Source organism: Kribbella sp. NPDC049227 (assembly GCF_043197265.1).
Taxonomy (GTDB): Bacteria; Actinomycetota; Actinomycetes; order Propionibacteriales; family Kribbellaceae; genus Kribbella.
The window spans coordinates 444,912-783,348 of sequence record NZ_JBICST010000004.1 but is presented as its reverse complement, the minus strand read 5'-3'; the positions used below and the strand labels follow the sequence as shown (position 1 = coordinate 783,348).

325 protein-coding genes, 3 tRNA genes, 1 pseudogene and 1 riboswitch are annotated in these 338,437 nt (G+C 68.9%); of the genes and pseudogenes, 163 read left to right on the top strand and 166 right to left on the bottom strand.

Features of this window, described 5'->3' with window-relative positions; translation table 11 throughout:
• Window positions 1-103: 103 nt before the first annotated feature.
• Window positions 104-613 carry a WhiB family transcriptional regulator gene (locus ACGFH6_RS21550; RefSeq protein ID WP_393386424.1) on the top strand — a complete coding sequence of 170 codons (510 nt, stop codon included), beginning with the start codon at window positions 104-106 and terminating at the stop codon, window positions 611-613.
• Window positions 614-751: 138 nt separating this feature from the next.
• Here ACGFH6_RS21550 and ACGFH6_RS21545 read toward each other — a convergent pair whose 3' ends face one another.
• Both ACGFH6_RS21545 and serS read right to left on the bottom strand, forming a co-directional pair.
• Window positions 752-1,561, bottom strand: a complete 810-nt coding sequence (locus ACGFH6_RS21545; protein ID WP_393386422.1) for an HAD family hydrolase — start codon at window positions 1,559-1,561, stop codon at window positions 752-754.
• A complete protein-coding gene (gene serS, locus ACGFH6_RS21540; RefSeq protein WP_393386419.1) occupies window positions 1,558-2,832 on the bottom strand; it encodes a serine--tRNA ligase in 1,275 nt (424 codons plus the stop codon). The genes ACGFH6_RS21545 and serS overlap by 4 nt, the downstream gene beginning before the upstream one ends.
• 94 nt (window positions 2,833-2,926) lie before the next feature.
• Here serS and ACGFH6_RS21535 point away from each other — a divergent pair, with 94 nt between their 5' ends.
• Complete coding sequence (locus tag ACGFH6_RS21535; RefSeq protein ID WP_393386416.1) at window positions 2,927-4,519, top strand: diacylglycerol kinase family protein; 1,593 nt, start codon at window positions 2,927-2,929, stop codon at window positions 4,517-4,519.
• 161 nt (window positions 4,520-4,680) lie between these two features.
• On the opposite strand, the gene ACGFH6_RS21530 is transcribed toward ACGFH6_RS21535, so the two are convergent.
• Window positions 4,681-5,175, bottom strand: coding sequence for a DUF4446 family protein (locus ACGFH6_RS21530; RefSeq protein ID WP_393386413.1), 495 nt, complete (start codon window positions 5,173-5,175; stop codon window positions 4,681-4,683).
• A gap of 124 nt (window positions 5,176-5,299) precedes the next feature.
• Here ACGFH6_RS21530 and larB point away from each other — a divergent pair, with 124 nt between their 5' ends.
• On the top strand, window positions 5,300-6,019 hold the full coding sequence (gene larB, locus ACGFH6_RS21525; RefSeq protein ID WP_393386410.1) for a nickel pincer cofactor biosynthesis protein LarB: 720 nt from the start codon (window positions 5,300-5,302) through the stop codon (window positions 6,017-6,019).
• Entirely contained in the window at window positions 6,016-7,272 is a 1,257-nt protein-coding gene (gene larC, locus ACGFH6_RS21520; RefSeq protein ID WP_393386408.1) for a nickel pincer cofactor biosynthesis protein LarC, read from the top strand. Before larB ends, larC begins: the two co-directional genes overlap by 4 nt.
• Window positions 7,273-7,275: 3 nt before the next feature.
• Here larC and ACGFH6_RS21515 read toward each other — a convergent pair whose 3' ends face one another.
• Genes ACGFH6_RS21515 through ACGFH6_RS21505 form a run of 3 tightly spaced genes read right to left on the bottom strand, consistent with a single transcriptional unit; the run spans window position 7,276 to window position 9,964 of the window.
• Complete coding sequence (locus ACGFH6_RS21515) at window positions 7,276-7,593, bottom strand: cupin domain-containing protein (RefSeq protein WP_393386406.1); 318 nt, start codon at window positions 7,591-7,593, stop codon at window positions 7,276-7,278.
• On the bottom strand, window positions 7,590-9,176 hold the full coding sequence (locus ACGFH6_RS21510; RefSeq protein WP_393386403.1) for a DUF2029 domain-containing protein: 1,587 nt from the start codon (window positions 9,174-9,176) through the stop codon (window positions 7,590-7,592). The genes ACGFH6_RS21515 and ACGFH6_RS21510 overlap by 4 nt, the downstream gene beginning before the upstream one ends.
• Window positions 9,173-9,964, bottom strand: coding sequence for a glycosyltransferase family 2 protein (locus tag ACGFH6_RS21505; RefSeq protein ID WP_393386400.1), 792 nt, complete (start codon window positions 9,962-9,964; stop codon window positions 9,173-9,175). Before ACGFH6_RS21505 ends, ACGFH6_RS21510 begins: the two co-directional genes overlap by 4 nt.
• Window positions 9,965-10,153: 189 nt before the next feature.
• Here ACGFH6_RS21505 and ACGFH6_RS21500 point away from each other — a divergent pair, with 189 nt between their 5' ends.
• A complete protein-coding gene (locus ACGFH6_RS21500) occupies window positions 10,154-11,365 on the top strand; it encodes an arginine deiminase (RefSeq protein ID WP_393386397.1) in 1,212 nt (403 codons plus the stop codon).
• A 163-nt stretch (window positions 11,366-11,528) separates the two neighbouring features.
• Here the strand turns inward: ACGFH6_RS21500 and ACGFH6_RS21495 are convergent, their stop codons facing one another.
• From ACGFH6_RS21495 to ACGFH6_RS21485, 3 genes are all read right to left on the bottom strand, one after another.
• Entirely contained in the window at window positions 11,529-12,497 is a 969-nt protein-coding gene (locus ACGFH6_RS21495; protein WP_393386395.1) for a DUF5926 family protein, read from the bottom strand.
• 60 nt (window positions 12,498-12,557) lie between these two features.
• Window positions 12,558-12,974: an ATP-binding protein gene (locus tag ACGFH6_RS21490; RefSeq protein ID WP_393386391.1), complete on the bottom strand. Its 417-nt coding sequence runs from the start codon at window positions 12,972-12,974 to the stop codon at window positions 12,558-12,560.
• 232 nt (window positions 12,975-13,206) lie between these two features.
• Entirely contained in the window at window positions 13,207-14,067 is an 861-nt protein-coding gene (locus tag ACGFH6_RS21485; RefSeq protein ID WP_393386388.1) for a glycerophosphodiester phosphodiesterase, read from the bottom strand.
• 130 nt (window positions 14,068-14,197) lie between these two features.
• Here ACGFH6_RS21485 and ACGFH6_RS21480 point away from each other — a divergent pair, with 130 nt between their 5' ends.
• Window positions 14,198-15,175: a zinc-binding alcohol dehydrogenase family protein gene (locus ACGFH6_RS21480; RefSeq protein WP_393386385.1), complete on the top strand. Its 978-nt coding sequence runs from the start codon at window positions 14,198-14,200 to the stop codon at window positions 15,173-15,175.
• A gap of 39 nt (window positions 15,176-15,214) precedes the next feature.
• On the opposite strand, the gene ACGFH6_RS21475 is transcribed toward ACGFH6_RS21480, so the two are convergent.
• The 5 genes from ACGFH6_RS21475 to ACGFH6_RS21455 are packed head-to-tail and all read right to left on the bottom strand — an operon-like array spanning window position 15,215 to window position 19,664.
• Window positions 15,215-16,540 carry an LLM class flavin-dependent oxidoreductase gene (locus ACGFH6_RS21475; RefSeq protein ID WP_393386382.1) on the bottom strand — a complete coding sequence of 442 codons (1,326 nt, stop codon included), beginning with the start codon at window positions 16,538-16,540 and terminating at the stop codon, window positions 15,215-15,217.
• The gene (locus ACGFH6_RS21470; RefSeq protein ID WP_393386379.1) at window positions 16,537-17,253 is read right to left on the bottom strand and encodes an ABC transporter ATP-binding protein; all 717 of its coding nucleotides are present in this window, start codon (window positions 17,251-17,253) and stop codon (window positions 16,537-16,539) included. The genes ACGFH6_RS21475 and ACGFH6_RS21470 overlap by 4 nt, the downstream gene beginning before the upstream one ends.
• The gene (locus tag ACGFH6_RS21465; protein WP_393386377.1) at window positions 17,229-18,065 is read right to left on the bottom strand and encodes an ABC transporter permease; all 837 of its coding nucleotides are present in this window, start codon (window positions 18,063-18,065) and stop codon (window positions 17,229-17,231) included. The genes ACGFH6_RS21470 and ACGFH6_RS21465 overlap by 25 nt, the downstream gene beginning before the upstream one ends.
• Window positions 18,062-19,111: an ABC transporter substrate-binding protein gene (locus ACGFH6_RS21460; RefSeq protein ID WP_393386374.1), complete on the bottom strand. Its 1,050-nt coding sequence runs from the start codon at window positions 19,109-19,111 to the stop codon at window positions 18,062-18,064. Before ACGFH6_RS21460 ends, ACGFH6_RS21465 begins: the two co-directional genes overlap by 4 nt.
• Entirely contained in the window at window positions 19,104-19,664 is a 561-nt protein-coding gene (locus ACGFH6_RS21455; RefSeq protein ID WP_393386372.1) for a flavin reductase family protein, read from the bottom strand. The genes ACGFH6_RS21460 and ACGFH6_RS21455 overlap by 8 nt, the downstream gene beginning before the upstream one ends.
• 429 nt (window positions 19,665-20,093) lie before the next feature.
• On the opposite strand from ACGFH6_RS21455, the gene ACGFH6_RS21450 reads away from it, so the two are divergent.
• A complete protein-coding gene (locus tag ACGFH6_RS21450) occupies window positions 20,094-20,603 on the top strand; it encodes an RNA polymerase sigma factor (protein WP_393386369.1) in 510 nt (169 codons plus the stop codon).
• The gene (locus ACGFH6_RS21445; RefSeq protein ID WP_393386366.1) at window positions 20,600-21,166 is read left to right on the top strand and encodes a methylated-DNA--[protein]-cysteine S-methyltransferase; all 567 of its coding nucleotides are present in this window, start codon (window positions 20,600-20,602) and stop codon (window positions 21,164-21,166) included. The genes ACGFH6_RS21450 and ACGFH6_RS21445 overlap by 4 nt, the downstream gene beginning before the upstream one ends.
• Window positions 21,167-21,290: 124 nt before the next feature.
• Here ACGFH6_RS21445 and ACGFH6_RS21440 read toward each other — a convergent pair whose 3' ends face one another.
• The 8 genes from ACGFH6_RS21440 to ACGFH6_RS21405 all read right to left on the bottom strand — a co-directional run bounded on the left by ACGFH6_RS21440 (window position 21,291) and on the right by ACGFH6_RS21405 (window position 28,411).
• On the bottom strand, window positions 21,291-21,971 hold the full coding sequence (locus tag ACGFH6_RS21440) for a class I SAM-dependent methyltransferase (protein ID WP_393386363.1): 681 nt from the start codon (window positions 21,969-21,971) through the stop codon (window positions 21,291-21,293).
• Window positions 21,972-21,998: 27 nt separating this feature from the next.
• On the bottom strand, window positions 21,999-23,327 hold the full coding sequence (locus ACGFH6_RS21435) for a purine-cytosine permease family protein (protein WP_393386361.1): 1,329 nt from the start codon (window positions 23,325-23,327) through the stop codon (window positions 21,999-22,001).
• A riboswitch (TPP riboswitch) is annotated at window positions 23,321-23,447 on the bottom strand. It overlaps the preceding gene by 7 nt.
• A 20-nt stretch (window positions 23,448-23,467) precedes the next feature.
• Window positions 23,468-24,130: an alpha/beta fold hydrolase gene (locus ACGFH6_RS21430; protein ID WP_393386358.1), complete on the bottom strand. Its 663-nt coding sequence runs from the start codon at window positions 24,128-24,130 to the stop codon at window positions 23,468-23,470.
• A complete protein-coding gene (locus tag ACGFH6_RS21425; RefSeq protein WP_393386355.1) occupies window positions 24,127-24,987 on the bottom strand; it encodes a hypothetical protein in 861 nt (286 codons plus the stop codon). Before ACGFH6_RS21425 ends, ACGFH6_RS21430 begins: the two co-directional genes overlap by 4 nt.
• 40 nt (window positions 24,988-25,027) lie before the next feature.
• Window positions 25,028-25,882 (bottom strand): DUF3152 domain-containing protein, encoded by an 855-nt coding sequence (locus tag ACGFH6_RS21420; RefSeq protein ID WP_393386353.1) that lies wholly within the window; start codon window positions 25,880-25,882, stop codon window positions 25,028-25,030.
• An 88-nt stretch (window positions 25,883-25,970) separates the two neighbouring features.
• A complete protein-coding gene (locus tag ACGFH6_RS21415; protein ID WP_393386350.1) occupies window positions 25,971-26,492 on the bottom strand; it encodes a hypothetical protein in 522 nt (173 codons plus the stop codon).
• Between the two features lie 38 nt (window positions 26,493-26,530).
• Window positions 26,531-27,724 carry an ATP-binding protein gene (locus ACGFH6_RS21410; RefSeq protein WP_393386347.1) on the bottom strand — a complete coding sequence of 398 codons (1,194 nt, stop codon included), beginning with the start codon at window positions 27,722-27,724 and terminating at the stop codon, window positions 26,531-26,533.
• Window positions 27,725-27,832: 108 nt separating this feature from the next.
• Entirely contained in the window at window positions 27,833-28,411 is a 579-nt protein-coding gene (locus ACGFH6_RS21405) for a class I SAM-dependent methyltransferase (protein WP_393386344.1), read from the bottom strand.
• A gap of 50 nt (window positions 28,412-28,461) precedes the next feature.
• Here ACGFH6_RS21405 and ACGFH6_RS21400 point away from each other — a divergent pair, with 50 nt between their 5' ends.
• Window positions 28,462-29,484, top strand: a complete 1,023-nt coding sequence (locus tag ACGFH6_RS21400) for a GTP pyrophosphokinase family protein (protein WP_393386342.1) — start codon at window positions 28,462-28,464, stop codon at window positions 29,482-29,484.
• On the opposite strand, the gene ACGFH6_RS21395 is transcribed toward ACGFH6_RS21400, so the two are convergent.
• Window positions 29,471-30,892: an MFS transporter gene (locus ACGFH6_RS21395; protein WP_393386340.1), complete on the bottom strand. Its 1,422-nt coding sequence runs from the start codon at window positions 30,890-30,892 to the stop codon at window positions 29,471-29,473. The two genes, ACGFH6_RS21400 and ACGFH6_RS21395, sit on opposite strands and share 14 nt — an antisense overlap.
• Window positions 30,893-31,081: 189 nt before the next feature.
• Here ACGFH6_RS21395 and ACGFH6_RS21390 point away from each other — a divergent pair, with 189 nt between their 5' ends.
• From ACGFH6_RS21390 to ACGFH6_RS21380, 3 genes are all read left to right on the top strand, one after another.
• A complete protein-coding gene (locus ACGFH6_RS21390) occupies window positions 31,082-32,848 on the top strand; it encodes an ABC transporter ATP-binding protein (protein ID WP_393386338.1) in 1,767 nt (588 codons plus the stop codon).
• A complete protein-coding gene (locus ACGFH6_RS21385) occupies window positions 32,845-34,623 on the top strand; it encodes an ABC transporter ATP-binding protein (RefSeq protein WP_393386336.1) in 1,779 nt (592 codons plus the stop codon). Before ACGFH6_RS21390 ends, ACGFH6_RS21385 begins: the two co-directional genes overlap by 4 nt.
• Window positions 34,624-34,686: 63 nt before the next feature.
• Window positions 34,687-36,477: an alpha/beta fold hydrolase gene (locus tag ACGFH6_RS21380; RefSeq protein ID WP_393386333.1), complete on the top strand. Its 1,791-nt coding sequence runs from the start codon at window positions 34,687-34,689 to the stop codon at window positions 36,475-36,477.
• Here ACGFH6_RS21380 and ACGFH6_RS21375 read toward each other — a convergent pair.
• The 3 genes from ACGFH6_RS21375 to ACGFH6_RS21365 all read right to left on the bottom strand — a co-directional run bounded on the left by ACGFH6_RS21375 (window position 36,470) and on the right by ACGFH6_RS21365 (window position 41,231).
• Window positions 36,470-37,378 carry an LD-carboxypeptidase gene (locus ACGFH6_RS21375; protein ID WP_393386331.1) on the bottom strand — a complete coding sequence of 303 codons (909 nt, stop codon included), beginning with the start codon at window positions 37,376-37,378 and terminating at the stop codon, window positions 36,470-36,472. The two genes, ACGFH6_RS21380 and ACGFH6_RS21375, sit on opposite strands and share 8 nt — an antisense overlap.
• A gap of 9 nt (window positions 37,379-37,387) precedes the next feature.
• A complete protein-coding gene (locus ACGFH6_RS21370) occupies window positions 37,388-40,759 on the bottom strand; it encodes a phosphodiester glycosidase family protein (protein WP_393386328.1) in 3,372 nt (1,123 codons plus the stop codon).
• 148 nt (window positions 40,760-40,907) lie between these two features.
• On the bottom strand, window positions 40,908-41,231 hold the full coding sequence (locus tag ACGFH6_RS21365; RefSeq protein WP_131362392.1) for a rhodanese-like domain-containing protein: 324 nt from the start codon (window positions 41,229-41,231) through the stop codon (window positions 40,908-40,910).
• A 118-nt stretch (window positions 41,232-41,349) separates the two neighbouring features.
• Between ACGFH6_RS21365 and ACGFH6_RS21360 the strand changes: the two genes are divergently transcribed.
• The 3 genes from ACGFH6_RS21360 (at window position 41,350) to ACGFH6_RS21350 (ending at window position 43,065) form a co-directional block, all read left to right on the top strand.
• Complete coding sequence (locus tag ACGFH6_RS21360) at window positions 41,350-42,159, top strand: hypothetical protein (RefSeq protein ID WP_393386325.1); 810 nt, start codon at window positions 41,350-41,352, stop codon at window positions 42,157-42,159.
• A gap of 70 nt (window positions 42,160-42,229) precedes the next feature.
• Complete coding sequence (locus tag ACGFH6_RS21355) at window positions 42,230-42,520, top strand: hypothetical protein (RefSeq protein WP_393386322.1); 291 nt, start codon at window positions 42,230-42,232, stop codon at window positions 42,518-42,520.
• Between the two features lie 59 nt (window positions 42,521-42,579).
• Window positions 42,580-43,065 carry a trypsin-like serine peptidase gene (locus ACGFH6_RS21350; RefSeq protein ID WP_393386320.1) on the top strand — a complete coding sequence of 162 codons (486 nt, stop codon included), beginning with the start codon at window positions 42,580-42,582 and terminating at the stop codon, window positions 43,063-43,065.
• Window positions 43,066-43,088: 23 nt separating this feature from the next.
• Here ACGFH6_RS21350 and ACGFH6_RS21345 read toward each other — a convergent pair whose 3' ends face one another.
• Complete coding sequence (locus tag ACGFH6_RS21345; RefSeq protein WP_393386317.1) at window positions 43,089-43,946, bottom strand: DNA-formamidopyrimidine glycosylase family protein; 858 nt, start codon at window positions 43,944-43,946, stop codon at window positions 43,089-43,091.
• 151 nt (window positions 43,947-44,097) lie between these two features.
• Here ACGFH6_RS21345 and ACGFH6_RS21340 point away from each other — a divergent pair, with 151 nt between their 5' ends.
• The gene (locus ACGFH6_RS21340) at window positions 44,098-44,238 is read left to right on the top strand and encodes a hypothetical protein (RefSeq protein WP_165553432.1); all 141 of its coding nucleotides are present in this window, start codon (window positions 44,098-44,100) and stop codon (window positions 44,236-44,238) included.
• A gap of 202 nt (window positions 44,239-44,440) precedes the next feature.
• Window positions 44,441-45,619: a DUF418 domain-containing protein gene (locus ACGFH6_RS21335; RefSeq protein WP_393386314.1), complete on the top strand. Its 1,179-nt coding sequence runs from the start codon at window positions 44,441-44,443 to the stop codon at window positions 45,617-45,619.
• A 72-nt stretch (window positions 45,620-45,691) separates the two neighbouring features.
• Here ACGFH6_RS21335 and ACGFH6_RS21330 read toward each other — a convergent pair whose 3' ends face one another.
• Entirely contained in the window at window positions 45,692-45,961 is a 270-nt protein-coding gene (locus ACGFH6_RS21330) for a hypothetical protein (protein ID WP_393386312.1), read from the bottom strand.
• Between the two features lie 82 nt (window positions 45,962-46,043).
• Here ACGFH6_RS21330 and ACGFH6_RS21325 point away from each other — a divergent pair, with 82 nt between their 5' ends.
• From ACGFH6_RS21325 to ACGFH6_RS21300, 6 genes are all read left to right on the top strand, one after another.
• Entirely contained in the window at window positions 46,044-46,997 is a 954-nt protein-coding gene (locus tag ACGFH6_RS21325; RefSeq protein ID WP_393386309.1) for a GlxA family transcriptional regulator, read from the top strand.
• A complete protein-coding gene (locus tag ACGFH6_RS21320) occupies window positions 46,997-47,422 on the top strand; it encodes a GNAT family N-acetyltransferase (protein WP_393386306.1) in 426 nt (141 codons plus the stop codon). The genes ACGFH6_RS21325 and ACGFH6_RS21320 overlap by 1 nt, the downstream gene beginning before the upstream one ends.
• A 58-nt stretch (window positions 47,423-47,480) precedes the next feature.
• Window positions 47,481-48,173, top strand: a complete 693-nt coding sequence (locus tag ACGFH6_RS21315) for a PadR family transcriptional regulator (RefSeq protein ID WP_393386303.1) — start codon at window positions 47,481-47,483, stop codon at window positions 48,171-48,173.
• A gap of 157 nt (window positions 48,174-48,330) precedes the next feature.
• Window positions 48,331-49,314, top strand: coding sequence for an ATP-binding cassette domain-containing protein (locus ACGFH6_RS21310; RefSeq protein ID WP_393386301.1), 984 nt, complete (start codon window positions 48,331-48,333; stop codon window positions 49,312-49,314).
• Entirely contained in the window at window positions 49,314-50,102 is a 789-nt protein-coding gene (locus tag ACGFH6_RS21305) for an ABC transporter permease (protein WP_393386298.1), read from the top strand. Before ACGFH6_RS21310 ends, ACGFH6_RS21305 begins: the two co-directional genes overlap by 1 nt.
• A 13-nt stretch (window positions 50,103-50,115) precedes the next feature.
• The gene (locus tag ACGFH6_RS21300; protein ID WP_393386296.1) at window positions 50,116-51,120 is read left to right on the top strand and encodes an L-idonate 5-dehydrogenase; all 1,005 of its coding nucleotides are present in this window, start codon (window positions 50,116-50,118) and stop codon (window positions 51,118-51,120) included.
• Here the strand turns inward: ACGFH6_RS21300 and ACGFH6_RS21295 are convergent.
• Window positions 51,103-52,182, bottom strand: coding sequence for an adenosine deaminase (locus tag ACGFH6_RS21295; protein ID WP_393386294.1), 1,080 nt, complete (start codon window positions 52,180-52,182; stop codon window positions 51,103-51,105). The genes ACGFH6_RS21300 and ACGFH6_RS21295 overlap by 18 nt on opposite strands.
• Before the next feature lie 76 nt (window positions 52,183-52,258).
• On the opposite strand from ACGFH6_RS21295, the gene ACGFH6_RS21290 reads away from it, so the two are divergent.
• Window positions 52,259-54,106 (top strand): ABC transporter ATP-binding protein, encoded by a 1,848-nt coding sequence (locus tag ACGFH6_RS21290; protein WP_393386291.1) that lies wholly within the window; start codon window positions 52,259-52,261, stop codon window positions 54,104-54,106.
• On the top strand, window positions 54,093-55,886 hold the full coding sequence (locus tag ACGFH6_RS21285; RefSeq protein ID WP_393386288.1) for an ABC transporter ATP-binding protein: 1,794 nt from the start codon (window positions 54,093-54,095) through the stop codon (window positions 55,884-55,886). Before ACGFH6_RS21290 ends, ACGFH6_RS21285 begins: the two co-directional genes overlap by 14 nt.
• A 7-nt stretch (window positions 55,887-55,893) precedes the next feature.
• Here ACGFH6_RS21285 and ACGFH6_RS21280 read toward each other — a convergent pair whose 3' ends face one another.
• The gene (locus ACGFH6_RS21280; RefSeq protein WP_393386286.1) at window positions 55,894-56,367 is read right to left on the bottom strand and encodes a nitroreductase family deazaflavin-dependent oxidoreductase; all 474 of its coding nucleotides are present in this window, start codon (window positions 56,365-56,367) and stop codon (window positions 55,894-55,896) included.
• Between the two features lie 112 nt (window positions 56,368-56,479).
• On the opposite strand from ACGFH6_RS21280, the gene ACGFH6_RS21275 reads away from it, so the two are divergent.
• Window positions 56,480-57,172, top strand: coding sequence for a TetR/AcrR family transcriptional regulator (locus tag ACGFH6_RS21275; protein WP_393386283.1), 693 nt, complete (start codon window positions 56,480-56,482; stop codon window positions 57,170-57,172).
• On the opposite strand, the gene aat is transcribed toward ACGFH6_RS21275, so the two are convergent.
• Window positions 57,165-57,830 (bottom strand): leucyl/phenylalanyl-tRNA--protein transferase, encoded by a 666-nt coding sequence (gene aat / locus ACGFH6_RS21270; protein ID WP_393386281.1) that lies wholly within the window; start codon window positions 57,828-57,830, stop codon window positions 57,165-57,167. The two genes, ACGFH6_RS21275 and aat, sit on opposite strands and share 8 nt — an antisense overlap.
• Before the next feature lie 148 nt (window positions 57,831-57,978).
• Between aat and ACGFH6_RS21265 the strand changes: the two genes are divergently transcribed.
• On the top strand, window positions 57,979-58,674 hold the full coding sequence (locus tag ACGFH6_RS21265) for a hypothetical protein (protein ID WP_393386278.1): 696 nt from the start codon (window positions 57,979-57,981) through the stop codon (window positions 58,672-58,674).
• A gap of 5 nt (window positions 58,675-58,679) precedes the next feature.
• Window positions 58,680-59,066, top strand: a complete 387-nt coding sequence (locus ACGFH6_RS21260; protein WP_393386276.1) for a VOC family protein — start codon at window positions 58,680-58,682, stop codon at window positions 59,064-59,066.
• A 3-nt stretch (window positions 59,067-59,069) separates the two neighbouring features.
• Here ACGFH6_RS21260 and ACGFH6_RS21255 read toward each other — a convergent pair whose 3' ends face one another.
• Entirely contained in the window at window positions 59,070-59,909 is an 840-nt protein-coding gene (locus ACGFH6_RS21255) for a helix-turn-helix transcriptional regulator (protein ID WP_393386274.1), read from the bottom strand.
• A 41-nt stretch (window positions 59,910-59,950) separates the two neighbouring features.
• Complete coding sequence (locus tag ACGFH6_RS21250; protein ID WP_393386750.1) at window positions 59,951-60,877, bottom strand: hydroxymethylglutaryl-CoA lyase; 927 nt, start codon at window positions 60,875-60,877, stop codon at window positions 59,951-59,953.
• Between the two features lie 34 nt (window positions 60,878-60,911).
• Here ACGFH6_RS21250 and ACGFH6_RS21245 point away from each other — a divergent pair, with 34 nt between their 5' ends.
• Window positions 60,912-61,556: a GNAT family N-acetyltransferase gene (locus tag ACGFH6_RS21245; protein ID WP_393386271.1), complete on the top strand. Its 645-nt coding sequence runs from the start codon at window positions 60,912-60,914 to the stop codon at window positions 61,554-61,556.
• 81 nt (window positions 61,557-61,637) lie between these two features.
• Here ACGFH6_RS21245 and ACGFH6_RS21240 read toward each other — a convergent pair whose 3' ends face one another.
• A complete protein-coding gene (locus ACGFH6_RS21240) occupies window positions 61,638-62,435 on the bottom strand; it encodes a metallophosphoesterase family protein (RefSeq protein WP_393386269.1) in 798 nt (265 codons plus the stop codon).
• Between the two features lie 102 nt (window positions 62,436-62,537).
• Here ACGFH6_RS21240 and ACGFH6_RS21235 point away from each other — a divergent pair, with 102 nt between their 5' ends.
• The 4 genes from ACGFH6_RS21235 (at window position 62,538) to ACGFH6_RS21220 (ending at window position 66,885) form a co-directional block, all read left to right on the top strand.
• On the top strand, window positions 62,538-63,281 hold the full coding sequence (locus ACGFH6_RS21235) for a hypothetical protein (protein WP_393386266.1): 744 nt from the start codon (window positions 62,538-62,540) through the stop codon (window positions 63,279-63,281).
• The gene (locus ACGFH6_RS21230; RefSeq protein ID WP_393386263.1) at window positions 63,281-64,543 is read left to right on the top strand and encodes a hypothetical protein; all 1,263 of its coding nucleotides are present in this window, start codon (window positions 63,281-63,283) and stop codon (window positions 64,541-64,543) included. Before ACGFH6_RS21235 ends, ACGFH6_RS21230 begins: the two co-directional genes overlap by 1 nt.
• 129 nt (window positions 64,544-64,672) lie before the next feature.
• Window positions 64,673-65,224, top strand: a complete 552-nt coding sequence (locus tag ACGFH6_RS21225; RefSeq protein WP_393386260.1) for a MarR family winged helix-turn-helix transcriptional regulator — start codon at window positions 64,673-64,675, stop codon at window positions 65,222-65,224.
• A 98-nt stretch (window positions 65,225-65,322) separates the two neighbouring features.
• Window positions 65,323-66,885, top strand: coding sequence for a molybdopterin-dependent oxidoreductase (locus tag ACGFH6_RS21220; RefSeq protein ID WP_393386258.1), 1,563 nt, complete (start codon window positions 65,323-65,325; stop codon window positions 66,883-66,885).
• Here ACGFH6_RS21220 and ACGFH6_RS21215 read toward each other — a convergent pair.
• A complete protein-coding gene (locus ACGFH6_RS21215; protein WP_393386255.1) occupies window positions 66,882-67,484 on the bottom strand; it encodes a TetR/AcrR family transcriptional regulator in 603 nt (200 codons plus the stop codon). The genes ACGFH6_RS21220 and ACGFH6_RS21215 overlap by 4 nt on opposite strands.
• Window positions 67,485-67,540: 56 nt before the next feature.
• Here ACGFH6_RS21215 and ACGFH6_RS21210 point away from each other — a divergent pair, with 56 nt between their 5' ends.
• On the top strand, window positions 67,541-68,233 hold the full coding sequence (locus ACGFH6_RS21210; RefSeq protein WP_393386252.1) for a hypothetical protein: 693 nt from the start codon (window positions 67,541-67,543) through the stop codon (window positions 68,231-68,233).
• Window positions 68,230-70,293, top strand: a complete 2,064-nt coding sequence (locus ACGFH6_RS21205; RefSeq protein WP_393386250.1) for a YhgE/Pip family protein — start codon at window positions 68,230-68,232, stop codon at window positions 70,291-70,293. The genes ACGFH6_RS21210 and ACGFH6_RS21205 overlap by 4 nt, the downstream gene beginning before the upstream one ends.
• An 80-nt stretch (window positions 70,294-70,373) precedes the next feature.
• Here ACGFH6_RS21205 and ACGFH6_RS21200 read toward each other — a convergent pair whose 3' ends face one another.
• The 8 genes from ACGFH6_RS21200 to ACGFH6_RS21165 form a co-directional block, all read right to left on the bottom strand.
• Window positions 70,374-71,351: a hypothetical protein gene (locus tag ACGFH6_RS21200; protein WP_393386248.1), complete on the bottom strand. Its 978-nt coding sequence runs from the start codon at window positions 71,349-71,351 to the stop codon at window positions 70,374-70,376.
• 223 nt (window positions 71,352-71,574) lie between these two features.
• A complete protein-coding gene (locus ACGFH6_RS21195; protein ID WP_393386245.1) occupies window positions 71,575-72,819 on the bottom strand; it encodes a hypothetical protein in 1,245 nt (414 codons plus the stop codon).
• On the bottom strand, window positions 72,816-73,721 hold the full coding sequence (locus tag ACGFH6_RS21190; RefSeq protein WP_393386242.1) for a carbohydrate ABC transporter permease: 906 nt from the start codon (window positions 73,719-73,721) through the stop codon (window positions 72,816-72,818). The genes ACGFH6_RS21195 and ACGFH6_RS21190 overlap by 4 nt, the downstream gene beginning before the upstream one ends.
• A gap of 9 nt (window positions 73,722-73,730) precedes the next feature.
• A complete protein-coding gene (locus ACGFH6_RS21185; protein ID WP_393386239.1) occupies window positions 73,731-74,621 on the bottom strand; it encodes a carbohydrate ABC transporter permease in 891 nt (296 codons plus the stop codon).
• 1 nt (window position 74,622) lies between these two features.
• On the bottom strand, window positions 74,623-76,002 hold the full coding sequence (gene ngcE, locus ACGFH6_RS21180) for an N-acetylglucosamine/diacetylchitobiose ABC transporter substrate-binding protein (RefSeq protein ID WP_393386237.1): 1,380 nt from the start codon (window positions 76,000-76,002) through the stop codon (window positions 74,623-74,625).
• Between the two features lie 110 nt (window positions 76,003-76,112).
• Window positions 76,113-76,781, bottom strand: coding sequence for an N-acetylmannosamine-6-phosphate 2-epimerase (locus ACGFH6_RS21175; protein ID WP_393386234.1), 669 nt, complete (start codon window positions 76,779-76,781; stop codon window positions 76,113-76,115).
• 9 nt (window positions 76,782-76,790) lie between these two features.
• Window positions 76,791-77,714: an N-acetylglucosamine kinase gene (locus tag ACGFH6_RS21170; RefSeq protein WP_393386231.1), complete on the bottom strand. Its 924-nt coding sequence runs from the start codon at window positions 77,712-77,714 to the stop codon at window positions 76,791-76,793.
• Window positions 77,711-80,371 carry a hypothetical protein gene (locus ACGFH6_RS21165; RefSeq protein WP_393386228.1) on the bottom strand — a complete coding sequence of 887 codons (2,661 nt, stop codon included), beginning with the start codon at window positions 80,369-80,371 and terminating at the stop codon, window positions 77,711-77,713. Before ACGFH6_RS21165 ends, ACGFH6_RS21170 begins: the two co-directional genes overlap by 4 nt.
• Window positions 80,372-80,508: 137 nt before the next feature.
• Here ACGFH6_RS21165 and ACGFH6_RS21160 point away from each other — a divergent pair, with 137 nt between their 5' ends.
• Window positions 80,509-81,594, top strand: a complete 1,086-nt coding sequence (locus ACGFH6_RS21160) for a glycoside hydrolase family 172 protein (RefSeq protein ID WP_393386225.1) — start codon at window positions 80,509-80,511, stop codon at window positions 81,592-81,594.
• A gap of 119 nt (window positions 81,595-81,713) precedes the next feature.
• On the opposite strand, the gene ACGFH6_RS21155 is transcribed toward ACGFH6_RS21160, so the two are convergent.
• Window positions 81,714-83,144: a gamma-aminobutyraldehyde dehydrogenase gene (locus ACGFH6_RS21155; RefSeq protein WP_393386223.1), complete on the bottom strand. Its 1,431-nt coding sequence runs from the start codon at window positions 83,142-83,144 to the stop codon at window positions 81,714-81,716.
• Window positions 83,145-83,153: 9 nt separating this feature from the next.
• Window positions 83,154-84,779, bottom strand: a complete 1,626-nt coding sequence (locus ACGFH6_RS21150) for an amidohydrolase (protein WP_393386221.1) — start codon at window positions 84,777-84,779, stop codon at window positions 83,154-83,156.
• Window positions 84,780-84,941: 162 nt separating this feature from the next.
• Between ACGFH6_RS21150 and ACGFH6_RS21145 the strand changes: the two genes are divergently transcribed.
• On the top strand, window positions 84,942-86,321 hold the full coding sequence (locus ACGFH6_RS21145; protein WP_393386747.1) for an aspartate aminotransferase family protein: 1,380 nt from the start codon (window positions 84,942-84,944) through the stop codon (window positions 86,319-86,321).
• Window positions 86,322-86,356: 35 nt separating this feature from the next.
• Here ACGFH6_RS21145 and ACGFH6_RS21140 read toward each other — a convergent pair whose 3' ends face one another.
• Genes ACGFH6_RS21140 through ACGFH6_RS21120 form a run of 5 tightly spaced genes read right to left on the bottom strand, consistent with a single transcriptional unit; the run spans window position 86,357 to window position 91,751 of the window.
• Window positions 86,357-87,724 (bottom strand): NAD(P)/FAD-dependent oxidoreductase, encoded by a 1,368-nt coding sequence (locus ACGFH6_RS21140; protein ID WP_393386220.1) that lies wholly within the window; start codon window positions 87,722-87,724, stop codon window positions 86,357-86,359.
• Window positions 87,721-88,521, bottom strand: a complete 801-nt coding sequence (locus ACGFH6_RS21135) for an ABC transporter permease (RefSeq protein WP_393386218.1) — start codon at window positions 88,519-88,521, stop codon at window positions 87,721-87,723. Before ACGFH6_RS21135 ends, ACGFH6_RS21140 begins: the two co-directional genes overlap by 4 nt.
• On the bottom strand, window positions 88,518-89,423 hold the full coding sequence (locus ACGFH6_RS21130; protein ID WP_393386215.1) for an ABC transporter permease: 906 nt from the start codon (window positions 89,421-89,423) through the stop codon (window positions 88,518-88,520). The genes ACGFH6_RS21135 and ACGFH6_RS21130 overlap by 4 nt, the downstream gene beginning before the upstream one ends.
• Entirely contained in the window at window positions 89,420-90,553 is a 1,134-nt protein-coding gene (locus tag ACGFH6_RS21125) for an ABC transporter ATP-binding protein (RefSeq protein WP_393386212.1), read from the bottom strand. The genes ACGFH6_RS21130 and ACGFH6_RS21125 overlap by 4 nt, the downstream gene beginning before the upstream one ends.
• Window position 90,554: 1 nt before the next feature.
• On the bottom strand, window positions 90,555-91,751 hold the full coding sequence (locus ACGFH6_RS21120) for a spermidine/putrescine ABC transporter substrate-binding protein (RefSeq protein WP_393386210.1): 1,197 nt from the start codon (window positions 91,749-91,751) through the stop codon (window positions 90,555-90,557).
• Window positions 91,752-91,940: 189 nt separating this feature from the next.
• Here ACGFH6_RS21120 and ACGFH6_RS21115 point away from each other — a divergent pair, with 189 nt between their 5' ends.
• Both ACGFH6_RS21115 and ACGFH6_RS21110 read left to right on the top strand, forming a co-directional pair.
• Window positions 91,941-92,381: an Lrp/AsnC family transcriptional regulator gene (locus tag ACGFH6_RS21115; RefSeq protein ID WP_393386745.1), complete on the top strand. Its 441-nt coding sequence runs from the start codon at window positions 91,941-91,943 to the stop codon at window positions 92,379-92,381.
• Window positions 92,366-93,733, top strand: coding sequence for an NAD(P)/FAD-dependent oxidoreductase (locus tag ACGFH6_RS21110; protein WP_393386208.1), 1,368 nt, complete (start codon window positions 92,366-92,368; stop codon window positions 93,731-93,733). The genes ACGFH6_RS21115 and ACGFH6_RS21110 overlap by 16 nt, the downstream gene beginning before the upstream one ends.
• Here the strand turns inward: ACGFH6_RS21110 and ACGFH6_RS21105 are convergent.
• From ACGFH6_RS21105 to ACGFH6_RS21095, 3 genes are all read right to left on the bottom strand, one after another.
• Window positions 93,730-94,371, bottom strand: coding sequence for a hypothetical protein (locus ACGFH6_RS21105; RefSeq protein ID WP_393386205.1), 642 nt, complete (start codon window positions 94,369-94,371; stop codon window positions 93,730-93,732). The two genes, ACGFH6_RS21110 and ACGFH6_RS21105, sit on opposite strands and share 4 nt — an antisense overlap.
• A 67-nt stretch (window positions 94,372-94,438) precedes the next feature.
• Window positions 94,439-95,020: a carboxymuconolactone decarboxylase family protein gene (locus tag ACGFH6_RS21100; RefSeq protein ID WP_393386203.1), complete on the bottom strand. Its 582-nt coding sequence runs from the start codon at window positions 95,018-95,020 to the stop codon at window positions 94,439-94,441.
• Window positions 95,020-95,334, bottom strand: a complete 315-nt coding sequence (locus ACGFH6_RS21095; protein WP_393386200.1) for a hypothetical protein — start codon at window positions 95,332-95,334, stop codon at window positions 95,020-95,022. Before ACGFH6_RS21095 ends, ACGFH6_RS21100 begins: the two co-directional genes overlap by 1 nt.
• A gap of 169 nt (window positions 95,335-95,503) precedes the next feature.
• Here ACGFH6_RS21095 and ACGFH6_RS21090 point away from each other — a divergent pair, with 169 nt between their 5' ends.
• The 10 genes from ACGFH6_RS21090 to ACGFH6_RS21045 all read left to right on the top strand — a co-directional run bounded on the left by ACGFH6_RS21090 (window position 95,504) and on the right by ACGFH6_RS21045 (window position 108,168).
• Window positions 95,504-96,244 carry a GntR family transcriptional regulator gene (locus tag ACGFH6_RS21090; protein WP_131511608.1) on the top strand — a complete coding sequence of 247 codons (741 nt, stop codon included), beginning with the start codon at window positions 95,504-95,506 and terminating at the stop codon, window positions 96,242-96,244.
• Between the two features lie 72 nt (window positions 96,245-96,316).
• Window positions 96,317-97,429, top strand: coding sequence for an FAD-dependent monooxygenase (locus ACGFH6_RS21085; protein WP_393386196.1), 1,113 nt, complete (start codon window positions 96,317-96,319; stop codon window positions 97,427-97,429).
• Between the two features lie 74 nt (window positions 97,430-97,503).
• Window positions 97,504-98,292: a TIGR03084 family metal-binding protein gene (locus ACGFH6_RS21080; protein ID WP_393386194.1), complete on the top strand. Its 789-nt coding sequence runs from the start codon at window positions 97,504-97,506 to the stop codon at window positions 98,290-98,292.
• The gene (locus ACGFH6_RS21075; RefSeq protein ID WP_393386192.1) at window positions 98,289-100,001 is read left to right on the top strand and encodes an acyclic terpene utilization AtuA family protein; all 1,713 of its coding nucleotides are present in this window, start codon (window positions 98,289-98,291) and stop codon (window positions 99,999-100,001) included. Before ACGFH6_RS21080 ends, ACGFH6_RS21075 begins: the two co-directional genes overlap by 4 nt.
• Window positions 99,998-101,119, top strand: coding sequence for an acyl-CoA dehydrogenase family protein (locus tag ACGFH6_RS21070; RefSeq protein WP_393386189.1), 1,122 nt, complete (start codon window positions 99,998-100,000; stop codon window positions 101,117-101,119). The genes ACGFH6_RS21075 and ACGFH6_RS21070 overlap by 4 nt, the downstream gene beginning before the upstream one ends.
• The gene (locus tag ACGFH6_RS21065) at window positions 101,116-102,669 is read left to right on the top strand and encodes an acyl-CoA carboxylase subunit beta (RefSeq protein ID WP_393386186.1); all 1,554 of its coding nucleotides are present in this window, start codon (window positions 101,116-101,118) and stop codon (window positions 102,667-102,669) included. The genes ACGFH6_RS21070 and ACGFH6_RS21065 overlap by 4 nt, the downstream gene beginning before the upstream one ends.
• Before the next feature lie 7 nt (window positions 102,670-102,676).
• A complete protein-coding gene (locus ACGFH6_RS21060; protein ID WP_393386184.1) occupies window positions 102,677-104,629 on the top strand; it encodes a biotin carboxylase N-terminal domain-containing protein in 1,953 nt (650 codons plus the stop codon).
• Complete coding sequence (locus ACGFH6_RS21055; RefSeq protein WP_393386182.1) at window positions 104,626-105,783, top strand: acyl-CoA dehydrogenase family protein; 1,158 nt, start codon at window positions 104,626-104,628, stop codon at window positions 105,781-105,783. The genes ACGFH6_RS21060 and ACGFH6_RS21055 overlap by 4 nt, the downstream gene beginning before the upstream one ends.
• Before the next feature lie 212 nt (window positions 105,784-105,995).
• Window positions 105,996-107,564 (top strand): AMP-binding protein, encoded by a 1,569-nt coding sequence (locus ACGFH6_RS21050; RefSeq protein WP_393386179.1) that lies wholly within the window; start codon window positions 105,996-105,998, stop codon window positions 107,562-107,564.
• The gene (locus ACGFH6_RS21045; protein ID WP_393386178.1) at window positions 107,557-108,168 is read left to right on the top strand and encodes a TetR/AcrR family transcriptional regulator; all 612 of its coding nucleotides are present in this window, start codon (window positions 107,557-107,559) and stop codon (window positions 108,166-108,168) included. Before ACGFH6_RS21050 ends, ACGFH6_RS21045 begins: the two co-directional genes overlap by 8 nt.
• On the opposite strand, the gene ACGFH6_RS21040 is transcribed toward ACGFH6_RS21045, so the two are convergent.
• A complete protein-coding gene (locus ACGFH6_RS21040; protein ID WP_393386176.1) occupies window positions 108,141-108,875 on the bottom strand; it encodes an AraC family transcriptional regulator in 735 nt (244 codons plus the stop codon). The genes ACGFH6_RS21045 and ACGFH6_RS21040 overlap by 28 nt on opposite strands.
• A gap of 55 nt (window positions 108,876-108,930) precedes the next feature.
• On the opposite strand from ACGFH6_RS21040, the gene ACGFH6_RS21035 reads away from it, so the two are divergent.
• Window positions 108,931-110,064 (top strand): MFS transporter, encoded by a 1,134-nt coding sequence (locus ACGFH6_RS21035; RefSeq protein WP_393386173.1) that lies wholly within the window; start codon window positions 108,931-108,933, stop codon window positions 110,062-110,064.
• On the opposite strand, the gene ACGFH6_RS21030 is transcribed toward ACGFH6_RS21035, so the two are convergent.
• A complete protein-coding gene (locus ACGFH6_RS21030; protein WP_393386171.1) occupies window positions 110,054-112,309 on the bottom strand; it encodes an NACHT domain-containing protein in 2,256 nt (751 codons plus the stop codon). The genes ACGFH6_RS21035 and ACGFH6_RS21030 overlap by 11 nt on opposite strands.
• A gap of 110 nt (window positions 112,310-112,419) precedes the next feature.
• Here ACGFH6_RS21030 and ACGFH6_RS21025 point away from each other — a divergent pair, with 110 nt between their 5' ends.
• Complete coding sequence (locus ACGFH6_RS21025) at window positions 112,420-113,871, top strand: MDR family MFS transporter (RefSeq protein WP_393386168.1); 1,452 nt, start codon at window positions 112,420-112,422, stop codon at window positions 113,869-113,871.
• Here the strand turns inward: ACGFH6_RS21025 and ACGFH6_RS21020 are convergent.
• A complete protein-coding gene (locus ACGFH6_RS21020) occupies window positions 113,809-115,239 on the bottom strand; it encodes a sulfatase (RefSeq protein ID WP_393386166.1) in 1,431 nt (476 codons plus the stop codon). The genes ACGFH6_RS21025 and ACGFH6_RS21020 overlap by 63 nt on opposite strands.
• 96 nt (window positions 115,240-115,335) lie before the next feature.
• The gene (locus ACGFH6_RS21015) at window positions 115,336-116,778 is read right to left on the bottom strand and encodes a DUF1254 domain-containing protein (protein WP_393386163.1); all 1,443 of its coding nucleotides are present in this window, start codon (window positions 116,776-116,778) and stop codon (window positions 115,336-115,338) included.
• Window positions 116,779-116,907: 129 nt separating this feature from the next.
• Between ACGFH6_RS21015 and ACGFH6_RS21010 the strand changes: the two genes are divergently transcribed.
• A complete protein-coding gene (locus ACGFH6_RS21010) occupies window positions 116,908-117,924 on the top strand; it encodes a GNAT family N-acetyltransferase (protein WP_393386160.1) in 1,017 nt (338 codons plus the stop codon).
• 589 nt (window positions 117,925-118,513) lie between these two features.
• On the opposite strand, the gene ACGFH6_RS21005 is transcribed toward ACGFH6_RS21010, so the two are convergent.
• Window positions 118,514-118,687: a hypothetical protein gene (locus ACGFH6_RS21005; RefSeq protein ID WP_165553433.1), complete on the bottom strand. Its 174-nt coding sequence runs from the start codon at window positions 118,685-118,687 to the stop codon at window positions 118,514-118,516.
• A gap of 229 nt (window positions 118,688-118,916) precedes the next feature.
• Here ACGFH6_RS21005 and ACGFH6_RS21000 point away from each other — a divergent pair, with 229 nt between their 5' ends.
• Genes ACGFH6_RS21000 through ACGFH6_RS20985 form a run of 4 tightly spaced genes read left to right on the top strand, consistent with a single transcriptional unit; the run spans window position 118,917 to window position 122,896 of the window.
• Window positions 118,917-120,212 carry an XRE family transcriptional regulator gene (locus ACGFH6_RS21000; RefSeq protein WP_393386158.1) on the top strand — a complete coding sequence of 432 codons (1,296 nt, stop codon included), beginning with the start codon at window positions 118,917-118,919 and terminating at the stop codon, window positions 120,210-120,212.
• Between the two features lie 8 nt (window positions 120,213-120,220).
• On the top strand, window positions 120,221-120,754 hold the full coding sequence (locus ACGFH6_RS20995) for a GNAT family N-acetyltransferase (RefSeq protein WP_393386156.1): 534 nt from the start codon (window positions 120,221-120,223) through the stop codon (window positions 120,752-120,754).
• A 30-nt stretch (window positions 120,755-120,784) separates the two neighbouring features.
• Window positions 120,785-121,687, top strand: coding sequence for an oxygenase MpaB family protein (locus ACGFH6_RS20990; RefSeq protein ID WP_393386154.1), 903 nt, complete (start codon window positions 120,785-120,787; stop codon window positions 121,685-121,687).
• 9 nt (window positions 121,688-121,696) lie between these two features.
• A complete protein-coding gene (locus tag ACGFH6_RS20985) occupies window positions 121,697-122,896 on the top strand; it encodes an ROK family protein (protein WP_393386153.1) in 1,200 nt (399 codons plus the stop codon).
• 43 nt (window positions 122,897-122,939) lie between these two features.
• On the opposite strand, the gene ACGFH6_RS20980 is transcribed toward ACGFH6_RS20985, so the two are convergent.
• Window positions 122,940-123,536: a ParA family protein gene (locus ACGFH6_RS20980; RefSeq protein ID WP_393386150.1), complete on the bottom strand. Its 597-nt coding sequence runs from the start codon at window positions 123,534-123,536 to the stop codon at window positions 122,940-122,942.
• 276 nt (window positions 123,537-123,812) lie between these two features.
• On the opposite strand from ACGFH6_RS20980, the gene ACGFH6_RS20975 reads away from it, so the two are divergent.
• Together ACGFH6_RS20975 and ACGFH6_RS20970 are read left to right on the top strand one after the other, a co-directional pair.
• Entirely contained in the window at window positions 123,813-124,346 is a 534-nt protein-coding gene (locus ACGFH6_RS20975; protein WP_393386147.1) for an RNA polymerase sigma factor, read from the top strand.
• Window positions 124,343-124,597, top strand: coding sequence for a hypothetical protein (locus tag ACGFH6_RS20970; protein ID WP_393386145.1), 255 nt, complete (start codon window positions 124,343-124,345; stop codon window positions 124,595-124,597). The genes ACGFH6_RS20975 and ACGFH6_RS20970 overlap by 4 nt, the downstream gene beginning before the upstream one ends.
• A gap of 5 nt (window positions 124,598-124,602) precedes the next feature.
• Here ACGFH6_RS20970 and ACGFH6_RS20965 read toward each other — a convergent pair whose 3' ends face one another.
• Window positions 124,603-125,478 (bottom strand): NAD(P)-dependent oxidoreductase, encoded by an 876-nt coding sequence (locus tag ACGFH6_RS20965; RefSeq protein WP_393386144.1) that lies wholly within the window; start codon window positions 125,476-125,478, stop codon window positions 124,603-124,605.
• Window positions 125,479-125,530: 52 nt separating this feature from the next.
• On the opposite strand from ACGFH6_RS20965, the gene ACGFH6_RS20960 reads away from it, so the two are divergent.
• On the top strand, window positions 125,531-128,416 hold the full coding sequence (locus ACGFH6_RS20960; protein WP_393386141.1) for a BTAD domain-containing putative transcriptional regulator: 2,886 nt from the start codon (window positions 125,531-125,533) through the stop codon (window positions 128,414-128,416).
• Here the strand turns inward: ACGFH6_RS20960 and ACGFH6_RS20955 are convergent.
• From ACGFH6_RS20955 to ACGFH6_RS20945, 3 genes are read right to left on the bottom strand one after another with little or no spacing between them, the layout of a single operon-like run.
• Entirely contained in the window at window positions 128,370-129,329 is a 960-nt protein-coding gene (locus tag ACGFH6_RS20955) for an ABC transporter substrate-binding protein (protein WP_393386138.1), read from the bottom strand. The genes ACGFH6_RS20960 and ACGFH6_RS20955 overlap by 47 nt on opposite strands.
• Window positions 129,326-131,281, bottom strand: coding sequence for an ABC transporter permease subunit (locus ACGFH6_RS20950; RefSeq protein ID WP_393386136.1), 1,956 nt, complete (start codon window positions 131,279-131,281; stop codon window positions 129,326-129,328). Before ACGFH6_RS20950 ends, ACGFH6_RS20955 begins: the two co-directional genes overlap by 4 nt.
• Window positions 131,281-132,351, bottom strand: a complete 1,071-nt coding sequence (locus ACGFH6_RS20945) for a glycine betaine/L-proline ABC transporter ATP-binding protein (RefSeq protein ID WP_393386134.1) — start codon at window positions 132,349-132,351, stop codon at window positions 131,281-131,283. The genes ACGFH6_RS20950 and ACGFH6_RS20945 overlap by 1 nt, the downstream gene beginning before the upstream one ends.
• Window positions 132,352-132,509: 158 nt before the next feature.
• Between ACGFH6_RS20945 and ACGFH6_RS20940 the strand changes: the two genes are divergently transcribed.
• Window positions 132,510-133,166: a hypothetical protein gene (locus tag ACGFH6_RS20940; protein WP_393386131.1), complete on the top strand. Its 657-nt coding sequence runs from the start codon at window positions 132,510-132,512 to the stop codon at window positions 133,164-133,166.
• A 13-nt stretch (window positions 133,167-133,179) separates the two neighbouring features.
• On the opposite strand, the gene ACGFH6_RS20935 is transcribed toward ACGFH6_RS20940, so the two are convergent.
• Both ACGFH6_RS20935 and ACGFH6_RS20930 read right to left on the bottom strand, forming a co-directional pair.
• Window positions 133,180-133,641 carry a group II truncated hemoglobin gene (locus ACGFH6_RS20935; RefSeq protein WP_393386129.1) on the bottom strand — a complete coding sequence of 154 codons (462 nt, stop codon included), beginning with the start codon at window positions 133,639-133,641 and terminating at the stop codon, window positions 133,180-133,182.
• Window positions 133,642-133,653: 12 nt separating this feature from the next.
• The gene (locus ACGFH6_RS20930) at window positions 133,654-134,574 is read right to left on the bottom strand and encodes an aminoglycoside phosphotransferase family protein (RefSeq protein WP_393386742.1); all 921 of its coding nucleotides are present in this window, start codon (window positions 134,572-134,574) and stop codon (window positions 133,654-133,656) included.
• A 17-nt stretch (window positions 134,575-134,591) separates the two neighbouring features.
• Between ACGFH6_RS20930 and ACGFH6_RS20925 the strand changes: the two genes are divergently transcribed.
• On the top strand, window positions 134,592-135,314 hold the full coding sequence (locus ACGFH6_RS20925; protein WP_393386126.1) for a hypothetical protein: 723 nt from the start codon (window positions 134,592-134,594) through the stop codon (window positions 135,312-135,314).
• On the opposite strand, the gene ACGFH6_RS20920 is transcribed toward ACGFH6_RS20925, so the two are convergent.
• The 7 genes from ACGFH6_RS20920 to ACGFH6_RS20890 form a co-directional block, all read right to left on the bottom strand.
• Window positions 135,277-135,957 carry a class I SAM-dependent methyltransferase gene (locus ACGFH6_RS20920; protein WP_393386124.1) on the bottom strand — a complete coding sequence of 227 codons (681 nt, stop codon included), beginning with the start codon at window positions 135,955-135,957 and terminating at the stop codon, window positions 135,277-135,279. The two genes, ACGFH6_RS20925 and ACGFH6_RS20920, sit on opposite strands and share 38 nt — an antisense overlap.
• A 44-nt stretch (window positions 135,958-136,001) precedes the next feature.
• On the bottom strand, window positions 136,002-136,829 hold the full coding sequence (locus ACGFH6_RS20915) for a siderophore-interacting protein (protein ID WP_393386121.1): 828 nt from the start codon (window positions 136,827-136,829) through the stop codon (window positions 136,002-136,004).
• A 419-nt stretch (window positions 136,830-137,248) separates the two neighbouring features.
• The gene (locus ACGFH6_RS20910) at window positions 137,249-137,503 is read right to left on the bottom strand and encodes a type II toxin-antitoxin system Phd/YefM family antitoxin (RefSeq protein WP_393386119.1); all 255 of its coding nucleotides are present in this window, start codon (window positions 137,501-137,503) and stop codon (window positions 137,249-137,251) included.
• Between the two features lie 121 nt (window positions 137,504-137,624).
• Complete coding sequence (locus tag ACGFH6_RS20905; protein WP_393386116.1) at window positions 137,625-138,755, bottom strand: endonuclease; 1,131 nt, start codon at window positions 138,753-138,755, stop codon at window positions 137,625-137,627.
• 355 nt (window positions 138,756-139,110) lie between these two features.
• Entirely contained in the window at window positions 139,111-140,028 is a 918-nt protein-coding gene (locus ACGFH6_RS20900) for an ornithine cyclodeaminase family protein (RefSeq protein WP_393386114.1), read from the bottom strand.
• Window positions 140,025-141,155: an aminotransferase class I/II-fold pyridoxal phosphate-dependent enzyme gene (locus tag ACGFH6_RS20895; RefSeq protein WP_393386111.1), complete on the bottom strand. Its 1,131-nt coding sequence runs from the start codon at window positions 141,153-141,155 to the stop codon at window positions 140,025-140,027. The genes ACGFH6_RS20900 and ACGFH6_RS20895 overlap by 4 nt, the downstream gene beginning before the upstream one ends.
• Window positions 141,139-141,765, bottom strand: coding sequence for a transcriptional regulator (locus ACGFH6_RS20890; RefSeq protein WP_393386109.1), 627 nt, complete (start codon window positions 141,763-141,765; stop codon window positions 141,139-141,141). Before ACGFH6_RS20890 ends, ACGFH6_RS20895 begins: the two co-directional genes overlap by 17 nt.
• 208 nt (window positions 141,766-141,973) lie before the next feature.
• Between ACGFH6_RS20890 and ACGFH6_RS20885 the strand changes: the two genes are divergently transcribed.
• Entirely contained in the window at window positions 141,974-145,606 is a 3,633-nt protein-coding gene (locus ACGFH6_RS20885; RefSeq protein ID WP_393386107.1) for a S8 family serine peptidase, read from the top strand.
• A gap of 37 nt (window positions 145,607-145,643) precedes the next feature.
• On the opposite strand, the gene ACGFH6_RS20880 is transcribed toward ACGFH6_RS20885, so the two are convergent.
• The gene (locus ACGFH6_RS20880; protein WP_393386105.1) at window positions 145,644-146,621 is read right to left on the bottom strand and encodes a helix-turn-helix domain-containing protein; all 978 of its coding nucleotides are present in this window, start codon (window positions 146,619-146,621) and stop codon (window positions 145,644-145,646) included.
• Window positions 146,622-146,815: 194 nt separating this feature from the next.
• Here ACGFH6_RS20880 and ACGFH6_RS20875 point away from each other — a divergent pair, with 194 nt between their 5' ends.
• Entirely contained in the window at window positions 146,816-146,959 is a 144-nt protein-coding gene (locus tag ACGFH6_RS20875; protein ID WP_393386102.1) for a hypothetical protein, read from the top strand.
• Here ACGFH6_RS20875 and ACGFH6_RS20870 read toward each other — a convergent pair.
• The 5 genes from ACGFH6_RS20870 to ACGFH6_RS20850 form a co-directional block, all read right to left on the bottom strand.
• Window positions 146,939-148,762 (bottom strand): hypothetical protein, encoded by a 1,824-nt coding sequence (locus ACGFH6_RS20870; RefSeq protein WP_393386099.1) that lies wholly within the window; start codon window positions 148,760-148,762, stop codon window positions 146,939-146,941. The genes ACGFH6_RS20875 and ACGFH6_RS20870 overlap by 21 nt on opposite strands.
• A complete protein-coding gene (locus ACGFH6_RS20865) occupies window positions 148,747-149,505 on the bottom strand; it encodes an ABC transporter ATP-binding protein (protein ID WP_393386097.1) in 759 nt (252 codons plus the stop codon). Before ACGFH6_RS20865 ends, ACGFH6_RS20870 begins: the two co-directional genes overlap by 16 nt.
• Window positions 149,506-149,634: 129 nt before the next feature.
• The gene (locus ACGFH6_RS20860) at window positions 149,635-150,465 is read right to left on the bottom strand and encodes a carbon-nitrogen hydrolase family protein (protein ID WP_393386094.1); all 831 of its coding nucleotides are present in this window, start codon (window positions 150,463-150,465) and stop codon (window positions 149,635-149,637) included.
• Window positions 150,466-150,524: 59 nt separating this feature from the next.
• Window positions 150,525-151,523: an Abi family protein gene (locus ACGFH6_RS20855; protein ID WP_393386091.1), complete on the bottom strand. Its 999-nt coding sequence runs from the start codon at window positions 151,521-151,523 to the stop codon at window positions 150,525-150,527.
• A 194-nt stretch (window positions 151,524-151,717) separates the two neighbouring features.
• Window positions 151,718-151,801, bottom strand: a tRNA-Leu gene (locus ACGFH6_RS20850).
• A gap of 223 nt (window positions 151,802-152,024) precedes the next feature.
• On the opposite strand from ACGFH6_RS20850, the gene ACGFH6_RS20845 reads away from it, so the two are divergent.
• The 6 genes from ACGFH6_RS20845 to pknB all read left to right on the top strand — a co-directional run bounded on the left by ACGFH6_RS20845 (window position 152,025) and on the right by pknB (window position 159,513).
• Window positions 152,025-152,840 (top strand): FhaA domain-containing protein, encoded by an 816-nt coding sequence (locus ACGFH6_RS20845; RefSeq protein WP_393386089.1) that lies wholly within the window; start codon window positions 152,025-152,027, stop codon window positions 152,838-152,840.
• Between the two features lie 10 nt (window positions 152,841-152,850).
• Window positions 152,851-153,333, top strand: a complete 483-nt coding sequence (locus ACGFH6_RS20840) for an FHA domain-containing protein (protein ID WP_360437894.1) — start codon at window positions 152,851-152,853, stop codon at window positions 153,331-153,333.
• Between the two features lie 10 nt (window positions 153,334-153,343).
• The gene (locus ACGFH6_RS20835) at window positions 153,344-154,738 is read left to right on the top strand and encodes a PP2C family protein-serine/threonine phosphatase (RefSeq protein WP_393386086.1); all 1,395 of its coding nucleotides are present in this window, start codon (window positions 153,344-153,346) and stop codon (window positions 154,736-154,738) included.
• Window positions 154,735-156,132 carry an FtsW/RodA/SpoVE family cell cycle protein gene (locus ACGFH6_RS20830; protein ID WP_393386085.1) on the top strand — a complete coding sequence of 466 codons (1,398 nt, stop codon included), beginning with the start codon at window positions 154,735-154,737 and terminating at the stop codon, window positions 156,130-156,132. Before ACGFH6_RS20835 ends, ACGFH6_RS20830 begins: the two co-directional genes overlap by 4 nt.
• Window positions 156,129-157,580 (top strand): peptidoglycan D,D-transpeptidase FtsI family protein, encoded by a 1,452-nt coding sequence (locus tag ACGFH6_RS20825; protein ID WP_393386082.1) that lies wholly within the window; start codon window positions 156,129-156,131, stop codon window positions 157,578-157,580. The genes ACGFH6_RS20830 and ACGFH6_RS20825 overlap by 4 nt, the downstream gene beginning before the upstream one ends.
• 115 nt (window positions 157,581-157,695) lie before the next feature.
• Complete coding sequence (gene pknB / locus ACGFH6_RS20820) at window positions 157,696-159,513, top strand: Stk1 family PASTA domain-containing Ser/Thr kinase (protein WP_393386080.1); 1,818 nt, start codon at window positions 157,696-157,698, stop codon at window positions 159,511-159,513.
• Window positions 159,514-159,567: 54 nt separating this feature from the next.
• On the opposite strand, the gene ACGFH6_RS20815 is transcribed toward pknB, so the two are convergent.
• Window positions 159,568-160,185 carry an aminodeoxychorismate/anthranilate synthase component II gene (locus ACGFH6_RS20815; protein ID WP_393386078.1) on the bottom strand — a complete coding sequence of 206 codons (618 nt, stop codon included), beginning with the start codon at window positions 160,183-160,185 and terminating at the stop codon, window positions 159,568-159,570.
• Window positions 160,186-160,202: 17 nt separating this feature from the next.
• Window positions 160,203-160,973, bottom strand: a complete 771-nt coding sequence (locus ACGFH6_RS20810) for a DUF881 domain-containing protein (protein WP_393386075.1) — start codon at window positions 160,971-160,973, stop codon at window positions 160,203-160,205.
• 111 nt (window positions 160,974-161,084) lie between these two features.
• On the opposite strand from ACGFH6_RS20810, the gene ACGFH6_RS20805 reads away from it, so the two are divergent.
• Window positions 161,085-161,345 (top strand): cell division protein CrgA, encoded by a 261-nt coding sequence (locus tag ACGFH6_RS20805; RefSeq protein ID WP_393386072.1) that lies wholly within the window; start codon window positions 161,085-161,087, stop codon window positions 161,343-161,345.
• A 195-nt stretch (window positions 161,346-161,540) separates the two neighbouring features.
• Here ACGFH6_RS20805 and ACGFH6_RS20800 read toward each other — a convergent pair whose 3' ends face one another.
• On the bottom strand, window positions 161,541-161,987 hold the full coding sequence (locus ACGFH6_RS20800) for an Lrp/AsnC family transcriptional regulator (protein ID WP_131362217.1): 447 nt from the start codon (window positions 161,985-161,987) through the stop codon (window positions 161,541-161,543).
• Between the two features lie 81 nt (window positions 161,988-162,068).
• Here ACGFH6_RS20800 and ACGFH6_RS20795 point away from each other — a divergent pair, with 81 nt between their 5' ends.
• From ACGFH6_RS20795 to ACGFH6_RS20775, 5 genes are all read left to right on the top strand, one after another.
• Window positions 162,069-162,677, top strand: coding sequence for a hypothetical protein (locus ACGFH6_RS20795; RefSeq protein WP_393386069.1), 609 nt, complete (start codon window positions 162,069-162,071; stop codon window positions 162,675-162,677).
• A 41-nt stretch (window positions 162,678-162,718) separates the two neighbouring features.
• Window positions 162,719-163,327, top strand: a complete 609-nt coding sequence (locus ACGFH6_RS20790) for a hypothetical protein (protein WP_393386067.1) — start codon at window positions 162,719-162,721, stop codon at window positions 163,325-163,327.
• An 86-nt stretch (window positions 163,328-163,413) separates the two neighbouring features.
• Window positions 163,414-163,938: an EXLDI protein gene (locus tag ACGFH6_RS20785; RefSeq protein WP_360437924.1), complete on the top strand. Its 525-nt coding sequence runs from the start codon at window positions 163,414-163,416 to the stop codon at window positions 163,936-163,938.
• A 138-nt stretch (window positions 163,939-164,076) separates the two neighbouring features.
• Window positions 164,077-165,033 carry an ATP-binding cassette domain-containing protein gene (locus tag ACGFH6_RS20780; protein WP_393386062.1) on the top strand — a complete coding sequence of 319 codons (957 nt, stop codon included), beginning with the start codon at window positions 164,077-164,079 and terminating at the stop codon, window positions 165,031-165,033.
• The gene (locus ACGFH6_RS20775; RefSeq protein ID WP_393386059.1) at window positions 165,030-165,815 is read left to right on the top strand and encodes an ABC transporter permease; all 786 of its coding nucleotides are present in this window, start codon (window positions 165,030-165,032) and stop codon (window positions 165,813-165,815) included. Before ACGFH6_RS20780 ends, ACGFH6_RS20775 begins: the two co-directional genes overlap by 4 nt.
• Here the strand turns inward: ACGFH6_RS20775 and ACGFH6_RS20770 are convergent.
• Entirely contained in the window at window positions 165,812-166,492 is a 681-nt protein-coding gene (locus ACGFH6_RS20770; protein WP_393386057.1) for a pyridoxamine 5'-phosphate oxidase family protein, read from the bottom strand. The two genes, ACGFH6_RS20775 and ACGFH6_RS20770, sit on opposite strands and share 4 nt — an antisense overlap.
• Before the next feature lie 69 nt (window positions 166,493-166,561).
• Between ACGFH6_RS20770 and ACGFH6_RS20765 the strand changes: the two genes are divergently transcribed.
• The gene (locus tag ACGFH6_RS20765) at window positions 166,562-167,950 is read left to right on the top strand and encodes a PLP-dependent aminotransferase family protein (protein WP_393386054.1); all 1,389 of its coding nucleotides are present in this window, start codon (window positions 166,562-166,564) and stop codon (window positions 167,948-167,950) included.
• Between the two features lie 133 nt (window positions 167,951-168,083).
• On the opposite strand, the gene ACGFH6_RS20760 is transcribed toward ACGFH6_RS20765, so the two are convergent.
• Genes ACGFH6_RS20760 through ACGFH6_RS20750 form a run of 3 tightly spaced genes read right to left on the bottom strand, consistent with a single transcriptional unit; the run spans window position 168,084 to window position 172,746 of the window.
• Window positions 168,084-168,986 carry a glycoside hydrolase family 43 protein gene (locus ACGFH6_RS20760; protein WP_393386051.1) on the bottom strand — a complete coding sequence of 301 codons (903 nt, stop codon included), beginning with the start codon at window positions 168,984-168,986 and terminating at the stop codon, window positions 168,084-168,086.
• Window positions 168,987-168,994: 8 nt separating this feature from the next.
• Window positions 168,995-171,217 carry a family 43 glycosylhydrolase gene (locus ACGFH6_RS20755; protein ID WP_393386048.1) on the bottom strand — a complete coding sequence of 741 codons (2,223 nt, stop codon included), beginning with the start codon at window positions 171,215-171,217 and terminating at the stop codon, window positions 168,995-168,997.
• A 26-nt stretch (window positions 171,218-171,243) separates the two neighbouring features.
• Window positions 171,244-172,746 (bottom strand): alpha-N-arabinofuranosidase, encoded by a 1,503-nt coding sequence (locus ACGFH6_RS20750; protein WP_393386045.1) that lies wholly within the window; start codon window positions 172,744-172,746, stop codon window positions 171,244-171,246.
• A gap of 125 nt (window positions 172,747-172,871) precedes the next feature.
• On the opposite strand from ACGFH6_RS20750, the gene ACGFH6_RS20745 reads away from it, so the two are divergent.
• Window positions 172,872-173,873 carry a LacI family DNA-binding transcriptional regulator gene (locus ACGFH6_RS20745; RefSeq protein ID WP_393386043.1) on the top strand — a complete coding sequence of 334 codons (1,002 nt, stop codon included), beginning with the start codon at window positions 172,872-172,874 and terminating at the stop codon, window positions 173,871-173,873.
• Here the strand turns inward: ACGFH6_RS20745 and ACGFH6_RS20740 are convergent, their stop codons facing one another.
• Window positions 173,874-175,019 (bottom strand): FAD-dependent oxidoreductase, encoded by a 1,146-nt coding sequence (locus ACGFH6_RS20740; RefSeq protein WP_393386041.1) that lies wholly within the window; start codon window positions 175,017-175,019, stop codon window positions 173,874-173,876. It abuts the gene before it with no gap.
• A gap of 94 nt (window positions 175,020-175,113) precedes the next feature.
• Here ACGFH6_RS20740 and ACGFH6_RS20735 point away from each other — a divergent pair, with 94 nt between their 5' ends.
• Window positions 175,114-175,662: a TetR family transcriptional regulator gene (locus ACGFH6_RS20735; RefSeq protein ID WP_393386038.1), complete on the top strand. Its 549-nt coding sequence runs from the start codon at window positions 175,114-175,116 to the stop codon at window positions 175,660-175,662.
• On the opposite strand, the gene ACGFH6_RS20730 is transcribed toward ACGFH6_RS20735, so the two are convergent.
• From ACGFH6_RS20730 to ACGFH6_RS20720, 3 genes are all read right to left on the bottom strand, one after another.
• The gene (locus tag ACGFH6_RS20730; RefSeq protein WP_393386035.1) at window positions 175,641-176,423 is read right to left on the bottom strand and encodes a sugar phosphate isomerase/epimerase family protein; all 783 of its coding nucleotides are present in this window, start codon (window positions 176,421-176,423) and stop codon (window positions 175,641-175,643) included. The genes ACGFH6_RS20735 and ACGFH6_RS20730 overlap by 22 nt on opposite strands.
• Before the next feature lie 12 nt (window positions 176,424-176,435).
• Window positions 176,436-178,649, bottom strand: coding sequence for a DUF4328 domain-containing protein (locus ACGFH6_RS20725; protein WP_393386032.1), 2,214 nt, complete (start codon window positions 178,647-178,649; stop codon window positions 176,436-176,438).
• 235 nt (window positions 178,650-178,884) lie between these two features.
• Window positions 178,885-179,610, bottom strand: coding sequence for a DUF4328 domain-containing protein (locus tag ACGFH6_RS20720; protein WP_393386029.1), 726 nt, complete (start codon window positions 179,608-179,610; stop codon window positions 178,885-178,887).
• A 97-nt stretch (window positions 179,611-179,707) separates the two neighbouring features.
• On the opposite strand from ACGFH6_RS20720, the gene ACGFH6_RS20715 reads away from it, so the two are divergent.
• Both ACGFH6_RS20715 and ACGFH6_RS20710 read left to right on the top strand, forming a co-directional pair.
• Complete coding sequence (locus tag ACGFH6_RS20715; protein ID WP_393386026.1) at window positions 179,708-180,205, top strand: methylated-DNA--[protein]-cysteine S-methyltransferase; 498 nt, start codon at window positions 179,708-179,710, stop codon at window positions 180,203-180,205.
• A 174-nt stretch (window positions 180,206-180,379) separates the two neighbouring features.
• Window positions 180,380-180,736 carry a hypothetical protein gene (locus tag ACGFH6_RS20710; protein WP_393386023.1) on the top strand — a complete coding sequence of 119 codons (357 nt, stop codon included), beginning with the start codon at window positions 180,380-180,382 and terminating at the stop codon, window positions 180,734-180,736.
• An 85-nt stretch (window positions 180,737-180,821) separates the two neighbouring features.
• Here the strand turns inward: ACGFH6_RS20710 and ACGFH6_RS20705 are convergent, their stop codons facing one another.
• Entirely contained in the window at window positions 180,822-181,685 is an 864-nt protein-coding gene (locus ACGFH6_RS20705) for a hypothetical protein (protein WP_393386020.1), read from the bottom strand.
• 247 nt (window positions 181,686-181,932) lie between these two features.
• Between ACGFH6_RS20705 and ACGFH6_RS20700 the strand changes: the two genes are divergently transcribed.
• Window positions 181,933-182,475 carry a peptidylprolyl isomerase gene (locus ACGFH6_RS20700; RefSeq protein ID WP_131363197.1) on the top strand — a complete coding sequence of 181 codons (543 nt, stop codon included), beginning with the start codon at window positions 181,933-181,935 and terminating at the stop codon, window positions 182,473-182,475.
• Between the two features lie 63 nt (window positions 182,476-182,538).
• Entirely contained in the window at window positions 182,539-183,279 is a 741-nt protein-coding gene (locus ACGFH6_RS20695) for a rhomboid family intramembrane serine protease (protein ID WP_393386017.1), read from the top strand.
• Here the strand turns inward: ACGFH6_RS20695 and ACGFH6_RS20690 are convergent.
• Window positions 183,276-183,692, bottom strand: a complete 417-nt coding sequence (locus tag ACGFH6_RS20690; RefSeq protein ID WP_393386014.1) for a PPOX class F420-dependent oxidoreductase — start codon at window positions 183,690-183,692, stop codon at window positions 183,276-183,278. The two genes, ACGFH6_RS20695 and ACGFH6_RS20690, sit on opposite strands and share 4 nt — an antisense overlap.
• A 45-nt stretch (window positions 183,693-183,737) precedes the next feature.
• On the opposite strand from ACGFH6_RS20690, the gene ACGFH6_RS20685 reads away from it, so the two are divergent.
• On the top strand, window positions 183,738-184,340 hold the full coding sequence (locus tag ACGFH6_RS20685; protein ID WP_393386011.1) for a TetR/AcrR family transcriptional regulator: 603 nt from the start codon (window positions 183,738-183,740) through the stop codon (window positions 184,338-184,340).
• 198 nt (window positions 184,341-184,538) lie between these two features.
• Here the strand turns inward: ACGFH6_RS20685 and ACGFH6_RS20680 are convergent, their stop codons facing one another.
• The 3 genes from ACGFH6_RS20680 to ACGFH6_RS20670 are packed head-to-tail and all read right to left on the bottom strand — an operon-like array spanning window position 184,539 to window position 187,875.
• On the bottom strand, window positions 184,539-185,570 hold the full coding sequence (locus tag ACGFH6_RS20680) for an S-adenosylmethionine:tRNA ribosyltransferase-isomerase (RefSeq protein WP_393386008.1): 1,032 nt from the start codon (window positions 185,568-185,570) through the stop codon (window positions 184,539-184,541).
• On the bottom strand, window positions 185,567-186,286 hold the full coding sequence (locus tag ACGFH6_RS20675) for an SDR family NAD(P)-dependent oxidoreductase (protein ID WP_393386005.1): 720 nt from the start codon (window positions 186,284-186,286) through the stop codon (window positions 185,567-185,569). The genes ACGFH6_RS20680 and ACGFH6_RS20675 overlap by 4 nt, the downstream gene beginning before the upstream one ends.
• Before the next feature lie 29 nt (window positions 186,287-186,315).
• On the bottom strand, window positions 186,316-187,875 hold the full coding sequence (locus ACGFH6_RS20670; protein ID WP_393386003.1) for an FAD-binding oxidoreductase: 1,560 nt from the start codon (window positions 187,873-187,875) through the stop codon (window positions 186,316-186,318).
• A gap of 118 nt (window positions 187,876-187,993) precedes the next feature.
• Between ACGFH6_RS20670 and ACGFH6_RS20665 the strand changes: the two genes are divergently transcribed.
• The 3 genes from ACGFH6_RS20665 (at window position 187,994) to ACGFH6_RS20655 (ending at window position 191,178) form a co-directional block, all read left to right on the top strand.
• The gene (locus ACGFH6_RS20665) at window positions 187,994-188,614 is read left to right on the top strand and encodes a TetR/AcrR family transcriptional regulator (protein WP_393386001.1); all 621 of its coding nucleotides are present in this window, start codon (window positions 187,994-187,996) and stop codon (window positions 188,612-188,614) included.
• Window positions 188,611-190,185: a glycerol-3-phosphate dehydrogenase/oxidase gene (locus ACGFH6_RS20660; RefSeq protein WP_393385998.1), complete on the top strand. Its 1,575-nt coding sequence runs from the start codon at window positions 188,611-188,613 to the stop codon at window positions 190,183-190,185. The genes ACGFH6_RS20665 and ACGFH6_RS20660 overlap by 4 nt, the downstream gene beginning before the upstream one ends.
• Before the next feature lie 69 nt (window positions 190,186-190,254).
• A complete protein-coding gene (locus ACGFH6_RS20655) occupies window positions 190,255-191,178 on the top strand; it encodes a DUF4328 domain-containing protein (RefSeq protein ID WP_393385995.1) in 924 nt (307 codons plus the stop codon).
• 9 nt (window positions 191,179-191,187) lie between these two features.
• Here the strand turns inward: ACGFH6_RS20655 and ACGFH6_RS20650 are convergent, their stop codons facing one another.
• Entirely contained in the window at window positions 191,188-191,946 is a 759-nt protein-coding gene (locus ACGFH6_RS20650; protein ID WP_393385992.1) for a protein phosphatase 2C domain-containing protein, read from the bottom strand.
• 36 nt (window positions 191,947-191,982) lie between these two features.
• Window positions 191,983-192,870 carry an NAD-dependent epimerase/dehydratase family protein gene (locus ACGFH6_RS20645; RefSeq protein ID WP_393385990.1) on the bottom strand — a complete coding sequence of 296 codons (888 nt, stop codon included), beginning with the start codon at window positions 192,868-192,870 and terminating at the stop codon, window positions 191,983-191,985.
• 147 nt (window positions 192,871-193,017) lie between these two features.
• Between ACGFH6_RS20645 and ACGFH6_RS20640 the strand changes: the two genes are divergently transcribed.
• The gene (locus ACGFH6_RS20640) at window positions 193,018-193,623 is read left to right on the top strand and encodes a pentapeptide repeat-containing protein (RefSeq protein ID WP_393385987.1); all 606 of its coding nucleotides are present in this window, start codon (window positions 193,018-193,020) and stop codon (window positions 193,621-193,623) included.
• Between the two features lie 79 nt (window positions 193,624-193,702).
• Here the strand turns inward: ACGFH6_RS20640 and ACGFH6_RS20635 are convergent, their stop codons facing one another.
• Entirely contained in the window at window positions 193,703-194,347 is a 645-nt protein-coding gene (locus ACGFH6_RS20635) for a VanZ family protein (protein WP_393385985.1), read from the bottom strand.
• A gap of 333 nt (window positions 194,348-194,680) precedes the next feature.
• Between ACGFH6_RS20635 and ACGFH6_RS20630 the strand changes: the two genes are divergently transcribed.
• The 3 genes from ACGFH6_RS20630 to ACGFH6_RS20620 are packed head-to-tail and all read left to right on the top strand — an operon-like array spanning window position 194,681 to window position 196,969.
• The gene (locus tag ACGFH6_RS20630; protein WP_393385982.1) at window positions 194,681-195,091 is read left to right on the top strand and encodes a hypothetical protein; all 411 of its coding nucleotides are present in this window, start codon (window positions 194,681-194,683) and stop codon (window positions 195,089-195,091) included.
• A gap of 19 nt (window positions 195,092-195,110) precedes the next feature.
• Complete coding sequence (locus ACGFH6_RS20625; RefSeq protein ID WP_393385980.1) at window positions 195,111-196,340, top strand: sensor histidine kinase; 1,230 nt, start codon at window positions 195,111-195,113, stop codon at window positions 196,338-196,340.
• Window positions 196,337-196,969 (top strand): response regulator, encoded by a 633-nt coding sequence (locus ACGFH6_RS20620; protein ID WP_393385977.1) that lies wholly within the window; start codon window positions 196,337-196,339, stop codon window positions 196,967-196,969. Before ACGFH6_RS20625 ends, ACGFH6_RS20620 begins: the two co-directional genes overlap by 4 nt.
• On the opposite strand, the gene ACGFH6_RS20615 is transcribed toward ACGFH6_RS20620, so the two are convergent.
• The 3 genes from ACGFH6_RS20615 to ACGFH6_RS20605 form a co-directional block, all read right to left on the bottom strand.
• Window positions 196,966-197,577: an FMN-binding negative transcriptional regulator gene (locus ACGFH6_RS20615; RefSeq protein WP_393385975.1), complete on the bottom strand. Its 612-nt coding sequence runs from the start codon at window positions 197,575-197,577 to the stop codon at window positions 196,966-196,968. The two genes, ACGFH6_RS20620 and ACGFH6_RS20615, sit on opposite strands and share 4 nt — an antisense overlap.
• A gap of 93 nt (window positions 197,578-197,670) precedes the next feature.
• A complete protein-coding gene (locus ACGFH6_RS20610) occupies window positions 197,671-198,309 on the bottom strand; it encodes an SDR family NAD(P)-dependent oxidoreductase (protein WP_393385973.1) in 639 nt (212 codons plus the stop codon).
• Window positions 198,310-198,352: 43 nt separating this feature from the next.
• Complete coding sequence (locus tag ACGFH6_RS20605; protein ID WP_393385970.1) at window positions 198,353-199,150, bottom strand: LLM class flavin-dependent oxidoreductase; 798 nt, start codon at window positions 199,148-199,150, stop codon at window positions 198,353-198,355.
• Window positions 199,151-199,206: 56 nt separating this feature from the next.
• Here ACGFH6_RS20605 and ACGFH6_RS20600 point away from each other — a divergent pair, with 56 nt between their 5' ends.
• The 4 genes from ACGFH6_RS20600 (at window position 199,207) to ACGFH6_RS20585 (ending at window position 201,585) form a co-directional block, all read left to right on the top strand.
• Window positions 199,207-199,710, top strand: a complete 504-nt coding sequence (locus tag ACGFH6_RS20600) for a nitroreductase family deazaflavin-dependent oxidoreductase (protein ID WP_393385969.1) — start codon at window positions 199,207-199,209, stop codon at window positions 199,708-199,710.
• Between the two features lie 4 nt (window positions 199,711-199,714).
• Complete coding sequence (locus tag ACGFH6_RS20595) at window positions 199,715-200,128, top strand: VOC family protein (protein ID WP_393385967.1); 414 nt, start codon at window positions 199,715-199,717, stop codon at window positions 200,126-200,128.
• Window positions 200,129-200,194: 66 nt separating this feature from the next.
• Window positions 200,195-201,001, top strand: coding sequence for a metalloregulator ArsR/SmtB family transcription factor (locus tag ACGFH6_RS20590; RefSeq protein WP_393385964.1), 807 nt, complete (start codon window positions 200,195-200,197; stop codon window positions 200,999-201,001).
• Window positions 200,998-201,585 carry a dihydrofolate reductase family protein gene (locus tag ACGFH6_RS20585; protein WP_393385962.1) on the top strand — a complete coding sequence of 196 codons (588 nt, stop codon included), beginning with the start codon at window positions 200,998-201,000 and terminating at the stop codon, window positions 201,583-201,585. Before ACGFH6_RS20590 ends, ACGFH6_RS20585 begins: the two co-directional genes overlap by 4 nt.
• 1 nt (window position 201,586) lies before the next feature.
• Here ACGFH6_RS20585 and ACGFH6_RS20580 read toward each other — a convergent pair whose 3' ends face one another.
• A complete protein-coding gene (locus ACGFH6_RS20580) occupies window positions 201,587-202,402 on the bottom strand; it encodes a class I SAM-dependent methyltransferase (protein WP_393385959.1) in 816 nt (271 codons plus the stop codon).
• Window positions 202,403-202,513: 111 nt separating this feature from the next.
• Here ACGFH6_RS20580 and ACGFH6_RS20575 point away from each other — a divergent pair, with 111 nt between their 5' ends.
• Window positions 202,514-202,858 (top strand): ClpX C4-type zinc finger protein, encoded by a 345-nt coding sequence (locus tag ACGFH6_RS20575; RefSeq protein ID WP_360438032.1) that lies wholly within the window; start codon window positions 202,514-202,516, stop codon window positions 202,856-202,858.
• A gap of 93 nt (window positions 202,859-202,951) precedes the next feature.
• On the opposite strand, the gene ACGFH6_RS20570 is transcribed toward ACGFH6_RS20575, so the two are convergent.
• The 6 genes from ACGFH6_RS20570 to gyrB form a co-directional block, all read right to left on the bottom strand.
• Window positions 202,952-203,027: transfer RNA gene (locus ACGFH6_RS20570), tRNA-Ala, on the bottom strand.
• Between the two features lie 13 nt (window positions 203,028-203,040).
• Window positions 203,041-203,172: a DLW-39 family protein gene (locus tag ACGFH6_RS20565; RefSeq protein WP_393385955.1), complete on the bottom strand. Its 132-nt coding sequence runs from the start codon at window positions 203,170-203,172 to the stop codon at window positions 203,041-203,043.
• Between the two features lie 33 nt (window positions 203,173-203,205).
• A tRNA-Ile gene (locus ACGFH6_RS20560) sits at window positions 203,206-203,282 on the bottom strand.
• 108 nt (window positions 203,283-203,390) lie between these two features.
• A complete protein-coding gene (locus ACGFH6_RS20555) occupies window positions 203,391-204,311 on the bottom strand; it encodes a DUF3566 domain-containing protein (protein ID WP_393385953.1) in 921 nt (306 codons plus the stop codon).
• On the bottom strand, window positions 204,311-206,929 hold the full coding sequence (gene gyrA, locus ACGFH6_RS20550; protein ID WP_393386739.1) for a DNA gyrase subunit A: 2,619 nt from the start codon (window positions 206,927-206,929) through the stop codon (window positions 204,311-204,313). The genes ACGFH6_RS20555 and gyrA overlap by 1 nt, the downstream gene beginning before the upstream one ends.
• A 144-nt stretch (window positions 206,930-207,073) precedes the next feature.
• Window positions 207,074-209,050 (bottom strand): DNA topoisomerase (ATP-hydrolyzing) subunit B, encoded by a 1,977-nt coding sequence (gyrB, locus tag ACGFH6_RS20545; RefSeq protein ID WP_393386737.1) that lies wholly within the window; start codon window positions 209,048-209,050, stop codon window positions 207,074-207,076.
• Window positions 209,051-209,501: 451 nt separating this feature from the next.
• Between gyrB and ACGFH6_RS20540 the strand changes: the two genes are divergently transcribed.
• The 3 genes from ACGFH6_RS20540 to ACGFH6_RS20530 are packed head-to-tail and all read left to right on the top strand — an operon-like array spanning window position 209,502 to window position 211,287.
• Window positions 209,502-210,137 carry a hypothetical protein gene (locus ACGFH6_RS20540; RefSeq protein WP_393385950.1) on the top strand — a complete coding sequence of 212 codons (636 nt, stop codon included), beginning with the start codon at window positions 209,502-209,504 and terminating at the stop codon, window positions 210,135-210,137.
• Window positions 210,134-210,727 carry a hypothetical protein gene (locus ACGFH6_RS20535; protein ID WP_393385948.1) on the top strand — a complete coding sequence of 198 codons (594 nt, stop codon included), beginning with the start codon at window positions 210,134-210,136 and terminating at the stop codon, window positions 210,725-210,727. The genes ACGFH6_RS20540 and ACGFH6_RS20535 overlap by 4 nt, the downstream gene beginning before the upstream one ends.
• A 2-nt stretch (window positions 210,728-210,729) precedes the next feature.
• Window positions 210,730-211,287, top strand: a complete 558-nt coding sequence (locus ACGFH6_RS20530) for a hypothetical protein (RefSeq protein WP_393385945.1) — start codon at window positions 210,730-210,732, stop codon at window positions 211,285-211,287.
• A gap of 16 nt (window positions 211,288-211,303) precedes the next feature.
• Here the strand turns inward: ACGFH6_RS20530 and ACGFH6_RS20525 are convergent, their stop codons facing one another.
• The 6 genes from ACGFH6_RS20525 to dnaA all read right to left on the bottom strand — a co-directional run bounded on the left by ACGFH6_RS20525 (window position 211,304) and on the right by dnaA (window position 218,610).
• The gene (locus tag ACGFH6_RS20525) at window positions 211,304-212,647 is read right to left on the bottom strand and encodes a hypothetical protein (RefSeq protein WP_393385943.1); all 1,344 of its coding nucleotides are present in this window, start codon (window positions 212,645-212,647) and stop codon (window positions 211,304-211,306) included.
• Window positions 212,648-212,736: 89 nt separating this feature from the next.
• The gene (locus ACGFH6_RS20520) at window positions 212,737-213,315 is read right to left on the bottom strand and encodes a DUF721 domain-containing protein (RefSeq protein ID WP_393385941.1); all 579 of its coding nucleotides are present in this window, start codon (window positions 213,313-213,315) and stop codon (window positions 212,737-212,739) included.
• Complete coding sequence (recF, locus tag ACGFH6_RS20515; protein WP_393385938.1) at window positions 213,308-214,447, bottom strand: DNA replication/repair protein RecF; 1,140 nt, start codon at window positions 214,445-214,447, stop codon at window positions 213,308-213,310. Before recF ends, ACGFH6_RS20520 begins: the two co-directional genes overlap by 8 nt.
• 1 nt (window position 214,448) lies before the next feature.
• Window positions 214,449-215,369 carry a phosphogluconate dehydrogenase (NAD(+)-dependent, decarboxylating) gene (gnd, locus tag ACGFH6_RS20510; RefSeq protein WP_393385935.1) on the bottom strand — a complete coding sequence of 307 codons (921 nt, stop codon included), beginning with the start codon at window positions 215,367-215,369 and terminating at the stop codon, window positions 214,449-214,451.
• Between the two features lie 26 nt (window positions 215,370-215,395).
• Window positions 215,396-216,541: a DNA polymerase III subunit beta gene (gene dnaN / locus ACGFH6_RS20505; RefSeq protein ID WP_393385932.1), complete on the bottom strand. Its 1,146-nt coding sequence runs from the start codon at window positions 216,539-216,541 to the stop codon at window positions 215,396-215,398.
• A 521-nt stretch (window positions 216,542-217,062) separates the two neighbouring features.
• Entirely contained in the window at window positions 217,063-218,610 is a 1,548-nt protein-coding gene (gene dnaA / locus ACGFH6_RS20500) for a chromosomal replication initiator protein DnaA (RefSeq protein ID WP_393386734.1), read from the bottom strand.
• Between the two features lie 1,221 nt (window positions 218,611-219,831).
• Here dnaA and rpmH point away from each other — a divergent pair.
• The 8 genes and pseudogenes from rpmH to ACGFH6_RS20460 all read left to right on the top strand — a co-directional run bounded on the left by rpmH (window position 219,832) and on the right by ACGFH6_RS20460 (window position 225,706).
• Entirely contained in the window at window positions 219,832-219,969 is a 138-nt protein-coding gene (rpmH, locus tag ACGFH6_RS20495; protein WP_130386492.1) for a 50S ribosomal protein L34, read from the top strand.
• A gap of 26 nt (window positions 219,970-219,995) precedes the next feature.
• Window positions 219,996-220,355 (top strand): ribonuclease P protein component, encoded by a 360-nt coding sequence (gene rnpA / locus ACGFH6_RS20490; protein ID WP_393385931.1) that lies wholly within the window; start codon window positions 219,996-219,998, stop codon window positions 220,353-220,355.
• Window positions 220,352-220,663 carry a membrane protein insertion efficiency factor YidD gene (yidD, locus tag ACGFH6_RS20485; protein ID WP_393385928.1) on the top strand — a complete coding sequence of 104 codons (312 nt, stop codon included), beginning with the start codon at window positions 220,352-220,354 and terminating at the stop codon, window positions 220,661-220,663. The genes rnpA and yidD overlap by 4 nt, the downstream gene beginning before the upstream one ends.
• 66 nt (window positions 220,664-220,729) lie before the next feature.
• Window positions 220,730-221,647, top strand: a pseudogene (yidC, locus tag ACGFH6_RS20480) (membrane protein insertase YidC); the annotation flags it as partial.
• A gap of 340 nt (window positions 221,648-221,987) precedes the next feature.
• Window positions 221,988-222,494: a protein jag gene (locus ACGFH6_RS20475; protein WP_393386732.1), complete on the top strand. Its 507-nt coding sequence runs from the start codon at window positions 221,988-221,990 to the stop codon at window positions 222,492-222,494.
• A 27-nt stretch (window positions 222,495-222,521) separates the two neighbouring features.
• Window positions 222,522-223,193 (top strand): 16S rRNA (guanine(527)-N(7))-methyltransferase RsmG, encoded by a 672-nt coding sequence (gene rsmG / locus ACGFH6_RS20470; protein WP_393385926.1) that lies wholly within the window; start codon window positions 222,522-222,524, stop codon window positions 223,191-223,193.
• A gap of 476 nt (window positions 223,194-223,669) precedes the next feature.
• Entirely contained in the window at window positions 223,670-224,605 is a 936-nt protein-coding gene (locus ACGFH6_RS20465) for a ParA family protein (RefSeq protein WP_393385923.1), read from the top strand.
• Between the two features lie 144 nt (window positions 224,606-224,749).
• Entirely contained in the window at window positions 224,750-225,706 is a 957-nt protein-coding gene (locus ACGFH6_RS20460) for a ParB/RepB/Spo0J family partition protein (RefSeq protein ID WP_393385920.1), read from the top strand.
• Window positions 225,707-228,210: 2,504 nt separating this feature from the next.
• Here the strand turns inward: ACGFH6_RS20460 and ACGFH6_RS20455 are convergent.
• The 4 genes from ACGFH6_RS20455 to ACGFH6_RS20440 all read right to left on the bottom strand — a co-directional run bounded on the left by ACGFH6_RS20455 (window position 228,211) and on the right by ACGFH6_RS20440 (window position 231,839).
• Window positions 228,211-228,564 carry a DUF3817 domain-containing protein gene (locus ACGFH6_RS20455; protein WP_360438077.1) on the bottom strand — a complete coding sequence of 118 codons (354 nt, stop codon included), beginning with the start codon at window positions 228,562-228,564 and terminating at the stop codon, window positions 228,211-228,213.
• Window positions 228,561-229,436 (bottom strand): SURF1 family protein, encoded by an 876-nt coding sequence (locus tag ACGFH6_RS20450; protein WP_393385917.1) that lies wholly within the window; start codon window positions 229,434-229,436, stop codon window positions 228,561-228,563. The genes ACGFH6_RS20455 and ACGFH6_RS20450 overlap by 4 nt, the downstream gene beginning before the upstream one ends.
• A gap of 7 nt (window positions 229,437-229,443) precedes the next feature.
• The gene (locus ACGFH6_RS20445; protein WP_393385914.1) at window positions 229,444-230,394 is read right to left on the bottom strand and encodes a D-alanine--D-alanine ligase; all 951 of its coding nucleotides are present in this window, start codon (window positions 230,392-230,394) and stop codon (window positions 229,444-229,446) included.
• A 134-nt stretch (window positions 230,395-230,528) separates the two neighbouring features.
• The gene (locus tag ACGFH6_RS20440) at window positions 230,529-231,839 is read right to left on the bottom strand and encodes a PLP-dependent aminotransferase family protein (RefSeq protein ID WP_393385912.1); all 1,311 of its coding nucleotides are present in this window, start codon (window positions 231,837-231,839) and stop codon (window positions 230,529-230,531) included.
• A gap of 197 nt (window positions 231,840-232,036) precedes the next feature.
• Between ACGFH6_RS20440 and ACGFH6_RS20435 the strand changes: the two genes are divergently transcribed.
• The 4 genes from ACGFH6_RS20435 (at window position 232,037) to ACGFH6_RS20420 (ending at window position 234,056) form a co-directional block, all read left to right on the top strand.
• Window positions 232,037-232,225, top strand: a complete 189-nt coding sequence (locus ACGFH6_RS20435; RefSeq protein ID WP_131363275.1) for a hypothetical protein — start codon at window positions 232,037-232,039, stop codon at window positions 232,223-232,225.
• A gap of 85 nt (window positions 232,226-232,310) precedes the next feature.
• Window positions 232,311-232,967, top strand: a complete 657-nt coding sequence (locus ACGFH6_RS20430) for a GNAT family N-acetyltransferase (protein WP_393385909.1) — start codon at window positions 232,311-232,313, stop codon at window positions 232,965-232,967.
• A 12-nt stretch (window positions 232,968-232,979) separates the two neighbouring features.
• Window positions 232,980-233,372: a DUF2784 domain-containing protein gene (locus ACGFH6_RS20425; RefSeq protein WP_393385907.1), complete on the top strand. Its 393-nt coding sequence runs from the start codon at window positions 232,980-232,982 to the stop codon at window positions 233,370-233,372.
• A 30-nt stretch (window positions 233,373-233,402) separates the two neighbouring features.
• On the top strand, window positions 233,403-234,056 hold the full coding sequence (locus tag ACGFH6_RS20420; protein WP_393385904.1) for a permease prefix domain 1-containing protein: 654 nt from the start codon (window positions 233,403-233,405) through the stop codon (window positions 234,054-234,056).
• On the opposite strand, the gene ACGFH6_RS20415 is transcribed toward ACGFH6_RS20420, so the two are convergent.
• Window positions 234,036-234,362: a helix-turn-helix transcriptional regulator gene (locus tag ACGFH6_RS20415; protein WP_360438101.1), complete on the bottom strand. Its 327-nt coding sequence runs from the start codon at window positions 234,360-234,362 to the stop codon at window positions 234,036-234,038. The two genes, ACGFH6_RS20420 and ACGFH6_RS20415, sit on opposite strands and share 21 nt — an antisense overlap.
• Before the next feature lie 83 nt (window positions 234,363-234,445).
• Between ACGFH6_RS20415 and ACGFH6_RS20410 the strand changes: the two genes are divergently transcribed.
• Window positions 234,446-236,596 (top strand): MMPL family transporter, encoded by a 2,151-nt coding sequence (locus tag ACGFH6_RS20410; protein WP_393385901.1) that lies wholly within the window; start codon window positions 234,446-234,448, stop codon window positions 236,594-236,596.
• A 45-nt stretch (window positions 236,597-236,641) separates the two neighbouring features.
• On the opposite strand, the gene ACGFH6_RS20405 is transcribed toward ACGFH6_RS20410, so the two are convergent.
• The 9 genes from ACGFH6_RS20405 to ACGFH6_RS20365 all read right to left on the bottom strand — a co-directional run bounded on the left by ACGFH6_RS20405 (window position 236,642) and on the right by ACGFH6_RS20365 (window position 247,060).
• Window positions 236,642-236,992, bottom strand: a complete 351-nt coding sequence (locus ACGFH6_RS20405; RefSeq protein WP_393385899.1) for a VOC family protein — start codon at window positions 236,990-236,992, stop codon at window positions 236,642-236,644.
• Between the two features lie 91 nt (window positions 236,993-237,083).
• Window positions 237,084-238,220 (bottom strand): N-acetylmuramoyl-L-alanine amidase, encoded by a 1,137-nt coding sequence (locus ACGFH6_RS20400; RefSeq protein WP_393385896.1) that lies wholly within the window; start codon window positions 238,218-238,220, stop codon window positions 237,084-237,086.
• 43 nt (window positions 238,221-238,263) lie between these two features.
• Window positions 238,264-238,593, bottom strand: coding sequence for a thioredoxin (gene trxA / locus ACGFH6_RS20395; protein ID WP_131363288.1), 330 nt, complete (start codon window positions 238,591-238,593; stop codon window positions 238,264-238,266).
• Between the two features lie 29 nt (window positions 238,594-238,622).
• Window positions 238,623-239,609, bottom strand: a complete 987-nt coding sequence (gene trxB, locus ACGFH6_RS20390) for a thioredoxin-disulfide reductase (RefSeq protein ID WP_393385893.1) — start codon at window positions 239,607-239,609, stop codon at window positions 238,623-238,625.
• 108 nt (window positions 239,610-239,717) lie between these two features.
• A complete protein-coding gene (locus ACGFH6_RS20385; RefSeq protein ID WP_393385890.1) occupies window positions 239,718-240,482 on the bottom strand; it encodes an anti-sigma factor family protein in 765 nt (254 codons plus the stop codon).
• Window positions 240,483-240,612: 130 nt separating this feature from the next.
• Window positions 240,613-241,308, bottom strand: coding sequence for an RNA polymerase sigma factor SigM (sigM, locus tag ACGFH6_RS20380; protein WP_393385888.1), 696 nt, complete (start codon window positions 241,306-241,308; stop codon window positions 240,613-240,615).
• Window positions 241,305-242,969, bottom strand: coding sequence for a protein kinase family protein (locus ACGFH6_RS20375; protein WP_393385885.1), 1,665 nt, complete (start codon window positions 242,967-242,969; stop codon window positions 241,305-241,307). The genes sigM and ACGFH6_RS20375 overlap by 4 nt, the downstream gene beginning before the upstream one ends.
• A gap of 160 nt (window positions 242,970-243,129) precedes the next feature.
• A complete protein-coding gene (gene murJ / locus ACGFH6_RS20370; protein WP_393385882.1) occupies window positions 243,130-244,776 on the bottom strand; it encodes a murein biosynthesis integral membrane protein MurJ in 1,647 nt (548 codons plus the stop codon).
• The gene (locus ACGFH6_RS20365; protein ID WP_393385879.1) at window positions 244,769-247,060 is read right to left on the bottom strand and encodes a hypothetical protein; all 2,292 of its coding nucleotides are present in this window, start codon (window positions 247,058-247,060) and stop codon (window positions 244,769-244,771) included. Before ACGFH6_RS20365 ends, murJ begins: the two co-directional genes overlap by 8 nt.
• A gap of 24 nt (window positions 247,061-247,084) precedes the next feature.
• On the opposite strand from ACGFH6_RS20365, the gene ACGFH6_RS20360 reads away from it, so the two are divergent.
• The 3 genes from ACGFH6_RS20360 to ACGFH6_RS20350 are packed head-to-tail and all read left to right on the top strand — an operon-like array spanning window position 247,085 to window position 249,953.
• Window positions 247,085-248,545: a CCA tRNA nucleotidyltransferase gene (locus tag ACGFH6_RS20360; protein ID WP_393385877.1), complete on the top strand. Its 1,461-nt coding sequence runs from the start codon at window positions 247,085-247,087 to the stop codon at window positions 248,543-248,545.
• 38 nt (window positions 248,546-248,583) lie between these two features.
• Window positions 248,584-249,345 (top strand): hypothetical protein, encoded by a 762-nt coding sequence (locus ACGFH6_RS20355; protein WP_393385875.1) that lies wholly within the window; start codon window positions 248,584-248,586, stop codon window positions 249,343-249,345.
• Window positions 249,346-249,401: 56 nt separating this feature from the next.
• Window positions 249,402-249,953 (top strand): hypothetical protein, encoded by a 552-nt coding sequence (locus ACGFH6_RS20350; RefSeq protein ID WP_393385872.1) that lies wholly within the window; start codon window positions 249,402-249,404, stop codon window positions 249,951-249,953.
• Window positions 249,954-249,956: 3 nt separating this feature from the next.
• Here the strand turns inward: ACGFH6_RS20350 and ACGFH6_RS20345 are convergent, their stop codons facing one another.
• Window positions 249,957-250,733: an aminotransferase class IV gene (locus ACGFH6_RS20345; protein WP_393385870.1), complete on the bottom strand. Its 777-nt coding sequence runs from the start codon at window positions 250,731-250,733 to the stop codon at window positions 249,957-249,959.
• Window positions 250,734-250,786: 53 nt separating this feature from the next.
• Here ACGFH6_RS20345 and ACGFH6_RS20340 point away from each other — a divergent pair, with 53 nt between their 5' ends.
• Window positions 250,787-251,398 (top strand): hypothetical protein, encoded by a 612-nt coding sequence (locus ACGFH6_RS20340; RefSeq protein ID WP_393385867.1) that lies wholly within the window; start codon window positions 250,787-250,789, stop codon window positions 251,396-251,398.
• Window positions 251,399-251,452: 54 nt separating this feature from the next.
• Window positions 251,453-252,889 carry an ATP-binding protein gene (locus ACGFH6_RS20335; RefSeq protein ID WP_393385864.1) on the top strand — a complete coding sequence of 479 codons (1,437 nt, stop codon included), beginning with the start codon at window positions 251,453-251,455 and terminating at the stop codon, window positions 252,887-252,889.
• Here the strand turns inward: ACGFH6_RS20335 and ACGFH6_RS20330 are convergent.
• Together ACGFH6_RS20330 and ACGFH6_RS20325 are read right to left on the bottom strand one after the other, a co-directional pair.
• The gene (locus ACGFH6_RS20330) at window positions 252,871-253,329 is read right to left on the bottom strand and encodes a GNAT family N-acetyltransferase (protein WP_393385862.1); all 459 of its coding nucleotides are present in this window, start codon (window positions 253,327-253,329) and stop codon (window positions 252,871-252,873) included. The genes ACGFH6_RS20335 and ACGFH6_RS20330 overlap by 19 nt on opposite strands.
• Window positions 253,330-253,472: 143 nt before the next feature.
• Window positions 253,473-254,057 (bottom strand): dihydrofolate reductase family protein, encoded by a 585-nt coding sequence (locus ACGFH6_RS20325; protein WP_393385859.1) that lies wholly within the window; start codon window positions 254,055-254,057, stop codon window positions 253,473-253,475.
• 132 nt (window positions 254,058-254,189) lie between these two features.
• Between ACGFH6_RS20325 and ACGFH6_RS20320 the strand changes: the two genes are divergently transcribed.
• A complete protein-coding gene (locus ACGFH6_RS20320; RefSeq protein ID WP_393385856.1) occupies window positions 254,190-255,191 on the top strand; it encodes a sigma-70 family RNA polymerase sigma factor in 1,002 nt (333 codons plus the stop codon).
• 23 nt (window positions 255,192-255,214) lie between these two features.
• A complete protein-coding gene (locus ACGFH6_RS20315) occupies window positions 255,215-256,474 on the top strand; it encodes an amidase (RefSeq protein WP_393385853.1) in 1,260 nt (419 codons plus the stop codon).
• Between the two features lie 10 nt (window positions 256,475-256,484).
• Here ACGFH6_RS20315 and ACGFH6_RS20310 read toward each other — a convergent pair whose 3' ends face one another.
• Together ACGFH6_RS20310 and ACGFH6_RS20305 are read right to left on the bottom strand one after the other, a co-directional pair.
• The gene (locus ACGFH6_RS20310; protein WP_393385851.1) at window positions 256,485-258,389 is read right to left on the bottom strand and encodes a discoidin domain-containing protein; all 1,905 of its coding nucleotides are present in this window, start codon (window positions 258,387-258,389) and stop codon (window positions 256,485-256,487) included.
• 79 nt (window positions 258,390-258,468) lie between these two features.
• Window positions 258,469-259,056, bottom strand: coding sequence for a TetR/AcrR family transcriptional regulator (locus tag ACGFH6_RS20305; protein WP_393385849.1), 588 nt, complete (start codon window positions 259,054-259,056; stop codon window positions 258,469-258,471).
• Between the two features lie 57 nt (window positions 259,057-259,113).
• Between ACGFH6_RS20305 and ACGFH6_RS20300 the strand changes: the two genes are divergently transcribed.
• From ACGFH6_RS20300 to ACGFH6_RS20275, 6 genes are read left to right on the top strand one after another with little or no spacing between them, the layout of a single operon-like run.
• Complete coding sequence (locus ACGFH6_RS20300; RefSeq protein ID WP_393385846.1) at window positions 259,114-260,349, top strand: acyl-CoA dehydrogenase family protein; 1,236 nt, start codon at window positions 259,114-259,116, stop codon at window positions 260,347-260,349.
• Window positions 260,346-261,125: an SDR family NAD(P)-dependent oxidoreductase gene (locus ACGFH6_RS20295; protein WP_393385843.1), complete on the top strand. Its 780-nt coding sequence runs from the start codon at window positions 260,346-260,348 to the stop codon at window positions 261,123-261,125. The genes ACGFH6_RS20300 and ACGFH6_RS20295 overlap by 4 nt, the downstream gene beginning before the upstream one ends.
• Complete coding sequence (locus ACGFH6_RS20290) at window positions 261,118-262,167, top strand: phosphotransferase family protein (protein ID WP_393385839.1); 1,050 nt, start codon at window positions 261,118-261,120, stop codon at window positions 262,165-262,167. The genes ACGFH6_RS20295 and ACGFH6_RS20290 overlap by 8 nt, the downstream gene beginning before the upstream one ends.
• The gene (locus ACGFH6_RS20285) at window positions 262,134-262,835 is read left to right on the top strand and encodes a histidine phosphatase family protein (RefSeq protein WP_393385836.1); all 702 of its coding nucleotides are present in this window, start codon (window positions 262,134-262,136) and stop codon (window positions 262,833-262,835) included. Before ACGFH6_RS20290 ends, ACGFH6_RS20285 begins: the two co-directional genes overlap by 34 nt.
• A gap of 8 nt (window positions 262,836-262,843) precedes the next feature.
• The gene (locus tag ACGFH6_RS20280; RefSeq protein ID WP_393385833.1) at window positions 262,844-263,590 is read left to right on the top strand and encodes an SDR family oxidoreductase; all 747 of its coding nucleotides are present in this window, start codon (window positions 262,844-262,846) and stop codon (window positions 263,588-263,590) included.
• Window positions 263,590-264,546, top strand: a complete 957-nt coding sequence (locus ACGFH6_RS20275) for an LLM class F420-dependent oxidoreductase (protein WP_393385830.1) — start codon at window positions 263,590-263,592, stop codon at window positions 264,544-264,546. The genes ACGFH6_RS20280 and ACGFH6_RS20275 overlap by 1 nt, the downstream gene beginning before the upstream one ends.
• Here the strand turns inward: ACGFH6_RS20275 and ACGFH6_RS20270 are convergent.
• The 4 genes from ACGFH6_RS20270 to ACGFH6_RS20255 are packed head-to-tail and all read right to left on the bottom strand — an operon-like array spanning window position 264,533 to window position 268,162.
• Entirely contained in the window at window positions 264,533-265,153 is a 621-nt protein-coding gene (locus tag ACGFH6_RS20270; protein ID WP_393385827.1) for a hypothetical protein, read from the bottom strand. The genes ACGFH6_RS20275 and ACGFH6_RS20270 overlap by 14 nt on opposite strands.
• Window positions 265,154-265,177: 24 nt before the next feature.
• Window positions 265,178-265,600 (bottom strand): MmcQ/YjbR family DNA-binding protein, encoded by a 423-nt coding sequence (locus ACGFH6_RS20265; RefSeq protein ID WP_393385824.1) that lies wholly within the window; start codon window positions 265,598-265,600, stop codon window positions 265,178-265,180.
• An 8-nt stretch (window positions 265,601-265,608) separates the two neighbouring features.
• The gene (locus tag ACGFH6_RS20260; protein WP_393385821.1) at window positions 265,609-267,471 is read right to left on the bottom strand and encodes a sensor histidine kinase; all 1,863 of its coding nucleotides are present in this window, start codon (window positions 267,469-267,471) and stop codon (window positions 265,609-265,611) included.
• Window positions 267,461-268,162 (bottom strand): response regulator transcription factor, encoded by a 702-nt coding sequence (locus ACGFH6_RS20255; protein ID WP_393385818.1) that lies wholly within the window; start codon window positions 268,160-268,162, stop codon window positions 267,461-267,463. The genes ACGFH6_RS20260 and ACGFH6_RS20255 overlap by 11 nt, the downstream gene beginning before the upstream one ends.
• A 277-nt stretch (window positions 268,163-268,439) precedes the next feature.
• On the opposite strand from ACGFH6_RS20255, the gene ACGFH6_RS20250 reads away from it, so the two are divergent.
• The 4 genes from ACGFH6_RS20250 (at window position 268,440) to ACGFH6_RS20235 (ending at window position 272,858) form a co-directional block, all read left to right on the top strand.
• Window positions 268,440-269,498: a hypothetical protein gene (locus tag ACGFH6_RS20250; RefSeq protein ID WP_393385815.1), complete on the top strand. Its 1,059-nt coding sequence runs from the start codon at window positions 268,440-268,442 to the stop codon at window positions 269,496-269,498.
• Entirely contained in the window at window positions 269,495-270,790 is a 1,296-nt protein-coding gene (locus tag ACGFH6_RS20245; protein ID WP_393385812.1) for a peptidoglycan-binding protein, read from the top strand. Before ACGFH6_RS20250 ends, ACGFH6_RS20245 begins: the two co-directional genes overlap by 4 nt.
• Entirely contained in the window at window positions 270,787-271,473 is a 687-nt protein-coding gene (locus tag ACGFH6_RS20240) for an ABC transporter ATP-binding protein (RefSeq protein ID WP_393385809.1), read from the top strand. The genes ACGFH6_RS20245 and ACGFH6_RS20240 overlap by 4 nt, the downstream gene beginning before the upstream one ends.
• A 197-nt stretch (window positions 271,474-271,670) precedes the next feature.
• Window positions 271,671-272,858: an ABC transporter permease gene (locus ACGFH6_RS20235; protein WP_393385806.1), complete on the top strand. Its 1,188-nt coding sequence runs from the start codon at window positions 271,671-271,673 to the stop codon at window positions 272,856-272,858.
• Here the strand turns inward: ACGFH6_RS20235 and ACGFH6_RS20230 are convergent.
• Genes ACGFH6_RS20230 through ACGFH6_RS20220 form a run of 3 tightly spaced genes read right to left on the bottom strand, consistent with a single transcriptional unit; the run spans window position 272,760 to window position 274,822 of the window.
• A complete protein-coding gene (locus ACGFH6_RS20230; protein WP_393385804.1) occupies window positions 272,760-274,118 on the bottom strand; it encodes an MFS transporter in 1,359 nt (452 codons plus the stop codon). The two genes, ACGFH6_RS20235 and ACGFH6_RS20230, sit on opposite strands and share 99 nt — an antisense overlap.
• A gap of 55 nt (window positions 274,119-274,173) precedes the next feature.
• Entirely contained in the window at window positions 274,174-274,656 is a 483-nt protein-coding gene (locus ACGFH6_RS20225) for a DUF4188 domain-containing protein (protein WP_393385801.1), read from the bottom strand.
• A 16-nt stretch (window positions 274,657-274,672) separates the two neighbouring features.
• Window positions 274,673-274,822, bottom strand: a complete 150-nt coding sequence (locus tag ACGFH6_RS20220; protein WP_393385798.1) for a hypothetical protein — start codon at window positions 274,820-274,822, stop codon at window positions 274,673-274,675.
• A 192-nt stretch (window positions 274,823-275,014) separates the two neighbouring features.
• Between ACGFH6_RS20220 and ACGFH6_RS20215 the strand changes: the two genes are divergently transcribed.
• Together ACGFH6_RS20215 and ACGFH6_RS20210 are read left to right on the top strand one after the other, a co-directional pair.
• On the top strand, window positions 275,015-275,431 hold the full coding sequence (locus ACGFH6_RS20215) for an acyl-CoA thioesterase (RefSeq protein ID WP_393385795.1): 417 nt from the start codon (window positions 275,015-275,017) through the stop codon (window positions 275,429-275,431).
• The gene (locus tag ACGFH6_RS20210; RefSeq protein ID WP_393385792.1) at window positions 275,428-276,531 is read left to right on the top strand and encodes a zinc-dependent alcohol dehydrogenase family protein; all 1,104 of its coding nucleotides are present in this window, start codon (window positions 275,428-275,430) and stop codon (window positions 276,529-276,531) included. Before ACGFH6_RS20215 ends, ACGFH6_RS20210 begins: the two co-directional genes overlap by 4 nt.
• Here ACGFH6_RS20210 and ACGFH6_RS20205 read toward each other — a convergent pair.
• A complete protein-coding gene (locus tag ACGFH6_RS20205; RefSeq protein ID WP_393385789.1) occupies window positions 276,513-276,947 on the bottom strand; it encodes a YciI family protein in 435 nt (144 codons plus the stop codon). The two genes, ACGFH6_RS20210 and ACGFH6_RS20205, sit on opposite strands and share 19 nt — an antisense overlap.
• Window positions 276,948-277,109: 162 nt before the next feature.
• Between ACGFH6_RS20205 and ACGFH6_RS20200 the strand changes: the two genes are divergently transcribed.
• Window positions 277,110-278,546: a M12 family metallo-peptidase gene (locus tag ACGFH6_RS20200; protein ID WP_393385787.1), complete on the top strand. Its 1,437-nt coding sequence runs from the start codon at window positions 277,110-277,112 to the stop codon at window positions 278,544-278,546.
• A gap of 103 nt (window positions 278,547-278,649) precedes the next feature.
• A complete protein-coding gene (locus tag ACGFH6_RS20195; RefSeq protein ID WP_393385784.1) occupies window positions 278,650-280,083 on the top strand; it encodes a pre-peptidase C-terminal domain-containing protein in 1,434 nt (477 codons plus the stop codon).
• Window positions 280,084-280,129: 46 nt separating this feature from the next.
• Here the strand turns inward: ACGFH6_RS20195 and ACGFH6_RS20190 are convergent, their stop codons facing one another.
• The 7 genes from ACGFH6_RS20190 to ACGFH6_RS20160 all read right to left on the bottom strand — a co-directional run bounded on the left by ACGFH6_RS20190 (window position 280,130) and on the right by ACGFH6_RS20160 (window position 287,334).
• Complete coding sequence (locus ACGFH6_RS20190; protein WP_393385782.1) at window positions 280,130-281,311, bottom strand: M20 family metallopeptidase; 1,182 nt, start codon at window positions 281,309-281,311, stop codon at window positions 280,130-280,132.
• Window positions 281,312-281,415: 104 nt separating this feature from the next.
• The gene (locus ACGFH6_RS20185) at window positions 281,416-281,952 is read right to left on the bottom strand and encodes a dihydrofolate reductase family protein (RefSeq protein WP_393385779.1); all 537 of its coding nucleotides are present in this window, start codon (window positions 281,950-281,952) and stop codon (window positions 281,416-281,418) included.
• A 156-nt stretch (window positions 281,953-282,108) separates the two neighbouring features.
• Window positions 282,109-282,648: a helix-turn-helix domain-containing protein gene (locus tag ACGFH6_RS20180; RefSeq protein WP_393385777.1), complete on the bottom strand. Its 540-nt coding sequence runs from the start codon at window positions 282,646-282,648 to the stop codon at window positions 282,109-282,111.
• A gap of 737 nt (window positions 282,649-283,385) precedes the next feature.
• Window positions 283,386-284,438: a hypothetical protein gene (locus ACGFH6_RS20175; protein WP_393385774.1), complete on the bottom strand. Its 1,053-nt coding sequence runs from the start codon at window positions 284,436-284,438 to the stop codon at window positions 283,386-283,388.
• A gap of 339 nt (window positions 284,439-284,777) precedes the next feature.
• On the bottom strand, window positions 284,778-285,608 hold the full coding sequence (locus ACGFH6_RS20170) for a DUF72 domain-containing protein (RefSeq protein WP_393385771.1): 831 nt from the start codon (window positions 285,606-285,608) through the stop codon (window positions 284,778-284,780).
• A 65-nt stretch (window positions 285,609-285,673) separates the two neighbouring features.
• Window positions 285,674-286,753: an inositol-3-phosphate synthase gene (locus ACGFH6_RS20165; protein WP_393385769.1), complete on the bottom strand. Its 1,080-nt coding sequence runs from the start codon at window positions 286,751-286,753 to the stop codon at window positions 285,674-285,676.
• 11 nt (window positions 286,754-286,764) lie between these two features.
• A complete protein-coding gene (locus tag ACGFH6_RS20160; RefSeq protein WP_131363387.1) occupies window positions 286,765-287,334 on the bottom strand; it encodes a PadR family transcriptional regulator in 570 nt (189 codons plus the stop codon).
• Window positions 287,335-287,548: 214 nt separating this feature from the next.
• Here ACGFH6_RS20160 and ACGFH6_RS20155 point away from each other — a divergent pair, with 214 nt between their 5' ends.
• The 5 genes from ACGFH6_RS20155 (at window position 287,549) to ACGFH6_RS20135 (ending at window position 294,220) form a co-directional block, all read left to right on the top strand.
• The gene (locus ACGFH6_RS20155) at window positions 287,549-289,048 is read left to right on the top strand and encodes a short-chain fatty acid transporter (protein WP_393385766.1); all 1,500 of its coding nucleotides are present in this window, start codon (window positions 287,549-287,551) and stop codon (window positions 289,046-289,048) included.
• Window positions 289,049-289,219: 171 nt separating this feature from the next.
• On the top strand, window positions 289,220-291,433 hold the full coding sequence (locus ACGFH6_RS20150; protein WP_393385764.1) for a transglycosylase domain-containing protein: 2,214 nt from the start codon (window positions 289,220-289,222) through the stop codon (window positions 291,431-291,433).
• A 9-nt stretch (window positions 291,434-291,442) separates the two neighbouring features.
• Window positions 291,443-292,636 (top strand): mannosyltransferase family protein, encoded by a 1,194-nt coding sequence (locus ACGFH6_RS20145; protein ID WP_393385761.1) that lies wholly within the window; start codon window positions 291,443-291,445, stop codon window positions 292,634-292,636.
• A 295-nt stretch (window positions 292,637-292,931) separates the two neighbouring features.
• Entirely contained in the window at window positions 292,932-293,444 is a 513-nt protein-coding gene (locus ACGFH6_RS20140; protein WP_393385759.1) for a SigE family RNA polymerase sigma factor, read from the top strand.
• Window positions 293,441-294,220 (top strand): hypothetical protein, encoded by a 780-nt coding sequence (locus ACGFH6_RS20135; RefSeq protein ID WP_393385757.1) that lies wholly within the window; start codon window positions 293,441-293,443, stop codon window positions 294,218-294,220. Before ACGFH6_RS20140 ends, ACGFH6_RS20135 begins: the two co-directional genes overlap by 4 nt.
• A 19-nt stretch (window positions 294,221-294,239) precedes the next feature.
• On the opposite strand, the gene ACGFH6_RS20130 is transcribed toward ACGFH6_RS20135, so the two are convergent.
• Window positions 294,240-298,199 carry a GH92 family glycosyl hydrolase gene (locus ACGFH6_RS20130; protein WP_393385754.1) on the bottom strand — a complete coding sequence of 1,320 codons (3,960 nt, stop codon included), beginning with the start codon at window positions 298,197-298,199 and terminating at the stop codon, window positions 294,240-294,242.
• 257 nt (window positions 298,200-298,456) lie between these two features.
• Between ACGFH6_RS20130 and ACGFH6_RS20125 the strand changes: the two genes are divergently transcribed.
• Both ACGFH6_RS20125 and ACGFH6_RS20120 read left to right on the top strand, forming a co-directional pair.
• Window positions 298,457-299,356, top strand: coding sequence for an NAD-dependent epimerase/dehydratase family protein (locus tag ACGFH6_RS20125; RefSeq protein ID WP_393385751.1), 900 nt, complete (start codon window positions 298,457-298,459; stop codon window positions 299,354-299,356).
• 47 nt (window positions 299,357-299,403) lie between these two features.
• Entirely contained in the window at window positions 299,404-301,608 is a 2,205-nt protein-coding gene (locus ACGFH6_RS20120; protein ID WP_393385748.1) for a glycosyltransferase family 2 protein, read from the top strand.
• Here the strand turns inward: ACGFH6_RS20120 and ACGFH6_RS20115 are convergent.
• Window positions 301,517-301,984: a GtrA family protein gene (locus tag ACGFH6_RS20115; protein WP_393385745.1), complete on the bottom strand. Its 468-nt coding sequence runs from the start codon at window positions 301,982-301,984 to the stop codon at window positions 301,517-301,519. The genes ACGFH6_RS20120 and ACGFH6_RS20115 overlap by 92 nt on opposite strands.
• The gene (locus ACGFH6_RS20110; RefSeq protein WP_393385742.1) at window positions 301,981-302,700 is read right to left on the bottom strand and encodes a class I SAM-dependent methyltransferase; all 720 of its coding nucleotides are present in this window, start codon (window positions 302,698-302,700) and stop codon (window positions 301,981-301,983) included. The genes ACGFH6_RS20115 and ACGFH6_RS20110 overlap by 4 nt, the downstream gene beginning before the upstream one ends.
• 164 nt (window positions 302,701-302,864) lie before the next feature.
• On the opposite strand from ACGFH6_RS20110, the gene ACGFH6_RS20105 reads away from it, so the two are divergent.
• Entirely contained in the window at window positions 302,865-304,019 is a 1,155-nt protein-coding gene (locus tag ACGFH6_RS20105) for an NAD-dependent epimerase/dehydratase family protein (RefSeq protein ID WP_393385739.1), read from the top strand.
• Here ACGFH6_RS20105 and ACGFH6_RS20100 read toward each other — a convergent pair.
• Together ACGFH6_RS20100 and ACGFH6_RS20095 are read right to left on the bottom strand one after the other, a co-directional pair.
• Window positions 304,016-304,384 (bottom strand): VOC family protein, encoded by a 369-nt coding sequence (locus tag ACGFH6_RS20100; protein WP_393385737.1) that lies wholly within the window; start codon window positions 304,382-304,384, stop codon window positions 304,016-304,018. The two genes, ACGFH6_RS20105 and ACGFH6_RS20100, sit on opposite strands and share 4 nt — an antisense overlap.
• Before the next feature lie 10 nt (window positions 304,385-304,394).
• Window positions 304,395-305,117, bottom strand: coding sequence for a methyltransferase domain-containing protein (locus tag ACGFH6_RS20095; protein WP_393385734.1), 723 nt, complete (start codon window positions 305,115-305,117; stop codon window positions 304,395-304,397).
• Between the two features lie 128 nt (window positions 305,118-305,245).
• Between ACGFH6_RS20095 and ACGFH6_RS20090 the strand changes: the two genes are divergently transcribed.
• Window positions 305,246-305,611 (top strand): VOC family protein, encoded by a 366-nt coding sequence (locus ACGFH6_RS20090; RefSeq protein WP_360451597.1) that lies wholly within the window; start codon window positions 305,246-305,248, stop codon window positions 305,609-305,611.
• 6 nt (window positions 305,612-305,617) lie between these two features.
• Here ACGFH6_RS20090 and ACGFH6_RS20085 read toward each other — a convergent pair whose 3' ends face one another.
• The 3 genes from ACGFH6_RS20085 to ACGFH6_RS20075 all read right to left on the bottom strand — a co-directional run bounded on the left by ACGFH6_RS20085 (window position 305,618) and on the right by ACGFH6_RS20075 (window position 308,737).
• Window positions 305,618-306,619: an alanine racemase gene (locus tag ACGFH6_RS20085; protein WP_393385731.1), complete on the bottom strand. Its 1,002-nt coding sequence runs from the start codon at window positions 306,617-306,619 to the stop codon at window positions 305,618-305,620.
• Window positions 306,620-306,623: 4 nt separating this feature from the next.
• Window positions 306,624-307,754 carry a lipid II:glycine glycyltransferase FemX gene (locus ACGFH6_RS20080; RefSeq protein WP_393385729.1) on the bottom strand — a complete coding sequence of 377 codons (1,131 nt, stop codon included), beginning with the start codon at window positions 307,752-307,754 and terminating at the stop codon, window positions 306,624-306,626.
• Between the two features lie 62 nt (window positions 307,755-307,816).
• Window positions 307,817-308,737, bottom strand: coding sequence for an SDR family NAD(P)-dependent oxidoreductase (locus ACGFH6_RS20075; protein WP_393385726.1), 921 nt, complete (start codon window positions 308,735-308,737; stop codon window positions 307,817-307,819).
• A gap of 120 nt (window positions 308,738-308,857) precedes the next feature.
• On the opposite strand from ACGFH6_RS20075, the gene ACGFH6_RS20070 reads away from it, so the two are divergent.
• The 3 genes from ACGFH6_RS20070 (at window position 308,858) to ACGFH6_RS20060 (ending at window position 311,509) form a co-directional block, all read left to right on the top strand.
• On the top strand, window positions 308,858-309,418 hold the full coding sequence (locus tag ACGFH6_RS20070; RefSeq protein ID WP_393385723.1) for a TetR/AcrR family transcriptional regulator: 561 nt from the start codon (window positions 308,858-308,860) through the stop codon (window positions 309,416-309,418).
• Between the two features lie 9 nt (window positions 309,419-309,427).
• Window positions 309,428-310,144, top strand: a complete 717-nt coding sequence (locus ACGFH6_RS20065; protein WP_393385720.1) for an SDR family NAD(P)-dependent oxidoreductase — start codon at window positions 309,428-309,430, stop codon at window positions 310,142-310,144.
• Window positions 310,145-310,285: 141 nt separating this feature from the next.
• Window positions 310,286-311,509, top strand: coding sequence for an MFS transporter (locus tag ACGFH6_RS20060; RefSeq protein WP_393385718.1), 1,224 nt, complete (start codon window positions 310,286-310,288; stop codon window positions 311,507-311,509).
• On the opposite strand, the gene ACGFH6_RS20055 is transcribed toward ACGFH6_RS20060, so the two are convergent.
• The gene (locus tag ACGFH6_RS20055) at window positions 311,463-311,996 is read right to left on the bottom strand and encodes an NUDIX domain-containing protein (protein ID WP_393385715.1); all 534 of its coding nucleotides are present in this window, start codon (window positions 311,994-311,996) and stop codon (window positions 311,463-311,465) included. The two genes, ACGFH6_RS20060 and ACGFH6_RS20055, sit on opposite strands and share 47 nt — an antisense overlap.
• Window positions 311,997-312,032: 36 nt before the next feature.
• On the opposite strand from ACGFH6_RS20055, the gene ACGFH6_RS20050 reads away from it, so the two are divergent.
• Complete coding sequence (locus ACGFH6_RS20050) at window positions 312,033-312,452, top strand: hypothetical protein (protein WP_393385711.1); 420 nt, start codon at window positions 312,033-312,035, stop codon at window positions 312,450-312,452.
• Here the strand turns inward: ACGFH6_RS20050 and ACGFH6_RS20045 are convergent, their stop codons facing one another.
• Window positions 312,453-313,256: a deoxyribonuclease IV gene (locus ACGFH6_RS20045; protein ID WP_393385709.1), complete on the bottom strand. Its 804-nt coding sequence runs from the start codon at window positions 313,254-313,256 to the stop codon at window positions 312,453-312,455.
• Window positions 313,257-313,319: 63 nt separating this feature from the next.
• Window positions 313,320-313,820 carry an Lrp/AsnC family transcriptional regulator gene (locus ACGFH6_RS20040; protein ID WP_393385707.1) on the bottom strand — a complete coding sequence of 167 codons (501 nt, stop codon included), beginning with the start codon at window positions 313,818-313,820 and terminating at the stop codon, window positions 313,320-313,322.
• Window positions 313,821-313,914: 94 nt separating this feature from the next.
• On the opposite strand from ACGFH6_RS20040, the gene ACGFH6_RS20035 reads away from it, so the two are divergent.
• The 5 genes from ACGFH6_RS20035 to rplI all read left to right on the top strand — a co-directional run bounded on the left by ACGFH6_RS20035 (window position 313,915) and on the right by rplI (window position 316,991).
• Window positions 313,915-315,048, top strand: a complete 1,134-nt coding sequence (locus ACGFH6_RS20035; protein WP_393385704.1) for an MFS transporter — start codon at window positions 313,915-313,917, stop codon at window positions 315,046-315,048.
• A gap of 197 nt (window positions 315,049-315,245) precedes the next feature.
• Window positions 315,246-315,536 carry a 30S ribosomal protein S6 gene (gene rpsF, locus ACGFH6_RS20030; RefSeq protein WP_130386399.1) on the top strand — a complete coding sequence of 97 codons (291 nt, stop codon included), beginning with the start codon at window positions 315,246-315,248 and terminating at the stop codon, window positions 315,534-315,536.
• 92 nt (window positions 315,537-315,628) lie between these two features.
• Window positions 315,629-316,216, top strand: a complete 588-nt coding sequence (locus ACGFH6_RS20025) for a single-stranded DNA-binding protein (RefSeq protein ID WP_131363434.1) — start codon at window positions 315,629-315,631, stop codon at window positions 316,214-316,216.
• Window positions 316,217-316,296: 80 nt separating this feature from the next.
• Window positions 316,297-316,530, top strand: coding sequence for a 30S ribosomal protein S18 (gene rpsR / locus ACGFH6_RS20020; RefSeq protein WP_012924539.1), 234 nt, complete (start codon window positions 316,297-316,299; stop codon window positions 316,528-316,530).
• A gap of 14 nt (window positions 316,531-316,544) precedes the next feature.
• Entirely contained in the window at window positions 316,545-316,991 is a 447-nt protein-coding gene (rplI, locus tag ACGFH6_RS20015) for a 50S ribosomal protein L9 (RefSeq protein ID WP_131363436.1), read from the top strand.
• 59 nt (window positions 316,992-317,050) lie between these two features.
• Here rplI and ACGFH6_RS20010 read toward each other — a convergent pair whose 3' ends face one another.
• Together ACGFH6_RS20010 and ACGFH6_RS20005 are read right to left on the bottom strand one after the other, a co-directional pair.
• Complete coding sequence (locus tag ACGFH6_RS20010; protein ID WP_393385701.1) at window positions 317,051-317,260, bottom strand: hypothetical protein; 210 nt, start codon at window positions 317,258-317,260, stop codon at window positions 317,051-317,053.
• Between the two features lie 32 nt (window positions 317,261-317,292).
• Window positions 317,293-318,714, bottom strand: a complete 1,422-nt coding sequence (locus tag ACGFH6_RS20005) for a hypothetical protein (RefSeq protein WP_393385698.1) — start codon at window positions 318,712-318,714, stop codon at window positions 317,293-317,295.
• A 249-nt stretch (window positions 318,715-318,963) separates the two neighbouring features.
• Between ACGFH6_RS20005 and ACGFH6_RS20000 the strand changes: the two genes are divergently transcribed.
• Genes ACGFH6_RS20000 through ACGFH6_RS19970 form a run of 7 tightly spaced genes read left to right on the top strand, consistent with a single transcriptional unit; the run spans window position 318,964 to window position 325,419 of the window.
• Window positions 318,964-319,578, top strand: coding sequence for a DUF6668 family protein (locus tag ACGFH6_RS20000; protein ID WP_393385696.1), 615 nt, complete (start codon window positions 318,964-318,966; stop codon window positions 319,576-319,578).
• A gap of 14 nt (window positions 319,579-319,592) precedes the next feature.
• On the top strand, window positions 319,593-319,871 hold the full coding sequence (locus ACGFH6_RS19995; protein WP_393385693.1) for a conjugal transfer protein TrbC: 279 nt from the start codon (window positions 319,593-319,595) through the stop codon (window positions 319,869-319,871).
• Window positions 319,872-319,874: 3 nt separating this feature from the next.
• Window positions 319,875-321,380 carry an SCO6880 family protein gene (locus ACGFH6_RS19990; protein ID WP_393385690.1) on the top strand — a complete coding sequence of 502 codons (1,506 nt, stop codon included), beginning with the start codon at window positions 319,875-319,877 and terminating at the stop codon, window positions 321,378-321,380.
• Complete coding sequence (locus ACGFH6_RS19985; protein ID WP_393385687.1) at window positions 321,377-322,900, top strand: ATP/GTP-binding protein; 1,524 nt, start codon at window positions 321,377-321,379, stop codon at window positions 322,898-322,900. Before ACGFH6_RS19990 ends, ACGFH6_RS19985 begins: the two co-directional genes overlap by 4 nt.
• Complete coding sequence (locus tag ACGFH6_RS19980; RefSeq protein ID WP_393385685.1) at window positions 322,901-324,691, top strand: type IV secretory system conjugative DNA transfer family protein; 1,791 nt, start codon at window positions 322,901-322,903, stop codon at window positions 324,689-324,691.
• Window positions 324,681-325,055: a DUF4913 domain-containing protein gene (locus ACGFH6_RS19975; protein WP_393385683.1), complete on the top strand. Its 375-nt coding sequence runs from the start codon at window positions 324,681-324,683 to the stop codon at window positions 325,053-325,055. The genes ACGFH6_RS19980 and ACGFH6_RS19975 overlap by 11 nt, the downstream gene beginning before the upstream one ends.
• A gap of 1 nt (window position 325,056) precedes the next feature.
• A complete protein-coding gene (locus ACGFH6_RS19970) occupies window positions 325,057-325,419 on the top strand; it encodes a YrdB family protein (protein WP_393385680.1) in 363 nt (120 codons plus the stop codon).
• Here ACGFH6_RS19970 and ACGFH6_RS19965 read toward each other — a convergent pair.
• Entirely contained in the window at window positions 325,409-326,749 is a 1,341-nt protein-coding gene (locus ACGFH6_RS19965; protein WP_393385677.1) for an MATE family efflux transporter, read from the bottom strand. The two genes, ACGFH6_RS19970 and ACGFH6_RS19965, sit on opposite strands and share 11 nt — an antisense overlap.
• A 475-nt stretch (window positions 326,750-327,224) precedes the next feature.
• Between ACGFH6_RS19965 and ACGFH6_RS19960 the strand changes: the two genes are divergently transcribed.
• A complete protein-coding gene (locus tag ACGFH6_RS19960; protein WP_393386729.1) occupies window positions 327,225-330,299 on the top strand; it encodes a replicative DNA helicase in 3,075 nt (1,024 codons plus the stop codon).
• Window positions 330,300-330,410: 111 nt separating this feature from the next.
• Window positions 330,411-331,154, top strand: a complete 744-nt coding sequence (locus tag ACGFH6_RS19955) for an SDR family NAD(P)-dependent oxidoreductase (protein ID WP_393385674.1) — start codon at window positions 330,411-330,413, stop codon at window positions 331,152-331,154.
• A gap of 62 nt (window positions 331,155-331,216) precedes the next feature.
• Here the strand turns inward: ACGFH6_RS19955 and ACGFH6_RS19950 are convergent, their stop codons facing one another.
• Window positions 331,217-331,849 (bottom strand): MerR family transcriptional regulator, encoded by a 633-nt coding sequence (locus ACGFH6_RS19950; RefSeq protein WP_393385671.1) that lies wholly within the window; start codon window positions 331,847-331,849, stop codon window positions 331,217-331,219.
• A gap of 87 nt (window positions 331,850-331,936) precedes the next feature.
• On the opposite strand from ACGFH6_RS19950, the gene ACGFH6_RS19945 reads away from it, so the two are divergent.
• Both ACGFH6_RS19945 and ACGFH6_RS19940 read left to right on the top strand, forming a co-directional pair.
• On the top strand, window positions 331,937-332,443 hold the full coding sequence (locus tag ACGFH6_RS19945) for a hypothetical protein (RefSeq protein ID WP_393385668.1): 507 nt from the start codon (window positions 331,937-331,939) through the stop codon (window positions 332,441-332,443).
• Entirely contained in the window at window positions 332,440-332,841 is a 402-nt protein-coding gene (locus ACGFH6_RS19940; RefSeq protein ID WP_393385665.1) for a hypothetical protein, read from the top strand. Before ACGFH6_RS19945 ends, ACGFH6_RS19940 begins: the two co-directional genes overlap by 4 nt.
• 2 nt (window positions 332,842-332,843) lie before the next feature.
• On the opposite strand, the gene ACGFH6_RS19935 is transcribed toward ACGFH6_RS19940, so the two are convergent.
• Window positions 332,844-333,854: a TetR/AcrR family transcriptional regulator gene (locus ACGFH6_RS19935; protein WP_393385663.1), complete on the bottom strand. Its 1,011-nt coding sequence runs from the start codon at window positions 333,852-333,854 to the stop codon at window positions 332,844-332,846.
• A 69-nt stretch (window positions 333,855-333,923) separates the two neighbouring features.
• Between ACGFH6_RS19935 and clpX the strand changes: the two genes are divergently transcribed.
• The gene (gene clpX, locus ACGFH6_RS19930) at window positions 333,924-335,144 is read left to right on the top strand and encodes an ATP-dependent Clp protease ATP-binding subunit ClpX (RefSeq protein WP_393385660.1); all 1,221 of its coding nucleotides are present in this window, start codon (window positions 333,924-333,926) and stop codon (window positions 335,142-335,144) included.
• Here clpX and ACGFH6_RS19925 read toward each other — a convergent pair.
• A complete protein-coding gene (locus ACGFH6_RS19925) occupies window positions 335,092-336,105 on the bottom strand; it encodes a helix-turn-helix transcriptional regulator (protein WP_393385657.1) in 1,014 nt (337 codons plus the stop codon). The two genes, clpX and ACGFH6_RS19925, sit on opposite strands and share 53 nt — an antisense overlap.
• Window positions 336,106-336,162: 57 nt before the next feature.
• On the opposite strand from ACGFH6_RS19925, the gene ACGFH6_RS19920 reads away from it, so the two are divergent.
• Window positions 336,163-337,449: an FAD-binding oxidoreductase gene (locus ACGFH6_RS19920; RefSeq protein WP_393385654.1), complete on the top strand. Its 1,287-nt coding sequence runs from the start codon at window positions 336,163-336,165 to the stop codon at window positions 337,447-337,449.
• Here the strand turns inward: ACGFH6_RS19920 and ACGFH6_RS19915 are convergent.
• Together ACGFH6_RS19915 and ACGFH6_RS19910 are read right to left on the bottom strand one after the other, a co-directional pair.
• Complete coding sequence (locus tag ACGFH6_RS19915) at window positions 337,437-337,949, bottom strand: GrpB family protein (protein WP_393385651.1); 513 nt, start codon at window positions 337,947-337,949, stop codon at window positions 337,437-337,439. The two genes, ACGFH6_RS19920 and ACGFH6_RS19915, sit on opposite strands and share 13 nt — an antisense overlap.
• Window positions 337,946-338,341: a RidA family protein gene (locus ACGFH6_RS19910; protein WP_393385649.1), complete on the bottom strand. Its 396-nt coding sequence runs from the start codon at window positions 338,339-338,341 to the stop codon at window positions 337,946-337,948. Before ACGFH6_RS19910 ends, ACGFH6_RS19915 begins: the two co-directional genes overlap by 4 nt.
• Between the last annotated feature and the right edge of the window lie 96 nt (window positions 338,342-338,437).

The window sequence follows — 338,437 nt, the reverse complement described above, 5'->3', positions numbered from 1 at the left end:
CCGGGGGGGCACTAGCGCCCGAGCGGCTGTGGACATATCTTCCACCACGGAAGGGGCAACGACCGGATGCATCGCCCGGTCGGACATCTTCCAGCACCGCTTGATGGAAGAGCCGCCGCCCGCATCCGCCACCCGCCGCACCCGCGAGCGGTACGAACAGCTCGTCCGCGAGGCCAAGACCCTCTGTGCCTCGTGCCCACTGTTCACCGACTGCTTGTACAGCGCAGTTGCCGAACACGATGTGAGCGGTTTCGTCGCCGGAACCACTGCCGCACAACGCCGTTCGATGCGGAACCTGCTCGACGTCGAGGTGCAGGCCGACGACTTCGACCAGCTCGCCGGGGCCCGCGGCACCCGCCGGCCGGTCAGCCACGAAGAGGTGCTGCGGCTGCGTACGCAGTACCCCAACGACAGCCTGGAGTCCCTGGCCATGCGACTGGGATGCTCGCTGTCGACGGTCAAGCGCCACCTGCGCCGCGCTCGCCGCGGCCAGAGCCCGGCCGCCAAGACGCCGCGCCCGCGCCCGCAGGTCAGCGCCGTGCTCGACGCCTTCGACACGGTGGTCGACCAGCAGCTCCAGCCGCGCCGGACCGGCGGTAGCCGAGTCGCCTGATCCGGTCTTCGGCCCGCCAGCGGACGATCGGACACTGAACGCGAAGGCCCGGAAACCCTGTGTGCACAGGGTTTCCGGGCCTTTCGGTTGCTGACAGCAAGTTGAGCTTGTCAAGCCTTTCGATGCTGGTCGAAAGGCTCAGAACCAGCGGTTGAGGATCGCCGCGACGCCGTCGTCCTGCACCGACTTCGTCACCTCGTCGGCGGCCACCTTCACCTCGTCCGGCGCCGACCCCATCGCGATCCCGCGGCCGGCGTACGTCAGCATCTCGATGTCGTTGCGTCCGTCGCCGATCGCGAGCAGGCCGTCCGGCTCCAGCCCAAGCTGCGCCAGCGCCACCTTCAGCCCGGTCGACTTGTCCACGCCTTCCGGCGCGATGTCGAGCCACGCGGTCCAGCCGACGAAGTAGCTGACGCCGTGCAGACCGAGCCGTTCGGCGAGCTGGACGAAGTCCGCCTCGGACTGCTCCGGGTCGCGGATGATCAACCGGGTCACGGGTTCCGGCGCCAGCTCATCGGCTCCGACCACCCGGATCTTCGCGCCGACCCCGAGGTCGCCGTCCGGGAACGGCGCGGTGACCAGGTAGCTGCCGTCGTGCTCCTCGACCGCCATCCGGGCGTTCGGCGCGTACTTGCGCACCGATGCGATCACCGTCGTCGGGTCGAACGTCCGCTCGTCCACCACGCGGCCGTCCGGGTACTGGAGTGTGCGCGCACCGTTGCTACAGACAACGAATCCGCCGGTAGGCAGGCCGAACCGCTCCGCCACCGGCCGGGTGGTCGACCAGGCCCGGCCGGTCGCCAGGATCACCGGAACCTGGGCGGCCGTCCGCCGGACCGCGTCCACGACCGCCTCGGACAACTGTTCGTCGTGGTCGATCAACGTGCCATCGATGTCCAGGGCAACTACTGTCGGCGCGGCGGCCACGGGCCGCGGGCCGTTGGTCATCTGCCAACCGGTTCGAGGACCTCGCGGCCGCCCAGGAACGGGCGCAGGGCGGTCGGCACCCGGACCGAGCCGTCGGCCAGCTGGTGCGTCTCCAGAATGGCGACGATCCAGCGGGTGGTGGCCAGCGTCCCGTTCAGCGTCGCGACCGGCTGCGTCTTGCCGTCGGCGTCGCGGTGCCGGATGTTCAGCCGGCGGGCCTGGAAGTCGGTGCAGTTCGACGTCGAGGTCACCTCGCGGTACCGGCCCTGCGTCGGCACCCACGCCTCGCAGTCGAACTTCCGGTACGCCGAGACGCCGAGGTCACCGGTCGCGGTGTCGATCACCCGGTAGCTCAGCTCCATCTTGTCGAGCATCTCCTTCTCCCAGCCGAGCAGCCGCTGGTGCTCGTCGGCGGCTTCGTCCAGGCTGCAGTAGGAGAACATCTCGACCTTGTCGAACTGGTGGACACGGATGATCCCGCGGGTGTCCTTCCCGTGCGACCCGGCTTCCTTGCGGTAGCACGACGACCAGCCGGCGTACCGCTTCGGGCCGTCGGACAGGTCGAGGATCTCGTCCATGTGGTAGCCGGCCAGCGCGACCTCCGACGTACCGGTCAGGTAGAGCTCGGGGTCGTCGAGGCGGTAGACGTCGTCGTGCGCCGACAGGTAGCCGGTGCCGCCCATCACCTCGGGCTTGACCAGCGTCGGCGTGATCATCGGGGTGAAGCCGGCCTCGACCGCCTGCTGGATCGCCAGCTGCAGCATGCCGAGCTGGAGCAGCATGCCGGCGCCCTTGAGGAAGTAGAACCGCGAACCGGAGATCTTCGCGCCGCGTTCCATGTCGATCGCGCCGAGCAACTCGCCCAGCTCGAGGTGGTCGCGGGGCTCGAAGCCCTCGGCGGCGAAGTCGCGCGGCTTGCCGACCTCCTCGACCACGACGAAGTCGTCCTCGCCGCCGACCGGGGCCTCGTCGGAGACCAGGTTCGGCAGGGCGCGGGCGAGCTCGTCGAAGCGGTTCCCGGCCTCGTTCGCGGCGGCCTCGTTCGCCTTCACCTCGGCGGCCAGCGTCTTGGTGCGCTCCAGCAGCGCGGCCCGCTCGTCTCCCTTGGCCTGGGCGACCTGCTTGCCGAGGCCCTTCTGCTCGGCCCGGAGCGCCTCGAAGGCGGAGATGGACGATCGACGCTCACTGTCGGCGACCAGAATCTGGTCGACCAGGTCCGTACTCTCACCGCGCTTGGTCAGGGCCGCGCGCACGATATCGGGGTTCTCACGGAGCAGTTTCGCGTCAATCACACGACGAGGGTATCGGGGCGTGTCAGAACCGGCGAAGTCTATTCGGGATGATGTGGTGGCAACACGTGATCATCGAGGGGGATTTGAGCGGGTCATGAGCCACCATCCACCCACTCCCGTCGGCCGTGCGCTGACGGTTGTCCTGGGTGCGCTCCCGTTCATCGTGATCACCCTGCTCGTGGCCGGTGACTGGCCGCCACTGCTGCGCTGGGACGAGTCCACCGCCGCCCGGGCCGCCGCGTACGGCGCCGCCCACGAGAGCATGGTCGACGTCTGGCAGGTGGTCGGCGCGGTGGTTCTGCCGTGGACCTCGCGGGCAGTGCTCGTGGTCGTGGCGGCGTACCTCTGGCACCGCCGGGCTCGCCTGCTCACGGTCTGGCTGCTGACCTCCGCCGTCGCCGAACTGGTGCTGGTCCAGGTGTTCAAGGCGCTGGTCGAGCGGCCCCGGCCGATGCCGATGCTGGCCGACGCCGGGGGCTTCTCGTACGTGTCCGGTCACGCGACCGCCGCGTTCGTGATGGCCGGCGCGCTCGGCGTCGTCCTGCCCTCGGTGCGCGGGTGGCGGCGACGGTTCCGCCTGCTGGTGCTGCTGCCGGTCATCGCGGTGGTGTGGATCGCGTCCGCGGATCGGATCGCGCTGAACGTGCAGTTCGTGTCGGACATCCTGGGCGGCTGGGCACTCGGCCTGGCGATCCTGACCGCCACCTCGATCGGCTTCGGGCTGCGGCCGGGGCTCCGGCGACGCAGGCGTCGTACCCCGTCGGACAGCGACGGTACGACGACCCCGCCGCGGGCCGCCGTGATCGTGAACCCGATCAAGGTCGGCGACGGGGTGGCGTTCCGCCGAAAGGTGACCCGGGCGCTGGCGGTCCGCGGGTTCGACGACCCGCTATGGCTGGAGACGCGGGTGGACGACGCCGGCAACGCGATGGCCAAGCGGGCGATCGAGAACGAGTCGGACCTGGTTCTGGTGGCCGGCGGCGACGGGACGGTCCGGGTGGTCTGCGCCGCGCTGGCGTACACCGGCATACCGGTCGGGGTGATCCCGGCCGGCACCGGCAACCTGCTGGCCCGGAACCTGCACATCCCGCTCGACCTGGACGACGCGCTGGAGCGGATCCTGGAAGGCCGCGAGCGGCGGATCGATCTGGTCAAGGTCCATGGTGACGAACTCGACACCGACCGGTTCGCGGTGATGGCCGGGCTCGGGCTGGACGCGGCGATCATCTCCGGTGCACCGCCGCATCTGAAGGCACAGATCGGCTGGACGGCGTACCTGGTGTCGGCGGCGAAGAACATCAACCACCCGTCGGTGCGGGTGCAGCTCACGCTCGACGACGAGGAGCCGATCGAGCGGCGGGTGCGCACGGTGGTGATCGGGAACGTCGGAATGCTGCAGGCGAACATCCCGTTGCTCCCGGACGCCCGGCCGGACGACGGCCTGCTCGATGTGGTGGTGATCGCGCCGCGGCGGGTGACGCAGTGGCCGATCGTGCTCTGGCGGCTGATGACGCGGACGAACCGGACGGACATGTACCTGGAGCGGTTCACCGGGCGGAAGGTGGAGATCACCGCGGCGGTCGACGTTGAGCGGCAGTTGGACGGCGATCCGATCGGCCCCGGCCGGTCCCTGACCGCCGAGATCGAGCCCGGCGCACTGCTCGCCCGCGTCCCGAAACGCCGCTGACGCGCCACGCACCCCGCCCCGCCGCCCCCGCGCGGTGGGTTGACCCACGAGAGTGTGGGTTGGCCACCGGCGTGCGGTTGGCCAACCCACAGGGTGATGGGTCAGCCCACCAGAAGGGAGGGGAGGGAGGGGGCGGCGCTGGGGTGGGTGGGCGTGGGAACCTAGTCCTCGACGGTGGGGCCGGATTCCTTGCGGAGGGTGTCGATCGCTTCTTCCTCTTCCGGCGACAGCTTCGCCTCGCTCGCGAACGCCTTGATCTCCTTGGCGTACGTCCGCGCGTCCGCCCGGCTGTTGATCGACGTCAGTACGACGCCGTCGCCCTGGTCGTCGAGCAACGCCATCGACCAGGACAGCTTGCCGCCGGTGTCGCCGAACGCGTCGTACCGGACCACGGCGAGGTGCTGCAGCGTCTCCCGCAGCTCCCCACGGGTCACCTCGAGCTCCTTGCCCAGCTTCTTGAGCTCGGACCGGACCGTGCCCTGCTTGGCCTCCGGCTGCTGCGGCTGAGGTTCGGCCTCCGGGGCCGGTGTGGCGGGCAGCTTGGACGATCTGGACGTACCGGACTGCGTTCGGAGGGCCTGGATGGCGAACACCAGGGCGAGCACCGCCACGAACAGGGCGGCGATCCCGATAGCACCGGCTAACGTCGAAGACACGCACGAGAGCCTAAGGCATCGGGCGGTATGTCTGAGTACTCAGGCGGTTGCGGAGAGTGCGTGGCGTGGGCTCATCGGTGGACCGGACGAGGTACCACGGCCGGGCGCCACGTAGATTCACGGCGTGACACATTTGCCTGATCAAGGTCCACAACCGGGCGTCCACGACCTCGGATACGCACGGCTCGACACCGACCGGCTGGAACGCACCGGCGACGCCGAGGTGGTCTACGGAGCCGGCAAGACGCCTGCCCAGATAGTGGAACTGCTGCGGACGCTGCACGAGACCCACCCGGATCACGCCGTACTCGCGACCCGGCTGAGCGAGGAAGCCCAGGCGGCGGTCGCCGCGGCGCATCCGTCCGCGGTGGTCGACCCGGTCGGCCGTACGGCGGTCCTCGGTACGCCGCCCGTCCTGCGCGGCACCGTGGCGGTGGTGTCGGCGGGTACGTCGGATGCGCCGGTGGCGGCCGAGGCGGCAACGACGGCCCGGGTGTTCGGGGCCGAGGTCGACCTCATCACCGACGTCGGTGTGGCCGGGCTGCACCGCGTGATGGGTGTTCGGGAACGGCTCGACGCGGCCGACTGCCTGGTGGTGGTGGCCGGCATGGAGGGCGCGCTGGCCAGTGTCGTCGGCGGACTCGTCGGCGTACCGCTGGTCGCCGTACCGACGTCGGTCGGGTACGGCGCCTCCTTCGGTGGGGTGGCGGCGTTGCTGGCGATGCTGAACTCGTGTGCGCCCGGTGTGTCCGTGGTGAACATCGACAACGGTTTCGGGGCCGGTGTGTTCGCGGCCCGAGTGGCGCGGCGTGCGGCTCCGCGCGAAGCGAAGGAGCAGTCGTGAGGATTGCCTGGATCGACTGCTCGGCCGGCGCGTCCGGCGACATGCTCCTAGGAGCGTTCCTGGATGCCGGCGCCGACCTCGGCGTGGTCAACACCGCGGTCGCCGCGGTGGACCCGTCCCTCTCGGTGACGCTCGAACGCACCGCCCGCCACCAGATAGCCGCCGCCAAAGCCACTGTCCGCGTCGACGGCACACCCCACCCAGAGAACACCCCGGCCGGCCACGGACATGGCCACGGCCACGGCCACGGCCACGAGGAGCCGGCTGGTGAGGGACATCAGCACACTCGGCCTTGGGCGGAGGTGCGACGGATGCTTCAGGAGGCCGCGCTCGATGGGGCGGTTCGGGATCGGGCGTTGGACACGTTTGCCCGACTCGCCCGGGCCGAGGCGGCAGCGCACGGGGTGACTCCCGATGAGGTGCACTTCCACGAGGTCGGGGCGTTGGACGCGATCGCGGACATCGTCGGCGTCGCGGCGGCTTCGGTCTCCCTCGAGATCGATCGCGTGGTGGTGTCGACGATCGCGCTCGGCGGTGGGCGGCAGGCGCGCGGGCAACACGGCGGCATCCCGATTCCGGGTCCGGCGGTGCTCCACCTGTTGTCCGAGGCCGACGCACCGGTGATCGGCGGGACAGCGCCGTACGAGATGACGACGCCGACCGGCGCGGCGCTGCTGGCGTCACTCGCGGACGAGTTCGGGCTGTTGCCGGCGATGCGGATCGAGCAGACCGGCGTGGGCGCGGGCGGCCGCGACCCGGTCGAAGTACCGAACCTCGTCCGCGTGGTGGTGGGTGAGGCGATCGACGGCCAGTCCACCGAACTCGTCTATGAGACGAACGTCGACGACCTGGACCCGCGGATCTGGCCGCAGGTGCTCGCCCGGCTGATGGAGGCCGGCGCGGCCGACGCGTGGCTGACCCCGATCCTGATGAAGAAGGGCCGTCCGGCGCACACCCTGTCGGTCCTGGTCGGCAGCGCGAACGCCGAAGTGGTCCGCTCCGTGATCCTGGCCGAGACCTCGGCGATCGGGCTACGCGAGTTCGCGATCCGCAAGCACGCGGCAGACCGCGAGTTCGCCAGCGTGGACGTCGACGGCCAGCGCATCCGCGTCAAGATCGCCCGGTACGGCGGGCAGGTGGTCAACGTCCAGCCGGAGTACGAGGACGTGGCCGCCGCCGCGTCGAATCTCAAGAAGCCTGTCAAAACCGTGCTGGCCAAGGCGATCGCGGCCGGCCACGACCTCTGGAGCTGAGGCTCAGCGACCGCTGTAGGGAGGGGCGAAGAACACCAGCAGGGCCAGATCCTCGGTCACGTCGGTGAACCGGTGCTCCTCCCCGGCCGGCACGAACAGCACGTCGCCGGGACCGACCGCCTCGGTCCCGCCCGGTGTCACCAGGGTCGCCCGGCCGGTCGTGACGACGTAGATCTCGTCCTCGTGGTGCGGCGCCTGGTCGTCCAAGCCGCCGGCCGGGATCGAGTAGGTGCCCACGGACATGGCCGAGGTCCGCAACTGTTCCACGTAGTCGTTCGGCTCGCGGCGTACGAAGACGCCCGCCCCCACCAGTTTCTTCATCCAGGGAGACTAGTGGTTTGCTGCGGCACGGACTTCGACTTGCGGCGCGGCCAGTCGTACGGCCACCACTGCGCCCCGCCACGGCGGGCCCAGATGATCAGGCCGACCAGCACCGCCAGCTCGATCGCCGGGCAGATCGTGTCCCGCAGCCGTGCGCTGAACCACTCCAGGGAGTCGGAGAGGCTCGCCGCCACCTGCCGCGCGTTCGGATCACGCCCGGGCACGTAGGCGATCGCGAGCATCGTCGTCCGGACCACCATCAGCCCGTCGACCTTCGACGCGGCGATCGCCGCCAGCGCGACCCAGGCGATCAGGTCGTACCAGGGCAACGAGTACATCGCGGTCAGGATCCACGCGATCGCGTAGATCGCCGTGTACCGGATGGCGGCCGGCGTCGGGTCGTCCGGGTGGGTCTGTGGGACCAGTGACTTCGGGAACACCTGTGTCAGCAGGATCGCGACCACGATCAGGCCGACCCAGGCAAGGATCGCCAGAACCGTCCGCACCAGTCCGTTCGGCAGGAACAGCGTGAAGAAGCTCAGCAGCACCTTGTGCGGCGTACCGGTGGAGATGAACGACGTCTGCGAGCGCGCCTGCTGGAACGCCTGCAGGCCGACGAACGCGTACAGGCCGCCCATCGCGAGTGCGCCACCACCGCAGAAGATCGCGGCCTTGCGCCGGTCGTTGTGCAGCGCCCACAGCATCGCCACACCGACCAGGCCGATGGACAGCTTGGTGCAGCCGGCGACGCCGATCATGATGCCGGCCCAGAAGATGTGGCGCCGGAACAGCACCAGCGCGATCACCGCGAACATCACCGCGATCGCGTCGTTGTGCGCACCCGCCAGGACGGTCCACAGGATCAGCGGGTTGGCCAGGCCGAGCATGATCACGCGGCGCCGGTTCGGCAGGTTGGGGCCGACCAGCTTGACCAGCAGCAGTCCGGTGACGACCAGGCTGATCGCGACCGACAACTGCAGCATCCACACCGTCAGCTGCATCGAGTCGCCACCGATCAGCGACGACAGCCACTGGACCCAGGTCGCGATCGGGCCGTACACACTCTTCGCGCCCTGCCAGGGCCGCTCGGTCGCCGCGATCACCGGGTCGTACCCGAGCCGGATCGTGTCCGCCGGCGCCGTCGTGTACGGGTCGCCGCCGAGCGACATGATCCGCCCGTACGCCGCGTAGATCAGCACGTCGCCCGAGGCCATCGGCGGGACCAGGGTGATGGCCGCCGTCGTACCGATGCCTAGGGCAATCAATCGGTCGACCCGTGGGGCCCAGCCGTTCTTCAGGGCCTTGGTGGCGAGGAAGACGCCGTACCCGCCGAGGAGGATGGCGACGTAGATCATCAGCGTGACGAGCCAGTCGTTCGGCTTCGTGTCCCACCAGTACGACGGGAGCCACGCGTGCCGGTTCGTCAGTGTCAGCACGACCACGGAGGGACCGAGCAGGCCGGCGCCGACGATCAGCGCCGTACAGGCGAGGTAGAGGGCAACGGACCAGCGGCCGTAGCGGTTGCCCAGCTTCTGGTCGATCGTCGCGTCAACGGTGTCCGGGGTGACGTCTGGCTTGCTCATTGCCCCGACTTCCGCGGGAACAGGCTGCGGAGCGACGGACCGCCTCCGTCGGCGGGCAGGGCGCTACGCGCGGCCAGGGCGCGACGGACGTGCAGGTACTGCTTCGCGCGGTGCAGCTGGCCGCGCAGGTCGGTCCCGGTGGCCCGGTGCCGGACCTCGATCGGGACCTCCACGATGCGGAACCCCTTGCGGCCGAGGTCGATGCTGAGCGCGGTCTCGACGCCGAACCCGGCGGCCAGCGGGACCGCGGAGTCGAAGGCGGCCCGGGTCAGGCACCGCTGCCCCGACAGCGGCTGCTCCGGCGCCCAGCCGGTCGCCTCCTCGACGCCGGCACGAGCCAGCCGTACGACGAACCCGTGCCCGCCGGCCTTGGACCCGTCGGCCCGGACCTGCGCCGGCAGGGTGCCGATGGTCATGTCCGCCGTACCGTTCTGCACCGGCTCGATCAGCGGCGCCGCCGCGGTCGCGGAGTCGGTCAGGTCGGCGTCCAGGAACAGCAGGTGCCGGGGCCGGGCCCCGTCACGCGCCGCGACCGCCGCCGCCCCGGTCTCCATCGCCGCCGCCTTCCCCCGGTTCCGGTCGTGCCGTACGACGACTGCTCCGGCGCGCTCGGCGGCTACCGCCGTACCGTCCGCCGAGCCGTCGTCCACGACCACGACCAGGTCCACCCCGATGATCTTGTGCACCGCGTCCACGGTGGCCGCGATCCGGTCCGCTTCGTCCTTCGCCGGGATCACACAGGCGACGGCACGCTCGAACGGCTCGGAAGGAAGGTCATGACCGGACACAGCACCGCAGCCTAGTTCCTCCGCAGCCGATCGACCTCGTCAGAGTCCGGCTGCTGTGGATATCTCGTTCTTTCGTACGACTTGGCGATCCGGGGATATTGTCGGACAATCTGACAGATTGGAACGGCGTCCCCACTCGGGGCCTGGCTGCCGTAGCTTGGTTGGAACGACCGACGAAAGGGGAGGCCCATGACCGAGGCGCAGGGAGCCGGCAGGGCGTACGGCGTCGACAGTGAGGTCGGTCCGCTGCGGACGGTGATGCTGCACCGCCCGGGGAACGAACTCCGCCGGCTGACCCCACGCAACAACGACAAGCTGCTGTTCGACGGCATCCCCTGGGTCGGCCGGGCTCAGGAGGAGCACGACGCCTTCGCCCAGGCGCTGCGGGACCGCGACGTCGAGGTGCTGTACCTCGGCGAGCTGCTCACCGAGGCGCTCGGCGACCCGGACGCCCGCGCCCGCGCGGTGACGGGCACCACCGAGGACCTCAGGCTGGGCGACACCCTGCGTGACTACCTGCGCTCCTCGCTCGCCGACCTCGATCCGGCCCGGCTCGCGGAGGCCCTGATGGCCGGCGTACGCAACGACGAGGTCCGGGCCGGCGGGCTGGTGACCTCCCTGCTGGCGCACGAGGACTTCCTGATCGACCCGCTGCCGAACCTGCTCTTCACGCGCGACTCCAGCGTCTGGATCCGGGACTCGGTCGCGGTCACCTCGCTGGCGATGCCGGCCCGGATGCGCGAGACGCAGCTGACCGAGCTGATCTACGGCTTCCACCCGCGCTTCACCGGCGCCGACAAGGTGTACGACCACCAGCTCGAGCACGTCGAGGGCGGTGACGTCCTGGCGCTCGGTCCCGGCGTCCTGGCCGTCGGAGTCGGTGAGCGTACGACGCCCGCCGGTGTCGAGCGGCTGGCCCGACGGGTGTTCGCCAAGGACCTGGCCCACACCGTGCTCGCAGTGCCGATCGCGCAGCAGCGAGCCACGATGCACCTCGACACCGTGTGCACGATGGTCGACGTCGACGCGGTGCTGATGTATCCGAACATGGCCGAGGAGATGCGTGCGCTCGCGGTGACCACCGACGGCGACCAGCTGCACGTCGCCGAGCCGGAGCCGTTCCTGGTGGCCGCGGCGAAGGCGCTGGGCATCGACACCCTGCGCCGGATCGACACCGGTCTGGACCCGGTCACCGCCGAACGCGAGCAGTGGGACGACGGCAACAACACCCTCGCGCTGGCGCCGCGGGTCTGCATCGCCTACGAACGGACGGTGGAGACGAACGCGCGCCTCGAGGAGTCGGGGATCGACGTCATCCGGATCTCCGGGTCCGAGCTCGGCTCCGGCCGCGGCGGACCCCGCTGCATGTCGTGTCCGGTACTGCGCGCACCGGTCAAGTAAGCCCTACGACACGCGCAGTGAAATCGGGGCTTGTGGCGGACGACCGATCTGAGTACTCTTCATGCCTAGGCCCAGGCCCTGTTGCTCCCCCGTCAGCAGGACTTGGGCCGTCCACGTTCTCCAGCCGAACGCCCGGGTGCGGTGCACCCGGGCGTTTCGCATGTCAGCGGATGGTGAGCTGACGGCTGGCCAGACCGGCCCGTGCGGCTCGTTCCTCGGTTGTGAGCGGAGCCTCGGTGGCGAGCGCCTTCTCGAGCGCCGTGGCGAACTCGGCCGCCGGCTTCTCGACATCGGCCGCGTCGGCGTCCGCCGGGAGCTCCCAGACCGGCGCCAGGACGCCCAGAGCCCGGAACGAGCCGATCAGGCGGCTCCCCTCGATCAGCGCCGACGAGCCGGCCGCGTGCAGCCGCGCCAGAGCGTTGAGCAGGGTGTCCTCGCTGTGCGGCATCACCCAGCGCAGGTACCGCCGGTCGCCGATCTGCGTCCAGTACGCCGCGTCGACCGACTCCAGCCGCACCGTCGGGGCCGCGGCCGCGTTGGCGCGCTCCAGACCCGCGGCGACCTCGCCGGTCGGGTCCTCGACGTTCTCGCCGACCCAGTAGTCGAACCCCTCGTGCACCTTCACCTCGATCGGCTTCGAGGTGTCGATCAGGTCCTGCAGCCGGGGACCGTCCTTCATCAGGTCGCCGAGCTGGATCGGGTTGCCCGGTTCGGTGTTCAGGGCGGCGGTGATCGCGTGGCCGAGGTCGCGGCTCGGGTCGCCCGACGACGCGTGCGTCTGCAGGCCGATCCAGATCGACTCGTCGTCGCGGACCAGGCCCGGCATCGCCATCGGCAGCAGGGTGACGAGGTTGACCACCGTGCCGGCGTGCTCACCGGTCAGCTCGACCTCCGCCGTACCCGAGGGGACGATCTCGCGGAAGGCGATCAGGTCGCACTCGGCCGGCAGGCCCTCGAACGGCCGCACCACGAAGGTGTCCGCGGCCTGGGCTCGCTCACGGCCGTGGCACTGCTTGAACCGCTTGCCCGAACCACACGGGCAGGGCTCCCGCGGCCCGACATCGACCAGATCGGCCGGGTCCAGCGTGACGGTCGTCGTGTTCTTCGTGCGCTGCCGCGACTTCTTTCCCATGGGCGCAGTCTTGCAGCCCAGCGCACCCCGCGGCCAACCAGCTCAGTCCGGGGCGCCGGCTCAGTTCGGGATGATGGCGTGGACGGTGCGGTGGGTGGCGGCGGTCCGGACGTCCCACGTCGAGGTGAGCATGTCGACAATGGCCAGACCCCGGCCGCCGATCGATTCCGGATGGGTGTCACTGATGCGCTGCGGTTCGGTGTCGCCGCGACCGTCGGTGACCTCGACGTGGATCCCTGACCTGTCGATCCACCAGGCCGCGCGCACCTCACCGGCCGGCAGCGGCGGCGCGTACCGGATGGCGTTGGAGAGCAGTTCGGACAGCACCAGCTGCGCGTCGTCGGACGCGGTCACGGTGATCCGGTACCGCTTCAGGTAGGCGGCCAGACGGCGACGGGCATCCGCTACCGCGGACACTTCATGCGGCAGTACGACGTCCACGACGCTAACGTCGGCAGGCAGGGTCGCAGAGGACAAGCAGGGTCTCCTCGTTCATCGGAACAGCCATACGAACATCTGCCCAGCTTCCGGCTCCGGAAAACACCCGCACGCATTCCGTTACATTCCCCCGGCGAAGATCACAGGTTTTGCCAGGAAACCGAGACGAAATCGACAGAATTGAACGTTGCAATAACGGGCCGCATTCACCCCACTACGTATCCGCACCAGTCACTTCAACCCGAAGTGGCACGTCCCACATCCCGACCGACTAGGTGTGACGGCGGCCGCGGCGGCGCGGCGGATATGTCACAGTGGGGACCGATGCGGCCGGGGGCTCCGCGAGGGTCTTGAGGGCGGCTTCCGGTCGGTCGGTGATGATCGCGTCGACGCCGATGTCGCGGCAGTGGCGGACGTCCTGGTCGGCGTTCACCGTCCAGACGTGGACCTGGTGGCCGTGCTTGTGGGCCCGGTCGACGTACTCCGGGTGGGCGGTGACGATCTCCAGGCTGGGACCGGCGTACGAGACTCCGGTCGGCAATGAGCCGTCGCGGAACCGGAGCGGGACGCGGTCCATCAGCAGCACGGTGCGCAGGCCGGGGGCCATCGTGCGCATCCGGCGCAGCGACAGCCAGGAGAAGCTCATCACGCGGACCGGGGACTCCGTACCCACCTTCGGGTGCGCCCAGCCGTAGCGGTCGAGCGCCTCGATCAGCCGGCGTTCGACCAGGCCGGCGTACCGGGTCGGGTGCTTGGTCTCGATCGCCAGCTCGACCGGCCGGCCCGCGTCCCGGACGGCGGACAGCAGCGCGTCCAGGGTGAGGACCTTGCGCAGGTCCGGGTCCGGAAGGTCGGCGTCCTCGTCGAGGTCCGCCCACGGGTTCTTCCAGGACCCCCAGTCGAACGACTCGAGCTCCTCGAGGCTCATCGTCGAGAGCACGCCGCGGCCGTTGGAGGTGCGTTCGATCCGGCGGTCGTGGACGCAGACCAGATGTCCGTCGGCGGTGAGCCTGACGTCGCACTCGAGTCCGTCGGCTCCCGCCGCGACCGCTCGGCGGTACGCCGCCAGCGTGTGCTCGGGACTGACATCACTCGCGCCACGATGAGCTACCACCCTGGGGCGTTTCGCCATAGAACAAACTCTGTCACGCCGTTCGGAGAACAAGTCACGCAGGCTCGCCGGTGCGTTGGAAAACGGTTTCTTGTTAACCACCGCATTCACCGGCCCGGCTCTGTCGGACCCTCAGGAGAGGATGACCGGCATGGAGATGCGGGCGATCGTGCTGGACGGACCGGGCGAGCCGGAGGACCTGCGGGTACGACGGGTCCCGGTCCCCGACCCCGAGCCCGGGTGGGTCCGGATCAAGGTGGAGGCGTTCGGGCTGAACCGGTCGGAGTACCACCTGCGAGCCGGGCTGGCGACGAACGCCCGGTTCCCCGTGATCCCGGGCATCGAGGCCACCGGGACGGTCGACGCGGCCCCGGGCGGCGAGTTCGCGCCGGGGCAGCAGGTGGTCGCGATGATGGGCGGGATGGGCCGCGAGTTCGACGGCGGGTACGCCGAGTACACCGTCGTACCGGCGGCCTGCGTCATCCCGGTGCGCACCGGGCTCGACTGGGCCACCCTCGGGGCGCTGCCGGAGATGCTGCAGACCGCGCACGGCTCGCTGCACACCGGCCTCGCGATCGAGCCCGGTCAGACCGTGCTGATCAGGGGAGGTACGTCGTCGGTCGGGGTGGCCGCGGCCGTACTGGCCAAGGAGCACGGGCTGACGGTCTTCTCGACCACGCGGAGTCCGGAGCGGACCGCCGTACTGCGGGATCTCGGGGTGGATCACCCGATCGTTGATGATGGCAACGTTGCGGAGAAGGTCCGGGAAATCCTGCCGGACGGCGTGAATGCGGCCCTCGAACTCGTCGGCACGAATGTCCTGCCGGACACCCTGAAGGCGACCGCCGTCCACGGCACGGTCTGTTTCACCGGAATGCTGAGCGACCACTGGACGATCCCGGATTTCTACCCGATCGGCTATCTGCCCAACGGCGTCCGGCTGACCGCGTACGGCGGCGAGAGCACCGACCTGCCGGCGGAGACGTTCCAGCGGTACGTCGACCTGGTGGCCGAGGGCAAGCTCCCGATCAGGATCGACCGGGTCTTCAGGATGGACGAGATCGGCGCGGCGCACCGGATCATGCAGGACGGCAAGGCGGTCGGGAAGCTCGTCGTCCGGGTCGACTGACGGCGCCGGGCCCGCCACCTGGAGGGCCCGGCACCTGATTCAGACCGCTGCCTCCTGCAACGAGGCGGGACGGGCCAGGCCGTAGTGCTCGCGCAGGGTCGTGCCGGTGTAGTCGGTGCGGAAGAGGTCCCGGGCCTGCAGGATCGGGATGACCTCGTCCACGAACGTGCCGAGCCCGGACGGAAGGACCGGCGGCATGATGTTGAAACCGTCGGCGGCGCCCGCCTCGAACCAGTGCTGGATCGCGTCCGCGACCTGGTCCGGCGTACCGGTGAAGGTCCGGTGACCACGCCCGCCACCGAGCCGGCCGATCAGTTCGCGAACGGTCAGCTTCTCGCGGCGGGCCAGGGTGACGATCAGCGTGTAGCGGCTCTTCGCCCCCTCGATCTCGTCCTCGTCCGGCAGGTCGGCCGGGAGTTGCCGGTCGAGCGGCAGGTCCTCCGGCGCCACCCGCAGCGTCTTCGCCAACTGGGCCCGCGCGTACTCCGGCCGGATCAGCTCGTCCAGCTGGCGTTCCAGCCGCTGCGCCTCCTCGATCGTGCCGCCGATCACCGGGACGATCCCGGGCAGGATCTTGATCGTCGACGGGTCACGCCCCAGCGCCGCCGTCCGCGCCTTCAGATCCTGGTAGAACGCCTGCGCGTCCTCCAGGGTCTGCTGTGCGGTGAACACCGCTTCGGCGTACCGCGCCGCCAGTCCCTTGCCGTCCTCGGACGACCCGGCCTGCACGATCAATGGACGCCCTTGCGGAGACCGCGGCAGGTTGAGCGGGCCGCGGACCTGGAAGTACCGCCCGACGTGGTCGATCGGCACCACCCGGTCGTTCACCGCCCAGACGCCCTCCTCCTTGTCCGCGATCGCGGCGTCGTCCCGCCACGAGTCCCACAGCTTGTAGGCGACCTCGAGGAACTCCGCCGCCCGCTCGTACCGCTCGGCGTGCGCCGGCTGCTGCGCGAGATTGAAGTTCAGCGCCGCCTCCGGACCGGCCGTCGTCACGACGTTCCAGCCCGCGCGCCCTCCGCTCACGTGGTCGACGCTGGCGAACCGCCGCGCGAGGTTGAACGGCTCGTTGTACGTCGTCGACGCCGTGGCGATCAGCCCGATCCGAGACGTCACCGCGGCAAGCGCGGTCAGCAACACGGTCGGCTCCAGCGACCCGGCGGGCCGCCGGCCGACATCTCCGATCAGCACCGGCGAATCGGCGAAGAACACCGAGTCGAAGCGACCGCGTTCGGCGATCCGCGCCAACTCCTGATAGTGCTGCACCGACGTGTTCGCGAACGGATTGCTCTCTGGCAGCCGCCACGAGGCCTCATGGTGCCCGGTACTCATCAGGAACGCGTTCAAATGCAACTGCCTACTCACAACGAAACCCCCAAAGCGTCGAGAAGCCGCGCCCGGACCGCGGCGAATCCTGGATCGGCCGAGCTGCGCGGCGCGGCCAGTTCGATCTGTTCCTCGGCCACCAGCCGGCCCTGGTCGAGCACGATCACCCGGTCGGCCAGCACGATCGCCTCGTCGACGTCGTGGGTGACCAGCAGGACAGCCGGCTGGTGTGCCGCGCACAGCTTGCGCAGCAAGGCGTGCATCTTCAGCCGAGTCAGCGCATCCAGCGCTCCGAACGGCTCGTCCGCCAGCAGCAGTTCCGGCTCGCGCACCAGCGACCGCGCCAAGGCGACCCGCTGCTGCTCACCACCGGACAACTCGTTCGGCCAGGCGTTCTCGCGCCCCGCCAGCCCGACCTCCTCGAGACTCTGCCGGCCGCGGTCACCGGCACCGTTCAGCCCGAGTACGACGTTGTCCAAGACTCTTGCCCACGGCAACAGTCGCGAGTCCTGGAAGACCACCGACACCTGAGCCGGTACGACGAGCTCCCCGGTCCCGGCGACATCGGAGTCCAATCCGGCCAATGCCCGCAGCAACGTGCTCTTCCCGGATCCGCTCTTTCCCAGCAGGGCAACGAACTCACCCGGAGCGATATCCAGATCCACCCCGTCGAGGACGGCGCGTTCGTCGTATCGGCGGACCAGACCCCGGACCTGGACCGCCGCGGTCAGGAGGCCAGTGTGCGGCGCCATGAGAGGGCCCTCCTCTGGATCAGGCGGACGGCGCCGTCGGACAGCAGGCCGAGGACGCCGTACAGGACCAGGCCGACGATGATGATGTCGGTCTGTCCGTACGTCCGGGCCAGTTCCATCATGTAGCCGATACCGCTGGTGGAGTTGATCTGCTCGACCACGACCAGCGACAGCCAGGCGCCGGTCACGGCGAACCGCAGGCCGAGCAGGAATCCGGGCAGCGCGCCCGGCAGGACGACGCGGCGGATGAAGTCCCACTGCGACAACCCGACGGTCTGCGCGAGTTCGACGTACCGGCTGTCGATCGTGCGCAGGCCGTTGTGGGTGTGGATGTAGATCGGCACGAACACCCCGAGCAGGATGGTGACGATCTTCATCGACTCACCGATGCCGAGCCAGAGGATCAGCAGCGGCAGCAGGGCCAGCGACGGGATCGCCCGCTTGATCTGGATCGGCCCGTCGAGCAGCGCCTCGCCGACGCGCGACAGTCCGGACAGCAGTGCGAGGGCGACGCCGAGCACGATCCCGAGGCCGAGACCGATGAAGGCTCGCTGAGTAGAGGTCCACAGGTTCGACTGCAGTCGACCGTCGGCGATCAGGTCGCCGGCCGTGGTGACCACGGTCCACGGCGCCGACAGCACTCGCTGGTCGAGCCAGCCGGTGGCCGACCCGATGCTCCACAGCACGAGGAGCAGCAGCGGTCCGAGAGCGGCGCCGAACCTGATCGGCTTGCCCGGTCCGAGCCGACGGCGCCGTACGACGGGAGTGGCCTGCTCGGCGGTGCGCAGACCGGGCAGCGTCGTGGCGCTCATTTGGCCACCCCCGCCTTGATCGCGTCCGCCGCCACGGTCTGGAAGCGCAGGTCGTACAGGTCCTTGGCCTGGATCACCGGGTTGCCGGTCTCCTTGGCGAGCAGGTCGATGGTCTCCTGCTGCCGTTCGATCGCACCGCTCCAGTCAGCGCTGATGTCCGGGTGGCCGGCGTTGTCGACCAGCCACTGGCCGTCGGACTCGGTCAGGCCCTGGTCCTTCACGTAGTACCCCTGGATCCATTCCTTCGGGTGCGTGTCGATCCACTGCTGGGCCACGCCCCAGGCGGCGACGTACGCACGGATCGCGGCCGCCTTGCCCGGGTCCTCCAGCGACTCGGTCAGCACGTACAGATGCCCGGCGTCGTCGCGCAGTCCGTGCGGGATCGTGCTCGCACCGTCCTTGCCGTACTTGGCCAGGTAGCGCTTGATCTGTACGCCGCCGATCGGGGCGACGTCGACCTGCTTCGCGGACAGGGCGTTGGAGTACACGTCACCCGTGCTGGGCAGCTCGACCAGCTTCACGTCCTCCTTGGTCAGCCCGGCCTTCTTCAGCACCTTCAGCACCAGCGCGCCCTGCGCCTGACCGGGGCTGTAGGCAACCTTCTTCCCGCGCAGGTCGGCGAGCGTCTTCACGGTCACGCCAGGTGCGACGCCCAGCTGGTAGATCGGGTGATCGAGCGGGTCCTGCCGGAACTTCGACGCGACGATCTTCACGTGCAGCCCGGTCCAGGTGGCGTGGATCGGTGGGATCTCCGCGACCGAGCCGAGGTCGAGCGCGTGCGCCCGGAACGCCTCGGTGGTCTGCGGACCGCCGCTCAGATTGGCGAACTGGACGTACTTCGACACCTTGTCGAACTGACCGGACAGCTTCAGCGCCACCTCGGTGGCCGGATCGCCGACGACGATCTTGGCGCCGTCCGGAACGGTCGTCGGCAGCGCGGCGTCCAGCGAGAGCGCCGCGCCACCGGCCTTCGCGGCTCCACCGCAGCCCGCCAGCAAGGTGACCAGGGCTGCGGCGAGTACGGCGTACTTGTGGGTTCTAGGCATGGTGGGCCTTCGGGTTCGGAGTGGCGGTGACGTAGCGGCCGTCGTGGTAGAGCAGCGGCTCGTGCTCACGTCGTTCGGTGTGGGTCGCGAGACGGGCGACGACCAGGCAGTGGTCGCCGACGGCGAAGCGGTGCTCGACCTGGGCGCGCAGGTAGCTCGGCGCCTCGTCGAGGACCGGCTCGCCGGTGTGCAGCCGCGACCAGCGGGTCGGCTCGCCGAAGCGGTCGATGCCGCTGGTGGCGAACCGGCCGGCGATGGCGTGCTGTTCGGCGGACAGGAAGTTGATCACCACGCTGCCGGCGGTGCTGACGGTCGGCCAGCTGGACGCGGTGGTCGCGATCGCGAACGAGACCAGCGGCGGCAGCAGGCTGACCGACACCAGTGAGGTGGCGGTGAACCCGGCCGGACCGTGGCCGGCGTCCGCGGTGATCACCACGACACCGGCGGCGTGGCGGCGGAAGACGGAGCGGTAGACGTCGGCGTCGACGATCCGCTCCTCGGTGCGGTCGGGAACCACAGACAGGGCAGGACGGTTCAAGGCAGGAACAGACATGTCTCTCCCTCGGAGGCGGGACAGCGGCGACCGGGAGCGGGCAGCAGGAAGCGGCCCGGCCGGGCGGAGTGTGGGAGGCGGATCAGGAGGCCTCGTACGGCGGGAGCACCGCCGGGACAACGGGGGCGGGGGTCACCGACAGGTGGCGCTCGCCGTCCGGAGCAGATCGATGACGCGACGGCGGGTCAGCAAGGTCGTCGTCATGTCAGCCATCTTCTCACCAATGTCTACTGGACTACTCGACAATCTCGGAATCCGGACCACCCCAACGGAAGAGCGCGCACCGAGTCGTGGATCCAGGTCGGCAGATCGCCCGAGACCCAACCACGATTCACGACTCGACGGCGGCCCCCTCAGTACGCCGACTCACAGGCGGCGGTGGGAATGACAACCCACGGGGACCGGTGTCCCTCACATTCGGGGGGCGGGATGCGTTCTACTGTCGTGATGGCTCCGGAGAAGGTCGTGCTGCCACCGTTCCAGGCGCTTGTCGACGAGCACTGGCGAGACGTGGCACGGCTGGCGCGAGCCCTGGCAGGACCGGTGGACGGCGACGACGTGGCCCAGCGCGCGTGGGAGAAGGCGTTCGCCGCCTACCCCGGCCTGACGTCGGCGAAGAACCTGCGCAGCTGGCTCCTGACCATCACCGCCCGCTGCGCGACCGACCTGCACCGGGCGCGCAAACCACAAAGACCTTTGGACGAAGCGCCGCCGGTCGCGGTCGAAGGCCCCGATGCCGCCGACTGGCCGGATCCCGACCTCTGGCAGGCGGTCAACGAACTGCCCGAACGCCAGCGCTTCGCCATCACGCTCAAATATGTCGGCGACCTGGACCACCACGGCGTGGCCGCCGCCCTCGACACCACGCCCGCCGCATCGCGCCGGCTCGTCAGCGACGCACTCGCGGCCTTGCGCAGCAAACTCGGAGTGAACGCATGAACGACCTCGAGAGCCGGCTGACCCGGTTCGCCACCCCAGACCTGAAACCACCCGTCCTCCCGGACGCCGACGTCGCCTACACCCTGCACGACACCCCGATCGGCACCCTGCTGCTCGCGATCGCGAACGGCCGCGTGGTGGCCAGCTCCTTCGGCGACGAGGAGACCATGACGAACCGCCTGGCCCGCGCGGTGTCCCCGCGCGTCCTGCGGCAGCCCCGCGCACTGGACGACGTACGACGGCAGCTCGACGAGTATCTGGACGGACGCCGGCACGAGTTCGAGCTGGAGGTGGACCTCGCACTGGCGACGCCGTTCCAGCGGCTCGTGCTGACCGATCTGCCGCTACACACCAGCTACGGCGCAACGACGACGTACGGGCGGGTCGCGGGGGAGATCCACAAGCCGAAGGCGGCCCGTGCGGTCGGTACGGCGCTGGGCGCGAACCCGGTGTGCGTCGTCCTGCCGTGCCACCGGGTGATCGGCGCGAGCGGTGCGCTGACCGGATACGCCGGCGGACTCGACGCGAAGCGTTTTCTGCTGAATCTTGAATCGAAAAGCTGAGTTTTCCGGAATCGCCGGAGCTCGATTTACACTCGGAATAGAAAGGAGCAGATCCCCAGTGTGGAGTGGGGATCTGCTTCTTTGTTTTCCCTTGCCTGCAAGGGACAACGGATTACCTGACGAGTCAGTCAGTTGCCGGTTGGCGGATCTCCAGGATGAGCCGGCGACGGCCACCCCAGTCCCGTTTGTAGACCTTGAAGTTCTCGATTCCGGCGGCCGCACAGAGCCGGCCGTAGCTCATCTCGTCGTGGATGAAGTGCACGCTGCTGGTACCGAAGTGCTCGGTGGTGACGATCCGGTGCTCGGGGCCCTGGCGCATCCCGTTGGCGATCTCGCCCGCCGTCGCCGGCCCCCAGGCCGGGCCCTCGATGATCGCGATCCCGCCCGGCTTCAGCACCCGGGAGATCTCACAGATCGTCGACAGTTGCTCCTCCTCGCCGAACAGTTCGTGGAACGCCGTCCACAGGCAGATCACCGCGTCGAACGAGTCCCACTTGTACGGCAGATCGGTCATCGAGCCGATCGCCCAGTCGATCGACAGTTCCTCCTCGGCCGCCTGCGCCCGGCCGGCCTCGATCAGGTTCGGGGAGATGTCGAGGGCGCGCACGGTCTTGCCGGCCCGGCGCAGCGGCAGCGCGACCCGGCCGTAGCCACAGCACAGGTCGAGCACCGACTCGCGGTCCTCGAGCAACTCCTCGACGGCCTTGACGATCGCCGCGTCCCGCTCGGGCGTGGTACGCGCGGCCAGTCCTTCGGCCCCGAGTTCCGCGTACTCAGCCCGGCTACGCAGTGCGGAGTTCAGCATGACGGCAAGTATCCCGGTTACTCCGGGTCAGTTGTCCAGCGGCCGGCGCCCGATCCTGCCCAGCACCACCGCGGCCAGCATCGAGACGACGATCGACGTGTACGTCGCCCCGAGCCAGGAGGGCACGGGCTGGTCGTTGAACAGCCGCTGCTGGACGCCGGTCCAGAACGGCGACCAGCCGGACACCGTGCCGGGGTTGACCAGCTGGTACGAGACGAAGCCGATCAGCCAGGCGACGGCCGGCTGCCAGCGGAAGCGCGCCGTACCGGACACGTCCCAGTTCATCTTGCTGACCACGAAGAAGTCGGCGATCGCCACCGCGAACAACGGGATGAAGACCGAACCGATCAGGTAGAGGAACTGCGTGTAGTTGCCTAGGTCAACCAATAGTGCGATGGCCGTGGCGACCACGCCGATGCCGACCGAGATCCACCGCCGGTCGATGTGACCGATCAGGTTGTGCGTGGCCATCGTGGTCGAGTAGATGTTCGCGTAGGCCTCGTCGACCTCGTCCACCAGCAGCACGAGCAACGCGATCGCACCGGCGGGCAGTGTGACCAGCGCGGTGATCACGTCTTCGCTGTTGGTCTGCAGTGTGGCGACTGCGAAGACACCCAAGGCGTAGTACGCGATCGCGGCCAGGCCGTAGCCGAGTGCGGAGCCCCCGAAGGCGGCCTTGTTCGTGCGCGAGTGCCGCGTGTAGTCGGCGGCCAGCGGCGCGAACGACACCACACCGGCGGCGGCCAGGTCGACGGCCGGCCAGAAGCCGAACACGCTGTCCTGCGGCAGATCGTGCACCGGCTTGCTGAGCACCTGCACGAACAAGTAGACCGACGCGATCAGCACCAGCCAGACCATGAACTTCCGCAGCACCTTCACGCTGCCCAGTGGCCGTACGGCCATCGCCGTGGCGATCACTCCCGCCACCAGGACGAACAGCCAGCGCCACCGCTCGCTCGTGACCGCGACCGCGGCCTGGGCGATGACGATGATCTCCATCGTTGCCCAGCCGACGTTCTGGGCGACGTTCAGCACGGTCGGCGCGATCGAACCGCGGCGGCCGAACAGACCGCGCAGACTCGCCATCGCCGGTGCGCCGGTCTGCGAGCCGAACACGGCTGCGCCGCCGAGCACGAGCGCGCCGATCCCGCAGCCGACGACGACCGCGAGCAGGCCCTGCGCGAGTGAGCCCGTGTACGCCGCCACCAGCGCACCGGTGACCGGGCCGAACAGCGAGATGCCGAAGTTCCCCCAGAGGGTGAACTGGTCCAGGAACCCGAGCGTGCGCGGAGAGTCCGTGGTGAGGACGAGTGGCGCCTCGGTCTGATCGGCAGGACGAACAGCAGTACTTGTCATGGTGACCCGCTCCCTACGCCGGCATTACCCGGTCAGGTTCAGGCGGTCGGCGACCCGGCTGTGCTCAGCTCGTCGCCCTCTCAGCCCGCGCGTTCGGTGCGAGCTCCCGCAAGGATTGCTACCGCGTCAACGATAACGCGTCAGACAGGATCCGGCGCGGCGGCCGCCCGCTGGATGAGAGCGGCCAGTTCCGGACCGTTGGTCACCACCGGCATGTGCGCGCCGGTCGGTAGCGTCCGCGCCTCACCGTGGCACAGCTCGGCCAGCCGCACGACCCATTCGGACGTGGACACCAGATCGTGCCGGCCGCGCACGATCATGACCGGCGCCCGCACCCTGCCGATGACCGCGGCCAGATCGTGGCGCCTGGCCGCTTCGCCGGCGCGCGCGATCGAGGACAGCGTCGTACGGGCGTACTGCGGCGTGACGACCCTGATCAGCCGCGGCGAATCCGGTACGGCCGAACCCAGCCAGCGAGCGGCCAGGTCCACCCAGCTCGACGTCCGGATGTCCCCGCTCGGTGCGACCAGGACCAGGGCGTGCACCAGTTCGGGGAAGGCGATCGCGGTCTCGACCACGATCTGGCAGCTGGCCGAGTGGCCGACCAGGACCGATCGCTCGCGGATCTTGTCCGCCAGCACAGTCCCGAGTGCCTGTGGACGCAGATCCTCCCTGGCGCCGGCCGGTTCGCCGTACCCGGGCAGGCTGACCAGGAGGTACGGCGTGGTGAGGTGTTCGACGGTTCGGTCGTACGACGCCGGCCCGAGGCCGAGACCCGGGACCAGGACGACGGGGACGTTCACTCCCAGGGTGGCCGGTCCGGGCGGGCCTGGACGACCGGGTTGCCGAGCTCCGGTTTGAGTTCGCGGTAGCCGAGGGCGAAGCCGGCCGCGAGGATCAGCAGGCCGAGACCGCCCCAGCCGTACGCCGTGGGCAGCCGGTCCACCGAGTCGTCGATCGCGCCCAGGCCGGTCGACAGGACCATGATCAGCCAGATCAGGATCGGGATCATCGACACCGCGACCAGGAGCAGCCCGCCGAGCTCGACCGGATCCGGCTGGCGGCCGGCCCTCCGGCGGGCGAGCACGTCCCGGCCCCACATCCAGAGCGCGACCGCGCCGACCAGGAGCAGCAGGAGCTGGCCGATCGTGTCGATCACGTCGGTGCGCAGCGGGTGGTTGAGCGGCGAGCCAGGAGCCTGGGAGATCTCCCGGAGGGCGACCCGCTGGATCGAGATGACCAGCAGGCCGTAGACGCCGGCGATGATCGCGGCGAGCAGGACGACCCGGGCGGCGCGGGGATCGCGGGGCGCGACGGGTTGGTCCCGCCCGTACGTCGGCAGCTCATGCTGCTGCGGATGCGCGGGAGGGCCGTAAGGACTGCCAGGCCGGTAGTTCGGCGGCTGGCTGTACGGCGATCCGCCGGAATCGGGCGCCCCCTGCGACTGACCTGGTCCAGCGCCGACGGGCGGAGGGCCGTACTGGTCTGGTGGGGAGCTGTAGGGCTGGGGCGGGGCGTAGTGGCTTTGCTCGGGGGCGCTCTGCGGTCCGGAGCCGAACGTGCCGCCGCCGTACGGGGCAGGTTTGGCGTACTGGTGATCCTCGCCGGACTGCTCGGGCTCATCGCCCCGGCCGTAGGTCGGGAAATCCTGTGACGACATCGCTGCTCCCTCCCCTCCGACTCAGCTTCTCACGGACGGCTCAGGTTGCCTTGATCGTGGGCCACGCATTCGGCAGGCAGCCGCCCAGCCCTTTGGTCTGCTGCATCATGACCGGCGCGGGGGTCTTCGCCTGGGTGCAGGTGGAGTGGCCGTGGCCGAGTGCGTGCCCGACCTCGTGGTTGACCAGGTAGTTCCGGTACAGGGCGACGTTCCCGCCGTACGCCGGCACCGCGTACACCCACCGCTTGGCGTTCAGGACGACTCGGTCGTCGACGCGGCAGGACACCTCGCCGCCGGTGTCGAGCGGCAGGCACAGCTTGTCGGTCAGGACCGGCGTGGCCAGGATGATCCGCAGGTCGGCGTCGACCTTGTCGGTGCGCTCGAAGTTGACCGGGTGGATCGCCTGCCAGCCGCGCGGATCGGTGAGCGTCTGGTGGATGATCGCGGCGACCGCGGCGCCGTTCAGCGACAGGCCCTGCTCGATCTCGACCCGGTAGGTCAGTTTGTCCTTCACGCCGCTGGCCTTGGCGAACCCTGGCACGACCGCGAGCCGGCCGGTGGAGACGGTGACGTTCGGCTTCGAGCTCTTCGGCTTCCGAGTCAGACTCGGTGCCGGGCGCAACGGAGTGGTGAACTTCTGCGTCGGTGTGGCGATCGGTGCCGGTGCGGGAGTCGCCACCGGAGTCGATGCGACGGGGGTGCTGGTGCCGGCGACGACCTCTGCCGCGAGGCTCCGCCGGCTGGCGGCGTCCGGATGCATCACGACCACGGTCCCGAGCACCGCCAACGCGGTCACCGAGAACCACTGCACCTTGTGCGACTTCTTCCGGCTGTGACGGCCACCCCGCTTGCGGACACGCGCGTCCGCCTGCTGGCCAGTCCGCCGGGTGGTCATGACGATTCACCCTACAGAGCCAGCACCACTCCACGAAAGGGCAGATTCATGACTTGCAACACCAACGAACCGAAGGCCCGGTGGCCGATCAGAGGTCGACGAACCAGCCTGTCATCAGATCGGTGACCCGCTGCTGCTCGTCCGGCTCGACCAGCGCCCCGAGCATCAACGCGAGCGCGCCGACGTCTCGCAAGGCCTGCTCGATCCCGTCGGCGGACAGATCCAGCTTCTCGGTCGAGTGCGTGACGGCGGTACGGCGCGAGACGACTCGGGCCCGCAGTTCCACGATCTCGACGCGCTGTGCGCGCGAACATTCGGTGGCGGCCAGCAACAGTTCGACCTGTTGCGCGAGCCCGCCGGTCAGTGCACCGACCGTCTCGTTCATGAACCGTTCGAGTGCGGCGGTCGCCGCTCCGATCGCCGCCCTGGCCGCGATCCGGACCGACTCGTCCTCGAACTCCCCGCGCTCAGGCACGGCCGCCGCCACTGTGCGGTGGACGAACACCGCCGCGGCGAAGCGATTCGTGAACCGGAGCCACTCGACCCGGCTGCTCTCCCGATGACCGAGATAGCCGCCCGCGAGCGTCTCCGGAGACGTCCGAAGGATCACTCACCGAGCGTATCGCTCGCACTACTCTGCGACGTACCTCAGGCCGTACGAGTGCGGAGGAACTTGCCGAAGTGGGGGACGGTGAAGGCGACGGTGCCGCGTTCGGCGGAGAAGACGAGGCCCTTCTTGATCAGGCCGTCGCGGGCCGGGGAGAGCGACTGCGGTTTGCGGTTCAGCGTGCTGGCGACCTCGGCGGTAGGGACCGAGCCGTCGTCGACGCCGATGCCGAGCTCGGCCATCGCGCGCATGTACTCGCGTTCGGCCGGGGTGGCGCGTTCGTAGCGGGAGCCGAAGAAGCCGACGGTGAGTTCGGCGGAGGCCTCGGGGCCCGCGACGGCGACGTCCTTGATGGTGATCGGTGAGGTCGGCGCGTGGTCCCAGGTGGCGTGCGCGAAGGCCTGGACGAAGTACGGATAGCCGTCGGTCTGGGCGTACAGCTCGTCCAGCGCCTCGTCGTCGTACTGGACGCCTTCGCTCTCCGCCGGGATCATCAGCGCGCGGTCGCACGCGTCGCGGGCGAGACGGTCGACGCGGACGTAGCGGAACAACCGCTCGGAGTACGACTTGCTCGCGGACAGTACGGCGGGCAGATGCGGGAGGCCCGCGCCGACGACGACCAGCGGCGCGCTCTGCTGGGAGATCTCGTGGCAGGCGGCGCACAACGCGGACAGGTCGTCGGGACTGATGTCCTGCATCTCGTCGATGAACAATCCGACCCCGACGGACAGATCGCCGGCCAGGTCGGCCGCGTCGGTGAACAGCTCGATCAGGTCCATCTCGAGGTCACCGGAATCCGCGCGGCCCTTCGCGGCGGCCACGTCGACCGGCGGATGCCAGCGGATGCCCTTGCGATCGTTCGCCGCGGTGCGCAGCGCGAACGCCTTCAGTACGGCGCTGAAGCTGTCGACCCGCTCGTCGTCGCGGTGCCGGTGGCCCAGCTCGCGCATCGCGGTGTGCAGTGCCTGCGCGATCGGCAGCCGGATGCTCTGGTCCGGCCGGGCCTCGATCTTCCCGGTACCCCAGGCGCGCTTGATCGCCTGGCTGCGCAAGGTGTTCAGCAACACGGTCTTACCGACGCCGCGGAGTCCGCTCAGCACCAGACTCCGCTCCGGCCTGCCTGCCGCGACCCGTTCGAGTACCACCTCGAACTGCCGCACCTCGATGTCGCGTCCGGCCAGCTCAGGCGGCCGCTGACCGGCGCCGGGCGCGTAGGGATTCCGGATCGGATCCATGCTTTCACTGTATGAGCGCGTCTAGCGTTTTCCTTAGATTTCGCTAGCAACCGCCAGAGCGTGTCGCGACCCTTGTCTACAGCTTTCTAGTGATTCCGCTAGAAAGTCCTAGACCCGCCTAGCCAGCACGTCGTACAGATGCCAGTGCTTCGGTCCGCTCATCGCCCGCCCGTCGTACTCCACCTCGTCGAGGCGCTCCACACTCCACCCCTCCAGCAATCCCTGGACCTCTGCGTCGTCCTGAGCGGAGATCTCCGGCTGCTGTGCCCAGTCGTCACGCACCCCGAGCAACTGGCCGGCGAACAGGCCGCCCGGCCGCACCGACCGCGTCACCACCGCCCAGGTCTCCGCAAAGTGTTCCGGCGGCGCGAAGAACAGACTGAAGCCCGCATGGACAAGGTCGGCGACCGGAGGCCGCGCATCCCACAGGTCGCTGCGTTCCAGCGTCAGACGCCGCCCGCTGCCGGCTCGGCGTGAGACCTCCGCGAGAGCGGCCGCGCTCGAGTCGACGGCGTGGACCTGCCAGCCGCGATCGAGGAGGTCGAGGGTCTCGTTGCCGGCCCCGCAGCCGAGGTCGACCGCCGTACCGGGCTCGGTGAAGGAGGCGACGGCGGCCTGCTGCAGTGGGCGGGGCGGACTGCCGGTCGTGAGGGCGATGTACGGCGCCCAGTCGGTGGAGTCGGGCATGTGGGGAGTCTTGCAGGCGACCAGGCCTGTGGGAGCACTATCGTCCTGTCATGGTTGGGCGGGTGGAGTGGGCTCGGCAGGCAGGCGCCCTGTACGAGCGGATGCATCAGCAGTACGTCGGCGGTGCGCGCAAGCTCGAGGCGCTCATCGACGAGCTGATCGGTGATGAGGAGGGCATCAACTACCTCAGCGCGACCGCCCGGGCGAAGGACCCGGAGTCGTTCCTGGACAAGGCGTCGAAACCGCGTCCGGACGACCCGGCCCGGCCGAAGTACGACGACCCGCTGAACCAGATCACCGACCTGGTCGCGGCTCGGGTGATCACGTTCCTGGCCGAGGCGGTGGACCGGGTCTGCGAGGTGATCGAGGCCGAGTTCGAGATCGTCGAGCACACCGACATGGGTGCGCACACCCGGGCGCAGGGTGTGTTCGGGTATGCCAGCAAGCACTACCTGGTCCGGCTGAACGCGACTCGCCGCGAGCTGCCGGAGTACGCCGTACTGAAGAACCTGGTGATGGAGATCCAGGTCCGGACCGCGGTCCAGCACGCGTGGGCGGAGTTCGAGCACGACATCCGGTACAAGCTGGACATCCCGCCGGACCGCAAGCCGGAGTTCGACCGGCGGTTCCTGCTGGCGGCGGCGTTGATGGAGCTGGTGGACAACGAGTTCACGGAGATCGACCGGCTGTACCGCGAGCTCGCGGCGGCCGAACCGGACAAGACCCCGCGCGACCTGACCACGGCGACGCTGACGACGTACCTGACCCGCCGCTACCCGGACGCGCCGCACGCCAAGACGAACCACTACACGTGGATCCTCGGCATCCTGGCCCGGCTCGGCGTCACCACCGAGGAACAGCTCACCGAACTCCTGACCGGCATCGACAGTTCCGCGGTCCAGGCCGCGATGACCCACCGCTTCCCGGCCGGCACGGTCCGCCGCCTCGACGACGACCTGCTGGCCGCGAAGGGTACGGCGTACGTCGACCTGTTCCCGGACGAGGAACGCCGCCAGAAGATCCTCCGCGGCCGCCTCAAGGCACTGACCCGCGCAGGGATCACCGGGTCCTGACCAGGTCGTCCGCGACGGCCTCGGCGGTACGGCGGGCCCAGGCGCCGGTGGTGATGAGGCCGAGCACGAGGACGAGTACGCCGCAGCCGGCGATGACGAACCAGCACAGCTTGGCCGCGTCGACGAAGCCGGTCTCCAGCGTGCCCACCAGACGGGCGGTGAGAATCGTCCCCGCGATCGCCACCCCCAGGGAGGCGCCGACCTGGCGGCTGGTCGACGCGATCGCCGCGGCGACGCCGGCTTGGGAGCGCGGCATCCCGGACACAGCCGCGTTGGTGATCGGCGCGTTCAGCATCCCGAAGCCCAGACCGAAGATCAGATAGCCGACCAGCAGCATCGCCGTCGACGTGGTCAGACTCAACCGCGACAGCACCAGCCCGGAAACAGTAAGCATGCTCCCGGCAACGACCAGCGGCAGTCGCGGACCGCGGTGTCCGACGAGCCACCCGGACAGTGGCGCGAACACCACGGTCATCGCCGCCATCGGAAGCGTCAGCAACCCGGCATGCAGCGCCGAGAACCCACGCACCGACTGCAGATAGAGCGAGTTCAGGAACAGGAATCCGGACAGCGCCGAGAATCCCGCGACCGCGATCAGCGTCGCACCCGAGAACGGCGCACTCCGGAAGAACCGCGGCTCCAGCAACGGTTGCTCGCGTCGCCGCTCGTACAGCACCAAAGACACCAAGGACGCGACCGTCACCACGAAGCACCCGATGATCAGCGGCGAGGTCCACCCGGCCGACCGGCCCTCGATGATCCCGTACGTCAGGCCGCCGAGCAGCAGCACCACCAGGATCTGCCCGACCGGATCCATCCGCCGCGGCACCGCGGCCCGCGACTCCGGCACGAACCGCGCCGTCATCAGTACGGCGGCCAGCGCCACCGGCACGTTGATCCAGAAGATCAGCCGCCAGCCGGCCGCGTCGACAAGTGCTCCGCCGACCACCGGCCCGACCGCCATGCTGAGCCCGACCACGCCACCCCAGACCCCGATCGCCTGGGCGCGCTCGCGTGGGTCGGTGAAGGTGTTGGTGATGATCGACATCGCCACCGGGTTGAGCATCGAGCCACCGATCGCCTGCAGCATCCGGAACACGATCAGCAGGTCGATGGTCGGCGCGACTCCGCACAGCAGCGACCCGAGCCCGAACACCACCAGCCCGGCCTGGAACGTCCGTCGCCGGCCGACCCGGTCCGCGGTCGAGCCGGAGACCATCAGCAGGCTGGCCAGCACCAGTGTGTACGCGTCGATGGTCCATTGCAGCTTGGGCACCGAGGCGCCCAGCTCGGACCGGATGGCCGGCAGGGCCAGGTTCACGATGGTGGAGTCCAGGCCGACGATGAAGAGGCTGGAGCAGCAGATACCGAGGATCAGCAACCGCCGCCTCCGCGTCAGTTCCTCCACCCGGCTCCCTCCGACACCATCTACTTGAAGACTGTACAACCGCCGTCCGGGCGCGATTTCCGTGGCCCGGCCACCCCCGGGACCGGCCGGGACGAAAACGGTTGGCGGACTGTCGGCGGCCCCGCCTAGGCTGGATCCATTCGCCTGGTCAGGTGCCCTCCATCCTTCTATGCCTCTTTGTGAGACGTCATGTCCCTGCGCCTCATTCCGTTCGCCGACCCGGGTGTGCCGGACACCCGGTCCGGTCTCCGACTCATCCTCTGGCTGGAGCACCAGCAGCTGCGCGGGCAAGCCCTCGCCGTGTTCTGGGGGCTGCTCTATTTCGGCGGTATCGCCGCCGCTCCGGTCGCCGTCGGTCTCGCCGTCCAGGCGGTGATCGACCTGTCCTGGCCCAAGCTGATCCTGGCCGGGGTGCTGCTGCTCGTGTTCGGCGCGGCCAAGGCCGGCGCCGACTCGTTCTTCCACCGCGCCGTGGTGACCAACTGGATCAGTACGGCGGCACGTCTGCAGCAACTGCTGTTCCGCAAGGCCGCGGAGCTGGGTTCGCTGCTCACCCGACGGATCGCTGCCGGTGAGGTGGTCGCGGTGAGCAGCGGCGACGTCGAGAAGATCGGCTGGTTCGTCGAGGTGCTCGGCCGGTTCGCGGCCGCACTGCTGACGTGCTTCGCCGTGGTCATCGGGCTGCTGTTCTACGAGCCGCAGCTCGGCCTGGTCGTCGCCATCGCCGTACCCGTGCTGGCGTTCTCGATCGTCCCGCTGATGGGGCCGGCCGAGCGTCGTGCGGACGTGCAGCGCGCCAAGGGTGGCCGCGCGACCGAGCTGGCCGCGGACACCGTGGCCGGTCTGCGCGTACTGCGTGGCATCGGTGGCGAGCAGCTGTTCCTGGATCGCTACCGCGCCGCCTCGCAGGACTACCGCGCCAGCGCGGTCCGCAGTGCGCGGATGTGGTCGCTGATCGCGGCTCTCCAGGTGCTGCTGTTCGGACTGTTCCTGGTGGTGGTCGTCTGGATGGGCGTCCGGCTGGTGACGTCCGGCCGCATCACGGTCGGCGAGCTCGTCACGACGTACGGGTTCATCACGTTCATGCTGGTGCCGCTGCACACGTTCGAGGAGACGGCGAGTGCCTTCATCTTCTCGAAGGTGTCGGCCCGCCGGGCCGCGCGCGTGCTGGCGCTGCAGCGAACCGACGAGACCATGGGCACCGCCGAGGCCCAGCTGCCCGAGGGTGACCTGCTGGACCCGGTCACCGGTCTGCACGTGCCGGCCGGGAGCTTCACCGCGGTCGTCTGCGGTGACCCGGACGCGGGTGGCCGGCTGGCCGATCGTCTGGGCGGTCACAGCCCGGGCGCCGAGGACAACCAGGCGTCCGTGCTGCTGGACGGCGTACCGCTGGACGACATCCCGTTGGAGTCCGCGCGGACCGTCGTACTCGTGCAGGACAAGGACCCGGTGCTGCTGTCCGGGACGGTGCGTGAGCTGTTCGACGTACCGGCGAGTGGAGAAGTCTCTCCGGAGACGGCACTCGACGCGGCGCAGTGCGAGGACATTCTCGACGTACTGCGGCAGACGCTGCCGGCTGGTGTCTCGGACCCGATGCAGGCCGTGCTGACCGAGCGCGGACGGTCCCTGTCCGGTGGGCAGCGGCAGCGAGTGGCATTGGCCCGTTCGCTGTACGTCGACCCGCAGGTGCTGGTGCTGGACGAGCCGACCAGTGCGGTGGACGCGCACACCGAGGCGCGGATCGCCGACGGCCTGCGGCTGCTGCGGGGCGGCCGGACCACTGTGGTGTTCAGCTCCAGCCCGCTGATGCTGGACCGCGCAGAGCGCGTGGTGTTCGTACCGGAGGGCCGCGTCGAGGCGGTCGGGACGCACCACGAGCTGGTGCACACCAACCCGCGCTACCGCGCGGTGGTCACCCGTGAGGACGAGCCAACGTTCGAAGAGGAGTCGGCGTGAAGCGCCCCGAGTACGACCCGGCGGCGCCGCAGGAAGCGGCGCGGCTGCCGGTGGCAGGCAGTGCGACCGTGCGCGCCTATCTGAAGATCCTGTTCCGCCGGCACCGCCGCGCGTTCGCCTGGCTGACGCTGGTGAACACAGTGGCGGCGCTGAGCGGGATGGTCGGGCCCTGGCTGCTCGGCAACGTGGTGGAGAAGCTGTCGCAGGGCAAGACCGACGTCGACCTGCCGTACGTCGTCGTCGGCTTCGTCTGCGCGCTGCTGGTGCAGACAGTGTTCGTCCGGCTGACCCGGTTGCGTGGAGCGGTGCTCGGCGAGGAGATGCTCGCCGACCTGCGCGAGGACTTCCTGGTCCGCGCGGTCGGACTGCCGCCGGGTGTCCTGGAGCGGGCCGGGACCGGTGACCTGCTGTCCCGGATCACCACGGACATCGACCGGCTCTCGCACGCGATGCGGGACGCCGTACCGCAGCTGACCATCGCGGTGATCTGGGCGGGGCTGCTGATCGGCGCGCTGATCATCACCGCGCCGCCGCTGGCCGTCGCCGTGGTGATCGCGATGCCGATCCTGATCATCGGTGCCCGCTGGTACTTCCGCCGGGCGCCGTCGGCGTACCGGTCGGAGGCCGCTGGGTACGCCGCGGTGGCCTCGGGCCTGGCCGAGACCGTCGACGCCGGCCGGACCGTGGAGTCGCACCGGCTCGGCGACCGCCGGATCAACCTGGGTGACACCCGGATCGGTCAGTGGGTCGCCTGGGAGCGGTACACGCTGTACCTGCGGATGATTCTGTTCCCAGTGATCAACATGACCCACACGGTCGCGCTGGCCGCGGTGCTGGTGATCGGTGGCGGCTTCGCCATCCAGGGCTGGCTCACCGTCGGCGCCCTCACCACGGGTGCGCTGTACATCCAGATGCTGGTCGAGCCGGTCAACATGATGATCCGCTGGTACGACGAGCTCCAGGTGGCGCAGGTGTCGGTGGCCCGGCTGGTCGGGGTCCGTGAGATCGAGGCGGCCGCGACCGACGAGCAGGCCGAGCCCGAGGGCCGGCGGGTGCTCGCCGACGAGGTGCGGTTCGGTTATCTGGAGGGCCGCGACGTCCTGCACGGCGTGACGCTGACGGTCGAGCCAGGTGCCCGGGTCGCGCTCGTCGGGCCTTCCGGTGCGGGGAAGTCGACCCTGGGCCGGTTGCTGGCCGGCATCTACTCGCCGCGGCTCGGTGACATCACCTTGGGTGGTGCCGCTCTCGACAAGATGTCTGCCGAGCAGGTCCGGAGCCATGTGGCACTGGTCAACCAGGAGCACCACGTGTTCGTGGGCAGCGTCCGGGACAACCTGCGGCTGGCTCGGCCGGAGGCGTCCGACGCCGACCTCTGGGCGGCGCTGCGCTCCGTCGACGCCGACGGCTGGGTCGCCGGGTTCGACAACGGACTGGACACCGAGGTGGGTTCCGGTGGGATCTCGCTGACGCCGGCGCAGGCGCAGCAGGTCGCACTGGCCCGGCTGGTGCTGGCCGACCCACACACGCTCGTCCTGGACGAGGCGACCTCGTTGATGGACCCGCGGGCCGCGAGGCACCTGGAGCGGTCGCTGGCCGGCGTACTGGAGGGCCGGACCGTGGTGGCGATCGCGCACCGGCTGCACACCGCGCACGACGCGGACGTGATCGCCGTCGTCGAGGACGGCAAGATCGTCGAGCTCGGCGGTCACGACGAGCTGGTCGATGCCCAGGGCCCCTATGCGGCGCTCTGGCACTCCTGGCACGGCGATCGCTGAGGCCAGGCTCGGGGGCAGGCCGTCGGGCCTGCCCCCGGACCTGTCGCGTGTGAGGATGAACCTGTGCTGACAACGCTGTTCTCACTTCCGTCCACGACCGCTCTCGACGTGAACGACGAGGGCGCACTGCTCGTCCTGTACGACGGCAGCGGCACCCGGCAGGTGCACCACGTGGCACCGGACGGGACCTGGCGGGCGTTGACCGCGCTGGACGACACCGTCCGCGGCGCACGGTTCGTCCCGGAGAGCAGTCAGGTCGTCGTCGAGCACGACGACGGTGGCAGTGAGCTCGGTCAGCTCTCACTGCTCGACCTCGACGAGCCCGGTCTCCCCACCTTGACCCCGCTCGTCCACGACCCGGAGTACGTCCACCACCTGGTCGACGCCAAGCCCGGCCGCGTCCTGTTCACCACGAACCGGCGCAACGGCACGGACTTCGACCTGGTCGCCCGCGACCTGGGCAGCGGCAGGGACACGGCCCTGTACGACGGCGGCGGCTGGGTGATGGGCGTGACCCCGTCCCCGGACGACAAGTGGGTGGTGCTGTCCCTGGCCAGCGCCCCGGCGAACTCCATCCAGCTCCTCCTGGTCGACTCCGGGACCCGGTCCGTCTCCGAGCTCACGCCGTACGACGCACACAACGACCAGGCGGCGGTGTCCTGGCTGCCGGACTCGACCGGGTTCCTGGTGTCGACGAACGCTGACCGGGACCGGATGGCCGTACGGCGGTACGACCTCGGCGACCGGGCGTGGAACGACGTACTCGTGGACGACTCCCGCGATCTGGCCGGCTGGGCCTCTCCCAATGGCGAGGACCTGCTGGTCGGCGTGCTGCACGACGGTGAGGTGGCGCTGGCCCTGCATCGGCTCGACGACGGCTCCGAGGTCGCTCCAGTCGGTCTGCCCGCCGGCGGTTGCGCCGGGCTGCTGATGCTGACGCCTGATCCGCACTGGTCGCCGGACGGCTCGTTCGCGGCGATCACGTACAGCTCGCCGGTCTGCCCGCCGACCGTGTTCCGCTACGTCCCGGCCTCCGGGGAGCTGCTGGAGGTGCGGCCGCCGGAGATGCCGGAGCCGCCGGCGCAGCTCACGCACCCGGAGAGCCTGCTGGTTCCGTCGTTCGACGGTGAGCAGGTGCCGGTGTTCGTGTTCCGGCCGACCGGCCCTGACCTGGGGACCACCATCGTCCACGTGCACGGCGGCCCGGAGGGCGCGGCGATGCGCAACTGGGTTCCGGTCGTCTCCGCCCTCGCCGCCGATGGCCACACGGTCGTCGTACCGAACGTGCGCGGATCGGCGGGATACGGGAAGCGGTGGTACTCGCTGGACGACCGGGAGCTGCGGCCGGACTCGGTGAAGGACCTGGCCGCGATCCACGCGTGGCTGCCGACGATCGGCGCCGACCCGAAGCGGGCAGCGCTGTGGGGTGGTTCGTACGGCGGCTACATGGTGCTGGCCGGGCTCGCGTTCCAGCCGGAGCTGTGGGCCGCCGGTGTGGACATCGTCGGGATCGCCTCGCTGGTCACGTTCCTGGAGAACACCTCGGACTACCGCCGCGCGATGCGCGAGCGCGAGTACGGGTACCTCGCCACCGACCGGGAGTTCCTGGAGTCCGCCAGCCCGTTGAACCGGGTCGACGACATCCGTGCGCCGCTGTTCGTCATCCACGGCGCCAACGACCCGCGGGTACCGCTGTCGGAGACCGAGCAGGTCGGCGATGCGCTGACGAGGCGCGGCGTGCCCTGCCAAGTCCTGGTGTACGACGACGAGGGCCACGGCCTGGCGAAGCTGAAGAACAAGCTCGACGCGTACCCGGAGGCGTTGGCGTTCCTACGCCGGCATCTGGTCAGCTGAACAGCGGCGCGAGTGTCCCGGCCGTAGCGTCCAGTCGCGCCGGCAGTCCGAGGGGTACGGCGAGGTTCAGGTCCTCATGCCCGATCGCGGCGCCCTCGACCATCGGCAGACCGAGCGGCTCAAGCCGATCGCGCATCACCGCATTCACCAGGTCCGCGTCGTCCGCTCCGCTGAAGTCGCCGATCACCACCCCGGTGACGCCCGCGAACCAGCCAGAGCGGAGCAGTTGCGTCAGCAACCGGTCCACCCGGTAGGCGTCCTCGCTCACGTCCTCGAGCACCACGATCCCGGTCGGTGGTGCGTAGGTCGGCGTACCGATGCTTGCCGCGAGCATCGCGAGGTTGCCACCGCGCAGCGGTCCTTCGGCGACGCCGCCGACTACAGTCCTCGCGCCTGCGGGCGCGAGGAGGTCGGTCACCTTCTCGGGCTCGAACAGCAGCTCGCGCAGCCGCTCCCGGCCGTCCGCAGCGCCCAACTGCTCGACAGCGGCGGCCATCGGTCCGTGGATGGTGACCAGGCCGCGGGCGTTCAGCGGTTCGTGCAGCGCGGTGATGTCACTGAATCCGATGAACCATTTCGGCACGGCCACCAGTTCGTCGAAGTCGACGTACTCGAGCATCCGCTGGACGCCGTACCCGCCGCGGGCGCAGAAGACCGCGGCGAAGCCTGAGTCCAGCCAGGCCGTCCGCAGGTCCTCGGCCCGCGCCTTGTCGTCGGCGGCCAGGTAGGTCAGCCGCTCATGCCCGGCCAGCACCGACGGCATCACCTCGACCTCGAGCCCCCAGGCCTTCAGGTACGCCGTACCCACCTCGAGCCGATCCGCCTGCACCCGACCGGACGGCGCCACCACGGCCACCCGGTCTCCAGCCTGCAGTTTCCCGGGCACCCGCAAGTCAGTCACGCCGGAACGCTACCAAGTGACCTCGATCGTGGTGCTCTTGGAGACGCCGTTGACGGTGACGCCCAGCTGGACCGTGCCTGGGCGGATGCCGGTCACCTTGCCGGTGGCGGGGTCGTACGACGCGACGGCCCAGAACGGTGCGGTATCGCCCGGACCGATGTGGAGGAGCGCCGAGCCGAACCAGTCGGACGACACTGGGAACGCGACCGGCACCCGGCGCTCGTCCTGGACCACCGTCGCGGCCGCCGTATTCGTCTCACCTCGGTGCAGCGTCGCAGGCGCAGTGAGCTCGAGCGAGTCCACGTGCGGCCGCAGCTCGACCTGGAACCAGGACCGCTCCGGCGCCGACCACTTCCGCTCGCCGGCCGGCGCAGCCGCGGCCTTCGGGTCGATCCCGACCAGCGCCCAGCCGGTGAACCCACCCGCGTCCGGTGCCGCGGCCGGGCTCTTGCCCGAGTTGCCGGTCAGCGGCAGCAGTACGCCGTCCGTCCGGGTGGCGGCGAACGTCCCGGCATGCGCCGCCATGTACGCCGCTCCCTTGCCGGTCTGCGCGCGGAAGTCGGCCAGCCACTTCACCAGCATCGCGGCTTCCTTGCGGTCGCCGAGCTGCGAGTTGGCCGTCGGCGACGGGTCGTCGATCGGGTGGTGCGCCATCACCACGACGTTCCGGATCGACTTGTTCCGGGCCGCGTCGTCCAGCTGTGCGCGCAGGTCGCGGATCTGATCGAACCCACCGGCCCGCAGCGAACCGAGCGAGGAGTCACGCAGGACGAACCGCGTGCCCTTGTGGTCGAAGGTGCTGGTCGGCGACCCGAACACCTTGGTCCACTCGGACAGGTCACCCGGTCCGTAGCTCTCGTGGTTGCCGGGCACGTAGTGGACCGGCACCTTGCCGGCCACCTCTTCGTCGATGATCTGCTTGGCCAGTGCGATGTCGTTCGGGAAGGCCCGGTCGACGAAGTCACCGTTGATCACCAGGAAGTCCGGGTGCTGCGCGAGTGCCTCGCGGATCGTCCGCCGGGCCTGCTTGACGTAGTCGGAGTTCGGGTCGTCGGAGGTGAACTGCGCGTCCGACATCACCGCGAAGCGCCAGCGATCGCCGCCGGTCACGGTGCCGTCCGTGACGACCATCGGGTCGATCACCTTCGCCGGCGGCGCGACGGTCACCGGGGGAGCACTGCGCACGGTCAGGTCGTCGACGATGATCCGGCCGGAGTACTGCCGGGTCGGCACGGTCTCCACTACGTAGATCCGCCAGAACCGCAGCGGCATGGCCAGACCGGGCGGGATGTCCGCCTCGACGTACTTCCAGCCGGTCCAGTCCACGGTGGCCGCCAGGTTCAGCGTCTGCGCGGTGCCACCGGCGGCGTCGTACGCGTTCGCCCGCAGCCACGCGCCCTTGCCGTCGCCGTAGACCCAGGCGCCGAGCTTCTGCGGCTGACCGGGCAGCGTCTGCTGCGGCGTCTGCGAGAGGTACGCCGCTCGCGTCGCCGTACTGCCGGTCAGCGAGTAGTCGAGCGCGATCGCCTGGCCGCCGTCATGCCCTTCGGCGGCGGACGCCGATGCCGTCGCCGCACCGACCGGTACGGCGTTCGCGGCCCACTTGGTCAGGTCGTCGACCTCGTCCACGACCGTGCTGCTCAGACCGGCGGTGACGCTGAGCTGCGTGGTCAGGTCACCGACCTTGGCCGTGACCACCGTCGAGACGGCCTCGTCGCTGAGCACGTTGACCTCGAACCCATTGCCCTTGGCAACCACCTTGACGACGGCCGGATCGTAGGTCAGCTCGACGTCCCGCGGTTCGATCCAGGTGGAGAACCCGTCGGCGTCGTACCCGTCGACCTCGAAGAACCCCTTGGCGGCCGAGTCCGCCAGCGACACCTGCCGCGTCGACGGTGCCAGGCGGGTCGGCGTACCGAGGACCGTCATGGGGAACCTCCCGTTCGCCGAACCGCGGGCCGCCGTGACCACCACATCGCCGGCACGCCGTCCCGTCACCACACCCTGCTGGTCGACCCGGACATTGCTTCCGGCGAACCAGGACGGCGTACCTGTCGCGGGAGCGTAGGTCTCGTCGTGGCCGATGGCGCTGAGAACGCGGCTGAGGCCGGTGAGGACGCGGGCGCTGCGTGACACATCGGCGTCCGGGCCGTCGGCCGCCGTACCCAGAGCCTCGACCTGGTAACCCTTCAGCCGGCCGGAGCCCTTCACCGGAAGGAGTCCGAGGCCGTTCGGGATCAGGCGCTCGCCGCCGTCGGACGGGTCGTTCACCACGTGCGGGCCGGCCTCCCCGGGCGAGCGGGCCAGCATCGTGGACGAGCCGCCGCCGTCCAGGTTGAGCGCATCGTCGGCACCGAGGCCGATCATCAGCTCGCCCATCTCCTTGAGCGACAGGCCGCGGGAGCCGGTCGCCCGGCCATCGACGGTGAGCAGGAACATCCTGCTGCCGTCCTGGTCGAAACCGACCGCGGTGCGCGGTGCGAGGTCGGCGTCCGGTACGTCAGCGGGGACCACGCCGTCCTTGGCCAACTGGTAGTTGCCGCTGATGCCGACCGCGACGTTCGCCGCGTCCGGGCGCAGGCCGTACTCGACGTCGACCTTGTCGCCGACCTCGAAGGCGGTGAGGGCGTCGGCGCCCGCCTCCCGGCCGATCAGCGCCTGCTCGTTCGCGGCCAGCGGGGTGGTGCCCGGAGTGGCGGCAGAAGAGACGACCACCCCGTCGCGAAGGATCACCTCGCGCACGGTCGGCAGGCCGTCGACGGTCCGGGTCCGGGCCGCGTCACCCCACTCCGGCGTGTAGAGGCCGATGCCGCCGGAGTTGACGGCCGGCGAGTTCAGGTTGGTCAGCTCGAGCTTGGTCGCGTCGTCGTCGGTCGCACTGCCCTGCAGGAAGAGTTGCGCGATCTGGCCAAGGCCGTCCTTGCCGATCACCGCGGTGTCGTTGTGGCCGGCCGCCGGCGCGTTGATCAGCCGGCCGTCGCGCTGTACGCCGACACCGAGCGGTGCGGTCGTGTCGTTGATGTCGAAGAAGTCGCCGTTGACGCCGGCGATCGCACCTCGGCTCGCCAACTGCTGGCTGAGCGGCGTACCGCCGGAGACCTTGCCGGTGTTGACGTAGTCGACCGTCACGCCGTGCTTGTCCAGGTCGGTGGTCAGGATGTCGCCGCGCTGCCAGCCCTTGGGGTCCAGACGCTCGAACGACGTGTAGTTCACGCCGGGCGCGACCGGGCTGTCCTCGCGCGTCGTCAGTACGCCGTCACCGGCGATCCCGGCGTCCGGGATCGGCCCGTCCGCGGTCTGCGCGTGGGCCGGGCTGACGACGACACCGGCCAGCAGGCCACCCACGCCGATGGCTGTGGTCAAGGGACGGAAGAGCGACACGGGAGCCTCCCCAACGTGGACGGACGCGGCCATCCGACGCGGTGCGCTCTACCGCCACATGAGGCACAGGTGTACGCCGGTCAACCGACCGGTGACAAAGTAACGTCTCCAGCGCCTGACCGGAAGGTTTTCTCCTGTACTGATCGGATCAGTTGGTGCTGACCGGCCGCCCCGACACCTGCCACGCGTGCATGCCGCCGTCCAGGTTGATCGCCTCGCGGCCGATCGAGTTCAGGAACTGGGTGGCCATCCCGGACCGTCCGCCGACCGCGCAGACGCAGAGCACCTTCTGGTCCGCCGGCACCTCGCCGACCCGCTGCTGCAGGTCGCCGAGCGGAATGTGCACGGCGCCCTCGATGTGCCCGCGGTCCCACTCGTCGGGCTCGCGTACGTCGAGCACGAACGCCTCCGCCAGCAAGGTGTCGTCGAGTTCGGCCACCACGACCGAGGGGATCTGCTGATTCTGGAACATGCCTCCGATCATCCCAGACGCCGGGTGACGCGATCCGGCCACGGCGGGCCGAGGCGTGGAAATCGCGTTGACACCGGCAGACCCGATTGCGGAACGTAGATCGGAGGAGGCGGCGGCGTTGGCACTGATTCAGGGCATCCCCGGCGAGTTCGGGCCGCAGCCGTGGGGCGAGGCGATCCTGCGGAACGGCGAGCTCCTGCTGCTCCGGATCACCCGCCGTCCCCCCAACCACGAGGTCCGGCTGCCGGGCCTGGCGACCACCCCGCGGCACGTGGTCGAGGACGGTACCGGCAAGGCGCTGACCTGGCGGCACGACGGCGACGACCTCCTCGTCCGCCTGCCCGAGTCCACCGAGCGCGCCGTGGTCCGGGTCTCGCTGGAGGGCAAGCTGCGGATCGTCCCGCCGGACACGGTCACCGCCAACGCGGACGGCGTCTGGGACCTCACGCCGGCCGGTACGACGGCCCACCTCGTCGCCCGCCGCTCCGCGGACGTCGCAGTCCGCGTCTTCGGCGAGGCGACCGGCGAGATCGAACTGGCGAACCAGTCCCTGCCCATCCATCACCTCGGCCGGACCATCGGTCCGTTCCAGGTGCCGGCCGGCCTCGTCGTCCCGCTGACCCTTCCGGCCGGCGTACGGCGGGTGCTCGTCGCGCCGGTCGGCACGGTACTGGCGTCGATCCACGCCTGCGGTTCTGCCGGCGAGCTGGTTGTCCGCGTCACGAACTTCGGCCGCACGGTCGCTCAGGGGGAGGTCGAGCTGGCCCTGCCCACGGGGACCTGCCGGTGGACCTTCGAGGAGCTCGAGCCCGGCGGGTCGACGGGCTGGACCGCCGCGATCACCGGACGGCCGGGCGTGTACGTCCTCGAAGCCCGGCTGGACGCCGGGCGTCGCTCGGCCTCGTCGCCGTTCTCGATTCACCTGTGACGTTGAACTCCGGCAATGGTTCCCCTGTACTGAGGCTGATCGATCTTCCGCCCCGATCGAGGGGTCACCCATGCGCAACGCCCTGCCCAGAACCGTCCGGCTTGTGGCCGCCGGAATCCTGCTCACCGGCGGCGTCGTCAGCACAGCCGCCGCAGTCTCTCCCCCATCCACGACAGCAGCCGCGACAACCGCCGTACAGGCTCCTGCGCTGCCGTCGAAGGTTCCGGCCGGCGCGCTCGACGCGACCGGCTACTGGACCGCCGAGAAGCTGAAGAACGCGATCCCGGCCGACCTGCCGAGTGACGCCGCAACCCCAGCAAAACAAGGGCGTCCACGATCAACAACAACTACAAGAACCTGATCATCACCGCCGGCCACTGCGTCCACAGCGGTGCCGGTGGTGCGTGGCACTCGAACATCGTGTTCGCGCCGGCGTACTACAACGGCCAGTCGGGCTACGGCCTGTGGAACTGGAGCCAGGCGCGCACGTTCAACTCGTGGATGAACAGCAGCGACTTCACCCACGACCAGGCGTTCGTCACGCTGCAGCAGCGCAACGGCGCCAACCTGATCGACGCGGTCGGCGGGAACGGACTGGTCTGGGGCAACAGCCAGAACCAGCCCGGTACCCGGATCTGGGGTTGGCCGGCTGAGCCGCCGTACAACGGTGAGGTGCCGTACTACTGCGACGGCGACACGTTCGCGTGGGGCGGCTCCGACGCCGCGCTCACCTGCTCGATGAACGGGGGCGCGAGCGGCGGTCCGTGGCTGAAGGACCGGATCGACGCGAACCTCGGGTACGTGTTCGCGGTGACCTCGCGACGGACGACCAGCGGTACGCCGACGTTGCTGTCGACACCGAACTCGGCCGACGTGAAGACGATGTTCGACCTGATGACGACGTAGCAGCTATTTCAGGAGCTTGACGGCTATTTCAGGAGCTTGGACAGGCGGCGGTCGGCCAGCGGCTTGCCGCCTGTCTGGCAGGTGGCGCAGTACTGCAGCGAGGAGTCGGCGAAGCTCACCTCGCGGACGATGTCACCGCAGATCGGGCACTTCTGGCCCTTGCGTCCGTGCACCCGCAGTCCGGACTTCTTCTCCGACTTCAGGTCCTGGACCGCGAGCCCGGCGGACCGGTCGACGGCGTCCTGGAGGGTTTCGCGCATCGCGTCGTACAGGGTCTTCAGTTCGTCCTCGGAGAGATTCGAGGCGGGTTTGAACGGGCTCATCTTCGCGACGTGCAGGATCTCGTCGGAGTAGGCGTTGCCGATGCCGGCGATGACCGACTGGTTCCGCAGGACGCCCTTGAGCTGGACCCGGCCCTGGCGCTTGAGGATGTCGCTGAAGTCGTCGAGCGACAGGGTGAACGGATCCGGCCCGAGCCGCGCGATCCCGGGGACCTCGGCCGGGTCGCGGACGACGTACACCGCGAGCTTCTTCTGCGTGCCGGCCTCGGTCAGGTCGAACCCGGAGCCGTCGTCCAGCACGGTCCGCAGCGCGATCGGGCCCTTCCCCGGCCGCACCAGCCCGGTCGACTGCTCCTCCCGCCATCGCAGCCAGCCGGCGCGCGCCAGGTGGATCACCAGGTGCACACCCTGGGCCGAGATGTCCAGGAACTTCCCGTGCCGCTGGACATCGTCGATCAGCAGCCCGACCAGCGACGAGATCGGCGGATCGTACGTCTTCAACGCACTGATCGCCGTGATGTCCGCACGCACGAACGCCCGGCCGACGGCTCGCTCCCGCAGGAACACCGTCAGCGACTCCACCTCCGGCAACTCTGGCACCGTCCCAGTGTGCCCGAAGCCAGGGACAGTGTCTCCGCTCTCCCCACCCCACCCGGCCCCGGTCAAGTTCCGGGTTTCTCCGGTGAATCACCTATTGGAGACGCTTGTGTAAGGCGGCTACCGTCAGTGGCAACAGAGTAGGGAGGCCCTCATGGGGTTTGTGAAGACGTTGGTGAAGGGTGCCGTCGTCGCCAAGCTGGCCCAGATCGCGCAGCGTGAGCTGAGCAAGCCGGAGAACCAGCGGAAGATCAAGGAAGCGTTCCAGAAGGTGCAGCAGCGGCGGGCGCACTAGGCAGGCTTGTGGGCCTGGAGGGTGTAGGTGGCGGGGAGCCGGTTCGGATTCCCCGTCAGACGCCACTGTCCGGCCTCGCCGTACTGGCGCACAACCCGGCCACGCGATCCCGCGGATCATCCCCGGGGTAGGTGAAAGTCCACCCCTAGGGGAGGGGGCAGGGTGAGTGTGTCCGGGCGCTGAGGTTGGTGTGCTGGAGCACATGAGCCAGGGACTCGATCGGACGCGGATCCAGGACATCGACGCGCTGCGTGGTTTCGCCCTGCTGGGCATCTTGATCGTGAACATCACCTTCGCCGCCTCGGGCTTCCCGATCCACCTGGCCGAGGATCCGGCGTACCAGTCGTGGCTGGATCAGACGGTGCACTGGTTGTCGGCGACGTTCGTGGACATGAAGTTCTATCTGCTGTTCTCGTTCCTGTTCGGGTACAGCTTCCAGTTGCAGCTGGAGGCGGCGCAGAAGGCCGGCGCCGCGTTCAAGCCGCGGATGCTGCGGCGGCTCGGCAGCCTCTTCGCGATCGGGGCACTGCACGGGATCTTCCTGATCACCGGTGACATCCTCAGCGTGTACGCGCTGATCGGTCTGGTCCTGCTGGGCATGCGGCGAGTGTCGGACCGGACGGCGCTGATCGTCGCCGGCTCCATCTACGCCTACCTGTTCATCACGCTGGGTGCGGCGGCGCTGTTCATGGACACGTCGGCGGTCATCGACCCGACCACGGCCGTCGCCTCGGCGCAGCAGACCGCGGCCAACCTGGCCGGCTCGTTCAGCGATGTCATCGGCGAACATGTCCGGGCCATGCCGACGTACGGCCTGTCGCTGCTGACTGTGCAAGGCCCGACGACTCTGGCCGCATTCCTGATCGGCATGGTGCTCGGCCGCCGGCGGATGCTCGCGAACATCACCGGCACCGAGGCAGTACTGCGGCTGATTCAACTGCTCGGCTTCACCATCGGCATCACCGGCGGGATCGTCTACGCGTCCGCGGGTGGGAACGGCGACACAGGCGCCGTACTGACCAGCGTGCTGACCGCGCCCTTCCTCGCCGCGGCGTACGTCGCGACGCTGCTCAGGGTCATGCACTCCGACCGAGGGCAGGACGTCCGCCGATTGCTGGCGCCGGCCGGGCGGATGGCCCTGTCCAACTACCTCGGTCAGTCGGTGGCGACAGTGCTGATCTTCACCGGTGTCGGACTGGGCCTGGTCGGACAGGTGTCGCCGCTCGCGACCATGGGCATCGCGGTGGCGATCTTCGCCGTACAGGTGGTGCTGAGTCACCTCTGGCTGAACCGTTACGGCTACGGACCCGTAGAAGGCGTACTGCGGGCGATCACCAACGCCACCACGCCGACCTGGCGGCACCGGCTCAGCAGGGTTTGATCAAACAGGCGGGGTTTGATCAAACAGAGAGGCCCGCCGGGGAGTCCCCGGCGGGCCTTTCCGGTGTATCGGTCAGGCCGCGTGGCGGCCGTGGTGCGTGGTGAGACGGGCCCGGCGGATGGTGTGCACGGAGCCGGTGGTCGTCACGGGCTTGTGGTTGAAGGCTTCGGCCTTGCCGCCGAGGGCGAGCAGGTCGAGCTTGGTCCGGGCCACGTCGCGGTCGTCAGCCACCCAGGAACCGTCCGGACCGGTGGACGGACCGGTCGAGTGGCGCCTGTTGCTGAACTCCAGAGCCGCGATCACGGCCAGCACGAGTACTACGAGAACGATGTATCCGGTCATGGCAGTAATCATGCTACCAACTAGATCCCGCCACCACTGGCACTATTGACATAGTTCCACAAATTACTGCCATACTGGTTCCATGCTGGAAAAGATCGCGGTTGTCCTGATGGAGGACGTCGCCATGTTCGAGTTCGGGGTGGTGTCGGAGGTGTTCGGCCTCGACCGGACCGATGACGGCGTGCCCGCGTTCGACTTCAAGGTGTGTTCGACCACGCCCGGCCAGCCGCTGCGGAGCAGCAGTCACTCCGCGGTGATCGCGCCGTACGGGCTGGAGGAGCTCGAGGACGCCGACCTGGTCGCGCTGCCGGCGACGACCTGGCGGGAGGAGTACGACGAGCGCATTCTCGACGCGCTGCGGCGGGCCGAGGCCCGCGGGGCGATCCTGCTGACGGTCTGCTCGGGCGCGTTCGTGCTCGGCAAGGCGGGCCTGCTGGACGGGCGGCCGTGTACGACGCACTGGCGCTACGAGAAGAAGTTCCAGGAGCAGTTCCCGCTGGCGAAGCTGGATGCGGACGTGCTGTTCGTCGACGACGGCAACATCATCACCAGCGCCGGCACCGCGGCCGGGATCGACGCCTGCCTGCACCTGGTCCGCCGTGAGCTCGGCAGCGCGGTCGCGACCCGGATCGCCCGCCGCATGGTCGTCCCGCCCCAGCGCGATGGCGGTCAGCGCCAGTACGTCGAGGTCCCGGTGCCGGAGTCGTCGAGCGAGAGCATGCAGCCGGTGCTCGACTGGATGGTCGACAACCTGACCATCGAGCACACCGTGCCCGCGCTGGCCCGACGCGCCCAGATGTCCGAGCGCACGTTCGCACGCCGCTTCGTCGCCGAGACCGGCACCACGCCGCTCAAGTGGGTCACCACGCAGCGCGTCCTCCGCGCTCGCACCCTGCTCGAGCAGACCCGGATGGGCATCGAGCAGATCGCCGCCGAGTCAGGTTTCGGGACGGCAGCCTTGCTCCGCCACCATTTCCGTAGGGTGGTGGGCGTGCCACCACAGGACTATCGCCGTACGTTCCAGACCGCCAGCTGATGATCGCCTACCGCGCCGCCGTCGCTGCCGATGCCGACGAGGTGATGGCCTTCTGGGCCGTCGCCGCCGAGGACTCTCACCGCCCGCCGGATTCACCCGAGGCCGTGCTCCGGTTGATCGCCCGCGACCCCGAGGCGCTGATCCTTGCCGTGGACGACGACACGGTCGTCGGCTCGATCATCGTCGGCTGGGACGGCTGGCGCTGCCACCTGTACCGCCTCGCGGTCGCCCCAAGCCACCGCCGCCAGGGCATCGGGCGGGAGCTCGTCGCGCGGGCCGAGGCCCGGTTCGCGGCGTACGGCGGGACGCGGGCGGACGCGATGGTGCTCGACGACAACACCCAGGCACACGGTGTCTGGTCGACCGCCGGGTACGCGCCGCAGCCCGAGTGGTCCCGCTGGGTCAAGCCACTCTCGAATACTTGACACCGGATACCCTCGAGCTAATACTCGATTTCGAGTAATCGAGATCGAGGAGGGTCTGATGGCCAAGCGGAAGGTCGGGAATCCGCTGGCGTTCGCCGTGCTCGGGAGTCTGGGCGAGCGGCCGATGCACCCGTACGAGATCTCCACGACGCTCCGGGCCCGTGGCAAGGACCAGAGCATCAAGATGAACTACGGCTCGCTCTACTCGGTCGTCGCGGCGCTGGAGAAGAACGGCTTCATCGAGGCGCTGGAGACGGTCCGGGAGGGCAATCGCCCGGAGCGGACGGTGTACCAGATCACCGGCGCCGGGCAGGCCGAGTTCGACGACTGGCTGACCGAGCTGGTCGGCACGACCACCCGCGAGTTCCATCCCCTCGAGGCCGGCCTGGCGTACCTGCCGGCCCTGCGGCCCGACCGCGCGGCGGAGCTGCTGGAGCAGCGCGCCAGGTCGATCGACGCGGACATCGAGGAGACGACCGCACTGCACGAGCAGATGGCATCGATCGACTTCCCGCGCATCTTCTGGGTCGAGTCGGAGTTCCGGCTCGCGCTGCTCAAGGCCGAGTCGGAGTACGTGCACCAGCTCGCCGAGGAGATCCGCACCGACACGCTGGGCGGCTCCGCCTTCTGGCGCAAGGCCTGGAAGCTCTTCGAGGAGGACGGCATCACCCCGGCCGAGCAGCTCAAGGACCCGGTCAAGTACTTCGGGACCGAGTTCGAGTGGATGCGGGCGATGCCACCGGACGCCTAGTAACAGTACGAGACGGCCCCCGACCCACGGTGCGGCAACACCAGGGCCAAGGGCCGCAGTTCCTCGAGTCGGTCCGAAGACCTGGCACCCAAGGCGCAACCATCAGGATAGCCAGCAGCGGACCGGCTCCCATCACCCACAAGGGAGTCACCACATCATGGTTACGCACGCCCTCGAGGCGGTCGACCTGGTCAAGACGTACCCGGCCGGCCGCAAGAAGCCTCCGCTGCGGGCACTGGACGGGCTGACGTTCAGCGTCCCGGAAGGCATCGTCCTCGGCCTTCTCGGCCCGAACGGCGCCGGCAAGTCCACCACCGTCAAGATCCTCACCACCCTGTCCCGCGCCGACTCCGGTAGGGCGCGAGTCGCCGGGTACGACGTCGTCCGCGAGCAGGACCAGGTCCGCCACGCGATCGGGTACGTACCGCAGAAGTCCAGTTCCGACCCGATGGCCACCGGCGTCGAGAACCTCGTGCTCAGCGGCCGGATCTACGGCCTGTCCCGGGTGGACGCCGTACGCCGGGCCGCGGAACTGCTCGAGCGGTTCGGGCTGACCGAGTTCGGCGATCGTCAGGTCAAGACGTACTCCGGCGGCATGCAGCGCAAGCTGGACGTCGCGCTCGGGCTGGTGCACCGGCCGCGCGTGTTGTTCCTCGATGAGCCGACCACCGGGCTCGATCCCGAGGCCCGCGCCGACCTGTGGAACGAGGTCGGCCGGCTGTCCGGTGACGAGGGTCTGACGGTGCTGCTCACCACCCACTATCTGGAGGAGGCGGACCGGCTGGCCGGTCAGCTCGCCATCGTCGACCACGGCAAGATCGTTGCCGAGGGCACCCCGGAGGCGCTGAAGGCGGAGCTGCGCGGCGACTCGGTGCATGTCGAGCTGGTCGACCCGGACCTCGACGGCAGCGTCCGCGCGCTGCTCAGCGGGCTCGCGGGCGTCGGCGAGATCGTTGTCGAGGGCAACGCACTGCGCGCCCGGGTGGACCGAGGTGCGACCGCGGTTCCCGCCGTACTGGGAGCCCTTGAGGACAAGGCGATTCCGGTCACCGCGGTGACCGTGTCCCGGCCGTCGCTCGACGACGTGTACCTGCAGTACACCGGACGCACCTTCCGTGCGGTGGAAGGGGAGGCGGCGTGATGTCGACTGCGGTCCCGGGATTCACGTCGCACACTCGCTTCATCACCGGCCGGTGGCTGCGGGCGCAGTACCGGCAGCCGGCGCTGATCGCGTTCACCCTGGTCCAGCCGGCGATCTGGCTGCTGCTGTTCGGGCAGCTGTTCAAGGGCGTGGTGAACATCCCGGGCTTCAGCGATTCGTCGTACATCGCGTTCCTGACGCCCGGGATCGTGATGATGACCGCGCTGATGACCAGCGGCTGGAGCGGTACGACGTTCATCGCGGACATGGAGCGCGGCGTGATGGACCGGATGCTCGCCTCGCCGGTCAGCCGTGGCGGCCTGATGGCCGGTCAGCTGATCAGCAACGCGACCACGACACTGATCCAGACCATCCTGGTGTTCGCGATCGGTATGGCCGCGGGCGCCCGGTACGACGGCGGCGCGGCCGGCTACCTGGTCACGATCGGGGTGTCGATGCTGGTCGGGATCGGGTTCGGCTCGCTGTCCAACGCGGTGGCGCTGCTGACGCGGCAGCAGGAGGCGCTGATCGGGATCTCGCAGTTCGTCTCGCTGCCGCTGACGTTCATGTCGTCGATCATGATCGACCCGTCGGTGGCACCGCACTGGGTGAACGTCGCGGCGCGCTTCAACCCGGTGGACTGGGCCGCGATCGCCGCCCGTCAGGCCCTGGCGGCCGATCCGGACTGGTCGTCGGTCCTGCGCCACTGCGGTTTGCTGCTGGCTTTCACCCTGTTCGTCGGCTGGCTGTCGACGCGCGCATTCCGCACCTACCAGCGCTCGGTGTGAGCATGATCGGTGCATGAGAGCAGTCGTGGTCCACGGACCGGGTGACGTACGGGTCGAGGAACGGCCCGATCCGTCGCCCGGTCCTGGCGATGTCCTGGTGGCGATGGAGTGGGGCGGGGTGTGCGGGAGCGACATCTCGTACGCCCTGCACGGTGCGTCCGGGACCGCCGAACTGCGCCATCCCTTGGTGCTCGGGCATGAGGTCGCCGGGCGGGTCGCCGTACTGGGGGAAGGAGTGACGTCGTACGCCGTTGGCGATGCGGTGACTGTGCATCCGGCGACTCCGTCGGACGAGCCGCTGCCCGCACGGTTGATGGGGCGGACGAATCTGCATCGCGAGGTGCGCTATCTGGGGTCCGCCGCGTTCGATCCCCACGTCGACGGCGGCTTCTCGACGTACAAGGTCGTCCGGGCGTCGCAACTGCGCCTGCTCCCGGCCGGCGTTTCCACTCAGCTCGGCGCGTTGGCCGAGCCGCTGGGCGTGGCGCTGCATGCGGTCGGGCGTCTCGGTCCGCTGGACGACCGCGAGGTGCTGGTGAACGGCGCCGGATCGATCGGGTGCCTGGTGGTCGCGGCTTTGAAGGCCCGCGGCGCGGGCCGGGTGGTCGCGGCGGATGTGAACACGGCGGCGCTGCAGCAGGCACGGGCCTTGGGCGCCGACGAGGTGTTCTCCTCGACCGAGCTGCCCGAGGACGTCGAGCTCGTTGTCGAGGCATCCGGCGTACCCGCTGCCCTCGGTCCACTCCTGCACGCCACCGCGCGCGGCGGGACCGTTGTCCAGGTCGGCAATCTCCCGGGCGCTCCGACCCCGGCGGTGCTCGCCGATCTCGTCAGTCGTGAGATCACCTGGACCGGCTCCTACCGCTTCGTCGACGAGATCACCGAGGCAGTCGAGCTCCTTGCCAAGGGCATCGATCTGTCGCCGCTCATCGCAGGGACGGTCGACCTGGACGACGCTCCCGCGGCGATCCGGGCGGCCGGATCCACCGCGGGCAAGACGCTACTTCGCCTCGGTTAGGGCTTCGGCGTACCAGGGCTTGATGATCTGGTCGATGATCGCCAGGCGTTCGTCGAAGGGGAGGAACGCGGACTTCATCGCGTTGATGGCGAACCAGCGGAAGTCGGCCAGGCCGTAGTCGAAGGCCTCGGCGAGCAGGGTCAGTTCGCGGCTCATCGACGTACCGCTCATCAGCCGGTTGTCGGTGTTGACCGTGACCCGGAACCGGAGTTCGGCGAGCAGGCCGATCGGGTGGTCGGCGATCGACTCGGCGGCGCCGGTCTGCAGGTTCGAGCTCGGGCACATCTCCAGCGGGATCCGCCGGTCCCGCACGTACGCCGCCAGCAGGCCGAGGTCGGCCTTGCCGGTGTCCGGGTCGTAGTTGATGTCGTCGATGATCCGGACGCCGTGGCCCAGCCGGTCGGCGCCGCACCACTGGATCGCCTGCCAGATCGACGGCAGGCCGAACGCCTCGCCGGCATGGATGGTGAAGTGCGCGTTCTCCCGCTGCAGGTACTCGAACGCGTCCAGGTGACGGGTGGGCGGGTAGCCGGCCTCAGCACCGGCGATGTCGAACCCGACCACCCCGTCATCGCGGTACGCGACCGCGAGCTGGGCGATCTCCATCGAGCGGGCCTTGTGCCGCATCGCGGTCAGCAGTTGGCGCGCGACGATCGGCCGTTCCGCTGTCGCCATCCCGTGCTCGAAACCCTCGCGGACCGCATCGACGACGCCCTCCAGTGACAGCCCGCCGTTCAGGTGCTGCTCCGGCGCGTACCGCACCTCGGCGTACACCACGCCGTCCGCGGCGAGGTCCTGCACACACTCGCTCGCCACGCGCTTGATCGCCTCGGCGTCCTGCATCACCGCGACCGTGTGCTCGAAGGTCTCCAGGTACCGCTCCAGCGACCCCGAGTCCGCCGACTCGACGAACCACTCCCCGAGCTCCCCGGCATCGGACCGCGGCAGCACATGCCCGATCTCCTTCGCCAGCTCCAGCACCGTCTCCGGCCGCACCCCACCATCCAGGTGGTCGTGCAGAAGAACCTTCGGCGCCGCGCTCAACTGCTCGGGAGTAATCATGCCGCCATGGTGCCAGCAGCGGCGGATCCGGCAAACGTTCAAGATTTCCGTCGGTGCGGCGTGCCATGGTGAGGAGATGATGAGCCGCCTGCGTCGCCGCCCCGAATGGCAGTTCTTCGCGGTTCTGCCCAAGGCGGATCCGGTACTGGCCACGGTCTGGTGGCTGCTGCTGCTGGCCCGCGGCGCGCTGCCCGCGGTGTTCGCGATCGCGATGGGGTCGATGGTCGGTGCGGTCCAGCACGGGTCTGCTCTGGCCGCTCCGCTGACCTTCATGGGTACGACGTTCGTCCTGCTCCAAGTGCTCACCCCCGTGCACCAGGCCGTCAGCGCCAACCTCGGCAGCCGGGTCGCCGCCTGGCTGAACGACGCGCTCGCGGAGGCCTGTGTGGGACCGCCGGGGATCGGCCACCTCGAGGACCCGGAACTCACCGAGGACCTGACCGTGGCGCGGGAGTTCGACCGCGGCCAGACTGGGCCACCGATGTACATGAACGTGGACTTCGCCGCGGGCGGCCTGGTCGAGCTCGCCGGTGGTGTCGCGTCCGCGGTGGTGCTGTTCGGGTTCAACTGGTGGGCGCCGTTGCTGCTCGTTGGTGCCTGGTCGGCGACCCACTGGCTGCTCCGGGAAAGTGGTGTCTGGCGGGACCGGAACACGACCGAGGTTCGATCGGCGCAGCGGCACGCCGACTACGCCTATCGGCTCGCCGTCGAGCCGGACGCCGCGAAGGAGGTGCGGCTGTTCGGCCTGGCCGACTGGACCGTGCAGCGGTTCACCGATCGGCGGCGGCGGCTGTTCGAGTTGCAGCACGCCGCGACGCGGTTGCGCGAACGCCCGATGATCTGGTGTCTGCTGATCGTCACAGTGGCCAACGGCCTCGTCTTCTGGGCGCTCGGCGCGGCCGCGATCGACGGCCGGCTGGACCTCGACCGGCTGGTGGTCTTCGCCCAGGTCGCGATCGGGGTCAGCATGATCGCGTTCGGTGGGCTGAACTGGGTCCTCGACGGAGCGGCGGCACCAGTGGTCGCAGTACAGCGGCTGGAGCCCGCGATGGCACCGGCCGGTGCACTGACGTCCGCCCGGCGACCGGCCGGTGATGCGACGCCCGAACGCCGCGGAGCGGTCGGTGATGCGATGCCCGTACGCAGGGGAGCGGTCGCGATCGAGATCCGTGATCTGAGCTTCCGGTATCCGCACGCCACCCAGCCGGTCTTCGACGGACTCGATCTGACCGTGCCGGCCGGCTCGTCGCTGGCCGTCGTCGGCCAGAACGGCGCCGGCAAGACCACGCTGGCCAAGCTGCTGTGCCGGTTGTACGACCCGGACGCCGGATCGATCGAGGTCGACGGGGACGACCTGCGTGACCTCGACACCGACGGTTGGCGGACCCGAGTCGCCGCGGTCTTCCAGGACTTCCTGCGGCTCGAGCTCCCGGTGCGGGACAACGTCGCACCGGCCGGTGCTCCGGAGGCGGACATCCTGGCCGCACTCGCGGACGCCGGTGCCGGCGACCTGGCCGGCCTCGACACCCGGCTGGCCACGGGCTATGGCGACGGCATCGACCTGTCCGGAGGTCAGTGGCAGCGGATCGCACTGGCGCGGGCGCTGTGCTCCGTCCGGCAGGGCGCCGGGCTGGTGCTGCTCGACGAGCCGACGGCCCAACTGGATGTCCGGGGCGAGGCGGCGATCTTCGACCGCATCCTGACCGCGACCCGCGATGTCACCACGATCCTGATCTCGCACCGGTTCTCGACCGTCCGGCATGCCGATCGGATCTGTGTCCTCGAGGCCGGCCGGGTCGTCGAGCTCGGCAGCCACGAGGAACTGATGGACCTCGGTGGGCGGTACCGGACGATGTTCGATCTGCAGGCCCAACGCTTCACCGCGGAGGTCGACGAGGAAGGGATGAGCTATGACACGCTCTGATATCGACGACCTGCCCAAGGCCCTGCCGGCGATGTGGCGGCTGTGCCGACTGGGCTATCAGCACGAGCCGAGGCTCCTGGTCTTCGCCTTCGGGATGACTTTGCTGGCCGCACTTCCGGACGCGTTGCTCGCGTTGTGGCTCGCGGTGCTCGCCGAGGGTGTTCTGCAGGACGACCGGCGAGCCGTTCTGCTGGCCGTGAGTGGGCTGGCGGTCTCCGTCACGGCGACCTGGTTCCTGCGAACGCTGTCGGCCCGGGTCTCCCGGCGATTCCGGGACCGCGTCACGATCATGCTCGAGGCCCACGTGGCCCGGCTGCAGGCGTCCGTCGCCACCGTCGAGCACCACGAACACCGCGACTTCCTGGACCGCCTGTCGGTCCTGCGCAAACAGGTGTTCGTGCTCGACCACATGTACATGTCGCTGTTCTCCACCTGTGGCTGGATCCTGCGACTCGGCGTGACTGTCGCTCTGCTGATGTCGATCGATCCGGTGCTCGTACTCCTGCTGGTGTTCGCTCTGCCGACCGTCCTCAGCTCGACCTGGCGGCCGGGCGTCGAGCGCGCGGTCGAGGAGCGGTACGCCGCCAACAGCCGCCTGGCCGAGCACCTGTTCAAGACCGCGACCACACCCGCTCCCGGCAAGGAGGTCCGCGTACTCGGCATCGGCCGCGACCTGGTGGTGAACCGTCGTCGCGAGTGGGAGCGGTGGTACGCCCCGATGGCCGCGGCCCGCTGGACCAGCGCCGCCTGGCATGCCGCCGCCTGGGCCGTGTTCGGCGCGGCCTACGTGGGTGCCGTGCTGTACGTCGCCTCCGGGCTGAACGGCTCGGTCGGTCAGGTGTTGCTGATCCTCGCGGCCGGTGCGCGGTTGTCGTCGTACATCGGTGCGACAGTCGGCGAGATCGGCTTCCTGCGCGGGATCTGGCTGGACGGATCCCGGCGGCTGGTCTGGCTGGAGAACTACGCGGCCTCGTTCGACACCACCGCGGATCTGGCTGCGCCCGACCAGCTCACCGACGGCATCCGGCTGGAGCACGTCTCGTTCGCGTACGCCGGATCCGAACAGCTTGCGCTGGATGACGTCGAGCTGCGACTGCCGGCGGGCAAGGTGATCGCCGTCGTCGGGGAGAACGGCGCGGGCAAGTCCACCCTGGTGAAGCTGATCTGCAAGATGTACGAGCCGACCGATGGACGAATTCTGGTCGACGGCCTGCCACTGGACCGGATGCCGGCCGAGGCCTGGCGGCTGAAGATCGCTGGTGCCTTCCAGGACTTCTTCCGGTTCGAGTTCAGGGCCGACCACAGCGTCGGGCTCGGGGATCTGCCGAGGCTGGACGACGAAGCGGCCGTCACCTCCGCTGTCGGCCGGGCCGGTGCCGAGGACGTCGTGGAGCGGCTCGACGCCGGGCTGAACACTCAGCTCGGTTCCACCTGGCCGGATGGAGCCGAGATCAGCTTCGGGCAGTGGCAGAAGCTGGCCCTGGCTCGGGGCTTCATGCGGGACCGGCCACTGCTTCTGGTGCTCGACGAACCGACCGCCGCGCTGGATGCCGAGACCGAACACGCCCTGTTCGAACGGTATGCGGCGGCGGCCAGGAACAGCTCGGACGGACGGATCACGATCCTGGTCTCACACCGCTTCTCGACGGTGCGAATGGCCGATCTGATCGTGGTCCTGGACGGTGCCCGGTTGGTCGAGACCGGAACGCACGACGAGCTCATGGCGCGCAACGGCCACTACGCCGAGCTGTACCGGATCCAGGCCGCCGCGTACCACTGAGGCCGGCTCAGGCAGCGTGGATCTTGAAGACGGGGACGCCGGGGGCGATGTGGAGGAGGGTTTCTTCGGGGGAGTTCTTGGTGACGTCACCGGAGAAGAAGGTGCCGACCTCCCAGGCCCACTTCTTCAGGTAGAGGCGCAGGACGGGGAGCTTGTCGGCGTCGGGGACCTCTTCGGCGCGGAAGGTCTCGATCGTGCGGCCCAGTTGGAGCCGGCCCTCGTTGCTGGCGCGGAGGTTCTTCACCCACTGGGTGTGGCCGCGGGGCGCCACCAGGTAGCGCTGTCCGTCGAGGACCAGGAGGTTGACGGGGGTGCTCCGCCAGTCGCCGGTCTTGCGGCCGCGGACCGACAGGACCCGGCTGCCCATCAGGCTGATCCCGAGCTTGGTGAAGCGCGCGACGATCCGGTTGAAGATCCGCATGCTGCCGTCGGCGGCGGTGATCACGCGGTTGGCGTCGTAGGTCTGCTTGTACTCCGGCATCGTGGTGCCCCTCCAAGTCTGCGAGAGCGGTGCTCTCTGTTGTGATCAGTGAACACCGGAGCAGCGCTCCCTGTCAAGAGCACTGCTCTCGGTTTTGTGGCACACTGCCTCTATGAACGCCGGACGCACCGCACGCGAGAGAGCCCGCGCCGAGCTGACCGAGGAGATCAAGGCGGCAGCCCGCCGGCAGCTCGCCACCGAGGGAGCCGAGTCGCTGTCGCTGCGCGCGATCTCCCGCGAGCTCGGCATGGTGTCGTCCGCCCTGTACCGGTACTTCCCGAGCCGCGACGACCTGCTCACCGCCCTGATCATCGACGCGTACGACGCTCTCGGTACGGCGGCCGAGTCGGCCGCGGCGAAGGACTACGAGCACCCGATCCAGGCGTGGCTGGCGGTGTGCGCCGCTCTCCGCGAGTGGGCACGGGCCAACCCCCACGAGTACGCCCTCATCTACGGCTCACCGATCAGTGGCTACCAGGCACCGCAGGCGACGGTCGAGCCCGCCGCGCGGACGCCGATCGTCCTGCTGCGAATCGTCAGCCAGGCCCACGCGGAAGGCTGGCTCGAGCCTCCCGGCGACGCGCCGGAGCCCACCGGCAAGCTGCCCGAACAGCTCGACGTGATTGCGGCGATCGCTCCCGGCGTACCGCACCGGATCCTGCTGCGAGTGGTGATCGCCTGGACGCAGCTGTTCGGGATGATCAGCTTCGAGCTGTTCGGTCAGCTGGTCGGGACGATGGATCCGGCGGACGCCTTCTACGACTCGGCAACCCGGCAGATGGCGACGTTCATCGGCCTCAGCTGAAGGCCTTGGGGAGCGGCACTGTGACGGCCTGCGCGACCCGGCGTACATAGACCTCGCGTGGAATCGAGACGGCGCCGAGCGTCGCCAGGTGGTCCGTCACCCATTGGATGTCGAGCACCCGGTCGGCGGCGTACTCGTCGTCCAGCAACTCGATCAGCCCGGCCACCGCGGCCTTCGACCCGTCGGTCTTGTGGTGGAACATCGACTCCCCGGCGAACAGCCCGCCGATCGCGACGCCGTACAGGCCGCCGGCGAGCTCGTCGCCGTCCCAGGCCTCGACCGAGTGCACCCAGCCGAGCCGGTGCAGTTCGGTGTACGACGCGATGATGTCCCGGTCGATCCATGAGCCGGGCCGGCGCGGATCAGCGCAGGCCCGGATGACCTGGTCGAACGCGGTGTTGACCCGGATCTCGAACTTGCTCCGGGCTCGCCGCACCGTCCGCGACGGCCGGTACCCGGCCACCTCGATCACGCCCCGATCGACCGGCGACCACCACAGCACCGAACCGCGGTGGTCCGGCATCGGGAACAGCCCCGCCCGGTACGCCGCCAGGATCGTCCCCGGAGCCAGATCCGCGCCGCCCGCGACCACGTCACTCGACCCGGCGACCGCCACCGGCGGAAACTCCCAGACAGACCCAGCAGGCTCGACAGGCACCCCTCCATCCTGGACCACGCCGCACCGACCGCTCCCACCAGCCACCTAGGGGACACCAAGGGTTTCTCCCGAGTGGCGGCGCTCCGGGAGCCACGTAGAGTTGAAGCACACCCCGACTCCGTCGCGGGGAGGGGCCGGAAGGAGCACCGTGGCCGGAGTAGCCAGGTTCGTCGCCAGCAGTCTCGCGCCCGCCGCGCAGCGGTTCGCACCGCAGGCCGCGGCGGGTGTCTTGCGTCAGATTCTCGAGGTCGCGATCGACGGCTACCAACGGTTCCCCGGCGCGGAGCAGGTCGCCGAGGCCAAGCTGGCGAGAGTCGAGGGTGATCCGCAGCTCGCGATCGACGCGGTCATCGACCAGCACATCCGGCTGGCCGGCCTTCAGGGCTTCGTCACCAGCATCGGCGGCCTCGTCACCTTCCCGGTCGCCTTGCCCGCGAACATGACCGGTATCGCGATCGTCCAGGCCCGCATGGTGGCCGCGATCGCCCACATCCGCGGCTACGACCTGGACGACCCGCGGGTTCGCACCGCGGTCATCACTTGCATGCTGGGGGAGGACGGCGTCTCCGACCGGCTGAAGAAGTCGAGCCTGCCGACGTCGCCGCTGGGCATCGCCACCGCCCCGGTCTTCGACCCCGAACTGGACCGCCTGGTGTCCGGTGAGGTCGTCGGGGAGCTGATCGCCCGGATCAGCGGCAAGCGGATGGCGCTCACCGTCACCCGCCGGATCCCGCTGCTCGGTGGCGCGGTCGGCGCCACCGTCGACGGCTTCGCGACGTACCGGATCGGTCAGTACGCCGACAAGAGCCTGATCCGGCGCATCCGCCGGCCGATCGAGCCCTGACGAGCGTGGTCGCGCCGTTCTGGGGGCCGACGCTCGACTGTCCGGATCCGCTGGAGCTGGGCGAGTTCTACCAGCGCGTCGCGGGTGGTGAGCTGGCCGTCGTCCACGAGGCGTTCGTGGAGCTGAGGTTCGAGACGTACAGCATCGGCTTCCAGCGCGACCTGAACTACCGGGCGCCGACCTGGCCGGATCCGCGCGTGCCGCAGCAGTGCCACCTCGACTTCATGGCGGCGGACCTGGACGCGGAGCAGGCCCGCGTCATCGAGGCGGGCGCGACCCCGACCGTTCTCCAGCCGGAGCCGTCGGTGTTCCGGGTCTTCCTCGACCCGGCCGGACACCCGTTCTGCCTGACCACCTGGCGCACGCCCAGCGGTCCACCCATGTCCCGCTGACCGTCAGACCGCGGCCGACTCCACCGAGCGGCGGGTCATCGGAAGCCGGCTGCGCGTCTCCTCGTCGGCCGGTGTCTCGACGAACAGCACCAGATCCGGATGCGCGGGCACGGCCAGCTCGGTGACGATGAGATGCAGCTCACCGGCGACCGGGTGCAGGATGTGGCGCGGACGTGGACTGCACGCGGAGACCTCGTGCCGGGACCAGAGCTGAGCGAACTCCGGACTCAGCTTCTGCAGCCGCTCCAGGTCCGTCTCCCAGTCGGGATCGCCGACATGTTCGCCGTACGCCGACCGCAGCCGGCCGACCAGATACGGGACCTCGGTGTCGTAGTTGAGCAACTGCTGCCGGGAGGTCGGCTCGGTGACGATGCACCAGAGCAGGTTCTTGTGGATGCAGGGCAGTGCATGCCAGTCGTGGAACAGATCGACGTACGCCGCGTTGGTCCGGACGATGTCGAACCGGGTGTTCGTGATCACCGCGGGCAACGGGTCGAGCGCGCCGAGGATCTCGGCGAAGACCTGCTCGTTCGCGCACAGGCTCGTGCTCGGTGGCCGCGCCGGAGTCGCCTCGGCCAGGCGATACAGGTGTTCGCGTTCGATCGAGCTGAGTCGCAGCGTCCCGGCGACCGCGTCGAGCACCTGCCCGCTGGCGTTGATCGGCCGGCCCTGCTCGAGCCACGTGTACCACGTCACACCGACCCCAGCGAGCTGAGCGAGCTCCTCACGGCGCAGCCCGGGCGTACGACGCCGCCCGCCGGCGGGCAGGCCGACGTCCTCGGGGGACACCCGGGCGCGCCGCGCCTTCAGGAAGTCCCCGAGCTCGGTCCGGCGGTCAGTCACCCGACCATCCTGACCGCATCTACCGACATTTTCCCAGCGGATTACCCGGCGAGCGCCTGCACCACCCGGCTCGGCGACGGCTTGCCCAGCTGACCGGCCATCCAGACGCTGGTGGCGACCAGCTTCTCCAGGTCGACGCCCGTCTCGATGCCGAGACCGTCGAGCTGCCAGAGCAGGTCCTCGGTGGCCAGGTTGCCGGTCGCGCTCTCGGCGTACGGGCATCCGCCGAGGCCGCCGGCCGAGCTGTCGACCGTGGTCACGCCGGCGCGGAGCGCGGTCAGCGTGTTGGCGAGAGCCTGGCCGTAGGTGTCGTGGAAGTGCACAGCCAGCTTGTCGACGCCCACCCCAGCCGCACCGAAGGCGGCGATCAGCGCGGTCACCTGACCCGGCGTCGCCACACCGATCGTGTCGCCGAGGGACAGCTCGTGGCAGCCGAGCTCGACCAGCCGCGCCCCGACCTTCACGACCTGGTCGATCGGTACGTCGCCCTCCCACGGATCGCCGTAGCACATCGACACGTAGCCACGGACCGTCAACCCTTCGGCCCGGGCACGGTGGATCGTCGGGGTGAACATCGCGAACTGGTCGTCCAGCGTGGAGTTCAGGTTCTTCGCGGCGAAGGTCTCGGTCGCGCTGGCGAAGATCGCGATCTCCCGTACGTTCGCGGCCAGGGCCCGGTCGAGGCCGCGCTCGTTCGGGACCAGGACCGGCGCCCGGACGGCTTCCGGCAGATCCAGCCCTTCGAGCAGTTCCGCGGCGTCGGCGAGCTGCGGCACCCACTTGGGGTGCACGAAGCTGGTCGTCTCGACGGTCGTCAGCCCCGCGTCCACGAGCCGGTGGATGAACTCCGCCTTGACCGCCACGTCGACGATCGCGGACTCGTTCTGCAGTCCGTCGCGGGGACCGACCTCGTAGATCGTGACCCGGCCGGGCAGTCCGTCGGCCCGCTCCACCTGCGGCTTCCGCATGTCCTTGCCCTCCGTACCGCCGACAATGGTCGTGATGAACACTCTTGCTGACATTCTGCGTGGCGTCGAACGCGGCGCGTTCCCGCCCCCGGACCTCGGCATCACCGTCGTGCCCCCGCCGTCGGACCGAGCGTCCTGCCTGGTCGCGTTCACCGCCCACATCGTCATCGCCGCGGATGTCGACGCAGCCTGGGTCGCGGAGCGACTGCCACCAGGCGACCTGTGCGCACCGACGAACCCGCCGTTCCTGTCGGCTCTCGAGGCGGCGACCGGACGCCACGTCGCCTCCCTCGACGCGATGCTCCTCGCGCCGGCCATCACCGACCCGGCGGAGCGCACCGCGGCGACCGCCGGTCTCAGCGAAGTGACCGACCACAAGCACCCCCGGATCGAGAACGCCTTGCACACCCGCGACGACGTCCGCGTGTACGTGGACGAGTACGGCGGTTTCGTGCTGACCGGACGCGGTCTCGCGGATCGCGTCGAGTGTGCGATCGAAGTACCGGAGGACGCCCGCGGCAAGGGGCACGGGCGCCGGCTGGCCCGGGCCGCGCGGGCCTTGATTCCTGCGGACGCGCAGGTTTGGGCGCAGGTCACACCGGGCAATGCCGCCTCGATGCGCGCGTTCTTCGCGGCCGGATACCGGCCTGTAGGTTCGGAAGCTCTTCTGGTCAAGTGACCAGCGGGTGAACTTCCGATGGTCGGACCGTTGCTCGGGGCACCTAATCCACACCTGTGGACAACGTTGGGGACAACGTCCTCAGGCGGTGCGGAGCCGGCGGTGGTAGGTGTGCGGTTCGCCGGCGTAGAAGTTGCCGCGGTACAGACCCCGGATGATCTCGGCCTCGTAACCGTCGAGTTCGGGCATGCCGAGTTCGCGGGCGATCTCGAGCTCGGCGTGCGCGTCGTACGGGACACGGACGAACTGGATCGAGAACGTCGCCGGCTCGGGTGAGTCCGGCACGCCTTCGAGGATCGTGTAGACCGGAGTCGGATCGTCCAGGCTGTTGCCGACCGAGCCGATGTTGAACAGCGTCCGGCCGAGATCGACCTCGTAGAACGGGTCGTGGGTGTCGGCGTACCCGACCATCGTCGGGATCGGTCCGTCGCCGGTGGCCTCGGTGTTCTCGAACATCAGCCGGTACTCCGCCTCGTCGTGATCGAACCGGACGCGCTTGTGAACACTCGTCGACGACGCGTGGAACAACCGGATCTGCCGGCCACTGAGCAGGAAGTCGTGGCAGAAAGGGAGTCCCCGCAGCCAGGTCCCCTGGTCCTCGCGCAGTTCCTTCTGCCACCAGCGCATGCCCTCGCTGTCGAACTCGCGGTCCGGGTCGGGCAGCGAGTCGTCCCAGTTGCCGAGGATGTTCACCTCGCAGACCTCCCGGCACCGGTCCACCACCGCCTGCCCGCGCGGTCCCTTCCCGACGTAGTCACCGAGGTTGAAGATCCGCTCGATCCCCCGCCGCTCGATGTCCGCGAGCACCGCCTCCAACGCCGTCAGGTTCCCGTGCACGTCCGAGATCAGCGCGATCCGCTCCAGCCCCATGTCCGTCATGGTTCCACCCTGCCGCACCCCACCGACACCGGTTTTCCCGCGGCGGCCCAGGCCTGTGGATAACTTCCGCGGCGATCGGCCGATCTTTGCCAGCCTTGATCCATGAGGCCGGAGCACGAGAACAAGTCACCGTTCGGACGCGGGTTCGTCACCGCCTGTGTGGTCGTCAGCGCGGTGCTGCTGTGCGGCGCTCTGTTGCTGGTCAGCGCTCTGACCTCGGACGACGACCAACAGGCGGCAGCGCGAACCGCACCCACAGCACCACCCGCGGCGTCCACGACGCCCGACGCCCAGCCTGCCGCAACTGGAGAGGGCACCTGTGGTCTGCCCGGTGGTGATCAGACGATCCCCACGAAGCCGCCGGCCGTGGATGCCTGGGAGGTCAGCCGTCGCGTCGTCGTACCGCGGTCGAGCGCGACCGGACCTGCCCGGACCGATCCCGACGGCTTCCGGCATTGCTTCGCCCACTCACCGACAGGCGCCGTCTTCGCTGCCTACAACGTGGTCGCCGCCTTCGCCGACCAGGAGCAGGCGTTGGCCACGATCCCCAAACTCATGGTCCCGGGCCCGGACACCGACGCCCTGACGCGTGCGCAGAGCGAGTCGGAGCCGTCCGGCTCGTCCGCCTCGCAGGTGGCCGGCTTCCGCGTGCTCGACGCAGGCGGGGACCGAGCCACGATCATGCTCGCACTTCCGGTCGAGTCGGCGTACATGAGCATCACGCTGACCATGCGCTGGTACGACGGCGACTGGCGCCTTCAGTCACCACCTCCTGGCGGGGCGGTCGGAGCGCCGTACTCCCAGCACCGGGACCTGAGCGACTTCGTGCCGTGGAGCGGTGTCTGATGTGTGGGCCGACGGACCTCGAGTGCCGCATCAGCAGAGGTCTGAACGACGTCGCCGGCAACGCACTGGAGCAGATCGCGAAGAGCATCGGGCAGGCGGCGTACGAGGGCATCCAGGCGATCGCGACCTTCTGGATCCACCAGCCGGGCCCGGCACTCTCGGTCGGCGCGGACACCTCGAGTCCGCGCAACAGCGCGATCGTCGACTTCCTCCAGGGCAACGTGCTGTGGGTGTCGGCGGCCGTCTTCACCGTCGCGGTGCTGGTCGCCGGGATGCGGCTGGCCTGGGAGCAACGCGCCCGTCCGCTCCAAGAGTTGCTCAAGGCAACAATGGTGTTCGTCGCCGTCGGCGCGGCCGGGTCCGCGACACTGCAACTGCTGGCCGAGTGGTCGGACAAGCTCGCGGAGGCGATCATCCGCTCCGCCCATCCCGACGACACGACCCTGGCCACCGCCCTCGCGGACGTGATGCTGCAAGGCAGCCTGGGCACGGTGGCGGGAGCGAGCCCGGCCACGCTGATCATGATGTTCGCCGGCGTCGCCGTCATTCTGGCCGCCCTGATCCAGGTCGTGCTGATGATCATCCGGTCGGCGATGCTGATCCTGCTGGCCGGCACGTTCCCGCTCGCCGCGGCCGCGACCAACACCGAGATCGGCCGGACCTGGTTCGGCAAGTACTGCGGCTGGTCGCTGGCGTTCATCGCGTACAAGCCGGCCGCGGCGCTCATCTACGCGGCCGCGCTGAAGATGAACGAGCTCGGCATCGGGCAGTCCGGCAACAGCTTCGTGCAGACCACCACCGGCCTGATGATGTTGTTCCTCGCGATCTTCGCCCTCCCGGCCCTGCTCCGCTTCCTGGTTCCGGTCACCGCCGCGGTGGCCGGCGGCGGCTCGGGGATGGGCAGCGCAGTGGCCGATCCGGGCGGCATGGCGACCGGCGCCGTCGGGGTCGGCCGCTCGGTCCTCGGCCGAGGCGGCGGCGGATCGGGCCGGTCCGGTGGTGGGTCCTCGGGGCGTGGTGCGTCGGGCGCGGTCGGAGTCGGGTCACATCCCGGCGTTGTCGCGGCCGGCGGAATGGTCAACGGCGCGCGGAAGTTCGCCGGCGGTCTGGCCGGCGCCGCGGCGCACTCGGCCGGTGAGCAGGGCGGCGGATCGACCACTCCGACCTCGTCCTTCGGTCCGATGTCCCCGGCCGGCGGCTCCCGCGAACCCCGTCGCGAAAGGAAGGGTCCGAGTGGCAGTACGCCGTCCGCACCGCGCTAGACCGGATCCCGCCGCAGGCGCTTGGTGGTGGCCGGGTTACGCTCAGAAGCTTGTCGGTTCGGGGTCGATCTGTAGCCGAAAGGTCACCCCGTGTAGCGAAGTGACCTAGTCAGCTAATAGAGTCCGCGCATGACCATCGCGCCTTCGCTTTGCTCGCCCCTAGCGCTCGCCGATGCAGAACCCACCCGCGCCGCGGAACCATGGGAGAGCGACGTCCTCACCGCGTACGGTCTGCTGCGAGAAGCAGCGGCCGAACTCGATCATGTGATGCGTCACTCCCTCAAGCGCAGTGGTCTGCAAATGGCAATGTTCGAACTGTTGCTGCGGCTGGCCCGCAGTCACGGGGAGAAGCAGCGTCTCACCTCTCTAGCCCGGGAGCTGACCGTCACCACCGGCGGCATCACCCGGCTGGTCGACCGCGCCGAGAACCTCGGTCTGGTACGCCGGGAGCCCTGTCCCGACGATGCCCGCGGTTCGTTCGCGGTTCTCACCGAGGAGGGGAAGCGGCGGTTGCGCGATGCACTGCCGGATCACCTCCTGGAGATCGACAGCCTCTGGATGTCCCAACTGGCCGACGAGCGGGAGGTTGTGCTCGGCAAGTTGCGCCGGGTTCGCGACAACGCCCGCCGCTGGCCGAACGGCCGGCCACCGCTGGGTCCGATCTCTCCCGACCGAATCTGACGCAGTATCCGGGACAGAACTCGCTCTTTGTATTACCCGCGACTAACGGATGGGGCGCCCGGCTGGTGTCGGGCGCCCCGCCGCGTAATGGTTGAGAGGTGAACCAGCAACTCGTCGACCAGCCGCGGGCGCCCCAATGTCGTACCGAGGGCGGGAACGGGATCCGCTGGCGTGGTGCCCTCGGTGGCATCCTCGCCGCTCTGTCCGGACTGGCGGCCGGGAGCGTGGCCGCCGGCCTCCTCGGCACCTCGCAGACACCCGTGGTCGCGATCGGGTCGGCGTTCATCGACCGGGTCCCGCCGTGGCTCAAGGATCTGGCGATCTCCTGGTTCGGCACCAACGACAAGACCGCGCTGCGCGTCGGCATCGTGATCGTCCTGCTCGCCCTGGCCGCGATCGGCGGCATTCTCGCGGTACGGCGCTACTGGGCCGGCGCGCTGATCATCGTCGTACTGACCGGGGCGGCGGTGATCGCGGCGGCGACGCGGGCGGACGCCGGACAGACCGGGTTCGTGCCGTCAGCGGTCGCAGGCATCACGGCCCTGATCATTCTGCGCCTCTTCAGCAGGCGGCTCGAGCCGCTCCTCCAAGGACTCGACGACGGCGTGAGCCGGCGCGGATTCCTGCAGTTGTCGGCCGGGGTCGCGATCGGCGCGGCGGCCGTCGGCCTGCTCGGCCGGGTCGTCTCGGGAAACCGCGCCGCCGTCGCCGATGCACGCAAGGCGCTCAACCTGCCGAAGCCGCCGAGCCTCGACGCGCCGGCTGGTGCGCAGGCGGAGGGCGCGGTGCCGTGGGTCACCCCGAACGACGACTTCTACCGGATCGACACGGCGCTGTCGGTGCCGCAGATCCTGCCGTCGGACTGGAAGCTGCGCATCCACGGCATGGTCGACCACGAGATCGAACTGAGCTTCGACGACCTGCTGAAGCGCCCGGTCCTGCACAAATGGGTGACGCTGACCTGCGTGAGCAACGAGGTCGGCGGCGACCTGATCGGGAACGCGCTGTGGTCCGGAGTACTGCTCAAGGACCTGCTGCAGGAGGCCGGCCCGTCCGCGGACGCCGACGCGATCAAGTCCACGTCGAAGGACGGCTTCACCGCGGGTACGCCGCTCAGCACACTGCTCGACGATCGTCAGGCGATGCTGGCCTACGCGATGAACGGGCAGCCGTTGCCTGTCGAGCACGGGTTCCCGGTGCGGATCGTCGTACCCGGGCTGTACGGGTACGTGTCCGCGACGAAGTGGCTGACGGACATCGAGGTGACCCGGTTCGACCAGTTCGAGGCGTACTGGACGCCGCGTGGCTGGTCGGCGCTCGGGCCGATCAAGTTGTCGTCGCGGATCGACGTACCGGGCGGCAAGGAGGTGCCGGCGGGTCAGGTCACGGTGGCCGGGGTCGCGTGGGACCAGCACGTCGGAGTGTCCAAGGTCGAGGTTCGGGTGGACGGTGGCCCGTGGCACGAGGCGACGCTCGCGACGGACGCGTCGATCGACACCTGGCGGCAGTGGCACTGGACCTGGGACAACGCGCCGCACGGGATGCACATGCTGCAGTCCCGGGCGTTCGATGCCAAGGGCAACCCGCAGGTCGAGGCCTCGGCACCCCCCGCGCCGAACGGCTCGACCGGCCTCCACACCGTGAGCGTGAAGGTCAACTAGTCGGTCACCGCGGTCAGGACCATCGGCAGGAAGGTGCGCTCGAGTGAGCCGGCCGGGAGCTTCCGGGGCTCCAGCAGGCTTTGTGACCGCGCACCTTCGTGGACGGCGATGACGAGCCGGACGAACTGCTCCGCCGGGACACTCATCCGCATCCCGCTGATCTCGGAGATCTCCTCGACCAGCTTGGTCAGGCTGGACCGGAACATCGCCCGCTGCCGATTGAGGGCCCGCGCCGCCTCCGGATTCCGCAACGCGTGCAGGGTGAACTCGGTGGAGATCAGATGCCACTGCCGCGTGTCCCCGGCCGCCTCGTCGAGCAGCCCGAGTACGGCGTCGAGCAGCGTGCCGGGCTGATTCGCCAGGTCCGGCAGCAGCGCGCCGATCTGTTCGAGCAGGCGGTCGGTGGTTGCCTGGAACAACGCCAGCACCAGCTCGTCCTTGGACCCGAAGTTCGAGTAGAAGGCGCCACGGGTGAAGCCGGCCCGCTCGCAGATGTCCTCCACCGACGCGCCGTTGAACCCGCGCTCGGCGAACACCTCGAGGGCGCCGTCGAGGAGGCGGGCCCGAGTGGCGGAGCGGCGGCGTTTGGGTGCGTCCATAGGAGTAGGATACAGTTCTGTATTGAATACACAACCGTATTGAACGGGGAAACGGGATGCAGCTCGAGGCCAGCCGGATCAGTGTGCGCGGCCCACACGCACCGATGCTGGACACCACATCGGTGCACGTCGCCGACCATCAGGTCGTGCTGCTGGCGAGCTACCCAGGCCCCGGTCATGTCGCGGCAGCACTCGGACTGTCCGGCCGGTTACGACCCGACACCGGCCGGGTGCGGCTGGACGGCGCGACTGACGCCGCCCTGCTTCGCCGCCGGGTCGCTGTGGTCGACGCACCCGGCATCACCGAGCCGGACGACGCGCTGCCCGTGCAGACCGTGGTCGGCGAGGAGCTGGCGATCGCTGGACGCAAGGCCGGCCGGAAGGCCGTACTGGAGTGGCTGGACGAGCACAATGCGGCCCAGCACGCGGGCAAGCGCTTCGAGCACCTACCGGTCGCGGAGCGGACCGAGTTGCTTGCCGAGCTCACGGTGGCGCGACCCGACGTACAAGTAGCCATTCTGACGATGCCGGACCGCCACGGCGGCGATCCGCATGAGTGGTACGCCCTCGGCCGGCGCCTGGCGTCCCGCGGGTACGGCGTGATCATCACCTGCGCTGATGCATCGGCACGACTCCTGGGTGTGCCGGCCGCCCAGCTCGGTTCTGTCGATCAGCCCGAGCCGATCCAGGTCGCGCCCGTCGCCCCGGTGGAACCCGTGACTGCCATTGATGAGGAGCTGAAGGCGTGACCGCGCTGCGGATGGCGTTGAGTGAGCTGCGGCGGTTGACCGCGGGCCGATTGCCGAAGCTGGCGGTGGTCGCACTGCTGCTCGTGCCGGTCCTGTACGGCGGCCTCTACCTCTACGCCAACCACGATCCCTACAGCCGCCTCGACAAGATCCCGACCGCTGTCGTGGTGGAGGACGCGGGTACGACGCTGTCCACCGGCGAGCAGCTGAACGTCGGGCCGGAGGTCGCGGACGAACTGGTGAAGTCGAAGAGCTTCGACTGGCACAAGGTGGACCGGGCCGCCGCCACCGACGGGGTGTCGGACGGGAAGTACGAGTTCGCTCTGGTGCTGCCGAAGTCGTTCTCGGGCGACCTCGCGTCGAGCGCCGAGTTCACGCCCCGGCAGGCGAACCTCGAGCTGCTCACCAATGACGCCAACAACTACCTCGCGCACACGATCGCGAACCAGGTCGTCGCGCAGGTCACCAAGACCGTCGCGTCACAGGTGAGCGAGACCGCGGCGAGCAAGCTGTTGGCCGGTTACAACACGATCCACACGCAGGTCAGCCAGGCAGCATCCGGTGCCGCGCAACTGCAGACCGGTCTTACCAGCGCGGCGTCCGGGGTCACCAGGCTCCAGACCGGCGCGACCCAGCTCAACACCGCGCAGAAGCAGCTCTCCACCGGCGCGACCAAGCTGGCGACCGGGACCAGCCAGGCGTCTCACGGCGCGACCGAACTCGCGTCCGGAGCGAGCAAGCTGGACTCCGGCCTCGGCACTCTCAAGCGCAAGACCGCGACTCTGCCGAAGCAGACGAAGACCCTTGCGAACGGCGCCGATCAAGTAGCCGATGGCAACGAGAAGGTCGCCACCGCCGGACGCCAGGTCGCCACCGCGTCCAGCACTCTGGTCAAGGACCTGAGCACGGTGGACGGCACTCTCGCGCAGCGACTGAAAGCCCGTGGCTTCACGCAGGCGCAGATCAACGAGGTGCTCGCCGAGACCGCCAAGCTGCGCGCGCCGGTCGTCACCGCGAACACCAAGATCCAGTCGACCTCCAAGCAGCTCAACCAACTCGCGACCGGCGCCCGCAAGGTTTCGAACGGCGCCGCCGCCTTGGCCAAGGCAACGCCGGCACTGACGAACGGCATCAGTACGGCGGCCACCGGCGCAAAGCAACTCGACACCGGGGCGGGCCAACTCAAGACCGGACTGACGAGCCTGCAGACCGGCACCCAGCAACTCGCGGCCGGTGAGAAACAGGCCGTGACCGGACAGGGCCAGCTGCTCACCGGTGTGAACAGCCTGGCCGGTGGAGTCACCAAGCTGAAGACCGGCGCGACCCAGCTCAACGCCGGACTGGCCAAGGGCGTCAAGCAGATTCCCAACCCGTCCGCCGACCAGCGGAAGGCGGTGGCCGAGACCCTCGGCGCACCCGTCACGCTGCAGAACGTCTCCCAGGCGACCGCGGACAGCTACGGCGCCGGGCTGGCTCCGTTCTTCCTCAGCCTCGCCTGCTGGATCGGCGCGTACGTTCTCTTCCTGCTGGTCCGGCCGCTGTCGCCGCGGGCACTGGCCGCCTTGCAGTCGCCGTTCCGCGTCGCCCTCGGCGGATGGTTGCCTCCGGCCCTCTTCGGGGCGATTCAGGCGACACTGGTGTTCGCCGCGGTCACCCTCGGCCTCGGGATCCACGCTGCGCATCCGTGGCTGACCGTCGGCTTCCTGATCCTGACGTCGTTCACGTTCGTCGCGATCCTGCACGCGTTGTCCGCCTGGTTCGGTGCCGTCGGCAAGTTCCTCGGCCTCGTGCTGATGGTGATCCAGCTGGTCAGTGCCGGCGGCACCTTCCCGTGGCAGACCATCCCCACGCCGCTGTACTTCTTCCACCACGCGCTCCCGATGAGCTACGCGATCGACGGTGTCCGCCACCTCATGTACGGCGGCCCCGGCACCTCCCTCGGCCGCGACCTCCTCGCCCTGGCCGCCTGGTTCGCCGTAGCCCTCGCCGCCTCGACCCTCGCCGCCCGCAACCAACGCGTCTGGCCGGCCAAGAAACTCCAACCGGAGCTGGCCCTGTAACCCGCGCACGCCGAGGGGCCTCGGACATGTCACGCCATGTCCGAGGCCCCCCGCGGTTCCGTTCGTCCTGGACGCCGCCGTCAGTTGGTGGCCAGTACGCCGCCGGCGGTGAAGTTGTAGGTGGTGCTGCCGATGGTCAGCGACCGGATCGCGCCGTGCCAGGCGTTGTCCCGGCCCTTGCCGACGCCGGCGGAGATGAACTTCGCGCCGTCGTCGAGAACGGCCAGCGCGTCGTCCAGGGTGCACCGGGAACCGTTGATGCCACACCGGTCGGTGCCGGTGTTGAAGTACGTACCGGTGAAGCCCCAGTGCTTGCCGGTGTCACCCTTCGCGTCGATTTTGGTCCAGGTGTTCGAGGCCGAGTTGTCCGGCGAGTACACCAGCGTGGTGTAGGTGGCCCCGGCCACCGGGTTCGAGATCTCGAACTTGATCGACGGCATGTTGCCCGCGATCGCCGAGTTCTCCCCCGTCTGGAAGACCTCGTACTTGACCGCGCTCAGCGCGACCGGCTTGCCCGCGAAGTCGGCCTCGTTGCCCCACATGACGGCGTCCTGGCCGGTCGGGACGTTGAAGTTCAGGCCCTCGCCGGCCGACGACTGGCCCAGGTCGGCCCGGGCGTTGCCGATCGTGTTACGGAAGATCTCGCCCCAGTTCTTCAGGTACGACGGTCCGCCCGGGCCGTTGATCTTCGCTTGGAGCGCGGCGTTCAGGTCGGACTCGTCGACCGTCCCGGCCTTGATCTGGCTGGACGACTTGATCGCGTCGGCCTTGGAGACGTCCGCGGCCGCGATGGCCTGCCGGAAGTCCCAGCCCATCCGGTCCAGCGGAATCGTGTTGGTGTGGATCATCGAACCCCACACCGCGGACGGGCCAATCTTCGCGGCGGTGACCGCCTGGTTCTTCAGCTGCGCCGTGCCGACGGTGTTCGGCCCCGGGACGACGGCCGAAGCGGCACGCGGTGCCGGTGCAGGACTCGCCGACGCACCCCCAGTCAGCCCCACCGTGGCGACGATTGCCGCCACCCCCAGTACCGCAGCGCGGCCAGTGTGCTTGTGCATCGAGATTCCCCCTCCAGGTGCCCGGCCCCGTGGCCGGATCGTGGGACGCCGGGCATCGAAACCCGGACGTTGCACCTGGCAACCGACCGCCAGCGCCCCGTGGTGGTGTCCTGCCGGACTAGACCGGGAGGAGCTTCCAGGTGTCACATCGGCGTGGGAACACGGAGCGTTACATCGACGCCGAAAGTATTTTGGTTGCCCCCGGCTCCTGCTGGAGTCCGCGCTAACTGTTGACGAAGGTGGCGGTCTCGGAGAGGAGGCGGTTCGTGGTGGGCTGGTCGAAGAAGGTGATGAGGGCTTCGTAGGCGCCGGAGTCGGCGGCGGATGGGTCGACGATGTAGCCGTAGTAGCCGTCCGTGTAGCCGACGACGCGGGTGATCGGGTGCGTACTGTCGGCCTGCAGGCAGGCGCCGTGCAGAGCGAACAGTTCGACCGGCAGGTTGACCCAGCACACGTCGCCCATCGTCACCACGCTGACCGGGAGGTCCAGCGTCTCCGGCAACGATGCGGCAGCCATCAGCGCCTGACCGCGCGCACCGTCGAGCCGGGTCTGCGCGATCCGGGCCGACGGGTCGTCGGCGCCGTCACGCAGGGATCGCTCAGCCGTCGCGACGGCCGAGGCCCGATCGTCGGCCGACGGTAGATCCCGGACCGGCAGCCTGATCGTCGTACGGCGGATGACCGGGGCGGCCTGCGGTAGCTCGAGGCCCGGGCCGGCCAAGGCCTCGCGGACCCGGGACGCGAGCAGACCGCCCAAGCGGGCGACCTCGACAGCGCCGCGGCCCCGGCGGGTGAAGCGCGGACTGACGTCGCCGGCGGCACCCTGGAGGTAACCGACCACCGCCGGCGCCAGTGCTGCACGAGCAGCGCCGGGCCAGTCGGCGGAGTACTGCAGGTTCTCCGGGCCGTGGGTGGTCGGATGGCAGGCGAAGTCCAGCAGGATCGCCTCCAGCGAGCCCTCGAGCGAGTGGAGCGCGAGGATACCGGCGGTGTTGTCGTGCGGACCGTTCCGCCGGTGCCGGTTGGTGCCGACCCCGACGACCTCGATCGATCGCCAGGACGCCGTCACCGGCCGGCGCTCCAACGTTGCATTGGCGATCGACGCGCTCAGCGCCTCGTACAGCACCGGCTCCCGCTCGGCCGGGATGACCGGGTGGATCTGGCCGGTCCAGCCGGACGGCCCGGAGTGGGTGTGCGACGCGGACACCACCACGTTCGCCGGCGGGATCCCGGCCGCCTTGGCGGCGGCCGCGGCCAGTTCCGTAGTCAGTTGCTTGCCCACAGCAATCGCGTCCAGCGTCAGCCACAGCACCCCGGGGTCGTCCGCCGTACCGAGCCAGATGATGGTGGCTCGCAACGGGTCCGCGGCACCGGTCGCGGGAACGGCCCGGGCCGCGTACCCGTCCAGGCGGTGCCCGGGCGGCGGGGTGACGTCGAGCGAGGTCGCGGCGAGCAGGAGATCGGTCACTTGAGGGCTCCAGCGGTCATACCGGTGCTGATCTGTCGATGGAAGGCAAGATAGACCGCCAGCACGGGGAGGATCGAAATGGTCAGTCCGGCGAACAGGCCGGAGAAGTCACTGTGGTACCCCTGCGTCACCGCGATGTTGGCCAGTCCCTGGGTGACCAGGTAGCGGCTCTCGTCGGTGTTCAGCACCAGCGGGAGCAGGTACTCGTTCCACATCCCGAGGAACTGGAAGATGCCGATGCTGACCAGACCGGGGCGGGCCAGCGGCAGCATGATCCGGAACAGCACACCCCAGTGGGAGCAGCCGTCGACCAGCGCCGCCTCGGCGAGTTCCTTGGACTGGGTCCGGAAGAACGCGGTGAGGAAGAACACCGAGAACGACATGCCGTGGGTCGCGTACACCAGGATCAGGCCGAGGTACGTGTTGAGTAGACCCAGGTTCTGCACCACGAAGAACAACGGCACGAGGGCCATGAACCCAGGGAACACCATGCCGCCAACAAAGACGTAGTACAGCAGCCGGCTGCCCGGGAACTCGAAGCGCGCCAGCACGTACGCGACCGCGGACGACAGCAGCAGGGTCAGCAGTACGCCGCCGCAGACGACGATCACACTGTTGAAGAAGTACGTGCCGATGTGGGACTCGTTCCAGGCCCGGGAGAAGTTGTCCCAGTGCCACACCGACGGCAGACTCCACGGACTCTTGAAGATGTCCGCGTCGGACTTGAACGAGCTGAGCACTGCCCAGAGCAGCGGGAACACCACCATCGCGCCCCAGACCAGCACGAACCCCTGGGAGGTGCCGCCCAGCACCCGCGATCCCAGGGTCCGCCCGGTCGGTGGGTCCGGTACGGCGGGAGCCGGGGCGGCGTCGATCCGGGCCGGATCCGTCAGTGTGGCCACCTGTGCTCCTCAGTACTCGACCCGCTCGCGGCGGGTCAGCCGGAACGTCAGCAGGGTCAGGATCATGTTGATGGCGAACAGCGTTACCCCGATCGCCGAGGCGTACCCGAACTTCCCGTAGGTGAAGGCGTTCGTGTACATGTACAGCGAGATCACCTGGGTCGCGTCGTCCGGTCCACCCGGCCCGACCGACAGGATCTTCACCAGCGCGAACAGGTCCAGCGCGCCGATCACCTGGAACGCGAGCGCGACCTGGACGGTGTTCCAGATCAGCGGCAGCGTCAGCCGCCAGAACGACTGGAACGCGCCGGCGCCGTCGAGCAGCGCCGCCTCGTACAGCTCTCGCGGGATCGCCGCCATCGCCGCGGTGAACAGTACGACGTAGAAGCCGACGCCACCCCAGACGACCACAGCCATGATCGAGCCGAGCGCGGTCTTGCCGTCGCCGAGCCACAGCTGGGCCAGACCGTCCAGCCCGATCGCCCGCAGGAACCCGTTCAGCAATCCGTTGCGCGGCTCGAAGATGAACTGCCACAGCACGCCGACGACCGCGATCGACAGCACGCTGGGGAAGAAGTACACGACCTTGTAGAACTTCGCGCCCGGTACGCCGCCGCGGTAGTTCAGCATCGCGGAGAAGAACAGCGACAGCGTGACGATGATCACCGGCAGACTGACCAGCAGGAACAGGTTGTGCCGCAGCGCCACCCAGAACACCGAGTCGTGGAACAGCGTGACGAAGTTGCCGAACCCGATGTAGTGGTAGTCCGCCGACAGGCCCTCCCAGTCGGTGAACGCGATCGGGAAGGCCTGCACGTACGGCGAGACCACGAACACGGCGTACAAGCCGAGCGGGACCAGCAGCAGGCTGAGGACGAACCGGTACTTGCCGTGGTGCATGTCAGACGTGGAACTTCTTGATCGACGGGTCCTTGGCGGTCTCGTCGGCGTACTTCTGCATCTGCTTGCTCCACTCGTCCGGCGTCACCTCGCGGTTCATCAGCGCCGCCATCGCCTTGTCCGAGTTGTCGAGCAGCTTCTTGTACCAGAGCCGGAACGACCAGTCGGCGAACATGTTCGTGCCGGCCGCGGTGATCACGTCCTGCATGGACTTGTTCGCGGACGACAGCTCGACGCCGTCGGACGCGCCCTGCACCACGGTCAGTGACTTGGTCACCTGGGTGAAGTTCTTCATGCACTGCTTGGACAGGATGATCCGCAGCAACTCCAGGCCGCCCTGCGGGTTCTTCGCCTTGGCCGGCACGATCAGCGCCCCACCCGGGCCGCCGGTCACCGTCTCGAACGGCGCCTTGTCGTCCTTCGACCAGCCCGGGACCGGCACCATCGTCATGCCGAGGTCCTTGGGCGCGATGGCGCCCAGCTCGTTCTCCAGCCAGCCGCCGCACGGGATGAACACGGCCTTGCCCTGCGCCCAGTAGGTCTGCGACTGCGTGTGCGACAGCGCCTGCGAACCCTCCAGCAGGTAGCCCTTCGCGGCCAGCTCCTGGTAGCCCTCGGCCGCCTGGATCAGGGCCGGATCACGCCAGGCGTTCGGCTCCAGGTTGTCGACCTTCTTCTTCAGGTCCGGCCCGGCCGCCTTGTACGCCGTCATCAGCATCGGGTTGGTCAGGTAGCCGGGGAACTTGCCCTGGTAGGTCCACGGCGCGATCCCGGTCTTCTTGATCTCCTCGCAGAGTGCGAGCATCTCGTCCCAGTGCTTGGGGTAGGTCCAGCCGTGCTTGTCCATCAGCGGCTTGCTGTACCAGATCCCGCCGACGCCGAACACGTACGGCATCTCGTACTTCACGCCGTCGTACCGGCCGGCCTCGGCGACGCCCGGCAGCAGGGTGTCCTTGACCTTCTTGCCGGGCTCGTCGTACGCGTCCATCTCGAGCAGCGCGCCGATGTCCATGACCTGCTTCTTGCTGGCCAGGGTGGCGCCGTCGAGCCCGACGTTCTCGATCAGGTCCGGCGGGTTGCCCTGGATGAAGCGGGGCTGGAGCTGCTGCTGGAGCTGCTGGCCGCTGGTCAGCTTCACCTCCGCCTGCGGGAACTCCTTGCGGTAGAGGTCCAGCGGCATCGTGGTCCATTCCTTGCCGTAGCCGCCGTCGAAGTTGAAGAACTCCAGCGGCTTCGAGCCGTCCACCGAGGCGCCGGTGCTCGCGGCCGGGGCGGCCTTGTCGGCGACCGGCTTCGCACAGGAGGCGAGCGCCGCCACGGCGGGCGCGGCCAGCGCCACGCGGAGGAGGGTACGGCGGTCGACCTTGCCGGCAGTGCTCATGTGTCGCGTCCTCTCCCAGGGTTGAGTTGGGTCATGGATACGCCGCCCGGCACTCACGCGGAAGAGGATTCGACCCTCGTCGACAAGCTGGGCTAGACCACTCGGATGGCCTATATACCCGGGATCGCCTCGACCAATCGGGCCGTGATGTCCATCGGATTCGTGATCGCGTGACCGACCACGACGGCGTACGCGCCCGCATCGCACACAGCGCGGACGTGTTCGGGCGTACGAATCCTGCCTTCGGCAACGATCGGGCAGTCCAGCTTCGCCGCGAGCTGCCGGACCAGCTCGACGTCTGGTCCGGTCGGCGACGTGCCATTGGTATACCCGGACAGCGTCGTCGCGACCAGGTCGGCGCCCGCCGCACGGGCCGCCAGACCCGCGTCGACGCTGTCCACATCGGCCAGTACCGGTACGCCGAGTTCCTCGTGGATCCGGGCGATCTGCTGGTCCAACCGCTGCCCGTCCGGCCGCGGCCGCATCGTGCCGTCCAGCGCGATCAGGTCGGCGCCGGCCCGGGCCACCCCGACGGCCGAGTCGTACCTCGGGGTGATGAAGACGCCGGCCGGATCGCCGAGTTTGTTCAGCCCGATGATCGGCAGGTCCGTCACCGCCCGGATCGCGGCCACGTCGAGCGCCCCGTTCGCCCGGATCGCCCCGGCCCCGCCCGCCTCGGCCGCGCGGGCCATCAGCGCCATCGCCTCGGGTGAGTAGAACGGGTTGCCGGGCCCGGCCTGGCAGGACACCACGAGGGTGCCGTGGGCAAGAACTCTCATCGTCTGTCATCACCCCCGAGCGAAGCGAGGGCGCCCTTTCTGTTGTGTCTTGCGGTGGATCACGGTGAGGTCGGCATACGGCTGCAGCGATCCGGTCGCGAGCCGCTCGGCGCCGTCGAGCGAGTTGCCGACGGCGGAGGTGAGCCGTGCACGAGCCGACAGCGCCGCGCGGACCGGCTCCAGCAACTGATCGCCGGCACCGCGGAACAGCCCGCCGACACACGCGACCGGCACCGGTCCTTCGCCGGCCAACTGCGCCACAGCCGCGTTGATCGTCTCGCCGATGTCCCCGGCCGCCTGTACGACGAGGTCCGCGGCGACCGGGTCCCCTTCGGCGGCACAGCGCAGTACGTCGGGAGCGAAGCGGGCAACGTCGTCGACCAGCGTCGCGGACCGATAGAGCGTGACGGGATCGAGCGGGGTGTCCGCGAGCTTGGTCACCGGGCCGCGGCCGTCGCGGGCTCGCTGGACGGCGACGAGACCGGCACGGCCGATCGCGAAGGCACTGCCCGCGTCGCCGAACAGGTACCCGTGTCCGTCGAGCTTGTGCCAACTGCCGTCGCGATCCACCGCGAGACACACGAGGCCGGTGCCTGCGGCAACCACCACGCCGTACCCGTCGGGCAGCGCGCCGGCGTGTGCGGTCACCATGTCCTGCGTCAGTCGCACCTCATCGGCGTCCAGCAGTTCGCCGACGTCCGCCGCGAACTCTTCCGCGGCTCCCGGAGCAGGCGGGTAGCCCGTCAACCCGAGAGCGACCACCTCGACCGGTCCGCTCACACCTGCCTCGGCGGCGGCCGCGCCGATGGCGGTGAGCATGCGTCGGAGAGCGTCCGGGCCGTGGGTGTACCCATGGCCCGTGCCGGTCCGCCGGGACGGGAGGGCTCGGAGTCGGAGGGCGGACTGACCGCCGTCGATGGCGAGGTGAGTCATGCGGTGATCCAGTGCGAGTAGTCCTGCCACGGCAGGTGCCAACGGTTCACCTTGCGGGTCCGGCGGTCCTGTCCGGCGATGTCGTTGGCGACCAGGCGGACGGTTCCGAGCGTCTCGTCGTACAGCACGGCCGGTGAACCGGTGAAGTGCAAGGTGCCGACAGGTTCCCACGGGGTGTGACCGCCGCGCACGTCGATCATCGAGCAGTGGTGGATCCGGCGGTCCGCGCCGAGCACGTACACCTCGACCGCGTCGGCGCCGGGGTTGAAGGCGACCACCGGGTCGTCGGCCAGTTCCAGCTCGCCGACTTGTTGCCACCGGCCCTGACCGACGCGGTCGTCCAGGTAGGTGTGGTGCAGGTGGCCGTCCGCGCCGCGGACGTAGATCTCGGTCGATCGGGCCGGCTCGTTCCGCGCCCAGACCGGTTCACCGGCTGCGACCAGATCGCCGAGCACCGCCTGAGCGCCGTCCTGGGTACGGACGATCCGGCCGTCGTCACGCCGCGCGAAACTGACCGGTGCCGGGCGTCCGGTGAGGATCACGTCGAACTCTGCCTGGACCTTGGCGACGGTGTCCTTGTGCTCGGTGCTGGGTTCGGGCGGGAAGAAGGGGTCGCCGTTCAGGTAGAGCATCGCGCCGATCAGCGCGGGCGCCACGGACCAGCCGGTCTCGACGCAGTACGGTCCCCAGCCGATGTCCGCGTTCGAACCGAAGTACTCCCACGCTTCGAAGTCGAACGCCCGCTGCCAGGTCCCGTCGAGTTGCTCGTCGTCGGGGTCGTCGATCTGGATCCGGCTCAGATAGTCGAGTACGCCGTGCGCCAGCTCCTCGAACACCTTCTCCCCGGTGACCTGGTACGCGAGCGGCAGCGCCCAGGCGGCGAACGGGGTGCCGTACAGCTGGTCGGTGATCGGGTCGCCGTTGGCCTGGAAGATCGACGCCTCGTCGACGCCGTACGCCTCGTTGCTCGGCGGACACTTGCCGTCCCACTCGGCGAACCCTCCGTCCGGGCCCTGCCGGCTCTTCAGGTACTCCGCCAGCGAGCGGAGCGTGTCCAGGTAGAGGGGCTTGCGGGTGTAGTGGTAGGCGCCGACCAGCGGCAGGAGGAAACGCCCGGCCTCACAGGTCCGGCTGGTCTCCAGGCGGGCGCGCGGATGATGGCTCGCCATGTGGTCCAGTCCGCGGGTGGCGATGTCGAGGTACCGCTGCTCACCGGTCAGGCCGTACGCGTACAGGTAGGCGCACTGCGCCGAGCTCTGCCAGTGCGAGGTCAGGTCGAGGCCGTCCTCGATCGGGGTCCGGGCGATCTCCTCCCAGCCCTTCACCAGGATCGTCGACGGCGTTCGCCACGGGTCGACCTGCAGGCCGAGCTCGTCGTTCGCGGTCCGCATCAGCGACTCGACGCCGCGCAGCCCGGCCTCGGTCGCACCGGAGATCAGCGCGAAGAGCGAGATCCAGCCGTTGTCGTCGGCGAACAGGTTGTTCGTCGCGGTCAGGTCGGTGCGGGCTCCACGCGGTTCCCAGGCGCCGAACAGCTGGTTGCGGTCGGTGAGCTGTTCCTCCTCGACCACGAGCCGCATCAGGTTGTCGGCGATCGCGTGACCGCGCGGGAAGTCCGCCAGGTCGGCGTACATCCGGAAGGCGTGCGCTGTCTGGGTGAAGCAGTCGCCGCGCGGCACCGGACGGAACGGGAGTCTGCCGTCGACGTCGACCTCGTTGGAGAAGCCTTCCGCGACGCCCTTGGACCCGTCCGGCCGGTCGTAGAACATGCCGGCCCGGTCGAACCACGCAATGCCTTTGTCGACCATCCGGCGATAGCGCTCCGCCCGCGGCCCGACCGTGACGGTCGTCTGCCGGTCGCCGACGGTGAAGGTGTGTTCGCCGTCGTCGAGGTACTGCGGCTCGGACTCGAACCTCCCCGTCGCGATCTCGGTCAGGTCGAGATCGGGGGACGACGGCTTGGTCGCGGACCGCGCGACCAGACGGACCGGTTCGCCGGACGCAACCCAGACGCGCGGCTCGGTGAAGACCTCGAGATCCGGTGGGATCTCGGTGCCGGTGACCTCGGCGACGATCACCTGCATCAGGCGCTGCCAGCGGCGTACCGGCTTGTAGCGGCCCACGAGATGATGGCTGAGGGCAGTCGTGGCGTAGAGCAATCGGCCGTCGCCGACCGGGATGTCCAGCAGGGCTGGGAAGGTGTGTTCGGGTGGGCCGAAGACCGCCTTGTGCGTGCCGGCGACCGTGCCGTAGCTGAGCAGCTCGACCGCATTGCGCGGGGCAGCTACTTGCTGAGCGCGCGACAGGTGCTCGTCCAGGATGCTGAGCGGCTCCAGCCCTGGCAGCGCCGCCGTGGTGAAGATCCGCTCGATGTGCGCCTCCCGCACGTCGCCCGCCGGAAGGAATCCGCTCGCGTCGAGGGCGAACTCGACGTACGCCGATCCGCCTGACGCGACGTACTTCGCCAGCGCGCCGGTGTCGAGGCGGTCGAGTTCCGGATAGCGGCCGGCGAGGACGAACACCGCACGATGACCGGTGAGCTCGGGGGGCTGGGCGTCGTACCGGACGTAGGGGAGTCCGGCCCGGTCGAGGGCACCGGTGAGCGTGGCCGCCGGGCCGGGTGGTCCGATGACGGCGACAGGCGCGGATGCGGTCACCGGTTCACTGTCGCCGACTCCGCCCGGCCGGGTAAAGCACCTTGAGTAGACCACTCGGGGCTTCCGGGACCCTCAGGTCTCACCCGGTCCGCCGATGGTCGCCTGTTGACCGGCCACGGCCTCTAGGGTCGTTCGCCATGGGTGACTTCAACGGGCTCGACGTTCATCTCGGCAACGTGGCGCGGTTGTCGGCGGCACGGACCTACTCGATCAGTGCGGAGAATCCGGACGGCGCGAAGGCGGGCGGCGCGCGGGCGACCGAGGGCGCGTATTCACGGCAGGCCCGCGAGCTCGGCCCGGGCTGGAAGATGGCGCCGTGCATCCCGCTCGCACCGGAGTCGACCACGACGATCGCGGACATCGAGGGACCGGGAGCGATCACGCACGTGTGGATCACGGTCGACTCGAAGCTGTGGCGGTCGCTGGTGCTGCGCGCGTACTGGGACGACGAGGAGACGCCGTCGATCGAAGTACCGCTGGGCGACTTCTTCTGCAACGGCTGGGGTCAGCACTGCCAGGTCAGCTCGGTGCCGATCGCGGTGAACCCGTCCGGCGGTTTCAACAGCTACTGGCAGATGCCGTTCCGCGGCCGCGCCAGGCTGACGATCGAGAACCTCCTGGAGACAGAGGTCCCGGAGCTCTTCTACCAGGTCGACTTCGTCAAGACCGAGGTCCCGGACGACACGGCGTACCTGCACGCGCAGTGGCGACGCAGCAACCCGATCCCGTACGGCGAGGTGCACACGCTGCTGGACGGCGTCCGCGGCCAAGGGCAGTACGTCGGCACGTACCTCGCGTGGGGCTGCAACAACTCGGGGTGGTGGGGTGAGGGCGAGGTCAAGTTCTACCTCGACGGCGACGACGAGTACCCGACCATCTGCGGGACCGGGACCGAGGACTACTTCGGCGGCGCCTGGGGGTTCGTCCACCCGGAGGGCGTGTACGCGACGTTCACGACGCCGTACCTCGGCATGCCGCAGGCGATCCAGCCGGACGGGTTCATGAAGAACCAGCAGCGGTTCGGGCTCTACCGCTGGCACATCGCCGACACGATCCGCTTCACCGAGGACCTGAGGGTCACCGTCCAGGCCCTCGGCTGGCGGCGCGACGGCCGGCTGCTGCCACTCCAGGACGACGTGGCCTCCACGTCGTACTGGTACCAGACCGAGCCGCACGCACCGTTCCCGTCGCTGCCGGGAAAGGACTACCTCGAGGTCGTCTAGCTGCGGTGCCGTGCACCCTGACAGGAGGTGTTACCTGTGGCGTGAACTTGTGCCGCTCGTCGAACCTGCTCGGCGGAAGAATTGGGCCGACACCTCCTGTCGAGCTGCACGGAGCTGCCCTAAACCTCGATGTTGGACATGACGTGCTTGATGCGGGTGTAGTCCTCGAGGCCGTACATGGACAGGTCCTTGCCGTGGCCGGAGTGCTTGAAGCCGCCGTGCGGCATCTCGGCGACGATCGGGATGTGGGTGTTGATCCAGACGCAGCCGAAGTCGAGGCGGCGGGCCATCCGCATCGCGCGGCCGTGGTCGCGGGTGAACACCGACGAGGCCAGGCCGTACTCGACGCCGTTGGCCCAGCGCAGCGCCTCGTCCTCGTCGGTGAACCGCTGGACCGTGATGACCGGGCCGAAGATCTCCTGCTGGATCGCCTCGTCGTCCTGGCGCAGACCGGAGACGACCGTCGGTGCGTAGAAGTACCCGCGCTCGCCGACGACCGCACCGCCGGTGCGCACCGACGCGTGGTCGGGCAGGCGATGGACGAAGCCGTCCACCCGGTGCAACTGGGCCTCGTTGTTCAAGGCGCCGTACGCGACGTCGGGGTCGTCGGGGCGGCCGGTCCGGGTGCGGTTGGCGCGGACGGTGAGCGCGTCGACGAAGTCGTCATGGATCCGGGGACCGGCCAGCACCCGGGTCGCGGCGGTGCAGTCCTGCCCGGCGTTGTAGTAGCCGGCGTCGGCGATCGCCTCCGCGGCCTGCTCCAGGTCGGCGTCGTCGAAGACCACGACCGGCGCCTTGCCACCGAGTTCGAGGTGGGTGCGCTTGAGCTGCCGGGCCGCCGACGACGCGACCTCCATCCCGGCCCGGACCGAACCGGTGATGGCCACCAACTGCGGGATCTCGTGGTCGACCAGAGCACGGCCGGTGTCGCGGTCGCCGCAGACGACGTTGAACACACCCGGTGGCAGGAACTCGTTGCACAGTTCGGCGAGGAGCACGGTCGATGCCGGCGTGGTGTCGCTCGGCTTGAGCACGATCGTGTTCCCGGCGGCAAGCGCCGGTGCGATCTTCCAGACCGCCATCATCAGCGGATAGTTCCACGGCGTCACCTGACCGACGACCCCGATCGGTTCGCGGCGTACCCACGACGTGTGGCCGGCCAGGTACTCGCCCGCCGAGCGGCCCTCCAGCACCCGGGCCGCACCGGCGAAGAACCGCAACTGGTCCACACAGGGCGGCACCTCGTCGGTCGCGGCGATCGCCAGCGGCTTGCCGGTGTTGCGGCTCTCCACCGCGACGAACTCGTCCGCGCGTCGCTCCATCGCGTCGGCGATCCGGAGCAAAGCCAGCTGCCGCTCGGCCGGCGTGGTGTCGCGCCAGGTCTCGAACGCCCGCGCGGCCGCGGTCATCGCCTGATCCACGTCCTCCGGACCCGACAACGGCGCGCGGGTGTACGTCTCACCGGTGGCCGGCGCGATCACGTCGTACGTCGCGCCGCTCTGGGCCGGGACCGGCTTGCCGTCCACGAGGTTGGTGAGGGTTTGCTCCATGACGGTCCCTTATCTCGTTGAGTGATCGCCGAAGACGCACTCGCCCTCGACATAGGTGGCCCGCACCCGGGCGGCTCCGATCTCGTCGGGCGGGCCGGTGAACGGGTCCCGGTCGAGGACGACCAGATCCGCGAGCGCTCCGCCCTCGATCCGGCCGGAATCGTCGGCGTGGTTCAGCCAGGCACTCCCCGAGGTGTACGCCGCCAGCGCCGTACTCAGGTCCAGGGCCTGCTCGGGAAGGAAAGCGTCGGGATCGCCAGGCGCCCGGCGATTCACCGCGACGTGGATAGCGGCCAGCGGGTCCGGGCTCGACACCGGCCAGTCGGAACCGGCCGCGAGCCGGGCACCGGAGCGGGCGAGGTCGCCGAAGGGGTACTGCCACGAGGTCCGCTCCGGACCGAGGAACGGGATGGTCAGCTCGACCATCTGCGGGTCGTACACCGCCCACAACGCCTGCAGGTTCGCGGCGACTCCGAGGTGAGCGAACCGGCCGATGTCGTCAGGGTGGATCACCTGAAGATGCGCGATGTGGTGCCGCAGGTCGCTGTCGCCGTTCGCCGTCCGTGCCGCCTCGAACGCATCCAGCGCCTCCCGAACCGCGCGGTCGCCGATGGCGTGCACGTGGACCTGAAATCCCGCGGCGTCCAACTGCGTGACATGGCTCCACAACGCGACCGGATCCACGAACGAGAGACCCGCGCTGGCGGTGCGGCAACCACAGCCGTCGAAGTACGGCTCGAGCATCCCCGCGGTGAAGTTCTCCGCCACACCGTCCTGCATGATCTTCACGCTGTCCGCCCGGAACCGCGGGAACTTCACCGCGTGCCGTCGTTCGATGAGTTCCTGCAGTTGCTCGGCGCCACGGTCCCGTTGCCACCACAGCGCGCCGACGACTCGTGCCGTCAGCCGTCCGTCGCGCGCGAGTTCGGCGTACGCCGGAGTCGCGTCGCTGATGTTCGCGTAATCGCCGAGGATGGCGTCCTGCCACCCGGTGACGCCATGAGAGTGGAGGTAGGCCTGCGCGTCGAGGAGGGCGGCGACCTGCTCATCGTGGGTCGTCGGTGGAACCAGGCGGTGGACGAGACTCATGGCGCCCTCGTGCAGGGTCCCGGTCGGCGTACCGTCCGGGCCGCGCTCGATCCGGCCGTCCGGTGGATCCGGTGTGGTCTTGTCGATCCCGGCGTACTGGAGCGCCTTCGTGTTGACCCAGGCGCCGTGGTGGTCCGCGTTCACCAGGAAGGCCGGGCGGTCGCCGGTGACCGCGTCGAGGTCGGCAGCGAGTGGCGCGGCGCCGGCGAAGTCGGGCTGATGCCAGCCGCCGCCGAGGATCCACGGGACGTCCGGGTGCGATGCGACGTACTGCGCGATCGTCTCCTGGTACGCCGCGAGTCCCTGGGCGGGTGAGAGGTCACAGTGGGCGCGTTCGAGGCCGCCCTGCACCGGGTGGACATGGGCGTCCACGAATCCGGGCAGCAGCAGGCCGCCGGCGAGATCGACCACCTCGGTCCGCGGACCACGCAGTCCGGCGGGGTCGGCGGTGACCGCCGCGATCCGGCCGGCCCGCACACCGACCGTCAGGCCCGGTCGGTGGCGGTGGCCGTCGAAAACCGATCCGTTCACGAACAGGGTGTCCACCCCGGCAACCTCCCCGTGGTACGGATTTCGCATCAGAAGCCTATGCGAACCGATGACATCGACACCATATCGGCTGGATGGGCACGAAATCACTTGCCTGAACGCTTTTTCCCAGGCAGGATGACCAACTACACACAGGCACCGGAGACGAAGGATCTGACCATGTCGTTCGACGACGCAGAGTTCACCACCCTGCAGAAGTCGGCGCGCGACCACCTCTGGATGCACTTCACCCGGATGTCCAGCTACGAGACGGCCGACATCCCGGTGATCGTCCGCGGCGACGGCGCCTACATCTACGACGCCCGCGGCAAGCGGTACCTGGACGGTCTGGCCGGACTGTTCGTCAACCAGCTCGGGCACGGGCGCACCGAGCTCGCCGAAGCGGCCGCCAAACAGGCGTCCGAACTGGCGTTCTTCCCGCTCTGGTCGTACGCACACCCCAAGTCGATCGAGCTGGCCGAACGCGTCGCCGGGTACGCGCCGGGCGACCTGAACCGGGTCTTCTTCACCAGCGGCGGCGGCGAGGCGGTCGAGACCGCCTGGAAGCTGGCCAAGCAGTACTTCAAGCTCACCGGCAAACCCGGCAAGCACAAGGTGATCAGCCGTGCGATCGCGTACCACGGCACCTCCCAGGGGGCCCTGTCCATCACCGGGCTCCCGGATCTCAAGGCGCCGTTCGAGCCGCTGGTGCCGTCGACGTTCCGGGTCCCGAACACGAACATCTACCGCGCCCCGGTCCACGGCGACGACCCGGCCGCGTTCGGCCGCTGGGCCGCCGACCAGATCGCGGTCGCGATCGAGAACGAGGGCGCCGACACCGTCGCCGCCGTCTTCCTCGAACCGGTGCAGAACGCCGGCGGTTGCTTCCCGCCACCGCCCGGCTACTTCGACCGGGTCCGCGAGATCTGTGACGAGTACGACGTACTGCTCGTCAGTGACGAGGTGATCTGCGCGTTCGGCCGGCTCGGGCACATGTTCGGCGCCGAACGCTACGGCTACCAGCCCGACATCATCACCTGCGCGAAAGGCATCACCTCCGGCTACTCACCGCTCGGCGCGATGATCGCGACCGACCGGCTGTTCGAGCCGTTCCGGCACGGGGACACCACATTCGCCCATGGCTACACCTTCGGCGGCCATCCGGTATCAGCCGCGGTCGCGCTGACCAACTTGGACATCTTCGAGCGCGAAGGAATCAACGAGCACGTCCGGGCCCGGGAGGGGGAGTTCCGGGCGACGCTCGAGAGATTGCTCGATTTGCCCTTGGTCGGCGACGTCCGCGGTGCGGGGTACTTCTACGGGATCGAACTGGTCAAGGACAAGGCGACCAAGGAGACCTTCGACGACGACGAATCCGAACGGCTACTCCGCGGATTCCTGTCCAAAGCCCTCTTCGACGCCGGCCTCTACTGCCGAGCCGACGACCGAGGCGACCCCGTCATCCAACTCTCCCCACCCCTGATCTGCGACCAGCCCCACTTCGACGAAATGGAACAGATCATCCGCACCGTCCTCACCGAGGCCGAATCCAAACTGTAGTTCTTCCCCCGCGTGCTACGCAGCCGGGAAATCGTCTAGAAGTCGAAGCCGAGGCCTAGTTTGTCGAGGGTTCTCAGCCAGAGGTTTCGGTGGCCTTGGTGGGTGTCGGCGCGGGACATGGACCAGCGGGTCAGGTGGATGGCGGCGGAGCGGATGGGTTCGGGTGGGAAGGCCATGGGGCGTTCGCGGACCATGCGGAGGCGGGTGCGGTCGGTCTCTTCGCCGTACAGGAGGTCGAGCATGACGTCGGCGCCGAAGCGGGTGGCGCCTACGCCGAGGCCGGTGTAGCCGAGGGCATACCCGACCTGGCCGGAGTGCGCCGTACCGAAGAAGGCGCAGAAGCGGGTGCTGGTGTCGATCACGCCGCCCCAGCGGTGGGTGAAGTGCAGGCCCTCCAGCTGGGGGAACGTCGTGAAGAAGTGGCGCGCGAGCATCTCGTGGATGCTGTGGCGCAGCTCGTGGCGGGGATCGATCCGGCTGCCGTAGTAGTACAGCGGGATGTAGCCGCCCCACAGGATGCGATCGTCACGGGTCAGGCGGTAGTAGTGGAAGAGGTTCGACGCGTCCCCGACACCCTGGCGGTTGCGCCAGCCGATGGAGTCGAGCTGTACGTCGGACAACGGCTCCGTGACCAGGACCAGGTCGTAGACGGGGACCGTGTAGCGGCGGAGGCGCCGGAGTAGGGACGGAAAGGCGTTCGTGGCCAGGGCGATCCGGTCCGCCCGGACCGAACCAGTTGCTGTGGACAACGTTTTGCCGTGCATCCTGTTCACCTGCGACATTTCGTGGATGCGTACGCCGTGCAGCAGGCAGGCATGGCGCAGACCCCAAGCCAGCCGGGCCGGCTCGACCAGCGCCAGGCGACTCGGGTCGGACAGTGCGCCGAGGTACGTCGGTGAGTTGACCTCAGCACGGGCGGCGTCCTGGTCCAGCAGCGTGACACCGTCGCGCTGACTCACCTCCTCGGCCAGTTCGTCGAGGTGATGTGGCTCGGTGGCAACGGTGAGCTCGCCACTCAGTTGCCAGTCGCAATCGATTCCGTAGCGCCGGATCGTGTCACCGATCGCAGCGAGATTGTCGGCTCCGAGCTGCTCGAGCTGACCGATCTCCTCGGGCCACCGCGCGAGACCGTTGGCGAATCCGTGCGTGAGGCTGGCGTCGCAGAACCCGCCGTTCCGTCCGCTGGCCGCGGATCCACAGATCTCCGATTCCAGCAGTACGACGTCCAGTTCCGGGTACCGTTCCTTCGCCCGCAACGCCGTCCAGAGGCCGGTGTAGCCACCGCCGACCACGGCCAGGTCGGCCTGGGTCGGCCCGAGGAGCGAGGGCGAATGCTCCGGCGCGGCCTTGTCGTCGAGCCAGAACACTCGCGGTTCTGCGTCCGCCAGCGCCGCAAGTTTCATCGCGTCCGTCGGCGGCGGGTGAGCTCGCCACCCACGACGAGCAGGAGGGCCAGCAGGAACATCGCCGTACCGACGACGTTGATCTGTGGCGGGATCTCGCGCTGGGCCGACCCCCAGACGAACATCGGGAACGTCACCGTGGTCCCGGCGTTCAGGTTGGTGATGATGAAGTCGTCGAAGGACAGCGAGAAGCTGAGCAGCGCGGCGGCCAGGATGCCGGGGAAGACCAGCGGGAACGTGATTCGCCAGTACGTCTGCCACTCGGTCGCGTACAGGTCCATCGCCGCCTGTTCCATCCGGGTGTCCATCCCGGCCAGCCGAGCCTTCACGGTCACCACCACGAACGACATGCAGAACATCACGTGCGCGATCAGGATCGTCCAGAACCCCAGCTGCCCGCCGAACCCGCCGGACACGAACAGCGCCAGCAGCGACGAGCCGAGCACGATCTCCGGTGACGCCATCGGCAAGAAGATGAACAGGTTGGTCGCCGACCGGCCGCGGAACTGGTGCCGCACCATCGCGAACGCCATCAGCGTGCCGAGCGCGGTCGCGATGACGGTCGCGAGCAGGCCGATCCGCAGGCTGGTGCTGACCGCGTCGCACAGACCGAACGGCCGGCACGGATGCTGCCAGTTGTCCAGGGTGAAGCCGTCGAACGTGTAGGACAGCTTGCTCTTCGGGGCGTTGAACGACATCAGCATCACGACGACGATCGGCGCGAACAGGTACAGCAGGACGACGATCGCGACCATCATCACGAGGTTCCGCCCGACCCACCGCCCGGCCCTGGTCATACCAGGTCCTCCGTCCCGGCGCGCCGGATGTAGATGAGCACGAGTACGACGATGGCGGCCATCAGCGTCACCGACAACGCCGCCGCCGTCGGGTAGGCGCCGGCCGCGAACAGTCGCTGAATGTCGTTGCCGATCATCCGCTGCTTCGGCGTACCGAGCAGCTGCGCGTTGATGTAGTCGCCGGCCGACGGGATGAAGGTCAGCAGCGTGCCCGCGATCACGCCCGGCATCGACAGCGGCAGCGTGATCTTCCGGAACGTCGTGAAAGGCCCGGCGAACAGGTCCCCTCCCGCCTCGAGCAGCCGCTTGTCGATCCGCTCCAGGCTGGCGTACAGCGGCAGCACCATGAACGGCAGGAAGTTGTACGTCAGCCCGGTGACGACCGCGGACGTGGTGGCCAGCAGCCGTCCGTCCGGCCCGAGGATGTGCAGCCACTTCAGCGCGTCGACCACGAAGCCGTTGTCACTCAGCAGCAGCTTCCAGGACAGTGTCCGGATCAGGAAGCTGGTGAAGAACGGCGCGATCACCAGCGCCAGCATCAGGTTCTTCCAGCGGCCGGACTTGATCGCGATCGCGTAGGCGAGCGGGTACCCGAGCAGCAAGCAGAACGCGGTGGTGAGCAGCGCGTAGAACAGCGACCGTCCGAACGGGCGGGCGTAGTCCGACATCGTGTCCACGAAGTTCTGCCAGTGCCAGGTCATCGAGAACCCGTTCTCGATGGACCCGTTCGGGTCGTACAGGCTGGCCGCGAGCAGAGTCACCAGCGGGATAACGAAGAACAGCAGCAGGAACAGCCCGCCCGGGAGCAGCAACAGGTACGCCGTCAGCCGCCGGCCGGATTTCGGCTCGGGAGGAGGCGCCGGTGTCGCGGTGGTCGCACCCAGCTGGCCGACCGCACTCATCCGGCACCACCGCTGTCGTCGATGTCCTCGACCCCGGCGAGTGCGTCCTGCTCGGCATCGAGCACGAACGTGTGCGCCGGCTGCCAGTGCAGGTCGACCTGGTCCCCGACCGCGAGCGTGCCCCGGGCGCCGGTGTTCTGCTCGAACACCGTCAGCTCCTGGTCCCACGGCAGCTTGACCAGGTACTGCGTACTCACGCCCACGTAGCTGACATCGGTGACGACCGCACCCTTGAGCTGGTTGACGCCGTTGCTCTGCTCGGTGCCGGCCCGCGACAGGAACACCTTCTCCGGTCTGATCCCCATCCAGACGTCGCCCTCGGTGACCCGGCAGCGCGGCAACGGCACCGTCACCTTGCGGCCTTGTACGTCGACGATCAGGTTCTGCTCGGCGCGCCCGATGATCGTTGCCCGGAGCAAGTTGGACTGCCCGAGGAAGTTGGCCACGAACGTGGTCGCGGGCAGGTCGTACAGCTCGGCCGGCGTACCCAGTTGCTCGATCGCCCCGCCGTTCATCACCGCGATGGTGTCGGCCATCGTCATGGCCTCTTCCTGGTCGTGGGTGACGTGGACGAACGTGATGCCGACCTCGGTCTGGATCCGCTTCAGCTCGATCTGCATCTGCCGGCGCAGCTTCAGGTCGAGCGCACCGAGCGGCTCGTCCAGCAGCAGTACCTGCGGCTGGTTGATCAGCGCGCGGGCCAGCGCCACTCGTTGCTGCTGGCCACCGGACAGCTGCGCGGGCCGGCGCTTGCCGAAGGCACCGAGCTCGACCAGGTCGAGCATCTCCGTCACCTTCGGTTTGAAGTCCTTGACGCCGCGGCGGCGCAGCCCGAACGCGACGTTCTCGAAGATGTCGAGATGCGGGAACAGCGCGTAGTTCTGGAACACCGTGTTGACCGGCCGCTTGTACGGGCGCAGTCCGGTGATCTCCTGCTCTCCCAGCCGGATGGTGCCGGTACTCGGCTCCTCCAGCCCGGCGATCATCCGAAGGGTCGTGGTCTTGCCGCAGCCGGACGGACCGAGCAACGCGAAGAAGGCGCCGGCCGGCACGGTCAGATCGATCTGCTGCACCGCGTTCTGGGCGCCGAAGCGCTTGCTGATGCCGGTGAGTACGAGATCACTGGTCATGTCAGCCGCCGATCGCGAGATTGAAGTCGGTTTCGTAGAGCTTGGCCTTGGCCGTGTCCAGCGCCATGAAGGAGCTGGTCTTGGCGAGCACGTCCTTGTCGGGGAAGATCAGCGGACTCTCGACGAGCTCGGGATCGATCGCCTCCATCGCCTTCTGGGCGCCTTCGACCGGGCAGATGTAGTTCACCCAGGCCGCCAGCGTGGCCGCGACCTCGGGGTCGTAGTAGTAGTTCATCAAGGCTTCGGCGTTCGCCTTGTGGGTCGCCTTGTTCGGCACCAGCATGTTGTCGGACCAGAGGTTGAGTCCCTCCTCGGGGACGACGAACTTGATGTCGGGGTTGTCGGCCTGCATCGCCAGGACGTCGCCCGACCAGGCCTCGCACGCGGCGATGTTGCCGGCGTTGAGGTCCTGCACGTAGTCGTTGCCGGTGAAGCGGCGGATCTGCCCGGACGCGACCACGTCCTCGAGGTGCTGCAGCGCCCTGCTCCACTCCGCGTCGTTGAACTTGCTCGGGTCGGCGCCTTCGAGCCGGAGCATGAACGCCATCGTGTCGGGCATCTCGGACAGCAGCGTGATCCGGCCCTTGAGGTCGCTCCGGCTGAGCAGGTCCGCGAAGCTGCCGACCTCGCTGGTGACCTTCGCGTTGTAGGCGATCCCGGTCAGCCCGCTCTGCCACGGCACGCTGTAGTCGCGGTGCGGATCCCAGCTCGGCGACTTCAGTTGCGCGAGCAGATGGGCGTTGACGTTCGGCATGGTCTTGTGGTCGAGCTGCTGGATCCAGCCGAGCGAGACCATCCGCGCCGCCATCCAGTCGGTCAGCACGAAGATGTCCCGCCCGCAGGGCTGGCAACTTCCGAGTTGGTCGCGCACCTTCGCGTAGAACTCGGCGTTGTCGTTCACGTCGGCGGTATAGGTGACCTGGATGCCGCTCTGGGACTGGAACTCCTCCAGCGTCGGCAGCACGGTCTTGCCGTTCACCTTCTCGTCGGACTCGTCCATATAACTGGGCCAGTTCGAGAAGATCAGCGCCTTCTGGGCCGAGGACCGGTCGGTGCTCACGCAATCGCCGGCGTTCTGTTTCGCGGCCGGAATGCCGCACCCGGTCAGCAACGAGCCCCCGGCCAGACCGAGGGCGGACAGCGACATCCCGCGAAGGACCGTCCGGCGCCCCACGACGGATTGTTGACGAAGACTCATCGCACACCTCCCCGGATGCGTCTGTCGCGGGCGATACTGTCAAACAGAATGGATCGAGACAAGGGATTCCGTAGGTAATAGCCCGATTTGCAACGAATTCCGCTGCATTGACTTGCTTACACCAGGTAACCCTGAAAGGATCTCCGGGTGGCTGTGCGAACGGGGAACTCCGACAAGAACCAGGCGCTGCTGGACGACACCTCGAAGGCGATCATCGAGCAACTCCAGAAGGACGGACGCCGTTCGTACGCCGCGATCGGCAAGGCGGTCGGACTGTCCGAGGCGGCGGTGCGGCAGCGGGTGCAACGACTGACCGAGGCCGGCGTAATGCAGGTGGTCGCGGTCACCGATCCGCTCGAGCTGGGCTTCGACCGGCAGGCGATGATCGGGATCAAGGCCGAGGGTTCGCTGGAGCCGATCGCCGACGAACTCGCGAAAATGGACGAGGTCGAGTACGTCGTGATCACGGCCGGCTCGTTCGACCTGCTGGCCGAGGTGCTGTGCGAGAGCGACGAGCACCTGCTGCAGGTGCTGTCGGAGCGGGTCCGGCGGATCGAAGGCGTGAAGGCGACCGAGACGTTCGTCTACCTGAAGCTGGTCAAACAGACGTATTCGTGGGGTGTGCGCTGATCCTCTGGGCCGAGACGACCGAGCCCGCGGCCGCACGCCCCGGGCTCGCGGGTGACCGGCACGCCGACGTGGCGATCGTCGGCGCCGGCTACACCGGCCTGTGGACCGCGTACTACCTCGCGAAAGCCGATCCTTCGCTGCGCATCGTCGTACTCGAGGCTCGGACAGCCGGGTTCGGGGCGTCTGGCCGCAACGGGGGTTGGTGTTCCGCCTTGTTCCCGGTCTCGTCGCGACGGCTGGCGGCGCTGCCCGGATCGAGCCGTGCGTCGGCGATCGAGTTGCACCGGGCGATGCAGGCGACGGTCAACGAGGTCGGGTTGGTGACCGCTGCCGAGGGCATCGACTGCGATTACCACAAGGGCGGCACGATCGTGTTCGCCCGGACCAAGGCGCAGCTCGCCCGGGCCCGCGCCGAGGTGGCCGCAGCGCACGACTGGGGTCCTGGCGACCTGCGGTTCCTCGAGCCGGACGAGGTCGCGGCACAGGTGCGGGCCACAAAGGTGCTCGGGGCAACGTTCACGCCACACTGTGCCGCGATCCATCCGGGCAAGCTGGTGCGTGGACTGGCCACCGTGGTCGAGGGCCTTGGCGTGACGATCCACGAGAACACTCCGGTGACCGCGATCGAGTCCGGCCGCGCGGTCACGCCGTACGGCGTCGTCCGCGCCGAGGTGGTGGTCCGGGCGACCGAGGGGTTCACGCCGGAGCTCGACGGGCAGTCGCGGGCGGTGGCGCCGGTGTACTCGTTGATGGTTGCGACCGAGCCGCTCGACGATGCGAGCTGGGAGCGGATCGGGCTGGCGGACCGGCCGACGTTCAGCGATCACCGGCACCTGATCATCTACGGGCAGCGCACGGCCGACGGGCGACTCGCTTTCGGTGGGCGCGGGGCGCCGTACCACTTCCGGTCGCGGGTCAAGGCGTCGTACGACGAGGTGCCACGGGTGTTCAAGGTGTTGCAGGCGACGTTGCGTGATCTGTTCGACGGGCTGGACGACGTTGGGTTCACGCATGCCTGGGGCGGGCCGCTCGGCATACCCCGGGACTGGTGTGCGTCGGTCGGGTTCGATCGTGGATCCGGGCTGGCGTGGGCGGGTGGGTACGTCGGGGACGGCGTCAGTACGGCGAATCTCGCCGGGCGGACGTTGACGGATCTGATCCTCGGTCGCGACACCGCACTGGTGCGACTGCCGTGGGTGGGGCATCGGTCGCGGCGCTGGGAGCCGGAACCGCTGCGTTGGCTCGGAATCAACGCCGGGCTGCGCGCGATGACGTTCGCCGACACGGAGGAACGCGTGACCGGTCGGGACAGCCGGATCGCTCGTCTGATGGCGCCCTTGATCGGTCGCTAGCGAAGCGCCAGCTGGGTGGTGCCTTCTTCGAGCAGCGACGCCAGCGGGCGGCCGGTCAGTTGGATGCTGGGCCGCATCCAGTCGTTGAGGATCGGCTCCTCGGTGGTGAGGTGATCGGTCAGTTCGGTGCGGCTCAGCTCGAAGACGTGGGCCGGGTTGCCGGTCAGGTCCACGACGGTCTGCATCAGCCGGCCGGCCTGTTCCTCCCACAGCACATCACCGGCGTCGAGGTGGTCCGGGCGGATCAGCAGCAGGTCGACGTCGCTGTCCATGTCACCGTCACCTCGGGCGATCGCGCCGTACAGGCTGGCGTGTACCGGCGGGATCCGCCAGGCGCTGATCTCGTCCGCGAGCCGGCTGACCAACGTACTGCGGAGATCCGCGAGGAACTCGACCGCCGGGGCGACCAGATGTCTGCGATTGAGTCGATAGAGCAACGAGTTGCCGAGGTCATCGACATGCACGAGCCCGGTCGTCGCCAACCGCTGCAGCACCAGCCGCACACCGGCGACGCTGCCCGTGCCGGCCAGCTTGTGGATCTGCCGTCCGGACAGCCCCTCGTCGCTGCGCGCCAGCACCTGCAGCACGGGACCGTCGAGCGACGGCACGACGGTACTGATCGGAGTCCTGAGATCCATAACCCGACCCACCCTAGTGATCACCTCCCCACTCACCGTAATCACCATGACCCGTCAACCACCTTGCCTACTGGTAGCCGCGCTTCAGCAGGTACTTGGCTCCCGCGTCGAAGCCCTCCGGGGTGAGGATCTCGAAGGCGAACGCGTCGGCGAGGCGGTCGGTGATGTTGAAGGCGGCGCAGACCGCCAGTGCGTCCTTGATCTGCTGGGGTGAGACACCTGCGGACAGCACCTCCCGCATGTCCTCGGCGCCCACCTTTCCTTCCCGGGTCAGCTTGCCGAGCATCCGCAGCGTTGCCCGAAGCCCGTTCTCGACGGGAGCCGTTTCCAGGTCGTCGAGGACCGCGGCGACCCGTGGCCCGTCCTGATAGGCCTGGCTCGCGGTCGCGGTGTGCGCGCCGATGCAGAACGCGGTCTCGTTCACCTTCGACACGTACGCCGCCATCAGCTCCCGGTCGCCGACCGACCACTCGGACGGGCCGCGCATCGCCTCGTGCGTGAACACCTTGGCGCGATTCCCGTAGAAATCGGGCCGGTAGAAGACCAGCTTGGCGGCGTCCGGCACCGGCTGCCGCGAGAACAGCCGGATCATCGCGAAGAGCAGCTTGGTTCCGGGCTTGTACCCGCTGTTCAGGATCTCGGGGCGCATCAGCCGACCTCCCCTTCGGCCAGCGCGGCCAGTCCCGCTTCGTACTGCCGGGTGGACTGACCGACCGCAGCACACACCACCAGCTCGAACAACTGGTCCTCGCTGAAGCCGGCTGCCTTCGCCGCAGCGAAGTCCGCGCCGGTCACCTCCGACGGCGTCATCGCGACCTTCCCGATCAGCGCCTGCAAGGGCGGAGGTACGTCGGCGTTGCCGAAGGCACGGGCCCGATCCTCGGCGGATGCCGTTCCCTCTCCGGTCAGCACACGATCCACCAGGGCCTGGTGCGCTCCTCGTTTCTTGTCCTCATCCGGCACGGCGCACTCCGCTTCTCGATCTCGGTTGTCTGCTCACATGTATATGACGATCGGCGCGCCGCCGAACACGACATCCACCCGAAGAAGGTGGTAATTGGTCTAGCTGAGCTGGGTTCGACGGCGGTGGAAAGGGTTCACGGTGGGGTCTGCGGAGTGTTACGCAAGACCAATGCACAGTTCGCTGCCCGGGAAGGCTGCTGAGATCCGGGCGTTGTTGCTCAGCCTGATCGACACGCTGCCGGAGGGTGCCGCACTCCCGCCGGAGCGCGAACTGGCTGTGCGCTGGAACGTCGCCCGGATGACGCTGCGCCGGGCCGTCGACGAGCTCGTGATCGAGGAACTCCTGGTCCGCCGCCACGGCAGCGGGACCTACACCACCCGCCCGAAGGTCGCCCGCTGGCTCGGGATGATCGGGTTCTCCGAGGACATCCGCCGGCGCGGCATGAGGCCGGGCAGCAAGATGCTGGAGTTCCGCCACCAGAAGGCCGAGCGCGCCGCCGCGCGAAGGCTGCGGATCCCGGTCGGCGACCCGATCATCGCGTTCACCCGGCTCCGCCTCGCCGACGATCTCCCGATGGTCGTCGAACGCACCACGATGCCCGCGGCGTACGTCCCCGGTCTCCAGGCCGAGGACCTGAACGGTTCCCTCTACGACCTGCTCACCAACCGCTACGGCATCGACCTCGTCAGCGGCACCTCGCGCCTCGAGCCCGTCATGCCCGACGCCAAGACCGCGTCCTGGCTTGGCATCCCCACCACCCAGCCGTGCTTGGCCCTGCACGGCGTCAGCTTCGACCGCCGCGATCGAGTCTTCGAGTACACCTCCGCCCTCTACCGCGGTGACCGCTACGCCTTCACCACCGAACTGCGAACCACCCCAACTCCCCGAGCCAACGCCAAGGGCCTCTGACCCACATTCGACTGGACCAGAGTGCCTTGCCCCGGTGCGTGCGGGGACCGGATAGCAAGTAACGTCCGGCACATGGGCATCGGTGAGCGGAGTGCGCTTGTTGTCGGGGCGGGGATCGGTGGGTTGGCCGCGGCAGTGGCGTTGCGGCGGATCGGGTGGTCGGTCAGCGTGCTGGAGCGGGCGCCGATCATCGCGGAGGTGGGCGCCGGCCTGACGCTCTGGCCGAATGCGGTCCGGGCGCTCGAAGCACTCGATCTGGATGTCACCGATCGCACGGTCAAGACAGTGTCGCGCGGCAACATCCTCACTCCGAAGGGCCGTTGGGTACGGCGCAGTCACCCGCAGGACGTCGGCGTTCTCGCGATCCATCGCGCGGATCTGCACGACGTACTGCGAGAGAAACTGCCTGACTCGGTGCTGCACACGGATGCCGAAGTGACCGCGGTGTCGTCCGATGGCACGGTGACCTGCTCTGGTGAGGAACTGACCGCCGACCTGGTGGTTGCCGCCGATGGCGTCAACAGCATCACGCGGCGGACGCTGTGGTCCGGCGACGCGGTCTTCCAGCGCCGGGCGGTCTGGCGGGGCGTCACGCCACCGGAGTCGGTGTGGCCGGTCCAGGAGTCACTCACGCTCGGTCGTGGTGTGCAGGTCGGCGTACTCCCCTTGCCGAGAGAGCGCGTCTACTGGTTCGTCACCGTCAACGCCGATCAGCCCAACCAGTTGTACGCCGACGATCGCCGCGAGGTACTCAATCGGGTCGGGGACTGGCACGACCCGATCCCGGCGCTGGTCGCGGCGACGCCACCGGACCAGGTGCTGCACAACGACATCGTCGACATCGACCCGGTGCCGACGTACGTGAAGGACCGCGTCGTTCTGCTCGGCGACGCGGCGCACGCGATGCCGCCGGACCTCGGGCAAGGTGCGTGCCAGGCGATCGAGGATGCCGTCGTGCTCGCCGCGGCGCTGGCCGACGACGATCTGCCGCGGTACGACCGGGAACGCCGCGCGCGGGTGCAGCCGATGGCGGCCGAAGCCCGCGAGTCGGTCAAGCGGAACTCCAACACGAGCGCGGTCGCACATTTCGGGCTGACCCTCGCGGCCCGGTTCATCCCACCGAAGGCGTGGCGGGAGGCCACCGCCAAGTGGGCCGACTGGACCCCACCGAAGCTGCCGACCTAGAAAACAAGCACCCTTGCTTCTTTTTCCTGGGCGTGCCAGTCTCGGCTGCACGATCCCCACCCAGGGAGTGCAGCGTGCAACTGGACGAAGTGCTGGCGGACCTGTGGGCCGAGAGTGCGGAGCTGGACCGGCTGGTCGGCGGACTCGCCGCCGACGCGTGGGCAACGCCGACCCCGGCGGAGGGCTGGACGATCGCGCACCAGATCGCCCACCTGGCCTGGACCGACGAGGCCGCGCATCTCGCCGCCACCGATCCCGACGGCTTCAAGGCCTCACTGCAGAAGGCGGCGGCCAACCCGACCGGATACGTCGACGAGGGTGCTGCCGAGACCGCGGCGCTGCCACCCGACCAACTCCTGCCGTACTGGCGTGAGACCCGCGCCGAGCTCGCTGACGCGCTGAAGAAGGTCGCGCCGGGCGAGCGGGTCCTCTGGTACGGCCCGCCGATGAGCCCGACCTCGATGGCGACGGCACGGTTGATGGAGACGTGGGCGCACGGCCAGGACGTGTTCGACGCGCTCGGCGTCCATCGTCAGCCGAGCAGCCGGCTGCGTCACGTCGCGCACCTGGCCGTCCGGACCCGCGACTTCGCGTACTTGCTGAACGATCGCACCCCGCCGGCCGAGCCGTTCCACGTGGAACTCACCGGGCCTGACGGCCAGACCTGGACGTGGGGTCCGGACGACGCCGCGCAACGGGTGAGCGGCCCGGCGCTCGACTTCTGTCTGCTGGCGACGCAGCGCCGGCATCGCGACGACCTCGCCGTACAGGCTGAGGGCGCGGACGCGGAGGAGTGGCTGGGCATCATCCAGGCGTTCGCGGGGCTGCCGGGGAAGGGCCGGGAGCGAGGGCAGTTCGGATGACCGCGCCCCTCCGGATCGGCAACGCGTCCGGGTTCTACGGCGACCGCTTCAGCGCGGTCCACGAGATGCTGACCGGCGGCCCGCTCGACGTGCTGACCGGTGACTACCTGGCCGAGCTGACCATGCTGATCCTCGGTCGGGACCGCCTGAAGGACCCGTCGCTCGGGTACGCGCGCACGTTCCTCAAGCAACTGGAGACCGGCCTCGGCGAAGCGCTCGACCGCGGCGTCAAGATCGTCAGCAACGCCGGCGGCCTGAACCCGTCCGGCCTCGCCCAGGCGATCCAGGAGCTCGCGGATCGCCTCGGACTGCACCCCAAGATCGCGTACGTCGAAGGCGACGACCTCCTGTCACGTGCGGCCGAGCTCGACCTCGGCGAGCCGCTGACCGCCAACGCCTACCTCGGTGCCTGGGGTATCGCCGAGGCACTGCAAGCCGGCGCGGACGTCGTCGTGACCGGCCGCGTCACCGACGCCTCGGTCATCGTCGGACCCGCCGCCGCCCACCACGGCTGGAAGCGGACGCAGTACGACGAACTGGCCGGCGCCGTGGCCGCGGGTCACGTGATCGAGTGCGGCTGCCAGGCGACCGGCGGGAACTTCGCGTTCTTCAGCGAGATCCGCAACCTCGGCCGGCCCGGATTCCCGATCGCGGAGATCCATGCCGACGGCAGCAGCGTGATCACCAAGCACGACAACACCGGCGGCGCGGTCACGATCGACACGGTCAAGGCACAGCTGCTCTACGAGATCACGGGCGCCCGGTACGCCGGTCCGGACGTGACCACGCGGCTGGACACGATCGAGCTCGACACGGACGGACCCGACCGCGTGCGCATCTCCGGGGTCCGCGGTGAGCCGCCACCTCCGACGTACAAGGTGTCGCTGAACAGCGTCGGCGGGTTCCGCAACGAGGTGGACTTCGTGCTCACCGGGCTGCAACTGGAGGAGAAGGCCGAGCTGGTTCAGCAGCAGCTCGAGCAGGCGCTGCCCAAGCGGCCGGCGGACCTTCGGTGGACTCTCGCGTGGACCGAGAAGCCGAACGCGGCGTCCGAGGAGGAGGCCAGCGTGTTCCTCCGGTGTGCGGTCAAGGACCCGGATCCGAAGGTCGTCGGCCGCGCGTTCTCCAGCGCTGCGATCGAGCTGGCGCTGGCGAGCTACCCCGGTTTCCACGTCACCGCGCCGCCTGGCGACGGATCGCCGTACGGCGTCTTCCGGGCCGGGTACGTCGACATCCATGAGGTGGAGCACACCGTCGTACTGCCGGACGGGTCGCAGCAGGTCGTCGAGCCGGCGGTGGAGACGCAGCCCCTGAGTCCGGTCGAAGACATCGAACTGCCGATTCCGTTGCCACAGCTGGCGTCCAGCGGGCGTCCGCGAACCCGGGAGGTCCCGCTCGGACGGATCGCCGGCGCGCGGTCCGGCGACAAGGGCGGGGACGCGAACGTCGGTGTGTGGGTGCGGGACGAGAAGACGTGGCGGTGGATCGCGCACACGCTGACAGTCGAGCTGTTCCAGGAGCTGCTCCCGGAGACTCAGTCGCTGACCGTGACGCGCTATGTGCTGCCGAATCTGTGGGCGGTCAACTTCGTCGTCGAGGGACTGCTGGGTGAGGGCGTCGCCTCGCAGGCGCGATTCGATCCGCAGGCGAAGGCGGTCGGCGAATGGCTGCGTTCCCGGTACATCGACGTACCGGAGGTGCTGCTGTGAACGACTACCGGCAGACCGTACGGCGGTTCATGGCGACCGAGGTGCTGCCGCAGCTGGACCGGTGGGAGCGGGACGGCGAGCTGCCGCGTGAGCTGCACAAGAAGGCCGGCCAGATCGGGATGCTCGGCGTCGGGTTCCCGGAGGCGGTCGGCGGTGGCGGCGGTTCGCTGCCGGACGCGATCGCGGTGGTCGAGGAGATGCACTACGCCGGCGGCTCCGGCGGTCTGGTCGCCTCGCTGCTGACCTGCGGGATCGCCCTTCCGCATATCGTTGCGGCAGGCAACCAGGAGCAGATCGACCGGTGGGTCCGGCCGACGCTCGACGGGGTTCTGATCGGCGCGCTGGCGATCACCGAAGCCGACGGCGGCTCGGATGTCGCGTCGATCCGTACGACGGCTCGGCGCGAGGGTGACGTGTTCGTCGTGAACGGTGCGAAGACCTACATCACCTCGGGCTGCCGTGCGGACTTCGTCACGACCGCGGTCCGGACGGACGGGCCGGGCGCCCACGGGATCAGCCTGCTGGTGATCGAGAAGGGGACACCGGGCTTCGTGGTGTCCCGGAAGCTCGAGAAGCTGGGTTGGCTGTGCTCGGACACGGCCGAGTTGTCGTTCACCGACGTCCGGGTGCCGGTGGCCAACCTGGTCGGGGCCCAGGGCACCGGGTTCGTCCAGCTCGCGACGAACTTCGTGGCCGAGCGGCTGACGCTCGCGACGCAGGCGTACGCCGGAGCGCAGCGAGCACTCGACCTCACCGTGGAGTGGTGCCGGGCGCGGGAGACGTTCGGACGGCCGTTGATCTCGCGGCAGACCGTGCAGCACACGCTCACCGAGATGGCTCGCCGGATCGACGTGGCCCGGGTCTACGTCCACGAGGTCGCCCGCAGGTCCGACGCCGGCGAGGACGTGATCGCCGAGGTGTGCTTCGCGAAGAACACGGCAGTCGAGGCCGGGCAGTGGGTGTGTGACCAGGCGCTGCAGTTGCACGGCGGTCTGGGCTACATGCGGGAGGCCGAGGTCGAACGCCAGTACCGCGATCAGAAGATCCTCGCCATCGGCGGCGGCACCACCGAGATCCTGACCGGCCTGGCCTCCAAACGACTGGGGTTCACCACATGAGCAATCGCGAGGCGATGCTGGAGAAGCTGACGGCGCTGGAGGCCGAGCACGCCAAGGCGCTGGCCGGTGGTGGCGAGAAGTACGTCGACCGGCACCACAAGCGCGGCAAGTTGCTCGCCCGGGAGCGGATCGAGTTGCTGCTCGACCCGGACTCGCCGTTCCTCGAGTTGTCGACGCTGGCCGGCTGGGGCTCGGACTTCACCGTCGGCGCCAGCCTGGTGACCGGGATCGGCGTGGTGTCGGGCGTCGAGTGTCTGATCACGGCCAACGATCCGACGGTCAAGGGCGGCGCGAGCAATCCGTGGACGCTGCGCAAGGCCCTGCGGGCGGACGAGATCGCGCGGGCGAACCGGTTGCCGGTGATCAGCCTGGTGGAGTCGGGCGGTGCGGACCTGCCGACGCAGAAGGAGATCTTCATCCCGGGCGGCGCGATGTTCCGCGATCTGACCCGGTTGTCGGCGGAGGGCATTCCGACGATCGCGCTGGTGTTCGGCAACTCGACCGCGGGCGGCGCGTACATCCCCGGCATGAGCGACTACGTGGTGATGGTCGACGGCGGAGCCAAGGTGTTCCTGGCCGGTCCGCCGCTGGTGAAGATGGCGACCGGCGAGGACGCCGACGACGAGTCGCTCGGCGGCGCCTCGATGCACGCCCGGAAGTCCGGACTGGCCGACTACTTCGCGGTCGACGAACAGGACGCGATCCGGCTCGGCCGCCAGATCGTGTCCCGGCTGAACTGGCGCAAACTCGGTCCGCCGCCGGCTCCGGCGTACGCCTCGCCGCTGTTCGACGAGGACGAGTTGCTCGGGATCGTTCCGGAGGACCTGAAGATCCCGTTCGATCCGCGGGACGTGATCGCCCGGGTGGTGGACGGGTCGGTGTTCGACGAGTTCAAGCCGCTGTACGGGTCGTCGCTGGCGACCGGCTGGGCGTCGGTGCACGGGTATCCGGTCGGCATCCTGGCCAACGCGCGCGGCGTCCTGTTCAGCGAGGAGTCGCAGAAGGCGGCGCAGTTCATCCAGCTGGCGAACCGCGCGAACACGCCGCTGATCTTCCTGCACAACACCACCGGCTACATGGTCGGGCAGGAGTACGAGCAGGGCGGGATCATCAAGCACGGCGCACAGATGATCAACGCGGTCGCGAACTCCAAGGTCCCGCACATCTCGATCCTGATGGGCGCGTCGTACGGCGCCGGCCACTACGGGATGTGCGGCCGGGCCTTCGATCCACGGTTCCTGTTCGCCTGGCCGTCGGCGAAGTCGGCGGTGATGGGTCCGCAGCAGCTCGCGGGCGTCCTGTCGATCGTGGCGCGGGCCGCCGCGGCAGCGAAGAACCAGCCGTACGACGAGGACGGCGACGCCACGATGCGCGCGTACGTCGAGGGCCAGATCGAGGCGGAGTCGCTGCCGATGTTCCTGTCCGGCCGCCTGTACGACGACGGCGTGATCGACCCTCGCGACACCCGAACAGTCCTGGGCATCTGCCTGTCCGCGATCCACTCGGCACCGGTGGAGGGCACGTCCTCCTTCGGCGTCTTCAGGATGTGAGAGGCCCATGCTGACAAGTGTTCTGGTGGCGAACCGTGGCGAGATCGCGCGGCGGATCTTCCGGACCGCGCGGTCGCTCGGTCTGTCGGCGGTCGCGGTGCACTCGAGCGCCGACGCCGCGATGCCGTTCGTCGGTGAAGCGGATGCGGCTGTGCACCTGCCGGGGAACGCGGCATCCGACACCTATCTCCGTGGTGACCTGGTGATCGAGGCCGCGTTGAAGGCGGGCGCGGATGCGGTGCATCCCGGGTACGGGTTCCTGTCGGAGAACGCCGGGTTCGCGCAGGCGGTGATCGACGCCGGGCTGACGTGGATCGGGCCACCGGTGGACGCGATCTCGTCGATGGGCTCGAAGATCGAGGCGAAGAAGCTGATGGCGGCCGCCGGGGTGCCGGTGCTCGCCGAGCTGACGCCGGCCGAGGTGTCCGCGGACGACCTGCCGGTGTTGGTGAAGGCGTCGGCCGGCGGTGGCGGGCGTGGGATGCGGGTGGTCTCGCGGCTGGCGGAGCTGCCGGGTGAGATCGAGGCCGCGTCGGCGGAAGCGCTGTCTGCCTTCGGTGACGGGACGGTGTTCTGCGAGCGGTACCTCACGGCCGGCCGGCACCTCGAGGTGCAGATCATGGCCGATCAGCACGGCACGATCTGGGCGGTCGGCGAACGCGAGTGCTCCATCCAGCGCCGCCACCAGAAGGTGATCGAGGAAGCCCCGTCGCCGTTGGTCGACCGCATCCCGTCCCTGCGAGCCGAGTTGTTCGACGCGGCCCGCAAGGCCGCCGCCGCAATCAACTATGTGGGTGCGGGCACGGTCGAATTCCTGGCGGACGAGTCCGGGGCGTTCTACTTCCTGGAAATGAACACCCGCCTCCAGGTCGAGCACCCAGTCACCGAGGAGACCACGGGACTGGACCTGGTCGAACTACAGTTCGCGGTCGCGACCGGCGCTCACCTCCCGCCCGAGCCACCCCCGACAGTCGGCCACGCGATCGAGGTCCGGCTGTACGCCGAGGACCCGGTCAACGACTGGCAACCGCAGACCGGAGTGGTCCGGCGGTTCGAGGTTTGCGGAAAGAAGTCGCCGCCTGGGGGCGAGAATGTTCCGGAAAGCGGCGGCCGGGCCGGGCTTCGGGTGGACTCCGGGGTCGAGGTTGGTTCGGAGGTTTCGCCGTACTACGACGCGATGCTGGCCAAGGTGATCGCGTCGGGCGCGGATCGGACTGCGGTGGCGCGGCGGTTGGCTGGGGAGTTGCAGCGGGCTCGGATTCATGGGGTGGGGACAAACCGGGATCTGCTGATGTGGGTTTTGCGGCATCCGGCTTTTCTTGCTGGGGAGACCGACACCGGGTTCTTCGAGCGCCACGGGATCGGCCGACCAGTGGATCCGCAGGTGGTGAAGGTGTCGGCGTTGGCGGCCGCGTTGGCGGATGCTGCTGGGCGGGTGCTGCCCGTGGCAGTGCCTGGCGGCTGGCGGAACGTGCCGTCGCAACGGCAGCGGAAGGCCTACCGCGTCGGTGATGCGACGGTGGAGGTCGGGTATCGGCTGACCCGGGACGGCTTGGTTGTCGAGGGCAACATCACGCTCGTGGACTCCACGCCGGAGCGGGTGGTGCTGGAGGTTGACGGCGTACGCCGGTCGTTCGACGTGGCGGTGTATGACGGACTCGTGTGCGTGGATTCCTCGGCGGGAAGTGTCGCGTTGACGCCGGTGGAGCGGTTCGTGGATCCGTCGCAGCAGGTCTCCGCGGGATCGTTGGTGGCGCCGATGCCGGGAACGGTGATCCGGGTCGGCGTGCAGGTGGGTGACCGGGTGAAGCAGGGACAGCCGCTGCTCTGGTTGGAGGCGATGAAGATGGAACACACCATCTCTGCCCCGGCCGACGGCGTGCTCAGTGAGCTCAGAGTCGAAGCAGGTCAACAAGTCGAGGTCGGCGCCGTACTGGCGGTCGTTGGGGAGGAAGCATGAGCTTCGTGGAATCCGAGGAACGCCGAGCGCTGCGCAAGGCGGTGGGTGAGCTCGGGAAGAAGTACGGCTACGGCTGGTTCAACCAGCAGGCTCGGACCGGTGGGCACACGACCGAGCTCTGGCTGGAGGCCGGCAAGCTCGGCTACCTCGGTGTGAACCTGCCCGAGGAGTACGGCGGCGGAGGCGGCGGGATGGCCGACCTGTCGATCGTGCTGGAGGAGCTCGGCGCGGCCGGATCCCCGCTGCTGATGATGGTCGTCTCACCATCGATCTGCGGCACCGTGATCTCCCGGTTCGGCACCGACGAGCAGAAGCAGCGCTGGCTCCCCGGCCTGGCCGACGGCACGACGATCATGGCGTTCGCGATCACCGAGCCGGACGCCGGATCGAACTCGCACCAGATCACCACCACCGCGCGCCGTACCGACGACGGCTGGTCGCTGTCCGGCCGGAAGGTCTTCATCTCCGGCCTGGACGTCGCGCAGGCGGTCCTCGTGGTCGGCCGCACCGAGGATGCCCGGACCGGCAAGCTCAAGCCGGCCCTGTTCATCGTCCCCGTCGATGCACCGGGCGTGGAGTTCCAGCAGATCGAGATGGATCTGATCAGCCCGGACAAGCAGTTCTCGCTGTTCCTGGACGACGTACGCCTGCCGCGGGAGGCGCTGGTCGGCGCCGAGGATGCCGCCCTGATGCAGCTGTTCGCCGGGCTCAACCCCGAGCGGATCATGGCGTCCGCGTTCGCGGTCGGCATCGCCCGGCACGCGCTCGACAAGGCGACCGCGTACGTCAAGGAACGCCAGGTCTGGAAGGCTCCGATCGGCGCACACCAGGGACTCGCGCACCCGCTCGCGCAGATCAAGATCGAGCTCGAGTTGGCCAGGCTGATGATGCAGAAGGCGGCCGCGCTGTACGACGCCGGGGACGACCTGGGCGCCGGCGAGGCCGCGAACATGGCGAAGTACGCGGCCGGCGAAGTCGCGGTCCGCGCGACCGACCAGGCCGTCCAGTCGCTCGGCGGAAACGGCATGACGGTGGAGTACGGCGTCGCCTCGCTGGTCGCCGCCGCACGTGCCACCCGGATCGCGCCGGTGAGCCGCGAGATGATCCTGAACTTCGTCGCCCAGCACTCGCTGGGGCTACCCAAGTCCTACTAGTGTCCGGCGTCGGAGGTCCCTTGAGTGATTGCGGTGTCCAGGTGCGTGCATCGCAAGGCGGAGAAGCGTCCTCGATGCGGAGCATCGTGGATGCTTCTCCAACGCCGCGAGGTGCGTGCCTGGGCGCCGCAAGCGCCAAGGGATCTCCGGCGCCGGGCACTTAGGTCCGACACAGTCTGATCACCCACCGGGCCAGGAGAGGATCCCCGCCGATGATCATCACGAGCCAGTTCCCACCCGTCGAGGTCCTCGACGTACCCATCCACGACGCCGTCCTCGGCCGGGCCCAGGAGTACGGCGACCGGCCGGCCATGGTCGACGGCGTCACCGGCAAGGAGCTCAGCTACGCCCAGCTGGATGCGATGACCCGCCGGGTCGCGGCCGGTCTCGCCGAGCTCGGCATCCGGCATGGCGACGTGATCGCGCTCTACAGCCCGAACACGATCCTCTACCCGGTCGTCTTCTACGGCGCCACCCGCGCCGGCGCGACCGTCACCACTGTGAACGCGCTCTACACCGCCGACGAACTGCACAAGCAGCTGGTCGACTCGAAGGCGAAGCTGCTGGTGACGATCTCGCTGTTCCTGCCGGCCGCGACCGCGGCGATCGAGGGCACCGACGTGACCGAGATCTTCGTCTGCGACAGCGCCGAGGGGTATCGCTCGGTGATGGAGCTGCTCGCGTCGACCGCACCCGAGCCGGAGGTGATGATCGATCCGGCGAACGACGTCGCCGTACTGCCGTACTCGAGCGGGACGACCGGCGTGGCGAAGGGCGTGATGCTGACGCACCGGAACATCGCCACCAACATCTCGCAGGCCGAGGTGATGATCAGGCTCGGGGAGGACGAGCGGATCATCGCGATCCTGCCGTTCTTCCACATCTACGGCCTGTCGGTGCTGATGAACCTGCCGCTGCGCCTCGGCGCGACCGTGGTCGTGCTGCCGAAGTTCGAGCTGCAACAGTTCCTGACCACGCTCGACCAGCAACGGATCACCCGGGCGTTCGTGGCTCCACCGGTCGTACTGGCGCTGGCGAAACACCCTGCGGTCGACGGCGTCGATCTGTCCGCACTGAAGCACGTGACGTCAGCGGCCGCACCACTGGACGGCGAACTGGCCGAGGCGTGCGCGAAACGGCTCGGGCTGCACGCGGTGTTACAGGCGTACGGCATGACCGAGCTGTCACCGGGTACGCATGCCGTGCCGCAGGACGACCCGGAGCCGCCGCCGGGTGCCGTCGGCAAGCTCTTCCCGTCCACCGAGATGCGACTGGTCGGTGCCGATGGCAACGATGTGGGCGACGATGAGACCGGCGAGATCTGGATCCGCGGACCGCAGGTGATGAAGGGGTACCTGGGCCGCCTGGCGGAGACCGACGCGACCGTCGACCAGGACGGCTGGCTGCACACCGGCGACATCGGCCGGATCGACGCACGCGGGTACCTGTACGTCGTCGACCGGGTGAAGGAACTGATCAAGTACCACGGCTACCAGGTGCCGCCGGCCGAGTTGGAGGCCGTGCTGCTCACCGACGACCGGATCGCGGACGCGGCGGTGATCGGCGTCCAGGCCGAAGGCAACGAGGTGCCGAAGGCGTTCGTGGTGCCGATGCCCGGTGTCGAACTGACCGCCGACGACGTGATCGACTACGTCGCCGCCCGGGTGGCGCCGTACAAGAAGATCCGGCAGGTGGAGTTCATCGACGCGGTGCCGAAGGCGGCGTCGGGCAAGATCCTGCGGCGTGAACTGCGGGCGCGGGAGGCTGCCGCCCGTGAGTGAAGCCCTCAAGGCACCCCAGCAGGACCGCAGCCGGGCCACCCGGCAGCGGTTGCTCGAGGCGGCCGTGGAGTCGCTCGCCGAGGTCGGGTACGCCGCGACGACGGTGAGCGTCGTGGCCACCCGGGCCGGGGTGTCGCGGGGTGCCGCCCAGCACCACTTCCCGACGCGGGCGGACCTGTTCGAGGCGGCGGTCGAGTACATGACCGAGATACGGCTCGCGGAGATCAAGGCGCAGGCGGCGGCGTTGCCCAGCGGCCCGGCGCGGACCGAGGCGATCGTCGGGATGCTGGCGGACGTCTACACCGGACCACTGTTCCGGGCCGCGCTGCACCTGTGGGTGGCTGCATCGACGGAGGACGCGCTGCGAAGGCAGATCGTCCGGCTGGAAGCACATGTGGGACGCCAGGCCCACCGGGCTCTGCTGGAGGTGCTGGAGGTGAGTGAACGGACTCCCGGAGTACGGGAGACCGTGCAGGGCGTGCTGGACATGGCACGCGGGCTGGGACTCGCCGACCTGCTGACGGACGACAGCGCACGCCGCAAGGGCATCGTCCGGCAGTGGAGCCGCATCCTCGATCAGGCTCTGCGCGCTCCCGGGGTGTGACCGAACGCCGCCCGGAAGGTGTCGATAAAGGCACTCGTCGACGCCCAGCCGCACTGATGCGCGACCCTGGTCACCGACTCCCCGGTCGCCAGGAGCCTGAGCGCCTGGTGCAGCCGGAGCTGCGTCCGCCATTGCGGGAAGGTCATGCCGAGGTCCGTCCGGCACAACCGGCTGAGAGTCCGCTCACTCGCCCCGACTTCCCGGCCCAGCTCGGTCAGCGTTCGGGGGTCCGCAGGATCATCACGTAGCAGGTCGCAGACGGCGGCCAGTCGTGCGTCGGTGGGCGTCGGCAGATACGTAGGACGCTGGGGCGATCGCCTCAGCTGATCAAGCAGCACCAGGTGGAGCCGCCGCCGTTCGTCCGCGTCCACCGCTTCGTCTGTCGTGTAGGTGAGGAGCAGTTCGCGAAGAAGTGGGCTCACGACGAGCGCTGATGGTGCGGCGAGGCCCAGTGGATTCTCCTCGAGTCCCACGGTGTGCAGTGCGGTCTCGCCGTACGCGCGGTGCTCGTGCAGGGTGCCGGCCGGGACCCAGATCGCTCTGGTCCCCGGGACGATCCAGCTGCCTGCGTCGGTGGTCACGGAGAGAACGCCGCGGCCGGCGTACACGATCTGGTTCCGGTCGTGCCAGTGCGCCTCGATCGCGCCGCCGGCCGGGATCGGCCGGATTCCGGTGGTCGCGGGACGGAGCTGGCGGGTTTCCGGCATAGGTTGGCATTTTATCGGAAGCCAGACAGCGGCGTCCGCGACAACGATCGACGGTGTGCTGAGACTTCGACCGATCGGGCTGATGGCGATCGGGCACGCGTGCGTGGATGTGTACCAGGGCGCCGTACCGGCGCTGGTGCCGTTCCTGGTCGCCGAGCGCGGGCTCGGGTACGTCGCGGTGTCCGGGATCACGTTGGCTGCGACGCTGCTGTCCTCGGTGGTGCAGCCAGTGTTCGGCGTACTGACCGATCGGCGGCCGCTGGCTTGGCTGATCCCGGTCGCGATGACGACGGCGGGACTCGGGATCGCACTGGTCGGCGTCGGCGACACGTACCTGCTCAGCTGGCTGGCGGCCGCGCTGTCCGGGCTCGGGGTCGCGGCCTACCATCCGGAGGCGGCACGGATGGCGCGTGCGGTGAGTGGCGGCAGCCATGTCGGGATGAGCTGGTTCTCGGTCGGCGGGAACGTCGGGTTCGCACTGGCGCCGGTGCTGGTCACGCCGATCATGGCGGCGGGTGGACTGTCGCTGACTCCGCTGCTCATCGTACCGGCGCTGGTCGGTGCGGTGATCACCAGGCTGGCTGTTCGCTCCGCACGCTTGGTTGCTGGAGGCAATCGAATGCATCGGCCCGGGAGTGACGACTGGCCGTCGTTCCTGCGGCTGTCGGCGATCATGGTGTGCCGCTCGATCGTGTTCGTCGGGCTCGGCACCTTCATCGCCCTGTACGCCGGCCAGCGGGTCGGCGGTGGAACGACGACCGGTGGGGTGGCGTTGTTCGTGCTGTTCGCGGCCGGCGCCCTCGGCACGCTGCTCGGCGGCCGGTTCGCCACCCGGTACGGGCGGGTCCGGACGATGCGGGCTTCGTACGCCGTCGCCGTGCCGGCCATCGCGGCGCTGGTGTTCGTGCCCGGTCCGGCGTTCTTCGGCTTTCTCGCGCTGACCGCGATCGCGATGTCGATCCCGTTCTCGCTGCACGTCACCCTCGGCCAGGACTTCCTCCCGGGCCGGGTCGGTACCGCGGGCGGCATGACGCTCGGTCTCGCGGTCAGCATCGGCGGAGTCGCCACCCCGGTCCTCGGCACGATCGCCGAACACACCTCCCTGCGCGTCGCGCTCAGCCCGCTGATCGCGCTGGTCCTGACCGGCTGCCTGATGGGCTTCGCGCTGAACGAACCCGCTACCGGGTAGCGGCAGCCGCCCGCTGGGCGATCCGGCGGTCGACCTTCTCGGCCAGGTGGTTGGGCGAGCACTCGGCCAGGTGGTCGCGGACAAGGAGGTGGATGAAGGAGTACTCACCGCGTCCGGTGCGGGCGAGCACGTACCGGTCGGCGGCGTACCGGAGGAAGGCGCGGCGGCGCCAGGGGAGGTACCCGGTCCAGCGGATCAGGAAGTCGTGCAGCAGGCGGGAGAGCGGTCCGGCGAACAGCGGTGGGCGACGGCGCCACGCCTTCGCGGCGACAGCGCCGGTGATCACACCGGCCACCGCTTCGAGGTCAGGGGAGGTCAGATCGGCGCCGAGTGCCACGGCCAGCAGGAATCCGGCGACTGCACCGCCCAGCACCCACAGATCCATCCACCAGCCATGTCCAGCGGGCTGCTGAACCACGTGGTCGGTCGGTAGCGACTTGACCAGCCGGATGCCTTGCGCGACGAGCAGTCCGATCGCCAGACCGGTCGCGAAACTGCCGGGCCGATCACCGATGCTGAGCGTCAACCAGCCGGCCGCGACCACCACAGCGAGCCGGACTCCCAGCAGCAACCGACGCCTGTTGCTGTGCGAGACCACTTGCTCGACGACGTACGACGCTGCGATCGCTGCCGCCTCGACACCGAGCGCCAGCCACACCGGCAGGAACTCGACCAGTCCCATCACGGCGACGATCAGGACGACCGTGCACGCCGTACTCAGGACGAGCGTGAGCGCGAGCAGTGCCGCCCGCTGCGGCTTGGGCCCTTCGGTCATGAGCGCCTGCCACGGATGCGGCTTGATGTGCACGAGCAGCAGTGCCGCTCCGGCCACGGCCAGCCCGGCCAGTACGCCGTACTGCGCGAGCGTCACGAGGATCGCACCGGCGGCGAGCCCGGCGAAGATGGCGGGCAGGCTGACCGCGTGGGCCAGGTAGTCCACCTCCGGCAGGGACAGTCCGTACCAGCCGTTGGGGATCAGCCACCGCGGTACGGCGGTGCGGTCGCCGGCGCGGCTGCGGGTCCACCACGCCAGGCACCAGAGCGAACGGACCGCCGTCCTCGCGTCGTACTGGCGACTTGTCGAGCGATGTCTGGCCAGGACCTCGCTGATGTAGGTGTCGAACAGCTCGCGGCGCAGGTCGGCGACACCGCCGGCGACGACCTCCTCCGGCACACGGCCGTGGTACGCGAGGATCATCACGTTCAGCATGAGCGGTGAGTTGACCAGGTCCCACAGTTCGTCGTCCTGCTCGATCGCTGCGCGCGCACCGTCCAGGTCCGGACCGACAGCGGCGAAGTAGTCGAGCACCTGCTGCCTGGTGAGCGGCCTGATGTGCACAGCGCCGTGCAGGCTGAGCTGGTCAGGGAGCAATTCGTAGTCCTGCGTGCGGCAGGTGATGGCGAGCCTGCCGATCAGGTAGCCGCGGCGGAGCTCTTCGAGGACCGGTGCGAGCTTGGCGCGGCTCGGTTTGGCGATCTCGTCGAGACCGTCGAGCAGGAGTGCCAGGCGACCGCGGCGCAGCCAGGTGCGGCCGACGGCGGCCGGGATGCCGTAGCGGGTGTTGAGCTCACCCAGCAGCCAACGGACGAAGCCGGCCAGGAGCGGACTGTCCTGCGGTTCGTCGTCGTCCTTCCGCGACGGCTGCGCGGTCCAGCCGGCCAGATCGATCAGGACCGGGATCGGCTTGCTCTCGTCTGCGTGGGCCTGCTCGGCGAGGGCGCGGGCGAGCTCCAGGAGCAGCGTGGTCTTGCCGGCGCCCGGTGCGCCCAGGATCAGCATCGAGTCCTGCAGTTGGTCGAACACCGTGGCGATGTCGGTGTCGTCGGAGACCGGTCGGGGCGAGCTGTCGAGTGGCTGGACCAGCAGGTCGTACGGGCGGATGACGGCTTCGGGACGCTCCTCGAGGGCCAGCGCGATGCGGGTGCGGGATGCGAGTGACCCGGCCACGCGCTGGGACAGGTAGCGGTCGACGCGAGCCAGCGCGTTCGGCCGGTTGCGCGGCTGGTCGGCGGAGCGGCCGGAGACGGTGGGCAGCCGTCGGCTGCGGACCTCGAACAGCGCGGTGACGATCGCGACCAACCAGAGCGCACCGATCACCGGCCAGGTCCAGTCCGCGTACGGCGCCAGGAAGCCGGGTGCGGTGCCACCGGTGCCGACGTTGATCGCGATCGGCAGCAGCACCAGCGTGAGCGACACGGTCACCACGAGCACGACGGCACGCAGCATCCCATCCCGAATCCTCACCCCCCGGAGCGTAGCCGCGTACTAGCCGACCGTGCCTGGCCTAGTGCGCGTCCATCTGGCGATCCGGCGCTGCGGGAATCGTTGTCCCGGCAGTTAGATTGACCTTTGTCATGACTACTGAGCGGATCGACCGGGCGAGTGTGGGGCTTCGGTCGGAGCGGGGACCGATCCTGCTCGCGGTGATGCTGAGCGTGGGACTGGTGGCGATCGACGCGACCATCCTGGCCACCGCCGTTCCGTCGGTGGTCGACGACCTCGGCGGGTTCACCCAGTTCCCCTGGCTGTTCTCGATCTACCTGCTGGCCCAGGCCGTCTCGGTGCCGATCTACGGCAAGCTCGCCGACCTGCGCGGCCGCAAGCCGATCATGCTGGTCGGCGTCGGGCTGTTCCTGCTCGGCTCGGTGCTGTGCGGGTTCGCCTGGAGCATGCCGGCGCTGATCGCGTTCCGGCTGATCCAGGGACTCGGTGCGGGCGCGATCCAGCCGATCGGGATGACGATCGTCGGCGACATCTACACGGTGGCCGAGCGGGCCAAGGTCCAGGGCTACCTCGCCAGCGTGTGGGGGATCTCGTCGTTCGTCGGCCCGACCCTCGGAGGGGTGTTCTCCGACTTCATCTCGTGGCGCTGGATCTTCTTCGTGAACATCCCGCTCGGCATCGCCGCAGCCTGGGCGCTGGTGCGTCGCTTCCACGAGAACGTCGTACCGCGGACCAGCCACCGGATCGACTACGCCGGTGCGGTGCTGCTCGCGGTCGGCGGCTCGATGCTGTTGCTCGGCCTGCTCGAGGGCGGCGTGATGTGGTCCTGGGACTCGACCGCGAGCATCGCGATCCTGGCCGGTGCGGTCGTCCTGCTGACCGCGTTCGTCGTCGTCGAGCGCCGCGCGGCCGAGCCGGTGCTCCCGCTGTGGGTGCTCGGCCGGCGCGTCCTGAACTCCGCCAACTCGGCGGCCCTTCTGATCGGCGTGCTGATGATCGGCCTGTCGACGTACGTCCCGCTCTTCGCCCAGAGCGTGCTGGGTACGTCGGCTCTGGTCGCCGGGTTCGCGTTGGCCGCGATGACGCTGGGGTGGCCGATCGCTGCCTCGGTGGCCGGGCGGATCTACCTGCGGCTCGGGTTCCGTACGACGATGCTGTTCGGAGCGTGCATCGTGGTCATCGGCGCTGGGCTGCTGCTCACGGTCGGACCCGAGAGTTCTGTGTTGCACCTGGCCGCTGCCTGCTTCGTCATCGGCATCGGACTCGGCTTCTCCGCGTCGCCGTCGGTCGTGGCGGCGCAGTCGTCGGTCGAGTGGCAGACACGTGGTGTGGTGACGGGCGCGAACATGTTCGCCCGATCGGTCGGTAGCGCGATCGGAGTGGCCGCCTTCGGCGCCGTGGCCAACGGTGTGGTCGCCGCACGTCTCGGCGACGACCACGCCGATCTCGAGACGCTGCCCGGCGACGTCCTGGCCCCGGCGATCCACGACGTCTACTACGGCGCCGCCGGAGCCGCCGTCCTACTCGTCGCTGCCGTTCTCTTCATGCCGAACCGGATCCCCGAGCAGCCCAGCCGGGTCTAGCCCGACCTCGGTGCGCCAGGTGGCGTGCAGTGCTCGGAGCCGTTGGGCGATCTCGGGCTCGTCGGTCATCCGGTTGTGCTGCTCACCCAGGTCGGCGGCGAGGTCGGTCAACTGCCAGCCGGAGCCCATCGGGGCGTGCTCGTACTGGCTGAGGTGAGCGACGGACGGGCTGTCGCTGTCGACCCAGCTGAGCTTCCAGTCGCCGGATCGGACGGCCCACTGGAAGCCGCAGTCCCAGTGCAGGGCCGTGTGAGCGCACTGGGTCTCGCCGGTGAGCACCGGCAGCAGGTCGACACCATCCGACTCGGCTTCACCACCTGCGGCAGCGACCAGGGTGGGCACGAGGTCCAGCGTGCTGACCAGTGCATCCGTCTGCTGCGTGGCCGGCAGCCGCTCGGGCCAGCGCCACAGCATCGGGACCCGGATGCCGCCTTCCCAGACCGTGTACTTCGTCCCGCGCAGTGGAGTGTTGTCGGCGAAGTTGCAGGTCGAGCCACCGTTGTCGGTGGTGTAGACGACCAGAGTGTTGTCCGCCTGACCAGTGGCGTCGAGCAGGTCGAGCAGCTTCCCGATCTCGGCGTCCATCAGTTCGAGCTGCGCCAGGTAGTACTCGCGCCCGTGAGGGAGGTTGGGCACGATGACATCGTCGTACCACTCGGTGTAGGTGCGTCCGGACTCCGGCTTCCAGTCGTTGTACTCCGGCAGGCCGCGGCGGGCGAGTTCGTCGGCGGGCAACTGCCAGCAGAAGTTGTGCACCGCGTTGAACGCGAGCATGCAGAAGTACGGGCGTTCGTCCTCGGCCTCGATGAACTCCGCGGCGCGGCGGCCGAGCTCGCTGGTCAGGAAGCCCTCATGCTCGACCGGCTCGTCACCGGACAACAGTGGCTGCACCGCCATGTACTTGGCGGCATCGGCGCCGTACTCGCTCTGGGACTGCTCGGAGTGGTGCAGGTAGTTGAGCCGGCCGAGCGACTGCCCGGCCAGGCCGTACAGCGTCTCCTCGAAGCCGTGCTGTGGTGGGCAGGCCCGGTCCCCGACGTTCTCGCCGCCGTAGTGGACCTTGCCGAAGTACCCGGTCCGGTAGCCGCGCTCCTGCAGCAGCTCAGCCAGACTCGGTACGTCGTCCGGTGCGAAGGAGGCCGAGTCGAACCACTGACCACCCCACCGCTGCTGGTACCGCCCCGAGATGATCCCCGCCCGCGACGGACTACAGATCGGCGCGGTCACGTAGGCACTCGAGCAGCTGACCCCACCGCTGGCCAGCCGATCCAGCCCCGGCGTCCGCACCGCGGAGTGCACCCCCAGCGCACTCCGATCCGCATACCCATGGTCATCCGACACGATCAGCAGAATGTTGGGCGCCGACATCACCACTCCTCGCGAAATCGCTTGTTGCGTCGCACAACACCCTACTTACGAACAAGATCGATCAAAACCGCGGTGGAGCACAGGTGATTGCCGGCCTCAGTCGACGGGCTCGAACTCGTTGAGTCTCCAGGTCTGGTCGAACCACGGCTGGAGCGGACCGTAGAGCCTGAACAGCTGGAACCAGGACTTGCCGGGGATGGTCTCCACCCAGTTCGACTCCTTGCCTTGCGGAGCGGTGGGCCCGAAGTACAGGTCGTGCGATCCGTCGGCGTTGGCCTGGAGCGTTCCGGAGTTGCTCGCCAGCGCGGGCCAGATGGTCGACGGGACCTGGAGCAGGGAGCGGGTCTGGGAGTCGTAGACGTCGACGGCCCAGAAGTTCTTCGCCGGCGGGTTGGGGTCGACGTGCAGCCGGTAGTTCCGCGAGCCGTCGAGCAGGTCTCCGTTGCTGTCGTGGACTGTGTACGCGTAGGCGGAGCCCGCTCCGACGCGGGCATGGGCCATCGCGGGAGTCACCACCGTCGCGAGGTAGTGGAACTGGGTGCGCGCATCGAGCAGGCGGGCGCCGTTGCGGAGGAACTCGTAGCTGCCGCCGACGAAGCCGTTCTTCCACGATCCGTACAGCTCGGCCTCGGGATCCCGCGGAGCGAACGCGATCGTGCGCGCCAGCCCGGCGCCGATCTCGGCCGCCCTGGAGAGAATCCCGCGCATCCGCGCGTCCGGCGCGAACGGCTGCCCGCTCACCAGCCCGATCGCCGCGAGCTGTCCGGCCCGCTCCGGGTCGAGCGCGTCCACAGGTTCCTCCTGGACGAGCTCGGCGACCTCCTCGAAGAACGAGAAGTCGTTGCCATGCACCGTGTTCATGATCTCGTCGGCGAGGTTGACGAACTGGTTGTCCTCGGGTGCGCCGGCCTGCGACAGCGGGTAGATCCGAGTCTGCTTCATCGCCGGTACTCCGCCGAGCGCACGGAGAACGACCCAGTTGGAGTACGTCGGGCAGTAGTAGCTGTAGTAGCCGTCCGGGATCTTGCCGTCGTACCCGGGTGGCAGGAACAGGTAGTTCCCGCCCAGGCCCCGGTCGGGTCCGGCGATGCCCATGTCGGCGACGTACCGGAACCAGAAGTCGTCGACGACGCACAGCGATTCCGCGGGCGCCTCGATCACCGTCGGACCCCAGGCCTTCAGATCCAGGAACGTGGTCCCGTAGGTGGTCTCGGTGTTCGGCGTCAGGAAGAGACTCTGCGAGTTGGCTCGCGGATCCGTGATCCCGATGATGCCGGGCGACGTGATCCCCGCGGACCGCAGACCTCTTCGCATCGCGACCAGCGACGCACCCGGGACGGCGTTGAGGAACACCTCGATGCCGCGCATCAGATCGAGCGCGTCGTACGCGGTCGACACCGTGGCCGGCCGAGGGAGTCCGTCGAAGAAGTCGAGCCGGCCGAACGGCGACTCCACCGTGTCAGGGGACGACAGTGACGCGATCGCCTCCTGCAACTCCTCGGTCGACAGTCCTGAATCCGCAGTACCCGCACTCGACATGTTTCGCTCCAGCCCGCAGTCGACGACCTTTGTCTCCCGACCGTCGCAGGCACTCACCCCGGCAGTCCTCACCCCGCAGAGGTGAAGCTCCGTCAACGTCAGGGCCTCCGGCCGGGCTAGGTTGCTGGTATGCGTGCAGTCGACTGTGTGGGTGCCTTGATCCGGGACGAGCAGCAGCGTGTCTACGTGCAGCGGCGTACGGCGGACCGGCGGTTGCTGCCGGGGATCTGGGACATCGTCGGCGGGCATCTGGAAGCGGGAGAGTCACCGGAGCAGGCGCTGGCGCGGGAGGTCGAGGAGGAGACCGGCTGGAAGGTCCGCGACATCCTCTGGACCGTCGCCGACTGGGAGTGGGAGTACGAGGGCCGGGTACGGCGTGAGCTCGACTACCTGATCACGGTCGACGGGGACCTGAGCCGCCCGCGACTGGAAGAGGGCAAGCACGACGCGTCGGCCTGGGTCGGGCCGGACGACCTCGAACTGCTGATGGTCGGCCGCACCGACGTCGACCGGAGGCTGCGCGACATCGTGGCGCAGGCCGTCCGCACCCGGTTCACCGAGCGCCTCCGGCTCGAACCGATGACCGCGCCGGGCGACGTCCTGCCCGGACATGCCGCGGACCTCGAGATCCTGCACGCCGATCCGTGGGTCGCCCGCTGGTTCGCCGGCACCTGGTCCGCCGAGGAGTCGCTCGAGCGAGCCACCGGGATGCACGAGGCATGGGAGCGCGACGGCGTCAGCAAGTGGATGGCCTACGACCGGACGTCCGGTGCAATGGTCGGTCGGGGCGGACTCTCGCGTCTGGGGGACTCAGAGCAGATGGCCGCGCTCGTGGGGCCCGAGTGGGCGACCGATCGGCTCGAACTCGGGTGGAGTGTGCTCACGGCGTACCGCGGCCAGGGCATCGCGACCGAGATCGGCCGGGCCGGACTGGACTTCGCGTTCCGCACACTCGGTGCGAGCTCGGTCGTCGCGTTCACCGAGCGGATCAACAGCGCGTCCCGGGCGGTGATGGAGCGGCTCGGGATGACCTACGTGGGTGAAGCCGGCTACGAAGGGCTGGTCGAGGGCTCGGCCGAGGTCCACCCGAACGCGCCGTTCGCGGTCTACATCACCGGACCCGAAGCGGACATCCAGCGGTCATAGCCGGTCGAAACCGCTCACGAACCGGGTCAACAGGTCCGCGAAGGTCTCCCGCTCCGCGTCCGTCCAGCCGGCTCGCCCGGGGTCGGTCGACGCCGAGGGCCGCGGCCACGGACGGGCTCCGCTGGCGGGTTATTTCGTGAATGGCGTCCGATAGGCCGCCAGCGATCAAACAACCCGCCATCGACTCAGCTCCGAACACCGCCCCGGCCCCAATGGAAAGGCTCCGCTGTGTGATCGCCCAGGCGCGGCGGTCACACAGCGGAGCCGGCCACCTCAGGGGGTGGCTCTCGGTGAGGTGTCAAGAGCCACCGGTGTCCTACCGCCCAGGACACTCGGCCCGGCCTGGCCCGAGGTGTCGGCCAGGAGGTGGTTTGGAACGGCTGGGCGGCGGTGATACAGGGAGCTCAACCGCCAGGCCCAGCCGGGTCGATGGGCGGTGTGGTCCGGAGCTGAGGAGTGCTCCGGACCACACCTGGGTTTCGTCCGGGACTGAGGAGTGTCTCGGACCTTCCAGAGCTGCCCCTGAGCGTGAGGAGACCCCAGGGCGCAGCGAACCGGGTCTGAGGAGGACCCGGAAGGTCACGGTGTTTCAGTCGGTGCTGTCGAGCGGGCCGAGTACGTCGTTGGTGACTCGGAGACCGGCGAAACGGCGCCGCATCGCCTGCTCGTAGCGGGCCGCCAACGGCGCCTCCGCGACGTACTGAGCGATCACGTGCTCGCCGAACCAGACCCGAACTCGGCGCCGGTGCTGTCTCGACGTCATTTCCGCGATGGTCACTACTTCTCACCCCGTAACTCTGAGCCCTTGCAACCAGTTGGACTTACTGGTTGTCATGGCAGTAATGGTGCACGAGCCCAACGTGACCGCTCTAGGACCTGGACCGGACCTTTGCCGGACCTCTTCCGGACCTCTCGCGGACATCTGGGGGACCGCACCTTGTCGTGGGGCATCAGTCGAGACAACGTCTGATCTGACGTGAACGGGAGGAACGATGGCGGGGAGGTACACGCCAAAGACGGTCCTGGCGCACCTGATCCAGCGCCGGAACCAGACCTACTCCGAGATCGTCGCCGAGTTCGTCGAGCTGGGTGGAACCATCACCGAGCGGCACCTGCGGCGCCTCGCATCGGGCGAGCGCGCGGGGACCACTCCTCAGACCCGGCGCACCCTGCAACGCATGTTCGGCAAGCCGGTCGAGGAACTCTTCTCGCCGTACGTCCCCGAGCAGGCATCCCAGGTGGTGCCGGCACCTGCCGCGAGTGGACGGATCACGACAGGTAATGAGATGGAGGTTCTCGACATGGCTGCCAGCCGAGCGAGGGCGTTTGCCCTCGCGGCCCAGTCCGGTCTCGGAAGCGAGGCCATGGAACAGGTGTACGACGACGTGCGTCACGTCGCGAAGGCCTACCCGCAGCGTCCGCTGCCAGAAATCCTCGGCCAGCTGGTCGAGACGCAGGACCTGGTCTTCGCGCTGCTGGAGAGCAGGCAACGCCCGGAACACCTGCGGCAGCTGTACTTCCTCGGTGGCGTGACCGGCGGTCTGCTGGCCAAGGCATCCCACGACCTCGGCAACCCCCATGCCGCCCTGACCCAGGCGCGGACGGCCTTCCTCTGCGCCGACAACGCCGACCACCACGGCCTGCGCGCCTGGGTGCGCGGCCTGCAGTCGCTGGTGTCCTACTGGGCCGGCAACCCCCACGACTCCGTCCGGTACGCACAGCTCGGCGCCGGGTACGCCGAGCAGGCGAACAGCACCACCAGCGTCTGGCTGCCCGTGAGCGAGGCCCGTGCCTGGGCCGCGCTGGGCAACCCGGAGGCCACTCGGGCCGCGCTCGAGCGGGCCGAAGAGGCCTGGAACACGGTGCGCAACGACGACCTCGACGACATGGGCGGCCTGTGCACCTTCGGCCGGCACCGGCAGCTGTACTACGCGGCCGACGCGCTGGCGTGGCTGCCCGGTGAAGTCGACCAGGCCACGCGGTACTCGAGCCAGGCGGTCGACGCCTACACCGACCAGAACCACCCGGAGTGGGCCTTCGGCGACGCCGCGGGCAGCCAGGCCGCGATGGCGATCAACCGGATCGCCAGTGGCGAGCTCGACGGTGCGGCCGACGCGATCGCGCCGGTGCTGGGCCTTCCGGCCGAACGCCGGATCAACGGCGTGGTGCACTCGGCCCGCCGGGTCCACCAGGCGCTGCGGCAGTCCGGGCGCGCGGACGACGCCCGGGAGCTGCAGGAGGAGATCGAGATGTTCACCCGGACCCCGATGCAGACGTTCCCCCGGTAGCCGCCCGGATGGATCCACTGATCGGCGACCTGACCACGCTGCGCGAATTCCGCCCCACCGATCTGGACGACTATCTGGCCGTCGCCGGTGACGACAGGGTGACCACCTGGATGGCCTTCGACAGCTACGACCGCGCCAAAGCGGCCGAGGCGCTGGCCGGCATCATCGAACGGTCGGCCCGGGACGACCGGCCGGATCACATGCTCGCCGTCACCCGCCGGGACGACGACCGGGTGATCGGCTTCGCCCGGCTGGCGCCCAGCGGGCCGTGGGGAGCGAAGCTCGGCTACGCCATCCACGCCGACCACTGGGGGCACGGCTACGCCACCGACGCCTCCCGGGTGATGCTGCGCTTCGCGTTCACCACCCAGGGCCGGCACCGCGTGACCGCCGCGATCGGCCCCGAGAACGAGGCCTCGATCGCTGTGGTGAAGCGTCTCGCCTTCACCTACGAAGGTCACCTCCGCGACCATGTCTTCACCAACGGCGCCTGGCGCGACTCCCTGCTCTACTCCCTCCTGGAGAACGAGTACGCCGGCTGACGGGTTGGGGCCTAGGGGGAGACTGACTGTATGGCCGCCACCACTGCTGGACCGCTGGACCCGCTGCGGGACGGGTTGGCGAAGCTGATCATGACCAAGGTGGCGGGTCCGGACCCGCGCGCCGAACGCAACCGGGTCCACAACACGCCGGGTCCCCGCTGGTTCGCCCCGGACAGCCCGATCCGGCGGGTGCACGGCGACGCCTCGATGTTCGCCGGTGGACTCCGGGCTCTGCTCCTCCAGTCGTTGCACCCGCTCGCGATGGCCGCGGTGTCGGCCCACTCCGGCTACCGCGGCGACCCGTGGGGCCGGCTGCGCCGGACCAGCTACTTCCTGGCCATCACGACGTACGGCGCGATCCCGGATGCCGAGGAGGCGATCGCGCGGGTCAAGTCCGTGCACGAGCGGGTCCGCGGGACCAGTCCGGACGGGGTGAAGTACCGCGCCTCCGATCCACACCTGCTCAAGTGGGTCCACGTGGCGGAGGTCGACAGCTTCCTTGCCGCCCACCAGCAGTACGGCGTCGCACCGCTGAACGCCGAGGAGCAGGACCTGTACGTCGAAGACGCGGCACTCGTGGCCCGCAAGCTCGGAGTCATCGACCCACCGACCACCGTGGCCGAGCTGCGGCAGACACTGACGGCGTACCAGCCGGAGCTGCGCGGCACGACCGAAGCCCGCCAGGCCGCCCGGTTCATGCTCGTGCACCCACCGGTGCCGTGGGCCGCGCGCCCGGCGTACGGCGTACTCACGGCTGCCGCGGTGGGTCTGCTGCCGTGGTGGACCCGGCTGCCGCTGCGGCTGCCGTACCTCCCGCTCGCCGAGCGGACCGTCGTACGCGCCGCCGGCAACGGCCTGACCAGGACCATCCGGTGGGCCCTCACGTCGCCAACACTGGGAGAAATCGAAGCGGCGGTAGTGACGCGCCGGTAGGTTGTTCTCGTGCCGCTGCGTCCTCATCGTCCGCTCCCCCTGGCCACGCCGGCGGGAGTCGAGGTGCTGACCAGGATTCTGACTCAGGGCCCGATCCCGCGGGTGGAGATCGCGCGCCGGACCGGACTGTCCCAGGCGGCCGTCACGAAGGCCGTCGCGCCGCTGATCGAGACCGGGTTCGTCACCGACCAGGCACCCGTGCCGGCGGAGGACAGCCAGCTCGGCATCGGCCGGCCGGTGAGCCCGCTGACCGTGGTCCGCGAGAGTGTCTCGCTGATCGGGTTGAAGGTGACCCCGACCAGCCTGATCGGCGTGACCACAGACTTCACCGCCGGGATCCTGACCGTCCGGCACAAACGGCTCGAGGACACGACGCCCGAGCGAGTGATCGACCAACTGGCCGACCTTTCCAGGGAACTGATCACCTCGCTCAAGACAGGTGAGGCGATGGCCGGACCACTGGTCGGGATCGGTGTCGCGGTGTCCGGCGACGTCGACGCTGCGCACGGGGTCGTCCGGGACTCGCCGTTCATGGGCTGGCGCGACGTGCCGGTCGCGGAGCTGATGGGTCAGCGGCTCCGGGTCCCGGTCGTGGTGACGAACGACGTACGGGCGCTGACCGTCGCCGAGCACTGGTTCGGGGTCGGCGTCGACGCCGACTCATTCGCGGTCGTGACGATCGGGTCCGGCATCGGATGCGGGCTCTACATCAACGGTGAGGTCGTGTCCGGGGCGTACGGCGTCTCCGGCGAACTCGGCCATCTACCGCTGGCCCCCGGTGACCTCGTCTGCACCTGCGGCCGGCGCGGCTGCGTGGAGACGGTCGCTTCGTCCGATGCCATCCTGGCCCGGACCCGGGAGACCACCGGGCGGGCTGACCTGGATCTGGCCGGGGCGATCAAGCTCGCGCACGAAGGCGACGAACATGCGCGCGAGGCGTTCGACCGGGCCGGCGAGGTGATCGGTGCGGCGCTGGCCGCGATGGTGAACCTGGTCGGGCCGGAGCTCGTGGTGATCGCGGGCGAGGGCGTGGCGGAGTACGACCTGTACGAGGAGCGACTGCGGCGGACTTTCGCGGAGCATGCGTTCGGCGCCGCCGGCGACTGCCGCCTGATGCTGCGCTCGCACACTTTCGACGACTGGGCGCGCGGCGCGGCCGCCACGGTGATCCGCTCCTACGTCCGCGGCGAACCGCCACTCAACCGCTGAGCCGGGCACACAGCCGCACCGTGCGCCCGGGCTCTCACGAACCTCAGGTCCTGGCCGCGGCCAGGATCTTGCGCCAGACCTTCTTGTAGGACTCCAGGCCGTCGGCGGCGAGCGGGCCGCTGGGGCCGGCCGTGATCGACACGCGCTCCGGGATCGTGCCCCAGACCGGGATGCCTTCCTCGGCGTACTGCTGCATCGCTTCCTGATAGCTCCGGGTGTACGTCCGGGCCGAGCAGATCACCAGGCCTGACGGGACGCCGTCCGGAACCAGTTCCAGGACCGCCTTGACGCGGGGCGTCTCCACTCCGCCGATCCGGGTCGGGATGACCACGATCCGGGCTCGCTCGAGGGCCTTGTTCAGCAGCCGCTCGTGCGACGGCGGCATGTCCACGATGCCGATGCCTTCGGGCGGCACTTTGTCCAGTGCCTTGTTCAGCAGCCGCTCGGTCGGAGCCTCCTCGATCTCGATCCTGTTCAGATGGTCGTCCTCGGAGGAGTCGACCCAGTCGGCGGCACTGCCTTGTGGATCGGCGTCGACCAGGGTTGCTGTGCGACGGTTGGAAGATGCCAGCGCGGCCAAGTACACCGACGTGGTTGTCTTTCCGACCCCGCCCTTCAGTGCAGCTGTCACGATGATCATGAGAGTGAACTTACCCGGTCCTGTCCGATTTCCGGCGTGTCGTCGGCGTTGCTCACCCACATCGTGATAGTTGCCCCCAGCCCATGTGAACAAGCTCAAGTGTCCTTCAGCCGCGAATCCTTTCGCCCGGGCGCTGCCTCTTACTCCTGTGCCGGCACCCTGCCGGGCAGAACCTGGAGACCGTCATGACCACCGTGAGGATCGTCGTCGCCGTCGTTGCCGCAGCGGCACTGCTCTGCACCTGTACCGTCGTCGTCCTCCGTCGCGGGCGGGCTCGTGGCTGACTCGGCCTGGCCCGACGACCGGCTGATCGTCGCCGCGCAGGACGGTGACGTCGACGCGCTCACCGCGCTGGTGACAGGCTCGAACCCGAAACGGCGCTTCGCCCGTTCCCTGTGCGCCACGCCCGAGGACGCGGAGGACGCGGCCCAGGAGGCGTTGATCATCCTGTACCGCAAGATCGGCATGCTCCGGGCTACCGGAGCCCTTGCCTCGTGGATGTTCCGCATCGTCCGCAACGAATGCCTGCGGCGCGCCCGCACGATGCTGTCGGACCAACCACTGGCCGGGGACACGGCGACGCTGTCGGCCGAGGACGAAGTACTGCAGCGACTGGAGGCGAGTGCGGTCGCCGCCGCGGTCGCCGCACTGCCCGCGGACCAACGCGGCGTACTGATCATGCGCGACGTCCAGGGCTACAGCGGACGCATGGTCGCCGACGCCCTGGGCCTCACCACAGCCGCAATGAAGTCCCGCCTGCACCGAGCCCGCTCAGCAGTGCGGCACACACTCGAGGGAGGACGACCATGAGCTTTGCCAGTACGTCGGTACCGCGGCATCTGGCCCGCGGTGCACTCGGGTTCGGCGGGCTGATCGGAGCGATCGCCCTGCTTCCCGTGACCGGACCGGTCAGCCTGCTGCTCCTGCCGCTCGGCATCCTCGCGCTGAAGGGTTGCCCGACGTGCTGGGTGATCGGACTGATCGAGACGATCTCTCGGGGCAGGTTGCAGCGCGCCTGCGGCGACGGTCGATGCACCTTGACCGCCGCCGCTCGCGAGTAGCGGACTCAGGCGGCCGGAGTGCGGACCATCTCGACCAGCGAGGCCAGACCGTCGGCGCTGTGGCCGGCTGCTACGGCGCGGGCGAACAGGGTGGCCAGTGCGCGTGGCAGTCCGGTGTCCAGACCGGCCTGTTCGAAGGCCTCGACCACGTGCTCACTGCCGATCGCCTGCATCTGCAGGTTGTTCTGGCCGCCGGGATAGACACCTGCGTCGACGGCTGCGGTCAGCAGCTGGAGAAAGCCCATCGGCCCGTCTTCGGTGAGATCGGTGAGCATCGTCGCGACGTACGGGCGCAGGTCCTCGGCCTTGATCCCCGCGGTCCCGACCAGGGCGACCGAGTGGAAGTAGCTGACCAGGGTGGTCCAGAAGACATTGAGCATCGCCTGGTAGTAGAGCATCGCCAGACCTGGGTCGTTACCCACATAGTCGACGCGGCCGAGCGCCGACAACGCCCCCTGATGCGTCTCCAGTACGTCGTGCGGACCGGCGTAGAAGGCGTATGCGCCGGGCTTGCCGATGCCCGGCGGCGGGACCATGATGCCGCCGGTGATCAGGGTGGCACCACGCTCGGCCGCCCACTCGCTTCCCGCGCGCAACCGGTCCGGGCTGTCGGAGCTGAGGTTGACCACGACCCGCCCGGACAGGTCCGCGGAGGCCAGCGATTCCTCCATTGCCGGGTAGTCGACCTGACTGACGACGACCAGGGTGCTCGCGGCGACCGCGTCGGCGGCGGTCGCCGCCTCGGTGGCCGCCAGCCCGGCCGCCTTGCCCGGCGTCCGGTTCCACACGGTGGTGGGGTGACCGGCGGCCAGGAAGACCTCGGCCATGGTCGATCCCATCGCACCGAGGCCGATCACTGTGACTGCTTCTCGAGAACTCATGGACCGATCGTGCGAAGGCTCGCTACGGGTTCGCTACGGCTACTGTGGCGAGGTGTTCTTCGGGGTACTCGGTCCGCTGGTGGTGCGGACAGACGCCGGTGACCCGGTCACGGTCCCCGACACCAAGGTCCGCACGCTGCTCCTGGACCTCCTGGTGAACCAGGGTCGCCCGGTCAGCGCGGACCGCCTGATCGACGACCTCTGGGGCGACCACCCGCCGCGCAATGCGACCGGCACCCTGCAGGCGAGGATCTCCCAACTCCGTACGGCGCTCGACCGGGCCGAGCCCGGCAGTCGCGGGCTCGTCATCCATGGACCGGCCGGCTACACGCTCGCCGCGGAGGTTGTCGACAGCAACATGTTCGAGGAGTTGGTCGCGGCCGGCCGGATGCGCGAGGCGCTCGCTCTCTGGCACGGCACCGCGTACGCCGACGTCCCGGACCACGAATTCGCCCGGGCTGCTCGGGACCGGCTCGAGGAGATCCGCCTCACCGCGCTCGAGGAGCTGGCCGACCGGGGTGAGGATGTCCTGCCCGAGACGACCGAACTGGTCCGGCGACATCCCCTCCACGAGCGGCTGCGCGCCGTACACCTGCGGGCCCTCTACCGCGCCGGACGGCAGGACGAGGCCTTGCGCTCGTACGCCGAACTTCGGGAGACGCTGGCCGAAGAGCTCGGTGCCGACCCTGGTCCGGAGCTGACGGAGCTCCATCAGGCGATCCTCCGGCACGACCCTGTGCTGCGGAACTCCGCAGCACTGCCGGCGCCGATCAACGACCTCATCGGCCGGGACGAGGCACTCACAGAGGCGCAACACTTGCTGGCGGCCAACCGCCTGCTCACGCTGGTAGGTCCGGGCGGCGTCGGCAAGACCCGTCTGGCGCTGGAACTCGGCCGCCACCACCAGGGCGACGTACGCCTGGTCGAACTCGCATCCCAGCGGCAGGACGACGTACTGGAGGCACTCGCCACTGTGCTGGACATCCGGGACGAGTCGACCGACCTCCTCCCGCGTCTGGTCGACTCACTCAGTACTCGGCAGCTCCTGCTGATCCTCGACAACTGCGAGCATCTGGACCTCGCAGACCTCGTACGACGCTTGCTCGAGGCAGCACCGGGGCTGCGCGTACTGGCGACGAGCCGGGAGCCACTGGGTCTCGCCGGTGAACGGGCGCTCGACGTACCACCGCTGGATCTCGCGGCGGCGATCAAGCTCTTCCAAGCGCGCGCAGGGGTCACCGAGAACGTCGAGTCGATCTGTCAGCGGCTCGACGGGATCCCGCTCGCACTGGAGTTGGCGGCGACCCGGGTACGGGCGCTCGGAGTGCAAGGTCTGGCGGACCGGCTGAGCGACCGCTTCCGCGTCCTGTCAGGTGGTCGCGGCGTACCGGAGCGGCAGCGGACGCTGCGAGCAACGATCGACTGGAGCTGGGACCTGCTGGACGAGGAGGAGCGCATGATGCTCCGCCGGCTGGCCGTGCATGCGGGCACCTTCTCGCTGGAGGCGGCGACCGCGGTCAGCCGCCTGCCGGAGCAGACCGTCCTGAGCCTTGTCGACAAATCACTCGTCGTGGCGGCCGCCGGCCGTTACCGGCTGCTGGAGTCGGTGGCGGACTACAGTCTCGAGCGACTGACTGAAGCCGGTGAGGAAGCGGCGACCCGGCGGCAGCACGCGGAGTACTATCTCTCGCTCGCGCAGAGGGCCGAGCTTCGCGGGCCGGAGCAACAGGCGTGGTTGCGCCGCCTCGACCAGGAGTCCGCCAACTTCCGGGCCGCACTCGATACGGTTCCGGACCTGAAGCTGGTCAACGCCCTCGCGTGGTACTGGTACCTCCGCGGCCGTCTGGGTGAGGCACGCCGGTCGCTCGCCGCAGCCCTCGCCGTTACCGGGCAGGATCCGGCAGACCGTGCGGCTGCCACGGTCTGGTACGTCGGCATGACCGCGACCGATGCCAAGGGCACCAACCTCACCGCGGCGAGTGAGGAGGCGCTGAAGCTCTACCCGGAGGAGGGACTCGGGCAGGCGCGGGCACTGTGGTTTCTGACCACGACACAGTGGGCGTACGGCGACCGGACCCTCCTGCGCGAACGCATCGACCGGGCGATCGCGACCTTCGCACAACGCGGCGAGAGGTGGGGGCTGGCCGCTGCGCTCAGCACCCGGGCGCAGCTGAACATCGTGCACGCCGGTGTGGACGACATGGTGCGCGACAGCCGACGCAGCCTGGAGCTCTTCGACGAGTTGGGCGACGACTGGGGACGGCTGCAGGCGACGTACTCGCTGATCGTGGCCGCAGAGATCAGTGGGGACTACCCGACCGCGGCGAGGTATCTCGACGATGCGATCCGGCGGGCGGAGGATCTCGGCCTGTGGACCGAGGTGTCGTTCCGGACCGCCGGGTTGGGCCGGATCGCGTTGCTCACCGGCGACTACGATCGAGCCGACGAGCTGCACGAGCGGGCCCGGCGGCTGGCGATCGAGCAGTCCAACAAGTCCGCCGAGGAATACGCCGAGGTCGGACTCGGGCTGTCCGCGCGCTGGCAGGGCCGGCTCGAGCAGGCCGAGACACACTTCACCAAGTGGCTCGGGTGGCTCGAGCAGGTCGGCGGCACACCCGGCATCGCGTTCATCCGCGCCCAGCTCGGCTTCGTCGCCGAACAACGCGGGGAGTTCACCAAGGCACAAGGCCTGCACCAGCAGAGCTACGAGGCCGCCGTCCAGGTCGGTGACGAGCGGGCGATCGCCCTGGCTCTCGAGGGTCTGGCGGGCGCGGCCAGGGATCCCGGCCGCGCCCTCGAACTGCTTGACGAGGCCGACGCACTGCGCCGCTCGGTGGGTGTACCGCTCCCACCCGGTGAGCGCTTCGACGTCGACCGGATCAGCCGCCGGGCTACTTCTTGCCCAGCCAGGCGTCGACCTTCGACTGGTTGTCCTTGATCCACTTCTCGGCGGCCGCGTCCGGTGTCATCTTGTCGACGGCGATCATCCGGGCCACGGCGTTCTGGTCCTCGTTGGTCCACTGGAAGTTCTTGACCAGGTCGTACGCCGGGCTGCCCGAGTCGGCGAACTTCTTCGAGACCACCTTGTCCAGGTCGTACGGCGGGTAGTCGCAGGCAACCTTCGCCGGGTCGACGTCGCAGCCGGACTTGTACGGCGGCAGGTCGATCTTCACCAGCTTGAGCTCGTTGAAGAACCACTGCGGCTCGTAGAAGTACGCCAGCAGCGGCTTCTTGTTCTTCTCCGCGTCCCGGAACGCCTGGATCAACGCGGTCTCGCTGCCGCTCTGCACGACCTTGTAGTTCAGCGACAGGTTCTTCACCAGCGCCTCGTCGTTCGTCACGTACGACGGGTCGCCGTCGAGCAGCTGGCCCTTGCCGCCGGACTCCGACGTCTTGAACTGGGCGGCGTACTTGTTCAGGTTCTTCCAGTCGGTGATGTCGGGGTACTTCGCGGCCATCCACGGCGGCACGTACCACCCGATCACGCCCTTGACCCCGGTCGAACCCGTCTCGACCGCGACCTTCTGGTCCTCGATGTACTTCTTCTTCAGGTCCTCGTGGCCCCAGTTCTCCAGCACCGCGTCGACCTCGCCGGTGCCGAAGCCCTGCCAGGAGATCTCCTCCTTGAGGTTCTTCTTCACCACCGTGCAGCCGAGATTCTTGCTGGCCACGTACCCGACCACGGCCGCGTTCGCCTCGTACCCGACCCATGGGTTGACGGCCAGGTTGAACGTGCCGCAGTCCTTCCCACCGCTCGCGACCGGTTCGTCCGCACCGACCTTCTCCCCACCGCATCCGGCGAGCGCGAGTGCCGCGGCCGTCAGGACACCGGCGTACCGGAGCTTCTTCACAGCTTGTCTCCTCTAACTGTTCCGTTGAACTTCTGGGTCCGCGCGGCCGCCTGGGTGATGCGGTCGAGCAGAACCCCGAGCAGCACGATCGCCAGCCCGGCGGCCAGTCCCTTGCCGTACAGCTCACTCTGCGCGAAGCCGGCGGCGACGTCGTACCCGAGGGCACCGGCGCCGACCAGGCCGCCGACCACCACCATCGCGAGCACGTAGATCAGGCCCTGGTTGACCGCCAGTGTGATCGCTCTGCGGGCCACCGGCAGCTGCACCTTGCTGATCACCTGCCAACTGCTGGAGCCGACCGAGTTCGCCGCCTCCACCGTCGCCACCGGCACCGCCTTGATGCCGTCAGCAACGATCTTGGTGGTGACCGGTACGGCGTACACGACGGCGGCCGCGATCGCGGTGAACCGGCTGGTGCCGAAGAGCGCCAGGAACGGCACCAGGTACACGAACGGCGGCATCGTCTGCCCGGCGTCCAGCACCGGCCGGATCCACGTGTCGACCCGATGCTTGCGCCCGGCCCATACTCCGAGCGCAAGCCCGACGACGACGACCACGACGGTCGCGAGCAACGTCGAAGCCAGCGTGATCATGCTGTCGTGCCACACCCCGGTGGCCACCAGCAACCCCGAGCACACCGCCGCCGGCACCGCACCCCGCCAGCCCCCGAGTACGGCGGCCAGCGCCACCACGACCGTGGCCACGAGCCACCACGGCGATCCGGTCAGCAGTGCCTCGAGCGGGTTCAGCAGGCCGTTGGTCACCGCGTCACGGACGCCGTACGTGAAACCGCCGAAGGTGTCCTGCACCCAGTTCGTCACGTCGGTGGCGATCACGGCGATCCGCGAGCCGATGTTCACCGTGTCCGGGAACTCGGCCGCCCACACGTAGGTCCGGGAGAACCAGACCGCGACCAGCACACCGACCGCGCCCGCGCCGAGCAGGACCTTCCGGCGGACGCTCGCCGTACGCCACGGCCGGTCGCCGGCCGCGGTGGTGACGCGGTCGAGGACGATCGCGATGACCACGATCGCCAGGCCCGCGTTGAACGCGACGCCGACGTCGAGCGTCTGCAGGGCCGTCAGCACGGTCTGCCCGAGACCTGGCGCGTCGATCAGCGCGGCGACCGTCACCATCGACAGCGCGGCCATGATCGTCTGGTTGATGCCGACCACAACAGTGCTGCGCGACATCGGCAGGAGCACCTTGGTCAGCGTCTGGCCGCGGGTGGATCCGAGCGAACGGGCCGCCTCGACACTCTCCAGCGGGACCGAACGGATCGCGTGCGCGGTCAGCCGGACGGCCGGCGGTGCGGCGTAGATCACGGTCGCGATGGTGGCGGCGGCCGGCCCGATCGCGAAGAACAGCGTCAGCGGCGCGAGGTACACGAACGTCGGCAGCGTCTGCATCAGGTCGAGCACGAGTGTCGCGACCCGGAACGCACGATTCGACAGACCGGCCCAGATACCGAGCGGGATCGCGATGAGCAAGGACAACAGCACGGCCGCGATGGTCAACGAGAGCGTGTCCATGCTCTCCTGCCACAGACCTTGCAACCCGACGAACCCGAGCCCGGCCGCGGTCAGCAGCGCGACCTTCCAGCTCCCGAACGCCCAAGCCAGGTACGCCGCCACCGCGACCACTCCGAGCCAGCCGATCACCGGGACCGGACGCCCATACGACGGTTGGGCCAGGACGTTCTGGAGCAGTACGACGAAGTGGTCGACCCCGACCCGGATCGCGTCGAAGACGGCGTTGCCCTGGCCGACGTCGTCGCGGTGATCGGTCAGCCAGCGGTGGAACGCGGTCGTCTCCTGCCCACCGAGAACGAGCGTGTCGATCCCGCGGAGCAGGAAGTACGCCGCGACCCACACGACGAGCAGGATCCCGACGATCACGCTGCGGCGCGGCCGTCGTACCTCGAACTCGACCGAGCCGGTGATGGAGGCCATCAGACCGACTTTTTGTGCGGCGGCGCTACGACGGCGAGGATCTCCTCGTCACCGATCACACCGAGCAGCGTGCCGTTCGAGACGACCTTGACCGGGCGGTCCGACTCCAGCACCAGCCGGGTCGCCTCCCGGACCAGCACATCCGGGCCGAGCTCCGGTCCGTCCAGCGGCTCCTCCGGGCGCGGTTCGCGGACGATCCAGCGCAGCGTGAGTACGTCGGCCCGCTGAACGTCCCGCACGAACTCGCGAACGTAGTCGTCGGCCGGAGCACCGACCAGTTCGTCGCCGGTGCCGAACTGCACCGCCGCGCCGTCGCGCATCAGCAGGATCCGGTCACCCAGCTTGAGCGCCTCGGACAGGTCGTGGGTGATGAACACCATCGTCTTGCCGACCTCGCGATGCAGGCGCACGACCTCGGTCTGCATCTCGCGACGGATCAGCGGGTCGAGCGCGGAGAACGGTTCGTCGAAGAGCAGTACGTCGGGGTCGTTGGCGAGCGCACGGGCCAGGCCGACGCGCTGCTGCATGCCGCCGGACAACTGCTCGGGGTAGAGGTTCTCGTTGCCGGCCAGTCCGACCAGGTCGATGACCTCCTGGGCGCGGCGACGCCGGTCCGGCTTGCTCTCGCCGCGGATCTCCAGGCCGTACGAGACGTTGTCGATCACCTTGCGGTGCGGCAGCAGCCCGAAGTGCTGGAACACCATCGAGAACTTGCTCCGGCGCAGGGCGCGCAGCCGCTTCTCGTCGGCCGCGCGGAGGTCCTCGCCCTCGAAGATCAGGCTGCCCGCGGTCGGTTCGATCAAGCGCGTGAGACACCGGACCAGCGTGGACTTGCCCGAACCGGACAGGCCCATCACCACGAACACCTCGCCGGGTGCCACGTCGAAGCTGAGGTCGCGGACGGCCGCCGTACATCCGGTCCGGCTGTACAGCGCGGCGCGGTCGAGCGAGGCGAGCTCCGGCCGGCGGGGGACGCGTTGCGCCTTCGGGCCGAACACCTTCCACAGGCCGTGGATCGACAGCAGCGCGTTGTCGTCCTGCACCCCGGGATACTCGAGCTGAGCGGTCACTGGTTCACCCTCGCATCCCCGCCACGCGGATTCGTCGTGAACCGCGACTGTATCCAACCCACAGTCCCCCGGCGCGGGCGCGGGGGTGTCTGCGACGTCAGTGAACGGCCCCCGGCGTCGGCGAAACTGGTGGCCCCCACGATGCGAGGAGTGGCGCCATGCCTGACGTTCCCGCCGAAACCCAGCCCGCCGGGCCTGCCCCGGCGTCCGTGCGGGCACAGATCCTGTCCACCGAGCACTGGAGTCTGCTGGCGACCCGCAGCCTGGCGTGGAGCGAGAGCTTCAGTCGCGCGAGCTGGTTCGTGACGGTGGTTTCGGCGGCCATGGTCGCGCTTGCCCTGGTCGCGCAGAGCACCGACTTCGGCGTCGGGTTCCGCGTCTTCGCGCTGCTCGTCATCCCGTTGCTGGTGGTCGTCGGCGTGGCCACCGTCATCCGCCTGGTGCAACTCAACGGCGAGGACGTCGAACTGGTGATCGGCATGAACCGGCTGCGGCGGGGCTATCTCGACATCGCGCCCGAACTCGAGGAGTACTTCGTGACCGGGCATCGCGAGGACGTCGCCGGGATCATGCGGACCTACGGCACCCGCCGTACGCGGATCCCGGCGACGCAGTACCTGTCGAGCATCGCGCTGCTCGTCAGCGTCATCGTGGCGGTCCTGGTCGGCGCACTGGCCGGTCTCGTCGGCGACGCGCTCGGCACCGGCCTCGCTGTGTCCGTCGTCATCGGGATCGTCGCAGGCGTCGCTGCGCTCGCGGCCGTCGTCCTGCTCGTCGTCCGTCACGTCCGCCAGACCTGGGGCCGGCGGACCTGACGGATGACGGCACCTACGGCTGGTACGGCGGTGCTTCACCCCAGCCCCAGTGGGGGACGGGCGCCTCGGGAGGTGGGGTGGCGCCGGGCTGGGAGTTGGACAGGGCGATCCTCGTGCCCCACTCGACGTAGGCGACGAAGGCCGAGCGGAACTCCGGGTCGTCGGGGAGCCCGGCCGGGTCGGCGCTCTGCGCGATCAGGGCAGCCCAGCGCGAACGCTGCTCTTCGGTGAGCGCCAGGCCGAGGTGGTGGCCCAGCATCGCCGGGTAGCCGCCGAGCTCGTCGGTGTACCGGCTGTGGCCGCGGAAGACCTCGCCCAGCCAGATCGCCACATGCTCGCGGTGCTGGTCGCTCATGTGCGCGAACACCGGCGCGAGGACCGGGTCGTTCGGCACCTTGTCGTAGAACACCTGGGTCAGGCGCAGCAGCGCCTCATGCCCACCGGCCCACTCGTACAGCGTCGGAGTCGTCGTCATGTAATGATGTAATCACGAGTACAGGGCATCGGCGACTGCGGCCAACTCGGCCTCGATCCGGGTCGCTCCGCCCTCGGTGTCCCACAGCACGTTCTGCAGGATGCGGCCGGCCGTCCAGCCGAGCGCGCGGCCCCGATCGATCCCGGTGACCTCGAGCATCAGGTCGAACCGGTCCCGGATCGCCTGCGGCAGATCGCCGGTCGCGACCAGGTCGTCCCACCGGTTCCACAACACCGGGAAGACCTCGAAGCCGGGATCACCGGCCAGTGGCTTGGGGTCGATCACCAGCCACGGCTGCCGCTGCGCGGCCATCACGTTGTAGTAGTGCAGATCCCAGTGCAGCAGCCGGTCACCGGAGTCCGGCAGCAGTTCGGTCACCTGCGCGGCGAAACGCCGTACCAGCCGCTGCTCGGCCGGATCGGCCAGCCGGGGGATCAGGCCGGGCGCGTCCTCGACCATGACGCCGGCGATGTCCGCGAGGCGCCGGATCCCGGCCGGCGCCTGGACGGCGCTCAGCCGGACCAGAAGCCCGGCCAGGATGCGAGTCGCCTCGACGTGGTCGGGCAGGTCGTCGAGAGTGCGGGGTTCGAGCCGTTCGAGCAGCAGGGTCGACGTCGCCGGGTCGTCCTCGAGCACCTCCACGACGTCGTCGTGGTGCCAGGTGCGCAGGGCCAGCGCCTCGTCCTCGCTCTCGTCGTTGACCGACTGGAGCTTGAGCATCGCCTCGGTGCCGTCCCGCCGGACGACCGGAAGAATCAGCGACGCCTCACCGCTGAGCGGCTCGCCCGTGACGGACAACTGCCACCGGTCGAGGTACGTCGCGGCCGTGCCGGGCAGGCTCTCCAGCCACTCGGCCGACCGCTCGCTGTGGTTCCTGATCAGCTTCGCGGGAATCTCGATCACCCTCGGCACAGTAGGTGGTTCGGTCGGGATGTGCTTGGGTTTTCTCCGTGACCGAGGTGGAACGCAGGCACCGGCGAGTGCAACGTGTGGTGGCAGTGACGTATCTGGGCATCCCGCTGCTGTTGCTGGGGATCGTGGCGTGGATCAGCACGCAGGGACCGGCCTCGACCTGGATCGGTTGTGTCGTGCCGGCCGGGATGCTGGTGCTCGGCTGGGTGCTGTGGCGACGGCATCGGTACATGCCGCGTTGGTGGGCCGGCGTCGGGGGACGGTTCGGCGGGATCGCCGGATTGTTCGCGACGCTCTATCCGCTGGTGCTCGGCGTCTGGTGGCCCGCACTCCTGGCGTTGCCGGCGCTCATCGCCGGACTGGTCGTGGGGCTCGCGCTGGCCCGTGCCGCCGATCGGGCGCTGCTGGTCCCCGTCGTACCTGAACTGGCGGAGACGCCGTACGAACTGGTGTTCCGGTTGCGCGGGATGCCGCTGGCCGCGGTCCTGCTGGGCGCGGACTCGGTGACGATCCAGGGCCACCCGTTCCCGCGATCCGAGGAGCAGTCGCGGTCGTATCCGTTGGCCTCGATCACCGGGACCTTCGAGGTGTCGCTGAGTGGTGCCGAGCGGCTCAAGTTCCCGATCGCGATTCCTCACCCGCCGATCGCGACCGAGGGGCCGGCGATCATCCTGCAGGCCTCCGGCGACGACTGGGTTCTGCCGAGCAATCAGGCGCCGACGCTTATCGAACTCCTGGACCGGCGCAGGTCCATCGCATAGCCAGCGCGAACCCGACGTCGTCGTACTGCGCTCCAGGGAACACGTCGTCGTACACCTCGCGGAACTGGGCGCGGGACAGGTAGCGGTCGCTCGCCAGGTGGTCGAGCCACGGCTTGCTGTGCCAGAACCGGAACTCGAACCACGCGTCCCGCAGCCCGAGCCGGCGGATCTCCCGCGGAAACCCCAGCCAGGCACCGAGCACATACATGTACCGGGGCGGCGTCGGATACGGATCGCACACGTTGTCGACCACCGCGACCGTCCCGCCCGGCCGGACCAGGCTCTTGAGGTGCTCGAGGCCGGCCCGGTAGTCGGGCAGGTGGTGCATCATCGTGTGGCTGTAGACCAGGTCGAAGCCGTCGTCGTCGATCGTGAACACGTCGGCCGTGCGGTACTCGAGGTTCGGCCGGGACCGCGTCCGCCGGGCGAGCTCGATCATCGGCTCGCTCAGGTCGACGCCGACGACGTGGTCGTACTGCCCGGCCAGCCGCTCGGTCGCATGTCCGGAGCCACAGCCCGCGTCCAGCGCACGCTCGCCGTGCAGCCCGAGGCCAAGCACCCACTCGGTGTGCTGGCCGGGCTGCAGGCTGACGAACCGGTCGTACTCGGCCGCGAACCGATCGAACGAGGCAGGGTCATCCATGCTTCGTACGATGCCGCCCGGACCGACCTGGTTCGCTGCCGCCGTCAGGAACCTTCGCGCTCCTTGCGCGCGGTCTCGGCCTTCTCCGCCTGCCAGCCGTCCTCGTTCTTGCCCAGCCGCCAGTAGCCGGACAGCGAGACCCGCTCGCGCGGCAGGCCGCGCTCCTGGAAGAGGTTCTTGCGGATCCGGAAGACGAAGCCGGCCTCGCCGTGCACGAACACCTGGACGTCGCCGGCCGGGAAGTCGAGCGCCTCGACCGCGGCGACCAGCCCGTCGCCACGACCGTCCGAACTGCTCGCGCGGTGGAACCAGGTCACATCGACGTCGCCGGAGCCGTTGAGCTTCTGCTCCTCGGTCTCGTCCCCCACCTCGACCAGGACGGTCGCCCGCGCACCCGGCGGCAACTGCTCGACCGCGGCGCCGATCGCCGGAAGCGCACTCTCGTCGCCGACCAGCAGATGCCAGTCCGCCACCTCGTCCGGCGCGTAGGCGCCGCCCGGACCGTTGAACCACAGGACGTCACCCGGCTTGGCCGAAGCAGCCCACGGCCCGGCGACACCTTCGTCGCCGTGGTAGACGAAGTCGATCGCGAGTTCCTTCGCGTCCTCGTCCCAGCTGCGCACGGTGTAGGTCCGCATCGTCGGCCACTGCTCGCGCGGGTAGGTCTCCCGGACCACACCCATGTCGAGCGGCTCCGGGTACTCGACCCCGGGCTGGCTGAACAGCAGCTTCACGTAGTGGTCGGTGAAGCCGTTGTCGGCGAAGTCCTCGGAGCTGAACACGACCCGGATCATGTGCGGAGTGAGCTGCTCGGTACGGCGAACGGTCGCGCGCTTGCACACGCGGTTGCGACGGGGTGCGGGGCTGGTCACACGACCACGGTCCTCTCGGCGGAAGTTAGGTCTACCTAACTCAGGTTAACCCACCGACGCCACCCGCCGTCCCACGTTCCGGGATGGTGAAGGTCTTGCTGACCCCCGCTGGAACATGTCGCACTGCGGGTGGCGGTTGACGGCACGTGACCGGCCCACTCCAGATGCCGTCCTGCACCGTCCCCGCGGACCGCGGCAGATTCGTCGAGTACCTGACTCCGGGTGGATCGGGCTCCTGTCTGAGGTGTGGGTCGGGTTCGGCCGGGGCTGCGGCGTGCAGATCGACAGGAGGTGTCTCCCCGGAGGATGGTGCAGTTGAGCGCAGATGCGTTCTGTGTACGGTGTCTCACTGGTGCACTACCTGTCGACCTGTACAACGCCTCAGCAGTGGGACGAAGCCGAGGTGTCGAGGTCACAGATCACCGCCGCTGCTCCCCGATCAGGTCGCTGACGGTGCCCTCGGTCTTGCTGGGTATCCGCGCCGGACGCTTCCTCTGGAGCGGCGGCCGCACCTTTCCCTCGGCCACCAGTTGCTGAAGCCTGGTCGGGCCGTCGACCGGCACGATGCGGGCGATCGGCTTGCCGTGGTCCGTGACGGTGATTGTCCGTCCGTCGCGCACCTCCGCGAGATGGCGACTCAGGTCGTCGCGAAGCTCCCGGATCCCAACGTCCATCGGACCTCCTACTGCCACCGTTCCTCCTTCAGTTCGAGCCACATTGTGGGACTCCACCACTGTGGAGCACGCAGGCGGCCGAGGCGAAGGGCAGATCGTGGGGCAGGTAGGCCCAGATCGGTCACGGCCAGATGGAGGTGATCCATTCGGGGTGGTCGATGAACGGGTTCCGGTTGTGTTGGTAGGTGGTGTAGATGACCTCGTTGCGGCGCTTCTCGAAGGCGTCGGGCGGGTCGGCGGCGGCCCAGGCCTTGAGGACGGAGAGCTTGCCGATGTACGGCGCGGAGCCGTTGCCGACGGAGTTGTTCGGCTCGAGGTCGGCGAAGCCGTCGCCGCCGTCGTACCGGACCGCCATGTAGAAGATCATCCGGGCGACATCACCGCGGGCGGCGGGACGCGGGGCGAAGGAGTCGGAGTCCGCGGTGCAGCCGGAGCACTGGGCGACGGCCGAGCCGCCGTTGTCGAAGTCGAGGTTCCCACGTGCCCCGTTCACCGACACGTCCTCGGGCCGCAGGTGGTGGATGTCGGTGCCGGGTCCGGTCGCCGTACCGAAGTCGCCGTGGGACTTGGCCCAGACATGCTCGCGGTTCCAGTCGTCCGGGTCGCCGCCGTTGCTGCTCTTGCTCTGCGACCGGCCGGAGTAGATGTCGATCACGTTGTTGCTGTTCGCCGGGTCCTGGTCGGTGTCCTTGAGCGCATTCCAGACCTGGTCGTAGGTGAGCTTGGTCTGGCTCGAGATGATCGTGTGCAGCGCGGCCTTCAGCGCCGGACCGGACTTGCCCTCCGCGCCGGCGTAGTAGTCACCCGGATCCGGCCCCGGATCGTCCGACCCGCCGCCGCCGAACGCGGTGGCGTTCTTCAGGCCCGGGTGCGAGAAGTAGGCCGACAGCGTCCCGGTGACGGTGATCTTCTGACCCATCCGCCCGGGGTTGCTCTGCAGTCCGTACGACGCCCTGAACGCGGAGGGGATCTGGACGTACACCATCGCCGACGTACTGGTCTGCGAGGCCGAGTCCGCCAGCGCCAGCGCGAAGTCGTTCGGGAAGTTGCTCCGGACAACGGTGCTGGTCGCGGTCGGCTGACCGACCACGTACCCCTCGACCGTCGCGGTGGATCCGTCCTGCCGGCCGATCGCCGTACTGACGGAGATCGTCGCGGTGGTCGCCGCCGTCGACGGCGTGATGCCGAAGCCGAGCAGGGCGAGCACAACGGAGACGACCAGGGCGGGACGAAGTGCGCGTGGAATGGGCACGGCAACTCCCAGGGGCGGTTGGGGTCCGGTCGCCCTCAGTCTGCCCACCGGATCGGGTCACCGAACGTCCGGCGGTGAAACCGTAGATGAATTGAGTCGGTGGGGCGGTGAGCATGTGAGTGACGCTCAACCGCCCCACCTGGGTGTATGGGCCCCCATCAGGCCGCGACGAGCCGCCGCGGGCCGCTCTGCCCATCCACCAGTGAGGCGCTACTGGCGGGCAGCACCTCACCGCACAGGAGGAGGGCACAGCCCCAGACGAGCGGCCCTCCTGCGGTGGCGTGGTGCGGACGCCGTTTACGGACCGTACTCAGTCGAGCACGCGTTGTCCATGCCTCAGCGCGGTCGTCTCACCCTACTGACGGGAAACTGACCCGGCAGTCACCTTGGCCAGTACGGCGCTCGCCACCGCGGCGTCGGCCGCACCGATCCCGGTCAGATCGGCCACCGACCGGCGGCTCCGGTCCACGCCGTCCCGCAGTACGGCGCCGACCGCCAGGTCGATGTCGTTGCCCACGACACCGGCCCGTACGGCGTTCCCGAAGTCACCGTGGTCGAGGCACTGCTCGTGGTCGTCGGTGGCGATGAGCGCCCCCGCGAACACCTCGACCGGCAACTCACCCTTCCCTGGCATGTCGGTCCCGATCCCGGTCACGTGCATCGCGGACCGGAACGCCTCGGCCGGCAACGGCTCCCGGGCAGCGGTCGTCGCGATCACGCACGCCGCGCCATCCAAGGCGTCCGGCCGCGCGTCCAGGCCGTCCTCGGCGAAGGCCGCGCAGAGCGCATCGACAGCCTCGGGGCGACGTCCCCACACCTTGACCCGGCGCAGCGACCGCAACTCGCACAACCACCGCACCTGCATCCGGGCCTGCTCGCCGGTTCCGAGGACGGCGACCTCGTCCACGTCGGCTGGTGTCATCGCGTCGGTGATCAGCGCTCCGGCGGCCGCCGTACGCCACGCGGTCAGCAGGCCTTCGTCGGCGAGCACCGCGGCGGGAGCGCCGTTCGTTGCGTCGACGAGGAGCATCAGCCCGTTGTTGACCGAGGCGAACGTGCTGGCGATCTTCACCACGAAGTATGGCGACCCGTCGACGTACCCGGCCTTCACATGGCAGTCGCCGGCGTGCTCCGGGAAGTCCAGCACCATCGGCGCCGGGACCGACGTACGACCCTCGGCGTGGGCGATCAACGCATCGCGAACCGCGCCGAAGACAAGGTCCGGTGTGGCGACTCTCGTGATCTCGGCCAGACCGATCACAGGCAACGTCATCCGCGCTTCTCCAACCAGTCGCCCCACACGGCCAAGGCCTCACCGGGATCACTCCGCCCGATGCCGACCCGGAAGCGGTCGGTCGGGGTCTCGGTCAGCGCCGAGCTGTAGATGCTCGACGGCAGCAGCAGTACGCCGGCCTGTTCGACGAGGTCGGTGCACATGGCCTCGACGCCGTCCGCACCGAGGTAGCGCGGGAAACAGACACAGCCGCCGTCCGGCGCGGCGAACTCGAACAGCTCGGGATAACGGGCGAAGAACTCGGTAAACACCGGCAGGTTCTCCGCGACGATGCCGCGGTTGCGGCCGAGTACTTGCTCGCGGGCCCGCAGTGCGATCAGTGCGAGCACCTCGCTCGGTGCGGAGTTGCAGATCGTGGTGTAGTGCTTGGCGCGCTCGAGCTTGTCCAGCACGGCCCGATCCCGGCAGGCGATCCAGCCGATCCGCAGGCCGGGCAGCCCGTACGCCTTGGACATCACGTTCAGCGAGAGCGCCGTACCGGACAGATCTGTTGCTTGTGGCAATGATGGCGCGGACAGTTCCAGCCCGCGGTACACCTCGTCGCTGAACAGAGTGATCTCACGCTCGGCGCACAGCCGCACCAATCGGTACCAGCTGTCGAGGGACGGGACCGCCCCGGTCGGATTGTTCGGGAAGTTCACCGACACCAGCCGGGTGTTCGGCCGGAGTGCGCGCTCGATCGCGTCGACGTCGAGCGCCCAGCCGTCCTCGGGCCGCAGCGCGACACCGCTGACCTCGCACACCGACAGCGGGACGGTCTCGGCCGCCTGGTAGTTCGGGGTCAGGACGACCGCATGATCCGTGGGCTCGAGCAACGCTCGCATCGCCAGGTAGAGCGCCTCCTCGGCCCCGGCGAAGCACAGTACGTCGTCCGCCTCGGCGTACTCGTACGTCGCGGCGATCTCCTCCCGGAGCGCGGGCAGTCCGCGCGTCTCGGTGTAGCCGAGGGCCAGCGACTCCCACCGCTCCCGGCCGTCGTCGTCGGCCAGCGCGAGCAACTCGGCCAGCGACAACGTCTGCGCGTCCGAGGCCGTCAGGTGGTAGCGAGCACTGAACTCCCACTGCGCGAAGTAGGTCTCCAACCGGAAGTCAGGCAGGGTCGGCATCGGCGGGTTCCTTCCGGGCCTCGGCGAGCAGTTGATAGAGCGCGGAACGGGAGATCCCCAGTGCACGAGCAACGGCCGGAACCGATCGCCGCTGACTCAGCACGCCGGCGGCGTCCAGCTGACCGAGCAACTCGTGCCTGTCCGCGCGGCTCAATCGGTCGACCGGCGCGCCGCGCTCGCGGACGTACGCACCGACGATCTCGTTGAGCGTCTCGGACCAGTCGTGCTCGAACAGCACCCGCGGCTGGCCGGCCACCGGCGCCGCGAAGGCCGCCAGCAGCCGGCTCGCGTCCTCGAAGGCCGTCCGGTCGACGTTGACGCACAGGACGTACGCCGGTTTGCCGTCGTCGTCGCGAATCACGGCACTGACGCTCGACAGCCGGCGGCCGTCGGGCAGCGTCTTCGGGTACGGGCCGTAGACGCCTTCGCCGGTCGCGGTCAGCTCGGCCAGCTCACCGAGCAGCGAGGGTTCGCCGGGCTCGCGGCCGGACAGCGGGTTCCAGATGCCGGCGACCTGGTCGGTCACGGCGTCGTGCAGCACGACCTCCGCGTGCGGCGACAGCAGCCGCGCCAGAGCGTCACCGATCGGTGCGAGTTGATCCGGCTTCACGTGTGGACAATAGGTCCACCATGGACAGTCTGTCTAGCCGGCGGCCGACTGCTGTGCGGTCATGACCTCGATGGTGCCGGGGCTGGCGTGGTTGCGCCATGTCGCAGGGACGGCAGTGATGGACAGGCCGGATCCCCGTGACCTGATTGCAAACTCTGTCGGAAGAAGAGGTGGTCCTGCCCCCAACCTCTCGAAGGAGAATCCGACCATGTCCCAACCACGGATCACTGCTGCCACCCTCGCAGCGGTGCTGGCCCTCGGCGCGGTCTCGGTGACCCCGGCCGCCGCCGCGTCACCACCCCCGACCGGGAACACCAGCCCGAAGAGCAGTGCGGTCACCCTGATCACGGGCGACGTCGTCGAAGTGACCGACGCCGGTGGCGGCCGGAAGGCGGCCAGCGTCCACCCGGCTCCGGGCCGCGAAGGCGTCTCGTTCCACACCATCGAGGCCGACGGCGGCCTCCGCGTCCTGCCGAGCGACGCCGTTCCGTACGTCTCCACCGGCGTCCTCGACGTCGACCTGTTCGACGTGGACGAGCTGATCGCCGACGGGTACGGCGACGCTGCCGCCCGGCAACTCCCGCTGATCGTCAAGTACACCCCGGGCCTCCGCACGTCTGAGGCACTCGCCGGTACGACGACCACCCGTCAGCTCTCGTCGATCGGCGGAGAAGCCGTGGACGCGGCCATGGACCAGCTGCCCGAGCTGTGGAAGTCCTTGGCCCCGGCGGTCGGTGCCCGCTCGCTGAGCAGCGGTGTCAGCAAGATCTGGCTCGACGGCAAGGTGAAGCCGGTGCTCGACAAGAGCGTCCCGCAGATCGGCGCACCGGACGCGTGGAAGGCCGGCTACGAGGGCTCCGGCGTCCAGGTCGCCGTACTGGACACCGGTGTCGACGCGCAGCACCCGGACCTGGTCGGCAAGGTGAAGGAGGCCGAGGACTTCTCCGGTAGCCCGACCGGCGCGCAGGACCACTTCGGCCACGGCACTCACGTCGCCGCAACCATCGCGGGCACGGGAGCCGGCGCGGGCGGTACCCGGAAGGGCGTCGCACCGAAGGCCGACCTGCTGGTCGGCAAGGTGCTCGGCGACGACGGCTACGGCTACGACTCCTGGATCATCGCCGGGATGGAGTGGGCTGCCGCCGAGGGCGCGAAGGTCGTCAACATGAGCCTCGGCGGTGGTCCGACCGACGGCACCGACCCGCTCAGCCAGGCGGTGAACGACATCACCGCTCAGACCGGCACGCTGTTCGTCGTCTCGGCCGGCAACGACGGCGCGGACGAGACGATCGGTACGCCGGGAGCCGCGGCGTCCGCGCTGACGGTCGGCGCCGTGGACCGGACCGACGGGCTGGCCGACTTCTCGAGCCGCGGACCGCGTCTCGGCGACGCCGGACTCAAGCCGGAGATCACCGCACCCGGTGTGGATATCATCGCCGCCCGAGCGGCCGGGACGGCCATGGGTGCACCGGTGGACGAGCTCTACACCGCTGCGTCCGGTACGTCGATGGCCGCGCCGCACGTGACCGGAGCGGCCGCCTTGCTGGCGCAGCAGCACCCGGATTGGAAGTCCGACCAGCTGAAGAACGCGCTGGTCAGCACCGCCAAGACCCAACCGAACCAGAGCGTCTACGCCCAGGGCGCAGGTCGTGTCGACCTGACCCGCGCGGTCGCGCAGAAGGTGTTCGCCACCGGTGTGGCGGACTTCGGCCTGCAGACGACGACCGGTTCGTCCACCCGGACCATCAACTACCGCAACGACTCGGACGCGCCCGTCACCCTCGCCCTGTCCGTTGCCGTTAGCAACCTGGACGCCGGCAAGCCGGAGACCGACGCCTTCGGCGTCCCCGCCACCGTCACCGTGCCCGCACACGGCAACAGCGACGTACCGGTGGACCTGACCGCGGCCAAGCTCGACCGTGGCCTGCACAGCGGCTGGATCGTTGCCACCGGCCCGGATGGCGTCGTCACCCACACCGCGGTCGGCGCGCTCCGGCAGGGTCCGAAGCACACCGTCACACTGCGGGCGGTCGGCCTCGACGGACAGCCCACCGGCGTCCCGGTGATCTCGCTGTACGGCGACAACTCGCGCTCCGACGTACTGGCCTGGATCCCGGACGGCTCCAGCTACACCGCCGAGGTCGAGGAGGGCACGTACCTGCTGCACTCACTGGTCGAGAACGGCGACCCGCAGGACGAGAAGGTCAGCCTGTTCACCGACCCGAACATCGAGGTGAGCAAGGACATCGAGGTGGTGATCGACGCGCGTAAGGCGGTGCCGATCACGATCCGGACGCCGAAGCCGTCCGAGCAGCAGGCGGTGCTGAGCTACTACGTGCACCGCGAGTACGGCAACGGCCGCTCGATCAGCCACGGCGTCATGCACTTCAGCACGGTCAAGGAAGTCAGCGTCACCCCGACCAGACCGGTCAAGGACGGCACCTTCGAGTTCTCGTCCCGCTGGCAACTGGTCGCGCCGCTGGTGCAGGCCACGGTCTCCGGTGTCACCGGACCGCTGGACATCAACCTGCTGCACCAGTCGCCGTCGTACGAAGGCAAGAAGCGCTTCCCGCTGGTGTCCGCCGACTCCTCGTTCCAGGGAGTGAAGGGCGCGGTGGCTGTACTGGACTCGAGTCAGGACGGCAGTGAGCAGGACCAGATCGAGGCGGCCGCGAAGGCCGGTGCCGCTGGGGTGATCCTGGTGCGGCCGGCGGACTGGTCCGCGTGGACGGTCTGGCGCCCGACCGGCGACCGCGAGCCGATCCCGGCGATGGTCACCACGTTCAAGGACGGTCACCGGCTGATCGACCGGGCCGAGCGCGGCCACGCCACGATCGACCTGACCCTGACGACCTCGAGCCCGTACCTGTACGACGTCCAGCAGGTCTCGACCGGGTCCATCCCGAGCAAGATCGACTACAAGGTGACGCCGGCCAACAGCGCGCGGATCACCACCGGGTACGCCGACAACGGCGGCTTCGACTGGGCCAAGGAGCAGCGGTTCGGGTGGCGGCCGTGGCAGGAGTACTCCTGGAACGACTCGCAGCGGTTCGTGCAGACGCCGAAGGTACGGGAGGAGTGGGTGACGTCCGGTGACTCTCTCTGGCAGCACCGGGTGCACCACCTCTACACGTGGGACGACATGAACCCGCTCGCCGGTGGCATGACCACGGTGCCGCGCACCTACAGGAACGGCAACTCAAGCGAGACCTGGTTCGGTCCGGTGGTCCGCCCTGCCGTCGCACCGGGCGTGGTGTCGAGCCGGACCGGCGACCGGCTGTCGCTTCGGATCCCGTCGTTCGTGGACGCGGACGGGCACTACACCGTCGGCGAGACCAGCTCGGCCAGCGCCAAGCTGTCGCGCAACGGTCAGGTGATCGCCGAACTGCCGGACGCGTGGGAGGACGTGATCACCTCCAGCGACACCGCGGCGTACAAACTGGACCTCGCCACCTCTCGGATCGACGCCGCCGGGGAGTGGAACTGGGCGACGAAGACGGAGACCTCGTGGGAGTTCCGGTCCGGTAAGCAGGCGGAGGACAAGGCGACTCCGCTGCCGCTGCTGCAGGTCGGCTACAAGGTCCCGACCGACCTGACCGGTCGCGTCGGCGCCAGGACGCATGTCGTCGGCTTCGAGGCACCCCGGTCAACCACGTTGAGTGCCTGGGCCTCCTTCGACGAGGGCAGGACCTGGCGGAAACTCCTCGTGGTAGGTGCCCTCGGCCACTATGTGGCCGCGGTCCCCAGCGCCCACGACACCGTCTCGCTGAAGGTGCAAGCCACCGGACCGGACGGCGCGAAGTTCACCCAGACAGTGATTCGCGCGTACGGCGTGAAGTAGTAGTCCTGGGCGGGCCTGCCTGGTGAGGCAGGCCCGCTCAGATCCAGCCGCGCTTGGCGGCCTGGAACGCCAGGCCGGTGCGGGTGTCGACGCCGGCCAGCGCCATCATCCGATCGAGCCGGCGCTGGACGGTACGACGACTGATGCCCAGCTGCGACGCGATCGACTTGTCCGGCACACCGGCGACCAGCAGCGACAGCAGGAACCGCTCGTTGTCGTCGAGACCTTCGGAATCCTCGGAGTCGCCGCGCTGGAGTTTGACCGGCGTCGCCTGCTCCCAGTGACTCTCGAACAGCGCCAGCAGCGCGTCCAGGAGTTGGCCGCGGCTGATGACCGCGGCCGTCGGCTCGCCGATCCCCAGCTCGTCGTCACGAACCAACGGGCAGACCGCTGTCGAGCGGTCGACGATCGCCAGCCGGACCGGGAGGGTCGGCAACGCGCGAGCCTCCTCGCCCCAGCTCACCCCTTCGGCGATCGAGTCGAGTTCGCCCGGCGTCTCGAGCAGGGCGCGTTCGTAGATCGCGCGGTACCGGACGCCGCGGGTCAGAGCGCCGTACTCCTCGGTGTTGTCCGCACCCTGCATCGCCAGTGGGTTGGCGCGGCAGAACCAGAGGATCTCCTCGCGGGCCGACTCCTGCAGGTCGCGCAGCCGTTCCCGGAGCGCGGTCGCGCCGACGATCACCTCGACCAGGTGGTGCGCGTCGCGGCGACTCGCACTGGCGCGGAACTCCTCGCTCAACGCCGCCACGGTCTTGCGGGCCGTCTCCAGCGACTCCTGCCGGCGGAGCAGTGTCGTACCGAGAGCCACGTCGGGCGGGAGCGGGCGGAACACCGGGTCGTCGACCTCGGTGGCCGCGACCAGCCCCTTCGCCTGCAACCGCTGCAGTACCTCGTCCGCTTCGTGCCGGGTCAGCTCCGCGACTTCGGCGAGCTCCCCGGACCGGGCGGCGGACAGCCCGACCAGCAGGCGGTAGGCCTGCTCCTCCCGGGCATCAAGCAACAAGCCTTCCTGCATGGGCGGCCCCCTCTCGGCGCGGTAGTCCACCTAATCAGGCGTTACAACGCTGAAGCGAGCCGATTCCCGCTGGCCGTTCCGTGCCACGGCACGCCAGTGTCATCACGGATTTGCTGAGGGACCGTCACTTCCGGTCAGAAGTTCGCGGAACTCGCCGCCGCCGAGCACCCGCCCGCCCTCGAAAGAGAAGTCTCATGAATCTGACCGACTACGCCGGGATCGCCGGCCTGGTAGCCGCGGCCGTCCTCGCCCTGTGGATGCTCCTGGGCGCCCGAAGCGTCACCAATGCCCGTCACCGGGGGACTCCCAAGCCGGGGCTACCCCGCCTCCGCCGGTGACGCCTTCCGCGCGTTGTAGTAAGTAAGGCCGCCGTACGCGTACATCCCGAGGCCGAGTGCGGCCATCCCCGCGATCACCAGCCAAGGCCACGGGCTCGGCACGTAGAGCGCGAGGAACCAGGACTTGGTGTCCTGGTTGTTGGTCAGCAGGAAGATCGCCGGTACGAGCGCCTGCGGGAACAACGGGATGGCGCCGAAGCCGAGACAGAAGCCGGCCGTCGTCCGCTTCCAGCGGGGGAGTGCGTCGTACTGCGCCTTCTTCTTGACCTCTTCGACGGTTCGACCATGCCTGAGCAGGGTCAGCAGCTCGGGTCCGCGCTGTTCGAGCCGCGTGATGGCGAGCCGGCCCAGGTACCACCACGCCAGTACGCCGGACAGGATCCCGATCGGGACGCCCCACCACGACCAGTACAGCGCGACGACCAGTGCGGGTACCGCGGTCACGGACACCAGGACGAGCATCACGTAGACGAGGCCCACGGTCTCGCCCTCGTTCTCACCCGAGTTGAGCGGGTTCCCGGACCGCTTGTGCGCGTCGGTCGTCGGTACGGCGGCCCACACCGAGCAGGCCACGATCAGACCGGCCGCGCCACCGAGGAGCGCCGGCATCACGCTGAGCACGAGCGGCCAGGCACCGGCGTCGCCTGCCCACCAGGTGAAGAGCACGGTGCTCAGGACGGTGAGCGGTCCGAAGACGAGCAGGAACGCACGCTGGCGCGCCCGCACATCCGGTCCGGCCGATCCGGGCGTCATCAGCGTCGTCCAGAGCGCCGTACCGTCGGCGCCGTACAGGTTGGAGGCCATCGCACCGGCCATGATGACGGCCGCCGGACCGGCCCAGGGCAGCATGTAGGTCGCCTTGAGCGCGAGCGGCATCATGCAGAAGAAGAGTCCGTAGCAGACCGCGAAGACCGCCTTGTGACCGTAGAGCAGGTCCCGCGTCCACGAGCGGAGTTCCTTCGCTCCAGCCGCGCTGCTCGGTCCCGTGGCGGACAGTGGTCGCCGTACTTTGTGGCTGCTGTGGCTGGCGGTGGTACGGCGTACCAGGAGAGCGGACCAGGCGATCAGCATCACAGCGGCGAGCAGGACCAGGCCGACCAGCGGTAGCAGCACTTCGAGCCAGTCGCCACGGCCGGCGGCCTCGACCGCTGTCAGACCCCAGCCCGACGGTGCGATGCGCGCAGCGGTTGCCACAGTGCCCTGCACATCAGTGGAGACATACGCGACGATCAGCGCCCAGCCCTGGGCCGCGAACGCCAGGATGAACGCGTTGACCACCGCGGCGAGTACGGCACCCGATCGCACCTGCAGCAGTACGCCGTACACAGCGACAGCTAGCCGGGAGGCCAGGATGAAGCAGAAAAGCTGCAGTACAAGGGCCGGCAAGGCGATGAGTGCTGCTGCGACGCTCAGCTGCGCACCGGCGACGACCAGACTCAGCAGGGCCACCAGACTGATCACCGGCGCGACACCGGCAACCGCGGCGACCAGCAGTCCGGTCGACAGTGTGCGCGGCGGCAGCGGCAGCATGCTGAAGTACTCCGGCTTGAGCGTCTCGTCACCGCCACCCGCGAACAGCGGCCCGACCACCCAACCGAGCATCCAGATCCCGAGTGCGACGACCAGTCCGTCGTTGTCACCGCGGGCCGCGATCCAGATCGTGCCACCGGCGAGCACCAGGCCACAGAACGCACCGGTGCCGATCCAGGAGACCCGGTTCTGGTCCTTGAGCGCATGCCGGAACGAGGACAGCCGCATCCGGACCAGCGTGTGCGAGGTGGTGTAGGTCAGGCCGAGAGCCACGACAGGCCCTCCGCACCCCGGGTCGACGCACCGACCAGCGACACGAACGCATCCTCCAGGCTGCCGCCGGCCTGCACCTCGGAAACGGTGCCCGAGGCAACGACCTTGCCGTCGGCGACGACCGCCACCCGGTCACACAGCTGCTCGACCAGCGCCATCACGTGACTCGACATCACCACCGAGCCGCCGCCGGCGATGAACCTGTTCAGGATGGTCCGGATGGTCGCCGCCGACACCGGGTCGACCGCCTCGAACGGTTCGTCGAGCACCAGTAGCCGGGGTGCGTGCAGCAGCGCGACGGCCAGCCCGAGCTTCTTCCGCATCCCGGTCGAGTAGCCGATCACCTGCTTCTCGTCCTCGTGATCGAGCTCGAGCACCTCGAGGAGTTCCGTCGTACGCCGCCGGACCTCGTCCTCGGGCAGACCGCGCAGCAGTCCCAGGTAGGTCAGCACCTCACGCCCGGTCAGCCGCTCCGGCATCCCGAGCCCGTCCGGCAGCACCCCGACGAGCGCCTTCGCCCTGGTCGGCTCGGCCCACACGTCCACCCCGAAGATCCGCGCCGTCCCCTCGTCCGGCCGCAGCAACCCGACCGCCATCGACAGCGAGGTCGTCTTCCCCGCCCCGTTCGGCCCGAGCATCCCGAAGAACGACCCGGTCGGGACGGACAGACTCAGCCCGTCGACCGCGCGCTCCTCGCCGAACACCTTGGTCAGCCCGACCAACTCGAACGCCGCACTCTCCATACCGGCAGTTTCCTTCCAGCTCACACCCCTCGAAGTCAAACTCTGTCACCCAACGGCCGCGCCGGTCGTCATTCCCCCGGCCGACCTACGGTGTCCCCCGCACGGCTTACGCCTTCCTTTCGGACGGGGTCAGAGTGCGGTCTTGTCGCGGGAGCGGGGGTCGTCGACGGCTCGGGTGCGGTAGATGTCGCCCTTCACGGCGGTGGCGCGCCAGGGACGGGCGTGCTGGAACGGAACAGTAAGGGCGGGGTCGTCGCGGTCCAGGGTGGTGATGGCGAGACCGGAGTTGCCGCTGAGTTGGGCGGCGTACGTGCCGGTGGGCGTGATCAGACCGGACGGCATCAGGTCGACGGTCTGCGCGGGCAGCGACATCGAAACCCAGTAGCAGTTGATCGCGGCGTACGCGCGGGCCTTCAGCTCGAAGATCGAGTCGACTGGGTACGCCGACAGCAGCAGACACTCGACGCCAAGACGCTCGTACTGGCTGAACAAGTGCGGAAAGTTGACCTCGACACAGATCGCGCAGCCGAATCGATAGCCGTCGACATCGAACACGACCGGGTCGAAGCCAGGACTGTAGAAGTGGTTGATCTCGGTGTTCGAGCAGAAGCGCTTGTCGTACCGGTCGACCAGTTCGCCGGCGTCGGAGATCACGTACAAGCTGTTGTGCGGCCGATGCGGCGGCGTCAACGGATGCGCCGATCCCAGCACCACCCACAGCCGCAGCTCAGCAGCCAGCGCCATGATCCGCTCGAGCTCCTCACGGACCACATCCCAGTCAACCTGGGACCAGTCGGCGATCTGCTCCTTCGCATACCCGCTCAACGCACCCTCAGGAAACTGCACCAACCGCGCCCGCCCAGCCGCCGCCTTCCGCATCAACGACCGAACCGTCTTCCCGTTCACCCGCGCGTCCGCACTGATCCCCGGCTGCGCAAGAGCCACCCGAATCCCCGTCATCGCCCTACAGTCGCACCCAGCACCGACAGAACCACGCAGCGCCACACACCTCCTGATGCTTAGGAGGCTCCACCCGTCCACAGGCGCTCGTGCTCCCAGTTCACGGGGAAACCCATGCTGTCGGTCGGCGACAGGGATGCGGTCGCCGGAAACGCCCGTACATGAGTGAGCAGGGAGCGTGGCCAGGAGTTGTCCTGGACAACAGCACTCGACAGGTAGGCCGCGATCGCCAGACTCGAGTAGACCTTGTCGGTTGGAACCGCGCCCGCCAGGTGATCCAGCACCGGACCCACCTGGTGGCGATTGAATCGCCGGATCTTGTAGGTCATCGAGCGATTCCACAATCGCGCGTGGTGTGCGGCGACGTTGCGCAGGTAGTTGATCGCCTCGAGCCAGCCGCCGACCAGTCCGCCGCCCTTGACGCCGAACTCCCCGGCGATCACCGTGCGGTCCTCCGGTCGCATGAGGTTGAAGAGCCTGACCAGGGATCCGAAGGTGAGGACTTCGACGGCGATCCACACCGGAAGTTCGTCGTACTTGTGCAGGTTGTGCCGAAGGAAGTCCTCCCGGCCAGCATCGCGAATCGCCTGCCGATAGTTCCTCGACCACGCCTGGTGCCTCGTCTCCCGGCGACCATCGCGTCGAACCGGCTCGCCGCACGCGGCCGCGTCGAGTGAGCCCACCCGGAGATGTCCGAACGGATCTCTGGCGCCAAGAACGTAGGCGACCTTTGTTCGCAGCCCGATCTCCACCGTCTCGATGACGTCCAGGACGAGGAGCCGGAGCCTGCGGTCGAAAGCCCACAACCGATCAACCTGCTCGAACGTCGTACCGGCGGTGATCGACTCCGAGCGGTAGTGCGCCGGACTCGCGACAGCACGCTCGTCCATCGGGAGCAGTTCCCGGAACGGATAGACGTACGCCGACAATCGGTAGTAGCCCACGCTCTTCAGCAGACGCAGCGCGGCTGCCTCATCGTTCACCTCGAGCCCTCGGCTGCGAAGCAGCTTCAACTGCTCCTGGTACGGCAGATGCGGCTTGGTGTAGGCGACAGGCATCGGGCGAGGGCTCCAAAAGAAAACCGGCCCTTGCAGCCTGGACGACTAGCAGCGGGGCCGGTGTTGATGCACCCATCGTAACGAAAAGTATTCGTGGCCACCAGTTCGCCGTCAGTAGCCCGGCGGCCCGGCTGCGGGGTTCATCACAGTCTGTCTGGGAATGTGAAAAGTCCCGGTCGTTGACCGGGACTTTGTGCGCGAGGGGGGAGTTGAACCCCCACGCCCTTTCGGGCACACGGACCTGAACCGTGCGCGTCTGCCTATTCCGCCACCCGCGCGCTGGCCGCTCCGACGATGTCGTTCGCGACCGAGGAAGACAGTAGCACGGGATGTGGCGGACCTTCACATTGCGGGTTCGGTCGAACCTCCCGATACGATCGATCGTCGTACCCGGTGTGTCCACCGTGACGGTGGACGCGGCGTACGGCGTGCCTGCTGAGGGCGCCGGACGGCAGGCACGATCGTTGGCACCAGCCGGCGACCGACCGTGGAGGAGGAGGCGTGCGACCGCTGCAGCGCTTCGAGCGACGCCTGGAGGGCATTGTGAGCGGTGTCTTCGCGCGTGCGTTCAAGGGCGACGTCGAGCCGATCGAGCTGGCGGCGGCGCTCAAGCGTGAGATCGACAACACCGCGCGGATCCTGTCCAGGGACCGCCGGCTGGTGCCGAACCACTTCACCATCGAGCTCGGTCCGGGCGATTTCGAGCGTCTGAACGCCTACGGCCGGACCCTCAACCACGAACTGGCCAACGAACTGCGCGACCACGCCGACATCCAGCGGTACACGTTCTCCGGCCCGATCGAGATCGAGCTGACCCAGCAGGACGAGCTGCCGACCGGTAAGTTCCGGGTGGTCAGTGCCACCGTCGGTTCACCGCAACGGCGGTCCCAGCCCTACCCGCAGGAGCCCTACGTGCCGCCGAACGACGGCCCGGTGCTGAGCACCCCGGCCAGCCCGCCCCCGCAGCAACAGCAGCCTCGCCGCGGTCACCCCCAGGTGATGCTCGAGGTGAACGGCCGACGCCGCCCGGTCAACCCGCCCGGCGTGGTCCTCGGCCGCGGTACCGACGCGGACATCCAGATCAACGACCCCGGCGTCTCCCGGCGGCATGCCGAGATCCGGCTGATGCCGGAGGGCCCCGGCGGCATCCGCGTGGTGCTGGTCGATCTGGGCTCCACCAACGGCACCCTGGTGAACGGCCGGCGGACCACCGAGGCCGAGCTGGTCGACGGCTCGACCGTGCGGATCGGCAACACAACCATGACGCTGCGCCTCGCGGACGAGCCGATGGCCCAGCCGCCGAGCAGCGGGTGGTGACTGAGCTTCCATGTCGGAACTGACCCTGACCCTGATCAAACTGGGGTTCCTGGCGCTGCTGTGGATGTTCGTCCTGGCGGTGCTGTCCGTGATCAGGTCCGACCTGTTCGGTGCCAAGGTCGACAGCCGCGCCGCGGCCGCCGTCGTACCGCAGAACTCCCGTACGCCGAAGCCCGCCAAGCCGACCAAGAAACGCAAGGGCCTGCCCGGGTCGGTGACGATCGCGGACGGGCCCCAGGCAGGCGTCGGCGCGACCCTGGTCGACGAGCCGGTGATCATCGGCCGCGGCTCGGACTGTCAGATCCGGCTCGATGACGACTACTCTTCGACCCGGCACGCCCGGCTGTTCTCTTCCGAGGGACAGTGGTGGGTCGAGGACCTCGGCTCGACCAACGGGACGTACCTGGACGGCCAGCGGGTGACCCGCCCGGTGCCGGCCGAGATCGGCGGCTCGATCCGGATCGGCCGGACGACGCTGAACATCGCGAAGTAGGCCTGCCTCGATGACCCTGTCGCTCGACTACGCAGCACTGTCCGACGTCGGACGGGTGCGCCGCAACAACGAGGACTCGGCGTACGCCGGTCCGCACCTGCTGCTGCTCGCCGACGGGATGGGCGGCGCGGCGGCCGGTGAGGTGGCCAGCGCGGCGGCGGTTCAGGTGATCCGGCGGCTGGACAACCCGGAGATCAGCGGCGAGGACATGATCGAGGCGCTGGCCGGCGCGGTGCACCGGGCCAACGAGCGGCTGTCCGAGCTGGTCGAGGAGGACCCGGAGCGCGAGGGGATGGGCTCCACCGTCACCGCGCTGATGTTCGACGGTCAGCAGCTCGGGCTGGCTCATCTCGGCGACTCCCGCGCGTACCGGATGCGGGACGGCCAGCTGTACCAGCTGAGCCACGACCATACTTTTGTGCAGTCGCTGGTGGACGAGGGCCGGATCTCCAAGGAGGAGGCTTTCACCCATCCACACCGCAACCTGATCCTGCGGGTGCTCGACGGCCGGCCGGACTCCGATCCGGACCTGGAGATGCTCGACGTCCGGGCCGGCGACCGGCTGCTGCTGTGCAGTGACGGCCTGCCCGACTACGTGAGCGACGAGGTGATCGCGGCCTCGATGGCCGACGGTACGCCGGACTCCGTGGTGGTCGAGCTGATCACGCACGCCCTTGAGGCCGGGTCGAACGACAACGTCACCTGTGTCGTCGCGGACGTGATCGAGACGCCGCCCGTCAGCGGCGAGACACCGCAGCTGGTCGGTGCCGCGGCCGAGTTGGCACAAGGCAGCACGGGCCGCGGCGAGCCGACCACGGCAGTCCGGGGTGGCGGCCACGGTGGTGGCGGTCATGCGACCGCGCTGGACCCGGAGGAACTGCGGTACGCCCCGAGGCCGCCGAAGCGGTTCCCGTGGCTGCGGCGGATCGCCGTACTCGTGGTGATTCTCGGCCTGATCGGCGGCGGCATCTGGTTCGCGTACAGCTGGACCCAGAAGCAGTACTTCGTCGGCACCGACGGCGACTACGTGGCGATCTTCAAGGGTGTGGAAGGCGACCTCCCGGGCCTGACGCTGTCGAAGGTGTACGAGCGACAGACGCTGCAAGTGGACAAGCTGCCGACCTACAGCCGGGAGCAGGTGGAGGCCAACATCCAGGCCGACAACCTGGCCGGGGCACACGCGATCGTCAGCGAACTGCAGCACACCGCGGACGAGTGCGCGCGGGTCAAGCCGACCCCGAGCCCGACACCGCGGCCGAGCACGCCGCGTCCGAGTACGGCGCCGCCGCCGACCGGCAAGCCTGTGTCCACGCCGCCGAAGCCCCCCGCCACGGTTCCTGTGACCTCACCGTCGACCACGCCGAGTACGCCGGTCGACCCTGACGACTGTGACGGCGTTCGATGAGCATCGCGTCGACGTCGGTCATCCAGATCATCCCGCGCACCCGGCGCGGGGTGGAGTTGTTCCTGCTCATCATCGCGGTCGGCGTCTCGGTCGCGGCGTACGTGAACATCGGCATCACCGTGCAGGACAAGGTCCCGGCCAGTACCGGGTACTACGCCGCCGGGATCGGTCTGCTCGCCCTGATCGCCCACCTCGCGCTGCGCTACCGGGCGCCGTACGCCGATCCGGTGCTGCTGCCGTGCGCGGTGCTGCTGAACGGGCTTGGCGTGGCGATGATCCACCGCATCGACCTCGGCCTGGCCTCGATCGCCGAGGCGAACGGCCGGACCCCGAAGGCACCGGCCGCGCCACAGCAGATCACCTGGACCGCGGTCGGCATCGTGCTGTTCCTCGTGGTGATCCTTGTGATCAGAGATCACAGGCGCCTGCAGGCCCTCACCTACACCGCCGGACTGGCCGGTCTGATTCTGCTGGTCCTGCCGCTGATCCCCGGACTCGGCGTGAACCTGAACGGCGCCCGGATCTGGATCCGGCTGGCCGGGATGTCGTTCCAGCCCGGTGAGTTCGCGAAAGTGTGTCTGGTCATCTTCTTCGCCGGCTATCTGGTGGTGAAGCGCGACGTACTGACGCTGGCCGGGCACCGCTTCCTCGGGCTCGACCTGCCGCGGGCGCGGGACCTGGGCCCGATCCTGATCGCCTGGGCGGTCAGCCTGGGTGTGCTGGTGTTCGAGAGCGACCTCGGGTCGTCGCTGCTGTTCTTCGGTCTGTTCCTGTTCCTGCTGTACGTGTCCACCGAGCGGGCCGGCTGGCTGATCATCGGTGGCCTGCTGTTCGCGGCCGGTGCGTTCTTCGCCTACCAGACCTTCGGGCACGTCCACAAACGAATCCAGGACTGGCTCGACCCGTTCTCGATCGACGGCGGTCAGGTCGCGACCGGGCTGATGGGCCAGGCCTGGGGTGGCGTCCTCGGCCGCGGCCTCGGTCAGGGCCGCCCGGAGATCACGCTGTACGGCCAGAGCGACATGATCATCTCCTCGTTCGCCGAGGAGCTCGGCCTGACCGGGCTGATCGCGATCATCCTGGTCTACACGCTGATCATCGAGCGCGGCCTGCGGACCGCGCTCGGCTGCCGCGACATCTTCGGCAAGCTCATCGCGACCGGTCTGGCGATGTCGTTCGCCCTGCAGATCTTCGTGATCGTCGGCGGCGTCACCGGGCTGATCCCGCTGACCGGTCTGGCCACGCCGTTCATGGCGCTGGGCGGTACGTCGCTGGTCGCGAACTGGGCCATCATCGCGCTGCTGCTGCGAATCAGTGACCAAGCACGCCGGCCGCAGACGCCGGCCGCTCCCGTGTCCGACGAAACGATCGCCATGGCGGTGCAGAAGCAGTGAATTCAGCGATCCGACGACTGGCCGTGGCAGCGATCATCCTGATGCTCGCGCTGATGGCGAACTCGACGTACCTGCAGGCGTTCCGGGCCGGTGAGCTCAACGGCCGCAACGACAACCGCCGGGTGCGCGACTCGCAGTTCTCGGTGAACCGCGGTCCGATCCTGATCGGCAGTACGCCGATCGCCAAGAGCGAGCAGTCGAACGACCGGTTCAAGTTCCAGCGCACCTACCCGGCCGGACCGACGTACGCACCACTCACCGGGTTCTACTCCTACCTGTTCGGCCGTGGCGGGATCGAGCTGACGATGAACTCCGAGCTGAACGGCTCGGACCCGTCGATGGCGTTCCGCCGGATCATCGACGTGATCAGCAACCGCCCGCAGCAGGGTGGCAGCGTGACCCTGACCCTGAACGCCGCGGCCCAGCAGGCGGCGTACGCCGGGCTGGCCGGCAAGACCGGCGCGGTCGTCGCGCTGGAGCCGAAGACGGGCAAGGTGCTGGCGATGGCGAGCCGGCCGTCGTACGACCCGAACCAGCTGGCCTCGCACGACCTGGACAAGGTCAGCGACGCGTGGAAGAGGCTGAACGCGGACCCGAACAAGCCGCTGTCGAACCGGGCGGCGAAGGAGCTCTACCCGCCGGGCTCGACGTTCAAGCTGGTGACGGCGGCGGCCGCGCTGTCGAGCGGGAAGTACACGCCGGAGACGAAGGTCAACTCGCCGGCAGAGCTGCCGTTGCCGCAGACCACGCAGCCGCTGGTGAACGAGGACCGCCGCAACTGCGGCGGCAGCGACAACGCGACCCTCACGGTGGCGCTGCGCTTCTCGTGCAACACGGCGTTCGGCAGTGTCGGCCTCGACCTCGGTCCGGACGTCCTGCGTGACCAGGCGGCGAAGTTCGGCTTCGGCGAGAAGCAGTTGCCGGAGCTCGGTGCCGTGGCCAGCCAGTTCCCCGGCGACCCGAACCAGCCGCAGACCGCGCAGTCGGCGATCGGCCAGTTCGACGTCCGGGCCACCCCACTGCAGATGGCGATGGTGTCGGCCGGGATCGCGAACAAGGGCGAGGTGATGAAGCCCTACCTGGTCCAGAACGTGAAGACGGCGGACCTGAAGACGGTGTCGGAGACCAAGCCCGAGTCGCTGCACCAGGCGGTCACGCCGGAGGTCGCGTCCCAGCTGACCACGATGATGATCGACGTCGTGAACAACGGCACCGGCAAGCCGGGCCGGATCAGCGGGGTGCAGGTGGCCGGCAAGACCGGTACGGCGCAGACCTCGCCGGACCGGCCGCCGTTCGCCTGGTTCACCGCGTTCGCGCCGGCCGACGACCCGAAGATCGCGGTCGCCGTGCTGATCGAGAAGGCGAACATCTCCCGCGACGACATCGCCGGCGGCAGGCTCGCCGCGCCGATCGCGAAGAGCGTCATGGAGGCGGTGCTGAACCAATGAGCACCATACGGAATGATGCCGTGACAGTGCGTCTTTCCCACGGGGATCCACGCGTGGCGGCCGCTACGGTGGGCAAGTCGAGTGAGTGTTTCCGGACGGGTTGGAAGGCTGAGTCATGACATCGCAGGCACGTCTCGTCGGCGGCCGGTACGAAGAGGGCGAACCGCTCGGCCGCGGCGGCATGGCCGATGTGCGCAGGGGCGTCGACAACCGGCTCGGCCGGGCCGTCGCGATCAAGCGGCTCCGGGTCGACCTGGCGAGTGACGCGACCTTCCAGGCGAGGTTCCGGCGCGAGGCGCAGTCGGCGGCCTCGCTGAACCACCCGACCATCGTGTCGGTGTACGACACCGGTGAGGAGCCCGACCCGAACGGCTCCGGCGTCACGATCCCGTACATCGTGATGGAGCTGGTGACCGGCAAGACGCTGCGCGACCTGATCCGCGAGGGCCGCAAGATCATGCCGGAGCGGGCGCTGGAGATCACCTCCGGTGTCCTCGAGGCACTCGACTACAGCCACCGGGCCGGCATCGTGCACCGCGACATCAAGCCCGGGAACGTGATGCTGACCCCGCAGGGCCAGGTCAAGGTGATGGACTTCGGCATCGCCCGGGCGGTCGCGGACACTTCGTCCACGATGACGCAGACAGCGGCCGTCATCGGCACCGCGCAGTACCTGTCGCCGGAGCAGGCGCGCGGCGAGACCGTGGACGCCCGCTCCGACCTGTACTCGACCGGCTGCCTGCTGTACGAACTGCTCACCGGCCGGCCACCGTTCGTCGGCGAGTCGCCGGTTTCGGTGGCGTACCAGCACGTTCGGGAGCAGCCGCTGCCGCCGTCGTCGTTCGACCCGGACATCCCGCCGGAGGTCGACGCCGTCGTACTGAAGGCCCTGGCAAAGAGCCGCGAGGAGCGGTACCAGAGCGCCTCGGAGATGCGGCAGGACATCCACCGGGTGCTGGCCGGACAGCAGGTGACGGCGCCGATGGCGTCGGTTGCCGAGACCCGTGCGATCCCGGCGACCGTGGCCTCGACCGCGACGCAGGCGTACCGGCAGGGTCCGGCCGACGACCTGCTGCCGCCCGGCGGCGACCCGGACGACCTCGAGGACTCCCGGTCGCGGCGCAACCGCGGCCTCGCCTACTTCCTGCTCGGCCTGGCCATCGTCGCGATCGCGGTCGGTGCCTACGCGCTGTTCACCAACCTCGGCAAGGACGACGGCGGTACGGCGAACACTCCGCCGGCGAAGGTCCAGGTGCCGGACGTGAGCGGCATGACGGCGACGCAGGCGACCGCGGCGCTGACCGAGAAGGGCCTGAAGTTCGCGCAGGGGCCGAGCCAGACGAGTGACACGGTCGGCCGCGGAATCGCGCTCAGCCAGACGCCGGAGCCGGCCACCCAGGCCGACCCGGGCTCGACCGTCACCGTGGTGTTCTCGTCCGGCCGGGCTGCGTTCCCGGTGCCGGATGTGATCGGCAAGTCCGAGTCGCAGGCCCGCAAGGCGCTGGAGGACTCGCCCGGGAAGTTCAAGGTCAAGGAAGAGACGGTCAAGCAGGACAGCGGCGAGAAGGCCGGCACCGTCCTCGCGGTCAGCCCGGACCCGAACGGCCAGTACCCGTCCGGCGCCGAGTTCACCCTGACCGTGTCCAGCGGCAAGGAGATGGTCGAGGTCCCGAACGTCGTCAGCGTGCCGCAGGACGACGCGACCAAGCAGCTGAAGGATCTCGGCTTCCAGGTCGGCTACAAGAACGGCACCGACCCGAACTACGGTCCGGACGCGGTGATCGCGCAGAGCGAGAAGGCCGGCACCAAGATCGCGAAGGGCTCGACGATCACGCTGACCGTCAACACGGAGCCCGAGCCGACCGACACTCCGAGCGAAACCCCGTCCACGCCGGAGAGCCCGGGCACGCCGGGGATCACGATCGGCGGCTGACCGCCGGACGATGCACAAAGGCCCCCGCCTCGGCGGGGGCCTTTCGCGTTGGTGTCAGCTGACGACGGGCGCCAAGCCGGCCGAGCGGGCGACAGCGTCGGGGTCGCCGCAGATCGCGAGCCAGTTGGCCAGCATCCGGTGGCCGCCCTCGGTGAGCACGGACTCCGGGTGGAACTGGACGCCCTCGACCGGGAGGTCGCGGTGCCGGGCCGCCATGATCACACCGGCGTCGGTCCGGGCCGTCACCTGCAGCTCGTCCGGCACGGTGTCCTGGGCGATCGCGAGCGAGTGGTACCGGGTCGCGGTGAACGGCGACGGCAGTCCGGCGAGCACACCGGCGCCCTCGTGGAACACCTGGCTCGTCTTCCCGTGCAGCAACTCGTCCGCGCGTCCGACCACGCCGCCGTACGCGACTCCGATGGCCTGCAGGCCGAGGCAGACGCCGAAGATCGGCACCTCGCCACCCTTGTCCCGCACGATGTCCACGCAGGCGCCGGCTTCCTCCGGCGTTCCGGGGCCGGGCGAGAGGAGGACTCCGTCGTACTCGGTGACCTGGTCAGGGGTGACCTCGTCGTTGCGCAGCACAGTGGTCTCGGCCTGCAGCTGCTGGAGGTACTGCACCAGGTTGTAGACGAAGGAGTCGTAGTTGTCGACGACAAGGATCCGCGGCATGCGGACCATTGTGACAGCTAGCGGCCGCTGGCCGTCGGGCTGACCGACGGGGTGTGCTCGAACCCGGGCACCGTCGCGCTCTGCAGGTCGAGGGTGCCCTCGTACGCCGGCATCGCGATCGACGACTCGCTCTTCACCTCGTAGCCGAGCTGGAACTTCACCACGTAGTCCTGCAGGTTCTCGATGTACTGCGAGTCGTCGAGCGCCTGCTGCAGCTTCCGCCGGTCACCGATCGCCGTGATCTTGTACGGCGGCAGGTAGGGCACACCGTGCAGTACGACGGAGTTCCCGACGCACTTGATCCCGGTGGTGGAGATGACCCGGTGGTTCTGGATCGAGAGCGCGTCGGCACCACCGGCCCAGAGCGCGTTCACCACTGCCTGGATGTCCTGCTGGTGGATCACCAACCAGTCCGCGTCGACGTCCGGGTTCTCCTTGACCACCTCGGACGGCGCGTCCTTCAGCGTGACCGTCAGACCCGGACCGGTGACCGGCGTGGTGCCGACGTCCTCGGACAGGTCCTGGAGCTTCTTGGCCAGCGCCGGATCGATCGAACCCTGCTGCTCCTGCAGCTTCTCGATGTCCTGGGTCAGCGCCGCGTGCTGGCGGACCAGGCTCGCGCTGCGCCGGCTCTGTTCCTCCACGAGCCCGGCGAGCGTAGTGTTGCGAGAAGGACGCAGGTCGGTGCCTCGGGCGTTGGTGGCGCTGGTCGCGAACAGCAGACCGGCGCACAGCAGCGCCAGGGGTGCCCCCACGCGCCACAGCGAAATCCGCTTGAACCTACGCACCTGTGATCTCCATGTTGCTGTCTGCACTACGCTAACCCCGGACCGGACCCGACAGGTCCGGGCCTCCTGGCCTCAGAGGTCAGCTTATGCGTCCTTACAAGGAGTTCAGCCGTGCCCGAGTCGAGCAGTCGCAACAAGAAGAAGACCGAGAAGGTCAAGGTCGAGAAGACGCCGAAGAAGCCGCGCACCACGAGCCGCGTGTGGGTCGCGCCGGTGATGCTCGCCTGCTGGCTGCTCGGGCTCGCCTGGCTGGTCGTCTTCTATGTGGCCGGGCAGAGCATTCCGGTGATGGACGACCTGGGCAACTGGAACCTGCTGATCGGCATGGGCCTGATCGCGGTCGGCTTCGTCGTCTCCACCCAGTGGGTCTGACGCACTGATCCCATCGGGTGAACCGGACTTGTCCGGAATCACAGCAGTGGAGTTATCCACATCCATATCCCCAGTTGTGCACACCGTTTTGGCGACGTTGTCCCCAGCTCACCGTCGACTTCTCCACCGAATCCGGCCGAAACTCGGCGAAATCTGTGGATAAGTCAGGTTTGAGTGGATGAGTTTCCACACCGTTCACGTCGGCAGCGGGCGGTTGTCCACCACCTTCTTCATCACGATCGTCGAGGTCAGCCGCTGGACTCCGGGCAGCCGCGCCAGCCGCTCGTCGCGCAGCCGCTGGAACGCGCCGATGTCGGCCGTCGCCACCCGGACGAAGTAGTCCGGCTCCCCGAACAGCCGCTCGGCATGCACCACCTCGGGGATCTCGGCCAGCCCGGACTCGAACCCGGCCACCGACTCCTCCCGGTCCATCGTGACCGCGAGCAGCACCTCGAACCCGCGCCCGACCGCGCCCGGATCGATGACGGCCCGGTATCCACTGATGACTCCGGACCGCTCCAGCTCCCGCAACCGCCGGTGACAGGGCGCCGCACTCAGCCCGATCCGTTGGGCGAGCTCGGTGACGGTCAGCCGGCCCTCCGCCTGAAGCACCGCAAGGATCTTGCGATCGATCGCATCCATGCCACAGATCCTAGCCGTTGTCCCGCGATGTGAGCATGAATTCGCACGATATCGTCGCCGATTCAGCAGTAATCTTGCGCCATGCTCGACTTCTTGCCCATCCTCGCCGCCTGCTTCGGGATTCCGCAGTACCTGCCGCAGCTGCTCAAGCTCCGCGGCACGGATGACACGGCCGGCGTCTCCTGGTCCTGGGCGACGCTGACGAGTGCGAACAACGCGGCCTGGTTCGCGTACTTCATGGCCTCGGGTTACTGGACCGCGAGCCTGCCGTCCACAGGGGCAGCCATCCTGGCCGGCACCCTCTCGGTGATGCTGGTACGCCGTGGCGCGGTGAACCGCCGTGCGATCGTCTGGATCTGCGGCTGGGTGGGGCTGCTCGTGCTCGCGGCAGCCGTCGGTGGACGGATCGGCCTGGGCACCTTGCTCGCCGCCGCCTCGATCGTCCAGGTCACGCCGTCGGTGTGGACGGCGTACCGGACCGCACGCCCCACCGGCATCTCCCAAGGCACGTGGGCCTTGGTGTTCGGCGAACTGTCGTGCTGGTTCGTCTTCGGCCTGTGGAAAACGGACCCGCGCCTGATCACCCTAGGTGCCACCGGCATCCTCGCCAGCCTCCTCATGCTGGCCCGCATCCGAAGCGCCACGCGCCTCCCATCCACAGGCATCGACCGGGTGAACGCACCGGCGTAGCGTCGAAGTGCGACCTGGGGGAGACAGGGGAGGTCTCACCGATGTTCGTTCAGGTCATTCAGGGGCAGATCACCGATGCCGAGCAGGCGCACACCGCGTTCGACCGGTGGATGGAAGAACTGGCGCCCGAGGCGACCGGCTGGCTGGGGAGCACCGCCGGGGTCACCGCGGACGGGCGGTTCATCGTGCTGGCTCGGTTCGAGTCCGCCGACGCCGCGCGGCGGAACAGCGAGTCACCCGCGCAGGACAAGTGGTGGCACGAGTTCTCGACGCTGCTCACCGGCGGCGCCGTCTTCCACGAGACCGAGGATGTGACGGTCGACCAGTCCGGCGACCCGAATGCGGCAGGTTTCGTCCAGGTGATCCAGGGACGGGTGTCGAACCCCGAGCGAGCCCGCGCGCTGATGGCTGCGCATCCGGAGGAGTGGGCTGCCTTCCGGCCGGACATCCTCGGCAGTCTGCTCGCGACGTACGACGAGGGTGCCTTCACGACCGCGCTGTACTTCACCTCCGAGGCGGAGGCCCGCGAGGGCGAGCGGAAGGAGCCGCCGGCAAGCCTGAAGTCGACGATGGACGAACTGAACTCGCTCGACGCGGAACAGCCGGTGTTCTTCGATCTCGACCATCCCTGGCTGTTCTCACCTCGCTGAGCCGGCCGGTTCCACCTCTACGTAGAGATATATGTAGACACGGCCCACCCTCGTACGTATAGTTCTACGTAGGAGGAGTGAGAACCATGCCGAACAAGACGATCTACGTGTCGGACGACGACCTGCCGCTGTACAAGAAGGCGCAGGAGCTCGCCGGGAACCTGTCCTCGGCGATCTCGATCGCACTGCGCAAGTACGTCGAACTGGAGGAAGGCCGGCTCGAGGGGTACGACGAGATCACCGTGCGGGTGGGCCGGGGGACCGGCCGCAAGCAGCGGTTCTCCGGCGTACTGCTCGCCGAGGGCGGCCGATCCAGCAAGCACGGCTACGAGGCCTTCAAGGTGTATCGGAGCCGGACTGGCAAGTACGTGCTGCACGCGGACCGCAGCAACCTCTTCACCGTGGGCGCCGACGACGAGCAGTACCTGAGCGGCTGGCGCTCGTGGATCGGCAACTGGAGCACCGACCAGTCCTGGAGCGTGGCCCAGGGCGAGGCCACCCTCGATGTCGTCGACACCATCGAGGAGCTCCGCGAGCTGATCCCCGAGGACCTCTACGAACTGGTCGAGGAAGCCTCGAACCACCCCACGGTGGAGGACCTCGACATCTAGTCCCCCTCCCTCCTCGCTGATCCGGCGCCTTCGACGAAGGCCGGCCGGCTGGATCAGCACGCCCTGAATCTCCTCCCACAGACCCTTTCAGCCATTGGGTCAGGTTCACCCTGCCCACTTCACAGCCGAGGAAGACCCATGTCATCAGCCATCGACGTCCGTGGACTGCACAAGTCCTACGGCGACAAGCTCGTGCTGGACGGCATCGACCTGAACGTTGCCGAAGGCACCATCTTTGCCCTGCTCGGCCCGAACGGCGCCGGCAAGACCACCGCGGTGCAGATCCTGTCCACCCTGATCGCGGCCGACGCCGGCGAGATCCGGGTCGCCGGGTTCGACCTGCACCAGAACCCCGAGGACGTCCGGTCCGCGATCGGCGTCACCGGCCAGTTCTCCGCGGTCGACGGCCTGCTCACCGGCCGCGAGAACCTGATCATGATGGCCGACCTGCACCACCTCGGCCGTCGCGAGGGCCGCCTCCGGGCGGACGAACTACTGGAGCGGTTCGACCTCGTCGAAGCCGGCTCGAAGATGGCCTCGACGTACTCCGGCGGCATGAAGCGCCGGCTCGACCTGGCGATGACGCTGGTCGGGGATCCACGGATCATCTTCCTGGACGAGCCGACCACCGGTCTGGACCCACGCAGCCGGCACAGCATGTGGCAGCTGATCCGCGAACTGGTCGCCGGAGGCGTCACCGTCCTCCTCACCACGCAGTACCTGGACGAGGCGGATGAGCTCGCCGACCGGATCGCCGTACTCGATCATGGGCGGCTGGTTGCGCAGGGCACGCCCGAGCAGCTGAAGCGGCTGGTGCCGGGCGGGCATGTCCGGCTCCGGTTCACCGCGCCCGACGAGTTCGCCCTCGCGTCCCAGGTCCTGCCGGACGCGGCGCGGGACGAGGAGGCACTGGTCCTGCAGGTGCCGAACGACGGCAGCGTGCACTCGCTGCGCGCCCTGCTGGCCCAGATCGACGACGCCTCGGTCGAGGTCGACGAACTGACTGTCCACACCCCCGACCTGGACGACGTGTTCTTCGCCGTCACCGGTCAGCCCACTGTTGAGACTTCGCACGAGAAGGTGACGACGAAATGAGCTACGCACTGCAAGACACCGCCACCATGCTGCGCCGCAACCTACGGCACGCCCAGCGCTACCCCGGTCTGTCCCTCGGCGCCCTCGCGATGCCGGTGATCATGATCCTGCTGTTCGGGCTCGTCTTCGGCGACACGTTCTCAGCAGGGCTCGGCGGCGGCGGCGCCGGCTTCGACTACATCGACTTCCTCACCCCGGGCATCCTGCTGATGTCGATCGCGTCCGGGACGATGTCTCCCGCGGTGGCCGTCTGCATGGACATGACCGAGGGCATCGTCGCCCGGTTCCGGACGATGGCGATCTTCCGGCCCGCCGTACTGACCGGACATGTGCTGGGCAACGTGCTCGTCACGATCGTCAGCCTGGCGTTGGTGGTCGGCTTCGCCGTCCTGATCGGGTTCCGCCCGAACGCGTCGCCGGGAGACTGGTTGCTGGCAGCCGGCCTCCTGATCGCGCTGACCGTCGCGCTGACCTGGTTCGCGATCGCGCTGGGCCTGACCAGCAAGACACCGGAGGCGGCGAGCAACGTCGTCCTGCCGATCTCCCTGCTGCTGCCGTTCCTGAGCAACACCTTCATCCCGTTGGATTCGATGCCGAGCGGAATCCGCTGGTTCGCCGAGTACCAGCCGTTCACCCCGACCATCAACACCCTGCGGCACCTGCTGCTGGGTACGCCGATGGACAGCGGCGACGGCTGGCTCGCGCTGGCCTGGTGCGCGGCGATCGCCGTGGTCGGCTACTTCTGGGCCCAGAAGAACTACAACAAGGGGACGGTGGCCTAGGACGGTGCGCCGAGCAGGTTCGCCTTCGTGCGGACGTGAGCGGGCACCAGCAGGTCGCAGTCAGGGTTGTTCTCCGGTTCGCCGGCAACGACGTGGAGCGGGATCACACCAGTCCAGTAGGGCAGGTCGAGGTCCTGCTCCTCGTCGTTGGCCGGCCCGGAGCGGGTCTTCACCGAGGCTTCGGTCAGTGAGAGCGCGAGGACCGAGGTCTTCGCGAGTTCCTTGCGGTTCGGCGGGCGGACCGCGGTGGAGCGGCCGGGGACGAGGTGGTCGACGATGCGGTTGAGGGCGTGCAGCTTCTCATCCGGATCGGTCACCAGCCTCGGTACGCCGAAGATCACCGCCGAGCGGTAGTTGACCGAGTGGTGGAACGCGGAGCGGGCAAGCACCAGGCCGTCCGCGTGCGTGATGGTCACGCAGATCGTCTGCTGCGGCGCCGCGACCACACTGCGGGCGGCGACCGACCCATGAAGGTACAGCGTCCCGTCGGGTCCCTCATCCAGATCCACGCCGTACGCCGTCGGCAGTACCAGCGGTGCACCGTCGACGACGACGCCGAGATGGCAGAACATGCCGTCGAGGAGTACGTCGTACAGCGCCTGCCGGTCGGTAGCAGCGCGCTCCTTGGAGCGGCGGAGGGAGGTCCGGTCGGTCGGCTGCAGCGGCGTGGTGGTCATGTCACCAGAGTCCCGTCCGGAGTGGCATGCTGGCACGGTCCATTCCCGCGCGAATCAGGTAGTCCATTCGTGGAAAGCTCCCTGCCGCTGACCATCGATCGCCGTACCGGTCTGCCGCTGCACCTGCAGCTGGCCGAGCAGTTCCGGGCCGCGATCCTGGACGGGCGGCTCCGGTCCGGCCACCGGCTCCCGTCCACTCGCGATCTCGCCCGCGACCTGTCCGTGTCCCGGTCGGTGACTCAAGCGGCGTACGACCAGCTCCACGCCGAGGGGTGGATCGAGGGTCGTACGGGTGCCGGGACCTACGTGACGGACGTCGTACCGCTGCAGCCCGCCGTACGGCACCGGGCCGCACCCCAGCCGAATCCGGCGGCTGAGCTGCTCAGCCTGCGCCCCGGCATCCCATACATCGCACCGACGCCGGACCCCGGCTGGCGACGTGCTTGGCGGGAGGTGTCGACGCAGTCGCCGCCACGTGGGTACGACGATGCCGCCGGGCTGCCGGAGCTCCGCGCTGCGCTGGCTGACCACGTCGGCCGGGTCCGCGGGATCGCCTGCGGGCCGGAGAACATCCTGATCACCAACGGCACCGTGCACGGCCTCCGGTTGCTGCTCACGGTGACCCGGAGTCCGGGCGACCGGATCGCGATCGAGGACCCCGGCTACCTGAACGCGGTCGTCGCGGCGCGGGACCACCACCTCGACATCGTCGACGTACCGGTGGACGCCGACGGGCTGCAGGTCTCCGCGCTGACCGAGGTCCCGGCCGTCTACGTGACCCCGTCGCACCAGTACCCGCTCGGCGGCCGGCTACCCGTTGCCCGACGCAACGAGTTGGTCCGGTGGGCACGACGGAACGACGCGATGCTGATCGAGGACGACTACGACAGCGAGTTCCGGTACGACGTCGCGCCGCTGCCCGCGCTCGCCCAACTCGACCTGGATCGGGTGGTCCATCTCGGCACGCTCTCCAAGACCATCAGCCCGGCGCTCCGGCTCGGCTGGCTGGTCGCGTCCGACACGATGGTCGATCGCCTCGCCCGCTTCCGCGCCGAGTCCGGCGACTGGCCCGGCTGGCCGATGCAGGCCGCCCTCCTCGCCATGCTCCGCGACGGCTACCTCGACCAGACCGTCCGCAAAGGCCGCCGCCTGTACGCCGACCGCCGCCTCCACACCTGCACCGCCCTCGCGCCCTACGGCCAGATCATCGGCCAGGAAGCGGGCCTCCACATCACCCTGCTCCTCCCCGACCCCCTCAACGACCATCAAATCACTGCCGAAGCCCGCCAAGCCGGCGTAGTAGTAGCCCCCTTGTCGGAGTACCGCCGCTCCACCCCCGGCCCACCCGGCCTGGTCATCGGCTACGCCACCCCTTCAACCCCAGACCTACACCGAGCCCTCGACATCCTGATCGGCGTACTCGACCGTTTCGGCCCCTCTCGAAAGGCTCCCGCTTGATGCGCGACCAGCGGGACAGGTTTTGGCCGGTCTCGATCGCCATTCAGCGGGTCGAACACGAACTACAGGAGCGCGCGAACGAGGGGCGGGTGCAGGGTGCGACGAAGGAGCGGACGTGCGGGCGCGGGGGCTTCTACGGGGTGAGCGGGTTGAGCCGGAGGGGCGGTTGGACGGTGGGGATGTCGTTGGGCCAGGTGAGTTCGGAGAGCCACATGGTGCGGCCTTTGGGGTCGGTGCCTGCCTGGGTTGGGTTCCAGGCGTGGTAGACGAACCAGTCGCGGCCGTCCTTGTGGATGACCATGTTGTGACCGGGGCCGGCGGCGTCGGGAGAGGAGGACAAGATGGGGTCGCCGGACTTCGTGCAGGGGCCGGTGGGGGATGAGCAGCGCGCGTGGCCGACGGCGTACGCCGCCTTGTCGAAGGCGTTGGCCGAGTAGAAGAGATGGAAGACGCCAGAGCGTTCCACCATGTACGGCGCTTCGACCAGCGCACCCTCCCACGGGAGGTCCTGCTTGATCAGCCGATGCACCGGACCGATCAGCGTCAGACCGTCGGCCGACAACTCCGACACGTAGATCCAGGTGTCGACGCCGATCGCGTTGCCGTCGTTCTTCCAGTACAGCCAGCGGCGCCCGGACGAGTCCTGGAACGGCGACGCGTCGATCGAACCACCCTCGTCTGCCTGACAGATCAACGGCTCAGACGATTTGTCGATATATGGACCTGTCGGCTCGGCCGCCACCGCGACCCCGATGCACTGCCGGCCGGAAGCGGTCCCACGCGTCGTGTAGTACATGACGTACCGATCGGGCCCGTGCACCGCGACCTCCGGCGCCCAGACCCGACCCGGCGACGACCAATCCGGCAACGACGGCAGAGCATCGCCGACCTGCTCCCACGCCACCAGGTCGGCAGACTTCAACGTCTGCACGTTCCCCAACGGCCCGTTGGTCGCGAAGGCGTAGAAGCCGTTGCTCACCGCAATGACGGCGGGGTCGGCGAAGTTGCCGTCGTAGACCGGATTGGTGAATCCCACGTGTCTCCTTACTTGCTCTCGTAGAACCGCAGATAGTCGAACGTCGCCACCGGGGCCGGGTTCGCACCGGTGAACTCGCCATGCGCATAGAGCCCGAGCTTCGGCGTCTGCCCCGCGGGCAGCACCCACGACGCACCCCACGTCCAACTCTTCCCATCGACCGAAGTCCCGGCACGGTAGACGTTCTCACCCGCAGCGTTCTTGCTGTACGCGATCCGCAGCCACAACGTCGACGCCGACCGCCCGATCGCCGCCGCACCGTACGTCGTCGCACCGTCCGACGGTCGCGCCACCAACTCGCGCCCGTACTCCGTCTGCCGTGTCTTCCAGATCGAGACGGAGCCCAGCCGCGCGAAGTCGTTGTCGTTCAGATAGACGATCATCCCGGCCTGCTGATAGTTGCGTACGTCGTTCGCACCGAGGTCGAGATGCAGTTTGGTCTCGGCGATCCAACTGTCCCCGGCCGGCGTCTCGTGGAACAGCAACCCGGCGTTGTTCCCACTGCCGACCATGTCCGCGTTCTCCAACGGCCACGACAGCTTGCCGTCAGCAACAACCGCGTTGGCGTCCGCACGCAGCCACGACCAGTCGTCACCCAGGTCCGAGGAGAAGTCGTCTCCGGACAACAACTCCCCGGTCCGCGGGACGTCGGCCATCCGTCGTACCGGCTCCGCCACCGGGCGGACGGTCAGGTTGTCCACCTCGGCCGACCCGAGCCACCGCACCGGCGCAACCCCAAGCTTCAGCCCGGGTACGGCGAGTTGTGCCTCGGCGTACACGTCACCCAGGCCGGCGTCGTTCACGCGAGCGGTGACAGTCGTACCGGAGACCTGCACGCTGAGCTTGTTCCACTGCGACCGGTCGAAGTCGGCAGGCAGTGCGGCCGACGCGGTCCGGTGACCCGCCACAACGGTCACTTTGCCGCCAGACACAGTGGCGACGACCTCGTTGCCGAGCACGGTGGTGAACGAATTCCCCAGCCGTACGTCGGCCTCCACGCGGAGCGAACCACCCGGCGCCGACTGGCGCGTCTGCGCGGCACCGGAGATGGACGCCGTCGGGCCGCCCAGAGCGTCACCGGGCTGCCGACTGGCACCGAGCACACCACCAGCCGGATCGGTCGAGTCGATCCCGAGTCCGGACCCGGTTGCCGGCGCGGGCACCGGCCCCTCGGACGGTCCGAGCCCGGCGCGGGTCCGCGGCCAGCCGTCGATCCAGTCGATCCGGTCGATCAGCATCGGCCGGCGGTTGACCCCGAGCGGGTTGGTCAGCCACGGCGTACCGCGGTCGATCGCGTGGTAGACGATGTGGTCCTGGCCGGCCGCGTCGGTGATGAACGCGTGGTGGCCGGGTCCGATCCACCGGTTCCCGTTCTGCGTGATGACCGTCGTACCGCCGACGTGTGAGTCGGTCAGCGCGACACCGTCCTTGTCGAGGAACGGGCCGCGCGGCGAGCGGGACCGGCCGGCGAAGACCGAGTAGCCCGTGGTCGGGCCGGCGCAGCAGTTCATCGACGAGCCCATGAAGTAGTACCAGCCGTCGCGGTAGACGACGTACGAACCCTCGTAGCGGTCGCCGATGGTCACCTGGGTCGGCGCACCGACCGAATGCAGGCCGTCCGGCGACAGTTCGGTGACGGAGATGCCGCCGTTGAAGCCGCCGTAGTACAGGTACCGCTTGCCGTCGGCGGCGGTCAACAGAGCGGGGTCGATCGTGCCGAGGAAGCCGCCGTTGCCGTCCGGTCTCGGCGCGACGACCGGTCCGTCGGTAGCGGTCCACGGTCCGGCCGGGGTCGGGGCGGTGGCCACGCCGATCGCGGGATCGCCGCCGGCGTTGGCCGTGGTGTCGGTGACGGTGAAGTACATGACGTACCGGCCGCCGAAGTAGCGGATGTCCGGCGCCCAGAAGAACGACCCGGGCGCGGCCCAGGCCGGCTTGGTCGCGTCGGTGAAGACGGTGCCCAGGTACTGCCAGGAACCGAAGTCCTTGGTGCGGGCCATGTGCATCAGGCCGAACGGGCCGTTCGCGACCAGCGGGTCGGAGGTGGCGTAGGCGTACCAGTAGCCGTCCCGGCCCTGGATGATCGACGGATCGGCGAACGTGTCGGCGAAGCTGGACGTGATGGGGTTGGTGGTCTTCACCGCGGGGTCGGGTGCGGCCGTGGCGGCCGTCGTACCGGCGGCCAGGGCAGCCACAGCGCAGACTGCGGCGAGGAATCTTCTCGGAGGCACGGGCGGGTTCCTCTCTGTTCGGTGCATCAGCCTTCGTCGGTGCGGAGGCGGATCAGGTGCCACGACGCGGGCGGCAGCGTGGCAGTGCAGTTCCCGTCGACGACCTCGGTGCCGTCGACGGACCGGGGCACCACCCGGTCCGGGTCGTCCGCGGTGTTCGCCGCGGCCCGGTCGTCGTCGTACAGGGCCAGGTGCTCGAGCACGCGCAGACCGCGGCCGAGCGGGATCTCCAGGTCGACCTTGTCGGTCTCGCTCCGGTTCACCACGAAGATCGCGGTCTCGCCGGTGTTCTCGTCGTACGTCGCTGTGCTCCACAGTGCCGGTATGCGGCCGAACGCGGCGGTGTCGATGTCCGGTCCGTCGCCGATCGCGGTCTGCAGAACGGTCGGACCGGCGTACCGGGCCGTGAGCGCGAACGGATGGAAGATGGTCTGCCGCCAGGCCCGGCCGTCCGGCTCGGTCCGGATCGGCGCGATCACGTTGACCAGTTGCGCGAGGCAAGCGATCTTCACCCGGTCGGCGTGCCGCAGCAGCGTGATCAGCAGGCTGCCGACCACCACCGCGTCGTCGACGGTGTAGGTGTCCTCGATCAGCGGGCTCACCTCGCGGATGCCGAGGCCGAGCTCGCCGGGGAAGTGCCGCTGGTTCCAGACGTTCCACTCGTCGAACGACAAGGTGATCTCCTTGTCGCTGCGCTTCAGCGCCTTCACGTGGTCGGCGGTCGCGACCACCGCGGAGATCATCCGGTCCATCTCCTCGGCCGCCGCGAGGAAACTGCCCTGATCACCGTCGTGAGGTTCGTAGTACGCGTGCAGGCTGACGTGGTCGACCAGGTCGTAGGTGCGTTCCAGCACGACCCGCTCCCACTCGCCGAACGTCGGCATCCCGGCGTTGCTCGAACCGCAGGCGACCAGTTCGAGACCGGGCTCGACCCGGCGCATCGCATTCGCGGTCTCCTCGGCCAGCCGGGCGTACTCCTCGGCGGTCTTGTGGCCGATCTGCCAGGGGCCGTCCATCTCGTTGCCCAGGCACCACACCTTGATGCCGTACGGCGCCTCGTGGCCGTTGGCGACCCGGCGATCGGGCAGCTCCGTGCCGGCCGTGAGGTTGCAGTACTCCAGCAGCTCGACCGCTTCCCTGATCCCGCGGGTGCCGAGGTTGACCGCCCAGACCGGCTCGACGTCCGCCTTGCCGGCCCAGGCGACGAACTCGTCGGTGCCGAACTGGTTCGGCTCGATCGCCCGCCAGGCCAGGTCGAGCCGGCGCGGCCGCTGGTCCTTCGGTCCGACGCCGTCCTCCCAGTCGTAGTTCGAGACGAAGTTCCCGCCGGGGTAGCGGATCGCGGTGACACCGAGCTCGCGGACCAGCTCCAGCACGTCCTGGCGGAAGCCGTCCGGGTCGGCGGTCGCGTGGCCGGGCTCGTAGATCCCGGTGTAGACGCAGCGGCCCATGTGCTCGACGAACGAGCCGAACAGGCGCCGGTCGAGCGCACCGACCACGAACGCACGATCCACGACAAGACGTGCCACGAGGCCTCCCAGCGAACGTTTACAACGTTTAACGTGGATGTCTACAACGATTGATATCCGGTGTAAAGGGTTCACCCCCCGCAGGCATGGCACACTCAGGCGACAGGTGGTGACAGGAGGTACGGATGGCGACCAGGCTGAGCGACGTGGCGGCACGGGCCGGCGTGTCGGTGAAGACCGTGTCGAACGTCATCAACGACTACCCGCACATCACCGCGCACACCCGGGCCAAGGTCGAGGCCGCGATCGCCGCGCTGGACTACAAGCCGAACGTCAGCGCCCGCTCGCTGCGCAAGGGCCGGTCGGATTTCATCGCCCTGGCCATCCCGGAGATGGCCTCGCCGTACTTCGCCGAGCTCGGCGCGGCGATCAGCCGGGCGGCGAAACGGCGGGGCATCACCGTGCTGATCGATCAGACCGAGGGCGAGGCCGCGGCCGAGAAGCTGGTCCTGGACGGGATGCGCGGGCAACTGATCGACGGCATCGTCTTCTCGCCGATCACCACCGCCCCGGCGAAGATCGGCACGGCCGGTACGGCGAAACCCCTTGTCCTGCTCGGTGAACGGCCCACCGGCGGAACCTTCGACCATGTCGCGGTCGACTCGGTCCAGGCGTCGTACGACGCGACGACGCACCTGATCTCGATCGGCCGGCGGCGGATCGCGGCGATCGGAGTCGGTGGGGGAGCCGGCACCGGAGCGGTCCGGCGGAAGGGATACCGGAAGGCGTTGAAGGCGGCGGGGTTGCCGCACGACCCGGCGCTCGAGCTGGCCGGGACCGGCTATCACCGCGACGACGGCGCGGCCTCGATGCGTGAACTGCTGGCGTTGCCCGAGCGACCGGACGCCGTGTTCTGTTTCAACGACCTGCTCGCGCTCGGCGCGCTGCGGACGCTCGCCGACGCGGGGCTGTCGGTGCCGGACGACGTCGCGGTCGTGGGCTTCGACGACATCGAGGACGGCCGGTACCACTCGCCGTCGCTGACCACGATCTCGCCGGACAAGGAGTGGCTGGCGCGCAACGCGGTCGATCTGCTGCTGGAGCGGATCTCCGGCAGCGGTGAGGCCGCGCGCCGCGACCTCACCGTTCCGTACACGTTGGAGATTCGCGAGTCGACCGCCGGCTGATCAGCGGCCGGGGAAGCCGGCGAGCTGTTTCGCGAAGGCGACCTGGACCTTCTCGCGGCGGCCGGCCAGGCCGAGGATGGCGTTGCGGACCGGGCGCAGCGGGCGCGGGAGGTTGGCCAGCCGGGTCAGCCGGTGGGCCAGCCCGATCACCCGAACGGCCTCGGCACGCGAGTTGGTGGCGTAGGCGTCGAGATCCGACTCGTCGTCGCGGGTCAGCGCGACCGAGAGCGCATCGGCCAGCACCATCGCGTCGCGCAGACCGAGGTTCATGCCCTGACCTCCCGCCGGGCTGTGGGTGTGCGCCGCGTCGCCGGCCAGCAGCACCCGTCCGGCGCGATACTCGTCGGCCACCCGCTCGTGGATCCGGAACCGGGAACCCCAGATCACCTCGGTGACCTTGGGTGCGCTCTTGCGCGGACCACGGCTGACCAGCAACTGCTGCGCGTACGCCGCGTCCGGGTGTTCCGGTGCGTCGCCCACCTCCGCGACCAGCCGGAAGCTGCCGTCCGGCAGCGGCGCGACAACGAGCAGTCCGGCGTGGGAGAAGTACAGCGCGACCTCGTCGACCGGGAGCCCGCCGTCGACGCGGACGTCGACCAGGCTGCAGGACAGCTGCAGTGTGTTGCCCGGCATCCGTAGTCCGGCCAGCTCGCGGATGGTGCTGTTCATGCCGTCGGCGGCAACGACGTACCGCGCCTTGATCACGTCGCCGCTGTCCAGGGTCACCTCGACGCCGTCCGCGGTCTGGGTCAGGCCGGTGGCCGCGTACGGACGCAGTACCGAACCTCCGAGCTCCTCGAGCCGCTCGAGCAGGATCCGCTCGGTGAGGTACTGCGGGAGCATCACGATGAAGGGGTAGTCGGTCGGCAGGTCGCCGAAGCCGACCGGCACGAGCCGCCGGTCACCGTCGCGGACGGCGAAGTCCTCCAACTCCAGGCCGAGCTCGACCAGGCGCTTGGTGACGCCGATCCGATCCAGCATCTCCAACGTCCGCGGGTGGATCACGCAGGCCCGGGAGGTGTTCGCCCCCTCGGCCTGCCGGTCGACCACCACGACCGAGTGCCCCTGCAGCCGCAAGCCGGCCGCCACCGCGAGCCCGACCGGACCCGCACCCACCACCACGACATCCGCACGCTCCGGAGTCATCGTTGCTCCTTCCCGAGATTTATCAACGCTTGTTGACTTTTACTGTAGGAGTGCCGGGAAGAAAAGTCAACAAGTGTTGGCATATGCTGTGGGCATGGCGGAACGGAAGTCGGACCGGACCCGGGCGGCGATCCTCGCGGCGGCCCGGGAGCGCTTCGGCGCGGACGGGTACGAGCGGGCCACGATCCGGGCGATCGCGGCGGACGCGGCGATCGACCCGGCGATGGTGATGCGGTATTTCGGCACCAAGGAGAAGCTGTTCGCGGCGGCAGCCGAGTTCGATCTCCGGCTGCCCGACCTGGGCGATCTGCCACCGGAAGAACTGGGCGACGCGCTGGTGCGGCACTTCGTCACTCGGTGGGAGGGCGACGACACGCTTCGGGCGCTACTGAGGTCATCGGTCACCAACGAGGCCGCGGCCGACCGGATGCGGGACATCTTCACCGCGCAGCTCGCGCCGACGCTGCGCGCGCTCGCGGTCGAGGAACCGGGCGTCCGGGCCGGCCTGGTCGCGAGCCAGACCCTCGGCTTCGCGCTCTGCCGCTACATCCTGGAGATCGCGCCGATCGCCACCATGTCCCACGACGAAGTGGTCGCGTGGCTCGGCCCGACCATCACGCGTTACCTGACCTCGTCACCCTGATCGAGCCAGGCCTGCGTGGCCGGAAGGGCCTCCTCCAGCGGCGGGAGATGCGGGTGCCACTTGAGTTCCCATTCCAGGGACAGCGGGTGGTCCGTGCCGTCGAGGACCTGCAGTAGGTCCCGGATCGGGTAGTCACCGGCGCCCATCGCGACCGGGCGGTAGTCCTGGCTCGAGTCGCTGTCCTTGATCTGCACGAACTCGATCCACGGCTTCAGCAGTTCGAACGCCTCGGCCGGGGTCTCGCCGTGCGACCAGGTGTGCGCGCTGTCCCAGATCACCTTGACGTTGTGGCCGGGGACGTCGGTGTCGAGCAGCGTGCACAACGCGGCCATCTTCCGGCCGGCCGAGTGCGAGTCGTGGGTTTCCAGCAGGATCTGCGAATCCCTCGGAGCGGACGTGACCCGGTCGAGCGCCCGGATCTCGCCGGCGCTGGGGCCGTCCGTCGTACCGCTGTCGACATCGCCGGGGAAGACCCGGACGCCGCGGGCGCCGAGGTCGGCCGCGAGTTCCAGGTGGGCCTCGAGCGGCTGGTCCTCGACCGCGCAGAGCTTGACGTAGCTGCTGACGGCGAGAATCTCCAGGCCCGCGTCCTCGATCCGGGTCCGCAGTTCACGGCGCTGCGACGTACTCAGACCGGTGTTGGTGAACTCGTCCGGCGCGGTCCGCAGCTCCAGGCCGGAATTATCGTTGCCTTTGGCAAGTTCCAGGACGTGGTCGAGTGGTGCTCCGGGGCAGCCGAGCGTGGAGAAGGCGAATCTCATACCGCTATCAGATCAGACCCAGCGCCGCCGCGGGTGAGTGCGTGGCGTGGTGGGCTGGTCAGGCTCCTGCTCCGGCTGCTGGTGCTGCTCGGGGGTGTAGTACGCCTGCTGCTGGTACTCCGACGGCTGCTGCTCGGCCTGCGAGTAGTCCGGGGTGTACGGCGCCCCATAGGACTCCGTCGCGTAGTTCGGGCTGTAGGTCTCGTAGGACTCGGTGCTGCCGCTGTACTCCGTGCTGTACTCCGAGCCGCTGTACGACGTCGGGCTGTAGGAGTCGTACGACGGCGTCTCGTAGCTGTTGCTCGGGTAGTCCGAGTTCGGGCTGCTGTAGCCGTAGTCGGTCGACTCGTAGTTGCCGGTGCTCGTGTACTCCGAGCTGTACGACGAGTAGTCCGAGGTCGGCTCGTACGACGTCTGGTAGCTCGAGGACGAGTCGTCGTACGACGAGCTGTAGTCCGAGGTGTAGCTGGTCTGCTCCGGCGTGTACGTCGGCTCCGGGCTGTAGGACGGCTCGGGCGTGTACGTCGGCTCCGGCGTGTAGGACGGCTCAGGTCCGTACGACGGGACCGGCGGGAGCGGCTTGGACGGGGTCAGGAAGTCGTCCTGTTGCTGCTGCCCGAGGGCGGGTGCCGACGGCTCGTAGTAGCCGGAGGAGGCCGACACGTGCGACGACGGCATCGTGTGCGAGGACGGCGCGTGCACCGAGTGCGAGGTGACCGTCGGCTGCTCGATCGCCGACGGGCTGTCCACCGCGACCCGAGCGGCCCGGCGGCCGGCGCGCGCAACTGGCGCGGGCTCAGGCTCGGGTGCGGGTTCGGCCTCCACCGGGGAGGTCGTCTGGGTGAGGTAGTCCGGAGTGCTGTCGTACGTGTAGGGCTCGGAGTAGTTGGCGGCCCAGGACGGCTCCGGCTGGGCCGGCTGCTGCGGCTGGTAGCTGTACGGGTCGGGCTGCACGACGGTCAGCGGCGGGGTCTCGTCGCGCCAGCTGCTCGGCTGCGAGTCGCCCGACAGCGGGTCGTCGCTGCCGGCGCTCAGGTAGTCGCTCCAGCTCGTCCGCGGACCCGGCTCGGGCTCCGGCTCGTAGCTGGTCTGCTGGGCCTGCTGCTCGTCCCGCCAGGTCTCGACCGCGTTGAACTGCTCGGTGGCCGGGCCGCTGTCGACGTCCTCGTTCTGCCAGCTCTCCACGACCGGGGCGAACGGGCTCCACTTCGGAGCCTCCTCGACGGGCGCGTCACCACCGAACGCGGCGGGCGCTGCCGGACCCGCGGCGAACGGGCTGCCGCCGACCGGGAGGTCGCCCGCGGCCGCACCGTCGCCCGGGAAGCCTGCCGGGGGGACCGGGGACGCCGGAGACGGCGCGAACGGGTTGGCGGCCGGACCGCCACCGGCCATCTGCAGCTCCCGCCGGCGCGCCGCCGGGGGGAGGACCGAGGCCGCGATCGGCTCGGAGATGGCGGGCTGCTCGTCGGTGTCGTCGTTCGCGTACGTCGGCACCGCCATCAGCTTCGGCTCGCGCTGGTCCCACCACGGCACCCACTCGCGGGTGGTCTGCATCGTGTTGATCCGGCGGATCACCATCGTCGCGGCGACCGCCGACACCGCGGTCAGCACCAGCGACGCCGTACCGGCCAGGGCGATGCCGCGCAGCGACCCGACGGTCGCTTCCATCCACATCAGGAACCGGCGGACGACCACGTCGAACGCGAGTGCGCCGATCCAGGCCACCCACCACACGGACGTGAGAGCGGGAGTCCTGAACCGGCGCAGGTCATCGGCGTACACCGGGGTCTTCGGATCGCTCGCCAGCCAGACGTCATCGACGATCTGCTTGGGATACCAGAGGTTCGGTCCGGGACAGAACCAACTGGCCAGCACCCAGCCGTGGCTCCGGCGATGATCGGCCTGGCAGAAGACCTCGGAGTTGACCCGGGCCCGCCACAACCAGATGACGAAGACGACCGCGGCGGCGACGGAGATGATCACGTTCGGGACCGCGGTGACCTTGGCGATCGCGTCGGCGCGGTTCAGGTCGGCGTCATCGACGTTCGGCATCCCGCCGAGGTAGCGATGGACGACGCTGTAGGTGTTCCAGTCCGACCAGGTGGAGAGCAGGTGGGTGATCGTGGATGCACCGAGCAACCCGATGGCGAGCTTGCCGACCGTCCCTACGTGCTGGAACTCCTCGGCTGCGTGCGGCTGCCAATCTTCCTGATCTGGGGAGGACAAGACAAGGACTGCTGGCTGCGGGTGGCTCACGTCGTGCGTCCCTCGCGTTGCTGGAACTCCGTCTGTTCGGCGTCTCGGCCAAATCCTGCCCCCGCATGACCGAGCCACATTGATACCACGAAGTAGGTACGCGTGTGCAGTCGGTCCCAGCACAGAGGGTATCGACTTAACGTGTTCTTTTCGTGCGCCCATCACCTCTTGTAACGAGGCATTGGACCCTGCGTGACGGTTTGGTTTACCGCGCAGGAGGTTGGAAGCCGGTCTGCTGCTGGCCGGAGGCCCACCACGGCACCCACGGCCGCTGCGTCTGCAGCGCGTCGATCCGCTGGATCAGGAGCACCCCGAGAACGGCGGCCGCGGTCGTGAACAGGGCAGAGATGCTGGACAGGATCACGTTCGTCCGCAGCTGCCCGACCTCGGTCGCGCCGCCGAGCACGCCGCGCTGCACCACGTTGCCGGTCACCAGTCCGGCCACCCAGGTCAGCCACCAGGCCCACACCAACTGGGTGCCGGGAATGCTCTTCAGCGAGACGGTCTGCGGCGGGGTCCGCGGATCGCTGGCGGCGACGATGTCGTCGACGACCTGCTTGGGGTACCAGAGATTCACCACCGGGCAGATCCAGCTGCCGAGCACCCAGCCCCGGGTGAACCGGTGCTCGCCGCGGCAGAACATCTCCGCGTTCCACCGGACCCGCCACAGCCAGACGATGAACACCGCCGCGGCCGCCAGCAGCGCCAGCGCCGCGACGATGCCGAGCGAACCGGAGACCAGGTCGGCCTCGGCCAGCTGATCGGGGTCGTCGCCGTACTTCTTCAGCGTCTGGAACGAGTACCAGTCGGACCAGGCGGTGGCCCAGGTGGTCGCCGTGACCACACCGATCAGGATCGACGCGGCCAGCCCCATCGCGCGCTCTGAGCTGAACCAGCGGTCCAGCGGCGGCTGCTGCGCCTGGCTCGGCATGGATCAGAAATAGCACAACACCGCGTGACCGGGCGAGGACATCAGGTCGCGAACCCGCTGGTGTCGGTATCCGTCGCAATTCCGCCGGAATCTGTCGGTGCCCGGCGCGAAGATGATCGGTATGCGCTGGTCCGTGGTCGACTCACCCATCGGCGACCTGTCCCTGGCCGTCGACGAGACCGGGCTGTGCCGGCTGCACTTCGGTCGCGCCGACCGGCCGCTCGAGACCGATCCGCTGCTGACCGAGACCCAGGAGCAGTTGAAGGCGTACTTCGCCGGCGAACTGCAGGAGTTCACCGTGCCGCTCTCGGTCCGCGGCGGCTCCGAGTTCGAGCGCGCCGTCTGGGCGCAGCTCCGCCGGATCCCCTACGGGGAGATGCAGACATACGGCGAGGTCGCCAAGATCGTCGGGGACGCGGGAGCCGCCCGGGCCGTCGGCACCGCCTGCAACCGGAACCCGATCGCCGTCGTGGTGCCCTGCCACCGGGTCGTCGGCGCCGGCGGCAAGATGGTCGGCTTCGGCGGCGGGATCCCGCTCAAACGCCACCTGCTCGAGCTCGAGGCGCGGATCACTCTCGAGACGCTGTGGACCTGACGATCAGGCACACACCCGGCACGCTGCGAAACCTGACGAAGATCTGACACCGGGCGACGCGTGCGAAAGCGCGGTAAGGACTACTGGAGGACTACCGTTGCTAACAGCGATCGGATCGTCACGCTTGAAGCGAGCGATTCAGTCGTCACCAACCCTGCCCCGGAAGACGCATAGATGACCAAAACCCGCTCCACCGCACACCTCCACCCCGACCTGAGCGCACTGATGGACAAGAGTGCCGAGGAGTGGTCCGCGCCTGAGATCCAGAACGCGGCCCGCTCGGCCCTGCAACTGCACGCCCCCGACCGCGAACCACTGACCTGGGTCAAGCGCTTCGGCGTCCTGCCCTGGCTGCACCGCAACGATGCCGTCTGCCTGCACTGCGGCGGCACCTACCCGTGCATCACGCACCGCTATGCCACCCAGCTCCTGTCGGCCGGCCGCTACACCATGACCAAGCCGGACCACGACGACGAGCACGACGAGCATGGCGACCAGCACGACGACGACCAGGATCCGCGACCGAACTGACGCCGTACGCGCAAGGCGCCGTCAGCAAACGAAGGCCGCGAACCCCAGCCGGGGATCGCGGCCTTCGCCGTTGCGGTGTGTCGGGTCAGGAGTCGGACGGCTTCGGGTTGCTCGTCTTCCGCGGAGCGGCCGTCTTCTTCGTGGTGCCGTTGGCCGCTGCGTTCACCTCGGTGTCGTCGGTCTTCGCCTCAGCCGGCTTGGCGGGCTCCGGCTTCGACTCGGCCTTCGGACCGTCGGTCTTCGGCGACTCGGCCTTGGTCGTGTCCGTCCCGGTCGTGTCCGTCCTCGTCGAGTCCGTCCCGGTCGTGTCCGTCTTGGCCGTGTCCGTCTTGCCGTTCGAGGACGCGGCGGTGTCCGGACGGGACGTCGTACCGGCCGGGGCGGAGCTGTAGTCGCGGCCGCTGGTCGGGGTCGACTGCCAGGCCGGCTCCGGCGGGGTCAGCAGCTTCTTCACGGCCGCCGCCGCCAGGGCCCCGAAGCCCAGGAACAGCACGACCTTGCGGAGCCTGTGGCTCTTCTTCTTCGGCGCGTCGATCTCACCGTTGAGCGCGGCCTTGGTGGCCCTGCCCCGGCGTGAGGTCTCCTGCACGACCGGCTCGGCCGCGGCCGCCAGCGACGCCAGTGCGGCGGTCACCTTCGGCAGCACGTCGTCGTTGAACCGCTCGCGCGCCCGCTCGGCGGCCTGCTCGGTGGCCGGGCCGACCTTGGCCAGCGCGTCGTCGATCATCGGGCTGGCCTTCTCCACCGCGACTCCGGCGTAGTGGGCGCCGCGCTCGACGGCCTTCTCGGCGTACGGCGACACCTTCTCCCGTGCGGTGCCGACAGCCGGCCCGAGGTGCTCGCGGACCTGGCCGACAGCCGGCCCGATCTTCTCCGACGCCGACTCGGCGAGTGGCTTGACCCGGTCCTTCGCGGTCTCCACCCTGCCCTTGGTCTTCCTCGAACCCACGATTCCCTCCTCGGTGCCGTCCGTCCCGGACGGCGTTCCGGCCCATCGGCGACATGGACGCTGTGCTGGTACGGATCTGGACATTTCCGCTCTGGTTTGCATCGTACGACGTACTCAGCCGACAAACCGGCCTACTGGTACCCACTACCGGCCGGTTCGATCACACTCCGGCCAGCCGCTCCGCCTCCGGTTGGACTCACATGACAGGATCGAGGGGTAAGCCGTTTCTGATGAGGAGTGAACACCCGTGGCCGAAGAGCTGTACGCGACCCTGCAGACGACGAAGGGTGACGTCGTCATCAGGCTGTTCCCCAACCACGCGCCGAAGACGGTCAGCAACTTCGTCGGCCTGGCCGAGGGCACCAAGGAATGGACCGACCCGCAGACCGGCGCGCCGAGCACCGCGCGGTTCTACGACGGCCTGACCTTCCACCGGGTGATCGACGGATTCATGATCCAGGGCGGCTGCCCGCTCGGCACCGGCACCGGCTCGCCGGGGTACTCGTTCGACGACGAGATCCACCCGGAGCTGCAGTTCGACCGGCCGTACCTGCTCGCGATGGCGAACGCCGGTATCCAGTTCGGCCGCGGCACCAACGGCTCGCAGTTCTTCGTGACCGTGGTCCCGACGCCGCACCTGAACCGCAAGCACACGATCTTCGGCGAGGTCGCCGACGACGAGTCGAAGAAGGTCGTCGACGCGATCGCGACCGCGAAGACCGCACCCGGCGACCGGCCGATCGAGCCGATCGTGATCAACAGCGTCACCATCGAACGCAAGAACGCCTGATTTCCGCGCGGGGCCGAGCCGGCGTGCCCGGCCCCGCGCGCCTCTTGGGAGGAACCCACCCGCGTGACCGAGACCGTTTGCTACCGGCACCCGGATCGGCCCGCCGGGGTCCGGTGCCAGCGCTGTGACCGGCCGATCTGCCCGCAGTGCATGAACAGCGCCGCCGTCGGCTTCCAGTGCCCGAGTTGCTTCAACGAAGGCGTGAAGTCGGTCCCGCGCACCCGGACGTCACTCGGCGGCGTCGCCCGCATCAACGGCCAGATCGTCACGATCGTGATCCTGGCCCTCAACGTACTGGTGTTCATCGCCGTGCGCACCGGCAGCAGCCGGGTCGTCAACGACCTGGTGCTGGTCCCGTTCCTGGTGGATTCCGAGCCGTGGCGGCTGCTCACGTCGGCCTTCACCCACGTGCAGATCTTCCACATCTTCTCGAACCTGTTCATGCTCTACCAGCTCGGTCCGCCACTGGAGCAGATGCTCGGCCGGCTCCGGTTCTCGATCCTCTACGTACTGTCCGCCCTCGGCGGCAGCGTGGCGGTGTGGATGCTGGCCTCCCCGGTCTCCGCGACGCTCGGTGCGTCCGGCGCCGTACTGGGTCTCGTCGGCGCGATGCTGGTGATCAGCCGGGCCCGCAACCTCGACGTCACCTGGATCATCGCCTACGTGGCGATCACGGCGGTCATCTCGTTCGCGATCCCGAACATCTCCTGGGAAGGCCACCTCGGCGGGTTCGTCACCGGCGCGGCCGTCGCGTGGATCTTCCTGCAGATGAGCAAACACCGCCGCAGCAAAGCCCGGACCTAGACCGCGGTGTGGTCGGTCCGGCGCGGGCCGAACTCCTCCTGGTCGTGGTCGACCGGGCGGCCGTCGAGGTGCCAGCTCCAGGTGGTCGTCGGCGTGATCCGCAGGTACGTGCCGTCGCCGAAACGACCGTCGCGGGTGACGACCTCGGCCGTGCCGTAGACGCGGAGGAAGCGCGGCGACCACGGGTTGGTCGAGACCAGGTCGTCGATGACCAGCGCCACCTGTTCGTGGCCGGCTTCGACGTTGCGGACCTTGCGCGTCCTCGCCGGGTCGACCCCGCCGACGTAGAAGTAGCGGCCGTCGTACTCGAAGCCGACCGGAACCACGTCCGGCTGGCCGTCGGGGCCGACGGTGGCGAGCCGGGCCAGTGGCTGGGACTTCAGGTACGCCAGTTCTTCTGTCGTGAATGCCATACCTGTTAAAGTACAACGGTCGTTGTAACTACGCCAGGAGACGCCATGGCACGGGCCGGGAAGCGGCAGGAGGTGCTGGCCGGCGCGTTGACCGTGTTCGCGCGGGACGGGTACGCGCGGGCGAGCATCGACGTCATCGCGGCCGAGGCGTGCGTCTCGAGCCGCACGCTCTACAACCACTTCGGCGACAAGGCCGGGCTCTTCCGGGCGGTCATCCAGGAGAGCGCGACGCGGGTCGCCGCCGCCCAGCTCGAGATCATCGAGCAGCACCTCGGTCACGTCACCGACCTCGAGGCCGACCTGGTTGCCTTTGGCATCCACTGGCGTACGCCGATGCCGGACTACGCCGAGCACTCGGCACTGGTCCGCCAGGTCAACGCCGAGGCCGGCCACATCCCCCAGGAGGCCGTCGACGCCTGGCAGGACGCCGGGCCTCTCGCCGTACGACGTGCTCTCGCCGAGCGACTGGCCGCCTTCGCAGCCGATGGACTACTGCGGATCGACGACCCGATGCGGGCGGCTCTGCACTTCTCCCTCCTCATCTCCGGCGCGAATCCGTCATACCGCGGCGGACCGATGACGCCGGACGAGATCACCGAGGCCGTCACCACCGGCGTCCACGCCTTCCTGCACGGGTACGCCGGCTGACCCGTTCAATCCGCAACTAATCGGCCTAGGCCACAACTTTCCTTCGGTTCGATGAATCCGGATGACAGACGGGCCCGGATGCTCGTCTAATCAGGTGACGTCCCGACGGGGGACCACATCGGTAAGGACATCCACATGAGCCCACGCGCAGTGGACAAACGGGCCCGCCCGGGCAACGAGCGGTATCTGCCGCCGCCGTCAACGCAGCAGCAGGCAAACGTCGCCGAACTCGTGCCAGAGGTAGTGCTCGTTCAGGGCGGCGGTGTAGGCACGCTGGACGGCGTCGGGGCCGGCGACCGACTCCAGCAGGAGCAGATGCGAGGCCTCCGGGGCGTGCATCCCCGTGATCAGGCCGTCGACGACGCGGGACGGGTGATCCGGGCCGAGGACAAGATCCGTCCAGCCGTGTGACCGGGTGACTGTGCCGTCGGAGGTGACGGCTGACTCGATGGCTCGGACCGCGGTCGTGCCGACGGCGATCACACGACCGCCGTTGGCCCTGACCCAGTTGACGAGACGGGCGGTGTGCTCGGGTACGTCGTACCGCTCGGGCAGCGGAGGTTCGTGGCTCTCCAGGGACGAGACACCGCAGTGCAACAGGATCGGTGCGATCAGGACGCCCTGCGCTGCCAGGTGGCTCACCAGCTCGAAGCTGAACGGCCTTGCAGCGCTGGGCATCTCCGCACTACCGGGCTCACGGGCGAAGACAGTCTGGTACGACGCCAGCGGCCAGCGTCGCCCAACATAGCTGTAGGTGATCGGCCGGCCGTGACGAGCCAGATAGCCGAGCACATCGGGCACCGGCGGCTTGGCACGCCACAGACGGTTGGACTCCGATTGGTACGGCGCCAGCAGCGTCAGCACGCCCTCGGGCATCTCCACCTGGTCGCCCGCCGTACCTCCGAGCATCGGCGAGCGGGCGTTGCGCAGTTCGACGACCCAGGTGCCGTCGTCGAGCGCAGTGGAGAAATGCACGACGACAGGGGCCACACCGGCGCCGGTGATCCACGAGCCGTCCACCGCCGCGGGCAGTGTGCCGGAAGTGTTCACCAGCAGCAGGTCACCCGGCCGCAGATGTTCACCGATCCGGTCGAACCGGGTGTGCGTGATGGTCGACCCCTCCGCGACCAGCAGCTTCACCTGATCCCGCGAGAGCCCTCTGGCCTCGGGTGGTTCGGAAGCGTTCAGCGCATCGGGCAGGACGAATCGGGTCTGTGGATGGACCGTCACGGCGCCACCGCCGCGGCGAAGTCGGCTGCTCGGTAGCGACCACTCGCCGGCCGGCTGTCCAGCAGTCGCAGGAACGCCGGTACGACGGTCGCCGGCTCAGGCCGGTCCGAGATGTCCTCACCGGGGAACGCGGCTTGGTGCATCGCCGTCCGGAGGTCGCCCGGATCGACGGCGTACACAGCCAGCGAAGGGTGCTCGGCGGCCAGCACTCGGCTGGCGTGGTCGAGTGCGGCTTTGGCCGAGCCGTAGCCGCCCCAGCCTTCGTACGCCTCGACCGCGGCGTCGGAGCTGATGTTGAGCACCACACCGGATGCTGTGGTGAGTGCAGGCAGCAAAGCCTGGGCCAGTGCGATCGGCGCGACCACGTCGACCTCGTAGACGCGGCGCAGTTCGTCGAGGTCCGCGGCGCCCAACTGCTGCAGGGGACTCGGGCCGAGGTAGCTGGCGTTGTTGACCAGTAGGTCGAGGCGGCCGAGCTCGCTGACGGCATCGACCAGGTCGGCACGGTGTTCGGGGTCGGTGACGTCGCCCGCGAGCGGGACCACGTCGGTGCGGCCGGCCAGCGCGTCGGCCGCGTCCTTGAGGGCGTCGGCGCCGCGGGCGTCGATGACCAGCGCCCAGCCGCGGTCGGCCAGGCCGTGCGCCAGCGCGAGTCCGAGGCCGGCGGACGCGCCGGTGACGAGAGCGACAGGACGGTTGGCGGATTCAGGTGTCATGTCCGTCACTGTCATACTTCAAGTCGACTTCAGGTCAAGAGGATCCCCGGGCTGAGAATGTGGCCGGGGTCGAGCACGTGCTTGACGGCCTGGAGAGCTTCGACCGCCAGCGGGCCGATCTCGTCCGCGTACGCCTCACGATGGTCGGTGCCCACACCGTGGTGGTGGCTGATCGTGCCGCCGGCCACCGCGATCGCCTGGCTTGCCGCGGCTTTCGCCGTACGCCATTGGCCGACGGGATCGCCGGCCTGCGCGGAGATGACAGTGAAGTAGAGGGAGGCCCCTGTTTCGTAGACATGCGAGACATGGCACAGCACGAGCGGCGGAGTGCCTTGGTCGGTCAGTGACCTCACGAGTGCCTCGGTCACGGCGGCCTTCAGTGCAGGCACCTTCGACCAGAAGGCGGCCGTCTCGAGCGTCTCGACCAACGCACCTTCGTCCAGCAAGGGATCCCGCAGGTACGGCGCCCGGTAGCGGCCGACCCGCCAGGTCTCGCCAGGCCCTTCGCCGACGTTCTGCCCACCGGCTGCGGTCAGCACAGCTGCCGTCGCCTGTTGGTACGGACCGTCGAACCCGACGATCGCCAGTACGCCGCCCGTCCCGCCACCGAGCACATCCGGATCCGCCAGGTTCACCGCGGTCTCCGCTTCGTCGGACAACCGCAGTACGGTCGGCAACGGCCCGTCCTGCGCCAGCCGTCTGATCGCGGTCAGCCCCGCCTCGAAGTTCTCGAACCGCCAGCCCTCGAAGTGCCGCTCGGTGGGCCGCGGCCGGATCCGTACGACGACCGACGTGATGATCCCGAACGCGCCTTCGGACCCGAGCACCAACTGACGCAGATCCGGACCGGCCGCGGACATCGGCGCCCGGCCGAGTTCCACGGTCCCGCGCGGAGTCGCCAGCGTCAGCCCGACAACCATCTGATCGAACCGCCCGTACCCGGCCGAGGACTGCCCACTCGACCGCGCGGCCGCATAGCCGCCGATGCTCGCGCCCTCGTAGGACTGTGGAAAGTGGCCCAGGGTGTAGCCGCGGGCGGCGAGCAGCGCCTCCGCCGCCGGACCTCGTACGCCGGCCTGCAGCGTGGCGGTGCGCGACACCTCGTCGATCTCGACCAGTTGGTCCAGCCGCCGCAGGTCCACGGTGACGAACCGCCGCGACGCCGCCAGCCCGCCCACCACCGACGTACCGCCGGAGTACGGCACCACCGCCAGGTCGTGGCCCGAGCAAGCCGCCAGCACTGCCATCACCTCGTCGTGGCTCCCTGGGTACACCACCGCGTCCGGCATGTCCGACGTGTCGCCGGCGCGGTGCCGCAGCAGGTCCGGAGTCGAGTAGCCGCGCGTGTGCGCCCACCGGGAGTCCAGGTCGGTCGTGACGTGCTCCGCTCCGACCACTCCGGCCAGGAAGCTCAGCTGTGTGGCCGTCAGCCCAGGCCGGTCCACCGGGTCCACGGGACCTGTGGCGGGCCGTCGTACGCCGAGATGCTTCAACGCCTCCACGGCCGCGGCGGGCAGGTCGACGGGGTGGGCTGGATCGCCCCAGCGTCCCGGCGTGAGTTGCACAACAGGGAGGTCCGATTCGGTCAAGGTGGGCTCCCTTTCGGTGCACCTGCGAGGTAGCGTCCGTGGGAGGTGGAACCCCCTGGCTCCCACCTCCCACGGACAGTTCCAGGACGGCAGAGTCGCTGATACACTCTGACGTGTGATGTCTCAGCGTAGCAGCGACCACGAGCCGGAGACCAGCGCGCGTCCGGCGCCCGCGAACGCGATCGGCGAGGAACGGATTCTGGACGCGGCCTACGAGCTGCTGCTGGCGATCGGGATGCGCCGGATGACGATGGCCGACATCGCCCGGCACGCCGAGGTTTCCCGCGCCACGCTCTACCGCCGCTGGCCGAACGTGCAGGCCGTGGTCGCAGCTCTGATGACCCGGGAGTGGACCACCGCGCTGATGTCGGCGTTCCAGCCGGACGCGGCCGACGGCCGGTCCCGGCTGGTCGAGGGCGTGGTCGAGGTGGTCGCGAAGACCCGGGTGCACCCGCTGATGCGCAAGATCATCGAGCTCGACCCCGAGTTCCTCACGCCGTACCTGCTCGAGCGCCGTGGCAGCAGCACGGTCGCGCACCTGGCGCTGGTCGAGGAGGGCATCAAGGCCGGGCAGGCGGACGGCTCGATCCGGACCGGCGACCCGATGTGGCTGGCCCGGCAGATCATCCTGGTCTCGCTGGCCTCGGCGGTGTCCGGGCCGGTGATGGCCGCGAAGGACGAGTACCCGATGCTCGACGAGCAGCTCCGGGAGATGCTCACCAGGTACCTGGCGCCATGATCGACCGGGGCGGCGGGGCGGGGAAGGCCTTCACGACCGTGGGCAACGCCGGCCTGAACGCGGCTCGCCGCGCCCGCGAACTGGACTGGCTGGAGACGACCGGCAAGGTCGACGTGCTGGTCATCGGCGGCGGGGTCACCGGTGCCGGCGTCGCCCTGGACGCGGCCGCCCGCGGACTGTCCGTCGCCCTGGTGGAGAAGCACGACCTGGCGTTCGGCACCAGCCGGTGGAGCTCGAAGCTGGTGCATGGCGGGCTGCGCTACCTGGTGTCGGGCCACGTCGGCATCGCGTACGAGAGCGCGGTCGAGCGCGGCATCCTGATGAAGACGACCGCGCCGCATCTGGTCCATCCGGTCCCGCAGGTCGCACCGTGGTTGCCGCAGGCAAAGTTCGCGCAGGCGGCGTTGCTGCGCGGCGCGTTCCTCGGCGGCGACATCCTGCGCACGTTCGCACGGACCAGCGACGACTACCTGCCGCACTCGCGCCGGGTCAGCTCGGCGGAGATCCTGCGGTACGCACCGACACTGCGGCCGGACGGCATGCGCGGCGGCTTCCTGACCTGGGACGGGCAGTTGTACGACGACGCGCGGTTGGTGATCGCGATCGCGCGGACAGCGGCGCAGTACGGCGCTCGCGTGCTCACCCGGGTCGCGGCCACCGAGGTGACCGGACGTGGCGCCGTACTGGTCGACCAGTTGACCGGGCACCGGCTGCAGGTGGACGCGTCGGCGGTGATCAACGCAACCGGGATCTGGGCCGATCAGGTCGCCTCCGGCATCAAACTGCGCCCGAGCCGGGGGACGCATCTGGTCTTCCCGCAGTCCGCGTTCGGCGGCCTGTCCGCCGTCCTGACCGTGCCGGTGCCGGGTCAGTTGCGCCGGGTCGTGATGGCGATCCCGGCGCCGGACGACCGGGTGTACGTCGGGCTGACCGACGAGGACGCGCCCGGTCCGGTGAGCGACGTACCACGGGCGACCGAGGGGGAGATCGACTTCCTGCTGGACACCATCAGCCATGCGGTGCAGACGCCGCTGACGCGGGCCGACCTGCTCGGGACGTACGCCGGACTCCGGCCGCTGCTCGACACCGGGCACCACAACGGCGAGCACAAGACCGCGGACATCTCCCGCCGGCACGCGGTGATCACCGGTGCGGACGGACTGGTGACGATCGTCGGCGGGAAGCTCACGACGTACCGGCGGATGGCGCAGGACGCGCTCGACACGGCGCTCGACCGGTCCGATCTCGCGGTACGACGGCCGTGCCTGACGCACCGGATCCCGCTGGTGGGGGCGGCCGACCGGGTCCGGTTGGCCGCCGTACGAGCACCGTCGCGGTTCGTCCAGCGGTACGGCGTGGAGGCACCGGAGGTGATCGCGGGGGCGCCGACCATGTTGGAGCCGATCGCACCGGGGCTGCGGACGACGTACGCCGAGTTGCTGTTCGCGGTTCGGCATGAGGGGGCGCTGACGGAGGACGACGTACTGGACCGGAGGACGCGGATCGGGCTGTCCGCGGCGGACCGGGAGCTTGCGCTGCCCGCGGTCCGGGAGGCGTTCGCGGCGGTCTGACGTCGTCTCTGGACGCGACAGGTTGAACGCTCCCGCCGCTGGGTTAGCTTGGCTGGGGGAGGTGAGCACATGTCGCAGCCGTGGCCGTACGCCTATCCGCATCAACCGGGGCCATACACCCCGCCGCCGGCGCCGCCGAAGTACCGGCCGTTGCGGCGGATCGCGCAGGTCAGCATCGTGCTGATGGGGCTGACCGCGGTCGCCGCGGTGATCCAGTCGGTCCTGCTCTGGCGCTCGTACGACGACGTGAAGCGGTTCGTGTACGGCCTGCTCTCCGAGGAGGAGATCGACCGGGGTGCTCGATCGATCGCCGGCAGCGGCCCTCTGCTCGACCTGGTCGGCTACCTTCTGGTCGGCACGGCCATCACCTTCATCCTGTGGCTCTGGCAGGCCCGTGAGAACACCGACTTCATCACCTCGCCGTTCGGTCCGAAGCCGTCGGACCTGAGGCCGCACCGGCTCGTGCAGGGCTGGGTCGTCGGGTCGTGGTTCTGCCCGATCGTGCAGTTCTGGTACCCGCTGCGGATCGTCGAGGACGTCGTCGCCGCGAGCGAGCCGCGGGACCAGCCGGGTGCGTCCCGGACCGGCGAGGTGCGCGGGCTGCTGTACGGCTGGTGGGCGGCGTGGACGGGGTTCTGGGTGATCCTGGTCGGCGGCGGCGGGATCGCGCTGATCGGCTTCGTCGTGTGGATCGTCCGCCTGGTCGACGCGGCCGACGCCGCCGACGCGACCGGTGAGTACGTCGATATCTACGACCTGCAGGACTTCATGGTCCGGGTCGCGCTGGGCGTCAACATCGGCTTCACCGTGGCGACGGTCCTGCTCATCGCGGCGGGGGTGGCCGCGTCACTGCTGCTGCTCCGCGTCAGCCGGTGGCAGCACGACCAGGTCGCCGTTCCGCCGGTTGCCGTCGCGCCACCGCCCCCTCCGCAGTACGCGCCGCGGTACACCAACCCGGGTCCGACGTTCCCTTCCTACCGACCGCCGTCCTAGAGCCGGACTCTAGAGTCGACACAGTACGGCGGTCGCGTCGTCGTACCGCTTGCCGCGAAAGGTGTCCGGGTGGGCTGCCTCGTCGTACTTCCAGACGCGGTCGACCAGCGTTGCCGGGCCAGCCGTCTCGAGCACCTCGAGGAGGTCCTCCCACGAGTGCCCGTAGCGCTCGGCGAACCGCGCCGCTCCGTCACTCAGTACGGCGATCAGCTCGACGTCCGCGCGATCCGTCGTACCCGTGAGTGCCTCGTACGCCGCCTTCGGCTCGGTGCTCGCGGCCCAGAACCCACCGGGCTGGTTGCGGAGCCTGCGGACGGCCTCGAACGTGTACTCGGGCAAGCGATCGACGCGGTTGTCGCTGTGGACGGTGATCGCTCCGTCCGGAGCCCGTACGACCAGAGGTGAATCGGCGAGGACCAGGTGTTCGACGTGGTCCGGCCCGGCGCGGAACATCGCGACTGTCGAGGAAGGACTGTCCGGGTTCGTGAGGTCACAGGTACCGGCGTGCACGGCGCAGACGGCCGCGATCGCGTCGGCCAGCAGTTCGGGCAGCGGCGCGGACGACTGCGAGAGGAGCGGTACGGCGAGCTGGCGGGCCAGCTGAGCGACGAGCCAGGCGACCGTGTGCCGGCAGCCGGAGTCGATGCCTTGCCCGGCAGTCGCACCGTCGAGCACGACGGCGAAGTAAGGTCCGGTCAGCGCGAGGTCCTCGTTCACTGCGGGCGGTCGCCGATCCGGCGCGGGCAGACTGATCGAGCGGATCTCCACCCGGCCATTCTCCCTTCCCGCCCGGCCCACCCCGGGCTAGGTCTGGGCGGCCCAGCTGTCGGTGAGCGACTGGTCGAGGGAGATCTTCGGCGACCAGCCGAGGTGCTTGCCGATCAGGGCAGTGTCGGCCTGCTGCCAGGCGACCGCCGGTGTGCCGTCGTGGATGTCCTCGACGATCCGGGCCGGCTGACCGCTCAGCTCGAACAACTGGCCGGCGACGTCCCGCGCCAGCACCGCCCGTCCGGTCCCGACGTTCAGCACCGGCGGCACCTTGACGTCGGTGAGAGCGACGGCGACCACCGCCTCAGCCACATCCCGCACATCGACGAAGTCCCGCCAGACGTCCAGCGACCCGACCTCGATCAGCTGCCGGCCGCGAAGATCCCGGATGACCCGGCCCGTGAGCGTGCTCTCGGGCGCACCAGGCCCGATCACGTCGAAGATCCGGAGTACGACGGCATCCGCGCCGTTGCGCTGGGCGCGAAGGACCAGTTCCGAGCCGGCCAGTTTGGTGATGCCGTACGGGCCGGCGGGGCGGGGCTCGCCCTGTTCGTCCTGGCTGGTGCCGTGCGACGCACCGCCGTACTCGGCGGCCGAGCCGAGCTGGACGAAGCGGGCGTGGCTGGCGTTGTCGCGGACCGAGGCGAGCAGGGCCTCGACGGCCGTCACGTTCGCGCGGACCAGGGTGGCCGGCTCACCCAGCGTGGCGCCGGCCGCGTTGATGACCACAGTGGGCTTGTACATGCCGATCTGCGTGTCCAGGGCGTAGGAGTGCATCGTGGCCAGGTCGCACAGCCGGTGTGGCTCACCCCGGCTCCGGCTCAGACCGCGGTGCTCCACCCCCCGATCGGCGAGCAGTGCGCAGATCCTGGCGCCGAGGAAACCTCCAGCGCCGAACACCATCACCCGCTCAGTTCCGGTCACGCTTCCATCGTGCGGCTCGTATTTGTCGGTGGGCTGAACGTTGGCCCTCGTCACCATCACAACTGCCTCGCGGACATCTCGGCGTACCCGGGTGTCAGTACGGCGTGGCAGGGTGGGGAACTCCGGCGAGCGGGTGGAGGGTGAGCGATGGCAGACCGAGGGCACGTGGCGGTGCCGACGGAGTCGACGATCCGGGACTGGGACGACGCCGATCCGTCCGGGCAGACGTACGAGCGGGTGCTGTTCATCGACAGTGACTTCACCGAACTGGAGAACCGGGGCGGGACCTTCCAGGAGTGCACGTTCCGCGGCGTCAGGTTCAACGCCTCCACCCACACGGACGCGGCGTTCGTGAACTGCACCTTCGTCCGGTGCTCGCTGTTCGACGCCACGTTCACCGGGTGCAAGCTGCTCGGCAGCTTCTTCGACGACTGCACCTACAACCTGCTGAAGGTGTCGGGTGGCGACTGGTCGTTCGCCGGGCTGCCGGGTGAAGATCTGCGCGGGACCGAGTTCACCGGGGTGAAGTTCCGTGAGGCGGATCTGACCGGCGTGCGGGCGGGGAAGGCGGTGCTGCGGGATCTCGACCTGTCGGGGGCGTCGCTGCATCGGGCCGACTTCACCGGCGCCGACCTGCGCGGATCCGACCTGTCCACGCTCGACCCGCTCACGGTCGAGCTGAAGGACGCGCGGGTGGACGTCACCCAGGCGATGGTCATCGCGACCTCCCTCGGGCTGGACGTACGCCCCTGAACCTGTGGATATCTCCGCGTAGTCGCGCAGTTATCCCCCGTTTTCATCCACAACCTGTGGATAAGTATCCGGAATGTCGTCATCGGGCCCGGGCCGCCGCCCGGAAGCCGTGGGGTGGTTTCGCCACCGGGATCGGCCGCGGGACGAGCCGGCCGCGGCGGTGGCGGGCCGGCTGCCGCCCGCGGACGACGATCATCGCGGCGTGCTCGACGACGTACGGACCGGTGACGAGGCGGCTCGGGCGGGTCAGCGTCCGTAGGCCGGCGACCAGACCGACACCGGCGAAGGTGCCGAGCGTGTTCGCGATCAGGTCATGCAGTTGGCAGGAGCGCCCGAGCTGCGGGATCAGCGCCTGAACCGCCTCCACCGACGCGGACAGCCCGATGCCGGCCGCGATTCCGTCGACCGGGCGTCCGCTGGCGAGCGCCAGCATTCCGGCCGCCGGCACGAACAGCAGGACGTTGAGCAGGCCCTGGAGCGAGGTCAGACCGCCGGTGGTGGCCAGGTGTGTTCCGCACTGGCCCACGCTCGCCAGCCGGTGCGCGGTCGGGCTGAGCGTCGCCGCCAGGACCAGAGCGAGCGCCGGCGGCAGGCAGAAGGCGGCCAGCCGAGGGACCAGCTCCCCCGGCCGCCGCAACGACGAGAGCGCGACCGGCAGTGCCATGCCGGTCAGAACGAGCCACGTGTCCAGTAGGTGTGGGATGCCGCGATAAGTCTCGAGCACTCGTCGGACCCTCCCGTGGTCGACCGGCTGACTCGAACGCTTTCTCGTCGATTTCTTCCACATCAGACGATCTGTCGTCCGATCCCACGCTCGCCAGAGGGGTCCGGACATCTGCATGCACCCGCAAACAGTCCGTGACAATCCGTGCACAAAATGTCACGGAAGGAAGGTGCTCTAGGCAACGATCATTTGCTCCACGCCCATCCGCGGCCCGCTCGCGGTGGAGCTGGGATCAACCGATCGGTTGAGTCGGGTGGGGCTGGGTGAGCGATGTGGGGGAGGGGTGCTGCGCGCGACCGTGGAGGTATGGAGATCGAGGGAAGGCGAGCAGGGATGACTGTGGATGTGGAGCAGCCGCGGGTGGCGGCTGCGCTGCGGGCGGTGCGGCTTCTGGTGGCGGCGTACGTGGGGATCAGCGTGCTGACGCTGGGAGCCATCATTGCCTTGCGCAACGACGCGAGTGCGGTGAACGACGCGGCGTGGGTGCGGGGGACGATCGTGGTGGCCAGTGCGCTGCTGACGTTCTCGTTCGTACGGCGGGCGGCGAAGGGCTCGCGGCGGGCGTTTCTGCGGTTGCGGATCGTGTCGGCGGTCATGCTGGTCGCGATCGTGGTGATCGACACGCTGCCGGGCACGTTCCCGCTGTGGCTGAAGTTCGAGCAGGGGATCTGCGGGTTGCTGCTGCTCGGCGTCGCACTGATCGTGAACGGGAAGCCCCTGCGCTCGGTGTTCACTGGGCGGTAGGCGACGGCGAGGAGCGGGCGTGAGTGAACGAGTGTGGCCGGTGCGGCTGACCGTGGTGCCGTCTGTACTGCTCGCCGTCCTCGCCGCGCTGACCGTGCTGATCAAGCGCACCGAACCACGATCGCTGCTGATCGACCTGGCCCTCTGTGCGCTCATCGCGCTGTGGATCCTCGGCATGTTCACCCTGCGTCCGGCCTGGCGCGAGCAGCCTCGGCTGATGGGGGTGTTCCTGGCCGGCTTCGTGGTGATCCTGGCGGTGCTCGTGGTCCGCGATCCGTGGTTCGGCTTCCTCACCCCGGCCGGGTACTTCTACGCGTTCATGCTGCTCCCTTGGCCGTCGCGGCTGGCCGGGATCACCGCGGTGGCCGTCCTCGCCGGCACCGCGCAGGCGTACGGCGTACCGAAGAACGAGGTGTGGGGCTGGTTCGCGTACGCCGCTGTCGTCGGGGTCAACGTGGTCGCGATGTGCCTGGCCGGCTGGCTCGGCTGGAGGTCCGACGTCCTGAGCCGGCAGCGCCAGGATGCGGTCGACGAGCTGACCGAGACCAACCGAAGGCTCGAGCAGACGCTGGCCGAGAACGCCGTTCTGCACAGGGAACTGGTGACGCAGGCGCGCGAGTCCGCTGTTCACGACGAGCGGGAGCGAATGGCCCGCGAGATCCATGACACGCTCGCCCAGGGCCTGACCGGGATCGTCACCCAGTTGCAGGCCGCCGAGCACACGAGCGAGGACCCGGCGAACCGGCACCTCACCGCTGCGATCGACCTGGCCCGGGAGAGCCTGACCGAGGCCCGCCGCTCCGTGCACGCCCTGCGCCCACAGCCCTTGCAGGCGGCCACCCTGAGCGAGGCGATCGAGAACGTCGTACGACGCTGGACCGCGCTGCACGGGATCGACGTCCAGCTCACTACCACCGGTACGCCGCGAGCCATTGATCCGGAGGCCGAGTCGACGCTGCTGAGGGCGGCGCAGGAGGCGCTCGCGAACGTCGCGAAGTACGCGCGAGCGAGCCGGGTCGGTGTGACGCTGTCCTACATGGAGAAGGAGGTCGCCTTGGACGTCCGCGACGACGGCGTCGGCTTCGACCCGTCCCGCCGTACCTCGTCCGACGGCAGCGGCTTCGGCCTGTTCGCGATGCGGCAACGCGTCGAAGCGCTGGACGGGACACTCGAGATCGAGTCCGAACCAGGAGCCGGTACGGCGATCTCGGCCTCGGTCCCCACCCTCGCCGTCGGAGGGCCGGCGTGATCACGCTGCTGATCGCGGACGACCACCCGGTGGTGCGGGACGGGTTGAGCGGGATGTTCGCGGCCGATCCGGAGTTCGAGGTGATCGGCGAGGCGAGTGACGGCGCGGAGGCGATCCGGCTCGCTCAGGCGCTGCGGCCGGACGTGATCCTGATGGATCTGCAGATGCCTGGCGTGAACGGGCTGGCCGCGATCACCGAGCTCACGAAGCGCGGCGTGGAGTCGCACGTCCTGGTGCTCACCACCTACGACACCGACGCCCACGTCGTCCCCGCGATCGAGGCGGGAGCGACCGGCTACCTGCTCAAGGATGCTCCGCGGGACGAGCTGCTCCGGGCGGTGCGAGCCGCGTCCCAGGGGCAGTCCGTACTGGCTCCGTCGGTGGCGAGCGTGTTGATGAACCGCGTGCGTACGCCGCCGGCAGCCGAGCTGCTGAGTCAGCGCGAGATCGAGGTGCTGCAACTCGTGGCCGCCGGCAAGACGAACCGTGAGGCGGCCGCGCGGCTGTTCATCAGCGAGGCGACGATCAAGACACACCTCATCAACATCTACGCCAAGCTCGATGTCCCCGACCGCGCGTCCGCTGTGGCTGCGGCGTACAACCTCGGTCTGCTGAGGCCTCCGGGTTAGCGGCGGTGCTGGGCGACGGCGGTGGCCGTGGCCCCTTCGCCGTCGGCGGTGAGGCCGGTGATCACCCCGTCGACGTCCGCCTCCGGCCGGTTCTGGCTGAGCTTGAACTTCGCCTCGATCCGCTTGATCGCGATCTCGACGCCGACGATCGCCCGCAACTGCCCGCTCACAAACTTCTCCGGCGCATCGTCCACCGACCACGGCTCCACCCGGCCCGCCTCGTGCAGGTCGGACAGCCGCCGTACGACGGTCTCGACCCAGGCCGGATCGTCGTACACGGTCATCGTCCCGTGCACGTGCGCGGTGATGTAGTTCCAGGTCGGGACCACTCGGCCGTGTTCGCGCTTGGAGGCGTACCAGGCCGGCGAGACATACGCATCCGGCCCGCGCACGATCACCAGCGCGTCTCCGAGCACGGGCTTCTGCCAGTGGTCGTTGTTGCGGGCGAAGTGCCCGAGCAGGACGTTCCTCGAGCGGTCGTAGATGAACGGCAGCATGGTCGCCACCAGTCCATCCGGCGTCATGGTCACCAGGTCGGCGGCTCGGTGGCGGGCGAGCAGTTCGTGCACCGCCTCGTCGTCGGCGGCGAAGTGCGCGGGAACATACATGCAGGGATCCTTGTCGATGGCGAACAGCCCCAGTCTCCCTGGCGCCGGCCGCCCGGCGACAGGTCCATTCCGGTCAGGCTTCGCCCAGGCCACTCAGTGCAGGACTTCGTGTGTCCACTCGGCGCGCGGCTGGATGTGCAGTCGCCAGTACTGCTCGGCGATGCCGTCCGGGTCCCACGCCCCACCGGGTGCGACCCCTCCGGCGACCGTGACGGTGGCCGCGTGCACGCCCAAGGCGCCGTACTGCTGGTCGAGCAGTGTCACCAGCGTGCGTACGCCGGCCTTGCCCAGCGACAGGCTGGCGTAGTCCGGCTTCGGCTCGGGCATCCCGCCGGTGATGATGAACGTGCCGCTGCCCCGCTCGGCCATCGCGGGTACGACGTGCGCCGCGGTGGTGATCGCTCCGCCCACGTTGACCGCCCACGCGTCCAGGTGTTCCCGGGCGGTCAGCTCGCCGACCGCGTCCGACCGGATGATCGCGGCGTTGTAGACGACCACGTCCGGTACGCCGTACTCCTCGGTCGCTCGATCGAGCGCGGCCCGCAGGCCGGCCTCGTCCGTGCTGTCAGCCGTCGCCGTGAACACCTCGGCACCGGCGAGCGCATCGGCCGCGACCTTGAGCGTCTGCTCGGACCGCGCGATCAGCGCGGCACTCATACCCTCCCGTACGAACCGCTTCGCCACCGCGAGGCCGATCCCCGGCCCGACTCCGACAATCAGTACTCCTGCCATACCCGGACCGTACGACCTGACACCAATGTCAGAGTCAAATCGGCTAGGACCGCAGTTTGGCGGCGTACTCGTAGTCGCGGCGCCAGTCGCCGGAGGGAGCGATGATCACGCGTTCGGTGCCCGCCGCCGCGTAGGCCTGCAGTTGGTCGGCCGCGCGCGACGGGTCGGCGTCGAGCTGCGGCGCGACGACGGTCGCCTTCAGCGGCGGACGGTCGTGGTCCGCGGCGAGCTTGTTGATCTGGGCAAGGTTCGTCCGGATCTCCGTCGGTGACATCGCGATCGTCGCCCATCCGTCGCCGTACCGGGCCGCCCGTCGTACCGCCGGCTTACCGTTGCCCGCGACAACTATCGGCGGGACGACGGAGCCGGGTGCGAGCTTGGCCTCGAGCCCGTCCGCGAGCACCGCGGACCGGCCGGCGATCAGATCCGGCAGCACCTTCAACGCTTCGTCGGTGCGGCGGCCGCGATCCGCGAACTCCACGCCCGCCGCCCGCCAGCCGATGTCGCCATGAGCCGGATTCCCTGTCCCCACACCGAGAACGAGCCGGTTGCCGGACACCAGCTGCAGCGTGTTGACCTGCTTGGCCGCCCACGCGACCGGCCGCAGCGCCAGCAGCATCACGTTGAACCCAACTGTGATCCGCTCAGTCACGGCGGCCGCGGTCGCAAGCACGACCGAGCTGTCCAGCATCGGCCCACTCGCGATCAGATGATCCGTGGACCACACGGAATCCAGCCCGATCTCCTCCGCGAACCGGGCGCTCTCCCGTACGTCGCCCAGAATCGGCCGCGACGGATCCGGCGTCGACGTCGGCAGGATCACTCCGATCTCAAGTCCCATACCAGCCGCAACTCGTCGTTCTCCGCTGCTATTCCAGTGCCGTGGGATGCTGGGGCATGACCTCGCTGTTCGCCGACGCCAACCGCGTCCAGAAGGCGCTGCGCACCTTCGCCGCGAGCAGCGCGGGGGCGTGGTTCTTCAGCCGTACGGCGCACCACCTCGATAGCGCACTGGCCAGGGCTACCAAGGGCCGCAAGACGGTGGCGGGTGTCGTCTTCGGCGTACCGACGGTGCTGCTGACCACAACCGGCGCCAAAACCGGCCAGCCGCGGCAAGTGCCTGTGCTCGGCGTACCGTACGGCGCCTTCCTGGGCCTGATCGCCTCGAACTGGGGCCAGGCGAAGCATCCCGCGTGGTACTACAACCTGAAGGCCAACCCCGAGGCCGAGATCTCCGTCGACGGCGACCAGCATCCGGTCCGCGCCCGGCTGGCCACCCCCGCCGAACGCGACGAGATCTGGACTGCCGGCCTGGCCTACTACCCGGGTTGGCGCAACTACGAGGTCCGAGCCGGCGCCCGCCACATCGAAGCGTTCGTCCTCGACCGCCGCGTACCGTGACGGGATGGACACTGCACCACGAATCCGCCTCGGCGCACTGACCATCACGGCCGAACGCCCCCGAGAGCTGGGCCGGTTCTACTCCCAGTTCCTCAGCTGGCCGTACATCCGCTACGAAGACCCTGGCCCCGACGACCCACCGCATGCCGGCTACGCCCTGGTCTGCCCGCCCGAGGGTGTCGCCGAGCCGGCGCTGAACTTCGACTACGACCCCAACTACCGCCGACCGGTCTGGCCGACCGAACCGGGCGAGCAGACGCCCACGGTCCACCTCGATGTCACCGTCGACAACCTCGACACCGCCGTCGCCTGGGCCACCACCTGCGGCGCCACCCTGGCCCCCGTCCAGCCCAACCCTTCCGCCCACCGCGTCGTACTCGACCCAGAAGGCCACCCCATCTGCCTCTGCCTGCCTTAACTCTCCACTGCCCAGAGCCAAGATATTCATTGACAAGAATATTCTTGGTGGTGAATACTTCGAGGCATGGACCAGATCGCATCAGCTCTTGGGGACGGGGCGCGGTGGCGCCTCGTCGAGCTGCTCGCCGAGCGGCCGCGGTCCGTCGGTGAGTTGGCCGAGCTGACCGGGCTGCGCCAGCCGCAGACCACCAAGCACCTCCAGACCCTGGGTCGGGCCGGCCTGGTCACGGTCACCCCGCTCGGGCAACGGCGCGTCTACGCCCTCGAGGCCGCGCCACTGCGGTCCCTCGAACGCCGACTCGGTGAACTGATCGGAGCGGTCGAGGCACAGGCGGGCGATCGAGCCGTGATCGCGCGCCACCGAGCCTCCATCGACGCCGAGGCCGCGATCGCGGACCGGGAACGCTGGGCCGACGGACGGACCTTCTCGTTCGAGCGCATCCTGGCCGCAGCCCCGGAGGTCGTCTGGCAGTACTGGGTCGATCCGGACCTGCTCGCAACCTGGTGGGCGCCGCCGTCCGTCACGATCGCCGACTGCGTCCTCGAGCCGAAGGCCGGTGGTCGCGCCGTCCTCGACTACCGCGACGGCGAGCAGCTCTACCGCTCGCGCGGACAGGTCCATATCGCGGAAGCGGCGTCGCGTCTCGGGTTCGATCTGAGGTTGCTGGACGACTCCGACGCGGTCTCCTTTCACAGCGACTACGACGTGACGTTCGCGGCGGTCCCCGAGGGCACCCGGCTGCAGGTCGACGTACGCATCAACGAGACGACCGTCGAGGCCGTCCCGTACATCGCCGGCATCGCCGCCGGCTGGGGCCAGGTCCTCGACAACCTCGCCACCCAACTCGACAACAAGGGAGTACAGCGATGACACGCACTGTCAAAGCCAACATCAGCCTCACCCTCGACGGTCGGTACAACGGTCCCGGCGGCCCCGGTGATCTCGGAGCGATCGTCCCGTACGCCGTCACCGACGTCGCCCGCGACCACCTCACCCGCATCTGGGAAGGCTCGACGACGGCACTGCTCGGTCGAGTGAACGCCGAGGGGTTCCTGGGCTACTGGCCCCCGCTCGCCGACGACGAGACGGCCGACCCGCGCGATCGCGGCTATGCGAAGTGGCTCCGCGACACCGAGAAGGTGGTCCTCTCGACCACGCTGACCGAGGCCCCCTGGGAGCGCACCCGCATCGTGAACGAGCCCGCCGCCGACGTCGTCACCGAACTCAAGGCCACCGGCGAAGGCGACATCCTCGTCAACAACAGCACCACCGTGATCAAGGCTCTCCTGGCAGCCGACCTCCTCGACCGCCTCTACCTGATGATCACTCCCGAAATCGCCGGCAACGGCGACCGCCTCTTCGACGACAACCTCCCCGCCTCCAAGTGGGCCCTCACCCGCCAGGACACCGGCAAGCTGGGCGAACTAGCCCTCATCTACGACCGCACCCGCTGACTCAAGCGGGCTTGGTTGCTTGGAGGGAGTAGGTGACAGGGAGGTCCTGGCCGCCGATGGGTAGCCGGTACCAGCCGTCGGGGTCGCGGACCAGCACGCCTGACCGGTGTTCCTGTTCGTCGCGGAGGTACTCGGTCAGGTCGTCGACGGCGAAGCCCGCCCGGACCGCTGCCGTGACGACCTCACCCAGTCCATGCGGATAGCCGACCGACGGTTGCGAGATGGGCACGTCTCCGCCGGCGTACGTTCCCTCCCACTGATCGACCTGGGCGGCGCCGCCCAGGTACGCCGTACCGAACGCCACCGGTGCCACCGAGTCGACCATCAGCATCAACGGGTGTACTTCGACCACGACGAGCCTGCCGCCGGGTCGCAGTACGCGAGCCGCTCCGCCGAACCACGCGTCCAGCGAGGCGATCCAGCAGAGCGAACCGTACGACGCGAACACCACATCGGACGTGCCGTCCAATTCCTCCGGCAACTGCTGGACGTCCGCCTGGACGAACGTCGCGGCAAGGCCCGCCCGGGTCGCCAGCCCGCGCGCATACTCGACCGCGGCCGGCGAGAAGTCCACGCCGGTCACTCGCGCGCCTTCTCTCGCGAACGACAGTGTGTCGAGCCCGAAGTGGCACTGCAGGTGCAGCAGATCCAGACCGTCGACAGGCCCGACCGCTGACCGCACGATCGAGGTCAGCGACGACCGGCCCGCAAGAAGGCCGTCGATGTCGTAGTACGTCGACTCCCCGGTCGTGTGGACCTCGGTGAGCCGATCCCACAACTGCCTGTTCACCTCGAGGTCGGTGTTCTCGTCCGTCATGCAGCCCACCATGACGACCTCGGGCTCCGGTGTCACCCGTTGACGCCCCGAGGTTGTCAGGCTTAACCTGACAAGCGCGTCAGGGGAGTCCTGACACGATGGGAGAGCGCCATGCCGGACAACGTGATGCGTTGCTCGTTCTGTGGGAAGGCCAAGGACGAGGTGAGCCGGCTCATCGCCGGGCCCGGGGCGTTCATCTGCAACGAGTGCGTGGTCCTGTGCGAACAACTGATCAGCGGCCAGCCCATGACGACGTTCCCGCCACTCGACGGCAAGACCGACGACGAACTCCTCGCCGAGATGGTCCAACTCGACGCCTCCCGCGGCCAGGTCGAGGCCGCCGTCCACGACCGCGTGCAGGTACTCCGCGCCCGCTCCGTCACCTGGGCCAAGATCGGCGAAACCCTTGGCACCACCCGCCAATCAGCCTGGGAACGCTTCTCCAACGAGGAATAGCCCCAGCCTCAGAGCGCACCACCAGCCAGCGCTTGAGCAGGGCGGGGGAGACACGCGAAAGGCCGGTCCCCAGTGGAGACCGGCCTTTTCGTGTGGTGGAGACGAGGGGACTTGAACCCCTAACCCCTGCCTTGCAAAGGCAGTGCTCTGCCAGTTGAGCTACGCCCCCGTGGGGGTATTGGTCAGCGGCCCGGGGCGACCGGGTCGACGGCCTCGGCCCAGAGGTCCTTCTCGGCGCGGGACTGCTGGGTCTTCTTGTAGGCGAAGTATCCACCGATGCCGGCGACCAGCACCAGCAGGATCTTTCTCAGCACCGGGACTCCTCGAATCGGGGTTCGCCATGGGGATGGTGGGCCTAACTGGACTTGAACCAGTGACCTCTGCCTTATCAGGGCAGCGCTCTAACCGTCTGAGCTATAGGCCCGCGTTCTGCGGGATCGAACCCGGGAGAGATTACCGCACCAAGTGCCCCTCTCCCAAACCGGTTCCGGTCAGGCCCGCGCGGGGCCCGACCGGAGACTCGGGTACGCCGTCAGTCCTCCGACGCCAGCGTGACTTCGAGGCCGCCGAGCAGCGTGGCGGCGATGTTGTAGAGGAAGGATCCGAGCGTCGCGAGCGCGGTGATGATGAGTACGTCGGCACACGCCAGCAGCGTGGTGAATCCCATCACCTTTCCGGTGTTGATGTAGTTCTCGATCCGGAACGGTTCGGCGGTCGGCGTACCCAGGACTTCCTGGACGGTGTTGTTGATGTTGTCGAACACACCGGCCGCGCCGATCGCGGACCAGACGATGAACACCGCGACCCAGGTGACGATGCCGAACGCGATCGACAGCAGGAACGCCGTCTTCATCACCGACCACGGGTCGATCCGGGACATCCGCAGCCGGGCCTTGCGGGTCTGCGGCCGGTGCGATGCCTTCGGCGCCTTCTCGGCCTTGGCCGAGAGCCTGGTCTCGGTCTTCTCCGGCTTGGCGTTCGTCACCGACGACGCCTTGTCGAGCACCGCCTGACGCGCCGCGCTGAGCCGGTCACCCAACGACTCGGTCTTGGCCGGCTCCTCGGTCAGCCCGTACGACGCTGCCGCCGGCCCAGTGGCTCGCGGCGCACCCGTCGCACCGGGGGACCAGGGCTCGGGGCGACCAGGAGTGCTCGGGCCGGGCGCGACCTGCCCCGGGCGCTGCTGCTGAGGGCGGACCGGCTGCTGCTGCGGCGGCCGAGCGGTCTGGCCAGACAGCGGCGCGGCACCCGGCGTGGAGCCGGGTCGCTGCTGCGGCCGGTACTCACTGGCACGCTGGCCGTTCGGAGCACCTGTTCTCGGCTGGCCGTTGGAACGACCGTTGGAGGCCGGGTCGGCCGGTGGCGTGGACTGCTCCCGGCCCTGCGCTGGCCGCTGGGTCTTGGAGCTGTCCGCCGCACCGTCTGGCCATGTCGGCCTCGCGCGGTTGGTCATCAGTCACCCTCCTGGCCGGCATCGTCGTCTTCGACGGTAGCCGCGCCGTCGACGTCCGTCGAACGCTGGTCACCATTGTTGACGCCCTCAGGGGTGGATTCGGTTGTCGATCCGTCCACATCCTGGGCACCTTCGGAGGGTGTACCCGCTTCGGCCGCTCCGGATTCCTCGCCGTCGAGATCCCCGTCGAGTTCGCCGTTCACGGTCAGATCGGTGTTCCGGGCGATCGCGACCACCGCGTCGGACTCGCCGACGCCGGCGAACCGGACGCCCATCGTGTCGCGGCCCTTCACCGGCACGCTGTCGACCCGGCTGCGGACGACCTGGCCGCTGGCCTTGATCGCCAGCACCTGGTCCTCGGCGACCACGATGATCGCGCCGACCAGCGAACCGCGCTCGTCGTTCAGCTTGACCGCCTTGATGCCGAGGCCGCCGCGGCCCTGCTGGCGGTACTCGGAGACCCGGCTGCGCTTGGCGTACCCGGCGTCGGTGACGGTGAAGACGTACTGCGTCTCCTCGTCGGCGCCGGCCCGGATCACCGACATCGAGAGCAGCTCGTCGCCGGAGCGGAATTTCATCCCGGTCACGCCGGAGGTGGCCCGGCCCATCGGGCGGAGCTGCTCGTCGTTCGCGGTGAAGCGGATCGACTGGCCCTTGCGGGACACCAGCAGCAGGTCGTCATCGGCGGTGGCCAGGTCGGCGCCGATCAGCTCGTCGTCCTCCTCGCGGAAGTTCACCGCGATGATGCCGCTCTGCCGGGCCGAGTCGTAGTCGGTCAGCGCCGTCTTCTTGACCAGGCCCTTCTTGGTCGCGAGCACCAGGTAGTCGGACTGCTCGTAGTCGCGCAGCGTCAGTACCTGTGCGATGTCCTCGTCCGGCTGGAACGAGAGCAGGCCGGCCACGTGCGAGCCCTTGGCGTCGCGGGCCGACTCGGGCAGCTGCCACACCTTGGCCCGGTAGACCCGGCCCTTGGTGGTGAAGAACAGCATCCAGTGGTGGTTCGTGGTGGCGAAGAAATGGCTGATCTCGTCCTCGGCCCGCAGCTGCGCGCCCCGGACACCCTTGCCGCCCCGGTTCTGGGTCCGGTACAGGTCGGTCTTGGTCCGCTTCGCGTAGCCGCCGCGGGTGATGGTGACGACGACGTCCTCGTCCGGCACCAGGTCCTGCACCGACAGGTCGCCGTCGGCCGCGATGATCTCGGTCCGCCGCTCGTCGCCGTACCGGTCGACGATCTCGGCGAGCTCGTCCTTGACGATCGACCGCTGCCGCTCCGGGCTGGCCAGGATGTCCTCGAGGTCGGCGATGATCGCCTCGAGCTCCTGCAACCGCTCGATGATCTTCTGCCGTTCCAGTGCGGCCAGCCGGCGCAGCTGCATGTCCAGGATCGCCTGGGCCTGGATCTCGTCGATCTCCAGCAGCTCGATCAGGCCGGTGCGGGCCTCGTCGACATCGGGGCTGCGCCGGATCAGCGCGATCACCTCGTCGAGGGCGTCCAGCGCCTTCACGTAGCCGCGGTAGATGTGCGCGTTCTTCTCCGCCTCACGCAGGCGGAACCGGGTCCGCCGCTGGATGACCTCGATCTGGTGGTCGATCCAGTGGCTGATGAACAGGTTCACGCTGAGCGTGCGCGGTACGCCGTCGACCAGCGCGAGCATGTTGCAGCCGAAGGTGTCCTGCAGTTGCGTGTGTTTGTAGAGGTTGTTCAGTACGACGCGCGGCTGAGCATCCCGCTTCAGCACGACGACCAGCCGCTGCCCGGTCCGCGACGAGCTGTCGTCGCGGATGTCGGCGATCCCGCTCATCTTGCCGGTGTTGACCAGCTCGGCGATCTTCAAGGCCAGGTTGTCCGGGTTGACCATGTACGGCAGCTCGGTGACGACCAGGCTGGTCCGGCCCTTGGCGTCTTCCTCGATGTCGACCACCGCGCGCATCGTGACCGAACCACGGCCGGTGCGGTAGGCGTCGTCGATGCCCTTGTAGCCGACGATCAGTGCACCGTTCGGGAAGTCGGGGCCCTTGATGTACTGCAGGCAGGCGTCGAGCAGCTCCTCCTGGGTAGCGTCCGGGTGCTCCAGTGCCCAGTCGACCGCGGCGGCGACCTCGCGCAGGTTGTGCGGCGGGATGTTCGTCGCCATGCCGACCGCGATGCCGGACGAGCCGTTCACCAGCAGGTTCGGGAAGCGGGCCGGCAGGATCACCGGCTCCTGCGACTTGCCGTCGTAGTTGGCCCGGAAGTCGACCGTGTCCTGGTCGATGTCGCGGACCATCTCCATCGCCAGCGGCGCCATCCGGCACTCGGTGTACCGCATCGCGGCCGCCGGGTCGTTGCCCGGGGAACCGAAGTTGCCCTGGCCCTGGATCAGCGGGGCACGCATCACCCACGGCTGCGCCAGCCGGACCAGGGTGTCGTAGATCGCCGAGTCGCCGTGCGGGTGGTACTGACCCATCACGTCACCGACGACACGAGAGCACTTGTTGAAACCACGGTCCGGCCGGTAGCCGCCGTCGTACATCGCGTAGAGGATGCGGCGATGCACCGGCTTGAGGCCGTCGCGAACCTCGGGCAGTGCGCGGCCGACGATGACCGCCATCGCATAGTCGAGGTACGACTGCTGCATCTCGGTCTGCAGGTCGAGTGGCTCGACCCGGTCGTGGCCCGGAGTGGTGGGGGTCTCGGTCATGAAAAGCTCGTCCCGTTCAGGTCAGTACGTCGGTCGATGGCGCCAACGGATCGTGGCCCGGGGCAACGGGCCACGCATCCATCAGATGTCGAGGAAGCGAACGTCCTTGGCGTTGCGCTGGATGAAGCTGCGCCGCGCCTCGATGTCGTCGCCCATCAGCGTCTGGAACGTCTCGTCGGCGCGGATCGCGTCGTCCAGGGTGATCTGCAGCAGCACCCGGTTGGCCGGGTCCATCGTGGTGTCCCACAGTTCGTTCGCGTTCATCTCGCCCAGACCCTTGTAGCGCTGGATCGGGTTCTCCTTGGGCAGCTTCCGGCCCGCCTCGGCGCCGGCCTCGAGCAGACCGTCGCGCTCCCGGTCGGTGTACGCGAGCTCGTCGGCGTGGTTGCTCCAGCGGATCTTGTACAGCGGCGGCTGCGCGGCGTACACGTGCCCACGCTCGATCAGCGGCCGCATGAACCGGAACAGCAGCGTGAGCAGCAGGGTCCGGATGTGCTGGCCGTCGACATCGGCGTCGGCCATGATCACGATCTTGTGGTACCGGAGCTTGTCCTCGTCGAAGTCCTCGTGGATACCGGTCCCGAGCGCGGAGATGATCGCCTGGACCTCGTTGTTCTGCAGGACCTTGTCGATCCGGGCCTTCTCGACGTTCAGGATCTTGCCGCGGATCGGCAGGATGGCCTGGAACTTCGGGTCCCGGCCGCCCTTCGCGGAGCCACCCGCCGAGTCACCCTCGACGATGTAGACCTCGCACTCCTCCGGGTTGGTCGACTGGCAGTCGGCCAGCTTGCCGGGCAGACCGCCGCCACCCAGCAGACCCTTGCGGTTGCGGGCCAGGTCGCGCGCCTTCCGGGCGGCGATCCGGGCACTCGCGGCCGCGGTGGCCTTGCGGATGATCTCGCGACCCTCCTGCGGGTTCTGCTCGAACCAGGCGCCGAGCCGGTCGTTCACGACCCGCTGGACGAAACCCTTGACCTCGGTGTTGCCGAGCTTGGTCTTGGTCTGGCCCTCGAACTGCGGCTCGGCGAGCTTGACCGAGATGATCGCGGTCAGACCCTCCCGGATGTCGTCACCGGTGAGCCGGTCCTCCTTCTTCTTGATCATGCCCTGGTCCTCGCCGAACGAGTTGACCAGCGAGGTGAGCGCGGCCCGGAAGCCCTCCTCGTGCGTACCACCCTCGTGGGTGTTGATCGCGTTCGCGAAGGTGTGCACGGATTCCTGGAACGAGCCGCTCCACTGCAGCGCGACCTCGAGGCTCATGCTGTTCTCACCGTTGGCCGCGGCCTCGAACGAGATCACGTCGCGGTGCACGGTCTCCCGGATGCCGGTCAGGTACTTCACGTAGTCGACCAGGCCGTTCTCGGCCTTGAAGGACTGCTCGACCGGGTGACCGTCCTCGGTGTGGTCCGGACGCTCGTCCCGGATCACGATCTCCAGGCCCTTGTTCAGGAACGCCATCTCGCGGAACCGCGTGCACAGCGTCTCGTAGGAGTACGTCGTGGTCTCGAAGACGTCGGGGTCGGCCCAGAACGTCACGGTGGTCCCGTTCGAGTCCGACGTACCGATCTCGGCGAGGTCCTCGTCCGGGACGCCGTGCGTGAAGGACTGCGTGTACAGCTTGCCCTTCAGCTTCACGTCGACCTTGAGCCGGGTGGACAGCGCGTTCACGACGGACACACCGACCCCGTGCAGACCACCGGACACCTTGTAGCCACCGCCGCCGAACTTGCCGCCGGCGTGCAGGACGGTCAGTACGACGGTGACGGCCGGCTTGCCCTCGGACTCGACGATGTCGACCGGGATACCGCGGCCGTTGTCCTCGACGCTGACCGCGCCGTCGGGCAGCAGGGTCACGACGATGCGATCGCCGTACCCGGCCATCGCCTCGTCCACGGCGTTGTCGACCACCTCGGTGACGAGATGGTGCAGACCACGCTCACCGGTGGACCCGATGTACATCCCCGGACGCTTCCGAACCGCGTCCAGACCCTCCAGGACCTGGATCGCACTGGCGTCGTACTCGCGGTCCACGATGTTCGACGGGATCTCGTCGAGCATCGCGGGAAGTTCACCGCTGTCGGGTGCGACGGTGCCGATGGGGTCGGCGGACTGGTTGGCGTCGATCTCGGTCGGCTCGTCGGTCACCGGCTGTTGTCCTCCTCGGACCCCGCGTTCGCGAGGCATCGCTGCACAGTGGAAACCGCCCCCTACAGTGTTGTCAGAGGCGCGGCTCGCTCTACAGGCTCCATCTTACCTGTCGACCGAAGCAGAACCTGCCACCAGGCGCCTGAAACTCGGGTCAGGGCGTCTTTTCTCCCTCGTCGCCATGTCCCCTCTCGCGGGTGGGGGGCCGGAAAGCGCTCAAGGCCGCTCAGTGGCCTCCGGCCGGTTCACCACTGACCGTCTGGGACCCGAGACGATCCGAACCGGTACAGGCCGGTTCAACAGACCGGGGCGAGCGCGGACGAGGCGGTCCGTCGCGCACCCCATCACCCTTAGGATCGCTGCCGTGGAAAGTCTCGACGACGTCATCGACGCCATGATCGCGGAGCGGGTGATCCACCGGCATCGGCGCAAGTGGCTGATCGCGATCGCCCTCGTCGTCGTCCTGGCCCTGATCGTCCTCGCCACCGGTGGGTGGAAGGAGAAGACGGGCCGGACCGTGCCCACGCTGACCGCGCCGGTGACTGTGACGTCCGGCAAGTGGGAGTACAACTTCACCAAGGCCGAGATCGTCCAGCACCCGAAGAAGGAGTACTCGCCGGCCGAGGCCGAGCTGCTGGTGTACTTCGACCTGAAGAACATGGACGACGAAGAGGACACCAGCGACTCCCTGGACGGCCGGCTGCTCCGCCTGGTCCCCGGCGACGGCAAGGATCTGGTCGAGTCCAATGGAGCGACCTGCCGCGGGCAGATCGGCTGGGTCGTCGTCTTCGGTCTGCCGCCGGTCAGTTGCGTCACCAAGTTCGAGATACCGCCGGACTTCACCGCCGACGTGGTCGAGATCGGTGTCCTCGGCGAGCGCTTCGAGTCCGACCAAGGCTTCCTCGGCGCGAACGAGGACCCGTACTGGCAGCAGCCGGAGGCGGATGCGGTGGTCCAGCTCAAGCCGGCCATCGTCGTCGACAACGGGGAGAAGAAGTGAAGCTGTATCGCCCCGCCACCGTCCTGGTCGGCGTCCTGTTCATCCTGCTCGGTGGACTGACCCGGCTCGCCACCCCGGACCACGTGTACGAGAAGCAGAACATGGAGGTCGTGCACGGCACGATCGGCGAGAAGCTTCCGTACGGCGACTCGTCCGTGACCATCACCCGGATGAAGTTCGCCAAGACGGTGCTGGAGAGCGGCGCCAGTGAGGACGACGAGCCGATCGAGACCGACGGCGTGTTCGTCGCGCTCGAGTGGGACGCCGTCCGCGGGGTCACGGAGCCGTTGTCGGCCAACCCGACGCTGCGTGCCGACGGCGGCACCATCTACCGGCCGCTGGGCGTCACCGAGTCCGGCGTCGACTTCCCGGACCCCGGGTTCGCCCAGATCGGCGCCGTCGTCTTCGAGGTCAACCCGTCGGACCTGAAGGGTCTGACGCTCCGGCTCGATCCCGCGCCGCTCTACAACGTCCTGTACGTCGCCATCGACGTCGACCTCGGCATCCCGAGTGAAGAGGTGGCTCAGCGGCTCGTCGACGGAGCCGCGGCCCAGTACGTGTTCGGGAATCGCGAGGTGAGGGTGGCGTGAAGATGACCAGGCACCGCGCGGTCCGGTGGGGCGTCCAGCTCGCGCTGATGCTCGCGCTGCTGTCGACGAGTGCCTTCCTGATGCTGCGGGACTACATCGACAACGACGAGGAGTTGTTCGACGAGGGCCGGGTCACCGAGGTGGTCAAGCAGGGCCCGGTGACGATCGGCGACGTCGAGTGGAAGCTGGATTCGCTGGAGACCTACACCACCCTCGTCAACGACGAGGGCGAGGAGATCTCGCTCGACGACAAGCCGGCCGGCTCGGTCATCGTGGTCGCGAAGATGACGGTGAAGCCGCTCGACGGCCTGTACATGAAGGAGAACGGCTTCAGCTGCACGGCCAGCTTGCGCGACGACCGCGGCAACCAGTGGCAGACCAAGCAGCCGTTCAAGTTCGCGCTGCCGACGTACTGCACGAACGAGGACCAGCCGTTCTACCGAAACAAGCCGGGGGCGCTCGCCGGGGTGTACGTCGTCCCCGAGTCGGCCGTCCCGCATCTGACCGGCGTCGTCGTCCAGAACCTGTCCGAGCGCCGGCGCATCATCCTCACTCCCTGAGGGCGGCGGCCAACGGTCAGGCGTTGACCGGCTGCTTGTCAGGCTCGTTCGTCTCCGCCGTGGCCTCTTCCGCCTCGGCGGCCTCGGCGCGGCGCTGCGCTCCGACCGAGATACACAGGTCGAACGCGGCCGCCAGCAAGGCGATCCGGAGCGGCTCGAAGATGAGGCTCTGGCCCAGGTCGGCGATCTCGTGGACCATCAGTCCCCAGTGCATGCTCTCCGGTCCGATCGCCCGCTGGATCAGGACGAACGCCCAGTCGCTGCCGAGCAGCCAGAACGTGTAGACCATGCAGACGACGCCGAGGAACACCGGACCGACCCGGACCAGCAGCCGGAACGCGTTCAGCGTCGGGTAGAACTTCTCCCGCAGTCCGCCGAGCAGCAGGTTCGGGGCTTTGTTGGTGAGGGCAACGATCCGGTTCTGCTGCGGTGCCTCCTGCTCGAGCTGACCGCCGAGGCGACGCTCCACCCGGGTGCCCCTGAAGACGCCGCCACTGGTCAGCACCCGGTGACCGAAGACGACGGTCGTGATCGCGAGCCAGGTCAGCGGCTCGGCGACGCCGAGCTTGAACAGCGGCCAGAGGCTCTCCCAGAAGAAGCCCCAGAGGAACTCGATCCCGGCCGGGATCGGGATGTGGATCCCCGCGAAGAAGTCCTTCAGCCCGCCCCACCAGTCCAGCGACCAGTACCAGAACGTCCGCTCGCTGATCCAGTCCTTGGCGTCGGCGACCGCGAACGGGGTGACGACGACCGTGATCAGCAGGAAGAACGCCTCTGCCCAGACCTGGACGAACTTCGCCGGCCGGCTCGGCCAGCGGTCGTCGACCGCCTCGATCACCCGGCGCAGGACCAGCAGGATCACGATCGCCGGCAGGTACTTGTGCCACTGGCCGCCGCCGAGTTCGAAGAAGGCTGCCCCCGACTGCAGACCGCGCTGGACGTTGTTCGTCGACGTCAGCGATCCGATCTGGTCCTCGAGGAAACCCCAGGCCGACCACACCGCGACCAGCGGCAGCAGGGTGACGGCCAGCAACTCCATCACGCCTTGCTGCGTCGGGTCGGAGGTCTCCTCGCTCTTGTTGGACGCTGCGTCGCGCCAGCGGTAGAGCGAGGTCGCACAGGTCCGGATCATGCCGACGGCGGCGGCGATCTGGAGCAGCACACCGATCGAGAACACGCCGGTGCCGAGGCTCGAGTGCGCGTGCTCGTCCAGCCAGATCGCGGCCTCCACGCAGGCCTTGAAGCCGAGGAAGCCGGCCAGCCACCAGGTCGTCAGGGGCAGGAGGTTCCGCCACCAGAGCCGGAAGGTGTCTCCGATCAGGTGGACCATCTCGCGGAAACCATCGACGATCGTGCGCATCGCGCCCGATCCTAGGGCATGGATGGTGCTACCTCGCCTGTCGCGAGCAGGTGCTCGGCGCGGTTCCGAGTGCCGCGCAGTAGGCGGGGTCAGCCGTAGGTGTCGCGGGGGCCGCGGCCGCCGCGGATGGTGCGGGGGCCCTTGCGCCAACTGGGAGTGTGGGGGCCCTGGACGTTGACCTGGGTGACCGTGCCGTCGCCCAGTTCGGTGTTGAGGCGGCGGACCAGATCGGGGGCGAGGAGCTTGAGTTGCGTGGCCCACGCGGTGGACGACGTACGCACGGTGAGCACGGTGTTCTCGTAGGACTCCGGCGTACAGTGCTCGGCCATCTCCGGACCGACGATCGACGGCCAGCGCGCCATCACGCCGTGTACGGCGACGTCCACCTCCCAGCCCTGGTCGCGCATCAGCCGACCGAGCGTGTTGGTCAGCTTCTGTGGATCCCGGTCGTCCGGACGCGCGCTGCTGATCTGGGCGCCGTCGATCCGCGGCCGCCGGCGCGTCCGCTTGACCGGCTTGATCGGGCCGTTCGCGGCCTGCTGCTTCAGCCGCCCGGCGAGCGATTTCGCCAGGTCCAGCCCCTGCTTGTCGTGCTCAGGTTCGCCCGGACGCTCCGGAGCCGCCTCGCTCTCGAAGCCGCTCTCAGAGGAATTCCGGGGTTCAGGCACGCCGCACGGATCCTTCACCGACATCGAACCGGACGCCGCTGAGCTCAGCGGGCACGTCCGCGCCGACCGCCGCGGTCACCAGCACCTGCTCGGCCGGCGCGACCAACTCGGCCAGCCGGTCCCGGCGCTGCGTGTCGAGCTCGGCGAACACGTCGTCCAGGATCAGCACCGGTTCACCCCCGTCCGCTCGAAGCAGCTCGTACGACGCCAGCCGCAGCGCGAGCGCGAACGACCACGACTCACCGTGACTCGCATACCCCTTCGCAGGCAAGTCCCCGAGCCCGAGTACGACGTCGTCGCGATGGGGTCCGACCAGGGACACACCCCGCTCGAGCTCGTCCTGCCGCCTGTCCCGGACCGCTGCGCCCAGCACCTCGGCCAACTGCTCCCGCGACACCACACCGGGCTCGAGCAGGACCGACGACTTGTACTCCAGCCGCGCATTACCCTTGCCTCGGGCAACAGCGTCGTACGCGCCGGAGACCAACGGACGCAGGGACTCCAGCAACTCCAGCCGGGTGGCGAGCAGTTCGGACCCGGCGCGGACGAGATGTGAGTCCCACACCTCGAGCGTGCGCAACTGCCCCTCGGCGGCGCCGGACCGGTTCTGCCGACGGGCCATCGAGGCGCTGCGCAGCAACGAGTTCCGCTGCTTGAGCACGCGGTCGTAGTCCTGCCGTACGCCGGCCATCCTCGGCGACCGCAAGGTCAGCAGCTCGTCCAGGAACCGGCGTCGTTCGGACGGGTCGCCCTTCACCAACGCGAGATCCTCGGGGGCGAACAGCACCGTACGGAGCAGGCCGAGCACTTCCCGTGGCCGCGGTACGGGCGAGCGGTTCACCCGGGCCCGATTTGCCTTCCCAGGATTGATTTCCAGCTCGACGACTACGTCCCGGTCGTACTGGCTGCGGATCTCGGTCCGCACGATCGCCCGGGTGGCCCCGGCCCGGACCAGTGGCGCGTCGTTCGCGACCCGGTGTGATCCGAGCGTCGCGGTGTAGTGGATCGCCTCGACCAGGTTGGTCTTGCCATGGCCGTTCGGCCCGACGAAGGCGGTCACGCCCGGAGCGAGCTCGACCTCCGCCTGCGCGTAGGACCGGAAGTCGAGCAGACCCAGGGCGGTGACATACACCTCAGTGCTTGGGCGGTGTCGCATACGACGGGTCGGCGGCCTCGGCGCCCTTCACCGCGTGACCGCCGAACTGGTTGCGCATCGCGGCGATCGCCTTCATCGCCGGCGAGTCCTCCTGCCGGGAGGCGAAGCGGGCGAACAGCGCGGCCGAGATGGCCGGCATCGGCACCGCGTGGTCGATCGCGGCCTCGACGGTCCAGCGGCCCTCACCGGAGTCGTCGGCGTACCCGCGGATCTTGGCCAGGTGGTTGTCGTCCTTCAGCGAGGCGACCAGCAGGTCGAGCAGCCAGGACCGGATCACGGTGCCCTCGCGCCAGGACTCGAACGCCTCCGGCACGTTCTCCACCACGTCCGCGGCCTCGAGCAGCTCGTAGCCCTCGGCGTATGCCTGCATGATGCCGTACTCGATGCCGTTGTGGACCATCTTCGAGAAGTGCCCGGCGCCGACCTTGCCGGCGTGCACGAAGCCGAACTCGCCCTCGGGTTTCAGCGCCTCGAAGATCGGCATCACGATGTCGACGGTGTCCTTGTCGCCGCCGCACATCAGGGCGTAGCCGTTCTCCAGGCCCCAGACGCCACCGGACACACCACAGTCGACGAAGCGGATGTCCTTCTCGGCGAGCTGAGCGGCCCGGCGGGTGTCGTCGGTCCAGCGACTGTTGCCGCCGTCGATCACGATGTCGCCGGGGGAGAGCAGGTCCGAGAGCTCGGTGACGACGGCATCGATCGCCTGCACCGGCACCATGATCCAGACCACCTTGGGCTGGCCGGGCGCGGTGAGCTTGCCGACCATGTCGGCCAGGTCCTTGGCGTCGGAGATGTCCGGGTTGTGGTCGACCCCGACCACGGTGTGGCCTGCGTTGCGGATCCGCTGGCGCATGTTGCCGCCCATCTTGCCGAGACCGACAAGGCCGAGCTCCATCGTGAATCCCCTTGTTCTGTTGGCTTTCAGCTGTTCAGGCGGACCGGCATCAGGACGTACCGGAACTCGCTGATCGGATCACCGTCGAAGTCCCGCACACCGGTCAGCTCGGCCGGCTTGGTCGCCTGCGTGAAGGCCAGGTGCGCGACCGGCGTACCGATCGCGTTCAGGCCGTCGAGCAGGTACGTCGGGTTGAAGCCTACGGTCACCGGCTCACCGGACACCCGGGCCTCGATCGACTCGGACGCCTGGGCCTCGTCACCGCTGCCGGCGTCCAGGGTCACGGTGTCGTCGCTGAACGTCAGCCGGACCGGCGCGTTCCGCTCGGCCACCAGGGCCACGCGCTTGACCGCCTCGACCAGCGTGGCGGTGTCGATCCGGACCCGGGTCGCGATCGCGGCGTCGGTCGGGATGATGCCGCGAACCTTCGGGAACTCGCCGTCCAGCAGGCGGGTGGTCGCCCGCCGGTTTCCGCCGGAGACCTCGCCCTCGAAGCCGACGATGCCGTCACCGGTGCCCGGCGCGGCCAGCGAGACGATCACGTCGGATCCGGTCATCGCCTTCGCGGTCTCGGACAGCACCCGGGCCGGCACCAGCGCGGCGGCGGACGCGTCGGGGGACTGGGGGTTCCACTCGAGTTCGCGGATCGCCAGCCGGTAGCGGTCGGTCGCCAGCAGCGAGATCGTGGATCCCTCGATCTCGACCCGGACACCGGTCAGCACCGGCAGGGTGTCCTCGCGACCGGCCGCGGTCACCACTTGGGCGACCGCCTGCGCGAAAACGTCGGCCTTGACCGTGCCGCTCGCGGCCGGAAGCTCCGGCAGAGCCGGATATTCCTCGGTGGGAAGCGTCTGGAGCGTGAACCGCGAACTGCCGCAGGTCACTTGAGCCTTGGCGCCGTCCACCGCGATGTCCACGGGCTGGTTCGGAAGACTCTTGGAGATGTCGGCCATCAGCCGGCCGGAGATCAGGCACTTGCCGGAGTCGGCCACCTGGGCGGGCACGGTGACCCGGACCGAGGTCTCGTAGTCGAAGCCGGACAGGGTGATCTGCCCGTCCTCGGCCTCGACCAGAAGGCCGGCAAGGATCGGGACGCTGGGACGACTGGGCAAGCTGCGCGCGGCCCAGGCCACCGACTCGGCCAGTACGTCGCGCTCGACGCGAAACTTCACCGCTGGGTGCCTCCTGATTCGGCTGTGTGCCAGGCAGATCCTGCCACGGACAAGTGTGCTCTGCGCCAATCGGGCGTGACGTGGCGCTTCGGGCGGGTCGCGTCGGCGTCGTTCCGGTGGTTCTGCGTGCTGCCCCTCATTGTGCTCCGAGGACAGCCTGACAGGTGCCTCAAGCCGGCGCGAGACCGGGGTTTTCCCCAGGTTGGGCCGCTCGATCGTTTTGTGGACTGGGAACTCTCTACAGATTCCATAGGGTTCTTAGCACCGGTGGATACTGTGGAAAAGCGACGACTTCGCAGGTCAGGTACCGAATCGGCGTGTGGACGGCATGTGGACGAATCCCGGTCTGTCTGAGGACGCCTGGTGATGACGGATTCTGTCCCCACAGCGAATCCACAACACACAGCGATGTGTCCACGGTGATACCCACAGTTATCCACAGGAGTATCCCCAGCCTGTGTGGTGCCGGTGACCGCGCCGTAGCACTCGGCGTACAGAATTCTGGACGCGGTCACCGGACCTCATTGCTGCTTCGCTTGGTGCTTGATCCGGTTGGTCAGTTCGGTCACCTGGTTGAAGACGCTGCGCCGCTCCGACATCAACTGCCGGATCTTCCGCTCGGCGTGCATCACGGTGGTGTGGTCGCGGCCGCCGAACTGCTGACCGATCTTCGGCAACGACAGGTCGGTGAGCTCGCGGCACAGGTACATGGCGATCTGCCGCGCGGTCACCAGCACCCGGCTCCGGCTCGAGCCACACAGGTCGTCGATCGACAGACCGAAGTACGACGCGGTCTGGCCCATGATCATGCTGGCCGTCACCTCGGGCTTGCTGCCTTCGGGGATCAGGTCCTTCAGCACGATCTCGGCCAGGCTCAGATCGACCGGCTGCCGGTTCAGGCTGGCGAACGCGGTGACGCGGATCAGTGCGCCCTCGAGTTCACGGATGTTGGTCTGCACCTTCGAGGCGATGAACTCCAGCACCTCCGGCGGCGCGGTCAGTCGCTCGGTGGCCGCCTTCTTCCGCAGGATCGCGATCCGGGTCTCCAGGTCGGGCGGCTGGATGTCGGTGATCAGGCCCCACTCGAACCGGTTCCGCAGCCGGTCCTCCAGCGCCTCCAGGCGTTTCGGCGCCCGGTCGGAGCTGATCACGATCTGCTTGTTCGCGTTGTGGAGGGTGTTGAAGGTGTGGAAGAACTCCTCCTGGGTCTGGATCTTGCCCTCGAGGAACTGGATGTCGTCGATCAGCAGGACGTCGACATCGCGGTACCGGCGCTGGAACTGGGACGCCTTGTCGTCGCGGATCGCGTTGATGAAGTCGTTGGTGAACTCTTCGCTCGACACGTACCGGACCCGGGCCCCGGTGTAGAGGCTGCGGACGTAGTGGCCGATCGCGTGCAGCAGGTGGGTCTTGCCGAGACCGGAGTCGCCGTAGATCAGCTGCGGGTTGTAGGCCTTGCCAGGCGCCTCGGCGACGGCGACCGCGGCCGCGTGGGCGAACCGGTTCGAGCTGCCGATGACGAAGGTCTCGAAGGTGTACTTCGGGTTCAGCCGCGCCTCACCCTGTGCCTCGGTGGCCGGCTGGGGCATCCCGTTCGGGGGTGGGGCGACCGATCCGAGCTGGTGGCCGAACGGCTGCTGCTGCGGCGCGGGACCGCGGGGCTGTTCGTAGTGCTGCGGCGCCGGCTCCTGCCGCTGCGGCGGGCTGAACTGTGGTGCGTTGTCCGGTTCGCTGAGCGCGGACTGGATCGTCGGCTGGTACGCCCCGTCGGTCCGCAGCGGCTCGCGTACGACGGGCTGCGGCGGCGCTTGCGGTTCACGCAGTTCCGGGTCGAGCGACGGGTCGACCGTCACGGCGATCCGGATGTCGCGGCCGAAGCTCTCCGACAGGATTCGCTCGAGGTCGGGGCGCAGCCGGGTCTCCAGCTGGCCGCGGGTGAAGTCGTCGGGCACCGCGACGATGGCGGTGCTCTCGTGCAGCGTCACCGGGCGGGAGTTGGTCAGCCAGGCACGCTGGTTGGGCGGGAGGCCCGCGAGGACCCTGGTCCAGGCATCACCGAGGTCCGTCACCGGACCCGGTCCTTCGGCTCGTGGCTCGGCAACCCGAGGCCCACCGATCTGCGGCTCGGCCACCCGAACCTCAGCAGTGCCGCTCTCATTGTTCGCACGCCCATCACCCTCGTTCCGCACCGGTCCTGCTCCGTCCCCGTACACGGGGCGATCGTTTCCCTGCGGTTCAGCCGGTCCTCGTTCACCGGTCCAGTTGTTGCTGGTCTCACCGGAGTACCTGAGATTGCCGACCACCGGTGCGGCACCGAAGTACGCCGTACCCGCTGGAGGCTCGGAAGTGGGCACCGCCGTTGGCGTCGGCATCGGCGCCGGGCCGGTCGGCAGATCGGTGGCTGCTCGCTCCAACTCGGAGCGGTACCCGTAGCCCTGGTACCGCGGGCGGTAGCCGGACTCGGGGGCCTCGGGGAGGGGAATCGGAAGAGAGGGGCTGAGGTGGTCGGCCGGATCGGTCCGCGGCGCCGGCTCCGGGGCCGGCGGGATCTCGGACCGGAAGTCCACCGCTGGTTCCGGCCGCAGATCCTGTCTGCCGTCGACGGTGTATTCCACCTCTGTGAATTCCGCACTGGCGGAATGGTCCTCGACCACGCGTTGCTCCCCGAATCCATCGCTGCGGTGGCCGGCGCGTTCCGGGCTGGACCCGTTCAGCGCGACCTTAGACCCGACACCCGTGCAGCCGGTGCGTCGCCCGTTCCGGCTCGGCGCGGTTGCCGTTGTCCGCAGTCGGGCGCCGTACTTTCCACACGGTTGTCCACAACTGTGAACGACGCGTGGAGCAGGTTGGTTACCGATCGCGGGGTGTGGGACCTCTGGTGTGAGGGGGAGACGCTAACAAGTCTGCCCAGCCTGCTTCAAGCCGTCATCCACAGGCTATGAACAGCAATTTGGGGGAAACGTCCGGCGTGTCGGGTGGACGCCGGAGCGTAGTCGTGTTGAGGGGATCGCGGTCGGTGACCATCCTGACCACTGCGTGACGACCCGTGACTGCCCGTGTGCTCACTATTCTATCCACAGGCCTGTGGATAACTATGGGGATGGCTGGTTTGACCTGTCCACAGGCGGCCACGTACCGTTGATCAGTCGGTGTTGAACCGGCCCTTTTGTGCTGCGCTCCCTGCTGGACCACACTGGTTCCTGAGTGGCGTGTGTGCAGGACTGCACCAGCGGCAGATCTATCAGTGGGTCTGTCGATCATTGTGATCTCGAGTAACCGGAGTCATTCCAGTGAGCAAGCGGACGTTCCAGCCGAACAACCGTCGCCGGCACAAGAAGCACGGCTTCCGTCTTCGGATGCGTACCCGTGCCGGGCGCGCGATCATCGCCGCCCGCCGTGGCAAGGGTCGTCAGCGCCTCGCGGCCTGACCGACCTCCTCGACGGTGACCACCTCGTGTTGCCCGCGTCGAACCGGTTACGCCGGTCCGACGACTTCCGCCGCGCCGTCCGATCTGGACGGCGGGCCGGGCGGCGTGCGGTGGTCCTCCATCTGTTGGTGCGGGACGACCGGGCGGACGACGCTCAGGCCGCGCCCGCTCGCGTCGGATTCGTGGTGAACAAGGCGGTGGGCAACGCGGTTCTGCGGAACCGGGTCCACCGCCGTCTGCGTGCTGTCCTGACCGCGCGGCTCCCTGATCTACCGGCCGGCAGCCTGACCGTCGTCCGCGCCCTTCCGTCGTCCGCTTCGGCGTCGTACGACGAACTGGTCGCGGACGTCGACGGTGCGCTGCGGCGGATCCTGGACCCACGATGAGGATCAATCCCGTGAAGAGCGGGATCATCGGTTTTCTGAAGTTGTACCGACTGACCATCAGCCCGATGTACGGGCAGGTGTGCAGGTTCTACCCGAGTTGTTCGGCGTACGCCCTGGAGGCGGTCGAACGCCACGGTGCGGTGCGCGGTTGCTGGCTGGCGGCGAGGAGACTCGTTCGCTGCCACCCGTGGAACCCCGGCGGCTACGACCCCGTTCCACCCACAGATGTCGACCAGCGCGGAGAGTCGATCTCCGCCAACCAGCCCGGCCCGTCTACCGACGCCGGGCCTGTGCAGCGAGGTGCTTGAGTGACTCTTCTGGCCATCCCCGAACTCGCGTTGTGGGACGGGATCGTAGACCTGTTCAACGCCGTCATGACGCCCCTGTACTGGGCCGTCTCGGCGCTGCTCGTCGGCTGGCACTGGGTGTGGAGCCAGGTGCTCGATCCCAACGGGGGCTGGGCCTGGGCGTTGTCGATCGCCGGCCTGACCATCGTGATCCGCACCCTGCTGATCCCGCTGTTCGTCCGGCAGATCCGCTCCAGCCGGAACATGCAACTGCTGCAGCCGAAGATGAAGGAGCTGCAGAAGAAGTACGGCCACGACCGGGAGAAGCTCGGTCAGGAAATGATGAAGCTGTACAAGGAGACCGGGACGAACCCGTTCTCCTCGTGCCTGCCGCTGCTGCTCCAGTCGCCGATCTTCCTGGCCCTGTTCCGGGTGCTGGACTACGCGGCGAACGGCAAGGCTCACAGCAAGATCATGGAGCCGTACGTCGAGTCGCTGCAGCACGCCAAGATCTTCGGAGCCGAGATCTCGCAGACCTTCCTGAAGGCGAGCGGCCCGGGCGAGAACAACGTCAAGATCGTCGCGGTCGTCCTGATCATCCTGATGACCACGACGATGTTCATCACGCAGCTGCAGCTGATGCGTAAGAACATGCCGAAGGAAGCCCTGACCGGGCAGGCCGCGCAGATGCAGAAGATCATGCTGTACGTCTTCCCGGTCTTCTTCCTGATCGGTGGCTTCAACTTCCCGATCGGTGTGCTGATCTACTGGTTCGTCTCCAACGTGTGGACGATGGGTCAGCAGTTCTACGTGATCCGCCGCAACCCGGCTCCCGGCACTCCGGCGTACGACGCGATGGAGGCCCGCAAGCGCGAGCACAACCTGCGCGCGGGCAAGCCGGCCGACGAGGGCCTGGCGTCCGCCGACGGTACGACGGAGCCCGGTTCGGACCGGCGTCCGGCGCAGCGGCAGCAGCCGAAGCGGCAGTCGCGCAGCGACCGCAGGGGCGGCGCTGCCGCAGGCGGAGCCGCGAGCGGTGCCTCGGACTCCGACGGCTCGGCGGACGGTGCGAAGGCTGCCAGCAACGGGCAGGCGTCGAACGCTCAGCCGAACGCGGCGAAGAATACTCAGGCCGGTGCTGCCAAGAAGCAGCCGGCCGGCAAGAAGAGGACGGCGGCCAAGCGCCAGCCGGCGGCGAAGTCGGCCGCCCAGAAGAAGGCGGCGCAGAAGAAGTCCGGCGGATCACGCTGACCTGCCTGCGCTGATTCCTCTTCCTGCTTGTGTATGACCTGGGTCCCCGTGGGGCGGATCTCGACATTGTGAAGGAGTGGCCGTGAGCGACGGCATGCAGAACAACGAGGCGACAGAGGAGTCCACCGACTCCGCTGCCGATCGTCTGAAGGCGCTCGAGGCGGAGAGCGACATCGCCGCCGACTACCTCGAGGAGTTGCTGGACATCGCCGATCTCGACGGTGACATCGACATGGACATCGACGGCGACCGTGCCGCGGTCTCGATCGTCGGTGCGGAGCTGAACAACCTCGTCGGCGAGAACGGCAAGGTGCTCGAGGCGCTGCAGGAGCTCACCCGGCTGGCCGTGTACCGGGAGACCGGCGAGCGGTCGCGGCTGATGCTGGACGTGTCGAACTACCGGGCGAACCGGAAGGCCGAGCTGGAAGAGGTCGGCCGGAAGGCCGTCGAGGAGGTGAAGGCGACCGGGACCCCGGTACGCCTGGACCCGATGACGCCGTTCGAGCGCAAGGTCGTCCACGACGTGGTGGCCGCCGCCGGCCTGACCAGCGAGTCCGAGGGCGAGGAGCCGCGCCGCCGCGTCGTCGTCCAGCCGTCGTGATCCGATGATCGCCGGACGTGTGACCTTGTGACCGAACCTGTTTCACGTGAAACGCCGCCGCTCGTGGAGAAGCTGTATCCACGGGCGGCGGTCCGGCTTGCGGCGTACGCCGAACTGCTGGCCACCGAGGGAACTCTCCGCGGGCTGATCGGCCCACGCGAGGTTCCGCGGCTGTGGGATCGCCATCTGCTGAACTGCGCGGTCCTCGAGCGGCTGGTCCCCGAGGAGTCGACGGTCGCCGACATCGGCACCGGTGCCGGCCTGCCAGGGATCGTGCTTGCTCTCGTTCGTCCTGACCTCCACGTGTCGCTCGTCGAGCCGTTGCTCCGGCGCACCACGTTCCTCGAGGAGGCGGTCGAGTCCCTCGGACTCGACAACGCCACCGTGGTCCGCGCGCGGGCCGAAGAACTCCCGCCGGCGTCGTACGACGTGGTGACTTCCCGGGCCGTGGCTCCCTTGGGCAAACTGGCCGGGTGGTGCCTGCCACTGTGCGTCGAAGGGGGGCTGATGCTGGCGATGAAAGGCTCGTCCGTCGAGGAGGAACTGGACGCTTCCGAACGCGAACTCGAAACCCTCGGAGCCGAGCTGTGGCACATTCACCAACTCGGCGTCGATGAACTGGCCCAGCCGACGACAGTCGTGAGTATTGTGGCCGGACGTGCTGCAGGGGGATCCCGGCACGGAAGACGCGGGAGGTGAGTGGGTTGGTGAGTCGTGCCCTCGGATGGCCCGAGAAGAGCACCGGGGAAGCCAAGAGTTCCCAGGCGATCGGCTGGCCCGCACAACCCGCATCCAACTCCCAACTGCTGACGGCAGACCCCGAGCCGGCGAGCGATGAGTACCGGCCGCCGATCGACAGTTCTGCTCTCCGCACGGTCGCTGCGACAGGCCTCGACCAAGCACCGGAAACCGCGTCCGCTCCTGACGAGTCTCCCGTTTCACGTGAAACCGGGGAGCCGGGAGATGATGGGGTTTCACGTGAAACGGCATCGCTGGTCGATGCCGACGACAACATCTCCGAGTCTCCACCGCCTGTGGATGACGACCGCATGAAACTGCCTCCGCACACGGGGATTCGTCCACAGAAGCCTGTGGATGAACCTGGGGGCAGACCCGCCCCGACCCCTACCGACATCCTCTTCGGGCCAAGTCCCGCACCTATTGGAATGGGCGCTATGACTGCCGCACAGATCGCCGCGCGGGCCACGTCGGACGAGCGTCAGCGACGACTTCTCGAGACTCCGATCGCCGCCGCCACCGAACGGACCCTGCTGGTGAATGAAGGACGCACTATGGGCCGCGAGTTCCCGCTGCCTGCCGAGACCCGGGTCTTCGTCGTCGCCAACCAGAAAGGTGGCGTCGGCAAGACCACGACGACCGTGAACGTCGCCGCCGGCCTCGCGCTGTACGGTGCGCGGATCCTGGTCATCGACCTCGACCCGCAGGGCAATGCCTCGACTGCTTTGGGCATCGATCACTCGGAAGGCACCCCGGGTGTCTACGAGGCGGTCATCGAGGGCGAATCCCTGGGGAAGCTGCTCCAGCCCTGCGCCGAGCACCCCGGGATCATGGTGATCCCGGCAACCATCGACCTGGCCGGTGCCGAGATCGAACTCGTCAGCATCGTGGCCAGGGAGAGCCGGCTGAAGCGCGCCCTCGACGCGCACCTGGCCGAGACCGAGGCCGCGGGCGAGAAGTACGACTACGTCTTCATCGACTGCCCGCCGTCGCTCGGCCTGCTGACGGTCAACGCGCTGACCGCCGCCCGCGAGGTCCTGGTCCCGATCCAGAGCGAGTACTACGCGCTCGAGGGTCTGTCCCAGCTCCTCCGCCACATCGACATGGTGAAGTCGCACCTGAACCCGGGCCTCGACGTCTCCACGATCCTCCTCACGATGTACGACGCCCGGACCAAGCTGGCCGGTGAAGTCGCGGCGGAGGTCCGGGGTCACTTCCGTGACGCCGTACTGCGGACCGCCGTACCTCGCTCGGTCCGGATCTCTGAGGCACCGAGCCACGGGCAGACGGTCCTCGCGTACGACCCGGCGTCCGCCGGAGCGCTCTCCTACTTGGAGGCCTCCCGTGAGATCGCCATGCGCAACAACACCTGATCGGTCGACGGCCCTGGCCCGCCCGGCGTACTGGGACACCGGTTACGGTTGCTCCAGCAGGATTCCTGGGCGGGCTGTTTCACGTGAAACGGTGCTCGGTAGGACCGCAGGACATCAGCAGGTTGTCGAACTCGAGGGAGCGCGATGAACACCCGACTCGGACGCGGACTTGGTGCGCTGATCCCCAGCACGCCGGCTCCTGGGAGCACCACCACCCTCGGCAGCAAGTCCAGTTCGATTCCGGGAGCGCCGCCGGCCGCACGGCCTGAGTCGGAGCTCGCCGCGGTGCCGGGTGCCGAGTTCGCCGAGATCGAGGTCTCGAAGATCACCCCGAACCCGAAGCAGCCGCGCAGCGTCTTCGACGAGGAGGCGATGGAGGAGCTCGTCCACTCGGTGAAGGAGATCGGGCTGCTGCAGCCGATCGTCGTTCGCCGACTGGAGCACGACAAGTACGAGCTGGTGATGGGTGAGCGCCGCTGGCGTGCGACCCAGGAGGCCGGCCTCGCCACGATCCCGGCCATCGTCCGCGACACCTCGGACGACGTGATGCTCCGGGACGCGCTGCTGGAGAACCTGCACCGAAGCCAGCTGAACCCGCTCGAGGAAGCAGCGGCGTACCAGCAGATGCTCGACGACTTCGGTTGCACCCAGGAAGTCCTCGCCACCCGGATCGGCCGCTCTCGCCCGCAGATCTCGAACACCCTGCGCCTGCTCAAACTGCCGGCCGGCGTACAGCGTCGCGTGGCCGCCGGCGTCCTGTCCGCGGGTCACGCCCGCGCGCTGCTCGGCCTCCCCAGCGGCGACGCGATCGAGCGCCTAGCCCAGCGGATCGTCGCCGAAGGCCTCTCCGTCCGCACCGTCGAGGAGATCGTCGCCCTGGGCGACATGAACGCCGACGACGCCACCCCAGCCCAGCGCCGCCGCAACAAGCCGGTCGCCCCCCGCCTCGTCGACCTGGCCGACCGCCTCTCCGACCGCTTCGAAACCCGCGTCAAGGTGGACCTCGGCAAAACCAAGGGCAAGATCACCGTAGAGTTCGCGTCCCTGGACGACCTAGAACGCATAGTCACCCTCATGGACCCCAACAAGCCCAACCCCTAACCCGGGCCAGCAGGACTCCCACCCTCCGCGGCCAGCGCCACCCCTCGCGGTAGAACCACTAGCTCCGCGGTAGGACCACAAGCCTCGCGGGCAGTACCCCGGCCTCCACGGCCCCGACCTCCCCCGGCAGCCTCCTGCGCGGACACAACCGCGCTCCCGCCTGCCGATGCCATCGCCCGCGCGAGCACTCCCGGAGGAATAGGCCCGGAGGAGGCGGCCCCGAGGAGTAGGCCCCGACGAGTCGGATCCCGCAAGCCACACCAGTACGCCCGGCGCCGGCACCACCCAACTCCGCCACCCACGCACGACCTTTGCTGCACGCGCCTCAGGCAGTCGCTGACAATCACGACGCCAACCCCAAGACCATGGCCATGCACCCCAGGCGTCCCGACTCATCCTGGGCGCCCCGACAGGCCAACCACCGCACCCGCATGACCGGCAACGCTTCTCGCACGGGCTGCCCGACTCGCGCCTCACACGTTGGGGAGGCCTCCTCCCCTCGACGCACCGGAGCCCCGGAGCAGCCGACAGCACCGGAGCAGCCGACAGCACCGGATCACGCTGAGCGGTTGCCGCTCCTCCAGTGCGACTCGTGGCCTGCGCGCACACATCTCACGTGCGCACCCCCCGCGGGACCACCCAGTCTCGGCCTCCGGCCTACTCGGCGGACCAGCGGAGGGAGCAGCCGCTCCGGCGCACATCCATCCACCCGTTCACCCACCCAGCCCGGCGGCGCAGCCGGACACCCGACCTCTGGGCGACCCGCTGCCCAGGCCCTGCGCGGACTGCCCGGCCCGGACCCGCACGGACCGCCCGACCCGGACCCGCACGGACCACCCGAGCAGGCTGGGCCCGGGCAGCCTCGGCCGGTTAGACGCCCGGTCCCGCCCGGCTGCTCGCCTGGCAACGTCGGCGCTGCGCGGGGACCGCCCGACCCGGACCCGCGCGCACCACCCGGGCGGGCTCAGCCGGGCAGCCTCAGCTGGCTGGACGCCCGGTCCCGCCCGGCTGCTCGCCTGGCAACGCCGGCGCTGCGCGAGGACCATCCCACCCGCACCCGCCCGGACGGCCTCACCCGGCCCCGGGCAGCCCCGGGCAGCCCCGGCCGGTTAGACGCCCGGTCCCGCCCAGCGTCTCTTGCTTGGCCTGGCGACGCCGGCGCTCTCGACCAGCTCGGCCGGGCGATGCCGGCGTTCCTTTGGTCCAGCAACTCCTCGGCGGCACGAGCCCACCTCGGGGCAGTCTCCCGCCGATCAGGCGAGCTGGTTGGTCGTTCGGATGTACCGAAGGACGGGTGGTAGTCGTTCCAAGCCGGCCCAGTGCGGCGCCTCGGAGCGGGACTGGCTGCAAGCCGGGGGACTACTACCCGTCCTTCGGTACGGACGGACGCCGGCGGGTCCCGGGTCGGGGAACGAGGGCAGTTGCAGAGAGCACCGGCGCCTGGGGTCGGCGGGGAAGTCGGAGTTCGCTCGGCTCACTCCACCCGTACTCGCTCGCCTCATTCGACCTGTCCTCGCTGGCCGATCTGGCCGCGGCTGCTCATTCGGACGCTTTCGGGTCGAGCCGAACCGCGGGAGGTCGCCCGAAGCCGTCCTGGCCCAAGCTGGCGACGTCGTGGCTGGGTCGACGGGTTGACCTCGCGGACGGCGGCGGTCAGCGAGACGCTTCACCGAGGCCCGTCTGAGCCCTGCCACTGCCCGCGTCTCGATACGGTCGGAGGCTCGGGGATGACAGGACCGGCAGTTGCCTAGGGGGTGCCGGCGCCGGGGTTGGCGGAGGGCGTCGAACTCGCTTGGGGAGATCTGCGCTACCAAGCCCCTCGGATGTTTCACATGAAACATGCGTCCCGCGCTGGCTTGTCGGCCTGGCCGCGGCTGCTCGTCTGGCCGTCTCAGGGTGTGCCGAACGGCGGCGTACTGGTCGGTCGTGATTGGCCCAGGTGGAGTCCCGACGGAGGCCGGGTTGCCGGACTGCGTGGTCGCCGGGTCGCGTGGGTCGGCGGGGACTGTGCGGGATCGCTGGACTCCTCTGTGGGCGCGATTCTTAGCGGACTGCCGTGGCGGGCTTGGTGTGTGAGGGTGCCTAGGATCGCGTTGGGGGAGGAATTCTGGGGGTTTGGTGGGGCGCGGTTTTGCCGAGTCGATCACAGGGATTTGTCGACAAAGCTACTTGGGGACTTGCGGCGAATGTTTCATGTGAAACATTCGCACGCCGGCGGCTTCGATGAGGTCGTGGCGAGCGGGTGAGAGAGGCTCCGGGGGAGCACCTCATCGCCGCAGGAGGAGGTAGGCAGGTGGAGGACTGGCCAGGCCGGTGGCCTCAACAGCCCTCGGGGCCTCGGCGCTCCCCACCACAGATCCACCTGCCACCAACCTCAGCGCGGGAGCCTGGCTATGAGAGCGAGGCGGTTGTCGGGGGTGCGTGGTGGATCCGCAGTTGGCGCGGGGCGGGTGAGTGAGCTCGTGGAGGGGTGTGACGAGAGCGCGGCTGGGCGGATGGCGGGGTTAGCGGCCCAGGAGTTCGTGGGTGGTTTTGCGTTCGGCGTAGAAGGAGAGGAAGGGGATGGTGCCGGCTAGGGCCATCAGGATCAGGCGGGGGAGGGACCAGCGGACTCGGCGGAAGAGGTCGAAGGTGCCGAGGAGGTAGATGACGTACAGGAAGCCGTGGAGTGGGCCGACGACGTCCATGGCGCTCGGGTCGTCGGCGAGGTACTTCAGCGGCATCGCGACGAACAGCAGCACCAGCAGCATGACACCGACGATGTAGGCGATCACGCGATACCGGGTGAGTGCACCGCGGACGGCCGGCGTGAGTGGCTGCGGGGTGGCGGAGGTGGCGGGGTCGGCTGGTGAGGTCACGCTGAAACGGTACCGCTCGACTCCACAGCCGCACCGGCCCGGTCACCTTCACCACCGGGCTCACCACGAGGCTCACCGCCGGACCCGCCATCGGTCCCGTCGCCGGAGCCGTCGCCGGAGTCGTCAGGCTCCGAGTCGGTCCGGTGTGCGTCCATGACCATGCGCCACCACATCCACAAGGTGAAGGCCGCGAAGATCCACCACTGGAAGGCGTACGCGACGTTCCGGAGCCCGGCGTGGTCGGTCGGGGGTGGAGGCGGCGGTACGACGGCCGGCGCGGGGGAAGGTACGTCGCCGGACTCGACCGACGACTGGATGACGAAAGCGTCGTACAACCGGTAGTCGACCATGTGAACGATCGTCGGGATGCGCAGCGACGACAGCACCCGCCCCTTGGCGGCGTCGCCGGACGAGTCCTCAGCCTCCGAGGCCGTCACCGTTCCCGTCAGCTTCGCCGGCCCGGAGGGCGCCGCCGCGGCCGGATCGTTGACCGAGGCAACCCAGCCCCGGATGACCATCACGGCACCCGAACCGTCAACCATCAAAGGGCTCGCGACCCAGAAGCCGTCCCGATCACCCTGCCGCCGATCGGCGATGAACACCTGGTCCGCACCCGCCGCCCAGGTACCGCTCACGGTCACGCGCCGGCCGACAGCCTTCGACGGCAGACCTTCGTCGATCGAGAACAGCGACTGCAACGCGACCGGCGCACCCTCGGCCCGCTTGGCCGTGGCCGCGTCCGTCTTCGACCGGTACACGTCCAGCTGCCAAACACCCAGCATGGACATCACCGCGGCAATGGCCAATGCCAGAAGCAACAACCCGGACCACCGCGGCGTCAGTGCTGTCCGCCACAGCGGCCGTCCGTCCATCAGGACCTCAACAACGAGCCGCGGCCGCAGCCAGCAGGTCGCGGCACAGCACACCCAGCTCGACGCCCGCAGCCTCGGCCGCCAGCGGCACCAGTGACGTCTCCGTCATCCCCGGAGCGACGTTGACCTCGAGGAACCACGGCACGCCCGAAGCGTCCACCACCAGGTCCGACCGCGACAGATCCCGCAAGCCCAACGCCTCATGAGCCGTGACCGCGGCCGAAGCGCAAGCGGCCGCGACGCCGTCACCCAGCTGAGCCGGTACGACGAACTGCGTCGCGCCGGCGGTGTAGCGGGCTTCGTAGTCGTAGAACCCGGAGTCCGGCCGGATCTCCACCGCAGGCAAGGCGCGTGGCCCGTCGCCCGTGTCGACCACGGTCACGGCGATCTCGGTCCCGTCGATGTACTGCTCGATCAGCGCGACCGGCCCGTAGGCGTAGCAGTTCACCATCGCCGACGGCAGCTCCTCGGCCGACCGCACGATGGACGCACCGAGCGCCGAACCGCCTCGGGCCGGCTTCACCACCAGCGGCAACCCGATCTGGTGGATCACCGCCTCCATCAGCGCGGCGGCGCCCAGCTCGCGGAACGTCTCGTGCCCAAGGACCACGGACGAGGGCGTTTGCAGCCCGGCGGCGCCGACCATGGTGGATGCCACCGGCTTGTCGAAGGCCGTCCGGCACGCCGCCGCGTCGGCGCCGACGTACGGAACGCCGTACAGGTCGAGGACCTGGCGGAGCGCGCCGTCCTCGCCCGTGACGCCGTGCAGGACGGGGAAGACCGCGTCCGGCGGATCGTCGCGGAGCCGTTCGACCAGGCTTGCATCGACGTCGCGCTGCTCGACCTCGACGCCGACGCTGCGCAGAGCGTCGGCGACCCGTCGGCCGGACCGGAGCGAGACGTCCCGCTCGTGTGACAGTCCGCCTGCCAGTACCAGCACTCGACCCAGATCACTCATCACAAATATCCCGATCACTCGTGGGCGACTCCGGCACGGTCGCCGGTCCCGAGGCCCACTGGAACGGTACCGCTACCGCGTCAAGGACCCCCGGCCGCCCGCAGATCCATTGCGCAACCTTTGCGCAGTGGCCGTCAGCTCAACTCCGGACCCGGGGCGTCGTACCCGTGCCCGGCGCCTGGTGGCAGCGGGCCGAACGTCTGCCGGAGTTCGAGCTCCTCGTGGATCACCGCGGCCAGCCGGCCGACGCCTTCGGTGATCCGCTCCGGCGTCGGATGACAGTACGACAGCCGCATGCACTGCGACCCGAAACCGTCGGCGAAGAAGGCGGTTCCGGGGACGTACGCCACCCGCGCCGTGACCGCGCGCGGCAGCATCGCCTTCGCGTCCAGCCCGTCCGGCAGGGTCAGCCAGACATAGAACCCGCCGCCCGGCCTGGTCCAGGTCGTTGCCGCAGGCATCTTTTCGGTCAGCGCCGCCAGCATCGCGTCGCGGCGCTCCCGGTACATCTCCCGGAACTGCTTGACCTGCCCGAGCCAGTCGTGCCGGGTCAGGTACGACGAGATCGCGAGCTGACTGAAGACCGGTGGACACAGGGTCGCGGATTCCTGTGCCAGCACCAGTTTCTCGCGTACGGCGTGCGGCGCGACCGCCCAGCCGACCCGGAAGCCCGGCGCGAACGTCTTCGAGAACGAACCGAGGTAGATCACGCCCTCGCGGTCGTCGGCGCGCAGCGCCCGCTGCGGCTCGCCGTCGAAGCCGAGCAATCCGTACGGGTTGTCCTCCAGCACCAGCAAGTCAGCGCGCTGACAGATCTCCAGCACCCGCGCCCGCCGCTCGTTGGACAGCGAGACACCGGCCGGGTTGTGGAAGTTCGGAATCGTGTAGAAGAACTTGATCCGCTTGCCGGCCGCACGCACCGCCGTGATCGCCTGCTCCAGCGCCTCCGGTACGACGCCGTCGTCGTCCATCGCGACGTGGACGACCTCGCACTGGTACGCACGGAAGACGCCGAGGGCACCGACGTACGACGGTGCCTCGCAGATCACCACGTCACCCGGGTCGCAGAACACGCGCGTGACCAGGTCGACGGCCTGCTGGCTCCCGACCGTCACGACGACGTCGTCCGGGTGGGCGTCGATCCCCTCCAGCCGCATCATGTCGCAGATCTGGTCCCGCAGGACCGGATCGCCCTGGCCGGAGCCGTACTGCATCGCCACCGCGCCGTTGTCGCTCACCAGGTCGCGGACCGCGCCGCCGACCACGTCGAGGGGGAGTCCTGCGATGTTCGGCATGCCGCCGGCCAGCGAGACCACCTCGGGCCTGCTGGCGACCGAGAACAGTGCCCGGATCTCGGATGCGGTCATGCCCTTGGTCCGTGCTGCGTACCGGTCGACGTAGTTGTCGAGACGGGTCTGCCGGACATCAGGCACGTCAGCACTCACAGAGCCACTCCACGGTGATCGAGGGGGAAGTCACCAGATTACGCCGGACCATCCCGAGCGCGCCTGGGCTGTGGAACGGCGTGACCTCTCACTACCATGCCTTATAGGGGCAGGTTCCGACCATGCCGCGGACTGGCTGCTGAGACAGTCCGGGGTGGGTGCGGCCTGAGAGGTGGAGCGGAAGGCAGGAATCTGGGATGAGCGTGGGCAAGGCTGCCGGGTGGACGCTCGGTGGACTGCTACTGGGTGTGCTGGCCGGTTTCGCCGGCGAGCTCTTCCGGCGGCAACCGGCCGCCAAGGTGCAGCAACGGTACGTCGCCCCGGAGGCGACCGAGACCCCGGACGTGCGGGCAGCGGCTCCCACTCCGGCCCCGGCGGCCCGGTGAACCGCAGGGTGATAGCCAAAGTGACGAACCTAACAGGCAGTACGCCGCCCTACCGGACACCGGGCACCGCGGACCGGACGCGCTGATGGCCCGACGGCTGGAACCGCTGACGCTCGCCAATCTCGGCGAGCTGCCGGTGCCGTGCCGTGACTGTGTGTTCTGGGAGCTCGACCCGGTCGCCGCCAAGCAAGCCGACCGCAACGGCGACACCGGCCTCGAGAAGGAGGCGTGGCTGTCGCAGTTGCTGCTCGACTGGGGCACCGCCGGCGTCGTCTTGTACGTCGACGACGAGCCGGCCGGATTCGCGGTGTACGCCCCGGCGACGTACCTGCCGAGGATCCAGGCGTTCCCGACCGCGCCGGTGAGCCCGGACGCCGTCGTCCTCGCGACCGGGCGGATCCTGCCGCGCTACCTCGGCCTCGGACTGGGCAAGATCCTGGTCCAGGCGGTGGCGAAGGACGTGCTCAAGCGCGGGTTCCGTGCCGTCGAGGCGTTCGGCGACTCCCGCTGGGACGGGCCGGGATGTGTCTGGCCGACCGAGTTCCTCCGCGCGGTGGGGTTCGCTGTCGTCCGCGAGCACCCGCGGAACCCCAGGCTGCGGCTGGATCTGCGCTCAGCGGTGACATGGCGAAGCGAGATGGAGGCCGCGGTGGAGCGGCTGATGGGCGCGATCCGGCCTGAGCACTCGCCACCGAAGCCGGTGACCGTCCGGGACGCCCTCACTCGTACGCCGAGCTCCTGAGGCGGGATCGCGATGATCTGGCGCTTCCTCGCGGACGTGATGTTCGTGCTGCACGCCGCCTTCCTGCTCTTCTTCGTCCTCGGCGGATTCCTGGCCTGGAAGTGGCCCAGGGTGATCTGGGCGCACCTGGCCATCGTGGTGTGGAGCGTGGCGATCGTGGTCATCGACTACGACTGCCCTTTCACCGGGGCGGAGAAGTTCTTCCTGCGCAAGGGCGGCGTGACGCCGTACGAGGCGGGATACATCAATCACTACCTCAACGGCACGCTGTGGCCGGAAGGCCAGACACCGGTCGCGGAGAAGGTCGGATTCGCCCTGGTGATCATCTCGTACATCGGCTTCTTCGTCCTGCGGCACCGGCGGAGGACCAAGCTCAGGGGAGAGTCAGTGGGACCCCGGACGTGATCGGGTCCCGGCATCCCCATACTGGAAGACGTGTCCAGCACCAGTACGCCGGTTGACGCGTACCTGACCGCACTCGGCAAGGCGCTGCCCGGCCCGCGCAGGCGGAAGGCCGACCTGCTCGCCGAGGCACGGGACCACCTGGTCGACGCGACCGAGGCCTTCGAGGCCGACGGTCTCGACCGGGACGAGGCCGAGCGCGAGGCGGTGGCCGACTTCGGCGAGTTGTCAGACGTCGTCCCCGGCTACCGCGCCGATCTCGCGGTCAGCCAGAGCCGGCGGACCGCGATGCTGCTGTTCCTGGCGCTGATCATCCAGCCGATCGTCTGGCAGGAAGGCGTGTGGAGCTGGAACCAGGACCCGGCGACGCCGAACCCGGTGAACGAGTTCCTGCAGTCGTTCGTTCGGACCGTCGGCATGTTCGCGATCGCCGGTGCGGTGCTGGCCGTCATCGCGGCCGGTATCGGCCTGCGCCACGCACTCGTCCGCCAGCACGTCACTCGCGTGACGGCAGTCTTCGCGCTGGTCAACGCCGTCGTCATCAGCCTGATCGGTGTCGCGATGTCGGCGACCGGCGGTCGCACGCCCGACCTTCCCGCGTTCGGCGTGGTCGGGGCGTTCGTCGTTCTGCCGCTGGCGTTCGTCGGTCTTCAGGCCGGCCGTTGCCTACGCCTGGCCAGGGCGTAGGACGCCTTCCACCACAGCCCGGAAGGTCAGCCACTCCTGCTTGCCTGAGGCAAGCATCTTCTGGCCGGCCGAGGTGAGCTGGTACGTCCGCCGCTTCCGGCCGCCGACCGTGCTCCACTCGCTGGCCAGGTAGCCGGCCCGCTCCAGCCGCCGCAGCGCGGGGTACAGCGTGCCGGTGGGCAGGTCGAGCTCGCCGCCGCTGCGCTCCAGCAGGGCCTCCATGATCGCGTAGCCGTGCAGCGGTTCGGACTCGACGACCGCCAGGATCATCGGGTCAAGGTGCCCACGCAGCGCATCCGCCTTCATGTAGCCAGTCTACTCATATGCCTGCTACTGTCGAGAGACAACATGTAGCCAATCTACTTATCAGGATGTGAGGAGGCCCGGCGATGACCGTGGACACCCCAGTACGACGCCCGCCCCGGAAGGACGGTGGACGGCCCGGATTGCTGCACCGGGTGTCCGGGTGGTCGATGCGGCACGCCGGACTCGCCCTGCTGCTCTGGGTGGTCGCCCTCGTCGCGGTGACCGCCGCGTCGACGGTGGTCGGCGACAGCTACAAGAACGACAACTCGCTCCCCGGGACCGACTCCCAGCGGGTGACCGACATCTTCCGCGAGCACCAGCCGCAGGGTGAGACCGCCTCGGTGCAGATCGTCATGCACGCCGACGGCGGGCTCCGGCCGGAGAAGCCGCGAGTCCTCTCGATGCTGGCGGCCGTCGGCGGGCTCCCGCACGTGGCGTCGGTGGCCGACCCGTTCACTGCTCCCGGATCACTCTCACCAGACGGTCGTACGGCGTACTCGACGGTGAGTCTGGATGTCGCCGTGGCGGACATGCCGATCGAGGACGTCCGCGCGATCATCGAGAAAGCTCAGCAGTTCAGGGTCCCCGGTCTGACGATTGAGGTCGGTGGCGACCTGGCGCGGTCGGCGGCGGAGAGTGCGGGTGGTGCGTCCGAGGGCGCCGGCATCCTGGCCGCGCTGGTGATCCTGGTGTTCCTCTTCGGATCGTTGCTTGCGGCAACTCTGCCGTTGCTGACGGCCTTGTTCGCGGTCGGCAGCACGCTAGGGCTGTTGGTGCTGGCGTCGCACTTGTTCACCGTGCCCGACTACACCGCACCGGTGATGATCCTGGTCGGGCTCGGTGTCGGCATCGACTACGCGTTGCTGATCTTCTCCCGTTACCGCCATGAGTTGCTGAAGGACGGGACCGACCGCGCGACCGCGTCGATCGTTGCCCTGGACACCGCCGGCCGTTCGGTGATGTTCGCCGGCTGCACCGTGGTGATCGCACTGCTGGGCCTGCTCGCCTTGGGGCTTGGTTCGCTGCAAGGCGTCGCGCTCGGTGTCACCCTCACGGTGCTGATGACGATGCTCGCCGCGGTGAGTCTGTTGCCGGCTCTGCTGACGCTGTTCGGGAAGCGCATCGAGCGGAGTGTCCGCAAGCATGCCGCGAAGAAGCGCCGTACGCCGGGAGACGGATGGCGGAAGCTGGCAGCCGCAGTGCAGCGTGGGCCGTGGGTGCCGCTCGTGCTCGGGACTGTCGCGTTGGTCGCGTTGTCATTGCCGGCGCTGGACATGCGGCTTGGGTTCGCGGATGCCGGGACGGACGATCCGGCCAAGACCAGCCGGAAGGCGTACGACCTGCTGGCACAGGGATTCGGGCCCGGGTTCAACGGTCCGCTGGTAGTCGTGTCCGAAGGCGACCAGGCTGCAACTCAGGCGCTCGGCCGTACGCTGGCCGCCGATCCGAACATCGCCGCGGTCACGCCACCGCAGTTGACGCCCGACGGCAAGGTCGCGACCGTACTGGCGTTCCCGAAGTCTGCACCGCAGGACGCAGCGACCAGTGACCTGGTCGAGCGGTTGCGGACCGACACTCTGCCGGCGCTCGAGTCGCAGACCGGGGCGACGTACCTCGTAGGTGGCGCCACCGCGGCGGCCGACGACTTCGCGTCCGCGGTCAGCAATCGGCTGCCGATCTTCGTGCTGGTCGTGGTTGGACTGTCGGCGCTGCTGCTGATGGCGGTGTTCCGGTCCGTGCTGATCCCGCTGAAGGCCGCGGTGCTGAACCTGCTCAGCATCGGTGCCTCGCTCGGCGTCATCACACTGGTCTTCCAGCAGGGCTGGTTTGGTGCGCAGCCGGGTCCGATCGAGGCGTTCGTGCCGGTCATGATCTTCGCGATCGTGTTCGGGTTGTCGATGGACTACGAGGTGTTCCTGGTGTCCCGGATCCATGAGGAGTGGCGGCGTACCAAGGATGCGAACGAGGCAGTCCGCGAAGGGCTGGCCAACACCGGCAGCGTGATCACCGCGGCGGCCGCGATCATGATCGTGGTGTTCGGTGCGTTCCTGCTCAGCCCGGACCGCATGCTGAAGCAGTTCGGGCTCGGGCTGGCGACCGCGGTACTGCTGGACGCGGTGCTGATCCGATGCGTCCTTGTCCCGGCCATCTTGCGGCTGTTCGGCGATCGCGCCTGGTGGCTGCCGCGCGGACTCGACCGAGTGCTCCCGAAGATCGCCCTCGAGAAGGACTGAGCCGATTCGAGGCGGGCCGCCCCCTGCGCGGCCCGCCTCGGGCGATCATTCGCTGGCGGCCACTCCGATCTTGTGGCCCTGGGCGTCGGCGAACACAGCGAAGCTGGTGCCGGGCACCTGCTGCAGCGGCTGGACGACACTGCCGCCCAGCTTCTCGGCGCGCGCGAGTGTGTCCGCCACGTCCTCGACGGCCACGAAGAACAGCACCTCGTCCTCGGCGCCCTGCCGCGGACTGATCGCGACGTACGGACCCTCCGGTGTGCCGGTGTCGATGAACGTATAGCCCGGGAACCCGCCCTCGGACGCGATCTTCCACCCGAACAGGTCCGCGAAGAACTGACGTGTCGCGTCCGGGTCCGCCGATCGGATCTCGGTGTGGACGACTGGATGTGCCATGAGCCCCTCCCAACTGAATGACGTCCCACCCGGCGTGATCGCCGGGCGAGTAGCGCTCATTCAGATGACGAACGACACATCCCGGAATCGACTAGACCGTCAGCTGGCCGAAACGGAGCATGCCGGTAGCGGCGTCCTGCTCCGGCGGGAGGTACACACGCTGGATGGCGACCACGATGGCCTCGGCGATCACGTCGCGGAAGGCCGGGTCGGCCAGGCGCGCGGAGTCGTGTGGGTTGGTCACGTAGCCGATCTCGAGGCGGACCGCCGGCATCTTGGTGCGCCGCAGCAGATCCCAGGTCTTGGCGTGGGTGCGGCAGTTCAGCAGGTCGGTACGGGCGACGATCTCGCGCTGCACCAGCCCGGCGAACTGCTCACCGACGCTCGACGAGGCGCCGTGCAGATCGTTGCCGTAGTAGTACGTCGCCACGCCCTGGGCCTCCGGGTTCATCGACCCGTCGGTGTGCAGCGACACGCACAGGTTGGCGTCCGTCTCGTTCGCGAACGCGGCCCGGGCCAACTCGTCCGGCCCCTGGTCCCGTCCCCGGGACAGGTACGCCCGTACGCCGGTCGCACCCAGGCGACCCTCGATCCGGGAGGCCAGGTCGTACGCGACGTCCGACTCGCGCAGGCCGTAGCCCTCCCAGCCGTAGTCGAAACCGCCGTGACCGGCATCGATCACCACGGTTTTGCCGGACAGCCGCGGGCCGGCGGCGCGAACAGCCTCGGAAGCGCGCAACGCATCCGGTCGGCCACCCGTCGCCATCGGCTTGATCCGCTGCAAGGCCTTGAACGTCGATGGTCCACACGTGCCGTCACCCGGCAGGCCCATGTTGCGCTGGAAGTCTGTCACCGCGCGCTGGGTGTCCGGTCCGAAGATCCCGTCGATCCGGGCGACCGCGAAGCCGAGCTCTTGCAGTTTCGCCTGCAGCGCCAGTACGTCGTCACCGGTGAGCGGGTGCGAGACGACGTACGTCAGCAGCCGGTCGCCCAGCCGCCAGCGTGCGTCGTCGATCGCCCGGTACGTCTGCGGGCCGACAACCCCGTCGATCATCAGGCCCCGTTGCTGCTGGAAGCCCCGAACGGCGTGGGCGGTCGCTTCGTCGTAGACGTCGTGACCGCCCGTGAGCAGTCCTAACCGCTGGAGCTTGCCGATGATCTCGGCGACCGCCTCACCGCTGTCGCCGATCCGGTACACGCCGTGGGGGCCAGACGGTGACACTGTCATCAGAAACTGCTCCTTGCCGTGGCGGACGGGGTCCTACCTTGTTTCAGGAGGTGAAGTCGGCCAGCTCCTTCAGCAGCGCCGCCTTCGGCTTGGCGCCGACGATGGACTTGGCCAGCTCACCGTTCACGTAGACGTTGATGGTAGGGATACCCGTAACACGGTAGTTGCTCGGGGTGACCGGGTTCTCGTCGACGTTCATCTTCAGGAAGGTGAGCTTGTCGCTGTGGTCCTGCGCCAGCTCCTCCAGGATCGGGGAGACCTGGCGGCACGGACCGCACCACTCGGCCCAGAAGTCCACCAGCACCGGCTTGTCGCTCTTCAGCACGGTCTGGTCGAACTCGGCGTCGGTGACGGCGTTCATCTTCTCGCCCACGGGCGTAACTCCTTCAGTGGTTGTGAGGTTCAGACGGAGACAGGCTCGGTGGCCGCGGCAGCCGCGGCCGTCGCCTCGTGCTCCAAGGTGGCCAGGAAGCGCTCGGCGTCCAGGGCGGCGGCACAGCCCGTGCCAGCGGCGGTGATCGCCTGCCGGTAGGTGTGGTCGACCAGGTCACCGGCGGCGAAGACGCCCGGCAGGTTGGTCTCGGTGCTGCCTTCCCGGACCAGGACGTAGCCGTCCTCGTCCAGGTGCACCTGACCCTTCACCAGCTCCGAGCGCGGGTCGTGCCCGATGGCGATGAACAGGCCGGTCACCGGCAGCTCCCGGGTCTCACCGGTCACGGTGTCCCGCAGGGTGACGCCGGTCAGCTTGTCGTCGCCGTGGATCGCCGCGACCTCGGAGTTCCAGGCGAAGTCGATCTTGTCGTTCGCGAACGCCCGGTCGGCCATGATCTTCGACGCGCGCAGCTCGCCGCGGCGGTGCACCAGCGTGACCTTCTTGCCGAACCGGGTCAGGAAGGTGGCCTCCTCGACCGCGGAGTCGCCGCCACCGACGACGGCGATCTCGTGCTCGCGGAAGAAGAACCCGTCACAGGTCGCACACCAGGACACGCCGTGGCCGGACATCCGGTCCTCGTCCGGCAGGCCCAGCTTGCGGTAGCCGGAGCCCATGGCCAGGATGACGGCCTTGGCCCGGTGCTCGGTGCCCGCGGAGTCGGTGACCACCTTGATCTCGCCGGTCAGGTCGACCGAGACGATGTCGTCCGCGACCAGCTCGGCGCCGAAGCGCTCGGCCTGCTGGCGCATCTCGTCCATCAGCGCGGGACCCATGATGCCCTGCGAGAAGCCTGGGTAGTTCTCGACGTCGGTGGTGTTCATCAGTGCGCCACCGGCCGTGACAGAGCCCTCGAACACGAGCGGTTCCAGGCGGGCGCGTGCGGCGTACACGGCGGCCGTGTAACCGGCCGGACCGGAGCCGACGATGATGACGTTGCGAACTGCGGAGTCGCTCATGCAGGCGTTTCCTCGTGTCGTCGAGACTTGTACGTCGTACTCAACGGATCCTAGAGGCCGACCATTCCCACGGTACCCATCGCCGGGCCGTGGTGCCGCATCGCCGTCTCAGCGGTTGCGCAGCGTCACCGTGGTGTCGTAGAAGGGGTCGGCGACGCCCCCGGATTCGCTACATCCGGTCACCACGAAGACCTGGATGTCCTGGGCCGACCCGCCCTGCAGACCGATCACCGTGGCGCGCTTGTCGTCGACCTTGGCGGGCTGCACCAGCCGGAGCTGCGGGTTCGGCCGGCCGGCCGCGAAGTTCTTCGCGCAGGCCAGTTCGTCCGCCGAGCCGTTCAGCAGCGTGCCACCGGAGTTCTCCATCCAACGCTGCGCGTCCGGGCCGACATCCGTGGTGGACAGCGTCGGCGCACCGGTCGGCAGCGCGGTCGTCGGGGTTGTATCGGCCGTGTTCGCGGGCGCGTTGTCCTTGATGGCGAAGACCACACCGACGCCGATCGCCGCGACGACCACAACGGCCGCGGCGGCACCGAGCAGCTTAGGGAGGTGCCGACGAGGCTCCTCGCGGATCTGCGCGAGCGAGTGCACGCCGATCGTCGACGAGCGCATCATCGACTCCGAGACGATCACGGCGTCGAGGTGCTCGGCGACGTCGGCCGGCATCGGGATGTCCGTCCGGCCCTCGTCGGCCAGATCCGCGGACAGTTCCAGCAGCGCGTCGAAGGTCTGCTGGCAGTCCGGACACGCCTTCACATGTTCACGAGCCCGGTGGGCCTCGGGTGCGGGTAGCAGGTTCTCGATCAGGTCGGCGATGGTGTCCGTGTCCAGGTGCTCGAGGTGCTCACTGGTCGGAAGACCGGAATCGGTCATCGGGAACTCGCCTCCTCACGGGAGGTGCCCAGGATCGGGCGCGGTGTGCTCATGGCTGAAGTGCTCCGGTCGAGGCATCGGGCAGCGTAGTCGCCAGAACGAGGCGACTCCGCTTCGACGGTGTACCCGCTCATTCGGTTCCCACCGCTTCGGCAGCAGTTTTCGCCGGTACGTCGGGCGCCTCGGAACCGGCTCGAGTGGTCTGCCAGTGTCTGAGCAGTGGCAGCAGCCGGGCCCGTCCACGGGCACAGCGGGACTTCACCGTGCCGGGCGCGCAGCCCAGGATCGCGGCGGCCTCCTCGATCGAGTAGCCCTCCATGTCGACCAGGACGAGGGCACTGCGCTGGTCGGAGTTGATCTGCTTGAGCGCGTTCAGTACGTCGAGCCGGCGTTCGCGGACCTCGGCCGGGTCGTCCTCGGCCGGGCCGGCCAACTCGGCCGCGCGGTCCTCGTCCTCCGGCAGCGGGTCGGCGGCACGGACCTGACGGCGACGGATCCGGTCCAGGCAGGCGTTCACCACGATCCGGTGCAGCCAGGTGGTCACCTTGGCGTCACCGCGGAACGAGTCGGCCCGGCGGAACGCCGAGATGAACGCCTCCTGCAGCGCGTCGGCGGCCTCCTCCGGCTCACCCAGGGTGCGGATCGCGACCGCCCACATCCGGTCCCGGTGCCGCCGCACGAGGTACCCGAACGCGTCCGGGTTGCCCGCGACGTGCAGCCGGAGCAGCTCGTGGTCGTCCAGCTGGTCGTAGCTGACCGGTCCAGCCGGTGCGGCCGGCTGGCCGACGGGTTCGGGCGGCCCGATCCGACTGATCTCGGGTGTCATTTCTGGATTGTGACCTCTGAGATCTCGCCCCGGTACCCGCTGCCGTCCTTCGGGATCTTCGTCAGCCACACCAGAACGTACTGCGTCTGGGTCGGCGCCGACGGAGTCAGGGTCGTCGTCCCCTCGGGCTGGTCCTCCTCGGTGGCGACGGACGTCCAGCCGCTGACCGTGGTCGGCGACTTGCTCGTGTCACCCTTCGGCACCATCAGCTCCAGGCTGGTCTTGTCGCCCTTGAGCGCGACCAGCACCTTCGACACGGCCGTCGGCTCGCCGAGGTCGTAGATGATCCCGACGCCCTCCTTCTGGCCACCGAAGTTCGGCTTGTTCTTGTACGACATCGTGGTCCAGCTCGTGTCCTGCTTGCCGTCGAAGGACTTGTCGACGTCGTCCGGATGCTCGTTGCCGTTGCCGTCCGGCGGCGGGTCGAAGTCCTTCGCGCTGACGATCTTGGCCGGGCCACCGGTCGCGGACGGCGTCGTACTCGTGGCCGGCGGCTTGCTGGCGCCGCTGTCGGTGCCGTCGTCCTGGTCGTTGTTCATCGCGCCCTTGAGCAGGAACTGCGCCATCGCGACCACCGACAGCAGCGCGAGGATGGCGAGCAGGATCAGGATCCGGCCGCCCCACGAGCCCTTCTGCTTCGGCTTCGGGTCGTCGGGCCGGCGTCGGCCGTTCCCGTTCGACGGTGGCGGTGGCGGTGGCTGCCGCCGCATCGGCCGGGTCTCGGCAGCGGTCGAGTACGCCGAGTGCGTCTCGTGCCCGTTGCTGCTCTGGTACGCCGGCGGTGCCGGGTCGAGCGCGGGCGGCGTCGTCTGCGGCACCACCTGGGTGGCGTCGTCGATGCTGCCGTTCTGCCGGGCGACCTGAACGGTCTCGTCCATCTGGTTCGGCGGCTCGTGCGAACTGCCGACGACACCGGACAGCGCGGCGGACAGGCCGGCGGCGCTGGTGATCGGCGGAGTGTGGTGCCGCGGCGGGTTGCTCAGCAGCCGGTCGCAGATGTCGTCCAGGGAGCGCGGTACGCCGGCTCGCACCTGGCGGGGACTGAGGAGACGGCCGTGCTCGAACGGCGCCGGCTGCATCCCCCAGGCCGGGCCGGGACCGGGCCAACGGCCGGTCAGGGAGGCGTAGAGCAGCTCACCGAGCGCATGGATGTCGTGCTCGGGCGAACCCGGGCCGGTGGACCGCAGCGCCGCCTCGGTCGCGAGTCCGACGACCTTGATCGCGCCCGCGTCGGTGACCACGACGGTCGACGGGCTGATCGAGCCGTGGGACAGGCCCGTGCGGTGCAGGTTCTCCAGCGCTTCGGACACCTCGCGCGCGAGCCAGCCGGCCTGTTGACCGGTCAGCGGGCCGGTCGCGAGCATCCGCTCCAGTGGACGGCCGCCCGCCCACTCGCGGACGCAGTACGTGACACCGTCGTGCATGTCGCAGTCGAGCACGCGGAGGAAGCGGGGATCGGCCGCGGCGGCCGCGCGCCGGGCGGCATCGAAGAGCAGGTTGGTCCTCGGGTCGCCGACCGGCAGGATGTCCACGACGACTGCCCGACTGAGTACCTCGTCCACTGCCCGCCACACCCGTGCACCGTCGATCTCCGCGAGTAGCTCGGCGATCCGGTACCGGCCGGCAAGCAGGGCACCAGGACTGACGGTCTGGTTCGACACGGTGTCTCTCGCCCTCCTCGATGCACTGGTCGGCCTGCGTCTGGCGCCCCGGATCCGGTCGGCGGGGACCCGGTCACGATCAGCTGGCGGCCTGACCGCAGCCCCATCGTAGTGCCCCCCTGATCCCTCAAGTGGTGCACGAGTGCACAAGCCATCGGGTTCAGCGGCGTCCGGGCAGCTTCGATGTGACCATGGACACCACGTCGTTGACTTCGTGGATCCTCAGTACCCTTGCCACCCCGGCGTACACCGGGAGCATCACGACGGCGGCCACCGCGAGTTCGAGGATCGCGCCGAGGGGTCCGGACCACTCGACCGCCATGCCGAGCAGCCAGAGCACCCCGCGCCCGGCCAGCACCGCGAGGACGGCGGCGATCACCATCGCGAGCAGCGGCAGCCCGATCCCGGCACCGTGCACCGCCGGCACCTTCCGGCGGAGGACCGGCCGGGACACCAGCACGGCGATCAGGTACGTCAGCGCGTACGCCCCGCCGAGGACGACACCGCTGAACCGGAGGTTCTCCTGGTCCAGTACCACCCGGACCCCGATCACGGCCGCCGCGATGTTCGTCGCCGCGATCACGCACTGCAGGAAGAACGGCGAGCGGGTGTCCTCGAACGCGTAGAAGGTGCGCAGCTGGAAGTACTGCACGGTGAACGGCACGATGCCGAGCGCCAGCGCCATCAGCGTGTACGACATCAGCGTCAGGTTGTCCTTGCCGGATCCGTAGCCGGCGATCACCGTGACGATCGGGTACGCGAACGCGACCATCGCGGCCGCCGCCGGTACGACGATCGCCAGCGTCTGCCGGATCGACCGGGCCGACAACCGTTCCACCTCGGTCAGCTCGCCGTCGGCCGCGAGCGCCGACATCTGCGGCAGCGCGGCGGTCGCGAGCGACACGGTCACGATGCCGTGTGGCACCAGGATGATCAGCATCGCCGTGCTGTAGGCGAACAGACCCGCCTTCGCACCCGGGTCGTCCGACGCGCTACCCGCGATGGCGAGCCGCGTGACCACGGCCAGCGTCACCTGGTTCACCGCTACGAACAGCACGGTCCAGATGCCCAATCGGGCAGTGTGACCCAGACCGGTACCACGCAGACCGAACTTCGGCCGAAACAGGTGCCCGCTCGCCCTCAGGTACGGCAGCAGCACCAGCAGTTGGACGGCGATGCCGAACGTGTGCCCGAGACCGAGCAGCAGCTCCTCGCCATGGCTGTACGTGGCTGGAGGGTCGCCGGTGCGGTAGATCAGCAGGAAGATCACGATCGACGCGCAGGCGACGACGTTGTTCGCGATCGGCGCCCACATCATCGGGCCGAAGCGACGCCGCGCGTTCAGCACCTGGCCGACCAGGACGAACGCGCCGTAGAAGAAGATCTGTGGGAGGCAGAGCCGGACGAACATCACCATCGACGCCCGCTCCGGCGCCCGGGACGGGTCGTCCAGCTCCGACGGCATGTACACCTGGGCGATCGCCGGCGCCAGCAGGACACAGCCGACCGTCACGACAGCCAGTACGACGAAGCCGAACGTGAGCAGACGGTTGGTGAAGTCCTGACCGCCGTCGTCGTGGTTCTTGATCGCGCGGACCAACTGCGGGACCAGCACGGTGTTGAACACGCCGCCGGCCAGCAGGATGTAGAGGCTGTTCGGGATCGTGTTCGCGGCGGTGAAGATGTCGGCCCGCAGCGCCGTGCCGACAGCGGCTGCGAGGAGGGCGATCCGGACGAATCCGAGCAGGCGGGACAGCACCGTTCCGGCTGCCATCACCCCCGCGGAGCGCAGGGTGCGGTCAGCCATCCTTCGAACCGACTCCTTCTGTCAGCGACGCCTCGGGCAGTTCGTCGGGGGCGGGGTCACCGGTCGTCGTGTCGGTGGTGGTGTCGGTGGTGGTGGTGTCGAGGGGAGCCGGGTGCAGCGGGTCGGGGGTGGTGGCCTCGGTCGGGGGGTGTGACGGGCTCTGGCGCTCGGTCCGGATCCGGCGGTAGATGCGGACGAACGACGTACCGAACAGCAGGGCACAGGCCGCGCCGACCAGGACCCAGCCGACGCTGCCGTACTGGCTGGCCTGGATCAGCAGCTCCTCGGAGTCGCCGACCGGACGACCGGACGACGTGATCACCTGCGCGTTGGCGCGGATCAGGCCGTTCTGCTCCGCGCTCGCGTTGATCCGGGGCGTCCACTTCTGGCCCGCGGCCAGGATCCGGCTCTGCTGTGGCTCGATCCGCAGGTCGGTGCGGTTGGCAGGCGTCACGATGATCCCGACCCGGACCGACCACTGCGTGCTGTTCGTGATGGTCAGTGGGAACGTGCCTTTGCTGCCGGCCAGGTTGACCTTGATCTCCCGGCGCTCACCGTTGACCGGGTTGTTGACCAGGTGCACCTTGTTCAGCTGCAGGTTCACCGAGCCCAGCTCGACCGCGGCGAAGTACCGCGCCTCATCCGGGAAGCCGCGCCAGGTGGTCGAGGTGGAGCGCAACAGCGCCTGCGGCATGACCTGCAGGAGGTCGTCCGGGTTCGCCAGCAGGTTCTGCATGGTCGTGGTCGCTTCGTCGAGCCGCTTGATGCCGTCGAGCTGGGCACCGGTCAGGCCGCCGTTCGACTTCGGTGCCGCGGGTGCCTTGGTCGTCGGCGGCCTCGGCGTGCTCGCGACCGCCTGCGCGACGTCGGTGGCCGTGATCCACGACAGAGACAGGCTCCCGGCCAGCGCGGCGGTGGCCTGGCCCTCGACGTCCCAGCCGCGCGGCGGCAGCGCGACCACGGTGGCCGGGTTCTTGTCGTTGCCCTCGGCCGCGATCAGCGCGGTCTCGGCGGCGAACCGCTGCCGGACCTGGAGGGGGCTGTCATCGCTGTCCGCATCGGGACCGCCACTGGTGAGTGCGGAGTCCGCGATGACGGTGCGGACGGTGCGGTTCGGCCCCTCCGGGGTGATGACGTCGTACACCGGGCTGTTGGTCAGCGCCGGGCCGTCGTCCGCGGACCAGGAGGAGCTGCTGACCAGGTTCAGGTCCTGGTCGGTGGCGCCGGCGAAGCCGCCGGACGCAGCGGCGAGGTAGCGGCTGGCCGCGGCACCGCCCTCGAGCCAGAGGCCGTTGGTGAAGGCAGGCGCCAGGTTGTACCGCTCGGTGGCGGTCCGTGCCTGCGCGACCAGCTTCTTCAACGGTTCGCCCGCGTCGAGCAGGCCGGCCACGTCCGGGTCGCCGTACGGGAGCAGGACGACCTGGTTGCCGCGGATGCGGCTCGCCTCGAACTCCTTGAGCCACGCTGCCGCGGTCGCCTGTCCGGTGCCCTTGGCCGTCTGGCCGCCCGCATCGACGATCTCGTACCCCTTGGCCATCTGGCGGACTTCGTCGAGCATCGCGGGATCGACGAGCCAGGTGACCTTGTGCTGCTTGCCCAGGGCGAGCAACCGGCCGAGGGACCCGGTCGGGGACAGCGACTGGGCCAGCGAGTCGTTCGTGAACCGGGACCCGCCGAGCTGGGTCGGCCGGTGCCGCAACGGGATGACGAGGGCGGTGTTCACCCTGCGGGTCAGCGGATCGGAACCGATCACCGGCATCAGCGTGCGAGCACGACCGATGGTGACCCGGTCGCTGTTCGGCGGCTGACCGCGGAACACGACGCCGACGACGTACGCACCGGTGCGGTCGGAGATCCGCCACTGCTCCCACGGCACGGTGAGGGTGAACTCCACCGATGCCTTCGGTGCCAGCGGCTGCTCGAAAGGCTGGAACGCCGTTCCGTCGGTCAGGTTGGCGCAGCTGTTGCGGTCCCGCATCGCGACGTCCTGCTCGGCGGACACGTCGGCGATGTCGGCCGCGCTGGACAGCCGGGTCCGGTCGATGCAGGCGAGCGCCTGGGGCTCGTCGAACGTCACCGAACTGTTGTTCGTCACCCGGCCCTTGATCACCACGGGGTTGCCGGGTTTCGGTGCCACCGGCGCGAACGAGTCGATGCTGACGTCGACAGTCAGTTCGTCGCCGGGCGCCGCGGCGGTCGGCTGGACGCCGAGGAACGCTGCGCAGGCAACAACCAGCAGGCCCGCACCCGCCGCCGCGGAGAGCCTCAGTCGCCGTCTGAACACGCCGTCACCGTAACCTAGTTCCCCGTGTCACCCTTTGCCGACCAGTCAGCCTCTGCCGGATCGTTGTCCGCCGTCCAGCAGCAAGCGGTCCAGTCCCTGCTGCGGATCGCGCCGGTCGTCGACGAACTCGGCAGCCGCTTCGCCGCCGCCGGCCACGAGATCGCCCTGGTCGGAGGACCCGTCCGGGACATTCTCCTGGGCCGCGGGAGCAAGGACCTGGACTTCGCCACGTCAGCGCACCCGGACGTGGTCGAGCGGTTGCTGTCCGGCTGGGCGGACCATGTCTGGGACATCGGCAAGGCGTTCGGCACCATCGGTAGTCGCAAGGGTGAGTGGGTCCTGGAGATCACGACCTACAGGTCGGAGTCCTACGATCTCACCTCGCGCAAGCCGGAGGTCGCGTACGGCGACAGCCTCGAGGGCGACCTGGCCCGCCGCGACTTCGCCATGAACGCGATGGCGGTACAGCTCCCGTCGCACCGGTTCGTCGACCCGTACGGCGGCATCCAGGACGTCGCGAGCAAGACGATCCGTACGCCGGGCACCCCGGAGGACTCGTTCTCCGACGACCCGCTGCGGATGATGCGGGCGGCCCGGTTCGCCGCGCAGCTCGGGTTCACCCCGGACCCGGCGGTCGTGGCCGCGATGACCGCGATGGCCGAGCGGATCACGATCGTGTCGGCCGAACGCGTCCGCGACGAACTGGTCAAGCTGATCTGCTCCGACCACCCGCGGATCGGCCTCGACCTGCTGGTGTCCACCGGCCTGGCCGATCACGTCCTGCCCGAGCTGCCGGCGCTGCGGCTCGAGGTGGACGAGCACCACCGGCACAAAGATGTGTACGAGCACTCGCTCACCGTCCTCGATCAGGCCATCGACCTCGAATCCCGCCTTACTGTTCCGACGCCCGATTTCGTCGTCCGGTTCGCCGCACTGATCCACGACATCGGCAAGCCGAGGACCCGGCGCTTCGAGGGCGCGGGCAAGGTCACCTTCCATCACCACGATGTGGTCGGCGCGAAGCTCGCCCGCAAGCGGATGAAGGCGCTGCGCTTCAGCAACGAGCAGATCGACCAGGTCGGCAAGCTCGTCGAGCTCCACCTGCGCTTCCACGGGTACGGCACCGGCGAGTGGACCGATTCCGCCGTACGGCGCTATGTCCGCGACGCCGGCGACCAGCTCGACCGGCTGCACATCCTCACCCGCGCCGACTGCACCACCCGCAACCGGCGCCGGGCCGAGGCGCTGCGGGCGGCGTACGACGACCTCGAGGCGCGGATCGAGCGGCTCCAGGAGCAGGAGGAGCTCGATGCCCTGCGCCCCGATCTCGACGGCAACCAGATCATGGAGATCCTCGGCATCGAGCCCGGCCGCGACGTCGGCGCGGCGTACAAGTTCCTGATGGACCTCCGCCTCGACCAGGGCCCGATCGGCCCGGACCGCGCTCGCGAAGCGCTCCTGCAGTGGTGGTCGGAGCGCTCCTGAGCGTTCCGCGCGTGTACTGACGGCGGTACCGTCGGTGGATGGAGTGGCTGTTGGCTGCCCTGGGGGCTGGTGGGTTGGCCCTGGCGGCCCGCTTTCTGTGGGTCCGGCGGGGATCGAGGCGCCTCGATCGCGCCGAGCTCGAGCAGATCCGCGTGCTCGCGGACGACGATGTCACGCTGCTCGGGGAAGAGCTCCGGCGGCTGGGCGAACGGGTCGCGGGTCGTGACCTGGATGCCGAGGCACGGCATGACTACCAGCAAGCGCTCGACGCCTACCAGTCCGCGCAGCGATCGGTGCGGGAACTGAAGTCGGCGGAGGACATCAGCACGATCACCGACACGCTCGCCGGCGCTCGCTACGCGATGGTGTGTGTCCTGGCTCGCGTCGACGGCCGGCCGATCCCGGAGCGGCGGGTGCCGTGCTTCTTCAACCCGCAGCACGGCCCGTCAACGACGGACGTGGTCTGGACCTGGCCGGGTCGAGGCACTCGCACGGTGCCGGCGTGCGCACAGGATGCGGCCAGGGTGAAGGTGCACGACGATCCCGAGATTCGCTACGTCCGCTACGGCACGCGGCGGGTTCCGTACTGGGAGGCCGGTACCGCAGTCGCGCCGTACGGCCGTGGCTACTTCACGCACGGCGGGGGCGCCACCTTCATCGCGTTGGCTGCGTTCGAAGGCCAGTCCGGCGCGCCCGGCGGCTGGGGAGGCTGGGACGGCGGGATCGGCCACGGCGGGTTCGACGGGGGCCATGGCGGCTTCGACGGTGGAGGCGACGGCGGCGGAGGCGGCGACGGGTGAACGCCTGGAACCTACGAGCCCTGATCGGGGCACGACGTGCCAGCACCCTCGCACTGATGCGGACCCTCACCGAGGAGGACGTCTCGGAGCTGGGCGCGGAGGTCGGCAGCCTATCGACCCAGGCGATGGACCGCGACAGCCGCCGCAACTACGTCGGCGCCCAGCAGGCGTACGCCGCCGCGAGGGGAGTGCTGGCCGAACTACAAGGCACCGAGGCAATACATGCCGCGACGGAGGCGGTGGCGACGGGACAGTACGGGCTGCTCTGTGTCCGTGCCCGACTTGCCGGAGAGCCCGTTCCCGAGCGCCGGGTGCCGTGCGTCTTCGACACGAGGCATGGTCCGTCCATCATTGATGTGCTGTGGGGCGACTCGGATCGCGTTCGGCTCCCGGCCTGCGCCGACGACGCTGCCCGGCTGGAGGCTGGCGACCAACCGCTCGTCCGCGACGTGGAGTACTCCGGACGTCGGATGCCGTACTGGCAGGTGGGCGCTGGGCTCGCGCCGTACGCGACCGGGTACTTCGGCTCCGGTGCGGCGGGCGCCGCTCAGCAAGCGCTCGCGCTGTTCGAGGGTGGGCCGCCCGCGAGACTTCACACAGCCGGCTGACGCTCAGATCTCTTGTGGGTGCAGGGCTGCGTAGGCCTCGGTGATCGTGTCGAGTGAGGGCGGATGTGCGGCGTACGTCGTGGTGCCTTGCTTGGTGGTGATCGAGGCGACCGGGAGGGCCGGGTCGATCGAGTTGGTCAGATAGGCGGCGTCGTACGACGGGAGGTCCGCGAGGGGGATCGGGGTGGTGGCGAAGTCGGGCAGGCCTTGCTGCAGGAGCTGCTGGCGGATGCCTGGCAGGACCGGCGCGGCCGGGAACACGATCGTGGTGCCGCGGGCGAAGCAGATGTTCCAGATCGAGGCCTCGGAGATCTCGCCGGTGGAGGTGTGGAAGATCGCGTCGTCGTACCCGGCAGCCTCGGCCTGGCGGCCGTAGTACACGAGGTCGAACGTGCCGGTGTGCTTGAGGTGCGGGACGGCACGCTCATGCTCGAACGCGAGCAGGCGTGGCGGCTGTACGCCGGGCTCGATCGGTGGGCTGACGCGGATGAGCAGACTCGGCTCGCCGTCGGAGGCGAAGACATTGACCCGGACAGAGAGGTCGCCGGAGCCGGCGCGCTCGAGCGCGGTCCGGAGGTCGGCGCGGACGCGGTCGGCAGGGACCGGGCGGCCGAAGACCTCGCGGGAACTGCGGTCGAGACGCTCGAAGTGCAGGTCGAGGCCGTCGACCCGGCCGGCCCGGACCTGCATCGAGGTGAAGTGTCCGTAGCTGGTTGCCCGGAGCAACGCAGCGTCGACGGTGCGGAGCGGTTCGCCGTTGAGCAGGAGCAAGTCGGTCACACCGACAGTCTGACCTGAGCGGACCAGCGGCCCGTCTGGTCTACCCTCGCGCTGTGGACGTCTTGAGCATCATCGGGTGGGGCGGATCCGCGCTGGTCGTCGCGTCCCTGCTGCAGGCGCGGATCCTGCGACTGCGGGTCCTGAACCTGATCGGCTGCGTGATCCTGGTCGGGTTCAACCTGGCGATCGGGGTGTGGCCGATGGTCGGCATGAACGCCGTCCTGGCGGTGATCAACGTGGTGCACCTGTGGCGCCTCCTCCGGCACCGGCACGACGAGGCCGAGTACCAGGTGCTGCAGGTCAACGACACCGACGCGTACCTGGGTCACGTACTGGCGCAGCACGAGAAGGACATCGGCCGGTTCAACCCCGGCTTCACGCCGAGCTCCAGCCCGTACGCGTTCCTGGTCCAGCACGGCGACCGAACCGTCGGCGTCGTCCTCGCCCACGACGCGGGCGACGGCCGGGCCCAGATCGATCTCGACTATGTGCTGCCGAAGTACCGCGACTTCACCCCGGGCGAGTTCGTCTACCGCCGCAGCGACGTCTTCACCGACCACGGCTTCCGCCAGGTCCTGGCCCCACCCCGCATGCGCGAGTCCACGCCGTACCTCAACAAACTCGGCTTCCACCCCGACGGCGAAGACCTCGTCCTGAACCTCTAGAAAACCCTGCCCAAAGTTGTAGAGCTGTATTTATTATAAGTATAGTTCTCAAACATGAAGAAGCCTGAGCGCATCTTCGCGCGCGATGCCGAGTGGGATCACCTGGTCCGGTTCGCGAGCCGGACCAAGGACCGTCCACAGTTGGCTGTCATCAGCGGCCGGCGGCGGCAGGGCAAGACGTTCCTGGTGCAAGGGCTGGCCGAGGAAGCGGCCGGGCTGTATTTCGGGGCGACCGAAGCGACGGAGGCCGAGTCCCTCGCTCTGTTCGCGACGGCGGTCGGCACGCATCTGGACCTGTCCTCCCCGCCCCGGTTCGACAGCTGGGACGACGCTGTCCGGTTCCTGTTCTCGATCGATCCGGCCCGTGGGCCCTTCGTGATCGACGAGTTCCCGTACCTGAGCAAGGTCTCGCCGGCACTGCCGTCGATCCTGCAGCGCGAGCTGGATCAGGCCGCGTCCGGCGGGCGTCGGACCTCCGTGCTGCTGTGCGGTTCGGCGATGTCGGTGATGGGGGGACTGTTGTCCGGCAACGCTCCGCTCCGCGGCCGGGCGAGCCTGGAGCTGGTGGTCCGGCCGTTCGACTACCGGTTGGCGGCGGAGTTCTGGGACCTGGCCGATCCGAAGCTCGCGGTGCTCGTGCATGCGGTGGCCGGCGGCACCCCGGCGTACCGGCGCTTCGTGGACGACGACATTCCGGCGTCGGCGGGCGACTTCGACGACTGGATCCTGCGGACCGTGCTCAGCCCGGTGAACCCGCTGTTCCGCGAGGCGCGGTACCTGTTGGAGGAGGAGATGGACGTCCGCGACAGTGCGCTGTACCACTCGGTGCTCGCAGCAGTTGCCGCAGGCAACAGTACGCGCGGTGGGATCGCGAACTACGTCGGCCGGAAGGCGACCGACATCGGACATCAGCTGACGGTCCTCGAAGACAGCGGCCTCCTGCGGCGCCGGGAGGACGTGTTCCGCGCCCGGCGATCCACCTATCACGTGGCCGAGCCGCTCGTGGTCTTCTACCACGTGGTGATGCGGCCGCAGTGGGGACTGCTGGAGAGCGGCCGGGCCGAGAACGTCTGGGAGGCGGCCAGAGCACGGTTCTCCTCGCAGGTCGTCGGCCCGCACTTCGAGCAGCTCTGCCGGGACTTCGCGCTGGCCGCACCGCCGGAGCTCTTCGGCGAACTGCCGGGACAGATCGGTGCCGGCGTCGTACCGGATCACAGTCGGCGCAGTCAGATCGAAGTGGACGTCGTGGTGCTGGCTCCGGCTGTTCCCGGGCAGCGCCGCAAGCTGCTGTCCCTGGGTGAGGTGAAGTGGGGCGAGGTGATGGGGCGGCGGCACGTCGAGCGACTGGAGCGGGCCCGGCTGTTGCTGTCGCGGAGCTACGACACCTCGGAGACGAAGCTCGCGTGCTACAGCGGTGCCGGCTTCGAGTCGGGTCTCGATCCGGAGGTGCTCACGATCGGGCTCGACCGTCTCTACAAATCCTTGGCGTAGCAGAGGGAGGCTGGTTCGGTTTCGAACGGTGGGTACGGCGGGGTGGGGGTGTAGCCGTGGTTCGTGTAGAGGGCGATGGCTTGGGTTTGGTGAGTGCCGGTCTCGAGGCGGAGTCGGGTGAGGCCGGTGGCGCGGGCCTGCGACTCGACCGCTTCGAGGAGGATCCGGGACAGACCCCAGCCGCGTGCGGACGGTTCGACGTACATGCGCTTGATCTCGCCGACGCCGGGGGAGACGGGTTGCAGGCCGACGCAGCCGACCGGTGTGCCGTCGAGGACGAGCAGGGTGAAGGAGATGTCGGCGTGCAGAGCGACGAGCGGCTGGTCCTCGCCGTACATCGCGGCGAGCTCGGCCTGCTGAGCGGTGGTCAACGCGACCAGCGCGGGGTCGGTGCCGGGGACCGCTCGGACCTCAAGTCCCTCGATCTGCTCCGTCGTCATGCCTCCGGACGGTAGCAACCTGGCATGACGCTGCTGTTTCCGTTTCCTCTCCCGCACCACAGACAGGCGTGAGGCAACCCAGCGCAACCCACTGGCCGCGCTGAGCTGCTTCACGCTCGACGTGCTGATCGACGCGAGGTTGTCTACGCGTCTCTGACGGGTTGGTAGGTGAGGAGGACAATGCCGTTTCCGATCGTGCGGGTTTCGATGAGGCGCAGGGGCTTGACGAGACTGGTCTCGCCGAAGAGCCGTCCGCCGGCCCCGACCACGATCGGGTACGTCATCAGCCGCAGTTCGTCGACGAGGTCGTGCTCGATCAGCGTGGGCACGAGGCTGCCGCTGCCGTAGACCACGATCTCCCCGTCCACCTGTCGCTTCAGCGCCGCGACCTGCTCCACTACGTCACCCTTCAGGACTGTCGAGTTGCTCCAGTCGGGACCTTCGAGGGGTGAGGACGAGACGACGTACTTCGGCACACTGGCCAGCCGGTTCGCCCAGACGTCGGTGCGGGTCGTCCAGCCGCGTGCGATGAACCAGTGGTACGTACCTCGTCCCATCAGCAGCGCGCCGGCACCCAGCGCCTCCGCGATTTCGGCCTTGGCCCACTCCTCGCGATCGCGGTCGGTGATCCAGGTGAACCAGCTGCCGCGCCCGAGGCCCTCGTCACCGGTCGCGTCCTCGATGACTCCGTCGACCGAGATGTTCTCGCTGACGACGATCTTTCCCATGTCATGCTCCTTCGTCGATTTGTCGCTACGACTGGTGCAGACGCCGCGCCGGCGACGAAGGGGGCGCCCCTTTCGGGACTCGGCCGGCGTCCGTACAGAGTGGAAGCACCAGCGAGGGCGAGAGTGGAGTCGATGAGAGCGGACCTGATCAGCAGGGCGCAGAGCGGGGACGGCGACGCGTTCCGGGCGTTGACCGAGCCGCACCGCCGCGAGTTGCACGTGCACTGCTACCGGATGCTCGGCTCGTTCCAGGACGCCGAGGACGCCCTGCAGGACACCCTGTTGTCGGCCTGGCGAGGTCTCGGCACGTTCGAGGGCCGCGCCTCGATCCGCACCTGGCTCTACCGGATCGCCACCAACCGATGCCTCAGTGCGCTGCGCTCGGCCAGCCGGCGTCCGGCCAAGGAGTGGGACATCCCAGGCATCGAACCGCCCGAGCCGACCCGGCTCGGCGAAGTCGCCTGGCTCGAGCCGTACCCCGACGATCTTCTCGAGGATGCGATCAACCTGCCGCTCGGCCCGGAGGCCCGCTACGAGCAGACGGAGTCCATCTCCTTGGCTTTCGTGACTGCGCTGCAACTGCTGCCACCGCGTCAGCTCGCCGTGCTCGTCCTGCGCGACGTCCTCGGATTTCACGCGCGGGAGACGGCCGACATGCTGGACACGACCGTCGACTCGGTCAAGAGCGCCCTCAAGCGGGCGCGTGCCGGCCTGCAGCAACGGCGGCCGGACGCTGCCGTCGCAGGGTCGCCTGCCGAGGACGCGCTCGTGGCGAGGTTCGTCAGCGCGTACGAGTCGGCCGACATCGCCGCGCTGGTGGACCTGCTGACGGACGACGTGTTCATGTCGATGCCGCCGCTGCCGCTCGAGTACCAGGGCCGGGACGTCGTGGGACGCTTCTGTTCCGACTTGTTCGGGACGGGGCGCAGGTTCGATCTCGTACCGACCCGGGCCAACGGGCAGCCGGCGTTCGGGATCTATCTGCACGCTCCGACCGGCGTCCGCCACGGCACCGGCCTGCTCGTCCTCACTGTTGCCGGCGACCGGATCTGCGCCATGACCCGGTTCGAGAACAGCGTGTTCCCGTCGTTCGGACTGCCCCGATCACTGCCCGGACCGCGGGACCCGGGATAGGGCCGACGTGGTGTGATGAGTGCGTGCAATCGCTGGAGGAGATCGCGGCCGATGTCAGGGCCGGCAAGTTGGATCCTGTTGAGCTGGTCCGGACTGCGCTGATCCGGGCCGAGGAGACGGACGGGACGAACGCTGTCGTCCACGTCGACGCCGACGGAGCCTTGCAGCGCGCGGCACGTCACGACCGGAGTGGGGCGCTCGCGGGTGTGCCGGTTCTGATGAAGGAGATCGTCGAAGTCGAGGGATGGCCGTACCGTTGCGGATCGGCGTCGATGGACGAGATCGGGCAGCAGGACGCCGACGTCGTACGCCGGTTGCGGGCGGCCGGTGCGATCATCATCGGGCTGAGTCACACGCACGAGTTCGCCTACGGCTGCACGGGTACGTCGAATCGGCTGGGGCCCTGCCGCAATCCGCACGACCTGTCGCGGATGACGGGTGGGTCCAGCGCGGGCGCTGGTGCTGCGGTCGCGGCCGGGGTGGTTCCGTTGGCGATCGGGACGGATACGGCTGGGTCGGTGCGGATCCCGGCGGCGTTGTGCGGAGTGGTCGGCTTCAAGCCGGCGTACGGGACGCTGTCGGCCGACCGGGTGTTCCCGTTGTCGCAGAGCCTTGACCACGTCGGCGTACTGACCTCGACTGTTGCCGATGCGGTCTACGCGCTGTCTGTGCTATCTGACACCGCGTTCGCCGCCGCTCGGCCGACGCGGCTGGGTGTGGTGACCAATCCGGAGTACCTCGACTTCACTGACGAGGTTGGTGCGGCGTGGGCGGCCGCGTTGGGTCGTCTCTCGGCGGCGGGCGTGGAGTTGGTCGACGTCGAGTTGCCCGATTGGGGAGACAGCTTTACTACTGCGGCTCATATCCAGGGCCCCGAGGCGGTGGCGAATCACGCTGGACGGTCGATGGCGCAGTACCAGACCGACGTGCAGGAGCGGCTCCGCGAGGCGGCGGAGGTCACGCCCGCGGAGTACGACGCCGCCCGGTCCAGGGCGATCGAGATCACGGCTGAGATGGAGCGCCTCCTCGCACGGGTGGACGCCGTACTCACCCCGACCGTTCTCTGTACGGCGCCCCTGATCTCCGACGTCGCCACACCCGAAGGCAGCAAGGCGATCCGGTCCCAGCTACTCAAGAACACCCGCCTCGCCAACCTCACCAGACACCCAGCCGTCAGCCTCCCCCTCCCGACCAACGGCCTCCCGGTCGGCCTCCAGCTGATCGCCACCACCAACAACCAAGCCGCCACCACGGCCCGTTGGATCGAATCCCAACTGTCGTAGCTGGTGCGGGTCAGCGGTAGAGGCGGAGGTCGGCCAGGCTCCACCAGTGGTCGCTGGTGGAGGTTGAGGTCACGCGGATGTACCTGGCGAGGGTCGGGTGCAGGGTGACCGTGGTCAGTTGGCCGGTCGAGTTGCCGGTGACGGGCTTGGACCAGTGGGTGCCGTCGTTGCTTACAGCAACGTTCCAGCTGGCGGCGAAGTCGCCGAGTTGGCCGCCGCTGTCGAGGGCCAGCTGGCGGAAGGACCGAGGCGAGCCCAGGTCCACCTGCACCGATTGACCCGGCGCCTGTGCCTCCTTGCTCGTCCACACCGTCGAGCCGTCGGCGTCGACCGCCAGACCTGCCTCGGCGCCGTTCACCGATGCGGTCGCCGTCGCGCCCTCGAGCGAGACCGGCTGCGGGACATCCGCCGACACGCGTCCCCAGGTGAACGTCGCGATCGCGCCACCCGGCAGCTCGTACTCGAAGGACTTGTCGCCGACCGCCACCGCGAAGCGCCGGGGGTCGTCGTTCTCGTTGTGTACGACGAGGGCCGTCGTACCGTCCGGGTTGCTGAAGGCCGCGGACATCAGCTGCCCGTTCCAACCGGTCGTCCCGTACGACGTACTGCCGATCCGGACCGCGCCTGCCTTCACGAACTTCGACAGGTGGCCGATCGTGTAGTACTCCGCGTCGGTCGTGACCGAGCCGTCCGGCTGCAGCGTGACCAGGCCGGTGCAGGTGTCGCAGCCGCCGAGGTGCGGGCCGCCGGTCGAGTCGAGCGCGATGTTCCAGTTGACCACCGACTTCGCCCAGTTGCGGGTGGTGCCGAGCATCAGGTTGCGCGCGTGCCAGGTGAGGGTGCCGCGGAAGATCTGCGGCGGGGTGTCGTCCGGCCCGTGCGATCCGGAGCACTCGCTGAACCAGATCCCCTTCGACGGGAACGCGTTGTGCAGTGCGGTCTGGGCCGAGGCGTCACCGGAGTAGCAGTGGTACGCCGTACCCGCGATCCACTTCGCCGCGGGTGTCCGCAGCAGCTCGTACGGGTAGTCGGTCTCCGGGTCCTCGCCGGGCGGAGTGGACTCGACGTCAGCGGGGTGCGTGGTCCAGTTGTGGTCGTAGCCGAGGATCTTCGTCCGCGGACTCGCCTTGTGGAGCAGCGGTCCGAGCGCCGAGATCACCGCGGCCTCCTGCCGGACGGGCATGTCCGTGCCGGGGTACCCGCTGGGCTTGCGGTTCTGCGGCTCGTTCTGCACGGAGATGAAGTCGACCGGTACGCCGGCCTTGGCGTACGCCTGGACGAACTTCACCAGGTACCGCGCATAGGCGTCGTACACCGCGGGGTCGTCCTTCAACCGGCCGCCGACGAGCGAGTCGCCGGTCTTCATCCACGCCGGCGGGCTCCACGGGGTCGCCATCACCTTCAGCGTGGGGTTGAGCTGCTTGGCGCGGCGGAGCAGCGGGAGTACCTGCTGCTGGTCGTGCGCGATGCTGAACTGCTTCAGCGCGAAGTCGGTCTGGCCCGCCGGTACGTCGTCGTACGTGTAATGCTCGGCCTCGGCGGTGAAGTCGGACGACCCGACCGGCTGGCGCAGGAAGCTGACACCGATGCCCTGCTTCGGGTCGAACAGCTTGCGCATCGTCTGCTCGCGGTCCTGGGGGCTGAGCCGGTACAGCACGTTCGCGGACGAGTCAGTGATCGAGGCGCCGAAGCCATCCATGGTCTGGTACGACGTCCGTGGGTCGACCGTGATCGTGGTCAGGTCGCTGGCCCCGCGCTGGAACGCGACCGGGGTCCGCTCGTGCAGGAGCTCCGCCCGATCCGGCGTCGTCACCCAGACCCGCGCCTGACCGGGCGAGGGCTGGGCCTGGGCCGCGGGAACGGTCAGCGAACTCACGGCCAGTGCCAGCGCAACACCGAATGCCTGTCGTCTCATCGCACTCCTCACGTCGACCCCGACTCCCACGAGCGGCCCTCAGACAACGCTCGGGTGTGGGGTCTGTCAAGAGTCCGGCTTACAACTTCCGCAGCAGGTGGAGCGCTTCGATGGCGTGGGCGACCAGTTCCTTGTCGGTGGTCGGGCGATCCTTCTCCGGGAGGCCGGACCATTCGATGGCGAGGTCTTCGGCGTACGCGAGCCACGCGTGAACCCGCAGGTACTCGCTCGAGGCCGGTGACTCGGCGACCTCGGGGAGGCCGAGGTAGGTCAGGACGCGCTTGGTCAGGCCGGCACGGGTCTCGTCGTACACCTTGACCGCGTAGTCGTCGCCGCCCGCGGCGCCTCGGACGAAGGAGATGTACGCCGTGCGTCGCCGGGTGATGAACGCGACGAACTGGATCAGCATCTCGTGCAGTTGCTCGTCGGGCGGCAGGGACTCGTCCGGCTTGGTGACGCGCAGGAGGCGGCGGCCGGCGGCCGAGATCACGGCGACGTAGTAGTCGCGCTTACTCGGGAAGTAGTGGAACAGCAGACTGCGGGAGATGCCGGCCTGCCCGGCGATCGCGTCGATCGACAGCTCGTGGATCGGCTGCGTGCGCAGCATCATCAGGCCGATCCGGACCAGTTGCTTCTTGCGGTCCTCCGCTGTCAGTCGGTGATCCATGCTATTGAGCATTGCTTAGGCGCTGAGCTACGGTCAAGGCGACCCGAAGGAGTCTTGATGGGATTCGAACCTTCCGCCCGGGCGAGTGAGCTGATCGGCCGGGTAGCGGAGTTCATCCGGACCGAGATCGAGCCGGTCGAGGCGGAGTTGCTGGCCGCCACCCGGGCGGCCGCCGATCCGTGGCAGCCGCAGCCTGCGTTCGTGGAACTGCAGGCGAAGGCCCGCAAGCAGGGACTCTGGAACCTCTTCCTCCCGCCGGCCGAGCCCGGCAACGAGCAGTACGGCGAGGGCCTGCCGAACCTGGACTACGCTCCGATCGCCGAGCTCACCGGCCGGTCGTTCCTGGCGCCGTACGTCTTCAACTGCAACGCGCCCGACACAGGCAACATGGAGGTGCTGCTTCGCTACGGCGACGCCGAGCAGAAGAAGCAGTGGTTGGAGCCACTGCTCGACGGCGCGATCCGGTCGGCGTTCTGCATGACCGAGCCGGGCGTCGCGTCGGCGGACGCCACCAACATGGCGGCGACCGCGGTCATCGAGGGCGACGAGGTCGTCATCAACGGCCGAAAGTGGTGGAGCACCGGCGTCGGTCACCCGGACTGCCACCTCCTGATCTTCATGGGCCTCACCGACCCGGACGCCCCTCGCTACGCGCGGCACACGATGGTGCTCGTCCCGCGGGCGACGCCTGGTGTGAAGGTCGAGCGCCTGCTCCCGACGATGCACCGGTACGACGAGCCGCACGGCCACGGCGAAGTGTCGTTCACCGATGTCCGCGTGCCGGCGTCGAACATCCTGGTCGGGCCCGGACGGGCGTTCGAGATCGCGCAGGGACGGCTGGGTCCGGGCCGTGTTCACCATTGCATGCGGTTGATCGGCCTGGCGGAGATGGCGCTCGAGCTCGCGCTGGAGCGTGGCACCACCCGGACCGCGTTCGGCAAGCCGATCGTCAACCTGGGCGGCAACCGCGAGCGGATCGCCGACGCGCGGATCGCGATCAACCAGGCCCGGTTGCTCGTGCTGCAGACGGCGTACCTGCTGGACACCGAAGGGCTGGCGGGTGCGCTGAGCGAGGTGAGCCAGATCAAGGTCGCGGTGCCGCGGATGGCACAGGACGTGATCGACATGGCGATCCAGTTGCACGGTGGCGGCGGGCTGTCGGACGACTTCCCGCTCGCGGCCGCGTGGACGAGTGCGCGGGCGTTGCGGCTGGCGGACGGCCCCGACGAGGTGCACCGTGGAGTCATCGCCAGGCTCGAACTGGCGTCGTACCTGCCCCGGGAGGTCAAGTGAGCCGTGTCCTCGTCACCGGCGGAGCCAGCGGACTCGGCGCCGCGCTGGTCGCCCGGTTCGTTGCCGAAGGCCACCAGGTGCTGTGTACGGACGTCGCCGACGACGGGCCCGAGGACTATCTGCGGCTGAACGTCCGCAGCTCCGAGGACTGGGCCGCGGCGGTCGAGTGGTGCGAGCAGAACTGGGGCGGCCTGGACATCCTGGTGAACAACGCCGGGATCGCGACCGGCGGCCGGATCGACGTCGAGACGCTGGACGAGTGGGACCGGGTCGTCGACATCAACCTGATGGGTGTCGTCCGCGGCTGTCGTGCGTTCACGCCCGTCTTCAAACGGCAGCGCTCGGGTCACATCGTCAACACCGCGTCCGCGGCCGGTCTGGTTCACCCGCCGATGATGAGCTCGTACAACACGGTCAAGGCCGGTGTCGTCGCGCTCTCCGAGACGCTGTCGCACGAGCTGCATCCGTACGGCGTGAACGTCTCCGTCGTCTGCCCGTCGTTCTTCCGGACGAACCTCGGCGACTCGATCCAGGGCGAGGACACCGCCATGGGCGCGACCGCGCGGCAGCTGATCGAGAAGTCGCCGCGTACGGCGGACGACATCGCGGCCGGAGTGATCACGGGGATCAAGAAGAAGCAGTTCCTGATCATCCCGGACCGGCCGGCGCTGATGGCGTGGCGGACCAAGCGGTTCGCCCGGCCGCTGTACGACCGGCAGATGCGCAAGATCGCCGCCCGGGCCCGCGAGCGCGCCGAGGCCGCCGCCCGTGGGTGATGGCGCGCGGGCGGTCCGCGAGGAAGACGCCTTCGACGTGCCGGCGGTGGACCGCTGGCTCCGGCAGCAGACCGCTTTGCCGGCCGGGCTGCCGGACGTCAAGCAGTTCTCCGGCGGCGCGTCCAACCTGACCTATCTACTGCGGTACGACGGCCACGACCTGATCCTGCGCCGCCCGCCGGCCGGGACCAAGGCCAAGGGCGCGCACGACATGGGCCGCGAGTACCGGATCCAGTCCGGTCTCAAACCGGTCTTCCCGTACGTCCCGACCATGGTTGCCCACTGCAACGACGACGCGGTGATCGGTTCCGAGTTCTACGTGATGGAGCGGATCGCGGGCACCATCCCGCGGACGTCCGCGCTCGGCGTCGACCTGACCGCCGACCAGACCCGGCAGCTCGGCCACACGCTGATCGACACCCTGGTGGAGCTGCACGCCGTCGACGCCGTGGCCGCCGGCCTGGCCGACCTCGGCCGCGGCGAGGGGTACGTCGAACGCCAGGTCAAGGGCTGGTCCGATCGGTACCGCAAGGCCAAGACCTGGAACGTGCCGAGCTACGAGCGCGTGATGGCCTGGCTGGCCGAGCACCAACCGGCCGACGTCCGTACCTGCGTCATCCACAACGACTTCCGCCTCGACAACGTGGTGCTGTCGCCGGACGACCCGCTCCGGGTGGTCGGCGTTCTCGACTGGGAGCTCGCGACCCTCGGCGACCCGTTGATGGATCTCGGCAGCGCGATGGCGTACTGGGTCCAGGCGGACGACGACTGGGCGTTCCGCCGGTTCCGCCTGCAGCCGTCCGACGTACCCGGCATGCTGACGCGGGACGAGATCGTCGCGTACTACTGCGAGCGGTCCGGACTGAAACCGGAGAACTGGGCCTTCTACGAGGTGTTCGGGTTGTTCCGGCTGGCCGTGATCGCGCAACAGATCTACTACCGCTACCACCACAAGCAGACCCACAACCCGCGGTTCAAGACCATGTGGCGGCCGGTCAACCTGCTCGAATGGCGCTGCCGCCGGATCATGCGGCGAGCCTGATGGCCGTCATCTACCTCGTCCGGCACGCCCAGGCGTCGTTCCGCCGGACCGACTACGACCAGCTCTCGCCCCAGGGTGAGCAACAGGCGACCGTGCTCGGCAAGGCGCTGCTTGCCCGCGGGGTGACCGCGGATCTCGTGCTGCGTGGTTCGATGCGGCGGCACGCCCAGACCGCGGCGCTCGCACTCGCCGAAGCGACCGCGGAAGAGGACAAGGGCTTCGACGAGTTCGATCACACCGAGCTGATCGTGGCGCACAAGCCCGCCTACAAGCGGCGTGCGGTGATGCTGGCCGACCTCACCCGGACCGGGAACCCGGAACGTGCCTTCCAGCAGATGTTCACCGCCGCCACCCAGCGCTGGGTCGAGGGCGGTGACGGCTACACCGAGACGTTCCGCGCCTTCTGCGACCGCTCCGAAGCCGCAGTACGACGTACCGCCGAGCGACTGGGCAAGGGCGAGACTGCTGTGGTGTTCACGTCGGGCGGTCCGATCGCGGCCGTGGTGAGCCGGCTGCTGTCCGGTGGCGATGAGCTGTGGCCGCGCCTCAACCCGATCACGATCAACACCGCGATCACCAAGGTCGTGTCCGGCCGGAGCGGACTGACTGTGGTGAGCTACAACGAGCACGGGCATCTCGACGGCAGCGAGCTGCTCTCCTACAGATAAGGCTCCCAATGAGACGGAACATCTTGATCACCGGCGCCAGTGCCGGACTGGGGGAGGAGATGGCCCGGCAGTTCGCCGCCAAGGGCCACAACCTGGCGCTCACCGCGCGCCGCGAGGACCGGCTGGAGGCGCTCCGGACCGAGCTGACCGAGCGGTATCCCGGGCTGACCGTGGTGATCCACAAGCTCGACGTCACCGATCACGAGCAGGTCTTCGAAGTGTTCCGCAAAGCCGACGCCGAGCTGGGCCAGCTCGACCGAGTGATCGTGAACGCGGGTCTCGGGAAGGGCGCACCGCTGGGCACCGGCCGGTTCGACGCGAACCTGCAGACCGCGGAGACCAACTTCGTCGGCGCACTCGCCCAGGCCGAGGCGGCGATGGAGCTGTTCCGGGCGCGGAACGCCGGGCACCTCGTGTTCATCTCGTCCGTCTCGGCCGTGCGCGGGCTGCCGAAGACAGTCACGACGTACGCCGCGACGAAGGCCGGTGTCGCCGCGTTGGCCGAAGGGCTCCGGCTGGAGCTGCTCCGCAAGCCGATCAAGGTCAGCACGATCTTCCCCGGGTACATCCGCTCGGAGATGAACGAGCATGTCGCGAACACCCCGCTGATCGTCGACACTGTTCCCGGCGTCCGTGCGATCGTCGCGGCGATCGAGGCCGAGAAGGAGACGGCGTATGTGCCGCCGTGGCCGTGGAGCCCGCTCGCCCGGGTGATGCGGTACGCACCACTGCCGTTGCTGAAGAGGATGATCTGATGCGCTGGGGTCTCACCGTTCCACTCACCGGTGTGCCGCTGCGCGACCATCGGCCGCTGGTCGCCGAGCTCGCGTCGCTGGGTTACACGGATCTGTGGTCGGCCGAGGTGGCCGGCGCGGACGCGTTCACGCCGCTGGTGCTGGCCTCCGAATGGGACGACCGGTTGCGGCTGGGGACTGCCGTCGTACCTGTGCACACGCGGGGTCCGGCTGCGTTGGCGATGAGTGCGGCCGCACTCGCGGACCTGGCGCCGGGGCGGTTCGTGCTCGGGATCGGGGCGTCGTCGGAGACCATCGTGACCGGCTGGAACGGGATCGCGTACGACCCGCCGCTGGCGCGGACCCGCGACGTACTGCGGTTCCTGCGGCGGGCGTTCGCCGGGGAGCGGGTGGACGGGGAGTTCGACAGCTTCACCATCCAGCGGTTCCGGCTGGAGAAGGCGCCGGACGTGCCGCCGGCGATCATGCTCGCGGCGCTGCGGCCGCAGATGCTGAAGCTGGCCGCGCGGGAGGCGGACGGCGCGATCACCAACTGGTTGTCGGCCGACGACGTACGCCAGGTCCGGGCCGAGCTCGGGCCGGACAAGGAACTGGCCGCGCGGATCTTCGTCTGCGTCACCGAGGACGCGGAGATGGCGCGCAACATCGGCCGCTTCCTGATCGCGACCTACCTGACCGTGCCCGGGTACGCCGCCTTCCACGACTGGCTCGGCCGGGGCGCCGCGATGAAGGAGATGCGCGAGGCCTGGGCCGCGGGCGACCGCAACGCCGCGATGGCCGCCGCACCGGTCGAGGTCCTGGACGACCTGATCGTCCACGGCACTCCGGACGAGTGCCGCGAGCACATCGCCCGGTACGTCGCCAACGGCCTGGACACCCCGATCATCGCGACCTTGCCGACCGGCACCGACCTGCTCGACACCGCCCGCGCGCTCGCGCCGCTCAGCCCGGGCTGACCGAGAAGGCGCGGACGCAGATCGGCTCCGGTGCGAGCTGCTGGATCACGACGATGCCCGACACTGTCGCGCCCTTGGTGGTGCCCGACAGCTGGACGACGAACGTGATCTGCTGACCGATCGGGGTCGTCCCCGTGGTCAGCCTGGTCGGCGGCTTCAGGTACTGCCGCATCAGGAAGGGGATCACCTGCTTCGCGCTCCGACAGGCCAACGCGGTCGCGGCGGTGGGGTTGTCGGCGTTGAGCTGAGCAACGAAACGCCGGGCCACGTTGGTCACGCCGGCTCCAGGCGGCTCCGGTGATCTGGCGGGTTGCTGGGTGGCCGACGGCCTGGTGGACGGCCTGGTGGACGGCTTGGTCGTCGGCTTGCCCGTGGGCAGCGAGACCGTCTTGCTCGGGAGTTTCGGTGACGGCGTCCGAACCACGACGGAGGTGCGTCCGGTGGGGGGCTTCTCCCGGCCGGAGACCAGCCTGACGACGAGGACGCCGCCCGTGATCAGGACCCCGATCAGGAGTGCCACGAGCAGGGTGATGATCAGACCGGCTCGGTTCTTGCGAGGTGGTTGTCCGTAGTTGGGCGCGGCCGGTCCGCCCGGTGGGTAGCTCACCTGCTCAGTCTGGCAGTCGGAAGGTCAGCTCAGCCGATGCTCGGCCAGCCAGGTGGTGGCTCGGCGATTGGAGGCCTGGGCGAGCCAGGCGTCCTGGATGACCTCGGTCAGTTCCTGCCTGGTGAGCTCGCCGAGCCGGCTCGCCCGGACAAGGACCGACGGGTGGCCGTCGAACTGCGGGGTCGTGAAGAACGGGTTCGATTCGTCCGACACCAACGCGAGCTTGTCGTCCTGGGACTCCACCCAGAACACGATCACGTCGTCGTACCGCTCGCCGGTGTCCGGGTCGAACGCGTCCGGCCGCGCCGTCCGGAAGAACACGAACGACTTCCCGCCGACCTGGTACACCGGGCGTTCGCTGTCGGTGTTCTTCTTCCAGACGGTGACGTGCGGCATCCCCAAGGCAACCTCGTGCACATCCGCCACTCGCGCTTTCCGGCCCGCCACACGCCGAGTTAACCAGCCGGGACCCAGATCGTGAAGACCGATCCGTCGCCGGGGCGGCTGGTGACGGTGATGCGGCCGCCGTGTGCTTCGGCGAGGTGTTTGGTGATCGCGAGGCCCAGGCCGCTGCCGCCGGTCGTCCGGTTGCGCGACTGCTCAGCGCGGTAGAACCGGTCGAACAGGTGTGGCAGGTGCTCGTCCGCGATCCCGCTGCCGTTGTCGGTGACGGTCAGGTCGTAGCCGTCGGCAACACGTCGTACGCCGAGCACGACCTGGCCGCCGGACGATGTGAAGCGGATCGCGTTCGAGACCAGGTTGCCGAGTGCCTGGCGGATCCGGGCGCTGTCGATCGAGGCCGGAGCCGACTCGGGTACGTCGGCCGTCAGCGATACGCCGGCGGTCTCCGCGGCCGGTCGATGTGCCGACACCACCTGCTGCGCCAGCTCGGACAGGTCCCGCGGAGCCTGGTGCAGCCGGAGCATGCCGGCGTCCGCGAGCGCCAGGTCCTGCAGGTCTGCGACCAGGTGCTCGAGCAGTCCGGTCTCCTCCAGCAACGACGTCACCAGCTCACGATCCAGCGGTACGACGCCGTCCTCGGACGCGACCAGGTAGCCCTTGATGTTGGCCAGTGGGGTCCGCAGTTCATGGGCGACATCGCTGACCATGGCCTTGCGCTGGTGGTCGTGCTGCTGGATCGACTCGGCCATCGCGTTGAACGCGTGCCCGAGCCGGGCCACCTCGTCCTTCCCCGTCACCGGGACCCGAGCCGCATGGTCGCCGTTCCGCATCCGCTGGGCCGCTCCGGTCAGCGCCACGATCGGACGGACCAGCCGGCGCCCGGCGAAGATCATCACCAGCGCCGCGATCAGCAGTACGCCGAGCGCGGTCGCCGCGGTCCGCAGCATGCCCTCACCGGAGAACACGTTGAACGTGCTCTTCGCACCCAGGTAGAGCTTGGCCTCCGGAGCGACGTACGGCGTCAGCGCCTGCGACCGGGCCTCCGTGGTGCAGGTGGCGAACGAGCCGGTCATCGCGGTCTTGTCGCTCGGCAACACCATCCGCAGACCGCCCTCGGCGGCGACCTTGTACGTCTCGCCGGCCTTGTCCAGGCACTCGGTCGCCCGGCGGACCTCGTCGTCGTTGACCACTTTGGCCTTCGCACTCGGCGCATTCAGCCCGGACGGCACGCACTTGTCCTTGGCCTCCTGGCCTGGCTTGGCGAACTGCATCATGCTGACGCCGTCGACCGACCGGTCCGACTCGACCATCACCTGGGGCGTGCCCTGCACTTTCGACACCACGGTGCTCTTGCCTTCGGCCTCATAGCAAGCAGCCGCCTTGTCCGCGAGCCGATCGCGTGCGCGCGCCTCCTCATCGGTCATTCCCCAGCCGGAGTACATCGGTGGGAGCGGCGCGGACAGCTTGCCTGTGATCCCCTGGCCCGCCATCACCACCGCTGCCTTGCGGAACGCGACAGCGCTCACCGCGCCGGTGTACGCGAAACCGCCGCCCTGGTTCCGTGCGTCGATGGTTGCCGCCGGCACTGACGGGAGCGGCGGACCGGCACCGAGCATGCGGGCCGAGTCGGCAATGACGGTGCCGTCCGGCTCGGTCAGCGCGACCCGGCGCCCGAGCTGGTCCGCGAGCCGGTGGACCTCTCTGTCGACACCGGCCCAGGTCGGGTGGTTGGCCGCGTAGTCGGACAGGGTGCCGAAGATCTCGCCGTCGACCTGCAGCTGGCCGGTGTTCGCGTCGATCTCGCCCTGGAGCTTCTCCGAGGTGCTGTACGTCGCGAGCACCGCGGTCGCGATGACCGCGCCGAGCGCGACCGCGAGCGACAGGCCGAGGAAGCGGACCAGCACACTACGACGCATCCGACGTCACCACCTTGTCCGCCAGTTTGTAGCCCACGCCGTACACGGTCTTCAGGTACGCCGGTGTGCCGGGCGACGGCTCCACCTTCTTGCGCAGGTTCATCACGTGAACGTCGATGGTCCGGTCGAAGACGTAGTGGTCGAACCCGAACGCGTGCTCCAGCAACTGCTGCCGGGAGAAGGCCCGCCCGGGTGAGGCGGCCAGGCAGGCCAGGATCTTGAACTCGGCCGGTGTCACCTCGAGCAGGCGGCCGGCCAGCCGGACCTCGTGCCGGCTCGGGTCGATCTCCAGTTCGCCGACGCGGTACACCTCACCCTCGGCCTTGCTCCGGGTGCGCCGCAGTACGGTCCGCACCCGGGCCACCAGTTCGCGCGGGTTGTACGGCTTGGTCAGGTAGTCGTCGGCGCCGAGGTCGAGGCCGAGCAGCAAGTCGTCCTCGGTGGAGCGCGCGGTCAGCATGATGATCGGCACGTCACCGTCGGCACGCAGGACCCGGCAGACGTCCAGGCCGTCGACCTTCGGCATCATCACGTCGAGCACCAGCAGGTCAGGGCTGCGCCGGCGGGCCTCGTCGATCGCGGCCCGCCCGTCGTGCACGACGACGGTCAGGTGCCCCTCCCGCTCGAGGTACCGCCGGATCAGCTCCGCCTGCTTCAGGTCGTCTTCGGCGACGAGAATCCGCGCTGGCATTTAGTACCCCGAGCCGGGTGACCGTCGGCACTGGAGGCGCCCAGGCAAGCACCTCGCTGCGTTGGAAGAGCAGACACGATAAACCAACATCGAGTCAGCTCTTCCGCCTTGCGATGCGCTCACCTGGACACCTCCAGCACTCGACCGTCACCCGGCTCGGGGTACTACCTCAATGTCGCCGAAGTTCATGAGAATCCGATGAAGATCGACTGAGAGCATCGGGTGCAAATGGCTCCTTCACAGGTTCTTCACCGGCCGGACGGCACGCTCCACGACCATGAGAACCTCACGAAAAGCGCTCTCGCTGGTAGCGGTCCTGGCGCTGGCCGGCTGCGGAGGCGGCCAGGATCCGGCCGCGAGCGGCGATCAGAACAACGGCGACAAGAGCCCGCTCGCGGAGTACATGGGTGAGGGGTTCATGAGCTCCGGTGGCGGCGGGATGCGGATCTCGATCCGGGCCGGCGGCGGGCAGGGGTCGTCCGAGGAGGAGCTGGCCAAGCAGCGCAAGGTCGAGGACGCCACCGTCGCCTGTATGAAGGACGCCGGCTTCGAGTACGTCGCCGTACCGCCGGAGGCGCAGCCGAAGAACAAGTTCAACGACGCCTTCAACCTGCCGCCGGACAAGTTCGCCCAGCAGTACGGCTACGGGATCAGCACGATCGACTGGTCCAAGGCCGCCGACGACACCGATCCGAACACGAAGATCCGCAACGCCCTGTCGGCGAAGGCGAAGAAGGCCTACGACACCGCCTTGAACGGCCCGAACGCGACCGCCAACGGCACGGTCGTGATCGCACCGAAGGAGGGCGGCGGCCCGGCGGACAGCGGCAAGCAGGACCTGGGCTGCCGTGGGAAAGCGGTCGAGGAGGTCTACGGCAAGTCCCAGGACCGCGCGGCCGAGTTCCAGAAGTACGAGTCGCTGTTCAAGGACATCCAGGCGCTGCAGAAGCGGATCGACGACGACCAGCGCGTGGTCGACGCGACGACCGCCTGGGCCGACTGCTTGGCCGACGCGGGGCACTCCGGCTTCGAGAAGATCGACGACCCGCGGCAGAAGGTCGAGGAGAAACTGAACGAGCTGACCGGCACGCAGCCGCCGACCAAGTCCGGTGCGGGCAAGACGATCACCGGCCCGCCGTCGTTCGACAAGGTGGACTCGGCCAAGCTGTCCGAGCTGCGCAAGTTCGAGACCGACCTCGCGGTGGCCGACCAGAAGTGCCGCGCCAAGGTGTACGACGAGGCGTACAAGACGGTGCAGTACGCGATGGAGAAGGAGTTCGTCGACCAGCACAAGGCCGAGCTGGAGGCCTACCGCGACGGAATGGCGAACCGGTGACCGCATCGCCGAAGTCGCGACGCCGGGTTCTGGTCGGGGTGTCCACGGTGGCGGCCGTCTCGCTCGGGGTCGGCGTCGTGGCCGGCACGCGGATCACCTCACCGGAGGACGCGGCGGCGAAGACCGCGGCACCGAAGGCCTCTCAGATCACCGTGCCGGTGGAGAAGAAGGCGCTGTCCAGCAAGGTGGTCGGCCGGGGCGACGCGTCGTTCGACGGCGCGGTGAACATCCGGGTCGAGACCAGCGGACTGACCACCCCGGCGATCGTCACCGGCAAGGTGCCGAAGGTCGGGTCGACCATCACGGAGGGGAAGGCGTTGCTGGAGATCACCGGCCGCCCGGTGATCGGCCTGGCCGGCGTACTGCCGATGTATCGGACGCTCACACCGGGCAGCAAGGGGCCGGACGTGCTCCAGCTCGAGCAGACCCTCGACCGGCTCGGCCTCGACCCGGGCACGGTCGACGACGAGTACGACGGCAGCACCTCGCGGGCAGTGGAGCGCCTCTATGAGAAGGCCGGGTACGACGCTCCCGAACCGGACGAGCGGCTCACCCAGGCAGTCGACACCGCGGAGAAGGGTGTCGACGCGGCGAAGAACGCACTCCGCCAGGCCAAGGCCGCGTTGCAGCAGGCCAGGGCCGCGAAGGCCAAGGACGTGAGCGTTCAGCAGGGTGCGGTCGACGACGCGGAGGAGAACCTGGACGACGCCGAGGACGAGCTGGCCGACGCGCAGTCGAAGGCGGGGACGCCGCTGCCGGTGTCCGAGGTCGTCTACGTGAAGACGCTGCCGCGTCGGGTCGACGACGTGAAGGTCGAGCGCGGCGGCACGGTGAACGGCGTGGTCATGTCGGCCAGCGGCGCCTCCCTGGTCGTCACCCTCAAGGTCGACGCACAGACCGCGGAGCGGCTGAAGGCGGGCATGACCGCGAGCCTGACCCTCGGCGACGGTACGTCGGTCGCCGCGAAGGTCCGCCGGGTCACCCGCAACGGCGAGCAGTACGATGTCGTGGTCGGGCCCAACACGCTGACGGCGAAGCAGCTGGAGCAGCTGCGGGACGCGAACGTCCGGGTGACGATCCCGGTCAAGAGCACGAACGGCAAGGTACTCACGGTCCCTGTCGCGGCCCTGTCCGCCGGCTCGGACGGCGGATCCCGGGTCGAGGTACTGCGTGACGGAAAGGTCGAGCTCGTGCCCGTCACGGTCGGGTTGTCGGCCGACGGGTTCGCGCAGGTCAGCCCGAGCGGCGACGCCTCATTGGCCGACGGCGACCAAGTGGTGGTCGGACGATGACCGCCGTGGCTCTGCCGGCGCCGGTGGTCCAGATGATCGGCGTACGCCGGTTCTTCCCCGGACCACCCGAAGTACAGGCGATCCGGGATGTCGACCTCACCATCGGGCAGGGCGAGTACCTGTCGATCGTCGGACCGTCCGGATCGGGGAAGTCGACGCTGCTGCATCTGCTCGGGCTGCTCGACAATCCGACCGGCGGCGTCTACCGGCTGGACGGGGTCGACACGATGAGCCTGCGGGAGCGGCGTCGCGCCGTACTGCGGGGAGAACGGATCGGGTTCGTGTTCCAGTCGTTCCACCTGCTCGACCACCGGACCGTGCTGGAGAACGTCGCACTCTCGATGGTGTACGTCGGGGTGCCGCGGCGAGTGCGGTTGGCCCGGGCGCGAGTCGCGTTGGAGCGGGTCGGTCTGGCGCACCGGATGGAGTTCGCGCCGACCACGCTCTCGGGCGGTGAGCGCCAACGGGTCGCGATCGCACGAGCGCTCGTCGCGGAGCCGAGCCTGCTGCTCGCGGACGAACCGACCGGAAACCTGGACAGCGCCAACGCGGAGGCGATCCTCGCAGTGTTCGACGAGTTGCACCACGAGGGGATGACGCTGGCCGTCATCACCCACGACGATCACGTCAGCCGCCGCGCCCAGCGCCAGGTCCGCATCGTCGACGGAACCCTCCAGTGGTAACCCCAGCAGGCCCCCCGGATCCCGCCGGCGGGCCGTCCACCGAGCCGTCGCACGCCGCACCGGGGACCCCGCCGGAGGCGGTCCGCTCCCGGCGTGGCGTGCGCCGGCTCCGCCCTCGCCTGGCGCTCGCTGCTCTGATCCGCCGTGCGGGCTCCTCTCCCCACCCCACCCGGTCCCGCCTCCGATCTCGTCCCGCTGTGCGGGACCTGCTGGACGAGGCGCTGGCCGGGGTCGCCGCCCGGCCGACCCGGCTGATCCTGACCACGCTCGGCACGGTGCTCGGGATCGCCGCGCTGGTGGGGACCGTCGGTCTCGGGCAGACGGCGGCTGGGCAGATCACTCAGCGGTTCGACCTGGCCGCGGCGACGCGGGTCGTCGTACAGCCGGACGACAAGGGCGGACAGGAAGGCGAGGCGGCGACGCAGTTGCCGTGGGACGCGCCGGAGCGGATCCAGCGGCTGAACGGCGTCGACGCGGTCGGCACGGTCAGCAACCTCGACATCGGCGACGACCTGGTTCGCAACGTCGCCGGGGTGAACGGCGGCGAGGGCAAGGCGCTCCAGGTGATGGCAGCGTCCGCCGGTCTGTTCGACGCGGTCCGCGGCGTACTGGCCACCGGACGGTTCTTCGACGCCGGTCACGACCAGCGCGGCGACAAGGTCGTTGTCCTCGGCAAGCATGCGGCCGAGCGGCTCGGCATCAACCGGGTCGACGCGCAACCGGCGGTCTTCATCGGCGACGAGCCCTACACGGTCGTCGGGATTCTCGAGTCCGTCACCGGCCGGGCCGAGCTGAACGACGCGGTGATCATGCCGAACGGTACGGCGAAGACGGCGTACGACCTGGAATCGCCGGACGCGGTCGAGATCCGGACCCAGGTGGGCGCGGCTCAACTGATCGCCGGTCAGGCACCGATCGCGATCCAGCCGAACAACCCGAGCACGCTGAAGGTCGACGCGCCGCCGAAGCAGGGCGCGGTCCGCAAGGGCGTCGAGTCGGACCTGAACGCGCTGTTCCTGCTGCTCGGCGCGGTCGCGCTGCTCGTCGGCGGCCTCGGCATCGCGAACGTGACGCTGCTGTCGGTGCTCGAACGCATCTCCGAGATCGGCCTGCGCCGCGCCCTCGGAGCCGCCCGGCGGCACGTCGCGATCCAGTTCCTGGTCGAGAGCGTGATCGTCGGCTTCCTCGGCGGGTTGCTGGGTACGGCGGTCGGCGTACTGCTCACTGTCGGGGTGTCGTGGGTGCGCGACTGGACCCCGATCCTCGACAACCGGCTGGCCTTCGGCTCACCCCTGCTGGGTGCGTTCATCGGCCTGGTCGCCGGCACGTACCCCGCCTGGAAGGCCTCCGCCATCCAGCCGATCACGGCCTTGCGTGGCACCTGACCCGTCCCGGCTGAGCCGTGCGTAGACGAAGGCGGTGACGGCGAAGCCGATGGCGACGAAGGCGAGGACCGCGTACGACTTCCCGCTGTCGGGCAGGATCACCGCGCCGAGTGCGGCCGCGGAGACCTGCCCGACGTTGAAGATCATGTCGTAGAGGGAGAACACCCGGCCGCGATACACGTCGTCGACACCCGTCTGGACGAGGGTGTCGACGCTGATCTTCACGCCCTGCGCGCAGAAGCCGGTGAGGAACCCGCCGACGATGATCGCGGGCTGCGTGTAGAGGCCGCCGGGCATCGCGGTGACCACGGCGGCAGCGACGAACAGCAAGGTGATCCACTGCCGCAGCGTCATTACCCGGGTGGCCCACGGCGTGACGAGTGCGGCGAGGAACAAGCCGGCCCCGACCGCGCCGGTGGCGATGGCGAGCGCACCGAACGCCTCGTCGAGCCGGTCGGGTCCGTAGAAGTAGTTCCGGTACAGCAGGATCATCGCGACGGTGATGAGTCCGAAGAAGAAGCGCAGCGAGCCGATCGCGGCCAGTCCGAGTGCAGCCTGCTTGCGCTGTCGCAGATGCCGGGCTCCGTCCACGAGGCCCTGGGCGATGCCGCGGACGGCTTCGATCACGCCAGGCTCCTCACCGGTCAGGTCCGGGCCGAGCTGGTCGCGCCGCAGCCTGAGCGCCAGGAACGCGGCGGCCAGGTAGACGATCACGGTGAGTCCGAGGACGGCGAGATCCGAGTCGGCGAGCAGCTTCACCCCTGCGCCGACACCGCCGCCGATGAGGAAGGACGCCGTACCCGAGGTCGGGGTGACGGCGTTCGCCATCACGAGCTCGTCCCGCTCGACCACGTGGGGGAGGCCGGCGGAGAGGCCCGACAGCAGGAACCTGTTCACGCCGAGGGTGAGCAGGACCGCCAGGTAGAACGGCAGCCCCGCGTTGCCCACTGCAACGATGGCGCCGATGCCGACGACCAGGACCGCCCGGGTCAGGTTGGCGCCGAACAGGATCTGCCGCCGAGACCACCGGTCCAGCAGTACGCCGGTGAACGGCCCGAGGATCGAGTACGGCAGCAAGGCGACCGCGAACAGCCCCGCGATCGCCCCGGCGTCCGGCGCCCGCTCCGGCGAGAACAGCACGTACGACGCCAGCGCGACCTGGAACACTCCGTCGCCGAACTGCGACGTCAGCCGCACCGCGAACAGCCGCCGGAAGTCGCGGCGCCGCAGCAGCGTCCCAAGATCCCGGATGAACCGCACGCCTGCACTGTAACTGCCGGGCCCGTCGAGCCCGGTCGGCTCAGTCCTGCTCGGGTCAGTCGTCGGCCGGTCGGTGCAGGCGCTCGGCGGCTGTCTCACCGCGCTGGCCGACCGGGACCACGCCCGCGACCTTGCCGAGGCCGATGGGCGGCATGTTGCCGTAGATCGTCTCGGTGTTGCCGGCCGGGACGATGTACGTCTCGTGCCAGATGCCGGCGCCGCCGCCCTTGAACGAGTTGCGGAAATAGTCCAGCCAGGCCGGGCGGTGCGTCCGGTTGCCGTCGTTGGCGAACGCCTGGAGCTTCTCGACCGACTCCCAGTACTGGATCATCGTCACGCCGCGCCACGTCGGCAGCGCCCGGAACCCGAGCAGCCCGCTGTCCGGATCCTTCGACAACTCCCGCAGCATCGGGCTCATCGCCCTTCCCACCGGCAACCACGCCTTGAGCGCGCGCAGCGAGTTGATCCGGAACCCGATCAGGAACACCACGATCTCGCCCTCGTACGCGGCCGTCTGCCGCCCCTCGACCACACTCATCCCTGGCCCCTCCCCTTCAGCTCAGCAGATACTCCACCAGCGCCACGGGATGCCCGAGCATCGGAAAATGAGCACCGGCCATCTCGTCCGGCGTGAACCCCAGCCGCTCCCGCGTCACCCTCCGCAAGAAGTCTGCCGGAAACAGCAGGTCGTCCCGGCCGATCACCGCCCAGGTCGGAACCGCCGGTGTCGACGTACTGCGCCAGACCCGCCGCCGGGCCGTCGCACGGCAGGTCGACCGGAGTCACCGTGCGGCCGCGACGCCGCAGTTCGTCGGTGACCGGGTGCCAGTGCCACGACGTACAGCCGGCGCCCGGAATCAGGACGTAGTGCATATCGGTCACCTTATGGTGGGCGGATGGATCGGACGTCGTTTCCGCATTTTCTGGCGATCACGTTGCGGTGGAAGGACAACGACGTCTACGGGCACGTGAACAACGTCGAGTACTACAGCTTCTTCGACACCGTGATCAACGACTTCCTGGTCCGCTCCGGCGGGCTCGACATCCACCGCGGCGAGGTGATCGGCCTGTGTGTGGACTCGCAGTGCACCTTCAAGGAGTCGCTGGAGTTCCCGGGCACGGTCGACGCGGGGTTGCGGGCCGGGCAGCTGGGTAACTCGAGTGTGCGGTACGAGATCGGCCTGTTCCGCGAGGGCTCGGACCAGCCGGCCGCCACCGGGCGGTTCGTGCACGTGTTCGTGGCGCGGGTGGACCGCCGGCCGGTGCCGATCCCGGACCGCATCCGCCAGGCCTTGGAAGGGATCACCGGATGATCGTGCGCGGCGCCGTACTGCGAGAGATGGGTCTGCCCGGTCCGTACGCCGAGTCACGGCCGCTACGGATCGAGGAGCTCGAGCTGGCGCCGCCCGGGCCCGGCGAGCTCCTGGTCCGGATCCGCGCCGCCGGGCTGTGCCACTCCGACCTGTCCGTGATCGACGGGTCGCGACCCCGGGTCATGCCGATGCTGCTCGGTCATGAGGCCACCGGTGAGGTCGTCCGGTCGGAGGCACCAGGGTTCGCCGTGGGTGACAGCGTGGCCTTCGCCTTCGTACCCGCCTGTGGCGAGTGCGGTCCGTGTGCCGAGGGCCGGGCGGCGCTGTGCGAGCCGGGTGCCGCCGCGAACACGGCCGGCACGCTGCTGTCCGGCGTACGACGGCTGGACGGGGTGCATCACCATCTCGGGGTGTCCGGGTTCGCCGACCACGCCGTGGTGTCGGCGCGGTCCGCGGTCAAGATCGACCCGTCGTTGCCGCCGGAGATCGCGGCGTTGTTCGGCTGCGCGGTGATGACCGGCGTCGGCGCGGTCGTCAACACCGCACAGGTCCGGGCGGGGCGTAGTGCGGTCGTCTTCGGCCTTGGCGGTGTCGGGCTGTCGGCGCTCCTCGGTGCTGCGCTGGTCGGCGCGCATCCGCTCGTCGCGGTGGACGTCGTACCGTCCAAGCTGGCCTTGGCCGAGTCCCTTGGCGCTACGCACACAGTGCGTGCGGGTGAGGGCGCCGTCGAGGAAGTGCGGGAGGCGACCTCAGGCGGAGCCGACTACGCCTTCGAGACCGTCGGGAATGCGAAGGTGCTCGAGCAGGCGTACGCCGCCACCCGGCGCGGCGGCACCACGGTCACCGTGGGGCTGCCGCATCCGTCACAGTCGTTCAGCGTCCCCGCGGTCAGCCTGGTCGCCGAGGAACGCACGGTGAAGGGTTCGTACCTCGGCTCGTCGGTCCCGAGCCGCGACATCCCCCGCTACATCGCCCTCTACCAGGCCGGCCGGCTCCCGGTCGACCGCCTGCTGAGCGCGACCGTCGGACTGGACGACCTGAACCAGGCCTTCGACAACCTGGCCGCCGGCACCTCGGTCCGTCAGGTGTTGCTCTTCTGAAGGTTCTCGGCGGCCTTCAGGAAGGTCTGCGCCTCGCGGGCGCGGGCCTCGGGAGTGAACTCGTCACCGAAGTCCTCGGGGGCGGCGACCTGCCGGAGCTCGAGCGTCCCGGTGTTGCCGTCGTCGGCCGCCAGGCAGCGCCAGCCCCACTCGACCGCCTCCTCGCGGGAGGCCACCTCGATCAGGCAGAACCCGGCGATCAGTTCCTTGGTCTCGGCGAACGGGCCGTCGACCACCCGCCGCTTGCCGCCGCCGTCCAGCTGCATCCGGAAGCCCTGGGAGCTCGGCAGCAGACCCTCGCCGGCCAGCAGGACACCCTTCTCGGCCATCTCCGCCATCACCAGACCCATCTCGGTCAGGCTCCGCTCGCTGGCCAGCTCGCCGCCCTCGGACTTGTCCGTGGCCTGGAAAATCATCAGGTAACGCACCGGGAACCCCTCCCAAGTCGCTGTTAAATCCTGGGAAGAATCTAGACCCGGCGGCAACCCTTCAGGCAGGCTACGCACAGTGTGTTCGCGAGCACCGTTCGTGAGGCATGTCAAGTGAGACACGCGGAGTCCCTGAGGAGGACCCCAGTTATGCAGACCCGCCCCCGCCGCATCGGTGCCGTCATCGCCGGTGCTGCCGCCTTCGGCGTGATCGCCGTCATCGCCGGTAACCAGGCCGATGCCCGCCAACCCGCCCCCACTCCGATCGACCAACTGCTCGGCCAGGAGCTCCAGGGCAAGTCGGCCCTCGGCCGGATCCAGTCCCGGGTCACCGAGCTTGCCGACCGCAACGGCATGCCGGCCGCCCAGCTGGAACAGATCCTGGCCACCGACAAGACCAGCTGGCTGGACCGCGACGGCAAGCTCTTCTACCGCGAACCGGTCTCCGGCGCCAAGCAGACTGCCGCCGCGCCGTCCCCGCGCTGGGCCACGAAGGCGGTCGCCGCCGCGACAGGTCCGGCGTTCGAGCTGCACAGCAAGCCCGGGTCCAACCGGGTGATCTACCTGGACTTCGACGGCCACACCATCAGCGGTACGGCGTGGAACACGAACGGCAAACCCGCCACCGTGAACGTGACGGCGTACGACACGAACGGGAACCCGGGCACCTGGAGCACCGCCGAGCAGGACGTCGTCCGTGACGTCTGGGCCCGGGTGGCCGAGGACTACGCGCCGTTCGACGTGGACGTGACCACACAGCAGCCGGCCGCGGCGGCGATCACCCGCTCCGGCGCGTCCGACCAGCAGTACGGCACGCGCGTCGTGATCGACCCGACCACCTGGTACCAGTCCGGCTGCGGATGCGGTGGCGTCGCGTACGTGGGTGTGTACGACAACACCAGCCAGCACTCGTACTACCAGCCCGCTCTGGTGTTCACGAAGGGCGTCGGCACCGGCGCCAAGAACATCGCCGAGGCAGCGTCGCACGAGGCCGGCCACAACGTCGGCCTGAGCCACGACGGTACGGCGTCCGTCGGGTACTACGCCGGTCACGGCGCCTGGGCACCGATCATGGGCGTCGGCTACTCCAAGGCGATCAGCCAGTGGAGCAAGGGCGAGTACACCGGCGCCAACAACAAGGAAGACGATTTCGCCGTCATCGGCCAGAACGGTCTGGCGCTGCGCGCCGACGACCACGGCAACACCACCGCTGCCGCCACCGCTCTCACCCTTGGCACCAGCGCGAACGGCATCTACGCGAACGACTCGGACGTCGACATGTTCCGGATCGACCTCTCCGCCGGCACCTTCACCTTCGCGGCGAACTCGGCCGCGTCCGGGGCCGACCTGGACATCAAGCTGCAGTTGCTGAACTCGTCGGGCACCGTAGTCGCCACCGCCGACCCGGCGGCCGGCCAGTCCAACTCCGCCACTCCGACCGGGCTGAGCGCGAGCATCAGCCGGCAGGTCACCGCGGGCCGCTACTACCTGCGGGTCGACAACACCGGCTACGGCAGCCCTGCGAACACCGGTTACTCGACGTACGGCAGCCGTGGCGCCTACACGGTGCGCGTCAGCGCCGGCTGAGACACCTGAGTCACCCGGGGCCGTCGTTCCCACCGAGATCGACGGCCCCGGGTCATGGGGGGACCCGCCCGCCCCGGGGGGAATCTGGTGAGGAGATTCCTGGATGAAGAGCAAGTTCCGCCGCACCGGCGCGCTCGCATGCGCCGGTGCTGTCGTGTTCGGAGGTCTGGCCGTCGCGGCCGGTACTCAGGCCGACGCAGATCAGACGCCGATCGACCAACTGCTCGCCGAAGCCACGCCGGGCGGTTCGGCGCTTGGCAAGGTTCAGTCGCGGCTGGACGAGATCGCCGACCGCAACGGTCTGGCCGAGGAGCAGTTGCAGCGCATCCTCGCCACCGACAAGACCAGCTGGCTGGATGCCGACAGCAAGTTGTTCTTCCGTGAGCCCGGTCTGACGGCCGCCGAGAAGGCGCCGGAGGCGTCGCCGCGCTGGGCCACCGAAGCCGTTGCCGGAGCCACCGGTCCGGCGTTCGAGCTGCACAGCAAGCCGGGCTCCAACCGGGTGATCTACCTGGACTTCGACGGTCACACCATCACCGGTACGGCGTGGAACGCGTCCAAGGGGATCGATCCGGTCAACGTGTCGGCGTACGACACCGATGGCGATCCTGCGAACTACAGCACCGCCGAGCAGGACGTCGTACGCGAGGTGTGGGCTCGGGTCGCCGAGGACTACAGCACCTTTGATGTGGACGTGACCACGCAGGAGCCACCGCAGTCCGCGATCGACCGGTCCGGTGCCTCGGACGAGCAGTACGGCACGCGGGTGCTCATCGATCCGGACACCTGGTACCAGTCCGGGTGCGGCTGCGGCGGGGTCGCGTACGTCGGTGTCTACGACAGCACCAGCCAGCACGACTACTACCAGCCGGCGCTGGTGTTCACGAAGGGCGTCGGCACCGGTGCGAAGAACCTCGCCGAGGCTGCCTCCCACGAAGCCGGCCACAACGTCGGGCTGAGCCACGACGGCACGTCGACCGTCGGCTACTACCAGGGCCACGGCGCGTGGGCTCCGATCATGGGTGTCGGCTACTACCGCGGCATCAGCCAATGGAGCAAGGGCGAGTACGCCGACGCGAACAACAAGGAAGACGACTACGCGGTCGTCGGCTCGCACGGCCTCGCCCTGCGCGCCGACGAGGCCGGTGGCACGACCGGTGACGCAGCCGCTCTGACCGTCGGTACGCCGGCGTCCGGTGTGGTCGCGGCCGAGGACGACACCGACGTCTACCGCGTCGACGTCAGTGCCGCAGGCAACTACACCGCGACCGCGAGTGCGGCCGCGACCGGTGGCAACCTCGACATCAAGCTCGACCTGCTCGACAGCGCGGGCTCTGTCGTCGCCTCGGCCGACCCGGCGTCCGGCCAGAGTGACGCCGGTACGCCGACCGGCCTCGGTGCGAGTGTTACCAGCGCCCTCCAGCCGGGTACGTACTACCTGCGGATCGACAACGTGGGCTACGGGGACCCGCTGAACACCGGGTACTCCACCTACGGCAGCCGCGGCGCCTACACCCTCGGCATCGCGCCCTCCTGATCCCTGTGGCTGGCCGGTCTCTGGCGGACCGGCCAGCCACAGGCTCTCAAGTCAGGTGTGAGACGGCGAGATGAGCAAGGGCCGCGGACTGGTGAGCCAGAACGTCGTCATCGAAACGGACGATGCTCGAGTGGTTCGACGGAGCCTCGTCCTCGGAGACGTCGTCGGGGCGGGCGCCGAGCATGATGAACGTGCCGGGCACCTCTGCGAGGACCATCGAGAAGTCCTCGGCTCCCATCAACGGGTTCGCCAGCGGTTCGACCCGCTCCGGTCCGAGCAGGTCGGCGAGCTTGGACTGCGTCTCCGCCGTACGTCCGGCGTCGTTGATCGTGACCGGGTACTGCTTGGCGAGGGTCGCGTCGACGGTGCAACCGTGGGCCGAGGCGATTGATTCGGCCAGCGCCGGTAGCTCGCGGGAGAGCTGCTCGAGGCTTGCGTCGGAGAGCGTCCGTACGGTGGCGCCGAGCGTGGCCGAGTTGGGGATCACGTTGATCGCGACCCCGGCGGACAGTTGCGTCACGGTGATGACGACCGGGTCGAAGAGGTTCACGCGCCGCGTCACGTAACTCTGCAACGCCAGCACGATCTCGGCGACGACCGGCACCGGGTCGATCGACTTCTCCGGCTGTGAACCGTGCCCGCCCTTGCCGTGCACCGTGATGTGCAGCCGGTTCGAGCTGGCCATCACCGTACCGGGCCGGGTCTGGAAGACCCCCTTCGCGGCCAGGGCCCACACGTGCACGGCGTACGCCGCGATCGGCTTCTCGCCGCTGGCGTTCAGCAACCCTTCGCGGATCATGTACCCGGCGCCGCCGAGTCCTTCCTCGCCCGGCTGGAACATGAAGACGACGTTCCCGTGCAGCTCCTCGCGATGCGCACTGAGCAACTGCGCGGCACCTACGAGGCCGGCCGTGTGCAGGTCGTGGCCGCAGGCATGCATGTTGCCGTTCTCAGATGCGTAGTCGAGGCCGGTCTCCTCGATCACCGGCAACGCGTCCATGTCGCCTCGGAGGAGCACCGTCGGGCCCGGGTGCCCGCCCCGCAGTACGCCGACGACCGACGTCACCTCGCGCCCGGTCGTCACCTCCAACGGCAACCCGGCGATGGCGTCGAGCACCAGCCCCTGCGTCTTCGGCAACTCGAGCCCGACCTCAGGATTCCGATGCAACTCCCGCCGCAGCTCAACCACCCCCGGCGCGATCCCCGCACTCTCCCGCACCAACTCCATCAGCCACTCCTCACACCTCACCGGACCCGAGCCACCGTACCCGCCCCCCACGTGGCACACGGTCAAGTGGGTGGCTGCGGGTGGTGGGACCGCTGCGGGGGCGGCTACTGCTTCGGGGTGTAGGTGAGGATGACTACGCCGTTGCCGACCTCGGTGACGCCCGCCAGGTTCATCTGCGTCGGCGCGATCCCCGACAGCAGACCTTCTCCGGACCCGGCGACGAACGGGTGCACCCAAAGCTGCAACTCGTCCAGGAGCCCGGCCTCCACCAGCGCCTGGCTGAACGAGCCGGTGCCGTACTTCAGCAGCGTCCCCTCACGCGATGCCTTCAGTTGCGCGACCGCCTCGACGGCGTCGCCCTGCAGGACCTCGGTGTTCCAGGTCGCGTCGGTCAGCGTCCGCGACGCGACGTACTTCGGCAGCGGGTTCATCAGGTCGGCCAGTTCTCCGGGCCGCTCCGGCCACGACGTCGAGAAGACGTCGTACGTCGCCCGCCCCATCAGTAGCGCATCGGCGGAGTTCAGCAGCTTCGTGGCCTGCTCGTTGTGCTTGTCGCCCTGGAAGCCTTGCTGCGCACCCCAGAAGGCATCCCCGGCCACCATGCCGTCCAGCGAGATGTACGTCGATTCGATGAGTCTCATGGCGACGGAAAATACTGGCTCGGATCAGATCCGTCTTGTACGGAAACGCAGCTCCGAGTCTCCCCAGTCCGCTCACAGTCCAGCTCCCGGTCCAGCTCCTGGTCCAGCTCTCAGTCCACCTCCCGGTGCAGCTCCCGGTCCGGCTCCGGGTTTTCCTCACAGTCCTAGGACCGCGCTGCCTTGCGCCACCTCCGCCGGGGTATGGCCGATCAGTCGCCGGAGCGACCGGGTCAGATGCGGCTGGTCGTAGTACCCCGCCTCGCTAGCCACCTCAGCGATCGTCTTACCCGCGTGCAGCATCCGGACTGCCCGTCTTGCGCGTTCGATCAGCTCCAGCGTGCGGAGTGGAACCCCAACCGCCCGCACGAACCGGCTCTGCACGGTCCGCTTCGGCATCGTGCGTACGACGCCGTGCCGCAACTCGTCGATCAGCGGATCGAACACCATCAGGTCCGCACGCTGGAGCCGGTCGATGAACACGTCGATGTTCTGCGGCGTCGGCATCTCCCACGCCCGGCCGTCCAGCAGGATGCGACCGTCCGACAGGATCGGCAGCACCGCGTCCCGCATGTTGGTGAGTCGGGCCGGCGGGAACATCGGCAGGTACGCCCCGAGGCGGAAATCGGCTCCGAAGTACTCCGAGTCGGCCGAACACACCATGGTCGTCGCCCGGGTCGCCGGACCGCGCAGGTGCACAGCCCAGGTCCCGCGAATCCGCGCGAACCCAATCCCCGCGGTAGTCGAGGCAAGGGAGCTGAACGCTGTCGGACTGTCGCACTCCGCAGACCAAACCTGCATCAAGGGCCCGGTCGGCCCACCGACAATGCGACTGTCAAGCCCCATGCAGCGTAGTGAAACCCGTCCCCCCACCCCACGCAACCGCCTGCACCACGATGCAAACCCCAACCACGCCCGCCAGCCGGACCGGAAGCTCCCGACGAACCAAGCACCGCCGCCAACTGCCGTCTGAGGCTGCACCTGCGGGCGACTCCGTCGTGTAGTCGAGAAGCGGCGGCCCAGGAACACGCGACGCAAGGAAGTGGGCGGCGGTTGCGGGATGACGCAAGGAAGTGGGCGGCGGTTGCGGGATGACGCAAGGAAGTGGGCGGCGGTTGCGGGATGACGCAAGGCAGGCGTGGTGGGTGGCCGATGCCGGCAGCCAAACGAAGTCCAGCGCGGTGATTCCGCGGCGAGTGGGGCTAGGCAGCCGTGTTGCCGGATGTAGTCCGGCGCATGAGCCGGACACACCCCGCACCGCACACGGCGGATCAGCGGCGTCCACGGTGTCCTGGGGTTCACGTGCCACACCGTGGGTAGCCGCAAGGCGGACGACGTAGGAGCACGCGCAGGCAAGGAAGGGGTGGTGTGGCGGCGAGCACGCGGCGTGGGAGCGCGCGGTGGGCGCGTGGGTGAACACCAGGTGGGGGTGAGGGCTAGCGGTGTAGGTGTGTCGGGGTGGCGGTTGGGCGGGTGGTTGGTGCGGGGTGGGTCGGGGGTGGGGTCGTGGTGAGGGCTGGAGGGGCGATGCCGGATAGGGCTGATTGGAGGGGGGAGGGGGCGGATCTGTGGTGGGAGAGGGGTGGGGCGGGTGGCGTGAAGGTGAGGGGTTGGGCGGGGTGGGTGGGGTTGAGAGGGCCGGGGGTTGGGGGCGGGAGTTCGAGGGTGTGGTGGGACTCGGCTTTGTGGATTTCGGTGGTGAGGTGGTGGAGGAGGGCTGTGGTGGTGGAGCGGGATTGGGCGGCGGCCAGGGCGGCGGGGGCTAGTTCGTAGGTGTCGAGGTGGGCGAAACCTTGGCGGAGGATGGTTTCGAGGTGGTCGCGGGTGCTGGTGCCCGACGGTTCGAGGTCGGGGAGGCGGGTGGAGTTGTAGACGAGGGTGGTGAGGAGGGGGAACTGGCCCTCGGCGGTCTGCTGGTTGAGGGCTCGGAGGACCTCGCCGGGCCGGAGGTTGCCGCGGGCCTCCAGGTCCGCAGCCAGGATGCGGACGGCGGGAACGAAGGCTGCGTAGTAGCCGCCACCCCGGGCGTCAGCGATGCCGGGGGCAACTTTGTCCACACCTAGGCGGGTCAGGTACTCGTTCAGGTTGTCCTGAGCCCAGGCTTCGGCGACGCCTTCCTCGAGCTGCCGGCTGCCGGGACGCGTGAAGGCGCCCCGAGCCGCCTCCTGCGTCGCGCCGGCCGGGCCGAGGAAGTGCGCGTGTTCGTGCAGCAACGTGGCGAGGGACTCGCGGTACTGGACGAGGACCGGGAGCGATTGCTCCTCACCCGCATGCGAGTACATCTGGCGCAGCGGATCGAGGATGCACTCGCTGTCCAGATACAGCGTGCCGTCCCAGTGCGCGAGGCCGAGGACTTCACCGACCGTCTCAACCACCTGCCCGTTCCACGCGGTCTGACCTGCGCCGGACACTTCGACTGCCACCTGCCCACTGCGTGCCAGCAACTCCTCCAACGAGTGCGCCGGCGCGGCAACCACAGAGGCGGTCATGGGCGGAAGGCTGTCGCCAGGCGGATGAGGGAATCTGCGGACCGGTGAAGGTTCGCCTGCTCATGTGGATTGTCGGTAGAGGCAGCGAGTCGGCGCAGCTCCGTGACAAGCCAGTCGGTCCGCGCCTTCCGCTCCGCCGGCGTCGAGCGACTCGGCGGCGGAACGTCCGACGGCGGGCAGGCCGGCGCCGCGTAGTCCGACGGGGTGTAGTCCGACGGGGTGTGGCTCGAATGCTCCATGGTCTGTCCTCCCGAGGTGTGATCTCGGCGGAGAACATATGGAGATTCGCCCCTGTCCCAGCGGCGAACTTCTCAGCTGTGGATAACTCCGGACCGCGAGTCAGAAGAGCGTCGGAGGATCGAGCTCGACGGGCTCGGGGAGAGGCTCGAGAGAGGGGAGGACAGCGCGGACGTCCGCGTGGAAGCGGCGGGCGAGGTTCAGGGCCTCAACGTTGTCGGGGGTGTGGAGGAAGATCGTGGGTGAGCGGCCTTCGTCCAGCCAGTTCACGACGAGGTCGACCAGGTAGGTCCAGCCTTCGACGGTTTCGGCGACCGAGTCCCGGCCGATGTAGCGGACGATCGGGAACGCGGTCAGCGCGCGGGTACGCCGTACCACGCGTGGCTTCTTCATCCATGCGTCGCGCTCGGCGTAGCTGGTCGGTCGGCGTCCGAAGAGCGTGACCGTGTCGAACGGGATCCACTCGGCATCGACGCGCCCGAGGACCCGTTCGAGTTGACCGGCGGCAACCGCGTCGTCGAAGAACGCCGGGTGGCGGACCTCGACGGCGTACCGGTAGCCGCGAGGGGCGTAGTGGAGGAACGCGGCGAGCGTGCCGAGGTCGGTGGGGGAGAAGGAGGCCGGGAGCTGGATCCACACAGCGTGGTTGCGTTCGGCGAGCGGTTCGATGGCGGACAGGAACGCACGCAGTTCGCCTTCGACGCCGGTCAACCGCCGTTCGTGGCTGATCACCTGCGGCAGCTTCACCACGAAGCGGAAGTCAGGTGGCGTCTGCGCTGCCCAGCCGGCGACGGTCGACTGTGCGGGCGTCGCGTAGAAGGTGGTGTTGCTCTCGACGGCGTTGCACCACGACGCGTACCACTCCAGCTTGGACCGCGACGGCTGCGGCCAGGCGGCGTGGGTCCACTGCGCACACCCCACATGCAGCCGCATCAGGCCAATCTATAGAACAGCCCCGCAGCCACCACACCGGTGACCGCGGGGCTGAACGACGTACGTCAGCGCTCGACCTCGCCGCGGATGAACTTCTCCACCAGGTCGCGGCAGACGTCGTCGGCGTACTGCTCCGGCGGCGACTTCATGAAGTACGACGACGCGGACAGGATCGGGCCGCCGATGCCGCGGTCCTTGGCGATCTTCACGGCGCGGATCGCGTCGATGATGATGCCGGCCGAGTTCGGCGAGTCCCAGACCTCGAGCTTGTACTCCAGCGACAGCGGTACGTCGCCGAAGTTGCGGCCCTCGAGCCGGATGAACGCCCACTTGCGGTCGTCCAGCCAGGCCACGTAGTCGGACGGGCCGATGTGCACGTTGCGGGCGTCGATCTCGTCGCGCAGCTGCGACGTGACGGACTGGGTCTTGCTGATCTTCTTGGACTCCAGCCGCTCGCGCTCGAGCATGTTCTTGAAGTCCATGTTGCCGCCGACGTTCAGCTGGTAGGTCCGGTCGACGGTCACGCCGCGGTCCTCGAACAGCTTGGTCAGCACGCGGTGCGTGATGGTCGCGCCGATCTGCGACTTGATGTCGTCGCCGACGATCGGTACGCCGGCCGCGGTGAACTTGTCCGCCCACTCCTTGGTGCCGGCGATGAAGACCGGCAGCGCGTTGACGAACGCGACGCCCGCGTCGATCGCGCACTGCGCGTAGAACTTGGCAGCCTGCTCCGAGCCCACCGGCAGGTAGCAGACCAGTACGTCGACCTGCGCCTCGCGCAGCGCGGCGACCACGTCGACCGGTGCGCTGTCGGACTCGGTGATGGTCTCGCGGTAGTACTTGCCGAGACCGTCCAGGGTGTGACCGCGCTGCACCGTGACGCCGGTCGGCGGCACGTCGCAGATCTTGATCGTGTTGTTCTCACTGGCGCCGATCGCGTCGGCGAGGTCCAGTCCGACCTTCTTGCCGTCGACGTCGAAGGCGGCGACGAACTGCACGTCGCGGACGTGGTACTCGCCGAACTGGACGTGCATCAGACCGGGGACGCGCTCGTCGGGCTTCGCGTCGCGGTAGTAGTGCACGCCCTGGACGAGCGAGCTGGCGCAGTTGCCGACACCGACGATCGCTACGCGGATCGAGGTCATCTGGAACTCCTTCAATTAGGCGGTTGGTGCAGGTCAGGGGGCCGCTGTTGCCGCCGCTCGCCGTCGATCAGCTCGTTCAGCCAGCGGACCTCGCGCTCGGCCGACTCCAGGCCGTGCCGTTGCAGCTCGAGGGTGTAGGCGTCGACTCGCTCCGCCGTCCGGGTCATCGCCGCCCGGAAGTTGGCCAGCCGCTCCTCCATCCGGGCCTTGCGGCCCTCGAGGATGCGCAACCGGGTGGCCGGATCGGTCCGGCCGAAGAACGAGAAGCGGACGCCGAACGTGTCGTCCTCCCAGGCCGACGGACCGGCATCGTGCATCGCGTGCGCGAAGTGGTCCTTGCCGTCGGCGGTGATCGTGTACACGATCTTCGGCCTGCGGCCCGTCCCCGGCGTACCGGGGTCGGCCGTGATCAGGCCGTTGCGGAGCATCGCCTTCAGACACGGGTAGAGCGACCCGAACGACAGCACGCGCCCCCAGCCGAACTGGGCGTTGACGCGCTTGCGGAGCTCGTAACCGTGCATCGGCGCTTCATGCAGCAGACCGAGTACGGCGAGTTCCAGGACCCCACTGCGGTTTCCCATGACCCCACCTCCCACGGTCCAGTTTGTCATGACCTGATGTATCGGTTCGATACATCGCTTCGCCACTGTAAGCAGACCCGAGGACTGTGGACAACTCCTGACAAAGCCGCCCTTTGTCAGCTTGATCACGCGGCACGCCGAGAAACCTGTTAGGTCAGGCGCCGATCTGCGTTTAATCGTGTGACACAGCGTCGTGGTTCAGGAGCGGAGGGTCATGGCCGACAGCCAGGCGAAGCACGCGAAGCAGGACGTCGAGAGCGGTGCGAACGGCGGAGGCCCGCTGGCCCAGGTCGCGCTGCGGTTCACCGCCTTCACCGAGAAGTGGCTGCCGGACGCGTTCGGGTTCGTACTGGTCGGCACCTTCGTCGTGCTGCTGTTCGGGCTGGTCACCGGTGAGCCGCTGCTCAAGCGCCCCGACGATCCGGCCGCGACCAAGGGCTTCGGTCTGGTCGACGCGTGGGGCCTCGGGTTCTGGAGCCTGATCACGTTCACGCTGCAGATGGTCATGATCATCATCGGCGGGTACGCCGTCGCGACCAGTCGACCGGTCGCCCGATTGATCGCCCGACTGGCCAGGATCCCGCAGCGCCCGCGGACCGCGGTCGCGTTCGTCGCGGCGGTGGCCATGCTGGCGTCGTACCTGAACTGGGCGTTCAGCCTCGTCTTCGCCGCGATCCTGGCGCGTGAGGTGGCCCGCAACGTGCCCAAGGCGGACTACCGCGCGCTGGGCGCCATGGCGTTCCTGGGCCTCGGCACGGTGTGGGCGCAGGGGCTGTCCGGCTCGGCCGCGCTGCAGGTGGCCAGTGCGAGCAGCAGTCCGGCGCCGGTGCAGGAGGTCATCAAGGCGAGCGGCCACGCCAGCGGGCTGATCCCGCTCAGCGACACCATCTTCACCTGGCAGGCCGTTCTGGCGACCCTCGTCGTGTACGTCGTCGGCGTCGGGATGGCGTGGATCATCGCGCCGGGCGAGGACAAGTCACGGACCGCCGAACACCTCGGGATCGAACTGCGGCCACTCGTCGGCCGCGGATCGGCGTACAACGGTCAGCGGGAGGAGAGCGAAATCCGCCGGCCGGGGGACTGGCTCGAGCACTCCCCACTGTTCAGTCTGCTGATCGTGCTGCTCGGAGCGGTCTACTTGGTCCGCTACTTCAGCGGGAAGAACTTCTTCAGCGCGCTCGACCTCAACACCGTCAACCTGATCCTGTTCCTGCTCGCCCTGCTGCTGCACTGGCGGCCGTGGCGGATGGCCCGCGCGGTCCGCGACGGCGCGCCCGCGGCGGCCGGCGTCCTGCTGCAGTTCCCGCTGTACGGCGGCATCTTCGGAATGATCGCGTACACCGGGATCTCCGCCCGGCTGGCGGGCTGGTTGGTGCAGGCAAGCAACCAGTTCCTGTTCCCGCCGCTGGTGGCGATCTACTCCTGCATCCTCGGCATCTTCGTGCCGAGTGGCGGGAGCAAGTGGGTGATCGAGGCGCCGTACGTGCTGCAGGCCGCCAACGAGCTGAAGGTGGACGCCGGCTGGATGGTGGTGGTCTACGACCTCGGCGAGGCGAGCGCGAACCTGCTGCAGCCGTTCTGGATGCTGCCGACGCTGGCCATCCTCGGGCTCAAGGCGCGCGACATCATGGGCTACACGTTCACGATGTTCCTGGCCTGTTTCCCGGCGGCGCTGATCGCCGTGACCTTGCTCGCACCGCACGTCACCGGGTGATCCGGGCGGAAATCGCTTGCTTCCGCCCGGAAAGATCTGGGTAAGGCCTGGCCCGGCGCACGCCCGGGTGACCGCTCGGCTTGTTAGCATCCGGAGCGGATTCGGGGCCGTTACCACACCCACCGTAGTCTGTGGGGCAATGACTTCCGCGAGATCGTCGAGGATTGCACAGTGAGTGAAGCTCGTAGAAGGGCCGTCCCGGCCCGCAAGCCCAAGAAGCACTGGGCGCTCCGGGTCCTCGGCTGGCTGGCCGCACTCTTCTTCGTCGGCGTCATCGGCGCCGTCGCGACCTTCTTCATCGTCTACCAGACGACGGACATCCCGGACCCCAACAAGGAGTTCGCGACCAACACGACGACGGTCACGTTCGCCGACGGCAAGCAGCCGCTCGGCTCCTTCTTCGATCAGAACCGGCACTCGGTGCCGCTGGCGCAGATCCCGAAGCACGTCCAGGACGCGGTCACGGCGGCCGAGGACCGCACCTTCTGGACCAACCCCGGCATCTCGCCGTCGGGCATGATCCGGGCGGCGTGGAACATCGCCCGCGGCGAGCAGCTGCAGGGTGGGTCGACGATCACCCAGCAGTACGTCAAGGTCATGTACCTGACCCAGGAGCGGACCGTCTCCCGGAAGTTCCAGGAACTGTTCATCGCGACCAAGCTGAGCCGGTCGCAGGACAAGAGCAAGACCCTCGAGGGCTACCTGAACACCGTCTACTTCGGCTATGGCGCGTACGGCATCTCCGCGGCCGGCGACGCCTACTTCCAGCAACCGGATCCGCGCAAGCTGACCGTCCCGCAGGCCGCCTTCCTGGCCACGGTGCTCAACAACCCGAGCCTGTTCGACATCAACGACCCGCGCGCGTCGAAGCGGATCCTCGAGCGCTACAGGTACGTTCTCGACGGGATGCGGCAGAACGGCACCATCACCCAGGCGCAGCAGACGGCGTACAGCAAGTCGCTGCCGAAGATGAACATGAAGAAGAAGAGCAACCGCTTCAAGGGCCCGAACGGCTTCCTGCTCGACATGGCGCGCAAGGAACTGCAGCGGCTGGGCTTCGACGAGGACCAGATCAGCGGCGGCGGCCTGAAAGTGGTCACCACCTTCGACCTCAAGGCGCAGAACCAGATCGTCAACGCCGGGACTCAGGAGCTGCCGAAGAAGCGGAACAACCTGCATGTCGGCATGGCCTCGGTCCGGCCGGGCACCGGCGAGCTGGTCGCGATGTACGGCGGACCCGACTTCCTGAAGAGTCAGTTGAACTGGGCCACCAGACCGGCCCGGCCGGGATCCGGGTTCAAGCCGTTCGCACTCGCGGCCGCGCTGAAGGACGGCACGTCGGTCTGGGACATCTTCCAGGGCGACAGTCCGATCGAGATCCAGGGCCAGGAGCTGAACAACGAGTTCGACGAGGACTACGGCGACGTCACCTTGCTCAAGGCAACCGAGCAGTCGATCAACACCGCCTTCTACGACCTGGTCGACAACAAGATGGAGAACGGTCCGGCCAAGCTCGTCGACGCGGCCGAGGCGGCCGGCATCCCGAAGACCAAGGCGCTCGAGATCGGCCGGAACAACCCGTCCACGGTCCTCGGCCCGGACCCGTACGCCTCGCCGGTCGACATGGCGAACGCCTACGCGACGTTCGCGGCCGACGGCATGTATGCCCCGGTGCACACGATCAAGAAGGTGACCGGTCCCGACGGCAAGGTGTTGTGGTCCGAGAAGAGCCTGGACAAGCAGAAGGCCCAACGCATCGACAAGAACGTCGCCCGGATGGTCAACTACGCCCTGCAGGACGTGGTCGAGAAGGGCACCGGCGAGGACGCCAAGGAGCTGGACCGCCCGGTGGCCGGCAAGACCGGTACGGCCGGTGGTGTGGCGGCCGAGCATCGCAAGGCGAACGCGGCCTGCGACGGCTGCAAGGACGGCGAGGACACTCTGACGTCCTGGTGGACCGGGTACACGCCGCAACTGTCCACCTCGGTGTTGTACCGAGCCGGCACGACCGGTGAGGGCGACCTCGACCCGTACTCCAGTGACGACGCGTTCTTCGGTGGCGGCTGGCCGCTGAAGACCTGGCTGGCCTTCATGGACCCGGCACTGGCCGGTCAGCCGGACGAGGGCTTCCAGGATCCCGACGAGGACGAGCTCAAGGACAGCCCGACGCCGACCTTCACGCCGTCGGAGACGCCGACCAGCACGCCACCCGCACCGCCGACGAGCACTCCGCCGCCGCCGCCGACCACCACGCCGAGCGACACACCGCCGACCAGCCCGAGCCCGAAGCCGACGAAGAAGCCTCCCCGGACACCTCCGGGCTGGCCGTTCCCCACAGGTGGCACGCCCAACACGCCGGACACTCCCGGCGGCGGCGACCAGTAGCCGGCCCCCGTGTTCGAGCGGACGGCCGGCGACGAAGGCAAGCCCGGCCGGGCTCGGCGGGCCCGGGCCGACGGCGTCGGGCTGTCGCGATGGCTGCCGACCGCGATGGGCCGGGAGGTGCTCGGGTGGTGGCTGGTCACCCGGGCAGCGCTGTTCATGCTGTCGGTGTCCGCGCCCCTGCTGTTCAACCGCGGCAGCGACTACCCGAACGTCTGGCGGGCCTGGCTGCAGTGGGACGTCTGGCACCTCAAGGCGGTCGCGGAGTTCGGCTACAACAACGGTGAGCCGTCCGGGGCGCCGTTGGCCGCGTTCTTCCCCGGATTCCCGCTGCTGGTCCGGATCGTCAGCTGGACCGGGATCGGTTACGTTGCCGCCGGCATCGTCGTGTCCGCGGTCGCCAGTGCTGTCGCGGGCGTGTACCTGGCGCGACTGGCGCAGTACGAGTTCCCGGAACTGAAGGACCTCGGTCCTCACGCCGCGATGATCTGGTACGGCGCTCCGGTCGGTGTGTTCCTGGCCGCCGGGTACACCGAGGCGCTGTTCTGCGCGTTCGCGTTCCCCGCCTGGCTGGCGGCACGGCAGGGCCGGTGGGCGCGCGCGGCGATCTTCGTCGCGCTGGCCTCGACCGTGCGGGTGTCCGGCATCTTCCTCGCGTTCGCCCTCGTGGTCGAGTTCGTCACGTCGAAGAAGCGCGACTGGCTGTCGCTCCCGTGGCTGGCCCTGCCGGCCGTCCCGGTGCTCGCCTTCATGGCGTACCTGAAGCAGATCCACGGCTCCTGGTTCGCCTGGCAGGAGGCGCAGGAGAAGGGCTGGGCGCGCGAGTTCACCTGGCCGTGGACCTCGCTGATGCACACGATCGAGGCCGCGACCAAGGGCCACTTCGCCGCCGACCGCAGCGACTGGACCTGGATGTTCCGGGCCGAACTGGTCGCGCTCGTGGTCGGCCTGCTGCTCCTCGCGTGGCTGATCCGGCGTCGTTCCTGGGGTGAGGCCGCCTGGGTCGCTGCCACCGTCGGCGCGTTCTGTACGTCGTTCTGGATCTACTCGCTCACCCGGGCGACGCTGCTCTGGTGGCCGCTGTGGATCGGCCTGGCGGTCATGAGCAGGCGCCGACTCTGGCTCGGCCGCCTCTACCTGGCGCTCGCGATACCCCTGGCCGCGATCTGGGCGGCCGCCTTCTTCACCGGCCGCTGGACCGGCTGACGGGCCCTGTTCACGCCTGAACCGTCCGGCATGTGGACAGTTTGCGGGGTAGGCAACCCCTGAGGGGGCTCGGACGTCGTTAGGTGTGAAGGGGTGGCAGTCCGGGCGGGGACCGCCACCCCTCTCAAATGTTCCGGCGGAACCTTTCAGGGGCAGGCTCCGCCGAGAATCGTCCAGCGTGGGCGGTGGCCGGTCGGGCTGCCGCCCATACTGCTGTCGGACGGCATGCAACCGCCGCCGGTGGTCGGCCAGTAGTTCCAGGGTGGAGATCGCCGACGACTGAGGGGGCCGGACCGTGACGGATCGGGACGCCGAGTTCCTGGAATACGCAGCAGTGCACCGCGGCCGGATGCTGCGGACGGCCCGGCTGCTGACGTCCGGGGACGCGTACTGGGCCGAGGACCTGGTCCAGGTCGCCCTGACCAAGCTCTACGTGCACTGGACGAAGGTACGCCGGGAGGACGGCGCTGCCCGGTACGCGGACCGGATCCTGGTGAACACGTTCCTGGACGAACGGCGCCGGCTCTGGCGTCACCGGGAAGCCAGCACCGACCACCTGCAGGATGCGGACCCGGCCCCTGGCCCGGACCAGGCGGAGCGGCTGACCGTGCTGCAGGCGCTGGCGAAGCTGCCGCGTCGCCAGCACGCCGTGGTGGTGCTGCGCTACTTCCGCGACCTCGACGTCCAGGCGACCGCCGAGTTGATGGGCTGCTCGACCGGGACCGTCAAGTCCCAGACCTCGCACGCGCTCGCGAAGATGCGCGATCTCCTCCACGACCCACTCGACACCCTGGAGAGCCTGCGATGACCGATCTGAAGGAGTTGCTCGACCGGGCCGCCGGTGCGGAGCCCGGCGTCAGCGATGCCGACCTGTCCGCCGATCTCGATCGCGGCCGCCGTGCGCTGCGTCGCCGCCGGGCCACCGGCATCGCCAGTGGTGCGGTCGCCACCGCCCTGATCGTCGGCGTCGGCTGGTCAGTGCTGCCGACGGGTACGGCGACGGACGGGGCACCAGAACCCGCCGGGCCGACCACCGCCGCGACCCCGACCCCGGCCCCGATGCCGTCGCGGTCCCCGGGCCAAGTCATCGGTGGACTTCCCGGCGATCACCGGCCGCCGGCGCCCGTACCGTCCACCCCGGTGCCGCTGGTGGCCACTGCCAAGGCATTCCCCGGGCCGATCACCTGCGACCTGATCCCGCAGGGCTGGGCGGTCAAGCTCGTCGGGACCAAGCAGAACGGCGATCCCTCACAGCAGGATCTGACCGACCCGAACCTGCGGAACCCCGAGCAGTACCACGCGGAGAGCCGGTACCTGCGGATCCGCGCCTCCCAACTGATGGACCAGGGCGAGGGCCTCACCGCGGACAAGTACTCGACTCCGTGGACCGACCTGCCGAAGGTCCGTGCGGGCAAGAACGAAGCGGTCATCACCCCGGGCAACACCCGCAACGGTCGCCGCGAGCTGTTCGTCCGCCAGGGCAGGAGCACCCGCGTCGTGGTCCTCAGCAACAGCGCGTACAACCTGGGCTGGGACCAGGCGACACTGCTGAAGTTCGCCGGTTCCTGCCACTACAAGAAGTGACAGGAACCGGCGAGCTCGATCAGCCGTAGTTGCGGTCGATCGACTGCGACGGAGTCGGGCTCGGCTTCGTCTCGGCGGCCCGCTTGTCGCTCGGGTGCGTGCCGGCCTCGACGCCCTTCAGCGTGCCGAGCAGTTCGACCTCCGACAGCGTGACACCGGCGGCGCCCGCCGCTGGTGTCAGCACCAGCCGGTACTGCGTGTAGGCCTTCGGCGAGGCGATGCTGAAGGCTCGGGTGGACGACGGCCACGGCCAGGTCTGCCCGGTACGCCGGTCCACCGCGGACCACGTCGTACCGTCGTTGGACCCTTCCAGCACCCAGGCCGACGGGGCCGTGCCGGTGGCGCCGCTGGTCAGCGTGTAGATCCCGACCGGGCGGCCCTGCGGGAGCGCCACCGTGATCGTCGGGGTCGCGCCGGTCAGCGTGACCTGGGTCTTGGAGTCGTTGTCGGTCAGCGCGGTCACGTCCGCGTCACCGGCCCCGATCACCGCACCCTCGTCCTCGGTCGAGTCCCGCCACGTGCTCGGGTCCTCGCCCGGGGTGGTGATCGACGGCGGGGCGTCGTTGCGGCCGGTGCCCCACCGCGACGGCTGGTCGGTCATCTCGAACTCGATCTTGCCGCCGTTCGCGATCAGGTCGTGCGGCAGAGCGGTCGACGTCCAGTTCTTGCCGTTGATCTTCACGCCCTTGACGTAGATGTTCTTCGCGCTGTTGCCCGGCGCGCTGATCGTCAGCTTCTTGCCGCCGGCCAGCCGCACCGTCGCCTTGGTGAACAGCGGCGACCCGATCGCGTACGTCGGCGATCCGACCTGCAACGGGTAGAACCCGAGCATGCTGAACAGGTACCAGGACGACATCTCGCCGTTGTCCTCGTCACCCGGGTACCCCTGCCCGATCTCGGACCCGAGGTACAGCCGCGACAGCACCTCGCGCACCTTCTCCTGCGTCTTCCACGGCTGACCCGCGACGTCGTACATGTAGGTGATGTGGTGCGACGGCTGGTTGCTGTGGCCGTACTGACCCATCCGTACGTCGCGCGCCTCGAGCATCTCGTGGATCGTGCCGCCGTACCCACCGGTGTGCAGCGCGTCCTCCGGCGTACTGAAGAACTCGTCGAGCTTCTTCGCCAGGCCGTCGCGGCCGCCGTACAGGGCGGCCAGGCCGGCGCCGTCCTGCGGCGTCGAGAACGCCATGTTCCACGCGTTCGTCTCGGTGTAGTCGTGACCCCAGTCGCGCGGGTCGAACGTGCCCGGCGAGCTGCCCCAGACGCCGTCCGGGCCCTTGCCCTGGAAGAAGCCGAGCGCCGGGTCGAACAGCGTGACGTAGTTGCGGGCCCGGTTCAGGAAGTACTTGTAGTTGTCCAGGTACTCCTGCTTGCGCGGGTCGTTCTTCTTCGCCTTGTCGTACAGCGCCTTCGACATGTTCGCGATGCCGAAGTCGTTGATGTAGCCGTCCATCGACCAGCTGAAGCCCTCACCGGTGGTGTTGGCGGTGTAGCCGTTGAAGGTGGCGAGATCCATGCCCTTGCGGCCGACGTTCTGCGACGGCGGTACGGCGGTCGCGTTCTTGACCGCCGCGTCGTACGCCGCCTGGACGTCGATCCCCTTGATGCCTTTCAGGTAGGCGTCGGCGAACGCGACGTCGGAGCTCGTGCCGACCATCAGGTTCGCGTAGCCCGGGGACGACCAGCGGGAGATCCAGCCGCCGTCCTTGTACTGCTGGACGAACCCGTTCACCAGGTCGGCCGCGTCGTCCTGGGAGAACAGCGAGTACGCCGGCCAGACGGTGCGGTAGGTGTCCCAGAAGCCGTTGTTCACGTACGTCTGCCCGGCGACGATCTTCGATCCGGTCGTGGTCGGGGTGTCCGTCCCCACCTTCGGCGAGGTCGGCGACGCGTAGGTGATCACCGGCTTGCTTGCCGTACCGGTGTTCTCCGAGCCGTTGTTCGGGTAGAGGAACAGGCGGTAGAGGTTCGAGTACAGGGTGGTCAGCTGGTCGGCCGTCGCGCCCTCGACCTCGATGGTGCGCAGCTTGGCGTCCCACAGTTGCTGCGCGCTGTCCTTGACCTTGCCGAACTTCGAACCGGCGGGCAGCTCGAGCTCGAGGTTCTTCTTCGCCTGGGCCGTGCCGATCAGCGAGGTGGCCATCCGCAGCTCGACCTGCGTCACCTTCGGGCCGAACGAGAAGTAGCCGCCGACCGCCGCGCCGCCGCCGTCCGACAGCTTGCCGGAGGCAACCACCTTCTGGTCGACCACGCCGTACACGAACAACCGGCCGGCTCCGGTCGACAGCCCGCTCTTGATGTCGCTGAACCCGGTCACCACACCGGTCTCCGGGTCGAGCGTCAGGCCGCCGCTGTTGTTCACGTTGTCGAAGATCAGTGACGCCTTGCCGGCCGGGAAGCTGAACCGCAGCATCGCGGCGTGGTCGGTCGGAGTGATCTCGGCCGCGTTGCCGTTGTCGAACGTCACGCCGTAGTAGTACGGCCGGGCGACCTCGTTGTCGTGACTGAACGACCAGGCCCGCGCCTTCCGGTCCGCCGCCGGAGTGGCGGCCGTCGACGGCATCACCTGGAACGTCTGCCGATCTCCCATCCACGGGCTGGGCTCGTGGCTGATCGACAGCGCCTGCATCGTCGGCTTGTTGTCCTCGTTGTTGCCCTTGGCATAGTCGTACAGCCAGGACGTCGAGCCGGCGTTCGTCACCGGCGTCCAGAAGTTGAAGCCGTGCGGTACGGCGGTCGCCGGGAAGTTGTTGCCCCGCGAGAAGCCGCCGGTCGCGTTGGTGCCGCGGGTGGTGAGTGCGAGGTCCGACGGGTGCTTCGACGCGGTCTTCTGCGCCGCGGTGTCGGGGTTGATCGCCTGCGCGATCCGCAGGTCGTCGACCCAGCCGCGGAACTCGGCCGGTCCGGACGGCTTGTCGTAGCCGATCAGGATTCGCTGGATCGTCTTGCCCTTGGCCACCGTGCCGAGGTCCGCCTCGACGTTGTTCCACTGGTTCGTGGACAGGCCCTTGGCGTCGCCCTGGCCGCGCGGGCTGAGCTCGAAGCCGTGGTGGTCCTTCGCCTTCAGATCACTCAGGTACGTCCCGTCCGAGAACGCCAGGTCGATCGCGGCGTACGTGCTCGGGTAGCTGAGGTCGCCCTCGCTGTGCTCGGGGAAGATCTTGTACGACAGCCGGGTGTCCTTGCCGACCTTCAGATCCACGTCGGCGATCTTGTTCCAGGTGTAGCCACGGCCCTCGGCGGTCTGGTGCCCGGCGTACCGGAACGACTTGACGCCGGTGAAGCCGACCCGGGCGCGGGCGTTGTACGCGCTGGTCGGGCCGGAGTCCAGCCGCGACTCGGCCACTGGGCCGGGCGGCGGCAGCGGCGCGCCGTTCGACAGGTACCAGTCGGCCAACTGGACGATGTTCTCGCCGTGGTTCAGCGTGACGTCCAGCTTGAAGAACTTGAACGCCGTCTCGTTCGTGAAGCTGTACTCCTTGGTCTGGAACCTGGTCTCGAAGCTCTCGCCCGTCCGGGTGTCCAGCGTCGTCCACGTGGTCCCGTCGTTCGAGCCCTGCATGGTCCAGTTCTGCGGGTCGCGGCCGTCGGCGTCGTTGGCCGAGGTCAGCGCGTACTTGCGGATCACCACCGGGACCGAGGTCTCGTAGACCAGCCAGCCGGTCGGCTCGAAGACCAGCCACTTGGTGAACTTGTCACCGTCGGCCACGTTGGTGGCGATCTCACCGCCGCCGGTGTTCTCGCCGTTCGCGGTCACCTTGGTGACCTTGTCCATCTCGCTGCCGCCGATCCCGGTCGGGGTCGGCCCGCGGACCCCGTCGGTGCGCGGCTGCCCGTCCGCCCCGGTCTCGACCGCGTCGGTATAGCCCGGCTGCGGCTGCCCCGGCTCGAACGAGGTGAAGAACGAGGATCCGGTCACGACCGGTTGGTCCTGCGCGGTGTCTGATGCCGAGGGGACGGCATGCGCTGACGTCATGGCAGACGACATTGTCACAACTAGCCCGAGAGACGCGACGAGCCCCAGAGGGCGGCGGAGATCCATCTACGCTCCTTGCACGGCCGGACCGGCACGACAGCGCGAGCTGCCCACCAGTGGAGTACGCGGCCCCGATGACAAGGTTGTCAGCCCGCGCCCGGGGCGATCCTGCCCATCATGATCACCCGCGGTCAAGGGTTCGTCGCGCACTGTTCGCCCGTGTCTCGGGTTTGGTCGGTCGGCGGTAGGTTGAGGGCATGGACGAACGTGTGCTGGTTACCGGGGCGGCCGGGTTTATCGGGCGGGCTGTGGTGGCTGCGCTTCGGGAGCGTGGGGTTGCGGTGACCGCGGTGGATCGGGAGCCGCCGGACCCGGCGTGGGACGAGGGTGTGCACGTGGTGACGGGCGATCTTGCCGAGCAGGAGACGTGTGTTGCGGCGTTCGAGACTCGGCCTACCGCGGTGGTGCATCTTGCGGCGCTGACCTCGGTGTTGCGGTCGGTGGACGCGCCCATGCAGACGTTCGCTCAGAACGTGACCATCACGCAGGTGCTGCTGGAGCTGTCCCGGGGCAGTGGGGTGGACCGGTTCGTGCTGGCGTCTACCAACGCGGTCGTGGGGGACGTCGGCACGTCGACGATCACGGCGGACCTCCCGTTGAGGCCGTTGACGCCGTACGGGGCTACCAAGGCGGCGTGCGAGATGCTGCTGTCGGCGTACTCGGGCAGCTACGGGATGGCGACTGCCGCGCTGCGGTTCACCAACGTCTATGGGCCGGGGATGTCGCACAAGGACAGCTTCGTGCCGCGGATGATGCGGGCCGCCCTGAGCGGGACCGGCGTCCGGGTGTACGGCGATGGTCTGCAGCGGCGGGATCTGGTGTTCATCGGTGACGTGGTCAAGGGGATCTTGCTGGCGCTGGACAGCAAGTACGACGGGCGCGCGATCATCGGATCGGGTCGTTCGGTGTCGGTGCTCGAGATGATCGAGACGGTGCGGACGGTGACTGGATGTCCGGTGCCGGCTGAGCACATCGAGGCACCGGCGGGTGAGATGCCGGCGGTGGTGGTCGACATCACCAACGACCTCGGCTACGCGCCGACGGTGTCACTGGAAGACGGGCTCGCCCGCACGTGGCACTACTTCTCCACCCAGTGATCAGCCAACTGCGCCGTCCCCTCGCTTCGCTCGGGGGCGGGAGAGAGATGTTGAGGAAGCACTGGCTGCTCGTCGGGCTGCTGGTGCTGGGTGCCGTGCTCCGGGTGCTGGCGACGATCGCGTACCGACCGGCGATCTTGTACGTCGACTCGGTGCGCTACCTCGACAACATGCGCGAACTGAAGCCCGATCAGCTCAACCCGATCGGCTACTCGCTCTTCCTCAAGCCGTTGACAGCGCTCGGCGGGGTCACCTTCGTGGTGATCCTGCAGCATGTGATCGGCCTCGCCCTCGGCATCGCGATCTACGCACTGTGCCGCCGCCTCGGTGTCTACCGCTGGCTCTCCGCGCTGGCCGCCGCACCGCTGCTCCTGGACGCGTACCAGGTCCAGATCGAGCAGAACATCATGGCCGAGACTCTGTTCGACGTACTGCTCGTCGGTCTGCTGTGGCTTCTGCTCGGATGGGGTGCCCCCGGTTGGAAGCGGGCGGCCGCCGCCGGGCTGATCCTCGGTGCCGCTTTCGTACTGCGCACCATCGGCATCACTCTGCTCGTTGCCGTCGTCATCTACCTCGTCGTGGTCGGCTCCGCCTGGCGGACCAGTTGGCGCAAGGTGCTCGGCCGGAGCGCTGCGGTCACGGCCGTGTTCGCGATCGTGCTCGGCGGCTACGCGACGTACTTCCACTCGCACACCGGCCGGTGGGGCTTCTCCGGTGCCGAGAACCAGGTGCTGTACGGCCGGACCGCGGTCGTTGCCAACTGCGCGAAGCTGCCGCTGAACGACGGCACCCGGCTGTTCTGCCCCAAGGAACCGCTCGGGCACCGACTGGGCGTCGACAACTACGCCCACGACCACTACGGCGACCCGAACTGGCCCGGACCGCTGCCTCCCGGTACGACGAAGCAGCAGTTGGCGACCGACTTCAGCATGCTGGTGATCCGGCACCAGCCGGGCGACGTGGCGTGGGCAGCACTGAAGGACTTCTTCAAGGGCTTCGCGCCCACGCGCACCACCTCGCCGGACGACGTGCCGCTGGACCGCTGGCAGTTCCAGCTCACCTACCCGAACCTCGGCGACCCCAACACCGCCAAGGCCGCGGTGAAGTGGGGCGGTACAGAGCCGCACGTCAACACCGGGCCGGCCAAGGTACTGCGCGCCTACCAGCTGCACGGCGGTTACACCCCGGGCCTGCTGCTCGGCATCGCCGGCCTGATCGCGTTCGCTGCGGCGTTCGGGCTCGGCCGGGCGAGGACATCACGACTCCGGTCGGCCGCACTGCTGCCAGTTGCGGCGGCAGTGATCCTGCTGCTCGGGTCGGCCGCCTTCGAGTTCTCCTGGCGCTACCAGCTGCCCGGACTGGTGCTGTTCCCGTTCGCAGGCGCGCTCGGCCTGACCGCTCTGCTCGGCCGCAGCCAGCAGCGCCCACCACTGGCGCAGTACCCGGACAAGGTCGATTCCCAGGCGCTCGACGACCTCCACGAACGGCACGGCGATCCTGCCTTCGCGCCGCTGGTTGTGGTGATTGCCGCCTACAACGAAGCTGGCGGCATCGGCGCCGTCCTGGACAACATGCCGAAGACCTGCGCCGGCCTCCCGGTCGACGTACTGGTCGTCGTCGACGGTGCCGAGGACGACACTGCCGAGATCGCGGAGAAGCACGGCGCGTACGTCTGCGTCGCACCGGTCAACCGCGGCCAGGGCGCCGCGCTGCGGCTCGGCTACCAGATTGCCGCTCAGGGCGGAGCGCAGTACGTCGCGACGACCGACGCGGACGGGCAGTACGACAACGACGAGCTGCCCGTGCTGCTCGCGCCGATCCTGGAGGGCCGGGCCGACTTCGTCACCGGCTCCCGGCGGCTCGGTCAGGAGGACGCGGACAGTCGCCTGCGCTGGGTCGGTGTGCGCGTGTTCGCCGTACTGGCGTCGATCCTGACCCGGCGGAAGCTGACCGACACGTCGTTCGGGTTCCGGGCGATGCGGGCGGCGCTCGCGTGCTCGGTGACGCTGAGGGAGCCGCAGTACCAGTCGTCCGAGTTGCTGCTCGGGGTGCTGGCCAGCGGTGCGCGGGTCGTCGAGTTGCCGATGACCATGCGCCGCCGTGGCGACGGGAGCAGCAAGAAGGGCCCGGGTCTGGTGTACGGCGCGAACTACGCCCGGGTCATGACTGGGACGTGGTGGCGGGAGTACGTACTGCGGCGGCTTCCGGCTTGGCGAACACGAACCGGTCGAACAGCACGAACTTCAGGATGAACATCACTCCGTAGGTGCCGAGGAAGGCCGCGCTGACCAGCACGGTCTGCCAGGCGTGGGAGTCGATCCGATCCCGCAGCCAATGGTCCGCGGCGCTGGTCGCCAGCGCCGCGGCGAGCGCGGTGACCACCACGATGATTGCGTACGGCAACAGCTCGCGAGTGCGGTCGGCCCGGCCGCTGCGGCCCCACGCCCAGCGCCGGTTCAGCACGTAATTCGGCAGCGCGCCGGCCAGGAACGCGATCACGCTCGCCCACAGCGGGCGGGCACCGATCCAGTAGCACAGGGCGAACGCCAGCTCGCTGATCACACCCGCGATCACCGACGACGCGGAGTACTTTGCCCACAGCAACAACCGGAACCGCGGCAGCCTCATCCCGGCACCCGGGCCACGCCGAGCACCGTCTGCCCGAACGGGGCCGGGACCACCGACTCCACCGCCCGGGTCACCGGTACGACGAACCGGTCGTAGATCGAGACCAGTCGCGGGTTCGGTTTGGTGCTGCCGCCGCGGCGAACGGCCGCCCACCAGGCGATCCCGCCGAGCAGGTTCACCGGCTTGGCCAGCTCGACCCGGAGTCCGGCGCGCTCGAACGCGTCGCGCAGCGTGGCCGGCGTGTACCGGCGGAAATGGCCGACCCGGCGGTCGAACTCGCCGTACAACTGCTGGTAGCCGGGCACCCACAGCACGATGGTGCCGCCGGGAATCACCAGTCCGGCCAGTGATTTCAGCGCTGCGGCGTCGTCCTCGATGTGCTCGAGCACGTTGATGGCAACGATCGAGTCGACCGGCTTGCCCAGCGAGAGCTCGCTGCCCAGCGCCAGTTGCCGTGCCTCCACCTCGGGCCGGTCGGCGAACCGCTCCGACAGCAGCTCGACCGCGTCCGGATCCGCGTCGGTGAGCACCAACCGGTCCAGACCGGTGAACTGGGTCGCGAACTCACCCAGCCCGGCGCCGACCTCCAGGACGCTGCGTCCGCAGTGCGGCGCGATCAGGTCGTACTGGTAGCGGCGATACCGCGGCTGGTCGGCGCCACCCTGCTCGAGGTCGCGTCCGGTCGCGTCGCTGAAGGCTCCGGTGTGTTCCCGCATCCTGGCAATTGTGCCCCCTCCCCGCGAGGCTGTGACGGCTGGGACGGATTGCCAGCAAATTCTCAGCCTCCGAAGTGGAACTGATCACGTTAGGTTTGGTGCACACCGGGATAGGAACAGGTACAACGGCAACTTTTCTCTCTACTGCGAAGGCGGAACCCCTCGTGCGCGTACTGGTCCTCGGTGGTGATGGTTACCTTGGGTGGCCGACCGCGCTCCACCTGTCCGATCGTGGTCATGACATCGCTGTACTCGACAACTTCGCCCGCCGGGGCTACGACACCGAGCTGGGAGTGCAGAGCCTGGTGCCGATCCAGGACCTGGACGCCCGGGTCGCCGCCTGGGAGGAGGTGTCCGGAAAGCGGCTCACGTCGTACGTCGGGGACCTGCTCGACGCGGACTTCGTCTACCGGGTGCTGAGCGAGTTCGAGCCGGACGCGATCGTCCACTTCGCCGAGCAGCGGGCGGCGCCGTACTCCATGATCGACCGGGCACACGCGGTCTACACCCAGCACAACAACGTGGTCGGCACGCTGAACCTGATGTACGCCATCGCCGAGACGAACCCGGACATCCACCTGGTCAAGCTCGGCACGATGGGCGAGTACGGCACGCCGAACATCGACATCGAGGAAGGCTGGCTGGAGGTCGAGCACAACGGGCGCAAGGACCGGATGCTCTACCCGAAGAAGCCGGGCTCCTTCTACCACCTGAGCAAGGTGCACGACTCGCACAACCTCGAGTTCGGCTGCCGGATCTGGGGCCTGCGAGTCACGGACCTGAACCAGGGCGTCGTCTACGGGCAGCAGACCGACCAGACCGTGCAGGACGAGCGGCTGGCGACGCGGTTCGACTACGACGCCGTGTTCGGCACCGTGCTCAACCGGTTCGTCATCCAGGCCGTACTCGGTGAGCCGCTGACCGTCTACGGCACCGGCGGACAGACCCGTGGCCTGCTGGACATCCGGGACACGGTCGAGTGCATCCGGCTCGCGGTCGAGAACCCCGCGGACGCCGGCGAGTTCCGGGTCTTCAACCAGATGACCGAGAGCTACTCGGTCGCCCAGATCGCGGAGAAGGTCGCGGAGTGCTTCCCCGGCCCCGTCCAGGTCGAGCACCTGGAGAACCCGCGGGTTGAGCTGGCCGAGCACTACTACAACGTCAAGCACACCGGTCTGGTCGGCCTCGGCCTGCAGCCGCACCTGCTGTCGGAGACGCTGATCGAGTCGATGTTCGACATCGTCTCCGCCAACAAGGACCGGGTCGACCCGGCCGCACTACTGCCGACCGTCCGCTGGCGCGGGCAGCTGAAGTCCTAGACGAAGAAACAGAAGATGTGGCCGACCGGGTCGGCGTAAACGCGCACGTTGGGCTGCGGCTGGAACTCCATCAGCCGCGCCCCGGCGTCGATCGCGCGCCGGTGCGCCGTCTCCAGGTCGTCCACCTTGAAGTCCAGGTGCAGCTGCATCTGCTGCTGCTCGGGAGAGCTCGGCCAGGTCGGCGGCCGGTACGTCGGTTCGCCCTGGAACGACAACTTCGTCACGCCCTGCGGGCCGATCGCCGTCGCCCAGCCGTCCTCGTCGTCGCCGAGCTCCCAGCCGAGCAGCCGGCAGTACCACCGGGCCAGCTCCTGCGCGTCCGGTGCGTCGAGGACCACACCCATCAACGGAATCTTCTCGTTCATTCAGCACACCCTAGGCACGCCCACCGACAAGCAGCGTCGGGATCGCCGCGAGGAAGCGGTCGCGCCGGCCGCGGTCGGCCTGTTCGGCCAGCCAGCTGTCGGCGTCGTCCTGCGTGATCAGCGCCTCCTTCACCGCCGCGGCCGCCGCCAGCTCCAGCTGAGGCGCCATCGCCGAGTGATCCGTCACGACCTCGGTCCGTACGACGACCTCGACGTCCTGGAACCCGGCGTCGAGGAGCAGATCGCGGAGGCTGCGGGCCGCCCGCGGGGACACCGAGCGCGACTCGAGGCCCAGTAGTACGACGTCGGTGAGGTCCTGGTCGGCGCTGTCGATCAGCAGGAAGCCGTAGTCCTGTCCACCGAGCACGATCCGTCCGCCCGGCCGCACCACCCGCCGCGCCTCCGCCACCGTCGGGACCGGGTCCTCGAGCAGGTGGAACAACCTGACCGCGCGATAGCCGTCCATCGACTCGTTCTCCAGCGGCAGGTCGTCGGACCGTGCCACGTGAAACATCGCACCGGGCACGCGGGTCCGGGCAGAGTCGATCGCCTCAGGGTCCGCGTCCACACCGGTCACCTTGAGGCCCTTCCTGGCCAACTCGCCGACCGCATGCCCGGCGCCGCAACCCACATCTACGCAGGTCGCGCCCCGCTTCAGGCCCAGCAGCCGGTACGACTCCGCCCGGAGCTCCGCCGCTCCGGCCCGTTCCTCGATCCGCTCCAGAAAGCTCATGACCTCACGCTGCAACTTCAGGTCCACCTGAAGTCAAGCGGCCGGAGATTGTCACACTTTCGGACGGATCTGCGTCAGGCTGGGTGTCGGGACCGTCCCGTCGATCTCGCAAGACAGGGAGCAGGGTCGTGAAGTTCGCGAAGACCATCGTGTATGTCGAGGACGCCAAGGCGTCGATCGAGTTCTTCGAGCGCGCGTTCGGGCTGAAGGGGACCTACTGGGACCAGGGCGCGGGAGAGGTGGACGCGGGCGACACCAAGATCGTCTTCGCCACCTACGCGGTCGGCCAGAGCCACCTGTCGGCCGTCGGCACGCCCGGTGCGGTCGGCTTCGAGCTCGGGCTCACCAGTGAGGACGTCGAAGGCGACTTCCAGCGGGCCGTCGACGCCGGTGCGGAGCCGCTGAAGGCTCCGGAGAAGACGCCGTGGGGCCAGGTCTCGTCGTACCTGCGCTGCCCCGACGGCACCGTCATCGACCTGGCCTCGCCGGCCTAGGCCGTTCTAGTCCATCGACACCTTGTCGAAGCTCGTGGTGGTGAAGCGGACGTCGACACCGACCGTGTCGCCGACCGCGGGGGGCGCCACCGACGAGGGCAGGAAGAGCATGCTGGCCTGCATGTGCGGCGGCTCCGCGAACCAGCGCTGCTTGCCCTCGATGGTGAACGGCGACAGCGCCATGCCCGCCGCATCGAGGCTGCCCTTCGCCATCGCGATCGCCCGCTGACGGACGCTGGCCGCCGCGGTGGGAGCCTCCAGGCCGACACCGTGCGCGGTCCCGCCCGACACCACCAGAATGTGGCCGTCGCCGCTCACCCGGCGCTGCCGGTAGCCGACCCGCTCGCCCCGGCGGACCGAGTGCACGTCCAGGACGGTCGCCCGTACGGTCAGCGCACCCCGGTCGCCCAGCCAGAGGCCGGTGCCCATCCGCAGCTTGACGTTCTCGCCGATGTCGGCCAGCTTCTGCGCCGGCACGTGCGACACCCACAGCGTGCCGCGCCGGACCGCCTCGGCCGCCTTGCCCAGCTCCTGCGCTTCCCTGAGGTTGGCCGACGTACCGCCGGCGCCCATCGGGAAGTGCAGCGACCAGCCCTCGAACCGGATCCGGTCGAGCGCGTTCAGCAGCATCGTGTGCCGCAGTTCGCGGGCGCCGATGCCGTGCCGGCGCATCGAGGTCTGTACTTCGATCAGCACCCGGCTGCCGGCCGGGATCGAGACCAGGTCGGCCAGCCGGCTGACGGTGTGGATCACGTTCTTGCTCTGCGGCACCTCGAGGAACGGGCGCCACGGCGACAGCACGACGACATCCTCACGCGGGTCCGGCGGCACCTCGAAGTACGTGCCGACCGCGATCGTGCGGGCGCCGAGCGCCCGGGCCTCGGCCATCAGCCGGGGGTTGCCGAATCCGTACCCGTTGCCCTTGGCGACCGGGACGATGTCGGGGTTCCACGTGGAACGCAGGTGTTCGCGCCATCGATCGGAATCGACGTGCAGGACTAGGGGCATGGTGTCAACGCCGTCTCATGTAGAGGTCGAATGCGGTGTAGAGCGCCTTGTTCAACGGCAGATCCCACTCACCGACGTACTCGACGGCCTCGCCGCCGGTGCCGACCTTGAACTGGATCAGCCCGACGTGCGGGTCGTTCGGGTCCAAGGTGTCGGTGATGCCCCGTAGGTCGTACACGGACGCGCCCGCGGCGAGCGCGTCCGCCATCATGCGCCACTGGATCGCGTTCGATCCGCGGACGTCGCGTTTGGCGGTCGAGCTGGCTCCGTAGGAGTACCAGGAGTGACCGCCGACCCGGACCCAGATCGTCGACGCGACCAGGTCGCCCTGATGGTAGGCGTTGTAGATCCGGAAGTCGCAGCAGCCGGCCGGCTGGTTCGCCATCGCGTCCAGCATCTTGACGAAGTACGGCAGCGGCCGCGGCGTGAAGTGATCCCGCTCGGCCGTCTCGACGTACAGCGCGTGGAAGGCCTTCAGGTCCTCGGGACCACCCTGCGTCACCTCGACGCCGGCCTTCTCCGCTTTCTTGATGTTGCGCCGCCAGAGCTGGTTCATGCCCTTCAGCAGGTCTTCCTGGGTGCGGCCGGCCAGCGGCACCTGGAACACGTACTGCGGCTGCCCGGCAGCGAACCCCTCACCGGTCTTCGGCGCCTTCCAGCCCAGTGCCCGCAGTTGCGCGGCCACCGTCGCACCGGACGGCTCGATCACGTCCGCGCGTACGTCGCCGAGCTTCGGCTGCTGTCCGCCGGCGATCGCGTCCTTGATCGTCTTCGCACCCCACCGCCGCGTCGCCACCGGCGGACCCATCCGTACGCCGAACGCCCCATGCTCCTGCAGATGCGCGGCCAGCGGACGCAGGTACCGGCCGAGGTCGACAGCGTCCCAGTCGATCACCGGACCCTCGGGCAGATAGGCAAGGTACCGCTTCACCTTCGGCATCTGCCGGTACAGCACCAGTCCGGCGCCGACCAGCACCGCCGGATCGGCCGGGTCGTACCAGCCGAGTGACTCCGCCTTCCACTCACTCTTCACAGCCGCCCACCCAGGGGTCTGCAGGAAGCTCGCCGACGGTTGCGCGGCGACGTACGCCGCGTGCTCGTCGGCCGAGATGGTCCGGATGCTCAAGTCACTCACGGTCGGTCAGGTTACCGGCCCGGAGCCTCAGACCGTAGCCGAGCCGGTCACCTGATCAAACCTCAGCTGTTGAGGAGCTCGATCGATAGATCCCACAGCCGGGTGGCCGATTCCGGATCGAGCGCGTACGGCGCGACACCGGTGTTCTCGCCCGGCACGTTGGGCAGAGCCTCGTTGTTGTCCTCGAAGTACCGGCCGGTCACGCCCTGCACGAGTGGCGACGCGGCCAGCAGCACCGAGGTCGACGCGCCCTGCTCGACGGTCTTCCAGCGGTACTCCGTCTCCCACTGCGTCAGCAGGTCCTGCGCGACGTGCCGTTGCAGCGCGGTCCGGATCCCGCCCGGCATCAGGGAGTTGGCGACGATGCCGTCACTCGCCCAGCGCTTGGACGCTTCGACCGCGAACAGCACGTTGGCCGTCTTCGACTGCCCGTACGACGACCACGGCTCGTACGGCCGGTGCTCGAAGTGAAGGTCGTCGAGGTGGACGTCCGAGCGAAGGTGAGCGCTGGAGCTGACCGCGACGATGCGTGCGTCGCCGGCCGCCGCGAGAGCGTCGTGCAGACCGAGGGCGAGGCCGAAGTGACCGAGGTGATTGGTGGCGAACTGGTGCTCCCAGCCTTCGGGAGTGCGGTTGAGCGGCTCGGCCATCACGCCGGCGTTGTTCACCAGGATGTGGAGGGGGCCGTCCCAGTTGGCCGCGAAGGCCTTGACCGACTCACGGTCGGCGAGCTCGATCGGCGCCACGAAGACATGGTTGTTGCCGGTCGACTCGATGATGCCGGCCGCGGTGCGCTCACCGGCGGCGGTGTTGCGAACGGCGAGAGTGACGTCGGCGCCGGCCGCGGCCAGAGCCCGGGCGGTCTCGACGCCGATACCCGACGCGCCGCCGGTGACGACCGCGCGGCGACCGGTCAGGTCGACGCCGGCGATCACCTCGGCGGCAGTGGAGTCATAGCCGAAGGGGGTGGTGATTCTGCTCATCAGGTCTGTTCCTGTTCTGCGAGCTACGCTGTAACCGGAGGAACCTCCGGTAAATCCAGTTAACCGGAGGGGCCTCCGATTAACAAGTCCGCTAAGTTCTGGGGTCTGAGGGGAGGGGACATGACCGAGCGTCCGCTGCGTGCCGACGCCCAGCGCAATCGCGACCAGATCCTGGCCGCTGCCGCGCGGGCGTTCTCGACCTGCGGCCTCGAAGCGACGCTGGACGGCATCGCGAAGGACGCCGGCGTCGGCATCGGCACGCTTTACCGGCACTTCCCGACCCGTGAGCTGCTGATCGAGGCGGCGTACCGGAACGAGCTGGCGGCGATCTGTGCCGCCGCCCCCGAGCTCCTCGACTCGACGCCGCCGGCCGAGGCGCTCCGCGCCTGGATGGATCGCTACATCGACTACATGACCCGCAAGCTCGGGATGGCCGACGCCCTCCGCGCCGTCATCGCTTCCGGTGCGAACCCGTACGCCCAGAGCCTCGAGTTGCTCGTCGGCGCCATCAAACCGCTCCTCGAGGCCGGCGCCGCCTCCGGCGAGCTGCGGTCGGACGTCTCCGCCGAGGACGTCCTGGTCAGCATCAGTGGCGTTGCCCTGGCCACCGGTAAGAACAGGGACCAGGCGGACCGTGCCCTCAACCTGCTCATGGACGGCCTCCGCTACCGATCTGCCTAGGGTGTGTCTGTGCAGAAGGTGGCGTTGGTGACGGGGTCCGCGTCGGGGATCGGGGCGGCGACGGCTCGGCGGTTCGCGAAGGACGGGATGGTCGTGGCCATTCACTCACGCAGCAGCCGCGAGGCCGGCGTCGCGCTGGCCGCGGAACTGGGTGGGTCCTATCACCAGGCCGATCTCGAGGACGATGCCGCGGCGAGCGGCTTGGTGCCGAGTGTGCTTGCTGAGCACGGGCGGCTCGACGTACTGGTGAACAACGCGGGGATCAGTTGGCCGGTGCCGCACGCGGAGCTCGATGGGTTGTCCGCGGCTGACTGGCGACGGCTGCTCGACGTCAACCTGATCGCGCCCTGGTTGTTGTGTACGGCGGCTCTCCCGGCGCTTCGCGCATCGGGTGGATGCGTCGTCAACGTGACGAGCCACGCGGGCGTGCGGCCGAAGGGAAGCTCGATCGCGTACGCCGCCAGCAAGGCCGCACTGAATCACGTGACCAAGTTGCTGGCCGCGGCGCTGGGACCTGACGTGCGCGTCAACGCGGTCGCGCCCGGACTCGTCGACACGCCACTCACAGCGTCGTGGACCGAGGCGCAGCAGCTGTGGAAAACCTCGAGTCCGATGCGCCGCGCGGCCCAGCCGTCGGACGTCGCGGACCTCATCTCGTCACTTGTCCACAACTCCTACATCACCGGCGAAGTCGTCCTCCTCGACGGCGGCCTGAACCTGCGCTAGTGGTTTGCCCGCGGCTGGCGGGGTTTGTACCGCCTGGCGGGTTGTTGCGCGTCATCGGTGAAACAACCCGCCAGCGGGACGGGTGCGACCGCGGCCTGAACCTGCGGTAGTTCTGTCGGTCCCGCCTCCTACGATCGCGGGATGTCCTTGGGTCGAGACTTCCGGCGGCTCTGGGCCGCTTTCGCGATCAGTGCGCTCGGCAGTGCGGTAGGAAACGGAGCTCTTCCACTCGTCGCGGTGCTCGCGCTCGACGTCTCGACCTTCAAGGTCTCGCTGCTCGCGGCGTTGTCCACGCTCGCCGGTGCCGCCCTCGCGCTGCCGATGGGCGACTTCATCGAGCAGCGGCACAAGCGGCCCGTGATGATCGCGGCGGACCTGATCCGGTTCGGGGCGCTGGCGTCGGTGCCGATCGCCGCGGTGTTCGGCGTCATGACGTACACCCAGTTGTGCGTCGTCGGCGTCATCCAGGCCGCGGGCCTGATCGCATTCACCGCCGCGAGTGGTGCGCACCTGAAGGCGCTGGTGCCGGCGGCCGCGCGGGGCGAGGCGAACAGCAAGTTCGAGCAGACGACGTGGACGACGCTGACCGTCGGTCCGCCGATCGGCGGTGCGCTGGTCAGCCTCGTCGGCGCGACGGCCTCGCTCGGGGTCGACGCGGTCTCGTTCCTGCTGTCGGCGCTGGGCATCCGCCGGATCCAGCGGCCGGAGCCGGAGCCGGTGGCACGGAATGAGAAGCGCGACATCACCGCCGGCTGGCGATACATCCTCGGGCACCGCGGGCTGCGCGCCCTGTTCTGGAATTCGCAGCTCTTCGGCGGGCCGGTGATGATGGCGTCGCCGCTGCTCACCGTGCTGATGCTGCGCGACCTCAAGATGGAGCCCTGGAGCTACGGGGTGGTCCTCGGAGTGTCCTGTCTCGGCGGCATCCTCGGTGCCCGCATGGCGCCGCCGCTCACCCGCAGGCTGGGGCTGCACAAGATGCTGTTGCTGTTCGGTGCACTGCGAGCAGTGTGGATTCTGCCGTTGCCGTTCGCGCCGGCGGGTCTGGCCGGGCTGGTGTGGCTGACCGTGGCCGAGGCCGGGATGCTGCTCATGGCCGGTGCCTTCAACCCGTCGTTCGCGACGTACCGGATGGAGGTCACCGAGGACGCCTACATGGCCCGGGTGCTGACCGCCTGGTCGATCAGCTCTCGCTGCGTCCAGCCCGCGTTCATGGTGATCGGTGGTGCGCTCGCCGCGGTGATGGGGTTGCGTGGGGCAATGGTCGTGGCCGGTGTGTGTTGCCTGTTCAGCGCGGCCGTCCTGCCGTGGCGGTCGGCTACACCAGCTCCATTGCCTGAGCCAGTCCAACGATCGGTGCCATGACGCCGTCGGGCTGCGCATCGAGGTAGGCGATCGCCTCGTCCGGCGGCAGCACGAGGACCTCCGTGACCTGCTCGCCGTCCTCGGGGTTGGTCGGCTCCTGCTCGATCACGACGTCCGCGACGACGTTGGCCCAGTAGGAGATCGGGTGCGGCAGATGTGGACGGTACGGCGCCGGCCGGCGATGCACCGCCCGATGCGCGCCGAGCCAGGTCATCGGACCGGCCAGCCGGGCGCCGGCCTCCTCCAGCAGTTCACGATGGACGAGTTGCTCGATCGTCTCGCCCGGCTCCCGGGTGCCGCCGGGCAGGAAGCGCCAGCCCAGGTCGTTGCTGCAGACAACGATTCCGCCGGCCGTCCGGGCGACCACGTGCACGTTGCTGATCAGCTCGTCCGGCGGCTCCTCGGTGGTGAACCGGACGTCGAGATCACCCCAGGTCCAGTAGCCGGGTGCGAAGAGTTCGGGGAACCGCTCGGCCCAGGTCTGCATGGTGACCATTGTTCCGCCTGCGCTACGGTCCCACTCATGGCGCACCCCGATCCACCGCCTGAATCCCGGCCCGATCCCGAACGGGCCCGGCGGACAACTCAGCGGATGCTGTGGGCCGCTGCCGCGCTCACCGCGGTCGTCGGGGTCTTCCTGCTCGCCGATGTCGCCGGAGAATCAGCGCAGTACGGCGGCTTGGCGTGGACCGGTGTCGCGCTGGCAGCGATCTCGATCGCGGCCCTCCTCGCCATTGACGTTGCCTGCGCCGTGGGCCGCCTCGCCCTCAACCAGCCGCTGGTCGGCAAGTTCACCGTCTTCCAGGCGACCACTGTCCTGCTGGTGGTGGCCATCGGTGCGGACATCCTCATCCCTGCGCGCGACACCGGCTCACTGGCACTGCTCCTGCCGTGGGGCATCACCTATTGGCTGCACCACGTGATTCCGGCGAAGAAGGAGTAGCTACTTCAGGTGCGCCCGCAGGTAGTCGATGTCGGCCTTCTGACCGTGATCGGCGTTCGGCGTCTCGACGACGACCGGCGCACCCGCGGCCTGCACCACCGCGACGATGTCGGCCGGGTCGATATGGCCCTCCTCGAAGTTGCTGTGCCGGTCGGCGCCGGAGCCGAACTCGTCGCGTGAACCGTTGGCGTGCACCAGGTCGATCCGTCCGGTGATCGCCTTCACTTTCTCGACGATCGTCGGCAACTCCTCCCCGGCGGCGTGGAAGTGGCAAGTGTCGAGGCAGAACCCGACGTTCTCCAGGCGGTCGTTGCCGGACGCCTGGACCGCGTCCCACAGCCGGGCGATCCGGTCCAGCTGGCGGGCCATCGCGTTCTCGCCGCCGGCGGTGTTCTCGATCAGCAGCGGGACCGGCAGCTGGGCGCGCTCGATGCACTTGCGCCAGTTGTCGAAGCCGGCCTCGGGGTCGTCCTCGTCGCCGACGTGGCCGCCGTGCACGATCACACCTTTGACTGCGATCTCGGCGGCCTTGTCGAGCGTCTGCTGCAGCAGCTTGCGGCTCGGGATCCGGATCCGGTTGTTCGTGTTCGCCACGTTCAGCCGGTACGGCGCGTGCACGTACAGGTCGATGCCCGCGGCGGCCGCGCGTTCCTTGAGCGCTTCCTCGCCATCGGCGTACGCGAGCTTCGGCGCCTTGTAGTCCTGCGGGTTGCCGAGGAAGAACTGCACCAGGTCGGCGCCCCGGTCGGCCGCCTCGGCCAGCGGGTCTGCCTGGTCCACGTGCGCACCAAGTTTCACAGTCATGGGACCCACCCTAGAACCGTCCACGGACAGTTCCGAATCCTTCCCCACCCCACCGCCCCGGTCTCACGAACCCCAGCCCGCCGAGCGGGTGACCGGCCGCGACTCCTGTGCCGGAGGCTGCACCGGACGGCCCTCGAACTCGGTCGACAGCACGATGTGCGTGTTCATCTCGCCGTGCTCGCCGAGGCGCTCGAACAGGCCTTCCAGGTGACTCATCGAGGTGACGCGGACCCGCAGCATCGAGCAGGAGTTGCCGCTGAGCTTGTGGATCTCCAGGACCTCGGGGAAGTCCTCCGCCCGCGTGGTCTTCAGCAGGCAGCGACCGGTCGTGCAGCGCATCTGGACGAAGGCCGACAGCGGCTGACCGGCCCGAGCCGGATCCACATCGGCCCGGTAGCCGGCGATCACCCCGGACTCCTCCAGGCGCCGTACCCGGTCCGCCACGGCCGGCGGGGACAGGTTGACCCGCTTGCCCAGCTGGTTGAACGACAGCCGTCCGTCGGTCTGCAGTTCGGACAGGATCTGCCAGTCGGTGGAGTCCAGCTCACGCTCCTGAAAGGTCATCTCCCCAGAACACCTTCGACATCGGTGCTCCGCAAGGCCGAACGCCTTACTTCATACATTGAGCCGCGGTGGCCGCCTTTCTAGCGTTGTAGGCATGCTCATTCCCATCGTCCTGGCCGCGGCGCTGATGAACGCCGCCATGATCGCGGCGAGCGCGATGAGCACCATCTTGATCTCCGACCGGTTGAGCCCCGGCCTGGCCGGTCTCCCCAACACGGCCGGCGTATTGGGCACCGCCGCCGGCGCCATGGCTGTTGGCTGGTGGACCGCGCGGCTCGGGCGCGCTCACGCGCTCCGCGTCGGGTACGGGGTCGGTGTCGTCGGTGCGGCGCTGACAGTGCTCACCGCAGTCGGCGCACATGTGGGACTGCTCTTCGTCGGCATGTTCCTGCTCGGTGCTGGGAACGCTGCGAGCCTGCTGTCCCGGTACGCCGCCGCCGAAGCCGTCGCAGCCCCTCGACGCGCGTCGGCGATGAGCGCTGTCGTCTGGGCCAGCACCGCCGGCGCGGCCGGTGGTCCGTTCCTGATGGCTCCGTCCCAGTCCTGGGCCTCCGCCCTCGGTCTTCCTGCCCTCGCTGGCCCGTTCCTGCTCGCGCTGGCAGCTGTCTTCGCCGCTCTGCTCGCCGCTAGCTACATCCGGGTCGTCCACCCCGCGGACGAGCCGGAGCCGGAGCGGCACGAGCACTCCGGGGCGTCTCGCCGTACGCCGGTCCTCCTCGCCGCTGGAGTGATGGTCATCGGGCATCTGGTGATGGTGGCGCTGATGTCGGCGGTCCCTGTCCACACTCACCACCTGGGCGACGGTCTCGGCCTGCTGGGCGTCATGCTGTCCGCTCACACCCTCGGCATGTTCGCGCTGTCTCCCCTGACCGGCTGGTTCATCGACCGTTGGGGTCCGCGGCCGGTGATGGTCGCCGGACTTGTCCTCCTGCTGTCGTCCGCCGTTCTGACCACGCAGTCCGGTGCGATGTTCACGCCGGCGCTCTTCCTCCTCGGCTACGCCTGGAACCTCTGCTACCTGGGCGGCAGCGCCCGCCTGCTCGGCACAGCCCTCGAGAGCAGAGTCGAGTCCTCCATCTGGGCCATCTCCGCCCTCGCCGCGCTCACGTCGCCCTGGCTGTACACCGTCGGCGGGTACCCGCTCCTGTCGGTGATCTCGGCAGTTCTCGCGGTGTCGCTGCTGGTGCCGCTGGTCCGGCGTACTGAACCGGTGGTCGCCAACCGGTGACGGAGAGTCATCGGAACAGGCCTGTGGATATGGTCAAGCGGGCGTCCGGACGCTGGTATTCTCTTGGATGTGGCCCGGTCCATCGACCGGGCTCGTTGCTTGGCGCCGACGGCAAGTGTCGGCGTGAAGCGAATCGCATCGCCCTCCTGCCACGGAGAGACCGTGGCCGCCAAGTCCGAAGGAGGTGGAGTTCGCGCATGCGTCGTTACGAAGTCATGGTGATCCTCGACCCTGAGCTCGATGAGCGCACCGTGGAGCCGTCCATCGACCAGTACCTGAACATCGTCCGCAAGGAAGGTGGCACGGTCGAGAAGCTCGACATCTGGGGTCGTCGCAAGCTTGCCTATGACGTGAAGAAGAAGTCCGAAGGCATCTATGCCGTCGTCGACCTGACCGCCGAGCCGGCGGTGGTGAAGGAGCTCGACCGTCAGCTCACGCTGAACGAGTCGATCCTCCGCACCAAGGTCATCCGGCCGGACCAGCACTGACCCTGGGGTCGTCAGCAGCCATCGGTACTGTCGGCACCAGCCGGTACTGATAGCTGTAGACACAGTCACACCCGATAGCAGGAGGAACGGCAATGGCAGGCGAAACCGTCGTCACACTGGTCGGCAACCTTGTCGACGATCCTGAGCTCCGGTTCACCCCGTCCGGCGCCGCCGTCGCGAACTTCCGGATCGCGTCGACGCCGCGGACCTACGACCGGCAGACAGGTGAATGGAAGGACGGCGAGTCGCTGTTCCTGAGTTGTTCCGTCTGGCGCCAGGCCGCGGAGAACGTGGCCGAGTCGCTGCAGCGCGGCATGCGCGTGATCGTGCAGGGCCGGCTGAAGTCGCGTTCGTACGACGACCGTGAGGGCAACAAGCGCACGGTCTTCGAGATCGACGTGGACGAGGTCGGACCGAGCCTGCGCAGCGCCACCGCGAAGGTGACCCGGGCGATGCGCTCCGGTCCCGGCGGAGACGGCGGCGGCTTCGGTGGTGGCGGTGGTGGCAACCAGGGTGGAGGCAACTACGGTGGCGGCGGCCAAGGTGGCGGCGCCCCGCAGAACGACCCGTGGGCGACCCCGCAGGGTGGCGGCAGCGGTGGTGGCGGCGGTCAGGCTGCCCCGCAGAACGACCCCTGGGCCAGCCAGGGCGGCGGCTCGATGGAGGAGCCTCCGTTCTGATCCGGCACTCCGGGTCGTAACCATGTAAGACAGACCATTCCGGCACGTGTGCCGGGCTCTGGAAGGAAGAGAGCACCACAATGGCCAAGATCATTCGGAAGCCGAAGAAGAAGGTCTGCGGCTTCTGCAAGGACAAGGCGACGTACGTCGATTACAAGGACACCGCGCTGCTGCGCAAGTTCATCTCGGACCGCGGCAAGATCCGCGCCCGCCGGGTGACCGGGAACTGCGTGCAGCACCAGCGCGATGTGGCCACCGCTATCAAGAACGCTCGTGAGGTGGCGCTGCTGCCGTACACGAGCACGGCTCGCTGAGGGAGGCCCGAACCATGAAGCTCATCCTGGCGCAGGAGGTCGAGGGCCTCGGAGCCCCCGGCGACATCGTCGAGGTGAAGGACGGCTACGGCCGCAACTACCTGGTTCCGCGCGGCCTGGCCATCGGCTGGACCCGCGGTGCCGAGAAGCAGATCCAGTCGATCAAGCGGGCGCGTGACGCCCGGGCGATCCAGGGCAAGGAGCACGCGAGCGAGGTCAAGAACCAGCTCGAGCAGCTCAACGTCACGCTGGACGTCAAGGCCGGCGAGACCGGCCGCCTGTTCGGTTCGGTCACCCCGGCCGACATCGCCGGCGCGATCAAGTCCGCCGGCGGCCCGCTCGTCGAGAAGCGCGCGATCGCGATCGCGTCGCCGATCAAGAGCACCGGCAAGCACCAGGTCTCGGTGCAGCTCCACCCCGAGGTGGCCGCCACGGTCCGCCTCGAGGTCGCGGCCGTCTGACCTCAGCAACCCCCAAGGCCCGCATCTCCCTCGGGGATGCGGGCCTTGTCGTGTCCTGCTCAGCCCGGGGTGGGCGTCGGCCAGGGGAGTGGCTTGGGGTCGTTGCCTTCGCCACCGTTCTCCGGCTTGGCGACCTTCGGCCACTTGACCGGTCCCGGGTCCGATTTGTTGCCTCCGGCATCAGGTGGAGCGACTCGCGGCCATTGCACCGGACCGGGATCGTCGTCCGCCATCACCTGCCCGGCCGGCACCAGCAAGCCTGCTGTCACCAGCACTGCCGCCAGTGCGCGGCCCGACCGATTCACTTCTTGTCCAACGCGTACAACGTCGAGTCGTGCACCACCAGCGCTCGCCCATCCGCAACACCCCACGGCCGCGCGGTATCGGCGGGAAGACTCTGGCCTTTGCCACCCGGGGTCGTGGCGACGAGCTCACTGCCGACCATCCCGTAGATCGTCGTACCCGTGACTGAAACCGGCTGGAAGTCGGTGTACCGCGCCGTCGACTTGTGCGCGAAGTCGATCACGCAGTTGCCCCAGGCAGCGACCTTGCCGGTCTGGTCCGGCACCCACTGCCAGCTTTCGACGTCAGCCTCATTCGCCACCGGGCAGGTGGCAAGGATCGCGCCGTTCACCGTCGAGTGCACGACCGGGATCACGATGTCCTTCGTGGCCGACTTCCACAGCACCAGCGCGCGACCAGGGCTGGCGGCGACCACATGCTCGATGCCCTTCGACCCGGACGGCGCCTTCGGGTTCACGGTCTGCAGACCCTCGTCCAGTTGGCTCCAGAACAGCGGACCGGTGTACCGCGCCATCAACGCCTTGTCGCTCTCGGCCAGCAGAACTGTGGACAGGCGCGGCTGGTTCGGTACCGCCTTCAGCTTGCCGCCGGCCACCATGCTCGCACCGGCATCGCCCTCGACCTTGATCAGCGGCGACGTCCCGAAGAACTGCACCTGCGCCTGGTCGGGCAACCCCACCGTGGTGGCGCCGGCACCGCCACCGGCCCAGTAGTACAAGGCATCCGGCGTGGCCACCGCGAGCACGGGCTTGGAGTCGATCGTGGTGTAGACCGGGCTCAGCGCGTCCTTCGGCGCCTTGTCCTGCCAGAGCACCTTGCCCTTGCTGTCGAACACCGCGACCTTCGCGTCCGGCGTGAGGATGGCGACCTGCTTGCCGTCCTGTGACACCGCTGGCGCCGACCTCGCTGCGATGTCGACCGTCCAACTCGCCTTGGTCGACCAGCCCGGTGGCACCGGCCGGGCCGAGAACTGGTCCGGTACGACCTTCGGCTCGGGCAGCGTCGGGACCTTCGGCGCTTCCGACGGTTTCGACGCGTCGCTGTCGCCATCGCGGAACACCGTGAAGTAGAGCGTCGTACCTGCGATCAGTACGACGGCCAGCGCGATGCCGGCGATGACCGGCCAGCCCGGCCTGCCGCCGCTGCTGCTGGTGCTGCTCCGGCTCTCCGATTCCACTGCGTCGACCCGGCCGTCGGGGTGGACGATCAGCGGCCAGGAGGAACCGTCGGACTCCACAGCGGTGGCCCGCACCGGCCGGCCGAGCTGTCCGGCCCGACCGCTCACGACGGCGATCGCGGCCTGCCGTGGATCCCGGTGATTGCTGACCGGATGGGTCCGCCCGGCGATGGTGACCTCGGCGTTGCGGTCGTCGTACAACCGGATCGTCACCTTGGGCCAGGACGGGATCTTCTCAGCCACGGCGACCTCTCATTCCCGCCACAGATCTCCCTCGTTCATCCGACTACGCCGCCCCCGTTCTAGCATGTGCAGCGACCACCGCAGGCCAGGAATCCGGGCTCGCGGGACTCTGCGGGCCCGGCCCGGCTCGACTGCTCCGGCCAGGGAGCGGCGGGCCGCACGGCCTGTGGATAACTCAGGCAACGTCCATCCGGGAATTGAGAGAATACGGTGAGCGACAGGTTGTCACACACCACGAAAGGAGGGGCCATGACGCAGAATCCGTGGGATCGGCAGTCGACGACTTCAGGTCCGCAGCAGCCACCGCCGGGTCCCTCGCCGCAGCCCGCGGGCGGGCCGTCCGCACCTCAGCACGGCGTTTCCGCGCCGGCCGAGGACCAGCGGCTGCCCAAGTTCGCGATTCCGGCCGCGGACACACTCTGGTGGGTCGGTGTGCACGGTGGCGCCGGCGAGACCACGATGTCGCTCCTCCTTCCGGGGAGCCGGGCGGCGAACCATCGCTGGCCGATCCCGCCACCACCGGTGCCGACGCCGGTCGTCCTCGTCGCCCGGACGCATGGTTCCGGTCTGCGGGCCGCCCAGCGGGCCGCGGTCGAGTGGGCGTCCGGTGTGGTCCAGGGCGTAGCCGTGCTGGGCCTGGTGCTGATCGCGGACGCGCCCGGGCGACTGCCCCGGGTGCTCGACGACTTCGCCGACATCGTCGGCGGCGGCGTGCCGCGGGTCTGGGACATCCCCTGGATCGAGGAGTGGCGCCGAGGGGAGGCTCCGACGCCGGAGAACACCCCGGACGAGGTCTTCGAAGTCCTCGAATCCATCTACGCACTGCGCGCCGCGAACCCCGCGGACTATCCCGCCCCGTACTGAAAGGTCCCTCCGCGATGATGCTGGCCCATCTGATCTCGGACACGCATGCCCTGATACCGCTCAGCGGCGGCGGAACCCGGCCACCCGGCGGCGAGAAACTCGAGCTGGTGATCGACTGGGTGCGCTGGATCGCCTTCGCCGTCTGCGTCCTCGGCGTCCTGATCGCCGGCGCCATGATGGCCGTCGGCCAGCGGCGCGGTGAAGGTGGCGAGCATGCCGCCCGGCTCGGCTGGGTGCTCACCGCCTGCATCGTGATCGCATCTTCGACGCTGCTCGTCGGCGCCCTGCAGTGACCCATGGCCGCTGACACCGTCCGCGGCGTCCCGCGGACGTACGGGAACTGGCGGCAGCCCGCCTCCGCGGGGATCGCCGGCCTGGGTTCGCTCGGCACCGCTCTGCTGATGGGCGGGCTGGTCATGACGATCATGGCCACGATGGCCGGCGGTCTGATCGGCGCGATCGTCACGCTGCTGATCGTCGGCGTCTGCCTGCTCATGCTGACCACCAAGGACAAGCACGGGCTGTCCGCCCTGCAACGTCTCTCCACCCGGATCGGATGGGAACGAGCGAAGATGGCGAAGCACAACATCTACCGGTCCGGCCCACTCGGCCGCCCCGCGTGGGGCACCTTCCAGCTCCCGGGTCTGGCCGCCGCGTCCCAGCTGAGCGAGTTCGAGGACTCGTACGGGCGGCCGTTCGCGCTGCTGTACTACCCGAGCACCCGGCACTTCACCGTCGTCATCAACGCCGAGCCGGACGGTGCGTCGCTGGTGGACCAAGAGCAGGTGGACGTGTGGGTCGCGCACTGGGGTCAGTGGCTCGCCGCGCTGGGCCACGAGCCTGGCATCGTGGCTGCGTCGGTGACGGTGGAGAGCGCGCCCGACACCGGCAGCCGGCTCCGTCGCGAGGTCGGCAGCAACATGCTGGACGGTACGCCGGCCATCGCCCGGGCAATGCTGACGGAGGTCGTGCAGACGTACCCGGAGGGCTCAGCGCTGATCTCTGCCCGAGTCGCTCTGACGTTCAAAGGAACGGACCGCAGCGGCAAGCGCCGCAAAGAGGAGGACATGGGGCGTGAGCTCGCGTCCCGGCTGCCTGCGCTCACCCAAAGCCTCAACGCCACCGGGGCGGGTGCGGCCCGTCCGGTCACCGCCCAAGAGTTGTGCGAGACCGTGCGCATCGCGTACGACCCGGCGTCCGCCGTACTGATCGATGAGGCGCGTAGCCACGGGGACGTGCCGGAGTTGCAGTGGACCGATGTCGGTCCGGCCGGTGCGCAAGGGTTCTGGGACAAGTACCGGCACGACTCGGCGTGGTCGGTGACGTGGCAGATGACGCAGGCGCCGCGTGGTGAGGTGTTCTCCTCGGTGCTGTCCCAACTGGTCGCGCCGCATGGAGACATCGATCGGAAGCGCGTCACGTTGCTCTACCGTCCGCTGGACGCGGCTACTGCGGCCCGAGTGGTCGAGGCCGACAAGCGCAACGCGTCGTTCCGCGCCACCACCTCGAGCCGTCCATCGGCCCGGACCATGACCGAGGCCAGGGCAGCGGAGCGGACCGCACAGGAGGAAGCGCGCGGCGCCGGCCTGGTCAACTTCGGCATGGTCGTGACCGGCACTGTCATGACCGCGGAGCAGATCCCGGACATGATCGCCGCCATCGACAATCTGGGCGCCACCGCCCGCGTCCTGTTGCGGCCGGCGTACGGCTCGCAGGACTCCGCCTTCGTGGCCGGCTTGCCGCTCGGCGTCGTACTGCAGAGCCACCTGTCCGTTCCCGCCGGCATCCGGGAGGCACTGTGAAGCCGGCCGACCCGGTCCGCAGCGGTAAGCGGCCGATGCCGCGCGGCTGGCCCGGTGCGGGTCGCGGTTACTCGACGTACCTCCAGGCACCGGCCGAGTGGCGCGGCACCACAGTCCAGGTCTGCGGCCTCTGGCCTTTCGCCGCGGGGACCGGCAGTCCCATGGTCGGCGTACCCATCGGCCGCAACATCCTCTCCGGCGCCACCCTGTGCTGTGACCCGATCAACTGGTTCACCCGGGCCAACCTCATCTCCAACCCCTCGATGTTCGTGCTCGGCCGGCCCGGCCTGGGGAAGTCCACGGTGGTCCGGCGGATGGCGTTGGGGCTGGCGGGGTACGGGGTGCAGCCGTTGGTGTTGGGGGATCTGAAGCCTGACTACCGCGACCTGATCGAGGCGTTGGGTGGGCAGGTCATCCGGCTGGGGCGGGGGCGCGGGCATCTCAACGTGCTGGACCCGGGCGAGTCGCGTACGGCGGCGCAGCGGCTGACCGGGAAGGCACGCGAGGCGATTCAGGCCGATGCGCACGGGCGCCGCCACACAATGGTCTCCGCGTTGATCTCGATCATGCGCTCGGCGCCGCCGACGGACCGCGAGGAGACCATCCTCGACGAGGCGCTCAAGGTCCTCGACGAGAGATCCATCGATACGCCGGTCCTGCGCGATCTGCTCCAGGTCGTTCAGGACGCGCCGGACCGGGTGCGCAACGTCGCTCTCGATCGCGGCAGCCTGGATCGCTATCGGCAGATCACCGAGGGCCTCGAGGCATCGCTGATCGGTCTGGTCGGCGGTGGCCGGCTGGGTGAGATCTTCTCCGCGCAGACCGACAACCCGATGCGGCTCGATCGGCCGGTCGTGTTCGACGTGTCCTCGATCGACGACTCCGAGACGAACCTGCAGGCCGCCGTACTGCTGGCCTGCTGGTCCTACGGGTTCGGCGCGGTCGCGGTGTCGCAGGCGTTGGCGGACGCCGGTCTGGAGCCGAGGCGGCACTACTTCGTCATCCTCGACGAGCTGTGGCGGGTGCTGCGCGCCGGCCGTGGTCTGGTCGACCGCGTCGACGCGCTGACCCGACTGAACCGTCAGCGCGGAGTCGGGACGGCGATGATCTCGCACACCATGTCCGACCTGCTCGCGCTCGAGAACGCCGAGGACCGGATGAAGGCCAAAGGGTTCGTCGAGCGGTCAGGCATGGTCGTCTGCGGCGGTCTGCCGCGCGCCGAGATGGAGAACCTGACCGAGGTCGTGCCGATGTCCGAGGAGGAGCAGAACATGCTCATCGGCTGGCAGGACCCGCCCGCCTGGGACCCGGCGACCGGCATGGAGGTCGCGCCGCCCGGCCGCGGCAACTTCCTCGTCAAGGTCGGTGGCCGTCCGGGCATCCCGGTGCACGTTAGCCTCACCTCGGTCGAGCGCGAGATCAACGACACCAACAAGCTCTGGAGGACCGGCCCGGTGCTGGAGATGCCGCCGCCTGACCCGGCCACCCGTGTGGTCGCCCGAGCGGGAGTCGACCAGTAGATGGCCGACGGGAGGCGCAGTACCGGACCGGGCGTGCTGTCCGCTGAGACGATTCTCGTCTTCATCGGCGTCGGCGTCTTCACGATCGGCGTCGTGGGGATCTGGGGAGCGCTCAAGACTGCCGCTGCGATCGACGGAACCCCCGCGGTGCCAGACCCGATGACCGCACTCGTCGAGCTGATCGGCGGCCAACTGCGGTGGTCCACTGCGGCAACCGGCGTACTGATCCTCGAGTTCGTCCTGGTGCTGCTGATCGCGGTCGCCGTCCTCGGCCTGAGACGTCGGAGCGGGGTCGGCCGGGTGGACAGGCAGGCGTACCTGATGGCGAAGCGCTCGGAGATCTCGAAGCTCACCCGCTCGGGCGCGCAGGGAGTCGCGGACAGGCTCGGCGCCGGCCACTCCGGTCCCGGCATCCCGATCGGCCGGACTGTCCGCGGCGACCTCGAGCTGTTCGGATCCTGGGAGGACCTGCACATCGACATCTGGGGACCGCGGACCGGGAAGACGTCGAGCCGTGCCGTGCCCGCGATCCTGGATGCGCCGGGGGCCGTGGTTGCCACGTCGAACAAGCGCGACCTCGTCGACACCACCCGCGGTCCGCGGCAGGAGCGGGGACCGGTGTGGGTGTTCGACCCACAGCAGGTGTGCGAGGAGCCGCCGGCCTGGTGGTGGAATCCGCTCACCTACATCACCGACGAGGTGAAGGCGCGCGACCTGGCCGGGCACTTCGTCGCATCGCAGCGCCGGGAGAACGCCCAGACCGACGCGTTCTTCGATGCCGCCGGCACCGATCTGCTGGCCGGCCTGCTGCTCGCCGCGGCGGTCGCGCGGCGCCCGATCACGCAGGTCTACAGCTGGCTCGCGGACCAGCGCAACGACGAGCCGGAGCGGATCCTGCGCAGTACGCCTGGCCTCCAGTTGTCTGCCGACGCGATGGCCGGAGTGCTGAGCGCGCCCGACAAGCAGCGCGCCGGTGTCTACGGCACAGCCCAGCAAAGCGCCCAGTTCCTGGTCAACCACAAGGTCACCCGCTGGGTCGTCCCACAGGGACAGAACGACCCTCGCCCGCAGTTCGACCCGCACGAGTTCGTTCGCGGGGGCGGCACGCTCTACAGCTTGTCCAAGGAAGGCGCCGGTACGGCGGGACCGCTGGTCACCGCGTTGACGGTGGCCGTCGTGGAGGCGGCCGAGCAGTATGCGAAGAGCTGCCCGATGGGTCGCCTGCCGACGCCACTCGTCGGCGTACTGGACGAGGCAGCGAACGTGTGCCGGTGGAAGAACCTGCCCGATCTCTACAGCCACTTCGGATCCCGCGGCATCGTGCTGATGACGATCCTGCAGTCGTGGGCGCAGGGGACGGAGTGCTGGGGTGAGCGCGGCATGGACAAGCTGTGGTCCGCCGCCAACATCCGCGTATACGGCGGTGGCGCCTCGGACGCGACGTTCCTCGAGAAACTCAGCAAACTGATCGGCGACTACGACATCACCACGAGCTCGGTGTCGTACAGCAAGGGTGAACGCGGCACCAGCCGGCAGATCCAGCGGCACCACATCCTCGAGGTGTCCGACCTCGCCGCGTTGCCACCAGGGCGCGCGGTGGTGTTCCCGTCCGGGATGCCGGCGACGATGGTGAAGACGGTGCCATGGTTCGCCCGTCCGGATGCCCCCGCCGTGGAGGCCTCGCTGGCGAAGTACGATCCGGGAGCGAGTACGCGGGAGGAGGCCCGGTCCGCTGTGCCGGTCGGCATCCCGGTGTGGGAGCAGAGCGAGGAGCAACGTGGTGGATGGTGAACAGGAACTCTTCTACCCGCACGTCGCGGCGTTCGTCGAGGACCGCCTGATCTACCTCTACACCCGCCGGCTCGGGCAGCAGTTCGTCTGGTGCCCGGAGTGGTTCCGGCACGCCGAGGCGCTCAGCCGGCTGGACTCGCTCTGGCGCGCCTGGGAGCACCTGCGGCTGGATCCGGCGACCGGGATGTCGGCCTGGTGGCGCGACCACGCGGACCCGCAGATGTCGGTCCTGCTCGACCCCGACGGCCCGTTCGCGGCCTGCCGTGGTGCCCATACGGAGTACCCGATCCCGCCGCTGCCGGTCGAGGAGCCGCCCGCCGGACTCTTCTTCGACCAGCGACAACCGAACCTCCGGGGGATCTGACATGTGGAAGTGGACGAACCTGCTGCTCGCCTTCCTCGTGGAGCTGGTTGCCTTAGGCATCTTCGCCTGGTGGGGATCGCAAGCGACCGGCAACACCGCGCTGCGGATTCTGCTCGCTGTCGGACTGCCCATCGTCGCGGCCGTCATCTGGGGCCTGTACGCCGCTCCCACCGCGAAGCGGGGCACGCCGGTGGTGCGGACGGTGGTGAAGGTCCTGGTGTTCGGCCTCGCCGGAGCCGCACTGTGGAGCCTCGGTCACCCGGTGCTCGCTGTTGTCTTCGTAGTGGTGGTCGCGGCGAACCTGCTGATCATCCACGTGCAGAAGCTCAGCCCGGACACGCCGCAGCGGAACGTCAGCGAGTAGCGCCTGTCACCAGCCAGGCGTCGCTGCGTTCGCGCGTCATCAGAGTGAGCAGCCGCAGCAGCATGAACCCGCCGAACGCCCACCACAACGCGACGATGCCGCCGTCGAACCACAGCACACTCAACGCCAGCGGCACGTACAGCACGAGCGCGATCACTCCGGCCACCGCCAGGTATCGGCCGTCTCCGGCGCCGATCAGCACGCCGTCCAACACGAACACCACGCCGTTCACGGGTTGCCACAACGCCGCGACGATCAGTACGGCGGCGAGCGTCTGTCGTACCTCGGGATCCGTGGTGAACCACGCGACGTAGATGTCGCGCAGACCCCACAGAGCGAGCCCGCCGACGAATCCGGAGACCAGGCCCCACCACATCATCCGCCGGGTGATCGCGCGGGTGCCGGCCACGTCACCCGCACCGAGTGCCCGCCCGGTCAACGCCTGCGCCGCGATGGCGATGGCGTCGAGTGCGAGCGCGAGGAAAGACCAGAGAGTGAATGCGACCTGGTGCGCGGCGACCGACGTCGTACCCAGAGCGGTGGCGACGAAGGTGAGCAGGATGAGTGCCACCCGCAACGTCAGAGTTCGGACGATCAGCGGGATGCCCATTTGTGCGGACGCGAGGATGCCCGGTCTGTCCGGTCGCAGCTTGGCGCCGTCGCGCCGGGCGCCGCGGACGACCACTACGACCAGCGCCACTCCAGCCGCCGTCTGTGCGAGCGCCGTACCCAGTGCCGAGCCGGCGATGTCGAGGTCGAGGCCGTAGACGAGCAGGACGTTGAGGCCGATGTTGACGAGGTTGGCGGAGATGGCGACGATCATCGGAGTCTTGGTGTCCTGCAATCCACGCAGTACGCCGGTGGCCGCCATCAGCAGCAACATGGACGGGATGCCGAAGCACGAGATGCGCAGATAGATCACGGCGTGATCCGCGACATCCGGCGATGGGTCGAACGCGGCGATCGCGACCGGCGAGAGCAGCAGCCCGGCGATCGCCAGTACGACGCCCAGCAGCAGCGCGAGCCAGAGTCCGTCGATGCCCTGGGCCAGTGCGCCGCGGTGATCACCCGCGCCGATCCGCCGGGCCACCGCGGACGTCGTGCCATAGGCGAGGAACACGCAGATCCCGACCAGCGTCTGCAGGATCGTTCCGGCGATGCCCAGTGCGGCGAGTTGCGGCGTACCGAGGTGGCCGACGATCGCGGAATCGGCGAGCAGCATCAGCGGCTCGGAGACCAGCGCGAAGAACGCCGGGACGGCGAGCCGGAGGATCTCGCGGTCCTGGACACCGATCAGTCGTCGCAGTCCTGCCCGGCTCGCCCCAGTCACCGCGCCGCCGTCGCCAGCGCGCGGTATGTCATGAGCATGCGGCCCATTGTGCCTGACCTGGGCTGTGCACAGACGGCCGGATCCCACAGTCCGGAAGAAGGTCGCGGACTTTTTCTTCTCCACAGTTGTGAATGGGTGAAACCGCAGGTCAGAGGGCTGTTTTGGATCCCTGTCCGCAGATATCCACAGGGTTGTTCCCAACCTGTGCACACCCGATCACGGAGTTTCCCACAACTCGTCCACACCCCCTGTGGATGACCGGCTAGCACCCGGTGACCAGACCGGCGTACGGTCGCGTGTCTGGCGCCGTCCGCAAACTGTCGGTGGCTGTGTTTACGGTTCGATCAGGTGTTCGAACTTCGGCCTCCGATGGTCGGGGTGGCGCGTCGGTGGGCGGACGAGGAGGTCGGGCGAAGTGAGCGTGGCGGAGTTCCGCGGGGGGCAGGGCGGCGGCCAGGAAGAGCGCAACCCGGAGATGGGCTTCGACCGCACGCCGCCGCAGGATCTGGCCGCGGAGCAGTGCGTGCTCGGCGCCATGATGCTGAGCAAGGACGCGATCGCCGACGTGATCGAGACCCTGCGCAGCACCGACTTCTACCGGCCGGCCCACGAGATCGTGTTCGACGCGATCACCGACCTCTATGCCCGTGGCGAGCCGGCCGACGCGATCACGGTCGCCGCCGAGCTGAACCGTCGCGGCGAGATGGCCCGGATCGGCGGCGCGCCGTACGTGCACACGCTGGTCGCCTCCGTCCCGCTCGCCGCGAACGCCGGGTACTACGCGCACATCGTCCGGGAGAAGGCGATCCTGCGTCGCCTGGTCGAGGCCGGCACGAAGATCGTCCAGCTCGGGTACGCCGGTGAGGGTGAGGTCGACGACGTCGTCGACGAGGCGCAGGCGGAGATCTACTCGGTCACCGAGAAGCGGACCGCCGAGGACTACGCGCCGCTGAAGGACATCATGGAGGGCGCCCTCGACGAGATCGAGGCGATCGACTCCCGTGGCGACGCGATGGTCGGCGTACCGACCGGGTTCACTGACCTCGACGAGCTGACCAACGGTCTGCACCCCGGCCAGATGATCATCGTCGCCGCGCGTCCCGCGATGGGGAAGGCGCTCGCGCTCGACACCCCGCTGCCCACGCCGACCGGCTGGACCACGATGGCCGAGGTCGCGGTCGGCGACCAGTTGCTCGACGCCGACGGCGGGCCGACCACAGTGGTGGCGGCGACCGAGGTGATGGTCGACCGGCCATGTTTCCGGCTGTCGTTCTCCGACGGCAGCACGATCGTCGCCGACGCCGAGCACCAGTGGCGGGTCGAGGACGGCGGCCGCCCGGTGGTCTGCACGACCGCCGACCTGTTCACGGCGATGTCAGCGAGTCCCGGACTGACACCGCCGATCACCGGGTCGGCGCCGCGGCAGATCACCGGGCACGGCTTCCCGGCCGCGCTGGCCGGTGAGGGCGATCGGCGGGTGGAATGGATCCACCAGGTTGAGAGTGTGCCGGTGCGCTGCGTCGAGGTGGACAACCCCGATCACCTGTACCTCGCCGGCAAGACGATGATCCCGACCCACAACTCCACCCTGGGGCTCGACCTGGCCCGGTCGGCGTCGATCAAGCACGGCCTGACCTCGTGCATCTTCTCGCTGGAGATGAGCCGCAACGAGATCACGATGCGTCTGCTGTCCGCCGAGGCCAAGGTGCCGCTGCACCACATGCGCAACGGCAAGATGACCGACGAGGACTGGGCCCGGCTGGCCCGCAAGATGGGCGAGGTCTCCGAGGCGCCGCTGTTCATCGACGACTCCCCGAACCTCACCATGATGGAGATCCGCGCCAAGGCCCGCCGCCTCAAGCAGCGCCACGACCTCCGCCTGATCGTGATCGACTACCTCCAGCTGATGACGTCCGGCAAGAAGGTCGAGTCCCGCCAACTCGAAGTCTCCGAGTTCTCCCGCTCCATCAAGCTCCTCGCCAAGGAACTGGAACTCCCCGTCGTAGCCATCTGCCAGCTCAACCGAGGCTCCGAACAACGCTCCGACAAACGCCCCATGGCCTCCGACCTCCGCGAATCAGGCTGCCTGACCGCGGACACCCGGCTGCTGCGCGCGGACAACGGCGCCGAGATCTCGCTCGGCGAACTGCTGGCCACGCAGGCGCGGGACATCCCGGTCTGGTCGCTGGACGACCGGCTGAAGCTGGTCCCGCGCACGTTGACTCATGCCTTCCCGAGCGGGGTGAAGGAGGTCTTCCGTCTGAAGCTCGCCTCGGGACGCGAGATCAACGCCACCGCGAACCACCCGTTCCTCACGTACGACGGCTGGAAGCCGCTGGGTGACCTGGCTCCTGGTGCACGGGTTGGATCGCTTCGCCATGTGCCGGCCCCGCTCCAGGTCACGCCATGGGACGAGGACGAGATCACGGTCCTCGCTCACCTGCTCGGCGACGGTTCCTTCGTCAAGCGCCAGCCGATCCGCTACGCGAGTATCGACGAGGACAACCTCACCGCGGTCGCCGAGGCCGCGCACCGGCGCTTCGGCATCACCGCGATCCGCGACGAGTACGCCGCCGCGCGCGTGATCAGCCTTCGCCTCCCCGCGCCGTACCGGCTGGCCCGCGGCAAGCGCAACCCGATCGCCGCCTGGCTCGACGGTCTGGGACTGTTCGGCTTGCGCAGCCACGAGAAGTTCATCCCCGCCGGCGTCTTCGGGCTCCCGAAGGAGCAGGTCGCCCACTTCATCCGCCACCTCTGGGCTACCGACGGCTCCGTCCGCTGGGACACAAAGTCCGGCCAGGGTCGCATCTACTACGCCAGCACCAGCCGCCGCCTCGTCGACGATCTCGCCCGCCTCCTCCTCCGCCACAACATCTTCAGCCGCATCAAGACGGCGAAGAAGGCCGGCTACCGCGACTCCTACCATCTGCACATCTACGGCGCAGAGAACCAATTGCGTTTCTGCGACCAGATCGGCGTACACGGTCTCCGCGGCCTGAAGGTGCTCGAGGTTGCCACGGCCCTGCGCGACATCAAGGGCAACACCAACCTGGACACTGTGCCGACGGAGGTCTGGTCGCACGTCCGCGAGGTTCTTGCCGAACGCAACGTCACGCACCGGGAGTTCGCCGCGGCGATGGGCACCAAGTTCTCCGGCTCGACGATGTGGAAGCACGCTCCGAGCCGGCAGCGCCTGGCCAAGGTCGCCGACATCCTGGACGACGCAGACCTGGAAGTGCTCGCCACCAACGACATCTTTTGGGACACCATCACCTCGGTCGAGAGCCTCGGCGAGCAGGAGGTGTACGACGCCACCGTCCTAGGCACCCACAACTTCGTCGCCGACGGCATCGCTGTCCACAACAGCCTGGAGCAGGACGCCGACGTCGTGATCCTGCTTCACCGTGAGGACGCCTACGAGCGGGAGTCCACCCGCCCCGGTGAAGCTGACTTCATCGTGGCCAAGCACCGCAACGGCCCCACGGCAGACGTCGTCGTCGCCTTCCAGGGCCACTACTCCCGCTTCGTCGACATGGCCCACGACGGATAGAAGAACCATTTCGGGCCGCACCGACTGGCGCATCGGGTCGCCGGGGCCCGCTGGGGTTGTGAGGTCGTTCACAGGGTGTCACGGGTGAGTGGGGTGTGGCGTCTTGTGGGCATGACTAGATCTGAACAGACCTCGGTGTTGGTGACCGGAGGGAACAAAGGGCTTGGGTTCGAGGCGGCTCGGCGGTTGGGGGAGTTGGGGTGGACGGTCTTCCTCGGGTCGCGGGATGTGGAGCGCGGGCGGAGCGCTGCGGAGACGTTGGCGGATGGCGGGGCGAACGTGGTCCTGGTCCCGTTGGATGTGACGTCGGACGAGTCGGTGGCGGACGCCGTACGGCTTGTTCGGAAGCAGACTGACCGGCTGGACGTGCTGATCAACAACGCGGGTGCGCCGGGGAAGGCGGTTCCGCCGGCGGATGCGGTGGTGGCCGACATTCATCCTGTGTTCGACACGAATGTGTACGGACCGATCAGGGTGACGCAGGCGTTCCTGCCGCTGCTGCAGGCTGCGGAGAATCCGCGCGTCGTGATGGTGTCGAGCGCCGGTGGATCATTCGCGGTCGTGACCGATCCGACGCAGCCGGTCTCGAGGATGCACGAGCTGGCTTACAGTACGTCGAAGGCCGCGCTGAACATGATCACCGTCCGGTACGCGCAGGCTCTCCCGAACATCAAGTTCAACGTCGCCACCCCAGGAGAGGTCGCGAACCGCAAGTTCGCTGCGACGGACATGAATCGCCACACCGGCGAGCTGACGGTCACCGAGGGCACCGACTCCATCATCCGGCTCGCAACTCTCGACGCCGACGGTCCGACCGGCACCTTCGTCGACCGACTCGGCCCCGTCGCCTGGTGATCACAGCCCTCCGCCTTTCGGCCTCGCCCGCAGAGACCCTCAACAGCCAGCTCTTCGGATAGTCAGCGGTTCTTCCAGCGGGACGCTGAGATGGATTCCTGGGCGAGGAGGCGGAGGGAGGAGATGAGGGTTTCGCCGAGGATGGTGCCGATGACTACGGATTCGGCCAGTTGGTCCCGGGTGGGGTTGGTGGTGACGGCATCGATCTCCAGTTCCGTGAAGCGTTCGACGGCGTCGGCGTAGGCGTCGAGGAAGCCGACCAGGTCGTCCTGGCCGAGGGTGCGCAGCGCGGCGACGGTCTCGATCAGGGTGGTGAGCGCGGGCGCCTCGGGTTCGACGGACCAGCCGCGGCCGGTGATCAGTTCGGTCACCTGAGTGGTGGCGGCCGCGCGGGCCTCCTCTGAAGCGGTCTGCTTGCGGGTCGGCGTGAGCGCGCGATGGGCCCGGCCGATCTGTTCATGCAGAGGTATGTCGTCAGAGTCCAGCGACTCGAGGATCTCCTTCACCTGCGCCACCGGGACCTGGGCCAACTCGACCAGTGCCCGGATCAGTCGCAGCCGGCGGACGTGCCGGTCGCCGTACGACGCCTGGTTCGGGCTGCTGAGCTCACCCTGCGGAAGCAGGCCCTCGCGCAGGTAGTACTTGATCGTCGGCACCGGGACCTCGGTGGCCCGGCTCAGTTCCCCGATGCGCATTCTCGCTTGCCTTCCTCTCGGCTGTGATAGATAGTATCAGTATCCATAAGCGGATACTTTCACTATCCATGTAAGGAGCTGAGACAGATGATCCCCCTCGTTCTTGTCCTGGCGACGCTCGTCTTCCGGGCGCTCGGCGCGCTCGGGGTGAGACGGTTCGCGACCTGGCCCGTCAGCGCGGCGCACGCGATGGCAGTCATGCTGCTGTTCACCGCGAGCGCGCATTTCGTCCCGGCCGACGTGACGGTGATGCCGAACCACGCGGACATGGTGCGCATGGTCCCGCCGTTCCTGCCGTTCGCGGATGCGCTGGTGTACGTCACCGGCGTACTGGAACTGCTCGGTGCGGCCGGTCTCGTGCTCACCGCGACGCGCTGGGTCGCCGGGTACGCCCTGGCCGCGCTGTTCGTGGCGTTGCTCCCGGCGAACATCCACGCGGCGGTGGCCGACGTACCGTTCGCCGGCGGCGAGGCGACCCCGCTCTGGCAGCGGATCCCCGAGCAGATCCTCTACCTCGCGGTCGCGCTCTGGATCGCCAAGGCCACCAAGCCCGCTACCACTCCGGCACGGCGAAAGGAGTTGGTGCACTCATGACCGAAGCGTCGCGGATCATCGCCGGGGCGATCCTGCTCACCATCGTCACGATCCAGTTCGGCGGCTACTTCATGACCAAGATCGTCCGCGGTCAGGTGCCGATGACGGACTTCCAGAAGTCGTTCGCGCGAGCCGGCCACGCACACGCCGGCGTACTCGTGATCCTCAGCCTGGTCGGGCTGCTGTACGTCGACCAGACCGGCCTGTCCGGCCTCATGCCCTGGGTCGCCCGCCTGGCGATCCCGGTAGCGGCGATCCTCATGTCCGGCGGCTTCTTCGCCTCGTCCGCCGGCAAGGACCGGACCCAGCCGAACCAGTTCCTCTGGGTGCTGTGGCTCGGCGCCGCGTCGCTCGCGCTCGGCGTCCTGACCCTCGGCATCGGCCTGATCGTCGCCTGACCTCAGCCGGCTGCGATGGTTCGGGCCGGCTGTACCGCGGCGATCGCCGCGCCCGCCCCGAACCCCTCGGCGCGGGCGACGATCCGGTCGCCGGTGATCGCGACGGCATACTCGAGGTCGTCGCCGATCACCTCGCAGCCGAGGGCAGACGCCAGTACGCCGCTCTCGTCGTGCACCACCTGCACCCGCGGCAGTGGAACTACTTGCCGCAGGCAACCAAGAAGGCTGTCGGTGGTGTACCGAGCGAGCGGCCCGAGCTCGGACGGATCGCTGGACACCAGGGCGATCGTGACCGCTCCGGCGGTGGACCGTACGACGTCCTCCGCGGCGGCCAGGCGGTTGAGTCCGAGGATGACGACGCCGCCGCTGCCGAACTCCGCCGTACGGCGAAGCACCTCGTCGGTCACGGATGGCGGCGACCAGGACTCGTGCGCCGGCCGCACCGGGGGCATGGTCGGTGGACGTGTCCAGGGATCGTCGACGTCGAGGTCGGCCAACCCGGCACAGGCGCGAGCGACCGCGAGCGGCTGGACGAACCCGGGGGCCGAGGCCAACTGGGTCGCACCGGTCAGCAGCGTGAGCGCGAGCCGCGAGACCTGGATCCTCCGGCCGAGTTCGCCGGGGCTCAGGGCGTCGAGGGCGAGGCCGAGGAGGACCGCGTTGAAACCGAGCAACGAGGCGTACGGCGTCCCGAAGTCCGCCAGGTCGGCCTGTGCGCTCGGGTGTTCGCGGTCGAACCACGAAGACGCGAAGGCGGCGAGCCCTTCGGCAGGTGTGCTCACCGCTCGACGTGCACCTCGGCCCGGCCGGTTCTGATCGGCCAGCGCTGTCAGGTAGAGCGCGCGCTTGCCGGCGAAGTTGGAGTACACCGCGCCACGGGTGAGGTCCGCGCGGTCGGCGATGCGGTCGATGGTCGCATCCCGGTAGCCGTGCTCGGCGAACTCCGCCCGCGCCGCGGCCAGCACCTTCGCCCGGTTGCGGAGTTGCAGTTCCGCCCTGCTCAAGCGGCTCACGGCCACCACTCTAGCACCCAGATGTTGCTATCATCTGGATGACGACAACATCTGAGAAGGCGGTAGGGGATGGCAGCCGAGGTGCTGAAGTGCACGTTCTGCGGCAAGACCCAGCACCAGGTCGGCAAGCTGATCGCCGGCCCCACCCCGCTGTGCATCTGCGACGGCTGCGTCGAGCTCTGCAACGAGCTGATCGCCGAGGGCGAGCTCAGCGATATCAGCGACGACCTGCCGGCCCGGGTGCCGAAGCCGCGTGAGATCCGCGAGTTCCTCGACGGTTACGTGATCGGTCAGGACGACGCGAAGAAGGCACTGGCCGTTGCCGTCTACAACCACTACAAACGGCACCGGACCAAGGCCGGCGACGTCGAGCTGGGCAAGTCGAACATCCTGCTGATCGGCCCGACCGGTTCCGGTAAGACCCATCTGGCCCAGACGCTGGCCCGGATGCTCGACGTACCGTTCGCCATCGCCGACGCGACCGCGCTGACCGAGGCCGGGTACGTCGGCGAGGACGTCGAGAACATTCTGCTCAAGCTGATCCAGGCCGCCGACTTCGACGTCCGCAAGGCCGAGACCGGCATCGTCTACATCGACGAGATCGACAAGATCACGAGGAAGAGCGAGAACCCGTCGATCACCCGCGATGTGTCCGGCGAGGGCGTGCAGCAGGCGCTGCTGAAGATCCTGGAAGGTACGACGGCCTCGGTGCCGCCGCAGGGTGGCCGCAAGCACCCGCAGCAGGAGTTCCTCCAGATCGACACGACCCGGGTGCTCTTCATCGTCAGTGGCGCCTTCGACGGACTCGATGAGTTGGTCGCCCGGCGCACGCGCCCATCCCGGCTGGGCTTCGGTGCCGCGGCCGAGCAGCCCGAGAGTGGGAAGGTCATGCCGGAGGACCTGGTCACATTCGGCCTGATCCCTGAGTTCGTCGGCCGGCTCCCGATCGTCACCAGCGTGCCCGCGCTCGACCGCGACGCGCTGGTCCGGATCCTCACCGAGCCGCGCAACGCGCTGATCAAGCAGTACCGCAAGCTGTTCCGGCTCGACGGCGTCGACCTCGAGTTCACCCCGGACGCGGTCGAGGCGATCGCGGAGCTCGCCCTGCTCCGCCGGACCGGTGCCCGCGCACTGCGCGCGATCCTCGAAGAGGTCATGCTCCCGGTGATGTACGACGTACCCGGGCGCGACGACATCGAGCGGGTGGTCGTGGATCGCGACGCGGTCGAGACCAACGTCAATCCGACGTTGGTGCCGCGGACTCCGCCGCGGCGGCGAAGGACCGCGTAAGCCGTTCGCCGACGTCGGCGATCATCGCCGTGACCTCCGGCGTCGCCTCGTCAACGGTGAACTCGGCGCCCAGGGCAACGATCGGGACGACCAGGGAGAGCACCAGCGACGCGGTGTCCGCGCTGAAGCGGACCACGCACGCGTCCGGTCCGGACGGCTCGACCGTGCCGCGAACGACACCCTCGAAGGTGTCGACCACGCGCTCAGCCGGGAGCTGAACGGTCAGCCGAACCGCGTGCCGGTACTGCGCGGCGGCGAACGACTCAACCAGGTAGGTCGGTGCGTCCGGAGCCGGCAAGACCCGCGGCGTGAACCTGTGCAGTACGGGCGTCACCTCGGAGATCCGGTCGACCCGGAAGATCCGCCAGTCGTCGCGTGACGGGTCGAACGCGAGCAGGTACCAGCGCCAGGTCAACGTCAGCAGCTGATGCGGCTCGACCCGCCGGCGAGTCGTCGTACCCCGGCGGCTTTGGTAGTCGAAGGCAACGATCTCGTGGTTGCGACAACACCGCGCGAGTACGGCGAGAACCCCAGGATCCACCTGGGCCACATCCGGTCGGGGAACCGTCGTGGCCGCAGAACCCACCGCGGCCAACTGCGGTCGCAGTCGTGCCGGCAGCACCTGCTCGAGCTTGGCGAGAGCCCGCATCGAACTCTCCGCGATCCCGCTCACACCACCGCCCGCCGCGCCGACCAGGCCAAGTGCAACCGCCACCGCCTCATCGTCGTCGAGCAGCAGTGGCGGCAGCGTCGTACCGGGACCGAGGCGGTAGCCGCCGGCCGTCCCGGTCGTACCCGTCACCGGGTAGTCGAGGGACCGCAGTCGGTCGACGTCGCGTCGTACCGTCCGCTCGGTGACGCCGAGACGGTCGGCCAACTCGCGGCCGGACCACTCGCGGCGGCTCTGCAGCAGGGACAGCAACCGGAGCAGGCGGCCGGGCAGTTCTTTCCGGGTACTCACCCGAACAGGATGCCTTGCGGACAAGACGTGTCCGCAAGGGGTCATAGCGTCGGTTCCATGATGGTGACGAAGGAATCGAACGGATACGACGAGGCGCGGCTCGGGTTCCAGCGGCGGGACCCGCATCGGCCGGACATCATCTTCCCGGTCACGAGCGTGGCCGAGGTCGAGGAAGCAGTCCGGTACGCCGCTGAGCACGACCTGCGCCTGGCGGTGCAGGCGTCCGGGCATGGGCTCGCGAAGGGTCTCGACGGCGGTGTGTTGATCGCGACCGGAGCCTTCAACGGCGTCCGGGTCGATCCCGAGCGGAAGACGGCGTGGATCGAGGCCGGTGCGACCTGGCAGGACGTGATCGAGGCGACCGCGCCGTACGGTCTCGCCCCGCTGTCCGGCAGCTTCCCGGGAGTCGGCGCGATCTCCTACACGCTCGGTGGCGGCCTCGGGCTGATGGGCCGGCGGTACGGGTACGCCGCCGACCACGTCCGCCGGATCGAGATCGTCACCCCGGACGGGGTACGGCGGAATGCCGAGGACGACGCCGAGCTGTTCTGGGCGCTGCGCGGTGGTGGCGGCAACTTCGGCGTGGTGACCGGGATCGAGGTCGACCTGTTCGACGTCGCCACGTTGTACGGCGGCAGCCTGTACTTCGACTTCACGCGGAACCCGACTGTGCTCGAGGCATGGGCCGATTGGACCCGGTCGGTTCCCGACGAGGTGACCTCGGCCATCGCGCTGGTGCCGCTGCCGGACATCCCGCAGGTCCCGGAACCACTGCGCGGGAGGTACGTCGCCCAGGTGCAGCTCGCGATCCTCGGCGACGGCGGAGAGGATTTGATCAAACCGCTGCGCGCGGTCGGTGAGCCGGTGTTCGACACCGTCGGCGAGCTCCCGTACACCGAGTCGGGCAAGATCTTCGCCGAGCCGGAACGCCCGGACAGCTACCGCTCACGCAATGCCCTGCTCAGCGACCTCGACCCGGAGGCGCTCGCGACGCTGCCGAAGCTCGCCGGACCGGACGCGTCGGCGATGTGCGTGATCGGCATCCGTCACCTCGGTGGTGCGCTCAGCCGTCAGCCCGACGTACCGAACGCGATCGGCCACCGCACAGCGTCGTACTCGCTGACTGTTCTCTCACCAGGCGAGGACGACGTAACCGCCTTGCACCACAGCATCCTCGAGCCATGGCGCGGCGTCACGGTCGGCCGCCTGCTCAACTTCTCCGCCGGCCCGCTGACCGGCGACGAGATCCGCGCGGCATTCGACCCGGCCGACCACCGCCGGCTCACCGACCTCAGGAACAGGTACGACGCCGACCGCCGGCTCGCACCGAATCACGAGCTCTGAGCAGCGCGCCGGAGGATCTCCTCGACCAGCCCGGCCTTCGCCTCGACGTACGCCGCACGGTCGGTGGTGAGGAGGTGGGCCGACTCCCGCTTCAGGGCGGCGTACCGCTCCCGATCGGCGGCGTCTGCCCGCAAGTGGTCGCGCAACAGCGCATGGTCCTGATGCGGCTTGTTGCCTTCAACAACGACGTACAGGTGGTGGTAGTGCACTGCGTCGGGCGGGAGCGCGAACGCCTCCCGCCCGGTGATGCCGAGGTCGCCCTCGTGCTGGTAGCCGGAAGCAACTATCGCCGCGACGGCAGCCGGCACAAGGTCAACGGCCGGGACCACCACGTCGACGTCGATGATGGGCTTCGCGGCCAGCCCTGGTACGGCGGTGCTGCCGACGTGCTCGACCGTATGCGGGATGCCCTTCAGGTAAGGCGACAACCCATCCCGGATCTCCGCGAACCACACCGGCCACCGCGCGTCGTACTCGACCACCGACGCCGGAGGGATCACAGCGCCGCGGTGACGTCGATCTCGACGAGCTGACCTGTGAAGCCGAGCTGTGCGACGCCGAGCAGAGTGCTGGCCGTGCTGAACGCCGGCGCGAGCGGCGACGCGTTGAGCTGGTCCCACACCGCCCCCAGCTCGGCGCGGTCGGAGCTCACGACATAGATGACGGTGCGTACGACGTCGTCCGGGGTGGCACCCGCGGACTCGAGCGCGATCAGGATGTTGCGGATCACCTGCTCAGTCTGACCTGTGAGGCCGCCCTCGGCGAGCTCGCCGGAAGGTTGCAGCGGGCACTGGCCCGCCAGGTAGACCAGGGTGTCGGCCTGGACCGTGGTCACATGGTGATAGCCGGGGGTCGCGTGCAGTCCGTCGGGGTTGGTCCGCTCGATCGTCACTCCCCGAGCAAACGCGACCCACACCACCCGGTCAACGGAATTTACGCGGGGCCAGACAAGCTACTGCCGCCGGGCCCTGAAGCAGAGACCCGGCGG

Excerpts from the sequence above, each read along its gene's own strand:
- ACGFH6_RS21550 (WP_393386424.1), top strand. The coding sequence starts at position 104 with ATGGAAGAGCCGCCGCCCGCATCCGCCACCCGCCGCACCCGCGAGCGG.
- ACGFH6_RS21545 (WP_393386422.1), bottom strand. The coding sequence starts at position 1,561 with ATGACCAACGGCCCGCGGCCCGTGGCCGCCGCGCCGACAGTAGTTGCC.
- ACGFH6_RS21535 (WP_393386416.1), top strand. The coding sequence starts at position 2,927 with ATGAGCCACCATCCACCCACTCCCGTCGGCCGTGCGCTGACGGTTGTC.
- ACGFH6_RS21515 (WP_393386406.1), bottom strand. The coding sequence starts at position 7,593 with ATGAAGAAACTGGTGGGGGCGGGCGTCTTCGTACGCCGCGAGCCGAAC.
- ACGFH6_RS21510 (WP_393386403.1), bottom strand. The coding sequence starts at position 9,176 with ATGAGCAAGCCAGACGTCACCCCGGACACCGTTGACGCGACGATCGAC.
- ACGFH6_RS21500 (WP_393386397.1), top strand. The coding sequence starts at position 10,154 with ATGACCGAGGCGCAGGGAGCCGGCAGGGCGTACGGCGTCGACAGTGAG.
- ACGFH6_RS21495 (WP_393386395.1), bottom strand. The coding sequence starts at position 12,497 with ATGGGAAAGAAGTCGCGGCAGCGCACGAAGAACACGACGACCGTCACG.
- ACGFH6_RS21485 (WP_393386388.1), bottom strand. The coding sequence starts at position 14,067 with ATGGCGAAACGCCCCAGGGTGGTAGCTCATCGTGGCGCGAGTGATGTC.
- ACGFH6_RS21480 (WP_393386385.1), top strand. The coding sequence starts at position 14,198 with ATGGAGATGCGGGCGATCGTGCTGGACGGACCGGGCGAGCCGGAGGAC.
- ACGFH6_RS21470 (WP_393386379.1), bottom strand. The coding sequence starts at position 17,253 with ATGGCGCCGCACACTGGCCTCCTGACCGCGGCGGTCCAGGTCCGGGGT.
- ACGFH6_RS21465 (WP_393386377.1), bottom strand. The coding sequence starts at position 18,065 with ATGAGCGCCACGACGCTGCCCGGTCTGCGCACCGCCGAGCAGGCCACT.
- ACGFH6_RS21460 (WP_393386374.1), bottom strand. The coding sequence starts at position 19,111 with ATGCCTAGAACCCACAAGTACGCCGTACTCGCCGCAGCCCTGGTCACC.
- ACGFH6_RS21455 (WP_393386372.1), bottom strand. The coding sequence starts at position 19,664 with ATGTCTGTTCCTGCCTTGAACCGTCCTGCCCTGTCTGTGGTTCCCGAC.
- ACGFH6_RS21450 (WP_393386369.1), top strand. The coding sequence starts at position 20,094 with ATGCGTTCTACTGTCGTGATGGCTCCGGAGAAGGTCGTGCTGCCACCG.
- ACGFH6_RS21445 (WP_393386366.1), top strand. The coding sequence starts at position 20,600 with ATGAACGACCTCGAGAGCCGGCTGACCCGGTTCGCCACCCCAGACCTG.
- ACGFH6_RS21440 (WP_393386363.1), bottom strand. The coding sequence starts at position 21,971 with ATGCTGAACTCCGCACTGCGTAGCCGGGCTGAGTACGCGGAACTCGGG.
- ACGFH6_RS21435 (WP_393386361.1), bottom strand. The coding sequence starts at position 23,327 with ATGACAAGTACTGCTGTTCGTCCTGCCGATCAGACCGAGGCGCCACTC.
- ACGFH6_RS21425 (WP_393386355.1), bottom strand. The coding sequence starts at position 24,987 with ATGTCGTCACAGGATTTCCCGACCTACGGCCGGGGCGATGAGCCCGAG.
- ACGFH6_RS21420 (WP_393386353.1), bottom strand. The coding sequence starts at position 25,882 with ATGACCACCCGGCGGACTGGCCAGCAGGCGGACGCGCGTGTCCGCAAG.
- ACGFH6_RS21410 (WP_393386347.1), bottom strand. The coding sequence starts at position 27,724 with ATGGATCCGATCCGGAATCCCTACGCGCCCGGCGCCGGTCAGCGGCCG.
- ACGFH6_RS21405 (WP_393386344.1), bottom strand. The coding sequence starts at position 28,411 with ATGCCCGACTCCACCGACTGGGCGCCGTACATCGCCCTCACGACCGGC.
- ACGFH6_RS21400 (WP_393386342.1), top strand. The coding sequence starts at position 28,462 with ATGGTTGGGCGGGTGGAGTGGGCTCGGCAGGCAGGCGCCCTGTACGAG.
- ACGFH6_RS21390 (WP_393386338.1), top strand. The coding sequence starts at position 31,082 with ATGTCCCTGCGCCTCATTCCGTTCGCCGACCCGGGTGTGCCGGACACC.
- ACGFH6_RS21365 (WP_131362392.1), bottom strand. The coding sequence starts at position 41,231 with ATGTTCCAGAATCAGCAGATCCCCTCGGTCGTGGTGGCCGAACTCGAC.
- ACGFH6_RS21355 (WP_393386322.1), top strand. The coding sequence starts at position 42,230 with ATGCGCAACGCCCTGCCCAGAACCGTCCGGCTTGTGGCCGCCGGAATC.
- ACGFH6_RS21340 (WP_165553432.1), top strand. The coding sequence starts at position 44,098 with ATGGGGTTTGTGAAGACGTTGGTGAAGGGTGCCGTCGTCGCCAAGCTG.
- ACGFH6_RS21335 (WP_393386314.1), top strand. The coding sequence starts at position 44,441 with ATGAGCCAGGGACTCGATCGGACGCGGATCCAGGACATCGACGCGCTG.
- ACGFH6_RS21330 (WP_393386312.1), bottom strand. The coding sequence starts at position 45,961 with ATGACCGGATACATCGTTCTCGTAGTACTCGTGCTGGCCGTGATCGCG.
- ACGFH6_RS21325 (WP_393386309.1), top strand. The coding sequence starts at position 46,044 with ATGCTGGAAAAGATCGCGGTTGTCCTGATGGAGGACGTCGCCATGTTC.
- ACGFH6_RS21320 (WP_393386306.1), top strand. The coding sequence starts at position 46,997 with ATGATCGCCTACCGCGCCGCCGTCGCTGCCGATGCCGACGAGGTGATG.
- ACGFH6_RS21315 (WP_393386303.1), top strand. The coding sequence starts at position 47,481 with ATGGCCAAGCGGAAGGTCGGGAATCCGCTGGCGTTCGCCGTGCTCGGG.
- ACGFH6_RS21310 (WP_393386301.1), top strand. The coding sequence starts at position 48,331 with ATGGTTACGCACGCCCTCGAGGCGGTCGACCTGGTCAAGACGTACCCG.
- ACGFH6_RS21305 (WP_393386298.1), top strand. The coding sequence starts at position 49,314 with ATGTCGACTGCGGTCCCGGGATTCACGTCGCACACTCGCTTCATCACC.
- ACGFH6_RS21300 (WP_393386296.1), top strand. The coding sequence starts at position 50,116 with ATGAGAGCAGTCGTGGTCCACGGACCGGGTGACGTACGGGTCGAGGAA.
- ACGFH6_RS21295 (WP_393386294.1), bottom strand. The coding sequence starts at position 52,182 with ATGATTACTCCCGAGCAGTTGAGCGCGGCGCCGAAGGTTCTTCTGCAC.
- ACGFH6_RS21290 (WP_393386291.1), top strand. The coding sequence starts at position 52,259 with ATGATGAGCCGCCTGCGTCGCCGCCCCGAATGGCAGTTCTTCGCGGTT.
- ACGFH6_RS21285 (WP_393386288.1), top strand. The coding sequence starts at position 54,093 with ATGACACGCTCTGATATCGACGACCTGCCCAAGGCCCTGCCGGCGATG.
- ACGFH6_RS21280 (WP_393386286.1), bottom strand. The coding sequence starts at position 56,367 with ATGCCGGAGTACAAGCAGACCTACGACGCCAACCGCGTGATCACCGCC.
- ACGFH6_RS21275 (WP_393386283.1), top strand. The coding sequence starts at position 56,480 with ATGAACGCCGGACGCACCGCACGCGAGAGAGCCCGCGCCGAGCTGACC.
- ACGFH6_RS21250 (WP_393386750.1), bottom strand. The coding sequence starts at position 60,877 with ATGCGGAAGCCGCAGGTGGAGCGGGCCGACGGACTGCCCGGCCGGGTC.
- ACGFH6_RS21245 (WP_393386271.1), top strand. The coding sequence starts at position 60,912 with ATGAACACTCTTGCTGACATTCTGCGTGGCGTCGAACGCGGCGCGTTC.
- ACGFH6_RS21240 (WP_393386269.1), bottom strand. The coding sequence starts at position 62,435 with ATGACGGACATGGGGCTGGAGCGGATCGCGCTGATCTCGGACGTGCAC.
- ACGFH6_RS21235 (WP_393386266.1), top strand. The coding sequence starts at position 62,538 with ATGAGGCCGGAGCACGAGAACAAGTCACCGTTCGGACGCGGGTTCGTC.
- ACGFH6_RS21230 (WP_393386263.1), top strand. The coding sequence starts at position 63,281 with ATGTGTGGGCCGACGGACCTCGAGTGCCGCATCAGCAGAGGTCTGAAC.
- ACGFH6_RS21225 (WP_393386260.1), top strand. The coding sequence starts at position 64,673 with ATGACCATCGCGCCTTCGCTTTGCTCGCCCCTAGCGCTCGCCGATGCA.
- ACGFH6_RS21215 (WP_393386255.1), bottom strand. The coding sequence starts at position 67,484 with ATGGACGCACCCAAACGCCGCCGCTCCGCCACTCGGGCCCGCCTCCTC.
- ACGFH6_RS21210 (WP_393386252.1), top strand. The coding sequence starts at position 67,541 with ATGCAGCTCGAGGCCAGCCGGATCAGTGTGCGCGGCCCACACGCACCG.
- ACGFH6_RS21200 (WP_393386248.1), bottom strand. The coding sequence starts at position 71,351 with ATGCACAAGCACACTGGCCGCGCTGCGGTACTGGGGGTGGCGGCAATC.
- ACGFH6_RS21185 (WP_393386239.1), bottom strand. The coding sequence starts at position 74,621 with ATGCACCACGGCAAGTACCGGTTCGTCCTCAGCCTGCTGCTGGTCCCG.
- ngcE (WP_393386237.1), bottom strand. The coding sequence starts at position 76,002 with ATGAGCACTGCCGGCAAGGTCGACCGCCGTACCCTCCTCCGCGTGGCG.
- ACGFH6_RS21175 (WP_393386234.1), bottom strand. The coding sequence starts at position 76,781 with ATGAGAGTTCTTGCCCACGGCACCCTCGTGGTGTCCTGCCAGGCCGGG.
- ACGFH6_RS21170 (WP_393386231.1), bottom strand. The coding sequence starts at position 77,714 with ATGACTCACCTCGCCATCGACGGCGGTCAGTCCGCCCTCCGACTCCGA.
- ACGFH6_RS21160 (WP_393386225.1), top strand. The coding sequence starts at position 80,509 with ATGGGTGACTTCAACGGGCTCGACGTTCATCTCGGCAACGTGGCGCGG.
- ACGFH6_RS21155 (WP_393386223.1), bottom strand. The coding sequence starts at position 83,144 with ATGGAGCAAACCCTCACCAACCTCGTGGACGGCAAGCCGGTCCCGGCC.
- ACGFH6_RS21145 (WP_393386747.1), top strand. The coding sequence starts at position 84,942 with ATGTCGTTCGACGACGCAGAGTTCACCACCCTGCAGAAGTCGGCGCGC.
- ACGFH6_RS21140 (WP_393386220.1), bottom strand. The coding sequence starts at position 87,724 with ATGAAACTTGCGGCGCTGGCGGACGCAGAACCGCGAGTGTTCTGGCTC.
- ACGFH6_RS21135 (WP_393386218.1), bottom strand. The coding sequence starts at position 88,521 with ATGACCAGGGCCGGGCGGTGGGTCGGGCGGAACCTCGTGATGATGGTC.
- ACGFH6_RS21130 (WP_393386215.1), bottom strand. The coding sequence starts at position 89,423 with ATGAGTGCGGTCGGCCAGCTGGGTGCGACCACCGCGACACCGGCGCCT.
- ACGFH6_RS21125 (WP_393386212.1), bottom strand. The coding sequence starts at position 90,553 with ATGACCAGTGATCTCGTACTCACCGGCATCAGCAAGCGCTTCGGCGCC.
- ACGFH6_RS21120 (WP_393386210.1), bottom strand. The coding sequence starts at position 91,751 with ATGAGTCTTCGTCAACAATCCGTCGTGGGGCGCCGGACGGTCCTTCGC.
- ACGFH6_RS21105 (WP_393386205.1), bottom strand. The coding sequence starts at position 94,371 with ATGGATCTCAGGACTCCGATCAGTACCGTCGTGCCGTCGCTCGACGGT.
- ACGFH6_RS21100 (WP_393386203.1), bottom strand. The coding sequence starts at position 95,020 with ATGCGCCCCGAGATCCTGAACAGCGGGTACAAGCCCGGAACCAAGCTG.
- ACGFH6_RS21090 (WP_131511608.1), top strand. The coding sequence starts at position 95,504 with ATGCACAGTTCGCTGCCCGGGAAGGCTGCTGAGATCCGGGCGTTGTTG.
- ACGFH6_RS21085 (WP_393386196.1), top strand. The coding sequence starts at position 96,317 with ATGGGCATCGGTGAGCGGAGTGCGCTTGTTGTCGGGGCGGGGATCGGT.
- ACGFH6_RS21075 (WP_393386192.1), top strand. The coding sequence starts at position 98,289 with ATGACCGCGCCCCTCCGGATCGGCAACGCGTCCGGGTTCTACGGCGAC.
- ACGFH6_RS21065 (WP_393386186.1), top strand. The coding sequence starts at position 101,116 with ATGAGCAATCGCGAGGCGATGCTGGAGAAGCTGACGGCGCTGGAGGCC.
- ACGFH6_RS21060 (WP_393386184.1), top strand. The coding sequence starts at position 102,677 with ATGCTGACAAGTGTTCTGGTGGCGAACCGTGGCGAGATCGCGCGGCGG.
- ACGFH6_RS21055 (WP_393386182.1), top strand. The coding sequence starts at position 104,626 with ATGAGCTTCGTGGAATCCGAGGAACGCCGAGCGCTGCGCAAGGCGGTG.
- ACGFH6_RS21050 (WP_393386179.1), top strand. The coding sequence starts at position 105,996 with ATGATCATCACGAGCCAGTTCCCACCCGTCGAGGTCCTCGACGTACCC.
- ACGFH6_RS21040 (WP_393386176.1), bottom strand. The coding sequence starts at position 108,875 with ATGCCGGAAACCCGCCAGCTCCGTCCCGCGACCACCGGAATCCGGCCG.
- ACGFH6_RS21025 (WP_393386168.1), top strand. The coding sequence starts at position 112,420 with ATGACTACTGAGCGGATCGACCGGGCGAGTGTGGGGCTTCGGTCGGAG.
- ACGFH6_RS21020 (WP_393386166.1), bottom strand. The coding sequence starts at position 115,239 with ATGTCGGCGCCCAACATTCTGCTGATCGTGTCGGATGACCATGGGTAT.
- ACGFH6_RS21015 (WP_393386163.1), bottom strand. The coding sequence starts at position 116,778 with ATGTCGAGTGCGGGTACTGCGGATTCAGGACTGTCGACCGAGGAGTTG.
- ACGFH6_RS21010 (WP_393386160.1), top strand. The coding sequence starts at position 116,908 with ATGCGTGCAGTCGACTGTGTGGGTGCCTTGATCCGGGACGAGCAGCAG.
- ACGFH6_RS21005 (WP_165553433.1), bottom strand. The coding sequence starts at position 118,687 with ATGACGTCGAGACAGCACCGGCGCCGAGTTCGGGTCTGGTTCGGCGAG.
- ACGFH6_RS21000 (WP_393386158.1), top strand. The coding sequence starts at position 118,917 with ATGGCGGGGAGGTACACGCCAAAGACGGTCCTGGCGCACCTGATCCAG.
- ACGFH6_RS20995 (WP_393386156.1), top strand. The coding sequence starts at position 120,221 with ATGGATCCACTGATCGGCGACCTGACCACGCTGCGCGAATTCCGCCCC.
- ACGFH6_RS20990 (WP_393386154.1), top strand. The coding sequence starts at position 120,785 with ATGGCCGCCACCACTGCTGGACCGCTGGACCCGCTGCGGGACGGGTTG.
- ACGFH6_RS20980 (WP_393386150.1), bottom strand. The coding sequence starts at position 123,536 with ATGATCATCGTGACAGCTGCACTGAAGGGCGGGGTCGGAAAGACAACC.
- ACGFH6_RS20970 (WP_393386145.1), top strand. The coding sequence starts at position 124,343 with ATGAGCTTTGCCAGTACGTCGGTACCGCGGCATCTGGCCCGCGGTGCA.
- ACGFH6_RS20965 (WP_393386144.1), bottom strand. The coding sequence starts at position 125,478 with ATGAGTTCTCGAGAAGCAGTCACAGTGATCGGCCTCGGTGCGATGGGA.
- ACGFH6_RS20950 (WP_393386136.1), bottom strand. The coding sequence starts at position 131,281 with ATGGCCTCCATCACCGGCTCGGTCGAGTTCGAGGTACGACGGCCGCGC.
- ACGFH6_RS20940 (WP_393386131.1), top strand. The coding sequence starts at position 132,510 with ATGCCTGACGTTCCCGCCGAAACCCAGCCCGCCGGGCCTGCCCCGGCG.
- ACGFH6_RS20935 (WP_393386129.1), bottom strand. The coding sequence starts at position 133,641 with ATGACGACGACTCCGACGCTGTACGAGTGGGCCGGTGGGCATGAGGCG.
- ACGFH6_RS20920 (WP_393386124.1), bottom strand. The coding sequence starts at position 135,957 with ATGGATGACCCTGCCTCGTTCGATCGGTTCGCGGCCGAGTACGACCGG.
- ACGFH6_RS20910 (WP_393386119.1), bottom strand. The coding sequence starts at position 137,503 with ATGGACGTTGGGATCCGGGAGCTTCGCGACGACCTGAGTCGCCATCTC.
- ACGFH6_RS20900 (WP_393386114.1), bottom strand. The coding sequence starts at position 140,028 with ATGACGTTGCCTGTGATCGGTCTGGCCGAGATCACGAGAGTCGCCACA.
- ACGFH6_RS20895 (WP_393386111.1), bottom strand. The coding sequence starts at position 141,155 with ATGCCGACCCTGCCTGACTTCCGGTTGGAGACCTACTTCGCGCAGTGG.
- ACGFH6_RS20885 (WP_393386107.1), top strand. The coding sequence starts at position 141,974 with ATGTCCCAACCACGGATCACTGCTGCCACCCTCGCAGCGGTGCTGGCC.
- ACGFH6_RS20880 (WP_393386105.1), bottom strand. The coding sequence starts at position 146,621 with ATGCAGGAAGGCTTGTTGCTTGATGCCCGGGAGGAGCAGGCCTACCGC.
- ACGFH6_RS20875 (WP_393386102.1), top strand. The coding sequence starts at position 146,816 with ATGAATCTGACCGACTACGCCGGGATCGCCGGCCTGGTAGCCGCGGCC.
- ACGFH6_RS20865 (WP_393386097.1), bottom strand. The coding sequence starts at position 149,505 with ATGGAGAGTGCGGCGTTCGAGTTGGTCGGGCTGACCAAGGTGTTCGGC.
- ACGFH6_RS20860 (WP_393386094.1), bottom strand. The coding sequence starts at position 150,465 with ATGACGGGGATTCGGGTGGCTCTTGCGCAGCCGGGGATCAGTGCGGAC.
- ACGFH6_RS20855 (WP_393386091.1), bottom strand. The coding sequence starts at position 151,523 with ATGCCTGTCGCCTACACCAAGCCGCATCTGCCGTACCAGGAGCAGTTG.
- ACGFH6_RS20840 (WP_360437894.1), top strand. The coding sequence starts at position 152,851 with ATGTCGGAACTGACCCTGACCCTGATCAAACTGGGGTTCCTGGCGCTG.
- ACGFH6_RS20835 (WP_393386086.1), top strand. The coding sequence starts at position 153,344 with ATGACCCTGTCGCTCGACTACGCAGCACTGTCCGACGTCGGACGGGTG.
- ACGFH6_RS20830 (WP_393386085.1), top strand. The coding sequence starts at position 154,735 with ATGAGCATCGCGTCGACGTCGGTCATCCAGATCATCCCGCGCACCCGG.
- pknB (WP_393386080.1), top strand. The coding sequence starts at position 157,696 with ATGACATCGCAGGCACGTCTCGTCGGCGGCCGGTACGAAGAGGGCGAA.
- ACGFH6_RS20815 (WP_393386078.1), bottom strand. The coding sequence starts at position 160,185 with ATGCCGCGGATCCTTGTCGTCGACAACTACGACTCCTTCGTCTACAAC.
- ACGFH6_RS20800 (WP_131362217.1), bottom strand. The coding sequence starts at position 161,987 with ATGGATGCGATCGATCGCAAGATCCTTGCGGTGCTTCAGGCGGAGGGC.
- ACGFH6_RS20795 (WP_393386069.1), top strand. The coding sequence starts at position 162,069 with ATGCTCGACTTCTTGCCCATCCTCGCCGCCTGCTTCGGGATTCCGCAG.
- ACGFH6_RS20790 (WP_393386067.1), top strand. The coding sequence starts at position 162,719 with ATGTTCGTTCAGGTCATTCAGGGGCAGATCACCGATGCCGAGCAGGCG.
- ACGFH6_RS20785 (WP_360437924.1), top strand. The coding sequence starts at position 163,414 with ATGCCGAACAAGACGATCTACGTGTCGGACGACGACCTGCCGCTGTAC.
- ACGFH6_RS20780 (WP_393386062.1), top strand. The coding sequence starts at position 164,077 with ATGTCATCAGCCATCGACGTCCGTGGACTGCACAAGTCCTACGGCGAC.
- ACGFH6_RS20775 (WP_393386059.1), top strand. The coding sequence starts at position 165,030 with ATGAGCTACGCACTGCAAGACACCGCCACCATGCTGCGCCGCAACCTA.
- ACGFH6_RS20770 (WP_393386057.1), bottom strand. The coding sequence starts at position 166,492 with ATGACCACCACGCCGCTGCAGCCGACCGACCGGACCTCCCTCCGCCGC.
- ACGFH6_RS20745 (WP_393386043.1), top strand. The coding sequence starts at position 172,872 with ATGGCGACCAGGCTGAGCGACGTGGCGGCACGGGCCGGCGTGTCGGTG.
- ACGFH6_RS20740 (WP_393386041.1), bottom strand. The coding sequence starts at position 175,019 with ATGACTCCGGAGCGTGCGGATGTCGTGGTGGTGGGTGCGGGTCCGGTC.
- ACGFH6_RS20735 (WP_393386038.1), top strand. The coding sequence starts at position 175,114 with ATGGCGGAACGGAAGTCGGACCGGACCCGGGCGGCGATCCTCGCGGCG.
- ACGFH6_RS20730 (WP_393386035.1), bottom strand. The coding sequence starts at position 176,423 with ATGAGATTCGCCTTCTCCACGCTCGGCTGCCCCGGAGCACCACTCGAC.
- ACGFH6_RS20720 (WP_393386029.1), bottom strand. The coding sequence starts at position 179,610 with ATGCCGAGCCAGGCGCAGCAGCCGCCGCTGGACCGCTGGTTCAGCTCA.
- ACGFH6_RS20710 (WP_393386023.1), top strand. The coding sequence starts at position 180,380 with ATGACCAAAACCCGCTCCACCGCACACCTCCACCCCGACCTGAGCGCA.
- ACGFH6_RS20690 (WP_393386014.1), bottom strand. The coding sequence starts at position 183,692 with ATGGCATTCACGACAGAAGAACTGGCGTACCTGAAGTCCCAGCCACTG.
- ACGFH6_RS20685 (WP_393386011.1), top strand. The coding sequence starts at position 183,738 with ATGGCACGGGCCGGGAAGCGGCAGGAGGTGCTGGCCGGCGCGTTGACC.
- ACGFH6_RS20675 (WP_393386005.1), bottom strand. The coding sequence starts at position 186,286 with ATGACACCTGAATCCGCCAACCGTCCTGTCGCTCTCGTCACCGGCGCG.
- ACGFH6_RS20665 (WP_393386001.1), top strand. The coding sequence starts at position 187,994 with ATGTCTCAGCGTAGCAGCGACCACGAGCCGGAGACCAGCGCGCGTCCG.
- ACGFH6_RS20660 (WP_393385998.1), top strand. The coding sequence starts at position 188,611 with ATGATCGACCGGGGCGGCGGGGCGGGGAAGGCCTTCACGACCGTGGGC.
- ACGFH6_RS20655 (WP_393385995.1), top strand. The coding sequence starts at position 190,255 with ATGTCGCAGCCGTGGCCGTACGCCTATCCGCATCAACCGGGGCCATAC.
- ACGFH6_RS20640 (WP_393385987.1), top strand. The coding sequence starts at position 193,018 with ATGGCAGACCGAGGGCACGTGGCGGTGCCGACGGAGTCGACGATCCGG.
- ACGFH6_RS20630 (WP_393385982.1), top strand. The coding sequence starts at position 194,681 with ATGACTGTGGATGTGGAGCAGCCGCGGGTGGCGGCTGCGCTGCGGGCG.
- ACGFH6_RS20615 (WP_393385975.1), bottom strand. The coding sequence starts at position 197,577 with ATGTATGTTCCCGCGCACTTCGCCGCCGACGACGAGGCGGTGCACGAA.
- ACGFH6_RS20610 (WP_393385973.1), bottom strand. The coding sequence starts at position 198,309 with ATGGCAGGAGTACTGATTGTCGGAGTCGGGCCGGGGATCGGCCTCGCG.
- ACGFH6_RS20605 (WP_393385970.1), bottom strand. The coding sequence starts at position 199,150 with ATGGGACTTGAGATCGGAGTGATCCTGCCGACGTCGACGCCGGATCCG.
- ACGFH6_RS20600 (WP_393385969.1), top strand. The coding sequence starts at position 199,207 with ATGACCTCGCTGTTCGCCGACGCCAACCGCGTCCAGAAGGCGCTGCGC.
- ACGFH6_RS20595 (WP_393385967.1), top strand. The coding sequence starts at position 199,715 with ATGGACACTGCACCACGAATCCGCCTCGGCGCACTGACCATCACGGCC.
- ACGFH6_RS20590 (WP_393385964.1), top strand. The coding sequence starts at position 200,195 with ATGGACCAGATCGCATCAGCTCTTGGGGACGGGGCGCGGTGGCGCCTC.
- ACGFH6_RS20585 (WP_393385962.1), top strand. The coding sequence starts at position 200,998 with ATGACACGCACTGTCAAAGCCAACATCAGCCTCACCCTCGACGGTCGG.
- ACGFH6_RS20580 (WP_393385959.1), bottom strand. The coding sequence starts at position 202,402 with ATGACGGACGAGAACACCGACCTCGAGGTGAACAGGCAGTTGTGGGAT.
- ACGFH6_RS20575 (WP_360438032.1), top strand. The coding sequence starts at position 202,514 with ATGCCGGACAACGTGATGCGTTGCTCGTTCTGTGGGAAGGCCAAGGAC.
- ACGFH6_RS20555 (WP_393385953.1), bottom strand. The coding sequence starts at position 204,311 with ATGACCAACCGCGCGAGGCCGACATGGCCAGACGGTGCGGCGGACAGC.
- gyrA (WP_393386739.1), bottom strand. The coding sequence starts at position 206,929 with ATGCAGCAGTCGTACCTCGACTATGCGATGGCGGTCATCGTCGGCCGC.
- gyrB (WP_393386737.1), bottom strand. The coding sequence starts at position 209,050 with ATGCTCGACGAGATCCCGTCGAACATCGTGGACCGCGAGTACGACGCC.
- ACGFH6_RS20530 (WP_393385945.1), top strand. The coding sequence starts at position 210,730 with ATGACCAGGCACCGCGCGGTCCGGTGGGGCGTCCAGCTCGCGCTGATG.
- ACGFH6_RS20525 (WP_393385943.1), bottom strand. The coding sequence starts at position 212,647 with ATGCGCACGATCGTCGATGGTTTCCGCGAGATGGTCCACCTGATCGGA.
- gnd (WP_393385935.1), bottom strand. The coding sequence starts at position 215,369 with ATGGAGCTCGGCCTTGTCGGTCTCGGCAAGATGGGCGGCAACATGCGC.
- yidD (WP_393385928.1), top strand. The coding sequence starts at position 220,352 with ATGAGGATCAATCCCGTGAAGAGCGGGATCATCGGTTTTCTGAAGTTG.
- ACGFH6_RS20475 (WP_393386732.1), top strand. The coding sequence starts at position 221,988 with ATGCAGAACAACGAGGCGACAGAGGAGTCCACCGACTCCGCTGCCGAT.
- ACGFH6_RS20465 (WP_393385923.1), top strand. The coding sequence starts at position 223,670 with ATGACTGCCGCACAGATCGCCGCGCGGGCCACGTCGGACGAGCGTCAG.
- ACGFH6_RS20460 (WP_393385920.1), top strand. The coding sequence starts at position 224,750 with ATGAACACCCGACTCGGACGCGGACTTGGTGCGCTGATCCCCAGCACG.
- ACGFH6_RS20450 (WP_393385917.1), bottom strand. The coding sequence starts at position 229,436 with ATGGACGGACGGCCGCTGTGGCGGACAGCACTGACGCCGCGGTGGTCC.
- ACGFH6_RS20445 (WP_393385914.1), bottom strand. The coding sequence starts at position 230,394 with ATGAGTGATCTGGGTCGAGTGCTGGTACTGGCAGGCGGACTGTCACAC.
- ACGFH6_RS20435 (WP_131363275.1), top strand. The coding sequence starts at position 232,037 with ATGAGCGTGGGCAAGGCTGCCGGGTGGACGCTCGGTGGACTGCTACTG.
- ACGFH6_RS20430 (WP_393385909.1), top strand. The coding sequence starts at position 232,311 with ATGGCCCGACGGCTGGAACCGCTGACGCTCGCCAATCTCGGCGAGCTG.
- ACGFH6_RS20425 (WP_393385907.1), top strand. The coding sequence starts at position 232,980 with ATGATCTGGCGCTTCCTCGCGGACGTGATGTTCGTGCTGCACGCCGCC.
- ACGFH6_RS20415 (WP_360438101.1), bottom strand. The coding sequence starts at position 234,362 with ATGAAGGCGGATGCGCTGCGTGGGCACCTTGACCCGATGATCCTGGCG.
- ACGFH6_RS20410 (WP_393385901.1), top strand. The coding sequence starts at position 234,446 with ATGACCGTGGACACCCCAGTACGACGCCCGCCCCGGAAGGACGGTGGA.
- ACGFH6_RS20405 (WP_393385899.1), bottom strand. The coding sequence starts at position 236,992 with ATGGCACATCCAGTCGTCCACACCGAGATCCGATCGGCGGACCCGGAC.
- ACGFH6_RS20400 (WP_393385896.1), bottom strand. The coding sequence starts at position 238,220 with ATGACAGTGTCACCGTCTGGCCCCCACGGCGTGTACCGGATCGGCGAC.
- trxB (WP_393385893.1), bottom strand. The coding sequence starts at position 239,609 with ATGAGCGACTCCGCAGTTCGCAACGTCATCATCGTCGGCTCCGGTCCG.
- ACGFH6_RS20385 (WP_393385890.1), bottom strand. The coding sequence starts at position 240,482 with ATGACCGATTCCGGTCTTCCGACCAGTGAGCACCTCGAGCACCTGGAC.
- sigM (WP_393385888.1), bottom strand. The coding sequence starts at position 241,308 with ATGACACCCGAGATCAGTCGGATCGGGCCGCCCGAACCCGTCGGCCAG.
- murJ (WP_393385882.1), bottom strand. The coding sequence starts at position 244,776 with ATGGCTGACCGCACCCTGCGCTCCGCGGGGGTGATGGCAGCCGGAACG.
- ACGFH6_RS20355 (WP_393385875.1), top strand. The coding sequence starts at position 248,584 with ATGGAGTGGCTGTTGGCTGCCCTGGGGGCTGGTGGGTTGGCCCTGGCG.
- ACGFH6_RS20350 (WP_393385872.1), top strand. The coding sequence starts at position 249,402 with ATGCGGACCCTCACCGAGGAGGACGTCTCGGAGCTGGGCGCGGAGGTC.
- ACGFH6_RS20335 (WP_393385864.1), top strand. The coding sequence starts at position 251,453 with ATGAAGAAGCCTGAGCGCATCTTCGCGCGCGATGCCGAGTGGGATCAC.
- ACGFH6_RS20330 (WP_393385862.1), bottom strand. The coding sequence starts at position 253,329 with ATGACGACGGAGCAGATCGAGGGACTTGAGGTCCGAGCGGTCCCCGGC.
- ACGFH6_RS20325 (WP_393385859.1), bottom strand. The coding sequence starts at position 254,057 with ATGGGAAAGATCGTCGTCAGCGAGAACATCTCGGTCGACGGAGTCATC.
- ACGFH6_RS20320 (WP_393385856.1), top strand. The coding sequence starts at position 254,190 with ATGAGAGCGGACCTGATCAGCAGGGCGCAGAGCGGGGACGGCGACGCG.
- ACGFH6_RS20310 (WP_393385851.1), bottom strand. The coding sequence starts at position 258,389 with ATGAGACGACAGGCATTCGGTGTTGCGCTGGCACTGGCCGTGAGTTCG.
- ACGFH6_RS20305 (WP_393385849.1), bottom strand. The coding sequence starts at position 259,056 with ATGGATCACCGACTGACAGCGGAGGACCGCAAGAAGCAACTGGTCCGG.
- ACGFH6_RS20300 (WP_393385846.1), top strand. The coding sequence starts at position 259,114 with ATGGGATTCGAACCTTCCGCCCGGGCGAGTGAGCTGATCGGCCGGGTA.
- ACGFH6_RS20285 (WP_393385836.1), top strand. The coding sequence starts at position 262,134 with ATGGCGCTGCCGCCGGATCATGCGGCGAGCCTGATGGCCGTCATCTAC.
- ACGFH6_RS20280 (WP_393385833.1), top strand. The coding sequence starts at position 262,844 with ATGAGACGGAACATCTTGATCACCGGCGCCAGTGCCGGACTGGGGGAG.
- ACGFH6_RS20275 (WP_393385830.1), top strand. The coding sequence starts at position 263,590 with ATGCGCTGGGGTCTCACCGTTCCACTCACCGGTGTGCCGCTGCGCGAC.
- ACGFH6_RS20260 (WP_393385821.1), bottom strand. The coding sequence starts at position 267,471 with ATGCGTCGTAGTGTGCTGGTCCGCTTCCTCGGCCTGTCGCTCGCGGTC.
- ACGFH6_RS20255 (WP_393385818.1), bottom strand. The coding sequence starts at position 268,162 with ATGCCAGCGCGGATTCTCGTCGCCGAAGACGACCTGAAGCAGGCGGAG.
- ACGFH6_RS20250 (WP_393385815.1), top strand. The coding sequence starts at position 268,440 with ATGAGAACCTCACGAAAAGCGCTCTCGCTGGTAGCGGTCCTGGCGCTG.
- ACGFH6_RS20240 (WP_393385809.1), top strand. The coding sequence starts at position 270,787 with ATGACCGCCGTGGCTCTGCCGGCGCCGGTGGTCCAGATGATCGGCGTA.
- ACGFH6_RS20225 (WP_393385801.1), bottom strand. The coding sequence starts at position 274,656 with ATGAGTGTGGTCGAGGGGCGGCAGACGGCCGCGTACGAGGGCGAGATC.
- ACGFH6_RS20215 (WP_393385795.1), top strand. The coding sequence starts at position 275,015 with ATGGATCGGACGTCGTTTCCGCATTTTCTGGCGATCACGTTGCGGTGG.
- ACGFH6_RS20210 (WP_393385792.1), top strand. The coding sequence starts at position 275,428 with ATGATCGTGCGCGGCGCCGTACTGCGAGAGATGGGTCTGCCCGGTCCG.
- ACGFH6_RS20205 (WP_393385789.1), bottom strand. The coding sequence starts at position 276,947 with ATGATTTTCCAGGCCACGGACAAGTCCGAGGGCGGCGAGCTGGCCAGC.
- ACGFH6_RS20200 (WP_393385787.1), top strand. The coding sequence starts at position 277,110 with ATGCAGACCCGCCCCCGCCGCATCGGTGCCGTCATCGCCGGTGCTGCC.
- ACGFH6_RS20195 (WP_393385784.1), top strand. The coding sequence starts at position 278,650 with ATGAAGAGCAAGTTCCGCCGCACCGGCGCGCTCGCATGCGCCGGTGCT.
- ACGFH6_RS20190 (WP_393385782.1), bottom strand. The coding sequence starts at position 281,311 with ATGGAGTTGGTGCGGGAGAGTGCGGGGATCGCGCCGGGGGTGGTTGAG.
- ACGFH6_RS20185 (WP_393385779.1), bottom strand. The coding sequence starts at position 281,952 with ATGAGACTCATCGAATCGACGTACATCTCGCTGGACGGCATGGTGGCC.
- ACGFH6_RS20175 (WP_393385774.1), bottom strand. The coding sequence starts at position 284,438 with ATGACCGCCTCTGTGGTTGCCGCGCCGGCGCACTCGTTGGAGGAGTTG.
- ACGFH6_RS20170 (WP_393385771.1), bottom strand. The coding sequence starts at position 285,608 with ATGCGGCTGCATGTGGGGTGTGCGCAGTGGACCCACGCCGCCTGGCCG.
- ACGFH6_RS20165 (WP_393385769.1), bottom strand. The coding sequence starts at position 286,753 with ATGACCTCGATCCGCGTAGCGATCGTCGGTGTCGGCAACTGCGCCAGC.
- ACGFH6_RS20160 (WP_131363387.1), bottom strand. The coding sequence starts at position 287,334 with ATGGGAAACCGCAGTGGGGTCCTGGAACTCGCCGTACTCGGTCTGCTG.
- ACGFH6_RS20155 (WP_393385766.1), top strand. The coding sequence starts at position 287,549 with ATGGCCGACAGCCAGGCGAAGCACGCGAAGCAGGACGTCGAGAGCGGT.
- ACGFH6_RS20135 (WP_393385757.1), top strand. The coding sequence starts at position 293,441 with ATGACCGATCTGAAGGAGTTGCTCGACCGGGCCGCCGGTGCGGAGCCC.
- ACGFH6_RS20130 (WP_393385754.1), bottom strand. The coding sequence starts at position 298,199 with ATGACGTCAGCGCATGCCGTCCCCTCGGCATCAGACACCGCGCAGGAC.
- ACGFH6_RS20125 (WP_393385751.1), top strand. The coding sequence starts at position 298,457 with ATGGACGAACGTGTGCTGGTTACCGGGGCGGCCGGGTTTATCGGGCGG.
- ACGFH6_RS20120 (WP_393385748.1), top strand. The coding sequence starts at position 299,404 with ATGTTGAGGAAGCACTGGCTGCTCGTCGGGCTGCTGGTGCTGGGTGCC.
- ACGFH6_RS20115 (WP_393385745.1), bottom strand. The coding sequence starts at position 301,984 with ATGAGGCTGCCGCGGTTCCGGTTGTTGCTGTGGGCAAAGTACTCCGCG.
- ACGFH6_RS20110 (WP_393385742.1), bottom strand. The coding sequence starts at position 302,700 with ATGCGGGAACACACCGGAGCCTTCAGCGACGCGACCGGACGCGACCTC.
- ACGFH6_RS20100 (WP_393385737.1), bottom strand. The coding sequence starts at position 304,384 with ATGAACGAGAAGATTCCGTTGATGGGTGTGGTCCTCGACGCACCGGAC.
- ACGFH6_RS20095 (WP_393385734.1), bottom strand. The coding sequence starts at position 305,117 with ATGAGCTTTCTGGAGCGGATCGAGGAACGGGCCGGAGCGGCGGAGCTC.
- ACGFH6_RS20085 (WP_393385731.1), bottom strand. The coding sequence starts at position 306,619 with ATGCCCCTAGTCCTGCACGTCGATTCCGATCGATGGCGCGAACACCTG.
- ACGFH6_RS20075 (WP_393385726.1), bottom strand. The coding sequence starts at position 308,737 with ATGAGCAGAATCACCACCCCCTTCGGCTATGACTCCACTGCCGCCGAG.
- ACGFH6_RS20070 (WP_393385723.1), top strand. The coding sequence starts at position 308,858 with ATGACCGAGCGTCCGCTGCGTGCCGACGCCCAGCGCAATCGCGACCAG.
- ACGFH6_RS20060 (WP_393385718.1), top strand. The coding sequence starts at position 310,286 with ATGTCCTTGGGTCGAGACTTCCGGCGGCTCTGGGCCGCTTTCGCGATC.
- ACGFH6_RS20055 (WP_393385715.1), bottom strand. The coding sequence starts at position 311,996 with ATGCAGACCTGGGCCGAGCGGTTCCCCGAACTCTTCGCACCCGGCTAC.
- ACGFH6_RS20050 (WP_393385711.1), top strand. The coding sequence starts at position 312,033 with ATGGCGCACCCCGATCCACCGCCTGAATCCCGGCCCGATCCCGAACGG.
- ACGFH6_RS20045 (WP_393385709.1), bottom strand. The coding sequence starts at position 313,256 with ATGACTGTGAAACTTGGTGCGCACGTGGACCAGGCAGACCCGCTGGCC.
- ACGFH6_RS20040 (WP_393385707.1), bottom strand. The coding sequence starts at position 313,820 with ATGACCTTTCAGGAGCGTGAGCTGGACTCCACCGACTGGCAGATCCTG.
- ACGFH6_RS20035 (WP_393385704.1), top strand. The coding sequence starts at position 313,915 with ATGCTCATTCCCATCGTCCTGGCCGCGGCGCTGATGAACGCCGCCATG.
- rpsF (WP_130386399.1), top strand. The coding sequence starts at position 315,246 with ATGCGTCGTTACGAAGTCATGGTGATCCTCGACCCTGAGCTCGATGAG.
- ACGFH6_RS20025 (WP_131363434.1), top strand. The coding sequence starts at position 315,629 with ATGGCAGGCGAAACCGTCGTCACACTGGTCGGCAACCTTGTCGACGAT.
- rpsR (WP_012924539.1), top strand. The coding sequence starts at position 316,297 with ATGGCCAAGATCATTCGGAAGCCGAAGAAGAAGGTCTGCGGCTTCTGC.
- rplI (WP_131363436.1), top strand. The coding sequence starts at position 316,545 with ATGAAGCTCATCCTGGCGCAGGAGGTCGAGGGCCTCGGAGCCCCCGGC.
- ACGFH6_RS20000 (WP_393385696.1), top strand. The coding sequence starts at position 318,964 with ATGACGCAGAATCCGTGGGATCGGCAGTCGACGACTTCAGGTCCGCAG.
- ACGFH6_RS19995 (WP_393385693.1), top strand. The coding sequence starts at position 319,593 with ATGATGCTGGCCCATCTGATCTCGGACACGCATGCCCTGATACCGCTC.
- ACGFH6_RS19990 (WP_393385690.1), top strand. The coding sequence starts at position 319,875 with ATGGCCGCTGACACCGTCCGCGGCGTCCCGCGGACGTACGGGAACTGG.
- ACGFH6_RS19980 (WP_393385685.1), top strand. The coding sequence starts at position 322,901 with ATGGCCGACGGGAGGCGCAGTACCGGACCGGGCGTGCTGTCCGCTGAG.
- ACGFH6_RS19970 (WP_393385680.1), top strand. The coding sequence starts at position 325,057 with ATGTGGAAGTGGACGAACCTGCTGCTCGCCTTCCTCGTGGAGCTGGTT.
- ACGFH6_RS19960 (WP_393386729.1), top strand. The coding sequence starts at position 327,225 with ATGGGCTTCGACCGCACGCCGCCGCAGGATCTGGCCGCGGAGCAGTGC.
- ACGFH6_RS19955 (WP_393385674.1), top strand. The coding sequence starts at position 330,411 with ATGACTAGATCTGAACAGACCTCGGTGTTGGTGACCGGAGGGAACAAA.
- ACGFH6_RS19950 (WP_393385671.1), bottom strand. The coding sequence starts at position 331,849 with ATGCGCATCGGGGAACTGAGCCGGGCCACCGAGGTCCCGGTGCCGACG.
- ACGFH6_RS19945 (WP_393385668.1), top strand. The coding sequence starts at position 331,937 with ATGATCCCCCTCGTTCTTGTCCTGGCGACGCTCGTCTTCCGGGCGCTC.
- ACGFH6_RS19940 (WP_393385665.1), top strand. The coding sequence starts at position 332,440 with ATGACCGAAGCGTCGCGGATCATCGCCGGGGCGATCCTGCTCACCATC.
- clpX (WP_393385660.1), top strand. The coding sequence starts at position 333,924 with ATGGCAGCCGAGGTGCTGAAGTGCACGTTCTGCGGCAAGACCCAGCAC.
- ACGFH6_RS19920 (WP_393385654.1), top strand. The coding sequence starts at position 336,163 with ATGATGGTGACGAAGGAATCGAACGGATACGACGAGGCGCGGCTCGGG.